Raw genomic sequence first — 453,052 nt, forward strand, 5'->3', positions numbered from 1 at the left:
ACACCGCACTCATCGACCGCGAGGAACTGGCCCGGCGCTGGGCGTTGGCGGCCGAACCTTGTCCCGATGATGCCCGCGGCCCGCGCTGGCAATTGCTGCTGCGCGAATTGCTGTGGCCGCTCGAACCGGTCCGCCGCGCGCTGGGCAAGCCGCTGGAGGTTGCCGCTGCCGCGCATCCCAGGACCGTGATGCTACTGCCCGGCTTCGGTGCGCATCCGATCCGCATGCGGTGGATGGCCCGCCATCTCGAACGCGCCGGCCATACGGCCAAGAAATGGGGCCTCGGCTACAATCTCGGCGCGACCGAGTCCCGCTTTCGCCAGGTCGAGGAACGGCTGGTCGATCTGTACCGCCGCACGGGCGAACCGATCCATCTGGTCGGCTGGAGCCTGGGCGGGGTTATGGCGCGCGAAATCGCCAAGCAGCATCCCGACAAGGTCGCCAAGGTCATCACCATGGGATCGCCCTTCTCGGGCAGCCCGCGGGCCAACAATGGCTGGCGCGCCTATCAGGCGATCGCCGGGCACCGCGTCGACGAGCCGGAAATCGATACCGTGCTGCATGAAAAGCCGGCGGTGGAAACCGTCGCGTTCTGGAGTCCGAAGGACGGCGTGGTCCATCCGCGGGCGGCCTGCGGGCGTGCCGGCGAACGCGATCGCGCAGTGGCGCTGCGCTGTTCGCACATGGGGTTCGTGCTGACGCATGAAGCGGTGGAAGCGGTGCTGGACGAACTCGACCGCGACTGACGGGCGGTTGGCGGCTTCTGCCTCCCTGTCCCGTCAGCGGCAGTAATTGCCCTTGCCGTATTCCAAATGGAAATGATCGTGATGCGCGCGGTTGTAATCGGGGCCGAGCACGGTCCCGAAGCGCTTGCACGCGCTCTTGTGGACGACCCGCAGGAATTCCCTCTCCTCGCGCGAGGCGTTCCACCCCGACAGCACCGACACGCGCCGCCCATCGGCTAGCACGAAGGCCGAAACGTCGATCGCCTCGGCGCGTGAATGCGCGCTGCGGCGCGCCGTGCCCGCGACATTGCGGCACGAATAGCTGCCCATGGTCTCGATCCGCTGCAGTGGGCTGCCGAGGATCTGGCGCGCCGCCCGATCGACGCCGAAGCGCGCCCATCCGACAAAATTGTTCGCCAGCGGACAGGCCACTGCGCCGAGATTGGTCACGGTGAAATGATCGCGATCGCCGCCGACGCCTTCCAGCCTAACGCTGTTGGCGGTCGAACAGCCCTGGCCGTAGAACTTGTCGGGCAGCGGGATGAAGCGCGATCCGGTCATGCCCAGTTCGGCGTGGCACTGCCGCGCCTCAGGGCGGGCGGTGCTGATCGCCGGCGAACCGGCCTGCCGCATGCCGCGATCGGCGGTCTTGCTGTCGGGTACGACGCCGCATCCCGCCAGGATCAGGAGGAGGAGAGCAATGGCGGGATGCGGTCGCATGCCGCGATTATTCCCTCGACATCGTTAACATAGCGCTAACGATGTTCGTGCTGACTAAGCGGGGGCCTGCACCTGCTGCCACAGCTCGATCTTCACCCCGTCGGGATCGAGGATCCAGGCGAACTTGCCATAGCCTTCATCGACATGGCCGAGCACCTCGACGCCCTTGGCTTCGATCTGCGCCACCATGCCGTCGCAATCGTCGACGCGCAGGTTGATCATGAACCCGCCGCGCCCCGGCTTGACGTATTGGTCGTCGGGAAAATGGCTGATCAGCGAATAGGGCTTGTCGCCGGTTTCTTCGGACCAGTCTAGCTGCGGCCCGTATTCGCCGTCGATCCCCAGCACGTCGCGATACCATGCGCGCGTGGCGGCGGGGTCTTCCACCACGTAGAAGACCCCGCCCAGTCCGGTTACCTTGGCCATGTCGCTCTCCTTGTCAGGCGACCCTCAATAGCCCGATGCCTGCCCGTCCTTGCGCATTTCGGTGGCCCCCGTCAGCACGCCCGTTGCGGGATCGCGCGCGATTGCCTGGTAGCCGCCGAACATGATGCCGTTGTCGACCACTTCGACCGTATGGCCCATGGCGCGCAGCTGCGCGATCAATTCCGCCGGAATGCCGGGTTCGACATACAGCGTGCCCAGCGGATCGGCCGAGGGCCCGGCCAGTGCCTCGGTCGGCTGGCGGCCGCCGTCATGGTTGAAGCGCGCGGCATCGCCGGCTTCCTGCAGGTTCATGCCGTAATCGACGATGTTGACCAGCACCTGCACGTGACCCTGCGGCTGCATGCCGCCGCCCATCAGGCCCAGCGTCATATAAGGCTGGCCGTCCTTCTTCACGAAGGCGGGAATGATCGTGTGAAAGGGGCGCTTGCCCGGTTCGTAGGCATTGGGATGCGCCGGATCGAGGCTGAACAATTCGCCCCGGTCCTGGAACATGAAGCCCGTGCCGGGCGCCACCAGCCCGCCGCCCATGCCGCGATAATTCGACTGGATCAGGCTGACCATCATCCCTTCGCCATCGACGACGGTGAGATAGGTGGTGTCGCCTTCACCCTCGAGCTTGGGCGCGACCTCGATCTCGCCCGGCGCGAATTCGGGTGTGGCCTTGGCGGGGTCGATCAGCTTGAAGCGTTCGGCGCCGTAATCCTCGCCGAGCAGTTGGGCGGGGATGGCGGCGAAGTCGGGATCGGCATAGAAGCGCGCGACATCGGCATAGGCGAGCCGTTTCGCCTCGACCATGTAATGCAGCGCTTCCGCGCTGCCGCGTTCCCATTGCGACAGGTCGATATTCTTCAGGATGTTGACCATCTGCAGCGCGGCGAAACCCTGGCTGTTGGGCGGCAATTCGCACAATTCGTAGCCATCCTTGTAACCCACGCAGGCGGGTTCGACCCATTCGCTGCTGTGCCCGGCGAAATCGGCGCGGGTGAAGGCGCTGCCCTGCGCCCGCAGGTAATCGATCATGCCATCGGTCAGCGCGCTGTCGTAGAAGGCATCGCGCCCGTCGCGGGCGATCGCCTCGAGCGTGTCGGCCAGGTCCGGATTGCGGAAGATCTCGCCAGCCTCGGGCGCATTGCCATCGGCGAACCAGACCTGGCGCGCATTGCTGAAATCGAACTGGTCCTCGCGCGCCGAATAGGCCTTGAGCGAGCGGGCGAGATACATGCCGATGACCGGCGCGATCGGGTGGCCTTCGCGGGCATAGCTGATGGTCGGTGCCAGGTTGGCCGCCATGCTGCGCCGGCCGAAGCGTTCGTGCATCGCGAACCATGCGTCGACTGTCCCGGGCACGGTGATCGGCAGCGCGCCATAGGGCGGGAGCGCCTCGGCCTCGCCCAGCTTTTCGCGCAATTGCGCGAGCGTCTGGTTCTGCGGGCTGCGGCCCGAGCCGTTGATGCCGTGCAATTCGCCGGTCGCCGGGTCGTAGATAATGGCGAACAGATCGCCGCCGATCCCGTTGCCGGTGGGTTCCATCAGGCCCAGCGCGGCATTGGCGGCGATCGCCGCATCGACCGCGCTGCCGCCGTCCTTGAGCACATCGAGCGCGATCTGCGTCGCCAGCGGATGCGCGGTCGCCGCCATGCCGTGCTGCGCGATCACCGGGCTGCGCGCCCAGTTGGCGCCGACCGGACGGCCGCCGCCGCCGATCTGTTCCTCGACCGCGGGCCGCTCGGCGGTGTCCTGCGCGGTGGCCGGGATGGCGGTGAGGGCGAAGGCTGCAACGCCCGCCAGTAATGCTCGCATGTCCGTCTCCTGAATTTTGCAGACGGTGTGACGAATGCGCGTCAGGCTGGCAAGGGGCGGTCGCTGCTTCCGGCGGTTGCCTTGCTGACCAGGAAGATGGCCAGCCAGGCGGCGATGAAGCCGGGGACGATTTCGTACAATCCCTGGTCCATGCCCGGGAGCGCCGCGTTCCAGCCCAGTGCGATCCACGCGATGACCACTGCCGCACCGGTGACGAGGCCCGCAACGGCGCCGGCACCCGTCATCCGGTCCCATGTCAGCGAAAGGATGATCAGCGGGCCGAAGGCGGCGCCGAAGCCTGCCCAGGCGTTGGAGACGAGGCCGAGCACTTGGCTGTCGGGATCGCTGGCGATGATGATCGCCGCGATCGCGACCAGCGCCACGCAAATGCGGCCGACATTGACGCTTTCACGCTCGGATGCATGGCGGCGGAAGAACAGCTTGTAGAAATCCTCGGTCAGCGAGCTCGAGGCGACCAGCAGCTGCGAGCTGATCGTCGACATGATCGCGGCGAGCAGCGCGGCCAGCAGGAAGCCGGTGATCAGCGGGTGGAACAGCAGGTTGGCGAGCACGATGAAGATCGTCTCGGGATCCTCGACGACGATGCCGTTGCGTTCGGCATAGGCGCGGCCGGCGATGCCGATGCCGATCGAACCGAGCAGCGCCACGCCCATCCAGGTCATCCCGATATTGCGCGCCGGGCGCACCTTGGCGACCGTGTCGATCGCCATGAAGCGCACGATGATGTGCGGCTGGCCGAAATAGCCCAGGCCCCATGTTACCGCGCTGATGAAGCCGATCAGCGTCAGGCCGTTGGTCAGGCTCAGGAAGCCGTCGACCGGTACGTCGGTCAGCGATCCACCCGCGCTGCCGCCTTCGCCGAACATCACCACCAGCGGCATCACCGCCAGCGCGACGACCATGATCAGGCCCTGCACGAAATCGGTGAGGCTGACCGCGAGGAAGCCGCCGACCATCGTATAGGCCAGCACCACCAGCGCGGTGATCCAGATGCCGAGCATGTAATCGCTCATGCCGATATCGCCGAACAGGCTGGCAAAGCTGGTTTCGAACAATTTGCCGCCGCCGACCAGGCCAGCGGCGGTATAGACCGCGAAGAACACCACCACGATCAGCGCCGAGATCACGCGCAGCGCCACTGCCTTGTCGGGGAAGCGGTTGGCGAGGAATTCGGGGATGGTCAGCGCATTTCCGTAGCTTTCGGTCTGCGCCCGCAGCCGCGGCGCGACCACGAACCAGTTGGCCAGCGCACCGACAAACAGGCCGATCCCGATCCACGCCTCGACCAGGCCGCTGGCATAGAGCGCGCCGGGCAGGCCGAGCAGCAGCCAGCCGCTCATGTCCGACGCGCCCGCGCTCAGCGCGGCGACTGCCGGTGGCAGGTTGCGTCCGGCGAGCAGATACCCCTCGCTGGTGTCGGTCGAACGCTTCCATGCCCACAGGCCGATGGCGATCATCAGAACGAAATATAAGGCGAGTGAAATATATGTTCCCGTCTGCATGGGCGGGGCATCTAACAGATGCATGGTGCACTTGCCACTGCTGCGATTGCGCCGCTGCGCAGCCCGTCCGCCGGGGAGGGGGCCATAAACGCTGTTGCACATATGAGACACTTTGACGCCGGCGCCGAACGGCGGTGGAACGGCTTGGCGACCCACGCGTCTAGCGGACAACAGGGTCCAAATAACTCAAAGGTTTTTCAATGAAAAATTCGACAATTCTGGCCACCGCGATTCTCGCGGGTCTCGTTGCTCAGCCTGCTTACGCGCAGGATGCCGATCCCGATTTCTTCAACGGCGTCTATGTCGGCGGCAGCTTCGGGCTCGACGGGCTCGACGACGAAGCGGGCGAAGGCATCGTCTTCGACACCGATGGCGACGGCGAGTTTGGCGACACGGTCCGCACCACGACCGGCGCCAATGCGTTCGGCCCCGGCTTCTGCAACGGCATTGCCAACGGCCCGCGTGCCGCCGACGGCTGCAGCGACGACAAGTCGCGCTTCGGCTACGGCGTCCGCATCGGTTTCGACCAGCGCATCGGCGATGGCCCGATCGTGGCCGGCCTGCTGGTCGAAGGCGCGATGTCGGATTCGGAAGAATATTCGAACGGCTTCAGCACCACTCCGGCGAGCTACACCTTCAAGCGCGAGCTCGACAAGTCGGTCGCACTGCGTGGCCGTCTGGGCGTTTCGCCCGGCAGCGGCCGCGGTCTGATCTACGTCACCGGCGGTCTCGCCTATGCCGATATCGACCATGATTTCATCACCACCAACGGCGCCAATTCCTTCACCATGACGGATGATGACGATTGGCAGCTGGGCGGCCAGATCGGCGCCGGCGGCGAACTCTACCTGTTCGACAATGTCTCGCTCGGTCTCGAATATCTGTATTCGCGCTATGACGACAACGACGCCTATGTCGTGGTCGGCGCGGGGAGCGCACCGGCGACCAACCCGTTCCTGCTCGATTCGGGCCAGACGGGCCTGCGCCCCTCGGATCCGAACTTCGACATCCATTCGATCCGCACGACGCTGAACTTCCGCTTCTGAGCGAAGTCCTAGCCGAAACGAAAAGGGCCACCTTCGCGGTGGCCCTTTTTTTGTCTGCTGTCGGCGCGGCGGTTACTGCGCGGCGCGTTTCGCGCGCTTGCGCTCGTGCGGGTCGAGGATCGCCTTGCGCAGGCGGATGTTCTCGGGTGTCACTTCGACCATTTCGTCATCGTCGATATAGGCGATCGCCTGTTCCAGCGTCATCACTCGCGGCGGGGTCAGCCGGATGGCGTCGTCCTTGCCGGTCGAGCGGAAGTTGGTCAGCTGCTTCGACTTCATCGGATTGACTTCGAGATCGTCGGGCTTGGCGTTTTCGCCGATGATCATGCCTTCGTAGATCTTCGCCTGCGGACGGATGAACAGTTCGCCGCGGTCTTCGAGCGCGTTGAGCGCATAGCCGACCGCTTCGCCCGGGACCATCGAGATCAGCACGCCGTTCTGGCGGCCCTCGATCACGCCGCGATAGGTGTCGTACTTCTCGAACAGGCGGTTCATGATGCCCGTGCCGCGCGTGTCGGACAGGAATTCGCCGTGATAGCCAATCAGCCCGCGCGACGGCGCGGAGAAGGTGATGCGGGTCTTGCCCTGGCCCGAGGGGCGCATTTCGGTAAGCTCGGCCTTGCGGCGCTGCATCTTCTCGACGACCGTACCCGAATGCTCGTCATCGACGTCGATGACGACCGTTTCGAACGGTTCCATGCGCTGGCCGTTCTCTTCACGGAACAGCACGCGCGGACGCGAAATGCCGAGCTCGAAGCCTTCGCGGCGCATCGTTTCGATGAGCACGCCAAGCTGCAGCTCGCCGCGGCCGGCCACTTCGAAGCTGTCCTTGTCGGCGCTTTCGGTGATGCGGATCGCGACATTGGTTTCCGCTTCGCGATACAGGCGATCGCGGATCATGCGGCTGGTGACCTTGCTGCCTTCGCGGCCGGCAAGCGGGCTGTCGTTGACCGAGAACTGCATCGCCAGCGTGGGCGGATCGATCGGCTGCGCGGCGATCGGCGTTTTCACGACCGGATCGGCGATGGTGTTGGACACGGTTGCCTTTTCAAGGCCGGCAAGCGCGATGATGTCGCCCGCCTCGGCATGTTCGACGGGGACCCGCTCGAGCCCGTCGAACGCCAGCAGCTTGGTCGCGCGGCCGACTTCGACGACATTGCCGTCGGGGTCGAGCGCATGGATCGGGTCGTTGACGTCGATCTTGCCCGACTGGACGCGGCCGGTCAGCACGCGGCCCATGAAGTTGTCGCGGTCGAGCAGCGTCGCGAGGAAGCTGAACGGCGCTTCGGTGTCGAGCCCGGGGGCGGGCACGTGGTCGACGATCAGCTTGAACAGCGGCTCGAGATTGCCTTCGCGCGCATGCTCGTCCTCGCTTGCATAGCCGTCGCGGCCCGAGGCCCACAGGCTGGGGAAGTCGAGCTGGTCGTCATTTGCATCGAGATTGGCGAAGAGATCGAACACTTCGTCGAGCACTTCCTGCGGGCGCGCATCGCCGCGGTCGATCTTGTTGACCACGACGATCGGGCGCAGGCCCAGCGCAAGCGCCTTGCCGGTGACGAACTTGGTCTGCGGCATGGGGCCTTCGGCGCTGTCGACCAGCAGGATGACGCCATCGACCATCGACAGGATGCGTTCGACCTCGGCGCCGAAGTCAGCGTGGCCCGGCGTGTCGACGATGTTGATGCGGGTGCCGTTCCATTCGACGCTGGTGCACTTGGCGAGAATGGTGATCCCGCGTTCTTTTTCCAGATCGTTCGAATCCATCGCGCGTTCTTCGACGCGCTGGTTGTCGCGGAAGGTGCCCGATTGGCGGAAGAGCTGGTCGACAAGAGTGGTCTTGCCGTGGTCGACGTGGGCGATGATCGCCACGTTGCGCAGGTCGCGGGACATGGATTGTGCTTTCTATTGGCGTGCCGTAGCGTCAACGCATGGTGGGCACGAGACGTTTCGGGCGCGCCCCTAGCCGAGTTGCTGCATTGCGACAAGATGTTGTGGTGTAACGTCAAAGTCACAGTCGCCGGATGAGCTATCATCGCCGCCGCTAAATGCTTGAGAGGCTGGGCAAGTCTGGTAATCGGCCGCAGCTTGCGTGATTTTGGGGACTGCGCAGCAGACCAAAAATACGTCTTGAGAGAAGAGGACCATTCATGAAATTCAATGCTTTCGGCCGTTCCGCGTCCGTTCGTACCGCCCTGATGGCAGGTGCTGCCGCCATGGTGCTGCCCGCTGCAGCGCAGGCGCAGGATGCCGAAGACGAAGCCGATGACAGCGCCGTTGCCGCACCGGCCAACAGCAATGTCATCATCGTTACCGCCACCAAGCGCGAACAGACGCTGCAGGAAACGCCCGTCGCCGTCAGCGTGACCAGCTCGGAAGCGATTGAGCAGGCCCAGATCCGCGACGTCGCCGACCTTGCCACGCTGGTTCCCTCGCTGCGCGTCAGCCAGAACCAGAGCTCGTTCGCCACCAGCTATTCGGTCCGCGGGTTCGGCACCGACGGCAACAACATCGGTCTCGAACCGTCGGTCGCGATGTTCGTCGACGGCGTCTATCGCAGCCGCGCGGTATCGCAGATCTCCGACCTGCCCGACATCCAGCGTGTCGAGGTCCTGCGCGGCCCGCAGTCGACCCTGTTCGGCAAGAACGCCAGCGCCGGCGTGATCTCGATCGTCACCAAGGAACCGCAGTTCGACTTCGGCGGCATGGTCGAAGCCAGCTACGGCAATTACGACGCAATGGTCGTCAAGGGCTTCGTCACCGGTCCGATCAGCGATTCCTTCGCGTTCAGCGTGGGCGGCGGCATCAACAAGCGTGACGGCTTCCTGACCAACGGCGCCAATGGCGACGACATCAACGACCGCGATCGCTGGTTCACCCGCGGCCAGCTGCTGTTCGACAACGGCGGCCCGCTGCGTGTCCGCGTGATCGGCGATTACGACAAGATCGAAGAGCGCTGCTGCGGCGTGCTCAACGTGGCGCCCTCGGCCGAAATCGGTGCGATCCAGCTGCTCGGCGGCCAGGTCAACGATTTCCGCAACAACCCCGATGGCGATGTCGTGTTCACCGATGTCGATCCGATCAACAACGTCGAGAACTACGGCATCTCGGGCCAGGTCGATTACAACTTCGGCGCGCTGGGGCTGACCTCGATCACCGCCTATCGCAAGACCCAGCTGGGGGCCGACCAGGACGTCGACTTCACCAGCCTGCCTGCCGTGAGCGGTGCGAACATCGGCGATGCCGACATCGAAACCTTCACCCAGGAACTGCGGATCGCCTCGGATTTCGACGGCCCGTTCAACTTCCTGATCGGCGGTTACTATTTCGACGAGCGCGTCGATACCTCGGACCAGATCGTCTACGGCAGCGCCTTCCGTCCCTACGCCAACCTGCTCCTGCAGGGTGCGACCGGTGGAACGCAGACCGTCAATTCGCTTGAAGCCACGCTGTCGGCGCTCAACGGCACCGATTACACCGGCCAGTTCTTCGCCGAAGGCCAGGGCTTCTTCAACAACATCGTCCAGGACAACGAAGCGTTCTCGATCTTCGGTAATGTCGATTTCGAGATCACCGACCGGCTGGTGCTGACGCTTGGCGCCAACTACACCAAGGACAAGAAGCAGATCGTCACCAATTCGACGAGCACCGATGTGTTCTCGAACATCGATCTGGTGTCCTCGGGCAATCGGGCGATCTTCGCTCAGGGCCTGGCCACGCAGGTCGGCACGCTGCTCGGTCTCGGCCGTCCGGCCAGCCAGACCGAAATCGGTGCCTTCGCTGCGGCCAACCCGGCTGCCTTCGGCCAGGTTTCGGCAGGCGTGCAGGCCTTTGCCGACGCCAACCAGGCGGACCCGTCGGTCAACCCGTTCCTGGCGCTCAATCCGTTCCAGTTCCTGCCGCCGATGCAGAACTGCCCGAACGCGGTCGAGGATTGCTCGACCAATGATGACGACTGGAGCTGGAACGTCCGTCTGGCTTACGAAGTCTCGCCGACGCTCAACGTCTATGCCAGCTGGGCGACCGGCTACAAGGCGCCGAGCTTCAACCTGTCGCGTGACAGCCGTCCGCTGCCGGCCGATTTCGCCGCGCTGCAGGCCCAGGGCCTTGCGGTCACCAACCTGCGTCCGGGCACCCGCTTCGCCAACGCCGAGAATTCGGAAGTCTACGAAGTCGGCATCAAGGGCAATTGGGACCGTGCCGCAGCGAACCTGACCTTCTTCCAGCAGGCGATCGAGGATTTCCAGGCGAACACCTTCACCGGTACGTCGTTCATCCTGTCGAATGCGGGCAAGCAGGAAACCTTCGGGATCGAATTCGACGGCCAGGTCTACGCCAGCGACGCGCTGACGCTGAGCGTGGCGATGACCTATCTCGATGCACAGTACGACAGCTTCGTCGCTTCGCCGGTGGGCGATCTGACGGGCGAACCGGTTGCCGGCGTACCCGAACTGTCGGCCGTGTTCGGCGCGCAGTACAACCAGGAAATCAACTCGCGCGGTGACCGGGTCATCCTGCGGGGCGACTTCTCCTATGCATCGCCGGTGCAGGTCGTGGATGGCCTGACCAACTACATCGTGATCGATCCGGTCACCGGTGAACGCGACTTCGGTCCGGCGCGTGCCGCGGCCGCTGCGTACAAGCGCGAGGTCAACAGCCTCAACGCATCGTTCACCTATGCCTTCGACATGGGTCTGGAACTGACCGTGTGGGGCCGCAACCTGCTCGACGACCGTTACCTGACCACGGTCTTCCCGGCAGTGGCACAGGGCAGAGCGATCTCGGGTTACCCGAACCAGCCGCGCACCTACGGTGTGGCAGCCCGCTTCCGCTTCTAAACGAAGCGAACAATCGAACAGGGGAAGGGGGCCTGCGGGCCCCCTTTTCTTTGCCTGAGGCGGATTCCGCAGCGCTGGTCCGTAAGTGCCGATTGCCATTCGCTGGGATAGAAGCAACGCAGGGTGCCCACTCGGCCTTGCGGCCGATCTCCAGCCTCAGGCTGCTATCGTGGAATGGCGTAAGAGAGGCCGGCCGTTTTGATGCCGGGGCGGTGGGGCCTGCCCCGCCGCGCAACCCGCCGCGAAGCCCCGAGTTAGAGCGTCCGCAGCGCCTGCGCGGGCTTGGCGCGCAGCAGGGGCAGCGAGGCGCCCAGCGCGAAGGCCAGTACAGTGACGATGCCAAGGCCCAGGACGGCCAGCACCACCCCCCAGTCGGGCAGCCAGTCGAATTCGAACAGCTGCGTGATGACCAGCCATGCAGCGAGGCTGCCGATACCCAGCGCGACCAGCGCCAGCGCCCCGGCCAGCGCGACATATTCGATCAGCTGCATCACGAGGATCTGGCGGCGGTCCGCGCCGAGCACGCGCAACACCACCGTGTCGTAGGTCCGCGCGGCGCGCGCCGCGGCTATTGCGCCGAGCAGGACGGCAAGCCCGGCCAGTACCGCGACGCTGGCCGCCGCCAATGTGGCGAGGCCCACCTGTTCGAGGATCGTGCGGGCCTGTTCGAGCACGCCGCCCACCTCGATCACCGAAGTGGAAGGCAATGCGGCCACCAGCGACTGGAGCAGCGGACCGGTCGGCGTTCCCGCGCTCAGCTGGATGGTGGCGGCCAGATTGTGCGGGGCATCGCGCAGCGCGTTGGGGCTCAGCACGAAGACGTAATTGAAGCCGAGGCTTTCCCAGTCGATCCGGCGGAGATTGGCGACGCGCACGGTGCGTTCCACGCCCAGCACGCCGAAGGTCATCAGATCGCCGATTTCCAGACCTGCGGCCTGCGCGAAATCCTCGTCGAGGGACACCAGCGGTTCGCCTTCGTACATCGGTCCCCACCAGCTACCGGCGGTCAGTTCGTTTCCGTTAGGCAGAGCGTCGGCATAGGTCAGCCCGCGTTCGCCGCGCAGGGCCCAGGCGCCATCGGGGATCTCCTCGAGCTCGGCCGTGCGGGTCATCGCCGTGTCATCGCCGAAGGCCAGCACCGAGCCGCGCAGCGCGGGTACGGTGCGCCAGCTGGCATCGGGATCGGCTTCGCGCACCAGCGTCTCGAACTCGGTCACCTGGTCGCGCGGAATGTCGAGCACGAAGTAATCGGGCGCGCGGTCGGGTACGCGTTTGGCGATATTGCCGTCGATCGCGGTCTGCACCGCTGCGAGCAGGACGAAGGCGGCCAGCCCGAAACCCAGCGCGGTCACCAATGCGCCGGTCGAACTGCCCGGTCGGTGGAGGTTGGCCAGCGCATTGCGCGCAATCGGGCTGCGCGGGCGCGGGATGGCTCCCGCCAGCTTGCGGATGCCGAGGCCGATCAGCGCAAGAAGTCCCAGTACTGCGGCTGCACCGGCGAGGAAGCCGGCAGACAGCAGGGGATTGCTGGATGTCAGCAGGGCCAGCGCGATGATCGCGGCCAGCCCGCCGCCGACCAGCACCAGCGCCTTGGGATCGCGCGCCAGCGGGGCCACGCGCGAACGCATCAGCGCCATGGCCGGAAACTGCCGCGCGCGCAGCAGGGGCGGGGCAGCGAACACCAGTGCCACCAGCATGCCGTAAGCCAGCGCGAGCAGGATCGCCCCGGGATCGATCACCACGCTGCTCGACACGGGCAGCAGGCCCTGCAGCGCGGTCGCGAGGAGCGGGACGAGCGCGACCCCGACCACGATCCCCGCCAGGCTTCCGGCCAGCGAGGCTGCGACGATCTGCAAGGCATAGATGCGGGCGATGTCGCTGCTCGATGCGCCGAGAATCTTGAGCGTGGCGATGCCCTGCCGTCGGGCGTCGAGATAGGAGGTCACGCCGCCGCCGATGCCGATCCCGGCAATGACCAGCGCGGCGAGCCCGACCAGCGTGAGGAATTCGCTCATCCGGTCGACGAAACGGTCAGTGCCCGGCGCGGCGCGGTCGGCGGTGTCGATGTCGAAACCGGCTTCGGGGAAGCGGTTTTCGAGCTGTTCCTCGACGGCTTCGAGATCGCGGCCTTGGTCGAACCGGACGCGGGTCTTCGACTGGTACATCGAACCGGGCGCAATCAGCCCCGCACGCATCGGCAGGTCTTCGGCCACGATGACCGTCGGGCCGAGCTGGAAACCTTCGCCAAGGCGATCGGGTTCGGTCTCGATAATACCGCCCACGCGCAGCGTCTCGGTGCCGATCGCGATCGCCGCGCCGAGGGCGACGCCCAGCCGGTCGGCGGCGCCCTGCGACAACCATGCCTGACCCGCGGGAGGCGCGCCGACCGAGCGGCCGTCGGTTAGCGTCAGTTCGCCATAGAGCGGATAGGCACTGTCGATGGCCTTGAGTTCGATCGGGGCGGCCTTGTCGTCGAACCGCGCCATTGCCTGCAGGCGCGTGCCGGCAGAAACATCGCCCAGTTCCTCCAGCGCGCCGCGTTCATCGGGGGACAGCCCCCGCTGCCACAGTTCGATCTGCAGATCGCCGCCGAGATATTCGCGGCCGTTGGCCTCGATCTCGCCTTCGATCGCCGCGGTCAGCGAACCAATGGCAGCAAGCGCGCCCGTGCCAAGGAACAGGCACACCAGCAGCAGCCGCAGCCCCTTGAACCGGGCATTGAGGTCGCGCCGCGCAATGCGCCGCGCAATGCGCCATGCAGTCGCCCAGCTCATGCGGCAGTGTCGCTCGCAATGCGTCCGTCGGCAAGCGTGAGCACGCGTTCGCAATGCTGTGCCAGTTCGGGGTCATGCGTGATGACCAGCAGCGTGGCGCCGGTTTCGGCGCGGCGCGCGAACAGCAGTTCGACGATTTCGTGCCCCGTGGCAGCATCGAGATTGCCGGTGGGTTCGTCGGCGAAAATCAGGTCGGGGCGGGCGGCGATGGCACGCGCAATGGCGACCCGCTGCTGTTCGCCGCCCGAAAGCTGCTGCGGATAGTGATCGAGCCGGTGGCCGAGGCCGACCGCTTCCAGTTCGCTGCGCGCGCGGACCTGCGCGTCGTCTGCGCCGGCGAGTTCCATCGGCGTGGCGACATTTTCGAGTGCGGTCATCGTCGGCAGCAGGTGGAAGGCCTGCAGCACGATCCCGATCCGCCCGCGCCGGGCATGCGCCAGCGCATCTTCGTCCATCGTCGCGAAATCGGCACCGGCCACCTGCAGGCTGCCGCCGCTGGCGCGCTCGAGACCCGACAGCACGGCCATCAACGAGCTTTTGCCCGAGCCCGAGGGGCCGAGCAGCGCGACGGTCGATCCCCGGGCGATGTCCAGATCGATACCGCGCAGGATATCGACCGGCGCTTCGCGCGTGCCGAGTGAAAGGGTGAGGTTGCGGGCGGAAATCGCGGGTTGAGAGTTGGTCACAGTGCTGCGATGGCAGGCAGCCCAAGGTTGCACAAGGAAACTCGCCGATGCGGATACGGCATTTATCGATAACGGTAATCGGTCTTTCGCTGGCTGCATGCGGGGACGGTGCCGAAGATGCGGTGGTGCCGGCGGAAGCGCAGGAGCAGGCGGTTGCCGCTGCCGAGCAGGAAGTCGCCGGGCCCGAGCGCCGTATCCTCGCGTTCGGGGACAGCCTCTTTGCCGGTTACGGGCTGGACGAGCAGCAGGGATACCCCGAACAGCTCGAGGATACGCTGCGCGCACGCGGCACAAATGCGCGCGTGATCGATGCCGGCGTATCGGGCGATACCAGCGCCGCGGGTCGCCAACGGCTGGCGTTCACGCTCGACGCGCAGGATACGCCGCCCGATCTGGTCATTCTCGAACTGGGCGGCAACGACATGCTGCGTGGTATCCAGCCCGACCAGACGCGCGCGAATTTCGCAGCCATGCTCGAGGAATTGCGCGCGCGGCAGATACCGGTGCTGCTGATGGGCATGCGCGCGCCGCCCAATTACGGAACCGAATACCAGCAGCAGTTCGACGCCCTCTATGCCGATCTGGCGCAGGAATACGGCACCGCGCTGGTGCCGTTCTGGCTCGAGAGCATCTATCAGGATCCCGCCCTGTTCCTCGACGATCGCATCCATCCGACCGCCGCGGGCATCGCCGCGCTGGTCGAAGATACGGTGGACGATGTGGAACGGGTCCTGCCGCAGGAGTAGCGCGGCCCGCCCGCAGGCGCAGGTCAGAGGCGTTCGACGCCGCCTGCGTCGACCCGCCATACCGCCGCATCCGCCGCAATGCTGCTGAAGGGGGCCATCTCGGTTCCGGTCATCCAGACCTGCGCGCCGCTGGTGCGCAACTGGTCGAACAGCGCGGCACGGCGCACCGGATCGAGATGCGCCGCAACCTCGTCGAGCAGCAGCAGGCTGGCGCGACCTTCCGCGGCCAGCGCGGCATGCGCCAGCGTCATCGCGACCAGCATCGCCTTTTGTTCGCCGGTCGAGCTTTGCGCGGCAGGCACGCGCTTGGCCGCATGGATGACATCGAGCTCGTCGCGATGCGGCCCCGCCAGCGTGCGCTGCGCCGCACGGTCGCGCCTGCGATTGTCGAACAGCGCCTGAGACAGGCCATCGGCATGCGCCGGAGCGCCCGGGGCGTATGTCAGGGCCGGCCGGGCGAAGGGCTCGGCAGGCATGGTGGCGAGCCGCACGGCCAGCGTGTCGACCAATGTGGCGCGGCCCTGCATCAGCGCGGCGCCATGCTGGACCATCTGCGCTTCGACCGCATCGAGCCAGGCACTTTCGGGTTCGCGCAGGTCGGACAGCAGGCGATTGCGTTCGCGCAGCGCGGCGTCGTAACGCGCGGCATGGCTGGCATGCGCAGGGTCGAGCGCAAGTGCGAGCCGGTCCACGTACCGGCGCCGGTCGCCAGCCGGACCAGTGAAGATCCCGTCCATCGCCGGCGTGAGCCACGTCACTGCCATCCATTCGCCAAGGCCGGTGGCACTGCTGTCGGCGCCGTTGATCCGCACCCGGCGCCGCGCGGGCAGGGGGCTGTCGGTGTATGTCGCCAGCCGGACGGCCTCGCCCTGCTGCTGCCGCAGGCTGGCCCCGATCCCGAACCCAGTCTCGCCGCCGCTGCGCACCAGATCGGCCAGCGCCGCGCGGCGCAGCCCGCGCCCTGGCGCAAGCAGCGACAGCGCTTCGAGAATATTGGTCTTTCCTGCGCCGTTTTCACCAACCAGCAGGTTGAACTGCGTGGTCGCTTCCAGCTCGGTCGCGGCATGATTGCGGAAGTCGGTAAGGGAGATGCGATCGAGCGCCATGGGTCGCCAGCGCGATAGCGCGCCCTTCGTTCCGCCGCCACTCGAAACGGTAGATTCCAACAGTTGGTAAAAATCACCAACCTTTCGGATTGATGAACGGCGCCCAACGCGAGCGTTCAGGCAAAAACGCCGGATTCCTGCGCTTCTTGAAGTTTGGCACACCCGTTGCAAAGCATGGGGCAACCCGGATGACCGGGGGGAAACAAACCAAGGTTCAAGGAGATTACCCAATGTCCATTCTCGAAAACGCCAGCAGCCGCGCTCTCGCCGCCGTCTTCGCTTTCGGCGTGTCCGCCATGTTCATGGCCGCCGCCATCGTCCCCGCCAGCCCCGCCGGCCTGATCGCCTGATCACCCCGCGCATAACTCGAACGGAAAGGAACCAGACATGTTCAACTCGGACAACAGCAGCAAGCTCTTCGCAGCGGCGTTCTCGCTCGCGATTTCGGCGGCCTTCTTCGCCACCGCCATCATCCCCGCCTCGCCCAATGGTCTGATCGCATGAGCAAGCTCGAATTCCGCGAAGACGACCACGCCGTCCGCCCCGCCAAGAGCTTCGCGCTCGATCGCCGCAACGGCAAGCTGATGGGGGTTTGCTCCGGCATCGCCCGCTACTTCGGTATCGATGCCACCTGGGTCCGGATCGGCTTCGTCGCAGGAACGCTGCTGGGCTTTGGCAGCTTCATCCTGATCTACCTCGCGATCGGACTGATCGCAGACTGACCACGGCCTTCGCGCTGACCGTCCCGGTTTTCGTGCCGGTCGTGGCTCACATCGAGAGAAACCGGGAGGGGCCAAGCGGCCCCTCTTGTGCATCCGGCTTCGGCAGACATCACATTGCCGATATACCGCCGTCGAGCTTGATCTCGGCCCCGGTCATGAACCGGCTTTCATCGCTGGCCAGATAGACCACCGCATTGGCGATATCGTTGGGCTCTCCGACGAACTTCAGCGGGATCTGCCGCGCCAGCTTGTCCATCAGAACGCCCTTGTCGATATTGTGGTTCTTCGCCGTCCCGTCGAGGATGGGCGTGTCGACGAAGGTCGGGTGGACCGAATTGCAGCGGATCTGCATGTTGTTCTTCGCGCAATGCAGTGCGATCGACTTGCTCAGCATCCAGACCGAGGCCTTGCTGGCGTTGTAGGCCGGCATGGTGTCGCTGGCGATCAGCCCGGCGATGCTGGAGATGTTGACGATCGAACCCGGCGCATGTTCGCGCATCAGCGGCAGCGCCTTCTGGCAGCCGTGGAAGATCGAATCGACATTGATCGAGAAACAGCGCTTCCAGTCGTCGAAATCGCAGGTTTCGATATTGCCCGCCACGCCGATGCCCGCGTTGTTGACCAGGACATTCAGCCCGCCGAGATTGTCGCGCGCGGCATCGACCGCGGCTTCCCAGGCGGCCGGATCGGTCACGTCATGGGCGATCGAGAAGGCCGTGCCGGCGCCGATCGCGTCGTTGATCAGCTGCGCGGTTTCAGCTGCGCCTTCGCCGTTGATGTCGGTGCACAGCACCCGGGCGCCTTCCTCGGCCAGCCGCGTCGCATGCGCGCGTCCCAGTCCCTGCGCCGCGCCCGTAACGAGGGCCAGCTTGCCCGCACACCGTCCTGCCATGTCTCACTCTCCTGCCAGTATGTTCTGTCCCAGCAGCAAGAGCATGCGCACGTCGATCCCGCAACCATCGGCACGCTTTGCGTCGATAAAGCTGCGGATGTCGGCCAGCGGCACGCGGTGGACGGTGATGTTCTCCTCGCCCACGCCGCCGCCTGCTCCCACCTTGGCGAGATCGCGCGCGCGGACCAGCGTGAAGCTTTCGCTGACCATGCCGGGCGACGACCAGAAGCAGCCGAGGTCTTCGAGCACCGCGGCGCGGTAACCGGTTTCTTCCTCGAGCTCGCGCCCGGCGGCGGCGAGCGGATCCTCATCGCAGCGCCCGTCCTCGTCGCCGATCAGCCCCGCGGGGAGTTCGAGACAATACTGGCCCAGTGGCACCCGGTACTGCTCGACCAGCAGCACATGGTCATCGTCGTCGACGGCGAGGATCACTGCAGCGCGGATATTGCGCGGGCGCCCGACATATTCCCAGCGGCCGCGCGTCTTGGCGGTGATGTAATCGCCCTGCCAGACGATCCGCTCGTCGGCATCGTGGTCGGGGACGGGCACGATCAGACCTCGATCAGGCGATCGGGCAGTTCGTTCTCGTCATCCTCGGCGCGGGGGAAATGCTCGGACAGGACCTTGCCCACGTCGCGGACGCCCGCGGCGAGGCCCAGGGCGATATGGCCCTGCTTGATCTCCGCCAGCATGTCCGCCATCGCCTCGCCCCAGACCTCGGGGGGGACGATTTCGGCGATCGGCTGGTCGGCGACGATTTCCGCGCGGTGCTCACGCATCGACAGATACAGCAGCACGCCGGTGCGGCCATGCGTGCGGCGTTCCGCGCCGACCTTGAAATGCTTGATCGCGCGGGCATGCGCACGCGCGGTCTTCACCGGGCCCGGCGTCAGCGCAAAGCGCAGCGGATCCCAGCTCAGCAACAGCCAGCCGGCCACGAAAGCCACGAGACCGAGCGCAATGGTCATGCTGGCGAGTTCGCCGGTGGTCCACACATGCGACCAGCCGCCGACCAGCGCGTCCCACAGGTCCATGAAGGGCTGCGGCAGGACCGCGAACAGGCTCATGGCGGAGAATGCCAGCGCCGCGGCCCAGACCAGCACGACATCGTCATACGCATCGCTCCGGTCGGCCAGCACGGTAACGATCTCGCCGCTGGTGGTGAGTTCGGCCTCCGCGACCGCATTCGAAACGATCTCGTGATCGGATTGCGAGAGATATCCCATTACCACCCCCCGGAGGCGCCGCCGCCCCCGAAACTGCCACCGCCGCCGGAGAAGCCGCCGAAGCCGCCGCCGCTGCCACCAAAGCCGCCACCGCCGCCCCAGTCATCGCCGCCGACACCGCGCGCGATCGCCTTGCCGGCTTCCCACAGGATGATGTCGCCAACGACCCCGCCGACACCGCCGCGGCGATAGCGCCGCCGCCGGCCGCCGCTGAACATCGGCAGGATGAAAAAGAAGAATATGAAGCCCAGCCAGATCAGCGCGCCGATGGGAAAGCCGCCCTCGTTCTCCCGCGCGGCAGTGCGTTCCTGCGCGACGCGGGCCGCCTCTTCGGGGGGAAGTTCGAGCTGGGTGACGATCTCGTCGGCCGCCCAGGCGATCCCGCCCGAATAGTCGCCCTGCCGGAAATAGGGCTTCATGCCTTCGACATATTCGAAGGCGAGCCCGTCGGGAATGACGCCTTCGAGGCCATAGCCGACCTCGATGCGCATCTTGCGTTCGTTCGGCGCGACAATGAGCATTATGCCATCGTTGCGCTCCGCATCGCCCAGCGCCCATTCGCGGCCCAGCCGATAGCCATAGTCCGAGATATCGTAGCCCTGCAGGTCGGGGATGGTGGCGATCACGAACTGGCGCTGATTGTTTTCCTCGAACTGGTCGAGCTTCTGCGTCAGCGCCGCTTCGGTCGCGTCGTCGATGATGTTGGCGGCATCGACCACCGGCGCGGTGCCCCGCTCGGGGAAGTCCTGCGCGGCGGCGGGCAGGGCCAGGCCCAGCGCCGCCACCAGCGTCAGCATCGATTTCATCAGCAGGCGCATGTCAGCGCCCCTCAATTGGCCGCATCGTCATCCCCGCGCATGTTCAGCGTCGGCGCAACCTCGGCGCCTTCGGTCACTGCCGCATAGGGCACCATCGGTTCGGCGCCGTGGATGATGTTGGCACCGATCGTATCGGGGAAGGTGCGGATGGTCGTGTTATACTGGCGCACCGCCTCGTTGTAGTCGCGGATCGCCACGCGGATGCGGTTTTCCTGCCCTTCGATCTGCGTCATGAAGCGGCCGAAGTTTTCCTGGCTGCGCAGTTCGGGATAGGCTTCGACATTGGCCATCAGCCGCGACAGTGCGCCGCCGAAGGTGTTCTGTGCTTCCTGGTACTGTGCCATCTTGTCCGCATCGCCGAGATCATCACCGTCGAGCTGGATTTCCGGACGCGTCGCCGAGGCGCGCGCCTGGATCACCGATTCCAGCGTTTCGCGTTCCTGTTCGGCCGAGCTCATCACGATCTGTTCGAGATTGGGCACCAAATTGGCGCGTTCCTGAAACGCGGCTTCGACATCGGCCCACTTGGCCTTGGCCGTCTCTTCGGCCGCTGGCACCGAGTTAATTCCGCACGCCGACAGGACGAGGGCGGCGGCAGCAACGATGGAGGTGCGAAAGGCAACCAGGCGGTTCATGGAACATCCCTTTTGTGGTAAGTGTGTCTTGTCCAGATAGCACACCTTGGCCGCCATACAAGATTAACGCGGACTTTTCGCCGATCCTGTTTAAAGCGCAGACAGCGGCGTGATTCAGCATGAACGCGCCTGCGACCAGACAACCCTTTGGCGGAAAAATCAGGGGAAATGCATGTTCAAGGAATTCAAGGCCTTCATCGCGAAGGGCAATGTCATCGACCTTGCGGTGGCAGTGATCATCGCGGGCGCATTCGGCGCCATCGTCAGTTCGCTGACCGATGATATCATCATGCCGGTGATCGGCGCGATTTTCGGCGGGGCCGATTTCTCGAGCTATTTCATCTTGCTGAGCACGCCCGAAGGCTATGATGGGTCGCTGACCGACTATGCCGCGCTGAAGGAAGCGGGAGCCGCCATGATTGGCTATGGCGCATTCGTCACCGCGATCATCAATTTCGTGATCCTCGCCTTCATCATCTTCCTCCTGGTCCGCTATGCCAAGAAGGTCATGGCCGAACTCGAGGAAAAGAAGGCGGCTGCCGCGCCCGCGGGGCCGACCGAAATCGAGTTGCTGACCGAAATTCGCGACGCGCTGAAGAAATAGGCCGGTCGGCCAGGCGCCCGTATACACTTCACATTAAGCGGGCAGGGCCTATATGGGTCCTGCCCGTTTCGGCGGGCTATGGCGATAAATGGCGCTGTGCAATAGGTACAACGGACCCGGGGGCAGTACCCGGCGGCTCCACCACAAACCGCTTCATTGGCGGGTTATGACGGGGCCGAACTAGGATCGACGTGTGCTGAAAGACAGTGTTTTTGCTCGGGCTGAGTATCCCGTAAAAATGTTCACAACACACAAGTGCCAACGATAACGAAGCACTCGCTCTCGCAGCGTAATTTGACGGCCTAACGGCCTGAATTTACAAAGCTAAAGCGCGGTTGGACCCACCGGGCAACAGAAGCGGATTCCGGGGCTCCGGGGGTAGCTAGCAACAGAAACCCCCACCTTAGCCTTATCGAATTGTGCGATTTCCCGCTTGGCGCGGCTCAGGGCTGCAGGCCGGCTTTCTCTGCCGTGTCCGCGCCGGCTTCGCGTGCCTCGCGTTCGTAACGCAGCGCGTCGAGGATCTTGGCGCCGCCGAGAAAGACCGCACCAGCGGTTGCTGCAAACAGCAGGTAACCGCCGACACCGGGGTATTGAACCGTGTAGTGCGCGCCGCGAGTCATGGCGCCGAGGGCAAGCGCAAAGATGATCAGATACGCTTCGAAGCGCGTCTTGATCACGAACAGCCGTTTTACCCTCGTCAGCGAAATCGTCCGGTCTCCACGGTTAATCCCTAGGAACTGCAATTCCCGTGCCAGCGTCGCGTTCCCGCGACTCGCAATGGTTAATGCGTCATTGAGTGTAAGACCCGCCGACGCGGCGGTCCAGAGGCGGACGACCAAACCGGGTCAGGCGAGCTCATCTAGCGAGAGCACCGCGAGCAGCGCCTCGCGCGCTTCGATCACGGTCTTGGCCAGCTTTTCCGATCCGATTTCTTCCGGTTCGATCCGTTCGGGCCAGGCCTGGGCGATGACCGATTCGATCCGCTGCGCCTTGGCTTCGTCGAGCAGGAACCGTGCGTCGACCGTGGCGGGATCGGCCACCACCCGCAGCCGCAGGCATGCGGGCCCGCCGCCATTGGCCATCGACTGGCGGACATCGACGGGGATTACCTGCCGGATCGGTCCGTTCGAGGCGAGCATCCGTTCGCACCATGCCCAGACGCTGGCGCTCTCCTGGCATTCGCTTGGGACGACTAAGGCCATCTCTCCGCTCGGCAGGCTGACCAGCTGCGCGTTGAACAGATAGGTCCGGATCGCTTCCTCGAGCGATACCGCGCTGGCCGGCACTTCGACGACGTGCAGCGCCGGGAAGGCGGCGTGCATCGCTTCATAGGCATCCTTGCGATCGGCAAAGGCCTGTTCATGCGTGAACAACACGGTTTGGTTCGCAACCGCGACGACATCGTTGTGGAACGCGCCCGCCTCGATCGCGGCGGGGTTCTGTTCGATGAAGACGCAGCGCGCAGGATCGAGCCCGTGCTTGCGGGCCACGGCGCGGCTGGCCTGTTCGTGCTGGCGCGCGGGGAAGCGCCCGCCGGGCCGGCCATAGACGAATACCTCCACTCCGGGCTGCCCGTGGCTTTCGCACAGCCGCATGTGGTTGGCCGCGCCCTCGTCGCCGAAACTCGGCGGGACCGCATCGTGCACTGCGAAATGGCGGGTATCGCCGAAGGCGAGCTTCAGCTGCGCCTGCGTATCGCGCCATTCCTGGCCGCGGTGCAGCATGGTTACGAGATTGGCCGGGGTCAGGTGACAGCGCCCGTCCGCGGTATCGGGCGCGGGGCTGACCGTTGCGGCATTGGCGGTCCACATCGAACTGGCCGACCAGGCTGCGGCCAGCAGCGCTCGGTCGCTTGTGCCATCCACCGCGAGATCGTCCAGCAGTGCAAAATTGGGCCGCGGCAGCGGGAGCAGGAAGCCCTGCGCGAGCCCGCGTTCCATATTTGCGCGCATCTTCGCCATGCCTTGCAGCGCCGCGGCACGCGGATAGGAGGCGCTGCCCTTGTGGCTCGCGCTGGCGATATTGCCGAGACTGAGGCCGGCGTAATTGTGGCTCGGCCCGACGATGCCGTCGAAATTGATTTCCCTGAGCATATGCTATCCGTTCGGTTCGAGCGAAGTCGAAGGCCAGCCGCGCCGCCGCGTCCCGACTCCGTTGGACGCGCGCGGCCATGTTCCCGTCAGCGGGCGACGCTCCAGACTTCGTCGCCTTCGCCCACTTCGAGCGTTTGCGCAGCCATCGCGTCGATCGCGATCGATCCGTCCTCCGCAATTTCGCGCATGCCATAGACACTGCGGAAACTCGCCAGCGTGCCAGTGGCAATCAGCGCCCGTTCGCCGATGTCGAGATCGGTGTCCGAAACCTTGCCCGGCTGCGCCTTGCGCACGCTGCGCACCTGGCTGGTGCGCGCGGTCATCGTTGGCCCGCCGTCGAAAATGTCGACATAGCCTTCGGCGGCGAAGCCCTCGTTCTCCAGCATCCGCATGGCCGCCCGGCCGGAGGGGTGGGGCACGCCGATCACCTTCTTCGCCTCCTCGTCGAGCATCGCGATATAGACCGGATGCTTGGGCATGAGGTCGGCGATGAACTGGTTGCCGTTGATCGCATTAAAATAATCGGCTTCCTGGAAGGTCATGCCGAAGAACCTGCCGGCAACGCCGTCCCAGAAGGGCGAGCCGCCGCGGTCGTCGATCACGCCGCGCAATTCGGCAATGACGCGATCGGCAAAGCGCGCCCGGTGCATGGCGATGAACAGGTACCGGCTGCGCGCCAGCAGCAGGCCGAACCCGCCGGCACGTTCGGCGGGATGAAGGAACAGCCCGCCGACTTCCGAACAGCCCTCGAGGTCGGTGACGAGGCTGAGCAGTTCGGCGCGCACGGTCCGGTCGAGTTCCTGGCTGTGCTGCGTCAGCGTGGTCATGCGGTAACTGTAGAAGGGCCATTGCTGCCCCACCTGGCTGAACATTTGGCAGGTGCCCCGCACCTGGCCGGTCTCGGTGTTTTCCAGCACCAGCGTGAATTGGTCGTCGCCCAGATCGTCATAGGTACGCCCAAAGGCTTCCTCGGCGCGTTCCAGCTTGCGCGTCAGCGCGGTGCGGTCGGCGGGGAGGTTGGTGAAACCGCCGCCGGTCAGCTTGGCCATTTCGTAGAGTTGTTCGAGATCGGCGATTTGCGCGGCGCGCAGGCGAAAGGTCACAAAGGGTCTCCGGTCGAAAGCCTGGCCAGGACCAGCGCGGACAGGGCGGCGCGCTCGCGCAGGCTGGGCACGATCATGAATTCATCGGGCGAATGGATGGCGCCGCCGCGCACGCCCATCGTATCGACCACGGGCACGCCGGTGGCGGCGATATTGTTGCCGTCGCACACGCCGCCGGTGCTTTTCCAACCGATCTGCTGGCCCAGTTCGGCGCCGCATGTCTTGACGAGATCGAACAGCTTCTGCGCTTTGGTATCGACGGGTTTGGGTGGGCGCGTCACGCCGCCGTGGCGATGGATGGCAACCTCGAGTTCGCTGCGGATCGCATCGAGGATCGCGTCGAGCTGGCCGTCGAAGCGGTTCATCGCATCGGTCGATTGGGGGCGGATGTTGAAGCGCAGGATCGCCAGGTCGGGCACCACGTTGTTCGCACTGCCGCCTTCGATCTTGGCTGGGTTGACCGTGATGTCCCCGGCCTCGAGCGCCTTGATCCGCAGCACGAGGTCGCTGGCGGCGACGATGGCATTGCGGCCGTCATGCGGATTGCGCCCCGCATGCGCCGACTTGCCGGTGATTGTGATCGAGTAATTGCCCGTCCCGCCGCGCGCATGCGCCAGCGTGCCGTCGGGCAGCGCGCTGGGTTCGTAGGTCAGCGCGGCATATTTGCCGCGCGCCAGTTCCTCGATCAGCGTACGGCTGGCAAGACTGCCGGTTTCCTCGTCCGAATTGATCATCACGTCGTATCCCACGCGCGACGCGCCTGCCATCGTTTCGAAGGTCTTCAGCGTGTGGAGGATGACATTCAGCCCGCCTTTCATATCGGCGGTGCCGGGCCCGTTGATCGTCTCGTCGTCGAGCCAGCTGACCTGCTGGAAAGGATGATCCTCGGGGAAGACGGTATCCATGTGCCCCGTCAGCACGAAGCGCCGCTCCGCTTCCGGCCGCACGCGCAGCACCATGTGCCTGCCATGCGGCTTCTCGAACTCGCGGCCCTCGGGCGAGATCGCGGTGACCGTGGCGGGTTCGACCAGATCGACGTCGCCGGGCAGGGTGCTGAAGGCATCGGCGAGGATCCCCGCCATCCGGTCCAGCCCGGCGATATTGCCGGTGCCCGTGTTGATTGACGCCCAGTCCTGCACCTCGCGCAGCATCGTGTCGCCATCGATTGTGGCGAGCAGCGCTTGGGGGGCGGTATCCGGTTTCATGTGCAACGTCCTTAATCCTGCCTTGGCCCGAGTCCAGCCCGTGCCTTGCATTGATCAACGGCTGGCGGCATAGACCGTGCCACTCCTCCCCGGGTACGACATCGCCGTTCTACTACTGCTCGAGGAGTTCCATGACCGAATTTGTCACGCGCGCCGGAATCGAAGCCGATCCGCAGCTTGCCGCCTTTATCGAAACCGACGTGCTTGGGCCCCTCGGCCGCGACGTCGATGCCTTCTGGAAAGGTTTTGCCGACCTCCTGGGCAGGTTCGGTCCGCGCAACGCGGACCTGCTGGCCAAGCGCGAGGATCTGCAGGCGAAGATCGATGCCTGGCACACCGAACGGGCTGGGCAGCCGCATGAAGCGGGCGCCTATCGCACCTTTCTGGAAGACATCGGCTATCTCGTCCCCGAACCGGGCGAGTTCACCATCGGGACCGAGAATGTCGATCCCGAGATCGCGACCATGGCCGGCCCCCAGCTGGTGGTGCCCATCCTCAACGCACGCTTCCTGCTCAACGCCGCCAATGCCCGCTGGGGCAGCCTCTACGACGCGCTTTACGGCACCGATGCGCTCGACGCGCCCGCCGCACGGCCGGGCGGGTATGACGAGGAGCGCGGCGCCGCGGTCATCGCCGAGGCGCGCAAGCTGCTCGACGAGATCCTCCCGCTCGCATCGGGAAGCTGGAAGGATCTCGACAGCCTCGACACCCTCGAACTGGCCGATCCTTCGCAGCAGGTCGGGCAGACCGACAAGGGCCCGCTGTTCCGCCACAACGGCCTGCATATCGAGATCGTCGTCGATCCGGACAGCCAGGTTGGCAAGACCGACCGGCTGGGTATCGCCGATGTCAATTTCGAGGCCGCGCTGACCACCATCGCCGATTGCGAGGATTCGGTCGCGGCGGTCGATGCCGAGGACAAGCTCACCGCCTATCGCAACTGGCTCGGCGTGATCCGCGGCGATCTGGAGGAAAGCTTCGAGAAGGGCGGCAAGACGCACACTCGCAAGCTGGTGGGTGACAAGATTTACACCGGCAGCGACGGCGGCGAACACAGCCTGCCCGGCCGCAGCCTGATGTTCGTGCGCAATGTCGGCCATCTGATGACCAACCCGGCGATGCGCTGGGACGGCAAGGAAATCCCCGAGGGGATCCTCGATGCGGTGGTCACCTCGGCGATCGGCGCGCAGGATGTCGCCGGACTGGGGAAGTACGGCAATTCGCGCTGCGGCAGCATCTATATCGTGAAGCCCAAGATGCACGGGCCCGAGGAATGCGCCTTCACCGACGACCTGTTCGACGCGGTGGAAGATCTGCTCGGCCTGCCGCGCCACACGATCAAGGTCGGGGTGATGGACGAGGAACGCCGCACATCAGCCAATCTTGCCGCCTGCATCCACGCGGTGAAGGACCGCATCGTCTTCATTAACACCGGCTTCCTCGACCGTACGGGGGACGAGATTCACACCTCGATGCGTGCGGGGCCGATGATGCGCAAGGGCGAGATGAAGAACTCAGCCTGGCTCAAGGCCTACGAGGCGCGCAATGTCGGCATCGGGCTGGCGCATGGCCTGTCGGGCCGTGCGCAGATCGGCAAGGGCATGTGGGCGGCGCCCGACCTGATGGGGCAGATGATGATCGACAAGATCGGCCATCTTCGCGCCGGGGCGAACACCGCCTGGGTGCCGAGCCCGACCGCCGCGACGCTGCACGCGATCCATTATCACCGCGAGGACGTGTTCGAGATCCAGAAGGGCCTGCCCGATGCGGCGAAGCTCGACGAACTGCTTGCCATTCCGCTGGCTGACGGCACCAACTGGTCGGAGGACGAGATCCGCGAGGAGCTCGACAACAATTGCCAGGGCCTGCTCGGCTATGTCGTGCGCTGGATCGATGCCGGTGTCGGTTGCTCCAAGGTCCCCGACATCAACGATGTCGGCCTGATGGAAGACCGCGCAACGCTGCGCATTTCCAGCCAGCATATCGCCAACTGGTTGCTCCACGGCGTCATCAGCGAAGAACAGGTGATGGACAGCCTGCGCCGCATGGCCGCCAAGGTCGACGAGCAGAACGCGGGCGATCCCTTCTACCAGCCGCTGCTGGAGAACGAGGACGGCGCGGCATTCAGCGCGGCGAAGGACCTCATTTTCAAGGGTGTCGAACAGCCCAGCGGCTACACCGAACCGCTGCTGCACGCCTGGCGGCGCAAGAAGAAGGCGCAGGGCTGACCACAACCAGTCGCGATCGAAGGAGAAGCCCCGCCGACCGGCGGGGCTTCTTCGTGGGGCCTTAGCGTTCTGCAGTGAGTGCGCGCGCGAGGGTCACGAATTCGCCGACCGTTACCGTCTCCGCGCGGCGCTGCGAATCGATGCCCAGCTGCTCCAGCGCGGCAACCGCACCGGGCACGCCCTTGAGGCTTTGGCGCAGCATCTTGCGGCGCTGGCCGAAGGCGGCTTCGGTCAGCCGTTCGAGCAGCCGGGCGTCGACCCTTTCGGGCATCTCCGCGGGTTCGACATGGACGATTGCGCTCATCACCTTGGGGGGCGGGGTGAAGGCGCTGCGGTGGACCTTCATTGCCAGCTTCGCGCGGCTGCGCCACTGCGCCAGCACTGCAAGCCGGCCATAGGCCGAGCCGCCGGGCTGCGCGACGATGCGCTGGGCGACTTCCTGCTGGAACATCAGCGTCAGGCTGGTCCACAGCGGCGGCCATGCATTCTCGCTGCCCTTCGCTCCGGCCAGCCAGCGCACGAACAGCGCGGTGCCGACATTATAAGGCAGGTTGGACAACACGGCGAAGGGTTCTCCGCCCATCAGTTCGGCATGATCGAGCTTGAGCGCGTCGCCCTCGATCACGCGCAACTGGCCCGGGAAGGCGTCTTCCAGCTCGGCCAGCGCGGGCATGCAGCGGCGGTCCATCTCGATCGCGGTCACGCGGGCGCCGGCGCGCAGCAGGGCGCGCGTCAGCCCGCCGGGACCCGGACCCACCTCGAGCACCTGCTTCCCGGCAAGATCACCGGGCACCGCGGCGATCCGGTCGAGCAATTGCTCGTCGAACAGGAAGTTCTGCCCCAGTGCCTTGGAAGCGCTGAGGCCGTGGCGGGCGATGACTTCGCGCAGGGGCGGCAGCTCAGCCATGCGCGGACCGGTTGGCGGCTATCTGTCCCGCCATGCGAATGGCGGCGATCATCGCGCTGGGATCGGCGAGCCCCTCGCCCGCGATATCGAAGGCGGTGCCGTGGTCGGGGCTGGTGCGCACGATCGGCAGACCAAGCGTGACATTGACCCCCTCGTCGAAATCGAGCGCCTTGAGCGGGACCAGAGCTTGGTCGTGATACATTGCCAGCGCGGCGTCGTAGGTCTGCCGCGCGCGCGGTGTGAACAGCGCGTCGGCGGGATGCGGCCCGGTAATGTCGAACCCTTCGCCCCGGAGGGTCTCGATCGCCGGCGCGATTATGCGCGCTTCCTCGTTGCCGAACCGGCCGCCTTCGCCCGCATGCGGGTTCAGCCCACATACCGCGAGCCGCGGCGCGGCGATGCCGAAATCGGTCGCCAGCGCGCGCGCCACGATCCGCGCACGTCGTTCGATCAGCTGCTGCGACAGCCGGCCGGAGACTTCGGACAGCGCGCAATGGACGGTCAGCGGCACGGCGCGCAGACTGGGCCCGGCGAGCATCATTACCGCCTGGTCGGCTTCCATTCCGCAGACTTCGGCGAAGAATTCGGTCTGGCCCGGATGCTCGAAGCCGACGGCCGCCAGCTGCGCCTTGGCAATCGGCGCGGTGACGATCGCTGACGCGGTACCCAGCAGCACGCAGCGCGTTGCCTCGGCCAGCGATTGCAGCGCCAGCGCGGCGCCCATTTCATCGGGCTGTCCGGGGTGCGCAGCGACATCTTCGCGGCCGAGCACCGGCAGCGCACGGCCGAACAGTCCCGGCACTTCGGCCGGATCGTCGATCAGGGCGATGTCGAGCGCGAGCCGGCGGCTGCGCGCCGCGGCTTCGAGCACGCCCTTGCCGCCGACCACGAAAAAGGGCGCGAGGCCCGCTTCGGAGCGCCGCGCCCAGCTTTCGACGATGATTTCCGGCCCGATCCCCGCCGGATCGCCAATCGATACGGCGAGGGGTGCCATGACGGGCGTCAGTTGTACTCGATGAAGGCGTCGTTGCGCAGGTCGCGCAGGTAGCGCTGGGCGCGTTTCTCGATGCGCTCGTCCTCGAGTTCGCCCATGATCTGGTTGAAGTCGGGGCCGGCGGCCACTTCGGGATCGTCGCGCCCGCACAGCATTAGCACGCGCACGCCTTCCTCGAACGAGCCGAACGGGGGCGTCGCCTGGCCGACCTGCAATTGCAGCAGGATGTTCTGCAGCGCTTCAGGCAGCGACCGGACACGGATCTGGTCGTTGGTGACGACATTGGCGCCCAGACGGGCAGCCGCGCTCTCGGCATCGCCGCAACCGCGGATGTCGCGCACGCCTTCGGTGAAAGCCGCCACACGCTGCTGGGCCAGCGCTTCGCTGGTACCAGGTGCGAAGCTGATCTGGATCTGCTTGAGGCTGAGCATCGCATCGCGCGGATCGGCCATCAGCACCTGCCGCTTGTCGATCAGGTAGAGGATCGAAAAGCCGCCCGGGATCCGGATCGGGCCGACCAGCTGACCGGGGCTCATTTCCGCGGCCACCGTTTCCAGCTGCGGGTTCTTGAGCTGCGCCAGCTGGATCCAGCCCAGATCGCCGCCAACGGCTGCGGTGGAGGCTTCGGAGAACTGCCGCGCATAGGCCACGAAACTGCCGCCCTGGCGGAGCTGTTCGACGATCTTGCTCGCATTGGCCTCGACCGCGGCTTCGGTTTCGGGCGTGGCCGAAAGATAGATTTCGCCGAGCCGGAATTCCTCGGTCCCGCGCGAGGCCTCGAGCCGTTCGATCAGTTCGGTCACTTCGTCCGACGAGACGTTGACGAAGGGGGCGATATTGCGGCGCAGCAGGCGGTTCCACGCCAGTTCGCCGGTGATCTGCCGTTTGAGCGAGGCGGGCGAGGAGCCGATGGACCGCAGATATTCGTCCATCTGCTCGGCGGCCTGACCGAAATTGCGGGTCGCGACGCTGGTATAGGTCTGCTCGACTTCTGCTGCAGGGACTTCGAGCTCCTGCGCTTCCGCGGCCTGAATCTGCAGCGTTTCGTCGATCAGATTGCGCAGCACCTGCATGCGCAGGCGGACCAGCTCTTCCTCGCTGACCGGCGTCTGGTTGGCCGCCAGCAGCAACGCCGCCCGCTGGTCGACATCGGTTTCGGTCACGACATAGCCATTGACGACGGCGGTGGCGACGCGGTGGTTGGGATCGCTGTCCTGCAGCATGCTGAGGTCGCTGGGCAGGCCGAGCAAATTGCCCTGGCCCATGGTCTGCTGGGCCTGGCCCGCAATCGGTGCGGCGACGAGGCCGGCCGCTGCGGCAAAGGAGAGCAATCGGGAAATCATGTGTGCAGTCACCTGTCGAACCTGTCTTGCGGCATCGCCGGGATGCCCGAATATGCCGGGCGTCTTGCAGCGGCGCGGCTTAACCAAAGCTGATGATTGCGCGCCGGATAGCGCGTTTGGGCCGGGGTGCCAATAAGCGCAGCCTAGCGGAAACCCAGATTTCTCAGGCTGAAGTAGAACTGGAAGGTATCGCCGCGTTCGGCATCTCCCGCGGTAATGTAATCGCGCCGCCAGGTAACGCCCAGTTCGAGGCAGTCGTCCTGATAGGCGATGCCCAGGCGGGTACGGATCGGATCGAACCCGTCCGATGCCAGCGTGGGGTCCTCCTCGCGGTCGGTAAGGTTGAACACGCCCGAGCCGAACAGCGACCAGTAATTGGCAAAAGCCACCCGCACCGCGCCGCGCAATTCCTCGCGGTCCTGCAGATCCTCTACCTGCGTGATATCGCGGTCGAGCCGGACGTAACCGATCTCGGCATAGGTCCGGCTCGACCCGACGGTGGCGTCGATCTCGTTCCGGCGGATCGCCAGATTGTCCTTGTCCAGCCGGAAGCGGTGGGTGAACTTCAGGAAGTTCTTGTACCGCACCTCGGTCCGGCCGACGAAATCGGAGAACCGTTCGGACAGGCCGGTCCCCACCGGCAGGATGTCGCGGTCGCTGTCGAGACGGTAGGATTGTCCCACATTGGTCTTCAGTTCCCAGTCCGGAATGCGCAGTGACCAGTCGAATCCGTAGGTGACCCGCGCGCCGTCCTCGACCCGGTCGTAGCCGGGGAAGCGGTTGAGCGCGAAGAGGTTGGAGTCCTCGAGGTCGATCGCGCGGGCATCCTCGTTGGGGATGGCCAGATTCTTGATTGGCGGGGTGGCGACGAATTGCACGCGAGGGGTGAACACCTGCGTGCCGCCGAAGGCTTTGCCGACGAAGGGCCATTGCACGTCGAGTGCGCCCAGCGCCACGCCGCGGTATTCCCAGCCGGGATTCCCGCGATAGCTCGGCGTGGTGGTGAGGTAATTCTCGTCCGAATGGTAGACGTTGCCGCGCAGCATGCCGGTGAGCGTGACGACCTGGCCAAGCGCGGTCACGCGGCGCAGGTCCCATTGCGCGCGGGCGAAGGCGCGCTGCGTGTCCTGCCCGATATCGCGCATGATCGCGAGCGTGTTGCCCTGCAGTTCGAGCTGTCCGCCGAGGATCTTGGCATCGGGCCGCCAGCGTACATCGAGCACGGGCAGCGCGATCGGCACTTCGCCTTGCGGCTGGTCGAGCCGCAGGGTCTGTGTGGCCCAGCCGGCCAGCGAGAAATAGGTGTTGCCGGCAATTCGCTCCAGCTCGAGCGTGGAGCGCAGCCGGTCGTCTCGGCTGATGTCGTAGCGGCGCAGGAAGGTGCGGTCGGTGGTGCGGCGGACCGATCCGGTCAGGCTCCAGTCGGGCGTCAGCTGGAACCTGCCATTGGCGAACAGGTAGCCGCGGAATTCCTCCGCGCTGTCGGCCACGCCGGTGAAAGTGGAAATTCGCTGCGAATGGGTGGCGTAACCGGTGATCTGGTAGGCGCCCGCTTCGGTCAGGTGGCGCCACTGCCCCGCGACCATCGGTGCCGCCCCGGTATAGACATGGGTGGTCAGCGTAAGGTCTTTGTTGTCGCCGAAGCGCAGGTAATAGCTGCCCGATACCTCGACCCCGTTGCTTTCGGAAAAGCGCAGATCGGGCACGAGGAAACCCGAAACCGCACCGCCATCGGTGCGGATCGTCAGCCCCGGCAGCGGCAGCAAACGGGCGCCGAACAATTCCAGATAGGCGCCCGAAAAATTGATCCGGCTGGTCTCGGGGTCGTAAACGACGCGCTCGGCGGTTATCCGCCAGCTCGGATCGCGCGGGCAGCCCTGCGGATCGACCACGGCGCAGCCGCTATAGGCCGCTTCCTCCAACGCGACAGTGCCGTCGCTTTCGCGAATGCCGCGATTGGCGGCGAGCCGCCCGCCCTGCCGCAGCGCGAGCAGCAGATCGTCCATCGCGCCGGCTTCGAATTCGTCGGTCAGCTCGACCCGTTCGGAAAACAACTGGTTGCCGTTTTCATCGACGAACCGCACGCGCCCCGTGGCGAGGATTTCGCCGGTCTGCTCGTTCCAGCTGACCGAATCGGCGCGCAGCGACCGGTTGCCGCTGCGCAGCACGACGTTGCCGCTGGCGGTCACGACATCGCTATCGGCACTGTATTCGAGGATATCGGCTTCGAAGTCGATCGCGCGGTTGCCGGCCGCATCCAGCCCGTCATCGCCGGTGGGGGCGGGCGGCGGGTCCAGCCCGGCGCCGGGATCGGGTACGGTGAGCAGATCGTCGACGCGGGCGCCCTCGTCCAGCGTGGGCCGGTCGGGCTGCGGGTCGCCGGGCTCGCCCTGCGGGTCGATGACGTTGCCGACATTGTCGGCCGCGCGCTGCGCAGCGGCCGGGCTGGCCGCGCATAGCGCCAGCGCAATGGCAGTCAGAGTCGCGGGACGGATGGCCTCCCGGATGGCGTGCGGGGCTGTCTCGGCAGGCGGGAGCATCCCTTGCCTATCGCACCGGCCACGCCTAATCGCAATCGCCATCCTCGATGGGCGTGCGCGCAGCGTATCGGCCCTGACCAAAGACAATTCCGGAGATCCCATGCACATTCAGTTCAGCCAGTCCCGCCCGCAGGTTGCGCGCCTTGTTGCGCAAGTTACCGACAAGGACAAGGTTCCCGCTGGGCTGGAAAAGCCGTTCGCCGAAGGCATGGAAGCCGCCCGGTTCAAGGGCAAGGCGGGGCAGGTGTTCGACGGCTTCGTCGAACGCGATGGCCAGGTCCTCCGGCTGGCGCTGGCCGGCCTCGGCGACAAGAGCGATGAAGCCCGGCTCGCCAATTGCGAGAAAGCGGGCGCGGCGCTGGCTGCAAAGTACCAGTCGAGCGGCGACGAGGAACTCGTCCTCGACCTCGCGGACAGCGGCCTGACCGCCGAACAGGCAGCCAGCGTCCTGCTCGGCCTGCGGCTGCGCAACTGGCGCTACGATGTCTATCGCACCAAGATGAAGGACGAGCAGAAGATCACGCTCGCCACTGTCACCGTGATCGGCGCTCCCGAGGGGAGTGAGGCCGCGTGGGACGACATGGCGCGTGTCGCCGAGGGCGTCGAGTTCACCCGCGTGCTGATCACCGAACCGGCGAATATCCTGTACCCGGAAAGCTTCGTCGAGCGCTGCCGCGAACGCTTCGAAGGCACCGGCGCCGAGCTGATCGTGCTGGACGAGGCGCAGATGGAAGAGCTCGGCATGGGGTCGCTGCTGGGCGTCGGTCTCGGGTCGGAGCGCGAATCGCGCATCCTCGCGATCCGCTGGGACGGCGGGGAACCGGGGGCCGCCCCGACCGCCTTCGTCGGCAAGGGCGTGACCTTCGACACCGGCGGCATCTCGATCAAGCCGGGCCCGGGCATGGAAGACATGAAGTGGGACATGGGCGGCGCAGGCGCCGTGGCGGGCGCGATGCTGGCGCTGGTCGGGCGCAAGGCCAAGGCCAATCTCGTCGGCGTGGTCGGGCTGGTCGAGAACATGCCCGATGGCAAGGCGCAGCGTCCCGGCGACGTGGTCACGAGCATGAGCGGACAGACCATCGAAGTGCTCAACACCGATGCCGAAGGGCGGCTGGTGCTGGCCGATGCGCTTCACTGGACACAGGAAGAATTCAAGCCCGCGCGCATCCTCGATTTCGCGACGTTGACCGGCGCCATGATCATAGCGCTCGGCCACGAGTTCGCGGGCGTCTTCTCGAACGATGACGCGCTTGCCAGCCAGCTGCACGATGCGGGCGAGGTGACCGGCGATCGCAACTGGCGCCTGCCGATCGGCCCGGCGTATGACAAGCTGATCAATTCGCCGATCGCCGACATGAAGAACATCGGTGGGCGCGCCGCTGGATCGATCACCGCCGCGCAGTTCCTGCAGCGCTTCATCGCCGACGGGACCCCGTGGGCGCATGTCGACGTGGCTGGCATGGTCTGGTCGGACAAGCCGGGCCGGACCTGGGGCAAGGGCGCGACCGGTTACGGCGTGCGCCTGCTCGACCGGTTCGTTCGCGACACGCTGGAAGGCTGACGGATATCATGGCCAAGGGTACCGGCAAGATGCGGCGGATGGGCGACTTGCCCAGCAAGACGTGCCTGACCTGCGGCTTTCCGTTTACTTGGCGCAAGAAATGGGCGCGGGACTGGGAGGGGGTCAAATATTGCTCGGACAAATGCCGCCGCAACAAGCCATCCTCGTCGGGTGAGGCGGCGGGCCCCGAATGACCACGACCCGCGTCGATTTCTACCAGCTCAGCCGCGATCCGGTGGACGTGACGGTGGCCAAGCTTGCCCGCAAGGTGTTGCAGGCGGGCGAGCGGCTGGTGGTCGTCAGCGGTGACGACGCGCAGCGCACGCATCTGTCGCAACTGCTCTGGCAGCAGGGCGGGGCGGCCTTCCTCGCCAACGGCATGGCCGGCGGGGCGCATGAAGCGCGCCAGCCGATCCTGCTGTCGGGCACCTGCGGTTCGCCCAATGGCGCGCGCATGGCCCTGATCGCCGATGGAAGGTGGCGCGAAGAGGCGCTGGAATTCGACCGCGTCCTGCTGCTGTTCGATGCCGCCCAGCGCGACGCGGCCGCGGCTTTGTGGCGCCGCTTCGCGCAGGACGAGACGATCGACAACCGCATCAACAAACAGGATGAACACGGCAGTTGGCGCGAGGGTCGCTGACGGAACCGTTGCGCGGTTCAAGCATCGATAGGGCATGACACGCAGCCCGCCCGCCGCCCGCCTCGCCGCTTTCACTGCCGCCGCGCTGGCAGTTGGGGCCTGTGGGGGCGAAGCCGAGAACGCGGGCGAGAATGGCGGCGACGGCGCCGAACCGCGCGGCTCCTACGATATCGATGCGGAAACGGGCGAAACCCGCGCGCGGCATACGGGCGACGACGGCACGGTCACGACCATGCGTTCGGGCGAGCGCGTCCCGGTCGAACTGCCCGCGGGGTTTGCCCTCTATCCCGGCGCACGGGTGACCAACAACACGCGGGTGGAACAGGCCGCTGGCGTGCTGGTCCTGCTGACGCTGGAGAGCGCCGCGCAACCGGCGGATATGGTGACGTATTATCGTGAACAGGCAGCCAGTGCCGGGATCGACGTGGCGACGTCGCTCGACAGTGGGCCGATGACGATGATCGGCGGTGAAAACGCCGATGGCACCAGCTTCTCCTTCACCGCGACGCGCGAAGGCGAGGTCACCCGGGCGCAGCTGTCGATCGGACGTGGTCTCGAATGAAACTTGCCCGGGCGGGCCCGCGGCGCTAGGGGCGCGCGCGAGAATTTTCTCCCCCGCATACTCCACGCAAGGAAATCACCATGGCGGTTACCCGCACCTTTTCGATCATCAAGCCCGATGCCACGCGCCGCAACCTCACCGGTGCGGTCACCAAGATGCTGGAAGAAGCCGGCCTGCGCGTCGTCGCCTCGAAGCGCATCCAGATGACCCGCGAGCAGGCCGAAGGCTTCTACGCGGTGCACAAGGAACGTCCCTTCTTCGGTGAACTGGTCGACTTCATGATCTCGGGCCCGGTCGTCGTGCAGGTTCTCGAAGGCGAAGACGCGGTCAAGCGCAACCGCGACGTGATGGGCGCAACCAACCCGGCGGATGCCGATGAAGGCACCATCCGCAAGACCTATGCCGAATTGATCGAAGCCAATTCGGTTCACGGCTCGGACAGCGACGAAAACGCCAAGATCGAAATCGACTTCTTCTTCAACGAAGACGAAATTGTCGGCTAAAAGCCTCTGCGGCCATGTCTTTTGGCCGCACATCATTTGTTTATAGGCTCAGGGGGCGATCCGTTCTAGGATCGCCCCCACTATGGTCTTCGGCTTCTTGAACAAGCGCCTTTCGCGCAAGTCCCGCGCGAAGATGGTCGGCCAATTGGTCGATGCACTGAACAGGTTCGATTACGAAGCGGTCGAAAGGCTGATCTCGCCCGACATGAAGGTCGTCGATGCGGGTGGGTACAGGCTGGAAGGCGCCGCCGCGGTTATCGACGCCGACCGCACCTTCCGCGAGCAGGCCGACCGCCCGCAGATCATCGTCGATACGCTCGACCACTGGGGCAAGGGAATGCTCCTGCGGGGCCATCTGGAAAGTCCGATGGCGGAAATTGACGGGCCGCTGATGTGGCGGATCGAATTCACCGGCAATCGTATCGGCCTGATCGAAACCACCCGCCCGCTTGACCGGATGACCGCGCCGATGTTCGCCTCCCGCCGCAGCGCCCAGGCGGCCCGCTAGGCGGCTTCGCCCGCGGCGAAATTCTCGATCTGCACCTTGTGCGCCGTATGACTGCCCGCCGCGGCCTTGCGCTGTTCGCGCCGCATCGCGGCCAGTGCAGCGCCCGATAGCGGCATGTCCAATGCAGCATAGACGTGGCCGATCTCGGCTTCCCAGTCCGCATTCAGCCGATCGAAATCGACATGCGCAACCTGTCCGGCAAAGCCCGCCAGTGTGCGTTCGATCCGCTGCTGGCGCAGTGCCAGCTTGCGCTGCCATTCGGCGGTGATGGCGGACAGGTCGCGGCGGGTGCTCTGGGGCGCCATCTGGCTCGCCACCAGCGATACCGAACTCTCGACGATCGCGGCCGCATCGCGGTGCGTCACCACCAGCCGCGCACCGGGGAAGTGCTGCAACAGCGCGGGCAGGTCTTCGGCGAATTGGGGGCATTTCAGCACCCGCGGGTGGTCGGTATTGCCCATCGTCGCCGCGTCCGTCCGCAGGATGCGTGCGAATTCGGCATAGACCGGACCGGGATCGCGCGCCTCGCTCCACGCCACGAAGGACGGGATGTGCCACTGCGCCTCGAAGGTCGCGGGCGATAGCGCTGCGGCAAGCCAGCCGATTTCTTCGTCGATACGGGTCGAACCGAACGGATGCAGCGCATCGAGCCAGGGATTGATCCGCCGCGCGATCGCCAGCGCCGCGGCGGCCTTGAAGGGGCGCCAGTCGGGCGTAACCGGAACCGGGTTGTGGCTGTCGCAGAACCGCGTACCGGCATGGTCCGGGTCCGCGGCCAGGAGCCGGTGCATTCGCGTGGTGCCCGCGCGCATCTGTCCGACGACGACGATCGGGGATGCGATGTCACCCTGCGGCAAGCTCGGGTCGGTTCGCCATGCGCGGCCCAGTGCATGCCGCTTGCGGATGGCCGAGGTCAGCTGGCCATAGGCCATCGTGTGGCCCAGCGCATTGAGTTCGGCTTCGCCGCGCAGGCTGGCGCACAGGCGTTCGAGGCGCAGGCGGAAGTCGGCAACTTCTGGCTCGCTGCGGCCCGCATGTTCGTCCTGCGCGGCAAAACCGCGGCTGCCCACCTGCCACAGATATTCGGGGTCGAGCGGCGGCTTGGCGGTGATGCCCTTGCGCCACAGCGCGCCCACCGCGCGATCGGCCCAATCGGCGGCGCGGGCGGTGGCCAGCGGGTGGGGGCGCGGCGGCATGGCCATCGCGCTCAGGAAACGTCCGCGGCGTCGAGCAGGCCGGCGATGCTCTTCGGGGCTACCTGCTGCCAGCTGCGCCGCAGCCAGTGGGCGGCATCATCCCAGTCGAGGTCCGCCCGGTTGAGGATGACGCCGATCCATCCACTGGCGCCGTAGTAGGCCGGCTTGTGATAGGCATGCGGCTGTGCCTCGACCAGGGTTTCCAGCTCGTCCAGCCCCGCGCATTTCACCAGCAGCGAGATGTGGGGGGCGCCGTGATGCCGGTCGGAGAAATGGGCGAAGAACTTGCCCGATTTCTCGGTCCCGACCCGAAAGCCCGGCGCACCGTGGCTTTTGCGCTCATGTGTTTGCGGCAACGCCAGCGCCAGCGTGCGCACGCGGGCCAGCAGGTGTTGCGGGTCGTTCCAGCGCGAAACGTAATCGGCCAATACGCGGGGATAGAGCTGGTGTTCGGCCAGCCGGACGCGGGCGGCCAGCGCAGCGGGTGTGTCGCCGGGCTGGATCGCAATCGGGATCTGGCCGAGGATTTCGCCCGCATCTAGCTCTTCGGTCACCAGGTGGACACTGGTCCCGCCGTGGCTATCGCCCGCCGCAATCGCGCGCGCATGCGTATCGAGCCCGGGATAGGCGGGCAGCAGCGAGGGGTGGATATTGAGCATGCGTCCCTCCCAGCGCCCGACGAAGCCGGGCGTCAGGATGCGCATGTACCCCGCCAGCACGATATATTGCGCGCCGGCATCGCGCGCCGCCCGTTCCATGGCCGCATCGTGGTCTTCGCGGGCCATGCCCGCGTGCGCCAGCGCGAAGGTGGGGACCCCTTCGGCCCGGGCCAGCGCAAGCGCGGGGGCGGCGGGATCGTTGGCTGCGACAAGTGCGATTTCATAGGGCGAACCGGGCAGGCGGCTGGCATAGAGCAGCGCCGCCATATTGGTGCCCGTGCCCGACACGAACACGGCGACCTTGGCGGTGGCCGTCGCGTGCTCAGGCAAGATGCGCCGCCGACCAGTCCTCGCGCGCGGCCCAGGTGCCGGCCGTGCCGTGCACGCTGCATCCCTTGTCGCCCGCCTCGATGCGGCCCACAGCCAGCACGGTTTCGCCCGCGTCCTCGAGACGGGTGCGAACGATTTCGGCATTGGCGGGCTCGACCGCGAGCACCATCCCTACCCCGCAATTGAAGGTCCGCGCCATTTCGGCGGGTTCGATATTCCCCTGGGCCTGGAGGAACGCCATCAGGCCCGGTTGCTCCCAGCCATCGGCTTCGACATGGGCATGCGCACCCTCGGGCAGGACGCGGGGGATATTTTCCAGCAGGCCGCCGCCGGTGATATGCGCCATGGCGTCGACCAGTCCGTCGCGCACCAGCGGCAGCAGGCTGCGCACGTAGATCCGCGTCGGTTCGATCAGTGCGTCGATCAGCAGGCGGTCGCGATCGAACAGGGCCGGGCGGTCGAGTTTCCAGCCCTTGTCCTGCGCCAGCCGCCTCACCAGCGAATAACCGTTCGAATGCACGCCCGAACTGGCGAGGCCAAGCAGCAGGTGGCCGGGCGCGACGCGTTCGCCGGTCAGCTGTTCGCCGCGCTCGACCGCGCCGACGCAAAACCCGGCGAGGTCGTAATCGCCCGCGGCGTACATGCCGGGCATTTCGGCGGTCTCGCCCCCGATCAGCGCGCAGCCGGCCTGTTTGCAGCCCTCGGCGATGCCCGCGATGACGCGCTCGGCCACGCCGTTCTCCAGCTTGCCGGTGGCGAAGTAGTCGAGGAAGAACAGCGGTTCGGCGCCCTGGACGATCAGGTCGTTCACGCACATGGCGACCAAATCCACGCCCACCGTGTCGTGGCGGTCGCTGTCGATGGCCAGCTTGAGCTTGGTGCCCACGCCGTCATTGCCCGCGACCAGCAAGGGATCCTTGTACCCGGCTGCCCTGGGGTCGAAAAAGCCGCCGAAACCGCCGATCTCGCCATCCGCACCGGGACGCATCGTGGCCTTCACCAGCGGCCCGATCGCCTTGACCAGCGCATTGCCCGCCTCGATCGAAACACCCGCCTGTTCGTAGGTGTAGGAAGGGCTGCTGCTGCGCGGTTGGTCACTCATCTGACCCGCCTTACGCTTTCGCGCTTGGATTTCCAGAAGCCTTTCGGCAAAAGGCGCCCTGTTTTCCCCATGATCCGATCGATATCCTCCCCCTTCGCGTTCCGCCGCTTCGCCATCCTCGCCGTGGTCCTGGCCACGCTGTGCGCGCTCAGCGTGGTCGTATGGGCGCAAGTCGGCGGGGAACGCGGGATCGCCCCGGTGGCCTCGAGCAGCGATATCGAAGTGTCGGGAATCGAAGTCGATGTCCGTGCCGAAAGCGGCATCGCCGCGCGCGAACAGGCCTGGGAAGAGGCGCAGCGCAAGGCCTGGGACCGCCTCGAAGGCCCCAGCCTCAGCGATTCGCAGATCGCCGCCCTGGTTTCCGCCGTGGTCATCGAGCGCGAACGGCTGGGACCGAGGCGCTACATCGCCACGCTCGGTGTCGTGTTCGACCGGCAGCGCGCGTCGCGCTATCTCGGTTCAGAAGGCGAAGCGACGCGCTCGGCGCCGATGCTGCTGCTGCCGGTGACCGTGTCGGCAGGTACGCAGATGGTCTACGAGCAGCGCAATCCCTGGCAGCGCGCCTGGGCCGGCTATCAGGCAGGACAGAGCCGGATCGATTATGTCCGCCCGGCGGGTGCCGGGGGGGATTCGCTGCTGCTGACCTATGGCCAGACCGGGCGCCGCAGCCGCACCTGGTGGCGCAATGCGCTCGACCAGTTCGGCGCTGCCGATGTGCTCGTCGCCATTGCGAGCCTGCGGTACACCTATCCCGGCGGGCCGATCGAGGGCACGTTCACGGCGCGTTTTGGCCCCGACAACGCCTATCTCGACGGGTTCGACATGACCGCGGCATCGCCGGCCGAGCTTCCGACCATGCTCGAACGCGCCGTGGTGCGCTTCGACCGGATCTTCGAACTCGCGCTGGCCGAAGGCAAGCTGCGGCCCGACCCAACGCTCGACATCGGCACGCCCGAACTCGATCCCGCGCTCCAGCGGCTGCTCGATCTCGGCCGCGCACTGCGGGCGCAGGAGCAGGCTGCGGCAGCCGCGGCATCGCAGCCCACTGCCGAAAGCGGCGATGCGATCACCGCAGCGCCCATCCAGACGCCGCCGCCCGAAGGATCGGTCGCGCTCTACACCGTGCAGGTCGCCACGCCCGATGCCGCCAGTTTCGATGGCGCGGTCTCCAGCGTGCGCGGGACGCCTGGCGTGCGGGCAACGGGCATCCGCAGCACTGCGATCGGCGGAACCTCGGTGATGACGGTCAGCTATTCCGGTTCGATCGGCGAACTGGCCGACGCCCTGCGGGCGCGCGGCTTCACCGTCCGCCAGGGCAGCAACGCGCTCGCCATCAGCCGCTGATTCGCGGGCGATGACCTCGCAGATCGCTCTTCCGCTGATTCCGGCCGGCGCCGGCGAGCCGTCCTCGATCGTGATCGGATCGGGGAACCGCGCAGTGGCCGAAGCGCTGGCGGCGCCGGCCAGCTGGCCGTTCCGCACCGCCATCCTCCATGGGCCGCCGCGCGCGGGCAAGTCTCTGTTCGCGCGCTGGTTCGCCGCGCAGCAGGCGGGGGAGGCGATCGACGATGCCGAAACGCTTGACGAGACCGCGATCTTCCATCGCTGGAACCGCGCGCAGGAAAGCGGCATCCCACTGCTGCTGGTGGTGGGCGACGGGGGCTGGGACATTGCCTTGCCCGACTTGCGCAGCCGGATGGGGGCTGCATTGCAGCTCGAAATCGGGCCACCCGACGATGCGCTGGCGACCGACCTCATGCTGTCGCATGCCGCCCAGCGCGGCCTGGTCCTGGGCGAGGGTGCACCCGCCTATCTCGTGCCGCGAATGGAACGCAGCTATGCCGCGATCGAGAAAATCGTTGGCGAAATCGACCGGCTGAGCCTTGAACGGCAGGTTCCCGCCACCCTATCTGTATGGCGTGATGCACTGGAAGCGGTGCAGGGCCCGGACCAGGGACGCTTGCTTTAACTGCTTCCCGATGGGAGAATAGTGCCCATGTTCGAACGGCTTGTCGCCTATCTCGACAGCGTGAAGGCACGCGATCCGGCTCCCCGCAGCCGCTGGGAAGTGCTGACCTATCCCGGTGTCTGGGCGGTGTTCTACCACCGCATCGCGCATTGGCTGTTCGAAGCGGAGCTGTTTTTTCTGGCCCGGCTGGTCAACCACTGGAGCCGGATGGTCACTGCGATCGATATCCACCCGGGCGCGAAGATCGGCAAGAACCTGTTTATCGATCACGGCTTCTCGGTGATCGGCGAAACCGCCGAGATCGGCGACAACGTGACGATCTACCAATGCGTGACGCTTGGCGGCACCAATCCGGCCAATGGCAAGGGGGGCAAACGCCACCCGACCATCTCGGACGAGGTGATCATCGGCTCGGGCGCGCAGGTAATCGGCCCGATCACGGTCGGCCGCCGCGCGCGCATCGGTGCCAATGCGGTCGTAACCGACGAAGTGCCCGAAGGCGCCACAATGATCGGCCTCAAGGCGCGCAGCACGCTGGTGCCGGCCGAACAGTGGCTCAAGGAATTCATTCCCTACGGCACGCCGTGCGACGATCCGTGCGAACCCAGCCGGGATTGCATCGAGAAGCTCGACAGCGAGCTGAAGGCACTGCGCGCCGAAGTCGCCGCGCTGCGCGCAGAACGCGAACCGGCGCAGCGCAACGGGACTGCCGATTGATGGGTTCTTTCGGCGATACGGTCGTCGCCTTCCCGGGTCGCAAGCCGCTGCAGATCGGTTTCAGCCGCGAGGAACTGACGCGGATCCTCGATCTCTACGGGCGGATGGTCGCAGCCGGGCAGTGGCGCGATTACGCGATGGATTTCACCAAGGATTGCGCCGTGTTCGCCGCATTCCGGCGCGCGGCGGAACGTCCGCAGGCGCGGATCGAGAAACGCCCCGCCTTGCGCAACAAACAGGGCATGTGGACGCTGTTCGGCGAACATGGCCAGGTGCTCAAGCGCGGTCACGAATTGCCCGGCGTCATCGCGCCGATGGAACGGCGCCTGCTCAAGACGGTCGACAGCTAGGCAGCGGCAGTTGCGAAAAGGGCCCGCGCCGCAGCACGAGCCCCTTCCTCAACATATTGCAAAGCGGATCAGCCGCGGGCGCTGCCGGGGCCGGTTCCGGTGACCTTCTGCATCGCGGTCAGGATCGCGCCCGACTGCTCGCTGCCCGACTGTGGGGCCTTGAGGTTGGAGAAGTCGCTGATCTTGTCCCAATTGGCAGCAAAGCCTTCGACGGTGCGCTCTTCATCGGTGAGCCAGACCGCGTCGTTCATAACCGTCCAGGCCGAGTGGAAGCCGCCAGCGCCCGCGCCCACGATCGCGTTGGTGGGCGCGTCTTCGCTGACGAGGAACAGCGCGGCCGGGACCACATTCACCGGGTCGAACAGCTTGAAGGCTTCTTCGGGGAAGAGGTCTTCGGTCATGCGCGTGCCCGCCACCGGCGAGATCGTGTTGACCTTGATGTTGTACTTGGCGCCTTCGAGCTGCAGCGTCTTCGTCAGGCCGGCGAGGCCGAGCTTGGCGGCACCGTAGTTGGCCTGGCCGAAATTGCCGAACAGGCCGGTCGACGAAGCGGTCATCAGCACGCGGCCATAGGCCTGCTCGCGCATGGTTTCCCATACAGCCTTGGTGACGTTTGCCGAACCGTTGAGGTGGACGTCGACGACGAATTCGAAATCATCCATCGTCATCTTGGCGAAGGTCTTGTCGCGCAGCACGCCGGCATTGTTGATGACGACGTGGACGCCGCCCCACTTCTGCTTGGCGTCGGCAACCATCTTTTCCATCTGTTCGTATTCGGTGACCGAGCCGCCGTTCGAAACGGCTTCGCCGCCGGCCTTCTCGATTTCCTCGACCACCTGCAGTGCCATGTCCGAATGGCCGGTGCCGTCGCGCGAACCGCCGAGATCGTTGACCACGACCTTGGCGCCGCGGCGGGCGAGTTCGAGCGCGTATTCGCGGCCCAGACCGCCGCCTGCGCCGGTTACGATGGCTACCTTGTCCTTGAAATCGATGCTCATGGGGCTGCTCCTGCTTTATCGTTTACGTAAAGGTCAATTGCGCGGCTGGGTGGCATGTTCGCTTCGCACTTGCAACACCGGGTATGGCGGGCCGCCGTTCCGTAGCGGCGGACCGCTCAGCCCAGCCTGGCCAGCGCCGGAACCAGTTCCGCCAGCGAATCGATCTCCGCATCGGCGCCCAGCTCACCCTGCGGCTTGTCGCAATAGCCGTAGCGCGCGCCGATCACGGGGACGCGGGCGGCGCGCGCTGCGGCAACGTCATAGGAGCTATCGCCGACAAAGGCGAGGCTGCCGCCGCCGCCGCGCCGCTGCGCTTCGAAGATCGGGTCCGGCGCGGGCTTGGCCTTGCCCTTGCCCATGGTATCGCCGCCGATGATCGCGACGAAATGATCGGCGAGGTCGAGCGCAGCGAGGATCTGCCGCGCGAAGCTTTCGAACTTATTGGTCACCACCACCATAGCGATATCGCGTTCGCGCAGCAGCGCGAGCGTTTCGCGGGCATGCGGATAGGGCTGTGTGTGGACCGCGTTGTTGTCCGCGTAATAGGCCAGCATGGCCTTGTAGAGCTTGCGGAATTCGTCGTCGGGCAGGCCGCCCTGTTCGTCCACCGCGCGCTGCAGCATGATCTTTGCGCCGCCGCCGATGAGGTCGCTGGCGTGGTCCGCCGGGACGGGCGCGAAGCCGCCGAGATCCAGCGCGTGATTGACTGCAGCGCCAAGGTCGCGGTGGGTTTCAAGCAGCGTTCCGTCGAGATCGAAACCGATGATGGAAAAGGGCAGGTCGCTCATGGCAGCGGCGGTGGCGGAAGGTTCTTCAAACTGCAAGCGAATGGTGGCAAGGCACCGCGCATGAACATGACACGCGATTTCGCCGCCATCGTCCTTGCCGCGGGCAAGGGCACCCGTATGAAAAGCGATCTGCACAAGGTCCTGCACCCGATTGCCGGTCGCCCGATGCTCGACCACCTGCTGGCGACCGTCGATGCGCTGCAACCGGCCAAGAAGGTCGTGGTGGTGGGCGCGGGGCGCGACCAGCTCGAAAATGCGCTGGCCGGCAGCGCCGAAACCTGCCTGCAGGAACCGCAGCTGGGTACGGGACACGCGGTCCAGCAGGCCGAGGAGAGCCTGGCAAATCACAGCGGCGATGTGCTGGTGCTGTATGGCGATGTGCCCTTCGTGAAGGGCGAGACGATGCAGGCCATGCTCGACCGTCTGCATGCCGAAGACCGGCCGAAAGTCGTGGTATTGGGCTTCGAACCCGACGATCCGGGACATTACGGGCGAGTCATCGCCGATGCCGACGGGCGGATCGACAAGATGGTCGAATTCAAGGATGCGAGCGAGGAGGAACGCGCCTGCCGCCTGTGCAATTCGGGCGTCATGGCAGCGCGCAGCGCCGACATGTTCGAGCTGCTCCGCCGCGTGGGCAACGACAATGCGCAAGGCGAATATTACCTCGTCGACATCGTCAACATCGCCAGTGCGGACGGCGATAGCTGCGCGGTCGTATCCGCCGACACGCCCGCCGAGGTTACCGGCATCAACAGCCGCGCCGAACTCGCCCGTGCCGAAGCGCAGTGGCAGGAACTCAAGCGCGAGGAAGCGATGACCGAAGGCGTCACGCTGACCGCGCCCGACACGGTATTCTTCAGCTGGGACACCGCGCTGGCGCCCGATGTGACGGTGGAGCCGCATGTCGTGTTCGGCCCCGGCGTCACCGTCGCCCGCGGCGCGCGGATCCGCGCGTTCAGCCATCTCGAGGGGGCGCGCGTCGGGGAAGGGTGCTCGGTCGGTCCCTATGCCCGCCTGCGGCCCGGCGCGGTAATGGAAAAGGACAGCTTCGTCGGCAATTTCGTCGAGATGAAGCAGGCCACGCTGGGCGAGGGGGCCAAGGCCAGCCACCTGACCTATCTTGGTGATGCCGAGGTCGGCGCGGGCGCGAATATCGGCGCGGGCACGATCACCTGCAATTACGATGGCTATTTCAAGCACAAGACCGTGATCGGCGAACGCGCGTTCATCGGTTCGAACAGCGCACTGATCGCGCCGGTGCGGATCGGGACCGATGCAATCGTCGCTGCAGGCAGCGCGGTCAGCCGTGATGTCGGCGACGGCGATCTGCGCATGGTGCGCGGCGAACAGGTGGTTAAACCCGGCTGGGCCGACCGTTTCCACGATGCGATGAAAAAGAAGAAGGCGGCGGACAGGAAGTGAGGGCGCTGCTCGGCTGCACCCTGTTGCTCGCGTCCTGTGGCAGTGCCGGCGCGGGAAATGATGGTGAACCAGTGGAGCAGCGCGCCGAACAGGCGCCGCCGCCTGCTGGGCCCCTCTCGCCGGTACCGGCAACAACTACGTCAGGTTCGCCCGGCCGGACGGTCGAATGCGCTTCGGGCGAAGCCGAGGTGTTTTCGTGCAAGGTTGCAGGCGGCAAGCGGATTGCCATTTGCGGCACGGGCACGGGGAGGGGCGAGGCCGAATACCGCTTCGGTGACGGCGAGCCCGAGCTGGTCCTCAGCGGGGGGCGCTGGGCCAGTGTGCCCTATTCCGGCGGCGGCGAAGCGCAGGTTGCCTTTGCCAGCGGCGATACGCGCTACGTCGTCTTCAGCCGCATCGTGCGGACCAATTTCGCTGCCGGCGAACCGAACGACCCGGCCATCAACGACGGCGTGATCGTGCTCGAAGGTGAAGAGGTGATCGGCATCCAGCTATGCGACGATCCCGATGTCGCGGCAATCGACTACGATCTTGCCGAAGCCCATTTCCCCCGCGCCGACGATCTTTTCAGCTGGGAGACCGACCTCGCCGAACACCGAACCCGATAACTGCTGGCTGTGCGGGCGCGCGCTCGGGCGCAAAGTCCAGCTGCATCATCTCGTGCCCAAGGCGAAAAAGGGGCGCATGACCGTGCCGGTGCACCCGATCTGCCACCGCGCGATCCACGCCAATTTCACCAATGCGCAGCTGGCGCGGATCGGCACCGACCGCGACGCGCTGCTTACCGACGAGACCCTCGCGCGGTTCGTGGAATGGGTGGCCGACAAGCCGCCCGATTTCCACGCCCCGACGCGCAGGCCGCGCTGATCAGTCCGCCAGTCGCTGCAGCAGATAGACCATCTGCAGCGCCTGGATCTTGGCGCGCTGTTCGTTGTCGACGCCGCCCGAATGGCCGCCGGTCATGTCCTCGAAGTAGTAATACTCCTGCCCCAGTTCCTTGACCCGCGCGGCGCCCTTGCGCGCATGCGCGGGGTGCGTGCGGTCATCGGCGGTCGAGGCCCAGAAGAAGGGCGCGGGGTAGTCCTTGCCCTCGAGCAGCTTCTGATAGGGTGAATAGGGCTCGATCCAGGCGCGCTGCTCGTCGATGCGCGGATCGCCATATTCGCCAGTCCACGACGCGCCGCGCCCGATCACGTGATACCGCAGCATGTCGAACAGCGGGATCTGCACGATCGCCGCGTTGAACAGGTCGGGACGCTGGGTGAAGGCCGTGCCCACCAGCAATCCGCCCTGCGAACCGCCCTGGATGCCGAGATGGTCGGGACTGGTGATCCCGCGCGCGACCGCGTCTTCGGCAATCGCGAGGAAATCGTCCCAGGTGCGCTGCTTGTTCTCGCGGATCGCGCTCTGGTGCCAGCCAGGGCCGAATTCGCCACCGCCGCGCATGTTGCCGAGGATGTAGGCGCCGCCGCGTTCGAGCCAGATCTTGCCGATCGAACCGAGGTAGGAGGGCAGGCGCGGCACCTGGAAGCCGCCGTAACCGGTCAGCAATGTCGGATTGTTCCCGTCCATCACCATGCCCTTGGGCTTGACGAGGAAGTAGGGGATCTTGGTCCCGTCCGCGCTGGTCGCCTCGTATTGTTCGACTTCCATGCCTTCGGCGTCGAAATAGCTCGGCGAGGTCTTGATCACTTCGGGCGCGCCGCTCCCGTCCGAATAATAGAGCCGCGACGGGGTGAGGAAGTCGGTGACCGAATACATGATTTCGTCCGACCCTTCCGATGCGGCAGCCACATCGAGGGTCGAATTGTCGGGCAGCTCGATCTCGCTCGAGACCCATTCGCCGTCGACGTGGTCGAATTTGAGCACCCGGCCGCGAACGTTGTCGAGCAGGCTGACGTAAAGGCTCTCGGCGGTGTTCGCCGCGCCCTGCTTGGTCTGCTTGTCCTGCGGGGCCCAGACCAGTGTCTTGGGCGCGCCATTGGGATCGGTCTTGAACTGTTCGAGATCGACCGACACCAGCGCATCGGCCGGGAAGGTCTGGTCGCCGACTTCCCAGTCTACATCGGTCGAGAACAGCAGCTGGCCATCGATCAGGCCGTAGGGCGAGGCCTTGAGCGGCAGCTCCAGCCGGAGCCATTCGCCGTCATGCTGCCAGAAATATTCGGTTTCGTGGAAGCTGACCGCGCGGAAGGCATAGGTGCCGTGAACCTCGCCCGTGTGATCGCGCAGCAACGCCGCGCCCGACCAGACATCGGCTTCCTCGCCGCGCCAGATCTCTTCCGCCTGTTCGATCGGCGTGCCGCGTTTCCAGATGCGCGCTGTGCGCGGATACTGGCTCTCGGTCAGCGTGCCTTCGCCGAAATCGCGGCCCACCAGCAGCGTATCGGCATCGATCCACTCGATCCCGCCCTGGCTCTTCTCGTCGAGCACGAAGCCGCCCTCGACGAAGCTCTTGGTGGTCATGTCGAATTCGCGCAGCACGGTGGCATCCTCGCCCCCGTCGCTCAGCGCGATCATGCACAGGCGATCTTCGGGCGGCAGGCAGGTCGAGCCCTTGTACACCCATTCGCGCCCTTCGGCCTCGGCCAGCGCATCGACGTCAAGCACGGTTTCCCATTGCGGGTTGTCGGAACGGTAGCTTTCCAGCGTGGTCCGGCGCACCAGCCCGCGCGGGTTCTGCTTGTCCTGCCAGAAATTGTACAGGCCGTCCGGGCGGATCGTGACATAGGGGATGCGATCTTCGCTATCGTAAATCGCCAGCGCCTCGGCCTTGACCGCGTCGTAGCGCGGGTCGCCCGCGAGCAGCTCCATCGTCCGCTCGTTCTCGGCGCGGACCCAGTCGAGCGCCTTGTCGCTACGGGCTTCTTCGAGCCAGATGTAACTGTCCTGCTCGGGGCCGGGAATGCCGTCCTGCGCGGCGACGGGGGTGGTGCTTGCAATGGTCATGGCAGTGGCAATGGCCAGCGCGGATGCGAGTTTCAAGGGCAGCTCTCCAGATTTGCTGGAGCATGTTCTGCCCCGGCGTCAGGCCGGCGACAAGCCCTTCCCGGTCACCGGCTGGTGGAAAGAAGATCACGCCGCAGCCATACTGCGAGTCCGCGGTCATGGATGCGTTCTTCGGCGATCACGATGTACCCTTGCGGCAGCGTGGTCTCAACGTAGTCGAGCGTTTCCAGGTTCTGCTGGGTGAATGGCCGGTCGGCGGTCACGACCACCGGTGGACCGGTATCGAGAATACGGCGGACCTCGTCGATCTGGCGCACCTCGAGAGAATTGCGCTCGAGCGCGTTGTTGAGATGGTCGGGGTAGATCAGCCGGGTGGGAAGGCAACTGCCGGTAGCGCTATAGAGCGCTGTAGGACCGTCGAAGACCCACAGACAGGCTTCCTGTTCATCGACATGCGGCTGGATCGCGGCGACCAGTCCATCCATCGCTTCGCGGTGGTTCTGGGAGGCTTCGTAGCGTTCGGGCAGATAGAGCAACCCGATGCAGGCCACGGTCGCCGCGGCCAGTGGGGCCAGCCCCGCCGGTCCTTGGCGGTGAAGGAAGGGCAGGGCGACCAGCAGCACCCCGGGGACCAGCGCGGCGAAGTAATAGGCATAGACGGTCGACGGCAGGAATACGGTTGCGACCGAAGCACCGAGCATGGCGCAAAAGAACCGATAGCTCCGCCGATCGGCGGGAGGAGACATGCGCAGGCTTGCGTAGAACCCGGCGAGAGCAAGCACGACGAGCGGCATCAGGAAGAGCGTATGCCGTTCTGCAAACCGCCCCATGGGGGCAGGTTCGCGCAGGAAGAAACTGACGAAATTGGCGAACCAGAATTGGTCCCATCCGCCGACGGCGAAATAGAACAGCCCGACGAGAAGCGTGGGCGCCAGACCCAGTGCAGCGAACGCGATGCCGATCGCCGACAGCTGCGCCAGCGATCGCCCCGAGCGGTACTGCCCCCACAGCGCCCAAAGCCCGAAGAAAACGCATTGTGGCACGACGGTGTACTTCACCTGCAGCGCCAGACCGCCGATCACCATTGCAAGGAGCGCACGCTGCAAGGCCTGAGGGTGGCCCGTATCGCGGACCAGCAATGCCATCCCCAGCATGGCCGGGACATGGTAGATCTCGCTCTGTGCCGAATGCGAGCCATAGATCGTCATCAGCACGATATAGAGAACCGCGGCCGCGCTTGCGGTGACGCTGTCCGTCAAATGGATGGCCAGATTGCGCAGCAGCACGGCGCCCAGCACTATGAAGCCCGTCGCGAGCAACTGGTACGACCACGGGGCGGGCAGTCCGGTGGCATCGGCAAGGCCGAACAATGCGAAGAGACCGAAGGGCTTGCGGTCCCACAGGTCCACGAAGGGCAACTGGCCCTGCCACATTCGGCTGCCGATCAGCGCATAGAGTTGTTCGTCGATGTCGGCATTGTGATCGCCAAGGAATGGAAACCGCACGGCCAGCGCGAACAGTGCGAGAAACAGGACCAGCCACAGACCACGCGCTGCATGGCGCCGCGTCGGCGGCGCTTGTGCCATATCGAAGCTGATTGCCGTCATCGGACCGAATGTCTTCCCGCATGCATGCGGAAACGGCCCTCGCAGCTTGTGGTTAATTATCGGTTGCCACAGCGCAGGCTGCTGCAAACGAAAAGGGCGACCCGTGGGCCGCCCTTTGTAAGGTGCTGTATGGTTAAAGGGTGGGGCGCATTTCCCCTTCGCTGGGCGTCAACCCGGGCGGCGGACCGCTGACCAGCCTCTTCATTCGCGGTGTCGGCGCACTGACCGTCAATCCGCTGCAGGATTCGGGCGTCGCGCAGAACTACGACGGCGTATACCTGGGCCGCGCCAGCTCGGCCGCCGGCCAGAACTTTTACGACATGGAGCGTGTGGAGGTCCTGAAAGGTCCCCAGGGGACGCTGTACGGCCGGAACGCCACGGGCGGCGTGCTCAACTACATCCCCATGAAACCGCAAGTCGGCGAGTTCAGCGGTTACCTACAGGCCGAGTACGGCAACTTCGACAAGATCGGTGTCCAGGGGGCGGTCAACGTACCATTGACCGACGGGATGGCGGTTAGGCTTGCTGCCAGCCATCAGTCGCGAGACGGTTACAACGACGATGGGACTTCCGACTTGGAAGCGACCTCTGTGCGCGCGCAGATGTTGATGGAACCGACCGACCGTCTGAGCCTGAGGTTTGGATTCGATTACACGTCGGTCGGGGGCAAGGGCTCTACCGGCTCGCTGCTGGGCTTTTTCAGCAACACGCCGGGCCAGCAGACCGAATTTACGCCCACGGACATCGACATCGACAGCGGTGCATGCAGCGCCGCTTCCAATGCGTTCCGGGTGCAGACCTTCCAGGGTCCCTCCTTCGCATTGCTGCCGCCGATCAGCTGCGACGACCTCTTCCAGGACCTGTCCTACGGCGGGCTGCAAACCGAACTCACCTATGAGCTCGATGCCGGAACGATCACGATCATCCCTGCTTGGCGGGAATACTCGCAGGACTACACTTTCGTAGGCCCGGGTTTCGCGCCTGCGCCTACGCAAGAGAGTGGAGAACAGTTCTCGATCGAGGCGCGGTTCGCATCCGATTTCGACGGGCCTGTGAACGGCGTCTTCGGCCTCTACTATTTCGAGGAAGAGGTCGATTTTGCGGCGAACTTCTACCAGGTTGCGGTTGCACCGATCCAGAACTGGACCAACGGCGGGGATTCTTGGGCCGCATTCGCCCAAGTCACGTTCGACGTTACGGACCAGTTCCGGATTAACGTCGGTGGCCGCTACACCGAGGACAACAAGTTCGTCAGAGGCGACGATTTCGCCTTCCTGACGATCTGTCCGCTTGAAGTTCCGCCGTTCCCCGGAGCCCCGTTCACGATCCCGGACTTTGCCGGATGCGCTGCACAGAACTATCCGGCCGTCCTGCCGCCGACAACGGATCCGCAGGTCTACATCGACAGCCTGATCGCCGGTGGCTTCATCCCGCCTGGCTCGACGATCAACGATGGCTTCTATCCGCTCATAAACGGCTCGGCGGGCTTTATCGTCGACGGCGGCGCGGGCCAGGGCCTGACGAGTGAGGACAGCTGGAAAGAGCCGACCTACCGTGTTGGTGTCGAGTACGATCTGACGCCCGACAGCCTGCTCTATGCGACTTATGAGCGCGGTTACCGTGCGGGCGGTGTCGAGCTCGCGGCGGTCGGTGCCGGTGGCGGATTGAGCTTCGATCCCGAATTTATCGATGCTTTCACCATCGGTTCGAAAAACAGATTTCTGGGCGACACGCTCCAGGTCAATATCGAAGGTTTCTACTGGGAGTATAAGGGCCAGCAGATCACCTATTTCTCGACGATCGACGATGCGCCCAACTTCGGTACGGCCAATGGCGATTCGACGATCAAGGGTATCGATCTGGACGTGCTCTGGGCTGCGACGCCGACCACGACACTGGGGGTGAAGTTCCAGTATCTGGATGCGAAGCTGGACCAGCTGACACTGGTCTCCGATCCCGGCACTGGCCGTTTCGGGTGCGAAAATGTTGGCGTGGTTTCTGGCCTGCAGACATTCGAATGTGCCGGCACCGAGCTTCTCTATTCTCCCGAAATCGCGCTTGATCTGGCGCTTGAGCAGGTTTTCGTCCTGGGCAACTTCGATCTGACGTTCTTTGCCGATGCATCCTATCGCAGCGAGCAACAGACCGACCTGTCCTTCACGCCGCAGACCGTTTCGGATGAATACATCACCGCGAACTTCCAGCTCACGCTTGAGCCGGCGGACGCTCTTTGGTCGATCTCTGCCTTCGTCAACAACGCGTTCGACGAGCGGTATTTGGTCAATACCAACGTAGGCAGCTCCGGAGCATTCTACGGCGAACATAACCCGCCGCGGACGTACGGTGTGCGGGCGAAAATCGACTTCTGATCGGAGAGGGAAGAATGTTTAAATTCGCAACTGCATTGGCAGGCGCCCTGACGCTTGCCGGCGCACCTCTCCATGCTCAGGAGGTCGATGCCGCACCTGACGCAACCGCAGTGGCGGTCGATGCTGGTCGCTGGGTGACGCTGGGGACGGTTGCCGGTCCGGTAGCCAGTCCCACGCGTTCGCAGCCGGCCAACCTGCTGGTCGCGGGTGGCCAGAACATTCTGGTCGACGTCGGTGACGGGACGGCAGGGCAGCTTGCCAAGCTTGGCCTCCGCACGGCACAGGTGGACGCGGTATTTATCAGCCACCTGCACTGGGACCATACCGGGGGGCTCGCAGCGCTCCTCGGTCTGCGCGCCCAGACGAATTCGCCCCCGCGCCTCCGCATCTACGGGCCCCCGGGGACGAAGGAAATGGTCGCCGGCTTGCTTGCTTCCATGGTCCCCGGTGCGACGGCGGGATATGGTGTTCCCGGGGCACCAAAAACCGACCTGAACGAACTCGCTGAAGTTTTCGAACTGCGCGACAAGGCCGGCGTCGAACTTGCAGGCATGACCGTGACGGTGCGAAACAATTCGCACTACAGTTTCGCAGCGGACAGTGATTTGGCCAGCCGGTTCGAGTCCCTGTCTTTCCGGTTCGATCTGCCCAGGCGATCCATCGTCTACACGGGCGATACAGGCCCAAGCGGAGAGGTCGAGGAACTGGCTTCCGGAGCGGATCTGCTCGTGGCCGAAATGATGGATGTCGATGATACCATCGCCGAGATCCGCCGCGACAATCCGAATATGCCCGAGGCTGTAGCCAGAGGGATCGAGCAGCACCTTCGCAGCCATCATCTCCTGCCCAGCGATGTTGGCCAGATGGCGGCAGGCGCCGGCGTTGGAGCGCTCGTCGTGACCCATTTTGCCGGCCGCGAACGCGGTGATCCGAAGCACTTCGAATATCTGCGCGACATTGCCGAGCAGTATGACGGCCCCGTGGTCATTGCCAACGATATGGATGTGTACTGAGCCATGCGAAACGCAAATGTACTTGTAATCGGAGGGGGGGTCGGCGGACTGACGACCGCGATCGCCCTGCGCCGCGCCGGACACACCGTGACGGTGATCGAGAAGGATCCCGACTGGTCCGTCTACGGCGTGGGTATCATCCAGCAGTCCAACGTCATCCGGGCGATGGCGGAACTCGAACTTCTCGACGATTACCTTGCTGCCGGGGTCCCCTTCGACAACATTGCCATCCACACTCCCGACGGAACCAAGGTGGCGGAAATCCCCGCTCCGCGCCTGACCGAAAACTACCCCGCGAATGTCGGGATCGGCCGGCCGGCGTTGCACAAGGTGCTGGGCGACCGCACGATCGCCTCGGGCGCGGACGTTCGCCTCGGCGTTACTGCACAATCGCTCGATGATCGCGGTGATGCCGTCCACGTCGTTTTCTCGGATGGCGAGAGCGGGGACTTCGATCTCGTCGTCGGCGCGGACGGCGTCTATTCCGATACGCGGCAGAAGATCATGCCCGATGCCGAGAAGCCCGAATTCACCGGGCAATCGGTCTGGCGTTACAATTTCAAGCGTCCTGCCGACCTCAACGCTCTGCACGTCTACAACGGCCCGACCGGGATCGGTCTCGTGCCCATCAGCGAAGAACTGATGTACATGTATGTGACGACGCCCGAACCGGACAATCCGCACTATCCCAGGGAAGGGTGTGCCGAGGCGATGCGCAAGAAGCTCGCCGAGGCGCCGCCCCAGATCCAGGAACTTGCGCAAGAGATCACCGACGACCACGGGGTTGTCTACCGCCCGCTCGAGCAGATGATGCTCTATGGCGACTGGCACCGTGGCCGGGTGGTCCTGCTGGGCGATGCCGTTCACGCGACCACCCCTCATCTGGGGCAGGGCGCCGGGATGGCGATCGAGGACAGCCTTGTCCTGGCCGACGAGATCACCAGGCACGACACGCCGCAGGAGGCCTTCAAGGCCTATCGCGATCGCCGCTTCGATCGCTGCAAATACATCGTCGAGAAGTCGCTGGCCATTTGCCACGGCCAGCTCGGCAAGGGCCCCCCAGTCGATAACGCTGCTGCCACGCACGAGATGTTCGGCATCGTTTCGCAGCCGATTTAATCAAGATTTCGAGGAATTGGATATGAGCCGAGTAACCGAAATTCGCTATGTCGGATACGGCGTCGAAGACTTCGCTACCGAGCGGAAATTCTATGCCGAGGATTGGGGCTTGGTCGAGGTCGAGGCGACCGAAGACATGGCTTGGTTCAAGACCCACGGACATGACGAGCACCACGTTGTCCGGTTGCACAAGCGCGATACCAATTGCATCGAAGTGATCGCGCTTAGCGCCGACAGCCGCGACGATGTCGATGCCCTGCGCGCCAAGGTCGGCGATGCCGGGTGCAAGATCATCCGCGAGCCGGGCGAGATCGACGGGCCGGGCGGCGGCTATGGGTTCCGGTTTTTCTCACCCGATGGGCTGCCCTTCGAAATTTCCTCCGACGTCGCGCGCGGCAATCACCGCGCAATGGAGCGGTGGGAGGGCATGCCGCTCAAGATCAGCCACATCGTCCTGCATTCGCCCGATCACCAGGCCGCGGTGAAATTCTTCACCGAAGTGCTCGGCTTCAAGGTGAGTGACTGGCTGGGCGACTTCATGTGCTTCCTGCGCTGCAACGAAGCCCATCACCGCATTGCCCTGCTGCCGGGGCCGCCGTGCCTCAACCACGTGGCCTACGACATGCTGACGGTCGACGACATGATGCGCGGAGCGAGCCGGCTCAAGAAGCGCGATTGCGACATTCGCTGGGGCCCGGGCCGCCATACGGCCGGCAACAACACCTTCAGCTATTTCTGCACGCCCGCCGGCTTCGCGGTCGAATACACGTCCGAACTGGAGGAAGTCGACTTCGAGACGCACGAGCCCAAGGTCCACGAACCGGGGCCACAGGTCATGGACCAGTGGGGTGTCGGGTCCGGGGGGCCGCAAACCATGCCCAAACCCGCACCCGATCCCTGCCTGTTCCAGCCGGCGGAGGTGTGATCGATGGCATTGTTCGAATACTTCCCCAATTACATCTGGAACCTGTCGGTCGCGATCGCGATGGAGAGCGGCGGCAAGATCGGTGAAATCGTCGACATGTGCCAGCCGATCAAGGACGCCGCGAACAGCGGCGCCGATGCGGGCACGCCGCAGTTCATGAAACAATGGGCCGCAATGGGCGACAAATTGCTCGAACTGGCGGCTGAAGATGAAGCCAAGGGGCGCAACTTTTCCGCGTCGAACAAGCTGGAGCGGGCATCGCTCTACCTGATCACCGCGGAACGCATGCAGGGCCACGGCCATCCCGGGCGGAAGGAAACCTTCGCCAAGGCGCGCGAGGCTTTCGACCGCTCGACTAGGCTCGGGCAGTTGAACCGCGAGCGGGTCGAAATTCCGCTTGAAACCGGCACGATGCCGGCGCTCTGGACGCGCGCACCCGGCGATGGGCCGAAGCCCGCAGTCGTGTTCTGCAACGGTCTCGATAGCAATAAGGAGCTGCTCTACTGGACGCGGCTTCCCGAAGAGCTGGCGCGCCGCGGCATCTCCACCCTGTGCGTCGACCAGCCGGGTTCGGGCGAGGCGCTGCGGTTGCAGGGCCTGCCGGTCGATCCGCACAGCGAGAGCTGGGCATCCAAGGCGGTCGACTGGCTCGAACAACAGCCGGATGTGGCCGCGGACAAGATCGGCATGACCGGCATCTCGCTCGGCGGACATTTCGCCCCGCGCGCGGTGGCCTACGAACCGCGCTTCGCCAGCGGTGCGGTCTGGGGCGCGAACCACAATTGGCGCGAAGTGCAGGACAAGCGGATGGAGCGCGAAGGCGAAAATCCGGTTCCGCATTACTGGGCGCATGTCCATTGGGCCTTCGGTGCCGAAGGCCAGGAGGACTTCCTCGAAAAGTCCACCGATATGAACCTCAACGGACATATGGACCGGATCAAGGTTCCGTTCCTTGTGACGCATGGCGCCAACGATCGGCAGATCAGCCCGGGCTATGCCGACGATCTTTACGACCAGCTCGTCAACTCGCCGCGGCGTGAAAAGGTCGTGTTCACGCGCCGCGAAGGCGGCGTCGAGCACGTCGGCGCCGACAACATGGCCTACGGCCTCGACCTGTTGTCGGACTGGTTCGCCGAAACCCTGGGCGGAAACACCGGAGCGGCGTGATGAAGCCTGGCGAAGCCGAAGTGGTGCCGAACCTGGCAATCGATCCCTTCGACAAGGTCTTCCTCGGTGATCCCTACGCGTATCACGACATGATCCGCGAAGCCGGCCCGGTGGTATGGCTCGATAGCGTGGGCGCCTTTGCGATGGCGCGATACGAGGAGGTGAAGGACAGCCTCAGGGATCATGAGACCTTTTGTTCAAGCCGCGGGGTCGGCACGCTGGATTTCGCCAAGGAAACCCCTTTCCGGCCGCCGTCCCTGCTGCTCGAGGCGGATCCTCCGCTGCATGATCGAACGCGCAGCATGATGAACCGCATTGTTTCGCTGAAAGCGCTCAAGGAACTGCGCCCCCGCTGGCAGGCCAAGGCCGAAGAACTGGTGGATCGCCTTGTCGAACGGCGCCGCTTCGATGCGGTCAAGGACCTGTCCGAGATCTTCCCGATGATGATCTTTCCGGACACGATCGGCCTCCGCGACGATGGCCGCGAGCATTTGCTCGATTATGCCACGATCGTGTTCAACGCCTTCGGCCCCGACAATGACGTGCTGCGGGAAGGCAATGAAGGCAAGGAAGCGGCCATCGAATGGGTGGCCGAGGCTTGCAAACGCGACAACCTGAAGGAAGGCGGCTGGGGAATGGCCGTTTTCGAAGCCGCCGACCACGGTGAATGCACGCATGAAGAGGCCGAGCGGCTTGTGCGTTCCTTTCTTTCGGCGGGAGTCGACACCACGGTCAACGGGATCGGCCACATGGTGCTGGCCCTCGCCGGCCATCCGGAGGAATACCAGAAGCTGCGCAGCAATCCCTCGCTGGTCAGGCGGGCATTCGAGGAAAGCCTGCGCTGGGATTCAACGGTCCAGACCTTCTTCCGCACGACGACCAAGCGGGTGGAAGTGGGCGGGGCGGAAATTCCCGAAGGCCAGAAGGTTCTCCTGTTTCTCGCCGCGGCAAACCGCGATCCTCTGCATTGGGACGAACCCGATGCCTTCCGGATCGAGCGCAACACCAGCGGGCATGTCGGTTTCGGTTTCGGGATCCACCAGTGTCTCGGCCAGATGGTCGCCAGGCTGGAGGGCGAGCTGATCGGAACCGCGCTTGCCGAACGTGTCGCTTCCATCCGGCTTACCGGTGCTCCGGTGAGACGCCTCAACAATACGCTCCACGCTATCGACAGCGTGCCGGTCGAAGTCGAACCGGCCTGATCACAAGCACCCATTCGCTGCCGCACGCAGCGATCAATGAAATAGGACCAGTACCCGAAATGAAGACCAGAGCTGCCGTAGCTTTCGAAGCGAAGAAACCACTCGAGATCGTGGAGCTTGACCTCGAGGGCCCCAAGCCGGGGGAAGTTCTGGTCGAGATCATGGCAACGGGCATCTGCCATACCGATGCCTATACGCTCGACGGGTTGGACAGCGAGGGGCTGTTTCCCTCCGTTCTCGGCCATGAAGGCTGCGGCGTTGTGCGGGAAGTCGGCGCAGGCGTGACCAGCGTGAAGGAGGGCGATCATGTCATCCCGCTGTACACGCCCGAATGCCGCCAGTGTAAGATGTGCCTGTCCGGCAAGACCAACCTGTGCAGCGCGATCCGCGAGACACAGGGCAAGGGCCTGATGCCCGACGGGACCACGCGGTTCAGCTACCGGGGCCAGCCGATCTATCATTACATGGGCTGCTCGACCTTCTCGAACTTCACTGTCCTGCCGGAAATCGCAGTAGCCAAGACCCGCGAAGATGCGCCGTTCGACACGACCTGTTACGTCGGTTGCGGCGTGACGACCGGCGTTGGCGCGGTAACCAACACCGCCAAGGTCCAGCCGGGCGACACCGTCGTGGTCTTCGGCCTCGGCGGAATTGGCCTGAACGTGATCCAGGGCGCGAAACTGGCGGGCGCCGACCGGATCGTGGGCGTTGATATCAACCCTTCCAAGGAAGAATGGGGCCGCAAGTTCGGAATGACCGATTTCGTCAATCCGAAGGATGTCGGCAATGTGGTCGAAACGCTGGTCAACATGCTCGACGGCGGAGCCGATTACAGTTTCGACTGCACCGGCAACACCGCGGTCATGCGGGATGCCCTGGAATGCTGTCACAAGGGCTGGGGCACCAGCATCATCATCGGCGTTGCCGAAGCGGGCAAGACCATCGAAACCCGCCCCTTCCAGCTGGTGACGGGCCGGAACTGGCGCGGGACCGCCTTCGGCGGCGCCAAGGGCCGAACCGACGTGCCCAAGATCGTCGACTGGTACATGAACGGCAAGATCGAAATCGATCCCATGATTACCCACCGGCTGAGCCTGGACGAGATCAACAAGGGCTTCGACCTGATGCATTCCGGCGAGAGTATCCGCGCGGTGGTCGTGTACTGATGGGCACCATCAACGTCACCCTTCGAGACGGGACCGATCAGTCCGTCGAGGCCGCTGGCGGCAGTTCGGTCATGGAAGCGATCAGGGATGCCGGGATCGACGAACTGCTGGCCCTGTGTGGCGGTTGCTGTTCCTGCGCCACCTGCCACGTGCACGTGGCAGGCGAATGGTTCGACAAGCTGTCTGCCATGAGCGAAGACGAGGATGACCTTCTCGAAAGCTCGGATCACCGTACGCTGCAGTCCCGGCTCTCCTGCCAGATCGCGTATACCGACGCGCTCGACGGACTGCAGCTCGCGATCGCGCCCGAGGACTAGCGCAATGTCTCTCGTCTCGCAGGCCCGGGTGCCGACACCCCATGCGCGCAAGTACGCGCTGCAATTGGGCAGGCATTGGCAGCACAACCTTGCGGTAGAAGAAAGCGGCGACATGCGCCGGATCACGTTCCCGCGGGATGCGCGGGGTGCGGCGTGGTCCGGCGATGCCCTGGTCACCTTGCAGCCGGAGGACGGAATTCTCCTTTGCCGGATCGAGGCAAGCGAGCCGGGACAGCTCGAAGAGCTGAAGGGCGCGGTCGAGCGGCACGTCGCCCGTTTCGCGTTTCGCGAAGACGGCCTCTCCTACCACTGGGAGGATGTTGCCCCTCGCGAGCCCGGAGCCAGCGAATGACGGGTACCCCGCCATTGCATCCGGCACCGCGCACGCGGGATATCGCCGCGACCCGCCACGGGGTGGTGCTGCTGGCCGCCTCGGTCATGCCGGTCATGGCGATCATCTCGCTGGTTCCTGTACTGCCATTGCTGATGCGCGAATTCTCCGGGGTGGAGGGCAGCGAATTTCTCGTTCCCATCGCGCTCACCATTCCGGCCCTTTGTGTCGCCCTGTTCTCGCCCGTGGCTGGCTGGCTGGCAGACCGGATCGGCCGCAAGATACTGCTTGTTTCCGCGCTCGTCCTCTACGCCGCCTGCGGCATCGTTCCGTGGTTTCTGGACGATCTGTTCCAGATCATCGCCGCCCGGATCGCGCTTGGGATGACCGAGGCGGTCATCATGACCGTCGCGACCACGTTGATCGGCGATTACTTTGTCGACGAGCGTCGGGAGAAGTGGATCGCACTGCAGGTGGCAACCACCAGTGTATCGGCCATCGTTCTCATCGCAGTCGGCGGTTTGCTGGGCGAGATCCTCGGCTCGCGCGGCCCGTTCCTGCTTTACCTTCTCGGACTGCCGATAGCCGGCATGGCCGCAATGATCCTGTTCGAACCCGAGGACCACGCCCCATCGACCGGAGTTGGCGCCACCGCTTTCCCCTTCGCCAGGGTCCTGCCGCTCGTGGCGATTACTCTTGGTGTCGGGATCGTCTTCTACACGCTTATAGTCCAGCTCGGGCCTATCCTCGAACTTTCGGGGCCCGTTTCGCCCGCGACTATCGGAATGGTCGGTGCGGTTACAAATCTGTCAGTGGGTGGCGGGAGCTTCATTTTTCACAAGCTCAAGCAGCACGCGGGAAGAATGCCGCTGGCGCTGGGCTTGCTGCTGGCCGCCTTGGGCTACGCCGGGGCCGCTTATTCGACGAGCTTGCCGTCGATCGCCGGGTTCGCCGCGCTCGCCTGCGTCGGCAGCGGCATCCTGCTGCCCAACATGCTGACATGGACAATGCGGCGTCTCCCCCCCGAGTTTCGCGGTCGCGGAACCGGGCTCTGGACAGGGGCATTTTTCCTCGGCCAGTTCCTCGCCCCCCTGGTTGCGGCAGCGGTTGTCGGTGCGACGTCAGGTTTGGCCAGTGCGCTGCTGGTTTATGCAGGCGTCGTGGCCGTGGGTAGCATCGTCGCTGCCCTTTCATTCCGCCTGGGGAGCCGCCCTGGGTGACCGAGCAAGCGCCAATCCTTTACTTCGCGCCGCAAACCTGCGCGCGCGTGAGCCTTACGGCACTGGAAGAGATCGGTGAGCCGTTCGAAACCCGCCTGATTGCGTTCAAGGCGGGCGAGCATCGCCGACCGGACTATCTTGCGGTCAATCCTGCGGGCAAGGTTCCTGCGCTCGATACCGGGAGGGGGGTCGTGACGCAGAGCGGATCGATCCTGCTGTACCTGGCGCGAGCGCACCCGGATGCCAGATTGCTCCCGCTGACCGGCGATCCGCTCGGGGAGGCGGCGGCGGTTTCGGCGCTCTTCCGCTTGTCGAGCGATTTGCATCCGCTGGTGACGCGGTTCGTCCTGCCGGGCATGATGCTCCAGTCGGACGAGGCGGCCCCGCAGGTCCGGGCCAAGGCGGAAGAGCTGCTGATCCAGCAATTGCAGTCGATCGCAGCACAGTTGGCGCAGCAGCGATGGATGCTCGGGCCCGACTGGTCGATTGTCGATACCTATCTGGCCTGGATCTGGTTCCGCATAACCGGAGCGGGATTCGATGCCGCGGCATTCCCCGAAATCGCCGAAATGACCGGGCGCGCCAATGAACGCGCAGCGGCGAAACGGGCACTGGAGCACGAAGCCCGCGCGCAGCAGGACCTAAAGCAGCGCGGCCTGGCATTCACGCCGCCTCAAGTGACCACACAGAAAAGTTGAGAGGACCGAATATGAATAACGCACCGATCCGCCGCGTGGTCACGGGCCATGATGCATCCGGCCGCGCCATCATCCAGGAAGACGGCATCGTCCCTCGGATCCAGAAGATCGGCGGCGACACCGGCCCCATGTTCTACGAGGTGTGGAACACGCGCGCGACGCCGGCCCCGATCGATCCCGCCTCGGGCGAACCACCGGAAGAGGGCATCATCCTCGCGCCGCCCAAGAACGGGACGCGCATCCGCGTGCTCGACATTCCGCCCGACGATCCGTCGTTTGCAGAGATGACGCCGGAAGAGGCGCGCGCGCACTTCGCCGAAATCGGCGCGGCCGACGCCTCGTCGTTCGAGGGCAAGGAATCGCGTCATGCCCATATGCACCGTACCGAAACGGTCGACTACGGCATCGTCATCGAAGGCGAGCTGGTCCTGATCATGGACGAGGGCGAGACAACCGTGCGGGCAGGGGACATCGTCGTCCAGCGCGGCACCAATCACGGCTGGGCCAACCGGACGGACCGGAATTGCCGCATCGCCTTCATCCTGATCGACGGCGAATTCAGCGAAGAACTGAAGGGCTGAAGCACCGCCATCCTCGCGTGTGACGGCGCGCCGTAGCTCGCAAGATATTCCGGAGAAACCCATGCGGTTCGCAACTTTCACCTCACAGTCCCGCGATGGCCGCCTGGTCGTCATATCCACCGATGGGCGCCGCTATCTCGAGGTCGGGGACACTGCCCCCAATCTGCTCGGAGCGATCGAGCGGTGGGATGCACTCATGCCGCGGCTTTCGGAACTCGCCGACCGGCTGGAACAGGGCGAAGGGGATGGTTTCGATCCCGCCAATTGCGCCGCCCCACTGCCACGCAGCTGGCAATGGCTCGACGGATCGGCGTTTTCGACGCATGGCGAACTGATGCAGGTCGCCTTCGGTCTCGATCCGATCGAAGCCGAGAAACCGCTGATGTATCAGGGTCTTTCCGATCGCTTCTACGGCCCGGTCGATGACGTGCCGTTCCCGGGCATGGAACACGGGATCGACTTCGAAGGCGAGTACGGGGTGATCGTCGACCACGTTCCGATGGGCACCGGTGCCGCCGAAGCGATGAAGCACATCAAGCTGATCGTGCAGATCAACGACTGGTCGCTGCGTGCCATTGCGCCGGTCGAAATGAAAACGGGTTTCGGCTGGGTTCAGGCCAAGCCGGCATGTTCGATGGCGCCCTTTGCGGTGACGCCCGAAGAGCTCGGCGATGCGTGGCAGGACGGCCGTGTTTGCCTCGACCTGGAGATTGACTGGAACGGCAAGCGGTTCGGCGCGGCTAATGGACGGGAAATGGATGTGGGCTTCCACGACCTCATTGCGCATGCGGCTTTTACGCGCGACCTTGTCGCAGGAACGATAATCGGCTCGGGCACCGTCTCGAACGCCGACTACGCTCAGGTGGGTTCGAGCTGCATTTCCGAAGTGCGGGCCATCGAGATGATCCGTGACAAGGGCCCGGCGACCACGCCCTTCATGGCGTTTGGCGATACGGTCCGGATGGCTGCACGCGGGCTCGATGGGGGGCTGCCATTTGGCGTGATCGAGCAGAAAATCGTGCAGGCGTGAATGTGTTGGCGTGCATTGTCGGTGCAGGCCCCGCCGGACTGCTCCTGGGGCACCTGCTGCGTGCCGAGGGCATCGACTGCTTCGTGGTCGAACGACAGTCGCCCGATTAAGTGCTCGGCCAGATCCGGGCCGGCGTACTCGAACAGGTCACTGTCGGACTGATGGAACGTCTCGGGCTCGACGCCCGGGTGAAGACCGAAGGCATGCCGCATGATGGCTTCCACCTCGCCGATGGTGAGCGGCTGATCGGCATCTGAACCTGGCTGCCAGCGACGTCTATTACGCGGCATATGCGCCGGTCAGCTTCTCCAAGCGCGGCAGACCCGGATGCCATTGCGGAGTATTCCGAAACGGCCTTGGCCCGGGTTTGGAAGGCTTAACGCTTCAGCTGGGCACTCACGCGACTGATGCACCGGTTCCCCGAAGACGGTCCCTTCGAACGGGCCATGCAACTGGCGGCACTCGATTCCATCACGAGCAGCAGGGCAGCGCAGACTTCGATTGCAGAGAATTGCTTGGGCTTGCCTCTCTAAGCGTAATCCTCGGTGTCGATCGTGCCCCGCATCACTTCGGGATAGCGGTGACCACGCACGCTTTGTTGGTTGATCAGTTGCCCCGCGCGGTCGAGGACTTCGGCTGGCACCGTTTTGTCGGACGAGGCGAAATTGTCGGCCATATGGCCAATGTCGGTGGTGCCGGGGATCGCATGGACGTGATCGCCCTGCGCCAGCACCCAGGCGAGCGCGAGTTGGGCCGGTCGGAGGTCGTTCTCCTGCGCCAGATCGTCGAACTGGTCGATCAGCGCGCGATTGTGCGGCCAGTTTGCGCTATCGAACCGCGGATGCGACCGGCGCAGGTCCTTGTCTCCCAGCGTCGCGGGATCCTTCAGCTCGCCGGCCAGCGCGCCGCGGGCAACCGGCGAAAACGCCACCAGCGCAATACCGAGTTCGCGGGTGGCGTCCAGCACCCCGAGTTCGACGTTGCGGGTCCACAGCGAGAACTCGGTCTGGACCGCGGCCATGGGATGAACCGCATGCGCCTCACGGATATGGGCAGCGGACCATTCGGACACGCCGTAAGCCCCGATCTTGCCCGCCTCAATCGCACGGACCATCGCGCCGACGCTGTCCGCGACCGGGACTTTCGGGTCGAAGCGGTGCATGTAGAACAGATCGATATGATCGGTGCCCAGCCGCTTCAGGCTGGCATCGAGCGAACTGCTAATCGCCTCGGGCGAGCAATCGATCCCACGGCGCGGGCCATCGACGATGATGCCGGTCTTGCTGGCGAGCAGGAATTCATCGCGCCGGTGCATGGCGGCGCCACCGAGCAACTCTTCGTTGGCCCCCTTGCCATAGATATTGGCGGTATCGAGATGATCATAGCCGAGGTCGAGCGCTTCATTCAGCAAGCGCACCTTGTCCTCGTGCGGCGGAGGATCACCATAGGCCCACGAGAGATTCATGCAGCCCAGACCGATGGGGCGGACGGGCCGTCCGCACAATTGCCGCGTGTTCACGACCAGCCGTCTTGCGCTTCGAGGCTGCCTGCCAGTTCGCCGATCACGCGGTAGCAGTCGAGCACCTGCGCGACCGAACCATTCGGTTCGCGGCCTTCCTTGATCGCGGCGATGAACTCGCGGTCCTGCAACTCGATGCCGTTCATGCTGACGTCGACCTGCGACACGTCGATGGGCTCTTCGCGCCCGTTCACCAGATCGTCGTAGCGCGCGATATAGGTGCCGGTATCGCCGATGTAGCGGAAGAAGGTGCCCAGCGGCCCGTCATTGTTGAACGACAGCGCCAGCGTCAGGATCTGCCCCTGGTCGGTCTTCATCTGGATCGACTGGTCCATCGCGATCCCCAGTTCGGGGTGCTTCGGCCCCTGGAGAATGTTGGCCTGAACGACCTTCGCGCCGGTCATGTACTGGAAGATGTCGATCGTGTGGGCAGAATGGTGCCACAGCAAATGATCGGTCCAGCTGCGCGGTTCGCCCTTCGCGTTGGTGTTGGTTCGCCGAAAGAAGAAAGTCTGCACATCCATCGACTGGATGGCGAACTCGCCCGCATCGATCCGCTGTTTCACATATTGGTGCGAAGGATTGAAGCGGCGGGTGTGGCCGACCATGCAGACGAGGCCCGTCTCGCGCTGTTTCGTCATCACCGCCTGCGCATCCGCCCAGCTATCCGCCACGGGGATTTCCACTTCGACATGCTTGCCGGCATCCATGGCCTGAATCGCCTGGCGGGCATGCATCGGGGTCGGCGTGGTGAGGATGACGGCGTCGATATCATCGCGGCGCAACGTCGCCTCGTAACTGTCCGACACGTCTGAAATGCCGTGCGGCTCGGCGAGCTTGCGCAATTCTTCCTCCGATGCGCTCACCACGGTGACCACTTCGGCGTCGGGGATGTTCTTGAGGCCGACGAGATGCTTTTCGCCAAAGGCGCCGGCGCCGACGAGGGCGATGCGGATCATGGGATACTCCTGAAAATCATTCGATCATGGCCTGCGCGGCCGGACTGTTGCCCTCGATCGTGGGCGAGGGAGGCACGGTTCCGTCGACCGGTTCCAGCACCAGATGGCCGATGGCGGTGTTCGAGCAGGGGACATGATAGTGGCGGTGCAGGGCGCGGGTTTCCCTGCCCAGCGCACCGCGCATGATCAACCACATGACCATCTCGATCCCCTCGGATCCGGTCTCGCGCAGATATTCGATATGCGGGATGTGGCGCAGGTCGTCGGTGGTGCCGCAAAGCTTGTCGAGAAACATGTTGTCCCATTCGCGGTTGATCAGCCCTGCGCGCGGCCCCTGCAACTGGTGGCTCATCCCGCCCGTGCCCCAGATCTGCACGTCGAGGTCCTCGGCAAAGCTGTCCACTGCCCGGGCGATGGCCTCGCCCAGCGCCCAGCAGCGATTGCCCGAAGGCGGCGGATAAGTGACCACGTTTACCGCCAGCGGGATGACCTTGCAGGGCCATTTGTCGGGCGCGCCGAACATCATGGTCAGCGGCACGGTAAGTCCGTGATCGACGTCCATCTCGTTGATGATCGTCATGTCGAACTCGTCGAGGATCAGGCTCTGCGCGATATGCCAGGCCAGATCGGGATGGCCTTCGACGTCTGGCACTTCCCGCGGTCCCCAGCCTTCGTCGGCCGGGGCGTAGCTTTCGCCGCAGCCGATTGCGAATGTGGGGATGATCTTCATGTCGAAAGCGGATGCGTGATCGTTATAGACCAGCACGATCACGTCGGGCGGGTTCTGGGCGATCCATTCGCGCGACCATTCATAGCCTGCGAAGATCGGCGCGAAATACTCGTCGCCCGCCTTGCCCTGATCGGCGGCGACGCCGAGCAGCGGGACATGGCTGGTCGCTACTCCTGCGGTAATCCGGGCCATCAGCGTTTGTCCTTGATCGAACGGACGCCTTCGGGAGAACGCCCGCCCTTGTTCATCATGTCGCGGTAAGTGGGAAAATCCATGTCGGTCATGGTCGAAACCGCTTCGGCAAAGCTGACCCCGTCGGTGGAGAATATCTTCGACAGGAAATAGACGTTCCCGCCCAGATCGAGCAACGCGTTGTAATCGCGCCGAAGCACCGCCGCCTTCATCGCGTCGGTCAGCTTCCATTCGTCGAGATAGGCTTTTTCGTCGGCCCTGAACCGCTCGCGGTTGTCCGGCTTCATCAGGCTCATCGCGAACTGGTTCAGGTGATATCCCTGCCGCGCGCGCGCCGCGGTGAAGACGCGTGTGCCCGGAATGTCATCGAACTCGCCAAGATAGGCGTGAATGTCGAGCTTGTCGGTCATAGCCCGCGCTCCTTCAGCAGGGCATCGAGGCGCGGGAAGACGCGCCGGGCATTGCCTTCGAAGATGGCGCGCCGTTCGTCCTCGGAGATGTCGAGGGCATCGACATAGCGCTTGGTATCGTCGAAATAATGCCCGGTCTGCGGGTCTATCCCGCGGACCGCGCCGACCATCTCGCTGCCGAAAAGGATGTTCTTGTTCTCGATCACATCGGCCAACAGATCGATCCCCGGCTGGTGATAGACGCAGGTGTCGAAGAACACGTTGTTCATCAGATGCGTATCGAGGCTCGGCTGCTTGAGCATATCGGCCAGGCCGCGATACCGTCCCCAGTGATAGGGGACTGCTCCGCCGCCATGCGGGATGATGAAACGCAGGCCGGGAAAACGGCTGAACAGGTCGCCCTGCAACAGCTGCATGAAGGCGACGGTATCCGCGGCGAGATAGTATCCGCCGGTCGCATGCATTGCCGGGTTGCAGCTGCCCGATACGTGGATCATCCCGGGGACCTGCAATTCCTCCATCACCTCGTAGAGCGGAAACCAGTAATCGTCGGTCAGCGGCGGATGCTGGAAATGGCCGCCGCCCGGATCGGGATTGAGATTGCAGGAGACGAAGCCCAGTTCCTCGACGCAGCGGCGCAATTCCGAGACGCTCGCTTCGAGACCCGCCTGCGGGCTTTGCGGAAGCATGCAGCCGCCGACAAAGACATCGGGGAAGAGCTGGGTCACCCGGTGGATTAGATTGTTGCAATGCCGGGCCCAGGTCGCCGACACGTCCTGGTCGCCGACATGATGCGCCATGGCGCTGGCGCGGGGGCTGAATATCGTCAGGTCTGCGCCGCGTTCCTTGATCAGCCGCAGCTGGTTGTCTTCGATCGTCTGGCGGATCTCGTCGTCGGTGATGTCCGGATAGGGCGGGGCGGGGCGTCCCTCAGCGAAGGCCGCCTTCTGCTCTTCGCGCCACGCATCATGGCCTCTCGGCAGGACGGTGTAGTGGCCGTGGCAATCGATAATCAGGCTCATGCCGCGTTTCTCTCCGTGGTGATCGGGGCCGCGGCGGCGCGCTGACGGCGGACGGTGCCCTGCGTCATGACCGGTTCGACGCCCAATGATTGCAGCGTGCTGGCCGCTTCTTCCATCTCGGCAGCGCGGCGGATGCCGTGCGTCGCCATGCGCTCGCGGTTATAGGCAGCCCGGCTGAACCAGCTGTCCGACTTTTCGCTGGCGTCGAGCGAGGCCAGGACCTCGTCGACCACGCCCGCCGCTTCGGCCGCGCTCATCATTTCATCGGTGAGCGCTTCCACGCCCTTGACCATGACCGAGCGGATGAGCTTGATCGCGGACGCGCGGCCGACTTCCTCGCCCACCACGCGGACATTGGTGAAGCCAAGCGATATGAGCTTTTCGCGCGCCGTTTCGGCCATGTTTCCTGCAAGCAGGACCGGGACGTTCAGCGCGGCCGGACGGACCGGTGCGAGTATCGCGGCATCGACGTAGACGCCGCCCCGCTCTTCGATTGCAGCCGCTGCCCGGCGCTTGGTGTCGGGCGCAACCGAATTCATGTCGATCCAGCATGCGCCCGGCTGGAGGAACGCTGCCGCCGTCTGCGCCGCAGCCAGCGCTTGGTCGGCGGTGACCAGCGACAGCACGATCCGGGCATCGGCAAGCGCGCTGCGAACATCGGTCGAAGCGCTTATGCCAGCTTCTTCAATTGCCTGTTTGCGCGAAGGGTCGGGGTCGAACGCGCATGCGGGCTTGGCCCAGCGTGCAGCGGCGCAGAAGGTGCTGCCCGCTTCGCCAAATCCGATAAGGGCAAGATCGCGTTCCATGTCCGACAGGATGCAGCCGAGCGCCTGCGCGAACCAATGAATAGCCCGGCCAGCGAATAAGTTTTTACGAATAGTCTTGCGCGATCTCTCGCAGGACAAGCTGCATCGAACGTTGCGCGGCGGTCGGACGCCAGTCGCGCCTCGTGGTGATCCCGATGGTGCGCGAAACCTCGCTCGGAGGCGGAGATGTCTCGATCAGGCCCGCTTCGATCTCGACGCGCAGCTGGTCCGGCGACAGGAGCGACAGCATGTCGGTTTCCAGCAGCAATTCACGGATCGTGAGCACCGAACCGCATTCGATGCGCACCTCCGGTTCCGCACCGCCGTCGGCCCCGATCATCGTTTCCCAATACTGCCGCAGGGGCGCATTGCTCGAAGGCAGGATCCAGGGATAATCGCGCAGCGAGGCTAGCGACAGGGGATTGCCGCTTGCAAGCGGATGTCCCGCCCGCATGACGATTTGCGGGCGATCGATAAAGGCGACCTCCTGCGCCAGGTCGTCCGAAGGATCGTCCAGTCTCAGCGCCCCGAGCAGCAGGTCGATCTCGCCATCGCGCAAGGGGCCGGCCAGTTCGGGATAGCTGCCTTCGATCACGGCGACTTCCACCCCCGGATGGCGGCGGGAAAATGCCAGAAGCGCGCGCGGCAGCCACCGCGCCCGCGACAGCGGCATGGCGCCGATGATCACGCGCCCCTTGGCGTTACCGAGCCACACCGCGACTTCCGAAAGCCCGTTGCGCAGCTCAGTCTGTGCCAGACTGAACTTGCGTGCACGCAGCGTGCCCTTCCTGGTGAAGGTAAGATAGCGTCCGCGCCGTTCGACCAGACGTTCCCCAAGGGCGAGCGAGAGGTCCGCGACCGCGCGGTGAAGCGAGGCGGGGGCCACGCCCGCAAGCTGCGCGGCAGCAGAATAGCTGCCCGTCCGGGCAAGGGCGATAAAGGCGCGCATCTGCGTCGCAGTCACGCGGGAAGACCCGATCAGCTCGAGCGCGGTTCGCGCACGCGCGTTAAGCAGCAGTGCCGGCTCGGTCGGTTTCATCCCGTCGGGTTCACGCTGGAACAGGCGGCATTCCAGCGTCCGTTCGAGACGGGCGATCGCCTGCGTCAGCGCGGGCTGCGTGAGGTGCACCGAACGCGCCGCTTCGGTCACCGTGCCATGCTCTACGGTTGCGACGAGAGCGGCAAGATGCCGGATATTGGGCAGGCGTTCGATCATCGTGTACGATTAGCAAAATGTTATACGACGGCAAAGCTTCGCATTGGCATGGCCGAAATGGCGGGCGCAGGTAACCCGCCGAAGGAGATCGCCATGGGCGTGGTTGTGCAGAACATCGAGCGGGCCGACCGCGACACTATTGCCGGACTGGCTCGCTGCGGCGTCGCGACAGTCCATGAGGCGCAAGGCCGCAAGGGCCTGCTGGCGAGCTATATGCGTCCGATCTATTCCGGCGCGCGCATCGCCGGGAGTGCGGTCACGATCAGTTCGCCCCCCGGTGACAACTGGATGGTCCATGTCGCGATCGAACAATTGCAGGAAGGCGACATCCTCCTGCTTGCGCCCACCAGCCCCTGCGAAGACGGCTATTTCGGCGATCTGCTGGCGACCAGCGCGATCGCACGGGGGTGCCAGGGGCTGGTTATCGACGCTGGGGTTCGTGATGTTCGCGATCTGACCGAAATGGGCTTCCCCGTCTGGTCGAAGGCGGTCTTTGCGCAGGGGACGGTCAAGAACACGCTCGGGAGCGTGAATGTGCCGGTGGTCTGCGCCGGGGCTCATGTCGAGCCGGGGGACGTGATCGTCGCCGACGACGACGGCGTATGCGTGGTGAAGCGCGCGCAGGCAGTGGCCGTGCTCGAAAAGGCGCGCGTACGCGAAGCGAACGAGGAAGAAAAACGGCAGCGCCTCGCGAAGGGTGAACTGGGCCTCGATATGTATGCCATGCGCGAGCGGCTCGAGGCCGAAGGGCTGAAGTACGTCTGATGCAGACCAGCGCGCCTGTCATGTGGATGCGCGGCGGAACGTCGAAAGGGGGATACTTTCTCGCCTCCGACCTGCCGGCCGACCGGGACGCACGCGACGCATTCCTGCTGCGTGCGATGGGCAGCCCCGACCCGCGCCAGATCGACGGAATGGGCGGCGGCGACCCGCTGACCAGCAAGGTGGCCATCGTGAAGCCGTCGGCACGCGAAGGAATTGATGTCGATTATCTGTTCCTGCAGGTGTCCGTCGACCACGGGCTGGTCTCGGACCAGCAGAACTGCGGCAATATCCTCGCCGGGGTCGGCCCCTTCGCGATCGAACGCGGGCTGGTGGAACCCGCAGGTGAGGAAACGCGTGTGGCGATCTACATGGAAAACACGGGCCAAACTGCCATCGCCAGCGTACAAACGCCCGGCGGTTCGGTCAGCTATGCCGGCGATGCGGCCATCGACGGCGTGCCGGGGACTCACGCGCCCATTCCCTTGGAGTTCCGCGACACGGCGGGGTCGAGCTGCGGGGCATTGCTGCCGACCGCCAATCCGGTCGACGATGTCGCCGGGGTGGCGTGCACGCTGATCGACAACGGCATGCCCTGCGTCGTATTCAGGGCGGAAGACGTCGGCGCCACCGGCTACGAGAGCCGCGAAGAGCTCGAAAGCGCGGCATTCGCCCCGGTTCGCGAACGGATAGAACGCATCCGGCTGGCAGCAGGCCCGCTGATGCAGCTGGGGGATGTGCGCGACAAGACCGTTCCCAAGATGACGCTGGTCGCGCCGCCGCGCCATGGCGGGGCCGTGACGACGCGCGTCTTCATACCGCGCCGTGCGCATGCCAGCATCGGGGTGCTGGGCGCGGTGACGGCAGCGACCGCCTGCCTGATTCCGGGTTCGCCTGCGGCGGCGGTCGCGAAGGTGCCGCAAGGCGCCCGTAAAACCCTGAGCATCGAGCATCCGACCGGCGAAATGAGCTGCGTGCTCGAAGTCGATCCCGCAGGGGGGGTGGTTTCCGCCGCGCTGCTCAGGACAGCGCGCAAGCTGATGGATGGCACTGTATATGTCTGATCGTATCGTCAGCTGGCACGCCGCACCCTCGCGGCCCGCGTTCACGCCGCCCGCCGGCGCCGTCGATGCCCATTGCCATGTGTTCGGCCCGCAGGCTCGTTTCCCGTTCAGCCCGAAGGCCAAGTACCTGCCCGCCGATGCCGGGCCCGAAAAGCTCTTCGCCCTGCGCGATCACCTGGGTTTTTCCAGGAACGTCATCGTCCAGGCGAGCTGCCACGGAACCGACAATTCCGCCACGCTCGACGCGATCGCGAGGTCCGAAGGCAAGGCAAGGGGTGTCGCGGTGGTCGATCCGGCGATCTCGGAGGACCATCTGCATCGCTTGCATGGTGGCGGGATGCGCGCGGTCCGGTTCAATTTCCTCAAGCGCCTGGTCGACAACGCACCGAAGGACAGGTTTCTCGATGTCGCCAAGCGGTTACCTGCCGGGTGGCACGTGGTGATCTATTTCGAAGCGGACATTCTGGACGAACTGCGCGCCTTCATCGATGCTATTCCCGTTCCTGTGGTAATCGATCACATGGGCAGGCCCGATGTGACACAGGGGCCCGACGGACCCGATATGAAGGCGTTCAGGTCGCTGCTCGACAGCCGCGAGGACCTGTGGTTCAAACCCACTTGTCCGGACCGGCTCGACGCGAAGAAGGAAGGCGGGCAGGGCGACCCGTGGGATGCTTTCGCCAAGGCGGTCGCTCCGCTGGTTGCCGATTATCCCGATCGCTGCATCTGGGGCACCGACTGGCCGCATCCCAACATGCAGGACGAAGTCCCCGATGACGGGCACATCGTCGACATGATCCCCCGCATTGCGCCGACAGCCGAATTGCAGCGCAAACTGTTGGTGGACAATCCCATGAGACTGTATTGGGACGACGCCGAAACGGCCGGCTAGACGCTCCGCGCTCCCCCACGACTGGCGAAGATCGTTCCGAGCTTATCGGAGAGCGGGTAGCTCATCCTGTCGATTCAATCGCGTCCATGGAAGCCGTAAAAGAAGCATTGAAGCAGCACCGCAATCCGGATCGCCGAGGTGAAGTGCAGCAATTTCCCTTGGTTCCGCAGTTGGGCGCTGAAAACGGTCCTGACAACCCCGCCGTGCATCCAGGCGCCCCCAGGGTGCTTGAGCGTGTCAGCAGCCAGATTTGCGTCCAATCTGATTGTAAAGTTGCCAATCCCGCCTAAGGTCGGCGCCTTAACCAGGGGGGCCTGCCATGAAGTTTCTTGTCGTTTCCGTTGCCGCGTTGCTTTCAACTGCCGCGTCGGCGGAGACCCACCAGTATCGCGTCCTCTTCGGCGGCGATGATGTAGGCGGGTTGGAAGTCGAAACCGCCGGCAACACGTCGAACATCGAGTTCGACTACAAGCAGAATGGCAGAGGTCCGACCATCACGGAGAAGGTGGAGGTCGATGCGGAGGGCATCCCGACCAACTGGACCATCACGGGCCGCACCACTTTCGGGAACCCGGTTAACGAGAGCTATGCCTGCGCTGACGGGAAAGCGAGCTGGCAGGACTCGACTGGCGCAGGTTCGGCAGACGCGTGTTCATTCTACATCGACCAGAACGGCAGCCCTTGGGGCATTTCCTTGCTCGCCAAGGCCCTGCTTGCGACTCCAGACGCTGAAATGGCGGTGCTTCCCGGCGGAACTGCCCGGATCAGGGCGCGTGACACTGCGACCTACGACGGGGCCGACGGGGAGGTGACCGTCACCACCTACGAAATCACAGGGCTGTCGACCGATCCGGCCCATATCACCCTTGATCAGGACCTGAATTTATTCTCGGTCGCGGACCCTCGTTTCGCGATCGTTCGGAAAGGCTATGAAGCGGCTGACGAGGCGCTTCGCGCCGAAGCCGAACGTTACTCGACGCAGCGCTTTGTCGAAATACAGGCAAAGGCCGCCCGCAACTTCGATGGCCCGGTTCGCATTCGCAACGTGCGTATTTTCGATCCGAAAACGCTTGCCCTGACGGAAGCAAGGGATGTCGTCATATACGGCGAGCGCATTGCCAGTATCGAGGACTTGGGCAGTCTCCCGACCGAAGGCGAAACCGTGATCGACGGGGCGGGGGGCACACTTGTTCCCGGCATGTACGAAATGCACGGCCACATAGGCCAGGACAATGCCCTGATGAACATCGTGGCGGGCGTCACGTCAGTCCGTGACATGGGAAATGAGAACGAAGTCCTGGACGGGCTGATCGAACGGATCGACGATGGTATTATCGCGGGACCTCGCATCAGCCGGTCGGGATTTATCGAGGGCCAATCCGAATTCTCCGCAGCGACGGGTGAAATCGCAGCCAACGAGCAGGCAGCCATCGATCTTGTGCGTTGGTATGCCGCGCGCGGCTATCCGCAGGTGAAGCTGTACAATTCCATGAATCCTGAATGGGCGGATGTCGTCGTTGGCGAAGCCCATGATCTCGGCATGCGCGTAGCTGGCCATGTGCCAGCTTTTTCGACTGCAGACGCCATGATTGAGGCCGGTTTCGACGAGATCACGCACGTCAATCAACTGATGCTCGGCTGGGTCCTGAACGAGGGAGAAGACACACGCACCCTCTTCCGCTTCACCGCGATGCAACGATTTCCCTCGCTCGACCTGGACGGCAACCTGGTCCAGTCGACCCTGGACAAGATGGCGGAAAAGGGCGTGGCGCACGATCCGACCATTGCCATTCACGAACTGGGTTTGACGGCCATCGACGGGCAGGTTCCCGCAGGCTCGATCGACGTGTTCGACAATATGCCGGTCAACACGCAGCGGTACATGAAGCAGGCTTTGTTCGGCACGGAAAACCAGGCGGAGAGAGATGCCTACATAGCGGCTTTCGACACGATCATCGAGACGCTCACGCTGATGAATGACAAGGGCATTCTCCTGGTTCCTGGCACGGACCTCGGCGGCAGTTTTGCGTATCACCGCGAACTCGAACTCTTCGGGAAGCTCGGCATGTCTCCGGCGCAGGTGTTGAGGCGGGCCACCTATGACATGGCCGAATACCTCAATCAGGATCAGGAACTGGGCTCGATCGAGAAGGGCAAGTATGCGGATTTCTTCCTGGTGCCCGGTGATCCGACAGCCAGTCTGAAGGAAATCAAGAGGATCCAGATGGTGGTATCGAACGGGACGGTTTACTTCCCGAGCGATATCTACCCTTTCTTCGGTATCGAGCCATTCGCTGAGGCTCCGGAGATCTTAGCCGAATAGACGGTTCCGACAGGCGCGGTCGGTAGTCTTCTCCCATCCGGCCGAATTGGTGCGATACATGCTGCCGTTCTCAAGACCACGGCAGGGTGCCAGGTGGTTTGAGCGGGTGGGAAGCTGACGCTTCGCGAGCGCTTGATAAGTGTCAGGATAGTGGCTGGGGTGGCAGGGACCTCAGCCGATTTTCGACCACGCTAAGTCATTGATTTCTCTGGAGTGCAGCCGACGGCTGCACAGTGAGTTGCTACATCTCATTGGCACAGCAAGCAAGCCTCCAGTGCTCTTCGGTTTGTCAGCCGTTCGGCATTCATCAGGTGCAAAGCTGCTTTCTCTTTGAGCCAAAATTTCGCGAGATCAGGATGACCAATGGCTTCGCGCGATACTCGTGACCACCTGATTGATATCCGCCCTTCATTTGTCGAGTTCAGTGTCTCTCTAAGTACGAACCAAAAGTGGCCTTTTAGCTCTCGGACGGCGCCGAACAGTCAGCTTGGGGGCCGTTAGCCGACCGCCCGCTATCGAATGCGAGGAGGGCAATTTTGGACGTTCGTTCAGCAAGGCGCGCGACCACCGCTTGCGTCCCCTTGCAGACATTAACTTTTCCATGAGGCTGTGTGCCGCAGAGGACAACTCGTCAGCCACTGGCGAGCGACGCGGCTAGAAGCTCTGTCCTCCGACCGATCTGAGCGCATTATACTTGCGAAGCTGGGGGTGAGTAGTGATACTCGCCCTAAGTGAAGGGGCCCCCATGATCGTTCTGAATCCGGCAGATCGCAACCTGCTTATGCGCGTGCTCGAAACTGAGCCTGACCTTAGCCGTAAAGGTAATCCGCGCCTCCGGCCGCTCTCGCTATATTCGACCGAGCTGAAGAACCTAAAGCAGGTTGCCGCTGCGGTCGAGCGCGCCTCCAATGGACAAGCGCTGCATGCCACTGGCACCACGGCGAAGCGGTATGGGAACACCCTTTCCAATCTCGGGATCTGGAGTGGCGGCGACCGCAGCACGAACGTCGGGGCTGCGGGGGAGAAGCTCCTTCAGCTTGCACAGACGAACAACGGTGATGCGACCGTTTTCTGGAACCAGAATACGCGGGCAGGGGACCGCATCTTCTTCGAGCACCAGCTGAACCGTTTTCTCACCGGGCAGGAAAAGCTAGTCAACACCCTGTGGCGGGAGACCTTCTTCAACGTCCAAGACGTTCTCGATCACCTTTCTGAAGATTACCTTCGCACGTTGCTCGCCGATGCGGAGCTTCGTGGGATCGAAGCGCTCCAATACATGGACTCAGTTGGGACGGAGCCGTGGCGTTTTACGCGCCTAAACGATGACGAGAAAGCTGCAGCGCTCATCCTGATCGTGCGGCTCTACACTTCGTATCAGGCGAACCAGGCCACTCAGGGTGACCCAGAGCTCACGACAGCGAAGCAATATGCGCAGGCGATGAATGCCTATCAGCGGGACGTGAGGTTCCGAGTGGCAGGGTTCCTCGAGGCGTTCCTCGATATGCGCGCGTCACTGGGCAGTGACTTCCCACGACTTACTCCCAGCCTCGAGGTCAAGCTTCGCTCTCGAACGACGGCACAGAACCCTGCCGGAGCTGGCGCTGCTGGAGCTCAGGCGGGCCCCAAGGTGCCTCGACCCAAGCTCCCGCTGCCGCTGCAGGTGATCATTTCCGGATGCCCGGGTTCCGGCAAGAGCAACCTTGCGGATCGATCTGCAATCAGCGCGCAAGTCATCCGGACTCAGTTTCACTCTGAAACGACCACGGCATCGTTCGTCGGTGGCTATCGCCCTGTGCCGGTCTACGAGGCAGCCGCGGACATCACTGAGGTGACCGGCGCTCCATTCCAGCCTGGACGGCCGATGATCGATTACCGCTTTGTGCCCGGGCCCGCACTCGAGGCGATTGCAGCCGCCAAGTGCAATCCGAACGAGAACGTCGTCCTGCTCATCGAAGAACTCAACCGCGGCAATGCAGCCGCAATCTTCGGCGAATTGTTCCAGCTGCTCGACCGTGCCGACGACGGCGGCAGCCGCTACGGCGTCACTCTCGGGACGGAAGCGATGGTCTGGCTCCGGGCTCAGAATGCACTCGATGCAGACGGCAATGCTCGTTTTCCCGCGAACCTGCACATCTGGGCCACGATGAACAGCGGCGACCAGGGCGTGTATCCGATCGACACTGCTTTCCGGCGTCGCTGGGCCTATCGTTACCTCGGCTATGCCCAGCCCTGTCTCTATCCGGCCGAGGACCGGGTCGTCCGGTTTGGCGGCCGTGACCTCGACTGGGATCGGCTGCGCGCAGCGCTCAATCGGTTCCTGAAGAAGCTGCCAGTGCAAGAAGACCGGTTGATCGGGCCCTATTTCCTCACGCCTGATCAGCTTCAGGACCCCAACGATGTTCTGACCAAGCTTCTGCTTTACCTGTGGGACGACGTTCTTCGCTTCCGGCAGCAGGAAGTCTTCAATGCCGACTCCTTTGCTCAGGTCGGCATCATCTGGAGGAACGGCGAAGGTAATCCGCTGATTGAGAGCATTATCGACCTGGATGACGCCGAGGTAGCACCCGAAATTGACCCTGCGGATGCCGAGCTGGGGGACGGACAAGCACAAGAGGACGACAACGCCCCTGAGGCGAACGCCGGCGGAGGAGAAGCAACCGGCGTTGCCGCCCCGCAGGCTGCGGGCGGAGGTGCTGCGGGTCAAGGCGCTTGAGCCTTACCCGGCTCATAGAAGGCCAGCGGCGGACTGCTCAAGCTTGGCGGGACGAACTCGGCCTCAACCTGGCTGCATGGGATGGTCTGGTAGCAGAAGGAGTATTTGCGCCCGCTCGCAACGGCCGGAGCTCAGAGGTCATCCTCCAATTTGTCGGGCTGATTGGCCTTCCTGATCGACTGCTCGCTTGCATGCCCAGGGTTGAAGTCACGTCGACCGACCCTGTTCTGTGGCTCCGCCGTGTCCTCTCCACTTACTTTGTGCGGGAAACGCGGCGCTCGCGCGACGATGCCACCGTCGATCTGCAAAATCGTGATAAGTCGCTCTTCAGAGAAATCGACGCGCTGGCTACCCTTCTCGGCTTCTTCAGTGAGCGCGGGCTGCATCAGCGATCAACCACCTCCTCCAATCATCGAGGCTCAGGAGCAGTCGACTGGTCGAGCACGTTGACGAGATGCGAGCCGCTCATTGCCAACGGGCAGCCCATCTATGTGGAGCCCCGCCGCTGGTTGCGGACGACTGAGACGAATGAGATCAGCCGCCTGCAAGCGGCGGCGACCGTTTGGCTCGCCCACAAGTATGAGGTTCCGGTGCCACCCGGCCTAATTGAGGCGACCGCTGGAATGGACGTCCAAGATCGCATGGCGAGCGAGCGAGCTGCATTCGACTTGGCTCTGTTGGCGCGGGAAAGATCGGTCACTTACCTTTCCTCAGACTTGCGCCTGCTCGACGCCCTTGAGGCTGTAATCTCCAATAGTCGCGACATGAGCGGCGTGGCAGCGGTCAAGCTCTTCGGCACAACGGCTTTTGCCTTAGTGTGGGAAGATGCCTTGCGCGACCTCTTCGGGGATGACGCAAGCCTGTCGTCGCTTGGTCAAGCCAATTGGTATGACGTGCACGATGGCGCCCTGGCTCCGCCTCGGCAAGCGGCCAGCCGGCGTCTGGATCTTATGATCCACCACAAGGGCGAGATCCTTCTGCTCGACGCGAAATACCACTACCCGTTCCCCGACACTCGGCCCGGCTGGGCGGATATCATCAAGCAGATCTACTATGCCGAGTTGCTTGTGAAGGACGCGCACGCTCCTGTTCGCAACGCGTTCCTGCTTCCCAAAGCGGGCAAGCATCTGAAACTTGCCAGCCTCGTTCGGATAGAGGGAGCCGCTCGCGAATTTGCTCCGATCGAGGCTTGGACTCTGGATCCCAGCTGGGTGTTTTCAGCCTACGGTGATGGGGACATGGCTCGGCGCAGCAGTGCTTGTGACGCCTTCATGACGGCGCGCGACGAAGTGGCCAAAGTGCTCGGCGATGCCTAGCGCAGTATTGGCTGAAAGAGCCGAAAGTGGCTGGCACTTTGTCGCGGGCACTCGCGACCGACTGCCCATCAGTAGATACTCATCGACCAGGCGCTTCCGTTCACCGACCCGGCTCTGATAATTCTGCCTGACGCCAAGCACCGGCACGATCTCGCACTCATCGAAGAGGCCGCGATCTCGGAAGATCGCCGATAGCTCACGCAGTCCGCGATCGGTCGGCACGTCCGTGGTAGACCAGTGGTTCCAGTGATTGCGGCCGCCGTAGTAGCTCAACACCACGTGCTGTGAGGGCACGCGCTCGATGAACGCTCTTAAGGCACCCACGAAATCATCTCGAAAGCAGAAGGCACTGCTATGATCATCGGCCATGTTCTGACCCCGAACGAAAGACAGATCAGCCGCATACGCTTCAGGATCGTCGAGGAAGGGGTAGGCTGCGACAAAGTTCAGCAGGTGATAATAGGCTCCATACTGCCTGAAGTTATAGGGCGGATCGATGTAGGCGACATCGTGTGGCCTGATCGCGCTGGCTGCGGCAACCGCGTCCGCGTTGACGATCTCAGCGCTGCCTTCTGCCAGAACCATTGGCGGCATTCGCAGGGTAAATCGCTGCAGTGCGTTCGGCCACAGTTTGTCGCGGCTGAAATCGTGGAAGGTGCCACTCACGTTTGCGGTGATGACAACCTCCTCGATGATGCACGCGAGCAGGATCATGGTAAGCGTTTCCGAGATCTGGCCGGCCAGTCGCCATGAGCGAAGCTGCTCGAGTGCCCCATCGAGGATGAGCGCGTTAGACTCCGAAAAGTAGTTTCGCCTGCCGGTGCTTCCGCGGACGCTCACGAATTGAGATCGCTTGCCTTGGGCGCAGAAGTTGTCGTGGAAAACGCCAGGCTTGCGGTTCTTCTCAGCCGCCAGTTGCAGGATCGCGAGAGCGCGCGCCAACGGAGCAACTGAGTGGCGATGTTCCGCTCTCGCGGAGGTCGGAATGTGCTTTTCCGCCATAAACCGCAGCGCTTCGAACACGGCAGGATCATGATCGCCGTCTACAGCGGCAAGGTTGGGCCAGCCTGATGAGCTTAGGTAAGCTCGCCCCAAAACATAGCTGAAGCGATTGAGGTCACCAGTCGCAACATCCATGCCCTCGCGGCGAAAGTGGCGCGACACGTTGGTAGTGCCCGCGAACAGATCTGAGATCGAAGTCGCGTCGGGAACTCGCTCCTTCAGGAACGAGCCGATCAAGGGCAGGAGCGAAGTCTTGTTTCCGAGATACTTCTCCATATCAGCTCCTGCAGATGATGAGGCGTTCGGATTGACGCTCAGTGGTGACGTTGCGGTTCGACGCGTTGAACTTGCGATGCCCTTCGAAGTGAGGTTCGGTGACCTCGACTGAGCGAAAACTGCTCCGTGCGATGGCAATCAGGGTCTCAAGCGGGAGAGTGCGGGACCGCTGCGCTGAGTTGACGTGACCGGAATAAGAGAGCACCAGGGGAGCGCCCCGTCGCGCGACGCCCTCTACTAGCCGTTCAAAGGCTGCTGGAGCCCGGGACGGAATGCAATAGTCCGACTGAAAGCGGTCGTCGCGGTAAAGTCCTCGCATGACGGTCGGCACGCCGTTCTTCCGCATGCGCGCGAACGTAGGCCTGTCCCGGCGAACCAGCGTCTCGAGAACATGGTAGAAGCGACTGTAGTGATCAATGGTATAGGGCGGGTCAGCATAGGCAGCCTGCCAATCACCGTCGGCTTCCAAAAACGTTTCTACGTCCTGCCGCACCATGCGGCTCGGCCGGACCTCTGTCGGTAGAGTTGAACGCCAGCGATCGAACAACTCGATGAATAGCTGACGCCCATCAAGGCTGCGGTCCCGGAGCGTGCGCTCCATCAGCAGTGGCTTGGGAACGCCCTGTCGGTCGAGAAGCCGCATCGGCTGAGCAAATTGCTTCCCAACGGTGTTCACGAGCTCGCTAGCCACGCCAAGCATGGTCGCGATCAGCACGTCCCGTAGAGGAGAGCGCTCGCTCGCAGCAGCGCAGTGGAGGGAATCAAGTGTGATGCTTTGCCTGAACGAGAAATAGACACCGCCAAAGGCTAGTGTCGCCACCGGGTCATTTTCGGCCCGCTTAGCGGTAAGCAGTTTGCCGAGAATCGACCTGAAGCGAAGGTATTCAGCTGAATCTAGTTCCGCGCTGAGTGCGGAGCCGCGCTCGATCAGCATGGAGATCGGCAGTGGGTTGCCGCTGTGGAGAGACGCAAGAGCCCTTTCCTCCTCCTTAATCAAGGGCGCGAACATGCAGGTGAGCGCTGTCTCGACCTCATCAGCACGTGCCAAAAACGCGTCGAGGTTGAAGCCGTCGAGATCGATTCTGGATGTCTGCAGCATGGCCCGTCCGATCACCTCAGAATAGGCCTGGACGTCGACAGCGATCACCGGGTTACGTGCGGCGAGCCTCCGCCCCACGACACCCGTGCCCGAGAATAGGTCGGCAACAGGAGCCTCGGGCCCGATCACCGAGGCCACGGCAGCGGCAATGTCATCGAGCAGGCGAGTCTTGTTTCCCAGATATTGAATCGGCCGAAAGGGGGGCGGAACCTTGGAATGCATATTCATTGCCGCGAGCCCGACCGCCGGCCTGACTCAAGCGAGCGGCTGATCATGGCTAACTCTTCGCAGTGGTGCTTCAGCATGGTTCCATCCGCAGCAGGCCATCTGGACCGAAGGCTCGCTCGAAGGCCTGAGGACTGGGGCGGTCGCGCCATTTGCGAAGTCGATCATGCGTTCTACACCCCGTTTCCAACGATCTGAGCACCTTGCTTAAATGCCTTTGGCTCAAGCCACTCTGCCGAGCAAGTTCCGCTTGAACGGCGACCTGATCTCGCATGGCTCGCCTGACCTCGTCACGCGATGCGTCCAGATGGTATTTTTCCATAATGCATAAATGAAAACAAGGAACTTGCGTCACAACAAGTTGCCGTTGTGTTCATTGTTTGTTCTTTGTCAACGTCGCTAAGGCCAGCGGCAGACATTCCAGAGGGACTATCTGGCTGAAGCTTCAGACGTGTTCGAATAATGGGGAGTAATTCAGACCCGCCCAGAGGCCCAGCCTTTGAGAGAGGGCGGCGCGCATGCGGTTCAGAAGTGCGCCGATCACCGAACGACCGTCGGCTATCAGGCTCTGCTGACCCGAGAGCAGACAGCCCGCTTACCACCAATCGAAGATATTGGATGGAGCTGAACGAATGTCCGCAAACGGGGCGAGCGCGCGTCAGCCTTAATAGCTAAGAATGAGGGTGCATGATTGCCGTTCTCGTCGCAGGATCTCACTGAATAATGACACTTTCATCGCTCGCGCCCGCGATCTTGTGGCTTTGCAAGGTCGACGAAATTATCCGGATGGTCATCAAAGAAGCCGTTGCTTCTCCCGAGAGCGAATATGCGCTTCATCTCCGGACTTCTGGCAGCCTCCTCCGCTTCAGCGCCCCCTTTCGATAAGAAGGCTTCCCGATGCAAACCCATTGCGGCCGCGACCCGCGTAACCATGTCTCGGATCGGTTGCGTCATCTGAAGCAGCTCGGCGAGAAGTTCTCGTGCTTTGCTTTGATCCTGTTGCGCTAATTTGCGTTCGCGCTCGGCTTCTGCCAGCGCTTTTATTGCTTCGTTCTCTTTCCGCTTGGCTCGATCTTTCAGTGCTTCCAACTCTCGCTCGCGAGCCGTATTTCGGGCAATCTTGTGCGCTGCGATCTTCTCCCGGTCCTGGGCAGACTTGACGGCAAGCTGGAGAAGCTCGCGATCATTATCGATCTTTTGCGCGGATTTTTGGGCTCGTTCCAGCTCGGCGGCTGCCTTGCTCCGATCAATGGCCGCTACTTCGCGATCAGCCTCGATTTCGTCCGCACGGCTGTTGAGATCGGCATGTCTCTCCCGAATTAGATGTTCCTGAGTTTGAAGCTTCGTATCCCGGGCGTCGAGATCGATCTCGCGATCCCGCGCGGTCGCTTCTTGCTTTTGAACCACGGCCAAGCGTTCCGCGATTTCGTTTTCAACTTTGACGATCGTCGCAGCGCGTTCGTCTAGTCCTCTCTCTCGAGTATCTAATTCCTTTGATTGCTCAATATTGGCCTGCAGTTCGACTTGGAGCATCTGACGAGCTTTTTCGGCAGCTTCGCGGTCACGCTTAGCACCGTAAATCTCTGGCGAATCCCAATCCGATCCGCTGGTCGTCTTGGGCTTTCCCCTCAGAGCGCGAAAACCGTGGTGCACGAGGTAATCGGCAAAAGCGGTCTGCAGCGCCTTTCCCTGTGACTGCTTCGACGCCTTTGCAGTTCGAGCTCCCTTCACGTCGAAGCCATGCTCTTCAGCAAGCAGCTTCAGGTGCCGGGTCATCGAAACGGCTTTCTTGCTGCCCCCTGGAGCCTTCTTGTCGCTCTTATCGTATATCGGTGCGAGAAACAGATCGACATTGTTGGTGGACTGCTCATCCCGGTCGATCCGTGCGGAGAAGACCGCCTGACCGCCGAATGTTTCCTGCGCGAAGTGAACAGCAATTAGCATTGCGGTGTAGGCTTCGCTCTCCGTTTCGGTCGGTATGCTGTCGGGCATCTTCACGATCATGTGCTGTGCGATCGTTGTCCCACCTTTCGGCCGGAACGCGCCGGCGACGTGCTCCTCTAGCCGGTCGACCAGTGCCAAGGGGTCGCCGGTTATCCCGTCCGGAACCCACGTCAGGCTGTCAGCTTCTCGCACCTTGCGTGCTTCCGCTGCACGATCAAGTCTTCGCCCATGCTTCTCGGCCGCGCGCAGGAGCAAGGCGTTAAGAGGAACGAGGCGGGCGCTGACAAGGTCGGACATACATTTAGTTTAGGGCCCCGACCGAAGGGAGGGGAAGGCCCTCATGTCTCTTTTTGAAAAAAAGGACACCTGCTAGTCCTTTTTGTCATTCACATATGGTGCCCATGATATGAACGACAAAAAGGCGCGGGCGAGGGAGGCAGCTGTGCCCTCCCTTGCGATCCCACCAACCTTGTTCGGGCTCTGCCCGAAGCTCGTTTCCGAGATGCCAGCCGATAAGCGGCTGCATCACGTAAACGAGCAGGGACAGGGTGCGAGCGAATGATCGTATCGTGCGCTGAGCAGTCCGCACGATCTCGAGAACATTGAAGTTCGGTCGCTCAGCACCCCAAAGCGGAAAAGCCGCTTTGGCGATTGCGCGAGCGCAATCGTGAAGGCGGTCGCGCCCAGCGCGACCGAATTAGAGTGTCGTGGAAGAGCGAAGCTGTCCTTCGGAAGAAATGTGAAGGCAGCCTGATCCGCCCGAATGTCGAGCGGTGATCCTCTTAAGAAAGCTCGAAATGACAAAATTCAATAACAGATCCTTCGCACCTTGCGAGCGCCTATTGGCGCTTCCATTGCTCGAATTAGCAGCAACAGAAGTCTCCGAATGGCGGTTGCCAGGAATGCCGCAAGGATGCCTTGACCTTCCAGAGTGCGGTCTCGTCCTGAGCGGAACGGCGGATTCCGAGCGGTTCGATTTCGCAATGGTCAAGACGTCGACTGATCGAGATCGTGACGTCCTGCTGATGCGGATGTCCACCGGCGATTTCCCAGCTCTTAGCGACGTCGTTCTGCGATCTTTTGCAGAACCAATATTGCTGTCGAATCTGATCCCATGCCGGTTGGAAGGGAAGCTGTGGTTTGTGCCGACCTCGAATGGAAGGTGCGTGGAAGTGACGGAGAAGGGTCTCGCCATGCGCTGGAATGCGCCCGTGCCGCCTCAAGCAATTAAGGAGGGGTGCTACCGTATGGGTGATGAGATAGCCCGGTTTCTGCGGGGGGTGACTTTCTGATGGCTGCGACCAAATCCAAGCCGCGAACGAAGAAGGCGAGTTCAGATACTAAAACGGACGAGAAAGACCCGCTTAGCTGGCTCTACTTGAACCCGGAGAAGTCCTCGAACGGCGTCGTATTTGGCGTGCTGCGCAAGAGCTTCAGGGGGAGGTCAAACACCGCCCACGAGTTCGGCTTCCGCAAATGCCATCTTGGATCGGCATTCGTGAACGCGGACCGTTCGATCTGGGCTCCGAATTCCGAGAAGGTCGAGGTCATTCTTCCTTCTCGAGCCGACGATATGTTGAGCGATCCGGATATCCTCCTGCGTCAGGTCGATGCATTCGCTTGCCCGAATGAAGCGGGCCTGCTCACCTACCTTACCCTGCCGCTGGCCGACGCCGAACGTCTTCATGTCGGATGGGAGCGGGCACGCTCGTTCGCAGTCAGGCTGGCACACGAGCGCGACGTCGCGTCGATCGTAATTTTGCATTCGCCAGGATCGATCGGTTCGGCGTTCCCGCTGCACTCGCATCTTTGCGTCATCCCGCGCATTCATAATGGGCACGGGATTGCCCATGCTCCGCTCGATAGCGAATTACTTCGCGACGAGGGGCAGGGGATCTTGTCGGATATGTGGGACGACCACTGTCGCGGAACCGCATAGCCGACAAACTGAGCGATACCCGCGGGGATGCTACTCTCCCGCGGGTATCGACGCGTGGAAGTTCTTAAGTAAGGTGGGGCGGTATTGCGCCTTCTGCCTCTCTTAAACCGTCAAGCAATATTCTGATAAATCATTAGGCGGCCTAATGGGTAGGGCGCCAATCCGCATCCCTAGGGATGAAACGGTTGGCTCGAAGCTAAGTTACCTTGCGGTCACGGATGATCGGATGGCTGCTTTGCACCCTCATTTAGGGCATTCAGGCGGTTCATTATACCGCCCGATAGCAGACACTCCCAACGACTTTTTCGTAGGCTCGTGTCCGGCCATATTGGACTACACAGCGCTCACTTGCTTTTGTCTTTCGGTGACAGCCTGCAACCAGGCGTCGAGCGCATCCAGTTCGGCCTCGATATCCTCGGGCTTTGGGGCGGCCGGGTTCATTGCGTCGGAAGTCTTATGTAAGAGGACCGAGCACTGGCCGTAGTGCTTCCGCATCGTCACGGCATCCTCCAGCCTGATCGCTGAAAGCTTGGCGAAGCCCTTCGTATTCACCTTGCTCGCAAATGTTCGCAGCACGGGCGAGATTGCGTCTTCAACGGCGGCTTCCCACGTCTGGCGCAGACTGTCGATGATTCCGCGCGCCGTTATCAGCCAGGTTGTGCCATCCGGATCCTGCTCGTGCTGAATGCGGGTATTGCCCAGATGCGTCCGCATAGTCTTCAACCGGGAAGCTGCATCCTGCGCTTTTTCGGGCGCTTCATTCCGGCAATGACCAGGGATCTTCTGTCTCTTTTGAATGTGACGCAATGCGATCTCGGTCGGCTGATCCGCATCTTCGCCCTGGATGCAGGCATTTCGTAGCAGGAAGAGGAACGGCAGGTCATGGGTAAATACGATGACCTGCCTGTGGCGACCTTCGGCGGCGAGCCGTTTGGCGATGGCTTCACGATGCAGATGATCGAGCGACGAGACCGGATCGTCGAAAATGATGCCCGAGCCGCTATTGTTGGTCGCCAGTTCGGCCATAAAGCCTGCCAGTGCGACACAGCGAAATTCTCCCTCGCTGAAGACATCACCGGCATTGCTTTTGGCGCTCTCGATGAGTCCGATCTTGAAGCGGGAAATTCCGGCCTGCGAACGCGCCTGCGTCAGCTCGATCGCCAGCCCTGCGAGATTAAGATGATCTATTTCCTGGGCGAAACGCGCGCGCAACCGATCAGTGATTAACGCTTCTGACAACCCTGTGTTCTTGGCGGTGATGGCATTGGCGCGGGTGTCCTTCACCGCAGCATCCAGATCGAAGATGGATCGGAGGCGTGTGATCTCGGCAAGGACATCACTCTCGATGCCGGCAAGCCACTTCCGATCCTGCAATTCGGTAAGTTCGGCGCGCAACTCCTTACGCTCTTCGCTTTCATCATCGGCGAGCAAGGCCGCAGCGCGCGCTTCCAGCGCATCAATATGCGTATCGAGACCAACATCGGCCAAGGCGAAGCGGGAGTGGGGGACATCTGCATTTGCGTCGAGCATCGCGCGCAAACGCCATTGCGTCTGAACGATGAAAACCCGCACGAGCTTTGCCAGTGCTTCGTTGCCAAGCTCGTCATCAATGAACTGCACGGCATTAAGAAGATCGCGGCGGGCAATAGCCGCATCTGCGAGTTCTGAACGAATCTCTGTCAGAGCTCGATTTGCTTCGGCCTCTTCCTGCTGCGTCGTGTCTTGCACGAAAGCTTCGAAACGGCGCAACCTGTCGGCAGCATTCGGCCCTAAATCTTGCTGGCACAAGACACATAACGCATCTTCATTCGTTTTCGGAAAGGCGAATTCAGGATAGGCTTCGGCGGTGGAATATGCGCGGGCCGCCTCCCACAGCTTTTTCCAGGTGGCCGAACCGACGCCGTTGAGCGGTTCGGCTTGGGACAAGTCCTGTGCCGCAAGCTTCGCCGCTTCGCGCTTGGTCGAAAGATCAGCGGCTAACGCAGCAAGCCTTTCGCCATTCTCTGGGGCAGCTGCCTGCGTCAGTGTTTCGAGCTGACTACGCAAATCTTCCAGCCGCTTCTTACGTGTCCGCAACCTGCGCGAAGTGGCTGCAGGGTCTTGAGCGAAGTCGGATGCGAGTTCAGCAAGCCGCGCGAGTTCCTCATCGGACAATATCGCTAGTTCTTCGACCTCTTCTGGTTTGGTATCCTTGCTCAAAGTCGCGATGAGTAAGCCGGTTTTGGTGGTCGGCGCGCAGCTTGGTTCCAGGATACTCTTGGGCGTCTGTGCCTTGATCGCAGCGATCTCGGCGTCTAGCTTGTCTTTCACCGCCTTACAGGCATTCACCAGCCGTTCGAGCAGCTTCATAGGATAGGGCGTGTAAGCGAGGTCGTTCGTTTCCTCGACGTGGACGTTGGCTGTGCGGGAATCGAAGACGCTTATCTCGGAGAGGAGTTCGTCGCTGGGCTCATCGATCTTCCATTCGCTTTTCTGCGTCTGCGCTCCGACATGGTATTCAAGTTCGGCGCGTTGTGGCCCGACCGCGTCTTCGTAGATGTTGGGCAGAATGGGTTCCTCTCGCCCGCGCTTCGTTCTGGCGCGGCAGGCGCGCTTGAGAATGCGGACATAGCCCGACTTGCCCGCGCCATTGTCGCCATAGATGATGGTCACGCCAGTGGGGATGAAGTTCAGACTTTGTCCCGGGGCAAGCGCATTGACGTTCTGGACACCGCGAATGGTTTTCAAAGCGACGGTCGGTGCGCCGGTGTGCCGGGCGCTGATAAGACCTTCGGCCAACGCTTCGCTTCCCAGCGAGCTGTCCTTGCACAACGCTGTTAGCTCATCGACATCAGCGTCGTTTAGTTCACCCTGAACGACCAGGCGGCGAAGCGCGTCGCGCTGCCAGACAGGCCGATCAACCGACCAATCCAGAATATCGCGCAATGCGTCAGCTTCTGTTTTGACTGTTGTCTCCGCCATGGTCCTCTCGTTGCCTAATGTCTTCGCTGAACAAGTTGTCGACAAAGACCTTGAACAGATTCGCTTTGTATTTCTACCGCCCACTTGTGAATCGGAACCAGAGAATCACTCCGACCTGTGTCTTATGCAGATTGTCGGTTTTATTCGCTTCCGCTGCCAGAAGCAGGCAAGCTGTTCCCAGTCTACTTCCGGCGTCCATCCTTCCCAATGTCCGACTGCACCCATATGGGTCGTCACGACCTCTCGATGCCACAGGACCGAGCGACCATGCCGACGATTTCTTCGATGACCTTGCCCAAACCTGCTAGTTGGCAGGATTTCGAGCGCATGACGCGAGACGCGTTGGCGCTCAAATGGGCAAGCCCCGACTTGCAGATGAACGGTCGTTCGGGGCAAAGTCAGAACGGCGTCGATATCTGGGGAGCCGATGCGATCGGACGGCGGGTGGGCGTGCAGTGTAAGCGCTGCGTGGAAGCACCCAGCCTCGCCTTGGTAAAAGACGAAGCCGACAAGGCCAGGGCGTTCGGGCAGCTGTCCGCGTTATTCGTCGCGACCACCGCGCCGCATGATGCCAAGCTCCAGCAGCAAGTCCGCAACCTGTCAGACACGCGCGTCGCGCAGGGTGAGCCAGCGATCGCCATGCTGTTCTGGGATGACATCGTCGACGGGCTCAAGATGAATTCAGACGTGCTGCGCTCCCACTACCCCCAGATAACGCTCGAGCATTCGGGGGCGCTCGACACGGAACGCGCGCTGGCGCTGCTCGAGCTCGGCTATTTCGGGACCGAACTATGGGAGTATGTCGTGCTGACATTCGGCGAGTTCGGGTGGATGGCGCAAGCCGATCCCGACGAGCTGTTTGCGACGCTTGACATTCTCGAGAAGCGCGCACGCTTAGTCCTTGCGCCTGACGATGCCGAACCGATCGTCGAGGCACTGTCGACGGTCAGGGAATGCTGCAAGAGCACGAAGACCTGCAAGTCCGATTGGGACCCGGCCGAGGTCTGCGCCAAGCGGGTCGGCACGCGGCTCGGCCGGGTTCAAGGGGCGCTCCCGCTAGCCGAGCAGAATATCCTGGATCTCGCGATGCATCTCGCGCGGCTCTATCACCACCTCGAGGACGGACCCGACGAGGTCCTTCTGGGAAAGTTGGGACGCAAGCTGCGCAAGTGCCTTCCCGAAGCAAGTGAGCCGGGGATTGCTACGACGCTCGCAGCGGTCAGCGAAAGCCGCAGCGGTTATGCGCTGGCCCAAAAGCTCTACACCCTGCTTGACCAAGAACTGCGCTGGGCGTGAACGGCAGGCGGAAACCAATCTAACCGAGGAAGAATAGCGCGCGTGGCTCTTCATATGGAGGTGGCGCCCCATGCCGCGCTCCAGGTAGAGGTATCGCCTGTTGTCGGCATCTCAGTCGATACGCTCGCAGAACTTGTGACTGCTTTCCGATATCCTCAAACCAAGTGGCGACGGTCCGCTTCCGGCCCAGGTGAAGCCATGCATGCCCCAGTGAATGATCGGCAGCTATCAGGGAACAGAAGCAGGTCGAGGAATGGCCACTATGTTCGCGTCTGGTGATACAAGAACCCGTTAATACTTGTGCCGCTAGCAGTAGCTTCGCTGGAGGAGGCCATGGGCGAGCGAACGTTCGATATTTTGCGAAAGAACAGTGCTGATCTTAAGGCTTGGGCAAGTAGCAGCAGCGGTCCTTCGCCGAGTGTGCGAAACGCGATGGGCGCTCTGGCAGAGATCGTCTTTGCCCGGCATGTAGGCGGCGTGATCGTGTCTGATACGAGGAACGAGTATGACGTCGAGTTTACAGGGGCCGACCGCTATACCGCGGAGGTCAAGACGCGACTGAACGGGGAGAAAGCCAATTTCAAAGGCAAAGCGGCTGACTTGTTCGCGCAAGTTTACTTCCAGCGCAATGCGGGGACACTTTCGGTCGTCGCGATCAGGACGCGAAACGGACAACCACTAGTGGTCAATACCGGCGAGAACCCTTGGTCGGTCGATGAGGGTTTCGAGCCCTATGCGGTGGACATCGACGCAATTTGCAAAGAGTAAGTTGGCAGCCTTGGCAGGGGAAAGCGGACTGCAAACCTTAATTGCCGCGATAACAACTGAGCATCGGCTGCTAGGACGGTAACGTGCCCCTGCTTTTTATCTGAGTCCGGTATAAGTCGTTCCATCGCCGTCCCTGAACGACCGCCAGGTTTCGACGAGCGGATCTGGGATTCGCGGCGATCGCTTTGTCGGCGTGACTGACCGAGGTTCAGGCGCGAACGAATGTCAGCTTTCCCACCTTTAGTGCCTGAAACCTGACAGGCCGCAGACGGCCCTAATTTTGCCGTCAGATCGTAGGCTCCCAGCCGCGCCCGATGAGGGCTGGCTTCCTTTGCGACGCAATGTTCCATTCTCGCGTCGGTCGGTCAATGAAAGCATGCGCCGAGAACGAGTGAACCCCACTGCATAATCGCTTCGCGACGCTCTTATATGATATAGTCGTCGAAAGATGCTCATAGCGACAAGCTTAGCTCGCCTTGTTCTCTTTTCGGCTGGGCCTGGGGGTCCGCAACCAGTCAGGCAACAGGTTGATGACATGTTGATCAGGTATGTGGGCAGTCACAACGGGGATTTTCTCGACGAGGGTCTTTAACTTGGCGAGCGACGTCCGTGATGGATACCTGGTCACTCCTTCGCCACCCTTTCCTTTGTGACCCAAATGGTCATTGCGAAATTCAATGAACACTTCTTGGTCTTTAAGTTCATCGCTAACCATATGCCGAGCCGAGTGCATAGCTTGCCCTCGCTTAAGGTCAGGAACATGAGGCGCGATATGAACCCACCAGATTTTATAGAAAACATCACCGAGCTTTCGCTTGGTGCTTGAGGCGGGCATCAGTTCCGGAAATAGAAGGGTCTCTCCGGCCTCGCGCATCGCCTCCACGTAACGAAGGAACCCTAACCGGATGAGCTCATCGCAAATCACGACTACACGCCGCGCTGACTTGTTTTTCAATCGTCCAGTAATAGTTGGGCGTATTGCGAGGTAATAATATCCGTCCTTGCCTTCAACATCGTCGAGCATGAGCTTGCAGATTTCTTCTCTCCTAGCTCCAGTATACCATACGAGCAAAAGAACGAAAAAGAGGCCGTCGTGGAGGATGGCTTTTCCTGCTTTCAGACGCCCCTTGTTCTCAACCGATTTGCACCCTGTCCAGGGTGGAAGCTGGAAGATAGCTTCACCTTGTTCGCGACTGAGGCGATCTCGAGCAGCAAACTCGTCTTCGTCGACCGGGGTTATGAAACAAGAAAAGTCGACCGCGCCACCATTCAGATAAGATACCGGTATAAAATTGTAGATCTGTTTGAGGCGTTCAAAATGTCTATTCGATGTTCGGAGGTGTAGTCCGATAAATTCTGCGCCAACGTTGCCAGAATTTACTTTATTGGCTGCCCGAGCTGCTGCATCCTCCAATGTATCGGTGATTCTTCTATCTGCCGGAGATTTTCCGTAGTGGACAGAAATATGCTCAAGATGACAATCGAACGTCTTGAGGTCGTCTTGAGTTATTGAACAAAGCGGTGTTCCTGTCGGTAAGGACTTCTGAAGTAAGGTTGCGGCCCACCGAATCTGTCGAAGCGTGTGCTCGTGCGTCTGTGGGCGAGCACGTTTACCGCCGTCACGATGTTCGAGGGGAAGTGAGTTGCTAGCTATCATCTTCTCGGCCACTTCAAGCGGGCTGAGATTGGACCACTCGTCCTCGAGATTTTCGTCGGTCGTGTTCACATTCCTTGTAGGATGGCTAGACGAATTAGCGTTCTTATCAGTGACCGATTTCTTTTCAGCTCCCGCATCGAAGCAGTCGGTCTTTCCTACAGGGTCGACTAAGTCCTGTAGAGCGACCTGAGCATCCACGAATACATCCCGATAAAAGGGATAAAGCACCACCTCGAGCCGCCATTGGTTTTTTGCGCTAGCTGCAAAACCACTCAATTCGAGGTGACGAACGATGTCCTTTTTGCGGAGTGGGCTGAGGCCTTCGGCTTCATCTTTTTGAATTACTGTTTTGAGATCATCAATGCGCTGCTGGTCCCAACCCGCGTCCTTTTTCGCTTTTTGCTCTGATGGAAGGAAGGACATTCGTCCTCCAAGTTCAGTCATGCGCTGAAAGAAATCGATATAAGCTAGGTTGGCGATACAGTGCAGCTCGCCGAGCGTCGCGGTTGAGCGCTGGTCGTCGCAGACTTCCTGGAGCTTCTCTTCATACATAGCTGCTGCGATTCCCCGAAGTTCGGCTTCGGTGATGTTCGGGTTAGCTTCTACGTTTTTTCTCAGCACGCTGGTCACTTTCGGCATAGCGGCGGTTAAGGCCGCACCTCGATTTCGTGCTTCGACCCGGTCTTTGGTCCGGAGTGAGAGTCGAACATCGATACGCATATTATGGAACGTTAAGTGAACGCGCCGCCACCAGAAAATGTGCCCACGGCGAAAAACATGCTGAAGAGATGCCACTTAGGAAGATCTTTTCTGGCCAATTAGTTGGCACACTGAGGTGCACAGCTGAAATAGCCTTCTGGAATTTATCCAGTTAGATCAACAACTTAGGGGAGAGCTGGCTGGGGTGGCAGGGATCGAACCTGCGAATGTCGGTACCAAAAACCGATGCCTTACCACTTGGCTACACCCCAGCAGTGCGCGCCCCTATAGCGTCTCGGGCGGGGAAGGGAAGGGGGTCGGGGCCGATTGCATCCGGCGCTGCGCAAGTTCGCTTTCGAAGTGCGCGATGGTCCGCCGGTCGAGCTTGTAGAACAGCATCGCCACGCCCGCCGGGATTATGATTGCCGCAGGCACGATGGCGAAGGCGAGATCGATGCCCAGGCGGGCGTCGGCGGTCTGCACTGCCCCTGCCTCGAAGCCGGTCAGGGCGAACAACAGGCCGGGCAGCGCGGCGCCGACCGCCACGCCGGTTTTAACGGCGAAGACCGCGCCCGATACGGCAAGACCGGTCATCTGCCGCTTGGTCGACCATTCGAGATATTCGGCGATATCGGTGAACATCGAATAGGCGAGCATCATCATCATGCCCAGTCCGACGCCGACGAAGACCTGCGCGGCGGTCTGCGGCCAGACGGCATCGACCGGCATCAGGTGAAACGCGCTGATCGCGGCGACTTCGATGATGCCGGCGACGATGATGAGGTGCGCCTTGTCGAACCGGCGGGCCAGCGATGCGGCGACGAGCACGCCGATCAGCTGCCCCAGCGCGAAGCCGGTATAGAAAAGGCCCACCCGATCGAGGAACAGGAAGACCGTACGGCCATCGTCGCCCGCTACATAGCGAAACCAGAACAGCGCGCTCGAAGCGCGCGAAGCAAGCGCAACGGGCGTGAGCACGGCCGCGGCGGCGACCGCGATCCACGCCGGGGTCCGGATCAGCAAGCCGATATCGTCGCGGATCCGGCCGTTGGTGGGAGCAGGGGGGATACGTTCACGCGTGGACGCGAAAGCGATGACCAGTGCGAGCATGCCGGCGCCCGCCAGCACGAACATCGTCAGCATGATGCCGCGTCGTTCGTCGCCGGCGCCCAGTTCGCGCACCAGCGTGGTCGCGACCACCGCCACGCCGACCACCGCCAGCGCGGAAAAGATCATCCGGTAGGCGGCGACCGAGGAACGCGTATCCGCACTTGGCGAAATCACGCCCATCAGCGCCGAATAGGGTACGTTGGTCGCAGTGAAGGCAACCATGGTCAGCGTATAGGTGACATACGCCCAGACCAGCATCGATCCGGGGGTAAGTTCCGGGGCCGCGAAAATGGCGGCGCCGAACAGGCCGAAGGGCACCGCCCCCCACAGCAGATAGGGCCGGTAGCGGCCCCAGCGCGTGCGCGTGCGATCGCCGATGGCCCCCATGACCGGATCTGTGATTGCATCGAAGAACTTGGTCAGCAGCAGCATCAGGCCCATTGCCGCGGGGCCGACGCCGCCCAGCTCTACGAAATAATAGAGCAGGTAGATGTTGAAGAAGTTGATGTAGAGCGACGAGGCGAGATCGCCAACGCCATAGCCGAGCTTCTCCAGCCTCCCGACCGGGGGATCCTGATTAGCCAACGCGCGTGCCCTCTCTCCGTTGAGCCGAGGAGAGGGCAGCGCGGCGTCCGAGTCAAGCGGTTGCCGACGAGCGTACTAGAGCGACTTGCCTTCGAAGTCGGCGGCCGAATGCCGTTCGAGCATTTGGGTGTCTTCCTCGCCCCAGGTCTTGTTGACGATGCGGCCCCGCCGCACGGCAGGGCGCTCGGCAATCTGCTTCACCCAGCGATCGACATGTTCGTATTCGTGAATCGAGAGGAAGGTCCTGGCTTCGTTGTAGATGTTGCCGAATACGAACGGGGCGAACCAGGGGTAGGTCGCAATGTCGGCAACGGTGTAGTCGCTCCCGCCCAGATATTCGCTCTCCGCCAGCCTCTGGTTGGCGACATCGAACAGGCGCTTGGTCTCCATGGCATAGCGATTGATGGGATATTCGTATCTCTCGGGGGCGTAGGCATAGAAATGGCCGAACCCGCCGCCGATGAAAGGGGCGCTGCCGACCTGCCAGAACAGCCAGCTGAGCACTTCGGCGCGCCTATGGTCAGTGGGCAGGAAAGCGCCGAACTTTTCCGCCAGATGCATCAGGATGGCCCCGCTTTCGAACACGCGCAGCGGCTCGGGCCCGCTGCGATCGAGCAGCGCGGGAATCTTCGAGTTGGGATTGAGATCGACGAAACCCGAAGTGAACTGCGCCGCGTCGCCGATATTGACCGTCCAGGCATCATATTCGGCGCCCGAATGGCCCGCCTCGAGCAGTTCCTCGAACATGATCGTGGCTTTGACGCCATTGGGCGTGGCAAGCGAATAAAGCTGGAAATCGTGCTCGCCCACCGGCAGCGATTTTTCCTCGCGCGCGCCGGCTGTGGGACGATTGATCCCGGCGAACCGGCCGCCGTTCTCGGTGTCGTTCTGCCAGACTTCCGGCGGGGTGTAGGTGGGGTCGGCCAAGATCGTTCTCCTCTGGTGCGGGGGTAATGCAGCCTCCCGTTCGTCGCAAGTTGGGGAACCGTCCATGCCGTACCAAGGTTCTTCCCTTCGCCATGACGAAGCTCATCTATGTCGACGACGATCTGCCCGGTATCTCCCGCAAGGGAGCGGGCAAGGGGTGGGCCTATTACGATCCCGAAGGGCGCCTGATCACCGACCGGGCGGAGAAGCGCCGGCTCAATGCCGTGGCGCTGCCGCCCGCCTATACCGATGCATGGTTCTGCCCGGCCCCCAATGGCCACATCCTCGCGACCGGCATCGACGCCAAGGGGCGCAAGCAATATCGGTACCACCCGCAGTTCCGGGCTGCCCGCGAGGGCGAGAAATTCGACAGCTGCATCACATTCGGCAATCTCCTACCGCTCGTGCGCAAGCGGGTGGAGGACGATCTGCGGGGCAACAAGCTGACCCGCAACCGCGCCATCGCCAGCGTGGTCCGCCTGCTCGATCTGGGCGCGGTGCGCGTCGGCAATGAGGGCTATGCCAGGACGAACAAGAGTTTCGGTGCCACCACGCTGCGCAACCGCCATGCCGAACTGACCGGCAAGACCCTGCGGCTGCGCTACAAGGGCAAGGGCGGCAAGCTGCGCGAAGTCACCCTGTCCGATGGCAGCCTCGCCCGGGTGGTGCGCAAGATGCAGGACCTCCCCGGCCAGAACCTGTTCAAATACATCGATGACGACGGCGAGCAGCATGCGGTCGGTTCGAGCGACGTGAACGCCTATTTGCGCGAGATCATGGGGCAGGATTTCAGCGCCAAGAACTTCCGCACCTGGCACGCCAGCGTCAAGGCGCTGACCTGCCTGCACCAGGCCGAGGGTACGATCCCGATGAAGGAACTGCTGGAGTGCGTTTCCGACCATCTCGGCAACACGCCCGCCGTGGCGCGCAAAAGCTATATTCACCCGGTGTTGTTCGGATTGCTCGACGGGCAGGAAGGCTGGCGCAAGGAGCTCCGGCTGCCGCGCGCGACGCGCTGGCTGACCCGCGAGGAACGCGCGCTGATCGAGCTCTTGCAGGAATGTCCGAAAGCCGAGGATCTCCTGGCCGCCTGAGGCGTGAGCGTGGCAAGCCTCTTCCGCTTTTTGATTTAACGCAGTAAATGGACCGGACCGATGGTGCGGAGCCGTCGAGCGTCCGTCTATGCATCACGGTAGCGGCGGGCATCTGTACTCCGCCGGAAGACTGCCATCATGCACCGGCTTGCCAATTTCGATGTCAGCCGCCAGTTCCTTGCCCGGCGCAGCAAGGTGGCAGCGCAGATCGTGTTCGGCGGAATGTGTGCGGCTGCCATGATCGGGGTGCGCTCGTTGATCGACGTCTGGGCTCCGGTATCGGGACCCTTCGCGCTGATCTACCCCACCGTCCTGCTTGCCACGCTGTACGGCCATTGGCGTGCCGGAGTGGTCGCGCTAGCAGTCACTTTCTGCTGGGCGTGGTTCTTCATCCTCCCGCCGGCGAGATCCTTCCTGTTCGCCGACCCCACCGATCCGGTGCGTGTGTTGCTGAATGCCGTTAGCGCGGTGGTGGTCGTGGTGTTCGCCGAGGCATTCCGCCGCGCCGCCCAGGCTACGCTATCCGAAATCCGCGAACGCGCCGACCGGCGGCTGACGTTGCTGGCGGAGCTCGAACATCGCACGAAGAACAATTTCGCGCTGGTCGCCAGCATGCTCGAACTTCAGAAACGGCGCATCCCGCAGGCCGAACTGCACGCACCGCTCGACGATGCGGTGGGACGGGTACGGACCTTCGCCGATGCCTATTCGGCGCTGGCGCTCGAACAGTCGGACGAGCCGAATGTCTCGATCAAGCCCTATCTCGAATTCCTGCTCGACCGGATCGAGGCATCGGCTTTGCCGCCTTCGGTCCGCCTGTTCCGCGAGATCGACGAGGCGACGCTTACGCCCGAAGAGGCGGTGGCGATCGGCCTCTATCTCAACGAAGCCGTGGCGAATGCCTGCAAATACGCATTCCCCGAACAGCGACCGGGGACGATCGCAGTGTTTTTCAACGAGCGCGGTGGAAGCTGGCGTTTCACCATCGAAGACAACGGGATAGGCGCAGAAGCTGCGACCGACCCCAGCGGCGGGCTGGGGAGTCAATTGCTTGCGGCCTTCGCCACTCAGGCGCAAGCGACCCACCACGCCGGGCCGATCCTCAACGGCTATCGCACCGAAATGCGGCGCGAGGACCAGAGCGAACTTGCCTAGGGTAGCCTAAAAGGATACCGCCCGGGAATGCACTTGGCCGGTTTCAAGTTGCGCCGCTGGCGCGAAACGCATGACCCGCCCCTGAGCGCGGACCAGTTCGGCGCGCGCTATGGCCTTCCCAATCCGTGGCCCAGCCGCACCGTCTACGGCTGGGAAGCCAAGGGCAAGATTGCCCGCGGCTCGGTCCAGAAACGCTTGGCCGAGCTGGGCGTTTGCCAGCCAGCGGACTGGCTCGAACCGGCACCCGCATCTGGATATCCCCACCCGAAAGGCCCAGCCCGCATGAGTGGCAGCGACACGCATTCCTTCTACGATCTTCACACGCATGGTTTTGTCCGCGTGGCGACCAGCACGCCCAAGGTGCGCACGGCGGATATCGCGTATAACGCGGCAGGCATTCTGGAGACTGCCCGCCAGGCCCACGCGCAGCATGTCGACGTGCTGCTCTATCCCGAACTCGCGCTTTCTTCCTATGCCATCGACGATTTGCATCTGCAGATGGCCCTGCTCGACGCGGTCGAGGCGCAGGTCGCCGCGATCGTCGAGGCATCGCGGGATCTTACACCCGTGCTGGTGTTCGGCGCCCCCCTGCGGCGCGGTGGACGCATCTACAACTGTGCGCTGGTCGTTGCGCGGGGCGAACTGCTGGGCGTCGTCCCCAAGAGCTATCTGCCCAATTACCGCGAATATTACGAGAAGCGCTGGTTTGCCCATGGCCGCGACTGCGTCGGTCTGACCATTCGCTGCGGCGGGCAGGAGGTGCCGTTCGGCACCGACCTGATTTTCGCAGCAAGCAATCTGCCCGGTTTCGCCTTCGGAATAGAAATCTGCGAGGATTTCTGGGCGCCCAATCCGCCGGGGACCATGGCTGCGCTTGCCGGCGCTGCGATCCTGCTCAACCTGTCTGCGTCGAACATCGTTATCGGCAAGTCGGACGAACGGCACCTGCTGGCACGCGCCAGTTCGAGCCGGACGCTATGCGCCTATGCCTATTCGGCGAGCGGGCACGGCGAAAGCACCACCGACCTGGCGTGGGACGGGCAGGGCATGATCTACGAGCTGGGCGATCTGCTGGCCGAGAGCCAACGCTTCGATCTGGAGCCCGAGCTGAGCATCGCCGACGTGGATACGCAGCGCATCCTGTCGGAACGCATGCGCATGCAGACCTTCAATGATGCCGCCGAAGCGGCCGGGCGGCCCGAGGACTGGTACCGCCGCGTCGAATTCGACCATGCGGCCGTGCGCGGGGAAATCGGCCTGCATCGTCCCATCCGGCGCTTTCCCTTTGTGCCGAACCGCGCCGACAAGCTGGACGAGGATTGCTACGAGGCGTTCAACATCCAAGTCGATGCACTGATGCGGCGGATCCAGGCGACCAACCCCAAATGCCTGACGATCGGGATTTCGGGCGGCCTCGACAGCACGCACGCGCTGATCGTGGCGGCCAAGGCGATGGACCGGCTGAAGCGCCCGCGCACCGATATCCGTGGTTATACCATGCCCGGCTTCGCGACGTCGAACGACACCAAGTCGAACGCCTGGCGGCTGATGAAGGCATTCGGCATCACCGCCGAGGAGATCGACATCACCGCCACCGCGCGGCTGATGCTGGAGAATATCGGCCATGCCTTCGCCGATGGCGAGCCGGTCTACGACACGACTTTCGAGAACGTCCAGGCGGGCCTGCGCACTGATTACCTGTTCCGCCTTGCCAGCCAGCATGGCGGCTGGGTGATCGGCACGGGCGATCTGAGCGAGCTGGCGCTGGGCTGGTGCACCTACGGCGTGGGTGACCAGATGAGCCATTACGGCGTCAATGCGGGCGTGCCCAAGACGCTGATCCAGTATCTCATCCGCTGGACGACCCAGACCAGCCAGTTCGACGAAGGCGTCGACGCCGTGCTCGCCGATATTCTCGATACCGAAATCAGCCCCGAACTGGTGCCGGCCGGAGAAGATGGCGCGATACAGAGCACGCAATCGATCATCGGGCCCTATGAGCTGAACGACTTCTTCCTCCATCATGTCGTACGCTGGGGGCAGAAGCCGAGCCATGTCGCGTTCCTCGCCTGGCATGCGTGGAAAGATGTGCAGGCGGGCCAGTGGCCGATCGATTTCCCCGAAGACGCCAAGAACCACTACGATCTCGCCACGATTGCCCACTGGCTGGAGAAATTCCTCAAGCGGTTCTTCGGGTTCAGCCAGTTCAAGCGCTCGGCACTGCCCAACGGGCCCAAGGTCAGTGCAGGCGGCGCGCTCAGCCCGCGCGGCGACTGGCGCGCACCGAGCGATTCGGTGGCCGATACCTGGCTGGCCGAACTGGCTGCCGCCTTGCCCCCGCTCGAGGACTGACGATGTCCTTTCGCGCTTTGCTGATCATGGCGTTCTGCAACATCGCCTGGGCGCTCAACGTCGTGGTCAGCAAGCTGGCGATTACCGACTTTTCCGCTCCGCCGCTGTTCTACGCGCTCGTGCGCTCCATCATCGTCGCGGCGGTGCTGATTCCGCTGCTGCGGCCCCTGCCAGCCAAGCTGTGGCAGGTCCTCGTCATCGGCCTGGCCATCAGCGGCGGATCCTTTGCGCTGCTGTTCATGGGCCTGGAAACCGCCAGCCCGTCGGCCGCTGGCGTCGTCAGCCTGAGCGGCGCGCCGATGACGGTGCTGTTCGCCATCCTCTTCCTGGGCGAGAAGGTGCGCTGGCGGCGTGGGCTGGGCATCGGCCTCGCCTTCGGCGGCGTGCTGTTCGCCATGGCAGGGGAGAACCAGATGCAGACCAGCACCGGGCTGCTGCTGGTATTCCTTTCGGCGATGGTCGGGGCGCTCGGCACCGTTTTCGTCAAGCGTCTCGACCTGTCGTCGATCCGGCTGCAGGGCTGGGCGGCGGTGGCTTCGGTCGCCGTGCTGCTGCCCCTGTCACTTACGCTGGAAAGTGGTCAGTTCGCGGCTCTGGCCGCTTCGCCCTGGGAACTGGCGGCGTGTCTGGTCTTTGCCAGCCTGGTCGTCTCGATCGGGGCGCACACCGCCTATTTCCGCCTGCTTGGCGAATACGACGCCAATCTGGTCGTGCCGCTCACGCTGTTCACGCCGATCCTGACGATCGTGTTCGGCGCGTGGCTGACCGGCGATGCGATCGGCGAGCGGCTGGTGATCGGCGGTGCGATCGCGCTGGCAGGGGTGGCGATAATCGTGCTGCGGCCCAGCGCGACTTTCACGCGCCGGTTCCTGGTGCGCCCGCGTTTCTGATCAGTCGAGCGTGACCGTCCAGCCGTGGGTGTCCTCGATGGCGCCCTTCTGGATGCCGACCAGTTTCTCGCGGATCTTGTGGGTCATCTGCCCGATCCCGCCGCTACCGATGGTGAATTCGCCATCGGGGCCCAGCACGGTGCCGACCGGGGTGACGACCGCGGCGGTGCCGCAGGCCATCGTCTCGAGCAGGCGGCCTTCGGTGGCGTCGGCACGCCACTGGTCGATGCTGTACGGTTCCTCGCGCACCTTCAGACCCTCCTCGCGAAGAAGCTGGATCAGGCTGTCGCGGGTGATGCCGGGCAGGATCGTACCCGTCAGCGGCGGGGTGATCACGCTGCCGTCGTCGAACACGAAAAACAGGTTCATCCCGCCCAGTTCCTCGACCCATTTCTTGTCGACCGCGTCGAGAAAGACCACCTGGTCGCAGCCATTCTCGATTCCTTCGGCCTGCGGGACGAGGCTGGCAGCGTAATTGCCGCCGGTCTTGGCCGCCCCGGTGCCGCCGGGGGCGGCGCGGGTGTAATTGCGGCTGACCCAGATTTTCACCGGCTTCGCGCCGCCCTTGAAATAGCCGCCGACGGGCGAGGCGATCAGGATGTACTTGTACTGCCGCGCGGGACGTACGCCCAGGAACGCTTCGGAAGCGAACATGAAGGGCCGCAGGTACAGCGCGCCATCGGGGATCGAGGGGACCCAGTCGCGGTCCTTGGCGACCAGCTGGCGGATCGATTCGAGGAACAGCTCTTCGGGCAAGTCGGGCATCGCCATACGGCGCGCGCTTTCGTTGAAGCGCCGGGCATTCTTTTCGGGGCGGAACAGCGCCAGCGTGCCGTCTTCGCGCTTGTACGCCTTCATGCCTTCGAAGATTTCCTGCGCATAATGCAGCACCGCTGCCGCCGGATCGAGACTGATCGGCTCGCGCGGGCCCAGCGTCGCCTTGTGCCATCCACCAAGATCGGCATCGTAATCGATGACCACCATGTGGTCGGTGAAGAGCGTGCCGAAGCCGGGGTCCATCAGGGCCTGCTGGCGTGTTTCACCGGGGACGGGGGCGGAATGGGGTAGGTGCTCGAAATCCATCTGCGCGCGGGTAATGGGAAGCCGCGCGCGAGGCAAGGTTTTGGAGCAGGCCGGGAATGGGCAGTCGGATCATGGCGCGCAATGCCCGCGAATTGCCGGCGCGGCAAAATGAGAAGGGCAGCCCCACGCCCGTAGGTGGAACTGCCCTTCGCATGGTCAGCGGCGGGAAGTGCCGCTTACGAAGCCTCTAAAGGTATGTTCTACCGATAGTGCCCCGTGCGGAAACTTGCCGACCTCTCTGCTGGACCATGAGACATCGGATCACCTCCTTTCGCGCTGTTTAGAGCCAAAGTACCCCGTCTCCGGGGACCAAGATCGCGTTTCGCCGCTGATCTTGGAAGGCATATTGGAGTCTTCGAGGGGGGCAAAACAACCCTTGTAAAAAAGTTTTCCCACGTCAGACTTGGCGTTTGTGGCTCGGGTCGTTTCCCGGGCCTTTTTTGTGCCGCGAGATCCCGCGTGCCGCGAGAGCGAAGCGGGTCGCGACTCCGCCTAGCGACAATCCTCGATCACGCGGGAAACTTCCGCCCAGGGCGGCAGGTAAAGTGTGGACAACCCCGGCGTCTCGACCGCGAATCGTCCGCGCGTCACCGCCATCGCATCGAGCAGCGGGTCATTCGCCGCGAGCGTCGCCGTCAACGATTGCAGTTCGCGCGCAGCAGGCGCCGCAGCAAGCGTGCGATCGGTGGTTTCGGTGCGGATCGTCATTGTCGCAGGTGCGGCGGCGCTGCCGATACGGCTGAGGGTTACGCGTGCGGCACCGCGGTCGCAATCGATCGCGAACAGGGGCTTGTCGGCATTTGCACCGAACATGGCCACGCCGCCATCAGCCTCGGCGCGGTAACTCCAGTCGCCCGCGGTTTGCGGCCGGTCGATCCAGTTTTCCGATGCGGGCGGAGCGGGCCGCTGCGGGGCCGGCGCGGTGGCGGTGGGCGACGGGGTCGGCGTCGGTGTTGGCGTGGGTGCCGGGGTCGAATCGGGCGCGGGCACGCAGGCCGCGATGGTGAAGCTCAGCGCCAGCGCGCCACCCAGATGCACATAGATCGGTTTCATGCATGCACAATGATCGCTAACGCGCATGTTTCCAATGACGAAAAAGATGCGCCTCGATCAGATGCTGGTGGACCGCGGGCTCGTGGAGAGCCGGACGCGCGCGCAGGCGCTGGTCATGGCGGGGCTGGTGTTCAGCGGCGAACAGAAACTGGCCAAGCCCGGCCAGCAATTGCCCGTGGACGCGGCGCTCGACGTGCGCGGGCGCGATCATCCCTGGGTTTCGCGTGGCGGGATCAAGCTGGCGCATGCGATCGAACATTTCGACCTCGACCCGCGCGGCGCGGTGGCGATGGACATCGGCAGTTCGACCGGCGGTTTCACTGACGTATTGCTGCAAGGCGGGGCGGAGCATGTCTTCGCGGTCGACAGCGGCACCAACCAGCTGGCCTGGAAACTGCGGCAGGACGAGCGCGTCACCGTGCTCGAACAGACCAGCGCGCGCATCCTCACGCCCGAAATGATCGACCGGCCCTGCGACTGGGTCGTGTGCGACGCCAGCTTTATCGGTCTGGCCAAGGTGCTCGAACGCCCGCTCCAACTCGCAGCCCCGCACTGCCGCTTGGTTGCGCTGATCAAGCCGCAATTCGAGGTCGGGCGCGAGGAAGTGGGCAAGAAGGGCGTGGTCAGCGACCCCGCACTGCACCGCCGCGTTTGCGACGAAGTGCGCGACTGGGTCGAAGGACTGGGCTTTACCGTACAGGGCATCGCCCAAAGCCCGATCACCGGCCCCGAAGGCAATATCGAGTTCCTCATCAGCGCCGAGAGAAGCGCGCCGCGCGATTGACCTTGCGCCTCGCTTGGCACTAGTCGCACATCAAAACCTATTCACGGAGAGAGCATGTCCGCCAATATCGCCGAAATGGAACGCCGCCGCGATGCCGCCAAGATGGGCGGCGGGCAGAAGCGGATCGACGCGCAGCACGCCAAGGGCAAGCTGACCGCGCGCGAGCGGCTCGACATCCTGCTCGATGAAGGCAGCTTCGAGGAACTCGACACCTATGTCGAACATGACTGCGTCGATTTCGGCATGCAGGACCAGAAGATCCCCGGCAACGGCGTGGTCACCGGATCGGGCACGATCAACGGCCGGCTGGTCTATGTCTTCAGCCAGGATTTCACCGTCTTCGGCGGCTCGCTGTCGAAGCGCCATGCGGAGAAGATCTGCAAGGTGATGGACACCGCGATGAAGGTCGGCGCGCCGGTGATCGGCCTCAACGACAGCGGCGGCGCGCGTATCCAGGAAGGCGTCGCCAGCCTCGGCGGCTATGCCGAGGTGTTCCAACGCAACGTGCTCGCCAGCGGCGTGGTGCCGCAGATCAGCCTGATCATGGGGCCGTGCGCGGGCGGGGCGGTCTACAGCCCGGCGATGACCGACTTCATCTTCATGGTCGAAGATTCGAGCTACATGTTCGTCACCGGCCCCGATGTCGTGAAAACGGTGACCAATGAGGTCGTCACGCAGGAAGAACTTGGCGGCGCGAAGACGCATACGACCAAGACCTCGGTCGCCGACAACAGCTTCGAGAACGACATCGAGACGCTGCTCGCGACGCGCGATTTCTTCGATTACCTGCCGCTGTCCAACCGCGAGGACGTGCCCGAACGCCCGACGAGCGATGCCTGGGACCGCGAGGAGCCGAGCCTCGACACGCTGATCCCCGACAATGCCAACCAGCCTTACGATATGCACGAAGTCATCCGTAAGACGCTGGACGAAGGTGATTTTTTCGAAGTGCAGCCGGGCCATGCAGCGAACATCATCTGCGGTTTCGGCCGGGTCGAGGGGCGCACGGTGGGCGTGGTTGCGAACCAGCCGATGGTTCTAGCGGGCGTGCTCGACATCAATTCATCGAAGAAGGCCGCGCGCTTCGTGCGCTTCTGCGATGCTTTCGAAATCCCGATCCTGACCTTCGTCGATGTGCCCGGCTTCCTTCCCGGCACCAGCCAGGAACACAATGGCATCATCAAGCACGGCGCGAAGCTGTTGTTCGCCTATGCCGAGGCGACCGTGCCCAAGATCACCGTGATCACCCGCAAGGCCTATGGCGGCGCCTATGACGTGATGGCGTCCAAGCACCTGCGCGGTGACCTCAACTACGCCTGGCCGACCGCCGAGATTGCGGTGATGGGGGCAAAGGGCGCGGTCGAGATCATCTTCCGGTCAGATCGCGGGAATGCCGAAAAGATCGCCGAGAAAACCAAGGAATACGAAGACCGCTTCGCCAATCCCTTTGTCGCGGCAAGCCGCGGCTATATTGACGAGGTGATCTACCCGCACTCGACCCGCAAGCGCATCGCGCTGGGGCTCAGAAAGCTGCGGACCAAGCAGCTCGAGAACCCGTGGAAAAAGCACGACAATATTCCGCTGTGATGCGCCGACGTCGATCTGATCCGACTTACATGGCGTTTTTTCTGATTGTTTTGGTGATAGGACTACTGGCCGTTCTTGATCCTTTCGGGACCGCTTCGCCATCTCGCCAAGCGCTGGGAGGTTTGGTCCTCGGGCCATTGTCGATTTGGTATGCGATTCGGGGTTGGCGCAGGGGTGTCTTTCCGGAACTCTCCAAAAGCAAGCGTCAGGAAAACGCCTTTCAATTTTGGTTTTGCTTCATCGCATTCGCATTAGCTGGGGTGATTTTTACAGTGATTGGGTTCAGAGCATGGTTAGGAAATTAAGATGAAACTAGGCCGTCTCAATCATATCGGCGTCGCCACGCCTTCGATCGAGGAATCGGTCCGCTATTACCGTGAGGTGATGGGCGCGACGAAGTTCCACAAACCCTTCGATCTCGAGGAGCAGGGGGTGACAGTCTGCTTCGTCGATACGCCCGGCGAAAACGGCACCCATGGCACGCAGATCGAGCTGATCGAGCCGCTGGGCGAGCAGTCGACGCTGACCGGTTTCCTCGCCAAGAACCCCGCTGGGGGGCAACACCATGTCTGCTACGAGGTCGAGGACATCGAGGACGCGCGTAAGTGGTTCGAGGACATGGGTAAGCGGATCCTCGGCCCCACGCGCATCGGTGCGCATGGCACGCCGATCTTCTTCCTGCACCCCAAGGACATGATGGGCCAGCTGACCGAGATCATGGAAACGCCCAAGGACGACGCGCATTGGTCGAATTGAGGGGGTGGGAGAACTGATCGCGCGCGCCCAACCTTTTTCGTCACCCCCGCGCAGGCGGGGGTCCAGCTGACCTTGCGAGTTTGAACGACCGTTATCTGATCCCCGCCTGGGCGGGGATGACGGGAAAAGACGGCGGAAATGAGAGGAACTTCGATGCTATTCTACGACAGTCCCAACCCGGCGCCCAATCCGCGCCGCGTGCGTATCTTCGCCGCCGAGAAGGGCATTGAGCTTCCCAGCAAGGAAGTCTCGATCCCCAAGCGCGAGCAGAAGGCGGAGGACTTCGTCGCCAAGAACCCGCGCGGGCAGACGCCGATCCTCGAGCTCGACGACGGCACCGTGATCGCCGAAAGCGTCGCGATCATGCGCTATCTCGAGGCCGAGCATCTCGAACCGCCGCTGTTCGGCACCACCTCGCGGGAAATCGCGGAAATCGAGATGTGGTGCCGCAGGGTCGAGATGATCCTCATGCCGCCGGTCGGCGCGGTGTGGGTGCATACGCATCCCTTCACCGCCGCCCTGCCGGGGCGCAATGCGGAATGGGGCGAGGCCAACCGGCCGCGCGTTGCCGAGGCGATGCGCTTCTTCGACGAATCGCTCGGGGCGCGCGACCACCTCGCCGGCGACGATTTCTCCGCCGCGGATATCCTGCTGCTGACCACGGTCGATTTCGCCAAGTTCGTCGGGCTCGAAATGCCCGGGGAATGCGCGGCGCTGGCGGCATGGCACGAGCGGGTATCGGCACGGCCCAGCGCGGCGGCCTGAAGCCCACCCGCTGCGCAAGCCTCTTGCACGCGGGCGTCATCGCAGCCAAGGTCGGTTGCGAAACGAAACGAAACTAACCAATAGCACCCTGGAGAGTGACGCGTGAGCTACGAAACCATCGTCGTCGAGAAGGACGGCCCGCTGACCACCATCACGCTCAACCGGCCCGACCGGTTGAATGCGATGCCGCCGCAGATGGCGGACGAAATCGGCGCGGCTTTCTACGATCTGGGCGACAGCCGCGCAGTTCTGATAACCGGCGCGGGCAAGGGTTTCTGCTCGGGCGCCGATCTCGCTGCGCGGGGCGAGGGCAGCGCGCTGCAGAACAAAGGCGGCAGCCACCGCGCCCTGCAGAACCATTACAACCCGGCGATCAACCAGGTGCTGCGCGCCGACGTGCCCGTGATCTGCGCGGTCAACGGCCCCGCCGCGGGCGTCGGCTGCAGCCTTGCGCTGGCGGGCGACTTCGTGCTGGCGGGCAAGAGCGCCTATTTCCTCCAGGCCTTCGTCAACATCGGCCTCGTGCCCGACGGCGGATCGACCTGGCTGCTCGCGCGCTCGATCGGCCGTGCGCGCGCCACGCGGATGATGATGCTGGGCGAGAAGATCGGTGCGAGCCAGGCCGAGGACTGGGGCCTGATCTACAAGGCGGTCGATGACGAAGCGCTGATCGGCGAAGCCCGCGCGCTGGCGGAGAAGCTCGCCAATGGTCCGACGCTGGCCTACGCCACGATGAAGAAGAACATCGCCACCGCGATGGATGGCACCATCACCGAGGTGCTGCTGGCCGAGGCCGAGGGCCAGCGCCTGGCGGGTGCGAGCAAGGATGCGATGGAAGGCGGCATGGCCTTCCTCCAGAAGCGCAAGCCGGACTTCAAGGGCGAGTAAGAGGCGAACGCCGCAAGTCTTTCGTCATCCCCGCGAAGGCGGGGATCCAGCGAAGCTTGCCATTGATCGCACCCTTATCTGGACCCCCGCCTACGCGGGGGTGACGGGGGAGGAGGGTGGTTTGCACCGCACCCGCTCTTTTCCTGTGCATACGATTGTGGTTTAGGACCGTGCATGACCGACAAGCCGACTTATGACGATTGGAAGCCCCTCGCCGACAAGGAAGTGAAGGGGCGCGATCTCACCTGGCACACGCCCGAAGGGATCGCGGTGAAGCCGCTGTATACCTCCGAGGACACTGCCGCGCTGGTCGATCCCGGGGTGCCGGGGATCGCGCCGTTCACGCGCGGGCCTTATGCCTCGATGTACACTGGGCGCCCGTGGACCATCCGCCAGTATGCGGGCTTCTCCACGGCAGAGGAATCGAACGCCTTCTATCGCCGCAACCTTGCTGCCGGGCAGAAGGGTTTGTCGGTCGCATTCGATCTCGCCACGCACCGCGGCTATGACAGCGATCACCCGCGCGTCGTCGGCGATGTCGGCAAGGCGGGCGTCGCGATCGATACGGTGCGCGACATGGAAATCCTGTTCGACCAGATCCCGCTCGACACGATGAGCGTATCGATGACGATGAACGGCGCGGTGATCCCCGTGCTGGCCTTCTACATCGTTGCCGCCGAACGGCAGGGCGTCGCCCAGGACAAGCTGGCCGGGACCATCCAGAACGACATCCTCAAGGAGTTCATGGTCCGCAACACCTATATCTATCCGCCCGAACCGAGCATGCGGATCGTTTCGGACATCATCGCATATACTTCGGCCAACATGCCGAAATTCAACAGCATTTCGATTTCGGGCTATCACATGCACGAAGCCGGGGCGACGGCGGTGCAGGAACTGGCCTTCACCATCGCCGACGGCAAGGAATACGCCAAGCGCGCGATCGAAGCGGGGCTCGATATCGATGCCTTTGCGCCGCGCCTGTCCTTCTTCTGGGGCATCGGCATGAACTTCTTCATGGAGATCGCCAAGATGCGCGCCGCGCGCGCGCTGTGGCACGATGTCATGGAAGGGCTGGGGGCGCAGAACCCCAAGTCGAAGATGCTGCGCACGCATTGCCAGACCAGCGGCGTCTCGCTGCAGGAGCAGGACCCCTACAACAACGTCATCCGCACCACGGTGGAAGCAATGGCGGCGGTGCTGGGCGGAACGCAGTCGCTCCACACCAATGCGCTGGACGAGGCGATCGCGTTGCCGACCGATTTCAGCGCCCGGATCGCGCGCAACACGCAGTTGGTGATCCAGGAGGAGACCGGCATCACCAATGTCGCCGATCCGCTGGGTGGCAGCTATTACATCGAAAGCCTCACCGCCGCGCTGGTCGAACAGGCCAAGGCCATGCTCGACGAGGTCGAGGCGGCCGGCGGGATGACCGAATATGTCGCCAGCGGCAAACCCAAGGCGCAGATCGAGGAGGCGGCAGCCGCCAAGCAGGCCAGTGTCGACCGCGGGGAAACCGTCATCGTCGGCGTGAACAAGTACCGCCGCGACAAGGAAGACGAGATCGACACGCTCGATATCGACAACCACAAGGTCCGCCAGAGCCAGATCGCGCGACTGGAAGAAGTGCGCGCCAAGCGCGACGATTTCGCTTGCCGCGCTGCGCTCGACGCCCTGGCGCGCGGGGCCGCCCAGCGTGAGGGGAACCTGCTTGCCCTCGCGGTCGAGGCTGCGCGTCACGATGCGACGCTGGGCGAAATCAGCCAGGCGATGGAAGACGCCTATGGCCGCTACGACACGATCCCCAAGCCGGTCCGCGGGGTGTATGCCGCCGCCTATGCCGAAGACGACCGCTACCAGCAGGTCGTCGAAGGCGTGCAGGCGGTCGAACGCCGGCTCGGGCGCGCACCCCGGCTGATGGTCGCCAAGATGGGCCAGGACGGGCACGACCGCGGCGCCAATGTCATTGCCAGCGCGTTCACCGACATGGGCTTCGAAGTCCTCTCTGGCCCGCTGTTCCAGACGCCCGGTGAAGCCTGCGCCATGGCGCTGGAACACGATGTCGACGCGATCGGCGCCAGCAGTCTTGCCGCGGGACACAAGACGCTGATCCCCGAGCTGATCGGGCACCTGCGCGATGCCGACCGTGCCGATATCAAGGTGATCGCGGGCGGGGTGATCCCGCAGAAGGATTACGACTTCCTGCGCGATGCCGGGGTGCAGGGCATCTACGGCCCGGGCAGCAATGTCGTCGAATGCGCCGCCGACGTGCTGCGCTTGCTCGGCCACAACATGCCGCCCGCGGGCGAGGATCTGGACGAGGCGGCGCAGTAGTGAGCGCATCTTCGTCCCCTGCCTTCCTGCCGCTTGCCGCCATGATGTTCGCGGCCGGGCTGGGCATTCCGGTTTTCGCGGCGCTTAACGCGGGGCTCGGCCAACAGCTTGGCGGGCCCGTGGCGGCGACGGCGGTGACCTTCGCGATCGGCTTCGTCATCGCCACTGCGATGCTGGTATTCACCGGGTTTCCCGCCGCCAGCACCTTCACTTTCGAACGGCCCTGGTTGTGGATCGGCGCCGTCGTGATGCTGTTCTACGCCACTTCGGTGGCCTACTCCGCGCCGCGTATCGGGCTGGGCAATGCGATCTTCTTCGTGCTGCTGGGCCAGATCGTCGCTGCGGCGATTATCGACCATTTCGGCCTGCTTGGCTCCATCCAGAGCGCGATCACCCCCAAGCGCGCGCTCGGGCTGGCGGTCATGGCATTCGGCCTTTACCTTGCCAGGAAGCCTGTATGACCCAAATCCGCACCGACTGGACCCGCGACGAGATCGCGGCGCTGTTCGACCTTCCCTTTACCGAACTGCTGTTCCAGGCCGCGAGCATCCACCGCGAGTTTCACCCGCCCAGCCAAGTCCAGCTGTGCACGCTGCTCAGCATCAAGACCGGCGGGTGCCCGGAAGATTGCGGCTATTGCTCGCAGTCGGTGAAGGCCGACAGCGGGGTCGAGGCGACCAAGCTGATGGAAGTGCAATCGGTCCTTCAGCGCGCGGCGCAGGCGAAGGATGCGGGCAGCCAGCGGTTCTGCATGGGCGCCGCCTGGCGCAATCCCAAGGACCGCGACATGCCCGCGATCGTCGAGATCGTGAAGGGCGTGCGCGCGATGGGGCTGGAGACCTGCATGACGCTGGGCATGCTGACGCCGAAACAGGCCGACATGCTCAAGGAAGCGGGCCTCGACTATTACAATCACAATGTCGACACCGGCCCCGAATATTACGAGCGGGTGATCTCCAGTCGCAAGTACGAGGACCGGCTCGACACGCTGCAGAACGTCCGCGATGCGGGCATCAATGTCTGCAGCGGAGGGATCGTCGGCATGGGCGAAACGCGCAGCGACCGCGTCGGCTTCGTCCACACGCTCGCCACGCTGGAACGCCATCCCGAAAGCGTCCCGGTCAACGCGCTGGTCCCGGTCAAGGGCACGGTGCTGGGCGACATGCTGGCTGATACGCCGCTCGCCAAGATCGACGATATCGAATTCGTCCGCACCGTCGCGGTCGCGCGCATCACCATGCCGATGAGCATGGTGCGCCTGTCCGCCGGGCGCGAGAGCATGAGCGAGGCCACGCAGGCGCTGTGCTTCATGGCGGGCGCGAATTCGATCTTCACCGGCGACAAGCTGCTCACCGCGCCCAATGCGGGCGACGACACCGACGCCGCATTGTTCGCCAAGCTGGGCCTGACGGCGTTGCAGCAGGAAGAACCGATGCGCGCCTGCAAGGTGGCCGAGCCGGCCGAATGATCATCCTGTCGTCCCTGCTGCTGACTGCGCAGGCCGCTGCCGGCATGCCCGACTGCACCAACCCGCAAGTGCAAAGCGAGATGAACATCTGCGCGCATCGGGAATGGGAGCAGGCCGATGCCGAACTGAACGCCCTGTGGCCGCAAGTGCGCGCGATCATGCAGCGCGAGGATGGTTATGCGGTCGAGGATGACCAGCCGGGCTATTGGGAGAGCCTGCTGGAAGCCCAGCGCGCCTGGATCGCGTACCGCGACGCGCACTGCCGGCTGTCGAGCTACGATGCGCGCGGGGGAACGATGCAACCGCTCCTCCACAGCACCTGCATGACCGTTCTGACCGAGCGGCGAACCGAAGAACTGCGCGAATTGACGCGCAATCAGATGTCCGGCGAAGCGAAGCCCGGAACGGAGAACTGACACCGATGTTCACGAAAATCCTCATCGCCAATCGTGGTGAAATCGCCTGCCGCGTCATCAAGACGGCCAAGCGCATGGGTATCGCGACCGTGGCGGTCTATTCCGATGCCGATGCGCGCGCACCCTTCGTTCGCATGGCTGACGAGGCGGTGCATATCGGTCCCGCAACCGCGTCGGAAAGCTATCTGGTGGCGGACAAGATCATCGCCGCGGCCAAGCAGACCGGCGCCGAAGCGGTGCATCCGGGCTATGGCTTCCTGTCCGAACGCGCGAGCTTCGTCGAAGCGCTGGAAGCGGAGGGCATCGCTTTCATCGGCCCGCCGGTGAACGCCATCGCCGCGATGGGCGACAAGATCGAATCCAAGCGCATCGCCAAGGACGCCGGGGTCAACACGGTTCCCGGATCGCCCGATGCGATCGAAACCACCAAAGACGCGCTCAAATGGGCCAACGACATCGGCTATCCGGTGATGATGAAGGCCAGCGCGGGGGGCGGCGGCAAGGGCATGCGCCTCGCCTGGAACGACAAGGATGTCGAGGAGGGCTTCGAAGCGACGCAGCGCGAAGGGCTCAACTCCTTCGGCGACGACCGCGTCTTCATCGAGAAGTTCATCGAGGATCCGCGCCACATCGAGATCCAGATCCTCGGCGACAAGCACGGCAACATCATCTACCTCAACGAGCGCGAATGCTCGATCCAGCGCCGCCACCAGAAGGTGGTCGAGGAAGCCCCGTCGCCCTTCGTGACGCCGAAGATGCGCAAGGCGATGGGCGAGCAATGCGTCGCGCTGTCGCAGGCGGTGGGCTATCACAGCGCGGGCACGGTCGAACTGATCGTCAGCGGCGCCGACAAGACCGGTGAGAGCTTCTACTTCCTCGAAATGAACACCCGTTTGCAGGTGGAGCATCCGGTTACCGAGGCGATCACCGGTGTGGACCTGGTCGAGCAAATGATCCGTGTCGCGGCGGGCGAGAAGCTGGCGATGACGCAGGACGATGTGAAGATCGACGGCTGGGCGATCGAGAACCGCGTCTATGCCGAAGATCCCTATCGCGGATTCCTGCCGTCCACCGGGCGCCTGGTGCGCTACCAGCCGCCGGTCGAACCCTGGGCCGATGACGGGCAGGAGAACGGCCGCCGCGGCGTCGACGGCGTTCGCGTCGACGACGGCGTGTTCGAAGGCGGCGAAGTGTCGATGTTCTACGACCCGATGATCGCCAAGCTGGTGACCTGGGGCGAGACACGCGACGAGGCGGCCGACCTGCAGATCGCGGCGCTCGATGCCTTCCGCATCGAGGGGCTGGGGCACAATGTCGATTTCCTCAGCGCGATCATGCAGCACCCGCGCTTCCGTTCGGGTGAACTGACGACCGGCTTCATCGCCGAGGAATATCCCGATGGGTTCACCGGCGCGCCCGCGTCCGACCAGCTGACGCGGGTTCTGGCCGCGGTCGCCGGCGTCATCGCAACGGCCGATGCCGACCGCGCGCGGCGCGTCGAAGGGCAGCTGTCCGACGACCTCTACGCTCCCGGCGACTGGACCGTGCGCATCGGCGAACGCGAGGAAGGCTCGACATCGCACGAAGTGCGGCTCGAGGAAGCCGCGCTGACCGTCGATGGCGAACCGGTCATGCTGGAAATGCAGTACACTCCGGGCGAAACGATGGTCGATGTCGCGCTGTTCGAAAACGGAGCGGACGACGATGCCGATCCGGTTGCGCGCTACACGCTCCAGCTGCGGTCCACTCGGACCGGCTATGCCATCACGACGCGCGGTGCGACGCATCATTTGCGGATCCTGCAGACGCGGGTCGCGCATCTCGCGGCGCATATGATCGAGAAGACCCCGCCCGATCTGTCGAAAATGCTGATCTGCCCGATGCCGGGGCTGCTGGTGAAGCTGCACGTAGCCGAAGGCGAGGAGGTCCAGCCGGGTCAGCCGCTCGCCACCGTCGAGGCGATGAAGATGGAAAACATCCTCCGCGCCGAAAAGCAGGCGACGGTGGGCAAGATCAACGCAGCGGAAGGCGATTCACTCGCAGTGGATGAGGTGATCCTCGAACTCGAATAGTTCGCTGATCCGGTGCAAACGGAACTTCCTGCGCAAGATCGGTTCAGCGGTGCTTTCCGTTTCGCGCAGGTTTCCCCGCCGAGCCGGCCAAAATGGTAAATGCTCTGGAATCCCTGCGCCAAGGGGTAGATAATCCGTGCCTTCGGGTTCGCCTTGTGCATCCACGCAGGAGGTTTCGAACATGGCACGCATGGGTACCGGTTTCTTCGATGCGAAGGGCCACTATTTCAAAACGCCGGACGAGGCGACGATCAGCGACTTGTCGGCCATTCTCGGCAAGATCGGCGACGGCGAAAGCCTCGCTCCGGGTATAGCGCACACGCTGCTGCATCGTCGCAGCGAGATCGAGCAGCTTTTCACCGACCACGACCGCATGCTGGCAGAGTACGAGCCGGTGGGCGCGGCCTCGGTTACGCGGTTGGAAACGCGGCTCAGCTGATCAGGTCGCTGCCGGCGCAAGCGCGAGGTGGTAGCACTGGTTGTGCGGACCATTGGCGTAGTCCGCGAAAGCTTCGCCGGCGAAAAATCCGCGCTTGGCATACAGTGCGACCGCGGGGGCGAACCGCTCGTTCGTGCCCGTCTCGAGGCTGAGCCGGGAAATCCCTTCTGCCCTGGCGATCGCGATCAGGCGATCGAGAACTGCCGATGCAACTCCGCGGCCCAGATGGTCCGCATGGGTGCGCATCGATTTGAGTTCGGCACTATCGGCGGACAGGCGTTTCATCGCCCCGATGCCGACTAAAACTTGTCCACGCCATGCACCCAGCAGCGTGATGCCCGGTCCGGAAAGACCACTCTCGTCGAGCGCAAAGCTGGTACCCGGCGGCGACATCGCCAGCATGTCGCGCTGGTGATAGGCGACCAGTTCCCTCACTGCGGGATCGGAAAGGTGGGCGGGGCGGATGTCGAGAACCATTCCCGCAACGATGCGCGCGGCCGGATCGGCGGTCAATGCGCCTGCAATTGTTCGTCGAGGAATGCCGCGATGTCGGTCATTTCGACATCGCGGGCGAGATAGGCTTCGCCGATCGCGCGGAGCAGGATGAAGGGCAGCGTGCCCGCGTCCATCTTCTTGTCGTGGAGCATGTGGTCGGCAAGCCGCCGACCGTCACAGTCGAGCCCCAGCGCGGAAATTTCCGCGGGCAGGCCGGCAGCATCGACCGCGGCAGTCACGCGCTGCGCGTCGGCCAGCGAAATCTCCTCGCGCCGCGCCGAATAGCGTGCGGCCAAGACCATCCCCAGCGCGACGCCTTCACCATGCAGCAAACGGTCGGAAAAGCCGGTTTCCGCCTCGAGCGCGTGGCCGAAGGTATGCCCGAGGTTGAGCAGCGCGCGGGCACCGCTGGTCTCGCGTTCGTCCTCCGCCACGATCCGCGCCTTGGCGGCAACGCTGGCGGCGACGGCGCGTTCGGTGGCAGCGGGGTCGAGGGCGACGACGGCCCGGCCGTCCTGTTCGAGCCAGTCGAAAAACCCGCGATCGCCAAGCACGCCGTATTTGAGAACTTCGGCATAACCGGCGCGAAGTTCGCGTTCGGGCAGCGTGCCCAGCGCGCCCAGATCGGCCAGCACCAGCGAAGGCTGGTGGAACGCGCCGATCAGATTCTTGCCCGCCGCGGTGTTGATCGCGGTCTTGCCGCCGACCGAACTGTCGACCTGCGCCAGCAGCGTGGTGGGCAGTTGCACGAAGCCGCAGCCGCGCTTGAGGATCGCGCAGGCAAAGCCGGTCAGGTCGCCGACCACGCCGCCGCCCAGCGCGAAGACATGGTCGCCGCGTTCGACACCCTGGTCCAGCAGCCAATCGGTCAGCCGGGCGAGACTGTCCCAGCTCTTCGATGTTTCGCCGGGCGCGACATCGTACCAGCGCGGTTCGATGCCCGCGGCAGAAAGCGAATTGCCGACGGCTTCGCCCCAGTGTCGGCGCGCGTTGGCATCGGCCACGATGCATGCATGGCGCTTGCGCAGGAGGGGCCGAGCCTGCGCTGCCAGATCGGCCAGCAACTGGTTGCCGACACGCACTTCGTAGCCGCGGCCGGCCAGTTCGACGGGAATTACAGCCATGCGTCTATCGCACTCAGGATGCTCAGCGCGGTTTCGGTGTGCGGCGCATCGTCGGTGACGACATGGACCTGCGCCTCGGCATAGGCGTTGCCGCGCTGGTCCTTGAGCTGCGTCAGGATTGCGCGCGGATCGCCCTTGCGCAGCAGCGGCCGGCTGTCGCGCCGCGCGGTGCGTTCGACCAGCGTATCGATATCGCAATCGAGCCACACCGCGATGGCGCGGTCGAGGATCAGGGCCCGGGTCTCGGGATCGACGAAGGCGCCGCCGCCGGTGGCGATCACGCCGTGGCCTTCCTCGACCAGCCGGGCAATCACCCGGCGTTCGCCGGCGCGGAAATAGAGTTCGCCATGCGCTTCGAAGATTTCGCTGACCGACCGATCGGCGGCGCGTTCGATTTCCTCGTCGACATCGATGAAGTCGGTGTCGAGCAGCGCCGCAAGGCGGCGTCCGACCGTGGACTTGCCGACCCCCATCAGGCCGACCAGCACCACGGGGCGATCGATCCGCCGGGCAAGGCCGCCGATTTCGGCAGGCGTGAAGGCTGTTGCATGGGTCATTGCCGCCGTGCCTAGAACTGGGCTAGGGCGCGGGCAAGGTATCAGCACTTGAAACGGGACGCGAAAATCTTGGCGATGAGCGGGAGAAAGATTGCAGGTCTCTTGGCAATATTGTTCGCCGTGTTGGTGATCGCGGCGCTGATCGATGGCGGCGAGGAACCGCTGCATCCGATCGAACAGGGTATCGATATGCCGGAGGCTGCACGATGAAATCCGCATGGCTGGCGGGCGGCGCCGCACTGGCGCTGAGCTCGGCGATGGTTCTCGCGCAGGACGCACCGGTCGATCTGCTGCCGCCGGGTTTCGACGAACCCGCGCCGGCACCGACCCCGACGCCGACACCCCGGGCGACGCAGGCTCCGGCCGCGCCGGGACCGGCTGCGGCACCACGCGACCCGGGCGAAGCCGGCGCATCGCAATCGGGCGAAGTAGTGCAGCCCCTGCCGACACAGCCGGCGCCGGTCGGCGGGACCGACCTCGACCTGGCCGACTTGCCGACGCTCGAAGAGCTCGAGGCGATGTCGACCGACGAACTCGACGAATTGCTGGGCCTGAAGCCGAAATTCGACATCCCGCCCGCGGCACGCCGGTCGATGGAACAGGTGGGCATTCTCGGCCAGCGCGAGGGCGGTCTGCCGGCTGCTTCGCTGGCGCGCCAGCCTGCCGCGCTGGTGCGCGCGGTGCTGGCCGGTACGACGCGTCCGATGGTTTCGCGCTGGGGGCACATCCTGCTGCGCCGCGCCCTGGCCAGCCGACTGGCGACGCCTGAGGGAATGGATCCGGTCGAGTTCGCGACGTTGCGGGTCCGCGCACTCAACGCGCTGGGCGAACATGTCGTCGCCCGCGCCGTCGTCCAGGATATCGACACGGCAAACTATTCGCCCGCGCTCACCGATGCGGCGGTAGAGGCCTATATCGGCAGTGCCGACATTATTGGCGCCTGCCCCGCGGTGCGGCTGGTCGATACCCAGCGCGACGATGCCGAGTGGCAGATGCTGGCTGGGATCTGCAATGCCTATGCGGGCGAGGCGACCCGTGCGCAGAACGACCTGCGCCGCCTGCTGTCGCGCACCGAGGACGACCGTATCGACGTGCTGCTGGCGCAGCGTGTGGCGGGCTCTGCCGGGCGCGGACGCCGCGCGGTAACCATCGAATGGGACGGGATCGCGGCATTGACCCCGTGGCGGTTTGCCCTGGCCAATGCGCTGGGCGAGCCCGTGCCCGACGAATTGCTGGGCGATGCCGAGCCGGACCTGCTGCGTACCGCGGCGCTCACCCCCGCGCTTACCCCGCTGCAGCGCGCCCGCGCGGCGGACATTGCAGCGGCCAGCGGCATCCTGTCGTCGGCGGCAATGGTCGATCTCTACAGCCAGATTTTCGCGGAGGAGGGCGCCGAGGGCGATGCCGCTGTCACCGCGTCGCGCCTGCGCGAAGCCTATGTCGGAACAGATCCGCTGCAGCGGCTCGCCGCGATCCGCGATATCTGGGGCGGCGGCGGCGAGTTTTCCTATGGCAGGGTGGTGCTGACTGCCTATGCCGCCGCGCGTCTTCCGGTCGACGATGCATTGGCCGACGATGCGGACGGCCTGGTCGCGGCCATGCTCGCGGCGGGGCTTGATCGCGATGCGATGCGCTGGGCCGGCCAGGTGGATGACGGCAGTGTTGGCTGGGCCATGCTGGCCCTGGCCGATCCCGCCGGTTCGGCAATGGTCAGCGATGGCGAACTCGATGGCTTCGTGGACGAAGACGATTCGCCGCGGCAGCACAAGTCGCGCATGCTGCTCGCGGGGCTGGCGGGCCTGGGGCGCGTCGCGGATGCCGAAATAGCCGAGTATGGCGAGCGGCTGGGGGTCGACCTGGCGGCGCAGACACGCTGGACGCGGATGATCGAGCGCGCGGCCGAAGTCGACAATCCGGCGCTGGTCACCATGTTGGCGGGGCTCGGCATGCAGGGATCGGGCTGGGACCGCATGACGGCGCGGCACCTTTTCCATATCGTTTCCGCATTGCGGCGCGTGGGACTGGAAGCCGAAGCCAGAATGATCGCCGCGGAGGCGGTCGCGCGCGCCTGACATGGGCGCTTCGATCGCCGATTTCCTCGCCATGCTCGCCACCGAGCGCGGGGCGGCGCGAAATACGGTTCTCGCTTATGGCCGCGACCTCGAACAGGCGGAGGAACTGATCGGAACCCGGCTGGAGGACGCCCAGCCGGCGCAGCTCGCCCGGTTGGGACAGGGCTGGTCGTCGCTGGCCCCGGCGACGCTGGCGCGCAAGGTTTCAGCCCTGCGGCAATTTTTCGGTTTCCTCGTCGATGAAGGGCTGCGCGAGGATGATCCGACGCATGCGCTGCCGCGCCCTGCCACGCGCCGCCCGCTGCCGAAGATCCTGTCGCATGCCGAGGTCGAAGCGCTGTTCGCGACCGCGGAAGAAGAGGCCCGGGGCAATGCCCCGCTCGCGGTACGGATGCTGGCGCTGCTCGAAATGCTCTACGGTTCCGGGCTGCGGGCCACCGAACTGGTTTCGCTGCCGCTTTCCGCAGTACCGCGCGATGCGCCGTTTCTCACTGTTACCGGGAAGGGCGGCCATGCGCGCATGGTTCCCGTCAGCCAGCGGGCCGATACCGCGCTCAAGCGGTGGCTGGCGCTGCGCGGATCCGATTCGGCGTGGCTCTTTCCCTCGCGCAGCGGGCATATTTCGCGCGTGCGCCTGTTCCAGCTGCTCAAGGCGTTGGCGGTGCGCGCCGACCTCGCGCCCGAGAAGCTCAGCCCGCATGTCCTGCGGCACGCCTTCGCCACGCATCTGCTCGAAGGCGGGGCGGATTTGCGCGCGCTCCAGACGCTGCTGGGCCATGCGGATATCTCGACCACGCAAATCTATACGCATGTCGATGCCGCGCGGTTGGTGAAACTGGTCAACGAACGCCATCCGCTTGCACGCGCGCCCGCTTCGGACTAGCGCCGTAGCATGATTTCCTATCTCGAATTCGAGAAGCCGGTCGCCGAGCTTGAACAACGTATCGCCGAACTGCGGAGCGCAGCGGAGGGCGATGATGTCGACATCACCAATGAATTGCAGCGGCTCGAGCTGAAGAGCGCGAACCTGCTTGCCAGCACCTATCAGGCGCTCAGCCCGTGGCAGAAAACGCAGGTCGCGCGGCACCCGTCGCGCCCGCATTTCCGCGATTATGTCGAATATGCCTTCGACGAATTCGTGCCGCTGGGCGGGGACCGCTGCTACGGCGACGACGAGGCGATCCTCGGCGGGTTCGCGAAGCTCGATGGCCGCAAGGTGATGCTGATCGGCCATGAAAAAGGCAACGATACCGCCAGCCGGGTCCGCCACAATTTCGGCATGGGCAAGCCCGAAGGCTATCGCAAGGCGATCCGCTTGATGGAAATGGCCGGACGGTTCGGCCTGCCGGTGGTGACGCTGGTCGACACCTCGGGTGCCTTTCCCGGGATCGAGGCCGAGGAACGCGGCCAGGCCGAAGCCATTGCGCGTTCGACCGAGGCCTGCCTGGCGTTGCCGGTGCCGATGGTGGCCGCGATCGTCGGCGAGGGCGGATCGGGCGGTGCAGTCGCGCTGGCCAGCGCCGAGCGGGTGTTGATGATGGAGCACGCGGTCTATTCGGTGATCTCTCCCGAGGGCTGCGCCTCGATCCTGTGGCGGACAGCCGAGAAGGCCCCCGATGCCGCCGAGGCGATGAAAGTGACCGCGCAGGATCTGGCCGCGCTGGGCGTGATCGACCGGATCGTGCCCGAGCCTGTCGGCGGGGCGCATCGCGATCCGCGGGTGGCGGCAACCGCGCTCGGTGATGCGATCGTGGAAGAGCTGGACGCGCTGGCGCGGCATGCGCCGCATGAACTCAAGCGGTTGCGCGAAGAGCGTTTCCTCGCGCTCGCCGGCTGAGGACGCGGTACCCCGGCGGGAACAAACCGCCGCATGACCCGGTTCTTCCCAACATATTCAACGCCTCGCGCGACCGGCCGGGAATGTCCGTCGGCCGCGTGCCAGATTTATGGGGACCGCCGCTCATGACGCGCATTTCACTCGCCGCCGCCGCATCCGTTTCGACACTCTCGCTGGCGCTGGCCGGCTGCATGGGCACGGGGAACATCCCCAGTGCGTCCACCCCGATCACGCAGAGCGAGGCGCAGATGGGCGCCGAGGCGCATCCGCAGCTGCTCAACGAGTTCGGCGGAGCGATGAGCGGCAGCCATGCGCAATATGTCGAACAGGTGGGCAAGAACATCGCGGTCCAGTCGGGCCTGGGCAATGCCCGCGATTCCTTCACCGTCTCGCTGCTCAACAGCCCGGTGAACAACGCGTTCGCGATCCCCGGCGGTTACGTCTACACGACCCGGCAGCTGGTTGCGCTGATGAACAACGAAGCCGAACTGGCGGCGGTGCTAGGCCATGAAGTCGGCCACGTTGCCGCGCGCCATTCGCAGCGCCGGCAGGCCACGGCACAGCGCAACACGCTGCTCGGCGCGGCCGGTGCGATCCTGTCGGGTGTCCTCCTCGGCAATAGCGGGCTCGGGCAGCAGCTCGGCCAGGCTGCCTTGCAGGGGTCGCAATTGCTGACGCTCAAGTTCTCGCGCTCGCAGGAACTCGAGGCGGACGAGCTCGGCATTCGCTATCTCAACTCGGCGGGCTACGATCCGCGCGCGATGGGCACGGTGCTGCAGAGCCTCGCGCTGCAGAATGCGCTCGATGCCCGCGTGCAGGGACGCGACAATGCCAATATTCCCGAATGGGCATCGACCCACCCCGATCCGGCCAGCCGTGTGCAGACCGCGCTGGCGAAAGCGCAGGCCACCGGCGTCACCGGCGGCGTCACCAATCGCGATACCTTTCTGACCCGGATCGACGGGCTGACCTATGGCGACGATCCGTCGCAAGGCGTGGTCGAGGGCCGGCGCTTCATCCATCCCGATCTGCGGCTGGCATTCACGGCGCCGCAGGGTTTCTACATGATCAACGGGACGAGAGCGGTCACGATCAATGGCCAGAGCGGGCAGGCGCAATTCTCGCTCGCGCCGTACAACAATGACCTCAACAGCTATGTCACCAGCGTTTTCGCCGGGGTGAGCGAGCAGCAGCAGATCCGGCCGCAATCGATCCAGCGGACCACCGTCAATGGTTTGCCCGCCGCCTACGGGACGGCGCGCGTCGCATCGGGTAACGGGCAGGTCGACGTGACCGTTTTCGCCTATGAGTTCGCCAGCGACCGCGCGTACCACTTTCTCGCGATAACCCCGGCTGGCCAGACTTCGGCGTTCAACGACATGTTCGCATCGATGCAGCGGATCGACTCGCAGACCGCGGCGAATGTGATTCCGCGGGTGGTCGATGTCGTGACGGTCGGCAGCGGCGATACGGTCGCCTCGCTCGCGCGCCGGATGGCCTACAGCGACAACCAGATCGACCGGTTCCGCGTGCTCAACGGGCTGACTTCGAATGAAGGCCTCAGCGTTGGGCAGAAGGTGAAGATCGTCGTCCGCGGGCGATGAACTGCAGCAATTGATCGGGACAAAGAAAAGGGGCGGCGGGTTGAACCCGCCGCCCCTGATTTTCGTCGGGAGTTACCCCGCGTCTTAGCTGCCGCTCATCGTCGTCGAAACGGTGTTGAACGTCGTGCTCAGCTGGCCGCCGAGGCTCTGCATCGCGGTGATCGCGGCAACGGCGATCAGGGCAGCGATAAGGCCGTATTCGATTGCGGTTGCGCCTTCTTCATCGCGGCGCAGCTTGCGGAAAAACTTCATAATTCGTCTCCTGGTTCAGTCTTCGTACCCGGCCCGCTCCAAGAATGTAGAGCGGACAATTATGCGTTCTGCAGCGAAGTGGTTTAAAAACCCCTAACCGCTGCGGTCAGCCGCCCATTGCGGCAGCAGCCGCGGTTGCGATTCTCGACCACATGGTCGTCGCAGACGCGCCGAAAGCCTGGAGCCCGCCAATCATGGCGAGAAAGATCAGGGCGAGGATCAGCCCGTATTCGACAGAAGTGGCGCCGCGATTATCGCGTTCCAACATGCGCAGGAATTTGATCATGCCCGGTGCCCCCACTCGTCGCTTGTCTAAGCTGACATGGGATGTTTACGCTGGGGCGGGTTAAGAAATCGTTGAGAGTGGTCGCGAAAGTGGAAAATATCCCGACATGGACCTGCGTCGTCGCGCTGGCGCTGCGCGACGGGAAGGGGCGCTGGCTGATGCATCGGCGCCCCGCGGACAAGCACCATGGCGGGCTCTGGGAGTTTCCCGGCGGCAAGGTCGAGACGGGCGAAACCCCGCGCAATGCGCTGGTTCGCGAGATCGACGAAGAGCTTGGCCTGGTCATCGAACCGGCGGCCTGTGCGCCCGTCGGCTTCGCCGAGGAGACCAGCGGGGAAGGGCGCCCGCCGATTGTCATCATGCTTTACACTTCGGTCTGGGACGGGAGCGGTATGGGCGCGCTCGAGGGGGGTGAAATCGATTGGTTTACCCCTGAGGAGGCGGAGCTACTTGCCAAACCCCCGCTCGATGTCGCGCTGGCGGCAAAGTTGTTTGCAAAATGGGTGATTTAGGGATTGCCAAGCTGTGGGTGCCTGCCTATGTGGCGCCCTCCAAGCGCGCCCGTAGCTCAGCTGGATAGAGCACCAGACTACGAATTTGGGGGCCGGAGGTTCGAATCCTTCCGGGCGCGCCACAAAAGGCCATCCTTCTCCGGAAGGGTGGCCTTTTGTGGTTCTGGAGGAGGCGCAAGGGCGCCGGTGCCCGCAAGCCGCGGAGTAGGGCGGTCAGTCGGCCTCGTCTTCGAGCCAGTGCATGTCGTCATCGCTGAAGCCGAAGTGATGGCCCGCCTCATGCACCACCACGTGGCGCACCAGATCGTCCATTCGGACCCCGGTTTCGCGCCATTCGGCAATCAGCGGTTCGCGGAACAGCCAAATGCGCGGCGGGAGCTGCCCGCTCTGCCAGATCGATTGATCGGGCAGGGGTTCGCCTTCGTAGAGGCCGGAAAGATGCCAGCGGTCCGTGATATCGACCGATGCCAGCTGCTCGGGGGTCGCGAAATCCTCGACCTGCAGAACGACATCGCCCATCTGGTCGCGGAACTGCGCAGGCAGTTCGGCGAAAGCCGTTTCGGCCATTGTCTGCATCTGGGCCCGCGTGGGCGCTTGTCGGTCATGCATGGTGAAGCCGATATGGGTTTGCCGGCCGGGCCCCACAAGACCGGAACCGTGCCGCCGGTGACCGGTTCATCTTCCAAAGGAGATAAGAAACATGGCCGATGCCACGAAGATTTTCGAACGCCTGAAGGAAGATCATGACCGCCACCGCGAGCTGCTGGACAAGCTGCTCGACACGAGCGGGGATACGACCGAGCGCAAGTCGCTGTTCGAAGAGCTGACCAAGGAGCTCAAGAGCCATGCTGCCGCAGAAGAGCAGGCGCTGTATTCCACAATGTTGCGCAAGCCGCCGACGACCGGCGAAACGCGCCATTCGGTGGCCGAACACCACGAGATCGAAGAGGCGCTCAACGACCTTGCTGCGACCGATATGTCCGAAGGTGGCTGGCTGACGAAGTTCAAGAGCTTCGAGCACCAGTACCGGCACCATATCGACGAGGAAGAGGAAGACCACTTTCCCGACTTCGAACGGCACCTCGACGAGGATGACATGAAGCACATGGAACGGGTCTTCGAGCGCCGCAAGGACGAGGAAATGGCCGAAGCCGAAGTGACGCCCGAGAAGAAGGAAGACGCGAAGGAATAGCGCGCAGCGCAGGGGGTCGGCACATGAGTGAAGACAAGCAGGCGGATCCGAGCCGCACTTCGGCGCTGTCGCCTTCGGTCGAGCCCGGGGTCTGGCGCTATGCCAGGGCCTCGCGCGCGAGCGTAATCGTCGATGCTGCCGACTATTTCGCCTTCATGCAGGAAGCGATGCTCAAATCGCGGCGGCGAATCCTGCTGATCGGCTGGGATTTCGACACGCGGATACATCTGGAACGCGGGCGGCGCTGGTGGCAGCGTGCGTGGAAACGCGGGTACCCGTCGCGGCTCGGCAGTTTCATCGCCTGGCTGGCGCGCCACCGCAAGCAGCTCGACATCCGTATCCTGAAGTGGAGCGTAGGCGCACTGTCGACCATGGGCCGTGCCTCGATGTGGTGGGATCTTGCCCGCTGGTTCCGTCATAGCCGGATCAACTTCCACTTCGATACCGCGCATCCGATCGGTTGCACGCATCACCAGAAGATCGCCGTGCTCGACAACAAGGTGGCGGTGTGCGGCGGAATCGACATGACCGACAAGCGCTGGGACACGCGCGATCACGACGAGGTCGATCCGCGCCGCAAGACACCGCACGGGCGCAGTTACGGCCCGTGGCACGATGCCGCGATGCTGATGGAGGGCGAGGTCGCCACCGCGCTTGCCGAGCTGGGCGACGACCGGTGGACATCGGCCGGCGGTGCCGAGCTACCCGAAGTTCCCGATGCCCCCGGCAGCCCCTGGCCCGATGCGCTGACCGCCCAGTTCGAAGATGTCGAGATCGGCGTGGCACGTACCCGCGCTGCCTACCGTGACTGGGAAAAGATCACCGAGATCGAGCAGCTTTATCTCGACCAGATCGCCGGCGCGAAGCGGTTCATCTACGCCGAAAGCCAGTATTTCGCATCGCGGGCGATCGCCGAAGCCATCATCGCCCGCCTGGGAGAGGACGATCCGCCGGAAATCGTCATCGTGCATCCGTGCCACGCCGATGGCTGGCTCGAACAGCAGGCGATGGATCATGCCCGGGCGGAATTGGTGCGCGCGATCGGCGAAGCGGATCCGCAGCGCCGGTTCTCGCTCTGGTCCCCCTTCACCGGCGAGACGCCGATCTACGTCCACGCCAAGATCATGATCGTCGACGACACGATCCTGCGGATCGGCTCGGCCAATCTCAACAACCGCTCGATGGGCCTCGACAGCGAATGCGATGTGTTCATCGATTCGACGCGCAAGGGCAATGCGCACGCCGCCGATGCGATCGCGGCTCTGCGCCATTCGCTGCTCGGAGAACACTGCGGCATCGATGAAAACGAGGTTGGCGAACTGCTGTCGCGGCACGGGTCGATGGCCGCGTTGATCGACCATTCGCAAGGCGAAGGCGGCCGAAATTTGCGGCGCTACCATCCTCCCGAACTCAACGACGTGCAAAAGGGCCTCGCCGAGAGCGCGCTGCTCGATCCGGAGGACCCCGACGACATGTTCGAGCCGTTTGCAAACGGCGGGCTTTTCCGCAAGGGGAGCAGGCTCAAGCGGTTTCGCGACAAGTTCAGGAGGATCAAGGGAACGTGAGCAGCCTAGTTGGACCCGACGAGGACGATCCGCGCGGCAAATTGCCCGTTCCGGAGCATGTGCAGGATGCGATCCGCACGCTCATCGAATGGACGGGCGACGATCCCGCGCGCGAAGGCTTGCTCGACACCCCCAAGCGGGTGGCGCGCGCGTGGAAGGAATATTGCATCGGGTACACCGAAGACCCGGCAGTGCACCTCGATCGCGTGTTCGAGGAAGTGGGCGGTTACAACGAGATCGTCCTGCTCAAGGATATTCCGTTCCAGTCGCATTGCGAACACCACATGGCGCCGATCATAGGCAAGGCCGCGATCGCCTATCTGCCGCATGACCGCGTCGTCGGCATTTCGAAGCTTGCGCGCGTGCTGCATGGCTTCGCGCGGCGGCTGCAGGTGCAGGAACGCCTGACCGCCGAAGTGGCCGACTGTATCTGGGAAAATCTCCAGCCGCAGGGCGTCGCGGTGGTGATCGAGGCATCGCATGCCTGCATGACCGCGCGCGGCGTGCGCACGCCCGGTGTCGGCATGGTCACGAGTAGGATGATGGGCACCTTCCTCGACGACCATCGCAGCCGCGAAGAAGTGCTCAAGCTGATGGGATACGGCTGACCGCCCGGGCGGCCGGCTCCGAGGTCAAACCCGCAAGTAAAAACGCCCCGCCGGGCAGCAAGCCGGACGGGGCGTCTGTTTGCGTGTCGGCAGGGCCTATGGCTTACATCTGGCCGAGCATGTGTTCCGCACTCGAGACCGAGAAATCGCCCGGTGCTTCGACATTGAGCTGGGTAACCACGCCGTCCTCGACCACCATCGAATAACGCTGACCGCGCTTGCCGAGGCCGAAGCCCGAACCGTCCATCGTCAGGCCGACCGCTTCGGCAAAATCGCCATTGCCGTCGGCGAGCATGGTGATGTCGTCGGAACCGGCAGCGCTTTTCCATGCGCCCATCACGAAGGCGTCGTTGACTGCCGTGGCGACGATTTCGTCGACGCCCTTCGATTTCAGATCGCCGGCCTTGTCGACATAGCCGGGCAGGTGCTTGGCCGAACAGGTCGGGGTGAAGGCGCCGGGCACCGAGAACAGCGCCACCTTCTTGCCCTTGAAGTAGTCGGCCGAGCTTACCTGCTCGGGGCCGTTCTCGGTCGCCTTGACCATTTTTACATCAGGCAGCTTGTCGCCTACCGAAATCGTCATAACAAAACTCCGTCTATCGCGTGTGCCGGGTGAGGTAAGCTGCACCGCGGCGATGCGCAAGCTCCCAGCGCGGGTTGCGGCTCGGGGGCTGGTACGGGGCCGCGGGAGGGGGATGTTGCCCTCGTTCGGCTGGGCGGCTAGGGCCGCTGCCATGCGGCAGCCGCGCACTCCCCCCAAGCGGCCACCACCCCGATAGACTGAGGATTTACCGTGAGCGAATTCACCGATTACGTCATCAAGGACATTGCCCTGGCCGATTACGGCCGCGCCGAGATCGCCATCGCCGAAACCGAGATGCCGGGCCTGATGGCGCTGCGCGAGGAGTATGCGGCAAAGCCGCTGAAGGGCGCGCGGATCACCGGTTCGCTGCACATGACGATCCAGACCGCCGTGCTGATCGAGACGCTGGTGGCGCTCGGCGCGGATGTGCGCTGGGCGACCTGCAACATCTACTCGACGCAGGATCATGCCGCGGCGGCCATCGCGGCGCAGGACATCCCGGTCTTCGCGATCAAGGGCGAGAGCCTGGCCGACTACTGGGACTATGTCGGCCGCATCTTCGACTGGTCGACCGATGAGAATCCCGACCAGACAGCGACCATCATTCTCGACGATGGCGGCGATGCGACCATGTTCGCGCTGTGGGGCGCGCGCGTCGAAGCGGGCGAGGAACTGCCCGAGCCGCAGAATGCCGAGGAAATCGAATTCCAGCGCGCGCTCAAGGCGTTCCTCAAGGCCAAGCCGGGCTATCTGACCAAATCGGTCAAGAACATCGTCGGCGTGTCGGAAGAAACTACCACCGGCGTCCACCGCCTCTATCATCTCGCCAAGCAGGGCAAGCTGCCGTTCCCCGCGATCAATGTGAACGACAGCGTGACCAAGTCGAAGTTCGACAATCTCTATGGCTGCCGCGAATTGCTGGTCGATGCGATTCGCCGCGCAACCGACGTGATGCTGTCGGGCAAGGTCGCCTGCGTCGCCGGCTTCGGCGATGTCGGCAAGGGGTCGGCGCAGTCGCTGCGCAACGGCGGCGCGCGCGTGCTGGTCACCGAAGTGGATCCGATCTGCGCGCTCCAGGCCGCGATGGACGGCTTCGAGGTCGTGACGATGGAAGAAGCGGTCAAGGTCGCCGATATCTTCTGCACCGCGACGGGCAACGAACACGTCATCACCGCCGAACACATGAAGGCGATGAAGGACAAGGCGATCGTCTGCAACATCGGTCACTTCGACAGCGAGATCCAGATCTCGGCGCTCGACAATTACGAGTGGAACGAACTCAAGCCGGGTACCGACCTGGTGAAGTTCCCCGACGGCAAGGAAATCATCGTGCTCGGCAAGGGCCGGCTGGTGAACCTGTCCTGCGCCACCGGTCACCCGAGCTTCGTGATGAGCTTCAGCTTCACCAACCAGACGCTCGCGCAGATCGAACTGTGGACCAAGGGCGACGAATACAAGAACGACGTCTACGTCCTGCCCAAGCATCTCGACGAAAAGGTCGCGGCGCTCCATCTCGACAAGCTGGGCGTGAAGCTGACCAAGCTGAGCCAGAAGCAGGCCGACTACATCGGCGTGCCGGTCGATGGGCCGTTCAAGCCCGAACATTACCGTTACTGACGGCCGTTCCGGTCCGGATACACACGCATGAACGCGCGCGGGGGCATTGCATCCCCGCGCGCGTAGGCATAGCTGGCGGGTAATGGACTCATCTCCCGCACTGCTGGCCGTCATCGGCCTTCTGCTGGCGCTTTGGACCGCGGGTGCGGTGTGGGTGATGCTGCGCGCCAGCGGACGCGAACAGCGATCGATCGCCAGTCGCAAGACCGCCCAGCGCCTGTCGCGGCTGATCGAGGAAGGTCCCGCCATTCCGCTGCTGGTACGGGCCGACGGGCGGATCGAGGCGCCCGATCGGCTGGCGCGGTGGATCGGGCTTGAGAAAGTCCCCGAATATCTCAGCGAGCTGGCTGGCGGCGAGGGGCGCGGGCTCACCGAAGCGCAGATCGATACGCTGACACGCAATGTCCGGCGCACGCAGAAGACCGCCAAGCCGTTTCGCATGGCGATCAATGTCTCGCCCGCTTCGGGCAAGTCGCTGGCGCTGCAGGGGTCGCTGGCCGATCCGGCGGTGTCCCCCGGCGGGTCGGCGCTCGTCTGGGTCTTCGACTTCAGCGACAGCCAGGCGGAACTGACTCAGCTGCGCGAGGAAGCGGCGCGCGCTCGCGAGGATTTCGGCGCGCTGGTCGGGCTGATCGAGGCCGCCCCGATGCCGATGTGGTTCCGCGGGGCCGACATGCAGCTGCGGCTGGTCAACCAGGCCTATGTCGCCTCGGTGGGTGCCGAAAGCGCCGACCAGGTCGTTGCCGACCAGGTCGAACTGGTCGAAACGGTCAATGGCCGCACTGCGGCCGAGGTCGCGCAGCAGGCGGCCGACCGCCGCCAGCCGATCGAACGCATCCTCAGCGCGACGATCGAACGCGCGCGGCGCACGATCCGTGTCACCGACCTCCCGTTGATGGGCGAGGGGATCGCCGGCTATGCGGTCGATATCGAGGAAATGGAGGAGCAGGCGCGCGAGTTCCGTGCCTTCCGCGAAGCGCAGCGTTCGATGCTCGACCAGCTTTCGATCGGCGTGGCGCAGTTCGATGCCGGCCACCGCATGACCTTTGCCAACCAGCCCTTCCACCGCGTATTCTCGCTCCCCCCCGGCGTGGTCAACGAACGCACGTCGTTCGGACAGATGCTGCTGATCGCGCGCGAAAACGGCCGGATCCCCGAAGTGCGCGACTTCCCCGCCTGGCGCAACGAATTGACCGAGTGGTTCCAGCGCGACGAGCCCCACGAGGAAGCCTGGCCGCTGTCCGACAGCACCCATCTGCGTATCGTCGCGCAGCCCCTGCCCGATGGGGGGCTGGTGATGATTGCCGAAGACCGCACCGAACAGCTCGCGCTGTCGGCAACGCGCGATACGCTGCTGCGCACGCGGACCGCGACATTCGACAATCTGTTCGAGGCGCTTGCCGTGTTCGCGCCCGACGGCCACCTCGAACTGTGGAACCGCGGTTTCCCTGGCGCCTGGGGGATCGATCCCGAAGTGCTCGACGGGCACCCGCAGGCCGAAGATCTGTTGCAGGCGATCTCGCGCAATCTGTCGGACCCCGCTTCGGTTTCGCAGCTCAACCAGGTGATCCGTGCCGCCACGCTCGATCGCAAGAAGAGCAATGGCCGCATCGAGCTCGCCGATGGCCGGACGCTCGACTTCACTGGCGTGCCACTGCCCGATGGCAATGGGATGCTGACCGTGCTCGACGTCACCGCGTCGCAGCAGGCCGAGGTCGCGCTGCGCGAACGCAACCGCGCGCTCGAGGAGGCCGATGCGGTGATGACCCGTTTCCTCGCCAATATGAGTTACGAATTCCGCACTCCGCTGACCTCGATCGGCGGGTTCGCAGAGCTGCTGACCAGCGGCATCGCGGGCGAGCTGTCGCCGCAGGCGACCGAATATGCGCAGGCGATTTCGCTGTCGGTCGGGAAGCTGACCGAGCAGGTGGAGAACGTGCTCGACCTGTCGCAATCCGAAGCGGGCCTGATGCCGCTGCGCAAGAGCACCTTCACGCTGCTGCCCTTCCTGACCAAGATCGTGCGCAAGGAAGAACAGCGCATCCATGATGGCGAACTGACGCTCGACCTGAAGGGCGATGCGGAAAAATCGGTGACGGCCGATCCGCACCAGCTGCGCCGCGCGATCTCGCAACTGCTCGACAATGCGATCAACGGCACCCCGCGCGGGGGCCGGATCGCGATCGATATCGGGCGCAAGCGCGACGAGACGCGGATCGTGATCTCCGACAATGGCCGCGGGATGAGCCAGCACGAGCTTGCTCGTGCGCTGGAGGGCATCCGCATGTCGTCGGACGGCAAGGGTATCGAACGCCGCCACGGGCTGGGCATTCCGCTGGCGCGGCAATTGGTCGAAGCGCATGGCGGTACGCTCGAGATCCGCAGCCGCAAGAACAGCGGCACCACTGCAACGATCACCCTGCCGTGAAAATCGCGCTGCCCGATCTCGCGGCGATGGAGGCGTTCGGCCAGCAGATCTCCGCGAAGCTGGCGCCGGGCGATGTCGTGGCGCTTTCCGGTACGCTGGGCACTGGCAAGACCACGCTGGCGCGTGCGATCATCGCGGCGCTCGGTCACGAGGGCGAGGTGCCTTCGCCGACCTACACGATCATCGAAACCTATGACGGCCTGCCGGTCCCGCTGGTCCATGCCGATTTCTACCGGCTCGAGGATCCCGCGGAAGCTGCCGAGTTGGGGCTCGACGACTACCGGGAGGGCGCCGCACTGCTGGCCGAGTGGCCCGATCACGCGGGCGGTTTCGCCCATGAGCCGAACTGCCTCGCCATTGCGCTGGAAAAGGTGGGCGAAGGCCGCGAGGCCGTTGTCACCCCGGGCACATCTTGGCAAAGCCGCTGGCCATGAGCGATGCGCCTTTCGACGAGATTCACGAGTTTCTGGGTGGCACCCGGTGGGAAGGCGCGGAAATCGCCCCTCTCGTCGGCGATGCCAGCTTCCGCCGCTACTTCCGGGTAAGGATGGGGGGGGACAGCGCGATGCTGATGCATGCGCCGCCGCCGCACGAGGACCCGGAGCCGTTCCTGCACGTGGCACACTGGCTCGACCGGAACGGCCTGCGCGCGCCCCGCATACTGAGTGAGGACGCCGCCAATGGCTGGGTGCTGATCGAGGATTTCGGCGACCAGCGCATGCGCGAATGGATCGATGCCAATCCGGCCGACGAGCGCGGGATCTACGCGCAGGCGATCGATACGCTGGTGGCGCTCCACCGGCTGCCGCCCGGCCCGTTCGAGCCCTATGACATGGCCGTCTACCTGCGCGAAGCGATGCTGCTGGTCGAATGGTATTGCCCGGCCATGGGACTGACGGTCGATGTGCCGGCCTATCGCGCCGCATGGGAAACCGCACTCGAGCCGCTGCTCGCGAGGCAGGATCCCGGCGTCACCGTATTGCGCGACTACCATGCCGAAAACGTCATGCTGCTCGAACCCGGCAAGCTGGCGGGAGCGCAGGGATTGATAGATTTCCAGGACGCGCTGGTCGGCCATCCGGCCTACGACCTCGTCAGCCTGCTGCAGGATGCGCGGCGCGAAGTATCGACCGAACTCGAATGCGAGATGCTGGGCCGCTACCGTGCCGCGGCCGACCCGGGCCCCCATTTCGAAGCCGATTATGCCCGGCTCGGGGCGCAGCGGAACGCCAAGATCGTGGGCATTTTCACGCGTCTCGCCAAGCGCGATGGCAAGGCGCGGTATCTGGCAATGGTCCCGCGCGTCTGGCAGGCGATGGAACGCGATCTGGCGCATGAAGCGCTGGCGCCGGTCACCGCGTGGTTCGACGCGAACGTCCCGCAGGAAATCCGCGATGCCGCCGGAGGGGAAATCCAGTGACCACACTCGTCTCCGACACGGCAATGCTGATGGCCGCAGGGCTGGGCAAGCGCATGCGCCCGCTTACCGCGACCACGCCCAAGCCGCTGGTGCGCGTGGCCGGAAAACCCCTGATCGACCGTGCGCTCGACCGCCTCGAGGAAGCCGGTGTCGCAAGGGCCGTGGTCAATGTGCATTACCTGGCCGATGCGATCGAAGCGCATGTCGGTGCGCGCAAGGCGCCCGCGGTGACGTTCTCGGACGAACGCGAGCAATTGCTCGAGACCGGGGGCGGCATGGTCAAGGCCGCCGCCGCCGGGCAGCTGCCCGATCCGTTCTTCGCCTGCAATGCCGACAGCATCTGGCTAGACGGCCCGCAAAACGCCTTCAGCGATCTTTCGGCCGGGTGGGATCCCGAGCGCATGGATGCGTTGCTTTTGCTCGTCACGCACGCGCGCGCCCACAATTTCGACGGTTCGGGCGATTTCTACATGGACCCCGCCGGCCAGCTCACGCGCAAGCTGCCCGGCCGGATCGCGCCCTTCATTTACACCGGGATCCAGCTGGTATCGCAGCGCCTGCTGCGCGATGCACCGGACGGCAAGTTTTCGACCAATGTCCTGTGGGATCGCGCGATTGCCGAAGGGCGGCTCTACGGTGTCGCCTTCACCGGACGGTGGTACGAAGTCGGCACGCCTGCGCATATCCGCCCGACCGAGGAAGCGCTCAAGGGTGGCTGAGCGGCAGGGGCCGAAGGTCTATTCGATTGCCGCACATCGCGGCTTCGCCGATGCCCTCGTCGCTGGCCTGGTCCCGCGTTATGCCGACGACGAGTTCGGCCTGGCGCGCCTGACGCTGCTCGTCCCCAGCAGCCGAGCCCGGCGCACGATTTCCGAAGCCTTCATCCGCCACGCCGGCGAACAGGGCAGGCCCGGACTGCTGATGCCGCGCATGGCGGTGGTCGGCGATCTCGATCTCGATGAAACGCTCGGCCCGCTGCTCGACCCGCTGGGCGCCGCCGACATACCCCGCGCTATCGAACCGCAGCGGCAACTGTTTGCACTGGCCCGGCTGATCGCGGACACGATGGGCGACGAGACACCCGGCGGTGCAACGTTGCTGCGGCTCGCGCGTGAAACCGGGGCAACGATGGACCGGCTGCTGGTCGAGGGCGTGGGTCCTGAAGAACTGGTCGGCGAAAGCGTGCTCGACCTGTTCGGATCATTGTCCGATCACTGGCAGCGCAGCCTCCATCTCTTTGCAACTGTTCAGGCCAAGTGGCTGGAACAAATGCAGCAATGGGATGCGCTCGACGCGGCAGCTCGGCGCAATCGCCTGTTCGACTGGGCCGCCGCGCGCTGGCGTGCTGCGCCGCCCGAAACGCCCATCGTCGCTGCGGGCGTGACCAGCGCCGCACCTTCGCTTGCGCGGCTGCTGAGAGTGGTCGCCGATTGCGATCAGGGGGCGGTGATCCTGTCCGATTTCGATCTCACCATGCCGCAGGCGGTGTGGGACGAATTGGGCCGCGCCGGGGCGACGCCCGAACCCGGCGCCACGCCTTTCGCACGTGAGGATGCGGTGACGCATCCGCAATACCACCTCAAATTGCTGCTCAACCGCATGGGGATCGCACGCGAGGAAGTGCGGCCGTGGCATCGCCGTGGCATCGCCGCGGCGCAGCCCGAACGCAGCCATGCGCTCGGATCGCTGTTCCTGCCGCCCGAAGCGAGCAAGGGATGGGTCGACCTGCCCGCCGAGAAACGCCGGTTGGCAGGCGTGCGCATCATGACCTGCGCCAATCCGGAGGAAGAGGCGCAGGCGGTCGCCCTGCTGGTCCGCGAGGCAGTGGAACAACCGGAAAAGCGCGTGGCGGTGGTCACGCCCGATCGCGCGCTGGCGCGGCGCGTGGTCCACCACCTCGACCGCTGGAACATCACGGCCGACGATTCGGGCGGGCGCCCCTTGTCGCAGACCGCTGCCGGCCGGCTGTTCCTGCTGCTTGCCGAGATCGTCGCCGAAGATGCCGCCCCTGTTTCGCTGATGGGGCTGCTGGGCCACCCGCTGGTCGATGGCGGGATGGAGCGCGGCGTCTGGCTACGGCAGCTGCGCCGGGTGGAACGCGCGCTGCGCGGGCCGCGCAAGGCGGGCGGCCTGGCCCCCGTCGCGGCTATCGCGGCGCGGCTGGCCCAGCGGCATGGCCGCGTGGCCGATTGGTACGCCGCGGTCGATCAGGCGCTTTCGCCGCTGGTGGCGCTGCACCGGCAGGATGCCATCCCTATGCACGCCTTGCTCGATGCGCTGGTCGAAAGCGGCGAAGCGCTGTGCGGCGAAAAGCTCTGGGCACGCGAGGACGGCCGTTCGCTGGCTGGCTTCGTGGAGGAATTGCGCCGTCATGCGCGCGAGGCGGGGTTCGCCCTGGCGCCCGGCGAGGCCGCAATTGCGCTGCGCGATGCCATGGAACAGGTGGCGGTCCGGCCTCCCTATGGGGGGCATGCGCGGGTGCAGGTGCTCGGGCTGCTCGAAAGCCGGATGAACCGCGCCGAACTGGTAATCTGCGCCGGACTGAATGAAGGCGTCTGGCCGGTCCGCGGGGGGATCGACGCGCTGCTTGCCCCGCCGGTGCTCCGCGCGCTGGGCGTGCCCGGTGCCGATTTCCGTATCGGACTGTCGGCGCATGACCTCGCCGGGGCGCTCGGCGCGCCCGAGGTGGTCCTGTCGCGTTCCGAAAGGGACGAGGCCGGCCCGGCCATTCCCTCGCGTTTCCTGCTGCGCGTGCAGGCGCTGCTGGGCGAGCTGCTCGATCGCTACGAGGACCGCGAGACAGTCGCGCTGGCGCGGGCGATGACCCGCGCGCCGAGCGCGCCGGCCTATCCGCGTCCGGCACCGCAGCCGCAGCCCGAACAGCGCAAGGTCGACATTTCCGCGACCGCGCTCGATCGCCTGCTCGGCGATCCCTACCAGTTCTATGCCGACCGGATCATGGGGCTGAAGGATCTCGACGCGCTGGATGCCGAACCTTCGGCGCAGTGGCAGGGGACGGTGGCGCACGCCATCCTGCAACGCTGGCACGAAACGCGCGAGCGGGATCCTGCCGCCCGCCTCGCCCCGATCATGCAGGCCGTGCTCGACGAAGAGAACGCCGATCCGCTGATGCGGGGGCTGTGGCAGCCACGGCTCGAAGCCGCGCTGCGCTGGATCGAAGAGGAGATCGGTGCCTATGACGACCGCCGCGTGCTGGCGGTCGAGAAGCAGGGCGCGATGACGTTCGACGGCGTCCATGTCCACGGCCGCGCGGACCGGATCGACCGGCTCGCGGACGGCAGCCTTGCCATAATCGATTACAAGACCGGTACGCCGCCCAGCGCGGCCCGGGTCGAGGCCGGTTTCGCGTTGCAGCTTGGCGTCCTCGGCCTGATCGCCGAACGCGGCGGTTTCGAAGGTCTGGCCGGCGACGCGCAAGGCTACGAATACTGGTCGCTTGGCAAAGCCAAGGATGCGGAAAACCGCTACGGTTTCGGCTATGTCGACGTGCCGCTGAAAGTCGGACGCAAGACTTCGGGCGTGGCGCCCGAGGAATTCCTGCCGCTGACCGCGGACAAGCTGACACTGGCCATCAACCGCTTCATCAAGGGCAATGACTCCTTCACGGCGCGCGAGAACCCCGATTATCCCGCCTATGATACCTATGATCAGCTGATGCGGCTCGATGAATGGATCGCGCACCAGGATGGCGGAGAAACGGCGTGAGCGGGACCGTCTACGAACTGCAGGACAAGCAGCGCCTCGCGGTCGATCCGCAGGACAGCGTGTGGCTTTCGGCCAGCGCGGGGACCGGCAAGACGCAGGTCCTGTCGGCGCGTGTGCTGCGGCTGCTGCTCGAACCGGGTGCCGATCCTTCGCAGGTCCTGTGCCTCACTTTCACCAAGGCGGGCGCGGCTGAAATGGCAGTGCGTGTCAACGCGGTACTGGCGCGCTGGGTCCGGATGGACGATGCGCAGCTGGCGCGCGAACTGGCGTTTTTGGGCGCGCCCGGCGACCCAGAAACGCGCGCGCGGGCCCGGGCGCTGTTCGCCCGCGTCCTCGATTGCCCCGGAGGCGGATTGCGGATCGATACGATCCACGCCTTCGCCCAATATCTGCTTGCCGCCTTCCCCGGCGAAGCGGGCATGCTGCCCGGATCGCGTCCGATGGAAGACCGCGAGCGCGACCTCCTGAGCCGCGATGTTCTCTCGAACCTGCTGGCCGAAGGCGACCCGCGCATCGCCGGGGCGGTCGCCGAGATGAGCAAGCGCAAGGGACCCGATGCGGTCCGCGGCTGGCTGATGCGCTGCGCGCGGCACATGAACCTGTGGCAGGGGCCGGGCAGCTGGCAACCGCCGATGCAGCCGCGCGTGTTTCGCTTGCTGGGCCTCCCCGCCGATGCCGATGCCGCATGGGTTGCAGACGCATGTTCGGACGCGGCGTTTCCCGGCGCCAGCCTGCGCGCCTGCCTGGCCGCCAGCCGCGGCTGGTCGGCAAAGACGGGCCAGACTTGTGCCGATTTTCTCGAAAGCTGGCTGGTAAGCGATACGGAGGCCCGGCTTGCCGCGATCGACGGGTTTTCCAAGACACTGCTCAAGGCCGATGGCACCCCGCGCAAGATGGCCGGGGCGGAAAAAGTCGATCCGGACTTTCCCGGTAACCAGGAACGTGTGGCCGAAGCCGTGGCCAAGGTGCGCGAACGCGCGGCATTGCTCGAACTGGCGGCATTCCTCGGCCCGCAGCTCGAAGCGGGACGTGCCTTCGCGCTTGCCTGGCACAGGGCGAAGGAACGCGAAGGGCTGGTCGATTTCGACGATCTCATCGCCCGCGCAGCCACGCTCCTGTCCGACAGCGCGATGGCCGACTGGATCCGTTACAAGCTCGACCGCAGCTTCGATCACATCCTCGTCGATGAAGCGCAGGATACCAACGCGGCGCAATGGGCGATCGTGAAGGCACTGACCGACGATTATTTCGACGGTTCGGGCGCGCGCGGCGAGGCGGTGCGCACGATCTTTGCCGTGGGCGATTACAAGCAGGCGATCTTCGGCTTCCAGGGGACCAGCCCGGAGAACTTCCGGCAGGCGCGCGATTTCTTCCGCGACAAGATGAATGCCGCCGCCGATGCGGCCCGCGATACGCGCAGCGCGCCCGATATTCGCGGACTGGAGGAATACGGCCTCGGCCGGAGTTATCGCACCAACCAGCAAGTGCTCGGTTTCGTGGATCGGGCGATCGATGCGATCGGTCATGAGGGGTTCGGGCTCGATCAACGCAGCGATCCGCATACGGGCAGCGGCGAACCCGGACTGGTGGGTCTGTGGCAGGTCGTTCGTGTCGCCGAGGAAGAAGAGGACGGCGGTGAGCGCGAAGGCTGGCTGGCGCGGCACGACCGCTTGCTGGCCGACAGGATCGCGCGGCAGGTGGCCGAATGGCTCGACCCTGCCGGCGATGGCTTTACGTTGTCGCGCGGGACCAAGCGCCGCGCCAGCGCAGGCGATATCATGGTGCTGGTCCAGAAACGGCGCGACCTGGCTTCGCTCATCGTCGCGCGGCTGTACCGCCACGGTGTCCCGGTGGCCGGGGTCGACCGGCTGCGTCTCGGCAATCCGCTGGCAGTGAAGGACCTGATGGCCGCCTTGCGCTTTGCCGCGCAGCCGCTTGACGATCTCACGCTGGCCAGCCTGCTGGTTTCGCCCTTGCTGGGCTGGAGCCAGGAGGATTTGCTGGCGCACGGCTACCGGCCGAAAGGCGTGCGCCTGTGGGAGCACCTGCGGGGCAGCAGCGATGCGTTCGTTCGCGGCACGGTCGATGCGCTGCGCGAGATACTACGGCGGGCCGATTACGACAGCCCGCAGCAATTGCTGCACTGGATATTGCTTGGCGCGCTCGACGGGCGGCGCAAGCTGGTCGCGCGGCTGGGCCGAGAAGCGAACGATCCGATCGACGAATTGCTCAATGCCGCCAATGCCTACGCAAGCGCGCATACCGCGAGCCTGCAGGGGTTCATCCGCTGGTTCGATGCTGGAGATGGCGAACTGAAGCGCGAAGCCGGGGAGGGCGGCAACCAGGTCCGGGTGATGACCGTCCACGGGTCGAAAGGGCTCGAAGCGCCCATCGTCATCCTCGCCGATGCCGCTATCCGGCCCGATGGCGCGGGCGATCTGGTCCTGGAAGAAGAGCTGCCGGGGTCGGCAACGCCGCGCGCCGTTCCGCTGCCGGGTCTGACCAAGGAAGAAAAGGTCGGCCCTGTCGCCGAGGCTGACGCGGCGGAAGCAGCCAAGGCGATGCAGGAACATTGGCGGCTGCTCTATGTCGCTCTGACGCGCGCACAGGAGGCGCTGTTCATTACCGGCTCGCTCGGCCCGCGCGATGCGAAAAACGGCCCGCATGACGATAGCTGGTATGCGCGGCTCGCGGCACTGTTCGATCAAAACGAGGCGCTGGCGGATCCCATCTGGGGTGCCCGCTGGGAATTGGGCGAATACGCTGCCCCGGTTGCGCCGTCCGCGCCCGATACGGATGGTGACGGCATGCCGCTTTTGCCCGACTGGGCCACCACGCCGGTCGGGCCGGAGCCCCGGCCGCCGCGCCCGCTCGCCCCGTCGGGGCTAGGCGAGACCGAGGGCAGCGATCCCCCGCTGCCACCTGCCAGTGTCGGCGCGGCCGCGCGGCGCGGGACGTTGATACACGCGTTGCTCGAGCGCTTGCCGCAGATCGCTGGGAAAGACCGCGAAGGCAAGGCGCGCGCATGGCTGGAACGGCAGGCGGGTGACCTGGCGCTGGCGGAGCGTGAGGAAATGCTTGCGCGGGCAACGCAGGTCCTGGCCGAACCGGCGTTTGCGGAAGTGTTCGGACCCCGCGCATTGGCCGAAGTGCCCTTGGCCGCGACGGTCGAGGGGCAAGTGGTCATGGGAACCGCGGATCGCCTGCTGGTCACGGCCGACACGGTGACAGTGGTCGACTTCAAGACCGCCCGGCGTCCGCCCCTGTCTCCCGAGGCCATTCCCGACGCCACGCTCAAGCAGATGGCCGCCTATGTCGCGGCGCTCGAGACGATCTATCCCGGGCGCAGGGTCGAGGCGGCGGTGCTCTATACCCAGACGCCGCAGTTGTTCGCCTTGCCGGCCGCGCGGCTGGCTGCCTACAAGACCGCGTTTGCGGCGCCGCAGGAAAGTTTTGCCCTGCCGCCCGTTGAGTAACCGCCTTGGCCGCCCACATCATGGGCCACACGCTTTACAGGAGATTCCCATGGCCACCACCGCCGTTACCGACGCCAGCTTCCAGTCCGACGTGCTCGAAAGCGACAAGCCCGTGCTGGTCGATTTCTGGGCCGACTGGTGCGGCCCGTGCAAGATGATCGCACCCGCACTTGAAGAACTGAGCGAAGAGCTGGGCGACAAGGTGACCATCGCCAAGATGGACATCATGGAAAATCCCGATGTGCCGGGTTCGATGGGCGTCCAGTCGATCCCCTATCTGGTGCTGTTCAAGAATGGCGAACAGGCCGCGCAGATGCGCGGTGCAGCACCGAAAGGCCAGCTCAAGCAGTGGCTTGAAGGCGAACTTTAATCCATTTTCGCATATAGATCGGCAAGCTCGTCCCACAGGGCCGGGCTTGCCGCACCCAGCAGGCCCGTGCGGCCCACCTCGTCGATGCGATAGGGTGAGCCGTCGGGCCGCGCTGCTTTCCCCCCAGCTTCATTGAGCCACAACACGCCTGCCGCATGGTCCCAGGCGAGCGTGCGTTCGAAGATGGAAACATCGTTCGTGCCCAGCGCCAGCCGCGGATATTGCTCCGCCGCGCAATAGGGGATGTCGACGAGCTCGTACGCCGGGGCGATATGACGGCGCGTGGCGTCGCGGCGCTGCTCCTCCATGAAGATCAGCGAAATCGCCGCAATCGGCGGTGACTGTCCTGTGGGGCGCGACGCCACCCGCTCGCCGTCGATCATGGCGCCGGCACCGCGGTGGGCGCTGCAGAAGCGGCCCGTCAGGCAATCGTAGATCCAGCCGGACTGGGCGACGCCGCCATCCGCGCGGGCGATGATGATGCCGAAGGGCGGTTTGCCGGCAGCGAAATTGCGCGTGCCATCGACGGGATCGACAATCCAGCAGGGCCAGTCGAGCCGCTCGAGGATCGCCGGGTCCGCATGCGCGGTCTCTTCCCCAACGAACGCGAGCGAGGCATCGATCGCGGCCAGGCCTTCGCGCAGCAGCGCCTCGCTGTCCTTGTCGGCAATCGTCACCGGGTCGTTGCCGCCCTTGTCCTCGACTTCGCCCGCTGCGAGATTGCGATAGCGCGGCAGGATGGCGCGTTCGGAAACCCGGCGCATGAGATCGAGGATCTGGTCGTCGAGCGCGGTCACGAGCGATAGTCCGCATTGATCGAGATGTAGCCATGCGTCAGGTCGCAGGTCCACACGGTCGCGCGCCCGTCGCCGACGCCGAGATCGACATCCATGCGAATGTCCTCGCCTGCCAGGTGGGCGGCCACGGGAGCTTCGTCATACTCGGCCAGCGGCTGTCCGTCGCGCGCGGCCCAGATACCGCCGAAGCCGATCGACAGACGGTCGCGGTCTGCCGGTTCGCCGGCCTTGCCGACCGCCATGACCACGCGACCCCAATTGGCATCGCCGCCCGCGATCGCTGTCTTGACCAGCGGCGAATTGGCAATGGCAAGCCCGACGCGCCGGGCGCTGTCGTCGCTTGCCGCACCGGCAATCGCTATTTCGATGAATTTCTGCGCACCTTCACCATCGCGGACCACCAATTGCGCGAGGTCGCGGCACACCTGGAGAAGCGCGGCGTAAAAGGCGTCCGCCCCCGCATCGCTCCACGACGCAAGCGGGGTATTGCCGGCCTTGCCGGTGGCGAACAGCAGCACGGTGTCGCTGGTCGACGTGTCGCCGTCGACGGTTATGCACGAATAGGTTGCGGCATTCGCCCGGCCGAGCATTTCCTGCAGGAATTCGGGCGCCACCGCCGCATCGGTAAATACATAGCCGAGCATCGTTGCCATGTCGGGGGCGATCATGCCGCTGCCCTTGACGATCCCCGCCAGCGCGACGCGCGTATCGCCCAGCATCGCATGCGCGCCCGCGCCCTTGGTAAAGGTATCGGTCGTCCCGATCGCGCGCGCGGCATCTTCCCAGCTGCATGGCTCGGCGGAGAGAACGGCTTCGACGCCCGCGCGTGCCCGGTCCTTCGGCAGTGGCACGCCGATGACGCCGGTGGAGGATACGAACACGGTTTCGGCGGAGCAGCCCAGCGCTGCGGAGACCTGCTGCACGATCTGATCGACCGCCTCGCGGCCGCGGTAGCCGGTGAAGGCGTTCGAATTGCCGGCATTGACAATCAATCCGCGCGCATGACCCTGGCGCACCTGTTCGCGGCCCATCTCGACCTCGCTCGAGGCGCAGGAGGATTGGGTGAAGACGCCGGCTACGGTGGTCCCTTCGGCCAGTTCGGCGAAGGTCAGATCGGCGCGGTCCCACTCCTTGTACCGGGCGCAAGCGACGCGCAGCGTGACGCCGCCGATCCGCGGCAGTTCGGGAAAGGGGCGGGCGAGGGGCGAGCGGGCAAGATTCATTGGCGCTCGTTAGGCGCAGAGCGGGGCGGGGTAAACGGTCAAGCGGGGTGGACGCGCATAGCCACACGTCCTATCTGACCGCTGCAATGCTTCGTCGCATCCTTACCCTGCTTGCGCTTCTTACCGGCCTCGCCGCCGCGGGCGCACCTGCGCATGCGCAGGCCTATGACGGGGTTTCCGGAGTCGAACTGACCGCCGGTACCGACCGCTGCATCCAGCACGAGGCCCGCGAAGGCGCACCGATCGCCGGCCAGGCGCGTGTCCTGGGGCCCGCCGCGCAGCCGGCCGAGTGCGTCCGGACCGTCGCGGTGATGATCCCCGCGGTCCACATCGGTATCGACCGCTCCTACGAATAGGCGCCCCGCGCCCGTTTGCTGCCGTATTCCTGCCCGCCGCGCACCGCGCGTGCGGGCCTCCCATCCATAAGTTCACGCGGAAGGCTCGAAGGCCCCAACATGTTCAACTCCATCATGAAATCCGTCTTTGGCTCGGCCAACGACCGCTATGTCAAATCGCTCGGCAAGATTGTCGATCGGATCAACGCGCTGGAGCCGCAGATGCAAGCGCTCAGCGACGCCGAACTCGCCGCGCAGACCGACAAGTTCCGGGCGCTCTTGGCCGAGGGCAAGACGCTCGACGACATCCTTCCCGAAGCCTTCGCCACGGTGCGTGAGGCATCGGTCCGCGTGCTCGGCATGCGCCATTTCGATGTCCAGATGGTCGGCGGCATCGTCCTGCACCGCGGCGAAATTGCCGAGATGCGTACGGGCGAGGGCAAGACGCTGGTCGCCACACTGGCGACCTATCTCAATGCGATCGAGGGCAAGGGCGTGCACGTCGTCACGGTGAACGACTACCTCGCCGCGCGCGACTCCGAATGGATGGGCCGCCTGCACAAGTTCCTCGGCTTGACGGTTGGGGTGATCGTGCCCAACATCAGCGAGCAGCAGCGGCGCGATGCGTATAATTCGGATATCACCTATTCGACCAACAACGAGCTCGGCTTCGATTACCTGCGCGACAACATGAAGCACGAACGCGGGCAAATGGTGCAGCGGCCGTTCAATTTCGCGATCGTCGATGAAGTCGATTCGATCCTGATCGACGAGGCGCGTACCCCGCTGATCATTTCGGGACCGACTGAGGACAAGTCGGACCTCTACCTTTCGATCGACGAGGTGGTGAAGACCTTCCCCGAGGACTGGTACGAAAAGGACGAAAAGCAGCGCAACATCCAGCTGACCGAGGATGGCACCGAACAGCTCGAGAAGCTGCTGATCGAACGCGGCCTGCTCGAGACCGAGAACCTCTACGACGTCGAGAACACGCAGGTGGTTCACCATGTCGACCAGGCGCTGCGCGCGGTGCACATGTTCAAGCGTGATACCGATTACATCGTGAAGGACGACAAGGTCGTCATCATCGACGAGTTCACGGGCCGCATGATGGAAGGCCGGCGCTGGTCGAACGGCCTGCACCAGGCGGTCGAGGCCAAGGAAGGCGTGAAGATCGAGCCGGAGAACCAGACGCTGGCGTCGATCACCTTCCAGAACTATTTCCGCATGTATCCCAAGCTGTCGGGCATGACCGGCACGGCGGCGACCGAAGCGGCCGAATTCTGGGACATCTACAAGATGAACGTGGTCGAGATCCCGACCAATGTCCCCGTTTCGCGCATCGACGAGGATGACGAGTTCTACAAGAACACGCAGGACAAGTTCAAAGCCATCGCCAAGGCGATTGCCGAGAAGAACGCCATCGGCCAGCCGGTCCTGGTCGGCACGGTGTCGATCGAGAAGTCGGAAATGCTCAGCGAATTCCTCCGACAGGAGGGCGTCGAGCACGAAGTCCTCAATGCACGCCAGCACGAACGCGAAGCGCATATCGTGGCGCAGGCGGGGCGCATCGGCGCGGTGACCATCGCCACCAACATGGCGGGCCGCGGGACCGACATCCAGCTCGGCGGCAATGTTGATTTCCGGATCGACGACGAGCTGAGCGAACTGGAGGACGGGCCCAAGAAGGACCTCGAAATCGATCGGATCAAGGCCGAGGTCGCTGCCGAGCGGCAGCAGGTGCTCGAAGCGGGCGGATTGTTCGTGCTGGGCACCGAACGCCATGAAAGCCGCCGGATCGACAACCAGCTGCGCGGCCGTTCGGGCCGTCAGGGCGACCCCGGGCTGAGCCGGTTCTACCTGTGCCTCGAAGATGACCTGCTGCGCATCTTTGGCCCGGATACGTTGTTCTCCAAAATGATGAATTCGAATCTCGAAGACGGCGAAGCGATCGGTTCGAAATGGCTGTCGAAGGCGATCGAGACCGCACAGAAGAAGGTCGAGGCGCGCAATTACGAGATCCGCAAGCAGGTGGTGCAGTATGACGATGTCATGAACGACCAGCGCAAGGTGATCTATGAACAGCGCGCGGAGATCATGGACAGCGAGGCGGTCGACGATGTGGTCGTCGACATGCGCCAGGATGCAGTCAATGCGATCGTGACCGAAGCCTGCCCGCCGGGCTCCTATCCCGAACAATGGGATATCGAAGGGCTCAAGACGCGCGTCCACGACGTCCTCGCCATAGATGCGCCGATCGAACAATGGGTCGAGGAAGACCAGGTCGAGCCCGAGATGATCGAGGAACGGCTGGTGGCGGAAGCCGATCGCATCATGGAAAACAAGATCGCTGCGGCCGACCCGGCGCTGTGGCGGCGGATCGAAAAGAGCGTGCTGCTGCAGGAACTCGACGGGCAGTGGAAGGATCACCTCGCCACGCTCGACGCGCTGCGGCAGGTCGTCGGCCTGCGCGCACATGCGCAGAAGCAGCCGCTGAACGAATACAAGCAGGAAGCGTTCAGCCTGTTCGAATCCATGCTCGAGAAACTGCGCGAGACGGTGACCAACAAGCTCATCCGCCTCGAACTGGCCGAGCCCGCGCCGATGCCGGCAGTCAATCTTCCCGACCTGCCCGATTTCCTCACCGGACATATCGACCCGCTGACCGGGCTCGACGACTCGAACGATGGTGATGGGTCGGCTGGGCGCGAAGCCTTGTTCGGCGCGCTGGCCGGCAGTTCACGTGCAGCCGTGGGGCCGGGCGGCTCGGCGGGCGAAAATCCCTATGCCGACATGGAAATCAGCCGCAATGCGCCTTGCCCCTGCGGTTCGGGCAACAAGTACAAGCATTGCCACGGTGCCATCGGCACCGGTGCGAGGGCGTGAACCTGTCGCCCCGCTGCTAGCTGCGGCGGGGCTGACGGACCATCGGCACCAGCGGGGGAGAACCCGGCTCGGGGTGGATCGGATCGCCGAGCGGCGCAAACCCGCAGGCGGAATAGAACCCGGTGTTTGCCGGGTTCGAATTCTCGAGATAGGCGGGCAGGCCCTGCCGGTCGCACGCGTCGAGCACGGGTTGGATGAGCGTGCGCCCCAGCCCCTTGCCGCGCGCCGTCTCGCGCACGCCGATGCTGAAGAGATAGGCGTGCGGGAAATCGGGATGACGGCTATCCATCGCGGCCCCGGTCCGGACCCCGCGCCGCACCGCCCGCGGACCGCAATGCCATAGCGTGGGGAAGACGAAGGCGGCGTAATCGGGCAGCGAAAACCCGGCATCGCCGCCCGGCAGCATCCACATGCATGCGCCTTCGTGGCCCGCCGTGTAGCAATAGCCGCGCGGGACGTAGATCCGCCGCGCCTGCAGATGAAACAGATTGGCGATCCCGGCGAACGCGCCGAACAGCCAAAGATTGAACGGATCGTAGCGGAAGGCATCGGCGGTGATCGCACCGACCCGCTGCGCGTCGCCCGCCCGGACGCGTTCAAGCCCGCCCGTCAGCGTGATGTCGTCCGGTCGCATAGTGGCCTGTTCCCTCCGCCTCGACGCTAGCCCGGGCGGCACCCAGCGTCTAGGCGGAGGCATGGCCGCGCTCGCACTTGCCTTCTTCGTTACCGCCCTGTTGTACGCCAGCGTCGGGTTCGGCGGCGGATCGACCTATACCGCGCTGCTGGCCTTGGCCGAGGTCGATTACCGGTTGCTGCCGCTGCTGTCCCTCGCGTGCAATCTGGTGGTGGTGACGGGCAGCTCGGTACGCTTCGGCCGGGCGGGCGTCACTCCCTGGCGCGGCGCGATCCTGCTGACCGGGCTGGCCGCACCGGCCGCCTTCATCGGCGGCCTGACCCCTATCGGCGAGGCCGGCTTTCTCGCCTTGCTCGGGGGGAGTTTTGTTTTTACCGCGCTCTCGATGTTGCTGCCTCTCGCTGGCGGCGATCCCTCCCGGCCGACGCGATTTGCGCGGTCGATGCCGCTGGTGGCCGTTCCGCTCGGCTATCTTGCAGGGCTGGTGGGCATCGGCGGGGGCATTTTCCTCGCTCCGTTGCTGCATCTGGTGCGCTGGAACGATGCGCGCGCTATCGCCGCAACCGCGAGCCTGTTCATTCTCGTCAATTCGCTGTTCGGGCTGGCGGGCCAGGTCGTCAAGAACGGTCCAGGGCGTCTGGGCGCAGCGGTGGAGCTGGGATTGCCCCTGCTCGTCGCGGTCGCCGTCGCTGGTCAGGTCGGCAGCCTGCTGGCGCTCAAATACCTTCCGCAGCGTTGGATCCGCTGGGGCACAGCTGCGCTCACCGCCTGGGTGGGCGGGCGCTTGCTGTTGAATTTGTGAGAAAAGTGGCTCCCCGAGTTGGATTCGAACCAACGACCAAGTGATTAACAGTCACCTACTCTACCGCTGAGCTATCGGGGAGCAGCCCGCTGGGCAGGGGTGCGCCTATATGGGTGCGATTCCGGTTTGGCAAGCGGGCATTTCGCAAAACTTTTACGCAGCCGCACGGGCGAGTGCATCAGACCACGAATTGCTCGGCCACGATGCGTTCGTCGAGCGCGTGGCCGGGGTCGAACAGCAGCGTCAATTCGCTGTCGCGCGCGATTTCGAGCCCCACCGACGAGACGTGACGCAGTTCGCGCTGGTCGGCTACGACGGACACCGGGCGCTTTTCCTGTTCGAGCACGCGCAGCGAGATGCGGCTGCGATCGGGCAGGATCGCCCCATGCCATCGGCGCGGGCGGAACGGGCTGATCGGTGTCAGCGCCAACAGGTTCGAATCGAGGGGCAGGATCGGCCCGTCGGCGGACAGGTTGTATGCGGTCGAACCTGCCGGCGTCGCCACCAGCACCCCGTCGCAAACCAGTTCGGCGATGCGCACCTTGTCGTCGACCGTGACTTCCAGCTTGGCGGTCTGACGCGTCTCGCGCAGCAGGCTGACCTCGTTGATGGCGCAGAACGTGTGGACCGCGCCATCCTGCGTCTCGGCCTGCATCCTGAGCGGTGCGATGTGATGCGGCTTGGCCTTCCCGATCCGCTTGATCAGCGTCTCGGGATTGCGGTTGCGGTTCATCAGGAACCCGACTGTGCCCAGGTTGAGCCCATAGGCAGGAATGATGCGGCCGGTGTCGAGCATGGCATGCAGCGTCTGCAGCATGAAGCCGTCGCCGCCGAGAACCACGACGGCATCGGCTTCTTCGAGCGGGACCCAGTCCGTAACGGAGCGAAATTCCCGCTCTGCCGCTTCCTGCGCCCGCGGGGCATCGGAAACGACCAAGGCCAGGCGGTTGTATTCGGACATGCTTTCCGTTGACCCTCCCGTTCAGGACAAGACCCGCTTCCCGGTACCCGCGCGGTCCCTATGAAGCTACGTCCCATTTGGCAACACGTCCGAAATACTGATAACGGTGCCATTACGCGCGGATAAGGACTGGGAAATGGCCACGAACCCGAAAGAACCGATAAGGAAAACGCGCGACGCACTTACCGGTCTGGCCGATCAGCCGTCCGCGCGTGAGACGATAGCGCGCTGGCAGCGCGAATGGCCTTCGGACACTATTTCGTGTCCGATCCAGGCGATGCTCATCACGCTCGGCCGGATCGACAATGTGAATGTGGCCTTCGGGGAACTGGCCGGCGACGGTGCGCTGGTCGAAGTAGCACAGCGGATCAAGCACTTCGCCGCCGATGAGCTCGAAAGCAGCAATGCCTGGGTTGCGGCGCGGCTGAACGGTGGCACGTTCCTGCTGCTCGCGCGGCAGGAATGCAGCCGCGAACGCTGGCAATGGCTGGCCGAAGCACTGGCCGACGCCATCGCCCTGCCGATCGCCAGCCCCGAGGGCGGGGGAAGCAGCCTGCGTCTATGGCCGCGCATCGCACTCATGCGGGTAACCGAGAAGGACGATCCCGAAAGCGTGCTGGAACGCCTGGCGGCGGTGGCCGAGGGAATGCGCGAGAGCAACCGTCGGCGGATCGACTGGTCGACGGGGGAAGCGGCGCATGCCGGGCGTTCAAACCGCCAGTTCGAGGCCGATCTGCTTGCCGCGATCGACCGCAACGAGATCCAGATCCTCTTCCAGCCTCAATATTCGCTGGAAAACGACAGCATAATCGGCGCCGAAGCGCTTGCGCGCTGGGATCACCCGGTCGTCGGCCGTATCGGGGGCGGGGCGCTGTTCCAGATTGCCGAGCGGGCGGATCATATCGCGCATCTCTCGCGTCACATCGTAGAGCGCGCGCTGGAAGAGGCCCTTGCCTGGCCCCACCACCTGCAGCTTTCGATCAATATCACCCCGGTCGATCTGGCGGTCGAGAATTTCGCAATCGATTTCGCGCAGATGGCCGAGCGGATCGGCTTTCCGTTGGGGCGGATCACACTCGAACTCGTCGAACAGGTCCTGCTCGCCGATCTCGACCGGGTGAGCCGCGTGCTCGACCAATTGAAACTGTTCGGCGTGCAGATCGCGCTGGACGATTTCGGCGCCGGCTTCTGCAATTTCCGCTATCTCAAGGTGCTGCCGATCGATTGCATCAAGCTCGATCGCTCGATGCTTGACGGTGTGCTCGAGGACGAACGCGACAAGGCAGTCGTCCACGCCATCGTCGCCATGGCGGCGGCGCTCGATCTCACCGTGGTTGTCGAGGGTGTCGAGCAGGAGGCGCAGCGCGAATTCATGCAGGCGGCGGGCTGCAAGGCCTATCAGGGATTCCTGCGCGCCAAGCCGGTGACGGCGCAGGAATTCCTCAAGCTCGCCAACAGCTAGGCGGCCGCCTTCTTCCCGTTTTTCTGGGCCTTGCGGACCACTCCGGACAAGCCCTTGGTCAGCTGGAACAGACCGTTGAGGCGGCTTTCGGGCGATCCCCATGCGCGGCTGATGACCAGCTTCATGTCGGGCCGCAGCTTGGCGGTGCCTTTCAACCGGTCGACATAGGCCAGCAGGCCCACCGGATCGGGGAAATCGTCCTGGTGGAAGGTCACCAGCGTACCCTGCGCACCGACATCGATCTTGGCGATGTTGGCTTCGATCGCCTGATGCTTGATCTCGATCAGCCGGACGAGGTTGGCAGTGGCGGCGGGCAAATCGCCGAAGCGATCGATCATTTCCGCGGCAAGCGCTTCGATCTCGGACTTGTCCGCAGCATCGTTGAGACGGCGATACAGCGCCATGCGTACCGCCAGATCGGGCACATAGTCTTCCGGGATCATGATCGGCGCATCGACGGTGATCTGCGGGCTGACCCGTTCGGGCTTCGCCTCGAGCCCCATGTCGCCGGCCTTGGCGGCGAGGATAGCGTCCTCGAGCATCGATTGGTAGAGTTCGAACCCGACTTCGCGGATATGGCCCGACTGTTCGTCGCCGAGGAGATTGCCTGCCCCGCGAATGTCGAGGTCGTGGCTGGCGAGCTGGAAACCGGCGCCGAGACTGTCGAGATCGCCGAGCACCTTGAGCCGTTTCTCCGCGACTTCGGACAGCTGCGTATCCTTGGCATAGGTGAGATAGGCATAGGCGCGCAGCTTGGCCCGCCCGACGCGCCCGCGCAGCTGGTAAAGCTGGGCAAGGCCGAAGATATCCGCGCGGTGGATGATGATCGTGTTCGCGCTGGGCAGGTCGAGCCCGCTTTCGACGATCGTCGTGGCGAGCAGGACCTCGTACTTGCCTTCGTAGAACGCACTCATGCGTTCTTCGATCTCGCCTGGCGACATCTGGCCATGCGCGGCGACGAACTTCACTTCGGGGATGTTCTCATGCAGCCAATCGGACAATTCCTCCATGTCCGAAATCCGCGGGACGACGATGAAACTCTGCCCACCGCGATGGTGCTCGCGCAGCAGTGCTTCGCGCATCACCATGTCGTCCCATTCCATCACATATGTGCGGACCGCGAGCCGGTCGACGGGCGGGGTCTGAATGGTCGAAAGCTCGCGCAGGCCGGTCATGGCCATCTGCAGGGTGCGCGGGATCGGTGTTGCGGTCAGCGTCAGCATGTGCACATCGGCGCGCAGCTGCTTGAGCTTTTCCTTGTGCGTCACGCCGAAGCGCTGTTCCTCGTCGACGATGACCAGGCCAAGGTTCTTGAAGCTGGTCTGCTTCGACAGGATGGCATGGGTCCCGATCACGATGTCGACGTCGCCGGCGGACAGCCCTTCGCGGGTCTCCTTCATCTCCTTGGCGGATACGAGCCGTGAAAGGCGACCGACTTTCAGCGGAAAACCGCTGAAGCGATTGGAAAAATTCTCGAAATGCTGGCGGGCGAGCAGGGTGGTGGGGGCGACCACGGCAACCTGCTGGCCATTCATTGCGGCAACAAAGGCGGCGCGCAGCGCGACTTCCGTCTTGCCGAAGCCGACGTCGCCGCAGACCAGGCGGTCCATCGGCTTGCCGCTCTCGAGATCGCTCAGCACATCGGCGATCGCGCGCTCCTGATCGTCCGTTTCTTCCCACGGGAAGCGATCGAGGAACTGGTTGTAGGTGCCATCCTCGACCTCGATGACCGGGGCCTTCTTGAGCGCTCGCTGCGCAGCGACCTGCATCAATTCGCCCGCGATCTCGCGGATGCGCTCCTTCAGCCGTGCACGGCGTTTCTGCCATGCCTCGCCGCCCAGCCGATCGAGCATGACCGCTTCCTCGCTGCTGCCGTAGCGACTGAGCACGTCGATATTCTCGACCGGGATGAAGAGCTTGTCGCCGCCCTTGTATTCGAGCTGCACGCAGTCGTGCTTCGATTTGCCCACCGCGATCGGTTCGAGGCCGAGATATTTGCCGATCCCGTGCTCGGTGTGGACGATGAGATCGCCCACGCTGAGCGCCTGCAGTTCGGCCAGGAAGGCATCGGCGCTCTTGCGCTTCTTCTTGCGCCGCACCAGCCGGTCGCCGAGAATGTCCTGCTCGGTCAGCAGTTCCATCTCGTCATTGGCGAAGCTGGCTTCGATCGGCAGGATCATGGCTGCAGGCTTGCCCTTGGCCGACAGGCCGAGCGCATCCTGCCAGCTCTCCGCCATCTGCACGGGCGTGCCGGCTTCCTCGAGGATCGAGGCAATGCGCGAACGGCTGCCCTTCGAATAGGCCGCCAGGAGCGGGCGCTTGCCGGCCTTGGACAGTGCTTTGAGATGATCGGCAAGCACCGGATAGACATTGTCGCCGCGCGCGCGTTCGGGGGCGAAATCGCGGCCCGACCGGAACCCGAAGCCGACCACGCCGTCGCTTTCCGGCTCGTCGAACGGCGTCGCACGATGTGCGGGTGCAGCGGCCAGTGCATCCTTCAGTTCATCGGCCGACATATACAGCGCATCGGGCTGCAGCGGGCGATAATTGCCCTTCGCCTGACCGGTGATCGCGGTGCGCTGGTCGAAATAGTCGCGCACATCCTTCACGCGCTCGTCCGCGGCGGCGAGCGCCGCCTGGTCGATCACCACCAGATCGTCCTTGCCGAGATGGTCGAACAAGGTCGCCAGCTTGTCCTCGAACAGCGGCAACCAGTGTTCCATGCCGGCCAGCCGGCGGCCTTCGCTGACCGCCTCGTACAGGGGATCCTGCGTCGCATTGGCGCCGAACATCTCGCGGTAGCGGCTGCGGAACCGCTTGATGCTGTCTTCGTCCAGCAGCGCTTCGCTCGCCGGGAGCAGGAGATGGCTATCCAGTCGGCCGGTGCTCATCTGCGTATTGGGATCGAAGCTGCGCAGGCTTTCCAGCTCGTCGCCGAAGAAGTCGAGCCGCAGCGCTTCGTCCATGCCGCTGGGGAAGATGTCGACGATCGAACCGCGGACTGCATATTCGCCCTTGTCGATCACCGTGTCGGTGCGGCTGTAGCCCTGCCGTTGCAACAGGGCGGACAGGCTTTCGCGGCCGATTTCGACACCTGGTTTGAATTCGCGAACGCTTTCGCGGATCCGGAACGGGGTAAGGACGCGCTGGAGGACCGCATTCGCCGTCGTCACGATCAATTGCGCCCTGGCCTTGCCGGCCTGAAGCCGGTGCAGCGCGGCGAGCCGCCGGGCGCTGATCGCCAGCGCGGGGCTGGCGCGATCGTAGGGCAGGGAATCCCATGCCGGGAATTCGATCACTTCGAGCTCGGGCGCGAAGAAGGCGGCGGCATCCACCACGCTGCGCATCGCGGCATCGTCCGGTGCGATGAACACCGCGCGGCCGGTGCTGGCGCGGGCGAGATCGGCCATCATCAGCGGCTGCGCGCCGCGCGCAACCTGCGCCAGCGTGAGCGGCTGGCGGGCTTTCAGGATACGGGAAAGGTCGGGCATGGTGTTCCTAGCGTTCAAGAGCGCGCGGCGTTCCGCACACGCTGCTTCGCCCCCTGCCCGATCGGGAAGGGGGTGCGCGGCGTATCGGAAGGGAGATAGGCGCTAGCGCCGGGTCGTCAACGCGGAATATCCACGTAATCGAGCCGCTGCATCGCCGCCATCAGTTCGCCCTGGAAGCGGGGCGGGGTGGGTGCGGTCTTGAGCGCCCAGGCCATCACGTCGACGTCGTCTTCCTCGAGCAGCGCCTCGAACCAGGCCAGTTCGTTTTCGCTCCAATCGGCGTTGTAGCGATCGTAGAAGCCGCCCATCATGTAGTCGGCCTCGCGCGTGCCGCGATGCCAGGCACGGAACTTGGCGCGTTGCTTGCGGCCGTCGAATGTCAGGAGATCGGGCATGCGAAGCGCCTATCGCGCGTGCCCGCGCAGCGCAAGTTGGGATCGCTATCCACAAGCGCGGCTTCGGGCGATGCGCTTGCCGCTTTCGCCAGCTTGGCGTTGATGGCTATGTGCGGCCATGCGCCCTGATATCCTCAACCCGCTGTTTGCCGAGACCGAGACGCTCGAAGGCGTGGGCCCCAAGCTGAAGAAGCCGCTCGACAAGCTCGGCCTGACGCGGGTGCGCGATATCGCCTACCACCTGCCCGAACGGTTCGTGACGCGGCGTGCGATCGACAATATCGACGATGGCGGCGAGGGCGAGCAGATCGTCGTGAAACTGACGATCGGCGAACATCGCAGCAGCCGCAACCCGCGTGCGCCCTACCGCGTGCTGGCGCAGGATGCGGCGGGCAACGTGGTGGCGCTCACCTATTTCGGGCGCGCGTCCTATACCGCGAAGAAGCAATTGCCCGAAGGCGAAACGCGCTGGGTTGCGGGCAAACTGGAACGGTTCGGCAACATGCTCCAGATCGTCCATCCCGATCATGTGGTCGAGGAGGGCGGCGAGACGCTGCAGCGGCTGTGCGAGCCTGTCTACCGCCTTTCCGAAGGGCTGACGCAGCCGCGGGTGGCGGGTCTGGTCGAACAAGCCTTGGCGCGCGTGCCCGAACTGCCCGAATGGATCGAAGGAACACAGCGCGACAAGGCGGACTGGCCGGCCTGGCGCGATGCGCTGGTGCTGGCACACAAGGGCGAACATGGCGCCGCGCGCGACCAACTCGCCTATGACGAGCTGCTGGCCAACAGCCTGGCGTTGATGCTGGTGCGTGCGGACAATCGCAAGCGCAAGGGCCAGCCTTTGCGGGGAGACGGCAGCTATCGGGGCAAGCTCGACCTGCCGTTCCCGTTGACTGGGGCGCAGACTCGATCGATCGCGGAAATAGAAGGCGATATGGCGCAGGAAGCGCCGATGCTCCGGCTGTTGCAGGGCGATGTCGGTGCCGGCAAGACAGTGGTCGCGCTCGAAGCGATGCTGATCGCGGTGGAGGCCGGGGCACAGGCGGCGCTGCTGGCGCCGACCGAAATCCTCGCCCGGCAGCATTATGAAAGCCTGCGCCGCATGGCAGAACCGACGGGCGCGCGCGTTGCGCTGCTCACCGGCCGCGACAAGGGCCGGGCACGCGAGGCAACGCTGATGGGGCTGCTCGACGGCAGCATCGACATCGTCGTGGGCACACATGCGATTTTCCAGGACAAGGTCGCCTATCGCAACCTGGCGATGGTGGTCATCGACGAGCAGCACCGCTTCGGGGTCGGGCAGCGGCTGATGCTGGCCAGCAAGGGCAAGCGCGCACCGCATGTCCTCGCGATGACCGCGACACCGATCCCGCGCACGCTGACGCTGGCGCAATATGGCGAACTCGACGTCAGCAAGCTCGACGAACTGCCACCCGGACGGCAGGCAATCGATACGGTGGTGATGGGGCAGGAGAAGCTGGCGGCGCTGGTCGACCGGCTGGCCGCGCAGATGGCAGAGGGGCGGCAAGCCTATTGGGTGTGCCCTATGGTGCGCGAAATGGATGGTCCCGAAGATATCGCCGCCGCCGAAGCGCGCTATGCAGCGCTGAAGGAGCGCTTCGGTGACGACGTGGTCATGGTCCATGGACAGATGCCGGGTGAAGCGAAAGACACCGCAATGGAGCGGTTCGCGCGCGGTGAAGCGAAATTGCTGGTGGCGACGACCGTGATCGAAGTGGGCGTCGATGTCCCCAATGCCACGTTGATGGTAATCGAGCAGGCGGAACGTTTCGGGCTGGCCCAGCTACACCAGCTGCGTGGCCGGGTGGGACGCGGCCTTCAGAAATCCTTCTGCGTGCTGCTTCATGGCGAGGCGCTGTCCGAAACCGCGCAGGAAAGGCTAAAGTTGATGCGCCAGACGCAGGACGGTTTCCTGCTTGCGGAGGAGGATTTGCGCCTGCGCGGCGGCGGCGAACTTCTCGGCACGCGGCAGTCAGGCGACACGCCGTTCACGATTGCGACGCTGGATCAGATCACCGAACTTCTGCCAAAGGCCTATGACGATGCGCGCCTGCTGATGGACCGCGACGGCGGGCTCGAAGGTCGGCGCGGAGAAGCGGCACGCGTGCTGCTGTATCTGTTCGAACGCGATTTCGGCGTGAAGACGCTACGCGGCGGTTAGCAGCCGAGCAGTGCGAGGTCTCTCTCCGCTGCGGCACAATAGCTCTGCCCGAACAGCCGCACATGGATCAACCACATCCACAGCCGGTAAGCAGGCCGACGCGCGCGCCAGCCGGCAGCCAGTTCGAGCCGGTCGAAGAACCCTTCGGGCGGGCTGTCGAAGATGGTCAGTGCAGCGGCATCGACTTCGCGGTCGCCATGATAGGCGCACGGATCGATCAGCGTCAGTGCTGCGCCGTTCCATACGATATTGCCGCCCCACAGGTCACCGTGGAGTAGCGCGGGAGGCGGACGGCTGGGCAACAGGTCGGCCAGTCTTGCGGCCAGCGTCTCCACGCGCTGCGCCAATGGTGCAGGCAGGTGTGGGACATGGCACAGCAGGCGCTGGTCGCGCCAGAATTCGACCCAGTCCGTGCGCTGCGCATTGTGAACCACAACGTGGCGAAAGGCATGGTCCTCGCTCCATCCGTAAGGCTCGGCTTTCGCGGCTGCGTGCAGGATGTCGAGAGCGTCGGCGAGCGAATGCCAGGCCGTTTCGTCCAACGGGCGTGCGGCACCCGCGTCGGTCATCACGAGCCAGTCATCCTGCATGCCGACCACCTCGGGGACTGGCGCACCCAGCGTATGCATCGCGTCGAGCATGCGGGCTTCCCGCGCAGTCGTGGGACCGTGCTTGGCGATAAGCGTTCGTCCGTCGGCCAGCGCTAGACGGCTGGCGCCCGAGGTATCGCCGCCCGCGAGGGTCTCGGCCCCGATGACATTGGCACCGCAGAGCGGCTCGAGGACGGCGTCAGCGTGTCTCATCGAGCAGGACAGCGACCAGCGCGCGGGCTCCCGCGTCGACTTCGTTCCATGTCGCGCCGAAGCCGTCGGCCCCGCCGTAATAGGGATCGGCCACTTCGCGCCCTTCCTGCCCGGGGACGATATCGAGCAACATGGCGACCCGCGCCCTGCCATCGCCCGGATCGACGCGGGCGATATTGGCCATGTTCGAACGGTCCATGCCGAAGATGTAGTCGAAGTCGTGGAAATCCTGTGCGGCAAGCTGCCGTCCGCGATAGCCGGTGACATCCACGCCGCGTTGGCGGGCTTCAGCGATGGTCCGCGGATCGGGTGCTTCGCCGACATGGTATCCCGCGGTGCCTGCGCTGGCGACATGGACCTCGAGCCCGGCCTCGTCGGCAGCTTTGCGGAAGGCCGCTTCGGCGAGAGGCGAGCGACAAATGTTGCCGAGGCAGACGAACAGGATGCTGGGCGTGGACATGGTGCGACCTAAACGGGCGACTGGCGTCGGCGCAACCCTCACGCAGTGGTGCGGACCTGGTTTCTGCCGCTGGTCTTGGCATCGTAAAGCGCGGCATCGGCGCGCGTCATCAGATGGTCGATATCATCCTCTGCCTGGAACTGGGCGATCCCCACGCTGACGGTAAAGGCGATGATCGCATCATCGCGCACCACCGGTGTCCCGGCGATGGTTTCGCGCAATCGGCCGCACACCGCCCGCGCGCTGGCGAGATCGGCGCGCGGCAGGATCACGCCGAACTCCTCGCCGCCGATACGCCCGACGATATCGTTCTCGCGCAGGGCCGATTTCGCCCGTTTGGCAACTTCTTCGATAACCGCGTCCCCGGCCGGGTGACCGAAGCGGTCGTTGATGCGCTTGAAATGATCGATGTCGAAGATTGCGAGGCTCAACCTCGGGGTCTGTTCGGCCTGCGATGCCGCGATCTCCCGGCTGAGATCGCTCATGAACGAGCGACGGTTGGGGAGGGCGGTCAGCGCATCGGTCATGGCGAAGACTTCGAGTTCGCGCCGGGCGGCATCTTCGCGCGCCAGCGCTTTGCGAACGTAGTTCGTGGTGACGATCGACAGGCCCAGCAGCAACAGGCCGATCCCGGCCAGCAGATATTGGTAGAGCTCGTTGGCGACAGCGCTTCTCTGCGCTGCACGCGAGGACGCCGCCAGCGCTTCGCGCTCGCTCGCCTGGATCGCATCGAGAGTGCGGGTAATTGCCTCGATTGCATCGCGGTCGCTCCCGCTTCGCATGATCCGCATCGCGTCGCTCTGACGGCCTTCGTCGGCCAGCTTGATCATCGCATCAATGACCATGTTCAGATGCGCCAGATCGATTGCCAGTGCGCGGGTCCGCAGCAACTGGTCGCGATTGTCGCCGATCAGCGCAGTCAGTCGTTCGTGCGCCGAAGCCGCGGCCTGGCGACCCTCGTTGAAAGGCTCGAGAAAGGCAGGCCTCCCGGTCAGCAGATAGTCGCGACCGCCGCGCACCTGCTGCAGCGCTGCCGAGCGCAGGTGGTCGGTTTCGAGCAGGACCTGCAACGTCTGATCCTGGCGCTGTTCTGCCGCGGTGCGCTCGATCGAGGATTGCCGGGCGCTCCAGCTGGCGCCCGCCAGCAGCAGGGCCAGCACGGCGACGCAGCCGATCAGGAAATAACCCCGCCAGTCCGAACCCTGCGTGCGCGCCGCAACGTGCTTTACCAACCACATGATGCAAGGCCCGCTTCCATGAGCAATTTATGCGCCCCGGCTGGTTAATCGTGCGATAACGCTACATGCGGGGGAACCACACGCGGCAACGCATTCAGCGGTTCCGGCGGCCTTCAACAAGCGCATCGACCACGCCGGGGTCGGCCAGCGTCGAGGTGTCGCCCAGCGCCCCGTGATCGTTCTCGGCAATCTTGCGCAGGATCCGCCGCATGATCTTGCCACTGCGGGTCTTGGGCAGGCCGGGAGTGAAGTGGAGATGGTCGGGTGTCGCGATCGGGCCGATTTCCTTGCGCACATGCGCGCGCAGTTCGGCGGTCAGGTCTTCGCTCTCCGCGACATCGGCATTGAGCGTGACGTAGCAATATATTCCCTGACCCTTGATGTCGTGCGGGAAGCCGACCACCGCGGCTTCGGAGACGTTGGGATGGAGGACCAGCGCGCTCTCGACTTCCGCCGTGCCCATGCGGTGCCCCGACACGTTGATCACATCGTCCACGCGGCCGGTGATCCAGTAATAGCCATCTTCGTCGCGGCGGCAGCCATCGCCGGTGAAATACTTGCCGGAATAGGTGCTGAAATAGGTCTGCACGAAGCGGTCGTGGTCACCGTATACCGTGCGCGCCTGTCCCGGCCAGCTGCGGGTGATGCACAGATTTCCCTCCGCCGCGCCGTCGAGCACCTCGCCCTCGGCATCGACCAGCTGCGGGCATATGCCGAAGAAGGGGCGTCCGGCGCTGCCCGGCTTCATGTCATGCGCGCCGGGCAGGGTGGTGATCATCACGCCGCCGGTTTCGGTCTGCCACCAGGTATCGACGATCGGCAGTTCGCCCTTGCCGACAGTGTCGTGGTACCAGCGCCAGGCTTCCGGATTGATCGGCTCGCCCACGCTGCCCAGCAGGCGCAGCGACGACAGGTCGTGTTTCGTCACGTGCCCTTCGCCCTCGCGCATCAGTGCGCGAATGGCCGTGGGCGCGGTGTAGAAGATATTGACCTGGTGCTTTTCGCAGACCTGCCAGAAACGGTCGTGATCGGGGTGATTGGGCACCCCTTCGAACATCAGCGCGGTCGCGCGATTGAGCAGCGGACCGTAGACGATATAGCTGTGCCCGGTGACCCAGCCGATATCCGCGGTACACCAGAAAACCTCGCCTTCGCGGTAATCGAATACGTGACGGAAGGTGGTCTCGGTCCAGACCGCATAGCCGCCCGTCGTGTGCAGCACGCCCTTGGGCTTGCCGGTCGACCCCGAGGTGTAGAGGATGAACAGCGGGTCTTCCGCTTGCATCGGTTCGCAGGGGCAATCGGCTGCGACGTCGGCAGAAAGTTCGTGGTACCAGTGGTCGCGGCCGCCGGTCATGGCCACCTCGCCCCCGGTATGGCGCAGCACCAGCACCGCCTTGACCGAAACCTTGTCGAGCGCGGCATCGACATTGGCCTTCAGCGGAATGCGCTTGCCGCCGCGCAGCCCCTCGTTGGCGGTCACGATCCAGTCACTGCGGCAGTCCTCGACCCGCCCTGCGATCGCTTCGGGGCTGAAGCCGCCGAAAATGACCGAATGGATCGCCCCGATCCGCGCGCAGGCGAGCATGGCGAAGGCGCCTTCCGGAACCATCGGCATGTAGATCGTCACCCGGTCACCCTTTGTCACGCCCATCTTGCGCAGGGTGTTGGCCATGCGGATCACTTCGGCCTGCAATTGGGCATAGGTGATCCGGCGCACCTCACCTGCCGGATCGTCGGGCTCGAAGATCAGCGCGGTGCTGGCCCCGTGGCCCGCCGCGACATGGCGATCGACCGCATTGTGGCAGATGTTGAGCACGCCGTCGTCGAACCACTTGATCGATACCGGATCGTAGGACCAGTTGGCGATCACGGTCGGGTCCTCGATCCAGTCGAGCCGATCGGCCTGGCCAGCCCAGAACGTATCGCTGTCCTCGATGCTGCGCGCGTAAAGCGCCTGGTAATCTTCCAGCGTACAACCGGTACCCTCAATGGCCGCCATGGGACGCTTGACCCAGCCCGAACGATCCTCTGCCTCAGTCATGCCGCATTTCTCCCTCTTGTGTGTGTATCTCTAGGCATTCGGCGCGATGCTGCAAACGGTTAGTCGGGCCTCGCAATTCGGCATTCCACCGGTTACGGCGCCCCCCATGACCCTGTTTCGCAGCTTGATGGCCGGTACCGGCCTGTCGTTGGCGCTGTGCGCCGCTACCCCAGCATTCGCCCAGGATGATCCTGTGATCGTCGTGACCGGCAGCGGTTTGGAGGAGACACCCGCTGCGCCGGCCTACGATACCCAGGTCATCGACCGTGACCAGCTGGTGTCGGTACCCTCGGGCCGGATCGAGGATGCGCTGAGCGCGGTCGCAGGTTTCCAGCAATTCCGCCGTTCGGACAGCCGTTCTGCCAATGCTTCGGCACAGGGCGCGACGCTGCGTGCGCTGGGCGGCAATGCGACCAGCCGCGCGCTGGTGCTGCTCGACGGTGTGCCGATGAGCGATCCGTTCTTCGGCTATATCCCCTTCAGTGCTATCGCGCCCGAGCGCCTGGCGCAGGTGCGCGTAACGCGGGGCGGGGGATCCGGGCCCTTCGGTGCGGGCGCGCTGGCAGGGACGATCGAGCTGGAGAGCGCCGGTATGGACTCGCTGGGCGGCTTCACCGGGCAAGCGCTTGCCAATGACCGCGGCGAAACCGAACTGTCGGCCAGCACCGGCGCGCAGCTCGGCAGCGGTTTCGTCGTGGCGTCAGGGCGCTGGGACCGCGGAAAGGGATTCTTCACCACGCCCGAGGCGGACCGCGTTCCGCTCAGCGCGCGCGCCGCATTCGACGGCTGGTCGGTCCAGATTCGCGGCGTGGCCCCGGTGTCGGGCGATGTGGAACTGCAGGTCCGGGGACTGGCCTACCGTGACGAACGCACTCTGCGGTTCGAATGGGCCGACAGCACGATCGAGGGACAGGATGCCAGCGTGCGACTGGTTGGCCGCGGCGCCTGGGCCTTCGATGCGCTTGCTTATATCCAGGCACGCAACTTCACCAATATCGTCGTCAGCTCGAGCCGCTTCGTCCCCGTGCTCGACCAGCGCAACACGCCTGCGACGGGGCTGGGGGGCAAGTTCGAACTGCGGCCCCCGGTGGGCGATGCGCATGTGCTGCGGCTGGGCGTGGACTATCGCAATGCGCAGGGCGAATTGTTCGAAACCGCTATCAGCGCCTTTTCGGGTAACGTCACTGCGCGCCGGCAGGCGGGCGGGACCAACACCGATCTCGGTTTCTTTATCGAGGATGACTGGACCCTGGGGGCAATGGTGCTGACCGCGGGCGCGCGGCTCGATCGCTGGACCATCCGTGACGGGTTCTACCGTGAGCGCGACGCTGCGGGCACGCTGCAGATCGATGCCGGCTATCCGGACCGGTCGGGCTGGGATGCCTCGTTCCGTGGAGGATTGCTGTACCGGGCGAACCCGCTGATCGCCCTTCGTGCCGCAGCCTATTCGGGCTTGCGGCTGCCGACACTGAACGAATTGTACCGCCCCTTCGTGGTTTTCCCCGTCGTCACGCAAGCGAATGCCGCCCTCGAGAACGAGCGTCTCGAAGGGTTCGAGGCGGGTGTCGATCTCACGCCGTCATCGGGCGTCAAACTGTCGCTGATCGCCTTCGACAACCGGGTGAAGAATGCGGTGGCCAACGTCACGCTGGGCACCAATCTGCGTCAGCGCCGCAATATCGACGCGATCCGTGCGCGCGGCCTCGAAGCCGCCGCATCCGCGAATGTCGGGCGGTTCTCCTTCGATGCTTCGGCTTCATGGACGGATGCCGAAGCGCGCGGTTCGGGATTTGCTGCAGTGCTCGACGGAAACCGTCCGTCGCAGACGCCGCGTTTTGTCGGCGGGGCATCGCTTGCCTGGCGCCCGGCAGAAGCCTGGCTGCTTTCGGCCACGATCCGTCATGTCGGTGCGCAGTTCGAGGACGATCGCGAAACCAACATCCTTCCAGCCGCGACCACGCTGGATGCCTACGCGCAGATACCCCTGCTTCGAGATGTAGCGCTGGTGCTTCGCGGCGAGAATCTGACCGACGAGACCATCATCACCCGCAACCAGAGCGGATCGATCGATCTCGGCGTCCCGCGGACTGTCTGGGCGGGGGTGAAGATCGGCCTCTGACCGGCGACCTTCACCTCACCTGCAGGTCAGACGACCGCGAGATGCCGATTGCTCAGCGTGCCGCTGTAATTCTTCCTTAGTCGCACCTTGCGTTCGAGATCGTCGATGATCGCGCCGCTGAAATCGACCCCGCTGAGGTCTTCCATATAGCTGAGCGCACCAGGGCTATCGACATTCACTTCGATCATCCGGTCTCCGACGATATCGAGCCCGGCCAGATACATGCCATCGTCTATCAGCTTGGGCGCGCACATCTCGGCCGCGCGCATCGCCGCCTCGTCGGGCTGTTCGAGATCGGCCTTGCCCCCCGCCGACAGGTTCGAGCGATGATCTTCGGTCGTGCTCGAGCGGCGCAGCGAGGCGAAGGTGCCGTCGACTTGCAACGGACGCCCGTTGAGCGTGATGACGCGAAGGTCGCCCTCGGCTGCAGCAGGGAGGTACTCCTGCACGATCGCATAGCCATCGCGAGTGATCGATTCGATGATCTGGTTGAGGTTCTGGCGGTTCTTCTTGTCGACAATGAAGACTCCTTGTCCGCCCGAACCTTGCAATGGCTTGAGCACACCCTTGCCGTCATGTTCTTCCAGAAACGCGCTGACTTCGTCGGCGTGGCGCGTGATGCAGGTGGCCGGGCGCACTTCCTCGGGAAAATGCTGGAAATAGGTCTTGTTCTGCGCGTCGGTCAGATGGCTCGGATCGTTGAGCACGATCGTGCCGTGCGCGGCCGCAAGCTGCGCGAACAGCAGCGACGACGGCGGCGCCCACGGCCGCGTGGTCAGTTCGTCGGCCGGGTCGCTGCGTAGCATGACGATGTCGTAATCCTCGACCACGATACGCTTTTCCGGAGCGTCGTTCTGGAGGTGGTCGAGATAGGCGGCGTCATCAGCATAGTCTCCCGGCTCGGGCACGCTTGCCATTGCGCAGATCCGCCCCGAGGATTCGTAGATGAAATCCGCCAGCCCGAAGAAGGCCAGTTCGTGCCCGCGGGCGGCGGCCTTCCGAGCGAGGCGGATGGTGGTGTAATCGGCCTGTTCGGTCTCGATCTGATTGACGACAAATGCGAGTTTCATGCTGCGGTGCTTTCCGTGTAGAATTGTTCGACGCGCATTTGCCGAATTGGTGAAATGGGGTCTTTGGCTGGCGGTGCCGCAAATTCATCGGGCACGATTGCGGGCGGTTGCAGGAAGCCGTCGTCGAGAAGCCGCTCCAGCAGTGCCCGCTGCTTGAGCGCGAACTTGCCGATGAAGAGGAATTCCGTCGATCCGCCGCCCGCCAAATAGGCGAGCAGGTCGACCAGCCCATGCAGGTACAACGCGTCCTTGGTCATGCCGCCACCGCGCAATGCGCGGACGGTGGTGTCGAATGCGGTTTCGCTACGCAGGTGATACTCTTCGCGCATCTTTGCGAATATCTCGCTTGCAGGCCGGCCATCGATTGCCATGCGGGCAGCCACCGCGCGCGCCGCCAGGACCCGCAGGCGTGACGGCGGCATGTCGCCGGCGAGGTATTCTGCCAGAACGGCGATGCCTTCCTGCAATGCATCATAATCGGCAAGCCCGCATTCGAGCACGCTGAGCGGTTGGCAGCGACCGTTGAACCGCGTCACCGTATGGGTGCCGACTTCATGGCGGATCAGCGGTTCGACGCGGTTGCGCGGACAAGTATAGTCGAAGGCGACATGCAGATTGCCCGCCGCTGTGAAGATGTGGGTGCCCGGCGTGGTTTCCTCCACCACTTCGAAATCGAAGCGCGGATCTTTCGCGCGGTAGCTGTCCATCGCCTCGCGTGCGGCTGCCATGAATGCCTGCGCATCGACGCGCTGGGCGGTTGGCCGGTCGCGGATCGGCACCTCTTCAAGCACTTTCTCGGCTACCGCCAACAGGGCCGCATCGACATCGCCGAACAGGTCGATCGATGCCATGGTGAAGCCGTCGCGGCCGCGCAAGCGGACCAGTTCGATCTGCCGGTCGAGTTCGCGCTGCTTTTCGATCAGCAGCGCCTCGATATCGAGATTGCCAAGCTGTCGCATCGGGAGGTCGAGCAGTTGGGAGCGCAACGCCCCGAGATCGTCGGGGATCGGCGGGTATTCCAGTTCGGGCAGCACCTTGTACCCGCTGTCGCGAAAACCTTCGGCGACCGCGTCGAGGTTTGTCGGCGTGAGATAGGACAGCCAGTCGATCCGGCCGTCGATCCGTGCCAGCGCCCGGTCCGTTTCGCGGGCCGTTGCGGTAAATTCGATGTCATCGCTCATCGGTTGAGCTTGGCCAGTTCCGTGCGGGCCACGCCGAGCGCATGCATCAGCTCGGTACGCAGATCCTGCGCCGCGCCGATGTCGAGCGTGCCCGTCCATTCGTCCATGAATATTTTCTTGTATTCAAGGGTGATGACGCAGGTGCGCTTGCCATAGGTTTCGAACAGCCATTCGGGGAAGTTCCCGCCATCGGGATAGCGGACATTTTCGCCGATCTGCAGCGCATTGCCGCGCATCGTGTGTCGCCCGAGCTCCTCGGTGAAGCGCCCCAGAAGATCGCCGAATACCCCGCGGTCGAGCGTTGTTGCTCCGATATCGATATCGGGGTTTTCCTCGACCGGCGCCGCTTCGGCCTCTGCCCCGTCGCGGCGGTGGTTGTAGCTGTGAAGATCGAGCACCAGAAGCCGGCCGTGCTGGTCGAGCAAACGGTCGAACAGCGTCCGCATCTCGGCATAGAAGCGATCGTGCAATTGGCGCGAAGTTTCGATCTGGCCTTGGGGAAGCCCATCCTGCCAGATCTTCAGGTCCCAGGTATCTGCCGGATCCGGGCTGATGCAGCCCGTGCGGGGGCGGTTCATGTCGCATTCGAAGCGTGAGCGGTTCACACGGACGAGGTTGTCGCTCAGTGACAGGAAATAGTCGGTAAGCGGGTCTTCCTCGCGCCGGCGGTCTTCGGGATCAATCGCGAGATAGGGCGCCAGCTCGTCACGGACGACATGCCCGGCGTGGATGGCAGTGGCCACGACCGGGCCCCCGTTGGTGATGATATTCCAAGGCGGCCCATCGTTGTGGGAGGTGGTTTGTTGTGCTTGCATGGTAGGACAATGCCTCGCCGCGGGGAGGGGTCCGAGAAATTGTCTCCCACGGCTTTTGGCCGCTGCGCGGATGCCGCAGGGCGCCGCTCACGGGACTACGATACCGCGAGGCCAGCGGATTTGCCGAAACCGGGCTGCATGCCCCGGCCGTGGGTGGTTCGAACCGGTCCTCAGGCCGCCCATGGCCCGGTGACGGCCAGGGTGCGGGTGGGCGAGTAGGCGTTGACGAAGAACCATCTGCCATCGGGGGAGAAGCATCCGCCGGCAAGTTCGGTCTGCATCCGCAGGCGTCCAAAGGGATAGGCGCGCCCATCCGGGGTGATGCCGCGCAAATGGTTGTCGACCACGTCGGTGTACTGGTCCTCGCAGACGATCAGATGGCCATTGGGGCCGACGGTCAGGTTGTCGCCGTAGTTGAACTGGTCCTCGCGCTCGCTTTCGAAGAACAGTTCGATCGTATCCGCGGCTGTTCCGCGGCCCGGAACAAGCCGGAAAATCTGGCCCAGCTTGCGCTGCCCGCCATTGGTCGAGCAGACGAACAATGCGTCGGTCCCCATGTGAATGCCTTCGCCGCGTGCGACCAGCGCCGCGCCTCGCGCCGCCGCGCGGTGACGCAGATCGTCCTGCGGTGCCTCGACATTCTCGCAGTCGATCCAGCGCACCGCATGGCGCGTGCCAACGGCCATGGCCGGGCCTGCCCAGTTGCGCGTATCGGCCAAGCCTTCGACCACCATGGCCTGCAGGTGTCCGCCTGCGCGCAGATTGCCCGGAACTGCCGGGAGGAAACGATACAGTACGCTGTCGCCGCGATCCTCGGTCAGATAGACGATACCGGTCACGGGATCCACGCAAGCCGCCTCGTGGTTGAACCGGCCCATTGCGGTGAGCGGCACCGGCTCGACAAGCCCGGTTGCCGAAGCGGGAACTTCGAACACCCAGCCATGACTTTGCGCGAGGCCCTCGCCGGGTCCCACGGGGGCTTCCTCGCAGGTCAGCCAGCTTCCCCATGGCGTGATCCCGCCAGAACAATTGCGGATGGTCCCCGCTAGTGTCCGAAACTCGCGTTTAACTTCCAGCGTATGCGCATCGAGCACGATATTGGTCGTGCCCCCCGGCACGATCGCTCCTTCATAGGTGCCATAACCTGCGGCCGGCGTGCCGCCCGCTTCGTCGCTCGGTACGAGCTCGTGATTGCGGATGAGCACCAGCTCGTCGCGCCCCAAGGGCAGGCAGCCCATGCCGTCGGCCTTGTCGGGGACGGTCCCGCCGTCGTCCATCGGCGTGCCGAGCTGCGACAGCAGGCGGTAGGAAAAGCCGCGCGGCAGGTCGAGCATCCCTGCGGGATCGGGGATCAGCGGGCCATAGTCGGTAAAGCCGCTTCCCGAAGCGGCCAACGGAGATGCCTGTCTCGTGCAGCCGTTCAGCAGCAGTCCCGCAAAGGCTGTGCCCGTTGCGCCGAGAAAGTTTCGTCGGTCGATATGCATGGTATCTCGGTCCTCGATCCTGCTCTTGCTCGGGCGCGATTTTGCTGCGCGGCCAATTTTTCCGCATCTCGCTCACTCTGCGCCGGTGACGCAGGCGAGGCAACCGGGTCTAACTGTCGAAGATGACACATTGACTGCGCTCCGCCGCAAGGCGACAGATCGGTCGAACCGTGAGCGAGAGGATTGACGAGATGGCGATAGGCAGGCTGGCGACGGGGATCGCATTGCTGGCAATACCGATGGGCAGCGTGCTGGCACAGCAAGCTGAACCCGCGCCGCAGGACGCACCGGCACGAAGTGTCGAAAACCAGCGCGCGGCGCCCATGACGGGTGCGGCAATGGGCAGCGACCGCACCGGGCCCGAACGCCGTTTCACCGGCGCCGATCTGTTCGACATCGCGATTGCGGCCGACCCGCAGATCAGCCCTGATGGCCGCCATATCGCCTATGTTCGCCGGACGAACGACATCATGTCCGACCGCGCCGTCAGCTCGATCTGGTTGATCGACACCCGCACCGGACGCGAAACGCCGCTCGCCGGGCGCAATGGCGATGCCTTCAGCCCGCGCTGGTCGCCCAGCGGCGACCGTCTTGCCTATGCGTCGACCGAAGCGGGCGGGGCGCAGCTGTGGGTGCAATGGCTGGATGGCGGCGAGGCCATACGCCTGACCGGCCTGCCGACGGGCCCGTCGAGCATCGCCTGGGCCCCCGACGGCCGTTCGATTGCCTACACTATGAAGGTCAAGGACGAGGGGCCCAAGCTGGGATCGGCGCCGGCGAACAAGCCGGAAGGCGCCGACTGGGCCGAACCGCTCGAGATCCGCGACCTGCTGACCTATCGCGCCGACGGGCAGGGGTATGTCGAGCCCGGTTTCCAGAAGACGTTCCTCGTTCCGGCAACCGGCGGTGCGCCGCGGCAGCTGACTTACGGGCGGTATCACGACGGCGGCCCGCTCAGCTGGTCGTCCGATGGATCGACGATCTATTTCGGTGCCAACCGGCGCGCGGACTGGGAAGAGGATCCCGTCGAGGGCGAGATCTACGCGCTCGATGTGGCGAGTGGCGCAGTGACCCAGCTGACCGATCGGGACGGCCCCGATCATAGCCCGGTCGCATCGCCCGACGGCCGACTGGTGGCCTATCTCGGCTTCGACGATGCCCTGCGCGCCTATGAGGATGACGACCTCTATGTCATGGACCGCAGTGGCGGAAGCGTCCGCAATCTGACCGCCGAATGGGGATACAGCCCTGCAGGTATCCGGTGGGATGCCGACGGCCGCGCGATCTACGCGCAATATGATATCAGCGGGGAAACCCGCGTCGCGCGTATCGGTCTCGATGGCTCGGTGCGCGATGTGGTCGAGGGCGTCTCGGGCGGGGGGCTCGATCGGCCCTATACCGGTGGCAGCTTTTCGGTTTCGGAAAACGACGCGATTGCCTTTACGGTGGGCACGGCCACGCGCCCGGCGGAAGTCGGCCTGCAACGCGGCGGCGACCCTCGGATACTGACCGATCTCAACCGCTCGCTTCGCGCGGTGAAAACGCTGGGCGAAGTGCGCCGGATCGCGGTGCCGTCGAGCCATGACGGGCTCGAGATCGAGGGGTGGCTGACCTTGCCGCCGGGCTATACCGAAGGCCAGCGTGTGCCGCTGATCCTGGAAATCCATGGCGGACCCTTCGCCGCCTACGGCCCGCATTTCTCGACCGACAACCAGCTTTATGCCGCTGCCGGCTATGCTGTTCTGTCGGCCAATCCGCGCGGTTCGACCAGCTATGGGGAAGACTTCGCCAACGAGATCGACAAGGCCTATCCGGGCAATGACTATTTCGATCTCATGTCGATCGTCGACCGTGCGATCGCGCTGGGGATTGCCGATCCCGACCAGTTGTTCGTTACCGGAGGATCGGGCGGCGGCGTGCTGACCAGCTGGATCGTCGGCAAGACCGACCGGTTCAAGGCTGCCGCCACGCAGAAGCCCGTGATCAACTGGACCACGCAGGCGTTGACCGCCGACGGTCCCGCGTTTTTCGGCCGTTACTGGATCGGCGCACAGCCCTGGGAAGACCCCGAGACCTACTGGCGTCTGTCGCCGCTTTCGCTCGTTGGCGAGGTGGAAACGCCCACGCTGGTGGTGGTCGGCAGCGAGGACTACCGCACGCCGGTCAGCGAATCCGAGCAGTATTACACCGCATTGCGGCTGCGCGGCGTGCCTACCGCTCTGGTCAAGGTGCCCGGCGCCAGCCACGGCAGCATTGCGGCGAGGCCGTCGCAATCGGCCGCCAAGGCTGCGGCGATTCTCGCCTGGTTCGACCGCTACCGTTCCGGGTGGACCCGGACCGCATCACCGGCCGAGTAAGGCGGGGCAGGCCGGTCTGGCGCGCGAGGTGAGCGCGTGTCTCACCTCGGGCACCGGTTTGCGCGCCTAGAACCAGGCGCGCAAACCAAGCGCTATTTTCAGGCCATCGGGGTCTTCCCCCGCAAGGCGCGCGATGTCGGCGGTTTCGCCCGTTTTCGCTTCATATTCGAGACCGATGTAGGGTGCGAATTCGGGAACGATCTCGTAGCGTAGCCTGAGCCCGGGTTCGATCTTGGTGATCCCTGCACCGATCTCGCGTGCAGGAATGTCCTGCGCGGCGAACTCGGCCTCGATACGGGGCTGAAGAATGAGCCGCTGCGTGATTTTCTGGTCGTATTCGGCCTCGATCCGCGCAGTCAGCTTGCCCCGGTCGGACAGGAACAGCGCTCCGTCGACATGGAACATGTAGGGCGCAAGACCCGCCACGCCGACCACCAAATGCGTGCGCGCGTCGGGTTCGGGATCGAAGCGGACGCCCGCTTGCAGATCGAAGAAGGGGCCGATAGCGCGGCTGTAGAGCGCCTGGATCTCCGCATCCTCCAGCGCGCCGCCGATCTCGCCTTCGCCTTCGGTCTTGAGCACGAAGCGATTGATGTCGCCGCCATACCAGGCCTGGGCATCCCAGACATAGCCGTCCTCCGCGCCATCGGTCGCAAGCCGGGCTTCGAGCCGTTCGACGAAGATTTTGCCCGTGACCATGCCGCCGTTCTCGCGCGCGAGCTGGCGGCGGGCGGGCGCCATGGCCGCGCTGCCCCAGATCGCGTCGGCGGCATGCTGCGGCCCTTCGAGCGCACGCCGAGGCAAGGCATCTTCGGGCGCCGCGCCGGGAGCCGACTTTTCCGCCATGCCCCGGTGCGCGCCATGATCCATCCCCGCCATCGGGTCGTCCATGGTCTCCGCCGGCGGGTCGCCTTCTTTCGGTGGACACTGTTCGGGCGGCAGGTGTCCCATCGCGCAGTGGTCCATTTGCGGCTGCGTCCCGGCGTTTTTCCCGTGCTCCGCATGGTCCTGCGCGGCGAGCGGCGCGGCCATCAGCATGGCCCCGGCTAGCAGTGCGGCGCGCCTCATGCTTCCGCTCCTTCGGGGAACGGCCGCACGGTCACCACCTGCATCATGCCCGCATGCATGTGGTAGAGAAGGTGGCAGTGAAAGGCCCAGTCGCCCGGTTCGTTGGCGGTGAGGTCGAACGTGGCGGTTCCGCCGGGTTGCACCACAACGGTATGCTTGAGCGGCTGGTGCATGTGGTCAGCACCGTTGACGAGTTCAAAAAAGTGCCCGTGCAAGTGGATCGGGTGCGCCATCATCGTCTGGTTGACCAGCTTCACGCGAACCCGTTCATCATAGCCGAAACGGATCGGATCGTCGGTGACCGCGGTGAACTTCCGGCCGTCGAACGACCACATGTAGCGTTCCATATTGCCGGTAAGATGGATTTCCATTTCGCGGTCGATTTCGCGGTGGGGGTTCATCCGGCGGGCCCTGAGATCGGTGTAGCGCAGCACGCGGTGGCTGACCGTATCCAGCCCGAGCCCGGGGAAGTCCATCCGGTCCATCGGCATGGGGGCGACCATGTCCACGCCGGGCCCCGCTTCGACATCGGCGGGCAACGCCGATGTGTCGCGCATCGAATGGTCCATGCCCTCCATGCTCGCCATTCCGCTTCCGGAATGCGCGGAATGGTCCATCATCCCCATGTCCGCCATGGTCAGCGTGGGGATCTGGCGCAGGGGGGGCGGGGTGGCGATATGCCCCTTGTGACTGGTCAGGCTGGCGATGCCCATACCGCTGCGGTCCATAGCCTCGGCAACGATGGCATGGCTGCCGGCGGGCGGACTGACGATGACGTCGTATGTCTCGGCCACACCGATCTGGAATTCATCGACTTCGACTTCGTCCACGTCCTGGCCGTCGGCCTGGATCACCGTCATCGGAACGCCGGGAATACGCAGATTGAAGAAGGTCATGGCCGACCCGTTGATGACCCGTAGGCGCACGCGCTCGCCCGGAACGAACGCGAACTGCAGATCGTCCTGCGGCCCGTGGCCATTGATGAGGAAGGTATAGGTGCTGCCTGTCACGTCGGAGATATCGCGCGGGTTCATCCGCATCTTGCCCCACATGCGGCGCATGGCGCCGGGCATGGTGCCTTCGCTTGCAGTCAGCATGTCGCGCTGGAAATAGTGTTCGCCGACCTTCAGCTTGCGCATGATGTCATGCGGATGGAGCGGCGTGAATTCGCTGAGCAGCACTACGTAATCGCGGTCGTAGCGCGGATCGGGGTCGGCACTTTCGACGATGATCGGACCATAGTGACCGGCCTGTTCCTGCAATCCCGAGTGCGAATGCCACCAATAGGTGCCGCCCTGGCGGATCGGGAAGTCGTAGGTGAACCGTTCGCCGGGACGGATACCGGGAAAGCTCACCCCCGGAACACCGTCGAACTGGAACGGGACGAGCAGGCCGTGCCAGTGGATCGAGCTGTCCTCGGCGAGCGTGTTGGTGACGTGGAGCCGCGCTTGCTGGCCTTCGCGCAACCGCACCAGCGGCCCGGGAATCGTCCCGTTTACCGCCACGGCATGTCCCGAGCGGTTGCCGGTGGCGAAATGGTGATTGCCGATGGCAAGCTCGATATCCTCCCCGGAAACCTCGCCGAACCCTTTCTTGGCGTGGGAAAGCGACTGTCCTTTCGCCCACGCTGGCAGGGGCAGCGCGCTGGCGGCGGCAAGCGCGGCGGTGCTCTTGATGAGGTGGCGGCGGGAAAGAGTGGACATGCGAAACTGCTTCCAATTGAACCTGCGGTCGAACCGATATATACCCCCATAGGGTATTTTGACAGGACGACGGAATGGCCGAAGCGAAAAAGGCAGGGATCAACCGGCTCAACCGCATTGCGGGTCAGGTTCGCGGCGTCGCCCAGATGGTCGAGGACGATCGCTATTGCATCGACATCCTGCACCAAATCCAGGCGATCAAGTCCGCGCTGGCAAAGGTGGAAACGCAGGTCCTGAAGGATCACGCCGCCTGCTGCGTCGCCGAGGCCATCGCCAGCGGCAATGCCGACGACCAGCGCGAAAAGTTCGAGGAACTGGTGACGCTGTTCGAAAAGGCGAAACGGTGAGCGCGGTTCGAGACCAAGGAGAACACACATGATTTCATCGCTCGGATCGGCGCTTTCTCGCCGGACGCTGGCGGGTTCGCTCGCTCTGGGGGCGGCATTGACCGCCTGCGCTGCCCAGGCGGCCAGCCTGACCATGTACCGCGATGCCAATTGCGGCTGCTGCCTCGCCTGGGCCGGGCATGTAGAGCGCGGCGGGGTACACGATGTCGAGGCGGTCAATCATGCCGATATGGCAGCGGTGAAAGCCGCACACGGCGTGCCCGCGGATCTGCTTTCGTGCCATACCGCTGTCGTCGATGGCTATGTGATCGAAGGGCACGTGCCCGTCGCCGATATCGAACGCCTGCTGGCGGAACGCCCCGAGGGCGTTGCCGGGCTCGCGGTCGCAGGCATGCCCGTCGGATCGCCGGGTATGGAACATGGCGATCACCGGCAGGCCTATCAGGTCATCGCTTTCGGGCCTGATGGCCGCAAGGTCTGGTCCAGCTATCCGGGCGGCGCCTCGTGAACACTAAGACCGCGACAGTCTACCGGATGGTGATGCCGGGCCATCTGTGCCCCTATGGCCTGAAGACGGTCGACCTGCTGAAGCGCGAGGGCTTCGCGGTCGAGGACCACCATCTCGAGACGCGCGCCCAAACCGATGCCTTCAAGACCGAGCACGATGTCGCGACCACGCCGCAGACCTTTATCGATGGGCAGCGGATCGGTGGCTACGACGACCTGCGCGAATATCTGGGCAAGTCCCGCAGCCAGCCCAAAGAGGGCGAGACAAGCTACCAGCCGGTTCTCGCCATATTCGGCGTCGCTTTTATGCTCGCCTTGGCGATCAGCTGGTATGTCTTCGAAACGGTTTTCACCGTGCAGGCGGCGGAATGGTTCGTCAGCCTTTCGATGGCGCTGCTCGCCATTCAGAAGCTACAGGATCTGCGCAGCTTTTCGACCATGTTCCTGAATTACGACCTGCTTGCACGCCGGTGGGTCCGCTACGGATATATCTATCCGTTTGGAGAAGCACTCGCAGGTATCCTGATGGTGGCGCATGTGTTGCCGATCATCTCGGTCCCCGTGGCGCTCTTCATCGGTACCGTCGGCGCAGTGAGCGTGTTCAAGGCGGTCTATGTCGACAAGCGCGAACTCAAATGCGCCTGCGTGGGCGGCAACAGCAATGTCCCGCTTGGGTTCGTTTCGCTGACCGAGAACCTGTTCATGATCGGCATGGGCCTGTGGATGGGGGCCAAGGCGCTGGGCTTTGTCGCGGGGTAATCGCCAGGCGATCAGGCTCAGTTATTGCCCAGCCCAACGCGGGGCACCGCCGCCCAGGACGTGTCGTTGCGGAAGTAGCGGCCGAAGCCGGCCAGGCGGTATAAGATGTTGATCTGGCGGTAGCCGAAATTTTCGAGGACCGCAGCGGCGCCCAGCCGTAACAGGTCCTTCGCGCTCGGCGTCCGCCGCAGCTGTTGTTCTTCCAGCGCCAGCGTCCCAAGGCTGAGCACGCAGCCGAAAACGACCGATACGAAGAAAAAGGCCACGGCCATCATCGGATCGAGCAGGCCGAGCAGCGCAGCGGCGGGCAGGACGAGATAGCCGAGCAATTCGGCCGGCGGACCGAGAACGTCTTCGAGTACGATTTGCGGCATGGCAAGCAGGCCGATGCGGCCATAACGCGGGTTGAGGATCATCCCGCGATGGCGCTGCAGTGTTTCCAGCGCGCCCTGCTGCCAGCGGGCCCGCTGGTTGTCGAGGCCGTCGAGTTCAGCGGGTGCTTCGGTCCAGCAGACGATATCGGGCACGAAGTCGATCCGGTAGTCGCGCTTGTGATCGCGCAGGTGGCGGTGCATGCGGACCACCAGTTCGAGGTCCTCGCCCACGGTATCGTGATAATACCCCCCCATTTCGACGAGCGTGGACCGGCGGAATACGCCGAACGCGCCCGAGATGAGCATCAGCGTGTTCATATGCGCATTGGCGACGCGGTTCATCAGAAAGGCGCGCAGATATTCCACTACCTGGAAGCGGGGGACCATGGTGTCGGCGATGCCGATCTTCTGCAGCGAACCGCCGCGAATGGTGCAGCCATTGGCTATGCGGATGGCCCCGCCGACCGCGACCAGCCTCCCGTCGTCATACATGAAGGGCTCGGCTGCGCGCAGCAGCCCGTCGGGTTCGATGATCGAATCGGCATCGATGATGCACACCAGCGGTGTGCGCGCAAAGCCGAGCCCGGCGTTTGCGGCATCGGCCCTGCGGCCGTTCTCCTTGTCCACCACGAGCAGGTTCGGGTAGCGCCGCGAATGGAAGGTCCGGTAGACTTCGGTTACCTGCAGCGCGGCGATTTGCGTGCGCTCGGTCTCCTCCATTTCGAACGCTTCAATCAGCACGTCCAGTGTGGAGTCCTTTGACCCGTCGTTGACAATGATAATTTCGTGTTCGGGATATTCGAGCGCGAGCAGCGCCCTTGTGCTCTGCACGATCGACAATTCTTCGTTGAATGCAGGCGCGATGACGGTGATCGGCAGCGCGAGATCGGCATAGCGGTGCCACAAATCGCGGGCGCCTTCGCTCGGCCGGACCCGGGTCACGAAGACCCATGCCGCGACCAACAACTGGATGAGGCTGATCCCGTTGCGCAGTGCAACGATGATGAAACATGCGAAGGCGACCCACATAACTCCGTTCGCCGCCAGTATCTGAAACTGTTCCCAACTCATCGGGCATCATCCTTCGGCAAAGCCGCGTTCTGATCGGGCGCGAGCCTTTCGAACGCCTCTTCGACGCGCAAGCGTATCCAGAGTTCTTCATCGCTCCGCATCGTCGTCAGAACGGGAAGGGCGCTGCGCAGGCCAAGCGAAACGCTCGCCGCGATCGCCTGCAGACGCACCGATGTGATCGGATCGTTCAGCGCGGGCAGGATCCAGCGTTCGGCCGCCGGATGGCCGAGCTTGGCGGAGGCGCGCAGCGCCGCCCGGCGAATTTCGGGGTCGGGATCTGCTGCGGCACGCTCGAGCAGGTCGATGGTCCCCATGTCGCCCGACCAGCCAATCGCGTCGATGATCTGCGCGCGCCATTCGCTCGGCAAGTCGTCTTCGAGGAGAAGGACCATCTGCGCGGGGTAGAGCGGGGCCGTCGCGCGCAGCAGCGCGACATCGAGCCGTGTCGGTTGCCGGGAAAGCGCATTCAGGATGCGCAGGCTCTCCCGAGGCGGCGGCAGCGCGTTGTTCGCGGCCAGCGCGAATGCCGCTTCTAGCTGCACGCGGAATTGGGAATCATTCGCCATGAGCTGGCGCAAGCGGGCCACGCAGACCTCGCTTCCGAACCGCTGGAGAAAATGGATGGCGGAAATCCGTTCGGCTGCAAACATGCTGTGCGAGCGCCGCAGCGTTTCGGCCAGCACTCCGTCGAGTTCGGCGATCTGCAGCAGACGCGCTCTTTCGCCGCCCTTCAGCAGCGGCAGGATGCGGGTTACCGCTGCGAGCCTCACGCTGCGGCTCCACTTCGCGCTATCGTCTACCCTGTGCCCGGCCACGCGGTGGAGGTAATTGCGAGTAATGGCGGCATCGCGCTCATCGCGCTGCGCCTTCGAGCGTTCTGAAAGGAAGCGACGCAGTACGAGGATGAGGAATACCACCACGATCGCCGCCGCAAGGAACACCGTCCCGGTCACCACCTGGCCGTACCCGATCATGGCGTGCCGAACCTGTATGACAAAGCCAGGGTCCCGGACAGGCGGCGATAGCTGTTCTCGCGGTCTTCGTAGCTCGTCGCGCCCGACAGGGTGAAGCGGTCGGACAGCGGAACGGCCACGCCAAGCGCACCGCTGCGCAACTGTCTGACGCCGTCGGCCTCGACATCGGGATAGCTCGCAGCGATCGCAAACAGGGCCAGACCGCTGTCGGCGCGGTAGTCGAGCCGCGCGGAACCACCCAACCGATAGCTGTCGCCGCCTCCGAAGATATTGATCGCGCGTGCAGTCAGCGAGAAATCATCGTCCAGGTCGAACCGCAGGCCCGGCTGCAGCGCGAGGATAGTTCCCGTTTCATATTCGGCGATACGCGTATCGAGAATGGCCGTGAGGCGTTCTGAAATCCGGTCCTCGCCGCCCGCGGCAAGGCTCCAGCGTTCCTGGAAGTCGGCATCGGGAACGATGCTGGCCGCGATATACAAGAAACCGGTGCCGATCCGCCGGTTGATGCGCGCCGACAGACGGGTGTCCTTGGTATTGCGATCCTCCCGGGCGAGGGCGAGCGTGATCGAGGAGCGTTGTGACACGTCAAACGCGACGGCCACATTCTGGCTGGTCCAGGTCTGGCTGCCGCGATTGTCGAATGCGATATCGGAAACGCTCGCGGACGCCGACAGCACGCGCAAGCGAATGCCGCCTGCATCGCGCTGGCGCTGCAGGTTCGCCTGTAGCGGGGCGAGGTCGGGATAGTCGGGCGCACGCGCGGCGATACCGGCCACGGCCTGTTCGGCCGCGTCGTACTGCCCGTTCCAGTAAAGGATATAGGCGCGCGCCAACGCGACATCGAGGTCGGCAGGCGCGCGCTGGGAAGCCTGCTCGACCAGCGCCAGAGCCTCGTCCAGATTGCCATCGCCCGCCTCGGTCATGGCGAGGCGGCGAAGCAGGTCGGCATCGCCGGGTGCGTTGGCAAGCAGGCTGCGCAGTAATCGCCGTGCTTCCGCAAAGTCGCTCGCGGAACGCGCAGCCTCGGCGGCTTCCACCTGTTCGCTGCGCGTTTCGAGCGGTTGCTGTGCGGCGAGCGGCGCCGCCATGAGGGCCGATGCGGCAACAAGGATACGGGCCCCGGCCACAGGGATTACCCGAGCAGGCCTTCGATGCGGACGAGCAGTTCCTGCGGGATGAACGGTTTGGTCAGATACTCGGCAGCGCCGCCTTTCAACCCGGCGACGATATCGGCCTCGCTGTCGCGCGCGGTGAGCATGACCACCGGAATGTCGCGCAGCGCTTCGTCGGATTTGAGCTGGGCAAGGACCTCCGGACCGGAGAGGATCGGCATCATGGAATCAAGCACGATCAGCTGCGGCGCGCCGGACTGCACCATCGCCAATGCCTCCTCGCCGTCCTTGGCGACCGATACCGAATGGCCCGCACCCTCGAGCCGAAACTTCAGTATTTCGACAAGAATGGGGTCGTCATCGGCAATCAGTATTTCGGCCATCTATCGCTCCAGGCTCGTTCATTGGATAAGGAATGATTATTAAGGCAATTCTAAGGCATGTTTCCCGCGGCGGGCCATGCGTAGAACCTCGCAGTGCTCAGCTTTCCGCCGAAGCGCCAGCCGCGACCGTCGATATCTGCCCGCGAATGGTTTCCATCAGTTCGCGGCTGTCCCGATCGGTCCGGGATGCGAGGATCTTCCGTTCATACTCACGGCATGTTTCGCCAAGCGCTGCTTGTCCGAAATAACCGGCGACCCCGGCTATCTGGTGCAACAGGCTGGCTACCTCCTTCTTCCGATCTTCGGTAATTTCGTTTTCGCCAAGCGCTGCAGCCAGCGCATCGAGCGCAGCGGTCTTTCGTTCATCGAACATAATGCGCAAACGTGGATCGGTTTCCTCTTCGATCGCGTTTTCTTCGCTGCGCGGCTCGATTACCACACGCGACGACCAGTGCGCGATTGCGGCGCACAGGTCTTTCAGGCGCAGCGGCTTGGCGAGGTGCGCCTGCATTCCGGCCGCCTTGCAACGCTGGATGTCGTCGGCATAGGCATTGGCCGTGACCGCGATAATGGGCAGGGTGTCGCCATCGAAACCCGCCGCGCGGATCGCCCTGGTGGCTTCCAGCCCGTCCATCTCGGGCATTTGCATATCCATCAGGACCAGATCGTAGGGGCTCCCGTTGCGCTTGGCGTTGAGCACGGCCTCGACCGCCTCGCGGCCATCCTGTGCAAGTTCGCATTCGTGTCCGGACTTGTCGACCATCGCCATGGTCAGTTCCTGGTTCACCGGATTGTCCTCGGCCACCAGCACACGCAGCGTCACGTCATGCCCGCAATCGCCGGACGGCGCTTCCGCAGCCTGCTGCGCCACCTGCGCGGCGCTGGCTTCGAGCGGGATCGACAGGATGAAGGCAGAACCCACGCCCGGCTCGCTCTCGGCGCGCAAGTCGCCGCCCATGAGTTCGGCGAGTTCCGCACTGATCGGCAGACCAAGGCCGGTCCCGCCGAAGCGTCTCGCCGTCGTATCGTCGGCCTGGGTGAATTTCTCGAAGATGCTTTCGAGCCGGTCGGCAGCGATGCCGATGCCCGTATCGCGCACCGTAACCTCGATATTGTCTCCCGGCTCGGACGCGCGCCTGGCCACCGATGCCGCGATCGTGACTTCGCCTTCCATCGTGAATTTCAGCGCATTGCCGACAAGGTTCAGCACGATCTGGCGGAAGCGCATCTTGTCGACGAGAACCATTGGCGGAAGCGCCGGATCGATGTCGAGTTTCAGTTTCAGGTCCTGCGATTGCGCGACCGGTTCCATCAATCTCTGGCAGCTTCTCAGCGTATGCCGCAGATCGGTCGGCTCGCTGACGATGGCCATCTGCTTGGCCTCGATCTTGGCAAAATCCAGCAGGTCGTTCAGCAGGCGGAGCATGGCGTTGCCCGAATCCGCGATGATCTGCAGGCGCCGCTTCTGGGCCGGTTCCTTTTCCTCGCTCAGCGCCAGCTCGGTGAATCCGATCACACCGTTCATCGGGGTGCGGATTTCATGGCTCATATTGGCCAGAAAGCTGGTCTTGGCCTTGTCGGCCGCCCGGGCTTCTTCCAGCGTCTCGGTAAGGCGTTCGCGCATCAGGGTCTCGGGCGTACGGTCGATCATCACGCCGAACAGGGCGCTGGCTTCGCCTCCTTCGCAAGTGTCGACCCGGCCGATCACCTCGACATGCCTGGTCTGGCCATCGGCGGTCAGGATACGCGCCTTGAACCTGCACGATTCGCCGCTCGCGATTGCCTGGTCGAGTGTATCCTCGACCCGCAGACGATCTTCCGGGTGGTAGAATTCGAACGCCCGGTCGAGCGGCGGTGCTTCCTCGGGCGCCAGTCCGTGCAGCCGGAACACTTCGTCCGACCAACGAATATCCTCATTGACCAGGTCGAAGTGCCAGTGGCCGATATGTGCGGTTGCCTCGGCCATCTCGAGCATGCGGTTGCGCTCTGCCAGTTCGGCGGTCGCTTCCTCGACCTTGCGCACGACATCGCTTTCCCGGCGCAGGAATATCGTGAGCAGCAGGCCCAGCAGGATCGTGATCAGGATGCCGCTTCCCAGCACCAAGGCCGGCGCGCTCGACGAATTGCGCTGTTCGAAGGGCGTCAGGCTGCTCCAGCGCAGTGAAATCGGCTGGCCTGCCAGTTCGACCGTCCGCGTCACGACAAATCTCGCCGCCGCATTCTTCGCCGTGGTCGAAAACAGCAGAGCGTCGGCGGCAGGCTCGTCGCCGTGGAAAACCTCGAGCGCGAATTGATCGCCCTGTCCGGGCGTCAGCGCCGAGACCAGCTCTTCCGCCACGACTGGGGCGTAGACCCATTTGCCGGTCGGTTCGCCGGCGCGGTCGAAAACTGGCCGCATCAGGAGGAAGCCCGCGCCCTGCTTTGCGTCCTGCACCAGCACGACCGGGCGAGTGAGCACCGGTTCCTCGGATGTCCTCGATAGCGCGATCGCGTCGCGGCGCCCTTCCTCGAACGCGAGGTTGAGGCCGAGAGCGGCGAGGTTGCTTTCCAGCGGCTCGATCCGGTTGATGACATAATGCTCGTCGCGCATCACTTCGGGATGGATTTCGAAGCGATCGCCGAACTCGCGAATGAAATTGTCGCGGAAGGCGGGCAGGTCGTCTGCGGACACAAATTCGAACGTGCCGAAGCCGCGCATGCCCGGATAGGCGCGGGTCATGTCGAGCTGGGCAACATATTCGCGCCACTCGGCCGGGGACACGCTTTCATTGACGGCGACGAACGCTGCGCCGGCTTCTAGCGCACGCTGGTATATCTGAAGGCGGTACCGCAGCGCATTGTCGGTCTCGTCTGCGATCGCCACGAAATTGGCTTCGGCCTGCCCGTATTCCCGCTCCGAGATGAACTGCCATGCGTAGAATGTCAGCAGCAGTGTCGTCACCAGGCTGATCGCCACCAGCGAGCTTGCGCCTTGCAGCGAGCGGTCGTGCCACCGCACTTCGACCGGCGAGCGATGCGACAGCAGGAGGATCGGGATGATCAGCAGCACGCCGAAGAAATCGCCGATATACCAGGTACGCCAGTTCTCCAGCACCATGTCGGGACCGATCGCGCCGGCCGCAAAAAGCATACCCGTCCCGATCGTGGGGGCGATGAGACAGGGCAGGACGATCACCAGCAAGACCGCCATGCACATCCGGCGCATACGCGAAAGCTCGATACTATCGGAGAAGCGCTGGGCCAGGCGCAGACCCACCAGTGCCTGGATGCTTGCAGCGACGGCGACCACCGCGGCGATGGCAATGATCGGCACGGCACTGTCGAAATTGGCCCGGTCGAACCCGTTCATGACGTTGAGTGCGAAGGACCCCAGCCAGATGCCGGGCCAGATAACCGGGCCGCGCAGCAGCAGGGCACACAGCGCCACGCCTGATGCGGGCCAGATGATCGTCGCATAGCCCGGCGGCACCGCCAGTGAGAGGCCGATATAGCCCGCGACGAAATAGCAGATCGCCAGCAAGCCGATGTCACGCAGATTTCGTGGCTGGAGAACCTTGTCAAGGTTCGCAGAACCCCCGGCCTTGTGACGTTGCGACATATTGTACCTGTTGAAACGATGGGGGGCGGCGCTGCATCCGCATGGGTGACGCAAGGTTAATAACCTCGAAACCAACGTCTAGCGCACATTGCGGAGCAACCCGCATCGCCCGCCTAAAGTTCGCTATGGAAGCAATGGCTTAGATCCGGGCCGAAGTAGGCTGGCGATATCGCCAATCGCCACCGCTCGGCCATGTCTCGGCGCCGCATCGCACGCCGGCCCGGCTTATCGTCTCGAACAGGCAGGATCCTGTTCGGCCGTATGGCGAAGACGACGAAAATTGGTCGGGGAGAGAGGATTCCCGACCTTTTCTCGACCGCTTCTGAAGAAGCCCAGAAAACAGCCATTTCGACGCTTCCGGTTGAAGCGTGTGGCACAATCTGTGGCACAATTTGTGGCACAGTGCGAGAAGCGATTTGCGGTCTGATTTGGCCCGTCCAGAAATCGATCTCACATTGTTAGCTTTGCGTCCCAATTTCGGTTATGGCAGCCATATCCATTTCTTCTCCAAAGCGGCCATTCGCACGAGAGTGACCGAAGTCACTCTTCATACGAGTTCAGCCGCAAGTTAAATCCTTGCCGCACCCCACATCTTTCCGATGAAAAATAGGCAATGACGACTCAGTGAATTGCTGGGTCGATTTTCGTCGTAGGTATTTTCCAGGTGGTCAGCCGAAGCCGAACGAATGACTCGTTCCCGCCAGAGTCCGCAACCGCTTGGCCAATTCCTGCTGGAGGCGGGCCAGCCCTTCAACATTGTTGAGGTATTGCAGATAGCGGTGATGTTGGAGATCGAACGGCACATCGCTCTTGTGCTGCGTGATCGGCACGACCGGCTTGCCCAGCGTATGAGCGATCCCGCACTCATAGAACACGTTCGCATTCCGCCCGCTGAAATCGCACACGACGATGCTGGCTCGCCAGATCAGCGAGAACACGTCTTGGATCACCGTCGCGTGTTCCCACAGATCATCGACGCGCTGGCACTTCATCCCGGCATCGGTGCAGGCTCGTGAGATAGCCGCATGAGTCCCTACGAATGCTGAGTCGAAAGGCATCATCACGGCCACGAGGGAAGAGTCCACGGGGGCATCTGGCACCTCGAAAACGCTAGGCTTGAAAAGCACCTTCTTCCCTCCGTCTAAAGACGGGAGCGTAATGCCATCGCCTTTCCCCAGCACGTAATCCTCAATGATCGCCATGTTGGCGGGATCACGCCCAGCCATGAGCAAGAGCATACTGAGAGCATGTTCTTCGTAGTCTGGATCACCCCAGCCAAGGCTGCGAATAAGGCGCGGATGCTTTCTGACCTCTTCGACACAGCCCGTCAGCATCCCGAGTTCTGTCCAATTCCCTGGGGTGAACTTATCGAGGACAACGGACTTGAGGGCCAAAAGCTGTTTCTGTTGATTCTGGTCGAGGCTCATGCGGTTTCAGTAAGGTTCGTTCTGCACGATTGGTAGTGCTTACTCCGCGCTGGCCCACTCCGGTAATGCGTCCAGGTGCAAAAGGAACTCGCGCACCTCGGGATCAAGCGCCTCTGGCAACAACTGGCGCAGCAGCTTCCATTCGGTCGAATGTTCATCGACCTGATGAGCGTCACCGTGCAGTCGCATGTGCTTCCACACAGACGGTTTGAGCGAACTGCTGATCGCCGTGTTCTCTATCAGCCGCGTCAGCAGGTCGGTGTAACAGGCAAAGTCACCGTTATGCAGATAGGTATTGAGCAGCGCGGATATGCTGCCTTGATTGCTCGCGTAGTTGATGACTTTGCCGTTCGCCGCTGTTGCGACGATGGAGAATGCGGCGGCGACAAGGAGACTCTGCGGACGGTCGAGGTCGCGGATCGGAAAATAGCGATCATCCCACTGCTTGAGCGTGTCAAACCAAGGACGACGCAGTTCCCTGATTGCAGCAAGGCGCGGCTCCACGATCCGATCTTGGTAGTATGGCACCTTTGAACGCGGCACGGTCAGTTCGTCGAAGCGGACAAGCTGTGCTGGATCGAGTCCACCACCAGCATTCCGCAGATAGCAAGTCAACACGAGCGTCTTCTGCTCACGTGATGCAGCAATCGCGGATCGATCGAGCACGAAGGCGTTACCGCGATGACGGCGGATTACATCGACCATGCTTTGCGGCAGTTCGACAGCGGTATTGATCCCGAACAATATCCAGAGCAGCGGGATGCCTTCGCGCTCGTAGTGCTTGCACCGCCCAGATATTTCCGTCTGGAAGGTGCCGGACATCTGGAATTCAACGGCGAAGGAGCCGTAGCCTTCCCATTCAACATAGATGTCAGGATAGCGACCGTGCTCGTTTTCTGTGGGCGGCAGATACTGTTCAACGGTGTGCCTGACATGCCTCTCGTCGAGTGCAACGAGTTCCGCGACTTGCTCGCACATTAGGCGGTGAAAATTAGATTCCTGCCGTCCTTGGTATTGTGCTGCCCGCGCATCGTCAGGCGTCAGGTTGCGACCTTGATACCAGCGGCAAGTCGGATCGCTGCCAGAATAATGCTGGAAGAGCGGACGCGCGACGCCACGCAGTTTCGACGTGGGTATATAGACCGGGCTATCGCAGGCCATGCACCGGGCAACGAGGCCGACTTTGCCGTTCCTGTGATCAGTAATGCGATCACGGATTAGGCCCCAGCTATCGTCAGACATGGCAAGCAACTCTTGGGCCGTGATCGGTCCAATTCGCTCGATCAATGCCGCCTCGACTATTCGCTGTGGTGCCCTTGCCATCCTGCCATCTTACCGCGATGAAGGAACAGAGCAAGAACCCCCTTCTGGGTGATCGCGGAAAATGGCCTGTGCACCATGGTCAGGTAGGGTATTGGATAAGAAATCGATCTTTGGGGGGTCCCGTGACCGACGAATACGATGAGCAAAGATGGTTCTTTGACCGCCGAACGGACAAGACCATCATCAGCAAAGCGTTCAGCAATAAACTGACGGGTGAGAAGTTGCGGATTGCTTCACATATCATTGAAGGCCAACCGGGGCTAAAGTTTGCGGAGGTGAATGACGAGGTTGTCCTTCGCCAAACGCCTGCGGGACGGTATGAAATTAAGGCTACCTTCTTCGTTGATGACAGGAGGATTAAGACGCTCACCATCCAACGATTCAGCAACAAGTCGGGGCCGTTGGAAAAGCAGCATTTCTCATTTGTAGGCGCGGAAATTGATACCCTGCTTCAATTTGTGGCAGGTATCAAAACTATGAATCTCGACGGTGATGGCAAGGTTCATCTAGCCGATGATGTTTTACGCGAAATTGTCCTTGATGAAGGACAGGCACGGCAACTATTTGCAAAAAACCCTGATGTATTTCTGGAACTTGCGCAGAGTGAAGAAGTCACACGCGATGTTGTTGCATTGGGATACCGTCGCAAGCAACTGGCGTATTTCGAGAAACTACTTTTGGATAGTGACTTCTTTCAGAGTGAAAAGCAGCGCTTTGATTGTCGGCCGGAGGACGTCTGGCAAGCGTTCTTCGAAGCGAACACGTGGATTTTCGGGTATGGCCTCGCCTACCAATTTCTTTCCACACTTGACGATCAAAAGCTGGAACAAATTGTGCAGGGTTACGACGTAACCGGCCCCGGCAAGCGTTCCGACGGGTTAATGAAAACTCATGGCTTGATAGGCTCGCTCTGTTTCGTTGAGATCAAGCGGCATGACACTAAACTTCTGGCGAACAGCGAATACAGGTCTGGCGTCTGGCCTCCTTCGGTCGAACTAGCTTCTGGCATCGCGCAGGTCCAAGGGACGGTTCAGGCTGCAATTGAAAAGATTGGGCAACGCATGTCCCCTACGCGCAAAGGCGGCGACCCTACCGGCGAAGACCTGTTCAATATCGAGCCTCGATCCTTTCTGGTGATCGGTTCGCTCGATGAGTTTTATGCTGATCATGGGGTGAACGTATCGAAGTTCCGCTCGTTCGAACTTTACCGGCGGAACACGTCGCGACCTGAAATCGTCACATTCGACGAATTACTTGAGCGCGCCCGGTTCATTGTCGAACATAGCCCCGCAGAAATTCCCTCCGACGTATGGGACGATGACGACATTCCTTTCTGACCCACGGTATCAGTCCCAACCAATCAGCTTTCCCTGCCCCCAGAAGCCAGCCGTCAGGTTCGCGGACGCAAAGAAAGCCGCCCTGTCTGCGCGATGGCCTTTCAGCGCAGCATTCGATAATTGCTTCGACGCTTCTTAAGGGCCGTTCAGATTAGCTCGTTGGCGAGCGCTTTAATGCCAGCAGCATCGACATGTGCATCCATGAGCGTGGGTAACCGCGCAAACGAACGACTGTAATTGCGGTATGAATCGAATAGCAGATTCCAACCGCTGCCGCACTAAAGCAGTCTGTCGGGAGATGGCCCGTTTGAAGCCGGCCAGTCGTAACTCTCCGCGCAAAGAAGTTTGCGTTTCCAGCTTCCTGACGGCAGAAAGGAGCGATGGGGGAAGCCACCGACAAAGTTGAAGAATTCATCGCCGCCTGGCGTGATACGGGCGGTTCGGAGCTCGCTAATACGCAGAGCTTCGTCAACGGTCTGTGTGACCTGATCGGAGTGCCGACGCCCGACGGCAGCAAAGCCGATGACACCGAAAACGATTACGTATTTGAGCGGCGGGTCTTCGCCGAAAACGGTGACGGAACCACCAGCTTCGGACGGATAGATTGCTATAGACGCGGGGCATTCATACTCGAAGCCAAGCAGGGCTCTGACGCTGACCGGCGAGCGGCGGAAGCCGGTGAGGAAGACCTCGATCTGTTCGGCCAGTCCGCTGCTCGGCGTATGAAGCGGGGCACCGCGCGGCGAGGAACTGGAGGATGGACCGCCGCGATGATCGCGGCGAAGGGACAGGCGGAACGTTATGCCCGCTCCCTCCCTGTGGACCACGACTGGCCCCCGTTCCTGATCGTCACCGATGTCGGCTATTGTCTAGACATTTGGGCTGACTTCTCCGGCACGGGCAGGGCATATACCCAGTTTCCAGACCGGGCGCGCTATCGCGTAATGCTGGAGGACCTCCGCGATCCGGATGTGCGTGAGCGGTTGCGCTGCATCTGGACCGATCCGCTCGGTCTCGATCCCGCCGCTAAGGCCGCGCGGGTTACCCGTCAGATTGCGGACTTGCTGGCCAAGGTGGCGAAGCGCTTGGAGGCGCGCGACCACGACCCCGAGCGTGTCAGCGGTTTCCTTATGCGGTTGCTTTTCACCATGTTCGCCGAGGACAGCAAGCTGATCCCCGAGGAGAGTTTTACCGGTCTGCTGAAGGCGCAGCGGCAGCATCCCGAACATCTCGCCCCGCAGTTGTCGGCCCTATGGCGGGCGATGGACAAGGGCGAGTTTGCGCCTGCGCTGGGCGTGCCGGTCAAAAAGTTCAACGGCTATTTGTTCAAGGATCGCACCGCGCTCGACCTCGAAGCGGACGAGTTGGAGGTGCTGATACAGGCAGCCGAGCACAAATGGACCGAGGTTGAACCGGCCATCTTCGGCACGCTGCTGGAACGGGCGTTGAATCCAAAGGAACGGGCCAAGCTCGGGGCGCATTACACCCCGCGCGCCTATGTCGAACGGTTGATCGCGCCGACGATCATGGAGCCGCTCAGGGGCGACTGGGATGGCGTTCGCACGGCCGCCGCCAGTCTGATCGACGATGGGAAAACAGATGCCGCACGGCAGTTGGTGGAGCAATTTCACACCCGCCTGGCTGGCACCAAAGTCCTCGACCCGGCGTGTGGCACGGGCAACTTCCTCTACGTTGCAATGGCGCGGATGAAGGAACTGGAAGGCGAGGTGCTGGATCTGCTGGACGAGCTGTCTTCTAGCGATGCCGAGAAGCAATATGTCGCCGATCTTACTGGCCACACCATAACACCCGAGAATTTCCTCGGGCTGGAGATAAACCCGCGCGCGGTCGAAATCGCGCAGCTCGTCCTGTGGATCGGTTACCTGCAATGGCACTTCCGTGTGAACGGACAAGAGCGGATGCCGAACGAGCCGATCCTCACCGGCCTGCGCACTATCGAACACCGTGATGCGCTGATCGAATATGACGAGAAAGTGATTGAGCGGGACGAGGAAAACCGGCCGGTTTCACGCTGGGATGGCGAGACGATGAAGGCCCATCCCGTGACTGGCAAGCCGGTGCCGGACGAGACTGCGCGCGTGGAAAGCTGGCTCTATCCCAATCCCAGAGCGGCCAAATGGCCCAAGGCCGATTTCATTGTCGGTAACCCGCCCTTCATAGGCGGAAAGGATGTCCGCGAGAGGCTCGGTGACGGCTATTTCGATGCCTTATTCAAGGTGTCCGACGTCCCCGAAAGCGCGGACTTCGTCATGCACTGGTGGGACCGCGCGGCCAGCGCAATTCGCGCGAGCAGTGCCCGCCGTTTCGGCTTCGTCACCACCAATTCCATCACGCAGGTTTTCAGTCGTAAAGTCACTGCAAAGCACCTCGACGCCAAGAAGGGCATCGCCATCGCCTATGCCATTCCCAACCACCCATGGGTGGACGAGAAGGATGGCGCTGCGGTGCGCATCGCGATGACCGTTGGCGTCCCGGCTACCCAACAGAGTGAGGGCCTGCTGCGCAGGGTAAGCGACGAGAGCGGTGCGCCCGACACCATTCTTTTCACCGAAGAAACGGGCCGCATCGGTCCGGATCTGCGGGTCGGAGCGGATGTGACCAAGACAACTGCGCTGAAGGCGAATGTCCGTATCGCATCGCGCGGTGTGCAGTTGATGGGCTCCGGCTTCATCGTCACACCAGAACAAGCAGAGCGGCTCGACCCGTCGTCAATCGATATCGCGCGCGGAGACAATGAGGTTAAACCCCGTATCCGTTCGGGTGTCGGCAACGAGCCACAAGTGATCTTCGAATATCGCAATGGCAAGGATCTCATGGCCCGTCCGCGCGGTGTCATGGTCATTGATACCTACGGCCTTAACGAGGCGGAACTGCGCGAACGGCACGCCGCTGTCTGGCAACATATTCATGATGAGGTGAAGCCGCACCGCGATACGAACAACCGAGCATCCTACCGGGAAAATTGGTGGTTGTTCGGGGAGCAGCGCAGCGAGATTCGCAAGGCGCTGCGCGGGTGCGAACGCTATATTGCCACCGTAGAGACGGCCAAGCACCGTGTGTTCCAATTCCTTCCGATCGCCACCGTTCCGGACAACATGATCGTCGCAATAGCTTCTGCGGATGCGTTCGACCTCGGTGTGCTATCCAGCAGATCGCACCTCGCGTGGGTTAGTGCGATGGGAGGGACTTTGGAGGACCGTCCGCGATATACGAAGAGCCAATGTTTCGACCCATTCCCGTTTCCGGTCGACGTGCCCGAACCGCTTGCAAATACGGTCCGAACCGAGGCGGAAGCACTCGACGCGCTGCGCAAGCGCGTGCTCGCCGAACACGACGATTTGACCCTAACCAAGCTTTACAACGTGATCGAAGCCTTGCGCTCCGGCCGCGCGCTGACCGACATCGAACGCGATATTCACGATCGCGGTCTCGTCACTTTGATACGCTGCCATCACGATGCCATCGATGCCGCCGTGGCCGAAGCCTACGGTTGGCCAGCGGACCTGCCGGAGGAAGAAATCCTCACTCGCCTCGTCGCGCTCAACCGCGAACGCGCCGCCGAGGAATCGCGCGGTCTGATCCGCTATCTTCGCCCCGAATTCCAGGATCCGGGCTACCAGGCTCCCGTCAATGAAAGGCTGGATCTGGGCGAGACAGCGGCGCCGCTGCCCGACAATATCATTGTCTGGCCGAAGGACCTGCCAGCCCAGATCGGCGCTGTGCAGTCCATCCTATCCAGTTCGCCAGAGCCCCTTGCAGCACAAGACATCGCGCGTGCCTTCAAAGGCAAGCGAGCCGCGACTATTCGACCTGTCCTCGACGCATTGGCAGGCGTCGGGCTGGCGCGCCGGACAGGTGAGGGAAAGTATGCGGCTTAAATCTGCCCAAATCGCCAAGCATTGACCCCCCAAGTTGGGCTAGTTCGAAAACCATCCTAAAAAGGCACTTAGAATCCCACGGAGTGCCTTAGAATGTCCTCAAAAAATGAACGCGAAAGAATGGCTTTCCATCGTCGACAGATGGATGCCTTACCGACACTAATCTCAGGGTTAGACCCCGATCCGCCTGTCCTGCTCTGCCCGCGCACTGTGAAGTTCGATGATCTCGTGTGCCAAGAGCTTCGGGCTGCGGGGTGGCCAGCATCGGGCAAGACTGCGGAGCAACGCAAAGCCAATCCTCCGGCCCCGATCAAGGGTGCGGTTCTGGCGCGAAAGCTGGCGAAGGGAAATGCCCTAACCAGTGATGACGTCAAGCTGTTGGCAGAGCGGATCGCATGGCTGCAGCGCAACTGGTTTCGCTGGTCTGCTCGCGATGGATATAAGGTGCTGGCGGCTGCGAAGGCGCAGGAGCAAACTTTGCCAGCGGCACCAGAAAAAGTCGGTCTGAAGCCGCCGCCAGAAGTGATCGACGAGGCCGTGAAAGGACCAGAGCCTGAGGCTGAAACAGAATCCCGCGGGGACCTCTTTCACGCCGTTCCAGCTCGAATTGGCGAGGCCCGGAAAGAGGCAGAGCCGGCGGAAACCCAGAAGAGCAACTCGTCGATACTGACTGCGCAAACCGGCGAAGACAACGGACTTGGGAAGACGAATGGCGGCTCGCCGAATAGCGCCAAGCGGCCCGCCGAAGAATCCCAAAAGGAAGGCTCAGTGGACAAGTTCGAAGCCGCTCTCGCCTCTCTTAGGGACATTTCTGATAACGAAGATGTCCCATCGTTTGACGATTACGCCAAAACCATCGGCGGGGGCGGTTCGGATGAAGCCGATGAACACCTGATCTCCCTTCGAACCGGGCACATCAAATCCGTCGAAGGCGACGAGGTTCAAAGCTTCCTTTTCGCAATATACTACAAGAAGTCGCGCGAAGAGATCGAACGGCGTGCCCGCGCGCTCGCGGCGGACAGAGCTCAGCTATCCGGTGCCTTGTCTCGCAGAGATTCGACAAGCCAAGACATTCGGGAAGCCTTCGCCAAACTGGGGCTCGATGCCGATGCGTGATCCAGCGCCATACGGCACACAATTTGAAGGGTATAGCAATAAGCAGGATGGGAACGGGTCCCGTTCCTTGGGGCGTCGTGTCGCTGCGCTTCGTGCCGCCCTTGAAGAAGGGAGGGAAGCAAGATGACGGAACGTTTTTCCAAATCTTCGTCGGATATAGAAGCGGAACAGGATGATCCCTCTCCGAAGGATCGACGCGATGGCATCATCAAGGTCTTCGTAAACGAGACAGAAAAGGCAGAGCTTGAAAAACAAAAGGGTCGGCTGAGCTTCTCCGCTTTCCTGCGAGATCGCGGGTTGACCCGGGGCGATGTCTACGATCCGACCTACGCTGCCATCGGAGGCGTTTACCAGTCTGCCCGGAACCTGCGTGACAGCGCTGAGTGGCTGGAGGAGGCTAGCATCACCCTCAAGAATTCTGCGACAGTCTTCGTAAGCTCGGCGGGCCAAAATCCCGGCGTCGAAAGCAGCCGGGAGGGCATCGAGAATTTGCGCGAACTTGCGACGCAGCTTCAGGCCGGTGCCGAGCGGATGGAGTCGCAGGCAAAGACGCTTGGCGGACAAGCCCGCGAACTGGGGCAAAAGCATATGAACGAAATGCTTCAGCGATACCCGGCAAAGGACATCGTGCCGAGGAAAGGTCGATGATCGCCAAGTGCATTTCCTACGCGCATCTTTTCAAGGATATCGCGACTATCTCGAGTGCCGACCGCAAGGCGCTCTTCGCGGGCTGGGCGGTCGCCAAATATGTTCTCGGTTTGGAACTTGACCAAGATGAAGTCACGTTTGTGCGCGAGGCCAGCAATATCGGTTCATATGGTCCTGACGACAGGGGCGACGATACGCGCGTTCTCGATGCGGCGATTTTCAATCTCGAAGAGGGCACCGAACAGGATCGGGCGCTTGAATTTGCCTTTCGCGTCGCAGCGTCGGGAAAGAAGTCATTGCGGCAGATCGTCGTAGCCTACGGAGACGAGCCCGTAACCAACGAGATGGCCGCGCGTCACAGGGACATTTTTCGCCGCGCGCTGCGAGCCGAAAACAAGCCAATGATTTATTCAAACCATGGTGACACGCGCTTTGGCCATTTTCACCTCGCCGTCTGCACTGCCGACGCCAAGTCGGGCAAGGTCGGCGAATGGGGGCAGGGGAAGGAAATCGAGGCGCTGCACATCGCCTTGGCCATCTGCGAGGCACAAGATAATCTGCAGCCCGAACCCAACCGCCGATACGTAGCCGACGAAACAGGCGTCTATCATACTTGGAGCGGATTCCGGATCGCAGAGCCGAACGGCGACATCATCAACCGCGGTGCGTTCAAAGCGGTGGAAGCAGAACAGGCCGAGTTCGATGCCGAAGTTCTTGCCCCCTCGGACGCCTATGTCGGCCAAGCGCTTCCCAACCCGAAAGCCATCAAGTTGCTGGCGCGCGCCGTGAGCCGGCAGGCGAAGAGCTGGGACGAATGGCACCGTGGTCTCGCCCGTGTCGGCATTCGCTACGAACCTTATCGGATAAAAGGGGAGATCGCGGGCGGTCATCTGGTCGCAAACGGGGTCTTGGACAAGAGTGACGATCGCATCCCCGCCAGTGACGTGAATGCAGGCTACAAGCGCCTTTGCAACAAGCTGGGAAAGTGTCTCTATGAAGCGCCGGCAAGTGACATTCGCGTTCGTTCGTTCGTCGCCCCTGCCTATCGAAAAAAAGGGCTCGACGTCGGGCACGATCTCTCACGTGATGTCGACCTCGCGGAGCAGGCCGAGCGGCAAGCGCAGATCGACAGTGAACTGGAGGAATTCGAGCGAGCGCTGAAAGAAAGGCATGAGGTGATCAGGCGACAGCGTGCGGACGCAAAGAAGGCCCGCGATAAAATGAAGTCGCGCGACGAAAAACGGCGCCAACATAATTTGCAGCAGAAGCGGGAAAGAGCGAGCAGGGAGGAGGCAGAGAAGATCCTGCGCGAACTGCGATTGTCCTTTGACCGAGAGGCCGGACGTAAACGCAAGGGACCGCGGCCGAAGACCGAACCTGCTTCGACTGTCTTGTGGGGTGAATACGAGAGACTCTTCCTCGACCATGATGACAAACCGGGCACGTGGACGAGGCGCTACTCGATCGAACAATCGGACCACAGCCGAACTTATCGGCTGAACGACGAGATTGCATTCGTCGAAACTGCGAGCTTTGTCGCGATGTATTCGGACGACCGCCAGGCAAAGATCGATGCCTTGCGCCGTGCGCATGAGAAGTTCGGCAAAGTCAGGGTTGTCGGCCCCGCAAGCTACCGGCGCGAAATGCTGTTGCTGGCCGCACAGATGGAAATTCCGCTCCACGCAAAGCAGGTCAAGGAAGCAGAAAAGCTTCTGGCGAAATCTAGGGTGAAGAAAGGGCAGGTCAGCGAGGTCATCTACGACAGTGCCTGGTTCGACCGACCGAAACGCAAGAAGGCGAATACTCTGTCTCCGGAAGAGCTTCGGATGCGACAGGAGCGCGAACAGCGAGGCGCTGGCTTTACTTCATCGGTGTTGCAGGACTTCCGCAGGCGCAACGCGCGTGATGACAAAGATCACCAAGAGGGCAAACCGAACTCTGCCAAAATTCCCATGGCTCATCGCTTCTTGACCGAGATGAACTGCGACCGGATGCTGCTATGCGTTTCGCGATTTTGCGTAGACGGAGTCCGCTTTCTTGACGACGAGGAGTTGATCACGGAGTTCGCCCCATTGCCACATGCGTTGGTGCGTCCAGAAGTCCAGCAGCGTTTGGAAGCAATCAGGCGGGTTCAGGAAGCTAAGAGGCTGTGGATATTCACGGGTCTTGCCAAGGGAGAAATTCAGCTCCGGAAAGACAAGCTTCTAATACCAGACGGCCACGGCAGTTGGCCCACTGAATTTATCGGTGGGCAGCGTCGCGATCCCACATTCGTTACCCAAATACGTGAAGCGGCCAAGGGAGACTATGCTGGCAAATTTGTCGATCTCGCCGTTCGGCCCGAGATCTCGGTGTGGCGAGAAGCCCGCGAGGGATCAGATCAAGAGAAGGCCTTGGTCCCCTACATCGTAGACGAATGGATGCGCACGAGCGAGCATGCGGATCGCCACACGATATTTCAGACCATGAAATACACAGAGGCGGAACAGCTCCGCCGCACCACCGGCCTCGCCGCCGAAGCATACAGAGGAGCATTTTACCAGAAGGATGACGAGAGCGATCAGGAATTCGCACGTCGCCATCGGATTGCGGAGCTCAGCAACAGACAGCAGGGCCGATAGCTATCTTGGCTTTTCGGGTGCTTCCCTCGCGCCTGATCACGACCGTGCGTCTTGGCGACCGCTCCTTTTTTTGCCAGCGCAGCAGGAAAAGCCGACCACTCCTGCGTGATAAATTCAGCAGCTTGAAAATCTGCAGGTTGACCTGCCGGATGAACCGGCGGGTAGAGTGGAAAAGAGTGTAAATACACTCGGCATTCGCCTCGTCGGTTCGAATACGAACCGAAAGGCAAAATCATATGAATATTGGACACCTGAATCCCGAACATGAGGACGTCGCACGGCGCCTCGAAACCGACCAGAGTTACCGCGTCCTGCGGGCTGTTCCTCGGCCCTATTCGGATGTGCCCAAAGGCGCGCCACCCGATGCGCGATGCCTGGCACTGGTTGACCTTGAAACCACGGGCCTCGATCCAGTCAATGATCGCATCATGGAACTCGCGATCATGCTCGTCTGGGTCGGCGAGAATGGCGAGGTTCTCAACCACATCGCGCCAAGGGTCTGGCAGGAAGATCCGCAGGTCGAGATCGACCCGAGGATCACATGGATTACGGGCCTTGCGAACCATCACCTGGTCGGTCGGAAGATCCGCGACGATGAAGTGCTCGCTATGCTGGACCGTGCGGATCTGCTGGTGGCCCATAATGCCGCCTTCGAAGTCAGCTGGCTGGAGCGCCGCTATCCCGGGATCAAGGGGGCAGCATGGGCGTGCTCAATGAAGGACGTCGACTGGCTGCGCTCCGGGCTCGACGGACGCGCCCAGCAGTGGCTGCTGGCGCAGCACGGATGGCACAGCAGCGCTCATCGCGCGGGCGACGATGTATGGTCCCTTTTCTGGCTGCTTCAACAGCGCCGGCGGGGCTGGGGCAAGGACCCGGAACGCAGTCATCTCGAGCGTCTGCTCGAAGGTGCAGATCGCACCACCGTGCTGGTGCAGGCGACCCGCGCACCGATCGCCAAAAAGGATCTCCTCAAAGCTCGTCAGTATCACTGGAATGCCACGCAACGAGTGTGGGAGAAGGAACTGGAAGAAAATCTCGTCTCGCACGAAGAGGCCTGGTTCTACACCGAGGGCCTGCCGGCGCCGACGCTCAGGACCGTCACCGCCCAAGAGCGGCACCGCTGACCTTCTTTCACCAGAATCGACACTCAACCAGCAAGGCCCGCCCACCGGCGGGCCTTTGCTTTTTCAGACAAGGAATATCGCCATGACCAATCAATCAGACCGCATGGACAGGTTTGTGCAGGACCTCGAGCAGCAGGCTCGCAGTTTCGCAGCCCGCAATAGCGGCAAAGAGGGCAGGTCAACTCGCTCTCTCATCGTCGCCGATTTCGAGTTTCTCTGGGACCGATCACGACACCATGGATATAAGACCCAGGAGGGCAAGGATGCAGCGGCGATCCGATGGCCATTCGATAGGGTCGCGGCGTCGAGCTGGATCAGTCTCACCTTCGTTGCCGGCGAGATCAGCCCGCGGATTGAGGGGCCGTTCGTCCGGACGATGGAAAACTCAGCAGAGGTCGACATCGTCGAGAGCCTGTTCGATGCGTTACGCGCTGATAATCGCGCTTCACTCTTCACATGGGGAGGGGAGTTTCGCGATCTGCCCGTCCTGCGTCGTTGTGCAACAGAGCATTGCCTCCTCCTTCCCGATCAGTTGCGCAACCTCTCGCCGCACGCAGGCGAGCGCGTTGATCTGTGTCGGGCCGTGGCAGGCTTGGCGGAGAACCCGCACCTCGGTGAGTATGCTGCGGCACTTTCAATTCCAGCCAAGCCGATAGCCGCCAGTTCGATAGGCAAACTTGTCGAGAGAGGCGAGTGGACAACCGTTCGAGAACAGTGCCTCGCCGATACATTGGCGACCGCGCTTCTTGCGGTTCGCCACTGGGTAGCTCTCGGCCAGATCACCTGCGACCTGATGGCGACCGATCTCGCGATCGTCGATGCGGCACATGCAGCGCAACCGCACAGCGAGTTCGTGACCCGCACGCTCAAGCCTTGGGTGCGGGCGCGGCATGCTCGCAGCCGACTGAAAGGCTCGGTCTATCACGCCGCTGACTCAGTGATCCGGGAAGGAGAGACCGTCACGTAGACATCGCACTGGCCAACCGCCTCTCGCGGACACCTTCAATTCCCAATCAATCTTTTTGGGCCGCCCACGATCGTGTGGCGGCCCTTTTTAATGGAGAATACCAATGCCCAAGAAGAAGACCTCCAAGGCACTTATGCCGACGAAATCGACTGCTCCTACACTGCCGCAACGATTTGCCATCGCCGATACGGAAATCCGGCCCGAACAATTCTATCGCCTGCCCGGCCGGCAACCGACGGAGCGTGGGCCCTGGTCTGACGAACCCGGGAAGATCGCCTGGAAAGACCCCGAGACCGGACTGGACTGCATCATCCTGCGACAGGAAAACGGGACGCTATCCGGCTATGTCTCCGTCGATCTTGATCATCCGCTTCATGCCTACAATCATGATGCTCTTCCTCGAGCCGTGCGCAACGCTTCCCATGGCGGCGTCGATTACGCCGAACCTTGCCGAAATTACGGACCCGAGGCAGTCCGCGTGTGCCATATCCGGCCGACGGGAACTCCGAGCCACGCGCCAGGAAAAGCTGAGCATGACGACAAGTGGTGGTTCGGGTTCCGGACATCTCATCCGGGCGACCTCGTGCCGACTGGTATCAAGCCCGACCGCTACCGCGAGGAGGGTGAGACCTACCGGGACATGCATTACGTCTTCGCGGAAGTCCGCAGTCTGGCGCGCGCACTGAAAGCCTTCGCGTATCGACCTGTCGAGGGAAGCAGCAAGCCGTTGCAGATCGGCTCTCGCGCCATTGACGAAGACCAGGCGTGATGGAGGCGAATATGGACAACCGTGCTTTTCAGGACCGCCGCAATGCCAGCCTCCCTTGGGGCTACTGGCTTCACGTGGATCCGGGTCGGAATGACCTCATTGATGAAGACGGCAACCGATGGGAGAGCGTGCGTCATTGCCTTTGGAACGGACGCCTCGGAATGCCAGGTCGCTATTCTGAACTCATCGATTCCCAGCTCGAATTCATGCTCACGATCCTTGCAGCGCACAGTCGGGACCTCGTGCCTATCGAGGAGCGGGTTCTGGATCTTTGCGAGGGATCGTGGACGCTGCGCGCCCATTACGAAAACTGGCTCGAAGCCGTCGGTTTGCTCACGGAACGTGGAGCCTACGGACTTACTCCCGAGGGCAGGGCGGTCCTGCTCATGTTAGCCTCCACCCGCTCCGCAGAATATGCGAGGCGTCCCATCGGCCTTGCCTCACTCGGCCTCACTCGCGGGCTTGATGGGGGTGCCACGCGCGAAGATCGCGAGCGCGTGCTTGCGGAGATCGAAGCCCGCACCACAGACCTGCCTTTCCGGTTCGTGCGCGATACACTGGAGGGCAGGGCGGCAATCAAGCTGCTCGGTGCCAGGATCGGGAGCAACATGCCACTCTCGAGGACGCTGTGGGCGATCGAATTGCCCGACACCCATGCACGCGACCGGCTGTTCGCCTGGATGGCCCTACGAGTAGAGCGCTGGCAGCCGTGGGGTTCGCTCGCGAACGAGCAAGGCGCGCAGGCCCTGAGCGAACACTTCCTGCAGCTTGCTCTCGCTGATCAGCCGTCACCGCCTGACGGATGACTGAGAGGCTTTTCAAACACCATTTACAACGACCAATTTCTTCCGAGCGGGCGGCGCCATTGGCGACCGCCCGCTCGTGCATTGAGGAGCACCAAAATGATCAAACACCCGCTGATCATTCCCGACCGGATGATCGCACTTTCCCTTCTGCCTCCACCCGCGCTTGGACAGCCAGCAGCCCCGTTCGGTTTCGGCGCGCTCGTTGTCGAACAGACGCGTCGAGGTGAAGCGCGGTTCGAACTTCATGCCCATGGCTTTGGTGCGAATTATCGTCCGGAGGCCTTGCGGGAGCGGCTGCAGCCCTTGTTTACGCCCGACACGATGACGCTCATCTTGGACCCCAAATGTAAGCATCGACCTGTAGTCGATCTGAATCGCAACCCTGATGCAGACCAGCTGGTCAAGCACGTGCCGAAATGCGGCCATCGGACCCATATCAGGGCATCTGCCGCCTATCACCTGCTGTGTCATGCAGCCGCCATGACAAACCTCCGGCTTCCTTCTCGAAATCCGTCGCCGCTAGCACGTATCCAGCGGATCGGTGCCGAAGCGCAGGCTGCGTGGATTTGTTATCTGTTCTCGCAGCGGGCTTCGAGAGAGCGAGGTCGGTTGTTCGCCAGTTTCGAAGCCTGGCAATTTCTTCAAAAGGCCAGACTGACCGTGATGGCCTGAACTAGGCGGAGGCGTCAGACCTCCGCCCCTTTTTTGAATCCACACTCGGGATACTTAATCCGGTTCGTCGATGAGGCCATTGCAATCGATTTTTTCAAAGCGACCCAGGGAATGATGCATCCATGCGAGTATGACCAGAACTTGATCGAAGCCTGGGTATCTCATCCAATCCTTGCTCCCCAATAGGGGAATACTGCACCGGGGGCGCACTATCGACGGTTTGCTTATAAATATCTGATTTACAGGAATTTATTAAGAACGGGAAGGTAGGCAGGTTTCATGCGAAAATCTGTCATGACCCCCTTTATCAGCCGTCTGCCTCGTGGGACCTGTTTGCGTCCCGAAAGTGCGTTGTCGATCTTACATGCAGAACGCCATGCATATGCTGCAAAGCGGCCACTCAATGTCTTCATAACAATAAAATTTCCATCAGTCAGCAGGTCCGGTGAGAAACCCTACGATATCTTCCGAAAGAAGTTCTGGGGAAACACCAAGCGCCGGTGGGACACGATGGTGAAGGACGCAAAGAAGCATTCGCCCTTTGACGCTATCGCTGTCTTCGAGAACCCACTCGTGTCAGCGAGAGGCTGGAGGAGGCACTACGGGCCTCTGCATGTCCATTGGATGATACGATGGCCATTCAGGAAATGTGAGCGACTGGAATACTTCTTGCGCCGGCAATTCCAAAGGGAGTTCTTCGTCGCGAAGCCTGGGTCCATTCTTATGGGACGTGTCCGACATAGCCCCGCTGCTGCTGCTTACCTTGCGAAGGGAATAGACCCGCCTTTCGCAAGGCACCTTCATCTGGATCATTCCCCCCAAGGTAGGATAAATCATCGGCGAATAATTGTGTCGAGGTCCTTGGGGCCGACGGCTCGAAAACGAAAGAAGGAAGCAGGAAAAGATCCGCTTCCAAAGCGGAGGAAGGCTTACTACAAAAAGTTCAAGCTTGTAGACCTTAACAAGTTGATTGCTGGCTATAAGAGGTCGCGCCTCATAGGCGCGGGTATGCGTAAGCAACAAATGAAAGGCAAAAATCATCGTCGTCCAAATGCGCGCCGCGCATTTGCTTGTCGAACCGCTTGATACCTTGGAAGCGTTCAAGTTGCTTACCTGAGATTGAAAGGGTCAGCGACGCGAATTGGGCCGCAAGCGGCCTGTCCGGTTATGTCGCGCAGGCTCCGGTTAGCTGACCCACGAAAGCGCATAGCCGACAATCTCTATTGATGCTGTCAGATTGCCGATCAAAACCGCCTATGCGAGGTAGCCATGGCAATGATCTATCTCGTCTATTTGCTCGCGGCCTTAGCTGAAATCGCTGGTTGCTTCGCATTCTGGGCGTGGCTCCGGCTTGACCGGTCGCCATTCTGGCTAATGCCTGGCATATTCGCCCTCTGCATTTTTGCATGGCTGCTGACTCTTGTGGAAGCCGAGCATGCGGGGCGAACCTATGCTGCCTATGGCGGCATTTACGTTATCTCCGCGCTTGGCTGGCTATGGATTGCGGAGGGCGTGCGACCGGACCGATGGGATCTGATCGGAGTGGCCATATGCCTGATTGGCGCATCTCTAATATTGTGGGGGCCGCGGCCAGCCTGACCAATCTCAATTTCGCCGACCGAGGCTTTCCACAATCCGGCATTCACCGATACGATCGGATTGGCAGGACCGCGACAGTTGCGCCAGTTCCTCGCGCAGCGTGGTCAGATCGGCGATCTTGCTGTCGACGTCGCTTAGCTGTTGCCGAACGAGTTGATCGACATCCTCGCAAGGCTTTTCATCATGGTCGGACAGCGCGAGCAATTCGCGCACTTGCGCCATGCTGAATCCGAGCCCACGCGCACGTCGCACGAAGGTCAGCGCCGCCAGATGGTTTTGCGAATAGTCGCGATAATTGCTGTCGGTCCGATCCGCGACGGGCAAGATGCCCTCGCGCTCATAGTAGCGGATCGTTTCCGCCTTGGTCCCGGTGGCCTTCGCCAGTTCGCCAATACGCATCGCTTGACCTTGTAGTTGCTACAAGGTGCATATGTAGCTGCGACTCGAAAATTGCAAGGAGAGTGGCATGGCGAAGTCCTGCTGCCAGACACCAGAACCCGATAGCGCCGCGCACAACGATCCACGCTGGCGCCGCGTCCTCTGGATCGCGCTTATCGCCAATGCGGCCATGTTCGTGGTGGAGATGATTGCAGGTGTAGCAGCCGATTCCCGTTCGCTCCAAGCCGACGCGCTCGATTTCTTTGGCGATGCCGCGAACTACGCGATCAGTCTTGGCGTCGCCGGGATGGCGCTTGCATGGCGGGCCAGAGCTGCCCTGGTAAAGGCCGCGACCATGCTTGCATTCGGCATCTGGGTTATCGGCTATGCTATTTACGGCTTGATAGCCGGAGCCAATCCGGAGCCGGCGACGATGGGTCTCGTCGGCACGTTGGCTCTGGCGACCAATGCGGCCGTCGCGCTGATGCTCTTCCGCTTCCGCGCGGGCGATGCGAACATGCGGTCGGTATGGATCTGCTCACGAAACGACGCGATCGGGAACATCGCGGTTCTCGGCGCCGCTCTAGGCGTTTTCGGGACGGGCCAGGCATGGCCCGACCTGCTTGTCGCCACGGTCATGGCCGGCCTGGCGTTCTGGGGCAGCGTCGAGGTATTCGGGCAGGCACGGCAGGAGCTGGCTCATGAATAGCGATGCCGTATCCAGCAAGGATGCATTCCTCGCAGCGGAATACCGTCTTGCTGCGAACGCCATCGACGAGCAGAATTTCGAGGAAGCCTGGCATCACCTCGAACGTGCCCACGTGGTGGCGCAAGATCGTCTGGGACTGCATTGCGGCTCCCACTTGCGGATGCTTCGACTTGCCTGGCGATTGAGGGACTGGCGTGAAGTCTCAGGCCAGATCTTCAGGCTAGCCCTAGCTCCCTTGGGTAACCTCACGGGGAAGCTTCCGGTCGGAAACAGCGGACGATCGAGTGTCAGCGCCTTCGTCCCAATGGAAATATCGCATGAGTTGAAGGAAGTCATGGGTGCACCCGACAGATCGAAGTGATTGATCGGCCGTGGAATGAACCGGATTAAACGATCCATTTGTTATGAAATCACATTTCACCTTTCGAAAATATTCTTTCGCCACGAGGATCCTGCTGCTAACGGCGCGCACATGACCCGGCTCTTCGCCCGCTCCTGCATGCTGCAGCTGATCACGCTGTGCACCGCTCTCGGCGTCCTCTGGGCACCGGTCGCGGAAGCCGCTGAATGCGCGGACGAGCCCGAAGTCGCTTCGCTGATCGAGCAGCACGGCGAACCGGGCGAAGAAGGCGACGCGCCCGAGAAACACGGCACATGCGCGCACGGTCATTGTCACCATGTGTCGCAGGCGGTGGGGCGATCGACAGAGGACGTCGCAACGCTTTCGGTCACCGCGCTGAACTGTGGCAAGAGCCACGCTTCGCTCCACTCCGGCATTACCGAACTGGCTACGCCCCCTCCTCGAGCCTGACGTTCTTCGCGCATCGGACACGCTTCGATGCCGTTTTGACGTCAGCAGAGGAATTTACCCAACATGTTCGCCACATTCCGGCGAAGCACCCTCGTCGCAGGGTCAGCCTTCGCCATGCTCGTGCAGCCTGCCATCGCGCAGGAAGCGCCTGTCGTCTCGCTCGAAGAAGCGCTCTATCTCACAGGGGTCGCCGACGACGTGACTTCCAGCGCAACAAATCCCCGCATTGTCGGACCGCGCGCGGAATCCGAAGCGGCGCAAGCGCTCGTTGGCCAGGCCCGGTTGCGCCCTAATCCCGAGGTCTCGCTAGAGGTCGAGAACATCGCCGGGAGCGGTGCCTTCTCGGGGCTGAGCGCTACCGAGTATACCTTGGCTGTCGGGCAGAGGATCGAGCTTGGCGGAAAGCGCGGCGCACGCGTCGAAGCGGCCCAGGCGCAGGCACAGCTGGCAAATTTGCGGGCTGATCTGGCGGGGGCTGAACTCGGCTTCCTTGTCCGTGAGCGCTACGTTGCAGCGGCGGCGGCAGCGTTGCGAGTTGAACTTGCGCGAGATGTCGTCGAACGAAATCAGGAACTCGCCCGCATAGCCGGCGTGCTGGTCGAGGTTGGGCGCGAGCCGCCGCTGCGCGCATTAAGGGCGGAGGCCGCACTGGCAGAAGCGCGTGCCGAACTTCAGGCGGCGGAGGCGACCAGTCTGGCAGCCCGCACGGCGCTTGCCTCGCTATGGGGCGAGCAAGGAACGCCTCCGCTCGTGCCCGGTGCCTTTCCGAGCATCGAACCGCCGGCCGGAGTGCTTGTGTCGGCGACTGGCCTGCAATTGCAGGTGGCCCGCGCGGAAAGCACGGCTGCGGCCGCCGAGATCGACCGGGAACGCAGCCTGCGAATTCCCGATCCGGTCGTTTCGGCAGGTGTGAAGCATTTCGAGGAAAGCAACGACAGTGCCTTTCTTGTGGGCGTTTCCATTCCACTCCCCTTCTGGAACCGCAACCAAGGTAACATCGCTGCCGCCGAGGCCCGGCTGCGCGCCGCGAACGCCCGCGAGGCTGTCGCGTTGGCCGATTTTGAACAAGCCGTGAGCCGCGCACGTGCGCAATACCTTGCCGCCGAAGCTCGCGTCGAAACACTTTCCGCAACGTCAATCCCCCAAGCCGAGGAGGCCCTTCGGCTCGTCCGCATCGGCTACCGCAATGGCCGCTTCCCACTGATCGAGGTGCTGAGCGCAGCCGAAGCGCGCGATGCCATCCGCGAGGCCCTGATTGCCGCGCAGGAAGACCAGGGACAGGCAGCCGCCGAGCTCATCAGGCTGGCCGCACAATGAGGAACATACTCATGAACCGCAGAAAACTGGCGATCATCGCCGGGATTGCCATTCTTGCCGCAGCGCTGCTGATTTTGCTCTGGCCTGACAGCGAAGCCGAAACCCACGCCGAGGGCGAAGCGCTCGCCGGTGAAGAAGGCGCCGAAGCCGAGCAGCCTGAGGGGCTGGTTCTGCTCAGTGAAGAGCAGATCCGCACCGCGGAAATCGAACTTGCGACCGTCCAGACAGGCGCTGCGGTCGAGCTCGTTTTCCCAGCCACCGTCGCCGCCAGTCCTACGGCCAGCGCGCGGATCGATGCGCGTGCCTCGGGCGTCGTGCGCAGTATCGGCAAAACGCTGGGCGACTATGTTCGGCAGGGCGAAACCGTCGCGCGAATCGAAAGCGCCGATGCTGCGGCGCTCGCATCCCAGTTGAGTGCCGCCCGCGCTCGGGTGACCGAACTGTCGTCAGCCTTCGAACGCGAACGCCGCCTGTTCGAGGAGAATGTCACTGCGCGGCAGGACCTCGAGGCTGCCCGCGCCAATCTCGACGTGGCCCGCTCCGAACTGAACCGGGCAGAGGCCGCCGTCGCCGCAGCCGGTGTCAGCGGTGATGGCCGTTCGCTGGCGGTCACCAGTCCCCTGGCAGGGCGGGTGACGGCCGCGCCCATCGTGCTCGGTTCCTTCGTCGATGCCGGCGAGGAGCTCTACCGCGTCGTCAATCCCAACGCTCTTCAGGTCGAAGTCGCCTTGCCGTCCGAAGATGCGACGCGCATCCAGCCGGGCGACGAAGCCGCTGTGATCGTCGGCGATGGCCGCGAGATCGGTGCGCGCGTGCGTTCGGTCACGCCTTCACTCGATCCCGAAAGCCGCAGTGCCACTGCCGTGCTCAGTCTGACGCGTGCGATACCGGGTCTTCAACCTGGGGCCTTCCTCCAGGCACGCATTCGCCCGTCGGGCGAAGTGGACCAGAGCCGTATCGCGGTTCCCGAAGATGCTGTGCAGGTGCTCGAAGGCCGCGATGTCGTGTTCGTGCGGGCCCAGCGCGGGTTCCAGGCGCGCGAGGTAGCGACAGGCAGCCGGTCCGCCGGAATGGTGACGATCTTGTCCGGTCTTGAACCCGGACAGCAGATCGCGACCGACAACGCCTTCCTGCTGAAGGCCGAACTCGAAAAGGAGGGTGCCGAACATGGCCATTGATCATACCGCGGCTCCCGCTGACGAGAGTAGTCACCGCCATGGCCTGATCGGGATGGTTCTCGATATTGCCGTGCGTTTTCGCTGGGCGATCATCGTCTTGACCGTATTCGCGGCGATTTACGGCGCGTTCAACCTTCTGCGCCTGCCTATTGATGCTGTCCCCGACATCACCAACACGCAGGTCCAGATCAACACCAGCGCGCCCGCGCTTTCGCCTGCCCAGGTCGAGACGCAGGTGACCTTTCCAATCGAAACCGGTCTCGCCGGGATCGAGGGACTGGAGATGACCCGCTCGATCTCGCGCAACGGCTTCAGCCAGGTCACCGCAATTTTTGAGGAGGGCACCGATCTATACTTTGCCCGCCAGCAGGTAAACGAGCGGCTCGCACCGATTGGAGCTTCGCTGCCCGAGAGAGCGGAACCCACCATGGGGCCGATTTCCACCGGCCTTGGCGAAGTGCTGATGTATACGATCGAGTATGAGCACCCTGGTGGCAAGGGTGCTACCACTGGCGGCCGGACAGGCTGGCAGTCCGACGGCAGCTTCATCACCGAACGTGGTGACCGCCTCGAAAGCGAAGTGGCGAAGGCGGCCTATCTGCGCACTGTGCAGGACTGGGTGGTCGCACCGCTGATGCGCTCTATCGACGGCGTGGCCGGCGTGGATTCAATTGGCGGGTTCGAAAAGCAATTCCTTGTTCAACCCGATCCTGCGCGTTTGACGGGCTACGGCTTGTCGTTCGATTCGTTGATCGACGCGCTCGCAGCCGCCAATTTGGCCGCAGGGGCCAATTTCGTGGATCGCGCCGATGAAGCCCTGCTCGTCCGCGTCGATGCGAGGCTGGGCAGCATTGCCGACATCGAAGAAGCCGTCATTGCGACCCGCGAGGGCGTGCCCATCCGCATCGGCGATGTGGCCGAAGTGGAGATCGGCGGCGACTTGCGAACCGGTGCTGCTTCACTGAACGGTGAAGAGGCGGTGGTGGGAACCGTGCTGATGCGCGCGGGTGAGAACAGCCGCACCGTCGCAGCCGGAGCGGCAGCAAGGCTCGAAGAGGTCCGCGCGTCGCTCCCGGACGGAGTGGTGGCCGAGATCGTCTACACCCGGTCCTCGCTCGTCGATGCGACGATTTCGACGGTTGAGAAGAACCTGCTCGAAGGCGCATTGCTGGTGATCGCCGTCCTGTTCCTCCTCCTGGGCAATATCCGCGCAGCGATTATCACCGCACTGGTCATCCCGGTGTCGATGCTGATGGCGGCGGCGGGGATGAACCGGCTCGGCGTCTCGGGCAATCTGATGAGCTTGGGCGCTCTCGACTTCGGCCTGATCGTCGATGGTGCGGTCATCATCGTCGAAAACAGCGTCGCGCGGCTTGCGGCGCGGCAACACCGGGAAGGCCGATTGCTTACTTTAGGGGAGCGGCTGACCGAAACGCGTCTGGCGGCGCAGGAAATGATCAAACCGACCGTTTACGGGCAGGCGATCATCTTCCTCGTCTTCGCCCCGTTGCTGACATTTACCGGGGTCGAAGGCAAGACGTTCTCGCCAATGGCGATCACGATGATGCTCGCGCTGGCTTCGGCCTTCGTGCTGTCGCTGACCTTCGTTCCGGCGATGATCGCGGTGCTGCTCAACAAGAAGCTGACCGAAAAGGAAGTGAAGCCCATTCGCTGGTCAAAGGAGCGTTATGGGCCAGCGGTTCGCAAGGCCATTGCACGGCCCTGGCCGGTTATAGGCACAGGGGTCGGTATTTTTGCGGTCGCGGCTGTCATCTTCGGGTTTCTCGGTAGTGAATTTACGCCGCAGCTCGACGAACGCGACATAGCGGTGCAATCGCTTCGAATTCCCTCGACCTCGCTGGAACGTTCGCTTGCTATGCAACGACAGGTCGAGGACCGCATTGAGAGGTTTCCGCAGGTCGAGCTGGTGTTCTCGAGAACAGGCACGGCAGAGGTCGCCAGCGACCCGATGCCGCCCAACATTTCGGATTCCTACGTGATCCTCAAGCCGCGTGAGGAATGGCCCGACCCCAGCTTGTCCAAGGACGCCTTGATCGCAGAAATAGAGGAGTCTCTCGGCGACCTGATTGGCAACCTCTACGAGTTCAGCCAGCCAATCGAGCTGCGGTTCAACGAGCTCATCGCCGGTGTGCGCGGCGATGTCGCGGTCAAGCTCTACGGCGATGACCTTACCGCACTCACCGAAGCGGCAGGCGATGTGGCGGGCGTGCTGCGCGGCGTGGAGGGCGCGGCAGACGTCAAGGTGCAACAGGTGACGGGCTTCCCGACCCTCGACATCGCTTTCGATCGTCCCACCATCGCGCGCTACGGGCTGACGGTCGAAGACGTGGCCCAATCGGTCGCCATCGCACTTGGTGGACGTCCGGCGGGCCTCGTGTTCGAAGGCGATCGCCGGTTCGATGTCGTAGTGCGTCTCGAAGATGCGGCGCGCGACGATTTCGACCAGCTCGGTGCTCTGCCGATCGTGCTTGAAAACGGTGTCACGGTTCCCCTCAGGACCCTAGCCGATTTCAATGTGGTCGATGGCCTCGCCGAGGTGCGACGTGAACAAGGGCGCCGGCTCGTGATCGTGTCGGCAAACGTGCGTGAGCGCGATCTCGGCTCCTTCGTCGAAGAGGCGCAGGAGGGAGTTTCGGCTCAGGTCGATATGCCGCCCGCATCCTTCATAGAATGGGGTGGTCAGTATCAGAACTTGCAGGCCGCTCAGGCTCGCCTCGCGGTCGTAGTGCCTGTCTGCTTCGCACTAGTCCTGCTCTTGCTGTTCATGGCTCTGGGCGGATGGGTTCCGGCGCTTGCCGTGTTCAGTGCCATTCCCATGGCCTTGGCTGGCGGGGTCTTCGCACTTGCCTTGAGGGGGCTGCCCTTCTCGGTATCGGCCGCAGTGGGCTTCATCGCGCTCTCGGGCGTGGCGGTGCTCAACGGTCTCGTCATGATGACCGCGATCCGGCAGCGTCTCGACAGCGGGATGCCGCTGGACGAGGCGATTGCCGATGGTGCGCTCGCACGTCTGCGACCGGTGCTGATGACCGCGCTGGTGGCTTCGCTCGGCTTCGTGCCAATGGCCATCGCCACCGGAACCGGCGCCGAAGTTCAACGTCCATTGGCTACGGTGGTTATCGGCGGACTGATTACCGCAACGGCGCTGACGCTGTTCGTATTGCCGGCGATCGCCCGCCTCGTGCTGAACCGCTCGGATGACGAGCGCAGCTGGCGGGAGAAATGGTGGGAGCGGCTGCGCCGCAATGTGACGCGTGAAGAACAGCGAGAGCTGACAGACATCGCGTGACGACTGGAGTGCAGGAGGCAAATGCTGAAAATCGATGAAGAGAGCGGCCTGGTCAGGATATTCGCCGGGGGTGCCCTCAGCAGTTCGGACTATGATCGCTTCGTTCCCCAATTCGAGCGCATTGCAGCGCGCGAGCCAGGAACGGTCCCGATGGTTATCGAGCTTGCCCCCGATTCTTCGGGTTGGGATCTCGGCGGCATCTGGCGCGATCTCAAGTTCGACATGAAGCACAAGGACAGCTTCGGCCGGATTGCGATCATCGGCGGCAGCAAGTGGGAAGAGTGGGGCACGAAGCTCTCCGATCCGCATTTCCGCGCCGAGATGAGATTCTTCATGCCTTCCGAACGCGATATCGCTGAGAACTGGGCCAGAGACGAAAGGAACACGGCATGAGCGGCAACCACGGCGTCGATCTCGGCTCCGCCGAGAAGCGCCGCACCCTGTGGATCGTCCTCTGGCTGAACGTGGCGATCGCGATAGGATTTTTCATAGTCGGTTACTTCGCCGATTCCAACGCACTGCTCGCGAACGGCCTCGATAATTCGTCGGATGCGATCGTCTACGCGCTCAGTCTGCTGGCGCTCACCCGGTCGCGGACCTGGAAACGCGGAGCCGCCCGTTTTTCCGGCATCATGCTCCTCGTCTTCGCCGGCGGGGTCATCGCCGATGCCGTCCGGCGCTTCGTCGAGGGATCAGAGCCCGGCGGTCTCATGATGATGGCCATGGCGGCAGTAGCCGCTGTGGTGAACCTGATCTGCCTGCGGTTGCTGCAGAAGATGAAGGCGAAGGACGTCAACCTGCGCGCGGCCACGACCTTCAGCTTCAACGACTTCATCTCCAATGGCGGCATCATCATCGCCGGGATTATCGTCATGCTGACCGGCGCGAACTGGCCCGATCTGTTGGTCGGAATCGCGGTTGCCGGGATCGCTCTCTGGGGGGGCATCGACATCCTGCGCGATGCGCACATGGATGTGCATGATGAGGAAGGCACCGAGCACCACAAGGGCGACGAATTCGGTCGATAAATAGAAAACATGGCTGAAACGTAAGACGCACCGGTCGTAGCTACCGCGAGGAAAGCCTCGGCTACGATCAGGCGCATTCTAGCTAGGAATGTCCGGTATTGGCAGTTTCAGAGAACGTGCTGAACGACTGATTTTTGGGCGCGTAGCAGACGCGCACATCCTTACCTATCGTCGCTTCTTTGGTCGACCTCTGGGCTTGCCGAATTTCTGATATTCCCGCGGCCTGAGGTTAAGCGATCGCCTCGGGATATCGGGTAACAACCCTGAGAGCACTTCGACCAGTTCGACGAGCTGCCAAGGCTCGAAATCTTCGTCGTAATGCTTTCCTTCCGTATCATTCGGCTCGTGCCCGCCAAGGCCTTGCCGGTGCGCTTTGTTGAATATTTTGAGCCCGGTCTCATCCTCTTTGTCGCGAAGAATGTTGAAGCCCAGAGTGCGAATAGAGGGAACGTCTACGTCCTTGCGGCCCCTCTTTCGGGAAGTCCCATTCGGGAACACCAGTGTGCGCAGAGGGCCGAAAAGGTCCTTGTAGAAGCACTTGTCGGAATCCATCGTCGGGTGCACGAACTCAGGGAAGAGAGCGCGATGACCGGCCTCCTTCATCGCTGTCACGTATTCGCCAAAGCCAAGATCGAGCAGCTTTCGCGCGATCGGAACACGCCGGGTTGAAGAGACTGTCTTGATGCGTCGCAGGCTGTTTTCCCGGATATGGAGGTGGGGAACCTCATCGTCGAGAACGACGTCGGAAACAGACAAGCCTGCAATTTCGTCGGACCGTGCGAGCGTGGAGATTACCAGCGGCAGCACCCAATAACTGCCGTCATGGATTACTTCATCGCCCGGTTCGAACCGCTGCCACAAACCGGCGCATCCATACCAGACGGGGGTTTCAAGCATTTTCCGCAATTCGTCGGGATGCCACGGCAACCGACCGGCGTTCCGCTTCTGGTTGTTCTTGACCGACTGACGCTCGCCCTGTTTCTTCGGATTGACCAAGGTCTTGCGAACCGCGGTGAAATTCAGACCCTTGGGAGCAAGATCCGGATCATGACCCTCAAGGTGCGTGATCAGGGCGCTGATCCACGTCATGTGCTTGCGCTGCGTGACGAGCGACAGGCCTACGTAAGGAAGCCCCTCGGCATCGGCGGCGGTGGGATCTTCATCCCATCTTCTTCGCAGGGCATCGCCGCGTTCGAGCGCTTCCTCGATTGTTTCCCTGACTTCCATGCCGTTTTCATCGTTCCGCGCCCGTCCGTAAACGACAGGAAGACGGGGAAAGAGGTCTTTCATGTCGATGAGGTGCTTCTGGGTAATGGCGTTTACGGGGATGTCTCCGTTCGCCGCGATGAATATCCTTACCGCACCTTCGATATCGCGCTTGCGTCCCTTGTCCCACGCCCCGTCCTTGATCTTCTTCCGCAAAGCTTCCTTCGCGTAGACGGAAAGCGGCGGAGCTACGAATGGCGAAGACCTCGCATTTGTAGCTGCGGGTGCCTCATCCAACGTTTCATGCGCGAGCTGAACCGGAGCGAGAACTGCGGGCACTGCTTCGGCATGAGCAAGCCGTTCCAGATGTTTCGGCAACGGCCAGACATCGCCTTCCGGCAACGGTGATCCCAGCTCTTCGCAAGCCTCGATATTGGCATTTCGATAGGCCGCAGCTGCAATCCGCGCACAAGCAGCAAGGTTTCGCTCGTTGGGCTCTAAACCTTGGATGCGCAGGTCATCCGCGAGTTGTCCGGGCGAAATCGGGCGCTGGTGCTTGTGACGGCTTGCTATGGCGGAAAGTGCATCAGCATCGTTCTCGCCAAGACCACGCGCTACGAGTTCCTGATGGCTTTCCATGCTCGCATCGAGCAGCTGCGGTTCGGTGGCCAGCAGCGAAAAGTAACAGGCGTAGTGGCGATTGAAGGCCAGATGATCATCGACCCGGCCCGGTTCCTGGAACTGGGACATGATGATCCGGTCGAGCTCACGCTCGAAGGCCTGCTTGTAGAGCGCGGGCATGTCGTCCGCCTTCATGCTGCGCCTCAGTAACGGCATCTGTTCCATCATTGCGTCCTTCGCCAGATCGAGTTCGGCTGCACGCGAACGGGCCTGCTGGGGGCTCGCCGTGCGCAGCGACAGTCTGACGGTTGTAGGACGCGCTGGAACAGAACCAAAACGCAGGCGGGATTTCCACCAGAATATGGAGCCGCGACGATAGAGAGCCATGCCATGTGAACCTCGGCTGCGAGGAGCGGGACGGGGCACGATGCGGGCACAATCTGTGGCACAATTTGTGGCACAATAGGCGCGCAGGATTCCCGACCGATTTCCTCGGTTGAAGGAAAACGGCGGAATTCTGGGGTTTATTGTCGGAAACGACGAAAATTGGTCGGGGAGAGAGGATTCGAACCTCCGGCCCCTGCCTCCCGAAGACAGTGCTCTACCAGGCTGAGCTACTCCCCGACCGGATCGGCCCGCGACTTCGTGAAGCGGCGGGTGCGAAGCAAGGCGCGCCCTATAGGTGGGGATTGCGGCACACGCAAGCGGGCAATTTGGGCAATTTGTGCCTAGGAGGATTTTCCGCAGCAAAACGAGCCTTCCGTGTCCGAATCGCATCCCGAACAGCAGTATCTCGATCTCATGCGCCGCATATGGTCGGAGGGTGACCAACGCATGGACCGGACCGGCGTGGGCACGCGGTCAGTCTTCGGCGCGATGCTGCGGTTCGACCTTGCCGATGGAGCCATGCCGCTGGTGACGACCAAGCGGGTCTACTGGAAGACCGCGACGCGCGAATTGCTGTGGTTCCTAACCGGCAACACCAATATCCGCCCGCTCGTGCTGCAGGGGGTCAAGATCTGGAACGAATGGCCGCATGCGCGCTATGTCGCGGAGACGGGCGAGCAGGTCTCGCTGGAGGAATTCGTCCAGCGGATCGCCGACGACGAGGCCTTCGCCGCGCGCTGGGGCGACCTTGGCCCGGTCTATGGCAAGCAATGGGTCGACTGGCCGACCTATGAAGCGCAGAGCGACGGCAGCTTCCGGCCGGGACCGGGGATCAACCAAGTTGCTGAGGTGGTCGAATCGCTGCGCAGCAATCCGGGCAGCCGGCGGCATATCATCGAGGGCTGGAACGTCGCCGAGCTGGACGCGATGGCGCTGCCGCCGTGTCACAAGACCTACCAGTTCCATGTCGGGGGCGAGGAGACGAAACTCAACTGCCTGCTCTACCAGCGCAGCTGCGATGTCGCGCTGGGCCTGCCGTTCAACCTGTGGTCGGCGGCGCTGCTGACCCGGATGATCGCGCAACAGGTCGGCCTTCAACCGGGCGAGCTCGTCTGGACGGGCGGGGACACGCATCTCTACCTCAACCACGAAGCGCTGATCGCGGAGCAGCTGTCGCGGGAACCGCAGGGCCGCCCACGCCTTGAGATAATGCGGCGTCCGCCCTCCATTTTCGATTACACGATCGAGGATTTCGTGGTTCATGACTATACGCCGCACGGGCCGATCAAGGCGCCCGTCGCGGTGTGATCCGGCCATCCCTTGACCGTTTCCCATCTGTGAAATAAAATAACGCTTAAGCGTAAGATTGCGTCTGGGAGACAATTCTATGGCCGACAGGCTCCAGGGTAGTGCAGCGGAAGGCGAAAACCGCCCGACACTCTCGCTGCATGTTCCCGAACCCAAGTTCCGGCCGGGCGACACGGTCGATTTCTCGCATATCGACGTGCCCGAGGCGGGCAGCATGGCGCGGCCCGACGAGGCGTGCGACCCTGCGGAGATGCGCGACCTTGCCTATGGCCTGGTCCGCGTGCTGGGCGATGACGACAAGGCGCACGGGCCGTGGGATCCCAAGCTCGATCCCGATACGCTGCGCGCCATGCTCGGCCACATGGCGATGACGCGGGCGTTCGACGAACGTATGTTCCGCGGGCAGCGGCAGGGCAAGACCAGCTTCTACATGAAGTGCACCGGCGAGGAGGCAACCAGCGTCTCCGCCTCGATGGCGCTGGCGGGGGACGACATGGTCTTCCCCAGCTACCGCCAGCAGGGCATCCTGATCCAGCGCGGCTACCCGCTGATCGAGATGATCAACCAGATCTACTCGAACAAGGGCGACAAGCTGAAGGGCCGCCAGTTGCCGATCATGTATTCGAGCCGCGAGCACAGCTTCTTCACCATCAGCGGCAATCTCGCGACGCAGACCCCGCAGGCGGTTGGTTGGGCGATGGCCAGCGCGATGAAGGGCGACAGCCGGATCGCCGCGACCTGGGTGGGCGAGGGCAGCACCGCGGAAGGCGACTTCCATTCGGCCTGCACCTTTGCGACGGTGTATAATGCACCGGTTATCCTCAATGTTATCAACAACCAGTGGGCGATCTCGAGCTTCAGCGGTTTCGCCGGGGCGGAGCGCACCACCTTTGCTGCGCGCGCGCTGGGCTACGGCCTTGCGGGTCTGCGGGTGGACGGCAACGACGCACTGGCCTGCTATGCCGCCGAACGCTGGGCAGCCAATCGCGCGCGGGCCAATGCCGGGCCGACGCTGATCGAGTTCTTTACCTATCGCGCCGAAGGGCATTCCACCTCGGACGATCCCAGCGGCTACCGCAGCGCGCAGGAGCGCAGCGAATGGCCGCTCGGCGATCCTGTCATGCGGCTCAAGAACCACCTCATCGCGCTTGGCGAATGGGACGAAGAGCGGCAGGAGAAGATGGACCTCGAGGCGGCCGAGCACGTCAAGAAGGTGACCAAGGAAGCCGAGGCCAACGGTATCCTCGGCCACGGCCTGCATCACCCGTTCCGCACCATGTTCGAAGACGTCTTCGAAGAGCTTCCCTGGCACCTGCGCGAGCAGGCCGACCAGGCGGTGCACGAGCGCAAGACCAAGTTTCCCGAAGGACTGCCCGAGGCATGAGCGAGACCCAAACAAAGGACATGCCCGCAGGCACGCAGGACGGCGAACGCCGTCTCAACATGATCGAGGCGATCAACGACGCGCTCGACGTGTCGATGGGCCGCGACGACGATGTCGTGGTGATGGGCGAGGACGTCGGCTATTTCGGCGGCGTCTTCCGCTGCACCGCGGGGCTGCAGGACAAATACGGCAAGACACGCGTGTTCGACACGCCGATCAACGAATGCGGGATCATCGCGGTGGCGGTGGGCATGGGTGCCTATGGCCTGCGCCCGGTGCCCGAGATCCAGTTCGCCGATTACATCTACCCCGGGCTCGACCAGCTGATCTCCGAGGCGGCGCGCCTGCGTTACCGCTCGGCGGGCGAATATGTCGCACCGATGACCGTCCGCTCGCCCTTTGGCGGCGGCATCTTCGGCGGGCAGACGCACAGCCAGAGCCCAGAAGCGATCTTTACGCATGTTTCGGGCCTCAAAACGGTTATCCCGGCCACGCCCTACGACGCCAAGGGGCTGTTGATCGCGTGCATCGAAGACAACGACCCGGTCATCTTCTTCGAGCCCAAGCGCATCTACAACGGCCCGTTCTCGGGCTATTACGACAAGCCGGTTCAGCCGTGGAAGAAGTTCGACGCCAGCGTCGTGCCCGAAGGCTATTACAAGATCCCGCTGGGCAAGGCGCGGCAGGTCACCGAAGGCGACCGGCTGACCGTCCTCGCCTATGGCACGATGGTCCATGTTGTCGAGGCGGTATGCCGCGAGAAGGGCGTCGAAGCCGACATCCTCGACCTGCGCACGCTGGTTCCGCTCGACATCGAAGCGATCGAAGCCTCGATCGAACGCACCGGGCGCTGCCTGATCGTGCATGAGGCAACCCGCACGAGCGGTTTCGGCGCGGAGCTTTCCGCGCTGGTGACCGAACGCTGCTTCTATCATCTCGAAGCCCCGGTCGAACGCGTGACCGGCTTCGACACGCCCTATCCCCACAGCCTCGAATGGGCCTATTTCCCCGGCCCGATCCGCATCGGCGAGGCCATCGACAAGATCCTCAAGGACTGATCCCCATGGCGAAATTCACCTTCATCATGCCCGATATCGGCGAAGGCATCGCCGAGGCCGAGATTGTGCAATGGCACAAGCAGGTCGGCGATCAGATCAGCGAAGACGAAGAATTCGTCGACATGATGACCGACAAGGCCACCGTGCCGATGGAAAGCCCCGTGAACGGCAAGATCCTCGAGATCGCCGGTGGGGAGGGCGACATGGTGTCGATCGGCTCGATGCTCGTCGTCATCGAGGTCGAGGGCGAAGTGCCTGAGGATGTCGTCGAGGAAGCCGCGCTTGCAACCGATTCCGCGCCCGCGTCGGCACCCGCGCCGAAGGACGAGGCGGTCGAGGAACGGATCGAGGTCGAAAACTCGGATGCGTCCGATGCCGACGATGCGCTCGCCGCCGATCCAAAGCCGGAGCCGCTTCCTGCGCCGACGCCCGCGCCCGAGCCGGTCCAGCACGCCAAGGTTCTCGCCACGCCCGCGGTGCGCAAGCGCGCCAAGGACCTCGGCGTCGATCTCGCGCAGGTGAAGCCAGCCGAGGACGGCCGCGTCCGGCACGGCGATCTCGACCAGTTCCTGTCCTACAATGCAGGCTATGGCGCCGCCGCCGCGCCGCGTGCGGATGAGGAGAAGAAGGTCATCGGGATGCGCCGCCGCATCGCCGAGAACATGGCCGCATCGAAGCGCAACATTCCGCATTTCTCCTATGTCGAGGAATGCGACGTCACCGATCTGGAAGTGCTGCGCGCGCAGCTTAACAGCAACCGCGGCGACAAGCCCAAGCTGACCATCCTGCCGTTGCTGATCACTGCGATCTGCAAGACGCTGCCCGACTTCCCGATGATCAATGCCCGTTACGACGACGAAGCCGGCGTCGTGACGCGCCACGGCGCGGTGAACCTGGGCATGGCGGCGCAGACGGATGCCGGCCTCATGGTCCCCGTCATCCGCAATGCGCAGGCGCAGAACCTGTGGCAGCTTGCCAACGAGATATCGCGCCTCGCCGAGGCGGCACGCAGCGGCACTGCGAAATCGGAAGAAATGCAGGGCGGCACGCTGACGGTGACGTCGCTGGGTCCGCTCGGCGGGGTGGCGACCACGCCAGTGATCAACCGTCCGGAGGTGGCCATCATCGGGCCCAACCGCATCATCGAACGCCCGATGTATGTCACTGGCAGCGATGGCGTCGAGCGGATCGAGAAGCGCAAGCTGATGAATATCTCGATCAGCTGCGACCACCGCGTGGTCGATGGCTGGGACGCGGCGAGTTTCGTCCAGGCGCTCAAGCGCCTTCTCGAAACGCCGGCCTTGATCCTGATCGACTGACGGCCCTTTCCGAGGTCAATTGCAGCATCGACTTAAAGGGGGCTCCCGGACGATCGGTCCGGGGGCCCTTTTCATTGCGATGGTGCGGTAAAAACGCGCGGAATTCGGCGGTTTTGCGGTAAATAGAGAGGCGGATTGCCGCCTGGGAAAAAAGTTCGAAAAAAGGGACAAATCTTCGTTGACAGGAATCGGACCCGCCCGTAGATGCGCGGCTCCCAAGTGGCTGCGCGGGTGTAGCTCAGTTGGTTAGAGTGTCGGCCTGTCACGCCGAAGGTCGCGGGTTCGAGTCCCGTCACTCGCGCCACTTGGGAATTTCCTTGCAACTCGATGTCCATCAGCTTGCCGCGCCCTTGCGGGTTTGCGCCAGCCGGCGCAGGTTTTCCTCATGCGCGTTCCGGTCGATGCGATAGCGCGCGATGCACAGCAGCGCGGCGAGGTAGACCGCGAGGATCGCGGGGGCGTAGAGCGCACCGAGATTCCACAGCGTGTCCGCCGCGACGCTGCCCGGCTCGGCTCCTTCGGGGAAGTTCACGAAGGACAGGATGAGCCCGGCGGCGAGCACGCCCAGACCCTGTGTAGTCTTTCGCGTGAAAGTCACCGCAGCATAATAGACCCCTTCGGATCGCCGCCCGGTGCGCAGTTCGTTGGATTCGACCAGATCGGCGATCATGGAAAAGGACACCACCTGGACCGCGATAATTAGCGCCAGGTCGATCACATTCACGCCCAGCACCAGCGGGAACAGCAGCGGATCGCCGTTTTCGGGCATCAGCCCGGCCAGCCGGAGCAGCACGGGCATGGGCTGGATCGTGAAGGCCAGCACCCCGAGCAGGATCGTCGCGCGCTTCTTGCCCAGCCTGCGCGTCGCCCAAGGGGCGAGCACGAAGCCCAGCAACGCGGAGATAAACACCGAGCAGGTCCAGATGAAGATCTGGTATTCGCTGAAGCCCCAGAAGTAATTGAGCATCAGGAAGGCCAGCGCGGCGGACAGCCCGCTGGCGATGGCAAACAGCATGGTCGCCAGGAACAGCGCGATGAAGCTCTTCTCGCTCAGCGTCTGCAGCATCTCGCGGAAGATGCGGCCGACGCTGTAGCGCTCGCCCGTCTCGACTGGCTGGTGGAGATAGGGAATGCGGCTGTGCGTCCCCAGCGCCGACATCATGATGGTCGCAAAGATCAGCACCGAGGCGATGATGCCATAGGTGGCGTAGGCATCCGGATCGCGCATGCCGAGCGGACCGGTCAGCAGCACGCCGAACATCACGACGCTCATCCCGGTTCCCGCCGACCAGCCGAACAGCAGGCGATAGGCCTGCAGGCTCGTACGATCGGCATAATCGGTGGTCAGTTCGGGTATCAGCGCCGAGCTGGGTGTTTCGTAGAAGGTGATGAAGGTTCTGATAAGGACCGCGAGGACGGTCAGATAGACGAACAGCCCGGTCTGCCCCCAGTCGGGCGGGTTCCACAGCAGGAAATAGCTCAGTGCGACGGGCAGCGCGGCCGCATACATGAAGGGGTGCCGCCGCCCCCAGCGGCTGCGAAAATTGTCCGACCAGTAGCCTACCAGCGGATCGCTGATCGCGTCGACCACCAGCGCAATCAGGATCGCGAGTCCCACCAGACCGGGTTCGAGCCCGATGACCGTGCCGTAGAACAGCAACAGGAAATAATCGAAGCCGCCGTTCTTGATCCCGAACGCTGCGGCGCCCGATCCATGTGCCAGCTTCAGCCACACCGGGGCTTTCCCGGTCGCGCCTTCAGTTTGGGTCAATGCCCTCTCCCTATCCCGCAACGAGGCTAGGGCAGGGCAGGCGCCTTGGCAATCAGCCCCAGCGGCCGGTTTCCATCCAGATCAGGAAGCGGCGCAGCGGCAGCAGCCACACGATGCCGAGGACGACATAGACCAGCGTCTGCAGCAACGTCGGCCATTCGCCGATCAGGCCCGGGGCATAGCGCGCGATCACCACGCCATAGACCACCAGTGCGACCATCAGGCCGAAAATGCCGACCGGGAGGCGCCAGCTGGGTTCTTTCCTCATGCGAAGGGTCCGTAAATACGGGTCGGGGTGACCACTGCCGATAGCGGAATATCGTGCGCTTCGCTGGGCAGATCGTCAACCAGCTGGCTGTCCCAGGCGAGCCCGATCGCAATCGTCCCGGGGTGATCGGCAAGCCAGCGGTCGTAATGTCCGCCGCCCTGGCCCAGTCGCGCACCCGAGGCGGTAAATCCGACCAGCGGGACGATCAGCACGCCCGGTTCGAGCGTGTCGGTATCGCCGGCGGGCTGCATCACGCCGAACGGGCCGGATTCGAGATCGCTCTCGGCGAAGGGATCGGTGAAGCGCGCGAATTCCATCGCGCTGTGCGCATCGGCGAAACGCGGCAAGGCGAGATCGTGGCCTTGCTCGATGAAATACCGTGCATAGGCGGCCGTCGGGGCTTCGTTGGCGGTCGCACGGTATAGCCCGACCACAGCACCGTCCGGCACCAGTTCGAGCAGCGGCGCGGGCGGGCGCATGAACACCAGCGTGCGCATGCTGGCGGGCAGGGCCGCGACATGGTCGCGCCGCGCGGTGCGCAATTGCCTGCGGAGATCATCCTTGGTCACGGGGCAAATCCTTATCGGGGAGAAGGCAGGGCGTCCATCGCGCCGCACGCCGGCGCGTACCGGACACGCAGCCCCGGACACGGGACGGGCAGACGGAAAGGGAAGAGTGACGGGACCACCATGGGTCGTTTCCGGCGAAATCCTCTGACGCCTAAAACGTCAGGTGGGTACCGTATGCCCCAATCCCACGGCCGAACCGGTGGACCAGGGCAGGGACAGCTCCCTTGGATTGCTTATAGCCTCAGGGATGTTCATGCGGCTCGTGCCGGGCAGCCCCGTCACCGCACTATCTAGGCGTTATGCGACCCGTCCTCAAGGGTGGACGCCGCTTTCTCGAGCGCGGAGGCCAGGCGTTCGAGCCGTCCGGCCAGCCCGTCCACGTCGATTTCGAGCTCTGCGGGCGGGGCGGTTGCGCGCTGGCCGGCTTCCTCCAACTCGTCGGCCAGAAGGAGCGCAGCGAACAGCAGGTTTTTCGCCTCGTTGGTCGACAGATTGGTGCCCATCGATCCCAGCTTGCCATCCACCACGCGCGCCAGCCGCTGGACGTTTTCTTCCTGCCCATCGGCACAGGATACGGTGTAATTGCGGCCGCCCACGGCAAGCGTCACGTCGCTCATCGCTCGAGCCCTTCGATCAACCCGTCGAGTTCGGCGAGGCTGGCTGTGACGCTGCGGCGCAGGGCTTCGTGCCGGGCGGCCAGGCCGCTGTCGTCCGGATCTGCCGCATCGCCGAGGCCGGTTGGAGGCGCGGCATGCGAAGCCAGCGCGGCTTGCGTTTCGATGCGCGCCATCGCGCGATCGATCCGATCGAGGGCATTTGTAATTCGCTGCGAAGTCATGACTCGCACAAATTACCAAGATTGCTGGGCCAAGGCAAAGGTTTGCCCCGCGCTGTTGATAAGTGGAATGAGGCGGCTGCGCGCTGTGCATCGCGGCCGGGGCGGGTTGACCTCGCGCCTACGCTCCGCGAAGGCTTCGCGCGCGTCGAATCGACCCAGTTTCCGGAGAATAAATCCCATGAGTCTTGCCACCGCTCGCATGGTCCAGATGGCCAATGCCATCAGGGCACTTTCGATGGATGCGGTGCAGGCGGCGAATTCGGGGCACCCCGGCATGCCAATGGGCATGGCCGATGTTGCGACCGTGCTGTGGAGCGACTATCTCAAGCACGATCCCGCCGCACCCGACTGGGCGGATCGCGACCGCTTTGTGCTCAGCGCGGGTCATGGCTCGATGCTGATCTACAGCCTGCTCCACCTGTCGGGCTATGCCGCCCCGACGATGGAGGACATCCGCAATTTCCGCCAGCTCGGCAGCCCTTGCGCCGGACATCCGGAGAACTTCCTGCTCGAGGGCGTCGAAAGCACCACCGGCCCGCTGGGACAGGGTCTGGCGATGGCGGTGGGCATGGCGATTGCCGAGCGGCATCTTAATGCGGGCTTCGGCGACGACATTGTCGACCACCGCACCTGGGTGATCGCGGGTGACGGCTGCCTGATGGAAGGCATCAACCACGAAGCGATCGGTCTTGCCGGGCATCTCAAGCTCGGCCGCATGAACGTGCTGTGGGACGACAACAACATCACCATCGACGGGACCACCGACCTGTCGACCAGCGAAGACATCAAGGCGCGCTACGAAGCGACCGGCTGGCATGTCGTCAGCTGCGACGGGCACGATTTCGACGACATCCGCCGCGCGCTCGATGAAGCGGTGGCCGACGAACGGCCCTCGCTGGTCGCGTGCAAGACGGTGATCGGCAAGGGTTCGCCCAACAAGCAGGGCACCAGTGCCACCCACGGCGCACCGCTGGGTGATGATGAAATCGCTGCAGTGCGCGAAGCGCTGGGCTGGGACGCGGCGCCGTTCGAAATCCCCGAACAGGTGCTGTCCGACTGGCGCGGAACGGCCGAGCGTGGTTCGGCGGCGCGCGCCGAATGGCGCAACCGGCTCGAGGCGCATGGCGACAAGGCCGAATTCGAACGCCGGATGGCGGGCGATCTGCCCGAGAGCTTCAGCCTGGACACTTATATCCAGTCGCTGATCGACGAACCGCAGAAGGTCGCGACGCGCAAGGCGAGCGAGATGACGCTGGGCGAAATCAACGCCAACCTGCCCGATACGATCGGCGGCAGCGCCGACCTGACCGGATCCAACAACACCAAGGCGGGCGGTATCGGCCCGTTTACCGCCGACGACCGCAGCGGACGCTATATCTATTACGGCATCCGCGAATTCGGCATGGCCGCGGCGATGAACGGCATGGCGCTGCATGGCGGGGTGATCCCTTATGGCGGCACCTTCCTGGTGTTCACCGACTATTGCCGCGCCGCGATCCGCCTGTCCGCGCTGCAGCAGGCCCGCGTGGTCTATGTCATGACGCATGACAGCATCGGGCTGGGCGAAGACGGGCCGACGCACCAGCCGATCGAACACATCCAGTCGCTGCGGATGATCCCGAACCTGCTGGTCATGCGCCCGGCGGATACGGTCGAAACCGCCGAATGCTGGGACATCGCGCTGCGCGAGAAGGACCGCCCGACGGTTCTTGCGCTGACCCGCCAGGGGTTGCCGCAGCTGCGCACCGAGGCGGCTTCGGAGAACCTCAGCGGGCGCGGGGCCTATCGCCTGAAAGCCGCCGAATCCCCGCGCCGGGTCATCCTGATCGCGACCGGATCGGAAGTCAGCCTGGCGACCGAATGCGCCGCCGAACTGGAAAAGGCGGGCATCGGCGCGGACGTCGTGTCGATGGTCTGCACCCAGCTGTTCGACGAGCAGGACGATGCCTACAAGGCCGAGCTGCTGCCCGATGTTTCGCCCGACGAAACGCTTCGCGTCAGCATCGAGGCGGGGACGACATTCGGCTGGGATCGCTACACGATGACCAACGGTCTGCGGATCGGCATCGACCGCTTCGGCGCCAGCGCGCCGGCGGGTGATCTGTTCGAGAAATTCGGCTTCACTGCGGACGCCATCGTTCCGCAAATCATGAACAAACTGAACGGTTAAGCAGGAGTTTTTGCAATGGCGACGAAGGTTGCAATCAACGGTTTTGGACGTATCGGCCGCCTCGTGGCGCGCGCCATTCTCGAGCGTGACGATCACGATCTCGAACTCGTCAGCATCAACGACCTAGCCGACACCAAGTCGAATGCGCTGCTGTTCCAGTATGACAGCACCCATGGCCGTTTCCCCGGCACGGTCGAGGTCGGCGACAATGCGATCATCGTCAACGGCAAGTCGATCGCGGTCACCAGCGAACGCGATCCGGGCGACCTGCCGCATGGCGACCAGGGCGTCGACATCGTCCTCGAATGCACCGGCTTCTTCCAGAGCCATGAAGCGGCCGAACCGCATCTCAAGGCAGGCGCCAAGCGCGTCCTGATCTCGGCTCCGGCCAAGAACGTTTCGGCCACGATCGTCTACGGCGTGAACCACGAAACGCTCAGCGCCGAGGACGTGATCGTCTCGAACGCCAGCTGCACCACCAACTGCCTCTCGCCGATGGCCAAGGTGCTGCACGACACCGTCGGCATCGAGCGCGGTTTCATGACCACGATCCACAGCTACACCAACGACCAGCGCATGCTCGACCAGATGCATGGCGACATGCGCCGGGCCCGCGGCGGCGCGCAGAACATGATCCCGACGACCACCGGCGCGGCGCGCGCGGTCGGTCTCGTCCTGCCCGAACTGGCGGGCAAGCTCGACGGTTCGAGCGTGCGTGTGCCGACGCCGAACGTCAGCCTCGTCGACCTCGTCTTCACCCCCGGCCGCGACACCAGCGCCGAGGAACTGAACGCGGCGCTCAAGGAAGCCGCCGAAGGCAAGATGAAGGGCGTGCTCGACTATACCGACCAGCCGCTCGTCAGCAGCGATTTCAACCATTACCCCGCCAGCTCGACCATCGACAGCCTCGAAACCAGCGTGATGGAAGGCAAGCTTGCCCGCGTCGTCAGCTGGTACGACAATGAATGGGGCTTCTCGAACCGCATGATCGACACCGCCGGCGTGATGGCGAAGTTCCTCTAACGCCAAGTTCCGCCAAAGGACGCCCCGACCAATGAGCAGCTTCAAGACCCTGGACGATCTCGGTGATATCACCGGCAAGGTCGCGCTGGTGCGCGTCGATCTCAACCTGCCGATGAAGGATGGTTCGGCCACCGACGTCTCGCGCGTCGAGGCGGTCAAGCCGACCATCCTCGAACTCGCAGAAAAGGGTGCCAAGGTCCTGTTGCTCGCGCATTACGGGCGTCCCAAGGGCCAGCGCTTCTCGACCATGAGCACCAGCTTCGTGCAGGGCGATGTCGAGAAGGTGCTGGACAAGGAGATTATGTTCATCCCCGAGGTGATGGGGCCCGTCGTCGAACAGTCGATCGGCATCCTCGGCAATGGCGATATCGGCCTCCTCGACAATGTCCGCTTCTGGCCTGGCGAGGAAGCCAACGATGCCGAATTCGCGCGGGGCATGGCCGCGCATGGCGATTTCTACGTCAACGATGCGTTCAGCGCGGCGCACCGCGCGCATGCGACCACCGAGGGCTTGGCGCGTCACCTCCCGGCCTATGCGGGCCGCGCGATGGAAGCCGAACTGAAGGCGCTCGACGCCGCGCTGGGTAATCCCGAAGCGCCGGTGGCCGCGGTCGTCGGCGGGGCCAAGGTCTCGACCAAGCTCGACGTGCTGACCAATCTGGTCGGCAAGGTGCAGCACCTGATCATCGGCGGCGGGATGGCCAACACCTTCCTCGCCGCCAAGGGTGTCGATGTCGGCAAGTCGCTGTGCGAACACGAGCTGACCGACACCGCCAATCGTATCATCGACGAAGCGGCGCATGCGGGCTGCACGGTTCACCTGCCCTATGATGTTGTGGTGGCGAAGGAATTTGCCGCCAATCCCGCGTCTCTGCGTACCTGCAACGTCCACGAAGTCGCGGATGACGAGATGATCCTCGATGTCGGCCCGCTGGCGACCGAGGCGCTGGCCGACGTGCTCAAGACCTGCCGTACGCTGGTGTGGAACGGCCCGATGGGCGCATTCGAGACCGAACCTTTCGACACCGCCACCGTCGCGCTGGCCCGGACCGCCGCGGCGCTGACGCAGGACGGTTCGCTGATCTCGGTCGCGGGCGGGGGCGATACGGTCGCCGCACTCGCGCATGCCGGGGTGAAGGACGATTTCACCTTCGTCTCGACCGCAGGCGGCGCCTTCCTCGAATGGATGGAAGGCAAGCCGCTTCCCGGCGTGGCGGCGCTGACCGCATGAGCGAGAACGAAGCAGTAGGTGCGAGCGGCGGGCTCGTACCCGTCACCGAGGGCGAGTGGGCCGGCTGGTCGACCTGGCAGAGCGATGCCTTCGAACAGCGCGCGGGGCCGTTCTACGAACGGCGCGATGACGACGGCAGCATGGTCGCCGCCTTCCGCGCGGAGGAGCGCCACATGAACGGCGCGGGCTTCATGCACGGCGGCTGCATGATGACCTTCGCCGACAGCGCGATCTTCACCATCGCGACCGAGGAACTCGCCGGATCGCATGGCGTCACCATGCATCTCGCGGGCGATTTCCTCGATCCGGCCAGTGTCGGCCAGCTGATCGAGGCGCGCGGCGAAGTCGTGCGCGCGGGCGGCAAGACGATCTATGTCGTCGGCATGATCCGCGCCGACGGCAAGCCGGTGCTGAGCTTCAACGGCATTATCCGGAAGATCACGCGCCGCTAGACCCCGCAGGCACACCCGCTAGCGGTATTCAGGATTGGGCGCGTCGAAGCGGCGGCCTTCCTGCCACAAATCGACCGAATTGCCCCATGCGGGAATGCCGCCCGCATCCTTCAGCATGCGTGCCATGTGCATCAGGTTCCACGTCATGAAGGTCGTGTTGCGGCGGGTGAAGTCATTGTCGAAGCCTTCGTAGCCCTGGCCGTCTTCCTTGGCGTCGCCATAGCTTGGACCAGGGCCGGCTTCGCCGACCCAGCCGGCGTCCGCCTGCGGCGGGATGGTGTAGCCGACATGCTGCAGCGAATAGAGCACGCCCATACCGACATGCTTGATGCCGTCTTCATTGCCGGTGACGATGCAGCCGCCGACCTTGCCGTAGAAGACATACTGGCCCTTGTCGTTGGTCTGGCCCGAATGCGCGTAGAGGCGTTCGATCAGTCGCTGGCAGACCGAGCTTTTCTCCCCCAACCAGATCGGCGTGCCGACGATCAGGATGTCGGCGGCCTCGACCTTTTTCCAGATCGCGGGCCAGTCGTCCCGCTCGGCGCCCTGTTCGGTCATGTCGGGATAGACGCCCGGTGCGATCGTGTGATCGACCAGCCGCACCTGTTCGAGCGTCACCTCGTTGCGCACGAGGATCGCCTCGGCAACGCCCAGCAACTTGTCGGTATGCGAACCGCCGGGGCTAGGCTTGAGCGTGCAATTGATGGTCAACGCCTTGAGATCCGAAAAGTCGGTGGTGTTGTCGTCGCACAGTTTGCGCTGGGTATCGTCGAGCATGCGTCCTCCTTGGGTCTGGTGAAACTACGCATGGGCGGCGCGATAGTTACCGCGCGGCATCCGCGGCTTGCCTTGCTTTGCGCGAAGCCCGCCACCGCGGCCGTCCTGTGTTCCCGCAAGGCTGCGGATTTTGTTGCCCCCGCAGTTGCAGGGGTTGGGGGCCTTTTGTATGCGCCGCATACGAATGCAGTACCACTACCAGCGACGGGGTTTTCCAGATGACGTTCGATGAAATGAAGGCGCGTATTGCCGAGGGCCAGGGCTTTATCGCGGCGCTCGACCAGTCGGGCGGTTCGACCCCCAAGGCACTGGCCGGTTACGGTGTTGCCGAAGATGCCTGGACCACCGAAGACGAGATGTTCGGCCTGATCCACGAAATGCGCCAGCGGATCATCGAAAGCCCCTGCTTCGGCAATGGCAAGGTCATCGGCGCGATCCTGTTCGAAAAGACCATGGAAGGCGCCAGCGGCGGCAAGAGCGTGCCCGCGCGGCTCAAGGAACGCGGCATCGTGCCCTTCCTCAAGGTCGACAAGGGCCTGGCCGAGGAACGCGACGGTGCGCAGCTGATGAAGCCCAATCCGGGCCTGGAAGACATGTGCAACCGCGCGCGTGAGCTGGGCGTCTTCGGCACCAAGATGCGGTCGGTGATCAAGTCGGCCAATCCGGTCGGGATCAAGGAAGCCGTCCGCCAGCAATTCGCCGAAGGTGCGCGCATCCTGTCCTGCGGCCTCGTCCCCATGCTCGAGCCGGAATACGACATCACCGCCGCCGACCGCGCCGAGGGCGAGAAGATCATGCTCGAAGCGATCGAGGAAGGCCTCGTCGCGCTGCCCGAAGGCCAGCAGATCATGCTCAAGCTGTCGATCCCCAAGGAAGCCGGGATCTATGGGGGTCTGACCAACCATCCCAAGGTGCTGCGCGTGGTCGCGCTCTCGGGCGGCTATTCGACCGAGGAGGCCTGCAGCGAGCTGGCCAAGAACCCCGGCATGATCGCCAGCTTCAGCCGCGGCCTGCTGCAGGATCTGCGCGCCACGCAGAGCGACGAGGAATTCGACGGCACACTGTCGGGCGCGATCGACCAGATCCACGCCGCCAGTGTTGCCTGAACGCTACTGGCGTTCGAAGACGAACCGATAGTCGCCGGCGGGGATGTCTCCGCCGGCCGTCGGCAACGGAGCAGCAGTGGCTAGCACATAGGTGCGGCCCATCACTTCGTAGGGATCGCCCAGCGTCAATGGGGCGGTCTGCGTCCAGTGCGTGGCCGCGATGCGCGTCGACACGGTCAGTTCGCCCCCGTGGAAGCACTGCACGTCCGCCGGGCAGCGCGTGTCCTCGATGATCGCCAGCGGCGTCAGGATCGCATCGCCCGCCCACACCGGGCTGCCGATGGCGACCGCGCTGCCCTGGCTGGCGGCATCGCCATTGCCGCGGGGCGTATCGGGAATGATGGCGCAGGCGGCGGTCAGCGGGGCGATCAGGGCGGCGGCGAGATAGGCTTTCATGTCTGCGGTAGAGGCGCCGGCTGCTTTCGTATCGCTGAACAGGTGACGCGGCGCGGCAATGGTCTTATGGGCGCCAGCCATGACCGATTGCCAATTGTACCTAATCTCTCCGCTCGATGTGACGGGCGACTTTCCCCAACGTCTCGAGCGCGCGCTGGATGCCGGGCCCGGACTGGTCACCGCCTTCCAGTTCCGCGTCAAGGATATCGACCAGCACGAAGCTGCGCGGCTGGCCGAACCGCTGCAGGCGATCTGCGCGGCCCGCGACGTGGCCTTCATCGTCAATGACGATGTCGCGCTGGCCAAGCGGCTCGGCGCCGATGGCGTGCATCTGGGGCAGGGCGATGGCGATGTCCGCGATGCGCGCGAGGAACTTGGCCGCGAAGCGCAGATCGGGGTGACCTGCCATGCCTCGCGCCATCTCGCGATGGAAGCGGGCGAGGGCGGGGCCGATTACGTGGCGTTCGGCGCCTTCTTCGACAGCACCACCAAGCCGAGCGAGCACCGGCCCGAGCCGGAGATCCTCGAATGGTGGAGCACGGTGTTCGAAATCCCCTGCGTGGCGATCGGCGGGATCACGCCTGCCAATTGCGCGCCGATCGTGGCGGCGGGTGCGGACTTCCTGGCCGTGTCCGGCGCGGTCTGGAAAGGAGACGAAGTCGCGGCGGTCAAGGCCTTCGCCCAGCGGATCGGCGCGGAGCAAAACGGGGCGGCGTGAGTTGGCTATCCTGAAAGGGCGGTAAAGCCCTGATTTCAGGAGCTCTCCCCATGCGCAATTTCATCCTCGCCACCGTGTCCTCGCTCGCGCTGGTCGCTTGCGGCGGGCAGGAACCCGATGCTTCGCCCGAAGCCGCGACCGAGACCGCCGCTGCGAGCGGCAGCGAGCATGGCTACGAAACGCGCGGCAGCAACAATCTGGCCGACACCATGGCGTCGGACGATGCGCGCTACATGGCTGATGGCGCGACGCCGGACAGCGACGCGGCGAACGACATTCCCGATGCGACCGAACGGCCGGTCATGCAGGCGCAGGTCGTGCTCGACCGTATCGGCTTCGGCCCCGGCGTGATCGACGGCAAGATGGGCATGAGCACCGAAAACGCGCTGCGTGGTTTCCAGGAGGCTAGCGATCTCGAGGTGACGGGCAGACTGGACCAGCCGACCAAGACCGCGTTGGCCGAATGGGAGCGGATCCCCGCCACCCGCGTGGTGACGGTACCCGATAGCTGGGCCGAAGCCGAATACACCGACATGCCCGACAGCGTGGCCGGTAAGGCGAAGCTCGACCGATTGGGCTACAAATCGCTCGATGAACGCCTTGCCGAACGGTTTCACACCACCGTCGAGATACTGCGCGAACTGAACCCGAACGGACGACCTGCGGGCAGCAGCGCCTCCGCCGACGCCGGTCCCGACGAGGTCGCCAATGCGCAGGCCGCGGACGGGCAGGCCGGTGGCGGCTATTTCGTGGCCGGGCAGCAATTGCGCGTACCCAATATCGGTGCGGATCGGATCGCGCCGGGGGCGATCGCCGATGCCGACTGGCAGCGCACGCTGGCCTCGCTCGGCGTCGGCTCTGAACAGACCGCGGTCGACCGGATCGTCGTCAGCAAGGCGGGCAAGACGCTCAAGGCCTATAGCGGGGACAAGCTGGTGGCGCTGTTCACGGTCAGCTCGGGATCGAGCGAGTTCCCGCTTCCGCTGGGCGAATGGGATATCGTCGGCGAAGCCTACAACCCGCCCTACAGCTACGATCCCGAAGTGCTCGGCAATGGTGACGGCGAAACCTATACGCTCGCCGCGGGGCCCAACTCGCCAGTGGGCGTCGTGTGGATCGACCTGAGCAAGGACCATTACGGTATCCACGGCACGCCCGACCCCGAAACCATCGGCCGCGCGCAGTCGAGCGGCTGTGTCCGGCTGACCAATTGGGATGCCGCGCGGCTGGCCGGAATGGTCTCGCAATCGACGCGGGTGCTTTTCGAGGCCTGAACGGGTAGGCTGTGCGCATGAACCTCGTCGACCGCATCCTCACCATCGTCATCACCGCTACCATCACCAGCGCGATCTGGATCGTGGCGGGGGGCAGCCTGATCGAAAACGCAACCAGCGTCAGCCAGCGCAACGCCACGCGTCCGGCGGAGGCTGCGCCGAGCCCGCAGCCCGAACAGGCAGCGGATGACGGGGAAGAGGCGTCGGACACCGGAGCGCCCACCGGCGAACCGCTCGATCTCGACGCGCCGGTCGCGCCCAGCAGCGAACAGTCGCGCCAGTTGCTGGTCCCGGTGAAGAACATCCGCGCCAGCGACCTCAGCGATACCTACAGCGATTCGCGCAGCAGCGGTTCACGCCTGCACGAGGCGATCGATATCATGGCGCCCAAGGGCACCAGCGTGCGTTCGGCCGCGCCGGGAACGGTCGAGAAGCTGTACCGCTCGGATGTCGGCGGCAACACCATCTACATCCGTTCGACCGACGGTTTGACAATCTATTACTACGCCCATCTCGACGCCTATGCCGAAGGACTGCAGGAAGGCCAGCGCGTGCGCCGCGGGCAGCGGCTGGGCACGGTGGGCAGTTCGGGCAGTGCCTCGCAGGATGCGCCGCACCTGCATTTCGCGATCCTTCAGACCACCGCGGATGCCGAATGGTGGGAGCCCGCCAATGCGGTCAATCCCTACCCGCTGCTGACGGGGCAGTGATCAGTCCCGCACCGGCCCGGTGCGGTGGCAGCGCAGGCGGCCCAGCTTGCCGCCGGGCTCGATCTGCTGGAGCAGGCCCGATCCCAGTCGCATCATCTTCATCCCGCGCATCGGTCCGCGGGTGAAGGTGACCGTCTTGCCTTCCATCAGATAGGTCCCGCTGCCGCGCGGCGTGCGATAGCTCGACCCGCCGGTGATGGAAAAATCGCGGCCTTCCTGTTCGATCCAGGCAGCCCCCGTCGCATCGCCCGGGAGCGCGCAGACATAGGCGCCCTGGTCGAGCAGCAACAACCGCCCCTGCGCCGCGGCAGGGGTGAGCGCGAAGCCGGCCAGCGCGGCGAACAGGGCAGGGGTGAAAAATCGTCTCATGGTAACCGTCCGCCCGCGATATAGGGATTGGCTGCGCGTTTTTCCACTCGCTTGCCCGCGCGGCCATGCTCGGCTAAGGCGCGCGGCACACGATCGCTCGACGGGCGATCCGCTCTTTTACAAGTCGAAGGTAGCTTCCCCATGAAGATCAGCGGCGTGGACATCCGTCCGGGCAACATCATCGAATACGAAAAAGGTATCTGGAAGGTCGCCAAGATCCAGCATACCCAGCCCGGCAAGGGCGGCGCCTACATGCAGGTCGAGATGAAGAACCTGCAGGATGGCCGCAAGACCAACGTGCGCTTCCGCAGCGCCGATACGGTCGAGAAGGTCCGGCTGGACACGGCCGAGTATCAGTTCCTTTACGAAGATGGCGACATGCTCGTCTTCATGGACCAGACGAATTACGAACAAATCACGCTGCCCAGCGACCTGCTGGGCGACGCGCGGCCGTTCCTCCAGGACGGCATGCAGGTGAAGCTCGAACTGTGGGAAGAAAAGCCCATCTCGGTCGAACTGCCCGCCCAGATCGAAGCCGAAATCGTCGAAGCCGATGCCGTGGTGAAGGGGCAGACCGCCTCCTCCAGCTACAAGCCCGCCGTGCTCGACAACGGCGTGCGCATCATGGTCCCGCCGCATATCGAAAGCGGCACGCGGATCGTGGTCGACGTCTACGAACAGAGCTACGTCGGCAAGGCCAGCTAACCGCATGGGCAAGTCCATCGCCAGCCGGTTCGAGAACATCGATGTCACGCACAGCGTCTTGCGCGCGGTGATCATCAACGATGACGAACTGACGCTGGAGATGGACTTCTGCCTCGAGCCCGCGCACCCCGATTACGAAACGCCGGGCGCGGGCGACGACTGCTGCTTCCATCCGGGCCTGCTCAAATTCGCCGGGATCTCGAAGCTCGGCCTCGAGCGCGCCGAGCATCCCGACCAGACCCAGCGCCGCTTCGTGATCCAGTCCTTCAACATCGAAGGCACGAAGTTCGACATGGCCTGCGAATGGGGCACGATCCACCTCCAGGCGCGTTCGATCCGCGTCCTTACCGAATAAGAGAGTTTCCATGGCCGTTCTATCGGGTGTCATCCGCGTAATGGAGAAAGCCGCGCGCAAGGCGGGCGGCCGCCTGCGCCGCGACTTCGGCGAAGTCGAGCACCTCCAGGTGAGCCGCAAGGGCCCGGCGGACTTCGTCTCCAAGGCCGACCGCATCGCCGAACGCACGCTCTACGACGAACTGCTCGCTGCGCGCCCCGACTGGGGCTTCGTGATGGAAGAAGCGGGCGTCATCGAAGGCGACGAGAACAAGCCCCGCTGGATCGTCGACCCGCTCGACGGGACCAGCAACTTCCTCCACGGCATCCCGCACTTCGCGATCAGCATCGCAGTGCAGGAACCCAAGCTCGGCGGCGGCGGCTGGGGCGATGTCACTTCCGGAGTGATCTACAACCCGGTGACCGACGAGACCTTCTGGGCCGAGAAAACGCGCGGCGCATGGCTGCACGACGGCCGCCTGCGGGTCTCGGCGCGGCGCAATCTGGCTGACTCGCTGATCGCCACCGGCATCCCCTTCCAGGGGCATGGCGATTTCGGCGACTGGACCAAGATCTTCGCTGCCATCGGGCCGCAGGTCGCGGGCATCCGCCGGTTCGGCGCGGCCTCGCTCGACCTCGCATGGCTGGCCGCGGGCCGGTTCGACGGCTTCTGGGAAAGCGACCTCAACGACTGGGATACCGCGGCGGGCTGCCTGATCGTGCGCGAGGCCGGCGGCTTCGTGTCCGATTTCCGCGGCCGTTCGCAGCCGATCCATGCCAAGCAGATCCTTGCCGCCAATGACGCGCTGCATTCGAAGCTGCACAAATTGCTGGCGAATGCGCTGAAGGCTTGATGCCGGCCGAGGGCGCGGCTAACCCCGCGCTCCCGACCCAGTGCCCCTGTGGCGGAATTGGTAGACGCGCTCGAACTCAAAATCGAGTTTCTTTGAAGTGCCGGTTCGAGTCCGGCCAGGGGTACCACAACGATTATTCAAACGCTTGATTTTTCGTGATTTCGTGGAGGTTGGACAATCAACCGGGGTCGCAGGTAGGGCAAAACAGGAGCAGGTTGCCTGCTAGCAGATTCGTGGCGGACCCGACCACAAGCAGAATGGCCGCTAACGACGCCATTGCGGACATTGTAAATTAGTATCGAAGCGCCGATGTTGCCGTGCATGTCTTTCAGCCGACGAAACCTAATTTGCTATGCCGCCATAGCAGCTCCTTCCGCCGCTCTTTTGCCCGTTCTCGGTCGCTCTCAGCTGCGCGCTAGCGAAGGAGCAACGTCAATTCTCCGGTTCATTCCTTCTAGCCTGCACCAGGGCATTCTAGATGGATCGTCAAAACGTGACCTCAGTCGATACATTCAAAGTGGCGTAGATTCTGGCGAAAACCTGTTCTTCCCGGGAAAGGCTTCTTCGAAATACGCGATCGACGGACAGATCCAAATTCGAAATCATGCGCAATACCTCAGTTCTTCCGGGTTGGTTCGGCTCGATTTCCTAGGCCGGGCTGAAGACTTGAACGCCATTGAGTTGCTTTCTGGGCGAAGGGACGGGCTATCCTCTTCTATGACGCGGCAGGCCCAGTCGATAGCCGGGTTTCGCATAACCGGTCCAGAAGATGCGAAGTACGGCAGTATGATCTTCGTGGAGGAGGGTACGTTTTTTCCTCGCATTGAGAGGATATTCAGCGAGACAGGGGTCAACCGCGGTTATTTAGGCTCTCTTGCTGATTCCTTCCTTCGTGTTCACGGCACGACAAAATCGTACGTGAACGACGTGACGATTAGGGATTGTGTCTTCGCGGGTGTCCGTAACGCTGGCGATCCGAATTTCCCAGCATGCGGCATCTGGATCGAGGGCTGCATTGAAGGCAGAGTAGAAAATACGAAGGTATTCTATTTCGACGAATGTATGCGCCTTGGAAACGCTGACTCAGCCACAAGGAACGTGCAGTTCATGATTTTTGATCAAGTCCAGCTTGAGCCGACGAAGCCCTATGACCAAGCAGACCGGCAAGCCGCTTTGAATATCTATCTCGCCCACGCTTGCAATTTTCGCGATTGTCGCTTCGCCGTCGGGAACGGCGCTGACCGTGTGAACTCGGTTGCCGTTAGAGTATCCGGGATCGCTAAGCAGATCCGTTTCAGGGACTGTTCATTTCAAGGCTTCCGGCGCGCGCAAAACTTGTTGGAGATTTCTGAAAGCGGTGCCGCAGATGGCATATACATATCCGGAGCGGACATTCGGGATTTCGTTGGCGACTTGACCGTCAACCTAGGAACGGCCCGTGATATTGTCTTTGAAAACTCGAGCATCCTTCCGCCAACCATTTGACAATCAAGTTAGTCCGTCCCCCACCCAATTTCAGTCAAAGACTAACATTGGTATCTGCTAGAAAGCTGACATTTCAATTCGGGCAGGGCAATCCATTAAATCGCAAACGAAATGGTTGGACATCGCCATGCGGGATGCGGCGGGTTTCCGTGGGGTGCTATGGTAGGTTGGACACCAGCAAAGCGCTGATGCGATAGAGTTCAGGCACTTCGGCCAGGGGTACCAAACTAAATGCTTGCACATCCAGACGGAGTTTGGGATTCCCGTGCCTGAATGATCGGGGTCCCTTCCTACCATGCAATAGCGGCGATGGGCATCACCATCGCCATGTTCATTGCCTTTGCGCGCGGGCGCATGTCGGTGGAGATTATCTCGCTGATGACGATCGCCGTCATCGCGGTGGGGCTGTATTTCTTCCCGCTCGACGACACGCAGCCGATCGACGGCTTGAGCCTCGCATTTTCGGGTTTCGGTCATTACGCTCTGATCACCATTTGCGCGCTGATGATCATGGGGCGCGGGCTGGTGGTCACCGGCGCGCTCGATCCCGCGGCGCGTTTCCTCGAGCGGTTGTTCAAGATCAACCTCCAGCTCGGGCTGCTGTTCTCGCTGGTGGTGACCTTCCTGCTGTCGATGGGGGTCAACAACACGCCGGTGCTGGTGCTGCTCATGCCGATCTTCGTCCAGCTGGCGATGCGCGGCGCGATGGCGGCGTCGAAAACGCTGATCCCGCTCAATGCGGCTTCGCTGATGGGCGGCATGGCCACCACCATCGGCACGTCCACCAATATCCTCGTAGTGTCGATCGCGGTGGATCTGGGGATGCCCGAAATGGGCGTCTTCCACTTCACCCCGATCGTGCTGATCGCCTCGCTGGTGGCGCTGCCCTTCGTATGGATCGTCATGCCGCGCATGCTGGGCGACAACCGGATCGAGACGGTCCATGCCCAGCGCCTGTTCGAAACCCGCCTGCGCGTGACCGAGGATTCGATCCTCAACGGGCGCCAGCTGTCGGAACTGCAGTCGCGCCTGCCGGCCGGGATCGAGTTCCACGACGTTCCGGTCGGCCTGCTGCGCCCGCAGCACCGGCTGCGGATGACGGGGACACATGAAGCGATCGAGGAGGCGATGGCTACGCTGCGCGGCGATGCGGCGCCCAGCTGGGTGATCGACCGCATCCGCCGCCGGTCGAGCGAGACGCGCACCGACATCGCGGTCGGCGAGATGATCGTCACTGCGGATTCGCGGCTGATTGGGCGGACGCTGCCAAGCTCGGGGATCGCCGACCTGTTCGGCGTGGCGGTGATCGGGACCCACCGTCCCGCGCGCCTGGTGGGCGAGAAAGAACAGTTTTCCGAAGTCGGCGACATGCGCTTTGCCGAAGGCGACGTGCTGCTGGTGATGGGCCTGCCCGATGACATGCAGCACTTTGCCCGCTCGGACAGCCTGCTGCAGCTCGAGGGGGTCCGCGAATTGCCCCGCCGGTCGAAAGCGACGCTGGCGGCAGCGATCATGGGCGGTTCGATCGCCTTCGCTTCGGTCGGGCTGGTGCCGATCGCCATCGCGTCGCTGGCCGGGGCGATCCTGATGTTCGTGACCGGCTGCGTGCGGTTCGACCGCGTCGGGCGCGGCTTGTCGGGCAGCGTTATCGTGCTGGTCGCCGCCAGCATCGCGCTGGGCCGGGTCATCCTCGACAGCGGGGCCGCCGATTGGATCGGCGGGGTAATGGCCTTCGGGCTGGAATACCTGTCCGCGCCCGCGGCGCTGGCCGCGATCATGCTGACAATGACCTTCCTCACCAATTTCGCCTCGAATGCGACCGCGGCAACGGTGGGCACGCCAATCGCCTTTGCCATTGCCGCAAAGCTGGATCTCCCGCCCGAGCCGCTGGTGCTGGCGGTGCTGTTCGGCTGCAACCTGTGTTACGCGACCCCGATCGCCTACCAGACCAACATGCTGATCATGGCGGAAGGGTCGTATGAGTTTAAGGACTATGTCCGCACCGGGGTGCCGCTGGTCCTGATCATGGTCACGTTGCTGTCGGTCGGCCTGGCCGTCACCTATCAATTGTGATTGCCGAGAGCGCGCGGCCGCGGCGGTTCGCGAAGCCCGCGCTGCTGGCCTTGTACGGCATCCTGTTCCTGCCCGAGTTCTTCGACCGCCTGCGCGATATCGGCGGGATCGCGGGGCCGCTTGCCTATACCGTGCTGGTCTTAGCGGCGCTGTGCGGCATAATCGGCGCCGCCTACACCGCCAATGCGCTGCTGCGCGGGGGCCTCGCACTGCTGCTGTTCGCCGCCAGCTTCGTGATCGAAGCCTATGCCCGCTCCTCGCTCGAATTCCTCACCTATGGCGCGTTCATCGACCTCATCACCGCGGCCGAGTTTGCCGGGGATGCAATGGACCAGAACGAAGCTGCATTGTGGCGCAGCCTGCCGGGACCGGCGGTCCTGCTGATCGCCGTGGCGTGGCCGCTGCGCCGCCGGGCGCGTACCCGCGCCAACACGCCGGCACTGGCCATGCCCGCGGCGCTCGTCCTGTTCACGCTGCTTGCCTTCACGCGCGGCGGAGACGGGCTCAAGGCGCTACCGGGCGGCTATGCCGCGCTCAGCTATGCCGTGCTGGCGGCGTATGAGCGAGCGGCAGGCGATCTCGGGCCGCGCAAGGGCGTCTCGATCGCACATGTCCGGGCGCCGCTGTACCGCGATATCGTGCTGATCGTCGATGAAAGCATCTCGGGCCACTATCTCGATATCAACCATCCGCGCGGGGTGCGTTCTGGCCTTGCGGAGGCGCGGCCCGGGGTCGAGATCGCCAATTTCGGAGTGGCCGCTTCGGCGACCAACTGCAGCGCCGGTTCCAATCTCGTGCTGCGTTTTGCCGGGACGCGGGACAGCTACCGCCGCGACATCGCGGTCGGGCCCTCGCTGTGGGACTATGCCGCGCATGCCGGGCTGGAGACGGTCTATATCGATGCCCAGCGTTCCGGCGGCGCGATGCAGAACCAGATGACGCCGCGCGAACGCGAGCGCATCGACCGCTTCATCCAGTTCGGCGGGCTGGCGGTGCGCGACCGCGACATGGCCGTTGCCGACCGGATCGCGCACTTGCTGGGCGACGGCACTGCATCCTTCATCCTGGTCAACAAGGTCGGCGCGCATTTCCCGATCCACGACAAGTTTCCCGACAGCCATGCCCGCTACCGGCCGATCCTGCCGCGCGGCGGCTTCCTCGATGTGGCCGATACCGGATCGCGCACCGGCTTCGGCGGTTCGCAGGCGGACTGGCGGCGCTACCGCAATTCCTATCGCAACACGCTCGAATGGAGCGTCGGTGCCTTTTTCGACCGGCTGCTGGAGCGCGCCGAGCTGGCCGAGGCGCTGGTCATCTATACCGCCGATCACGGGCAGAACCTGCACGAAGGCGGCAAGGGCGGGACGACCACGCATTGCTCGGTCGACCCGCGGCCCGAGGAAGGCGCGGTGCCGCTGGTTGTGCTGCAGGGCGGGGCGGGGGCGCTCGCGTTCACGCCCGGCGGGGCTGCCAGCCACTACATGATCGCGCCGACGCTGCTGGCAGCGATGGGATACGACCGCGAGGCCGTGCGCGCGCGCAGCGGCGGGGCGCTCGACGAACCATCGCGCGATCCGGCGACCTTCAACTATCTCTACAACGCGCGGCTCAACCGCGAGCCGCGCTGGCGCGAGGTCGATCCCACGGCGCTGGCCCCGGTCCCCGACGACCCGGAGACGGGGAGGCCATTCTGACCGCCGGCGTCTTTCCTGCCGCGCCGCTCCGTGACACAAGGCAGCCGCAAGTTTCGCGGGTCCGGCAACGCGCGTTTTCTGCCGCGGGCCCGCGTTCCAACTGTTCCATCCAATAGGGAGAGCCGAGATGGTTTCCAAATTCACTTCTACCGCGCTGGCGGCGCTGGCCGTGGCCACCGCAGCGCCAGCCCAGGCGAACGACCTGCGCGAGACGCTGGCGGCCGACATGCCCGAGCTGATGGAACTCTATCGCGACCTGCATGCGAACCCCGAACTCAGCTTCGAGGAGCACGAGACCGCGGCCAAGCTGGCCGCGCGGATGCGCGCGCTGGGTTTCGAAGTGACCGAGGGTGTCGGACGCACGGGCGTGGTCTCGGTGATGCGCAATGGCGATGGGCCGACCGTCCTGCTGCGCGCCGACATGGACGGCCTCCCGGTGGTCGAGCAGACCGGGCTGCCCTATGCCTCGACGCAGACTGCCACGCCCGCCAGCGGCGTGACCACCGGCGTGATGCATGCCTGCGGCCACGACACACACATGGCGGGCTTCATCGGTGCCGCGCGCCTGCTGGTCGATCACAAGGACCAGTGGCAGGGCACGCTGGTGATGGTGCTGCAACCTGCGGAGGAGATCGGCCTCGGCGCGCTCGCGATGCTCGATGACGGGCTTTATACCAAGTTCCCCAAGCCCGATTACGCACTGGCATTCCACGATGCCGCCGCGCCCGCCCCGGCGGGGACCATCGGCTACACGCCCGGCTATGCACTGGCCAATGTCGACAGCGTTGACATCACGGTGAAGGGCATCGGCGGGCACGGTGCCTATCCGCACACCACGGTCGATCCGGTGGTGCTGGCCAGCGCGATAGTGATGAAGCTGCAGACGGTGGTCAGCCGCAGTTCCTCGCCGCTCGATCCCGCCGTGATCACCGTGGGCAGCTTCCATGCCGGGGCCAAGCACAACATCATCAGCGACGAAGCGAAATTGCAGCTGACGGTGCGCAGCTATTCGGACGAGAGCCGCCAGCTGCTGCTCGACGGGATCCGGCGCGTGGCGCGTGGCGAGGCGATCACGGCCGGACTGCCCGAGACCCTGATGCCCGAAATCACCGTCGAGGACCCCTATACGCCGTCGACCTTCAACGATCCCGATTTCAGCGAGAGCATCGCCGCGGGTTTCCGGCAGCGGTTCGGCGATGAGCGGGTGATGGAGTGGCCGGCGGTCATGGGCGGCGAGGATTTCAGCCAGTTCCGCCGGGCCGCGCCAGAGGACGTCAAATCGATGATCTTCTGGATCAGCGGAACGCCGCAACCGCTGCTCGACCGGCTCGAAGAGGACGGCACGCCGCTGCCGTCGCTGCATTCGCCCTTCTGGGCGCCCGACGCGGAGAAGGTGATTGCGACCGGTGCCGAGGCGCTCGCATCGGCGGCGATCAGGCTGATGCCGAACGGGGAAAGCTGACGCCCGATAAAAGTGTGGCCGCCGGAGCGTTTGGGGGCGCTCCGACGGCCGTATTCTCCTCCCCAGGAGAACTGTTGATCGGGTCTAGTCTTCCGCGGGGACGTAGGTCCCGAGGCGGTGGTGCAGGGCGTTGATCCGGGCCAGCTCCTCGCGGTCGTCGGTGGCGCGGGCGTAATGCGTCAGCGCCGTCCGCAGGAGGCGGAAATCCGCCGTCGAGAAGAGCGCCCGGGCGCGGCCCGGTTCGGTCTTCGGAGTGTCGTCTGCCATAGTCGTCATCCTTCCTCTCCTTAGGCGGCTGCGAACTGGTTCATCGTGTTGTCCTTGCCGCCGGCCTTGAGGGCCGCTTCACCGGCGAAGTATTCCTTGTGATCGTCGCCGACGTCCGAACCAGCCATGTTCTGGTGCTTCACGCAAGCGATACCCTGACGGATTTCTTCGCGCTGCACGTTCTTGACGTAGCCGAGCATCGCCTGTTCCCCGAAATATTCTTTGGCGAGGTTGTCGGTGCTCAGCGCAGCCGTGTGGTAGGTCGGCAGCGTGATCAGGTGATGGAAGATGCCGGCGCGCTTCGAACCATCGGCCTGGAAGGTGCGGATCTTCTCGTCGGCTTCGGCGGCAAGGTCGGTGCCGTCGTAATCGACGCTCATCAGCCGGTCGCGGTCATAGGCGGAGACGTCCTTGCCCGCTTCGGCCCAGGCATCATAGACCTGCTGGCGGAAGTTGAGCGTCCAGTTGAAGCTGGGCGAGTTGTTGTACACCAGCTTGGCGTTGGGGACGACTTCGCGGACCCGGTCGACCATGCCGGCGATCTGCTCGACATGCGGCTTCTCGGTTTCGATCCACAGCAGGTCGGCCCCTGCTTCCAGCGCGGTGATGCAGTCGAGCACGCAGCGGTCTTCGCCGGTTCCGGGACGGAACTGGTACAGGTTGCTGGGCAGGCGCTTGGGCGCCAGCAGCTTGCCGTCGCGGCTGATGAAGACCTGGCCGTTCCTGATGTCGCCGGCATCGACTTCGTCGCAATCGAGGAAGCTGTTGTACTGGTCGCCGAGGTCGCCGGGCTCCTTCGAATAGGCGATCGACTTGGTCAGGCCGGCGCCCAGGCTGTCGGTGCGGGCGACGATGATGCCTTCGGGAACGCCCAGTTCGAGGAAGGCATAGCGGATCGCGCGGATCTTCTGGTGGAATTCCTCATGCGGCACGGTGACCTTGCCATCCTGGTGACCGCACTGCTTTTCGTCGGACACCTGGTTCTCGATCTGGAGCGCGCAGGCACCGGCTTCGATCATCTTCTTGGCGAGCAGATAGGTCGCCTCGGCATTGCCGAAACCGGCGTCGATATCGGCGATGATCGGCACGACGTGCGTCTCGTGGTCGTCGATGGCCTTCTGCAGGCGCTGTGCTTCCACCTGGTCGCCGGCATCGCGGGCCGCGTCGAGATCGCGGAACATCATGCCCAGTTCGCGGGCATCGGCCTGCTTGAGGAAGGTGTAGAGTTCCCCGATCAGATTGGGGACTGAGGTCTTTTCATGCATCGACTGGTCGGGCAGCGGGCCGAATTCGCTGCGCAGCGCGGCGACCATCCAGCCCGAGAGATAGAGGTAGCGGCGCTTGGTGTTGCCGAAATGCTTCTTGATCGAGATCATCTTCTGCTGCGCGATGAAGCCGTGCCACGTACCGAGCGACTGGGTGTAGTTGGCCGGGTCGCGGTCGTAGGCTTCCATGTCTTCGCGCATGATCTTCGCGGTGTAGCGGGCAATGTCGAGACCCGTGCGGAAGCGGTTCTGGACGACCATGCGCGCGGCGCTTTCGCCATCGATGGCGCCCCAGGGCGCGCCATTGGCGGCGATGGTCTGGTTCATTTCTTCGATCCGGTCCGAATAGCTCACGGGGGAACTCCTTATTGGTCTGATTTCGGAGACCCTGATGGCCCGATAGCCCGACCGATGACAGGGAAATTTACAAATTATCTTGTATATCGCGTCCCCGTGCCGCTAATGGGTCTGTAAAGTTGTAAAGAAAGTGACACCGTGACTGAGGAATCGCTTTTCGCCGGCCCGGCAATCCGGCGGCTTCGCAAGCGCGAGGGCCTGACGCAGGCGGCCGCCGCCAAACGGCTCGATATCTCGCCCAGCTACCTCAATTTGATCGAGCGCAACCAGCGTCCCGTCAGCGCGCGGGTGATGATGCAGCTGGTCTCGCAGTTCGATTTCGATCCCCGCTCGCTCCGCGGCGACGAGGCTATCGGAGGCGTCGAGGGCCTCATCCGCCGGTTCGCCGACGAGCGGTTCGCCGATCTCGGGATCGACCGCGACGAAGTGCAGGAATTTCTCGCCGCGTCCCCGCAGCTCGCTTCCGCATTCGCGCGGCTTTACGACAATGCGGGACCGGCAGGGCTGGAGGCTGACGATCCACTGTCCGCCTCGCGCCGCGAAATCGAGCGCTGGCGCAACCATTTCGCCGATCTGGACAACGCCGCCGAGGAACTGGCGGACGAGATGCGCCTGTCGCGCGGGGACATCGGGATCGCCCTGACCGAACGCCTGCGCGAACGCCACCAGCTGTCCGTACGGATCTTGCCGCGCGACATCCTGCCCGGCAGCCTGCGCCGGCTCGACCTGCATGCCCGGCAGATCCAGCTGTCCGAAATGCTCAGCATGCCTTCGCGCAATTTCCAGCTGGCGCTGCAGATCGCGCAGCTCGAATTCGCCGACGTTATCGAAGCGGTGGCGCGCGGCGCGCGGTTCGATGACGAGGCGGCCCGGGCGCTGTTCGAACGGCATCTGACCGGCTATGTCGCGGCAGCGCTGATCATGCCCTATGGCCGGTTCCTGCGCGCCTGCGAGGCCACCGGCTACGACCTGCCGGTCCTCGAACGGCGTTTCGCGGTCAGCTTCGAACAGCTTGCCCACCGGCTGACCACGCTCCAGCGGGTGGGCCAGCGGGGCCTGCCCTTCTTCATGATCCGGCTCGACCGGGCCGGCCAGTTTTCCAAGACGATTACCGGTGCCAGCACCGCGCGCTTCGTCGATTCCGCCAGCAGCTGCCCGCTGTGGCACGCGCACCGCGCGTTCGACCGCGCAGGGGAGTTGCAGGTCCAGTTCGTCACCCCCGACAATGCCGCAGACCGCGAAGGTGGCTGGCTGACGATGGCCCGCACGGTGGAGGGCAGCGGTGCGCCGGGCGAAGCGCAATTCGTCGTCGCGCTGGGGATCGAGGCGGTGCTGGCGACCGATCTGGCGCATGCGCGCGGCGTATCGCTGCGCACTGACGATGCGCAGCCGATCGGGCCTGGCTGCGCGCGCTGCCACCGCGAGGGATGCAGCCAGCGGTCCTTGCCGCCGCTGGGCCGCAAGCTGGCCTTCGACCGCACGCGGCGCGGCGTGACCCCGTTCGAATTCGAAGTGGCCTAGCCGCGCGCACAGTCCTGATCGGATCGCTTACAGGCGTGATGTGTAAAGTTTACCGACGGTTCATTCCTGTCTGCTAGTCAAGCATCCCGACACTAACCATTGGTGAGCCGGTTCGGATGATCCGCCTGTTCAAGCATTACATTTCCTACAATGTGGTGCTGCTTTCCCTGATCGACTTCATGTTGCTGCTGCTGGCAGGCGAAGCCGCGTGGCGGCTGCGCGTGATGCAGATCGGCACGGGCGTCGGGGAAGTTTCCGATCGCGCGGTCGAAATCGGGGTTTTCGCCGGAGTCATCTGGCTGGGGATGATCGCCGTGGGCTCCTATGGCCCCGAGGCGCTGCGCTCGATCCGCTTCGCGACTGCCCGGTTGCTGGTGGCGGTCAGCCTGGGCGTGCTCGCCATATCGCTGGTCAATTTCGTCCTCCCCGGTTCGGCGCTGTGGCGCTCGGTCCTGCTGTACGCGATGGGGATCGCCATCCTCGTGCTCGTGGCGAACCGGATCCTCGCAAGCCGGATGCTGGGCGCCGAGGCGTTCCGGCGGACGGTGCTGGTGCTGGGCGCAGGCGAACGCGCCAGGCGGCTCGAGCGCCTGTCGCACAGGCCCGAAAGCGGCTTCAGGATCGGTGCCTTCGTCGCGATGGGGGAAACCGCGCCGCTGATCGCCACCGCCGTGCAGCGCGAATCGATTTCCGATCTCGGCCGGTTCGCCGACCGCGTCGGTGCGACCGAGGTCGTGCTCGCGCTGCAGGAACGGCGCAATTCGCTGCCGCTGAAAGACCTGCTGCGCGTCAAGACGCAGGGCGTCCACGTCAACGACTTCTCCAGCTTTCTCGAACGTGAGCTGGGACGGGTGGATCTCGACACGCTCAACCCCAGCTGGCTGATCTTTTCCGACGGGTTTTCCGCCGGCCGGCGCTTGTCGAGCATCGGCAAGCGGACGTTCGATATCGTTGCCAGCCTGCTGCTGCTGATCGTCGGTCTGCCGCTGATCGGTATCTTTGCGGTGCTGGTAAAGCTGGAAACCGGCGGCCCGGCATTCTTCCGCCAGAAGCGCGTCGGCCTCTACGGCCAGACCTTCACGCTGATAAAGCTGCGCTCGATGCGCTTCGATGCCGAAGCGAACGGGGCGCAATGGGCGGAGAAGGGCGATCCGCGGGTGACGCGGGTCGGACGGGTGATCCGGACCGTGCGCATCGACGAACTGCCGCAGGCCTGGAGCGTGCTCAAGGGCGAGATGAGTTTCGTCGGCCCGCGGCCCGAAGTGCCCGCCTTCGTCTCCGAACTGGAAAAGGCGCTGCCCTATTATGCGGAGCGCCATGTCGTGAAGCCGGGCATCACCGGCTGGGCGCAGATCAACTACCCCTATGGCGCCAACACCGAAGACGCGCGCCACAAGCTCGAATACGATCTCTATTACGCCAAGAATTACACGCCGTTTCTCGACCTTTTGATCCTGTTGCAGACGGCGCGGGTCATCCTCTGGCCGGACGGTGCGCGATGATGGGTCTCGTCGGCAGCCTGTCCTATGTGGCCTACACGATCGGGGCGATCGTCTGCGCGCTTGCGGCGATCTGGATCGGGCGCAAGGGCGATCCCGCGCGTGGCGACCGCACACCCGCGATCGTCGCTGTGGCGCTGACTGCCAACTGGTGCTTCGCCGCGGCCAGCTTCGAGCCGGGCCGGCCGATCGTCGAGCTCACCGAGATCGCCCGCAATCTCGCGTGGTTGTTCGTCCTGTTCCGCCTGTTCAGCAACGATGGCCGCGACGAGACCTTGCGGCTGGTGCGACCGGTGGTGGTCGCGCTGGTGCTGGTCGAGGTCATGCAATTCCTCTTGCTGCTCATCGCCCGGCGCTATGCGGTCACGCCCGAGCTTGCGCTGCTGACATTCGATACCGCGGCGCTGTTCCGCGTGATGGTGGCGGTCGGCGCGCTGGTGCTGCTGCACAATCTCTATGCCGGTGCCGCCGCGACCTCGCGCGAAATCCTGCGATGGAGCGTTGCTGCCCTGGCGGGGCTGTGGGCCTTCGACCTCAACTATTTCACCATCGCCTACATCATGGGATCGCCGCCGGGCGAGCTGGCCGTTCTGCGCGGACTGGCGGCCGCCATCTTCGCCGTACCCTTCGCAATCGGCTTCACGCGCGATTCTTCCGAACTCGCCTTCAGCCCGTCGCGTGCGGTCACCTTCCGCTTCCTCTCGCTGCTGCTGATCGGGGGGTATCTTGCAGTGATGCTGGGCATCGCGCGCTGGCTCAACATGCTCAGCGGCGATCTGGCCCGGCTGACACAGGTGGGCCTGATCATCGCGGCGGGTGCGCTGGCGTTGATCTGGCTGCCTTCGGACCGCCTGCGCGGCTGGTTGCGGGTCACCGCGGTCAAACACCTGTTCAAGCACCGGTACGACTACCGCACCGAGTGGATCCGCTTTACCGACACGATCGGCACCACCGGGTTCGACAACATCACCCTGCAGGAGCGTACGGTCAAAGCGCTGGCCGATATCACCGACAGCCCGTCTGGCCTGCTGCTGGTGCCGGGCGACGAGGGGGACCTCGAACTCGCGGCCAACTGGCGCTGGCCGGGACGCAACCTGCCCACCACGGCAGCCCCCGAGGCGCTGGCGAAACTGCTCGAGGACAGCGAGCTGATCCTCGATTTCGACGAACTGCGGGCGGGCATCGACCATCACGGCGAACTGGCGCATATTCCGCAGTGGCTGCGGCACGACCGATCGGCGTGGGCGGCCGTCCCGCTGATGCATTTCGACCGCCTCGTCGGCCTCGTCATCCTCGCGCGGCCGCTGGTGGCGCGCAAGCTCGACTGGGAAGACTTCGACCTCCTCGCGGTCGTGGGACGCCAGCTGGCCAGCTATCTGGCCGAACAGGCCAGCCAGACCGCCCTGCTCGAGGCGGGCCGGTTCGAGGAATTCAACCATCGCATGGCCTTTGTCATGCACGACATCAAGAACCTCTCCAGCCAGATGTCGCTGCTGCTGCGCAATGCCGAGAAACACGCCGACAAGCCAGAGTTCCGCGAGGACATGCTCGTCACGCTGCGCAACAGCGCCGACAAGCTCAACGCGCTGCTCAGCCGGCTGGGCCGCTATGGCGGGGGGACGTCTGAAGCGGTCCGCCGTTTCGATCTGGCAGTCGCTGCGCGGCGCACGGTTGAGCAGCTGAGCCAGTTTCACCCGGTCGCCGTCCTGCGGTCCGAGCCGGTCGCCGTCGAAGGCAATCCCGAAGCCTTCGACCAGGCGCTGGTCCATCTGGTCCAGAACGCGATCGATGCCAGCGATACCAACAGTTCGGTGATGGTCGAGGTGTATAGCGACGGCATGTCGGGCAAGGTCACCGTGATCGACAACGGCCATGGCATGTCGCCGCAATTCATTCGCAACAGCCTGTTCAAGCCGTTCGTGTCTTCGAAGAACGGCGGGTTCGGGATCGGTGCCTTCGAAGCGCGCGAACTGATCCGTTCGATGGGCGGCAGGGTCGACGTCGAATCGCGCGAAGGGCTCGGCACCCGCTTTACGATCAGCCTGCCGATACAGGCGGCCAGTTCTCTGATCAGGCGCAGCAATTCCGCAGACAATAACGAGGTCGCATAATGGCGGAAACAAAGCCGAAACTGCTCATCGTCGAGGATGACGAAGGGCTCCAGGCCCAGCTCAAATGGGCCTATGAGGATTTCGACGTGATCCTGGCGGACACGCGAGAAACCGCCGTGGCAGCGGTGCGGGCGGAAGAACCCGCGGTGGTCACGCTCGATCTCGGCCTGCCGCCGGATCCCGACGGGACCAGCGAAGGGTTCGCGGTGCTTGAGGCGATCATGGCGATCAAGCCCGATACGAAGGTGATCGTCGCCTCGGGCCACGGCGCGCGCGAAAGCGCGCTGCGCGCGGTCGAGGAAGGCGCCTACGATTTCTACCAGAAGCCTGTCGATATCGACACGCTCGGGCTGATCGTCCAGCGCGCCTACCGGCTGCACCAGATAGAGAGCGAAAACCGCCGTCTGGCCGAACAGATCGGTGACGAGCGCACAGTGCTCGGTTCGATGATCACGGCCGCGCCCGAAATGGCCAAGGTCGCGCGCACCATCGAACGCGTGGCGCCGACCAATGTGTCGGTGATGCTGCTCGGCGCGAGCGGTACGGGCAAGGAACTGCTGGCGCGCGGCGTCCACGATTGCAGCGTTCGCAAGGACGGTTCCTTCGTCGCGATCAATTGCGCGGCAATCCCGGAAAACCTGCTCGAAAGCGAGCTGTTCGGGCACGAGAAGGGCGCCTTTACCGGCGCGGTGAAGACGACACCGGGCAAGATCGAACTGGCCGATGGGGGCACGCTGTTCCTCGACGAAGTGGGCGATATTCCCTTGCCCTTGCAGGTCAAACTGCTGCGCTTCCTGCAGGAACGCACGATCGAACGCGTCGGGGGCCGCAAGGCTATTTCGGTCGACACGCGGATCGTCTGCGCCACCCACCAGGATTTGGAGGCGATGATCGGCGCGGGCACCTTCCGCGAAGACCTGTTCTACCGGCTTGCCGAAATCGTGGTGAAGGTGCCTCCGCTGTCCGACCGGCCCGGCGATGCGGTGCTGCTGGCGAAGCATTTCCTGACCCGACTGGCGAAGGAAATGAACCCGCAGGTCAAGGGGTTCGCGCCCGATGCGCTCGCCGCGATCGACAGCTGGGCCTGGCCGGGGAATGTCCGCGAGCTGGAGAACCGCGTGAAGCGCGCGGTGATCATGGCCGACAGCAAGCTCGTGACCGCCGAAGACCTTGACCTGACGCAAAGTGCGGCAGACGGCGCGGATATCGCGCTCAACCTGAAGGCGGCGCGCGAACAGGCTGACCGCCGGATGATCCGCCAGGCGCTGGCGCGCAGCGAGGGCAACATCTCGAACACGGCCAAGCTGCTGGGGATCAGCCGGCCGACGCTGTACGACCTGCTCAAGCAGTATGATCTGCACGCGTGACCTGGCCCTCCTGGCGGGACTCGTCCTGGCAGCGCCGGGCCTTGCCGCCTGCGATGGCTCGGTGGAGGATCCGTCCGGCACGGGCGCTGCTGCGCCAACCCAGCCTGCGCAGCAGCGGGCCGACATCGCGGCAATGCACGGCGAACGGGCATTGCTCGCAGGCGACCTCGCGCTGGCGCGCGCCTGGCTCGAGCCGGGCGAGTTCTCTGCGGAGACCCGCGCCGAGGGGTTCCGGAGCCTCGGTCGGCTCGAAATGGCGCAGGGGAACCTGCCGGCTGCCGGCGCGGCTTTCGACCAGTCCTATCGCGCCGATCCCGCCAATGCGGGACTGTGGGTCGATATCGGCCGGCTGCGCTATGCCGGGGGCGAACAGGCGCAGGCACTCGAGGCGGTGGAACGCGCGCTGGCAATCGATCCCGCGCATGCCGACGCGCTGCGCTTTCGCGGCCAGCTGGCCCGCGATGCGCAGGGCCTTGCAACCGGTGCGGAGTGGTTTGCCCGTGCGCTGGAGCTGCACCCGCTGAACCGGGAACTGCGGCTCGATCTCGCCGCAACGCTGAGCGATGCGGGGCGCGCGCAAGACGCTTTGGCGGTTCTGCGGGGCGGGGACGGGACTGCCGCGGCGGCGCCCCGGGGACTGTTCGTCCAGGCGGTCATTGCCGCGCGGGGTGGCGATGTCGCGCTGGCCCGCGATCTGCTGGAACGCTCGGGTCTGGCGAAGGACGGGGTCGCTTCAGCGCAATTGCTGTCGGCGCTGATCGACCTGCAGCAGGAAAACTACGCGATCGCCGCCGTGACGCTCGATCGGCTGTATTCCCGCCAACCCGACAATCGCCGGATCCGCGATCTGCTGGCCTTTGCCCTGTCGCGCAGCGCTGGCGAGCGCGAGCTGGTCCGCCGGTTTGCCGGTATCGTGGCCGACGATCCCGCATCGGCCTATCTGCGCACATTGGTCGGCCGCGCTTACGAGGCGCTGGGCGACCGCGCCCGCGCTGCGCGGTTCCTCGATCAGCCGGCGATTGCATCGGGCCAGTTGACCGCACTGCCGAGCCTTTCGCCGGTACGGATTGCGCCGACGTCGCAAGCGACCGGGGCACTGCAGCTCAGGGATCAGGTGCGCCATGCCATCGTCGCGGGCGACGGTGAGGCGGCAGTGACGCGCGCAGCCGAACTGGCGCGCCGCTTTCCCGGCTCGGCCGATGCGCAGGCGGTTCTGGGCGATGCAAGCTTTGCCGTGGGGGACAAGCCCGCCGCGCGCGCCGCCTATGGTCGCGCCGCCCGGATCCGCCTGGGGTGGCCGCTCGCTCTGCGGCTGGCGCGAGCGCAGGACGATGTGCCACGCGCGCAGAGGATGCTCGCCGACTATGTCAGGCAGAACCCGATGAACGGCGAGGCGGCGGCTGCACTGGCCGACAGCTACGCCGCGCAAGGCGATTGGCCGCGCGCGGTCGGCCTGCTCGATCACGCGCTCGATCTCGGCATGGGCCGCGTGCCGTGGGTGCTCGCCGCGCGCAGCGTCGGGGCGCGGCAGCTGGGCGACGCGGAGGAGGCAATGAGCTATGCGCTCGCCGCGCACGAACTCGAACCGATGAACCCGCTGGCGATCTCCGCGCTGCTTGCAGCCATGCCCGAAGACGGGAGCGCCGCGCGCGCCGAATTGGAAGCCAAGCTGCGCTCGCTGCAATCGCGCTGACCCGCTCGACAAGCGTTTCGCCGGCAGGCAGGGCAGGGCGATGAGTTTCAGAACCGTATTGACCGACCCCATGCTGCGCATGCTGGTGGCGGCGATCGCCGTCGCTGCGCTGCTGCCCGCCACCGGTGATGCGCGCGGCTGGGCGCAGATGGTGGCAAATGCCGCGATTTTCGTTCTCTTCCTGCTCAACGGCATGCGGATCGCCCGGCGAGATATCGTCGCCGGTTTCGCGAACTGGCGTTTCCTCGTCCCGCTGGTGTTGTGGGTGTTCGGGGGGATGGCGCTGGTCGGGCTGGCGCTCTCCTCGATCGGGCAGGGTCTACTGGCGCCGTCGGTCGCGCTCGGGTTCCTGTATCTGGGAACGCTGCCCTCCACCGTCCAATCGGCAACCTCCTACAGCTCGCTTGCTGGGGGCAATGTGGCGCTGTCGGTCGTCGGCGCGGCACTGCTCAACATCCTGGGCGTGTTCGTCACGGTGCCGCTGTTCCTCGCGCTGGGCGGCAGCGGCAGCGGGGCAGTGGGGATGGAAGTGATCGGCAAGATCATGCTGCTGCTGATCCTGCCCTTCGCCATTGGGCAGGCCGTCCAGGGCTTTACCTCGGGCTTCATCGCGCAGCACAAGCCGAAGATCGCCTGGATCGACCGCTTCGCTATTTCGGCGGCGGTCTATGTCGCGTTCTCGGGCGCGGTGGAGCAGGGCATCTGGTCGCGCGTCGCGGGAATCGACTGGGCGGTAATCGGCGCGCTGGTCGCCGCCTTCCTGCTGGCGGGCAATGTGGGCGCTTGGCTGGCGGGCGGCGCGCTCCGCCTCCAGCGGGCCGATCGCATCGCCTTCCTGTTCGCCGGGGCGCAGAAAAGCGCGGCGGTGGGTGCGCCGCTGGCGACGATCCTGTTTCCGCCCGAAGAGGCCGGCTTCCTGGTGATCGCGCTGCTGCTGTACCACTTCTTCCAGCTGGTGGTCGCCGCGCCGATCGCTAGTCGGCTGGCGTCGTCACCGCATCGGCCGGAAAGCGCCGGTTATGGCGCACCGACCACCAAAAGCTGAGACCGATCAGCACCGCGCCCAGCAGCCCGGTGATCGTTTCGGGAATGTGATAGCGCGCCGACAGCAGCATGATCACGCCCAGCACGATGATCGCCCAGAAGGCCCCGTGCTCGAGATAGCGATACTGCGCCAGAGTGCCGGTCCGCACGAGGTGGATCGTCATCGAACGCACGAACATTGCCCCGACCGACAGGCCCAGCGCGATGATCACCATGTTGTTCGACAGCGCGAAGGCCCCGATCACGCCGTCGAAGCTGAAGCTTGCGTCGAGCACTTCGAGATAGAGGAACCCGCCGAGACCGGATTTCACGATCTGGCCGGCAGCTTTCTTGGCCGCTTCGCGTTCCTCGATGATCGCGGCGATCGCGTGGACGGCGATGAAGGTCACCAGGCCGAGAACTGCGGCGGTGAGGAAGGTGATCTTGTCGGCCGGAACGAGCAGGGTGGAAACCCAGTAGACGAGTACGAGCACCAGCCCGATCTCGACTGCGGGCACATTCGAGAATTTGTTGATCGTCTTCTCGATCGCGGCGATCCAGTGCACTTCCTTGTCGTTGTCGAAGAAGAAGGTCAGCCCGACCATCGCCAGGAAGGCACCGCCGAAGCCGGCGATGCCGATATGCGCTTCGGAGACGATCCGTTCGTATTCCGCCGGATTGTTGAGCGATAGCGAAACCGCCTCGAGCGGCCCGACGCGTGCCGCGATGGCGACGATCGCGATCGGGAACACGATCCGCATGCCGAACACGGCGATCAGGATGCCGATGGTCAGAAACCGCTGTTGCCAGACCGGGTCCATGTCGCGCAGCACGGTGGCGTTGACCACCGCATTGTCGAAGCTCAGCGACACTTCGAGAATCGACAGCACGACGACGATCCACAGGATGCCGAGCGTGGCGGTGATCGATCCCGTGCTCGACCAGCCATACCATGCGGCCAGCGCGAAGCAGACTGCGGTGAAGCCGAACGAAAACGTGTAGTAATTGCGGATTGTTTCCATGGTCTGCGCCCGGTTGTCAGTTCTTCGGCTGATAGGTCTGGTCGGGAGTGGGGAAGCTGCGGCCCCGCACTTCCTCGGCATATTGCGCCACGGTCGTCTCGATGACCCCGGCGATGTCGGCATACTTCTTCACGAAACGCGGGACCCTCTCGAACATGCCCAGCATGTCCTCGGTCACCAGCACCTGCCCGTCGCATTGCGCCGAGGCGCCGATGCCGATGGTGGGGCACGACACTGCACCGGTCGCCTCGATGGCGATGGGTTCGAGCACCCCTTCGAGCACGATGGCAAAAGCGCCCGCCTCGTCGAGGGCGCGCGCATCGCCGACGATCTTCTCGGCTTCGGCGTCGCTGCGGCCGCGCGCGGCATAGCCGCCCAGCACATTCACCGCCTGCGGGGTGAGCCCAACATGGCCCATCACCGGGATGCCGCGCTGGTTGAGGAAACTGACCGTTTCCGCCATCTGCGCGCCGCCTTCGAGCTTCACCGCGGCCGCGCCCGATTGCTTGAGCAGGAAGGTCGCGCTTTCGAAGGCCTGCTGGGGCGACTGTTCGTACGACCCGAAAGGCATGTCGACCACGACCACCGAATGATAGCTGCCGCGCACGACCGCCGCGGCGTGGGTGGCCATCATGTCGAGCGTGACGGGGATGGTGGTGGGCAGGCCGTAGATCACCTGCGCCAGCGAATCCCCGACCAGCAGCATATCGCAATGCGCATCGAGCAATTGCGCCTGCCGCGCGGTGTAAGCGGTCAGCATCACCAGCGGCTTGGCGGTTTCCCCATCCGCCTTGTGTGCGCGGATTTTCGGGACCGTCAGCCGCTTCATGGGCTGGGGAGTGGGGTTGGCCCTGCTGGTGCTGGTATCGAGCTGGAAGGTGGTGGACATGGGCACCCACTAGCAAGCACGGGAACGATGGCAAAGCGAAGCTTGGATTCTCGCAAGATTGTGTGTTTAAGGGCGGACATGTGAGGCGCGGCCGGGATCGCCGCGGTTTGAGAGGAACAATCTGTACATGGTCGCCACCACGAGTTCGACGGGCGAGGGCTGGTCCTCGCGCACGGCATTCATCCTTGCCGCGGTGGGGGCCGCGGTCGGGCTGGGCAATATCTGGCGGTTTCCGACGCTGGCGGGCGAGAGCGGGGGCGGCGCATTCGTCATCGTCTACATCGCCTGCGTGTTCCTGCTCGGCCTGCCGCTGGTATTGTCGGAGATATTCATCGGACGCGTGGGCCAGACCGACGCGATCGGCTCGATTCGCCGGGTGGCGGCGCAGTCGCAGGCGAGCCCGGGATGGTCGGTGTTCGGTGCGGTCGGCGCGCTCGCCGCCTTCCTGATCGTGGCGTTCTATTCGGTGGTTGCCGGCTGGGTGCTGTATTACGTCGGCGTGATGGGCAGCGACCTCGCGCAGGCCATAATGGCAGGCGATCCGTTCCGCGGCGCGCTGGCGGGGGAAAGCCGCGAACAGATCCAGCAGCGGCTGGGCGACATGTTCGCCAATCCCGGTCTGCTCCTGGCAGTGCATTTCCTGTTCATGGGGCTGACGCTCTACATCGTTGCGCGCGGCGTCAGCTCGGGCATCGAGAAGGCCGCCACCTACCTTATGCCGGTGTTCTTCGTCCTGCTTGTCGGGCTGGTGATCTATGGCGCGATCGAAGGCGACATCGGCGACGCAGCGGCGTTCCTGTTCACCCCCGACTGGTCGAAACTCACCCCCGAAGTCATGAACTCGGCGCTTGGCCAGGCGCTGTTCTCGCTCTCGCTCGGCGTGGCCGGGCTGATCACTTACGGCTCCTATATCAAGGAAGGCAGCGCGCTCGGCCCGACGGCCGCGATCATCGCGATCGCCGATACCTGCGTGGCGCTGCTTGCCGGCCTGATGATCTTCCCGATCGTCTTCGCAGTCGGGCTCGATCCCGCTGCCGGTCCGACGCTGGTGTTCCAGACGCTGCCCTTCGCCTTCCAGACGATGCCCGGCGGGGCGCTGTTCGGCCTGCTGTTCTTCCTGCTGATCCTGGTCGCCGCGGTCACCAGCTCGATTTCGCTGCTCGAAGTGCCGACCGCCTACGGGATCGGCGAGCGCGGCTGGAGCCGGCCCAAGTCGGCCCTGATCTTCGGCGGCGGTGCGTTCCTGATCGGGATCGCCTGTCTGCTGGGCTACAACGTGTGGTCCGATGTCCGCCCGCTGGGCTTCTGGGACCTGTTCGCGGATACCGATATCCTCGACACGGTCGATGGCTTCACAGGCAAGGTCATGCTGCCCGTCGGGGCGCTGCTGACGTCGATATTCATCGGCTGGAAGGCGGATACGAACTTGCTGCGTACGACCACCGGCCTGTCGCCCTTGGCGTTCGGAATCTGGCGTTTCCTGCTGGCGTGGCTGTGCCCGCTGGCCGTGGCGATCATCCTGGTCACCGGGCTGTTCCCCGCCATTCTCGGCGGCTGAGCGCAGCGCCGCCAGCGGCGGAACCGGGACCGCGCCATTGCGCCGAGCGAACGGGATAGCCGACAAGCGATGCCGGACATGAAAAGGGCCGCCCCCATGTGGGAGCGGCCCTTGGTTTGCCCGGAGGCGAAATCCTAGAGGTCGACGCTCTTCGCGTGCTTTTCTTCGGCTTCGTCGACCACGGTCTTGCCCAGCGCCATCTTGGCAGTGGTGAGCAGGCCCAGGTCGCCGTTCCAGATTTCGGCATCGCCGAGATCCATGCGCAGGAACAGGATGTTGGGATCGTCCTTGCCGCCTTCGTACCAGGCTTCGACGAAATTGCTCCAGAACTGGTCGAACCGCTCCTTGCTGGTCTCGCGGGTCAGCGTGCCATCGAAGCGCGCAAAGACCTCGTGGCTCTTGCTCTCGAAAGTGGCCGTCGCGCGGCCGAGCTTGGCAAAATCGCTCTTGGTATGGGTGAAGAACCAGATCGAACTGTTCGCATCCTTGTCGAGCTGCGGGCTCATCGGCACTGCGGTAGAGCTCTGGCCGTCGAGCTGGAGGAAGAGGAAGGGCGAATCTGCCAGTGCCTTCCAGAACTGTTCCTTGAGTTCGTCGGGGTTCCCTGCGGCGTGTTTCATGGTGTCTCCTTGAGTTGGATTTACCCGATCAATGTACGAGCGCGCGGTTCGGTCCCGGATCGTGTGATTGGGGGATGACTGGGTCCGCCGAATTGCGAATCGCTCCGATATGGAACATAAAATGAACAAACGAGTCGTTCCGTCATGTCCCAACCCGATCCTGTCTCCTTGCCGTTCACGGCCTTTACCGATGTTGCCGCGCTGTCCGCACGGCGCAGCACGCGGTGGCGCCCCGGGTTAGCGGCACATCAGGGTCTGGCGCTGCACAACGAGGTCTTCGCCTCCACGCGCGAGAGTGCGGGCTGCGCCGCCGCGTTGGCGCTGGCGCTCGATGATGCCCGCTGCCTGCCGCGCGAAGCCGGGGACGAAGCGCAGGACCGGCGCAGCGTGCTGTGGGTCCAGACGCGCAAGGCCGCGCGGCGGGTGGGTCGGCCCTATCGCGCCGGCCTGCCACAGACCCTGCAGGGGCGGGTGATCCATGTCCTGGCGGAAAAGGCGGAAGATGCGCTCTTCGCACTGGAAGAAGGATTGCGCTGCCGTGATCTGGCCTTCGTGCTGGGAGAGATCGCCGGCAACCCGAAGGCGCTCGATTTCACTGCCTCGCGCCGGTTGACGCTGGCGAGCGAAAGGCACGGGGTGCCCTTGTTCCTGGTGCGGCTCGATGCCGCGCGCGACCTGTCTTCGGCACGCATGCGCTGGGAAGTCGCCTCGGCCCCTTCGCCTGCGCCGCACTGGGACCAGCGGGCCCCCGGTACTCCCCGCTGGCGGGCGGAGCTGTTCCGCGCGCGCGCGCATGCGCCGGGCGAATGGGTGCTGGGCGAGGAGCAGGGCGGGCTGATGGCCCGCAAGCCGGACGAAGAAACCGGAGAGGCGGCGGCGAACTGGGCGGCCGGGTTGCGCTTGCGCCATCCGCTGCGCCGGGCGTGAGCCCGCAGGAGGCGGGATCATCGCGGTCCCGCCGCATCCTGTCGATCTGGCTGCCCGCGCTGGCGATCGACCGCTGGCGCGTGATGGCGGACGAGCACAGCCGCGTGCTGGACAGGGGGCCGCTGGTGCTGATCGCCGACACGGCGCACGGCCCGCGGATCGAGGCGGTCAACCGTGCGGGGGCCGCTGCCGGCGCGCACAAGGGCATGATGCTCGCCGATGCGCGTACGCTCTGCCCCGAAATCGCCACCGCGCCCAGCGATCCGGCGGGCGATCTCGGCTTTCTCGAGACCCTGGCAATCTGGGCGCAGCGCTGGGGGCCGTGGTCCGCGCTCGACCCGCCCGACGGGCTGCTGGTCGATGTGACCGCGGTGGCGCATCTCTTCGGCGGCGAGAACCGGTTGCTTGCCGATGTGCAGCAGGCCTTTGCCCAGCGAAAGCTGGCGGTTCGCACGGCGATTGCGCCAACCGCCGGAGCCGCCTGGGCGCTGGCGCATCATGGCCGCGACGGGGCTATCGTCGAGGGGGCCGAAGCGATCGAACGCGCCCTGTCCGATCTGCCGGTGGCCGCGCTGCGGCTCGACCAGGATGTGGTGACCGTGTTGCGCCGGCTGGGGCTCAAACGGCTGGGCGAAATCGCGACCCTGGGGCGTGATGCGATCCAGCGCCGTTTCCGCAACCGCAAGTCGCCTGCCGCCAACCCGCTGGTCCGGCTCGACCAGCTGCTCGGGCGCGTGCCCGAACCGCTGCTGCCCGTCGTTCCGCAGCAGGTGCCGCTGGTTCAGCGGCGCTTGCTCGAACCGATCCGCCATCGCCAGTTGCTCGATACGGTGGTCACCGATCTTGCCGGGGACATGGCGCGCGAGCTCGAGGGGCAGGGGCAGGGTGCCCGGCGTCTCGAACTGGGGTTGTGGCGCGTCGATGGCGAAGTGGTGGTTCGCCGGCTCGAACTGGCGGCCGCGACACGCGATCCGGCGCATATCGTCCGGCTGTTCGCGGCGCGGCTCGACGATGTGGATGCCGGGTTCGGGATCGAGATGCTGCGCCTGCGGGCAAGTTGGGCGGAACCGCTGGCACTTGCCCAGGACGATATCGAGACCGCGGCGGAAACCCACGGCACGTCGCTGGCGGCCTGTATCGACCGGCTGACCGTCCGTCTCGGGGCGCAGGCGGTTACCCGCCCCGTGCCCTTTGCCAGCCATATTCCCGAGCGCGCGCAGCGCTGGCAGCCGCCGCTCGAACCGGAGGCATCCTCGCAAGGGCAGCTCGCTTTCCATGCGCGCCCGCTCAAGCTGCTCGACAGTCCCGAAAGCATTGCCGTGCTCTATGCGACGCCCGATGGCTATCCGCAGCGGTTTCGCTGGCGCGGGCAAGTGCACGAGGTGGCGCGGGTTGAAGGGCCCGAACGCATCGCGCCCGAATGGTGGCGCGAACGCGGCGGCGCGCGGTTGCGTGACTATTACCGGATCGAGGACGAAGCCGGCCGGCGGTACTGGATCTACCGCCTGGGCATCATCGGCGATGGCCGGGGCGGCCCTCCCGACTGGTACCTGCACGGTTTGTGTGCCTGAAACCGCCTCGATGCATCATTCGACATTGGCAGGGGGCTGTGTGGAACATATATAGAACGAATGGCTACGCAAACCGTCCTTCAGAAGCTCGAGATTCTCGCCGATGCGGCAAAATACGACGCTTCCTGCGCGTCCTCGGGCACGGCCAAGCGCACCAGCATGGGCGGTAAGGGAATCGGTTCGACCGAGGGGATGGGCATCTGCCATGCCTATGCACCCGACGGGCGCTGCATCTCGCTGCTCAAGATCCTGCTGACCAATCACTGCGTGTTCGACTGCCATTACTGCGTCAACCGCAAGAGTTCGAACGTCGCGCGGGCGCGGTTCACGCCGCAGGAGGTGGTCGACCTCACGCTGTCCTTCTACCGGCGCAATTATATCGAGGGGCTGTTCCTGTCCTCGGGCATCGTGAAGAACTCGAACCACACGATGGAACAGCTAGTGGAAGTCGCCCGTATCCTGCGGGAAGAACACGATTTTCGCGGGTATATCCATCTCAAGACCATTCCCGAGGCCGATGCCGAGATCGTCCACCAGGCGGGGCTTTATGCCGACCGCGTATCGATCAATGTCGAACTGCCGACCGACAGCGGCCTCACCCGGCTCGCGCCCGACAAGGATGCGCGGCAGATCGAAGGCGCGATGGGCCGGGTCAAGAGCGACATAAGCGAACTGAAAGACGCCAGAAAGCGCTTCAAGCACGCGCCGCGCTTCGCCCCCGCGGGCCAGTCGACGCAGATGATCGTCGGCGCCGATGCCGCGACCGATGCGGACATCGTCGGCAAGGCGAGCCGGCTGTATGACAATTTCCGCCTGCGCCGCGTCTATTACAGCGCCTTCTCGCCGATCCCCGATGCCAGCGCGGTGCTGCCGCTGAAACGTCCGCCGCTGATCCGCGAACACCGGCTCTACCAGTCCGACTGGCTGATGCGGTTCTACGGCTACAAGCCGGCCGAAGTGATGCAGGCGACCGAGGCGGACGGCAACCTGCCGCTCGACATCGATCCCAAGCTCGCCTGGGCGCTCAAATTCCGCGAACAGTTCCCGGTCGATGTCAACCGCGCCACCAGGGAACAATTGCTGCGCGTCCCCGGGCTGGGGGTGAAGGCAGTGGGCAAGATCCTTGCCAGCCGGCGCCATCGCAATCTGCGGCTCGACGATGTGGCGCGGCTGACGCTGTCGGTGACCAAGGTGCGGCCCTTTATCTGCACTGTCGACTGGCGGCCCGTCATGCTGACCGACCGTGCCGACCTGCGCAGCCTGCTCGCGCCCAAGACCGAGCAGCTGGAGCTGTTCACCGCATGAATTTCCTGTTTCTCTTTCACCGTCATCCCCGCGAAGGCGGGGATCCAGACAACGGACGTGGCTTGTGTTGCAGACCTTGTCTGGCCCCCTGCCTGCGCAGGGGCGACGGCTTGGGGGTGCTGGTGTGAGCGCGCTCCCGCAGGCCCGGCTCGCCCGCTACCACGTGGTCCACCTGCCCGAGCCGGACGATTTCGAGTTCTGGCGCGAGCAGGCCCGCACGCTGGTGCAATGCGAGGTCCCGCCCGATCGCATCGCCTGGGTCGAGCCGGGCGGCAATGGCGACCTGTTCGCGGCTGCACCGGCTGCGGAAAGCGAACGGGGCATGCCCGTCCCGCCCGCCGATGCGCGGCTGGTGCGCGCGAGCAAGCGCTTCGTGACGCTGGCGCGCAATGCCATCCTCCATTCCGACCCCGAGCGGTTCGCGCTGCTCTATCGCCTGCTGTGGCGGTTGCAGGCGAACGGGCGGATCATGGAGGACAAGGCCGATCCCGATGTGCGCCGGGTGGAGGAGCTGGCCAAGAATGTCCGCCGCGACAGCCACAAGATGCATGCCTTCGTCCGCTTCCGGCTGGTGGAGAACGAAGAGGGGGAAGGCGGCGAGCATTACGTCGCCTGGTTCGAACCCGATCACCATATCCTGCGCGCCAATGCGGGCTTCTTCATGCGGCGCTTTGCGAACATGCGCTGGTCGATCCTGACCCCGCGCGGTTCGCTGCACTGGGACGGGACGACCATGTCCGAAGGCCCGCCGGCCGAGCGGTCCGATGCGCCCGAAGGGGATCCGACGGAGGATCTGTGGCGCAGCTATTACGCCTCGATCTTCAATCCCGCGCGGCTGAAGATCGGCGCGATGCTCAAGGAAATGCCCAAGAAATACTGGAAGAACATGCCCGAAGCCGCGCTCATCCCCGAACTGGTGGCGGGCGCGCAGAACCGCGAGGCGCAGATGGTCGACAAGGGCAAGTCGCTGTTCGCGGACGGGCTGGAGGACCGGCCCGATACGCTGGCGGCGATCGACAAGGCGATCCATGCCTGCCGCAAATGCCCGATCGGCCAGCTCGACAACCATGCGGTGATGGGCGAGGGGCCGGACGATGCCGCGCTCATGATCGTGGGCGAACAGCCGGGCGACCAGGAGGATTTGTCGGGACGCCCCTTCGTCGGGCCCGCCGGGCAATTGCTCGACGTGCATCTGGAAAAGGCCGGGATCGACCGGCGCAGCGCCTATGTCACCAATACGGTGAAGCATTTCAAATATGTCCAGCGCGGCAAGCGGCGGCTGCACCAGAACCCGGGCGCGAAGGAAATCGACACCTGCCGTTGGTGGATCGAAAGCGAACGCGCGATCGTGCAGCCCAAACTGGTGCTGGCCATGGGCGCCAGTGCGGCGCGCGGGATGCTGGGCAAGACGGTCAGCATCACGAAGGCGCGGGGCCGCCCCATCCCGCTCGAGGATGGCAGCGAATTGTGGGTCACCGCGCATCCGTCCTACCTGTTGCGGCTCGATGGGCCCGCGCGGGAGGAACAGGCGCGCCTGTTCGATGCCGACCTTGCCGCGGTGCGTGCACGGCTCGCGGAACTAGCCGCGCCATGATGCCCTCAACTTCTCTCGTCACCCCCGTGAAGGCGGGGGTCCAGCCAAGCTTTCGCCCAGCGGCGCAGGTGGATGGATCCCTGCCTTCGCAGGAATGACGGCGAGACCTGCCCGTCATGCCCGAAAACGATCTCCAGATCCCCAAGCGGACGATCAAGCTCGATCCCGCGAGCATCGAGGCGCCGCCGCGTTCGCCCTTCGTCGAACTCGGACTCGTGTCCTGCTTCAGCTTCCTGCGCGGGGCGTCGGATGCGGTCGACCTGGTGCTGCAGGCGCGGGCGCTGGGTTACGATGCGATCGGGATTGCCGATGCCAATACGATGGCGGGCGTGGTGCGCATTCATACCGAGGCAAAAACGCTTAAACTGAAGCCGCTTATCGGTTGCAGGATAGAAACTGTCGAAGGTCTTGCCTTCCTGGCTTATCCGAACAATCGCGCCGGCTATGGCCAATTGTGCCGCCTGATCTCGGCCGGGCGGATGCGCACGCTCGACGGGGAATGGCAGGCCAAGGGCGCCTGCGACATCAGCCTTGCGATGCTGGCCAGGCATGCCGGGGATGTGCAGCTGATCCTGCTGCCCCCGCGCGATCTCGACCAGCGCTTTGCCGTGACGGTGCCGAGCAATGTCGTCCCCTTTTCGCCCGCCCCCCGGACAGAGGCATCCGAAGGCGGGCAAGCGGATCGGGTGCGGGTGGAAGGAACGCTGTCCGATATCCTGCCGCATATCGCGGCCCAGCTTCCCACCCTTCGCCACCTTGCCGCAAGCTTCCTCTATACCGACAGCGATATCGCGCGGATCGAACGGCTCGATGCACTCGCCAAGGCGCATGGCCTTGGCATCCTCGCCACCAATGACGTGCATTACGCCACGCCCGACAGGCGCCCGTTGCAGGACGTGATGACCGCGATCCGCCACAAGACCACCGTGGCGGCGGCGGGGCATCTGCTGGAGAGCAATGGCGAACGCTATCTCAAGCCGCCCGCGACCATGATCAGGCTGTTCGATAGCTGGCCGCATGCGATTGCCGCCACGCGCGAAGTGGCCGATGCCTGCGATTTCAGTCTCGACGAACTGGCGTATGAATATCCCGAGGAAATATACCCCGACGGGCAGGCGCCGCAGCAATATCTCACCAGCGAAACGTGGAAAGGGGCCGCCTGGCGCTATCCCGGCGGCGTGCCGGAGACTGTGCGCGAAACGATCGAACGCGAACTGGCGCTGATCGGCAAGCTCGACCTGGCGCGATACTTCCTCACCATCAAGGATATCGTCGATTATGCGCGCGGGGTCGATCCGCCGATCCTGTGCCAGGGGCGCGGCAGCGCGGCCAATTCGGCGGTCTGCTATTGTCTCGGCATCACCAGCGTCGATCCGGCCAAGCACGCGCTGCTGTTCGACCGTTTCATTTCGGAAGAACGCAAGGAGCCGCCCGACATCGACGTCGATTTCGAGCATGAGCGGCGCGAAGAGGTGATCCAGTACATTTATCGCAAATACGGCCGCCACCGCGCCGGCCTGTGCGCCACGGTGATCCATTACCGCCCGCGCATGGCGATCCGCGAAGTGGGCAAGGCGATGGGGCTGACCGAGGATGTCACCGCTGCGCTGGCCAAGACCGTATGGGGCGGGTGGGGCCGCGAGATCAGCGAGAAACACGCTGCCGAGACGGGCATGGATGTGCGCGATCCGCACTTGCGCCGGGTTCTTAAACTGACCGAGCAAATGATTGGTATGCCGCGGCATTTGTCGCAGCATGTCGGCGGTTTCATCCTCACCGAAAGCGCGCTGACCGAAACCGTGCCGATCGGCAATGGCGCGATGCCCGAACGCAGTTTCATCGAATGGGACAAGGACGATATCGAGGCGCTCGGCATCCTCAAGGTCGATGTCCTCGCGCTGGGCATGCTGACCTGCATCCGCAAGTGCCTCGACCTGCTCGACGATCACTACAATCGCCCGCTCAGCCTTGCCAGCGTCCCGCGCGAGGACCCGGAAACCTATGCCATGCTGCGCAAGGGGGATTCGCTGGGCGTATTCCAGGTTGAGAGCCGTGCGCAGATGAACATGTTGCCGCGGCTGCGCCCGCGCGAATTCTACGATCTCGTGATCCAGGTCGCCATCGTGCGCCCGGGGCCGATCCAGGGCGACATGGTGCACCCCTATCTCAAGCGCCGGCGCGGGGCCGAACAGGTCGTCATTCCCGCGCCTGCCCCCGAGCATGGCCCGCCCGACGAATTGTCGAGCATCCTCGAACGCACGCTGGGTGTGCCGATCTTCCAGGAACAGGCGATGAAGATCGCGCTCGACGCCGCGAAATTCTCCTCGCGCGAGGCGAACCGGCTGCGCAAGGCGATGGCGACCTTCCGCAGCCGCGGCATGGTCGACGAATTGCAGGACATGATGGTCGAGCGCATGGTCGAACGCGGCTACGACCGCGAATTCGCGCAGCGCTGCTTCAACCAGATCCGCGGTTTCGGCGAATACGGTTTCCCCGAAAGCCACGCCGCCAGCTTCGCGCATCTCGTCTATGTCTCGAGCTGGCTCAAATGCCATTTCCCCGCCGCCTTTGGCTGCGCGCTGCTCAATTCGCAGCCGATGGGGTTCTATGCCCCCGCGCAGATCGTGCGCGACGCGCGCGAGCATGGCGTCAGCGTGCTGCCCGCTGACGTCAATCTGTCGCAGTGGGATTGCACGCTGGAGGATATTGGCGGCGAGGCACCCGCGAGCGGCCGAGAACGGGGGCGGGGCAGGCAGGACAGGAATATCGCGCTCCGCCTTGGCCTGCGGCAGGTCGACGGCCTGCCAGAGGCCGTGGCGGCGCGGCTGATCGCCGAGCGCGAGGCGGGCGGGCCCTATGCCGATGTCGCCGCGCTCAAGGACCGCGCGCGGATCGGCCCGGCGCATATCGAACGCCTGGCCAGCGGGGACTGCTTCGGTTCGATGCAGCTGTCGCGCAGGCAGGCGCTGTGGGATGCGCGCAGCATCGTGGGCGGGGCGGACCTGCCACTGTTCGCCGCTGCTGCTGCGCGCGAGGAGGGGGCCGAGACCGTGCGGACGCAGCTTCCCGCCATGCCGCTGAGCGAGGAAGTGGTGGCCGATTACCAGACCACGCGGCTGAGCCTGAAGGCGCATCCGATGGCCTTCCTGCGCGCCAGCCTGGCCGAACGCGGTTTCGTGCGCGCCTGCGATCTGCGCAGCCGCAAGTTCCGCAGCATGGTGCATGTCGCGGGCGTGGTGCTGATCCGCCAGCGACCGGGCAGCGCCAAGGGGGTCTGCTTCATCACGCTGGAAGACGAGACCGGTGTCATCAACCTCGTGGTCTGGCCGGATCTGAAGGAAAAACAACGCCGTGTGGTCATGGGTTCACGGCTGATGGAGGTGCGCGGCCGGGTCGAATATGACGACGAGGTGATCCATGTGATCGCGCATCACATGGAGGATGCGACGCACCAGCTCTACCGGCTCTCCGACGACATGCTCAATGCGCCGGTCGCGCGCGCGGACCATGTCACGACGCCGCTGCCCGCGAAGTTCAATCCGCGCGACAATCTCAGGGAAGGCGGGGACGACCCCTACCGGCCGGTCGAGCCGTGGGAGGAGCCCCCGCCGGGCAATCGCGAATGCGGGTGGTTCGGCCCCAATTCGGGCGGGCATCCGCGTGATGCGCGGATCATTCCCCCGAGCCGCGACTTCCACTAGGCGCGCTGCATGATCGATGCCGAAAAGCTCGCCGCCTTCGCGCTGGTGACCGCGACCACCAGCCTGGTGCCAGGGCAATCGATGCTGTTCGTCATGGGGCAGGCAGTCTGGCGCGGTGCGCGCTCGGGCTGGGCGGCGCTGCTGGGCATGCAGAGCGGCTACCTGGTGTGGTGGGTGCTGGTCGCATTGGGGCTCGGCACGCTGGCGGCGGCCTATCCGCTGGCCTTCCGGGTGCTGGCCTTTGCGGGGATCGGCTATCTCGCATGGCTCGGCATTGCGGCGATCCGGCACTCCTTCCACGCGGGAGAGGAAGCACCGCCAACTGCCCGCGGGCCTTCGCACCATGCCTTTCGCGACGGCATCCTCATCGCCATCGGCAATCCCAAGTCGCTGATCTAAATGCTCGCGATCATCCCGCCCTTCGTCGATGCCGCATCGCCGATCGGTCCGCAGATCATCCTTCTCGCCGTTCTCGCTCTCGTGATCGACGTGCCGGTCGGGGCGCTGTACATCGGTGCCGGGCAGCGGCTCGCCCGCCTGATGGCGCGCGCGGCCACGCGGCGCTGGATCGATCGCGGCATTGGAACGGTTTTCCTCCTGATAGCGGCCCTCGTGCTGGCCGAATTATTGGGGACGGAGCTGTGACACGGATGATATCGCGACGAATCGGACACTTTGCCGGCGACCGGCGGGTGGCACTGCTGCTCGTCATGGCGGGACTTCTGCTGAGCGGCCGGGTCTGGCTCGCCGAGCATCCCGAGCACAATCCCTGGGCACCGCTCGACCTGCGCGATCCGCCGGGCTGGGCGACCGAAACCAAGCTGCTCGCGCTGCGCGAGGATGCTCCGGCATGCCGTGCAGTGCTCGAACGCAGCGATATCGCGCATGATGTGCTCGAACCCGCGGGCGAGGGCGCGTGTCGCCGCGAGGATCGCACGCGGCTCACCGACTATCCGCTCAGCCCGAACACGCCGCCGGTCACCTGCCCTGCGTCGATCGCGCTGTTGCTATGGGAGCGCGATGTCCTGAAGCCCACTGCACACGACATATTCGGGTCGGAAATCGCGCGGATAGAGCATCTTGGCGCCTATTCCTGCCGCCGTCTCTATGGCCGTGACAGCGGCGCCTGGAGCGAACATGCCACTGCCAACGCGATCGATATCGCCGGCTTCGTACTTGCCGACGGGACGCGGATTAGCGTGCTGCACGATTGGTCCGGTGAGGGGGACAAAGCGCAATTCCTGCGCACCGTGCGCGATGGTGCGTGCCGCAGCTTCGCGACCGTATTGTCTCCCGATTACAATGCCGCGCATGCGGACCATTTCCATCTCGACATGAGCCCGCGCTGGAACAGCGTGTGCCGCTAGGTCAGGCCTCGAGCGAATAGCCCGCGCTGCGCACCGTGCGCACCGGATCCTTCGCGCCGTCGATCTCGATCGCCTTGCGCAGGCGCCGGATATGGACATCGACCGTGCGCAGCTCGATCTCGCTTTCGGTACCCCAGACTCCGTCGAGCAGCTGCCCGCGGCTGAACACGCGGCCCGGGCTTTCCATGAAGAATTTGAGCAGACGATATTCGGTCGGGCCGAGCTGCAAGGTGCGGCCGCGGCGGGTGACCTTGTGCGCCACAGGATCGAGCGTGATATCGCCGACCTCGATGCTTTCGCCGGCCAGCGCGGGGCGAATACGCCGCATGACCGCCGCCACGCGCGCGAGCAGTTCGCGCGGGGAAAAGGGCTTGGTGAGGTAATCGTCGGCGCCCGTATCGAGCCCGCGCACGCGGTCGTCCTCGGCCTCGCGTGCGGTGAGCATGATGATCGGGACATGCGCGGTCTGTTTGTCGCGCCGCAACCGGCGGCAAACCTCGATCCCGCTGGTGCCTTCGATCATCCAGTCGAGGATGACGAGGTCGGGCACATCCTCGGTCGCCAGCAACAGTGCCTCGTCGCCGTCTGGGGTCGTGCGAACCTGGTAGCCTTCGTTGGTGAAGCGGTATTCGAGCAGCTCAGAAAGAGCCGGGTCGTCTTCCACCAATAACAGTTTCGCAGCGTGCAAATGCTTGCCTTTCCGGGGAGTTTCAGTCTCGGTCGGCACAGCATTATGACCCCAGCGCTACAGTTTTATGTCAGCCATCCTCGTCGAGAGGATATGTCCCGGTAGCGGCGAAGTGAACCATTTCAGCCACATTCGTCGCGTGGTCGCCAATGCGCTCGAGGTTGCGGGCCACGAACAGCATCTGCGCCGCGCTCGAGATGGTCGAAGGGTTTTCGACCATATGGCTGACGAGGTTGCGGAAGATCGAATTGTAGAAGGCGTCGACCTTCTCATCGGTAGCGATGACCTCGCGTGCCAGTTCGGCATCGCGCGCCGCATAGGCGGTCAGCACGTCGTGGACCATTTCTGCGGCTACGTCGGCCATCGCGGGGAGCAGGGTCAGCGGTTCGAACTGCTTGCGGTTGCCCCCGATCGCCTTGCTCGCCTTGGCGATGTTCTTCGAATAGTCCCCGATCCGTTCGACGACGCCGGCAATCTTGAGCGCCGCGATCACCTCGCGCAGATCGTCCGCCATCGGCGCACGCAGCGCGATGATCCGCACCGCGAGCTTGTCGATCTCGCTTTCGAGCGCGTCGATCTTCTTGTCCGCCTTGACGACGCGGTCGGCAAGCTCGTCGTCGCCATTGACCAGCGCCTCGAGCGATTGCGCGATCGCCGCTTCGGAAAGACCACCCATCTCGGCAATCAGTCCGCGCAGGCGGGTGATGTCCTCGTCGAATGCCTTGACGGTATGTTCTTGCATCGAATTCATAGCCTTAACCGTAGCGGCCCGTGATGTAATCCTGGGTCCGCTGCTCATGCGGATTGGTGAATATATCGGACGTACGGCCATATTCGACCATCTTTCCGAGATGGAAAAAGGCAGTACGCTGACTGACACGTGCAGCCTGCTGCATCGAGTGCGTCACGATGACGATAGCATAGCGACCATTAAGTTCCGCAATCAGTTCCTCGATCTTGGCGGTGGCGATCGGATCGAGCGCTGAGCAGGGTTCGTCCATCAGGATGACTTCGGGGTCGACCGCAATGGCGCGCGCGATGCACAGCCGCTGCTGCTGACCGCCCGACAGCGCCGTGCCGCTGTCCTGCAGGCGTTCCTTGACCTCTTCCCACAGGCCAGCGCGCCGCAGCGATTTCTCGACGATCGCGTCGAGTTCGTCCTTGCCTTCGGCGAGGCCGTGGATCTTGGGACCATAGGCGATGTTGTCGTAGATCGACTTGGGGAAGGGGTTGGGCTTCTGGAACACCATGCCGACACGCGCGCGCAGCTGGACGACATCCATGCCCGAGGCGTAGATGTCCTCGCCGTCGAGCTGGATGCTGCCCTCGACCCGCGCCGTGGGAATCGTGTCGTTCATGCGGTTCAGCGTCCGCAGGAACGTTGATTTGCCGCAGCCCGAGGGACCGATGAACGCGGTCACATATTCGGTCGGGATATCGATCGAAACCTCGTCGATCGCCTTCTTGTCGCCGTAGAATACGGAGACCGCCTCGGCTCTCATCTTGGCTTCGGTTTTCTCGAGGTTGTCGTGGACTACGGTCACCAGGTTTTCTCGAATTTGTTACGCAGGTAGATGGCGAGCCCGTTCATCACGAGCAGGAATAGCAATAGCACGATGATCGCCGCGCTGGTGCGTTCCACGAAGCCGCGGTCGATTTCATCGGACCACAGGAAAATTTGCATCGGCAGCACGGTTGCGGGCGATGTGAAGCCGTCGGGCGGCGTGGCCACGAAGGCGCGCATGCCGATCATCAGCAGCGGCGCGGTTTCGCCGAGCGCTCGGGCCATGCCGATGATAGTGCCGGTCAGGATGCCGGGCAAGGCGAGCGGAAGGACGTGGTGGAAGACCACCTGCACGGGCGAGGCGCCGATTGCGAGCGCGCCGTCGCGGATGCTCGGCGGCACTGCCTTGATCGCATTGCGACCGGCAATAACGATGACCGGCATGGTCATCAGCGCCAGCGTCATACCGCCGATCAGCGGGGCCGATCGCAGATTGGGGAACAGCGTGAGGAACACCGCGAGCCCGAGCAGGCCGAAGATGATCGACGGCACCGCGGCCAGATTGTTGATCGACAGTTCGATCAGATCGGTCCAGCGGTTCTTGGGGGCGTATTCCTCCAGATAAAGCGCGGCCAGCACCCCGATCGGGAAGGCGAGCAGCAGCGTCACCACCATCGTCAGAAGCGAGCCTTTGAGCGCACCCCAGATCCCGACCTGCTGGGGGTTGGTGGCATCGGACCGGCCCAGGAAGCCCGGGTCGAAATTCTTTGCCAGCCGGCCTTCTTCGTAAAGCCCCGCCGCCAGGGCCTGCATTTCGGGCGAGCCTTCGCCCTCGTAACCCGAGGCGAGGTTGGCCGAAGCGGGCAGCCAGAAGCTTTCGCTGCGCTGGAGAACCGCTGGATCGGCGATGATCGCGGTAGCGACGTCGCGCCACGCCTGCGCGCCGAGCTCTTCCGCAGCCGCTTCGCCCAGTTCTTCCTCGGCGAAATACTGCACGACATCGCGCAGGCCCTGCGCCTCGAGCGATGCCAACGCACCGGGTTGGTCCATCGCCGCAGGGTCGGCGGCGATACCGGCCTCGGTGAAATCGATCGGCACTTCCATTTCGACCCGCTGGAAACCGCCGATGCCGTTGAAGGTCATCGTTCCCAGCAGGAACACCAGGACCGCGACCGAGAACACGATGGCGCCGAGACCGAGCGCGCGGAAGCGGCGCTCGGAAGCGTAGCGTTTCTTCAGCCGCGCTTCGAATTCGGGCGTGCGCGTGGGGGCGATGCGCTCACTCATATGCTTCGCGGTACCTCTTGACGACGCGCAGGGCGACGAAGTTCAATCCCAGCGTCACCATGAACAGGACGAAGCCAAGGGCGAACGCGCTGAGAGTGGCGGGATGGTCGAAACTGCCTTCGCCGGTCAGCATGGCGACGATCTGCACGGTGACAGTGGTCATCGATTCGAGCGGATTGGCCGACAGATTGGCGGCGGTCGAGGCGGCCATGACAACGATCATGGTTTCACCGATGGCGCGGCTGATCGCCAGCATGATCCCGGCAACGATACCAGGCAGCGCGGCGGGAATCATGACGCGCTTGATCGTTTCCGAGCGCGTGGCCCCCATCGCGAGGCTGCCGTCGCGCATGGCGCCGGGGACCGCGGCGATCGAATCGTCGGCCATCGAGGAGACGAAGGGTATGATCATGACGCCCATCACGAGGCCGGCGGCGAGTGCGCTTTCGCTCGACGGGTTCGATACGCCCATGCCGATGGCGAGGTCGCGGATCGCCGGGGCGATCGTCAGCGCGGCGAAATAGCCGTAGACGACGGTCGGGACACCGGCGAGGATTTCGAGCGCGGGCTTGATCCAGCGCCGCAACGCCGGGTCGGCATATTGCGTCAGGTAGATCGCGCTCATCAGGCCCAGCGGGATGGCGACGATCATGGCGATGATCGCACCGATGAAGAGCGTGCCCCAGAACAGAGGCACCGCGCCGTAGCGGGTACCATCGGGATTGTCGGGGTTGGCCATCGGGTCGGGGCCCCAATGCGTGCCGAACAGGAAGTCCAGCGGCGACACCATGCCGAAAAACCGGACCGTCTCGAACACCAGGCTGGCGAGGATGCCGATCGTCGTCAGGATGGCCACCAGCGAAGCGCCCAGGAGGATCGCCATGACGATGCGTTCGACCTTGCTGCGCGCGGCGAAGTCGGGCCGCAGCCGCAGGAAAGCGAAGGTGCCGGCCAGGAAGGCGACCAGCAGCGATACGATGATCCCGATCGTGTTGTAGTAGAACAGCGCTTCGCGATAGGGTTCGACGAGCGCTGCAGCCTGCGGATTGAAGACCGCAGAGGACGCGCCCGTCGCTACCGCACGCGCTTCGTTGAGGATGGTCTGGCGCTGGAAGCCGAAGGCGGGCAGTTCGGCTGCCGCCGGGCTCGCCAGGACCTGCTGGGTCACCAGGCCGGGAGCGATGGCGCTCCACAGCGCGATGAACGCGACCATCGGCAGGATGATCCACAGCGCGACATACCATGCATGGTAAACCGGCAGGCTGGGCAGCCGCCGTTCGGCGCTGTCGCGCCGGAAGGCCCATGCGCGGGCACGGGCCGCCAGCCATCCGGCGAGCCCGAGCCCGAGGGCCAGGAAGAGCAGGATAGCTGGCGACATAAGTTGCTTTCAGACCTTACTTGAGCTGCGCGCCATCGAGCGTGGTGTATTCGGTGGCTGCTTTCAGGTTCGCCGCCATAACGTCCGCAGGCGATGCGACAAGACCGATCTTGGCGAGTTCACCATCCTTGTCCCACATTTTCGTCCACTGGAGCAGGTATTCCCGCAGGCCGGGGATCGCATCGAGATGCGCCTTCTTGGCGTAGACGTAGAGCGGGCGCGCGCCGGGATAGGCGAAGCTCGCGATGTTCTCGTAAGTCGGGGCGACACCGTTCATCTCGAGGCCCTGGACTTTGTCGGCATTCTCTTCGAGATAGCTGTAGCCGAAAACGCCCACGGCGTTGGGATTGCCTTCGATCTTCTGGACAATGAGATTGTCCTGCTCGCCCTGGTCGACATAGGCGCCGTCCGAACGGACCTCGGTGCAAAGCTGTGCGTGGCGATCCTTGTCGGTTTCCTTGAGCGCTTCCATTTCGGGATTGGTATCGCAGCCGACTTCCAGAACCAGTTCCTTGAGCGCGTCACGCGTGCCCGACGTGCTCGGCGGCCCGTAAACCAGGATAGGCTGGTCGGGGAGCGAGGGGTCGACATCGGACCAGGTCTGGTTGGTCTGCTCGCCGCCATAGGGCGAGGCCGCAATCGCTTCGTAGACCTGCTTGGGGGTCAGGCTCATCGTGATGCCGCCCTGCGCCGACGCGAAAGCGATCCCGTCGAGACCGACCTGGATTTCGATGATGTCGGTAACGCCATTGGCCTGGCAGTCGGCAAATTCGCTCGCCTTCATCTGGCGCGAGGCGTGCGTCATGTCGGGGGTGTCGGCGCCGAGACCGGCGCAGAACAACTTCATTCCGCCGCCGGTGCCGGTCGATTCGATGATCGGCGAACGATAATCGGGCTGGTTGCGAACGAAGGCTTCGGAAACTGCCTTCGCAAACGGGAACACGGTCGACGAACCGACTGCACGGATCGAGTCGCGCGAGCCGCCATCGGCTCCGTTGCCACCGCATGCGGTGAGCGCGAGCGCCGATACTGCGGCGAAGATGAAGGATTTGGTCTTGGTCATGGATAGCCCCTTAGATGTATAGCTAGCGCCGCAAAAGCGCCCCAATGTTACAGGGTTGCGACAATAGTTTGACCCGGCGCCCGGGGGCCGGGAATTGGCGGATTGTCCGCCGGTCAGAAATCGATTTGCGCGCGCACGCCAAAAGCGTCGACACCGTAGGAGGTATCGCCATTCGCGGCGGGCAGGACCGCGTCTTCGTACTGCAAGCGGCCGTAATTGACCAACAGCGCGGTATAGTCGGTCGGTTTCCAGATCAGCGAGGCGAGATAGCCTGCCTGGCGGCCGCCGAGGATCCCGGCGTCGTTGAGGTCGAGATGGTCGTAGCGCAGCGTGAACTGGAGCGATCCGAACCCGCCTTCGCCAACCGGCCGCTGCGGCTTGGTGCGATCGAACTTGCCACCCTTGTATCCGCGCGAATCGTCGGTGAGGAATACCCCTGCCTCGGCATAGCCGCCGAAGAAGGTAGGGTCGCTCGCCAGCGCGGGCATGTCGACCGTCTGCCAATAGCCTTCGGCGGCGGCGTGGAAGCGCCCGGCGATCGCTGCGGCCTCGATCCCGAACCCGGTTTCGCTGCGGGCACCCATGCTGCCGGTGTTGATGAACCGCTGCGAGGTGAAGTGCACCAGCGGGCGCTGGCGATAGCGCACCTCGGCAGCAGGATCGTCGAGGTCGTTGTAATGGACCGATCCGCCGAAATGAAGCTGCGTGTCGCCAGCCTCCGGCATGAAGACGATCCGCGCATCCACGCCCCGGTTCTTGCTGTCCGTGTCCTCGATATTGTCGGTGAAGACCCCCGCCTGGATGAGGATATCGCCTCGACCGTAAGTGATCGACGCACCCAGACGGCGTTCGAAGCCGAACGCGTCGGTAAAGGCCGCGCGCTCGATAAAGGTCGTGTGCAGGCTGCTGGTCAGTTCCTCGAGCGACTGGAAGTTGTTGTGTTGCCCGACCGCGACTTCGAGCGGACCGTCCTCATAGCTCAGGATGGCGTCGGTGACGGAAACCTCGTTGCCTGCGAAATCTATCTCGAACTTGTAGCCGAACCCTCCGGGCATATCCCCCGAAGCGCCCAAGCGGGCGCGGCGCAGTTCGCTGCCGAAGCCATCGCTGGCCCCGGTCGACGAAGGGGCGCTGGTGAAACCCGTATCGACCATCAGACGGCCGCGGGGCTTGAAGCTCCAGCCGTCGGACTTGGCGAGCACGGCGACCGGTGCGGCTGCTGCCGGCTCTGCCGGGGTGGTGGGAGCCGGCACCGCCGCGGCGGCGGCACGCGTTGCCTCTAGCTCGGTTTCGAGCTGGTCGATACGTGCGTTCATGGCCGCCAGTTGCATGCGCATGGCCGCCAGATCTTCGTCCGCATCCTGCGCGAGCAGGGGTGCGGGGGCAGCGCAGCCGAGCGCAATGATTGCCAGCGGGAAGCGGGTGCTACGGGGCATCGTTCAAATCACTTGATCAGAGGGTTACGGAACGACGACGCCACTATGACCGCGATGTTTCAGATATATGACATCGTGTAACAACCGGAACAGGCTGGCATGCCCCGGCCGCTACCGGCACAAGCCGCGTCAGTCGTCTTCGTCTTGCTTTTCCAGCGGCAGGGTAACCGTGACGCGCGTGCCTTCGCCCGGCGTGCTGTCGATATCCAGCCGGCCCCGGTGCCGTTCGACGATGTGCTTGACGATTGCCAGACCCAGTCCGGTGCCGCCCGATGCCCGGCTGCGGCCCGGATCGGTGCGGTAGAACCTGCGGGTGAGATGCGGAATATGTTCAGCCGCGATGCCTTCGCCGCGATCGGTCACGGTCAGCCTTAGCCGGTTGTCGCCCTTGGGATGGATGCGCACCGTCACCGTCTGGCCGGGCTCACCGTATTTGAACCCGTTGTCGACGAGGTTGCGGACCAGCTGTTCCAATTGCTGGCGATCGCCGCGGACCGGGAATTCGCCGGTCGCCTCGAAGTCGAGCAGTTCGAGCCGTTCGCCATTGGCGGCATCATGCGCCGCGCGCTCGGCCAGCTTGGCCAGGTCGAGCGTGGTGTCGGGCAGGTCGTGTTTCACGGCCTCGATTCGTGACAGCGACATCAGGTCGCTTACCAGGTCCTGCAAGCGTTTCGCCTCGCGCTGGATCGTGCCGAGGAACTTGTCCGCCATGCGCGGATCGAGATTATCGACATCCTCGCGCAGCGTTTCGACATAGCCGATGATCGAAGCCAGCGGCGTGCGCAGTTCGTGGCTGGCATTGGCGACGAAATCGGTATGGGCCCGCGCGATATCGGCTTCGGCGGTCTTGTTGACGAATTCGATGACGGCAAGTTCGCCGGGCAGCGTCTTGCGGTTGATCCGCCAGATATCGGTGCGCCTCGCCAGGCCGCGGACGACCGCACCGCCGTCGACGTCGCGACCGAGCAGGCGGATCGCTTCGGGCTGTCGCAGCGCCATGCGGACATCCTGCCCGACGATATGCCCGCCCAGCAACTGGCGCGCCGACAGATTGGCGATAATCGCCCGGTCGCGTTCGGTGATGACCACGGGTGTTTCGGAATGTTCGAACAGGTCGGCCATATTGTCGCGGGTGAAGGCAGGGCCTTGCGGCGTGGGGCGCGCTTCGTCCGGCCGCGCGGCCACCAGGTAGAGCGAGCCGATCCAGACCAGCAGGACGAGCGCGACATAGATCAGATCCACGCCAAGCGAGGCCAGGATGATGCAGGCCATCATCGCCAGCGCGAATCCGGGCCAGGGAAAGCTGGGCTTGGTCATGGCCATGCGGCCTAGCGGCGCATCCGCGGACGCGCCAGCCGCTTTTCAGCGTGGTGGAGAAGTGGTGACCCGTACGGGAATCGAACCCGTGTTTCAGCCGTGAAAGGGCCGCGTCCTAACCGCTAGACGAACGGGCCACAGAAGTGGCGCTTTGCGCGGATTGCCATGGCAATACCACCACCGTGGTGACCCGTACGGGAATCGAACCCGTGTTTCAGCCGTGAAAGGGCCGCGTCCTAACCGCTAGACGAACGGGCCACACCCGCGTTGCGGGTCGGTGGCGTGGCGGGCCAATTAGGCGTGGGGCTGCGGGCCGTCAACCCTCCTTCGCACGCAAAAGTATCAATCGGCCCAGGCGGCATCTTCCAGGTGCAGTTCCGCCTGCGGGCGGTTGCCCCAATCGTCGATCTTCACGCGGCCTGCCAGCCACAGGCGGCGGCCGCGCGATCCGTGCAGCAAGGCCTGTCCCATGTCGCTTTCGGCGGCGCGGAAGGCGATGCCCTTGAAGCTCTTGCCATCGTCGCCCGCGGCAATCAGGCGGACGTGATCCGTGCCCACGATATCGCATTTGACCAGCCGTACCGGGCCGACCGCCACCCGCGGCCCGGGCCAGCCGACCCCGTAGGGGCCGGCCTCTTCGAGCGAATTGACCAGCTCGGACGTCAGCCCGCCGGGCGCCACGGCAATATCGAGCGCCATGTCGCGCGTGGCGGAGGCGCGGGCGACATGGCCCTCGAGCGTATGATCGAGCCAGTCAGCCAGCCGGTCCACCTTGTCGGCGTCCACCGTGAGCCCGGCTGCCATGGCATGGCCGCCGCCCGCCACCAGCAGACCTTCGCCGCGCGCACGGATGATGGCAGCACCAAGGTCCACCCCGCTGATCGAGCGGCCCGATCCCTTGCCGGTATCGCCGTCGAGCGCGATGACCACTGCAGGCTTGCCGGTCTTTTCCTTGATTCGCCCGGCTACGATCCCGATCACGCCGGGGTGCCACCCTTCGCCGGCCACCAGATGCACCGCCCGGTTGTGCTGGGCAGCAATCTGCTGCTCGGCCGCTTCCTGCACTTCGGCCTCGATCGCGCGCCGCTCGTCGTTGAGCGCTGACAATTGCGCGGCGATGGTGCGTGCCTCTTCGGGATCGCGAGTGGTCAGCAACCGCACGCCGAGCGTCGATTCGCCCACGCGGCCGCCGGCGTTGATCCGCGGGCCCAGGGCAAAGCCGAGGTCCGAACAGGCGGGACTGCGTTTGAGCCGGCTGGCATCGATCAGGGCGGACATGCCGATGTTGTCGCGCCGCGCCATCACCTTCAGCCCCTGCGCTACGAAAGCGCGGTTGAGCCCGTGCAATGCAGCGACATCGGCTACCGTGCCCAGCGCCACGACATCGAGCAGCGCAAGCAGATCGGGTTCCTTGCGGCCGGCAAAGAAGCCGCGCTGACGCAACGTGCGCACCAGTGCGATACCCAGCAGGAAGGCGACCCCGACTGCGGCGAGGTGGCCATGCGCGGCAGCGTCGTCCTCCTCGTCCAGCCGGTTGGGATTGACCAGCGCGACCGTCTTGGGAAGTTCGGCCGAGCACTTGTGGTGATCGACGACAATCACGTCGATCCCCGCGTCATGCGCCATGGCAAGCGCTTCGTGTGCCATAGCGCCGCAATCGACGGTGACGATCAGGCTCGAACCCGATTGGCCGAGCCGGACCAAGGCTTCGCCCGAGGGACCATAGCCTTCGAGCAGGCGATCCGGAATGTAATAGCCTGCTTCGACCCCGAGGTCGCGCAACAGCCGGATGAGCAGCGCGGAACTGGTCGCGCCATCGACGTCGTAATCGCCATAGATCGTGATCGTTTCGCCTGCGAGTACCGCCTGCGCGATGCGGTCAGCGGCCACGTCCATGTCGCGGAAGAGCGACGGGTCGGGCAGGAAGTTGCGCAGGGTGGGCTGCCGGTGGCGTTCGATATCCTCTGCTGGAACACCGCGCGACAGCAGCAGCTGGCGAACGATATCGTCCCCCAGGGTCTGGGATCCGCCGAGTTCCATGTTCCCGCCGCGCCAGCGCCATGCGCGACCGGTGAGGGAGGATGATACGCCGAATACATGTGAAAGGGCCTGCGATGCCATGCGCGGGCAATAGCCTGTGCTTGGGGGCAACGGAAGTTGCACCGTTTGACAATCGACAGCCGCGCGCGATGCTTGGCCCATGTCCACCGGACCGCTTCTGATCATCTGGCACAGCCGCACCGGTACCAGCGAGCAATTGGCACAGGCTGCACACCAGGCAGCTGGCGCCGATAGCCGCCTGCTGCGCGCGGAAGAAGTCGAACCGGAGGATCTTTTGGCAGCGGGCGGATATCTGTTCTGCTGCCCCGAAAACCTCGCGAGCATGAGCGGCGAAATGAAGGAAATGTTCGACCGGTGCTACTATCCCGTCCTTGGAAGGATCGAGGGGCGACCCTACGCGACGGTGATCGCCGCGGGGTCGGACGGGGAGGGGGCCCAGCGGCAGATCGATCGCATCGCCACCGGCTGGCGGCTGAAACGCGTGGCCGATCGGTGGATCGTCAACACCGAGGCGCAGGAAGCAGAGGCCATTCTTGCTTCGAAGACCGTTGAGCCGGAAGCCCTGGACCGCGCTCGGGATCTGGGTACGGCACTTGCCGAGGGCGTCGCCCAGGGTATTTTCTAGGGATCGGGTCCGTTTCGGAGCCATGCCGCCGGATCGGTCTCGACGCAGCGGCTAATTGCGACCACAAGAGCCCGGCATGGCAGCAGGACGGACGGCACGGTGACGGTCGGAGCTTCGAGGACCGGTGCGGCGGGGGCCGGCGCGGCTGGGCTTGTGCTCATGTTCGAGCACGGCCGCCGTCCCGACCGCGCGGCGATAGTTGAAGCGCTGGAATGCTTCCCCCGCGCGTCGATCAGTTTCGATCCCGCTAACGCGGATACGTCGCACCATGTCGCAGCCGAACTCTCGCAAGCGTCCCGCGACACCGACTGGCTCGAACTCCTGCTCGACGGCCTGACCTTCGACTTGCGGGGCTTGGCGCGCGGTCCGGCGATGGTCGCCCCCGAAGTGGCCTACCGGTTCAACTGCGATGTCGATTGCCTTGCAGATGCGGAGGCCGTCAGCCTGCGTCCTGGCCCGCATATCGCAGCAGGCGCCCACTCCTTGCCGGTGGTGCGGACCTTGCTGGCGCTGGGGGGGGAACTGGCTGCGCGGCTGCCGGATGTTCGTGTGGTGTGCTGGCCGCCGGCGCGCACTGCGATTGCGCCGAAGTTCTTTAGCGGCACGGTCGAAGCGTGGATCGCCGGCGGGGCATTCCCTGCGCTTGGGATGCTGGGTGTATATGCCGGTCCGGGCGGCCATCTTCGCACCGAGGGACTGGCCTTCTTCATCGGCTGCGAACTGGCGCTGGCGCCATCCCTTTCGCAGGACCGTGCTGCCGCGACACGGCTTGTTGTTCGCATCGTCCAGGAACTGGTCGGTTATGAATTGCCCGTCGAACCGCTGCGTTTTGTCATCGAGGGGGGAGCGGAACTCGAAATGGTGCCAGACTTGGCCGCTGGCGTGATCCGCATCGATCCCGTCTAGCGGCACAGTGGATCGCGGCACGCACACTGGAGCCCACTTCGCCCGCCCGCACTTGCCCTTCCGTGCGGTCAACCGTTCCGGCACCGCTGAACATGACCCCGCGCTGCAGAAACACCATCTGCTGCCTCGCCAGGCGCTGAACAAGCGATGTTTTACGGGATTGATCGAAACGGTGGGAGCCGATCGGATCGGGTTCGACGATTTTCGTTGCAACGGCCTGCTGCTGCCTGCGCGCGAGGATGCAGCGCTGCGTCTGGCGCTGCCGCTCCATCGCGGGCCGCATCGCCGCTACAACGAAATGGTCATCCAGCGGATGGGACGTATTGAGCGGCGCTGGTCACTTCAGAAGCAGTCGCGCCCGGACGAAGCCGCTGCCGTCGCCCTGATGCGGCTTGCGCTGTTGCAGCGGGCCCTGCGGCGGCGATTGCTGGATGTGCGCAAACCCCTTCGCCTTAATCGGAAAGATCGCCAGGCCGCCCGCGTCGATTTTACCGATCTCGACGCGATGGCGGGCCTCCTGTGGGAAGCGAGCGCGGACTAGGCGGTGGCCTTTGCCAGCGCTTCCTTTGCAGCGATATATTCGCGTTCGAGCCGCGCGACGGTCTCTTCGACGGGAGCGCTCCGGGTGACCGCGCCGATGCCCTGGCCCGAACCCCAGATGTCCTTCCACGCCTTGGCCTTGGAATTGCCGCCGCTGCCGAAATTCATCTTGCTGGGATCGCTTTCGGGCAGGTTGTCGGGATCGAGACCCGCGCTTTCGATGCTCGAGCGCAGGTAATTGCCGTGAACGCCGGTAAACAGGTTCGTATAGACGATGCCTTCGGCGCTGCTGTCGACGATGGCCTTCTTGTAGCCCTCGTCGGCATTCGCCTCGCTCGCGGCGATCCACGGCGAACCGATATAAGCGAAATCCGCGCCCAGTGCCTGCGCGCCAAGGATCGAACGGCCATGTGCAATCGAACCCGAAAGCGCGACCAGGCCGTCGAACCATTCGCGGATTTCCTGCATCAGCGCGAAGGGGCTCAGCACGCCGGCATGACCGCCGGCGCCGGCGGCCACGGGGATCAGGCCGGTGGCGCCCTTTTCGATTGCCTTGCGTGCGAAACGGTCGTTGATCACGTCGTGAAGCGTAATGCCGCCCCAGCCTTCGACCGCGCTGAACACTTCCTCCCGCGCTCCGAGCGAGGTGATGACCAGCGGCACCTGCCATTTTGCACAGGTCGCCATGTCAGCTTCGAGCCGGTCGTTCGATTTGTGGACGATCTGGTTGACCGCATAGGGGGCTGCCGGACGATCGGGATTATCGCGGTTGTGCGCCGCCAGCTCTTCGGTGATCTGGTGCAGCCACTCATCCACCTGGCTTTGCGGACGCGCGTTGAGCGCGGGAAAACTGCCGACGATCCCCGCCTTGCATTGCGCGATGACCAGTTCGGGCCCGGAAACGATGAACAGCGGCGATCCGATGACGGGGAGGCGCAGCTTGTCGAAGGGGGCGGGCAGGGGCATGGCGGGAAAATTCCTCTCATTAGTCGCTAGGCGGGTGGCGTATGGTGCGTTCGCCCGCTTGTCGAGAGTGACGTTACGTAAACGTCAAGCTGCGGCGGACGGCAGCTCGAGCACGTGTTCGATGTCGTAGATACGCGCCGCAGTGCCAGCGAAAAGCGCGCGCTTTTCTGCCGGGCTGTGCTTTGCTGCCAGTCGCTTGAAGGCGTTCCACAGCACGGGGTAAGTCGCCCCCCAGCGATCGACCGGATAATTCGATTCGAACATCGCCCGATCGGGTCCGAACGCCTCGATGCAGGTTTCGATATACGGTCGCCACAGGCCGGCCAGGTGTTCCGATCCATAGCCCTTGTCAGGACCTTCTTCGGGCAGTCCGCAAAAAGCCATCGCCAGCCCGCCAAGCTTCACCGCGACATTAGGACACTCGGCAAGCGCGTGGATCGATTTGCGCCAAGTGTCGAACCGTTCGTGCAGCTTGCCTTGATAGCAGGCAATCCCCAGCGGGGTGCCGCAATGGTCGAGCACGATCTGCTGGTGGGGAAAGGCCCGCGCGAGATCGATGAGGTCGCCCAGTTGCGGTTCGAGCAACCAGGCATCGAACGTCAGATTATGCTCGGCATAGGCGGCAAACCCAGCCCGGAACGCATCCGACCCATACAGACCTTCGGGGGCGTGGAACGGCGGACCTAGTACTTCGGGATCGGCATCCCAGGCAGCGGCATGGCGGATGCCCTTGAAACGCCCGTTGCCCGCCGCGATAAGCGCTTCGAGCACCGGCCTGACACCATCGCCAAGGGTCAGATCGGCATGGCCTACAATCCCGGCACAGGGCCGATAATCGCCGTACAGGCCACTGGCGCCTTGTGCCGCTACACCATTGACGAATTCGACTTCGCCGACGGGTTTCATCGCTTCGTCGCGGCTGGCATCGTAGAAGGCGCCGCATTCCATGAACACCGTGCCCACGACATTGTGGCCGGAGTGCGTATCGGCGTAAAGTTGGTCGAAGGTATAGTAGGCGGCACCCGAGATCGCTTCGATGAAAGCATGCCGCGGTTCGGGGAATGCCCCGACCAGCGGGCGCAGGTCCCACAGGTGATGGTGCGGATCGATGATCGGCAGTTCGGGTTCGAGAATATCTTCGGTCACTGGCTGCGCTCCCCCCTTCGGCTGCCTTCGGTCTCTCCCGGTGATGGAACACAGGTCCGCCCGTTCTGACAAGCGAAAAGGATGCGCGGGAAGGGTGGCCTCATGCCTTGGGGCGCTGCCGTTTGCCGTCGCGCTGTCCGCGCACGGATATCTACGCGTTGCTACGGGGCAACCCGCAGCCAAATCCTTTCAGGCCGTTAACCTCCCCGGTCTACCGCGCCACCATGGGAACGGTTGCTCCATGACGCATCCCGCGATGCGGATCGCCTTGTACGGGGCGCTGTTCTTCGTGGTCACGTCGGCCACGATCTTCTGGACCCGTTTCGCCGGCGGTCTTGCGTTGGTCTGGGTGGGATCGGCACTGGCTGCAGCCCTGTTCCTGACCCTGCCCCGCGTCCACCACCTCGGAGCTTTTGCGATCCTCATGGGCCTGAGCACGGCGGCGACGGCGCTGTTCGGTTTCGGACCGGCCTGGGCGCTCCCGCTGGCAGTGGCGAATATCTTCGAAGGCTGGTTCATCGCGTGGCTGCTGGTGCGCTTGAGGCCACAGCGCGATTTTATCGAAAGCGAAGGCGGCGTCGCCTCGCTCGGGTTCTGGGCCGGTTTTGTCGGACCCCTTCCTAGTGCGATCGTGGGCGGGTTGATGGCGGTCCAGATCGTCGGCGGAACGTGGCTGTTCCATGCGTTTTCTTGGTGGGTCGGGCACGGACTTGGCACCTTGCTGGTGCTTCCGCTGGCCTTGCTCTTGCAGTCCTATCGCAGGGAAGACTTCGCTAATATGCGCGATCGCGCACGGGTTCTGGCCTTTGCGGGCGTGGTAAGCCTCACCGCGCTGGTCTCGGGGTTTGCGTTTCACCAGTCTGCCATGCCGCTGCTGTTTCTGCCCATCGTACCACTCGTTTTCGCCAGTTTCCGGTTTCGCCGGTTCGGCGCCGCTATCGCGGTGCTGGTGATTTCCGTCGCGGCGGCGTTCTCTCTGGGAATGGGAACCGGGGTCTTCGCCGAACTTGCCATGCCACTGTGGCAGAAGGCGCTGTTCCTGCAATTCTATCTCGCGACATTGTTGCTGATTGCTTTTCCGATGGCCGTCATAATCCAGCAACGTCAGCGGATCCTCGACGAACTCGGTGATCGCGAAGCGATGCAGCGCCTGATCGCCGACCATTCGGACGACGCCCTGCTGCACCTCGACAGCAGTGGAACCATCCGTTTCGCGTCACCGGCTTCGACCCGGTTGAGCGGTCGCGGCAGCGTGGATCAGCTGCACCTTGCGGCATTTTTCAGCGAGTTCGATCGTAAGAAGGTCGACCGCGCGCTCGATAAAGCCAGCCGCCATCCGGGCCGGACCGAAATACTCGAGCGGTCGGTGGGCCGGGGCGGGAAGACCCGCTGGCTTGAGGCAAAGCTGCGCGCAGTGGAAACCTCGGGTCGGAAAGTATGCGGCTTCGTGGTCACGATCCGCGACATTACCGCACGCAAGCTCGAGGAGCTGGAGATGACGCGCGAAGCACGGACCGATACGCTCACCGGCTTGCCCAACCGCCGCGCATTCCTCGATATCCTCGAGAGACGGTTGGACGTTGCCGATCAGGAGCCGTTCGGACTGGCATTCGTCGATCTCGACCATTTCAAGCAGGTCAACGATACCCACGGGCATGCCATCGGTGACAAGGTGCTTAGCGAAGTCGGCGCGATCATGAACGGCATGGCGTCCGATACGTTCTTCTTCGCACGGCTGGGGGGCGAGGAATTCGCCATCATCGTGAAGCGCCCGCTGGCAGAAGCAGCGGCAGACATTTGCGAACGCCTGCGTCTGGCAATCGAGAAACACCCCATGGCCGACAGCGATGGCAAGGCGTTTACCGTCACCGCGAGCCTCGGTTTCGCCATGATCAGCGAAAGCTGCAGCGCGTCGATGGCGCTGCAGGCCGCGGACGCCCCGCTCTATCTTGCCAAGGCGTCGGGTCGCAACCGCACCTGCCGGGCGCAGGGCTTCGGACGACTTACCAGAGGCGGAGCACCAATCGAACAGGCGCGGATTGCCGTCGCCGGCTAGGCTGCGTCCATCGCCGAATTCGCTGCGCTGAGCACGGCTCTGACGCTTGCTGTCGCGACATCTTCGTCGACCCCGCAGCCCCAGATGGTCCGCCCGGCGGAATCCCGGCATTCGAGATAGGCGGCAGCGCGGCTGTCCCGTCCGGCAGTCAGTGCATGTTCAGTGTAGTCGACCACTTCCAGGCTGAGTCCGAAAGCGTCCTCGAGCGTGGTCAGGACCGACGAGATCAGGCCGTTGCCGCGGCCCGAAACGGTCTGTTCCTGTCCAGCAACCGCGATGGTTCCGGTGAACAGCCGGGTACCGTCGCTGCCGCGCCGTTCCTCGTAATCGACCAACTGGAAATGCTTGTCGGCGGTTTGGACATGGTAGGCCGCCTTGAACGCTTCCCAGATATCGGTTGCATTGAGCTCGCGACCGACCTCGTCTGCCATGCGCTGCACATGCGGACTGAAATCGGCCTGCATTTTCTTGGGCAGCTTGAGCCCCTGGTCCTGTTCCAGCACCCAGGCGAAGCCGCCCTTGCCGGATTGCGAATTGACCCGGATCACCGCTTCGTAGCTGCGCCCCAGATCGGCCGGGTCGATTGGCAGGTAGGGTACGCGCCAATGCGGATCGTTCTGCGTCTCGAGCGCCGAAAATCCCTTCTTGATCGCATCCTGGTGGCTCCCCGAAAAGGCGGTGTATACCAGTTCGCCACCATAGGGGTGCCGCTGGTGGACCGGCAGTTCGTTGCAATATTCGACCGTCTCGATCACGCGGTCGATGTCGGAGAAATCGAGCTGCGGATCGACGCCCTGCGTGTACATGTTGAGCGCCATCGTCACCAGGCAGCAATTGCCCGTGCGTTCGCCATTGCCGAAGAGGCAGCCTTCGACGCGGTCGGCACCGGCCATCAAAGCCAGTTCCGCCGCGGCCACGCCGGTGCCGCGGTCATTATGCGTGTGCAGGCTGATCACCGCGCTGTCGCGAGCGGGCAGGTTGCCGATGAAGTATTCAACCTGATCGGCATAGATATTGGGGGTCGCCGCCTCGACCGTCGCGGGCAGGTTGAGGATGATCGGGTGTTCGGGGGTGGGCGCCAGCACCTCCATCACTGCTTCGCAGACCTCGAGGCTGAAATCGAGTTCGGCAGTCGAGAAGGTTTCGGGGCTGTACTGGAAATGCCACGCGGTATCGGGTTGCCTGGCCGCTTCGTCGCGCATGATCTTGGCGCCATGCACTGCAATGTCGCGGACCTGCTCCTTGCTCATCCCGAACACCACTTCGCGCCAGGCGGGGCTGACGGCATTGTAGAGATGGACGATCGCCTGCTTGGCCCCTGCAAGGCTGGCAAAGCTCGTCCGGATCAGGTCTTCACGGCTTTGAGTGAGGACCTGCACCAGCACGTCATCGGGTACGCGCCCGTCGCGAACCAGGCCCGAGATGAAGTCGAACTCGGTGGCACCGGCGCTGGGGAAACCGACTTCGATTTCCTTCACCCCGATTTCGACGAGGAGGTCGAAGAAGCGCCCCTTCTTGTGCGCATCCATCGGATCGACAATTGCCTGGTTGCCATCGCGCAGATCGGTCGACAGCCAGCGCGGCGCCGCAGTGATGGTACGTGTGGGCCACCGGCGTTCGGCAAGCGGTACCTGCGGGAAGGGCGAATATTTGACGCTCGGGTCGCGGAGCATGGACATCGGGGAAACTCGGTATCTGCGAAAGTGTAGGGTGGCGGTCGGTCCCTTGGGCGCTCAGCGCACCGGGAAAGGCACGCCAGATATCACGCCCAAGGGCGAGTAAGTCGCAGGATAATTAGGCCGAGTGCATTCGTCATACCACGGCGTATGCGAAAGCCAGCCGGGGTTGTAAAGCAAAACAGTCTTGGGCATCGCGAGAAATTATATTTCACGGTAGATGGGAGAGAGCATGGCCGAGGGGCATTCGCTGAACGAAACACTTGGTTTGATACGGGTCGTGTCGACCGACGCCGAGGGACATGCGAGGCTGGAATACGAAGCCAAACAGGCGCAGTGCCATTCGGGCGGGGTTGTGCAGGGCGGCTTCATCAGCGGCTGGATCGACGCGGCCATGGCGCATGCGGCAATGGCCAGGAACGGCCCCGGCATTGTCCCGATGACGCTGGAACTCAAGGTCAGCTATTTCGCCCCGACGCGCCCCGGGCTTGTCATCGCCGAAGCGTGGGTCGAACGGCATGGCAAGCGGACCAGCTTCTACGAAGGCCATTTGAAGGACGCGGCAGGGACCGTTCTCGCCAAGGCAACAAGCACGATATTGCTGGCCGATATGAACCGAGTGGTCGCCGCATCGAAAAAAGCGACGGAGGACGCGTAGCCATGAACGCGATCAGGCCGTTCACGCTCGACATTCCCGAGGCGGATCTAGCGGATTTGGCAGCACGCCTCGATCGCACGCGCTGGCCCGAAGCGGCAACGGTCGACGACTGGACGCAGGGCACACCGCTTGCCGCGCTTAGGGAGTTGGTCGCCTATTGGCGGACCGGTTACGACTGGCGGCGATGCGAGGCGCGGCTGAATGCAGTCGGGCAGTTCTTAACCGAGATCGATGGGCTGGATATCCACTTCCTGCACAAGCCCTCGTCGCGCTCCGATGCCGTGCCGCTGTTGCTGACGCATGGCTGGCCCGGTTCGGTGGTCGAATTCCTCGGCGTGATCGACGAATTGACCGAGCCGACTGTAGCAGACACGCAGGCGTTCCATGTCGTCGCCCCGTCGCTGCCCGGCTACGGCTTTTCCGCCAAGCCCGCGACTACAGGTTGGGGGGTAGAACGGATCGCGCAGGCCTGGACTGAATTGATGCAGAGGTTGGAATACCGGCGCTGGATGGCGCAGGGCGGGGACTGGGGCGCGGCAGTCACGATGGCGATCGGGCAACTGGCCCCGTCCGAGTGCAGGGGCATCCACCTCAACATGCCAATCGGCCGTCCGGGACCGGATGACATGCAGAGCAAGGACCCCAAGGTGCTCAAGGCGCTGCAGCGCCTCGGGTTCTATCAGGAATGGGATTCGGGCTATTCCAAGCAGCAAAGCACGCGTCCGCAGACGATCGGCTATGGCCTGGTGGATTCGCCCTCCGCGTTGGCGGCATGGATGCTCGAGAAAGTGCACTACTGGACCGATAACCAGGGTTCGGCCTGGGATGTGCTGACAATGGACCAGGTGCTCGACGACGTCATGCTCTACTGGCTGCCGGCTACGGGCGCCTCCGCGGCCCGGCTCTACTGGGAAAGCTTTGGCAAGTTCGGCGACGGCACGGTGAGCATACCTGCGGGGGCGAGCGCCTTTCCCGGAGAGATCCTGCCCGCGCCACGCGAGTGGGTTGAGCGAACGCTCACCAATCTCGTTTACTGGAACGATTTGGACAAGGGCGGGCATTTTGCCGCGTGGGAGCAGCCGGAACTGTTCGTGAGCGAGCTGCGCGCCTGTGTGGCCGCCATGCCGTGATCGCCGCTGAACCGATACTCAGCGCCGACGCAAGCGGTCGGGCGCAAGCTGGTCGATCGAGGTGACGCCCATGAGCCGCATGCCGCGTTCGATTTCTTCCTTCAGGATCTGCACCGCCCGTTCGACCCCGTCCTGCCCCGCAGCGGCAAGCGCATAGAGATACAGTCGCCCGCCCGAGGCGGCTGTCGCCCCCGCTGCCAGGCTCTTGAGGACATGCGTGCCGCGGCGCACACCACCATCGAGAATGATCTCGATCTCGCCATCCACGGCCTCGACGATTTCCGTCAGCTGGTCGAAGGGCGCGCGGCTGCCGTCGAGCTGGCGTCCGCCATGGTTGGAAATCCAGATAGCATCGGCACCGATCTCGACCGCTTTCCGCGCATCGCCCGCGCTCATGATACCCTTGAGGGCGAAAGTCCCGCCCCAATCCTGCCGGATGCGCGCCGCGGTATCCCAATCCATGTTCGTATCGAGCATGGTGTTGAAATAGTCCTGGATGCTGACCGCCTTGCCGCTGCCTTCTTCGACATGTCCATCGAGGTTGGGCAGCCGAAACTTCGGACCGAACACGTAATCGAGCGTCCAGCGGGGGCGCGTGGCGTAGCTCCAGAGCGAGGATGCGCTGAAGCGGGGCGGGGTGGTGAAGCCCGAACGCAAGCAGCGTTCGCGCTTGCCCGATACTATGGTGTCGACCGTCAGCGCGAGCGCATCGAAGCCCGCTGCCTGGCAGCGTTCGATCATGCTGGCGTTGAGTCCCTGGTCCTTGTGAACGTATAGCTGGAACAGCTTGGGTCCGTCGGTCAGCGCCGCGATCTCTTCGATCGAGTGCGTGGCCAGGCTGGAAATGCCGAACCACATGCCGAACCGGGCCGCCGCTTGCGCGACGGCCCGTTCACCGTCGCAGTGAAAGGCGCGCTGCAACGCGGTCGGGCTAAGGACCAGCGGCAACGCGCTGTGGCGGCCCATGATCTGGCATGAGGTGTCGATTTGACCGACGCCCGCGAGCACGTCCGGCACGAGATCCATCGTATCGAACGCGCTGGTGTTGCGCGCCTTGGTCACCTCGTCATCGGCAGCCCCGTCGATATAGTCGAACACGGGCCACGGCAGCCGCTGTTTCGCGAGCCGGCGGAAATCATCGATATTGTGGCAGTCTGACAAGCGCATGGGGAGGACCGTGGCCGCTCGCCATGCGCTTGTCGAGTGGGGTTCAGTCGCGTTCGAAAGCCGCGCTGATTTCCAGGTCGACCATGTTGTCGACCAGCGGGGCGGCGTAGCTGATTCCCCAGTCGGTACGATCGATCTGCGCACGTGCGTGGAAGCCGACTGTCTGTGCTTCGCTCATCGGATTCTGTCCGGCGCCAGTGAATTCCACCAGCATGGTAACCGGGCCGGTCTGGCCGTTCATCGTCAACATTCCGCTGGCGACGGCGGTGGTTTCACCGGTCCGCCGGACCGAGGTTGAAACGAAGCGCGCCGCTTCAGGTTCGGGACCGAAGAAGTCGGGGGCCGCGCCATCCTTGCCCGGTCGCAGCAGATGGTCGCGCAGACCTTCGCTGGGCACCGATACACTGGTGATCGGAACCGTGATGTCGAACTGCGTCGCGTCGATATCGGCAGGGTCGAGCGTCATCGTGCCGTCGATCTGGCCAAACAGTCCGAAGTAGTCGTTGAAGCCGAAGTGACCGACCTGCCAGCTGACCAGCGTGTGCGATGGATCGAGCGAATAGCTACCGGCGGCGACCCGGCTGACGTCGACGACGCCCGGGATCTGCGGCTGATCCTGCGCGGATATCGCCGTGACGGCCAGCGATCCGCTGGCTGCAAGCGCAAGGGCGAGGAAAGATGTCTTCATGGTCGGCCTCCTGTTGAACCTCACTGAAGAATGCCCCGCGCCAGTAACGCGTTCCCGGAGTGTGTCGGTCCGGTCGGCTGCGGTACGCACCACAACGGGTCGGTGAACGGCATCCATTGGCCGGGATCTGACCAATGGATGCCGATAGCAAGTGTCAGTTCTTGTCCTTGTCGACCAGCTTGTTCGCGCCGATCCAGGGCATCATCGCGCGAAGCTGGGCGCCGGTCTTTTCGATCGGATGCGCGGCGGCGGCCTTGCGGCTGGCCTTCAGTTCGGGCTGACCGGCCTGGTTGTCGAGCACGAAGTCCTTGACGAAACGCCCTGACTGGATGTCCTTCAGGACGCGCTTCATTTCGGCTTTGGTCTCTTCGGTGATGATGCGCGGGCCGGTCTTGATGTCGCCATACTCGGCCGTGTTCGAGATCGAATAGCGCATGTTGGCGATCCCGCCTTCATACAGCAGGTCGACGATCAGCTTGGTTTCGTGAAGGCATTCGAAATAGGCCATCTCGGGCGCATATCCGGCTTCGACCAGCGTTTCGAAGCCGGCCTGGATCAGATGGGTGACCCCGCCGCATAGCACGGCCTGTTCACCGAACAGGTCGGTTTCGCACTCTTCCTTGAAATCGGTTTCGATGATGCCCGACCGGCCGCCGCCAACCGCGCTCGCATAGGACAAGGCCAGCTGTTTGGCGAAGCCGTTGCCGCCCGACTGGCTCGATTCCTGGTGCACCGCGATGAGGCAGGGTACGCCGCCGCCCTTGATGTATTCGCCGCGCACCGTGTGACCCGGCCCCTTGGGCGCGATCATGATGACGTCGACGTCGGCCGGCGGGTCGATCAGCCCGAAATGGATGTTCAGACCGTGCGCGAAGGCAAGCGCAGTACCCGGGCGCATCCGGCCAGAGACTTCATTGGCGTAGATCGCTGCCTGGTGTTCATCGGGCGCGAGGATCATCAGCACGTCGGCCCATTCGGCGGCTTCGGCAACGGTCTTGACCGTAAAGCCCGCACCTTCGGCCTTCTTCGCGCTGGGGGAGCCATCGCGCAGCGCAATGGCGAGTTCGCCCACACCGCTATCGCGCAGGTTCTGCGCGTGGGCATGGCCCTGACTGCCATAGCCGACGATTGCGACCTTCTTGTCCTTGATCAGCTGCTGGTCGCAATCGGCATCGTAATAGACTTGCATTTTCTTCCCTCGCGTCGCCCCCGCTAAGGCAGGGGCCCAGAATTGGTCGCCGGCTGGCGATAGGTTGGATAGGCTCCCGCCTGAGCAGGAGCGACGAAATTCATTCGATCAGTTCGGCTCGGGCCCGCGGACCATTCCCACGATTCCCGAACGCCCCACTTCGACAAGCCCGAGCTCGCGCATCAGCGCGATGAAACTGTCGATTTTCTCGGGCGAGCCGGTCAGTTCGAAGACGAAACTGGAGGTCGTGGTGTCGACCACATTGGCGCGGAACAGTTCCGCGATGCGCAGCGCCTCGACGCGATTGTCGCCTTTCCCGGCGACCTTGATGAGCGCCAGTTCGCGTTCGACATGCCCGCCCAATTCGGTGAGGTCGATCACCTTGTGGACCGGCACCAGCCGTTCGAGCTGGGCGCGGATCTGGTCGATTACCGGCTCGGGACCGCGCGTGACGATCGTGATACGACTGATCGCGTGATCTTCCGAAATGTCGGCCACTGTCAGGCTGTCGATGTTGTAGCCGCGCGCGGTGAACATCCCCGTGATCTTGGCGAGAATGCCCGGCTCGTTGTCGACGATAACGTTGAGGACGTGCCGTTCGGCCGCCTGCTGGGCAATCTTCATTGTGCGCGGTCCTGCCAGACGGGTTCGAACATCCGCCCTTCGCCGTCATATTCCGACAGGAAGACGCGGCCCATGCGGATGGCCTCGAAATTCTCGGTCTGGCGCGACAGGTCGAGCGAGTCCGCAAGCAGGGTCCAGGTTCCGTCGTCCTGCTTCTGCGCGACCTCGAGCCCGATGAACCGGTGTCCGCAGTCCTCGACCCAGTCGAGCAGTGCTTCGGCATCCTTGCGGGCAAACCAGTTGCGCCGTTCGGCACGCGCTTCGAAGCGGTTCGGGAAATTCGCCATCATGCCCATCACACAAGCGCCTTTGCTTCATCGTCCATGGTGCCGCCCACCTGATCGCCATAGAGCAGCATGTCGGTATGCGCCGCGCCGCTGGGGATCATCGGGAAGCAGTTCGCTTCCTTCGCTACCCGGCAATCGACGATCGCCGGTCCGTCATGCGCGAGCATGGCTTCAATCCCGGAATCGAGCTGGCCTTCGTCCTCGATGCGAATGCCTTTCCAGCCATAGGCTTCGGCCAGCTTCACGAAATCGGGAAGGCTGTCCGAATAGCTGTTCGAATAGCGGCTTTCATAGGTCAGCTCCTGCCACTGGCGGACCATGCCCATGTATTCATTGTTGAGGATGAACACCTTGACCGGCAGGCGATACTGGCTAGCGGTGCCCAGTTCCTGGATATTCATCTGGATGCTTGCTTCGCCCGCAATGTCGATCACGAGACTGTCCGGATTGCCAAGCTGCGCACCGATCGCGGCGGGCAGGCCATAACCCATGGTCCCCAAGCCGCCGCTGGTCAGCCACTTGTTGGGGCAGAAGAACCGGAAATACTGGGCCGCCCACATCTGGTGCTGGCCGACTTCGGTGGTGATGATCGGATCGCGGTCGCGGGTCAGCGCAAACAGCCGCTCGATGCTCTTCTGCGGCATGATCAAATCGCTGCCGCGTTCGGGATAGGCAAGGCAATCGCGCGCTTTCCAGCCGAGAATACGAGCCTGCCATTCGGACAAGTCCCGCGGTTTGCGGCCACCCCAGGCTTCGAGCATCTGATCGAGCACATGCGCGCAATCACCGACAATGCCCAGATCGACGGGGACGATCTTGTTGATGCTGGCGCGGTCGATATCGATGTGGATCTTGCGGGCTCCGGGCGCGAAGGCATCCAGCCGCCCGGTCACGCGATCATCGAAGCGGGCGCCGATCGCGACGATCAGGTCGGCGCGGTTCATCGCCATGTTGGCTTCGTAGGTGCCGTGCATGCCGAGCATGCCGAGCCAATCAGGATGCTCGGCAGGAAAGGCCCCGAGGCCCATCAGCGTGCTGGTCACCGGCGCTCCGGTGGCAGACTGGAGCTTGCGCAGCAATTCGCTCGCCTGCAGGCCGGCATTGATGACCCCGCCGCCGGTGTAGAACACGGGCCGTTCGGCCGCGGCGAGCATTTCGACCGCTTCGGCAATCTCGTCGGCAGCCCCGACCATGCGCGGCTGATAGCGATGCGAGGGCAGCGGCGTGCCGTCCTGTCCGCTCTGCGTCGCCAGCGCGATCTGGACGTCTTTGGGAATGTCGACGACCACCGGGCCGGGACGCCCCGTGGTGGCGATGCGGAATGCTTCTTCGATCGTCGCGCCCAGCCGTTCGGGGTCTTTGACGAGGTAGTTGTGCTTGGTGCAGTGGCGCGTCAATCCGACCGTGTCGGCTTCCTGGAACGCGTCGGTCCCGATCAGCGCCGTGGGCACCTGCCCGGTGATCACCACCAGGGGGATCGAATCCATATAGGCATCGGCGATGCCCGTCACGGCATTGGTCGCCCCCGGTCCGCTGGTTACCAGCACGACGCCGGGCTTGCCGGTCGAACGGGCGTAGCCTTCGGCGGCATGCGCCGCGCCCGCTTCATGGCGAACGAGAACGTGACGGATATCTTCATCGGCGAAGAGCTCGTCGTAGATCGGCAGGACCGCGCCGCCGGGATAGCCGAAAACGAATTCGACACCCTGCCGCTTGAGGCATTCGATCAGGATTGCAGCGCCGCTGCGCTCGGTGGTCACACTATCCTCCAGCCCGATCCGGGCATTTCAGAACACAAGTCGGCCCGACGCTGGGGTCTCAAGCGCCGGGCCGACATGCACTCAAATACGATGCTTCAATTACGCGGTCAACCTTCTGCGTGAAACAAAGAAACAAAAAAATCGTGTTCGGCGATAGTTTTGTTATCCGTACGCACCCAGTCGGCGGGTGGTTGGTTGCGAAACCACGTGTATTGGCGCTTGGCATACTGGCGCGTAGCCAGCTGGCCAGCCGCGATAGCTTGAGCGCGCGATAGTTCGCCTTTGATCAGGGCCGCGATTTCACGCACTCCGATGGCGCGCATCACCGGGAGGCCGGGGTCGAGTTCGCGAGCCAGCAGCGCCTCCACTTCGGCGATGGCACCGGTATCGAGCATGCGTTCGAAACGCAGGTCGCAGCGCGCGTTGAGCCAGCCGCGGTCGGGCAGCAGCACGAGTGGGTGAAGCACCACTTCCTTGGCGATCCCCCCGCGTTTATGCGCCTGCCATTGCGCCAGCGTGCGCCCGGTCGACCGGATGACTTCGAGTGCGCGGGCCGTCCGCGTGGCATCGGCAGGCGCAAGGCGCGCCGCCGCTTGGGGATCCTCCGCCTCGAGCGCCGCCCGCGCGCGCACCTGGTCCAGATCCCGCACCGCCGCGCGAATGTCCGGGTCGATGTCAGGTACGGGGGCGATGCCCTCCAGCAGGGTGCGCAGGTAAAGCCCCGTTCCGCCGCACAGGATCGGAACGCCGCCACTGGCGTGAATCTCGCGAATGGTGTCGCGCGCCGCTGCGGACCAATCTGCGGCCGAACAGGATTGCGCCCCGTCCCAGGTTCCGAACAATCGGTGCTCGATGCCCTGCGTTTCACCCTCCGAGGGGCGTGCCGAGAGGATATGCAGCTCGCGGTAGACCTGCTGGCTATCGGCGTTGACGACGACCCCGCGGCGCCCGTCGCGCGCCAGCCGCTGCGCCAGATCAACCGCGAGTTGGCTCTTGCCGCTGGCAGTCGGCCCTGCAATGAGCGCCACCGGCTTGTTCTCGGGAGATTTCGAAGTGCTCATCGCGCGGCTGATAGCAGACATGGACGGCGTGGAAACGCGTCTCGACGCCGCGCTGCGGGCATGCGCCGATGCCGGGATGCCGGTGGCCATGGCAGGCATGCTCGATTTTTGTAGCGACGTGCTCCAGATTTCGCTTCCGGACGGCGAGCGCGCCCGGCTTACCGGCATCCTGACCGAACATTTCGGCGAATGCGACCTGCTGGTCGCGGATCACGAGATCGAGGTGCCGCGGCTGTTCGTATCCGACATGGATTCGACGATGATCGGGCAGGAGTGCATCGACGAGCTCGCCGATTTCGCCGGTATAAAGGACAAGGTCGCCGACATTACCGAACGCGCGATGCGCGGCGAACTCGAATTCGAAAGCGCACTGAAGGAGCGTGTCGGGCTGCTCGAAGGGCTCGAGGAAGGCGCTATCGCCACCTGCCTGGACCAGCGCATCCAGCCGGTGCCGGGTGCACGGGCGCTGGTGAATACCCTGCGCAGCAAGGGCTGCCGTACGGTCCTGGTGACTGGCGGATTCCATCATTTCGCCGACCCGGTGGCCGAGCAACTCGGCTTCGAGCGCGTCGTGGGCAACCGCCTCGGCGTGGCGGGCGGGGCGTTGACCGGGCTTCTGGCCGGACCGGTCAGCGATGCTTCGACCAAGCTCGCCACGCTGGAGGACGAACGCTCCCAACTTGGCGAGGGCGCGCGCGTGCTGGCGACGGGCGACGGGGCCAACGACATCCCGATGATCGAGGCCGCCGATTACGGCATCGCCTACCGCGCCAAGCCCAAGGCGCGCGAAGCAGCCAACGGCCGGATTGCCAGCGTCGAACTAACCGCGATCCTCAAGCTGCTCGGAATTGCGGAGAGCGAATGGGTGGAGGATTTCGATCCGGCCTAGCCATGGCGCGCTTTTCCAATGCGAGATGGGGCTGAACTGGTAGCAAACGGGCACCATGAACGATCAGATCAGCCTCGGCGCTTTCACCTCTGTCGATTTCGAATCGGCGCGCGACGGCACTCCCTTGCGCGACCCGCGCCGCCCCAGGCCGCGCTATCGCCCCTTTGCCGCTTTCGGTCACTTCCGCGAATTGCTGAAGGATAAGGAGAATACGGCCGAGGTCTTCAAGATCTACGATGCTCTGCCGTCCGGCCAGTTCGTGCCGCGTGTACGCGAACTCGCGCTCAGCCCGCATGGCGAGGCGCTACGCGCGAGCGAACCGTTCCTGCCGCCCATTCTCGACGACCATGCCGCCTTGCGCCGCCATCCCGAGGGTACGGTAGCGCACGCCTATTGCGATTTCATGGAACGCGAAGGCCTGACTGCCGCCGGGCTCGTCGAAGAGTCGGAGAAGTCGGGCAGTCAGAGCTATGACGACCTTATCCAGTGGTACGGCTATCGCCAGCGCGATACGCACGATCTGATGCATGTGCTCACCGGATATGGGCGGGATGCACTGGGTGAACAATGCGTATTGCTGTTTACGCACGGGCAATCCCCCAGCCATGGTCATTTGCTGTTGGGCTATGCCGGTGCCCTGCATCTCAAGCGGCTAGTCCGAAGCGAAGCCCCGGTGATGAAAGCCGTGCGGCAGGCGCATCGGACCGGGAAAGCCTGCCCGCCGCTGGTAGGCCTTTCGATCCGCGAACTGCTGGGCAAGAACCTCGCCGAAGTCCGGGCGCAATTCCGTATTCCCGATCCACACTGGTACCGTGTCTGCCACCATGTCTGGCGTCAGGACGGGATCGATCCCTATGACCTTCTGGCGCAGCAGGGGGGCGAGGCCGCCGCTGTGGCCTGATCCTAGAGCCAGCTGGCAATCCGGCTGAGCGGTTTCTTATCCAGCGCGTGCGCGGGAACGCTTGCATCCTTCGCCGGGTGCCCGACCACCACGATCATCACCGGCTTTTCATGATCGGGCCGGCCGCAGATCGCGCGCAGGAAGCCCATGGGCGACGGCGTGTGGGTCAGTGTGGCCAGCCCGGCTTCGTGCAGCGTGGCAAGCAGCAGGCCGCAGGCGATCCCCACGCTTTCGCTGACATAGTAGTTCTGCGTCTCACCATCCTCCTCGATCCCGCCCTTGCGCTGGGCGAAGACGACCACCAGCCACGGTGCGGTTTCGAGGAAGGGCTTGTCGGCATCGGTCCCCAGTGGCCCCAGCGCTTCGAGCCACTGCGGTCCGGCCTTGCCGGCGTAAAACTTGCGTTCCTCGGCTTCCGCCGCGTCGCGGATCGCGCGCTTGGTTTCGGGCGTTGAAATCGCCGCGAAATGCCAGGGCTGGTGGTTTGCTCCATTGGGCGCGCTGCCGGCCGCTTCGATGGCGGCTTCGACAATCGCGCGCGGGACCGGCGTGTCGGCGAAATACCGGCAGGACCGCCGTAGCTTCAGCCGGTCGCGCATGGCCTCCGCCCGCGCGATGCGTTCGCCATCGGACAGGTCGGGGAGCGAGTAGGGGACGGTTTCGTGATCGCGCATGATGCGGATCTATACCAAGCGGCGTTCAGCGCAATTCCTTGCGGACCACCAGCTTGAGGCCGGACCAGTCCTCGTTGACCGCGCATTGCTTGGTGTCCACCAGTCCCAGCGGGAGCGCAATCTCGCGAACCAGCTCCTCGGAAAGGGCGAAGGGCGCACCGTCCGCCCGTGCCGGCCAACTGACCCAGACATGGCCGTCGCCTGCCATATGTTCGCGCAGTTCGGCGAGCTTTGCTGCAAGCGCAGCCTGTTCGGTCACGAAGATGTGTGCAGCATCGGGCCCCTCTTCGGGGCCGCGAACGAACGTAAGCTCGAGTGCGTATTCACCGATTTCGTCCTGAATGCTTTCGGGCATGCCGTCGAACCACACCCGCTGGCCATCGCGCAGGCTTAGCTTCTTCGCCAGAGGTGTCTCGCGATAGTCAGCCTTCACGCGGTCAGCCTTCCATCCAGTCGGCGAAAAAGCTCTGATGTGCGGCGCGCATCGCCGCGACCGAATTGCCGAACAGCGTATCGCCCCCGGTGCGACCGATGCGGCGGAAACCGATCGAGGCGGTTTCATCGTTTTCAGTGCCCTTGGCGAGCGCCTCGTTGAGTGCTTGGGTGTCGGGAACAGTGACGACATAGCGTCCCTGATCCTCGCCGAACCACCAGGCTGCCCTCGAATACTCTTCGTTCCACTCGACCTCGGCGCCGATACCGCCCGCCATCGCCATTTCTGCGAGTGCGATGGCGAGACCGCCGTCGGAAACATCGTGCACTGCGCTGACGAGGCCGTCGGCGATCAACTGGCGGACGATGCGGCCCGCGTTCTTTTCGACGGTGAGGTCGGTCGGCGGGGTACGGCCTTCGTCGCGGCCATGGATTTCGCTCAGCCACAATGACTTGCCCAAGTGCGAACGCTCGGGATCAGCGGTCGCCCATTCTTCGGCATGGAGCAGGTAGATCGTTTCGCCCGCTGCCTTGAATGGCATGGTCATCATGTAATCGTAATCATCGATCAGGCCGACGCCGCCGATAGCGGGCGTTGGCAGGATCGCGCTGCCACCGCCGGTCGCCTTGCTTTCGTTGTAGAGCGAGACATTGCCCGATACGATCGGGAAGTCGAGCAAACGGCAGGCGGCGCCCATGCCTTCGAGCGCATGGACGAACTGGCTCATGATCTCGGGGCGCTGCGGGTTGGCGAAGTTGAGGCAATTGGTCACCGCCAGCGGGCGCGCGCCGACCGCGCACAGATTGCGGTAGGCTTCGGCAATCGCCTGCTTGCCGCCTTCATAGGGATCGGCATGAACATAGCGCGGAGTGCAATCGGTGGTGATCGCGAGCGCCTTGTTCGTTCCATGCACACGGACGACACCGGCATCGCCGCCGGTCTGTAGCGTATCCGCGCCAACCTGGCTGTCGTATTGTTCGGCGATCCAGCGGCGCGAGGACAGGTTGGGCGAGGCGAGCAGCTTCATCACGTCACCGCCCACATCGTCGGTGTCGGGACGCTCGCGCATCGGCGCAATGCCCGCCCAGGCAGTGTAGTCTTCCTTGGACAGATAGGGCCGGTCGTATTCGGGCGCGTCTGCCGCCAGCGGGCCGAGCGGAATGTCGCAGACGACTTCGCCATCGAATTCGAGCACCATGTGCTGCGTATCGGTCACTTCGCCGATGATCGCGAAATCGAGCTCCCACTTGTCGAAGATGGCCTGCGCCATGGCTTCCTTGCCGGGCTTGAGGACCATGAGCATCCGCTCCTGGCTTTCGCTCAGCATCATCTCGTAGGGCGTCATCCCGTCTTCGCGGCACGGCACCATGTTCATGTCGAGACGGATGCCCGCCTTGCCATTGGTCGCCATTTCGACGCTGGAAGAGGTCAGGCCCGCGGCGCCCATATCCTGGATCGCGACGATCGCGTCGGTCGCCATGAGTTCGAGGCAGGCCTCGATCAGCAGCTTTTCGGTGAAGGGGTCGCCCACCTGCACGGTGGGGCGCTTGGCATCGGCGTCTTCCTCGAAATCGGCGCTGGCCATAGTCGCGCCGTGAATGCCGTCGCGGCCGGTCTTCGATCCGACATAGACGATCGGATTGCCCACGCCGGTGGCGGCGGAATAGAAAATCTTGTCCTGGTCGGCGACGCCCACGGTCATCGCATTGACGAGGATATTGCCGTCATAGGCGGGGTGGAAATTGGTCTCGCCGCATACGGTCGGCACGCCGACGCAATTGCCATAGCCGCCGATGCCGGAGACGACGCCCTTGACCAGGTGCTGCATCTTGGGGTGGTCGGGCCGCCCGAAACGCAGCGCATTGGCATTCGCCACCGGGCGCGCGCCCATGGTGAAGACATCACGCAGGATGCCGCCCACGCCGGTCGCCGCGCCCTGGTAGGGCTCGATATAGCTCGGGTGGTTGTGGCTCTCCATCTTGAAGATCGCCGCCTGCCCGTCGCCGATGTCGATGACGCCGGCGTTCTCGCCGGGGCCGCAGATCACCCAAGGCGCCTCGGTCGGCAGTTTCTTGAGATGGAGGCGCGAGCTCTTGTAGGAGCAGTGCTCGGACCACATGACCGAGAAAATCCCCAGCTCGACCAGATTGGGCTCGCGGCCAAGCGCGTTCAGGACGCGGTCGTATTCTTCGGGGCTGAAGCCGTGCTGCTCGACGACTTCGGGGGTGATCGCGGATTCGACAGAATGTCATGCGCGCGCGCTTAGCGCTGCACGCTCCCGACCGCCAGTCCCACGTGGTTTTTATGCCACCGGGTCGACTGCACCCAGAACGCGAGCACAGTCAGTATGCCGAAGGCCAGGAAGGCGGTCGCAGAAAAGGACGCCCCGGCGTGTTCAGGTTCGGAGCCGAACCAGTTCAGCGCCTGGAACAGCAGCAAGGCGGCCAGCAGGATCAGCGGTGGAAGCAGCGGCCCCTTGGTGCGGGCGATATAGAAACCATAGGCGAGCAGCAGGAGGCCCAGTTCGAGCGGGATCGCGACGATGGGGAAGTTCCACAGTCCGAGGCCGTATTTCTCCGCGCCTCCGGCAAGCGTCAGATCCGGCCTGTGGACGAGCAGGTCGAGCACCCAGTGACTTGCCACGACGAAGGCCGCCCAGCTCGCAGCCACCAGACTTCGTGTCCCCAGCCAGATCAAGGCGGCAAAGCCGATCGCCCAGAGTGCGGTGCCCAGCAGGCTGTGCGTATAGGGCATATAGTAAAGGTCGAGCGGGTTCATCGCGGTGATACCGGGCACGATCCGCAATTTCTCGATCCCGCCGAGGGTCAGCGTGAACAAGGCCCAGTCGGTCAGCTGCGCCCCGATGAACAGCACACCGAGCCGCGGGGCGTCCTCGCTGATCCCGCGCGCCAGGAATGCGGGAGCGAAATGGCCTATGAACATGCGCTCACGCGAATTTGTCGGCGGCCAGCGTCGCGGCAGAAGCGGCCAGGGCGGTAGCAAATGCGCCCCAGGCAATGTCGGCCACGGTCACCGCAGTGGACCAGGTGCGCATCGTCGCCTGGTTGGTCAGATCGTAGGTCGCGTAGCAAATCGCCCCCAGCAGCGCCCCGTTGAGCGCAGCGGCGGCAAGCCCCTGGGCCAGTCCCGGGCGCACCGCGAACCAGACGACGGCGGCGATATAGGCAGCGTAGAATACCAGCGCCGGAGCCATGCGGAAACTGTCGGCCAGGATGTCTCCCAGCCGGGGACGGTAGAAATTGGGCCCGGCCCAGCCGAGCCACGCGGCGTCCAAAGCGCCGAAGACCAGAGCTGCGGCGATGAAGGCGACAATCCACGTCATATTCGCTCCCCCGTTTCGGTATACTTGACCGGGCGCAGGCGGACCGTCAATGCTCGCGGGCAATGGCAGAGGAACAGTCACATATTTCCGAGATGAGCTTCGAGCAGGCCCTGCGCGAGCTTGAGAGTGTCGTCCGGCGTCTCGAAAGCGGCGATGTCCCGCTCGACGAGAGCATCGATCTGTACGAGCGCGGCGAACAACTGCGCAAGGCATGCCAGTCGCGGCTGGACGCTGCACAGGCGCGGATCGAGAAGATCGTAGCGGGCAGCGACGGCAAGCCCGCGGGTACCGAGCCGTTCGATGCGGGCGGGGCCGCGTGAGCGTCGCAACCGCGATGCCCAGTCGGCTCGGCCAAGCTTTCGAGCAGGTCCAGTCTGAAGTCGATAGCGTCTTCGATGCGTTCCTTCCCGTGCCCGACGATACGCGCGCACGGCTGATCGAGGCGATGCGTTACGCCGTGATCGGAGGCGGCAAGCGGGTGCGCCCGCTGCTGCTGGTGGCGACCGCGGAACTGTTCGGCGTCAATCGCAACGCCGCGATCAACGCGGGCTGTGCAGTCGAAGCGATCCATGCCTATTCGCTCATCCACGACGATCTGCCGTGCATGGACGATGACGAGATGCGGCACGGTAAGCCGACCCTGCACAAGGCGTTCGACGAAGCGGCTGCCGTGCTTGCGGGGGACAGCCTGCATGCGCTGGCGTTCGACATTCTGACCCAGCCGGACACCAGCACCGATCCCTTCGTTCGCGCGGAACTGGTTGCCACGCTGGCGCGCGCCAGCGGGCACGACGGGATGGCGGGCGGCCAGATGATGGATATCGTCTCCGAAGAACAATCCTACGACCTGCGCCAGGTCACCCGGCTGCAGCAACTCAAGACCGGTGCCCTGCTGGCCGCCAGTGTCGAGATGGGCGCGGTGCTGGGGCGGGTGGCGCCCGAAGGACGCACCCATCTGCGCGCCTATGCGCGTGATATCGGGCTCGCCTTCCAGATTGCCGACGACCTGCTCGATGTCGAAGGCGACGAGACGCTGGCCGGCAAGGCGCTGCGCAAGGACGAGGAACAGGGCAAGCAGACCTTCGTCACGCTGATGGGCGTCGATCAGGCGCGGGCGCAGGCGACGATGCTGGTGGAACAGGCGGGCGACCATCTCGCCAGCTACGGCGACGATGCCCGGCTGCTTGTCGAACTGGCGCATTTCATTGTTAAGAGGGACCATTAATGGCCAAGCGCATCGGCATCTATCCGGGCACGTTCGATCCAATCACGCTGGGTCACATGGACATAATCGAGCGCGGCGCGAAGCTGGTCGACGAACTGATCATCGGCGTGACCACCAATATCGCGAAGTCGCCGATGTTCGATGACGACGAACGTATCGCCATGGTCGAACGCGAAGTTGCCGGCATCGCCAGCCAGAGCATCCGTGTGGTCGGGTTCAATTCATTGCTGATGGATTTCGCCGACCAGATGAAAGCGGGCATCGTGATCCGCGGCATCCGCGGGGTGACCGACTTCGAATATGAATACCAGCTCACCGGGATGAACCGGCAGCTCAACGATCACATCGAAACGGTATTCCTGATGGCCGATGTCGAACTGCAGCCGATCGCCAGCCGCCTGGTAAAGGAAATCGCCTTCTACGGCGGCCCGATCGGCAAGTTCGTCACGCCTGCCGTGCGGCAGGACGTCGAGGCGCGAGTGAAGAAACTCGGGCCGCGCGGGGGCTGAGCTTCGCAGGCACCTATTCATTGAACGGACAGACGCCCCTCGCTAGGGGCCTGCAACCCAGGACATTGCCACGGAATGACGATGCTCAAGACTTCGCTTGCCCTTGCCGCCGCATTGGCGCTCGCTTCGACACCCTTCGCCGCCCAGGCGCAGGACGACGCCGCTGTCGACGCTGCCGCTACGGCGGAAACCGCTGCGGATACGCGGGTGTTTTCGCCAGTGAACTTCAATGTCGAAGAAGACCGCGAAAACATCCTGCTACTCGACCTGTCGAACGGCGAACGCGTCGCGATCCGGCTGAAGCCCGACTGGGCGCCCAACCATGTCGAACGCATCAAGACGCTGACCCGGCAGGGATTCTACGACGGGGTGATTTTCCACCGCGTCATCGACGGCTTCATGGCTCAGACCGGTGATCCCACCGGTACCGGCACGGGCGGATCGCAGCTGCCCGACATCGCGGAAGAGTTTCACGGCATGCCGCATGTCCGCGGTACCGTCTCGATGGCGCGCGCGGGCAGCCCCGACAGCGCCAACAGCCAGTTCTTCATCGTTTTCTATCCACGTTTCAACCTCGACCAGAACTACACCAACTTCGGGCGCGTGATCGCCAACATGCCCGCAGTCGATGCGATCCAGCGCGGCGAGCCACCCGCGAATCCAACGCGGATCGTGCAGGCTTCGATCGCGGCGGACAACAAGCCGGTGCCGGCCATGACAGCTCCGCGGGTGCAGGACGAAGACATTTCGGCCAGCGATCTGAACGCGCCGCTCGGCAACTGACTTTCCATCGCGTCGCACCCAGACTAGGGGCGGCGCGATGAAAGTCGACCTTTTCGATTTCGAACTCCCGCCCGAGCGGATCGCGCTTCGGCCCGCGCGCCCGCGCGATGCCGCACGCATGCTTGTGGTGCGCGGCGCTGGCCCCTTCGAGGATCGCGGCGTGCGCGACCTGCCAGAGATGTTGCGGGCAGGCGACGTGCTCGTGTTCAATGACACCCGCGTCATACCTGCGCAGCTCGAAGGGCGGCGGGGTGAAGCCCGGATCGGCGCGACGTTGCACAAGCGGATCGACCTGAGACGCTGGCAGGCTTTCGTGCGCAATGCCAAGCGACTGCGGATCGGCGATGCCGTGGAATTCGGCGGCGGCGTGGCAGCGACCGCGGAAGAGCGGCTCGAGGATGGTAGTTTCGTGTTGGCCTTCGCGGGCGAAGAGCCCGTCGAAATCCTGCTCGAACGCGCCGGACGTATGCCATTGCCGCCCTATATCGCCGGCAAGCGCGCCACCGATGCGCAGGACCTTGAAGACTACCAGACGATGTTCGCAGCCGAGGACGGCGCGGTTGCCGCGCCGACTGCCGCGCTGCACTTTACGCCTGAACTTATCGAGGCGCTCGACGCTGGCGGGATCGGGCGCGAGACGCTAACGTTGCATGTCGGTGCGGGCACCTTCCTCCCGGTGAAGGCTGACGATACCAGCGATCACGCGATGCACTCCGAATGGGGCCGGATCGAACCCGAAGCCGCGGCACGCCTGAACGCCGTGCGCGCGGCCGGCGGCAGGGTGATAGCGGTGGGGACGACCAGCCTGCGCTTGCTCGAAAGCGCGACGGGAGAAGACGGGATCATCGGTGCCTTTGCTGGCGATACCGATATCTTCATCACCCCGGGATACCGCTTTCGCGCGGTCGATGGCCTGATGACGAATTTTCACCTGCCGAAATCGACGCTGATGATGCTGGTGAGCGCCCTGATGGGCCGCGAACGCATGATGGACGCTTACGCACACGCCATCGACAGCGAATACCGCTTCTACAGCTACGGCAATTCCTCGCTGCTGCTGCCACACGACTGAGTGGACAGATCGCCGGTATCGAGCAACCGCTCGATCAGAGCGTTGTCGGCGGGGATGCGCCCGTCGAGCATCAGCATGGCGATACCGTGCACCATTGCCCATGACTGCAGGGCGAGCGTTTCGGCGCCATCTGGATCGCCGACCAGCGCGCGTGAATTGGCTGTCAGCAATGCGTATGCTTCATCGGGTGTCGCCGATCCGTCCACCGGGTGGCCCTGGGTGAACATCAGCCGGAACAGGGCAGGGTGGGCGAGCGCAAAGCGGACGTAGGTGCGGCCCGTTTCGGTAAATCCTTGCGATCCACCGCCTGCACGTTCGGCGGCAGCGGCCTGCTCCTTGCCCAGCAGGTCCAGTCCTGCGCGGGCGAGCGCGGCATCGAGTGCCTGCTTGTCGGGAAAGTGCCGATAGACTGCCGTCGCCGAGACCCCGACCACGCGCGCCAATTCGCGCAGCGAAGGCGCTTTGCCTTCGGCACCCTCAAGCGCGGCCAGTCCGGCTGCCAGCAAGGCGTCGCGCAGGTTCCCGTGATGATAGGCTTCGGGCGATGTTGACACTGTTATCATAACCTCTATGTTTACGGCGTTCACTTTAATCGGAGCGAGTCGGTCATGGCAAGTGTCGTCGAGAAAACCATCCGCAGGGCGGTTACGCCTGCCGTACAGGCAGTTGCCAGCATCAACCGGGCGCGCCTGCCCGGTCCGGGTGAAAATCCTTTCCTGCGGGGGATCCATACCCCGATGGCCGATGAGCTGACGCTCGCAAATCCCACCGTAACCGGAGCCATTCCCGCTGAGCTTGACGGGCGGTATGTCCGCATTGGGCCAAATCCCTTCGGCAAGGCGGGGAAGGGCCATCACTGGTTCCTCGGCGACGGGATGGTTCACGGCGTCCGGCTGAAGGACGGCAAGGCCGAGTGGTACCGCAACCGTTTCATTCGTTCCGCAGAGCTCGAAGGCAAGGGCGGCCCGGCGGCGGTTGGCGGTCCGCGGCGCGGCTTCGGCGATACGGTCAACACCAATGTCCTCGATATCGGCGGCAAGATCATGGCGCTGGTCGAGGCCAACAGCTTCCCTGTCGAACTCGACGGCAATCTCGATAGCGTCGCCTATTCCGACTTCGGCGGCGGGCTGACCGGTTCCTTTACCGCGCACCCGCATCAATGCCCGGACACCGGCGAATACCACGCGATCTGCTACGATGGCCCGTCGCAGGATACCATCCGCCACGTCGCCATGGACCGCAGCGGCAGGGTGCTGAGCGAAACCGAGATCGCGGTAAGGCATGGCCCCTCGATCCACGACTGCGCGCTGACCCGGAACTTCGCGGTCATCCTCGACCTGCCGGTGACCTTCTCGATGCAGGCGCTGATTGCGGGGCACAAGTTTCCCTATCGCTGGAACCGCAGCCACCGCGCACGGGTCGGATTGCTGCCGCGCGGGGGTAGCAACGGGGACGTGGTGTGGCACGAGGTCGACCCCTGCTATGTCTTCCACGTCGGCAACAGTTTCGAAGACGAAACCGGCCGGGTGATCATCGACGTCTGCCCCTATGAAACCATCTTCGACGGCGAAATGCCCGGGCCATACGGCAAGCCTCTGGGGCTCGAGCGCTGGACGGTGGACGGGCAGGGCGGGAAAGTCGTCCGCGACACGCTCGATACGGCGGGACAGGAATTCCCGCGACCGGACGAACGCTATTTTACCAAGGCGCATCGCTACCTGTGGGCGATCGGCATGCCCGCCGATGGCGATCTCGAATTCGTTGCGCCGATGCCGCTCTATCGCCACGACCTTGCCACCGGCGAACGGGTGCAGCGCGATTTCGGCGAAGGCCGCATTCCCGGTGAATTCGTTTTCGTTCCGCGCACGCCCGATGCAGCCGAGGGCGATGGCTGGATGATGGGTTATGTCATCGACCGCAACCGGCAGACCAGCGCGCTAGAGATCCTCGACGCGATGACGCTCGGCGTGGTCGGGACGGTCGAGATCCCGCACCTGATCCCTCCGGGCTTCCACGGCAACTGGATCGCCGCTAGCTAGGAGATGTGGAGCCGATTCTCGAACTCTCCGGCCTGTCGAAGGTCTATCCCGGCGGGCTGACCGCGCTCTACAATGTCGATCTTAGCATCAACAAGGGCGAGGTCTTTGCTCTGCTCGGGCCTAACGGGGCAGGCAAGACCACGCTGATCGGGGCAGTATGCGGGCTCGTGCGCCCGACTTCGGGAAGTATTCGCGCTTTCGGGCACGATCTGGCGTCCGACTGGCGCCGCGCACGCAGTCGTATCGGCCTGGTTCCCCAGGAACTCAGCACCGACATGTTCGAACCCGTCCATCGCGCGGTAAGCTATTCGCGCGGCTTGTTCGGGCTTGCCCCCGACCGGGACCGGATCGAGGAAATCCTGCGGTCGCTCAGCCTGTGGGACAAGCGGGACGAGCGCATCATGGCCTTGTCCGGCGGGATGAAGCGCAGGGTGCTGATCGCCAAGGCTCTGGCGCATGAGCCGGACCTGCTGTTTCTCGATGAACCCACGGCAGGCGTCGATGTCGAGTTGCGCAAGGGAATGTGGGCGATCGTCGACACCATGCGCGAGCGCGGTGTCACGATCATTCTCACCACGCATTATATCGAGGAAGCCGAGCTGATGGCCGACCGGGTCGGCATCATAAATCGCGGCAAATTGCTGATGGTCGACCAGAAGAATGCGATGATGGCGCGTCTCGGCAGAACCGAAGCGTATATCACGCTGGCCAGGCCGCTTGCCGCCTTGCCGCCCGATATCGCCCGCTTCCCGGTAGAACTGGAACCGGGTGGGGAAGTGCTGTGCTACCGCGGCGGCGACGGAACGGGGAAGGGCAAGGCCGAAGTGGCTGCGCTGACCAAGGCGTTGATCGCCGCGGACATCGATTACGTCGGCATCGACACACGCGAGAGCAGCCTCGAGGAAATCTTCGTTTCGCTGCTCGGTGAAGGGAAGGCAGCATGATCTCGTGGCGCTCGACCTGGTCGATCTACACCCGCGAACTGATGCGCTTCCTGCGCACCGCCTTCCAGTCGGTGCTCGCGCCGGTACTCACCACATCGCTATATTTCATCGTCTTTGGCGCGGCGATCGGAGGGCGCATGCCTGATCTGGGCGGGGTGGATTACGGCGCCTTCATCATTCCGGGTCTGCTGATGCTCACCCTGCTGGGCGAAACGACCAGCAATTCCAGTTTCGGGATCTACATGCCGCGTTTCACCGGCACCATCTACGAACTGCTCAGCGCGCCTGTCGGAGTATCGGAGACGCTGCTGGGGTTCGTGGGTGCGGCAATGACCAAGAGCCTGCTGCTCGCCGCGATCATCCTGCTCACCGCGCGCCTTTTCGTCGATTATTCGATCGCGCACCCTGTGCTGGCGGTCTTCTACATCATGCTCGTTGCGGCGGCCTTCAGCCTGTTCGGCTTCATCCTCGGCATCTGGGCGGATAATTTCGAGAAGCTGGGCATCATCCCGATGCTGTTCCTCACGCCGCTGACCTTTCTTGGGGGCACGTTCTATTCGATCGATATGCTGCCCAGGCCGTGGGACACGATCGCGCTGGCCAATCCGATCGTCTACCTGGTCAGCGGCCTGCGGTGGACTTTCTACGGCCAGAGCGATGTGAACATCTGGATCAGCTTCGGCATAACGCTTGGTTTCCTGGCAATCTGCGTGGCCGTGATTACGTTCATTTTCCGCACGGGATGGCGCCTGCGCGCGTGACATATTCCATCGATTGAAGGGTGGCGAGGCGCAAAACAAGGCGCTAGGCGCACTCGATGCGCTTCGCCCCGTTGATCTTTTCCGCCCTGCTGGGTTGTGCTGCGACTGCCGCGCAAGCTGAGCTTCCCGAAGGCGCACGTGCGATGATCGATGCAGCCATAGCCAGCGGCGACGAAAGGAAGGTCGCCACGGTGATCGGTCTCGCGCGCAGCACATGGCCCGAAGAACGCAGCACGATCGATGCGATTAACGACCAGTGGAAGATCACCCTGGCTGCGCGCCGCGCGGCCGAGGCCGAGGCGGAGCAAACCGCGCTGATCAACGCCGGCATGTTCGACCGCTGGAGCGGCGAGGGCGAACTGGGGGCTTTCCAGTCGAGCGGCAACACCGAGTTGGTCGGGGTGGCGGCCGCGTTGCGCCTTGATCGCGAGGGCATCGACTGGACCCATTCGATCAGATTGCGCGCGGACTACCAGCGGCAGAACGGATCGACCAGCCGCGAACAGTTCGCCGCATCCTACGAACCGCGCTGGCAGTTCGACGAGAACATCTTCGCCTATGGCCTGGCGCAATACGAACGCGACCGGATCCAGGGCTTCTCTTCGCGCTATTCGGTGTCGGGTGGTTTCGGTTATCGCGTTATCGATAATCCGAAGCTCAAGCTCTCACTCAAGGCAGGCCCTGCCTACCGGGTAACGGATTTTACAGACGGGACCAGCGCGGATCGGCTCGCGGAACTCGTCGGGCTCGATTTCGACTGGCAGATGCTGGACCGTCTCAAGCTGACCCAGGATGTCGAGGCACTGGCGGAAACGGGAGGCGAGGCAACGTTGATTTTCGATGGCGCGAACACCACGATCAATCTGGTGACCGGTCTCGATTTTCGCGTGAGCAACCGTCTGCGTTCGCGCCTTTCCTACAAGGTCGAGTACGACAGCAATCCGCCAGCGGGGTCGGAAGGCACCGACACGCTGACCCGTGCCACTCTCATCTACGGCTTCTGACCATGAGCGAACGTTTCGCATTCACCATCGACGCGACCGACGGGGCTGCGCGCACCGGGCGAATCGCCATGCAGCGCGGCACCATTCGCACGCCTGCCTTCATGCCGGTCGGTACTGCAGCGACAGTCAAGGCGATGAAGCCCGAAACCGTCCGCAAGACAGGAGCCGACATAATCCTCGGCAACACCTACCACCTCATGCTGCGACCCGGCGCCGAGCGGATGGCGAGGCTTGGCGGCCTGCACAAGTTCATGAACTGGCAACGGCCCATCCTGACCGACAGTGGCGGCTACCAGGTGATGAGCCTGTCCGAACTGCGCAAGCTCACCGAGAAGGGGGTCGAGTTCCGCAGCCACATCGACGGTTCCAAGCACATGCTTACGCCCGAGCGCAGCATGGAAATCCAGCGCATGCTGGGCAGCGACATCGTGATGGCGTTCGACGAATGCCCGCGCGCCGATCGGCCGCGCGACGAAATCGCCGCGAGCATGGAAATGAGCATGCGCTGGGCCCGGCGCAGCCGCGATGGGTTCGATGCGGGCGGCGAACACGCGCAGCGATCCGCATTGTTCGGTATCCAGCAGGGCGCGCTGGACGAGGAATTGCGCCGTATAAGCGCGGACAAGCTCACCGATATCGGTTTCGACGGCTATGCCATAGGCGGGCTGGCGGTCGGCGAAGGCCAGGAAGCGATGTTCGCCACACTTGACTTCGCACCCGGCCAATTGCCCGCCGACCGGCCCCGCTATCTGATGGGGGTCGGCAAGCCCGACGACCTCGTCGGTGCGGTGGAGCGCGGGGTGGACATGTTCGACTGCGTGCTGCCCAGCCGGTCCGGGCGCAACGGACAGGCGTTTACCTGGAACGGGCCGGTCAACCTGCGCAATGCGCGTTTTGCCGAAGACGAGGAACCGCTCGACAGCCGCTGCACCTGCGATACCTGCGGGACCTACTCGCGCGCTTACCTGCACCATTTGGTGAAATCGCAGGAAATCCTCGGCGCGATGCTGATGACCGAGCACAACATCGCCTTTTACCAGCAGCTGATGCAGGCGATGCGCGATGCGATCGCGGAAGCGCGGTTCGCCCAGTTCGCGCGCGATTTCCGCCGCGACTACTTGCAGTGAGACGAACCGGCGATACCGTGCCGGTATGAGAAAAGGCCGCGCCGGTTCCGCTGCTCCCGCGAAATGGGGGCTTTCCCCCAATCGCAAGGCAATGCCGCGCGAACAGAGCTATATTCTCGCCTTTGCCGGGCTGACGATCCTTGCCTGGCAGACCGGCTTCGGAACGCTTGCGCTGATGCCGTTCACGTTGCTGGCCACCTGGTTTCACGAAATGGCGCACGGGCTGAGCGCAATGGCGCTCGGCGCTGAATTCCATCGCCTCGTGATCTTCGCCAATGGCTCGGGCTTTGCCGAGTTCTCCGGCAGCATCGGCTACCTCGGGCAGGCGGCCATCGCGGCGGCAGGGCTGCTGGGTCCCAGTGTCGCGGGCTGCCTGTTGATCGTCGCATCGCGCTCGCGGCGGGCCACGCAGCTGGCGCTGCTGGTTCTCGCATCGGCGCTCGCGATTTCGACGGCGGTGTGGGTGCGCTCGGTCGCCGGATGGGTGGTGCTACCGCTGTTCGCTGCAGCAGCCGGGTACATCGCGCTGCGCGGGAGTGCCAAATGGCAGCGGATCACGGCGGAATTCCTCGGGGTACAAGGCGTGGTGAGCGTCTATCAGGACCTTGGCTATTTGTTCAGCCCGGGCGGCACGGTCGGCGGCATGTCCGCGCGATCCGACACCGGCCTCATCGCCGACGCTTTGTTCCTGCCCTACTGGTTCTGGGGCGGCCTGATCACGCTGACGATCCTCGCCATGGTGTGGCTGTCGCTTCGATTTGCCAGCCGGTACTGACCGGGCAACAAAAAAGGCGGCCCCGTGAGGGACCGCCCTTTTGCTGTGTCGCTGCCGCCTGAGCTTAGCGCGAGTAGAACTCGACCACGAGGTTCGGTTCCATCGTGACCGGGTAGGGCACTTCGTCGAGCTTGGGCACGCGGGTGAAGGTCACCTTGTCGTTGCCATCGGGGCTGACGTAGTCGGGAATGTCACGCTCGGGCAGGCTCTGCGCTTCGATGACCAGCGCCATTTCCTGTGCCTTCTTGCCCAGCGAAACGACGTCGCCGACCTTGACGCGCGCCGAGGCGACGTTGGTCTTCACACCGTTGAGATAGATATGGCCGTGGCTCACGATCTGGCGCGCAGCGAAGATGGTCGGCGCGAACTTGGCGCGATAAACGACCATGTCGAGGCGCTGTTCGAGCAGGCCGATCAGGTTCTGACCGGTGTCGCCCTTGATCCGCGACGCTTCCATGTAGGTGCGCTTGAACTGCTTCTCGGTCACGTCGCCGTAATAGCCCTTGAGCTTCTGCTTGGCGCGCAGCTGGAGACCGAAGTCGCTCGTCTTGCTCTTGCGGCGCTGGCCGTGCTGGCCCGGACCGTAGGAACGCTTGTTGACGGGGCTGTTCGGGCGACCCCGAGATGTTTTCACCCATCCGGCGGTCGAGCTTGTACTTGGCGCGGGTGCGCTTCGTCATAATCTTTCCTTCAATTTGCTGGGCCATCCCGTTGACGGCCATTCAACCCGGCATCGCACCGTCGTTCCTTCGACACGCTCAGGAGATCGACGCGGCTACCGCTTCACCGGGGTGCGGAGCCAATTCGCGAAGGCGCGCTAGTAGCAATATGGCGCGGTTCGTCAAGCACGAAGATAGGCGCTCGACAAGCACCGGCAGGCGGGGCAGGGCGCATTGCCATGAACGACGATTTCAAGCTGCCTGAAAACTGCGCCGACATGCGTGATGTACGCGCCGGCGTCGATGCCACCGACCGCGAGCTGATGGAATTGCTCGACCGGCGGTTCGGCTACATGCGGGCGGCCGCGCGGATCAAGCCCGATCGGGCGATCGTGCGCGACGAAGCACGCAAGCGCGCGGTTATCGACAATGCGCGCCGCGACGCGCAGGGCCGCTCGCTGCCGGCAGAGCCGATTGCGCAGATCTGGGAAACGCTGGTCGAGACGTCGATCGACTACGAACTGGCCGAATGGGACCGGATCAGGGCTTAGGTCCGCGCCCCAGCGACGACAGGACACCGCGCAGCGTCCGCACCTCGAGATGGTTCCAGCCGGGCTTGGTAAGCACCCCGCGCAAGGTCCGCCGGGTGGCTTCCGCGCGCGCCGCGGGCAGGAAATAGCCCTTGGGTTCGAGCATGGTTTCCAGATGCGCGATCAGCCCGTCGAGCTCTTCCTGCGGTGCAGGGGGGAGCAGTTCTTCCTGCGTGGGCTGCACCAGTTGCTCGTGCTTCGACCATTCATAAGCGCACAGGATTACCGCCTGCGCCAGATTGAGCGATCCGAATTGCGGATTGATCGGCACCGTCAGGATCGCCCGCGCAAGCGCGACGTCCTCGGTTTCCAGGCCCGAGCGTTCTGGTCCGAACAGGATTGCACTGCGTCCCTGTGCGGCGGCCATTTCCTGGCTTGCTTCCTCGGGCGTGACGACCGGCTTGGTCACTCCGCGCTTGCGCACCGTAGTGGCGTAGACATGCGCGCAATCGGCCACCGCCTCCGCAGTGGTCGCAAAGACCTGTGCCCGGTCGAGGACGACATCCGCCCCGGCCGCTGCCGGACCCGCCGAAGGGTTTGGCCAGCCATCGCGCGGTTCGACCATTCGCATCTCGGTCAGCCCGAAATTGAGCATCGCGCGGGCTGCCTTGCCGATGTTCTCGCCCAGCTGCGGACGAACCAGCACAACGACGGGTTTGTGCGTGTCAGCCGCGTTCATTGGCGGCCGCTTCCTGTACCGTACTGGCAAATTCCTCGAAATCGCGCGCTTCGCTGAAGTCGCGATAGACCGAGGCGAAGCGGATATAGGCGACGCTGTCGAGCCCGCGGAGCCCGTCCATGACCATTTCGCCGATACGCTGCGAGGCTATTTCGGCCTCGCCCGCGGTTTCGACTTGGCGCTGGATCCCGCTGACCAGCTCGTCGATGCGTTCCTGCGGGACATCGCGCTTGCGGCAGGCGAGCGCGATCGACTGTTCGAGCTTGCTGCGTTCGAAGGGCTGGCGGCGGTCGCCCGACTTGACCACGGTGACTTCGCGCAGCTGGACCCGTTCGAACGTGGTAAAGCGCGCGCCGCAGCTCGAACATTGCCGACGCCGCCGGATCGAGGTCGAAATCCTCGGTCGGACGACTGTCCTTCACCTGGCTGTCGTCATGCGCGCAGAAAGGGCACCGCATTTACGGTCGGATACGCTTGTAGAGCATGTATCCCGCGCCCGCGACGAGCCCGATCGGCCAGGTCACGACGGGCAGCAGGCCCCCTGCGATTGCGCCCACGGCAGCGCCGGTCAGCACGGGTTTCGTCGAAGGGTGGTCGAGGCCCTTGCTCGCCATGTCCTTCACTTCGTGCTTCGCGTCGGAAAGCAGTTCGTGATCCTGGTGCTTGGGATTCTGGTCGTCCATCGCTTTTCTCCTCAGCGGCCGGGATAGACGGGGAAGGCAGCGCACAATTCGGCCACCTTGCCGCGCACCTTGTCTTCCACCTGCCCATCGCCTTCGGGGCCATTGCGCGACATTCCGTCCACCACCTCGCAGATCAGCGCGCCGATCGTCCGGAATTCCTCGGGGCCGAAGCCACGCGTGGTCCCCGCCGGAGTGCCGAGGCGGATACCGCTGGTCACAAAGGGGCTGCGCGTGTCGTAGGGAATGCCGTTCTTGTTACAGGTCAGCCATGCGCGATCGAGACCGGTTTCGGCGGCCTTACCGGTCACGTCCTTGGCCGTAAGATCGACCAGCATCGAATGGTTGTCCGTCCCGCCCGACACGACGCGCAGGCCATTGGCTTCGATGGCTTCGGCCAGAGCGCGGGCGTTTTCGACCACGCGCGCGGCGTAATCCTTGAAGTCCGGGCGCAGTGCTTCGCCGAAGGCGACTGCCTTGGCGGCCACGACATGCATCAGTGGGCCGCCCTGCATACCCGGGAACACCGCCATGTTGAACGGCTTGGTGAGTTCCTCGTCGTTCCACAGGATCACGCCCGAACGCGGCCCGCGGAGGGATTTGTGAGTGGTGCTGGTGACGACATGGGCATGGGGGAAGGGGTTGGCATGCGCGCCGCCCGCGACGAGCCCGGAGATGTGGCTCATGTCGACCATCAGGTAGGCCCCGACCTCGTCGGCCACCTTGCGGAAGGCTTCCCAGTCCCAGCTACGCGAATAGGCGGTGCCACCGGCGATAATGAGCTTGGGCTTGTGCTCCTTCGCCAGCGCCATCACTTCGTCCATGTCGATCAGCTCGTTATCCTGGCGCACGCCATAGCTGACGGGGTTGAACCACTTGCCGCTCATGTTGACCGGCGATCCATGCGTGAGGTGACCACCCGAATTGAGGTCGAGACCCATGAAGGTATCGCCCGGCTGCAGCAGCGCGAGGAAAACCGCCTGGTTCATCTGGCTGCCCGAATTGGGCTGGACGTTGGCGAAATTGCACCCGAACAACTGCTTCGCGCGCTCGATCGCCAGCGTTTCGATGACGTCGGCATAATCGCAGCCGCCGTAATAGCGCTTGCCCGGATAGCCTTCGGCATATTTGTTGGTGAACACGCTGCCCGTGGCTTCGAGAACCGCGTTGGAGGCGATATTCTCGCTGGCGATCAGCTCGATCTTGTCCTGCTGACGCGCCAGTTCATTACGGATCGCATTGTGGATCTCGGGATCGGCTTCCGCCAGCGTATCGTGCCAGAAGCGGTCCATGGGGTCGCGCGCGGTGTCTTGTGCCTGGGTAGCCATAGATCAGATGTCCGGGTTGGATAGCTTGTCGATGCGGCGCTGGTGGCGGCCGCCGGCGAAATCGGTTTCGAGGAAGGCGGACAGGCACGCCTTGGCCATGTCGCTGCCGACGAGGCGGGCGCCCATCGCGATGCAGTTGGCATCGTTGTGTTCCCGCGCCAGCGAAGCGGACAACGGTTCGGAAACCAGCGCGCAGCGGATGGCGGGATGGCGATTGATGCTCATCGAGATGCCAAGCCCGCTGCCGCACAGGGCAATGCCGCGATCTGCGGTCCCATCGGCGACAACCGCGGCCAGCTTGTACCCGTAGTCGGGGTAATCGACGCTGTCGGCGGTATCCGGGCCGAGATCGGCGACCTCGTGACCCTGTTCGATCAACCAGTCGCGCAAATCGGCTTTCAGATCGAAAGCGGCGTGGTCGGAAGCAATGGCAATACGCATGCGCAGCCCCATAGTCGTTTCCGGTGCCGCTCGCCACCTCCTTGTGGCGGTTTGCCCACGCTGAACTCCGGCCAGTCAGCCGCCCACTGCGATGTTGCGGATGTCGGCGAGGACATAGGGTTTCGTCAGCGTGGTGACATGCGCCAGTTCTTCGGGATGTTCGGCATCGCCATAGCCGCTGGCGAAGACGAATCGTACGCCCTTGCTCCCCAGCCGGAAGGCGATCGGGTAGCTTTTCTCGCCATGCAGGTTGATATCGAGAATGGCGAAATCGAACACCCCTGCTTCGGCCTGGTCGAGACCTTCCTCGAGTGAACCGACGGCGACCACATCGGCGCCGTCCTCGATCAGCATGTCCTCGAGCGCAAACGCGATGATGGGTTCGTCTTCGACGACGAGGATCCGTTTGCCACTCAGAGGCATAGTTTGCCCTCGAGCCGGCAATGCAGCCCGTCCGGCAGATATTCGATCGTTGTCCGGCTACCCGGAGTTCCCAGCCCGCGCTGGATGAGACGCGAACCGAAACCCGTGCGATCCGGCGTGGCGACTGAAGGACCGCCGTTTTCGCGCCAGTCGAGGATGAGCGTGCCGCCATCTTCGCCGGCTTCGAACGACCATTGAATGTCGACCAAGCCATCGTCGGTGGAAAAGGCACCGTATTTCACGGCGTTGGTCGACAGTTCGTGGATGACCATCGACAGCGCAACGGCGGGTTGCGGTTCCAGCCGAATGTCCGGCCCGTCGAGCGTGTAGCGCGATTGCTGAGTCCCGGCCGTCGCCTCGAGCGCGCCGCGCACGATCGTTCTGAGGTCGGCGGATTCCCAGCGCCGCTCGGTCAGCAGGCTGTGCGCACTGGCCAGCGCGGCGAGCCGCTCGACAAAGATATCGAGTTGGGGGTTCTGCCTGTCCCCCTTGAACGACTGCTGCGCCAGCCCCTGGACGACGGCCAGCGTGTTCTTCACGCGGTGGTTGAGCTCATTGATCAGGATGCGCTGGCTGTCTTCAGCCAGCACTTCCTCGGTCACGTCATACCCTTGGACCAGAACCCCGTCGAAGCTATCCGGGCCGCTGATGGGCTGGAAAATGAATTCGAGATGCCGTTCGCGCAACTCGTCATGCTCGCCGCTTTTGAGCATGACCTTTTCCCTGCGCCCGAAATAGGGTTCGCCGGTCTCCATGACCTTGTCGAGGATGTCGACGAAGCCCTGTTCGGCGATCTCGGGCAGGGCTTCTGCCACGCTCTTTCCGTCGAGGTCGCGCTCGCCGATCAGCCGGCGATAGGCTGCATTCGACATGACGAAACGATGTTCCGGCCCGGCGAGCACGGCGACGAAGCCGGGCGCTTGTTCCAGCAAGGCGCGCAATCGCTCGAGCTCCTTCGTTGCGCCGCGCCAACGCTGTTCGACCGCTTCGGCGCGGCGGACCACGCTCGCCGTGTCGCGCTGCTCGATCTTGGTGATCTGAACCGGGTGCTGGAGGATGTATTGGACCGCTCCGCTGTCGTCGAGGATCGGCACCTGGGTCGTGCTCCAGATGTGCGCGTCCATACCGCCCGAGGCGTTGGGAATATCGTATTTGAGATGGGCGATCTCGTCAGGTTCGCCCGTCTCTAGCACGCGCTCGAAAGACGATTCGATAAGGTGATGGCTTTCGCCCGCGCCGGGAAAGGCGTCGAACACGTGGCTGCCCGCAATATCGTCCAATTCGCGGCCTACGGCTGCGAGATACGCATGATTGGCCCAGCTTATGCGCAACTCGGCATCGAGCAGCAGATAGGGGTTGGGAGAGTGCTCGAGCACCCGCCTGAAATCAATGGACCCGTCCGACATCGGCATCTTTCGAGCGCCGGTCAATCCCCCGACCGTGGCCCCATTTGTTTTTCCCCGCATTGCGCCTAAAAGCATAGGGCGCCATGCGGTTCCCGCCTCTCGGAAATATTTGTTCGGGGCACTATGAGGCACACGCGCAGCCGCTGGCCGCGCGTGTGCTTACTGGTCGAGGAACGAGCGCATCTTGCGGCTGCGGCTCGGGTGCTTCAGTTTGCGGAGCGCCTTCGCCTCGATCTGCCGGATACGTTCACGGGTAACCGAGAACTGCTGGCCGACCTCCTCGAGCGTATGATCGGTGTTCATGCCGATACCGAACCGCATGCGCAGCACACGTTCTTCGCGCGGGGTCAGGCTGGCCAGAACCCGGGTCACGGTTTCCTTGAGGTTCGCCTGAATCGCTGCATCGACGGGGATGATCGCGTTCTTGTCCTCGATGAAATCGCCGAGATGCGAATCTTCCTCGTCGCCGATCGGCGTCTCGAGGCTGATCGGTTCCTTGGCGATCTTCATCACCTTGCGCACCTTCTCGAGCGGCATCGAGAGTTTCTCGGCCATCTCTTCGGGTGTCGGTTCGCGGCCCTGATCGTGCAGGAACTGGCGGCTGCAGCGCACCAGCTTGTTGATCGTTTCGATCATGTGCACCGGAATTCGGATCGTACGCGCCTGGTCGGCGATCGAGCGGGTGATCGCCTGACGGATCCACCAGGTGGCATAGGTGCTGAACTTGTAGCCGCGGCGGTATTCGAACTTGTCGACCGCCTTCATCAGGCCGATGTTCCCTTCCTGGATCAGGTCGAGGAACTGCAGGCCGCGGTTGGTGTATTTCTTGGCGATCGAGATCACGAGACGCAGGTTCGCCTCGACCATTTCGCGCTTGGCGATCCGCGCTTCGCGTTCACCCTTCTGGACCTTGGTCACGATGCGCCGGAATTCTTCCAGCGCCATGCCGGTCTGACTGGCGATATCGGAAATCTCGGTCCGGATACGCTCGACCGCGTCGGCTTCCTTCTCGGCGAAGGCCGCCCACTTCTTGTCCTTCTTGGCGCGCTCCTTGAGCCACGCATCGTCGAGCTCATTGCCGATATAGGCATCGAGGAAATCGACCCGCTTGACCTTGTGACGCTCAGCCAGACGCAGCATCTGGCCGCCCAGCGCGGTCAGCCGGCGGTTGAAGGCATAGAGATTGTCGACCAGGAATTCGATCTTGGTCGCGTGGAACTGCACGCTTTCGACCTCGGCGGTCAGCTGCTCGGACAGCGCCTCGTACTTCTTTTCCTTGGCCGCGGTGAAGGTCTCGCCGCGGGCCATCAGATCGACGCGCTCGTTCTGGAGCTTTTCGAACTTGCCGAACAAGTCGGTGATCCGGGCAAAGCGTTCGATCGCGTCGGGCTTCAGCGCGGCTTCCATCTGAGCAAGGGACATGGTGTTGTCCTCTTCCTCTTCGTCGTCGCGCTTGGACGAACCTTCCTCGCCGTCTTCGCCTTCCTCGTCCGAATCGTCATCGTCGTCGTCACGGATGGTCGGACCGGCGGTCTCTTCCGAGATCTCGCCGTCATCGTCTTCCTCTTCCTCCGCCATCTTCTCGGGCGGGGGTTCCTTCGACAGCATGGCATCGAGATCGAGAATCTCGCGCAGCTGCATTTCCTCGGCATTGAGCGCTTCGGACCACTGGATGATGGCGTGGAAAGTGATCGGGCTCTGGCACAGGCCCATGATCATCATGTCCCGGCCCGCCTCGATCCGCTTGGCAATGGCGATTTCGCCCTCGCGGCTCAGCAGCTCGACCGCGCCCATTTCGCGCAGATACATGCGCACCGGATCGTCAGTGCGTTCGCCGGTGGCAGCCTTCTTGACTGCGGGCTTTGCCGCGGTCTTGGTGTCCTTCTTGGCGCTGGCCGCCAGTTCTTCGACTTCGTCGGCTTCCTCGGCAGCGGCCTCGGCTTCCTCGTCGCTTTCGACGATCTGCACGCCCATATCGGACAGCGCGGACTGGATATCCTCGATCTGGTCCGAACTCATCTCGCCCTGGGGCAGCGCATCGTTGAGCTCGTCGTAAGTGACGTAACCCTTGCGCTTTGCCTTAGTGATAAGCTTCTTGACCGATGCCTCGTTGAGATCGATCAGGGGAGCGTCGCCGTCGTCCTTGGTCTTCGACTTGGTGGCCATGAGGTAATTCAGTCCAGTCTTGTCTTGCCCTTGGGCCGCGCACCCGTGGGGATCATGATTCCGATTCGTCGGCCGCTGCAGCCTTCCTGCGACCAAAACGCTTCAACCGCTCGTTAAGGGCCAACAACCGCTCGCGCAATCGGGCCTGTTCGGCGATGGAGCCTTCAGGATCGCGTTCGAACCGCGCTGTAGCCGCCGAAAGGGCGGATTCCAGCGCCGGCCTTTCGACCAGCAACGACACGGCTTCGGCCAGATCCTCGCGCGCATCATCCGGGTCGGTGCCTTCATCGAGGAAGGCGAACAAGGTTTTTTCCGGTGGGGCGGGTAGGCCTGTTTCAAGCGATATGGTCGATTGCGCGGACAAATCAAGCGCCTCGGCAGCTTCAAGCAGCGAATCGATGGCGGGGCCGACATTTGGATCACGCCGCGCCAGTTCCGAAAGCGTGTCTTCATGGCGCATGATCTGCTCGGGAAAACGCACCAGGCCGGCGATCACCGCCCGGGTCAACGCGTCGCGTGCGCCGCCCTGCATCGCGCGGATCAGCCGCTCGCGCGCCTCGGGTGCCAGCGTCGGGGCTGCCGGCTTGAAGCCGGACTTCTTCCAGTCCCCCCGCGGCCGCGCTTCGCGCGGGGGGCGCGGCGGAAAGGCGAAGGCGGAAAAGCGCTCGAGCAATTCCCGCTTGTACAGCGCGCGGATATCGGGGTGCTGGATGCTGTCGACATGGTCGAGCAGCCTCGCCTTCAGCCCGGCCTTGTCTTCGGGCGAATTGAGCGGCGAGGCCGCGCGTTCGAATTCCCACAGCGTGTCGAGCAGGCTGTCGGGCTGCGCCAGCAGCGCCTCCATCGCCTCGGGGCCCTTGTCCTTGATCAGGTCATCGGGATCCATCCCCGCGGGCAGGCGCACGATAGCCAGCGAATGCGCCGGGCGCAGCATGGGCAGCGCCCGCGCTATGGCGCGCATTGCGGCGCGCTGTCCGGCATTGTCGCCATCGAAACACAGGATCGGGCGCTCGACCTGCCGCCACAGCAATTCGAGCTGGTTTTCGGTCAGCGCGGTCCCCAGCGGGGCGACCGCTTCGCGGATGCCCGCATTGGCCAGCGCGATCGCATCCATATAGCCCTCGACCACGATCATCCGCCCGCTTTGCCGCGCGGCGGGGGCAGCGCGGTGCAGATTGTAGAGCGTGCGGCCCTTGTCGAACAACGGCGTGTCGGGACTGTTGAGATATTTGGGGGCGCTGGGGTTTGCCTCGCTGTCGAGAATGCGGCCGCCAAAGGCAATGACCCGGCCGCGTGCATCGTGGATCGGCAGCATCATCCGGTTGCGGAAGCGGTCGTAGGGATCCTTGCCTTCGACCTCGATCCGCATCCCGGCTTCGCTCAGCATGGCCTCATCGAACTGTCCAAGCGCGCGTTTGAGCGCCTGCCGGTCGCCCGGGGCGTAGCCGAAGCCGAATTCGCGGATCGTCGCGTCCGAAAATCCGCGCCGGGACAGATAGGCACGTGGCTGCGACCCGTCGGCACCGCGCAGATTGCCTTCGAACCAGACCTGCGCCGCGGCGGTCACATCGTGCAGGCTGGCGCGCTTTTCCGCGCGCTGGGCGGCGCGCGGATCGGGGGCGGGGACTTCCATGCCCGCTTCGGCCGCCAGTTCCTTCACCGCGTCCATGAACGGGAGGCCGCGCTGGTCGGTCAGCCAGCGGATCGCATCGCCATGCGCTTCGCAGCCGAAGCAGTGGTAGAAGCCCTTCTCGTCATTGACGTAGAAGCTCGGCGTCTTTTCGTTGTGGAACGGGCAACAGGCCTTGAACTCACGGCCCGCCTTGGTCAGCCGCAGGGTGCGACCGATCACCGCGGACAGCGTGGTCCGCATGCGCAATTCGTCTAACCATTGGGGTGACAGGGCCATGAAGGCGCTATCCTACTGCAGCCCGGCGTATACCGCTAGCGCGCGGCCGAACCCTCCACAGGCTTCTCTTCGGGCGGGAAGGGGCCGGTGGCAGCGATCTGTTCGCCGTCCACTTCCAGCAGATAGGCCTCTGCCGGCCCTTGCGGTGCCATGGTCGAACGCCACCACAGCGTGACCGTGCCGCCGGGTTGCCAGCCGGGGCCGCGGGTGACGCGCCAGATCAGATTGCCATTGTCGTTGATGATCGAAATCGCGTCGGGATCGCCCAGCACGGCTTCGGCCTCGGCGGTCGAATATCCGACCGACTGGGTGAACCCGCTCACCTTTCGCGTCGTGCGGAACAGCGTCGGAGGGGCCTCGCCGGTGGCAGGCGCATCGATGGCCTCGTCTGCGCCCACGTCGTCGATCTCGGCCAGAGTGACCTTGTGGACATAGGTATAGACCGTGTCGTCCGGCAATTCGCCGGGGTTGCAGGTCTCGATGCCTTCCGGACACGCGACATAGCTCACCAGCGTGCCCACCTGGCGGGTGCCGTTGCTGAGAGCGGTTTCGATCTCCGCCCCCTGGGGGCCGACGATGCGCGCGCCCAGCGTCGACAGGTCGAGATCGGCACCGATCAGCGTGCGCGGCGCGGCTACGGTGGGGGTGGGGGTCGGCACGGGCTCGGGCTCACTGGACCCGCAAGCCGCCAGCACCATGCATGCCACCGGTGCCGCGAAATTCTTCAGTCTGGTCAAGCGATCAATCCTCTGATCCGTCGAGTGATGGCGCCAGGCAGGCGTTGACTGCGTCGGGTGCCGCAGCGGGATAGGGGCCGCTGCCGGTCGCGGGGGTGTAATTGGCGAGAATGGCATAGGCCGGTGCGGGCCCCGCGGGCGGCACGGTCGATTGCCACCAGAAGGTCAGCGGTTCGGCCTGTTCCCACTGGTCGCCGCCGTCGCCTGCGCTGACCGTCCATACCAGCGCGCCTTCGTCGCAGGTGATGACGACGTCCGCTTTCATGCCGATCGCGGCCAGCGCTTCATCCTTGGAATAGCCTGCCGCGCCAGTGAAACCGGTCGCCGGCTGCGTCATGCGGAAGGACGTTGCACGTTCGACATCGGACGAATCGTTGGCTTCGCCGCTGCCGGTGCCCGCTTCATTGTCCTCGCCGGGGAATACGACGTGGACATAGGTATAGACGGTCCCCTCCGGCGCGGTCTGCGGATCGCACACTGCCATTGCAGCGGGGCACGCGACGAAGCTGCGCATGTCGGCGAAATTGCCTTCCGCGTTCGAAAGCGCGCTTTCCACTTCCTCGCCCTGCGGCCCGGCGATCTTGGGACCGAGCGCAAGGTCGAGGAAATCGCCCGCTTCGATATTGCGCGCCAACGCCTGCGCCTCGCCGTCGCTGCGCGCGGCTTCAAGGTCGGTGGGCGGTTCGTCCGCGCTGCCGCAGGCGGACAGCGCCGCCGCCAGCGGAAGGGCGAGAATCAATCGGTTCATGACAGCGCTTCCTTTACCAGCCCGCTGGCCTTGCTCATGTCGAGAGTAGCGCCGTGGCGGGCTTTGAGTTCCCCCATTACGCGGCCCATGTCCTTCATCCCCTCCGCGCCGAGGTCGGCCTTGATCTGCGCGATCGCGGCGCGCGTTTCATCCTCGCTCATCTGCTGCGGAAGGAATTCCTCGATCACCGCCAATTCGGCCTTTTCCTTTTCGGCCAGTTCGGTGCGTCCGCCGTCTTCGTACATCTCGATCAATTCGCGGCGCTGCTTGGCCATCTTCATCAACACGTCGGTGACCATGGCGTCATCGTCGGGCTTGCTGTCCGCGGTGCGCAATTCGATGTCGCGGTCCTTGATCTTGGCGCCGATCAGGCGGAGCGCGGCCGTGCGTTCCTTGTCCTTGGCCTTCATCGAGGTAACGGTTTCGGACTGGATTTTCTCGCGGAGCATGGGGCCTCTATGCGCTGGACTGTGGATGGTTCATATGTCCTGTAGAACAAGCTGCCGCAAAGCCAAGTGTTGCGCTTGACGGAACGGCTGCGCGTCTCTAGCGGCTGAGGCTTAGCAACATCGCTGGAAAACTTTTACCCGGAGTGCCCATGGCCCTGTCCGCATCTTCGCACGCGCAACCCTCAGGCGCGACGGGAGTCCTCGTGCTGGGTGACGGCACCGTCATCTGGGGCAAGGGGTTCGGTGCCACCGGTAGCGCGGTGGGCGAAGTCTGCTTCAACACCGCGATGACCGGCTATCAGGAAGTGATGACCGATCCGTCCTACGACAGCCAGATCGTCACCTTCACCTTCCCGCATATCGGCAATGTCGGCGCGAACGAGGAAGACCATGAAAGTCGCGGCCTCGGAGCGGTGGGCTGCGTGGTGCGGCAAGAAGTGACCCCGCATTCGAACTTCCGTGCGCAGAACGAATTTGTCGAATGGATGAAGGATCACGGCAAGATCGGCCTGTCGGGCGTCGACACACGCGCGCTGACCCGCCGCATCCGCATGGCCGGCGCGCCCAATGCGGTGATCGCGCACAGCCCGCGCGGCGAATTCGACCTTCCGGCGCTGAAGGCACAGGCCGCCAAATGGAGCGGGCTCGAGGGGCTCGATCTCGTCCCCGGCGTGACCCGCGATGCCAATGAAGACTGGACCGGCGGTCATTGGCAGCTCGGCTTCGGCTATGGCGAGGGCAAGGCCACCAAGCCGCATGTCGTGGCGATCGACTACGGCGCCAAGGACAACATCTTCCGCAATCTCGTGCAGGCAGGGGCCAAGGTGACCGTCGTGCCCGCGCGCATCACGCTCGACGAAGTGCTCGCGCTGCAGCCCGATGGCGTGTTTCTCTCGAACGGCCCGGGCGACCCGGCGGCGACGGGCGAATATGCCGTGCCGGTGATCAAGGGCCTGCTCGAACGCGATGTGCCGCTGTTCGGTATCTGCCTCGGCCATCAGATGCTCGGCCTCGCCGCGGGCGCGAAGACCGCCAAGATGTTCCAGGGCCACCGCGGCGCCAACCATCCCGTCCAGCGTGTCGGGGAAGGGTGGGGCGAAAGCACCGGCCTCGTCGAGATCACCAGCATGAACCATGGCTTCGCGGTCGATGGCGAGACTTTACCCGATGGCGTGGAGCAAACCCACGTCTCGCTGTTCGACGGCACCAATTGCGGCATCGCGATCACGGGTAAGCGGGCGTTTGGCGTGCAGTACCACCCCGAGGCAAGTCCCGGCCCGCAGGACAGTTTCTACCTGTTCGAGAAGTTCGTAGGGATGCTGGGGTGAGTTCGGTTATCCCCCTGGACCTACTAATAAACCTCGTCCGCTATCATTTATACGAAGCGGTTGCCGTCGAGGGATTAGAGGTCGTTCGAACCGAGTATCTTGCTGGCGTGATTGGAAATGGCGTTACGGCAAGCTTTGTTCGTCTCGCCCTGAACCAGCTTGTTGAATTAGACGAAGCCACCTTTGAGGCGCACCCTGGTCAATTGGTTATCATTGCTGAAAAGCGAGCCGCCTGTTTAACACCAATGGGTACGAGGATGGTCGAACAGGAATTGCGTGATCCTGACTCACTAATTTCTCGGTACCGGGACTTCGACATGAACGGTCTAGAGGATCAACTCGTCATAGCACGAGGCATTCCAGCCTCAGACCGTATCGTTAATCGCACCGACAATCAGGATCTAGCAGATCAGGCTGTCGCGTCACTTGCTGATCTCAGAGATGAACTCTCATCCCAAAGCAATGAAATTGGGGAAGCGTTCGGTGACGATCGCGAAATCGCCATCAATGAGATTGAGCAGCTTTCGTCGATGGTCGAGAAGCCGCGAATTCGGGTCAATTCTATTCTGGCCTATGCACGGCGGAGCTTAAGTTGGATCGCAGAGAAGGCGGGCGGTGCGAGCGTTGGTGACCTTGCCAAAAGAGCCTTAGCAATTTTCATTGAGTGGTTAACCTAAATGCCCAAACGCACTGACATCTCCTCGATCCTCGTCATCGGCGCTGGTCCGATCATCATCGGCCAGGCCTGCGAGTTCGACTATTCCGGCACGCAGGCGATCAAGGCGCTGAAGGAGGAGGGCTACCGGGTCATCCTGGTCAACTCCAACCCCGCCACGATCATGACCGATCCGGAAATGGCCGACGCGACCTATGTCGAGCCGATCACGCCCGAGATCGTCGCCAAGATCATCGAGAAGGAACGCCCCGACGCGGTGCTCCCCACGATGGGCGGGCAGACCGCGCTCAACTGCGCGCTGGCTTTGTTCAACGACGGCACTTTCGAGAAATACGGCGTGCAGATGATCGGCGCCGATGCCGATGCGATCGACAAGGCCGAGAACCGCCAGCGTTTCCGCGAGGCGATGGACAAGATCGGCCTCGAAAGCGCACGCAGCGGCGTCGCCACCACGGTCGACGAGGCCTATGCGGTGCTCGAACGCACCGGCCTGCCGTCGATCATCCGCCCCAGCTTCACGCTGGGCGGGACCGGCGGCGGCATTGCGTACAACAAGGCCGAGTTCGAACGGATCGTCCGCGACGGGCTCGATGCCTCGCCCACCACCGAAGTCCTGATCGAGGAATCGCTCCTCGGCTGGAAAGAATACGAAATGGAGGTGGTGCGCGACCGCAAGGACAATTGCATCATCATCTGCGCGATCGAGAATGTCGATCCGATGGGGGTGCATACCGGCGACAGCATCACCGTGGCGCCCGCGCTGACGCTGACTGACAAGGAATACCAGATCATGCGCACCGCCAGCATCAACGTGCTGCGCGAGATCGGTGTCGAAACCGGCGGGTCGAACGTCCAGTTCGCGGTCAATCCCGCCGACGGTCGCCTGATCGTTATCGAGATGAACCCGCGCGTGTCGCGTTCCTCCGCGCTGGCATCGAAGGCCACCGGCTTCCCGATCGCGCGCGTCGCCGCCAAGCTGGCGGTGGGCTATACGCTGGACGAAATCCAGAACGAGATCACCGGCGCGACCCCGGCCAGCTTCGAGCCGACGATCGACTATGTCGTCACCAAGATCCCGCGCTTCGCATTCGAGAAGTTCAAGGGATCGAAGAACGAGCTGTCGACCGCGATGAAATCGGTCGGCGAGGTCATGGCGATCGGCCGTTGCTTTGCCGAATCGATGCAGAAGGCGCTGCGCGGGCTCGAAACCGGGCTCGACGGGTTCAACCGCATCACCGAATTCGAAGGCGTCAGCCGCGAGGTCATCACCGCCTCGCTGTCAAAGCGGACGCCCGACCGCATCCTCAAGATCGCGCAAGCCTTCCGCGAGGATTTCACCGTCGAGGAAATCGCCCGGATTACCGGTTTCGACCCGTGGTTCCTGCGCCAGATCGAAGCGATCATCTACGAAGAGAAGATGATCGCGCACAACGGCCTGCCCAATACGGCGGACGAAATGCGCCGGCTGAAAGCGATGGGCTTCTCCGACAAGCGCCTGGCCACGCTCGCGGTCCGCTCGGTCGGTGTGGCCGGCGGGCTCGGCGAGACGCAGGCCAAGCGTTCGGGGCTGCTGCATGACGCGCTGCGTGCCATGGCGGGGGCCACCAGCGAGCAGGAAGTGCGCGACCTGCGCCGCAAGCTCGGGGTCTATCCGGTCTACAAGCGGATCGACAGCTGCGCCGCTGAATTCGAGGCGATCACGCCCTATATGTATTCGACCTACGAAGCGCCCAGCTTCGGCGAGGCCGAGGACGAGGCGATGCCGTCCGACCGCAAGAAGATCGTGATCCTGGGCGGCGGACCCAACCGCATCGGGCAGGGTATCGAGTTCGACTATTGCTGCGTCCACGCCTGTTTCGCACTGGCCGAGGCCGGGTTCGAAACCATCATGGTCAATTGCAATCCGGAAACCGTCTCGACCGATTACGACACTTCGGACCGGCTCTATTTCGAGCCGCTGACCGAGGAAGACGTGCTCGAGATCATGCGTGTCGAGATGTCGCAGGGCGAAGTGGTCGGGGTCATCGTCCAGTTCGGCGGGCAGACCCCGCTCAAGCTGGCTGCCGCGCTCGAACGCGAAGGCATCCCGATCCTCGGCACTTCGCCCGATGCGATCGACCTTGCCGAAGACCGCGAACGTTTTGCCAAGCTGATCAACAAGCTCAAGCTCAAGCAGCCGATGAACGGCATCGCCAAGAGCCGCGACGAGGCCGCCGCGGTCGCGGCGCGGATCGGCTATCCCGTGCTGCTACGCCCGAGCTACGTGCTCGGCGGCCGCGCGATGGAAATCGTCGACAGCGAAGCGCAGCTCGACGACTATATCGCCACGGCGGTCAATGTCAGCGGCGACAGCCCGGTGCTGGTCGACCAGTATCTGCGCGATGCGATCGAATGCGATGTCGATGTGGTCGCCGACGGCACCGAGGTGCGGATCGCCGGCGTGATGCAGCATATCGAGGAAGCCGGGGTCCATTCGGGCGACAGTGCCTGCACGCTGCCGCCTTACAGCCTGCCCGCCGAGATCATTGGCGAGATGGAACGCCAGGCTACCGAACTGGCGGTGGCGCTGAGTGTACGCGGCCTGATGAACGTGCAGTTCGCGGTCAAGGATGGCGAGGTTTACCTGATCGAGGTCAACCCGCGCGCCAGCCGCACCGTGCCCTTTGTCGCGAAGGCGATCGGCCGGCCCATCGCCAAGGTCGCGGCGCGCGTCATGGCGGGCGAGCCGCTGAGCGCGTTCGAACCGTTCGATCTCAACCCGGACCACATGGCGGTCAAGGAAGCGGTGTTCCCCTTCGCGCGCTTCCCGGGGGCGGACCCCGTGCTGTCGCCCGAGATGAAATCGACCGGCGAAGTGATGGGGATCGACCGCGGTTTCGCGGCGGCCTTCCTCAAGTCGCAGCTGGGTGCAGGCATGACACCGCCGCAGTCGGGTACGCTGTTCGTATCGGTCAAGGACACCGACAAGCCGCTGATCGTGCCGGCAGTGCGCACGCTGCTGGACAAGGGCTTCCGCGTCATCGCCACCGACGGCACGCAGTCCTATCTCGCGCAGCAGGGCGTGGACGTCGAACTGGTCAACAAGGTGGCCGAAGGGCGCCCGCATGTGGTCGACACGATCATCGACGGCGATGTGCAGCTGATCTTCAACACCACCGAGGGGTGGCAATCATTGCTCGACAGCAAGTCGATCCGCGAAGCCGCGCTGGAAAAGAAGCTGCCTTATTATACCACCGCCGCCGCCTGCCTTGCCGTTGCACAGGCGATAGCAGAGGTTTCGCCCGACCAGCTTGAAGTGCGTTCGTTGCAAGACTATTATAGCTGACGAAGAACACGCGTATCCCTCCTCATATTCGAACCGGCCGGGTTCCGCACGCTGCGGGCCGCGGTAGGATTGTCGGGAAGGAATGCTGGAACAGGAAGGACACAAGCCCATGGAAAAAGTGCCGATGTTGGCCGAGGGCTATGAAAAGCTGACTGCAGACCTCAAGGTCCTGCGCGCCGAGCGCCCGTTGATCGTCGATGCGATCGAGGAAGCGCGAGCGCATGGCGACCTGTCGGAAAATGCCGAATACCACGCGGCCAAGGAACGACAGGGCCAGGTCGAGGCGAGCATTTCCGATATCGAGGACAAGGTCAGCCGCGCGCAGATCATCGATCCGGCAACGCTTTCGGGCGACCGTGTCATCTTCGGTGCCACGGTGACGTTGCTGGACGAGGACGAGAAGCCGATCAGGTACCAGATCGTCGGCCAGACCGAGGCCGATGCGGGGAAGGGCCGGATCAGCTACAATTCGCCCATCGGCCGCGCGCTGATCGGCAAGCAGCTCGGGGAAGAGGTCGAAGTGACCGTGCCCTCGGGCGAAAAGTTCTACCTGATCGAGAAAATCGAGTTCATCTGAGCGTCTTTTCCATCGCCCAATTGTGGATCGGGACGTCCCGGCCCTCATGGGCGATGGCGAATTCGCGCTTTTTCGTCGCCGCATAGCCTGCGCGGGCGAAAACGGGGCGCGCAAGATCGCTCGCCTCGGTGTAGAGGCGGCTGAACTCCTCGCGCCGGGCATGCGTTTCGGCCGCGGCAAGCAGTTGCGTGGCCAGTCCGCACCGCGTGTGATCGGGATGGATATAAAGATGGTCGACATGACCATCGGGTTCCATCAGCAGATACGCGACCGGCAGATCGGCGGGATCCGCGGCCACGAAGATCACATTGCCTGCCGCCGCGCGCTGGCGGTACTGCGCGGCCCCCGGATGCCGCGCCGACCATGCCGCGACCTGCTCGGCAGAATAGGCGGCGGGGCCGATCCGGGTGATCGCCGCCGCCAGTATCCCGGCCAGCGCTTCGGCATCGTCATCGCGGTAAGGCCTGACGACATGGGCCATCGCGTGATCAGGCGCCGGGATCGAGCAGCTTGTGCAGGTGGACGATCACATACTTCATTTCGGCGTCGTCCACGGTGCGCTGCGCGTTCGAGCGCCACGCTTCGACCGCATTTTCATAGGTGCTGTACACACCCGCGACATGCAGGCTCTCGGGATCTGTGAAGGTCACGCTGCGCGGGTCGGACACACGGCCGCCCATGACGAGGTAGAGCGTCTGTTTGCTCTCTTTTTCTTCCATGGCTGTTTCTTTCTCGATGGGGAGGGAGGAATGCGTGCAGCACATAGCGAAAGCGGCGCGACAGGCAAGCCCGGCGCGCCGCTACGGCATCGGTTTGTTTCACGCGATCAGTGGGTGATGCGCGTCCGCAACGAACGGTAGGCGCGGCTGCCCTTGCGGCCGGCCTTGCGGCTCGAGGCGCGCAGCGCGTCGCCGGCAACATCGAGCTTGTAAGCGGCGTCGCGGCGCAGACCACGTGCGGTGGTCGCGGTGCTTTCGCCCAGGTCTTCGATCCGGTCCCCGGCATATTGCGCGCCATCGAGCACTCCGTCGACCATCCGTGCGCCATAGGCGAGGGCGGTGTCGGCCGCGAGCGCCGCGAAGGCACCACCACGCCGCCCGATCCGGCGGCCCGGACGCGTCATCGCGCCAATTGCGAGGCCGGCAAGCAGTACCCCGCCGACGACTGCAAAGGGATGCTTCTTGGTGAATTCCATTGCGCTATCGGCAGCATCCTTGGCCTGTTCGGCCAGCGTGCGTTCCTCGTTGCGCTGTTCGCCTGCTTCGATGCGTTCGCGCAGCTTTTCGCGCTTCTGTTCGTCGGTCAGCTTGCTGTCCGCGCTGATGGGCGTGACGTTGGTTTCTGCAGTGTCTGCCATGGTGTTTCTCCGAATTTGCTGTTCGTCAGTCCAACGTGCGCCGTGCGCCTAATGTTCCGCATCGTCGTCATCAGCGCGGTCTGCGCCGTCATGGTCGGATACAAAGCCGAGCATCTCCAGGATCGGGTTGCGCGCGAACCACAAGACCACTGCGGCAAGCAGGGCAGCGAGTGCGCCCTTGTTGTCGTCGGCGATGTCGATGGCCTCCTCATAGAGCTCGGCCGCGCCTTCGCGGGCGCGCTCCATCGCGCGTGTGGCAAGGCTTTTCTGAGACACGTCGGTCTTGAGATGTTCGATATCCGCTTCAACCAGGGCCCGCGCGGAATCGCGCAGATACTTGTCTTCGAGCATACGGGCGAGACGATCGGTCATTCGCTCTCTCCATCGTCGAAAGCGTCGCGGATATCGTCGAGCCGGCCCTTCAGCAGCCACAGCAGCGCGATGCCGGCAGCGATCAGTGCCAGCGTCACGATAGCGGTTGCACCCCACGGCCCCACGATGGGAGCCAGTGCGATGACCAGCCCGACGGTCGCGGCGATCAAGGCAAGGTGAAACACGCCGAACGCGCCAAGGCCGAAGGCAATCGCACCCTTGATGCGGTTGCCGACGAAACCGGCGCGGCTTTTCTGGAAGCGGACTTCCGCCTCGGCATAAGTCTTGCCGTCTTCGATCAGTGCGAAGACGTCGTCCACCAGCGAGAATGGGTGCTGGTTCGCATCGGTCGGCGCCGGATCGGCGTCGTGCCCATCGGGAAGATCGAGCGGGCCGGGATGATCCGCGGCCCGCTCGGTGTTGTCATCGCGCATGTATGCCCCCGTCGTCACAGTCCTTAGCGCGAACCGCGAAACAGGCGCGAAACCATGAAACCGACGACTGCGGCGATACCGATCGCCTTGCCGGGGCTGCGACGGACGAATTCACGGCCGTCTTCGACCAGCTCGTCGACGCTCTTCTCATCGAGGCGCGATGCATAGCCGTCGAGCGATTTCGAAGCGTTGCGGGCGTAGTCGCCGTACTTGGCACCCAGCTTCTCGTCGATCTGATAGGCGTTCTCGTTCACCATCTTGCTAAGCGAGCGGAGGCCTTCGCCTGCCTTGACCTTGCCTTCGGTGGCCAGTTCGACGCCCTTGACCTTGGCATCTTCGCCGGCAGCCTTGGCATCGGCAGTCCAGTCGTTGCCCTTGCCCTTCGCCTGCTCGCGATAGGCATTCGCGCGGTCCTTGCCTTCCGCCTTCAGCGCGGCGGCACCGGCCTTGGCTTCTTCAAGCGCGGCGTTGAAGCGCGACTTGGCTTCGCTGCGATGGTCGGTCGAAGTAGCGGTGTCGGTCATGGGGGCTGTCTCCTGTACTGCGGGTTTCTTGGCAGCCTTGGTCTTCTTGGCTGCGGATGTCTTGGTGGCCGGGGTCTTGCGCTTTTTCGGCGCGCCGGCTGCGGGTGTGTCTGCCATCGTTTTGTCCTTCCCCTCGGTCTGTATTGGTTCGGCGATACGCCTTCGATGGTGCAACGCAACTTGCGCAGCAATGTTCCGGCGCATAGAGCCTCCGCGACTCCCAGATCGGGAGTGTCTTAGCTAATTACAACACCTATGCCGGGAGCGTCACCAACCATGACCGCGATCATCGACATTCACGCCCGCGAAATCCTCAACTCGCGCGGAAATCCCACGGTAGAAGTCGATGTCCTGCTCGACGACGGCAGCTTCGGCCGGGCCGCGGTACCGAGCGGCGCATCGACCGGGGCGCATGAAGCGGTCGAACTGCGCGACGGTGACGGCGAGCGCTATCTCGGCAAGGGCGTGACCAAGGCGGTCGACACGGTGAACACGGAAATCAGCGATCTGCTGGTCGGCGCCTTCGATGCCGAGGACCAGCGCGACATCGACCTTTCGATGATCGCTCTCGACGGCACGGCGAACAAGGGGCGCCTGGGCGCAAATGCCATTCTCGGCACCAGCATGGCGGTGGCCAAGGCGGCGGCAAATGCCCGCGGCCTGCCGCTCTACAGCTATATCGGCGGTGTCTCGGCGCACGTCCTCCCGGTGCCGATGATGAACATCATCAATGGCGGCGAACATGCCGACAATCCGATCGACATCCAGGAATTCATGGTCATGCCGATCGGCGCGGACAGCCTTGCCGAAGCGGTCCGGTGGGGCGCCGAAGTGTTCCATACGCTGAAGAAGAAGCTGCATGAGAAAGGCCTCGCCACCGCAGTGGGCGACGAGGGCGGCTTCGCTCCCGATCTCGCCAGCACGCGCGACGCGCTCGATTTCATCATGGCCTCGATCGAGCAGGCAGGCTTCAAGCCGGGCGAGGATATCGCGCTGGCGCTCGACTGCGCCTCGACCGAATTCTTCAAGGACGGCAAGTACCGGATCTCGGGCGAGGACCTGTCGCTCGATGGGCCGGGTATGGCCGAATATCTCGACAAGCTGTGCCGCGACTATCCGATCCGCTCGATTGAAGACGGGATGGCGGAAGACGATTTCGAAGGCTGGAAGGCGCTGACCGATCGGATCGGCAACACCGTCCAGCTGGTGGGAGACGACCTGTTCGTCACCAACCCGCAGCGCCTGCGCGACGGGATCGACCAGGGTCTCGCCAATTCGCTGCTCGTCAAGGTCAACCAGATCGGCACCCTGTCGGAAACGCTCGAAGCGGTCAGCATCGCCAACCGCGCGGGTTACACGGCAGTCATGTCGCACCGTTCGGGTGAAACCGAAGACGCGACGATTGCCGATCTCGCGGTCGCGACCAATTGCGGTCAGATCAAGACCGGCAGCCTCGCGCGTTCGGACCGTCTGGCGAAATACAACCAGCTGATCCGGATCGAGGAAGAACTGGGCGACAGCGCGGCCTATGCCGGGCGTCACTGCTTCGGCCGTATCGGTTCCTGATCCGCGCTTCCGCCACGAGCGGCGCTAGGCGCTGTTCTTCGGGTGGAACCAGTATTGCCACACGCCCCAGGCGTTGATCAGCAGCAGCACGCCGTTCATCGCGGCGAGCGGCACTGCGTCTTCGGTCAGCCCGATGTAGATCCACAGCGCCGAAACGAGGCAGAACAGCACGAAGCCCCACGCGGTTGCCCGGCGTCCGAGGTCGAAGGCGATCATCGATGCGGCGGCGACCGTCCCGATGGAGGTGATCCATTCGAGGGGGCCGTTCATGGGGTTGTATCCTGCATGATTGTCAGGACGCATATCGCCCGCTAGCGTTCCCTCATTGCTCTTGGGGGAGAGGGGCTTGGAACGATTTCCGGTACATCCGGACGAGGTCACGGCTGCGTGGCTGGGCGAACAGCTCGGCGTGCGAGTCACTGCCCTGCGCTGGGAGCCGATCGGCACCGGACAGGTCGGGGACAGCGTCCGGTTCTTTATCGAGGGCGATGGCGATGTGCCGCCGACGCTGGCGGGCAAGTTTCCCGCCGCAGACACTGCCAGCCGGACGACAGCCGCGATGTTCGGCCTCTATCGCAAGGAAGTGGCATTCTACCGGGAGGCTGCGCCGCTGCTCGATGTGCGCGCGCCGCGGGTCTTCTTCGCGGATGCCGATGAGACCGGCGCGGATTTCCTGCTGGTGTTCGAGGATGTCGGTCCCGCCCGGCAAGGAGACCAGATTGCCGGCTGCGATTTCGCCGACGCCCGTGCGGCAATCCGCCAGGCGGCCGCGATCCACGCGCCGAGCTGGGGCCGTGCCGAATTGCTCGAGGCGGACTGGATCGCACCGCCGCCGGACCTGCGCGAACGGCTCGGCGCGATGTATCCGCAGGCCCAGGCGATCTTCCGCGAGCGCTACGCCGACAGTCTCGACCCGGACTGCATGGCGGTATGCGACCAGCTGGCCGAGGCGAGTTCCGCCTGGTTCGGGCGCGAGGATCCCCCGCAATGCCTCGTGCATGGCGATTTCCGGCTCGACAACATGCTGTTCGATATTCGCGGCGGGCAAGAACCGATCGCCATACTCGATTGGCAGACCGTCGCGGCCGGCCGCCCGATGACCGATGTCGGCTACTTCATCGGCTGCGGCGTGGGCGAAAGACTATGGCGCGAACACGAGCGCGAGTTGCTCGACCTGTGGCGCGCGGAAATGCGCGAGCGCGGCGTTGCCCTGACCCACGACGAGATCGAGCGCGATTACCGACTGGGGCTCCTCCACGGGGTTTCGACCGCAGTGTTCAGCGCCGCCTTCGTGGAACGGACCGAACGTGGGGATGCCAATTTCCTGTCCATGGCGCGCGGCGCCTGTTCGCTCGCGCAGGCGCGCGGCAGTATCGAAGCATTGAAAGAGGTGATCTAGTGGTTCTCAGCCGCGGAGACGAGTATCCGATCCACCAGACCGCCGAGCCGGTGGCCTATTCGGGCACCGATCGCAATTTCTACGACCGCTATTTCTTCAATGGTTATGCCGCCGACGGGAGCGGGTTCTTCGCCGCCGCGCTGGGGGTCTATCCGCATCTCGACATCATCGATGCGCATTTCACCGTGGTCCGCGACGGGGTCCAGCACTGCGTCCACGCCAGTGCGGAACTGGGGATGGAGCGGATGGCGATGGCGGTGGGGCCAATCTCCATCGAAATCGTCGAGGCGCTCAACGTGCTCCGCCTGCGCGTCGAACCGTTTGAAGGGGTCGCGGCGGACATCACCTTCACCGGACGGGCCTTCCCGATCGAGGAGCCGCGCTTCACGCACCGTATCGGCCCGCGCGCCTTCATGGATTACACGCGAATGACCCAGAACGGCCGCTATGCCGGATGGATCGAGGTCGATGGCGAGAAGCACGACCTGGCAGCCGGTTCGATGGGGACGCGCGATCGCAGCTGGGGTGTCCGCCCGATCGGCGCGCGCGACCCGCAGCCCATGCCCGGTGCGCCGCTTCCCGGCTTTTTCTGGCAGTGGACGCCGATCAATTTCCCCGCCGGCAGCCTGTTCTTCCACGTCAACAACGACCAGCACGGCAAGGCGTGGAACACCCGCGCCGCATGGGCCGGGGAGGGCGCGGGCGCGGCAGAGGTTGCAGAAGGGCACGGCAGCATGCGTACCCGGCTTGAACCGGGGACGCGCTGGCCGCTGGGGGGCACGCTCTCGCTCGCGCTACGCGGTGCGCCCGAACAGGTCACTTTCGAACCGCTTGGCCGGTTCCAGATGCGCGGTCTGGGCTACACCAGCCCCGAGTGGGGCCACGGCATGCACCACGGCCCGCTCAGGATCGAACGCGAAGACATCGTGCTGGCCGATTGCGACCCGCTGGCTCCGGAAAACCTGCATGTCCAGGTTCCCGTCCTGGTTACGGGAAGCGATGGGTCCGAAGGGATCGGCGTGTTCGAACAGCTGATCATCGGCCCATTCGCCCCGCTGGGCCTCGACGAGTTCCTCGACGGGGCGCGTTAGCCGGCGAAGCGTTCCTGCAGCTTCAGGAGAGCCATGGCTGCCTGCGCGGCTTCACCGCCCTTGTCCTTTTGCTTGGGGTCCGCGCGAACCAACGCCTGGTCCTCGTTCTCGACCGTCAGGATGCCGTTGCCGATGGCCATGCCATCCATCGTCAGTGCCATGATCCCGCGGGCGCTTTCGCCGGCGACGATCTCGAAATGGTAGGTCTCGCCGCGGATGACCACGCCGATGCCGACATAGCCGTCATACTGGCCGCTTTCCGAGGCCAGCGCGATCGCGCCGGGGATTTCCAGTGCGCCGGGCACGGTGAGGACATCGACGTCGTGTCCCGCCGCTTCGAGTGCGGCGCGTGCGCCGGCTACGAGCATGTCGTTGAGATGGTCGTAGAAACGGGCTTCGACAATAAGGAAACGGGCCATGGGGGTCACTCCGGAATGGGCAGGTGGTCGACGATGTTGAGGCCGTAGCCTTCGATCGCGACGACATTGGGCTGCGAATTGCTGAGCAGGATCATGTCGTCGATCCCGAGATCGGCGAGGATCTGCGAGCCGATGCCGACATTGCGCTGGGAATCGCTTTCACTGTAGCCGCGATTGCCCGCGGGCCGACCGGTGATCAGCACGATCACGCCCGAGCCATGATCGCCTACGGCCTGCATTGCGCGCTGCAGCGTACGCTTGCGCGGGCCGGGCTTGCCGAGGACATCATCGAAGATCGAGATCGGGTGGACGCGCGCGAGCGTGGGCTGGCCTTCGACCACATGTCCCTTCTGCAGGACGTAGCTTTCGCTTTCGTCGACCGTGTTGCGATAGGTGATCAGGCGCCAGTCGCCACCGTAATCGGATTCGAAGCCGTCCTCGGCCACGCGTTCGACGAGGTGGTCGTGCCGCATGCGGTATTCGATCAGGTCGCGGATCGTGCCGATCTTCATGCCGTGCTTGCGCGCGAAGCCGATCAGGTCATCGAGGCGGGCCATCGTCCCGTCCTCGTTCATGATCTCGCAAATCACGCCCGAGGGGTTGAGCCCGGCAAGGCGCGAGATGTCGACCGCCGCCTCGGTATGGCCGGCGCGGACCAGCACGCCGCCGTCGCGCGCGGCGAGCGGGAAGACATGACCCGGGGTGACGATATCGTCCGGACCCTTGGCCGAATTGATCGCCACGGTGACCGTGCGGGCCCGGTCGGCCGCGCTGATGCCCGTGGTGACGCCTTCCTTGGCCTCGATCGAGGTGGTGAAGGCGGTCTGCATGCTTTCGCGATTGTCGCGGCTCATCGGTTCGAGCCCGAGCGCCTCGACACGCTTGCGGTCAAGCGACAGGCAGATCAGCCCGCGGCCATGCGTGGCCATGAAATTGATCGCGCTGGGCGTGGCCATCTGCGCGGGGATGATCAGATCGCCCTCGTTCTCACGGTCCTCATCGTCGACGAGGATGTACATGCGGCCATTGCGTGCCTCGTCGATGATCTCCTCGGCGCCGACGATAACCGGGGTGTCGTCATTGGCTTCGAGGAAAGCCTCGAGCTTGCCGAGCGTTTCGGAGGTCGGGTTCCAGCTGTCCTCGGCACAGTCGCGCAGCGTGTTGGCGTGCAAGCCAGCCGCCCGGGCGAGCCCGGCGCGGGTCATCAGGCCCTGCGAGACGAGTGTGCGAACTTTTTCGATCGTATCCATGGCGGGTGAGGTATCACATCGTAATGTGATTGCCAATGGCGAGTATCACATCGAGTGTGACAAACCATCCTCGCGCGCAAAGCCATGGTCGTTGGACCGGCGTGTGGGGTATGACGGAATGGGGAAGGTGGTGGACGCACTAGGGTTCGAACCTAGGACCCGCTGATTAAGAGTCAGCTGCTCTACCAACTGAGCTATGCGTCCACACTGCGGCGTACCGCGGCCCCGTGGAAGGGGCGTTCCCGACTCGGGAGGCGCTCATATAGCGGGCTTCTCGCGGATGAAAAGCCCTAAATGCGCATCATGCCGCGCGCTGGTGCCGGTTCGTGTCCGACGCCGGCTCCGCCACTGCCAGGACCGCATCGAACGGGTGGCCCGACCAGTCGCCGATCACCAGCAGTCGCTCGCATTCCAGATTCCGTACCGCGGCGTAGGCGGCCTTCAGCGTGAGGTCGGTCGCGTTGGGCAGATCCCAGACCGTCATCGGCTTGTCGCGGGCCTGGGCGTGACGCACGGCGGACAGGACGAGGTCGCGAATCTTGGGGCAGCAGGTGTCGAAGCTGCAGCTGCCGCACGATGCAAAATCGCCGTCGTGTATTTGCTGCAAATGGTTTTCGGGCGTCATTCTGTCAGATGTCCTGGTTCTCCAGCGACTAGCCCTACCTTCGTCACCTTCGGTTCGTTGGTTGTCCTTATGCAGTCGAATCTGATACATGTGCAGTCCCTCAATTTGGGGACAAGCACTTGGGCTGATTAGGCGATGTGGGATTTTGCGGCAGATATTGCCAAGATGGCCGATTGCGAGGCCATACTGGAATTCGTCTACGAAAACTGCCTCGACAATGGTGCCACCTGGTTCAGCTACCATTTCACGCCGATCTTCGAATCGCAGACTTCCAAGAAGACCTTCATCTGGTCGCGTGACTATCCGCTCGAATTCCAGCGGCGCTACGTCAGTGGTGCGTGGCGCGAGATCGATCCGGTTCCGCGACTGACGTTCCAATACGGACCGGTGCTGGTCTGGCGCGACGCGATCGAGCTCGGCCGTGGCGACCCGAAAGCCGAGCGGTTCTTCGAGGAAACCGTCACTGCGGGGGTCGACAACTGGGTCGGTTTCGCCGTGTTCGGCCCGCGCAACCGCAATGCCTATTGCTCGATGCGATTCGAGCGCGACCCTGCCGATTTCTCGAACGAGCAATTGCAGCAGATCCATTCGCTGCTGCTCGCGGCGCATCTCCAGATCTGCAAGATCATGGATGGCGGCCGGGCGTCTGTCTCGCTGTCGGAGCGCGAACGCGAGGTGCTCGAATGGATGGGGCGGGGCAAGTCGTCGGTCGATATCGGAACGATCCTCGACATTTCGCCCGAAACCGTACGCACCTATACCCGGAGGATCTTCGACAAGCTGGACACCAATGACCGGGTCACCGCGACGGTGCGCGCGCTCAAGCTGGGATTGGTCGAGCTTTAGCGCAGCAGCCCGGTGCGCGGCGCCTTGCGGTTCCAGCGGTGGACTAACATCAGCGATCCGATGCAGATCATGTTGGTCAGCATGGAACTGCCGCCATGGCTCATGAACGGCAGCGGGATGCCCACCACGGGGGCAAGCCCCATGACCATCATCAAATTGATCGCGACATAGAAGAAGATCGTCGCGGTCATGCCCAGCGCGATCAGCTTCCCGAACCGGTCGCTGCTGGCGCGCGCGACCGACAGGCCCCAGCGCAGGATCATCGCGAAAGCGCCAAGCACCACGATCCCCCCCAGGAAACCCCATTCTTCCGCCATGGTGGCGAAGATGAAATCGGTATGCGGTTCGGGCAGGTAGTTGAGATGGCTCTGCGAACCCTCGTTAAAGCCCTTGCCCGAGAAACCGCCCGAACCGATGGCGATCTTCGACTGGGTGATGTGATAGCCATCACCCAGCGGGTCGCTTTCGGGATCGAGGAAGGTGAATACGCGCTTCTGCTGATAGGGTTGCAGACCGAAGAAGAACGCGATCGGCGCCAGAACCGCGCCCGCCGCAGCCGCACCGATGAACCAGCGCAGCGGCAGGCCGGCGGCGAACATCACCATCGACCCGCCGAAGACGATCGCCAGCGACGTGCCCAGATCGGGTTGCAGCAGCACCAGCGCCACGGGTGTCAGGATCAGCAGGCCGGGCACGACAAGCGCGCCGAGCGTCGGGACCATGCCGACCGGCAATGTGGAATAGTAGCGCGCAAGAACCAGCACGACCGCGGGCTTCATCAGCTCGGACGGTTGCAGCTGCATGAAGCCGAGATTGAGCCAACGCTGGCTGCCGCCACCGACGAAACCGATCGCCTCCACCGCGAGCAGCATTGCCAGGACGACGCCATAGATCGGGAAGGCGAAGAACAGCACCAGCTCGCGCGAGAACCGGCTGAGGACGAACGCCATGACCAGGAACACGCTGAAGCGGATCACGTGCGACGAGGCGTAGGGATCCCAGCTGCCACCCGCCGCCGAGAACAGGACCAGCGCCCCGAAGGCGATCAGGACGAACAGCGGGAACAGCATCTGCCAGGGCTGCCGCGCGATCGGCGCAGGAACGATCGAGCTCATTCGCTGGTGTCCGGCGTGGTCGCGGCAGGATCGCCCTGCGCGGCGTCCGCCCGCGCGCTGGCTGCGGCTTGCGACACTTCCTCGGGCGAACGGGTATCGACGCGCGAGGGGCCGACTTCTTCGGCAATGCTTTCGGGCTGGCGGGCCGCGACGCGGGCTTCGGCCTCGACCTGGTCGAAGATATCCTCGTCGCGCGAGGGCGCCGGGGGCACCGCCTCACCCTGCGCGGCGGCATAGGCGCGGTATTTCGCATCCAGCCGTTCCTGCGCGCTGCCGCCCCACTGTTCTTCGAGCGGGCGCAGTGCGTCCATGCCCTTGGCCGGGTCGAACATGAAGGTCATCACATCGCGGGCGATGGGATAGGCCGCGCCCGAGCCGCCGCCGTGCTCGATCACCACCGCGCCGGCGTATTTCGGTTTGTCGAAGGGTGCGAAGAACACGAACAATCCGTGGTCGCGATACTTCCAGGGGCCGGTCCGGCCATTGGACACGCTGAGCGAGACGACCTGCGCGGTTCCGGTCTTGCCGGCCATCTTGATGTCGTCGAACGGCAGGCGCGCACGCCCGGCGGTGCCCGGTCCGTTGACCACGTCGCTCATCGCCTGGCGGACATAGCCGATCTCGTCGGGGCTGAAATCGAAATGCTCGAACTGCGGGGTTTCGCCGGTCAGCTGCAGGCGCGGCATGACCCTGTTCCCGGTCGCCATCCGCGCGCTCATCACCGCCAGCTGCAGCGGGTTGGTCAGGTAGTAACCCTGGCCGATCGAGGAATTCACCGTGTCATAGGGCTGCCAGGCACTGTCGTGCTTGCGCTGCTTCCATTCGGGGGAGGGCACGGTGCCGTAGAACTGGCTGGTCACGGGGAGGGGGAATTCCTCGCCCAGACCCATCTTGTGCGCCCATTCGGCGACTTTGGCGAAACCGATCTGCTGCGCGAAATGGTAAAAATAGCTGTCGCAGCTCTGATAGATGGCTTTCGCCATGTCGACCCGGCCGTGGTTGCTCCAGCAATTGAAGAAGCGGTTGCCGATCCGCCGCCCGCCACCGCACATGATCGCCTCGTCGGGTTTGATCCCCGCATCGAGGAAGGCCATGCAATGCATCGGCTTGACCGTCGAGCCGGGGGGATAGAGGCCCTTGAGCACCTTATTGCGCAGCGGCACGCGCTCGTCTTCGCGCAGCATGGCGTATTCGACGCGCCCGATGCCTTGCGAAAAGCTGTTGGGGTCGAAACTGGGCATGGACGCCATGCACAAGAGGTCGCCCGTCTCGCAATCCATGACGACGACCGAGCCGCTTTCGAGGCCGATGCGGCGCGCCGCGTAGTCCTGCAGCGGGCCGTCGATCGTCAGCCGAACGGGATCGCCTTGGACGTCTTCGCGGGTCTCGAGATCGCGGATGATCCGTCCCGAAGCGGTGACTTCGACCCGGCGCGCGCCGGGCACACCGCGCAGGTCGAGCTCGAACTGCTTTTCCAGAGCATCCTTGCCGATCTTGTACCCGGGCGTGATCAAGAGCGGGTTGCGGTCCTGCTCCTCGTATTCCTCGGCATTGGCCGGACCGACATAGCCGAGCAAATGGCCGACGCTGGGCCCGGTCGGGTAGAACCGCGAAAAGCCGCGCTGCGGAACCACGCCCGGTAGGTCGGGCAGGCGCACGCTAACTGCGGCGAATTCGTCATAGCTGATACCCGAGGCGATCTCGACGGGCTGGTAGCCGGGCCCATCGTCGACCCGTTTGCGGATATCGGCGGCCTGGTTGTCGTCGAGATTGAGAATGGTCGTAAGCGCGTCGATCGTCGCATCGGGGTCTTCGGTGCGATCGGGAATGATGTCGACGCGGAAATCGGCCCGGTTCGAAGCCAGCGGAGCGCCGTTGCGATCGAGCATCCAGCCGCGCCGCGGCGGGATCAGCGACAGGTTGACGCGGTTGCTCTCGCTTTCGAGCTCGTATTTCTCGTTCTCAGCGATGGCGATATAGCCCATTCGCGCGGCCAGCAGCACGCCGAGCCCGCCCATGGCGGTGCCGATGACAAAGGTTCGCCGGTCGAAGGCATTGTCCAGCGTCGACTGGGTTACGACCTCGCGGGGCCGGGCACGGCGGCGCAGGCGCATTACAGCGCTCTCCAGCGGGTTAGCCGGAAGCGGTCGAGCATGGCCACGAAACGCGCCGCGATCGGGAAAAGCAGGATGGTGAGCACGAGTTGCGGAACCAGGGCGACGAGCGAATGGATGGTGGGCTGCGCGCCCGACAGGAGCCAGCCTGCGAACAGGTAGCCGACGATCAATAAACCCGCCGTGAACCAGTCCTGCCAGAAGGCTCGCCACGGCAAGCGCATCTCGACCACTTCGATCGCCAGCATGATCAGCGACCAGACGAACATCGCGAAGCCGAAGGGCTGACCGCTGAACAGATCGTCGATCAGGCCCAGTGGCAGTCCGGCCCAGACGGGCAACAGGCCCGGCCGTACCAGCCGCCACCCCAGCAGCATCAGCAGCCCCAGCGGCGGGACCACCGGCAGCGCGGTGGCGATGGGGAATACCGGCAGGATGGACGCGACCATGATCGATGCCCAAGGCACCGCATTGGCCAGCATGTTCGAATGCGATCGGTTTATCCGGCTGCCATAGGCATCGGTGCGCGCCCGTGGATCGTTGCGCTCCATCAATCCGTCAGCTCGCGTTCGATCGGGGTTTCCGCGCCCAGCGCCGCTTCGGGTTCGTAGATCTGTTCCACGCTGACGTAGTCCGCGGCCGCCGGATCGCTGACAATCCGCGCAAGACCGCCATCATCAGTCGTCTCGGTCAGTATCGCCACGGCGATACCTGGCGGATAATAGCCGCCCGCACCGCTGGTGACGAACAGGTCGCCGGGCTCCAGCGGGTTGATGCCGAGGTTGATCAGCTTGATGCGCAGCAAGCCATCGCCGCGGCCTTCGGCGAAAGCGACCACTTCATCGCCCGCGCGGCGGACCGGCAGCACGCTTTCGGTATCGGTCAGCAGCAGGACGCGCGAACTGGAACTGCCGGTTTCGAGGATCCGCCCGACCACACCGCGCGGTGAACGCACCGGCATTCCGACCGCGACGCCATCGTCGCTGCCCGCGCCGAGATAGGCGAACCGCCGCGTGCTCGAGGCGGACGAACCCACCAGCCGCGCCACCGCGACGGGCTTGGTCTCGGCCTCGTGCAGGTCGAGCAGGCCCTTCAGGCGGACGTTTTCCTGCTTCACCGCCTCGGCCTCGCGCAGCCGGATACGCGCGATTTCCATTTCGCGCTTGAGCTGCGCGTTCTTCGAACCCGCGCGGTAATAGCCGCTGATGTTCTCCCAGACGCTCTTCGATCCGGTGCGCACCGTGGCGGCGGTTTCGGTGGCCGGCGACAGGCTGCCCTGCGCCGCGCCGCGCACTCCGCCGAACAGCTGCGGCTGGAAGAACGAAAGCGCAAGCAGGATCGCGCCGATCAGCGCGCCGATGCCCGCGATCACGTATCCGGTGAACAGATTGTACTGCGCCCTGCGAGAATACCCCGAGCGCCGTGAGCCTGTCGGCGCCATTCCCCTGCCTTTCCTAAGCCGTCATCAGGACGCCGCGGTAGATCGGGTCCTCCATTGCGCGGCCCGTGCCGAGAGCGACACAGGACAGCGGATCTTCCGCGATGGTGACCGGCAGGCCGGTTTCCTCGCGCAGATATTCGTCCAGCCCGCCGATCAGCGCGCCGCCGCCGGTGAGCACGATGCCCTGGTCGACGATGTCGGCCGCCAGCTCGGGCGCGGTGTTTTCCAGCGCGATGCGCACGCCTTCGACAATCGCGCCGATGGGTTCGGACAGCGCTTCGGCGATGTGGCCCTGGTTGATCGTGATTTCCTTGGGCACGCCGTTAACGAGGTCGCGGCCCTTCAGCGTGATGCTTTCGCCCACGCCGTCTTCGGGCGGACGTGCGACGCCGAAATCCTTCTTGATCCGCTCGGCGGTGCTGTCGCCGATCAGCAGGTTGTGATGTCGGCGGACATAGGAAACGATCGCTTCGTCCATCTTGTCGCCGCCGGTGCGGACCGAGGTGGTGTAGGCGAGGCCACGCAGCGACAGCACGGCGACTTCGGTTGTGCCGCCGCCGATGTCGACGACCATGCTGCCGACCGGTTCGGTCACGGGCATGTCGGCACCGATCGCCGCGGCCATCGGTTCTAGGATGAGATAGACTTGGCTGGCACCCGCATTCGATGCGGCATCGCGGATCGCGCGGCGTTCGACCGAGGTCGACCCCGACGGCACGCAGATGGTGATTTCGGGATAGCGCATCAGGCTCTTGCGCCCGTTTACCTTGCGGATGAAGTGCTTGATCATCTCTTCGGCCACGTCGAGATCGGCGATCACGCCGTCGCGCAGCGGGCGGATGGCCTCGATGCTGTCGGGCGTCTTGCCCATCATCATCTTGGCATCGTCACCCACGGCCTTGACGCGCTTCATGCCGTTGATCGTCTCGAGCGCAACCACGCTCGGTTCGTTCAGGACGATACCCTGGTCCTGCACGTAAACCAGCGTGTTGGCGGTGCCGAGGTCGATCGCCATGTTCTGCACGCCGAATTTGAAGAGATTGTTCCAGAAGCCCATTTTCGTTCGATTTTCCGTTGTGTCGCGTGATCCGGCGAAGGGGAGCGACCCGCTCGCACCTCTCCAGCAGGAAATGGTGGGCGAGCCTTAGCGAGATTATCGCGCGAATGCCAAAATTTTCCGCTATTCCCGTGGGGGATAGGTGAACGCATTGCCTCGGAATCGCGGCGCTTCACCGCTAGAACGATTTACCCATGCCGCAAATCCGCCGCCTGCCCGAGAATCTGGTCAACCGCATCGCTGCGGGCGAGGTGGTCGAACGGCCGTCTTCGGCGCTCAAGGAGCTTGTCGAAAACGCGATCGACGCCGGCGCTACGCGGATCGCGGTGAAGCTGGTCGAAGGCGGACTGACCAGTCTCGAGGTGACCGACGACGGCTGCGGGATGAACCCCTACGAAATGGCGTTGGCGCTCGAACGGCACGCGACATCGAAGCTGCCGGACGAGGCGATCGAACAGGTCGCGACACTGGGGTTTCGCGGCGAGGCGCTGCCGAGCATCGCCAGCGTTGCCCGGTTCACGATCGAGAGCCGTCCGGCCGGTGCCGAGCAGGGCTGGAAACGGGTGGTCGATCACGGCGAGGTCGCCGCCGAAGGCCCCGCCGCGCTGCCGCCCGGCACGAGGGTGCGGGTCGAAAACCTGTTCGGCAAGATCCCCGCGCGGCGCAAGTTCCTGCGCACGGCGCGGAGCGAATACGCCGCCTGCAAGGACGTGATCATGCGGCTTGCCATGGCGCGGCCCGACGTGGCGATCAGCTTCGATCACGGCGAGCGGCGGATCTTCGCGCTGCAGGGCGGGGAAGGGCTGGCCAACCGCGTCGCGCAGCTGATCGCGCGCGAGCTCAAGGACAACGGCGTCGCGATCGACATGGACCGCGGCGAAATGCGCCTTACCGGGATCGCGGGGCTGCCGACCTACAATCGCGGCGTGGCCGACCACCAGTATCTGTTCGTCAACGGCCGCCCGGTGAAGGACCGCCTGCTCACCGGTGCAGTCCGCGGTGCCTATGCCGACATGCTCGCGCGGGATCGCCACGCGGTGCTGGCGCTGTTCCTCGACCTGCCGGCAGAAGAAGTCGACGTGAACGTCCACCCCGCCAAGACCGAGGTGCGGTTCCGCGATGCGCAGGGCGTGCGCGGATTCATCGTCTCGGGTCTGCGCCGCGCGCTGGCGACGGGCGACAAGCGTAGTGCGCAAAGCCCCGACGCGGGTGCCATGGCGCGCTGGCAGCAGAAACCCGTGCCCGAGGAGCCGTCACCCGCGCTGCGCTCGATCTTCGAAGGGCGTGACTGGTCCGCGCCTGCCACCGGCGTGGCCGAGCCGGGCCGGGCCTGGCACGCGGGCGAGGGCGGCACCATGGCCGAGCCGCGTGGCCGGGCCGAGGAAGCGGTACCGGCGGATACGTCCGCGGCGGACTATCCCCTGGGCATTGCCCGCGGTCAGGTCGCCAACACCTATATCGTCGCCGAGGCGCAGGACGGGCTGGTACTGGTCGACCAGCACGCGGCGCACGAACGCCTCGTTCTGGAACGCTTACGCGCGGCGGGGGCGGAAGAAGCGGTCGCGCGCAGCCAGGCCCTGCTGATCCCCGAAGTGGTCGAACTCGACGAAACCAGCTGCGATCGGCTCGAGGAGGCGGCGCCCAAGCTAGCCGAACACGGCCTCGCGCTCGAACGCTTCGGCCCCTCCGCCATGCTGGTGCGCAGCCTGCCGCACGCCATCGCACGCACCGATCCGGAAAAGCTGCTGCGCGATATCGATGACGACCTCGCGCTCAATGGCGAAGCGCTGCTGCTCGGCGAAAAGCTCGATCTCGTTCTGGCAACGATGGCCTGCCACGGCTCGGTCCGCGCGGGACGCGTGCTGCGGGTCGACGAAATGAACGCGCTGCTGCGCGAAATGGAACGCACCCCGCGTTCAGGCCAGTGCAATCACGGCCGGCCGACCTGGGTCAAACTATCGATGGAAGACGTCGAGAAACTGTTCGGGAGGCATTGATGCGCATTACCATACCGCTCCTGTTGGCGCTGGGACTGGCGGCCTGTGCGGACGAGCCGACCGAGGAAGAGCGGGCTGCCGCCGTGGCGGAAGTGGAGGCGCACCAGACGCCGCCGCCCGAACAGCTCGAACCCGGCGCGATCCGCTATCGCGAGATCGAGGAATACGACCTCTACGGCGCAGGCTGCAGCTTTGCGCCCGCGGGCGGGGGATTGGCGGCGGTGGCGCTGGCCATGGCCGAAACCGGGCATTTCCTGCGCGATGGCGAAATGCAGACGCTGGCTGCCGACAAGGGCAGCGCCGAACTTCCCTATCTTGCGCGCAGCAAGTATGACGGGACGGCCTATTCCATGACGCTGGAGATCGACGAGGATGCGGGCGAGGAAGTGGCTCCGGAAGTCAGCGATTTCCCCGCCACGCTGACGATCTCGAATGCCAACGACCAGGTGGTCTATCGCAAGTCGGGCATCGCGCAATGCGGCGTCTGAGCTAGTCGGTCCCTTCCGGGTCGCGTGTGCGGATCAGCCCGTTCGAAACCATTTCCATGACCGGCTCGTCATTCTGGTTGAAGACGGTGAGATGGCTCTTGAAGATGCCCATTTCCGGGCGCGAGGCGCTGCGGCGTTTCTCGATCACTTCGCTTTCGCAGCGCAGCGTGTCGCCCGGATAAACCGGCTTCTTCCAGCGCAGCTTGTCGACCCCGGGTGACCCGAGCCCCGCCTGCTTGTGCTTGGTGAGATTGGCGACCAACATCGACATGGTCATCGCACAGGTGTGCCAGCCGCTGGCGGAGATGCGGCCGAAATGGGTTTGCGCCGCGGCTTCGTCATCGAGGTGGAAGGGTTGCGGATCGTATTTCGAGGCGAAGTCGATCACCTCTTCACGCGTCACTTCATACCGGCCGAAGGCCTGCTTGTGCCCGATGGCGATGTCTTCGTAGAACTGCATTGCAAAATGCAATGGATCAATCGCGCGAGCGACGCAACATGGAAATGCAGCCGCGGCCCTTTAACGCGAAAAGGCGCGCGGGTTTAAAGCCGCGCGCCTGATGCGTTGGATGGGTGGTGGAACTACGCCCGGAACTGCGGGACCCGGCCGTCGGAACCCATGTCGGGAATGATCCGGTAGCGGGCCAGCACGAGGCTGAAGATCCCGAAGGCCAGCAGGCCGATCGCCACTAGCGTGAAGATGATGCCTTCGCCCGCAAGGCTCGCCACGGCATCGCCCAGTGTCTTGACCTGATCCGAGCCGCCCGACAGGAAACCGGCCTTGAACAGCGACCAGCCGATGACGAGGAAGACGACGGCGCGGGCGATATAGCCGATGCCGCCGACGATCCGGGTCTGCGAGGGTGCGCGGCCGCTGATCCGGTTCATGAAGCTGCCGGTCGCGCCCTTCTTGGCCTGGAAGATCGCAGTTGCGAAGAAGGCGATGCCGAGCAGGCCCAGCACCACGCCGCCGAACTCCATCGACAGGACACCCGAAGCCGCGTCCCGTGCGCCGCCACCGCTGCTGTCGCTGCCGGAACTGGCGAATTTGTAGGCCGAATAGGCGAGGGCGAGGTGGCCGATTGCGCTACCCGCATGGCCAAGCCTTACCGCCCAACCCTTGGTGTCGGTCCCGTGGTTCTCGATATCGAAGAATGTCGAGGCGAAGCGGAACAGTGCATAGGCAAGCAATCCCACCACCATCAGCCACAGGATGGCGGTGCCGAGCGGGAAATCGCGGATCGCCTGGAAAATGCCGTTGGTGCCTTCGCTGATACGGCCTGCGCTGGTCAGCGCGATCAGGCCGAGCACCGAATAGAGGATGGCGCGGCTGAAATATCCGACGCGCACCAAAGTGCTGAATTTTTCCGACTTGTCGACCACATCTGTCTCCCCGTTGAGCTTTGATTGGCAACGGGGTGGGGGCGGTCTCGTTCCGCCCGGCGCTTAATTTTGCTGGGCGAGAGCACCGCTGACATCGCCCAGGTCGCCATCCGAGCGTGCTGCCTGCGGCAAGCCGACAAGATGGCGCAGCAGCGGCGCGACCGCGGTGTTCTGGAAGCCGTCCAGCGTCACGCCGCTGCGGAAGGCCGGCCCGTGGGCAATGAACAGCGATGCCATTTCCGGCGCGAAGGGATCGTACCCGTGACTGCCGCCGCTCCACTGTGCGCCCGGCGCCGTGGCCGAAATCGTCCAGCCGGTATCGGGCAGGCACAGATAGGGCGGGATGCGATCATGCGTGCCGTACTGGAAGCGCGCCGGGATCTCGCCCTTGCGCCAGCATTCCATATGCGCGTGATCGCGCAGCAGGGCCGCCTCGAGCGCCGCGGTATTGCCTTCCGTGGGCTGGAAGGTCGCATAGGCGCCGCCTTCGACCAGCCGGTAGAGCGCCGGATCGACGATATCGGCCAGCGCAATGACCCGGTCCGAGCCTGTCGCAGCCATGCCGTGATCCGAAACGATCACCAGGTTGGCGGGCTGGCCCAGCGTCTCGAGCCCGGCGACGAGACTGGCGATGTGCCCGTCGATATCGCGCAGCGCGGCGTCGGTTTCCTCGCTAGCCGGCCCCGCGCCATGGCCCGCGCTGTCGACCGTGTCGAAATAGAGCGTGACGAATTCGGGACGGATTTCGGCCGGCCGGCGCAGCCAGTCGAGCACCGAATTGACGCGCTGGGTGTTCGAAACCTGCATGCTGAAGGCCTGCCAGTCGCTGGCCATCGTCCCATCGGTCACCGGGCCGTAGCGCACTGCCGTGCCGCCCCAGGCCACGGCCGAGCCGGGCCAGAACATTGCGGCGCTGCGGATGCCCGCTTCCTCGGCCTCGACCCAGACCGGCTTGGCTTCGCTCCACCAATAGGGATCGACTGTGGCCATGGTGAAGGGATCGTCGGGGCGCGCGGCATCTTCCATGCGGTTGGCGGTGATGCCGTGATGATCGGGCACCAGGCCGGTCACCAGCGTCCAGTGATTGGGGAAGGTCTTGGTCGGGAAGGACGGCCGCATCGCCGCGCGCGTACCGTCGCTGGCCAGCTGCGAGAGCGTCGGGGTCAGCCCGCGTTCGAGATAGTCCGGGTGGAAGCCGTCGATCGATACCAGGATCGTTACCGGTTCGCGCTGCTGGGCCACCGCCATGCTGGCGACTGGCGCATCGGCATAGGCGGCGCAGCCGCCCAGCACGCTGGCAAGACCGAGGGCGAGGGCGGCGGCAATCCGGTTCATGGAAGTGACCTCAGACGTTGAACTTGAACAGCAGGACGTCCCCGTCCTGTACCAGATATTCCTTGCCCTCCTGGCGCAGCTTGCCCGCTTCGCGCGCACCGCTTTCTCCGCCCAGTGCAAGGTAATCATCGTAGGCAATTGTTTCAGCGCGAATAAACCCGCGCTCGAAATCAGTGTGGATTTCGCCCGCGGCCTTTGGTGCCTTGGCCCCGGTGGGGAAAGTCCAGGCGCGCGTTTCCTTCGGACCGGCGGTGAAGAAGGTCTGCAGGCCGAGCAGCTTGTAGCCGGCGCGGATCACCCGGCTCAGTCCCGATTCCTCCAGCCCCAGTTCGGCGAGGAATTCGCCGCGATCTTCGACGGGCATCGCGACCAGTTCGGCTTCGATGGCTGCCGAGACCACCACAGCTTCGGCGCCTTCCGTCTTGGCCTTGGCGAAAACCAGTTCGGACAGCGCATTCCCGCTGGCAGCGTCTTCTTCGGCAACGTTGCAGACATAGAGCACGGGCTTGGCGGTCAGCAGCTGCGCCTGGCGGAAGACGCGGGCCTCTTCCTCGTCCTTGGGCTCGGTCAGCCGCGCAGGCTTGCCGTCCTTGAGCAGCTCGAGCGCCTGGCCGAGCACGCTGGCCATCAGCTTGGCTTCCTTGTCGCCGCTGGTGGCACGCTTGGCGGCAGCGGGAACGCGCTTCTCGAGGCTTTCGAGATCGGCCAGCAGCAATTCGGTCTCGACCACTTCGGCATCGGCCAGTGGGTCGACCTTGTTGGCGACATGCTGGATGTCGTCATCCTCGAAGCAGCGCAGCACATGCACGATCGCATCGACCTCGCGGATATTGCCGAGGAACTGGTTGCCCAGCCCTTCGCCCTGGCTCGCGCCTTTGACCAGTCCGGCGATGTCGACGAAGGCCAGCTGCGTCGGCAGGATCTTGGCCGACTTGGCGATCGCGGCAATCTTGTCGAGCCGCTCGTCCGGCACCGCGACCTGGCCGACATTCGGCTCGATCGTGCAGAACGGATAGTTCGCGGCCTGCGCGGCCTGCGTCTCGGTCAATGCGTTGAACAGGGTGGACTTGCCGACATTCGGCAGGCCGACGATCCCGCAGCGGAAACCCATCAGAAACTCCGGTATATGTGTGTGGCGCGCGCCTTAGCCGCGCCGCACGCGAATAGCCAGAGCGTCAGACGTTGTGCACCGCCTTGATCAGCGGGCCGTAGCCGCTTTCGCCCAGCCAGCCGACCTGCGTCCTGGCGCTGACCTCGTTGATCGCGGTCTGCGGGATCGCTCCGCCGCTCACCGGCAGGCGTACCGGCCGGCTCCCCGGCACCATGCCCAGCACCCGCATCATCGCGCGCGGGATATCCATCGGATCGGCGCTGCGGCCCGAACCGTCCGCCGTTCCCATGCCTGCGACGATCTGGGGGTACCCGTCCAGATGCGTCTGGTCGGCGCGGTCCTTGAGCTGTTGCGAATAGCGGTTCCGGTTGACCCAGATCTGCGTCGGGTAGCCACCCGGCTCGATCACGGTCACGCCGATATTGTGCGGGACCAGTTCGTAAGCGAGCTGTTCGAACATCGCCTCGACGGCGAACTTGGTCGCCGAATAATGTCCGGTATAGGGTACCATGACCCGGCCGAGCTGGCTCGACACGGCGAAGATATGGCCCTGCTTGCGCGCGCGCATTCCGGGCAGCACCGCGCGGGCCAGCCGGTGGTAGCCGAGCACGTTGGTGTCGAAGGCGAGCTTGGTCGCTTCCATGTCCTGGACTTCGACCGGGCCGGTGATGCCGATCCCGGCATTGTTGACCAGCACGTCGAGCCCGCGCCCGATTTCGCGCTCGGCGCTGGCGACGGCTTCGCTGACCTCGTGATCGAGCAGCACGTCGAGCCGCATCACGCGGATGTCGAGCAATTCGTCGCGCGCCAGCTGCATCAGCTCCTCGGCTTCGGGCCGCGGCGTGTTGCGCATGGTGGCGAAGACAGTCGCTCCGGCGCGGGCGAAATGTTCGGCGGCGAGGCGCCCGAAGCCCGATGAGCAACCGGTGATGAGGATCGCCTTGCCCGTCAGGTCGGGCGCGGGGATCAGCTTGTCGTCCTGCGCCCGGACGGCAGTGGCGGCAAGCGCCCCGGTGGCGGCGGCTCCGGCAAGCAGGGTGCGGCGGGTCAAATCAGGCATGGCAGTCTCCCTTCTGCGGAAGCATGCCGTCAAATGCCCCGATTGGCCAGCGGTTCGAAAGCCGCCGCGCCGGACCGAAGCTAGCCGCCCCGCTTGCGCTTCTTGCGGCGGTAGAGCGCCACTGCGGCACCGTAGCCCGCGATACCGGTCCCCATCATCGCCAACGCGCCCGGTTCGGGAACCGCAGTTCCGCCGCTGCCGTTTCCGCCACCCGAATCGCTGGGCGGGCGGGTCATCGCCGCCGCGGAAGTGGCCGTGACCAGCAGGCTGGCGGTGAGAAGTGCTGTCTGCAACAGGCGCATGAATGATCCCCGAATTATTCGAATGCGGCGATAATGGAACATTCGAACTTTTCGAACCGTCTTTGCACGATTGTCTCCGACCGGGACATTTCGACTTGTTGCCGCTTCAGTCCTGCAGGCGCAGCGCGATATCGTTCATGAAGCGGGCGTCGTCGCCCTTGGCCAGCCATTCTGCTTCGGCCGCCATCGCCGCCAGCATGTCGGCTAGCGGGTCTATTTCGCTCTTGGCGTAATTCCCCAGCACATGGCCGTGGACGCGCTCTTTCGATCCCGGATGGCCGATGCCGATCCGCACGCGACGGAAATCGGGGCCGAGGTGCTGGTTGATCGACCGCAGCCCGTTATGGCCCGCCAGCCCGCCGCCCATGCGGACCTTGACCTTGAAGGCGGCAAGGTCGAGCTCGTCGTGGAACACCGTCAGCGCATCTGGGTCGAGCTTGTAGAACCGCAGCGCTTCGCCCACCGCGCGGCCGCTTTCGTTCATGAAGGTCGCGGGCTTGAGCAGCAGCACCTTGTGCGTGCCGATCCGGCCTTCCTGCGCCCAGCCGGAAAACTTCTTCTGGACCGGGCCGAAATCGTACATCGCGGCGATGACGTCGACCGCCATGAAGCCGACATTGTGCCGGTTCATGGCGTATTGCGGTCCGGGATTTCCAAGGCCTGTCCATATCTGCATGCGGGGTCCTCTAGCGACCATGGGGCCAAACGCAAAACGCCGGCCCCTCGCGGGACCGGCGCTTCGTTGCGGTGAGGCAAGAGGCGATTACTCGCTCTTGTCTGCCTGTTCCTGCGCAGCGTCCTCGTCGACACCCTGTTCGGTGGCGGGGACATCCTGCGGATCGGTTTCGCCGTCCTGCGTGGTATCGCCTTCGGCCTTCTTGAGCGCCGAGGGAGCAACCAGCGTGGCGATGGTGAAGTCGCGATCGGTGATCGCGCTTTCGCTGCCGGCGGGCAGCTGCACTTCGCTGATGTGGATCGAATCGCCGACTTCCTTGCCGGTGACGTCGACTTCGATCTCGCCGGGGATCTTGTCGTTGTCGCAGACCAGTTCCAGCTCGTGACGGACCACGTTCAGCACGCCGCCCTTCTTCAGGCCGGGGCTGGCTTCCTCGTTGAGGAACACGACGGGGACCGAAACTTCGATCTTGCCGCCCTTGGCGAGGCGGAAGAAGTCGGCGTGCTCGGGACGGTCGGTGACCGGGTTGAGAGCGACGTCCTTGGGAAGCGTCTTGACCTTCTTGCCACCGATTTCGACCTCGACGATCGAGTTCATGAAGTGACCGGTCATCAGCTGTTTGACCAGTTCCTTCTCCTCGACGTGGATCATGATGGGGTCTTCCTTGCCGCCGTAGATCACGGCGGGGACACGGCCTTCACGGCGCAGCTGACGGGAGGCTCCCTTGCCAGCCCGTTCACGCGCCTCGGCCGGCAGGGTCAGAGCGTCGCTCATGGCACTTACCTTTCGAATGCTATTTGGTTGCTCGGTCCACCACGCCTCCAGGGATGACCATGGTGCCGAAGGGCGCGCGCATACGCAGGGCGGGCGTGAAAAGCAAGCGGCATCGCCTGCCGGGCGGCGCTATTCGAGGCGGCTGACGGTGTAGCCGCGGCTTTCGAGCAGGGCGGGCAGACCGCGTTCGCCGAGCAGGTGGCCCGCGCCCACCGCGATCAGTGGGCGTTCGCTGGCGGAAAGCAGGTTCTCGATCTGCGCCGCCCAGGACCGGTTGCGGTCATACAGCAGGACCTGCGCAAGTTCGGGGTCGGCGAGGATCCCGCGCCGCGTCAGCTCGATCAGCCGGTCGGTGTCGCCGCCCAACCAGGCGTTGGCCAGCGTATCGCCCTTGTCGCCATATTCGCGCGCTTCCTCGATCACGGCATTGAGGAGGTCGCGCTGTTCGGTCTGGGGCAACGTATCGAAGATGGCCAGTTGCGCGCGCGCGCCCTCGAGTTCGACGACCTCGCGCTGGTCGAAGGCGGCCAGCAGCACGCGGTCGGCGCCGTTTTCCGCCTTGTTGGTCTGCGCGACCTGCGCCAGCGCCAGCGCCGCAGCCCAGCTTTCCATCGGGTCGAAATAGCTCCGGCGGACCTTGGCCTTGACCAGCAGTTCCTCGAATTCGCCGCGCAGCGCGGGATCGATCCGCTCGATCACCGGCCCCTCGCGCCGGTCGAAGGCCATCTGCTCGAACAGCTTCGACAGGTCCTCGCCATTGCCGAGATCGGCCACTTCGACCACCAGCATGTCGGCATCGCCAAGCGTTTCGGTCAGCCGCGGCGATTGCCACTTGGCCCCGTCGGGCAGCGCGTGGATCGTGCCGAACAGCCATCCCTCGACTGCGCCCGCGCTATCGGTGATTTCCCATAATGCGGGGTGCGGCCCATCGGGCTTGGCGGCATCGGGCGTGCTGTCGCAAGCGGCGAGCAGCAGCGCCAGCGCAAGGCCGAGCATGCGGGCAGGCCGGGAGGATAAGCGAAACGTCACAAGGCCTGTCTGCATGGAACGCGCGGCCGCGCAAGCCGGGAAAAGCCCGCGGTCCGACGATGGGACAGCTATTGCACGCGGGTCACCGCCAGCCCGCGGCCGGTGAGATAGTCCTGCACGCTCATCGCGCCCGCCAGATGCCCCGCGCCCACGGCAACGAACACCGTGCCGGGCTCATCCAGCCGCGTATCGATCCATTCGGCCCAGCGCTCGTTGCGATCGTAGAGCAGCGCCTTGGCGAGCACCGGATCGGTCAGCCCCTCGTTGAGCAGCGCGGCCAGCCCGTCGGCATCGCCATCGAGCCATTCTTCGACCATGCGGTCCATCATCGGGACGATGTCGTCGATATTGTCGGCCGAGACCATCAGGAAGGCGACCTGCAATTCCACCGGCAGCGTGTCGAACAGTTCGATCTGCCATTCGAGCGTTTCGAGCGCGCCGCGCGCCGCACTGGCCGGGGCGAGTTCCTCCAGCTTCATCTCGACCCCGCTTTCCGCCTTGTAGCCGGCCTGGAGCAGGGGGACGATCGACAGCGTCATGGCCGCGAACCACGGTTCGAACTGGTCGAAGGCGGCGGGCGGCATGTTCATCCCGGCCAGCGCGGCTTCGAACTTCGCGCGATCATCCTCGCCCAGCAGGTCGCGCAGCGTGCGCCCGTCGGCCAGCAGCGCCTTGGTCATTACCTGCTGCTGCGCTGCAGGATCGAGCGCGGCGCCGCTGGGGATCTCGGTCACCAGTTCCTGCGTCTGCGCCAGCGCTTGCTCGATCGGCCCGCGGTACCATTCGACGCTTTCGGGCAGCGCGTGCACGGTCCCGAAGAGATAGATCGTCGTGTCTTCGTCGGCGACCTTCCACAGGCCCGGGCCCGTGGGCGCCGGAGGTTCGGCAACGGGGGCGGGCGGCGGGGCGGGGCTTTCGGCCGCGGGGTAGCTGGCGCAGCCCTGCAGGACGAAGGCCAGCGGGGCGAGCGACAGCAGCGCCGGACGTAGCTTGGATATGGGCATGCGCGATGATTCCGTTCGGTTGGGCGTTGCGGGATACCGGCGCTTGGGGCTGCTTGCCAAGCCGCGCTGGCATATTGCCCGGGGAAGCGCGCCGCGCTGCGGCATTGACCGGTGAAACACCTTGCGCCATTGCCCCGCGCCATGGACCGCAATCCGCAAAATTCCTTCCAGGACATGATCCTCGCGCTGCACGATTTCTGGAGCGCGCAGGGCTGCCTCATCCTACAACCCTACGACATGCGCATGGGCGCAGGCACCTTCCACACCGCGACGACGCTGCGCGCGCTCGGCCCCGAGCCGTGGAACGCCGCCTTCGTCCAGCCCTGCCGCCGCCCGACCGATGGGCGCTATGGCGAGAACCCCAACCGGCTGCAGCATTATTACCAGTATCAGGTGATCCTGAAGCCGAGCCCGCCCGATATCCAGGACCTTTATCTCAAGAGCCTCGAAGTGATCGGCATCGATCCGCTCAAGCACGACATCCGCTTCGTCGAGGACGACTGGGAAAGCCCGACGCTGGGGGCCTGGGGGCTGGGCTGGGAAGTCTGGTGCGACGGGATGGAAGTCACCCAGTTCACCTATTTCCAGCAGATGGGCGGGTTCGACTGCAAGCCGGTGGCGGGCGAACTGACCTACGGGCTCGAACGCCTGGCGATGTATATCCAGGGCGTCGACAACGTCTACGATCTCGCCTTCAACGATCGCGGCGTGAGCTATGGCGGCGTCTTCCTCGAGAACGAGAAGCAGATGTCGAAGTGGAACTTCGAGGTCGCCGAGACCGACGCGCTGTTCGACCTGTTCAACAAGGCCGAGGCCGAGTGCAAGAACGCGCTCGCCAATGACGTGCCGATCGCCGCCTACGAACAGGCGGTGGAGGCAAGCCACATCTTCAACCTGTTGCAGGCCCGCGGCGTGATCAGCGTGCAGGAGCGCGCCAGCTACATGGGCCGCGTCCGCGACCTCGCGCGCGGCAGCTGCGAAGCGCATATGGCGAAGGAAGCGCCCGCCTGGGCCGAGAAATATCCGGAGTGGTCGAAATGATCCGTTTACCCGCTCCCGTCGCTCCTGCGCAGGCAGGAGCCTATCTGCCCTCTGAGGAGCTCGCCAACGCCCTTATCTGGGCCCCTGCCTGCGCAGGGGCGACGGAGTGGGATTATGTCTGATTTCCTCCTCGAACTGCGCAGCGAAGAAATCCCCGCCCGCATGCAGGCTGGCGCGCGCGCCGAACTCGAAAAGCTGTTCCGCCGCGAAATGGATGCCGCCGGTGTCGAAGCGGGCGAGATCACCGTCTGGTCGACCCCGCGCCGCCTCGCGCTGATCGCACGCGGGCTCCCGCTGGCGACCGAGGCCGTCAGCGAAGAACTGAAGGGCCCGCCCATCGGCGCGCCCGATCAGGCGGTCGACGGTTTTTGCCGCAAGGCGGGCGTCGCCAAGGCCGATCTCGAAACGCGCGAGGTCAAGGGCCGCGAAACCTATTTCGCAGTGAAGAACGTACCCGGCCGCGCGACAGCGGACCTGCTCGCCGAAGCGATTCCGGCGATTATCCGCGACTTCAGCTGGCCCAAGTCGATGCGCTGGGGTGGTGCCTCGATCAGCACCGAATCCTTGCGCTGGGTGCGCCCGCTGTCGGGCATTGTCGCGCTGCTGGGTGACGAAGTGGTCGACTGCGAAGTGCACGGCGTCACCAGCGGTGCGGTCACGCTGGGGCACCGCTTCCACCACTCGGGCGACATCACCATCGGCAATGCCGACGACTATGCGATGAAGCTGCGCGCGGGGCATGTCATCGTCGACCATGAGGAACGGCAGGACCTGATCCGCTCGGGCGCCGCCAAGGTCGCCAGTGAAGCCGGCCTCCGCCTCGTCGAGGACGAGGGGCTGGTGATCGAGAACGCAGGCCTGACCGAATGGCCCGTTCCGCTGCTCGGCCGGTTCGAGGAGGATTTCCTCGAGGTCCCGCCCGAGACGATTCAGCTGACCGCGCGCGTCAACCAGAAGTACTTCGTTTGCGAGGACGAAAAGGGCGAGCTCGCCAACGCGTTCATCTGCACTGCCAATATCGAGGCGGAGGATGGCGGCGCGCGCGTGGTCGACGGCAACCGCAAGGTCCTCGCCGCGCGCCTGTCCGATGCGCGCTTCTTCTGGGACGTCGACCGCAAGAAGACGCTCGCCGAACACGCCAAGGGGCTGGAGCGGATCACCTTCCACGAAAAGCTGGGCACCGTGGCCGACAAGGTCGAACGCGTCGCCAAGCTCGCGCGTTGGCTGGTCGAGGAAGAAATCGTCAAACCCAACACCCGTCATTCCCGCGAAGGCGGGAATCCAGATAACGGCGGTGGTACAGGCAATTCAGGCCAGCTGGACCCCCGCCTGCGCGGGGGTGACGGCTTGAGCCGGGAAGACCTCGCCGACATGGCCGAACAGGCCGCGCGGCTCGCCAAGGCCGACCTCGTCACCGAAATGGTCGGCGAGTTTCCCGAGCTACAGGGCCTGATGGGCGGCTATTACGCCCGCGCCGAGGGCCTGCCCGACGCCGTCGCCGACGCGATCCGCGATCACTACAAGCCGGTGGGGCAGAGCGACGACGTTCCGACCGCACCGGTCACGGTGGCGGTGAGTTTGGCGGACAAGCTGGATACGCTGCGCAGCTTCTTCTCGATCGATGAGAAGCCCACCGGATCGAAAGACCCCTTCGCACTTCGTCGTGCGGCGCTGGGTGTTATCCGCATCGTACAAGACAACGACCTTCGTTTCGGCGTTGCCCAAGGCGACCTCCTCGACTTCTTCGCCGACCGCCTCAAGGTCCAGCAGCGCGAGGCAGGCGTTCGCCACGACCTGATCGATGCGGTCTTCGCGCTTGGCGGCGAGGACGACCTTGTCCGCCTGCTTGCCCGCGTGCATGCGCTCCAGTCCTTCATGGACAGCGAAGACGGCGCCAACCTGCTCGCCGGCTACAAGCGTGCGGCCAATATCCTCAAGAAGGAGGACTGGCACGGCGCCGAAGGCGAAATCGCGCGGACGGGCGAGGAAGACCCGCTGGCGATTGTCGACGATCCCGATCTGAAGGCAGTGGTCGCGGCCAAGATGGAGCAGCGCCACGCCAGCGAGCTTTCCTACGCGGCCGAACCGGCCGAAAAGGCGCTCATGGATGCCTTGGCAAATTCGGAACCGGCAGCGAGCCGAGCCATTGCAGCGGAAGACTTTTCCGCCGCCATGGCCGCACTGGCCGCTTTGCGGGCGCCGATCGACCGGTTCTTCGAAGAAGTGACGGTAAATGCGGATGAAGAAAACAAGCGGGCGCACCGTCTCGACCTGCTTGCGCGCTTCCGTGCTGCGGTGCACAAAGTCGCCGATTTCAGCCGCATCGAGGGCTGATGAATTATTGCTCCATGGACCGTGGTCCATGTGGTCCAAGTTGTAGGGATTGCCTTGATGAGTAACGACACGGTCTTCACCTTCGGCGGGAACGCGCCGCATACGAATGCAAGGCAGAAGGACAAGACCGTGACCGGCGGCAAGGGCGCCAACCTCGCCGAAATGGCGAGCATCGGCCTGCCGGTCCCGCCGGGCTTCACCATCGCGACCGAGGAATGCCTTACCTACCTCGCCGGCGGCAGCGACTTCACCGCCAAGCTGCGCAATGATGTCGCCGCCGCGCTGAACCATGTCGAAAAGACCGTGGGCAAGGGCTTCGGAGACGCCGCCGATCCGCTGCTCGTCTCGGTCCGCTCGGGCGCCGCAGTGTCAATGCCCGGCATGATGGATACCGTGCTCAACCTCGGCCTCAACGACGACACCGTTGCCGGGCTGGCGAACACCAGCGGCGACGAACGCTTCGCCTGGGACAGCTACCGCCGCTTCATCCAGATGTATGGCGATGTCGTGCTCGGCGTCGATCACGGCCTGTTCGAGGAAGCGCTCGAAATCGCCAAGGAAGACCAGGGCTATTACGCCGATACCGAGCTGAGCGCCGAAGAGTGGAAGGTGCTGGTCGCCGAATACAAGGCGATCGTCGAGCGCGAGCTGGGCTCGCCGTTCCCGCAGGACCCGGTCGAGCAGTTGTGGGGCGCGATCAGCGCGGTCTTCGACAGCTGGGATACCGAGCGCGCCAAGATCTACCGCCGCCTCAACGACATCCCGCATGACATGGGCACCGCGGTCAATGTGCAGGCGATGGTGTTCGGCAATATGGGCGACACCAGCGCCACCGGCGTCGCCTTCACCCGCGATCCGTCCACCGGCGAGAAGGCCTATTACGGCGAATGGCTGGTCAATGCGCAGGGCGAAGACGTGGTCGCGGGCATCCGCACGCCGCAATACCTCACCAAAGCGCGGCGCGAACTGGCCGGGGCCGACAAGCCGAGCATGGAAGAAGCCATGCCCGAGGCCTTCGCCGAACTCGCGCGCGTGTTCGACCTGCTCGAGCGGCACTATACCGACATGCAGGACATCGAGTTCACCGTGCAGCAGGGCAAGCTGTGGCTGCTGCAGACGCGCAATGGCAAGCGCACTGCCAAGGCGGCGCTCAAGATGGCGGTCGACATGGTCGGCGAGGGCCTGATCGACGAGAAGACCGCGATCCTGCGCGTCGACCCGATGGCGCTCGACCAGCTGCTCCACCCGACGCTCGATCCCGAAGCGCCGCGCGACGTGCTGACCACCGGCCTGCCGGCCTCGCCGGGCGCGGCCAGCGGCAAGATCGTGCTCGATGCGGACACTGCCGAACTGTGGGCCAATCGCGGCGAGAAGGTCGTGCTCGTGCGCGTCGAGACCAGCCCCGAGGACATTCACGGCATGCATGCCGCCACCGGCATCCTCACCGCGCGCGGCGGGATGACCAGCCATGCCGCCGTGGTGGCGCGCGGCATGGGCCGCCCCTGCGTGTCCGGCGCATCGCAAGTGTCGATCGCGCGCGAAGGCCGCACGCTCACCATCGGCGACCGCGAGCTCAAGGAAGGCGATGTCATCACCATCGACGGCGCCAACGGGCAGGTGATGGCGGGCGAAGTCGCCACCATCGAACCCGAACTGGCGGGCGATTTCGGCACGCTGATGGAATGGGCCGACAAGCATCGCCGGATGCGCGTGCGCACCAATGCCGAAACCGAGACCGAATGCCGCATGGCGCGCCAGTTCGGCGCCGAAGGCATCGGCCTGTGCCGCACCGAGCACATGTTCTTCGATGCCGGTCGCATCAGCGCGGTGCGCGAGATGATCCTCGCCGATAGCGAGGCCGGTCGCCGCGCCGCGCTCGATAAGCTGCTGCCCGAACAGCGCAGCGACTTCGTGACGATCTTCGAGGTCATGGCGGGCCTGCCGTGCACGATCCGCTTGCTCGATCCGCCGCTGCATGAATTCCTGCCGCATGGCGATACCGAGTTCGAGGAGCTGGCCGAGGCCACCGGTGTCGATATCGAAAAGCTGCGCCGCCGCGCGGGCGAGCTGCATGAATTCAACCCGATGCTGGGCCATCGCGGCTGCCGGCTCGGGATCACCTATCCCGAAATCTACGAAATGCAGGCGCGCGCCATCTTCGAGGCCGCCTGCCAGGTCGCCGTGGACAGCGGCGATGCGCCGGTGCCCGAGATCATGATCCCGCTGGTCGCCACGCGGCGCGAGCTCGAACTGCTCAAGGATGTCGTCGACCGCGTGGCCAGGGAAGTGTTCGCCGCCACCGGCACGACGCTCGAATATCTCGTCGGCACGATGATCGAACTGCCGCGCGCCGCGCTGATGGCGGGCGAAATCGCCGAAGTGGGCGAATTCTTCAGCTTCGGCACCAACGACCTGACACAGACGACGCTGGGCGTGAGCCGCGACGATGCGGGCCGCTTTCTGACGACCTATGTCGACAAGGGCATCTTCGCACGCGATCCCTTCGTCAGCCTCGACATCGACGGCGTCGGCCAGCTGGTCGAACTCGCCGCCGAACGCGGGCGCGCGACGCGCGACGGGCTCAAGCTGGGCATCTGCGGCGAACATGGCGGCGATCCGGCGAGCATCGCTTTTTGCGAGAAGACCGGGCTCGATTACGTCAGCGCCTCGCCCTACCGCGTGCCGATTGCGCGGCTCGCGGCAGCGCAGGCCAGCCTGCGCTAGGCAATTCGCTAGTCTTTCCAGCCAGTCAGCGTCAGGATCTCGAAGCTTTCGAGCACGCGGCCCTTGTTGTTCGCCTGCTTCATGAAGGCGTGTTCGGCGCGTTCGAGCGCGGCCTTGCCGAGCGGCGGGGCGGCGCTGGCCAGAACGCTGCCCAGGCCCTGGTCGCGCAGGTCGGACACCAGCCGGTGCAGCCCTCCGAACGACACCGTGAGCGTATGGCTGTCGACCACCTGGCGCTTGAACAGCGCGCGCTGAAGCAGGCCGGCGGCAGCCTGGTTGTCGATCAGTGGATGCATCCGCGCCGCGGGCCGATCGGGCTCTGCGGCGAGCATCGCGCGGCGCAGGTGCGGCAGGCTGCCCGCACCGGGAAAGCTGGCGATCATCAGTCCGTCTTCGGCCAGCGCATTGCGGAGGTGGAGCAGCGCGCCGGGCAGATCGTTGACGCGGTCGAGCGATCCGAGGCTGACGATCAGGTCGTAGGGGCCGCCGTCGAGTGGACGTTCCTCGTCCAGGCTGGCGGCATCGTGTTCGTCGACCTCGGCCCCCGCGCCGCGCAGCGACAGCGCGAGAGTACCGGTCCAGTCGCCGATCACCAGCACGCGGCCGGGCGACAGGCGGATGAATTCGAGCCGGTCGAGCACGTCCTCGACCATGTCGTCGAGCAGGTAGCGCGCGGCATCGCGATGTGCCTGGCGAACGCGCGCGCGGCGCAACCCGGCAATCCGGCGCTGGCGGGAAAAGATGCGCGGGGGAGCATGGCTGGTCATCGCCCATTGCCCTGCCGCGCTTGCCAGCGCCGTGCAAGCGGCGCACCATCGCAAGGTGTCGACAAGCCGCCTCCTGCGCGACAGCTTCGCGCCCGTGCTGGATTTCGTCTATCCCCCGCGCTGCCCAGCATGCGGCGGGGGCGTGGGCGAACAGGGCGGTTTGTGCGCTGCCTGCTGGGAGGATCTGTCAATCCCGTCGGAGCCTTGCTGCGTGTCCTGCCAGCGCCCGTTCGCCAGCACCGGGCCGGGCGAGGGGGCATCCTGTGCGGTCTGCCTGGCTACGCCTCCGCTTCACGACGGGATCGCAGCGGGCACGCTCTATACCGATACGGCGCGCAAGCTGGTGCTGGCGTACAAGCACGGTCGCCGGATCGCGCTGGCCCCATTGCTCGCGCGGCTGATCGCGGCGCGCCTCCCGCCAGCAATGGGCAACCGGGTGATCGTACCGGTGCCGCTGCACCGCAGGCGGATATGGCAGCGCGGCTTCAACCAGGCCGCCTTGCTTGGCCGCCAATTGCATCAGCTCGGTCATGGCCCGCTGTGCGTTGACGCCCTTGTCCGCAATCGGGCGACCCCGCCGCTGGGCGGATTGGGAAAGAAGGCACGGGCCCGTACGCTGAGCGGGGCGATCGCGCTGCGCCCCGCGCGCGCGGGCATGATCGCGGATGCCGATGTCATATTGGTCGACGATGTGCTGACCAGCGGGGCGACGAGCACCGCTTGTGTCCGCGCGCTCAAGCGGGGCGGCGCCCGCAGCGTAATCATCGCGTGTTTTGCGAGGGTGCTCGACGAAGCGCGCGACGCGCGCAGGACCGATAGCGCGCCGTAGAAACGAAACGCCCGGGATCTTGCGATCCCGGGCGCCACGTGACGAATATAACCGGACCGGCCTTGCGGCATGGTGCAGCCCCCCAGCATGCACCTCGGATCCATCCCTCATCGTTCCCGGATGCGCCGCAACCCCTCGATCGCGGCAGCGAACCCGGTGACCCCCTGAACCCTGGCGCTCTGATGGCACCGTTGTTCCGGTGGGCAGGCCTCATTTGCCTGCGCTGCATATGTTCCCGAAACTTCGCGATCATCAAACAGGCATTTGCAACAATGTCCGATTTTGGGTCGACTTTGTGGTTATCTTGCAACAACAGGGCGCGCAGTTTCCGATGTGAAAGGCCAAGAGAGTGAGTGAGCGTACCGACCGGGAAGCCGGCAGCGACTTCATGCCCAAGTTCGACGACAAGGGATTGCTGACCGCGGTGGTCGTCGACCATGCGACGCAGGCGGTGCTGATGGTCGGCTTCATGGATGCCGAGGCTTTGGCTGCGACACGCGAAACCGGGCTTGCGCACTTCCATTCGCGCTCGCGCGGGAAGCTCTGGCAGAAGGGTGAGACTTCGGGCCATGTCCTGCGGGTCGAGCGGATCTTTGTCGACTGCGATCAGGACGCACTGGTCCTGTCATGCACCCCTGCGGGGCCGACCTGCCACACGGGGGCGCCAAGCTGTTTCTACCGCGAACTCGTCGGTGACGTTCTCCAACCCGTCAAGACTTGACGCTTACGTAAACGTTCCATTATGCACGCGGCATGACACAGCCGCTGCCCAACGATCCTCGTGCGCAAACCAGCGATCGCCGCCACGCCGGCGCACATATCGAACGGCCCGACGAGCTGGGGCGCGAACAATATTCGATCTCGGACCTCACCAGCGAATTCGGCTGCACCGCGCGTGCGCTGCGCTTCTACGAGGACGAGGGGCTGATCGCGCCTTCGCGGATCGGCCTGACCCGCATCTATTCCAAGCGCGATCGCGCCCGTCTCGCGTGGATCATGCGCGCCAAGAACGTGGGCTTCTCGCTGACCGAGATCCGCGAGATGATCGACCTCTACGATCTCGGCGATGGCCGGGTCGAACAGCGGCGCGTCACGATCGAGAAGTGCAAGGCGCATGTCGCCAAGCTGAAGGAACAGCGTGACGATATCGACAGCTCGATCACCGATCTGACCGAGTTTATCGACCAGATCGAACGGCTCGAAACCGAATGATGTGCCGCAAGGCCCCTACAACCGACACCCCCCAACCCTAAGGACACGCAGATGCCCAGTTACACCGCGCCGACCCGCGACGCCCGCTTCATCATCAACGAGATGCTCGATCTCGCCGGCTATGCCGACCTGCCCGGCTTCGAGGCCGCCAGCGTCGATGTCACCGATGCGGTGATTAACGAAGGCGGCAAGTTCTGCGCCGAAGTGCTCGCCCCGCTGAACCAGTCGGGCGACCAGGAAGGCTGCACCCGCCACGAAGACGGTTCGGTCACCACGCCCAAGGGTTTCAAGGAAGCTTTCGACCAGTTCCGCGAAGCGGGCTGGGGCACGCTGTCGCAGCCCGAAGAGTTCGGCGGGCAGGGCATGCCGCATGTCCTCGGCTTCGCCTTCGAGGAATTCGTGTCGAGCGCCAACCAGGCCTTCGGCATGTATCCCGGCCTGACCAACGGGGCGGTCTCCGCGCTGCTCGCCAAGGGCAGTCAGGAGCAGAAGGAGAAGTATCTTCCCAAGATGATCTCCAACGAATGGACCGGCACGATGAACCTGACCGAACCGCATTGCGGGACGGATCTGGGGATGATCCGGACCAAGGCCGAACCGCAAGCCGACGGCAGCTATTCGATCACCGGGACCAAGATCTTCATCTCGGCCGGCGAACACGACATGGCGGAGAACATCATCCACCTCGTGCTGGCGAAGACCCCCGGCGCACCCGACAGCAGCAAGGGCATCTCGCTGTTCGTCGTGCCCAAGTTCCTCGTCGGCGACGACGGCTCGATCGGCGAGCGCAACGGCGTGGTCTGCGGTTCGATCGAACACAAGATGGGCATCCATGGCAACGCCACCTGCGTGCTCAATTACGATGGCGCGAAGGGCTGGCTCGTGGGCGAGGAGAACAAGGGCCTCGCCGCGATGTTCATCATGATGAACGCTGCGCGTCTCGGCGTCGGCATCCAGGGTCTCAGCCAGGCCGAGGTCGCCTATCAGAACGCGGTCGCCTATGCGCTCGATCGCCGGCAGGGCCGCGCTCTGACCGGCCCGGCGGAACCCGAGGCGCAGGCCGACCCGATCTTCGTGCACCCCGATGTGCGCCGCATGCTGATGGACGCCAAGGCCTTCACCGAAGGCATGCGCGCCCTGTGCCTGTGGGGCGCTCTGCAGGTCGACCTGACCCACAAGGCCAAGACCGAGGAAGAGCGCGAACAGGCCGACATGCTGATCGGGCTGCTGACCCCGGTCATCAAGGGCTACGGCACCGACAAGGGCTATGAAGTCGCCACCAACATGCAGCAGGTCTTCGGCGGCCATGGCTACATCGAGGAATGGGGCATGAGCCAGTTCGTCCGCGACGCCCGGATCGCGCAGATCTACGAAGGCACCAATGGCGTGCAGGCAATGGATCTGTGCGGCCGCAAGCTGGCGCAGAAGGGCGGCGCGGCAATCCAGGCCTTCTTCAAGGTGGTGAGCGACGACATCGCCGACGCCAAGGGCGATGATACGCTCGCCCCGATGGCCGAAGCGCTCGAAAAGGCGCTGGGCCAGCAGCAGGCGGCGACGATGTGGTTCATGCAGAACGCGATGCAGAACCCCAATCATCTTGGCGCAGGCGCCCATCACTACATGCACATCATGGGCATCGTGACGCTGGGCTGGATGTGGCTGCGCATGGCGAAGGTTGCGCAGGCCGCGCTTGCCGCAGGCGGCGAGGACAAGGCCTTCTACGAAGGCAAGATCGCGACCGCGCGCTATTACATGGACCGCTACCTGCCCGACGCCGGCGCGCTGCGCCGCAAGCTCGAAGCGGGCAGCGAAAGCCTGATGGCGCTGGACGAGGACGCGTTCGCGACCGCAGCTTAACCTTCCGCAGGAAGGCATGACGGGCCGGGGGCGATCCAGTCCCCGGCCCTTTTTGTTTGCCTGGCAAGGGCTTGCGCGGGGTTCCGCAGTGGTGATCGCAGCCGCGTCGGCCCGGCACGCGCCGCCTGCGGAGCAAATCAGCGCGCCCGAACCCGCGTGCGTTTACCAAGATTTCGGACTTGCCGGTTAGGGAAGACCTTTCTCGGATATCCCGCCTATGACAGCCGCGTTCGTACTCAGCATCAACATGTTCATCGCCGCCCTGTTCGCGGTTGCGTTCACCGTGGTGGCGTCGACCAACCCGACGGTTCGCGGCGCGCGCTGGCTGGCGGCGGCCTATGGCATTGGCGTGATCGATGTGGCGCTGGAGTTCATCCTGCCCTCGCTGGCGCAGCCCACTCCGGTCGTGGTGGCGATCTATGTCAGCTATCTGGCGGCGCTGACCTGCGGCCTGATCGGCGTCGCCCGGCATTATGGCGCAGCGCTGCCCCGGTCCGCCACAGCCATCGTCTGGCTTGCCGGGCTGGCCTTCGTCCCCGTCATGCTCGGACTGCCGTACGGTTCGGCCCTGCGGACGCTCCTCTACCAGCTCCCCTATGCGGCAATGCAGGTGCTGATGGTCGCGGTCGTCGTGCGGTCCGGCGGTAAGCTGGCGCTCGACCGGCTGCTGGTCGCGGTCGGCGCCCTCGCGGTGCTGGTCTACCTGGCCAAACCCGCGATTGCCTGGTGGATCGGCACCGCGGACCACGCGCAAGCCTATCTCGCTTCCGATTATGCGGCGATCTCGCAGACGATGGGATCGGTGGTCCTGATCGCACTCGCGCTGGTGCTGCTGCTGGTCATCATGCGCGACACGACGATGGAAATGATCGCCCGGTCGGAAACCGACCCGCTTTCCGGCGCCCTCAACCGGCGCGGCTTCGAAACGCACGGCGATCGGGCGGTGGTCCGGGCCCGGCGGACCGACCGGCCCCTGTCGCTGATCACGCTCGATCTGGACCGGTTCAAGGCCATCAACGACAGTTTCGGCCACGCGGCAGGCGACAGGGTGATTGCCGATCTCGCCGGGCTGCTGGACGATACGGTGGGAAGCGACGATCTGGTCGCGCGTCTGGGGGGCGAAGAATTCGCCATCCTCCTGCCGGGGCGCACCACTGCGCAGGCCCAGGCTCTGGCCGAACGGATGCGTCTGGCGGTGGCGCGGGACCTGCCGGTGCGGCTCGACAACGCGCCCGCCGTTACCGCGTCGTTCGGCGTGGCTGAATTGCAATTCGGCGAGCGGCTTTCGGACCTTTGTCGCCGCTCCGACCTGGCGCTTTACGAAGCGAAAGCGGCCGGGCGCGACACGGTCTGTGCCGCTCCGCGCCTGCGGTCCGTCAAGCCCGACGCTGCAGCGGCGGAATTTGCCGCCCCGTCCGACCGATTGGTCCAATCTTTCGGTTAAGCCTGCTACCGGACCTCGCGCGGCAATTCCGTCAGGGCGCTTACCCTATCCGAGCACTTCGTCGAACAGCGCATGCATCGCCGCCCAGCTCTGGCGGTCGGCACTTGCGTCATAGGCGGGATTGGGCGAACCGTCGCGCATGCGCGGCGTGGTGAAGCCATGCTGGACGCCTGCATAGCTGTGGAAATGCCAATCGGCCCCCACCGCGTCCATTTCTTCCCAGAAACCGGTGACCCGGCTGCGGGGGACCAGCGCATCGGCATCGCCGTGGCATACCAGGATCCGCGGCATAATCGGCTTGCCGGCGGGCAAGGCGGTTTCGAGCAGGCCGTGAAAGCTCACCACGGCAGCGAGATCCTGCCCGTCGCGCGCCATTTCGAGCACTGCCATGCCGCCGAGGCAGAAACCGATCGCCATTTGCGGCACATCGGGTTCGAGCCGGCGCAGAAGATCGAGCGTGGCGCGCAGGCGCTGGCGCATGGCCGGCGGGTCACCGCGCAGCCGGCCCATGGCGGCAAAAGCCTGGTCGGCATCGGACGGGGCTTCGGGCCCGTAGAAATCGCCGATGAGCACTGCGTAACCGGCATCGACGAGTGCAGCGGCCTTCGCCTCGACCGCGGGGGTGGTGTTCATGAAGGTCGGATAGATCGCCACCGCGGCGCGGGCTGGGGCGGCGGGCCGCGCGTAAAGCGCGGTCAGCGCGACCGCGCCGTCTTCATATCCGACCTTCTCGAAAGGCATCACTCGGGCAGGAAATCGGGCACCGAAAGGTACCGTTCGCCAGTGTCGTAATTGAAGCCCAGGACGCGCGATCCGGCAGGCAGATCGGCCAGTTTCTGCTTGATTGCGGCCAATGTCGCGCCGCTTGAGATACCCACCAGCAGGCCTTCCTTCGCAGCGCACTGGCGGGCCATTTCCTTGGCATCCTCGGGATCGACCTGGATCGCGCCGTCGATCGCCTGAGTGTGCAGATTGTCGGGGACGAAGCCGGCGCCGATGCCCTGGATCGGGTGCGGGCCGGGCTGGCCGCCGCTGATGACCGGCGAGCCCTGCGGTTCGACCGCATAGGCTTTCATCGCGCTCCAGCTCTGCTTGAGCACTTCGGCGCAGCCGGTCAGGTGTCCGCCGGTGCCGACCCCGGTGATCATCGCATCGATCGGCGTATCGGCGAAATCGTCGAGGATTTCCTTGGCAGTGGTGCGCGCGTGAACCTTCCAGTTGCTTTCATTGTCGAACTGGCTGGGCATCCAGGCGCCTTCGGTCTGTTCGACCAGTTCCTGCGCGCGTTCGATCGCGCCCTTCATGCCCTTTTCCTTGGGCGTCAGGTCGAAGGTCGCGCCATAGGCCAGCATCAGCCGGCGGCGTTCGACGCTCATGCTTTCGGGCATGACCAGCACCAGCTTGTAACCCTTGACCGCGGCAGTCATCGCCAGGCCGATCCCGGTGTTGCCGCTGGTGGGTTCGACGATTGTGCCGCCGGGCTTGAGCTTGCCCGCCGCTTCGGCATCCTCGATCATCGCGAGGCCGATGCGGTCCTTGATCGAACCGCCCGGATTGGCGCGCTCGTTCTTCACCCAGACCTCGTGGTCGGGGAACAGGCGCGACAGGCGAATGTGGGCGGTATCGCCGATCGTGGCGAGGACGGAGTTGGCTTTCATGGCATCTGCTCCTGCAATTTCTCTTCGGGGGGAGTGTCTAACAATTCGTCAGGCGGGTCAAAGGTCCGCGTTGTCCGCAGGACGGGAAAAATTCGCGACCACAGCGCGACCGTGGCGATCGCGCCGACCCCGCCGCCGACCACCGCGATCACCGGGCCGAACAGGAAGGCGAGGCTGCCCGAGAAGAAATCGCCGAATTCGTTCGACGCGCTGATCGTCAGCAGGCTGACCGAGGACACGCGGCCGCGCTTGTCGTCGGGCGTGTGCAGCTGGATCAGCGACTGGCGGATATAGACGCTGAACATGTCCGCCGCACCGATGATGAACAGCATGGCGAGGCTGAGCGGCATCGTCTTGGAGAGCCCGAAGACCACCGTGGCCAGTCCGAATACCGCCACCGCCCACAGCATCTTGGGCCCGACATTGGTCTTGAGCGGACGGAAGCTGAACCACAGCGCGGTAAGCGCGGCGCCCACTGCCGGCGCCATCGCCAGCTGCGCCAGCCCGGTTTCGCCGACTTCCAGGATATCGCGCGCATAGACGGGGAACAGCGCAGTCGCCCCGGCGAGAAAGACCGCGAACAGGTCGAGCGTGATCGCGCCCAGCACCATCTTGTTGCGGACCACGTAGCGCAGCCCTTCGACCATCTGGTGGATCGGGCGCCTGTTCGCGGCGCGCGCTGGCTGCGGCACCTTGCCGATGAGGCTCAGCGCGGCCAGCGATACCGCGAACAGCGCGAAGGCGGTGATATAGGGCAGGGCGGGCAGGATTGCGTAGGTGTAGCCGCCGATCGCCGGACCCACGATCATCCCGACCTGCCAGGCGATGCTCGACAACGCGATGGCGTTGGGCAGGACCGCCTTGGGTACCAGATTGGGGGCCAGCGCGGACAGCGCGGGGCCGTTGAACGCGCGGACGATCCCGAGCACGATCGCCACGCCGAACAATACGGTGACCGTGAGCGTCTCGTTCCAGGTGAACCAGGCGAGGGTGCCCGCGCAGCCCAGCTGGGCAAGCACGGTCAGGCGGGCGATGTTGCGCCGGTCGAAATGGTCCGCCGCCCAGCCGGAAAAGGGCGTCAGCAGGAACAGTGGGATGAATTGCAGCAGACCGATCAGCGCCAGTTGGCCCGACGCGGCGCCGACCCCCATCCCGCCGTCGCGTGCCAGATTGTAGGTCTGCCAGCCGATGATCAGCATCATCGCATATTGCGCCAGCGTCATCGACAGGCGGCTGAGCCAGTAGGCGCGGAAGTTCGCGATCCTGAGGGGCGATGCGTCGGGGGAAAGCTTGCTGGTGTCGTTCACCCCGGACGCATGGCAGGCCCGCCTTCGGTTGTGAAGGCGGGCCTGCTTGTCGTTCTAGAAGAAGCGGTTGGAAATCAGCGCAGCTTGCGCAGCCGCGGATTGGGCTGCAGCGTGTCGATCATCGCCAGGAAATCGTCGACCCGGATGATCCGTTCGAACTGGAAGCCGGCGCGGTTGTCGCGGATCCAGATGCAATAGGCCTCGATCCGGCCGATGACCGGCAAGCGCACGATCACGCGTTCGCCGCGGGCGATGTCTTCCGCATTGTCGATCATGAAGCCGTTGGAGGAGACGTTGGCGATATGCAGGTGCACGTCGCCTTTTCCGAAATGTTCGGCGATGACGGGATGGTCGACCGGATGACGCGCCATCCGGCGCTGGTCGGTTACGCTCAGTTGTGCTCCGACAGTCATGCTGGCGTTCCCTTTGAAGTGCTTAAGACGAAATATACTATGCGCGGAAAAGTCTTCCAAATGGTAAACAATCGGGGCCTTTCGACGTTCCTGATGCTCGCTTCGCCGCTTATTGCGCGCGGATGATTGCGTGCTTCTTCTTGCCCAGGCTGAGCTTGCATTCGCTGCCTTGCGCGACCGTTACCAGATGCCCCGGTTCGGTGATCACTGCCCCGTCGAGCTTGACCGCGCCTTCGGCCAGCTTTCGCTTGGCCTCGCCGTTCGAAGCGGTGAAGCCGAGCTCGGTGAGCACCGCGCCGATCCGCATGCCGTCCGCGCCCACGGCAAGCGTCGGCAGATCGCTGCCCGCGCCGCCGCCGGCGAAGGTCTCGGCCGCGGTGCGCTCGGCGAGCCGCGCGGCTTCGGCACCCCGAACGAGCGTGGTTACTTCATTGGCAAGAACCGTCTTGGCTTCGTTGATCTGCGCGCCTTCGAGCGCTTCGAGCCGGGCGATTTCAGCCAGGTCGAGGTCGGTGAACAGCCGCAGGAAGCGGCCCACGTCGCGGTCGTCGACATTGCGCCAATATTGCCAGAAGTCGTAATTCGGCAGCTGCGCTTCGTTGAGCCAGACCGCGCCCGAGGCGGTCTTGCCCATCTTGCCGCCATCGGCGGTGGTCAGCAGCGGCGTGGTCAGGCCGAACAGCTCGCTGCCATCCATCCGGCGGCCGAGCTCCATCCCGTTGACGATGTTGCCCCACTGGTCGCTGCCGCCCATCTGCAGCCGCACGCCCATATCCTGCGCCAGGTGACGGAAGTCGTATCCCTGCAGGATCATGTAGTTGAATTCGAGAAAGGTCATCGGCTGCTCGCGCTCGAGCCGCAGCCGCACCGAATCGAAAGTCAGCATCCGGTTGACTGTGAAATGTGTGCCGACCTTCTGCAGCATCTCGATATAGCCGAGTTCGCCCAGCCAGTCCTGGTTGTCGACCATGACTGCATCGGTCGGCCCCTCGCCGAAGGTCAGCAACCGTTCGAAGACGGTGCGGATCCCCTCGATATTGGCTGCGATCGTCTCGTCGGTGAGCATCTTGCGACTCTCGTCGCGGCCGGTCGGATCGCCGATCCGCGTGGTCCCGCCGCCCATCAGCACGACCGGCTTGTGGCCCGCCTGCTGGAGGCGCCGCAGCATCATGATCTGGACGAGGCTGCCGATGTGGAGCGACGGCGCGGTGGCATCGAAACCGATATAGCCGGGGACGATCTGCCTGGCGGCAAGCGCATCGAGCCCTGCGGCATCGGTGACCTGGTGGATATAGCCGCGCTCGTCGAGCACGCGCATGAGTTCGGACGTATAGTTGTTCATGACGAGGCGCGCGCTAGCAGGTAAGGGGCGGCATGCAAATCTATCGATTGGAACCGCATCCGGCATGCCCTGCACTGGGGGTAACGGCGGTGGAGGCGCGCGTGACCGCGCACGATGCCAACTGGCTGACGCTGCGCTGGCGGATCGAGGCTGCGCATGATCTCGTCCTCCCCGGATTTGCCGGCAAGGGACGCGCCGACGGACTGTGGCAGACCACCTGCTTCGAGCTGTTCCTGCGGCCCGATGGGGACACCGCCTATCACGAATTCAATCTGTCGCCCTCCGAGCGCTGGAATGCCTACCGCTTCTCGGCCCCGCGCGACGGCATGAGCGAATGGCCGATGCCCCGCGATGCGGTCTGTACGATGCGCCCGGGCGGCAAGTTCGCGATCTTCGATGCCGCGCTGCCCGCCGCGGGGCTGCCGCAGACGGAATGCGCGATGGGCATCAGCTGCGTGATCGAGGAGACCGGCGGGCACAAGAGCTACTGGGCGCTCGCTCATGGCAGAGAGGCGCCCGATTTCCACGATCCGTCTTGCTTCACCGCGCGGCTTGGGGCAGCTAGCGCGCCATGAAATTTGGCATCGATCGGCTCGTCACGGAAGAGCAACTGCGCAAGCCGCTGGAAGGGCGCCGGGTCGCGCTGGTCGCGCATCCTGCCTCGGTAACCGCGGGCCTCACGCATTCGCTCGACGCGCTGATCGACCGCGGGATCAATGTGACCTCCGCCTTCGGTCCGCAGCACGGGCTCAAGGGCGACAAGCAGGACAACATGGTCGAGACCGGGGACGAGGTCGATCCGCACTACGGCATCCCCGTCTTCAGCCTCTACGGCGAAGTACGGCGCCCCACCGCGCAGATGATGGACAGCGCCGACGTCTTCCTCTTCGACCTGCAGGACCTCGGCTGCCGCATCTACACCTTCGTCACCACGCTGCTGTATCTGCTCGAGGAGGCGGCGAAGACGGGTAAGTCGGTATGGGTGCTCGACCGCCCCAATCCTGCCGGTGGGCCGGTGGAAGGAACCCTGCTCGAACCCGGTCAGGAGAGCTTCGTCGGAGCCGCGCCGATGGTGATGCGTCACGGGCTGACCATGGGCGAAATGGCGCGCTGGTTCGTCGCGCATTTCAAGCTCGACGTGGATCTGCAGGTGATCGAGATGCAGGGCTGGTCGCCCGGCCGTGGCCCCGGCTATGGCTGGCCCGAAAGCCGCATCTGGATCAATCCGAGCCCCAATGCGGCCAGCCTCAACATGGCGCGGGCCTATGCCGGCACCGTCATGCTCGAAGGCACCACGCTAAGCGAGGGCCGGGGGACGACCCGGCCGCTGGAAGTCCTGTTCGGGGCGCCCGACGTGGATGCCAAGGCAGTGCTGGCCGAAATGCATCGTCTGGCCCCGGTCTGGATGCGCGGTTCGGCGCTTCGCGAATGCTGGTTCGAACCGACTTTCCACAAGCACGCGGGCGCGCTGTGCAACGGGCTGATGATCCATGCCGAGGGCAAGTTCTACGATCACCACGCGTTCCGCCCGTGGCGGTTGCAGGCGCTGGCCTTCAAGTCCATCCGCGCTCTCTATCCCGACTATCCGATCTGGCGCGATTTCCCTTACGAATACGAACTCGACCGCCTGGCGATCGATGTGATCAACGGGGGTTCGGTGCTGCGCGAATGGGTCGACGACAGTGAAGCCGTTCCCGACGATCTCGACCGGGTCGCCAGCGCGGACGAAGCCGCTTGGCGCGAATCGATCGCAGCGCATCTGGCCTACAGCTGACCGGCCGGGCGGCACCGGCCGTCCGTACGCGGTCGCAGGGTTGGACAGCGGCAAACATTTCTACCCGACCGCAAGTTCGATTTTCGATCAATGGTCTTGACCTAAGGCGCCGGGAAGGCGAGCCTACTTGAAAGTGACGGGCATACCCGCGCTTCGGGAGAGGTTATAATGGCGACTGCGGCAGCACGGCAGACTGGTGGATCGGTCAGGGTTACCCTGTGGATCCTTCTGATAGTTTACATCTTCAATTTCATCGATCGGCAGATCGTCAACATCCTGGCCGAGCCGATCCGGCTCGAACTGGGTCTGAGCGATACGCAGATCGGCCTGATGACGGGCCTGGCCTTCGCACTGTTCTACACGATCCTCGGCCTGCCGATCGCGCGTTTCTCGGATCGCTCGACCACCAACCGGCCATGGCTGATCGGCGGAGCGCTGGCGATCTGGTCGGCCATGACCGCCTTGTGCGGACTGGCGCAGAATTTCATCCAGCTGCTGCTGGCGCGGATCGGCGTGGGCGTGGGCGAGGCGGGTTGCACGCCGCCTGCGCATTCACTGATCGCGGATATGGTCGAACCCTCCAAGCGCTCCTCCGCGCTGGCCTTCTACGCGCTCGGCATCCCCATCGGCACGCTGCTGGGCATGCTGATCGGCGGCCTGCTTGCCGATTCGGTCGGGTGGCGCAACGCCTTCCTGATCGTCGGGCTTCCCGGCATTGCGCTGGCCGTGGTCGTCTTCACCTATCTGAAGGACCCCCGCCGCACCGGGATGATGCAGGCCGGTACGCAGCAGTCGGCCGAACAGATGCCGATGAAGGTCGCGCTCAAGGCAATGTTCAGCTCGCGCGCCTTCGTCCTGCTGGTGGCGGCAGGTTCGGCCGCGGCCTTCCTCGCCTACGGCAAGGTGACCTGGATCACGATCTTCTTCCAGCGCACGCACGGGCTGACGCCGGGTGAAACCGGGCTGTGGTTCGGGCTGGTCAATGGCGGGGCGGGCATCGCCGGCACGGTCCTGGGCGGTTATATCGCCGATCGCTGGGGCGCCAAGAACCGCCGTCATGTGCTCACCGCGCCCGCGGTGGGCATGGTGGTGACGATCCCCTTCGCGCTGCTGGCCTTCATGACCGACAACTGGCTGCTGGCGCTGTTCCTGCTGATCGTCCCGACGATCTGCAATTCGCTCTATTACGGCCCCACCTATTCGAGCGTGCAGGGCCTCGTGCCGCTGCGCGCCCGGGCGATCGCGGCCGCCGTGCTGCTGTTCTTCCAGAACCTCATCGGGCTGGGGCTGGGACCGCTGTTCTTCGGGATGATGTCCGATCTGCTGCAGCCCGCCTATGGCGAGGAAAGCGTGCGCTACGTGCTTTACGGCGCGACGTTCCTCGGGCTGCTGCCGGCGTTCTTCTTCTGGCGCTGTTCGCTGCGCCTCAACGAGGAACTCGATCAGAAGGACTAGCCGGGGCGGGCCGCCTGGTCCGCTACCCGCTGGAAGCAACGACCCCGGGCGTAAGCAACGCCCGGGGTTTTCTCATGCCCCGGTCTTGCGGCTCAGTTCGCGCATCGCGTCGTCGAGCCCGTCGAGCGTCAGCGGATACATGCGGTCGTTGACCAGCTGTTTCATCACCTTGGTCGACTGCGAATAGCTCCACTGCTTTTCGGGCACCGGGTTGAGCCACACGGTCGCCGGATAGGTGCTGGTCACGCGCTGCATCCAAGTGGCGCCGGCTTCCTCGTTCATATGCTCGACGCTGCCGCCCGCATGGGTGATCTCATAGGGGCTCATCGCCGCATCGCCGACGAACACGATCTTGTAGTCATGCCCGTATTTGTGGAGCACGTCCCAGGTCTTGGTGCGTTCCTGCCAGCGCCGGCGGTTGTCCTTCCACACGCCTTCATACAGGCAATTGTGGAAGTAGAAGAATTCGAGGTTCTTGAATTCGGCCGTGGCCGCGCTGAACAGTTCCTCGGTCACCTTGATGAAGGGATCCATCGACCCGCCGACGTCGAGGAACAGCAGCAGCTTGACCGCATTGTGCCGTTCGGGCCGCATGCGGATGTCGAGCCAGCCCTGCTTGGCCGTGCCCTCGATCGTCGCATCGAGGTCGAGCTCGTCGGCGGCGCCTTCGCGGGCAAAGCGGCGCAGGCGCCGCAGCGCCATCTTGATGTTGCGCGTCCCCAGTTCTTTGGTGTTGTCGAGGTTCTTGAACTCGCGCTTTTCCCACACCTTGACCGCACGCTTGTGCTTGCTTTCCCCGCCGATCCGCACGCCTTCGGGGTTGTAGCCCGAATTGCCGAAGGGCGATGTCCCGCCCGTGCCGATCCACTTGTTGCCGCCCTGGTGGCGTTTTTCCTGTTCCTCCAGGCGCTTCTTGAGCGTCTCCATGATCTCGTCCCAGTCGCCCAGGGCCTTGATCTTTTCCATTTCCTCTTCGGACAGGAACTTCTCGGCCACCGCCTTCAGCCAGTCTTCGGGGACATCCACGGGGTTCTGCCCGTAATCGCTGAGGATGCCCTTGAAGACTTTCTGGAACACCTGGTCGAACCGGTCGATCAGCCCTTCGTCCTTCACGAAGGTCGCCCGGCTGAGGTAGTAGAAGGCCTCGGGCGATTGCTCGATCACGTCGCGGTCGAGCGCCTCGATCAGCGTGAGGTGTTCCTTGAAGCTTGCGGAAATGCCCGCAGAGCGAAGCTCGTCGACGAAATTGAAGAACATGCCGAACGGCTTAGCGCGTGTGGAGCGCGTGCACCAGTGTGTGAATCGCAACCGATTTTTACCCTCCACTAACCATCAGCGCCTAAACCTCGCTGATCAAGACGAATAAGGGGGTCGTAAGCACATGGAACTCAGCGCGATCGACAAGGGCGGCGCGTCCGCTCTCGATCAAATTCCGGCCGCCTGCGGCAAGGTCACCGTCGGCTGTTCCGATGTGGCGGGTATCGTCCAGGGCGTGATCGATTCGTTCGGCCACCTGCGCAGCGAATATGGCGAGTTGCAGGGCACCGTGCGGACGCTCGACGAAGATCAGCGCAAGGTGCTCGAAGCGAGCGACGAGGCCCGGCTGCTGTCCGAACGCGCGATCGAACGGCTCAGGCACGGTTCGACGATGATCAACAACTCGCTGAACGAGATCGGCAATCTGCTCAGCCTGGTCGAAACGCTGACCCAGCATGTCACCGGCTTTGCCGCGGCGATGGACCAGGTGCGCCGATCAAGCCAGGAGATCGACCAGATCGCCGAGACGACCAACATCCTGGCGCTCAATGCGACGATCGAGGCGATGCGCGCGGGCGAGCAGGGCCGCACTTTCGCGGTCGTCGCCAATGAGGTGAAATCGCTTGCCAGCCAGACCCGCAAGGCAACCGAGGAGATCGGCCGGACGATCGATACGCTCGGCAACGAAGCGGGTCAGGTGATCGAGAAGATCGAAAGCGGCGCGGAAGCGAGCAGCCAGGCGAAGAACTCGGTCGGCTCGATCGAGGATACCATGCGCAGCGTCACCGAACTGCTGCTCGAGGTCGACGGCCAGCAGGACCTGATCGCGCGCAACACTGCCACCATTTCGGGGCATGTCCACCGCGTGCAGGGTGTGCTCGACGATTTCGACGAAGCGGTCACGGTCAACGAAACCAAGCTCGGTACGGCGCATGGCCGGATCGAAGATCTGGAAATGACCGCGAGCGAGATGTTCGACCAGCTGGTCAAGGCGGACCTTTCGCCCGATGACAGCCGGATGGTCGAGCAGGCGCGCCGCTTCGCCGCGGAAGTCGCCGGCGTCGCCGAAGCCGCGATCGCCGACGGATCGCTCAGCATGGACCAGCTGTTCGACCGCGATTACCAATATGTCCCCGGCACCAACCCCGAACAGTACCGCACTGCACTGAGCGATTGGGCCGATGCGAACTGGCGCCCGATCAACGACCGCGTGGTCGCGCAAGGCGGACCGATCCTGATGTGTTCGGAAGCGGATATGAACGGCTTCCTGCCCACGCATATCACCGATCGCTGCCGGGCGCCGACCGGCGATGTCACGCATGATACGACCTACTGCCGCAACGGGCGCGTCATGCTCTATGCGATCGACAAGAAGGCCAAGAGCCAGACCGATCCCTACATGATGGCGGTGTACCGGCAGGAAGGCGACGGCCGGAACTATGTCGTCGTGCGCAATGTCTATGTCCCGCTGGTTATCAACGGCCGCCGCTGGGGCGATTTCGAACTGGCGTACAGCTTCAACTGACGGCGGCTTTCCAGACGTGAAAAGGAGCGCGAACCATATCCGGTCCGCGCCCCTTTCACATGCGTATTTCGCTGTGCGTGATCAGCTCTGGCGGCGGGCCATGAAGGCGAGCCGTTCGAACATCATGATGTCCTGTTCGTTCTTCAGCAAGGCGCCATGCAGCGGCGGGATCGCGGCATTGGGGTTGGCATCCTGCAGCACTTCGAGCGGCATGTCTTCGTTGAGCAGGAGCTTGAGCCAGTCGAGCAGTTCGCTGGTCGAGGGCTTCTTCTTCAGACCCGGCACTTCGCGGATTTCGTAGAACACTTCCATCGCCTTGGTCACCAGGCTCTTCTGCACGCCGGGGAAGTGGACTTCGATGATGTCGCGCATCGTCTCGGTGTCGGGGAACTTGATGTAATGGAAGAAGCAGCGGCGCAGGAAGGCGTCGGGCAGTTCCTTCTCGTTGTTCGAGGTGATGACCACGATCGGGCGTTCCTTCGCCTCGATCCGCTCATGCGTTTCGTAGACGTCGAAACTCATGCGGTCGAGTTCCTGCAACAGGTCGTTGGGGAACTCGATATCGGCCTTGTCGATCTCGTCGATCAGCAGCACGGGCAGCTTTTCGGAGGTGAAGGCTTCCCACAGCTTGCCGCGCCGGATGTAGTTCGAAATGTCATGGACGCGCTCGTCACCGAGCTGGCCGTCGCGCAGGCGGGCCACCGCGTCATATTCGTAAAGGCCCTGCTGCGCCTTGGTGGTCGACTTGACGTTCCATTCGATCAGCGGCGCGTCGAGCGCCTTGGAAATCTCGTGCGCCAGAACCGTCTTGCCCGTTCCCGGCTCGCCCTTGACCAGCAGCGGACGCCTCAGCGTAACAGCGGCATTGACCGCGACCTTGAGGTCATCGGTCGCGATATAGGATTTGGTGCCTTCAAAACGGGTCGGTTCTGTCATCGGTTTTCCCTTGCAACTTTACGTTAGCGTTAGGGGCCGGGCACCGCTCGTGCAAGGGGGCGTTATGGGTTCAGACGCGAGGGAGATTGCATGCCTACCGAAACGATCACGATCGCCACCGATGCGGGGCACGAGCTGACCGGCTCGCTGGAAATGCCGACCGGGCTGGTGCGCGGCGCGGCGCTGTTCGCGCATTGCTTCACCTGCACCAAGCAGAGCCGCGCTGCGGTCAGTGTGGCGCGCGCGTTGTCGCGTGAAGGCATCGCCTGTCTGCGGTTCGACTTCACCGGGCTGGGCGGCAGTGAAGGCGACTTCGGCCGTGCCGGTTTCGCCACCGATGTCGCCGACCTGGTCGCTGCGGCCGAGGACCTGCTGCGCCGGTTTGCGCAGCCCGTCCTGCTGGTCGGGCACAGCCTCGGCGGGGCGGCGGTGCTCGCTGCGGCAGACGATCTGGGATTCGACAAGGTCGCCGCGATCGCTACCATCGGCGCGCCCAGCGATGTGCCGCATGTGCTGGGCCGGATCGAAGGCGATATCGACGCCATCCGCGAGCAGGGGGAAGGGCCGGTCACGATCGGTGGCCGCGATTTCTCGCTCAGCCGTGAATTCATCGAGCGGGTGGAGGCGACCGACCTGCTCGAGGAAGTGGGCAAGCTGCGCTGCCCTTTGCTGTTCCTCCATTCGCCGACGGACGATATCGTCGGCATCGAGAACGCCAGCGCGCTGTTCGGCGCGGCACGGCATCCCAAGAGCTTCGTCAGCCTCGAAGGCGCCGACCACCTGCTGCTCGACCGCCAGTCGGCAGAATTCGCTGCCGGCATGATCGCCGCCTGGGCCAATCGCTATCTCCCGCTGCGCGACGACTGGCCGCTGCCCGAAGAAGGGATCGTCGCCAAGACCGGCCACGGCAAGTTCGGGACCGAAGTGCATACCTCGAACCACAGCTTCGTGGCCGATGAACCGCGCAGCTATGGCGGCGACGACAGCGGCCCGACGCCCTACGACCTGCTCAACGCGGCGCTGGGTACCTGTACCGCGATGACGATGAAGATGTACGCCGACCGCAAGGGCTGGCCGCTTGAGGGCGTGACCGTGGAAGTCACGCATGAGCGCAACCACGCGGATCGCTGCGACCACGCCGAAGCCATGGCGGAAGGCACCAAGATGCAGGCGCTCAACCGGCGGATTGCAGTCCACGGCGACGCGCTGGATGCAGACCAGCGCCGCCGGATCATCGAAATCGCCGATAAATGCCCGGTCCACCGCACGCTCGAAGGCGAGCTGCACGTGCATACCGAAAGCGCCGACTAGGCGTCGATCATCTCGCGGTCCATGTCGCCGGCATTGTTCTGGATGAAATTGAACCGGTGTTCGGGGTTGCGGCCCATCAGCTGGTCCACCAGCTCCTTGACCACCGCGCGCTGTTCGAACTCGGCGGGCAGGGTGATGCGGATCAGGCTGCGGGTCTCCGGGTCCATCGTGGTTTCGCGCAGCTGGGCGGGGTTCATCTCGCCGAGCCCCTTGAAGCGGCCGACATCGACTTTCTTGCCCTTGAACACGGTGGCCTCGAGTTCGGCGCGATGTTCGTCGTCGCGGGCATAGCGGCTCTCCTTGCCCGCGGTCAGGCGATAGAGCGGAGGCTGCGCGAGGTAGAGTTGCCCGCCGCGCACCACTTCGGTCATTTCCTGGAAGAAGAAGGTCATCAGCAGCGTGGCGATATGCGCGCCGTCGACATCGGCGTCGGTCATGATGATGATGCGATCGTAGCGCAGGTTTTCAGGCTCGCAGTCCTTGCGCGTGCCGCAGCCCATTGCCAGCGTCAGGTCGGCGATCTCGCTGTTGGCGCGGATCTTGTCCGCCGTTGCGCTGGCCACGTTGAGGATCTTGCCGCGGATCGGCAGGATCGCCTGCGTCTTGCGGTTGCGCGCCTGCTTGGCGCTGCCGCCCGCAGAATTGCCTTCGACGATGAACAGTTCGGTCTCGCCTTCGCCTTCGCCCGAGCAATCGGTCAGCTTCCCAGGCAGGCGCAGCTTCTTGGCATTGGTCGCGGTCTTGCGCTTGATCTCGCGTTCCTGCTTGCGCCGCAGGCGCTCGTCCATGCGCTCCATGACCTGGCCGAGCAGCGCCTTGCCGCGGTCCATATTGTCCGACAGGAAATGATCGAAATGGTCGCGGACTGCGTTCTCGACCAGCCGTGCCGCTTCGGGCGAGGTCAGCCGGTCCTTGGTCTGACTCTGGAATTGCGGATCGCGGATGAAAACCGAGAGCATGACTTCAGCACCGACCATGACATCGTCGGCGGTCAGGTCCTTCGCCTTCTTCGCGCCGGTCAGCTCGCCGAAGGCGCGCAGGGCCTTGGTCAGCGCAGCGCGCAGGCCCTGTTCGTGCGTTCCGCCGTCAGGGGTGGGCACGGTGTTGCAATACCAGCTGGTCGACCCGTCCGAATAGAGCGGCCAGGCGATCGCCCATTCGACGCGCCCGGCCTCGTCGGGAAAATCCTGCGTGCCGGCAAAGGGCTGCGCGGTGACGCATTCGCGCCCGCCGAGCTGTTCGGCCAGGTGGTCCGCAAGGCCGCCGGGAAATTTGAACACCGCTTCGGCGGGGACATCGTCGCTGGTCAGGCTGGGGGCGCATTTCCAGCGGATTTCGACCCCCGCGAAGAGATAGGCTTTCGAGCGCGCCAGCTTGAACAGCTTCTTCGGATTGAACTGCCGGTCGCCGAAAATCTCGGTGTCGGGCACGAAGCTGACCGTGGTTCCGCGGCGGTTGGGGGTAGGGCCGAGCTGTTCGATCGGCCCGAGCGTTTCGCCGCGTGAGAATTTCTGTGCGTAGAGTTGCTTGTCGCGTGCCACTTCGACGCGCGTATCGCTCGACAGCGCGTTCACCACCGATACGCCGACGCCATGCAGGCCGCCGCTGGTGGCATAGGCCTTGCCCGAGAACTTGCCGCCTGAGTGCAGTGTCGAGAGGATCACCTCGAGCGTCGACTTGCCCGGATATTTGGGATGTTCACCCACCGGGATGCCGCGCCCGTTGTCGCTGACGACGACGCGATTGCCTTCCTCGAGCCGTAGTTCGATCCGTGTCGCGTGCCCGGCTACGGCTTCGTCCATAGCGTTGTCGAGCACTTCGGCCACGAGATGGTGCAGCGCGCGGTCGTCGGTCCCGCCGATATACATGCCCGGACGCCGCCGGACAGGTTCGAGCCCCTCGAGGACCTCGATCGAGGAAGCGTCGTAATCGCCGCTGGACGTGGGCGTGTTTTCGAACAGATCGTCGGACATGCTGCAGGAATACCGCTCTAGGCCGCTGCCTTACAAGCGGCGCGGCCGGATTTACCCACCGTACCGAGGCCGGGGCGTGCGGGCCGCGTCCATCGGGACGGGACCGAGGTCAGAAACGGGCCGGGGCGTTCTCGACCACCACGACCGCACCGTCACGGACCTCGCGGACCTCGAAGGCGCGTTCGACGAGGCCATTGGGGCCGAAGCGGAAGGCGCCGTCGAGACCGAGGAAACCGTCCTCGCTGCGCAGCGCCCGGTCGGGGAAATCGCGGCCGACGCGCCAGTCGCGCGCCACGCGCAGCGTCAGCAACACCGCGTCATAGCCGAGCGTGGCGATGCGATAGGGCTGGCTGCCGAAGCGCGCCTCGTAACTGTCGACGAACCGCTTGTAGCGATTGTCGGACACGGCCGAGAACAGCGCGCCGCGCAGCGCGGAGGCCCGCGTTACCGAGCCTTCGCCGCTCCACAATTCGGTGCCGAGCAATTGCGGTGTGCCGCCGGCACGCGGCTTGAGCACGCCGGCCGCCTGCGCCGCGAGACGCGCGCCGTCGGCGATCAGCACGGTGTCGTACCCGCCATGCGCCTTGAGCCGTTCGGCGGCGCTGACGATCGACGTATTGCCGCGGGCGTAGCGTTCGGTCCACACCATGGTGCCGCCATAGGCCGCCACCGCGCGGCGGGCGGCTTCCTCGGCACGGGCGCCATATTCGCCATCGGGAGCGATGATGGCGAAATTCTGCGATCCGCGGCTGCGCGCATATTGCACGGTGCGCATGATCGACTGCTCGGGAATGTGCCCCATGATCAGCACGTCGGGTCCGGCCGCGCCGGTATCGTTCGAGAAGGAAATGACCGGGACGTCCGCCGCCCGCGCCGTGGCGGTGATCGACGGGATGTTCGACCCGAGCAGCGGGCCGAGGATCAGCTTGTTGCCCTCGGCGATCGCCTGGCGCGCTGCCGCTTCGGGGCCCTTGGCGGTATCGTAGCTGGTAATCCGCAGATTGCTGGCATTGGTGTCGAGCAGCGCCATGGTGGTGGCGTTGGCGATCGACTGGCCCACGGCGCCGTTGGTGCCCGACATCGGTACCAGCAACGCGATGCGGTGGCGCGTTTCGTCGCTCGGCAGGCTCTGGGTCGGTTCGGGGGTCGGCGTGGTGACCACCGGTCCGGCGCGGTCGGCGCCCTTGGGAATGACCGAACAGGCCCCCAGCAGGGCGGCCAGCCCCACGGTTACCATTGCCCGGCGGTCGATAGTCCAGCGCTTCATCTTGCCGCGTCCCTCATTCTTGGTTCAAAGGAGGGGGGTGACAGATGCGCCCCCTCCCGAAACTGCCCTTACACCCGGGCTCTATATCGTCGCCACCCCGATCGGCAACCTAGGGGATATCACATTGCGAGCGGTCGACGTGCTGCGCCGCTGCGACGGCATCGCGTGCGAGGATACGCGCGTCACCGGCAAGCTGCTCAAGCATCTGGGGATATCGAAGCCGATGTGGCGCTATGACGACCACAGCGAACACCGCGACCGCACCCGGCTGGTCGAATCGATGCGCGATCGCGCGGTCGCGCTGGTCAGCGATGCGGGCACGCCGATGGTTTCTGATCCCGGCTATCGCCTCGTCAACGACTGCCGCGCCGAGGGTATTCCGGTGACCGCGCTGCCCGGCGCCTGCGCCGCGGTCACGGCGCTCGCGCTCAGCGGACTGCCCAACGACCGCTTCCTTTTCGCCGGCTTCCTGCCGAACAAGGACAAGGCGCGCCGCGAAACGCTGGAGGAACTGGCCGATGTCGACACGACGCTGGTGTTCTACGAAACCGCACCGCGGCTGACCAAGTCGCTGGCGGCCATCGCCGAGGCGCTGCCCAACCGCAATGTCGCCGTGGCGCGCGAGCTGACCAAGCTGCACGAGGAACTTCGCCCCGGCCTGCCGCACGGCCTGATCGCCTATTACGAGGCGCATCCCCCGAAGGGCGAGATCGTGCTGCTGGTCGGGCCGCCGCCCGAGCGCGTGGCCAGCCCCGAATACGCCGAACAATTGCTCGCCGATGCGCTGCGCACGCTCAAGCCGTCGCAGGCCGCGGGACAGGTGGCGAAAGCGACCGGGCTCGATCGCAAGGAACTCTACGCCAGGGCGCTGGAACTGCGTTCCGAATGACGCGCAGGCTGGCCGAGAAACGCGGCCGCGACGGCGAAACCCGCGCTGCGGTCTGGCTCAGGGCCAAAGGCTGGCAAATCCTCGACCGGCGGGTCAAGACACCGGCGGGCGAGATCGACATCGTCGCCAGAAGAGGCGGGGTGATCGCCTTCGTCGAAGTGAAGTGGCGCCGCCGGCGCGCCGATCTCGATCATGCGGTCGACGAACACCGGCTGTCGCGCGTGGCTGCCGCCGTGGAAGCGGTAGCGCATCGCTATGCCGGAAGCGGCGAAGATATCCGGCTCGACGTGATCCTGCTTGCACCGGGCAGCTTCCCTCGCCACATCGCCAACGCATGGCAGCCCTGAGCTCCGCTTGCGCGTCCGGTGCGCAGCGGGTGGTGAGCGGGCCAGCCGGAATTCCCTACCGTGCCCGGCACCACCCGGACACGCCAAGCGAAAGGTAAGTGCATGTCGCTCCGCGTTGCCATCCAGATGGACCCGCTCGAAAGCATCAGGATTGCGGGCGACAGTTCGTTTGCGCTGATGCTGTCGGCTCAGGCACGCGGCCACGAGCTGTGGCATTACGATGTCACCAGCCTGGCCTATGAAAGCGACGGCACGCCCCGCGGGCGGATCACCGCGCATGCCGCGCCGGTGACGGTCCAGCGGGTCGAGGGCGACCATTACACCGTCGGGGAACGGCGCCGGATCGATCTGGCGCAGGATATCGACGTTGTGCTGATGCGGCAGGATCCGCCGTTCCATCTTGGCTATATCAGTGCCGCGCTGCTGCTCGACCGGCTCAAGGGCACCACGCTGGTGGCAAACGATCCGCGCGAAGTGGTCAATGCACCGGAAAAGATGTTCGTGCTCGATTACGCGCGGTTCATGCCGCCGACGCTGGTCGCGCGGCATCTCGACGATCTGCGCGACTTCCAGAAACGCCACGGTTCGGTGGTGGTGAAGCCGCTGCATGGCAATGGCGGGAAGGCGATCTTCCGCATCGACGAGCAGGGCACCAACCTGTCCGCGCTGTCCGAAGTATTCGACCAGACCTGGCCCGAACCGCACATGGTCCAGCCGTTCCTCCCCGAAGTCAGCGAAGGCGACAAGCGGATCGTGCTGGTCGATGGCAAATTCGTCGGCGCGATCAATCGCTTCCCGGGTGAAGGCGAGTTCCGTTCGAACCTTGCGCAGGGCGGCCATGCGGAAGCGGCGACGCTGACCGCGCGCGAGGAAGAAATCTGCGCGGCGATGGGCCCCGAGCTCGAACGGCGCGGGCTGGTCTTCGTCGGCATCGACGTGATCGGAGGCAAATGGCTGACCGAGATCAACGTCACCTCGCCCACCGGCATCGTCGCGATCGACAAGTTCAACGGGACCGACAGTGCGGGCCTGATCTGGGATGCCATCGAACGCCGCCACGCGGCGATGTAGGACCGTTGGCGCGGCCGGGCCGTTAGGGCACCTATGCACGAATTTATCCTCCGCGCGATCGAGCAGGGCGGGCTGCTGGGCATTTTCCTGCTCATGGCAGTCGAGAACATCTTCCCGCCGATCCCGTCCGAAGTGATCATGGGGCTGGGCGGGGTCGCGGTATCGCGCGGAACGATGGATTTCTGGCCGCTGATGATCGTCGGCACGGTCGGTTCGACCGCGGGCAATTACGTCTGGTACTGGCTGGGCGACCACTGGGGGCGCACGCGGCTCGAACCCTTCGTCAACCGCTGGGCGCGCTGGCTGACGATGGAGTGGCAGGATGTCGAACGCGCGCAGGGCTTCTTCCAGCGGCACGGGCCCTGGGTCGTCTTCGTGTTCCGCTTCACCCCGGTCTTTCGCACGATGATCTCGCTGCCAGCGGGACTAGCGCATATGGGGCTGTGGCGGTTCCTCGGCTTCACCTTTGCCGGGGCCTTCATCTGGAACCTGCTGCTGGTCGAGAGCGGACGGCGGCTGGCGGTATGGCTCGCCGAATTGCAAGAGGTGCTCGGCTGGATCACCCTCGGCCTGCTCGGTCTGACGCTGGCTGGCTATGCGTGGCGGGTCGTGACCTGGAAACCGCGCGCCGAACGCTAGTCCTGTTCGCGCGGATGGGCCTTGCGATAGGTATCGAGCAAGGTGGCCGCATCGACCTTGGTATAGATCTGCGTCGATCCGAGGCTGGCATGGCCCAGCAGTTCCTGCAGGCTCCTGAGATCGGCCCCGGCACCCAGCAGATGCGTGGCGAAGCTGTGGCGCAGCGCATGCGGCGTGGCGCTATCGGGCAGGCCGAGCGCCCTGCGCGCCCGCGCGGTCGCCTTCTGCAGCACGCCCTGTGACAGTGCGCCGCCCTTCGCACCGCGGAACAACGGATCCGATTGGGTGAGCGGCCACGGGCACCGGGCGGCATAGTCGGCCACCGCCTCGCGAATGATCGGGAGCAACGGGACCACGCGCTGCTTGCCGCCCTTGCCGGTCACGGTCAGCCGTTCGCCCAGCGGCAGGTCGGCGCCGGTCAGCGACAGCGCTTCGGCAATCCGCAGGCCGGCACCATAGAGCAGCAGCAAGACCGCGCGATCGCGCGCGCCGATCCAGTCGTCGCTCGCCAGTTCGGCAACCGTATCGGCCAGCCCGACCGCATCGTCGGGCGTCACCGGGCGCGGCAGTCCCTTCGCAATGCGCGGACCGCGCAGCCGCGGGGGGTCGGATACCGCGTGGCCAGCCTGCGCGCGGGCAAAGGCGATGAACCCCTTGAGCGCAGACAGTTCGCGCGCGGCGGAGGCATTGGAAAGCCCGTCCGCCCGGCGCGATGCCAGATGCGTGCGCAGCCGCGTTGCCGGCAATCGGGCTACCTCGTCCCATGTCGCCAGATCCATCCGCGTCAGCAGCCGCTGCGCCGCCGTGCCATAGGCCCGTACCGTGTGCGGCGAGCGCCTCAGCCCGAGGGCCAGATGGTCATGCCAGGCCGCGAGCATGTCGGCGCCGGTCATGAGGTTACGAGGTCGGCCTGAACCAGCTCGCCGAGCAGCGCGTCGAGCACCGGCATTCCGCGCGGCGTGACACCGATCCGCGGCCCGTCGGACCACGCCATGCCCAGATCGCGGTAGAGTGCCAGCTTGCGGGCGTCGATCAGCGTTTCCGGCTGCGCGCCGAAGCGCTGCGCCAGCTGCGCAAGATCGACGCCTTCGAGCAGACGCAGCCCCATCAGCAGCGCCTCGCTCGCCTGTTCGCTGCGCCCCAGCGGCCGCGCCTCGGCGATCCCGTGCTGCTGCGCTGCAAATGCGCCCAGATAGTTCTCGGGCTTGCGGTGGCGCACCGTGGCGGTGTCGCAGCGCCTGCCATGCGCGCCGGGTCCGATCCCGATATAGTCGAGATAGCGCCAATAGGTCAGGTTGTGGCGGCTCTCCTGGCCGGGACAGGCATGATTGCTGGTCTCGTAGGCGGGTAGTCCCGCCGCCTCGGTCATTTCGCGGGTGAGGGCGAAGAGATCGGCTGCCGGGTCGTCTTCCAGCGGTGCGAAGATCCCCTGGCGGACATCGGTGGCAAACCGTGTCGAGGGTTCGATCGTCAGCTGGTAGAGCGACATATGGTCGGTACCGAGCGCAAGCGCGCGGCCCAGCTCGGCGTGCCAATCGGCCTCGGTCTGACCGGGGCGGGCATAGATGAGATCTATCGAAACGCGTTTGAAATGCCGCTGTGCGACTTCCAGCGCCTGCAGTGCTTCGCTTGCGCCATGCAGCCGGCCGAGGAAACGCAACGCCTCGTCGTGCAGGCTCTGGACGCCAAGCGACACCCGATTGACCCCGGCCATGGCCAGATCGGCGAAATTGGCTGCCTCCACGCTGCTGGGATTGGCTTCAAGTGTGATCTCGACAGCGGGATCGAAACCCCACAACCGATCAGCTTCGGCGATCAGTTCGGCCACCAGGCTGGGCGGCATCAGAGACGGTGTTCCGCCGCCGAAAAAGATGCTTGTCAGCGGTTCTTCAGAATTTGCCTGAACATGCTCATGGCGCATGTCGGCAATGAGCGCGTCTTTCCAGACGGCAGTCTCCGCAGTTTTCCGGACATGGCTGTTGAAGTCACAATAAGGGCATTTTGCGATGCAGAAAGGCCAGTGAATGTAGAGCGCGCGGGCCAATTGTGAGTTTACCCAATCTTAACGATCGTAACCGATTTGCCCGACGCATGAAGAGCGTAGGAAATCGCAGAATGCCGTGGTTCGGTGCTTTGTCCGTGGCGTGTGCCATGGCCTTGGGCCTCGCTGCAAGCGGTTCGTCGACTCCCGCAGCGGCGAATGGCGCCTTCACCCACTCCCGCGCGCTGCCCACTGCGACCGATCGGCACCTCGCCGCGCGGATCCTGCGCGCGCATAATGAGGAGCGCCATCGCCTGCGTCTCCAGCCGCTCAAGTGGAACGTCCATCTCGAACGCGAGGCGGAGGAATGGGCACAGCATCTCTCGCGCATCGGCCGGCTCCGGCATGCCGACAGCCGCCAGCGCAACCGGACGGGCGAAAACCTCTGGATGGGGACCGCCGGTCACTGGCCGGTCGAGACCATGGTCGACATGTTCATCGCCGAAAAACGGCATTACCGCCACGCCCGCTTCCCCGATATCTCGCACACCGGCAATTGGGCGGATGTCGGGCATTACACGCAGGTGGTCTGGCGAGACACGCAGGAAGTGGGCTGCGCCGTCGCTACTGCCGCGGGCAACGATGTGCTGGTCTGCCGCTATTGGCCCGCCGGCAACATCTGGGGTCAGAAGCCCTACTGAGGCTTAGCCGAACTGCTCCGCGACCAGCTTCGCAAACGCATCGGCGCGGTGACTGATCGCGTGTTTCTGCGCCGGTTCGATCTCGGCAAAGGTCTGCTCGTTGCCCTCGGGCACGAACACCGGATCGTAACCGAAGCCCATTTCGCCACGCGGCGGCCAGGTTAGGGTCCCCGGCACGGTGCCTTCATAGACTGCGTGCTCACCATCGGGCCATGCCAGTGCCAGCACGCAGTGGAACGCGCAGGACCGGTCTACATCCGCGCCCTGTTCCTGCAACAGCCCCTCGACCTTGCCCATCGCCATGTACCAGTCCCGGCCCGGATCGCCTTCGAACCACTGCCGTTCGGCCCAGTCGGCGGTATAGACGCCCGGCCGCCCGCCGAGCGCAGTGACCGACAGGCCGCTGTCGTCGGCCAGCGCGACGATGCCCGACGCCTCCGCCGCAGCCCGCGCCTTGAGCAGCGCGTTCTGGACGAAGGTGGTGCCGGTTTCGGCCGGTTCGGGCAGACCCAGCGACCCGGCCGACAGGCATTTCATGCCATGCGGTTCGAGCAGCGCGGAAATCTCTTTCAGCTTGCCGGCGTTATGCGTGGCAATCACGAGCGAGCCCGAACCGAGCCGGCGTGTCATTTGCGCGTGGCCTCGTCCTGCGCCTTGAATATCTGTGCGCAGCCCATCTGCGCCAGCCGCAGCAGGCGGAGGAAGGCTTCCTCGTCATAGGGCGCGCCTTCGGCAGTTGCCTGCGCCTCGGCGATCTTGCCGCCTTCGATCAGCACGAAATTGGCGTCGGCATCGGCATTGCTGTCCTCGGGATAGTCGAGGTCGAGCACGGGCGTGCCCTGGTAGACCCCGCAGGATATCGCCGCGACCTTGGCGGTGATCGGGTCCTGCGTGATGTCGCCCGACTTGAGCAGCCCGTTGACCGCGAGGCGCAGTGCGACCCACGCGCCCGAAATCGACGCCGTGCGCGTGCCGCCGTCAGCCTGGATCACGTCGCAATCGAGCGTGATCTGCCGTTCGCCGAGCTTCTTGTGATCGACCACCGCGCGCAAGCTGCGCCCGATAAGCCGCTGGATTTCCTGCGTCCGGCCGCTCTGCTTGCCCTTGGCCGCCTCGCGCTGGCCGCGCGTATGCGTGGCGCGCGGAAGCATCGAATATTCGCCGGTGACCCAGCCTTCGCCCTTGCCGCGCAGCCACGGCGGGATGCGTTCTTCAACGCTGGCGGTGCACAATACCCGCGTCTCGCCGAAGCTGATCAGGCAGCTGCCCTCGGCGTGCTTGGTGTAACCGGTTTCGATAGTGATGGCGCGCATTTCGTCGGGCGCCCGGCCGGAAGGTCGCATGGGGTTCTCCATTGCAGTCGAATCTCGCGAGTGCCTGTGGCGCAAGCCCCTTGAGGCCGCAAGGGGAGTGGTTAGATAGGGGGCATGAATTCCCCGCCGCTCAACGATCTGACCGAACGCGCCCGCGAGATATTCCGTCTCGTCGTCGAAGGCTATCTCGACAGCGGCTCGCCGGTCGGATCGAAGGCGCTCGCGGGCGAGGGGCGCGTCAACCTTTCTCCCGCCTCGATCCGCAACGTGCTGGCCGATCTCGAGGCGCGCGGGCTCCTGTCCGCGCCGCATACGAGCGCGGGGCGCATGCCCACCGATACGGGCTTGCGGCTGTTCGTCGACGCGATGATGCAGGTGGCCGAACCGACGCGCGAGGAACGCGACGCGATCGAGCAGCGGCTGGGCGAACCCGGACCGATCGAACGCGCGCTGGAGGAAACCAGCGCGCTGCTGTCCGACCTCTCGGGGGCGGCGGGCATGGTCATGGTGCCGACGCGCGAACCGCGCCTGGCACAGGTCTCGCTCACCGCGCTCGACACGCACCGCGTGCTGGCGGTGCTGGTTGGTGAAGACGGCCAGATCGAAAACCGGATCATCGCGCTGCCCGCCGAAGCGCTCGGCACGTCTCTGGAACAGGCCAGCAACTACCTCACCGCGCGCAGCGCGGGCCGTACGCTGGCCGAAGCGGCCAGCGCGGTGGAAGAGGAGATTGCCAGCGGGAAATCGGCGCTCGACGAAGCCAGCAGCGATCTGGTGCGCCGCGGTCTAGCGACTTGGAGCGAGGATGCCGCGAAACGGCCGGTGATGATCGTGCGCGGGCAGGCCAACCTGCTCGACGAGGCGGCGCTGGGCGATATCGAGCGCGTCCGGTCGCTGCTCGACGATCTGGAAAGCAAGCAGTCGGTCGCCAGCCTCCTCGAACGCGCGCGCCGCGCCGAAGCGATGCGGATCTTCATCGGCAGCGAGAACCGCCTGTTCTCGCTTTCAGGATCGTCGGTCATCGCCTCGCCCTATCGCGACCGCGAGGGCAGGGTGGTCGGCGTGCTGGGGGTGATCGGCCCGACGCGGTTGAATTACGCGCGGGTCGTCCCCATGGTTGATTTCACCGCCCGATCCTTGGGCAAACGCATTGGCTGACAGGGTTTTTACGTGACCGACGAAAACAACAACGAACCGCAGAAAAAGGCGGTCGACGACGAAGTGCTACGCGAAATGGAAGGCGTGCCCGAACATCTGCGTGACGATGCGGATGAAGCGGGCGACGAGACGCCGGTCGAGGATGCGCTCGCCAAGCTCAAGGGCGACCTCGAAACCGCGATGCAGGACGTGCTCTATGCCCGCGCGGAAACGCAGAACGTGCGCCGCCGCATGGAAAAGGACGTCCAGGACGCGCGCAATTACGCGGCGACCAATTTCGCCCGCGACGTGCTGAGCGTGGCAGACAATTTGGCCAGAGCGCTCGACCATGTGCCCGATGAATTGCGCGATCACGAGAAGGCCAAGAATTTCATCTCGGGTATCGAGGCGACCCAGCGCGAACTCGAGAAAGTGTTCGCCAGCAATGGCATCACCCGCATCGCGGCCAAGGGCATGCCGCTCGATCCCAACCAGCACCAGGCGATGATGGAAGTGCCGAGCGACGAAGTCGAACCAGGCACCATCGTGCAGGAAATGCAGGCCGGCTACATGATCAAGGACCGCTTGCTCCGCCCGGCCATGGTCGGCGTGGCGAAGAAACCGGACTGATTGCCGGACAAGGGGAAGTGACGATGAGGACTGCGATCTACGGTGGGGCGGTCCTCGTCGCCGCTTCGCTGGCAGCGCCGGTGGCAGCGCAGGATACGCCTGCCACGCGTCTTTCGACACTGGCGGATGCCTTCTACGACTACCGGCTCGAACAATTCGGCCAGATCGAGACTGCCAATGGCAGCACCCGGCGCGGCCCCGCGCTGTGGTCGGTCGCACCCGAAGCGCAGCGGGCACGGGCGGCGCAATATGCCGATTACCTCGCCCGGCTCGATGCCATCGACCTGTCCGCCCTCGACGCGACGGAGCGCACCAATGCGCTGGTGCTGCGGACCCTGCTCGAAGCCGAGATCGGTGATGCGCGGTTTGCCGAATGGGAAATGCCCTTCGACAGCGACAGCAATTTCTGGTCCTATCTCGCACCGCGTTCAGGTTTTACCACAGTCGCGGAATATGAGGATTACATCGGCCGGATGCGCGACATCCCGCGCTATTTCGCCGAACACACCGCCAATGCCCGCGCCGGGCTGGCGCGCGGATTCTCGGTACCGCGGGTCACGCTCGAGGGACGCGACGTCTCGATCGCATCCTATGTCGTGGACGATCCCGAGCAAAGCGCGTTCTGGACCCCCTTCGCCGCTATGCCGCGCAGCATCTCGCCGGCCGATCAAGCGCGCTTGCGCACCGCCGGCCGCGCCGCGATCGAAGAAAGCGTGACGCCCGCCTATGCCGACTGGCTCGCCTTCTTTCGCGAAGAATACCTGCCGCAGACCCGCACCTCTCTGGGCGCGAGCGAGTTTCCCGACGGGGCGGCCTATTACGCTCAGCAGATCCGCCAATACACCACGCTCGACCTGTCCGCCGAGCAGATCCACCGCATCGGGCTCGACGAAGTCGCGCGGATCACCGCCGAAATGGAAAAGGTGAAGGCCGAAGCTGGCTTCGCAGGGACGCTGACCGAATTCGTCACCTTCCTGCGCACCGATCCGCAATTCGTAGCGCGCAGCGGCGACGAGTTGATGGGCGTCTCATCCTATGTCGCCAAGCGCGTCGACGGGAAACTGGCCGATTACTTCGGTTTCCTGCCCCGCCACCGCTTCACGATCCGCCCCGTCGATCCCGCAATCGCCCCCTTCTATACCGCGGGACGCGGCGGGCTCGACGCGTGCCAGATGAATACCTACGACCTGCCGTCGCGCCCGCTCTACAACATCCCCGCGCTGACGCTGCACGAATGCGCGCCCGGGCACAGTTTCCAGGGCGCGGTCGCGCTCGAACAGGAAGAAGCCCCGCGGTTCCGCCGCCAGACCTATTTCTCCGGTTTCGGCGAGGGCTGGGGGCTCTATGTCGAATATCTCGGCGAGGAGATGGGCATCTACCGCACGCCCTACGAGAAGTTCGGGCGGCTTTCCTATGAGATGTGGCGCGCGGCGCGGTTGGTCATCGATACCGGAATCCACCACTACGGGTGGAGCCGCGAACAGGCGGTCGATTACCTGTCGAGCCATACTGCCCTGTCCGAGCGCGAAGTCGGGACCGAGATAGATCGCTATATCAGCTGGCCCGGCCAGGCGCTGGCTTACAAGCAGGGCGAAATGACCATTCGCAGGGTTCGCGCCAAGGCCGAGGAGGAGCTGGGCGAACGCTTCGATATCCGCAAGTTCCACGATGTGGTGCTGGCGCTGGGATCGGTGCCGCTGCCCGCGCTCGAAGCGCGCATCGATGCCTTTATCGCCGATGGCGGGCAGGGACTGCCCGGTGTGACTTACGACTGAGGAACGGCGAGGCCGCTCGTCCGTATGTGATCCGACAGGGACGCAAACGGAGAGATACCATGAACACCAAGCTGTTACTCGCACCCGCGCTACTCGCCTCGAGCCTCGGTCTGGGCGCCTGCGCGCAGAATTACGCGGTCGAGGGCGCAGCTGCCGGTGCGGCCGCCGGTGCCGGGCTGAGCGCATTGCTGGGCGAAGACCTCGAAACCTACGCGCTAGCCGGTGCCGCGATCGGCGGGGTGATAGGCTATGTCAGCGACAAGGACGACGATTGCGACGGCTATTACGGCGATGGCCGCTATGTCGACGACGACTGCCGCGATGACGATCGCTACGCCCGCTACTGGCGCTGATCGCCTGGCCGGATGAACATCCGATCAAACTAAAAGGGCCGTCCCGCATGGGGCGGCCTTTTTCGCATCGGCTGCCCAAAGAGCCTAGCGCTCAGCCCCCGGGAAGCGGACCAGCAGGTCGTATGCTGCGGGATCGGCGATGCCCGCGACCTTGACGCCATTGCGCAGCCAGAAGGCGTGCTTCACGATCTCGGCCTGCTGTTCGATCCCGTAGCGATCGAGCGGCCATCCGGGTTTGAGCGCATAGTCATAGCGCGCCCACGGCATGCGGCGCGTGACCAAATACCAGTCGCCCATGGTCTGGACCTGCCAGACATGCACCAGTTCATGGATCAACAGCCCCTGGCGCAGCACGTTCGCAGTCGAGAAATCGTCGCAATAGGCATCGCCCCGCGGGTGGAAATGGACGTGACCGCGCGGCGCCATCGTGATCCGGCGGGGCTGGAACGGAAACCATTTCCGCCGCCGGATCGTCACCTTGCCGTAATCGATCGCGTCGCCGAACACGCTCCGCGCGAGCTTTACCTCGCCCCGCGTCAGGCGGCGTTCGCCCCCCGCCGGGCAGGAATGCGCGACAGGCTGGTCGTGGGTTTCCATTCCCAGCGTGTCGTGCAGATCGTTCAGCGTTCGTCACCCGCGGCGCGAATTTCCACCGGGAAGGTCTTCTGCTTGCCGCCGACCACGGTCAGCGTCATTTCGGTGGTGCCGCCGGCTTCGAGTGCGGGATCGACATCGAACACCATCACGTGGAAGCCGCCGGGGGCGAAGCTCTCGCTCTCGCCCGCATTGACCAGCACCTGACCGACGCTGTCCATCATCATTTGGCCGTTCATTTCCATCGATCCGTGCAGTTCGGCGCTGCCGGCGCCTTCAACATCGGCGCGGCGGATCGCGTAATTGCGATCGCCGGTGTTCTCGACGTCGAAATAGATCGCGCCCGGGCGGTCCGAAACCGCCGGCAACATCAGCCGCGCATTGCTGACTTCGAGCATGACTTCATCGGCGACGGGGGCGGCGGCCTCGTCGCCGGTATCCGAACAACCTGCCAGCGCAACCGTCGCAAAACCCAGCGCCAGCGGCGCGAAATGCGTGAATTTCATGGATTTGATCCCCTCTTCGTCCTGCGCAAAAACTAGCGCGGCACGTCCCTTGTGCCAAGAAAAACCGCACCTATATCGCTCGTGTAACACACCACCGGATAGAGCCGCCAACCGGTTCCGCCAGGATCGGGGAACCCAGCGTGCGGTGTCCAACGACTTGAAACAGATGGGGAAACCATGAGCAAAGTTATCGGTATCGACCTTGGCACCACCAACAGCTGTGTCGCCGTGATGGACGGCGGCAAGCCCAAGGTCGTGGAAAATTCGGAAGGCGCGCGCACCACGCCTTCGATCGTTGCCTTCACCAAGGACAACGAGCGCCTGATCGGTCAGCCGGCCAAGCGCCAGGCAGTGACCAATCCGGACAACACGCTGTTCGCGATCAAGCGCCTGATCGGCCGCCGGTTCGACGACCCGCTGACCAAGAAGGACATGGAGCTCGTTCCCTATGACATCGTCAAGGGCAAGAACGGCGATGCCTGGGTCGAAGCCGGCGGCGAAGACTATTCGCCCAGCCAGGTATCGGCCTTCATCCTGCAGAAGATGAAGGAAACCGCCGAGAGCTATCTTGGCGAAACCGTCACGCAGGCAGTGATCACCGTTCCCGCATACTTCAACGATGCGCAGCGCCAGGCGACCAAGGACGCCGGCCAGATCGCCGGTCTCGAAGTGCTGCGCATCATTAACGAGCCGACCGCCGCGGCGCTTGCGTATGGCATGGACAAGGAAGACGGCAAGACGATCGCCGTCTACGACCTTGGCGGCGGCACCTTCGACGTCTCCGTGCTCGAAATCGGTGACGGCGTGTTCGAAGTGAAGTCGACCAATGGCGACACTTTTCTGGGCGGCGAAGACTTCGACAGCGCCATCGTCGAATATCTCGCAGACGAGTTCAAGAAGAAGGAGAACATGGATCTCCGGACCGACAAGCTCGCGCTGCAGCGCCTCAAGGAAGCCGCCGAAAAGGCCAAGATCGAACTGTCGAGCTCGGCTTCGACCGAAGTCAACCTGCCCTTCATCACTGCCCGCATGGAAGGCGGCAGCTCGACCCCGCTGCATCTGGTCGAAACGATCAGCCGTTCGAAGCTCGAACAGCTCGTCGGCGACCTGATCAAGCGCACGCTCGAGCCGTGCAAGAAGGCGCTGGCCGACGCCGGCGTGTCGAAGAACGAGATCGACGAAGTTATCCTGGTCGGCGGCATGACCCGCATGCCCAAGGTGCGCGAAGTGGTCGAGGAATTCTTCGGTTCCAAGCCGCACACCGGCGTGAACCCCGATGAAGTCGTCGCCATGGGCGCAGCGATCCAGGCCGGCGTCCTCCAGGGCGATGTCAAGGACGTGCTGCTGCTCGATGTGACTCCGCTGTCGCTGGGGATCGAGACGCTGGGCGGCATCATGACCAAGATGATCGACCGCAACACGACGATCCCGACCAAAAAGACGCAGACCTACTCGACCGCCGAGGACAACCAGAACGCGGTGACGATCCGTGTTTTCCAGGGCGAGCGCGAAATGGCGCAGGACAACAAGATGCTCGGCCAGTTCGACCTGGTCGGCATTCCCGCTGCCCCGCGCGGCGTGCCGCAGATCGAGGTCACTTTCGACATCGACGCCAATGGCATCGTCAACGTGTCTGCGAAGGACAAGGGCACCGGCAAGGAGCAGCAGATCCGCATCCAGGCTTCGGGCGGTCTGTCCGATGACGACATCGAGAAGATGGTCCAGGATGCAGAGAAGTTCGCCGACGAGGACAAGAAGCGCCGCGAAGGCGCCGAGGCCCGCAACCAGGCCGACAGCCTCGTCCATGCGACCGAGAAGCAGCTCGAAGAGCATGGCGACAAGATCGACGCTTCGCTGAAGAGCGAAGTCGAGGAAAAGGTCGCCGCGCTCAAGACCGCGCTCGAGGGCGATGACCCCACCGACATCAACGCCAAGGCCGAAGACCTGTCGCAGAGCGCGATGAAGATGGGCCAGTCGATCTACGAGCAGGAACAGGCGAATGCCGCGTCCGCAGCTCCGGAAGGCGAAGCCGCGAGCGACGGCGGCGCGGAGGAAGAGGTGGTCGACGCCGAATTCTCCGAAGTCGACGAAGACGCAAAGAACTGATCGAACGATGAGAAACCAGTCGCCACCGGTGCCCCAGCGCACCGGTGGCGATTAGTTATTGGGAAGCCATGTCGACAACCGAAACCGACCTGTACGAATTGCTCGGCGTCAGCCGCGATGCCGATGGGGCGACGATCAAGTCCGCCTATCGCAAGCTGGCAATGAAACACCACCCCGACCGCAATCCCGGTTGCACCGAGAGCGAGGGCAAGTTCAAGGCGGTCAGCGCTGCCTATGAAGTGCTCAAGGACCCGCAGAAACGGGCGGCCTACGACCGTTTCGGTCATGCCGCGTTCCAGCAGGGCGGTCCGGGCGGCGGCGGTCATCCGGGCGCCGATTTCGGCGATATCGGCGATATCTTCGAAACCATCTTCGGCAGCGCATTCGGCGGGGGTGGCCGCACGAGGGCGCGCCGCGGCGCCGACCTGCGCTACGATCTGCAGATCGATCTCGAGGATGCCTTCAGCGGCAAGTCGACCGAGATCGAGATCGAGGTCTCGGAAAACTGCGAGACCTGCCATGGATCGGGCGCGACGCCGGGCACCCGCGCGCGCACCTGCAACCTGTGCCACGGCCAGGGACAGGTCCGTGCCAAGCAGGGTTTCTTCGTCGTTGAACGCCCGTGTCCCAACTGCCACGGCAGCGGCGAAGTCATTTCCTCGCCCTGCCGCGACTGCCGCGGCGAAGGCCGCGTCGACAAGGCGCAGGCGCTGGAGGTGGAAATCCCGCCGGGCGTCGATACCGGTACGCGTATCCGCCTTTCGGGCAAGGGCGAGGCCGGACCGCGCGGCGCGCCTCCGGGCGATCTCTACATTTTCCTGCATGTGAAACCGCACGCGATCTTCGAACGCGAAGGCACCACTCTGGCCACGCGCGTACCGATCAGCTTCACCAAGGCTGCCCTGGGCGGATCGATCACCATTCCCAATATCGACGGCGAGGAAGTCACGCTCGAAATCCCGGCGGGCATCCAGTCGGGCAAGCAGCTCCGCCAGCGCGGTGCGGGCATGCCCGTGCTGCAGGGCCGCGGACGCGGCGATCTGGTGATCGAGATCGCGGTCGAGACACCTACGCGGATCAGCAAGGAACAGCGCGCGCTGCTCGAACAGTTCCGCGAGCTCGAAACAGGTGACGAATGTCCCGAGAGCCGCGGCTTCTTCGACAAGCTCAAGGGCGCGCTGGGGGGGTGATTGCCAAGCAAGGCAGGGCCCGCGATAAGCGCGCCATGCTGCCTGCGCTGACGATCATCGACGATTTCCTGTCCGATCCCTGGGCCGCGCGCCGCGCGGCGTTGGCGCTCGATTATGCGCCGCCGGGGACGGGCGGGAATTACCCCGGGCGCGATACCACCGGGGCCTTGCCGGTGGACGCGATCGACGCGTCGGTTTCGCGGCAACTCGGCGTGGAACTGGTCGGTGCGCCGGGCACCGAACATGGCCATTGCCGCATGACGCTGAAAGCCGACAGGGGGCGCAGCGGCGTCCATGTCGATCCGGCGTTCTACTCTGGCATTCTCTATCTCTCGCGGCCGGAAGACTGTCTCAAGCCCGGCGCGGGCGGCACCGATTTCTTCCGCCACAAGCGCACCGGCCTCGAACGCGTCCCCGCCAATGGCGCCGAACTCGCCGCGACCGGCTATGATACGGTGGACGATCTCGTCGCCGACGTGGTCAACAAGGACACCACCCATCCCGCTAAGTGGGAACGCGTGATGCGCGTGCCCATGCGCTTCAATCGGCTCGTCCTTTTTTCGCCGTGGCAGTTCCACACCGCCGCGCCGGGTTTCGGCACCGATCCCGAAAGCGCGCAACTCGTCATGCTGCTCTTCTTCGCGCGTGCGGGACGCTAGGGCATCCGGGCGACGATTTCGGCGCGAATCTCGTCGATCAGCCGCAGCGCACAGCGCCCCGTGCGTTGCTCCTCGTCCAGGATCGCGTGAAACGCCTCACGCTTGAAATGCGCGCACGTCTCGGGCGCAAACGGTTTGTCCAGCGTCGAACAGACAAGATCGATCATCCGTTCGCACCCGTGCAGCCGGCCCCACAGGTAATCGTTCTCGCGATAGGCGCGGCTGAAGAACGCACCGAAATTGTAGAACTCGATCCCGCGTAGCGTCGCGGCGGTGCCGCCCTCGCGAATGCTGCGGGCATCGTCGGGGCTGATCCGGTCGACCTTGACCGGGTCGAACTCGGTCAAACCTTCGTTTCGCAACAGGGGCAGGGTAGCGACGTCGTAATAGGGAAAACCGAGATAGGTCAGCAACATCCGGCGGCGCAGGTTCTTGGGCATGACCTCAAGCGCTTCGGCCAGCATTTCCTCGGCGCGGTCATCGAGCTCGGGCAGCAGGCGCTGGGCTTCGATCAGGTCGAGCAGCGTGCCCGGATCCTGCAGGACGCGCTCTGCCAGATCGCCGAAGCGGCTTCCCAGCGCGGCCGTGCCTTCCTTTTCGAAATAGAGCGACAGGATGCGGTACACCGCGTCGCGGGCCTGCTCCAGCGCGTCGTCGGGGATTTCGGGATCGGCCTCCCAGTCGCGAGCCAGACGGCGCGCCAGCAATCGCAGCCGGCGGATGCGGAAGCCGATATCGTGTTCGCGGAAGAAGGCGATCGCTTCGGCCGACGCCCCGCCCGAAGGCGATGCCAGCGTTTCCAGCCCGCGGCGGATCAGTTCTTCACGCAGCACCGCTTCGATCGGCGCGGGATCATCGATTGCCAGCTTGGGTGCCGCATCCAGGACCAGCCGCGCGAGCCGTCCGACGATACCGGTGAACTTCGCTTGCGCATAGGCGTGAAAGGCATAACCCGCGCGTTCGGCGGCGGATTGCTGCGCCTTCTGGCGCCAGCTCTTGAGCCGGGCCGGGGTGGGCCGGTCGAAGAACAGCGTGCGCCCGAACAGCTTTTCCACTGCGCCATCGACCTCGGGGCGCAGCGCGGCGACGATGCGGCCCAGCCGTTCGGCCTCGCGGCTCTGTTCCTCGAGCTGTTCGAGATTGTCGCGGATCGGCTGTTCGCGCGGCAACGTCGATAGCGAACCGAAGATCGCCGAGAAGAAGCCGACCGGTTCGCTCTTGCCGTCGGCTCGTTCTCCGAACCGGTCGGGCCGCGGGTCGACATAGACGAAGCGCCGATCCACCTCGCGCTGCGCGGGGCGCCCCTGCAAGGCCGAGATCGCGCCTGCAAAGGGCTTGTTGACCAGCACCGACCCATCGATAAGCGACACGTTATCAAGCGTTTCCCGCGCAACATGGACAGGCATGACGCGCTTGAGGAAAGCCTCCCTTTCGGGCCAGTTCCGTTCGGTCAGGTCGGACAGCCGGTCGATTTCCTCGACCCGCAGCGGAGGGAACGCGCCCGGGAAACTGGCGGTCGCGCGGGCCGCGAAGACGAGTTCGAGCGGGTTGGCGAGATCGGTTCCGCCGGCAAGCGGCGCGCGCGCGCGAAATGCGATCGGCATGCGGTGTTCGGTATCCTCAACCACCGGCGGGCTGTGGAGCCGCAGCAATTCCTGGTACCCGTGGAAATCGGTGGCGGTGACATACAGGTCGAGCGGATGGCCCGGCGGCAGCAGCGGTTCGTCGATCGGGCCCTCGGCCATGGCCGAAAACGCGCGTTCGAGCAGGCGCGAGAAACCGAGGCCGGAAAAGGGTGGTTCGAACCAGCGCCCCCGGATGAGGTGCGATACCTTGCGCTCCACCTCGGCCCGGGTTTCGGGCGCGACTGCATCGGTGATGTCGCTGCCCGGACGGCTCAACAGCCAGTTGGCGAAGGGCTGCGCCCACATCTTCGAAAAGCGCCATTTCAGGCGCGCGGCGGGATCGACCAGTTCGTCGACATCGGCCACCTCGAGCCACAGGTCGGTCAGCGGTTCGAGCGACTGGCCCGAATGGACCGCCTGCGCGAGGAACACCGCGTTGATCCCGCCCGCGCTGGCCCCGCTCATGATATCGGGCAGGATGCGCAGCCGCAGGCCGTGTTCGTCCTCGATCCGTTCGATCAGCTGGCGGTAGACCGCCTCAACCCCTTGCAACGGACCGCTTGCGGCGTGGAACGCGCGACTGGCGCGGGCCAGCTGCCACAGCTCGCGCGTGACCCCATGCATGTAGATCGCCAGGCTGACGCCGCCATAGCAGACCAGCGCTATCCGCAATTCCTTTTGCCGCATCGCCCGGTCATGGCGGGATAAATCGGTAAAGGCAATTGCGTTCGTGAAATGTTCCGTTTAGCGATCGGGCATGGCCAAACCGAAGAAACGCTATGTCTGCCAGGCGTGTGGCGGCGTGTCGCATCGCTGGCAGGGGCAGTGCCCCGACTGCGCCGAATGGAACACGCTGGCGGAAGATGCGCCGGCGACCGTGTTCTCGATGAAACACGATCTGTCGAGCGGGGGGCGCGCGGTCGAATTCGTCGAACTCGACAAGCCCGGCGCCTTGCCGCAGCGCCAGCCCACCGGCCTGGCCGAATTCGATCGTGCGCTGGGCGGCGGGCTGGTACCCGGTTCGGCGATCCTGCTGGGCGGGGACCCGGGTATCGGCAAGTCGACATTGCTGCTGCAGGCCGCGGCCAGGATCGCGCGCGAAGGGCGCGGCGTGGTCTATGTTAGCGGCGAGGAGGCCAGCGGGCAGGTGCGCATGCGCGCCGCGCGGCTCGGATTGTCCGATGCGCCGGTCAAACTCGCTGCGGCCACCGGCGTGCGCGATATCCTTACCTCGCTCGGATCGATGGATGCGCCGGGGCTGCTGGTGATCGATTCGATCCAGACCATGCATTCGGACACGATCGAAGGCGCGCCCGGGACGGTCAGCCAGGTGCGCGGCTGCGCCTTCGAGTTGATCCGCTACGCCAAGGAAAACGGCGTTGCGCTGGTACTGGTGGGGCACGTCACCAAGGATGGCAGCATCGCCGGGCCGCGCGTGCTCGAACACATGGTCGATGTGGTGATGAGCTTCGAGGGCGAGCGCAGCCACCAATACCGCATCCTCCGCGCGCTCAAGAACCGGTTCGGCGCGGTCGACGAGATCGGCGTGTTCGCGATGGCGGGGGAGGGGCTGGAAGAAGTCGACAACCCCTCGATGCTGTTCCTTTCGGGCCGGGACGAGCCGATGGCGGGCAGCGCGGTGTTCCCCGCGATCGAGGGAACCCGGCCGGTGCTGGTCGAGATCCAGGCTTTGATCGTCCGCCTGCAGTCGGGCGCGACGCCGCGCCGCGCAGTCGTGGGGTGGGACAATGGCCGGCTGGCGATGCTGCTGGCCGTGCTCGAATCGCGCTGCGGCCTCAACTTTTCCGCGGCCGAGGTCTATCTCAACGTGGCCGGTGGCTACCGGTTGTCGGACCCGGCTGCCGACCTTGCGGTGGCCGCGGCGCTGGTCAGCGCGATGGCGGACAAGCCGCTCCCGCCACGCAGCGTATGGCTCGGTGAAGTCTCGCTCGCCGGAGAGATCCGCCCGGTGGCGCATGGCGGGCTGCGGCTGCGCGAAGCCGCCAAGCTCGGTTTCGATCGCGGTTTCGGCCCGGTTGACGTCAAGGGCGCGGGCAGCGCGCTGACCTATGACGGCTTGGGACAATTGGCCAATCTCGTTGACCGCATAATCGGGAATTCATAAGTCCGGCCGCATGGGCAGGTCATGACTGGTTTCGATTACATCGTTTTGCTGATCGTGGGCATTGCCGCGGCGGGCGGTTTCATGCGGGGATTCCTGCAGGAAGTCCTGTCGCTGGCGGCGTGGGTCCTCGCCGCATTCGCGATCCGCGCGCTGCATACGCCGCTGACGCTGGCGCTGCAGGACCACATCGGCACCGACATCACCACCGCGCTGCTGGCGTTCACACTGCTGCTGCTGATCCCCTATGCCGCGATGAAGGTGATCGCCAACAATGTCGGCGCGGTGTCGCGCTCGTCTATGCTCGGGCCGGTGGACCGAGTGCTCGGCTTCGGTTTCGGCGCGCTCAAGGGCATGCTGATCGTCGTCATCGCGTTTTCGCTGCTGGTGGTCGGCTACGACACGGTGTGGAGCTACAAGGGCCGCCCGAACTGGATCACCACCGCGCGCAGCTATGAACTGGTCGACGCCAGTTCGCGCTCGCTGGTCGAAGTGCTGGCCGAACGGCGCGCCCGGCTGCGCGAACAGGCCGCCGACGGCGCCTGATGGCGGCCCCGCGCGCGCCGGCGCTGTATTCTCCCGCACTGCTCGCCATGGCGGTCGAACTGGCGGACTATCCCTTCGATGCGCAGGCGATCGCGGTGGGCGAGGCGCGGTCGCGCAGTTGCGGCAGCGTGATTTCGCTGTCGTCGGTCCATACCGGCCGGCTCGAGCGGATCGGTCTGAAGGTGAGCGCCTGCGCGGTCGGGCAGGCCTCGGCGGCCATTTTCGCGCGCGAAGCGGGCGGCATGGACGCGGCCGCGGTGTCACGCACGCTGGGTGCCCTCGGCGAATGGCTCGAGGGCGATGCCGCCGCGCCCGCGCTCGAACGGATCGACATGCTCGAACCCGCGCGCGCCTACCGCGCCCGCCACGGGGCCATTCTCCTGCCGTGGAAGGCCGCGCTCGACGCGCTTTCCAAGGGTGGGGGTGCAGGCTAGACCGATCGAACGAAAACCACACTCGCGATGCAGGGGGAGCGCGACATGGCCATAAGTGCCGTCACACCGCAAAGGGAACCGACCGAGAAGGAAATACGCCTCGTCATTGCGGCAAGCAGCGCGGGGACGATCTTCGAATGGTACGATTTCTTCATCTACGGCACGCTCGCCGGGCTGATCGGCGCGGCCTTCTTCCCGAGCGATAACGAGACGCTCGAGATCCTGCTGGTGTGGGCCGGTTTCGCAGTCGGCTTCGGCTTCCGTCCGCTGGGCGCGATCCTGTTCGGCTTCCTCGGCGACCGGTTGGGGCGCAAATACACCTTCCTCGTGACGGTCACGCTGATGGGGATTGCCACCGCCGGCGTGGGCCTCATCCCCAGCGCGGCCAGCATCGGCATCGCCGCGCCGTTGATCGTGATCTGCCTGCGCATCCTCCAGGGTCTCGCGCTCGGCGGCGAATATGGCGGCGCGGCGATCTATGTCGCCGAACACGCGCCGCCCGAGAAACGCGGCTTCTACACCAGCTTCATCCAGGCCAGCGTGGTCGGCGGCTTCGTGCTGTCGATCCTGGTGGTAATCGCCTGCCGCGCGTTCATCCCCGCACAGGACTTCGCCGAATGGGGCTGGCGGATCCCGTTCCTGCTGTCGATCGTGCTGCTGTTCATCTCGCTGTGGATGCGGCTCAAGCTGTCGGAAAGCCCCGTCTTCCAGGCAATGAAGGCCGCAGGCGAAACCAGCGCCAATCCGTTCAAGGAAAGCCTGACCTATCCCGGCAACCCCAAGCGCATTTTCGTGGCGCTGTTCGGCATCACCGGGGTGCTCACCACGATCTGGTACACCGCTTTCTTCTCCGGCCTGTCCTTCCTGCGCGGCCCGATGCGGGTCGACGAGAACGTGGTCGAATGGATGCTGCTGATCGCGGGTACGCTGTCGATGGGCTTCTATATCATCGTCGGCAAATGGTCCGACCGCGTCGGGCGCAAGAAACCGATCATCATCGGCGCGCTGGCCTCGCTGGCGCTGCTCTTCCCCGTGTTCTGGGGGATCGGCGCGCTCGCCAACCCGGGCCTGCAGGACAGCGCGCGCGCGGCCCCCGTCACGGTTAGCGGCCCGGCCTGCGAATACGATCCCTTCGCCGAAGTGCAGGCCAGCCCCTGCGGCCGCGCGCTGCAGGACCTGACCGCGCTGGGCGTGCCCTATACGGTGACCGAGGAGCCGCAGCCGGAACTGGCCATCGGCACACAGAGCTATAGCTACGAAGGGCTGCCTTCCGACACCCGCCGCGCGATCGTCCAGAGCTGGCTCGAGAGCAATGGCTATTCGTTCGAACGGCAGGTCCCGCCACTGGCGAGCATTATCGGCATCATTGCGCTGCTGCTGGTGCTGGGCATGCTGTCGGCGCTGACCTACGGTTCGGTTGCGGCGCTCCTGTCCGAGATGTTCCCCGCGCGCATCCGCTACAGCTCGATGTCGATCCCCTACCATATCGGCGCGGGCTACCTGGGCGGTTTCCTGCCGCTGATCGCGGGCTATATCGTGGCCATGACGGGCAATGCCTATGCCGGGCTGTGGTACACGATCGTGGTGGTCGGTTTCGGCGTGATCGTTGCCTGGTGGGGATTGCCCGGTGGTCCGCCGCGCGATTTCGAAGACAGCGTGCAGGACCCGCCGGTCTCGCCCGTGCTGCCATGAGCCTGCCATGACCCGCCCTCCGCCGCCGAGCCTGCGGCTGCATATCGACAGCGACGCGCTGGCGCAGAACTGGCGCACGCTCGACGCCATGTCGGGCGCGGCGCGGGCGGGCGCGGCGGTCAAGGCGGATTGCTACGGCCTCGGGGTCGATCGCTGCCTGCCCGTGCTGTACGAAGCGGGCTGCCGCGATTTCTTCGTCGCGCACTGGAGCGAGGTGCCCGGCGTCATCGCGCATGTCCCGGCACAGCGCCTGTCGGTCCTGCATGGGCCGCTTGGTGCCGACGATGTCCGGTTCGCGCGCGAGACCGGCGTTCGCCCGGTGATCGACAGCCTGCGGCAGGCGCGGCTGTGGTCCGAAGCCGGGGGCGGCGCCTGCGACCTGATGGTCGATACCGGGATCAACCGGCTGGGCGTTGCGCCCGCGGAACTGGCCGATCCGTCGATCCAGGCGCTGGAGGTGCGCGTGCTGATGAGTCACCTCGCCTGCGCCGACGAGGACGCGGCGATGAACGCGCGCCAGCTCGCCGTTTTCCGCGACTGCATCCCCGCCGTGGCTCACGACGAGACCAGCCTGGCCAATAGCGCGGGCGTGGCGCTGGGCAGCGACTACGCCTTCGATCTCACGCGCCCTGGGCTCTCGCTTTACGGCGGCATCCCGCGGCCCGAACTGGAGGACCGGATCGCGCAGGTCGCTTATCCGCAGGCGGCGCTGATCCAGGTGCGCGATATCGCGGCGGGCGCCAGCGTGGGTTACAACGCCACCTTCACTGCGGGCGAGGCCATGCGCATCGGCGTCGTCTCGCTCGGCTATGCCGACGGGATTTTGCGCAGCTGGGGCGGGGCGCATTTCACCCATGGCGAACGCCGCCTGCCGATCCTCGGCAAGGTATCGATGGACATGATCGTGCTCGACCTGTCGGCGGCCCCCGAGCTGGCCGAGGGGGACTGGCTCGACCTGCCCTACCGGCTTCCTGATGCTGCGCAGCAAACCACTCTATCGCAATATGAATTGCTGACCGTACTGGGCAATCGCTTCGGTTGACCTTTACGTCATGTTGCACTGCACTTTTCGCGCGTGCTAATCCTCTCGCATTGCACAAATGGGGAGCATGAGAGAATGGCCAAGCGGAGCGCCGAGGGCGAACCCATCATCATCAAGAAATACGCCAACCGGCGCCTCTACAACACCGACACCAGCAGTTACATCACGCTCGACGATCTCGCCAAGATGGTCCGCGAGAACGTCGATTTCCACGTGCTGGATGCGAAGTCGGGCGACGATATCACGCACACCATCCTGACGCAGATCATCGTCGAGGAAGAAAGCCATGGTTCGCACATGCTCCCGGTCAGCTTCCTGCGCGATCTGATCCGCATGTATGGCAATTCGATGCAGGCCATGATGCCGAGTTATCTCGAAGCCAGCATGACCAATCTGCAGAAGAACCGCGAACAGATCCAGGAAGCCTTCGCCAAGGGACTCGAGACCAATCCGTTGGCGCAGATGGCCGAAGCCAATTTCAAGATGATGCAGAACGCCGCCGAAGCGTTCATTCCCGGCTCGCGCAAGGCGTCCGCGCCAAGGCAGGCACCCGCGAGCGAGCAGGCGGACGAGCTGGCCGAAATGCGCGCGCAAATGGCCGCGATGCAGGAGAAGCTCGACAAAATGGGCAAATAGCACGGGGCTTGCCCCGCCTGCGGCCATTTTCTGCGCCGCGCGCTTGTCGAAGGGCGCATCTTCCCATTATGGGCGCGCCAGATGAATGACGGTTCTTCGTCTGCCCGCACCCGACCGTGGGGCCGGAACGAGGCGCCATTAGCCAAGGCCCCCACGATCATGCCCAATATCCGCCATGCCCTGAACACCCGGCGCGAAGACGATTTCGCGGCCTGGTACCAGGATGTCATCAGTTCCGCCGAAATGGCCGAGGAATCGGGCGTGCGCGGCTGCATGGTGATCCGCCCGTGGGGCTTCGGCATCTGGGAGCGGATGCAGCGCCTGCTCGACGACCGGATCAAGGCGACGGGCCATGAAAACGCCTATTTCCCGATCTTCATCCCGTTGTCGAACTTCGAGCGCGAGGCTGAGCATGTCGAAGGCTTCGCCAAGGAAATGGCAGTGGTCACGCACCACCGGCTGATCGCGGGCAAGGATGGCGGGCTGATTCCAGACCCCGAAGCCAAGCTGGAAGAACCGCTGGTCGTGCGCCCGACCTCGGAAACGATCATCGGCGATGCCATGGCGCGCTGGATCCAGAGCTGGCGCGACTTGCCGCTCAAGCTCAACCAGTGGGCCAATGTCGTGCGCTGGGAAATGCGCACGCGCATGTTCCTGCGGACCAGCGAATTCCTGTGGCAGGAAGGCCATACCGCGCATGCCGACGAAGCCGAGGCGAAAGAGCACACGCTGACCATGCTCGAGGTTTACCGCGCTTTTGCCGACGAGGACCTCGCGCTGGCGGTGGTGCCCGGTGAAAAGCCCGAGAACGAGCGTTTCCCGGGCGCGGTCGAGACCTGGTCGATCGAGGCGATGATGCAGGACGGCAAGGCGCTGCAGGCGGGCACCAGCCATTATCTCGGCACCAATTTCGCGCAGGCCTCGGGGATCAAGTACCAGAACCGCGAGGGCGGCGAGAGCCTGGCGCATACCACCAGCTGGGGCGTTTCGACGCGGATGGTCGGCGGCGTCATCATGACGCATGGCGACGACGACGGCCTGCGCCTGCCGCCCAAGATCGCGCCGCAGCAGGTCGTCATCCTGCCTATGCTACGCGACAAGCCCGAAGACCAAGCGCTGATCGATTATTGCGAGGGCCTGCGCGCCACGCTGGCCGGCCAGAGCGTGCTTGGCGAACCGCTGCGCGTGCTGCTCGACACGCGTCCGGGCAAGGCGGCGCAGAAGCGCTGGGACTATGTCCGCAAGGGCGCGCCGGTGATCGTCGAGGTGGGCGGGCGCGACATGGACAATGGCGTCGTCAGCTTGCTGCGCCGCGACCGCTTGTGGGATGCCGAAACCGGCAAGCCCGCCTTCGAGAACCCGACGCGTGAAGCCGCAGGGGAGGCCATTCCCGCGATCCTCGCCGACATGCAGGCAGCGCTGCTAGCCCAGGCTGCCGAGCGCCGCGATGCGAACATCACTCGCGGGGTCACCGATTTCGCCGAGGTGGAAAAGCACTTCTCCGGCTCGCGCTATCCTGGTTGGGTCGAAGTGCAATGGTCGAAGCCGACCGGCGCGGAGCTGGAAAAGGTCGTCGAGCGGCTGAAGGACCACAAGCTCACCATCCGCAACGTGCCAATGGACGCTGCACCGGTCGACGGCGCATGCATCTTCACCGGTGAACCCGCGGTCGAGCGCGTGCTGCTGGCCAAAGCGTACTAAGGCACTCTGGTTCGTCATCCCCGCGCAGGCGGGGATCCAGACAAGTGACCAGTCCGGGCAACTCGCTTGCATATGGTCATTGCCGATGCAGGGGGCAGGACACGGTGGGTACGTGACACCGGGCCTTGCCATCCCCATATGGCGCGCATGACAAAACAGAACACGAACCGGCGGCGTCAGGGGATGCCGTCGAAAGAACAGATACTCGAATTCATCCAGACCTCCGACACGCCCGCGGGCAAGCGCGAAATCGCCAAGGCCTTCGGTCTTAAGGGTCAGGAAAAGATCACGCTGAAGAAGCGTCTCAAGGACATGGCCGAGGAAGGCCTCATCGACGGCAAGCGCACGGCCTATCACCGCATGGGCGGCGTGCCCAAGGTGACCGTGCTCAAGATCGTCGCGATCGAGGATGGCGAGCCGATCGCCGAACCCGAGAACTGGGCGCCCGACAGCAAGGAGAAACCGCCGCGGCTGCTGGTGAAGGAAAGCAAGAAGCTTTCCGCGGTCAAGCGCGGCGACCGGATCCTTGCGCGCAACGAGGAAACCGCGCGCGGCTGGGTCGCGCATCCGATGAAGAAGCTTCCCGCGCGGACCGAAGGGCTGATGGGCGTCGTCGAATTCGATGGCGCGGGCAAGCCCTGGCTCGCCCCGGTCGACAAGCGCGTCCGCGACAGCGCGCCGATCGGCGACCTGGGCGAAGCGCAGGAAGGCGAGCTGGTGCTGGCCGAACGCATGGGCAAATCCGCTCGCGCGAAGGTCAAGGTGGTCGAGGTGGTCGGCGATCCGCTGGCGCCCAAGGCTTTCAGCCTGATCGCCATCGCCAAGCACGGCATCCCGCATGTCTTCCCGAGCGAAACCATCGCCGAGGCGGAACGCGCGGTCGACCTGCCGCTATCGAGCGATCACCGCGAGGATCTGCGCGACGTTCCCATCGTCGCGATCGATCCCGCCGATGCGCGCGACCATGACGATGCGATCTGGGCCGAGCCCGACGGGAAAGGCGGTTACCGCGCGATCATCGCGATCGCCGATGTCAGCTATTACGTCCGCCCCGGCGGCGAGTTGGACCGTGAGGCGCGCAAGCGCGGCAATTCGGTCTATTTCCCCGACCGCGTCGTGCCGATGCTGCCCGAAGTGCTCAGCGCCGATGTCTGCAGCCTCAAGCAGGATGTCGACCGCGCCGCGATGGCCTGCCACATAAGCATCGACAAGCACGGCAAGGTCAGCGACTGGCGCTTCACCCGCGCGATCGTCCGGCTGGCGAAGAACATCGCTTACGAGGACGCGCAGGCCGCAATCGACGCGGGCGACGCGCCAGAATACCTGCAGAACCTGTGGGGTGCGTGGAAGCTGCTGTTCAAGGCGCGGCAGGCACGCGATCCGCTCGATCTCGAACTGCCCGAGCGGCAGGTCCGCCTCAATGAGGAGGGGGTGATCGAGGAAATCGCGATTCGCGAACGGCTCGACGCGCACCGCGTGGTCGAGGATTTCATGATCGCCGCCAATGTCGCGGCGGCCAAGGCGCTCGAGGCCAAGGCCGCGCCGGTGGTCTACCGCGTGCACGAACAGCCAAGCCGCGAGAAGCTGCTCGCCTTCCGCGAATATCTCGCCACGCAGGGCAAGAAGTTCGCGCTGGGGCAGGTGATCACGCCGGGCCTGTTCAACCGCATGCTCAAGGACATTTCCGAGCCGGCCGAAAAGGCGCTGATCATGGAAGCGGTGCTGCGCAGCCAGACGCAGGCCTTCTACGGGCCGCAGAATGCGGGCCACTTCGGCCTGTCGCTCGGCAGCTATGCGCATTTCACCTCGCCGATCCGGCGGTATGCCGACCTGCTGGTGCACCGCGCGCTGGTCGATGCCTACAAGCTCGAGCAGCCCAAACCCAAGGTCGACCTGCCCGAAGGCTCGGGCCTGTCCGATCGCGACAAGACCGCGCTGCACCAGATCACCGATGCGATCAGCCAGACCGAACGCCGCGCGATGGAGGCCGAACGCGACACGATCGACCGCTATGTCGCGGCCTGGCTCTCGGGCCGCGTGGGCGAGACCTTCGACACGCGCATCACCGGGGTGCAGGGCTTCGGCTTCTTCGCCACGATCGAGCAGCTCGGCGGCGACGGGCTGGTCCCGGTCAGTACGCTGGGGCGCGAATATTTCAGCTATGACGAAGGCGCGCGCAAGCTCGTCGGCGAACGCAGCGGCACCGAATATGCCGTGGGCGACCGGCTCAAGCTCAAGCTTGCCGAAGCCAATGCGCTGACCGGCGCGCTCAAGTTCGAAGTGCCCGACAGCGACGGGACGGGGGTCGAACCACGCGGCAACCGCGCCCCGGAAAAGAAGCGGACCCACCAGAACAAGCGCCCCAAGAAGGCGCAGGGTGCCCCGCGCCAGTCGCATCCCGCGGGCAAGCGCGGACGCCCGGGCAACATCCGCCACCAGGGGCGCAAGAAGAAGTGACGGAACGGGCCGGGGGGCGGCTCATTGGGTTGGTAAAGGAGCCTTCATGACCCAGCTTATCCCCGGCCAGACCGTCCCCGATCTCGACCTGCCGCTCACCATCGATGCGCGTTTCGAACTGTCGAAGCAGCAGCCCGAAGCGTTCACTATGCTGGTGTTCTATCGCGGCAAGCATTGTCCAATCTGCAAGAAGTACCTTACCGAGCTGAGCGGCAAGCTCGACCAGTTCACCGACAAGGGCATCAACGTCTTCGCGGTGTCGATGGACAGCCCCGAGCGCGCCGCGGTCAGCCATGAGGAATGGGACACGGGCGACGTCCCGCTGGCGCATTCGCTGAGCGAGGACAAGGCGCGCGAATGGGGCCTCTACATCAGTGAAAAGCGTGACGGCAGCGAAGAACCCGACATCTTCTCCGAGCCGGGGCTGTTCCTGGTGAAGCCCGATGGCACGCTGCATTTCGCCGTGGTCCAGAACGCGCCGTTCACGCGGCCCGATCTCGATGACCTGCTGAGCGGCATCAGCTTCACGCTGGACAAGGATGATCCGACGCGCGGCACGCTGACCTGAGCGTCAGGCGAGCGCGTCGATCTCGTCGCGGCTGAGCCCGCCGGGGACGAGATAGAGCGGGCAGGGCAATTGCCCTGCATGCGCCGCGAAATGCGTCACCAGCGGGCCCGACCCGCCTTCCGCGCTGGTCGCCAGCACCAGCGCGGCAATGCTGGCATGTTCGTCGATATATTTGCGCACGACATCCGCCGCCGGGCCGGGGCGCACCGCAATGGTGGGCATCTTGCCCATTTCGCCGAAGATGTTGCCGGCAGCCGAATTGGCCATCACCTCGGCGCGTTCGCGCGCTTCCTGTTCGATCGTGGCCTGCACTCCGCCGAAAGCGTTGAAGGTTTGCTGCGGAACAAGCGCGAGGATATGCACCGACCCGCCGGTCTTCTGGGCGCGCAGCGAGGCGAACCGCAGCGCCTGCCTGGCTTCTTCGGTCTCGTCCATCACGACAAGGTATGTGCGCATAGCGGCTCCCCCGGATCCCTCGCAGCGCGTTACCCGGTAATTCGTATTCTGTGCAAGGACCTTGCGGCGCAGGGGCATCTTCGGCAGAGGTCGCGGCACAACTCTCTCCCCAGCGAGGACGTAACGTTAGACCATGCCCACGCCGATCAAGATGCCCGCCCTGTCGCCCACCATGGAGGAGGGCACGCTCGCCAAATGGCTGGTGAAGCCGGGCGACAAGGTGGAAGCCGGCGACATCATGGCCGAAATCGAAACCGACAAGGCGACGATGGAATTCGAGGCGGTCGATGAAGGCACCATCGCCAGCATCGCGGTCGATGAAGGCAGCGAGGGCGTAAAGGTCGGCACCGTGATCGCGATGCTCGCCGAAGAGGGTGAGGATCTCGATGAAGCGGCCGCTGCCGCGCCGGCTGATACGACAAGCGAAGCGGAAAGCGAGCCGGAAGCTGCCCCCGCTAAGTCCGAAGAAAAGGACGTCGTCCCAGCGCAAGCTGGGACCGCCAACAGCTCCGCGCAGCCGAAAGCGACCCCAGCTTCCGCTGGGGTGACGGACAAGGATCGCATCATCGCCTCACCGCTCGCGCGCCGGATCGCCGAGCAGAAGGGCGTTGATCTTGCGGAGGTGACCGGCTCCGGCCCGCGCGGCCGGATCGTCAAGGCCGATGTTGAAGGGCTCGAAGCCGGGGCGGCCCCCGCGAAGGCCGAGTCTGCAGCACCTGCGCCGAGCGCGCCGACCAAGCCCGCCACGCTCGGCGGCGATCTCGATGCGCCCTACGAAGCAACCAAACTCAACAATGTCCGCAAGGTCATCGCGCGCCGCCTGACCGAAGCCAAGCAGACGATCCCGCATATCTACCTCACCGTCGATGTGCGGCTCGATGCGCTGCTCGACCTGCGCAAGCAGCTCAATGCCAGCCTCGAAGCCGATGGCGTCAAGCTCTCGGTCAACGATCTGCTGATCAAGGCGCTCGCCCGCGCGCTCCAGCGCGTTCCCGCTTGCAATGTCAGCTTCCAGGGCGACGAGCTGTACCAGTATTCCCGAGAGGATATCTCGGTCGCGGTCGCCGCGCCCTCGGGTCTGATCACCCCGATCATCCGCGATGCGGGCAGGAAGGGCCTCGCGCAGATCAGCACCGAGATGAAGGAACTGGCGACCAAGGCGAAGGACAGCAAGCTGCAGCCGCAGGAATACCAGGGCGGCACTGCCAGCCTGTCCAACCTCGGCATGTTCGGAACCAAGCAGTTCGACGCGGTGATCAACCCGCCGCAGGCGATGATCCTCGCGGTCGGCGCAGGCGAGCAGCGCCCGCATGTGATCGACGGCGCATTGGGCGTCGCCACGGTGATGAGCGCCACCGGCAGCTTCGACCACCGCGCCATCGACGGCGCCGACGGTGCGCAGCTGATGGAAGCCTTCAAGCAGCTGTGCGAGAACCCGATGGGGCTGGTGGTTTGAGCAACACTAGGCAGCTCCTCTCCTTCTTTTTCATAGCGATCGGTGTTTCAGCAGCGCTTGCTTACATCGGCGGTTTTTGGTCGGTCATGGATGGTTCAGTAGGGGCGAATTTCGCTTGGGAATATCTCGCTTTTGGACCGATCTATCTGGCTCCCTTTTATGCAATTTTTCTTGTTCTCGGTGGTCTGTTAGTCGGTTTGCCTGCCTTGGGCGTATTACGGAGCACGGGACGCTCTACTAACCCTCGCTGGCTCATTCCCGTCGGTCTGATTTCCGGGGGCGTGACAGGCCTCATTTTTTTTGGGCTATGGCTGGGTCCAGAAACTGGGGGCACCGGAGGACTCTTTGGCGCCCTCGGAGGCGTCATGTCAGCTGCCGCGTGGTATCTAAGCGTCGAAAGGTATCTCGAAGATGCCTGACCGCTCCCCCATGATCCGCGTCACCGCAATGCCCACCGACCTCAACCCCTATGGCGGGGTGTTCGGCGGCTGGCTGATGGCACAGATGGCGCTCGGCGCGGGATCGCTTGCGAGCCGCGAAGGGCAGGGCAAGGCGGTGGTCGTCTCGGCAAGTGATTTCGCCTTCCCCGGCGTGATGCAGGTCGGCGACGAGTTGTCGGTCTATTGCGCCATCGCCACCACCGGCACCACCTCGCTCACCATCACCGCCGAGGCGATCGGCCGCGAACGCAATGGCGAGGCCGAGACCAAGGTCGCGCAAGGCACGTTCAAATTCGTCCTGCTCGACGACAACGACCGCCCACGCGCGGTGGCGGAGCGGTGGGCTTGAGCGCTGTCCTACAGCCCGCTCACCATGCGATATGCACCCGCATGACCCGCACGCATTCTCCGCCCCGGACCGCCGCAATTCACGGCCTTGCGCGCCACAGATTTTCTTCGCTTGGACCGTGTAACACCCGGTCCATGTCTGCGACCAAACAAGAGACTACAGAGACGAATCATGGCTGACACCAAATACGACGTCATCGTGCTCGGCAGCGGCCCCGGCGGCTATGTCGCGGCGATCCGCTGCGCGCAGCTGGGGCTGAAGACCGCCATCGTCGAGCGCGAACTGCTCGGCGGGATCTGTCTCAACTGGGGCTGCATCCCGACCAAGGCGTTGCTGCGTTCGGCCGAGATCCTGCATTATGCGCGGCATGCCAAGGACTACGGGCTCAAGATCGCCGGCGAGATCGAGGCCGACCTCGAGGCAGTGGTGAAGCGCAGCCGCGGGGTCGCCAAGCAGCTCAATCAGGGCGTCACGCACCTGATGAAGAAGAACAAGATCGCGGTTCATATGGGCGAGGGCACGCTGACCGGCCCCACCAGCCTCACCGTGAAAGGCGAGAAGGGCGAGGAGAAGCTCACCGCCAAGCATGTGATCGTCGCCACCGGCGCGCGGGCGCGCGACCTGCCCTTCGCCCCGGCGGATGGCGAGCGCGTGTGGACCTATCGCCACGCGATGACCCCCAAGGAAATGCCGAAGAAGCTGCTGGTGATCGGCAGCGGCGCGATCGGTATCGAGTTCGCCAGCTTCTACAACGACATGGGCGTCGATGTGACCGTGGTCGAAATGCTCGATCGCGTGGTGCCGGTGGAAGACGAGGACGTCTCCGCCTTTCTCGAAAAGAGCCTGACCAAGCAGGGCATGACGATCATGACCGGCGCGGGGGTGGAAGACCTCAAGGTCACCGACAAGGGTGTGAAGGCCAAGATCCAGGACAGCAAGGGCAAGGTGAACGAGACCGAGTTCAGCCATTGCATCACCGCGATTGGCATCGTGCCCAACACCGAGAATGTCGGCCTCGACAAGCTGGTCGAAATGGACCGCGGCTTCATCCAGATCGACGATTACGGGCGCACCAAGTCGAAAGGCCTGTGGGCAATCGGCGATTGCACGCCGGGCCCGTGGCTGGCGCACAAGGCGAGCCATGAGGGCGTCACTACGGCCGAGGCGATTGCGAAGGAACTGGGCAACAAGGAGGTCCACCCGCACCCGCTCGACCGCGCCAACATCCCGGGCTGCACCTATTGCCACCCGCAGATCGCCAGCGTCGGCCTGACCGAAGCCAAGGCGAAGGAAGCGGGCCACGACGTCAAGGCGGGCACCTTCCCCTTCATTGGCAACGGCAAGGCCATCGCGCTGGGCGAGGCGGAAGGCTTCGTGAAGACCGTGTTCGACGCCAAGACCAGCGAACTGCTCGGCGCGCATATGATCGGCGCGGAGGTGACCGAGATGATCCAGGGCTTCGTCGTCGGCAAGACGCTCGAGACCACCGAGGCCGAGCTGATGCAGACGGTGTTCCCGCATCCCACGATCAGCGAATCGATGCATGAGAGCGTGCTTGCGAGCTATGGCCGCGCGCTCCATATCTGAGGCCTGACACGCGCCGCAGCGCGAGGGGAATGACAGCGTGACCGGTTTCCTGATCCTCGCCTTCCTGATCCTGATCGCGGGGGTGCTGGCCGTTCCGCTCGCCACGCGGATCGGGCTCGGCTCGGTGCTTGGCTACCTGCTCGCAGGGATGGCGATTTCACCGCTGCTCGCCGCGCTGTCGGTCGATGTCGAGGCCCTGCAGGTCTTCGCCGAATTCGGCGTGGTGATGATGCTGTTCATCATCGGGCTGGAAATGGAGCCACGGCGCCTGTGGGCGATGCGCGGCAAGCTCACCTGGCTGGGCGGCGGACAAGTGCTGCTGACCACGCTCGCGCTGACCGGCATCGCGCTGCTGGCCGACCAGCGCTGGCAGACCGCGCTGGCAGTCGGCATGGTCCTCGCGCTCAGCTCGACCGCGATCATCGTCCAGACGCTGACCGAGAAGGGCCTGCTCAGGACTGAAGGCGGCGAAGCGAGCTTCTCGGTGCTGCTGGTGCAGGACGTCGCGGTCATCCCGATCCTCGCGCTGGTGCCGCTGCTTGCGCTGCCCGAACTCGCCGGTGCGGCTGCGGACCACACGGGCGGGGGCGCGCATGGCGGGATCGACTTCACTGCACACATGTCGGGCTGGCTGGCTGCAGGCACACGGATCGGTGCGGTCGCCGCAGTGATCGCGATCGGCATCTTCGCGATCCGCCCGCTGTTCCGCTACATCGCGCGCGCCAATCTGCGCGAACTGTTCACCGCCGCAGCATTGCTCGTGGTGATCGGGATCGCGCTGCTGATGTCGCTGGTCGGCCTCTCGCCCGCGCTCGGCGCCTTCATCGCGGGCGTGGTGCTTGCCACCAGCGAATACCGCCATGAGCTCGAAAGCGACATCAACCCGTTCAAGGGCCTGCTGCTGGGGCTGTTCTTCATCACTGTCGGCGCGGGGATCGACTTCGCGCTCGCCAGCACGATCTGGGATTCGGTGGTGTTCTGGGCCGCGGTGACGGTGGCTGCCAAGATGGCAGTGCTGCTGCTGGTCGGCTGGTTCTACGGCCTGCGGCGGCAGGCGCTGTGGCTGTTCTGCCTGAGCCTGCCGCAGGCGGGCGAGTTCGCGTTCGTCCTGATCGCCTTCGGCGTCGCCAATGCGGTGTTCGAACCCGCCTTCGCCGATCAGTTGCTGCTGATCGTCGCGCTGACCATGCTGGTCACCCCGCTGCTGTTCATCCTCTACGACAAGCTCATCGCGCATGCCTATTCGACCGGGCAGGGCGGCCGCGAGGCCGATGCCATCGACGAGGACAACCCGATCATCATCGCGGGGCGCGGGCGCGTCGGCGGGATCGTCGACCGCATGCTTGATGCCGCCGGACACCGCGCGACGGTGATCGACTACAACAGCGAGCATTTAGAAGTGCTCAAGAAGTTCGGCGTCACGACCTATTACGGCGACGCGACGCGGCCCGACCTGCTCGCCAGCGCGGGGATCGACCGCGCGCGGATCCTCGTCGTGGCGCTCGACGAGCGCGAGCAGATCGACCGGCTGGTACGCTATGCCTGTGCCAACTTCCCGGGCCTGCACGTCGTCGCACGCGCCAAGGACCGCGACCATGTCTATCACCTGTGGGCGATGGGCTGCCGCGACATCGTCCGCGAAACCTACGACAGCAGCCTGCGGATGGGCCGTTCGGTCTACGAGGCGCTGGGTCACGACCGCCAGTCCGCCACCGCCATGGTCGAAGCGTGGGAGGAGATGGATCGCACCTCGATGCGCGAGATTGCCGATGTCTTCCGGCTCGATACGCCATCTTACGAGAACGAGGAACTGCTTGCCAAGATCAGGGAGCTCAAGGCCGAATGGGATCCCAAGCTGCGCGAGGCGATGGACGAAATCGCCGCGCGCGGACGCTAGACGCAACCAGTCAGCATGCCGCGCGTTGGGGGAGGAAAGGAGAACACGATGACAATCCCGAAGCGCGATACCCCTCAGGCCCAGGACGACGCGGCGCAGGACGCCGAGGACAGCAAGACCATCAAGGATCACAAGGCCCTGCAGAACCAGTCGTCGATCGACCCGGAGGACTACCCCAAGGGCGATCGCAGCGCGCAATCGCTGGTCCGCAAGCCGGGCGACAAGGACTGATCGGGGATCGTGGCGGAGAGGGTGGGATTCGAACCCACGAAGGGCTTGCACCCTTGCCGGTTTTCAAGACCGGTGCATTCAACCGCTCTGCCACCTCTCCGCGAGCGCGGGCTAGCTAGTCACTTCGGCCGAGCTTGTCACGCATTTACCTGCAAGGAGGACGGGCCGTGCCCCGTAAACGCCAAATGACACTTGCCGTTAAGCTTCGCTCTGCGACAATCGCCGGATGAAATTCAAACCCCTTCTCGCCGCCGCCGGGGCATTTGCGCTCGCATTGCCCGCCGTTCCCGCCACCGCCCAGCAGGACCTGAGCTTCGATGCCTATGTCCAGCTGCTGATCGCCAAGGCACGCGCCGAAGGGGTCAGCGAAGCGACTCTGGCGCGCATGACCGCGGGACTGGAGCCAAACGACCGGGTGATCCGGCTCGACCGTGCGCAGCCGGGATCGCCGACCTCGTCCGGCTATCCGGCTCTTGCGCCCTACATCGCGCGGCACGTCGATGCCGCGCGCATTCGCGGGGGACGCAGCGCCCGGGCCGAGTGGTCAGGCACGCTGCGTGCCATCGAACGCGATTACGGCGTGCCGGGCGAAATCGTGGTCGCCATCTGGGGACATGAAACCGCCTATGGCGCGGTCAAGGGCGGGTTCGACCTGTCGCAGGCGCTTGCCACGCTCGCCTGGGAGGGCCGCCGCCGCGACCTCTTCGCCAGCGAGTGGGTCGCGCTGATGAAGGTCGCCGACAAGGGCTATTCCCGCGGCGAACTGCAGGGCAGCTGGGCGGGCGCCTTCGGCAATCCGCAGTTCCTTCCTTCGGTCTACCTGCGGCTCGCCGCCGACGGCAATGGCGACGGCCGCGCCGACATCATGAACGACCGCGCCGATGCGCTGGCCTCGATCGCCAACTATTTCCGCGACGCGGGCTGGCGCGAAGGCCAGCCCTGGGGCGTGGGCGCCTATGTTCCCTCCGGCTTCGACGTCGCGGCCTACCGCACGCCGATCGCTGCCCCGGTGTGTTCGCGCGTCCACGAACGGCACAGCGTCTACAAGCCGGTGTCGGAATGGCGCGCACTCGGCATCCAGCCCCAGCGCGCAATCGGCGACGACGTGCTGGTCACGCTGTTCCAGCCCGACGGTCCCGGCACGCCGGCTTGGCTGTTAACCTCGAATTATCGGGTGATCCTCGAATACAACTGTTCGAACTATTACGCCATGAGTGTGGGGCTGCTCGCAGATGAAATCGCCGAATAGGATACTTCTTGCTGCGAGCGCCGGGCTGGGCCTGCTCGGCCTCGGTGCCTGCGCTTCGAACGCGCAAGCCCCGGCCGCAAGCACCGCGCCCGAAGCAGGCAACGGCCCCGCCGCCGATTACCCCGTCGTGGTCGGCGATCCGTTCACCATCGACGGCGTAACCTATACCCCGGTCGATACGATGAATTACGACCAGGTCGGCTATGCGGGGCGCGAAGGGGCCGGCGTGACGGGGGTGACAGGCGCGCATCGGACACTCCCCTTGCCGAGCTATGTCGAGGTGACCTCGCTCGACACCGGGCGGACCATCCTTGTCCGGCTCGAACGGCGCGGACCGATGACCAACGACCGGCTGATCGCACTGGCCCCCGACGCTATCGAGCAGTTGGGGATCGGTGAGGGAGCTCCCATCCGCATGCGGCGGGTGAACCCGCCCGAGGAACAGCGTGCGGAACTGCGCGCCGGGCGCGAGGCACCCCCGCGGATGGACACGCCGCAGGGCCTGCTCGAAGTCCTCAAGCGCAGGCTGCCGCCGCGCGGCTCGGCGCCGCTCGGCGACCCGCGGCAAGCCGAGGTGAGCGGTGTCGCGCCGACGCTCGAGGTCATCGAAACCCGCGACCCGAACGAGGAGGCGCTGGTGGAAGATGCTGCGAATGAAGCGGAAGAGCCCGCGCTCACGCCGGCCGAACCGCCGGCCGGACGGCCGCAGTTGCGCAATGCAGTCGAAGGCGGTCCTGCCCGCGCCCCGGTCATGGTGCCGACCGATCCGGACGGGAAGTTCGCGGTCCAGCTCGGCGCCTTTTCGGTCAGGGCCAATGCGCAGAAGCTGGCGCGCGAAGTGCAGGGATATGTTGAAGACAGCGGTGCCTTGGCAATCGTTCGCGTGGGACCCTTCGCAACCCGTGGACAGGCGGAGGAGGCGCTCGCCAAGCTTCGCTCACGCGGTTATAGCGACGCGCTGATACGACCACTCGATTGATCCGCCGCGGCTCCTGCCCGGCGACGGGAGCACACTTGCGCAACCGCCTGACTTTACTGGCTAGCATGGCAATGGCCTGCATTGCTGCGCCGCTTGGCGCGCAGCGTGCGCCGGGCGCCGCCATTCCCAGCGAGGCCGATGCGCCGATCGCCTATCTGCTCGATGCCACAAGCGGCCAGATCCTCTATCAGCGGGAGATAGACCGGCGGTTCATGCCCGCGTCGATCACCAAGGTGATGACGACTTTCCTCGCTTTCGAATGGATCGACGAGGGCCGCCTCCTGCGTGAACGGATCTTCGGTGTGCGGCCGGAGACTTTCCGCCAGTGGCACCGCAAGGGCTCGACCATGTTCCTCGCCGAAGACGCGCGCGTATCGGTCGACGACCTGCTTCACGGCGTGACCACCGTCTCCGCAAATGACGGCGCGGTGGTGCTGGCCGAAGGCGCGGCCGGATCGGTCGAGGACTGGGTCGCTGCGATGAATGCCAAGGCGCGCGAGATCGGCATGGCCAACAGCCATTTCGGCAATCCCAATGGCTGGATGGACGAAGGCAGGACGTTCGTCACCGCGCGCGATCTCGGCACGCTGGCGCAAGCCATGGTGGTGCGGCACCCGACGAAATACCGTCATTTCGTCGGCGCGCAGGGTCTCGAGTACAACGGGATCGAACAGCGCAACCACGATCCGATAACAGGTGTCGTGCCCGGTGCCGACGGCATCAAGACCGGCTATACCAACCAGGCGGGGTTCGGTTTCCTCGGGTCCGCCGAACGCGATGGCCAGCGCCTCGTGATGGTGGTGGCGGGCAGCCCGGGCGGACGCGAGCGGCGCCGCGCCGCGCGGCAGTTCATCGAATGGGGATTTCGCAATTTCGACAGCCGCGTGCTGTTCGCGCAGAACGCACACATCGGCACGGCGCGCGTGCAGGAGGGCGGAGCAGGCACGGTCGGGCTGACCACGCGCCGGCCCTTGCGCATTGCCGTGCCCCGCGGCAGCGATCCCGAGATATCGCTGACGATCAGCTATGAAGGACCACTGCAGGCTCCGGTCGCGAAGGGTGAAGAAGTGGCCGAACTGGTGGTGTCGATCGCCGGCATGCCCGAACACCGCGTGCCGCTGGTCGCGGCCGAAGAGGTGTCCGAAGCCTCGATCGTCCGCCGCGTCTTCAACGCATTCCAGAGCTGGCTCGGGTGAGCGCGGGCCGCTTCATCGCCTTCGAAGGCGGGGAGGGCATGGGCAAGTCCACCCAGGCGCGCCTGCTGGCGGACCACTTGCGCAAGCGCGGCCTGGGGGTCGAACTCACACGCGAGCCGGGCGGTACGCCGGGCGCGGAAGCGATCCGTACGTTGCTGCTCGATCCGCCGGCTGATGGCTGGACGCTCGAGGCCGAGGCGCTGCTGTTCGCCGCAGCGCGCGCGGATCACGTGGCGCGGCTGATCCGGCCTGCGCTCGACGCGGGCCATTGGGTGGTCTGCGATCGCTTCATCGACTCGAGCAGGGCCTATCAGGGCGAGGCCGGGGCGCTGGGTGATGACCGCGTGATGGCGCTGCATTCGCTGGGCAGCGCGGGGCTATTGCCCGATCTGACCATTGTCATCGATGCGCCCGCGCAGGCGGTGGCGGGACGTCTCGCACAGCGCGATGGCGGCGTCAGCGACGCCATCGGCGGGCGTGCAGCCGATTACCATGCGCGCGTCAACGCAGCCTTCCTCGCCTTCGCGCGTGCCGAACCCGATCGGTTCGCGGTCGTCGACGGCAGCGGCAGCGTCGAGGATGTGCATAGGCGCATCCTGGCGGAAATCGCCACGCGGTTCGGTGATGGGGCGGACTGATGCTGCTCGGCCACGAGACTGCCTGGCGCGAATGGCGCAAGGCCCTGGGCGGGGAACGCATGCACCATGCCTGGCTGCTGGCCGGACGACGCGGCGTGGGCAAGGGCAGCTTTGCCTTCGCCGCCGCCTGCGAACTGGTCGGTGTGGATCCCGCTGATGCCCAGAACCATCCCGACATACTGACTCTCACCTACGCTCCCAAGGACGACAAGGAAGAACGCAAGCGCGCCGACGGCAAGCCATACGAGGTCGCGCGCAGCATCCGTATAGCGCAGGTGCGCGGCATGCAGGCGCGGCTCGGAACCCGCCCGACACTCGGCGACAAGCGCGCGATCATCATCGATCCGGCCGACGATCTCGAGCGCAATGCCGCCAACGCGCTGCTCAAGAGCCTCGAAGAACCGCCGATCGGCACTTATTTCCTGCTGGTCGCGCACAGTCCGGCCCGCCTGCTGCCGACCATCCGCTCGCGCTGCCGCGTGTTGCGCATTCCGACGGTATCCGATGCCGAGATGGACCGGCTGCTGGCCGATCTCTCGCCGGGAGCGGACACTGCCACACGCGCGGCGGCGATTGCGGCGGCGGGTGGTTCGCCCGGCGCCGCGCTTCAGTTCGTCGACATGGAACTGGGCAAGGTGCGTCAGGCAATGGATGCAATCTTGGCCCGCGGGGATCCCGATTTCCAGCTGCGCGGCACGCTCGCGGGGCTGATCGGTGCGCGGCCTGACCGCGAGCGGATCCGCGCGGTGCTCGAACTGGCCCGCTCGGCAGTGGCGCAACGGCTCGACGGGGCGATGGCCGATCCGCGACCCGTCATCGACACGCATAGCGAACTGGTCCGTCTGACCGGCGAGCAACCTACCTATAATTTCGATGCGGGACTGCTGGCAATGGAAATCGGCACCTTGCTCGCCAAGGCGGCTACCGCTAGCGAGCGAGCCGATGGCTGAACCCTATTACCTGACCACCGCGATCCACTATCCCAATGGCAAGCCGCATATCGGCCATGCCTACGAGACGATCGCGGCTGATGTTATCGCCCGCTTCCAGCGCCTGCGCGGCCGTGAAGTCCGCTTCCAGACGGGGACCGACGAACACGGTTTGAAGATGGCCCAGAAAGCCCGCGACATCGGCAGCACCCCGCGTGAGCTTGCGGATGAAATGTCGGGCCATTTCAAGGACCTGTTCGATGTTCTGAACATTTCCTATGACCGTTTCATCCGCACCACCGATCCCGATCACCACCGCGCGAGCCAGGCGATCTGGGAGGCGATGGAGAAGAAGGGCGACCTCTATCTCGATCGCTACGAAGGCTGGTACTCGGTTCGCGACGAAGCCTATTACGACGAAGGCGAACTGGTCGAAGGCGAGGGCGGGGCCAAGCTCTCGCCGCAAGGCACTCCGGTCGAATGGACCGAGGAGGAAAGCTGGTTCTTCCGCCTGTCCAACTATGCCGAGCCCCTGCTCGAACTGCTCAAGACGCCCGGCTTCCTGGAACCGGTGAGCCGGCGCAACGAGATGGTCGCGTTCATCGAACGCGGCTTGCAGGACCTGTCGGTCAGCCGCACCAGTTTCGACTGGGGCGTCAAGGTGCCCAGCGGCGATGGCCACGTCATGTACGTCTGGGTCGACGCGCTGACCAATTACATCACTGGCGTCGGCTATCCCGATGGCGGCGAATTGTGGGACAAGTTCTGGCCCGCCGATCTCCACCTGATCGGCAAGGACATCGTCCGCTTCCATACGATCTACTGGCCGGCCTTCCTGATAAGCGCGGACCTGCCGCTCCCGAAAAAGGTCTTCGGGCATGGCTTCCTGCTCAATCGCGGGGTCAAGGAATCCAAGTCAGCGGGCAATGTCACCGATCCGATGGAACTGGCCGACAGGTTCGGCGTCGATGCGCTCCGGTACTTCCTCATGGCCGAGGTTACCTTCGGGCAGGACGGCAGCTATTCGGCGCAAGCGCTTGTTAACAAGGTCAATGCCGAGCTAGCCAACAGTTTCGGCAACCTTGCCCAGCGCACGCTTTCGATGATCGCCAAGAACATGGACGGCAAGCTCGAGCTGTTCTCCGCAGCCAGCGAAGACGACACGCTCCTGGCCACAGTTGGGAAGGCCTGCGCCGAAACGCTGCCGCAAGAATTCGAAGCGCTCAATTTCTCGGTCGGGATCGAAGCCTGGCTTCGAGCCGTGTATGCCTGCAATGCCTATGTCGACGAACAGGCGCCGTGGGGGCTAAAGAAGACCGATCCCGAACGGATGAAGGCGGTGCTGCAAACGCTGTTCATCGCCATCCGCGACCTCGCCATCGCGATCCAGCCCGTCGTCCCCGAAAAGGCTGCGGCAGTGCTCGACCAGCTGGGTATCCCGGCGGATCGCAGGTCCTATGCCAACCTTGGCGATGCGGACTGGTTCAGCGCTTTGGCGGCGAGCGGCCATGCTATCGACAAGCCGACCCCGGTCTTCCCGCGGCTCGAATTGCCCGAAGAGGAGCCGGCCTGATGCTCGTCGACAGCCATTGCCACCTCGAATACGAAGGCCTCGTCGAAGACCAGGACGCGGCGCTCGATCGGGCGCGCGAAGCGGGGATCGAGGCCTTCCTCAACATTTCGACGAAGCGCGCGGAATGGGACCAGGTCGTCGGTACCGCAACGGCCAAACGCGACGTCTATGCCAGCGTCGGCATCCATCCGCACAATGCCGACGATCACGCCGATTTGACACGCGAAGAACTGCTCGCGGCAACGCACGACGCTAAGGTCATCGGGATCGGCGAAACCGGACTTGATTACTATTACGACCATTCGGACCGCGCCGTGCAGCAGGACCTGTTCCGCCTGCACATCGATGTGGCCCGCGAGGTCCAGCTTCCGGTTATCATCCACACCCGCGACGCAGAAGATGATACGCTCGCGATCCTCGAAGACGAGCTGGGGAAGGGGGCTTTCCCCGCGCTGATCCATTGCTTCACCGCGTCGGCCGAGTTCGGGAGGGCGGTCATCGACCTGGGACTGTCGGTCTCGATTTCGGGCATCGTTACCTTCAAGAACGCGAAAGATCTTCAGGCGTTCGCGCGCGACATTCCGCAGGACAGGCTGCTGGTCGAAACCGACAGCCCGTTTCTCGCGCCGGTTCCGCATCGGGGCAAGCCATGCGAACCCGGCTACGTCCGCGACACCGCGCAGTTCCTCGCCGACCTTCGCGAGGAACCGCTCGCGAATCTGGCCGCCTATACCACGCGCAACTTCTACCGCCTGTTCAGCAAGGCCGCCGCGTGAAGCTGCTCATGCTCGGCTCCGGCACGTCGACCGGCGTGCCGCGGATCGGCAACGACTGGGGCGAATGCGACTCGCACGAACCGCGCAACCGGCGTACGCGCGTTTCGATCATCGTCGAGAACCAGGCGGGACAGCGGATTTTGATCGACACCTCGACCGACCTGCGCGCACAATTGCTGGCGAACGGGATCGGCAAGGTGGATGCGGTCTTCTGGACGCATGACCATGCCGATCACTGCCACGGCATCGATGATCTGCGCGTCATGCGCTACGATCGCAGCAACCCGCTGCCAGGCTATGCCAGCAGCAAGACCTGCGACAATCTGCGTCGCCGGTTCGATTACATATTCGAAGGACAGCACGGCTATCCCACGCTGATGTCGCTCAAGGATATCGCGGACGCCAGGCTCGTTGCCGGTTTCTCCTTCGACCATGTCGAAATGCCGCACGGACCGGTGACCAGTACCGGTTTCCGGTTCGAAGCGGATGGAAAATCAATCGTTTATGCGACCGACTTCAGTGAGATTACAGCCGGCATGCTCAAATGCTTCGACCGGGCCGACATTCTTGTCGTCGACTGTCTTCGCAAGCGGCCGCATCCCACGCATGCGCATCTCGACATGGCGCTCGATCTCGCTCGGCGGGCCAAGGTTGGCCGCACGGTCCTGACGCATATGGACAAGAGCATGGACTACCGCAGCCTGTGCGACGAAGTACCCGATCATGTAACGGTCGGTTACGATGGCCTGACGATGACCGCATGAACGAATACCAGATCGTCTCGCTGATATCGCTGCTGGGGTTCCTGATCCTGGTGACCGGCGCATTCCGGGCACACCGTGTGAACGTCAAAAAGGCTTTCTACATGGCCGCAGCATGGGCGGGCATCTTCGCAATCGTCGTCCTGTTCATCGATCTGGTGCGGTAGGGCAGCACGCAGAAGCTCCTCCTCGCTCAACAACGTTATTTAACATAATATATATTATCGTTCCATATGAGAAGAATAGGCCGCTTCCAAGCAGCCTTACCCTCCCGCAGCCTTGGCGTTAGAAGACAACCATGTCCGATCAGACCGACCGCTTGCTCCGCATCATGGCCCGCCTTCGTGATCCCGTCAGCGGCTGTGAATGGGACACGGCGCAGGACTTTGCCTCCATTGCACCGTATACGATCGAAGAAGCCTACGAGGTCGCCGACGCCATCGAACGCAGCGACATGGACGATTTGCGCGGCGAACTCGGTGATTTGCTTTTCCAGGTCGTGTTCCATGCGCGCATGGCCGAGGAAGCCGGAGATTTTGCCTTCGAAGACGTCGCACGTAGCATCGCCGACAAAATGGAGGCGCGCCATCCGCATATCTTTGGCGATGAAGGCGGCATCATGGAAGACGGCCGGTGGGAGGATATCAAGGCTGCAGAACGGTCGCGAACGGGACAAAGCAGCGCGATGGACGGCGTCGCAAACGCGCTTCCCGCCTTGCTGCGCTCGCACAAATTGCAGAAGCGTGCAGCACGGGTCGGTTTCGAATGGCCCGATGTCACGGGCCCGATAGACAAACTGCGCGAGGAACTGGACGAACTCGCGCAGGCACAGACCGATGACGAAAAACTGATGGAGGCGGGCGACGTGCTGTTTTCCGTCGTCAACATCGTGCGCCGCTACGGAGTCGATCCCGAACAAGCCTTGCGCGCTTCGAACGCCAAATTCGAACGTCGTTTCAGGAAGATGGAAGAACTTTCGCAGAACGAGGGCGAAGATTTCGCCGCGCTCGACCTCGATGGCAAGGAAACCTATTGGCAGCGCGCCAAACGCACGATCGGTTAGTCGAGCGCCTCGTATTGCCCCAGTTCCTTGGGGTTGAGCCGCACCGTAATCAGCCGGTTTGCGCCGCCGTCTTCTTCGGGGACATCGTCGATCACCTCGCCATGCGCATGCAGCCAGGCAATCCGCCGGCCATCGCCAGCGGGAACCTCGAAAGTGCGGAGCGAGGCATTGCGGGTCAGTATCTCGCCGAGCCGTTCGAGCAGGGTATCGACCCCCTCACCCGTCAGCGCCGACATCGCTACCACAACGTCATTGCCGACGACCTGTTCGGCCAGTTCTTCGGCATCTTCGGGCGATAACTGGTCCCACTTGTTCCACACTTCCAGGACGGGGATCGAAGGCTCTTCGCCTTCCTCGTCGGCCACCCCGAGATCACGGAGAACCTGCAGCACCTGCGCCTTCTGCGCGCCGGTCGACGGGTTCGAGATATCGCGAACGTGACAGATCACGTCGGCCGCGGTGACTTCTTCCAGCGTTGCGCGGAACGCGGCCACGAGCTGCGTCGGCAGGTCGGAAATGAACCCGACCGTATCGGACAGGATCGCTTTCTCGACCCCGGGCAACGCAATTGCGCGCATCGTCGGGTCGAGCGTGGCGAACAGCAGGTCTTCCGCCATCACCCCCGCCCCGGTCAACCGGTTGAACAGCGTCGACTTGCCCGCATTGGTGTAGCCGACCAGCGCGACCACCGGCCACGGCGCGCGTTCGCGCCGTTCGCGGTGCAGGCCGCGGGTCTTGCGCACCTGCTCGAGTTCCTTGCGCAGCCGCCCCATCCGCTGCCGGATCATCCGGCGGTCGGCCTCGATCTGGGTTTCACCCGGACCGCCGAGGAAGCCGAACCCGCCGCGTTGCCGTTCGAGGTGGGTCCAGCTGCGCACGAGCCGGCTCTGCTGGTAATCGAGATGGGCGAGTTCGACTTGCAGACGACCCTCGGCAGTGGCCGCACGTTCGCCGAAGATCTCGAGGATCAGTCCGGTGCGGTCGATGACCTTGCGCGCCAGCTTGTCTTCCAGATTGCGCTGCTGGATCGGCGTGAGCGCGCCGTCGACCACGACCAGTTCGACCTCGTCCTGTTCGCAGGCGATGCGGATGTTATCGACCTGACCGGCGCCGAACAGCAGGTTCGGACGCACCTCGCGAACGGGCAGCACGAAACTCTCGGCGATGACCACGCCGATCGCCAGAGCAAGCCCCTCGGCTTCTGCAAGCCGCGACTGCGCGTCGAGGTCATAGGCCATCCCGCGAATGTCCGGGCACACCACGAGCGCCCGTGCTCCGCGAGAGACCTCGCCCATCAAGTCGTCATCGAAACTCAGTTGTCGTCCTCTTCCCAGTCTTCGGTCAGATCGACCGGTGTTGCGGGCTGGATCGTCGATACGGCATGTTTGTAGGCAAGCTGGACGTAACCGTCACGCTCGAGCAACATGCAAAACAGATCGTAGGACGCGATCCGGCCCTGCAGCATCACCCCGTTGACGAGGAACATGGTGACCTGCGCTTCCGCCTGCCGGACCCGGCTCAGGAACACGTCCTGCAACAGCCGCTGCTTGGCCCCCGAACCCTGGCTCGTAAATTGCTCGGTATCGACCGGCTGCGCGGGCATGATCGTGCTGATCGCGTGTTTGTAGACCAGCTGCGACTGGCCATCGCGGCGCAACAGGATCGAGAAATTATCGAACCAGGTGACAATGCCTTGCAGCTTCACGCCCTTGACCAGGAACATGGTCACCGGGGACTTGTTCTTGCGCAGCAGGTTGAGGAAGGCATCCTGCAGGTTCACGGGACGGCCGCCCGATGCAGTTTCTGGGGGTTTCGGACGCGGTCGTGCCGAGAGTGTCTTTTCGCCGGACATGTCTTTTCCCGTTTCTTGGCGGCCCTCCACCGAGCCGCAATCTGGGCGCCCGCGACGCCCGTGTGTGCATCCGCAACTCTTTGCGAACGCCATTAATGTGGGACATCGCACCGTCGTGCGCAATGCATTCCTTATTCTGTCGCACAACGCGCAACTTTCCCGATCGCTCCTACTTTTTCGGCTCGCTCGGCTTGCGTTCGACCATACCCAGCAGCTTCAGCTTGCGGTGCAGCGCGGAGCGCTCCATCCCGATGAAGGTCGCGGTCTTGGAAATATTGCCTGAAAAGCGCCGGATCTGGACGGTGAGATACTCGCGCTCGAAATTCTCGCGGGCTTCGCGCAGCGGCGCTCCCATCATTGCCCCCACCCCGCCGTTTCCGCCGAGCTTACCCCCGAGCACTTCCTCGGGCAGCATGTCGACCTCGATCTGATCGAGATTTTCGCGCGGGGTCAGGATGATCGTACGTTCGACCACGTTGCGCAGCTGGCGCACGTTGCCCGGCCAGTCATAAGCCTGCAGCGCCGCCATCGCCTCGTCGCTGATGGTCGGGGGGCGCAGACCCTGTTCGGTAGCATAGCGGGCAAAGAACCCGTCGGCGAGCGCGGGGATATCGTCGCGCCGCTCGGCCAGCGAGGGCACTTCGACGGGCACGACATTAAGGCGGTAGAACAGGTCTTCGCGGAAGCGCTTCTCCTCCATTTCGCCGGTGAGATCGCGCGAGGTGGACGAGACCACCCGCACATCGACCCCGATCTGACGGGTTCCGCCCACGCGGACGAAGCTCTGCTCGGTGAGCACCCGCAGGATCCGTGCCTGCGTGGAAAGCGGCATGTCGGCGACTTCGTCGAGATACAGCGTTCCCCCGTCAGCGGTCTCGAGAAGGCCCGGGCGGACCAGCTTGCCATCGGCTTCCTCGCCGAACAGCTCCTCTTCGAAACGTTCGGGCGTTATCCGGGCCGAATTGACTATGACGAAGGCCTTGTCGGCACGCGGGCTCCAGCTGTGGAGCAGCCGGGCCGCCACTTCCTTGCCTGCCCCGGCAGGGCCGGTGACCAAGACTTGGCTGCCGGTACTGGCGACGCGCTTCAGTGTGGCGCGGACCGCATTGATCACTGCCGAATTACCGGTGAACTCGTCACCCTGCCCCTGGTTTTCGCGCAGCCGCGTATTCTCGCGCCGCAGCCGTTCGGTCTCGGTCGCACGTTCGACCAGGTGCAACAGCCGCTCGGCCTCGAACGGCTTCTCGATGAAATCGACCGCGCCGCGGCTGACCGCACTGACCGCGGTGTCGATGTTTCCGTGGCCCGAAAAGATGATGACCGGCAGATCGGGTTCGCGCACCTTGATCGCGTCGAGCACTTCCAGCCCATCCATCTGGCTGCCGTGTAGCCACACATCGAGCAACACGAGGCTCGGCCGCTTCTGGTCGATGGCTTCCAGCGCGGCGGTGCTGTCGGCGGCGGTACGGCACTCGTAGCCCTCGTCGCTCAGCACCCCGGCCACCAGTTCGCGGATGTCGCGTTCGTCGTCGACGATCAGAATATCCAGCGCCATGCGTCCCTATCCTTCATTCTTTGTCGTTGTCTGCGCGTCGCTTTCCTCGGCGAGAGGATCGCGCGCGAAGCGCATCGTCACCCGCGTGCCCCCGGTCTCGACCGAGGTGAACGTCATTTCACCGCCGTGTTCCTCGACGATCTTGTTGACGATCGCGAGGCCCAGCCCGGTGCCCTTTTCACGCGTCGTCACATAGGGTTCGAGGATATTAACCCGGTCTTGCGGCAGGCCGATACCATTGTCTTCCACCGAGACCGAGATCGAATCCTCGGCGGTCTCGACCTCGACGCGGATCCTGCCGCGGTAGTCGACACCCGCCGACTGCGCTTTGGCCTCGATCGCCTCATAGGCATTCTTGAGCGTGTTTGTCAGCGCCTGACCCAGTTGGTGACGGTCGCAGCGGATGCGCAGCGGGCCTTCGTCTGGGGCCTGGAAACGGTAATCCACCGCGGGATGCGCCACTTCCTGCAGGAACAGCGACTGGCGGATCAGGTCGATCGCGTTTTCCGTCCGGAAGGTCGGCTTGGGCAGCCGCGCGAAGCTGGAGAATTCGTCCACCATCTTGCGCAGATCGCCGACCTGGCGAACGATCGTGTTGGTCAGTTCGTCGAACAGTTCGCCGTCGATCTCGATCTGTTTGCGATAGCGCCGTTTCAACCGTTCAGTCGCCAGCTGGATCGGGGTCAGCGGGTTCTTGATCTCATGCGCGATCCGGCGCGCGACATCGGACCATGCCGCCTGACGCTGGTCGAGCAACTGCCGCGTGATATCCTCGAATGTGATCACATGGCCATCGCTCTCGCGGCCGATCTTCACGGCGAAGGTCAGCAGTTCGCCATTGCGGCTGTGCGAGATGACGCCCCTTGTCAGCCCGCCACGCACCATGGCGCCGATCTGCGGGGCCAGGTCGTCGAGTGTCGCGGGCGTGCTTTCGCCCGCCGCATCGTAGCCCAGCATCGACTGCGCCGGGGCATTCATCAGCAACAGGTTCAGGTCGGCATCGACCGAGATGATTCCTGCACTCACCAATTCCAGAACCGCTTCGATGAACCCGCGCCGTTCCTCGAGCTCAATATTGGCGGAAAGCAGCGCATCGGTCTGTTTTTCGAGCTGCGCCGTCATGCGGTTGAAGGCGCGGTTGAGCAGGCCGATCTCGTCGGCTCCGGTGCGCCCTTCGACGCGCAGCGCGAAATTGCCCGCACCGACCTTGCGCGCAGCGGCAACCAGATCGGTAAGCGGTTCGACCTGCCGGTCCGCGAACCGCAAGGCAAACCATACCGCGACGCCCACCAGCGCCAACGAGACGAAGAACAGCGCGAGATTGAAGCGCAACTGCAGCGCACGTGCACGCTTGGTCAGTTCCTCATAGGCAGCGGAAATCGAGCGGGCGGATTGCCAGCTGCGGAAGGTCGCCGCCTCCGCATTGCGCGCGGTGTAGAGATAGATCCCCGCCTCGCGATCGATCGGCGCCACCGCCTCGATCCGTTCGGCGCTGCCACGAACCGCAACCTGTTCTCCGCGGGCAAGCTTTTCATAGGCATCCTGGGCGAAGGTTCGCGGATCGCTTGCCTCGCTCAGGCCATAGACCACCGCAGTGCGCATGGTGTCGTCGGGCATCGCCTGGAGGATGGCGCTTTCGATGACATCGCGCGGTTCGGCCTGGTATTGGTAGACGAGCGCAAAGTTGGGATCGGTTACCTGCACGCGCGCAAGGATGGCGCGCATGTCCATTGCCATCGAGATCGTTTCATTACCGAGATCGAGCTGGTTTTCCTCGTAATATCCTTCCGCGAGCTGGTTGGCATTTTCCATCAGTCCGCGCGAATTGTCCGAAAACCAGAAATCGACGCCCGACTGGAACAGGAAAGCGGCGAACCCCGCCACCAGCAGCGTCGGGACCGCTGCGATCATCGAAAAGAAGAACACCAGTCGGACATGAAGCCGCGCGGTGCTGCCGGCAGCGCGCCGCAGCGCAATCCGCCTTCCGGCAAGCACGAGCAGCGCCATGGCGGGAATCAGCGTACCGATCAGCAGGCCGGCCACCTGTCGCGATGGCAGGAGCGCACCATCGGGCGGCGCATTGGTGAAGGTTGCCCAGGTGCTGGCAACCATGACCAGGAAAGCGATTGCGGCGACGACCTCGATATAGCCGACCATGTTGCGTTTGCGCGAGGTTACGACGAACCTGCGCCACCAGCGGGGCGTCTGTCGTCCACTTCCTGCTGTTCGCGTCGCCATCGTGGCGCGCATACAACGGGACTGTTGCACTTTTGCAAGTATAAATTCGTCAAACCCGCCGCGGTCCGGTCGAAACGCGGGATCAACGGCGACGAGCGTAGCTTTCAGGAGCGATGTCGAGTTCGGAAAGCCGCTTGCGCAGCGTATTGCGATTGATGCCAAGCATCCTCGCAGCGCGCAGCTGATTGCCCTCGGTCCGTTCGAGCGCGAGTTCGAACAGCGGCCTCTCGAAGGCAGCCAACGCGGTGTGATAGACAGCCCCGTCGGCCGGCCGCGCGTGTTCGAGCCAGCGCTCTACAGCGGCGGCTAGACCGTCCTTCTGCCCCTCACCCGTCTCTCCGCGCGCGGCGGGAAGGATGTCCTCGACCGCGGCTGCATCGATTACATCTTCGCGCGCCATGAGGACGAGCCGGAAGACTGCATTGCGCAGTTCGCGGACATTGCCCTGCCACGGTCGCGCCTCGAGCGCGTTGATCGCCTGCGCATTGGCCTTGCGGACGGGCAGTCCCTCATTCGCCGCCTGGCCGAGGAAATGGCGCACCAGAGCGCCGATGTCCTCGCGCCGCTCGCGCAGCGGCGGCAGGTGGATCGGCACGACGTTCAAACGGTAATAGAGGTCCTCGCGGAACCGCCCGTCGGCGATCATCGGGGTGAGGTCGCGATTGGTGGCCGCCACGATCCGGACGTCGACCCCGATCTCCTGCCGCCCGCCGACGCGGCGGATCCGCCCTGACTGCAGCGCGCGCAACAGACGCGTCTGCGCTTCCGCCGGCATGTCGCCGATTTCGTCGAGGAACAGCGTGCCGCCGTTCGACTGTTCGAACTTGCCGATCTGCTGTCCGACCGCGCCCGTGAATGCACCGCGTTCGTGCCCGAACAACTCGCTTTCGAGCAGATCGTGCGGGATCGCCGCCATATTGACCGCCACGAACGGACCGGTCTTGCGCGCGCCAAGCTGGTGGATCGCCTCGGCGACCAGTTCCTTGCCCGTGCCGCTTTCACCGGTGATCAGTACCGTGAGATCGTTGCGCAGGACCCGCGTGATCATCCGGAACACGCCCTGCATCGCGGGACTGCGACCAATCAGCGGAAGCGCGCTGTCTTCGCTGTCGTCCGCGCCCTCGAGGACCGGCCGACTGGCGACCGCTTGCGCAACCGCCTGCGTCAGCTCGTCAAGATCGAAGGGCTTGGGGAAATATTCGAAAGCATCGCTATCGCTCGCGCGGACCGCCGTATCGAGCGTGTTCTGGGCCGACAGGACGATCACCGGCATGTCGGGCGCGCGCGATCGCACGGCATCGATCGACGCCAGACCGTCGCCGTCGGTCAGAATGACGTCGGTCAGCATGACGTCGAACGCCTGCTCGTCCAGCAAGACATCGCGCCGGGCGAGCGTATCGCATGCCGTCACTTCGAACCCATCATCGCGCAGCGCTTCGGTGATCACCGTGGCAATGCTCTTGTCGTCTTCGACCAGCAGGACCGTGCGTGCCATGTGCTCCCCCTACCCTGCGACCGGCAGGTTGATGCGAAAATGGGTTTCACCCGCGCGCTCGTCGCGCTGGTGCGAGATGCGCCCGCCCATGTCGCGCAGCAGCTTGCGCACCAGGGCAAGCCCGAGACCTTGTCCGTGCGGCTTGCTCGAAACGAACGGTTCGAACACGTGATCGCGCAGCGCCGGTTCGATCCCGGATCCGCCGTCGGTGACCGTGATCTCGATCGGCAGGCGGGTCGCCTTGCCCAGACGGATGGTGTTGAAGACGAGGCCGCTGGCGAAGCGGGTGCGCACACGCACCCGGGCACTGTCGAGCGCGGCGCTGGCGTCGCAGGCATTGGCGATGAGATTGATAAGGACCTGCTCGAGCGCGCCCTGATCCGCCGCGACCGGGGGGAGCGAGGGATCGAATTCCTCCACCAGTTCGCAGGGATCGTCTCTTCCCGCGCGCACTGTCGCCATCGCGTTGCGAATGGCCTCGTGCAGGTTGCACGGCCCGGTAATCTCGATCGGCTTCGCGCCGAGCTGCTGCATGCGATCGATCAGCTGCGCGATCCGATCGACTTCGGCGGAGATCATTTTCGCCAGCGGCTTGTCCTTCCCCGCAACGCGGCGGGCCAACAGCTGGCTCGCCCCCCGGATGGCGGAGAGTGGATTCTTGATTTCATGTGCGAGAACCGCGGGTGCGCGCAATTCGACGCGCTCTTCGGCGTCCTCGTCATTGTCGGGCTGCCCTGCGTCGGACAACGTGAGCACGCGCCATCCCGCGGATGCATGAATGGGCGAGCTGCTGATATTGATCCGCCGCTCACCGACAGCGGTGGCGATGGTCACGCCCCGGGCGATGACCTGCGCATCGACACTCGAGAGGCGCTCCGTGAGCCGTTCGTCGGCGATTCCCACGACATCCCAGAACCGCTTTTCGGATAGCTTGCGGGCGCTGCGGCCGAGCATTTCTTCGGCTGCATAATTGACTTCGACGATGCGATCGTCCTCGTCCAGCAGCAGCACCGCGAAGATCATCGCGGCAAGCTGGGCGCGCGCATCGGGTGCGCCGGAAGACGGGGTCACGCGGCGCGGCGCCGCAGGAAGGGCTCGTAAAAGGCTTCGATTTCCTCGAGCACCTTGCGCGGATCGTCGATGAAATTGACGAAATTGCGGAACTCCGCCGAGCCGTGCATGCCCTTGGTGTACCACCCGAGATGCTTGCGCGCGATCTTCGTCCCGACGCCTTCGCCGTAATGATCGAGCATCGATCGGTAGTGTTCGACAAGGACGTCGTACTGCTCGTCGAAAGCAGGCGTCTCAAGCACTTCGCCGGTGCGCCACCAGTGCATGATCTGGCCCAGCAGCCACGGTTTGCCATAGGCCCCGCGCCCGATCATGATGCCGTCGGCACCCGATTGCTCGAGCGCGGCCGCGGCGTCGGCTATCGTGCAGATATCGCCATTGGCGATGACCGGGATCGAGACCGCATCCTTCACCTTGCGAATGAATGCCCAGTCCGCGTGCCCCTTGTACATCTGGTTGCGGGTTCGGCCATGGACGGTGATCATCTTCACGCCGAGGTCTTCCGCGATATGCGCCAGTTCGGGGGCGTTGAGATCGGCATGGTCCCAGCCCATCCGCATCTTGACGGTCACGGGCACATCGACCGCCTTGACTGTCGCTTCCATCAGCTTCGTCGCCAGCGGCACTTCGCGCATCAACGCCGACCCGGCTAGCTGACCCACGACCTTGCGCACCGGACAGCCGAAATTGATGTCGATGATAGCCGCGCCGTTGTCCTGCTGCAGCTTGGCCGCCTCGGCCATGCTGTCGGGATCGCAGCCGACCAACTGCATCGACACCGGTTCCTCGATCACGTCCCAAGCCGCCTTCTGGACGCTCTGCCGCGTTTCGCGGATCGCCGCTTCGCTGGCGATCATCTCGGTCACATTGAGGCCCGAGCCATAGCGCCGCACCAGGCGCCGGAACGGCAGGTCGGTCACGCCGGTCATCGGCGCGAGCACCACCGGCGTGTCGATCGACACGTTGCCGACCTCGATCGGCTGCGGGGGTGCGGGCGGGAGCGGTTGCGTCGTCATAAGGAATTCATTGCCTAAATATTGGGCAGGCACATAGTGCGTTGCAGCGAAAACGGCAAGCCGCTAGCGCGCTGCTTTCGTATGCAACACGCGCCCCCCCTTCCCGCCTTCGCGGCAATCATCGTCGCCGCAGGGAAGGGTATCAGGGCGGGACAGCCGCTGCCAAAGCAATTTGCGGACTGGCGCGGCAAACCGGTGCTGCGCCACTCGGTCGAAACCCTACTCGAAGCCGGGGCGGCCCCGCTCGTCATCGCGATCCCCGAAAACGGTGAAGCGGCGGCGCACACGGCGCTGGACGGACTGGCGGGCTATACGCTCGTCGTCGGCGGCGATACCCGCCAGCAATCGGTTGCCCGGGCGCTGAGCGCTATCGAAAGCGCCGATACCGTGCTGATCCACGACGCGGCGCGACCGGACCTTCCGCCCGCGGTGATCGAACGCTTGCTTGGCGCGCTTGAAACCCACGCTGGCGCCATTCCGGTCCTCCCGGTCGTCGACAGCCTGGCTTTCGAGGAAGAGGGTATGATGGCCGGCGCCGCGCCGCGCGAACATTTGCGCCGGGTCCAGACACCGCAAGCTTTCCGCTTTGCCGCCATTCGCGATGCGCATGCCACCTGGGCAGGCGAAGCCGATGCGGGCGACGATGCGCAGGTGCTGCGTGCAAGTGGCGGAGAAATCGCGCATGTCGCGGGCGACGAACGGCTTGCCAAACTCACTTTCGCGGAGGATTTCATGACCCGATTACCGCCCCTGCGCACCGGCATGGGCTACGATGTCCACCGGCTGGCCGAAGGCGAAGAGCTGTGGCTCGCTGGGGTGCGGATCGAACACGACAAGGGCCTGGCCGGCCATAGCGATGCGGATGTGGCACTGCACGCCATCGTCGACGCATTGCTGGGGGCGATCGCTCAAGGCGATATCGGCAGCCATTTCCCTCCCAGCGACGCGCAGTGGAAAGGAGCGAGCAGCGATCGCTTTGTCGAACACGCTGCCCGGCTCGTGCGCGAAGCCGGCTACAGCGTTGGCAATATCGATCTGACGATCATCTGCGAAGCGCCGAAGATCGGGCCGCATCGCGACGCCATGCGCGCGCGGATCGCCGAACTGCTCGGCGTTGACATCACCGCCATATCGGTAAAGGCCACGACAACGGAGCGGCTCGGTTTCCCGGGTCGCGGCGAAGGAATTGCAGCGCAGGCCGTGGCAACCGTCATCAGGGAGTAGATTGATGCGCATGGGATATCGCAAACGGATGGGCGCCGCAGCGCTTGCTGCATTCGGTCTGCTTGCGGCGCAGCCGGCGCTGGCGCAGCGCTGCATCGCCCCGCAGGACGTGACCGATACCGGCATCTATGCGGTCCCGATCCTGGCGGAGGGCTTCCGGGCGTCGTGCACCCCCTACCTGGCCGAGGACGGATTTTTTGCGACCCGCGGCGAAGCATTCGTCGCGCCCTATGCCTCGATCCAGTCGGATCGCTGGCCCGGCGCTTTCCGCACCTTCATGGCGCTGGCGAACGGCAGGGAAGACGACGGCACGGCCGCGATGCTGTCCGACCTGCCACCCGAGACACTGCGCCCGATCGTCGACGCCTTCCTGGCGCAGAAGATCGGGGAAGAGATCAAGCCCGGGGATTGCCCGAAGATCGAGCAGGCCATGGAACTGCTGGCGCCCCTTCCCCCGGAGAATTTCGGCGGACTACTGACCTTCATTCTTGATGTTACCGATGTAAAGGAACCCGACATTTGCCCGGCGGAGCAGCCATGACCGGCGGACTGCTACCCGATGATATCGAGACGCTCGCCCGCCGCGTAGTCGAGGAAAACGCGGCGCTCGGGCGCAAGGTGACCGTCGCCGAAAGCTGCACTGGCGGTCTCGTCGCTGCCGCGCTAACCGAAATCCCGGGATCATCGGCCGTGCTCGACCGCGGTTTCGTAACCTATTCGAACGAAGCCAAGATGGAATGTCTCGACGTTTCGCTCGAGATCATCGAAACCTTCGGGGCAGTTTCGATCGCCTGCGCCTGGGCCATGGCCAAGGGCGCGCTCGACAGGAGCCATGCCGATGTGGCGGTTGCCATCAGCGGGGTCGCCGGGCCCGGCGGCGGCACCGATCTCAAGCCCGTGGGGACGGTCGTCTTCGCGCGTGTCGTTCGCGGAGATGGCGTCGAACCCGAAGGCGAACTCAAACGGTTCGAGCCGACTTCGCGCGCCGATATTCGCCGCGAGGCGACGATCTGCGCGCTTGAACTCTTGCTGCCCTAGAGGTTGGCGGCGGCGTTTTCGCGGCCGTACAGTTCGTCCGCACGATCTTCGAACGCCTGCACCATTTTGCGGAAGGCACGGTCGAAATACTGGCCTGCCAATGCTTCGAAGACCGCGTTGCGGAAAGTGAAATCCACGCAGAAATCGATCTCGCACCCTCCGTCCTTGGTCGGGGTGAAGGTCCAGTTGTTGTCGAGATCCTTGAGCGGTCCGTCGACGTAGAACACTTCGAGGTGCTCGGGACGCTGCTTGACGACGCGGGAGGTGAACTTCTCGCGGATCGCCTTGAAGCCGACCAGCATGTCGGCGACCATTTCGGTTTCGCTGTCGCTGCGCACGCGCGTCGCGACCACCCACGGCAGAAATTCGCCATAGCTGCCCACATCGGCGACGAGGTCGAACATCTGTTCCTGGCTGTAAGGCAGCCGCCGTTTTTCACGGATGCCGGGCATCAGGCGCCTTGCTTGGCGAGCTTTGCTTCGCGCGCGGCGCGCATTTCGGCGAAATCGTCGCCCGCATGATAGCTCGAGCGGGTCAGCGGGCTCGATGCGACCTGGAGGAAGCCCTTCGCCCGCGCGATCGAACCATAGGCCGCGAACTGCTTGGGCGTGACGAATTCTTCCACCTTCGCGTGCTTGGGCGTAGGCTGGAGATACTGGCCCATGGTGATGAAATCGATGTCCGCGCTGCGCATGTCGTCCATCACCTGATGGACCTCGAGCCGGCCTTCGCCCAAGCCGAGCATAATGCCCGACTTGGTGAAGATCAGCGGATTGTGGACCTTCACCTCTTCGAGCAGGCGCAGTGAGGCATAGTAGCGCGCGCCCGGGCGGATCGTCGCATAAAGCCGCGGGACGGTCTCGAGATTGTGATTGAAGACATCGGGGCCTGCCTCGCAGATCTCTGCGATCGACTGCTTCATCCGTCCCTTGAAATCGGGGGTCAGGATTTCGATCGTCGTATTCGGCGTTTCGCGGCGCAGCGCGTTGATCACCTTGACGAACTGCCCCGCACCGCGATCGGGCAGGTCATCGCGATCGACGCTGGTGATCACGATATGCTCGAGACCCATGGCCGCTGCAGCGGTCGCGGTGTGTTCGGGCTCGAGCGGATCGACGGGCATCGGCATGCCCGTCTTGATGTTGCAGAACCGGCAGGCGCGCGTGCAGGTATCGCCAAGGATCATCACCGTGGCGTGTTTCTTGGTCCAGCACTCGCCAATGTTCGGGCAGGCCGCCTCTTCGCACACCGTGTGCAGGTTGAGTTCGCGCATCAGCTTGCGCGTTTCCTGATAGCCCTTGCTGACGGGCGCCTTCACCCGGATCCAGTCGGGCTTGCGCTGCATCTTGGGGCGTTCGCCCTCGGGCCGCGGTGCGGAAGAAAGGTCGTTCATAGCGCGGCCCATCTAGGCCCCCTGCCCGCCAACGGCAACCCGCATAGCTATGCGCCGCCCCTTGCCACCGGGACCATTTCACGGCAGCGATGATCGCATGAAGACTTTCGAACAGATGATCCAGGGTTACGGCCGCTTTCGCGAAGGCGACTGGCACAAACAGCACGACCGCTGGGAACAGCTCAGGGAAGGCCAGTCGCCGCAGGTCATGGTGATCGCCTGCTCCGACAGCCGCGTCGACCCTGCACAGATTTTCGATGTCGATCCGGGCGAGATTTTCGTGGTGCGTAATGTTGCCGCGCTGGTCCCGCCGTTCGAAACGACGCCCGGCCGGCACGGCGTATCCGCGGCGCTCGAATTCGCTGTCCAGTTCCTCAAGGTCCGCGAAGTGGTGGTCATGGGCCATGGCATGTGCGGGGGGTGCAAGGCTGCGCTGACGCAGGACCTGCATGGCAACGCGCTGGGCGAAGGCGGGTTCGTGGCGCACTGGATCGACATGCTCGACGCGGTGCGGGAACCGATCGCTGCGGAAAAGGGCACGAGCGGCCGCATCGCCGAACGCGCAATGGAACTGGCCGCGGTCAAGGTCAGCCTGGAGAACCTTCGCACCTTCCCCTGCGTGCAGGAAAAGGAAGGCAATGGCAGTCTCACCCTGCGGGGCGCCTATTTCGCCATTTCCGACGGGATTCTGCACCTGCTCGACGAGGAAAGCGGAGAATTCGCCCCCGCCCCGTGACTTGCGCGTGACCCGGCTTGCGGTCATGGAAGCGCATATGTCGGATATCGAACAACGCAATATCGCTCTTCTCATCAATTCGGATAATGCCAGTCCTTCGGGCATTGATCCGGTGCTCACCGTGCTTGCCGAACTGGGCCAGGTGAACATCCGCCGCGCCTATGGCAATTGGCGCAAGACGAGCCTCAAGGGCTGGATCGATCTGATGCATCGCTATGGCATCGAACCGCAGCAGCAGTTCGACATAACCAAGGGCAAGAACGCTACCGATATGAAGATGACGATCGACGCGATGGACCTGCTCTATCGCGGCCGGGTCCATGGGTTCGGAATCATGAGCTCGGACAGCGATTTCATGCCGCTGGCGATGCGCATCCGGCAGGACGGCCTGCCGGTCTACGGGTTCGGCGGTGCCAAAACCCCCGAGGCATTCCGCCAGGCATGCACGCGTTTCATCGACGTGAATGCGCTGATCAAGGCGGAAAAGGACACCCGCAAGGAAGGCGGGCCGAGCAAGGCATCGAACGTCCTCGATCAGGATTTGCTCGACCTGCTGTTCGATGCCTATGCCGCCAGCAAGCGCGACGACAAGGGCTATGCCAACCTGTCCGAAGTCGGACAGCGCGCGGGCAACCGGTCAAGCTTCGACACGCGCAATTACGGTTTTGCGCGGCTCACCGACCTGATCGAGACGATTCCCAATTTTTCGGTCGAGCGGCGCGGGAATGGCCAGAGCTTCGTTAAGCGGTTGCGCTAACGAAAAAGGGCGCGAGCCGTAGCCCGCGCCCTTCTGCAATTCTTAGGCTGTCAGCCCTTACATCGCAGTGCCCGAAGTCTGCTGCGCGGCGTAGATTGCCCAGAGGTTGGCGATCGCGTCACGCGGACCTTCCACTTCGTTGAAGGTCGCTTCGGCTTCAGCGAACTTGCCCTGGTCGAACTGCGCAATGCCCAGGCGGGTCAGCGCCATCGGCGCCTCGGCGCCAGCGATTCCGGCGGCCCTGCGATAGAACTCCTCGGCCTCGGCCGGCCGTTCGAGACTGAGCAGCGCGTCGCCTGCAGCCATTACCGTGCGGACCCCGGCACCATCCGCACGCGCATCGGCGAGGAGGGTGTCCATGTCGGCGCGATCGGCTGCAACACGGCCGGCCGCCTCGCTGCGTGTATCGGTGACGTAGGGATCGTCAGCCGCCAGCATTCCCTTCTCGACACCCTCGTCGATCACCGAAACCACTTCGGCGGGCAGACGGCGGTAATCGGCCGCCTCGACATATTCGAGATAGATGCGGTCGTCGTTGAGCGTGCCGACGCGGCGGCCGAGACGAAGCAGGTCGAGCGTTTCCGGCTTTTCGTATCCGCCGGTGTTCAGCAGGATGGCGATCGCGTCGCGCCAGCTGGTTTCGCTGGGATAGTCGGCGACGTACCAGCCAGCGAACTTCTGCGCGTCCTCGGTCATAGAGGCGCGATAGGCGACAGCCAGACCGCGCTGGAGCCAGGTTTCGTCGACCGGCTGACCGGCGCTCTTGCGTGCATCGATCACGCCCGAAAGATAGGCAAGGCCTTCCGCATCACGCTCTTCGGCGAAATAGCTTTCCGCAATGATGCCTTCGGGATTGTTCTCGGTGTATCCGGCATCCAGCGCAGCCTGGAGATAGGTGCGAGCTTTCCCGTACTGCTTCTGGTTATAGGCGATCTGGCCGGTCTGAAGATTGACCATGCCCAGCTGCTCGGGAGCGACCTGCCCGCTTTCAAGCATGAGTTCGAGGCCCTGGAGGATCAGACCCATGTCATTGAGCTTCTGGCCCGCGTTCACGATCGCGCCGCCGGCAGCATGGCGATCCGACGCGTTTTCGATGGCACCGACGACTGCGGGGACGGCTGCCTTGACTGCAGCAGGATCGACGGTCTCAGCGCCGAGCGCCGTCTCGAGCGGCGAATATGCTGCGATGAAGGCCTTCGAATACTTCGGCTTCTTCTGCGCGACTGCGGGTGCCTCGATGGCTGCCAGGCCAACAGCGCCGCCCGTGGCCAGCGCCAAGGCGAGCGCGAGGGTGGAAGCCGCGCCGTTCTTGCGGGCAAGACGAGTGAAAATCATGTGGTAAACTCCCAAGGATGAAAGGGGATCGAGCGCGTCGAACACCTGGATAAATGGCTGCGCGGGACATGCCGCGAGTGCACGCTCATTGCAAATTCTTCTACCGGAGACGTGCTGAACGGTGATTGAATGCACCCACGCGGTGCAGTTCATCGTGATGATCGCGGAATTGTGCAGCCATATGTGGAAAAAGCGCGCGAAAGCTGGCTTTGGTTCCCATTGTCGAGTGGCGCCTTCTCCCCCTTTGCCCTAGGGTCGCGGGCCATCGGAAATTAGTTTTTCGCAGTACGGAATTACACGTTTTGTCAGACGACACCGACATTCTGGAAACGCCCGCCCCCGGCGGTGACGGTTACGCCCGCATCGACATCGTCGATGAGATGAAGACGAGCTATCTCGATTACGCGATGAGCGTGATCGTCAGCCGCGCGCTGCCCGATGTGCGCGACGGTCTGAAGCCGGTTCACCGCCGGATCCTGTTCGCCAGCCAAGAAGGCGGCTTCGTGGCCGGGCGCCCCTATCGCAAGAGCGCCAAGATCGTCGGCGACGTGATGGGCAACTATCACCCGCACGGCGATTCCGCGATTTACGATGCGCTCGCCCGCATGACGCAGGACTGGTCGCTGCGCGTGCCCCTGGTCGATGGTCAGGGCAACTTTGGTTCGATGGACCCCGATCCGCCGGCCAGCATGCGATATACCGAAGCGCGGCTCGCGAGGGTCGCCAACGCGCTGCTCGACGATCTCGACAAGAACACGGTCGATTTCACGGACAATTACGACGGTTCGCGGCGCGAGCCGACCGTATTGCCCGCGCGCTTCCCAAACCTGCTGGTCAACGGCGCGGGCGGCATTGCCGTCGGCATGGCGACCAATATTCCGCCGCACAATCTGGGCGAAGTGATCGATGGCTGCTTTGCCTATATCGATAACCCGGCGATAACCTCGGAAGAGCTGTTCGAGATCATCCCCGGTCCCGATTTCCCGACCGCCCCGCTCATCCTGGGCAAGTCGGGTGCACGCTCGGCCTACACGACCGGACGCGGATCGGTACTGATGCGCGCGCGGCATGAGGTCGAAACCAAGGGCAATCGACAGGCGATCGTGCTCACCGCGATCCCCTACCAGGTCGGCAAGAACGCACTGGTCGAAAAGATCGCCGAAGCCGCCAAGGAGAAACGGATCGAAGGCGTTGCGGACATCCGCGACGAATCGAGCCGTGAAGGCGTCCGCGTGGTGGTCGACCTCAAGCGCGATGCTTCGCCCGAAGTCGTCCTCAACCAGATCTGGCGTTACACGCCCGCGCAGGCGAGCTTTCCCGCCAACATGCTGGCGATCCGCGGTGGTCGGCCCGAAGTCCTCACGCTGCGCGACTTCATCCAGGCCTTCATCAGCTTCCGCGAAGAGGTCATCACGCGGCGGACGAAGTTCGAACTGAACAAGGCCCGCGAACGCGCGCATATCTTGCTTGGCCTGGTCGTCGCCGTGTCCAACCTTGACGAGGTCGTGGCGATGATCCGCAGTTCGCCCAATCCGGCGGAGGCGCGCGCCAAGCTGCTCGTCAAGGAATGGCCGATCGGCGACATCGCGCAATACATCGCGCTCGTCGAAGCAATCGAGCCGACCGACGAACAGTCTGGCGGGACCTACCGCCTGTCCGAACGACAGGTCAAAGCGATCCTCGACCTTCGGCTTCACCGCCTGACCGCTCTGGGCCGGGACGAGATTGGAGACGAACTCAAGGAACTCAGTATCGCGATCGAGGAATACCTCTCGATCCTCGCCGACCGCGTAAAGCTCTACGGCGTGCTGCGTGAAGAGCTCGAAGAAATCCGCAACACCTACGCCACCCCTCGTATCAGCGAAATCGCCCCCGCATGGGACGGGATCGAGGACGAAGACCTGATCGAGCGCGAGGAAATGGTCGTCACGGTCACCCATGGAGGGTACATCAAGCGCACTCCGCTCGATGCCTTCCGTGCGCAAGCGCGCGGCGGCAAGGGCCGCAGCGGCATGGCGACCAAGGACGAAGACGCGGTCGTCGAAATGTTCGTCACTTCGACGCATAACCCCGTGCTTTTCTTCACCAATACCGGCCGCGTCTATCGCCTCAAGGTATGGAAGCTGCCCGAAGGCGGTCCCCAGACCAAGGGCCGTCCGATGGTCAATCTGCTTCCGCTGGGCGACGATGAACGCGTGACCAACGTGCTTCCCCTGCCCGAGGACGAAAGCGAATGGAGCGCGCTCAACATCGTCTTCGCCACCGAGCAGGGGATGGTGCGGCGCAATTCGATGGACGCCTTCACCAACGTCCCCAGCAATGGCAAATACGCCATGGGCTTCGTCGAAGGCAGTGGCGACCGGTTGATCGGCGTGCGGCTGCTGCGCGAAGACCAGGAAATCTTCCTCGCATCCGATGCCGGCAAGGCCATCCGCTTCTCCGCCACTGACGCGCGCGAAACCAAGAGCCGGACGGGCATCGGGGTTCGCGGGATGAAGCTCAAGGAGGGCGAAAAGGTCGTCTCGATGGCGGTGCTCGTCACCGGCGAACGCGACACCGAAATTCGCGATGCCTATTTGCGCGCTGCCGACTGGAAGAACAACGAGAATGCCCCCACCCTCGACGCGGCAAAGGTCGAGGAAATGGCCGAGCAGGAAGAGTTCATCCTGACGCTGACAGCCAATGGCTACGGCAAGATCTCTTCCGCCTACGAATACCGTACGACCGGCCGCGGCGGTCAGGGGCTGACCAATATCGGCGAACCCACCAGCAACCCCGACCGCAACGGGCACGTGGTGGCCAGCTTCCCGGTCCGGCATGGCATGCAGCTGATGCTGGTGACGGACCGCGCCAAGCTGATCCGGTTGCCGCTGCAATTCCGGCATATGCTTGAGAACGGGTTCGAGACGCACGAAGGCTTCTCGATCTCGGGGCGCGGTTCGTCGGGCGTTCGCATCTTCAACGTTGCCAAGGGTGAACAGATCGTCGGTGCCGCGAGGATCGATGAGAATGAAGAACCCGAAAACCCGGCGGAAGAAGCGGTAGCGGACGAGATTGCCGACCGTGGCGGGCTCGACAAGACCGAGCCCTACACTACCGCGCATTCGGACAAGAATATCGAAGGCGAACCGGGCGGCTGACGATCAGAGGGCCGGTCCTGCATTGGTCCGGCCCTTGTGGCCCTCGGGCTCTGGATCAGGTTTTGCCCCGCCGTTGATCCGTGCGCAGCGTCTGCACCACGCCGGTCGCGATAAGAAACTGCCCGCCGAAATAGAGGGGCCAGATCGTCCATGCGGTGACGAAATCGGGCAGGGCCGCTGCTTCGCGTGCGAAGATCAGCAGATCGCTCACCACGAACATTACCGCCCCCAGGCCCACCCGGTACCGCGGAAAGCGGCTCGTCCAGGCGGCAGCTGCCATGCCCCCAACAACTGCGGAATAGGCCGTGGCGACGATCCAGTTCGGCAACGGATAGGCAATCAAACCCGCGATAAGGGGTGTCAGCAGAAGCAGGCTGCCACCGGCGAGGATTTGACTGCTGCTGGTGCTTGCACGGCGATTGCGCAAATACAGGATGATCGCGACTGCATGGCCGAGCGCGAACAACGCCCCGCCGATCAGGAAGCTGATCTCCAGTGTCACATCGCCCAATGCGCCCAGCGTGAGCGCGCCGGCAATCAGCAAACCGTCGAAACCCCGGGTGCGAAAGGCAGCGTAGAGCGCCAGAAATCCGACCCCCGCCCCTTTCCACAGCATCAGCCATGCGCCGCCGATCGGATCGTCGGCAACGAAAAAATAGGACACGCCGGCGACGAGGCTGGCCAGCAGCCAGGGCCGGTGCTTGATAAGGGCGCGATGCGGCATCGCACGACGCTAGGCCTTGTCGAAGGGGCCATGCAAGCACTAGGGCGCGCGCGATGACCCATGATATCCACATAATCGGTGGCGGCCTCGCAGGCAGCGAGGCGGCCTGGCAACTGGCGCAGCGCGGCTTCAAGGTGCGGCTGTCCGAAATGCGCGGCAGCGGCGAGATGACGCCAGCGCACCAGACCGACGGCCTGGCCGAACTGGTCTGTTCGAACAGCTTCCGCTCGGACGACGATACCAAGAACGCGGTCGGACTGCTGCATCACGAAATGCGCCGGCTCGACAGCATCGTGATGCGGGCCGGCGAAGTCGCGCGCGTCCCCGCGGGTTCGGCAATGGCGGTCGACCGCGACGTCTTTTCCGCCGAGGTGCAGCGCACGCTGGAAGAGCACCCCAATGTCACCGTAGTGCGCGAACGGGTGGACGCTTTGCCCGCCGAAGGGCCGACGATCGTCGCCACTGGCCCGCTGACCGCGCAGTCTCTGGCAGAAAGCATTGTCGGCGCCACCGGGCAGGACCGGCTCGCCTTCTTCGATGCCATCGCGCCGATCGTGCACCGCGACAGCATCGATATGAGCAAGTGCTGGATCCAGTCGCGCTGGAACAAGCGCACCGCGGCGAGCAATGAGGACGGCGATTACATCAACTGTCCGATGACCAAGGAGCAGTATCTCGCCTTCCACCAGGGCCTGATCGACGGCGACAAGACCGAATTCAAGGAATGGGAAGCCGACACGCCCTATTTCGATGGCTGCATGCCGATCGAGGTGATGGCCGCGCGCGGTGTCGAGACGCTGCGTTATGGCCCGATGAAGGGCGTCGGGCTCGACAATCCCTACGACACCAGCGAGGAACACCCGCAGGGTCGCTGGCCCTATGCGGTGGTGCAGCTGCGGCAAGACAACAAGCTGGGCACGCTGTGGAACATGGTCGGCTTCCAGACCAAGCTCAAATATGGCGCGCAAATCGAGCTTTTCCGCACGATTCCGGGCCTAGAGAATGCCGAATTCGCGCGGCTGGGCGGGCTGCACCGCAACACCTTCATCAATTCGCCGCTGGTGCTCGATCGCCAGCTGCGGTTGAGGGGCGGCGCGCACATCCGCTTTGCCGGGCAGATCACCGGCTGCGAAGGCTATGTCGAGAGTTCGGCCGTCGGCCTGATGGCAGGACTTCATGGCCGCTGCGGAACTGGCCAGCCACGAATGGTCGGCGCCGCCGCGGACCTCGGCGTTTGGTGCGCTGCTGTCGCATATCACCGGCGATGCCGAAGCTGCGACCTTCCAGCCCATGAATGTCAATTTCGGGCTGTTCCCGCCGCTGCACGATGTCGGCAAGAAGGTCCGCAAGGAAGCCTATACCAATCGGGCGAAGGAAGACTTCGGGCAGTGGCTCGCCGCAATGGAAACCGTGCCAGCCTAGCAGGCGCAGCGGGTTTTCCGCCGTGGTTTCGGCGCAGTGGTGGCAAATTCGCCCGGGGTCAGCTGGTTGTCGCCATCGGCATCGGCGCCTTCGAATTTGGTGACCGTAGCTACCGCCCATTCCTCGAAATCGAGCAGGTTGTTGCCATCCACATCAAGCTTGCGGAACGCGTCGGTGCGGCTCGAAAGCATTTCCGTGCGGGTGATCCGCCAGTCGCGATTGCGGTCGTAGCGGAAAAAGCGGCGCTGTTCCTTGGTCAATTCGCTCGCCTCGGGCGGCGCGGGGCCGACCATGTCGCCCGGGTCGCTCGCGGGGACCTCGGGTTCGACGACCACAGGCTCGGCCGGAACCGGCGGCGGGGCGCCGCGTTCGATTTGCGCGCGGCCCTGCCACCAGAAGGCACCCAGCCCCGCGAGGGCGAGTGCAATCATCGCTCCGAGCACGATCCGGTTCATGGCCCCCGCTCCTTCTGCCGTTAAGAGCGAGCCTAGCGTCCAAACAGGCCCAGTCGCAAGGCCACCAGCGGACTCAGACGATCGCCCAGCATCGGTCCGCCCCCTGCGCGAAGCGAGCGCCGAGCGAGGCCTTCGATCACGGCCAGTGGGCGCAGCGCCGCGGGAAGCTGCCCTTCGGCCCGCGCGGCGCCCCGCTCCTGATCGAGCGCGCGATCGCGTTCGCCGTCCTCGGAGGCATAAGCGGCCAAATCCGCCCGGGCCCAGATCCGTCCTGCCGCTTCCGCCCGTACCTCTGCATTGGCTGCCCCGAGACGGGCAGCCAGCCCGCGAGCCACCCCCGCTCTCCCGTCGATGAAGCGCTGCATGTCGGCAGCGCCAAACGGACGTTCGCCAAGCAATGCTTCCCACCCGTCGACCAGCGCGAGCAGCGGTAATTCATTGCCCGCCCATGTCCTGCCGATGAGGTCGAGCAGCAGATCGCCATGCGGGCGAGCGGACGCTGCCGCCCCCAGCTGATCGCGCCACCATGCCAACCGCATCTGGCCGAGCATCGGCTCGCTCGCGCCGAGCACCATCCGTCCGATGCGCCCGTCGAGCGCAAAGGCGGCCAGCCAGAATGTCTCGCCGAGACCCGGCACTCGCCAGTGCGATGCGCGACACTTCCGGACATTCGTCGAGCAGGTTGCCCGCGGCTGCCCAGTCCTGCTCCATATCAGTCGCGATAGCAGACCTTCTTTGCGGCAGCGACGATACGCGGGGTGTCGATCAGGGCCAGCTTCTCAAGATTGGCGGCATAGGGCAGCGGCACGTCCTCGTCGCACACGCGCGTTACCGGGGCGTCGAGATGGTCGAAACCGTCTTCCATGCAGATTGCCATGACCTCGGATGCGATCGAGCATGTCGGCCACCCCTCTTCCGCGATGACCAGACGATTGGTCTTCGCCAGCGAGGTGAGGATCGCTTCCCGGTCCAGCGGGCGCAGCGTGCGCAGATCGATCACCTCGGCATCGATGCCTTCATCCGCCAGCTCGTCCGCTGCCTCCAGCGCGAGACCGACCGCGATCGAATAGGCGACGATCGTGACATCCGTTCCCTCGCGCATGATCCGCGCCTTGCCAATCGGCAGGACGTAGTCATCGAGATCGGGGACGTCGAAGCTGCGCCCATAAACGAGTTCGTTCTCGAGAAAGACGACGGGGTCTTCGCAGCGGATGGCGGCTTTCATCAGCCCCTTGGCATCGGCAGCATCGTAGGGAGCGATCACCACGAGGCCCGGCACGCTGGCGTACCACGGACCGTAATTCTGGCTGTGCTGCGCGCCGACGCGGCTGGCCGCGCCGTTCGGGCCACGGAAGACCACCGGGCAGCGCATCTGGCCGCCCGACATGTAATTGGTCTTCGCCGCCGAGTTGATGATGTGGTCGATCGCCTGCATGGCGAAATTGAACGTCATGAATTCGACGATCGGGCGCAGGCCGCCCATCGCTGCCCCGGTGCCGATGCCGGCGAACCCGTATTCGGTGATCGGCGTGTCGATGACGCGCTTGGGGCCGAATTCGTCGAGCAGGCCCTGTGTGACCTTGTAGGCACCCTGGTACTGCGCAACTTCCTCGCCCATCACGAACACGCGTTCGTCGGCACGCATTTCCTCGGCCATGCCGTCGCGCAGCGCCTCGCGCACGGTGGTGGCGGTAAATGCCGTTCCTTCGGGAACCTCGGGGTCCTTAGCATCGGTCTTGCGCGCAGGCTTGGTAATCTCCGCTTCGCTCGGATCGCGGCCGACATCCTTGCCTTCGCCAGGCGTATCCTCGACCGCTGCGTCCTGGACGGGAGCCTCGATCTCTGATGCATCTTCGCCTTCGCCGGCGAGCATGGCGATGACCGTGCCGACCTTCACGCCTTCGGTGCCTTCATCGACCAGGATTTTCCCAAGGGTGCCTTCGTCGACGGCCTCGAATTCCATCGTGGCCTTGTCGGTTTCGATCTCGGCGATGATGTCGCCGGCGACGATCGCGTCACCTTCCGACTTGAGCCATTTGGCCAGCGTGCCTTCTTCCATCGTCGGGGACAGCGCGGGCATTTTCAGTTCGATAGCCATCGCTCAGTACTCCCCCACGAGAACATCGGTGTACAGTTCGCCGGGTTCCGGTTCGGGCGAACTCTCGGCGAAATCTGCTGCCTCGGTCACCGTCTTGCGGATATCCTTGTCGATGGCCTTGAGCTCGTCCTCGGTCGAACCGTTCTCAAGCAGCACTTTCTTGATTGCCTCGATCGGATCCTTGTGTTCGCGGATATCCTGCACTTCCTCGCGCGTTCGGTACTTGGCGGGATCGGACATCGAATGCCCGCGATAGCGATAGGTGTTGCATTCCATCAGCACGGGGCCCTTGCCCTCGCGCACGTGCTTGAACGCGATTTCGGCGGCCTGCCGCACTTCGAGCACGTCCATCCCGTTCACATCCATGCCGGGAATGCGGAAAGCGGTGCCGCGGCGATGGAATTCGGTTTCCGCCGAACTGCGACCGACCGCGGTGCCCATGGCGTACTGGTTGTTCTCGACGACGAAGACGATCGGCAGCTTCCACAGCGCCGCCATGTTCATCGTCTCATAGACCTGGCCCTGGTTGGCCGCGCCATCGCCGAAATAGGCGAGGCAGAAGCCGCCATCGTCATTATACTGATGCGCGAGCGCGAGGCCGCCGCCCAGCGAGACCTGCGCGCCGACGATGCCGTGCCCGCCGTAAAATTTGTGCTCGGTCGAGAACATGTGCATCGACCCGCCCTTGCCCTTCGAGATGCCTGCCGCGCGCCCGGTGAGTTCGGCCATGATGACCTTGGGATCGATGCCGTAGGCAAGCATGTGACCGTGATCGCGATATCCGGTGATCACGCTGTCCTTGTCGCCGTCGAGCGCGGACTGGAGGCCGATCGCAACCGCTTCCTGGCCGATGTACAGGTGGCAGAAGCCGCCGATCAGGCCGAGCCCGTAGAGCTGGCCGGCGCGTTCCTCGAACCGGCGAATGAGCAGCATCTGCTTGTAGAAGTCGAGCAGCTGTTCCTTGCTGGCCTTGAACCGCGAGTCCTGTTCGAACGCGTCCTGCAGCGAGTGGAGCGCGAACTCGCTGTCCTCTGCTGGTGACTTGGGGGCGGTTTTCTTGCTCCGGGGGGCTTTGGCCAAGACTTCGGATCCTTGTTCTTCCGGGGAGGAATATCGGCTGCGCGTATAGGCACAGCCACGCGTACCGCGCAACGGCAGAGCGTGCATGCATACGAAAACCCTTACGGAACGCGGTGGTTTCCGTATGCAGTCAGTCTTCGAGCTTGATAACCACTTCGTTGGGGTGGACGACGTTGAGCTGGCTGCGCAGCAATTCGCCGACCATGTCGGGATCGGCATGGTCCGGATGCAGCAGTGCGACGCGGTTCTTCAACGCCTCGCGCTCCGCTTCCAAAGAAGCGAGCTGGGCCTCACGCTGATCGAGCACGCGCAGGTTTTCGCTCCACGCGAGCAGGCCCGAAGGCCCGGCAATGGCAAAACCGCCCATCACCAGCAAAGCCGCCAGCGCAGTGTGCTGGGTGATCTTCGCCTGCTGAATCGGGGATCGAGAGCGAGTGCGCCGCATCATTCGACAGAATCACAGTTAACCGGCTTGCGCAAGCGCATTCTTGCGCGTGGGACCGTTCGTCGCACCGACAGAACAGCGCGTGGCGCCAGCCCCTGCCCGGCTTGACAACAACCACCCCGGACAGGTATTTAGTTTCCATTGCAACCAAACACCGTACCAGAGGATCTCAATGCCCGACCTGTTTGAAAACCCCATCGGCCTCGACGGCTTCGAATTCGTCGAATTCTGCGCCCCCGAAAAAGGCGTCATCGAACCGGTTTTCAAGGCCATGGGGTTCACCCACGTCGCATCGCACCGCTCGAAGGATGTCGATCTTTGGCGGCAGGGACAGATCAATCTGATCCTGAACTACGAACCGCGCAGCGCGGCATGGTTCTTCGCCCGCGAGCACGGCCCCTCTGCCTGCGGCATGGGCTTCCGCGTCCGCGATGCGAAGAAGGCCTATGACGAACTGCTCCGGCGCGGGGCCGAGCCTGTCGCGGTCGAAACCGGCCCGATGGAACTGCGGATCCCGGCGATCCGCGGCATCGGCGGCGCGATCGTTTACCTGGTCGATCGCTATGCCGATGACCACGGCAACGGCCTGTCAATCTACGATATCGATTTCGAATATCTCGACGGCGTGGAGAAGTTTCCCGTCGGCGCCGGGTTCAACGTGATCGATCACCTCACGCACAACGTCTACAACGGCCGCATGAAATACTGGGCGGACTATTACGAAACGCTCTTCAATTTCCGCGAAATCCGCTTCTTCGACATCAAGGGCGAATACACCGGACTGACCTCGAAAGCGCTGACCGCGCCCGACGGCAAGATCCGCATCCCGCTCAACGAGGAAGGCGAAGGCGGCAAGGGCCAGATCGAGGAATTCCTGCGCGAATTCAATGGCGAAGGCATCCAGCACATCGCACTGATCTGTGACGATCTTCTGCAGTGCTGGGACAATCTCAAACAGCTTGGCGTGCCCTTCATGACCGCCCCGCCCGCCACCTATTACGAGATGCTTTCCGAGCGTCTGCCGGGCCACGGTGAAGACGAGAACGAACTCCAGATGCGCGGCATCCTGCTCGACGGCACGACCGAAGGCGGCCAGCCGCGCCTGCTGCTGCAGATCTTCGCCGAAGCGCAGGTCGGACCGGTGTTCTTCGAATTCATCCAGCGCAAGGGCGACGATGGGTTCGGCGAAGGCAACTTCAAGGCGCTGTTCGAAAGCATGGAACGCGACCAGATCAAGCGCGGCGCGCTGACCGTCGGGGAAGCCGAAGCCGCTGCGAAGGAGCCGGCAGAATGAGCGATGTGACCGAACATCCGGTGAAACTGGGCGGCGTCCACCATGCAGCCTATCGCTGCAAGGACGCCAAGGAAACCGTCGAATGGTACGGCAAGGTGCTGGGCATGGAATACACCACTGCTTTCGCCGAGGACCACGTTCCTTCGACCGGTGAGTACGACCCCTACATGCATGTGTTCCTGGATGCCGGTAACGGCAATATCCTGGCGTTCTTCGAACTGCCGAACCAGAAGGACATGGGGCGCGACGAGAACACGCCCGCCTGGGTCCAGCACCTTGCCTTCAAGGTGGCAAACGAGGACGAGCTTCTGGCCGCCAAGGACCACGTCGAAAGCCTCGGCATCGACGTGCTCGGCCCGACGCATCACGGCATCTTCAAGTCGATCTATTTCTTCGATCCCAACGGTCACCGCGTCGAACTGGCCGCCGATATCGGGACCGAAGAACAATATGCCGAACTCAAGCGCGTGGCGCCGATGATGCTCGACGAATGGAGCG

At 64.1% G+C, this 453,052-nt stretch carries 411 protein-coding genes, 10 tRNA genes, 1 other RNA gene and 4 pseudogenes (2 of these 426 running past the window's edge); 233 read left to right on the plus strand and 193 right to left on the minus strand.

Features of this window, described 5'->3' with window-relative positions; all coding sequences use genetic code 11:
* On the plus strand, positions 1 to 746 hold the 3' portion of the coding sequence (locus SJY12_RS00905) for an alpha/beta fold hydrolase (RefSeq protein ID WP_348032203.1). The gene continues 40 nt to the left of window position 1, outside the view; only the last 746 of its 786 coding nucleotides appear in the window; its start codon lies beyond the left edge, outside the window; its stop codon occupies positions 744 to 746.
* A gap of 33 nt (positions 747 to 779) precedes the next feature.
* Here SJY12_RS00905 and SJY12_RS00910 read toward each other — a convergent pair whose 3' ends face one another.
* The 4 genes from SJY12_RS00910 to putP are packed head-to-tail and all read right to left on the minus strand — an operon-like array spanning position 780 to position 5,215.
* Positions 780 to 1,445 (minus strand): extensin family protein, encoded by a 666-nt coding sequence (locus tag SJY12_RS00910; protein ID WP_397505691.1) that lies wholly within the window; start codon positions 1,443 to 1,445, stop codon positions 780 to 782.
* A gap of 54 nt (positions 1,446 to 1,499) precedes the next feature.
* Positions 1,500 to 1,871, minus strand: a complete 372-nt coding sequence (locus SJY12_RS00915) for a VOC family protein (protein WP_397505692.1) — start codon at positions 1,869 to 1,871, stop codon at positions 1,500 to 1,502.
* A 24-nt stretch (positions 1,872 to 1,895) separates the two neighbouring features.
* Positions 1,896 to 3,692 (minus strand): gamma-glutamyltransferase, encoded by a 1,797-nt coding sequence (gene ggt / locus SJY12_RS00920; protein WP_397505693.1) that lies wholly within the window; start codon positions 3,690 to 3,692, stop codon positions 1,896 to 1,898.
* Positions 3,693 to 3,733: 41 nt separating this feature from the next.
* Positions 3,734 to 5,215 (minus strand): sodium/proline symporter PutP, encoded by a 1,482-nt coding sequence (putP, locus tag SJY12_RS00925; RefSeq protein WP_063511558.1) that lies wholly within the window; start codon positions 5,213 to 5,215, stop codon positions 3,734 to 3,736.
* 200 nt (positions 5,216 to 5,415) lie between these two features.
* Here putP and SJY12_RS00930 point away from each other — a divergent pair, with 200 nt between their 5' ends.
* Positions 5,416 to 6,261: an outer membrane protein gene (locus SJY12_RS00930; protein ID WP_397505694.1), complete on the plus strand. Its 846-nt coding sequence runs from the start codon at positions 5,416 to 5,418 to the stop codon at positions 6,259 to 6,261.
* 72 nt (positions 6,262 to 6,333) lie between these two features.
* Here SJY12_RS00930 and typA read toward each other — a convergent pair whose 3' ends face one another.
* A complete protein-coding gene (gene typA, locus SJY12_RS00935; RefSeq protein ID WP_050600233.1) occupies positions 6,334 to 8,151 on the minus strand; it encodes a translational GTPase TypA in 1,818 nt (605 codons plus the stop codon).
* Between the two features lie 257 nt (positions 8,152 to 8,408).
* On the opposite strand from typA, the gene SJY12_RS00940 reads away from it, so the two are divergent.
* A complete protein-coding gene (locus SJY12_RS00940; RefSeq protein ID WP_397505695.1) occupies positions 8,409 to 11,096 on the plus strand; it encodes a TonB-dependent receptor in 2,688 nt (895 codons plus the stop codon).
* A 254-nt stretch (positions 11,097 to 11,350) separates the two neighbouring features.
* Here SJY12_RS00940 and SJY12_RS00945 read toward each other — a convergent pair whose 3' ends face one another.
* Positions 11,351 to 13,870: an ABC transporter permease gene (locus tag SJY12_RS00945; RefSeq protein WP_397505696.1), complete on the minus strand. Its 2,520-nt coding sequence runs from the start codon at positions 13,868 to 13,870 to the stop codon at positions 11,351 to 11,353.
* Entirely contained in the window at positions 13,867 to 14,556 is a 690-nt protein-coding gene (locus tag SJY12_RS00950) for an ABC transporter ATP-binding protein (protein ID WP_050600236.1), read from the minus strand. The genes SJY12_RS00945 and SJY12_RS00950 overlap by 4 nt, the downstream gene beginning before the upstream one ends.
* Positions 14,557 to 14,603: 47 nt before the next feature.
* Here SJY12_RS00950 and SJY12_RS00955 point away from each other — a divergent pair, with 47 nt between their 5' ends.
* Positions 14,604 to 15,302, plus strand: a complete 699-nt coding sequence (locus SJY12_RS00955; RefSeq protein WP_397505697.1) for an arylesterase — start codon at positions 14,604 to 14,606, stop codon at positions 15,300 to 15,302.
* A gap of 23 nt (positions 15,303 to 15,325) precedes the next feature.
* Here the strand turns inward: SJY12_RS00955 and recF are convergent, their stop codons facing one another.
* Entirely contained in the window at positions 15,326 to 16,408 is a 1,083-nt protein-coding gene (gene recF, locus SJY12_RS00960; RefSeq protein ID WP_397505698.1) for a DNA replication/repair protein RecF, read from the minus strand.
* Between the two features lie 230 nt (positions 16,409 to 16,638).
* On the opposite strand from recF, the gene SJY12_RS00965 reads away from it, so the two are divergent.
* Genes SJY12_RS00965 through SJY12_RS00975 form a run of 3 tightly spaced genes read left to right on the plus strand, consistent with a single transcriptional unit; the run spans position 16,639 to position 17,130 of the window.
* Positions 16,639 to 16,758 (plus strand): recombination protein F, encoded by a 120-nt coding sequence (locus tag SJY12_RS00965; protein ID WP_082847459.1) that lies wholly within the window; start codon positions 16,639 to 16,641, stop codon positions 16,756 to 16,758.
* A gap of 37 nt (positions 16,759 to 16,795) precedes the next feature.
* Positions 16,796 to 16,912: a recombination protein F gene (locus SJY12_RS00970; RefSeq protein ID WP_197458069.1), complete on the plus strand. Its 117-nt coding sequence runs from the start codon at positions 16,796 to 16,798 to the stop codon at positions 16,910 to 16,912.
* Positions 16,909 to 17,130, plus strand: coding sequence for a PspC domain-containing protein (locus tag SJY12_RS00975; RefSeq protein ID WP_050600239.1), 222 nt, complete (start codon positions 16,909 to 16,911; stop codon positions 17,128 to 17,130). Before SJY12_RS00970 ends, SJY12_RS00975 begins: the two co-directional genes overlap by 4 nt.
* A gap of 109 nt (positions 17,131 to 17,239) precedes the next feature.
* Here SJY12_RS00975 and SJY12_RS00980 read toward each other — a convergent pair whose 3' ends face one another.
* The 5 genes from SJY12_RS00980 to SJY12_RS01000 are packed head-to-tail and all read right to left on the minus strand — an operon-like array spanning position 17,240 to position 20,701.
* A complete protein-coding gene (locus tag SJY12_RS00980) occupies positions 17,240 to 18,022 on the minus strand; it encodes an SDR family oxidoreductase (protein WP_063505594.1) in 783 nt (260 codons plus the stop codon).
* 3 nt (positions 18,023 to 18,025) lie between these two features.
* Positions 18,026 to 18,571 (minus strand): NUDIX hydrolase, encoded by a 546-nt coding sequence (locus SJY12_RS00985; protein ID WP_397505699.1) that lies wholly within the window; start codon positions 18,569 to 18,571, stop codon positions 18,026 to 18,028.
* Positions 18,572 to 18,573: 2 nt separating this feature from the next.
* The gene (locus SJY12_RS00990) at positions 18,574 to 19,248 is read right to left on the minus strand and encodes a TPM domain-containing protein (protein ID WP_230833438.1); all 675 of its coding nucleotides are present in this window, start codon (positions 19,246 to 19,248) and stop codon (positions 18,574 to 18,576) included.
* Entirely contained in the window at positions 19,248 to 20,054 is an 807-nt protein-coding gene (locus tag SJY12_RS00995) for a TPM domain-containing protein (protein ID WP_397505700.1), read from the minus strand. The genes SJY12_RS00990 and SJY12_RS00995 overlap by 1 nt, the downstream gene beginning before the upstream one ends.
* A gap of 23 nt (positions 20,055 to 20,077) precedes the next feature.
* Positions 20,078 to 20,701 carry a LemA family protein gene (locus SJY12_RS01000; RefSeq protein ID WP_160766527.1) on the minus strand — a complete coding sequence of 208 codons (624 nt, stop codon included), beginning with the start codon at positions 20,699 to 20,701 and terminating at the stop codon, positions 20,078 to 20,080.
* 172 nt (positions 20,702 to 20,873) lie between these two features.
* On the opposite strand from SJY12_RS01000, the gene mscL reads away from it, so the two are divergent.
* Together mscL and ssrA are read left to right on the plus strand one after the other, a co-directional pair.
* Positions 20,874 to 21,305 carry a large conductance mechanosensitive channel protein MscL gene (gene mscL / locus SJY12_RS01005; protein ID WP_397505701.1) on the plus strand — a complete coding sequence of 144 codons (432 nt, stop codon included), beginning with the start codon at positions 20,874 to 20,876 and terminating at the stop codon, positions 21,303 to 21,305.
* A 23-nt stretch (positions 21,306 to 21,328) separates the two neighbouring features.
* Positions 21,329 to 21,672, plus strand: a transfer-messenger RNA (tmRNA) gene (ssrA, locus tag SJY12_RS01010).
* A 76-nt stretch (positions 21,673 to 21,748) separates the two neighbouring features.
* On the opposite strand, the gene SJY12_RS01015 is transcribed toward ssrA, so the two are convergent.
* From SJY12_RS01015 to SJY12_RS01030, 4 genes are all read right to left on the minus strand, one after another.
* Positions 21,749 to 22,009: a hypothetical protein gene (locus SJY12_RS01015; RefSeq protein WP_160767023.1), complete on the minus strand. Its 261-nt coding sequence runs from the start codon at positions 22,007 to 22,009 to the stop codon at positions 21,749 to 21,751.
* A 144-nt stretch (positions 22,010 to 22,153) separates the two neighbouring features.
* Entirely contained in the window at positions 22,154 to 23,401 is a 1,248-nt protein-coding gene (locus SJY12_RS01020) for an N-succinylarginine dihydrolase (RefSeq protein WP_397505702.1), read from the minus strand.
* 86 nt (positions 23,402 to 23,487) lie between these two features.
* Positions 23,488 to 24,504, minus strand: coding sequence for an arginine N-succinyltransferase (locus SJY12_RS01025; RefSeq protein WP_397505703.1), 1,017 nt, complete (start codon positions 24,502 to 24,504; stop codon positions 23,488 to 23,490).
* Positions 24,501 to 25,709 (minus strand): hydrolase, encoded by a 1,209-nt coding sequence (locus SJY12_RS01030; protein WP_397505704.1) that lies wholly within the window; start codon positions 25,707 to 25,709, stop codon positions 24,501 to 24,503. Before SJY12_RS01030 ends, SJY12_RS01025 begins: the two co-directional genes overlap by 4 nt.
* A gap of 131 nt (positions 25,710 to 25,840) precedes the next feature.
* On the opposite strand from SJY12_RS01030, the gene SJY12_RS01035 reads away from it, so the two are divergent.
* A complete protein-coding gene (locus SJY12_RS01035; protein ID WP_397505705.1) occupies positions 25,841 to 27,937 on the plus strand; it encodes a malate synthase G in 2,097 nt (698 codons plus the stop codon).
* Positions 27,938 to 27,998: 61 nt separating this feature from the next.
* Here the strand turns inward: SJY12_RS01035 and rsmA are convergent, their stop codons facing one another.
* The 4 genes from rsmA to SJY12_RS01055 form a co-directional block, all read right to left on the minus strand.
* Complete coding sequence (gene rsmA, locus SJY12_RS01040; RefSeq protein WP_397505706.1) at positions 27,999 to 28,844, minus strand: 16S rRNA (adenine(1518)-N(6)/adenine(1519)-N(6))-dimethyltransferase RsmA; 846 nt, start codon at positions 28,842 to 28,844, stop codon at positions 27,999 to 28,001.
* Positions 28,837 to 29,838, minus strand: a complete 1,002-nt coding sequence (pdxA, locus tag SJY12_RS01045) for a 4-hydroxythreonine-4-phosphate dehydrogenase PdxA (protein WP_397505707.1) — start codon at positions 29,836 to 29,838, stop codon at positions 28,837 to 28,839. The genes rsmA and pdxA overlap by 8 nt, the downstream gene beginning before the upstream one ends.
* A gap of 8 nt (positions 29,839 to 29,846) precedes the next feature.
* Positions 29,847 to 31,193 (minus strand): peptidylprolyl isomerase, encoded by a 1,347-nt coding sequence (locus SJY12_RS01050; RefSeq protein ID WP_228135246.1) that lies wholly within the window; start codon positions 31,191 to 31,193, stop codon positions 29,847 to 29,849.
* A gap of 131 nt (positions 31,194 to 31,324) precedes the next feature.
* Entirely contained in the window at positions 31,325 to 33,721 is a 2,397-nt protein-coding gene (locus SJY12_RS01055; RefSeq protein WP_397505708.1) for an LPS-assembly protein LptD, read from the minus strand.
* 100 nt (positions 33,722 to 33,821) lie between these two features.
* Between SJY12_RS01055 and SJY12_RS01060 the strand changes: the two genes are divergently transcribed.
* The 6 genes from SJY12_RS01060 to SJY12_RS01085 all read left to right on the plus strand — a co-directional run bounded on the left by SJY12_RS01060 (position 33,822) and on the right by SJY12_RS01085 (position 37,495).
* Positions 33,822 to 35,282 carry a leucyl aminopeptidase gene (locus SJY12_RS01060; protein WP_397505709.1) on the plus strand — a complete coding sequence of 487 codons (1,461 nt, stop codon included), beginning with the start codon at positions 33,822 to 33,824 and terminating at the stop codon, positions 35,280 to 35,282.
* Between the two features lie 8 nt (positions 35,283 to 35,290).
* Positions 35,291 to 35,476, plus strand: coding sequence for a DUF2256 domain-containing protein (locus SJY12_RS01065; RefSeq protein ID WP_063506312.1), 186 nt, complete (start codon positions 35,291 to 35,293; stop codon positions 35,474 to 35,476).
* Positions 35,473 to 35,922: a DNA polymerase III subunit chi gene (locus tag SJY12_RS01070; protein ID WP_063506311.1), complete on the plus strand. Its 450-nt coding sequence runs from the start codon at positions 35,473 to 35,475 to the stop codon at positions 35,920 to 35,922. Before SJY12_RS01065 ends, SJY12_RS01070 begins: the two co-directional genes overlap by 4 nt.
* A 34-nt stretch (positions 35,923 to 35,956) precedes the next feature.
* Complete coding sequence (locus SJY12_RS01075) at positions 35,957 to 36,484, plus strand: hypothetical protein (RefSeq protein ID WP_230833451.1); 528 nt, start codon at positions 35,957 to 35,959, stop codon at positions 36,482 to 36,484.
* A gap of 80 nt (positions 36,485 to 36,564) precedes the next feature.
* The gene (ndk, locus tag SJY12_RS01080; protein ID WP_397505710.1) at positions 36,565 to 36,987 is read left to right on the plus strand and encodes a nucleoside-diphosphate kinase; all 423 of its coding nucleotides are present in this window, start codon (positions 36,565 to 36,567) and stop codon (positions 36,985 to 36,987) included.
* A gap of 133 nt (positions 36,988 to 37,120) precedes the next feature.
* Positions 37,121 to 37,495 (plus strand): hypothetical protein, encoded by a 375-nt coding sequence (locus SJY12_RS01085; RefSeq protein WP_348114840.1) that lies wholly within the window; start codon positions 37,121 to 37,123, stop codon positions 37,493 to 37,495.
* Here SJY12_RS01085 and SJY12_RS01090 read toward each other — a convergent pair.
* From SJY12_RS01090 to purM, 3 genes are read right to left on the minus strand one after another with little or no spacing between them, the layout of a single operon-like run.
* Positions 37,492 to 38,691 (minus strand): sulfotransferase family protein, encoded by a 1,200-nt coding sequence (locus SJY12_RS01090; protein ID WP_397505711.1) that lies wholly within the window; start codon positions 38,689 to 38,691, stop codon positions 37,492 to 37,494. The two genes, SJY12_RS01085 and SJY12_RS01090, sit on opposite strands and share 4 nt — an antisense overlap.
* Positions 38,692 to 38,702: 11 nt before the next feature.
* Positions 38,703 to 39,680 carry a phosphoribosylglycinamide formyltransferase gene (gene purN / locus SJY12_RS01095; protein WP_397505713.1) on the minus strand — a complete coding sequence of 326 codons (978 nt, stop codon included), beginning with the start codon at positions 39,678 to 39,680 and terminating at the stop codon, positions 38,703 to 38,705.
* Complete coding sequence (gene purM / locus SJY12_RS01100) at positions 39,673 to 40,782, minus strand: phosphoribosylformylglycinamidine cyclo-ligase (RefSeq protein ID WP_348032154.1); 1,110 nt, start codon at positions 40,780 to 40,782, stop codon at positions 39,673 to 39,675. The genes purN and purM overlap by 8 nt, the downstream gene beginning before the upstream one ends.
* 69 nt (positions 40,783 to 40,851) lie before the next feature.
* Here purM and SJY12_RS01105 point away from each other — a divergent pair, with 69 nt between their 5' ends.
* Genes SJY12_RS01105 through SJY12_RS01120 form a run of 4 tightly spaced genes read left to right on the plus strand, consistent with a single transcriptional unit; the run spans position 40,852 to position 43,818 of the window.
* Positions 40,852 to 42,126 (plus strand): heavy-metal-associated domain-containing protein, encoded by a 1,275-nt coding sequence (locus tag SJY12_RS01105; RefSeq protein ID WP_397505714.1) that lies wholly within the window; start codon positions 40,852 to 40,854, stop codon positions 42,124 to 42,126.
* A gap of 10 nt (positions 42,127 to 42,136) precedes the next feature.
* Positions 42,137 to 42,751, plus strand: coding sequence for an ATPase (locus tag SJY12_RS01110; protein ID WP_230833456.1), 615 nt, complete (start codon positions 42,137 to 42,139; stop codon positions 42,749 to 42,751).
* A gap of 27 nt (positions 42,752 to 42,778) precedes the next feature.
* The gene (gene epsC, locus SJY12_RS01115; RefSeq protein WP_063505255.1) at positions 42,779 to 43,468 is read left to right on the plus strand and encodes a serine O-acetyltransferase EpsC; all 690 of its coding nucleotides are present in this window, start codon (positions 42,779 to 42,781) and stop codon (positions 43,466 to 43,468) included.
* Entirely contained in the window at positions 43,468 to 43,818 is a 351-nt protein-coding gene (locus tag SJY12_RS01120; protein ID WP_063505254.1) for a DUF2794 domain-containing protein, read from the plus strand. Before epsC ends, SJY12_RS01120 begins: the two co-directional genes overlap by 1 nt.
* A 68-nt stretch (positions 43,819 to 43,886) precedes the next feature.
* Here SJY12_RS01120 and SJY12_RS01125 read toward each other — a convergent pair whose 3' ends face one another.
* Positions 43,887 to 44,816 carry an SDR family NAD(P)-dependent oxidoreductase gene (locus SJY12_RS01125; protein ID WP_160766543.1) on the minus strand — a complete coding sequence of 310 codons (930 nt, stop codon included), beginning with the start codon at positions 44,814 to 44,816 and terminating at the stop codon, positions 43,887 to 43,889.
* Positions 44,817 to 44,932: 116 nt separating this feature from the next.
* Positions 44,933 to 45,604, minus strand: coding sequence for an HAD-IA family hydrolase (locus SJY12_RS01130; protein ID WP_397505715.1), 672 nt, complete (start codon positions 45,602 to 45,604; stop codon positions 44,933 to 44,935).
* 60 nt (positions 45,605 to 45,664) lie between these two features.
* Between SJY12_RS01130 and glmU the strand changes: the two genes are divergently transcribed.
* The 3 genes from glmU to SJY12_RS01145 all read left to right on the plus strand — a co-directional run bounded on the left by glmU (position 45,665) and on the right by SJY12_RS01145 (position 47,896).
* Positions 45,665 to 47,029, plus strand: a complete 1,365-nt coding sequence (glmU, locus tag SJY12_RS01135; protein ID WP_397505716.1) for a bifunctional UDP-N-acetylglucosamine diphosphorylase/glucosamine-1-phosphate N-acetyltransferase GlmU — start codon at positions 45,665 to 45,667, stop codon at positions 47,027 to 47,029.
* 71 nt (positions 47,030 to 47,100) lie between these two features.
* Positions 47,101 to 47,637 (plus strand): hypothetical protein, encoded by a 537-nt coding sequence (locus SJY12_RS01140; protein ID WP_397505717.1) that lies wholly within the window; start codon positions 47,101 to 47,103, stop codon positions 47,635 to 47,637.
* Between the two features lie 76 nt (positions 47,638 to 47,713).
* Positions 47,714 to 47,896 (plus strand): hypothetical protein, encoded by a 183-nt coding sequence (locus SJY12_RS01145; protein ID WP_369814707.1) that lies wholly within the window; start codon positions 47,714 to 47,716, stop codon positions 47,894 to 47,896.
* Here SJY12_RS01145 and SJY12_RS01150 read toward each other — a convergent pair whose 3' ends face one another.
* Together SJY12_RS01150 and SJY12_RS01155 are read right to left on the minus strand one after the other, a co-directional pair.
* Positions 47,897 to 49,978 (minus strand): prolyl oligopeptidase family protein, encoded by a 2,082-nt coding sequence (locus tag SJY12_RS01150; RefSeq protein ID WP_397505718.1) that lies wholly within the window; start codon positions 49,976 to 49,978, stop codon positions 47,897 to 47,899. It lies immediately after the preceding gene.
* A gap of 104 nt (positions 49,979 to 50,082) precedes the next feature.
* Entirely contained in the window at positions 50,083 to 51,585 is a 1,503-nt protein-coding gene (locus tag SJY12_RS01155) for an ArnT family glycosyltransferase (protein WP_397505719.1), read from the minus strand.
* Between the two features lie 140 nt (positions 51,586 to 51,725).
* On the opposite strand from SJY12_RS01155, the gene SJY12_RS01160 reads away from it, so the two are divergent.
* From SJY12_RS01160 to SJY12_RS01225, 14 genes and pseudogenes are all read left to right on the plus strand, one after another.
* The gene (locus SJY12_RS01160) at positions 51,726 to 53,954 is read left to right on the plus strand and encodes a TonB-dependent receptor (RefSeq protein WP_397505720.1); all 2,229 of its coding nucleotides are present in this window, start codon (positions 51,726 to 51,728) and stop codon (positions 53,952 to 53,954) included.
* A gap of 14 nt (positions 53,955 to 53,968) precedes the next feature.
* A complete protein-coding gene (locus tag SJY12_RS01165; protein WP_397505721.1) occupies positions 53,969 to 54,967 on the plus strand; it encodes an MBL fold metallo-hydrolase in 999 nt (332 codons plus the stop codon).
* Positions 54,968 to 54,970: 3 nt separating this feature from the next.
* On the plus strand, positions 54,971 to 56,086 hold the full coding sequence (locus SJY12_RS01170) for an FAD-dependent oxidoreductase (protein WP_397505722.1): 1,116 nt from the start codon (positions 54,971 to 54,973) through the stop codon (positions 56,084 to 56,086).
* 22 nt (positions 56,087 to 56,108) lie between these two features.
* Entirely contained in the window at positions 56,109 to 57,011 is a 903-nt protein-coding gene (locus SJY12_RS01175) for a VOC family protein (RefSeq protein WP_397505723.1), read from the plus strand.
* A gap of 3 nt (positions 57,012 to 57,014) precedes the next feature.
* Positions 57,015 to 58,178, plus strand: coding sequence for an alpha/beta hydrolase family protein (locus SJY12_RS01180; protein WP_397505724.1), 1,164 nt, complete (start codon positions 57,015 to 57,017; stop codon positions 58,176 to 58,178).
* Entirely contained in the window at positions 58,178 to 59,380 is a 1,203-nt protein-coding gene (locus SJY12_RS01185; protein ID WP_397505725.1) for a cytochrome P450, read from the plus strand. Before SJY12_RS01180 ends, SJY12_RS01185 begins: the two co-directional genes overlap by 1 nt.
* Before the next feature lie 59 nt (positions 59,381 to 59,439).
* Positions 59,440 to 60,546, plus strand: coding sequence for an S-(hydroxymethyl)glutathione dehydrogenase/class III alcohol dehydrogenase (locus tag SJY12_RS01190; protein ID WP_397505726.1), 1,107 nt, complete (start codon positions 59,440 to 59,442; stop codon positions 60,544 to 60,546).
* Positions 60,546 to 60,863, plus strand: a complete 318-nt coding sequence (locus tag SJY12_RS01195) for a 2Fe-2S iron-sulfur cluster-binding protein (protein WP_397505727.1) — start codon at positions 60,546 to 60,548, stop codon at positions 60,861 to 60,863. Before SJY12_RS01190 ends, SJY12_RS01195 begins: the two co-directional genes overlap by 1 nt.
* A gap of 4 nt (positions 60,864 to 60,867) precedes the next feature.
* Positions 60,868 to 61,215 carry a DUF2218 domain-containing protein gene (locus SJY12_RS01200; RefSeq protein ID WP_397505728.1) on the plus strand — a complete coding sequence of 116 codons (348 nt, stop codon included), beginning with the start codon at positions 60,868 to 60,870 and terminating at the stop codon, positions 61,213 to 61,215.
* Positions 61,212 to 62,414, plus strand: coding sequence for an MFS transporter (locus SJY12_RS01205; RefSeq protein WP_397505729.1), 1,203 nt, complete (start codon positions 61,212 to 61,214; stop codon positions 62,412 to 62,414). The genes SJY12_RS01200 and SJY12_RS01205 overlap by 4 nt, the downstream gene beginning before the upstream one ends.
* A 47-nt stretch (positions 62,415 to 62,461) precedes the next feature.
* A complete protein-coding gene (locus SJY12_RS01210; protein ID WP_397505730.1) occupies positions 62,462 to 63,112 on the plus strand; it encodes a glutathione S-transferase family protein in 651 nt (216 codons plus the stop codon).
* A gap of 11 nt (positions 63,113 to 63,123) precedes the next feature.
* Positions 63,124 to 63,693 carry a cupin domain-containing protein gene (locus SJY12_RS01215; protein ID WP_230832695.1) on the plus strand — a complete coding sequence of 190 codons (570 nt, stop codon included), beginning with the start codon at positions 63,124 to 63,126 and terminating at the stop codon, positions 63,691 to 63,693.
* Positions 63,694 to 63,754: 61 nt separating this feature from the next.
* The gene (locus SJY12_RS01220) at positions 63,755 to 64,723 is read left to right on the plus strand and encodes a fumarylacetoacetate hydrolase family protein (RefSeq protein WP_397505731.1); all 969 of its coding nucleotides are present in this window, start codon (positions 63,755 to 63,757) and stop codon (positions 64,721 to 64,723) included.
* Positions 64,720 to 65,256: pseudogene (locus SJY12_RS01225) on the plus strand (FAD-dependent monooxygenase). Before SJY12_RS01220 ends, SJY12_RS01225 begins: the two are co-directional and overlap by 4 nt.
* Here the strand turns inward: SJY12_RS01225 and SJY12_RS01230 are convergent.
* From SJY12_RS01230 to SJY12_RS01260, 7 genes are all read right to left on the minus strand, one after another.
* Positions 65,253 to 66,242 carry an aldo/keto reductase gene (locus SJY12_RS01230; protein WP_397505732.1) on the minus strand — a complete coding sequence of 330 codons (990 nt, stop codon included), beginning with the start codon at positions 66,240 to 66,242 and terminating at the stop codon, positions 65,253 to 65,255. The pseudogene SJY12_RS01225 and the gene SJY12_RS01230 sit on opposite strands and share 4 nt — an antisense overlap.
* Positions 66,239 to 67,198 (minus strand): Gfo/Idh/MocA family oxidoreductase, encoded by a 960-nt coding sequence (locus tag SJY12_RS01235; RefSeq protein WP_397506613.1) that lies wholly within the window; start codon positions 67,196 to 67,198, stop codon positions 66,239 to 66,241. Before SJY12_RS01235 ends, SJY12_RS01230 begins: the two co-directional genes overlap by 4 nt.
* Before the next feature lie 19 nt (positions 67,199 to 67,217).
* Positions 67,218 to 68,123, minus strand: coding sequence for a class III extradiol dioxygenase subunit beta (locus SJY12_RS01240; protein ID WP_397505733.1), 906 nt, complete (start codon positions 68,121 to 68,123; stop codon positions 67,218 to 67,220).
* Positions 68,123 to 68,533 (minus strand): protocatechuate 4,5-dioxygenase subunit alpha, encoded by a 411-nt coding sequence (gene ligA / locus SJY12_RS01245; protein WP_050599955.1) that lies wholly within the window; start codon positions 68,531 to 68,533, stop codon positions 68,123 to 68,125. Before ligA ends, SJY12_RS01240 begins: the two co-directional genes overlap by 1 nt.
* Positions 68,530 to 69,555: an amidohydrolase family protein gene (locus SJY12_RS01250; RefSeq protein WP_397505734.1), complete on the minus strand. Its 1,026-nt coding sequence runs from the start codon at positions 69,553 to 69,555 to the stop codon at positions 68,530 to 68,532. The genes ligA and SJY12_RS01250 overlap by 4 nt, the downstream gene beginning before the upstream one ends.
* Complete coding sequence (locus tag SJY12_RS01255; protein WP_397505735.1) at positions 69,552 to 70,361, minus strand: DUF1932 domain-containing protein; 810 nt, start codon at positions 70,359 to 70,361, stop codon at positions 69,552 to 69,554. Before SJY12_RS01255 ends, SJY12_RS01250 begins: the two co-directional genes overlap by 4 nt.
* Before the next feature lie 64 nt (positions 70,362 to 70,425).
* On the minus strand, positions 70,426 to 71,577 hold the full coding sequence (locus SJY12_RS01260; protein WP_397505736.1) for a LysR family transcriptional regulator: 1,152 nt from the start codon (positions 71,575 to 71,577) through the stop codon (positions 70,426 to 70,428).
* A 93-nt stretch (positions 71,578 to 71,670) separates the two neighbouring features.
* Between SJY12_RS01260 and ligK the strand changes: the two genes are divergently transcribed.
* The 6 genes from ligK (at position 71,671) to SJY12_RS01290 (ending at position 80,647) form a co-directional block, all read left to right on the plus strand.
* Positions 71,671 to 72,342: a 4-carboxy-4-hydroxy-2-oxoadipate aldolase/oxaloacetate decarboxylase gene (ligK, locus tag SJY12_RS01265; RefSeq protein ID WP_397506614.1), complete on the plus strand. Its 672-nt coding sequence runs from the start codon at positions 71,671 to 71,673 to the stop codon at positions 72,340 to 72,342.
* The gene (locus SJY12_RS01270; RefSeq protein WP_397505737.1) at positions 72,342 to 73,403 is read left to right on the plus strand and encodes a 4-oxalomesaconate tautomerase; all 1,062 of its coding nucleotides are present in this window, start codon (positions 72,342 to 72,344) and stop codon (positions 73,401 to 73,403) included. Before ligK ends, SJY12_RS01270 begins: the two co-directional genes overlap by 1 nt.
* On the plus strand, positions 73,396 to 74,295 hold the full coding sequence (locus SJY12_RS01275; RefSeq protein ID WP_397505738.1) for an amidohydrolase family protein: 900 nt from the start codon (positions 73,396 to 73,398) through the stop codon (positions 74,293 to 74,295). Before SJY12_RS01270 ends, SJY12_RS01275 begins: the two co-directional genes overlap by 8 nt.
* A gap of 319 nt (positions 74,296 to 74,614) precedes the next feature.
* Positions 74,615 to 76,618 (plus strand): amidohydrolase family protein, encoded by a 2,004-nt coding sequence (locus tag SJY12_RS01280; RefSeq protein WP_397505739.1) that lies wholly within the window; start codon positions 74,615 to 74,617, stop codon positions 76,616 to 76,618.
* Between the two features lie 745 nt (positions 76,619 to 77,363).
* On the plus strand, positions 77,364 to 79,331 hold the full coding sequence (locus SJY12_RS01285) for an AAA family ATPase (protein ID WP_397505740.1): 1,968 nt from the start codon (positions 77,364 to 77,366) through the stop codon (positions 79,329 to 79,331).
* Positions 79,328 to 80,647: an LlaJI family restriction endonuclease gene (locus SJY12_RS01290; RefSeq protein ID WP_397505741.1), complete on the plus strand. Its 1,320-nt coding sequence runs from the start codon at positions 79,328 to 79,330 to the stop codon at positions 80,645 to 80,647. The genes SJY12_RS01285 and SJY12_RS01290 overlap by 4 nt, the downstream gene beginning before the upstream one ends.
* Here SJY12_RS01290 and SJY12_RS01295 read toward each other — a convergent pair.
* The 3 genes from SJY12_RS01295 to SJY12_RS01305 all read right to left on the minus strand — a co-directional run bounded on the left by SJY12_RS01295 (position 80,549) and on the right by SJY12_RS01305 (position 85,490).
* On the minus strand, positions 80,549 to 81,925 hold the full coding sequence (locus tag SJY12_RS01295; RefSeq protein WP_397505742.1) for a DNA adenine methylase: 1,377 nt from the start codon (positions 81,923 to 81,925) through the stop codon (positions 80,549 to 80,551). The genes SJY12_RS01290 and SJY12_RS01295 overlap by 99 nt on opposite strands.
* A 1-nt stretch (position 81,926) precedes the next feature.
* Positions 81,927 to 83,246 carry a DNA adenine methylase gene (locus tag SJY12_RS01300; RefSeq protein ID WP_397505743.1) on the minus strand — a complete coding sequence of 440 codons (1,320 nt, stop codon included), beginning with the start codon at positions 83,244 to 83,246 and terminating at the stop codon, positions 81,927 to 81,929.
* A 735-nt stretch (positions 83,247 to 83,981) separates the two neighbouring features.
* Entirely contained in the window at positions 83,982 to 85,490 is a 1,509-nt protein-coding gene (locus SJY12_RS01305; protein WP_397505744.1) for a hypothetical protein, read from the minus strand.
* A gap of 500 nt (positions 85,491 to 85,990) precedes the next feature.
* On the opposite strand from SJY12_RS01305, the gene SJY12_RS01310 reads away from it, so the two are divergent.
* Together SJY12_RS01310 and SJY12_RS01315 are read left to right on the plus strand one after the other, a co-directional pair.
* Complete coding sequence (locus SJY12_RS01310; protein ID WP_397505745.1) at positions 85,991 to 86,485, plus strand: hypothetical protein; 495 nt, start codon at positions 85,991 to 85,993, stop codon at positions 86,483 to 86,485.
* The gene (locus tag SJY12_RS01315; RefSeq protein WP_397505746.1) at positions 86,485 to 87,132 is read left to right on the plus strand and encodes a hypothetical protein; all 648 of its coding nucleotides are present in this window, start codon (positions 86,485 to 86,487) and stop codon (positions 87,130 to 87,132) included. Before SJY12_RS01310 ends, SJY12_RS01315 begins: the two co-directional genes overlap by 1 nt.
* A gap of 333 nt (positions 87,133 to 87,465) precedes the next feature.
* Here the strand turns inward: SJY12_RS01315 and SJY12_RS01320 are convergent, their stop codons facing one another.
* A complete protein-coding gene (locus SJY12_RS01320; protein ID WP_397505747.1) occupies positions 87,466 to 90,093 on the minus strand; it encodes an AAA family ATPase in 2,628 nt (875 codons plus the stop codon).
* Positions 90,094 to 90,300: 207 nt separating this feature from the next.
* On the opposite strand from SJY12_RS01320, the gene SJY12_RS01325 reads away from it, so the two are divergent.
* Both SJY12_RS01325 and SJY12_RS01330 read left to right on the plus strand, forming a co-directional pair.
* On the plus strand, positions 90,301 to 91,389 hold the full coding sequence (locus SJY12_RS01325) for a hypothetical protein (protein ID WP_397505748.1): 1,089 nt from the start codon (positions 90,301 to 90,303) through the stop codon (positions 91,387 to 91,389).
* Positions 91,390 to 91,722: 333 nt separating this feature from the next.
* Positions 91,723 to 92,157, plus strand: coding sequence for a hypothetical protein (locus tag SJY12_RS01330; protein WP_397505749.1), 435 nt, complete (start codon positions 91,723 to 91,725; stop codon positions 92,155 to 92,157).
* 466 nt (positions 92,158 to 92,623) lie between these two features.
* Here the strand turns inward: SJY12_RS01330 and SJY12_RS01335 are convergent, their stop codons facing one another.
* The 4 genes from SJY12_RS01335 to yghU form a co-directional block, all read right to left on the minus strand.
* Positions 92,624 to 94,534 (minus strand): hypothetical protein, encoded by a 1,911-nt coding sequence (locus SJY12_RS01335; protein ID WP_397505750.1) that lies wholly within the window; start codon positions 94,532 to 94,534, stop codon positions 92,624 to 92,626.
* Between the two features lie 176 nt (positions 94,535 to 94,710).
* A tRNA-Gln gene (locus SJY12_RS01340) sits at positions 94,711 to 94,785 on the minus strand.
* A gap of 13 nt (positions 94,786 to 94,798) precedes the next feature.
* Positions 94,799 to 96,208 carry an MFS transporter gene (locus tag SJY12_RS01345; RefSeq protein ID WP_397505751.1) on the minus strand — a complete coding sequence of 470 codons (1,410 nt, stop codon included), beginning with the start codon at positions 96,206 to 96,208 and terminating at the stop codon, positions 94,799 to 94,801.
* Between the two features lie 75 nt (positions 96,209 to 96,283).
* Positions 96,284 to 97,135, minus strand: a complete 852-nt coding sequence (yghU, locus tag SJY12_RS01350; RefSeq protein WP_348030187.1) for a glutathione-dependent disulfide-bond oxidoreductase — start codon at positions 97,133 to 97,135, stop codon at positions 96,284 to 96,286.
* 92 nt (positions 97,136 to 97,227) lie between these two features.
* On the opposite strand from yghU, the gene SJY12_RS01355 reads away from it, so the two are divergent.
* From SJY12_RS01355 to SJY12_RS01370, 4 genes are all read left to right on the plus strand, one after another.
* Complete coding sequence (locus SJY12_RS01355; protein ID WP_341859493.1) at positions 97,228 to 98,229, plus strand: DNA topoisomerase IB; 1,002 nt, start codon at positions 97,228 to 97,230, stop codon at positions 98,227 to 98,229.
* Between the two features lie 138 nt (positions 98,230 to 98,367).
* Positions 98,368 to 99,384 (plus strand): sensor histidine kinase, encoded by a 1,017-nt coding sequence (locus SJY12_RS01360; protein ID WP_050599944.1) that lies wholly within the window; start codon positions 98,368 to 98,370, stop codon positions 99,382 to 99,384.
* Positions 99,385 to 99,666: 282 nt separating this feature from the next.
* A complete protein-coding gene (locus SJY12_RS01365; protein WP_397506616.1) occupies positions 99,667 to 101,736 on the plus strand; it encodes an NAD(+) synthase in 2,070 nt (689 codons plus the stop codon).
* Positions 101,737 to 101,738: 2 nt separating this feature from the next.
* Positions 101,739 to 102,626 (plus strand): DMT family transporter, encoded by an 888-nt coding sequence (locus tag SJY12_RS01370; RefSeq protein WP_050599943.1) that lies wholly within the window; start codon positions 101,739 to 101,741, stop codon positions 102,624 to 102,626.
* On the opposite strand, the gene SJY12_RS01375 is transcribed toward SJY12_RS01370, so the two are convergent.
* A complete protein-coding gene (locus SJY12_RS01375) occupies positions 102,627 to 103,709 on the minus strand; it encodes a branched-chain amino acid aminotransferase (RefSeq protein WP_397505752.1) in 1,083 nt (360 codons plus the stop codon).
* Between the two features lie 492 nt (positions 103,710 to 104,201).
* Positions 104,202 to 104,762: a hypothetical protein gene (locus SJY12_RS01380; RefSeq protein ID WP_397505753.1), complete on the minus strand. Its 561-nt coding sequence runs from the start codon at positions 104,760 to 104,762 to the stop codon at positions 104,202 to 104,204.
* Positions 104,763 to 104,796: 34 nt separating this feature from the next.
* On the opposite strand from SJY12_RS01380, the gene SJY12_RS01385 reads away from it, so the two are divergent.
* From SJY12_RS01385 to SJY12_RS01435, 11 genes are all read left to right on the plus strand, one after another.
* The gene (locus SJY12_RS01385) at positions 104,797 to 105,546 is read left to right on the plus strand and encodes a TlyA family RNA methyltransferase (protein ID WP_397505754.1); all 750 of its coding nucleotides are present in this window, start codon (positions 104,797 to 104,799) and stop codon (positions 105,544 to 105,546) included.
* A gap of 54 nt (positions 105,547 to 105,600) precedes the next feature.
* Positions 105,601 to 107,133 carry an acyl-CoA carboxylase subunit beta gene (locus tag SJY12_RS01390; protein ID WP_397505755.1) on the plus strand — a complete coding sequence of 511 codons (1,533 nt, stop codon included), beginning with the start codon at positions 105,601 to 105,603 and terminating at the stop codon, positions 107,131 to 107,133.
* Between the two features lie 306 nt (positions 107,134 to 107,439).
* The gene (gene mce, locus SJY12_RS01395; RefSeq protein ID WP_397505756.1) at positions 107,440 to 107,889 is read left to right on the plus strand and encodes a methylmalonyl-CoA epimerase; all 450 of its coding nucleotides are present in this window, start codon (positions 107,440 to 107,442) and stop codon (positions 107,887 to 107,889) included.
* A gap of 153 nt (positions 107,890 to 108,042) precedes the next feature.
* Positions 108,043 to 108,654 (plus strand): glutathione S-transferase family protein, encoded by a 612-nt coding sequence (locus SJY12_RS01400; protein ID WP_341859498.1) that lies wholly within the window; start codon positions 108,043 to 108,045, stop codon positions 108,652 to 108,654.
* A gap of 102 nt (positions 108,655 to 108,756) precedes the next feature.
* Positions 108,757 to 109,542: an enoyl-CoA hydratase-related protein gene (locus tag SJY12_RS01405; protein WP_063535376.1), complete on the plus strand. Its 786-nt coding sequence runs from the start codon at positions 108,757 to 108,759 to the stop codon at positions 109,540 to 109,542.
* A 174-nt stretch (positions 109,543 to 109,716) separates the two neighbouring features.
* Positions 109,717 to 111,876: a methylmalonyl-CoA mutase gene (scpA, locus tag SJY12_RS01410; protein ID WP_397505757.1), complete on the plus strand. Its 2,160-nt coding sequence runs from the start codon at positions 109,717 to 109,719 to the stop codon at positions 111,874 to 111,876.
* A complete protein-coding gene (locus tag SJY12_RS01415) occupies positions 111,876 to 112,337 on the plus strand; it encodes a DMT family transporter (protein ID WP_228135230.1) in 462 nt (153 codons plus the stop codon). The genes scpA and SJY12_RS01415 overlap by 1 nt, the downstream gene beginning before the upstream one ends.
* The gene (gene bioB / locus SJY12_RS01420; RefSeq protein WP_160767012.1) at positions 112,334 to 113,344 is read left to right on the plus strand and encodes a biotin synthase BioB; all 1,011 of its coding nucleotides are present in this window, start codon (positions 112,334 to 112,336) and stop codon (positions 113,342 to 113,344) included. Before SJY12_RS01415 ends, bioB begins: the two co-directional genes overlap by 4 nt.
* Positions 113,341 to 113,760 carry a lysozyme inhibitor LprI family protein gene (locus SJY12_RS01425; protein WP_397505758.1) on the plus strand — a complete coding sequence of 140 codons (420 nt, stop codon included), beginning with the start codon at positions 113,341 to 113,343 and terminating at the stop codon, positions 113,758 to 113,760. The genes bioB and SJY12_RS01425 overlap by 4 nt, the downstream gene beginning before the upstream one ends.
* A gap of 5 nt (positions 113,761 to 113,765) precedes the next feature.
* On the plus strand, positions 113,766 to 115,832 hold the full coding sequence (locus tag SJY12_RS01430; RefSeq protein WP_397505759.1) for a biotin carboxylase N-terminal domain-containing protein: 2,067 nt from the start codon (positions 113,766 to 113,768) through the stop codon (positions 115,830 to 115,832).
* A gap of 181 nt (positions 115,833 to 116,013) precedes the next feature.
* Entirely contained in the window at positions 116,014 to 116,271 is a 258-nt protein-coding gene (locus SJY12_RS01435) for a hypothetical protein (protein ID WP_063505175.1), read from the plus strand.
* Here the strand turns inward: SJY12_RS01435 and SJY12_RS01440 are convergent, their stop codons facing one another.
* Genes SJY12_RS01440 through SJY12_RS01450 form a run of 3 tightly spaced genes read right to left on the minus strand, consistent with a single transcriptional unit; the run spans position 116,272 to position 118,447 of the window.
* Entirely contained in the window at positions 116,272 to 116,784 is a 513-nt protein-coding gene (locus SJY12_RS01440; RefSeq protein WP_397505760.1) for a GNAT family N-acetyltransferase, read from the minus strand.
* Positions 116,781 to 117,890 (minus strand): 3-dehydroquinate synthase, encoded by a 1,110-nt coding sequence (gene aroB / locus SJY12_RS01445; protein WP_397505761.1) that lies wholly within the window; start codon positions 117,888 to 117,890, stop codon positions 116,781 to 116,783. The genes SJY12_RS01440 and aroB overlap by 4 nt, the downstream gene beginning before the upstream one ends.
* On the minus strand, positions 117,881 to 118,447 hold the full coding sequence (locus SJY12_RS01450) for a shikimate kinase (RefSeq protein WP_397505762.1): 567 nt from the start codon (positions 118,445 to 118,447) through the stop codon (positions 117,881 to 117,883). The genes aroB and SJY12_RS01450 overlap by 10 nt, the downstream gene beginning before the upstream one ends.
* A 75-nt stretch (positions 118,448 to 118,522) precedes the next feature.
* Between SJY12_RS01450 and SJY12_RS01455 the strand changes: the two genes are divergently transcribed.
* The 5 genes from SJY12_RS01455 to SJY12_RS01475 all read left to right on the plus strand — a co-directional run bounded on the left by SJY12_RS01455 (position 118,523) and on the right by SJY12_RS01475 (position 123,960).
* On the plus strand, positions 118,523 to 118,657 hold the full coding sequence (locus SJY12_RS01455) for a hypothetical protein (protein WP_397505763.1): 135 nt from the start codon (positions 118,523 to 118,525) through the stop codon (positions 118,655 to 118,657).
* Positions 118,654 to 120,519: a hypothetical protein gene (locus SJY12_RS01460; RefSeq protein ID WP_397505764.1), complete on the plus strand. Its 1,866-nt coding sequence runs from the start codon at positions 118,654 to 118,656 to the stop codon at positions 120,517 to 120,519. The genes SJY12_RS01455 and SJY12_RS01460 overlap by 4 nt, the downstream gene beginning before the upstream one ends.
* Before the next feature lies 1 nt (position 120,520).
* On the plus strand, positions 120,521 to 121,402 hold the full coding sequence (locus SJY12_RS01465) for a tyrosine recombinase (RefSeq protein WP_397505765.1): 882 nt from the start codon (positions 120,521 to 120,523) through the stop codon (positions 121,400 to 121,402).
* A gap of 9 nt (positions 121,403 to 121,411) precedes the next feature.
* Positions 121,412 to 122,356: an acetyl-CoA carboxylase carboxyltransferase subunit alpha gene (locus tag SJY12_RS01470; protein ID WP_050599924.1), complete on the plus strand. Its 945-nt coding sequence runs from the start codon at positions 121,412 to 121,414 to the stop codon at positions 122,354 to 122,356.
* 125 nt (positions 122,357 to 122,481) lie between these two features.
* Positions 122,482 to 123,960 carry a M48 family metalloprotease gene (locus SJY12_RS01475; RefSeq protein WP_063506082.1) on the plus strand — a complete coding sequence of 493 codons (1,479 nt, stop codon included), beginning with the start codon at positions 122,482 to 122,484 and terminating at the stop codon, positions 123,958 to 123,960.
* An 84-nt stretch (positions 123,961 to 124,044) separates the two neighbouring features.
* Here the strand turns inward: SJY12_RS01475 and SJY12_RS01480 are convergent, their stop codons facing one another.
* Positions 124,045 to 124,212 (minus strand): Flp family type IVb pilin, encoded by a 168-nt coding sequence (locus SJY12_RS01480; RefSeq protein ID WP_063506081.1) that lies wholly within the window; start codon positions 124,210 to 124,212, stop codon positions 124,045 to 124,047.
* A gap of 106 nt (positions 124,213 to 124,318) precedes the next feature.
* Positions 124,319 to 124,498 (minus strand): Flp family type IVb pilin, encoded by a 180-nt coding sequence (locus SJY12_RS01485; RefSeq protein ID WP_063506080.1) that lies wholly within the window; start codon positions 124,496 to 124,498, stop codon positions 124,319 to 124,321.
* Positions 124,499 to 124,587: 89 nt separating this feature from the next.
* Between SJY12_RS01485 and SJY12_RS01490 the strand changes: the two genes are divergently transcribed.
* Together SJY12_RS01490 and SJY12_RS01495 are read left to right on the plus strand one after the other, a co-directional pair.
* Complete coding sequence (locus SJY12_RS01490) at positions 124,588 to 125,010, plus strand: NUDIX domain-containing protein (RefSeq protein WP_397505766.1); 423 nt, start codon at positions 124,588 to 124,590, stop codon at positions 125,008 to 125,010.
* 45 nt (positions 125,011 to 125,055) lie between these two features.
* Positions 125,056 to 125,132, plus strand: a tRNA-Arg gene (locus tag SJY12_RS01495).
* A gap of 91 nt (positions 125,133 to 125,223) precedes the next feature.
* On the opposite strand, the gene SJY12_RS01500 is transcribed toward SJY12_RS01495, so the two are convergent.
* Entirely contained in the window at positions 125,224 to 125,619 is a 396-nt protein-coding gene (locus SJY12_RS01500; RefSeq protein ID WP_050599921.1) for a metallopeptidase family protein, read from the minus strand.
* Between the two features lie 91 nt (positions 125,620 to 125,710).
* On the opposite strand from SJY12_RS01500, the gene SJY12_RS01505 reads away from it, so the two are divergent.
* From SJY12_RS01505 to folE, 3 genes are read left to right on the plus strand one after another with little or no spacing between them, the layout of a single operon-like run.
* On the plus strand, positions 125,711 to 126,202 hold the full coding sequence (locus SJY12_RS01505; protein ID WP_050599920.1) for a hemerythrin domain-containing protein: 492 nt from the start codon (positions 125,711 to 125,713) through the stop codon (positions 126,200 to 126,202).
* Between the two features lie 23 nt (positions 126,203 to 126,225).
* Positions 126,226 to 127,767: a phospholipase D-like domain-containing protein gene (locus SJY12_RS01510; protein ID WP_397505767.1), complete on the plus strand. Its 1,542-nt coding sequence runs from the start codon at positions 126,226 to 126,228 to the stop codon at positions 127,765 to 127,767.
* A complete protein-coding gene (folE, locus tag SJY12_RS01515) occupies positions 127,764 to 128,375 on the plus strand; it encodes a GTP cyclohydrolase I FolE (RefSeq protein ID WP_050599918.1) in 612 nt (203 codons plus the stop codon). Before SJY12_RS01510 ends, folE begins: the two co-directional genes overlap by 4 nt.
* A gap of 103 nt (positions 128,376 to 128,478) precedes the next feature.
* Here folE and SJY12_RS01520 read toward each other — a convergent pair whose 3' ends face one another.
* Positions 128,479 to 128,958, minus strand: a complete 480-nt coding sequence (locus tag SJY12_RS01520; RefSeq protein ID WP_050599917.1) for a peroxiredoxin — start codon at positions 128,956 to 128,958, stop codon at positions 128,479 to 128,481.
* Positions 128,959 to 129,168: 210 nt separating this feature from the next.
* Here SJY12_RS01520 and ahcY point away from each other — a divergent pair, with 210 nt between their 5' ends.
* The 8 genes from ahcY to trxA all read left to right on the plus strand — a co-directional run bounded on the left by ahcY (position 129,169) and on the right by trxA (position 141,995).
* Complete coding sequence (ahcY, locus tag SJY12_RS01525; protein ID WP_397505768.1) at positions 129,169 to 130,575, plus strand: adenosylhomocysteinase; 1,407 nt, start codon at positions 129,169 to 129,171, stop codon at positions 130,573 to 130,575.
* Between the two features lie 82 nt (positions 130,576 to 130,657).
* Complete coding sequence (locus SJY12_RS01530; RefSeq protein ID WP_397505769.1) at positions 130,658 to 133,003, plus strand: PAS-domain containing protein; 2,346 nt, start codon at positions 130,658 to 130,660, stop codon at positions 133,001 to 133,003.
* Positions 133,000 to 133,437, plus strand: coding sequence for a tRNA (adenosine(37)-N6)-threonylcarbamoyltransferase complex ATPase subunit type 1 TsaE (gene tsaE / locus SJY12_RS01535; RefSeq protein ID WP_050599914.1), 438 nt, complete (start codon positions 133,000 to 133,002; stop codon positions 133,435 to 133,437). Before SJY12_RS01530 ends, tsaE begins: the two co-directional genes overlap by 4 nt.
* The gene (locus SJY12_RS01540) at positions 133,434 to 134,423 is read left to right on the plus strand and encodes an aminoglycoside phosphotransferase family protein (RefSeq protein WP_397505770.1); all 990 of its coding nucleotides are present in this window, start codon (positions 133,434 to 133,436) and stop codon (positions 134,421 to 134,423) included. Before tsaE ends, SJY12_RS01540 begins: the two co-directional genes overlap by 4 nt.
* Complete coding sequence (locus SJY12_RS01545) at positions 134,420 to 135,142, plus strand: nucleotidyltransferase family protein (protein ID WP_198143435.1); 723 nt, start codon at positions 134,420 to 134,422, stop codon at positions 135,140 to 135,142. The genes SJY12_RS01540 and SJY12_RS01545 overlap by 4 nt, the downstream gene beginning before the upstream one ends.
* Positions 135,135 to 138,149 (plus strand): double-strand break repair protein AddB, encoded by a 3,015-nt coding sequence (gene addB, locus SJY12_RS01550; protein ID WP_397505771.1) that lies wholly within the window; start codon positions 135,135 to 135,137, stop codon positions 138,147 to 138,149. Before SJY12_RS01545 ends, addB begins: the two co-directional genes overlap by 8 nt.
* Entirely contained in the window at positions 138,146 to 141,625 is a 3,480-nt protein-coding gene (gene addA / locus SJY12_RS01555; RefSeq protein ID WP_397505772.1) for a double-strand break repair helicase AddA, read from the plus strand. The genes addB and addA overlap by 4 nt, the downstream gene beginning before the upstream one ends.
* Positions 141,626 to 141,674: 49 nt before the next feature.
* The gene (trxA, locus tag SJY12_RS01560) at positions 141,675 to 141,995 is read left to right on the plus strand and encodes a thioredoxin (RefSeq protein ID WP_050599910.1); all 321 of its coding nucleotides are present in this window, start codon (positions 141,675 to 141,677) and stop codon (positions 141,993 to 141,995) included.
* On the opposite strand, the gene SJY12_RS01565 is transcribed toward trxA, so the two are convergent.
* Both SJY12_RS01565 and argJ read right to left on the minus strand, forming a co-directional pair.
* On the minus strand, positions 141,992 to 142,759 hold the full coding sequence (locus SJY12_RS01565; RefSeq protein ID WP_397506618.1) for an inositol monophosphatase family protein: 768 nt from the start codon (positions 142,757 to 142,759) through the stop codon (positions 141,992 to 141,994). The genes trxA and SJY12_RS01565 overlap by 4 nt on opposite strands.
* Positions 142,760 to 142,788: 29 nt before the next feature.
* A complete protein-coding gene (gene argJ, locus SJY12_RS01570; protein ID WP_397505773.1) occupies positions 142,789 to 144,015 on the minus strand; it encodes a bifunctional glutamate N-acetyltransferase/amino-acid acetyltransferase ArgJ in 1,227 nt (408 codons plus the stop codon).
* Between the two features lie 86 nt (positions 144,016 to 144,101).
* On the opposite strand from argJ, the gene SJY12_RS01575 reads away from it, so the two are divergent.
* Positions 144,102 to 144,371: a hypothetical protein gene (locus SJY12_RS01575; RefSeq protein WP_397505774.1), complete on the plus strand. Its 270-nt coding sequence runs from the start codon at positions 144,102 to 144,104 to the stop codon at positions 144,369 to 144,371.
* A gap of 99 nt (positions 144,372 to 144,470) precedes the next feature.
* On the plus strand, positions 144,471 to 147,236 hold the full coding sequence (gene secA, locus SJY12_RS01580) for a preprotein translocase subunit SecA (RefSeq protein ID WP_050599907.1): 2,766 nt from the start codon (positions 144,471 to 144,473) through the stop codon (positions 147,234 to 147,236).
* A 16-nt stretch (positions 147,237 to 147,252) separates the two neighbouring features.
* Here secA and SJY12_RS01585 read toward each other — a convergent pair whose 3' ends face one another.
* Positions 147,253 to 147,870 (minus strand): GNAT family N-acetyltransferase, encoded by a 618-nt coding sequence (locus tag SJY12_RS01585; protein ID WP_397505775.1) that lies wholly within the window; start codon positions 147,868 to 147,870, stop codon positions 147,253 to 147,255.
* 61 nt (positions 147,871 to 147,931) lie between these two features.
* Here SJY12_RS01585 and SJY12_RS01590 point away from each other — a divergent pair, with 61 nt between their 5' ends.
* A complete protein-coding gene (locus SJY12_RS01590) occupies positions 147,932 to 148,672 on the plus strand; it encodes a sulfite exporter TauE/SafE family protein (RefSeq protein ID WP_397505776.1) in 741 nt (246 codons plus the stop codon).
* Positions 148,673 to 148,678: 6 nt separating this feature from the next.
* Here the strand turns inward: SJY12_RS01590 and SJY12_RS01595 are convergent.
* Both SJY12_RS01595 and SJY12_RS01600 read right to left on the minus strand, forming a co-directional pair.
* Positions 148,679 to 148,753: transfer RNA gene (locus SJY12_RS01595), tRNA-Asn, on the minus strand.
* Positions 148,754 to 148,850: 97 nt separating this feature from the next.
* Positions 148,851 to 149,633: an NAD kinase gene (locus SJY12_RS01600; RefSeq protein WP_063506746.1), complete on the minus strand. Its 783-nt coding sequence runs from the start codon at positions 149,631 to 149,633 to the stop codon at positions 148,851 to 148,853.
* Positions 149,634 to 149,769: 136 nt separating this feature from the next.
* On the opposite strand from SJY12_RS01600, the gene SJY12_RS01605 reads away from it, so the two are divergent.
* Positions 149,770 to 151,095 (plus strand): EAL domain-containing protein, encoded by a 1,326-nt coding sequence (locus tag SJY12_RS01605; protein WP_397505777.1) that lies wholly within the window; start codon positions 149,770 to 149,772, stop codon positions 151,093 to 151,095.
* Here the strand turns inward: SJY12_RS01605 and mfd are convergent.
* Positions 151,092 to 154,586, minus strand: a complete 3,495-nt coding sequence (gene mfd / locus SJY12_RS01610; RefSeq protein ID WP_397505778.1) for a transcription-repair coupling factor — start codon at positions 154,584 to 154,586, stop codon at positions 151,092 to 151,094. The two genes, SJY12_RS01605 and mfd, sit on opposite strands and share 4 nt — an antisense overlap.
* 116 nt (positions 154,587 to 154,702) lie before the next feature.
* A complete protein-coding gene (locus tag SJY12_RS01615) occupies positions 154,703 to 154,981 on the minus strand; it encodes a succinate dehydrogenase assembly factor 2 (protein WP_050599901.1) in 279 nt (92 codons plus the stop codon).
* A gap of 118 nt (positions 154,982 to 155,099) precedes the next feature.
* Here SJY12_RS01615 and recG point away from each other — a divergent pair, with 118 nt between their 5' ends.
* Entirely contained in the window at positions 155,100 to 157,163 is a 2,064-nt protein-coding gene (gene recG / locus SJY12_RS01620) for an ATP-dependent DNA helicase RecG (RefSeq protein WP_397505779.1), read from the plus strand.
* Here the strand turns inward: recG and SJY12_RS01625 are convergent.
* The 4 genes from SJY12_RS01625 to acs form a co-directional block, all read right to left on the minus strand.
* Positions 157,160 to 157,966: a fructosamine kinase family protein gene (locus SJY12_RS01625; RefSeq protein ID WP_397505780.1), complete on the minus strand. Its 807-nt coding sequence runs from the start codon at positions 157,964 to 157,966 to the stop codon at positions 157,160 to 157,162. The two genes, recG and SJY12_RS01625, sit on opposite strands and share 4 nt — an antisense overlap.
* Positions 157,953 to 158,426: a low molecular weight protein-tyrosine-phosphatase gene (locus SJY12_RS01630; RefSeq protein WP_063506741.1), complete on the minus strand. Its 474-nt coding sequence runs from the start codon at positions 158,424 to 158,426 to the stop codon at positions 157,953 to 157,955. Before SJY12_RS01630 ends, SJY12_RS01625 begins: the two co-directional genes overlap by 14 nt.
* Before the next feature lie 38 nt (positions 158,427 to 158,464).
* Entirely contained in the window at positions 158,465 to 159,664 is a 1,200-nt protein-coding gene (locus SJY12_RS01635) for a diguanylate cyclase (RefSeq protein ID WP_397505781.1), read from the minus strand.
* A 94-nt stretch (positions 159,665 to 159,758) separates the two neighbouring features.
* On the minus strand, positions 159,759 to 161,666 hold the full coding sequence (gene acs, locus SJY12_RS01640) for an acetate--CoA ligase (RefSeq protein WP_397506620.1): 1,908 nt from the start codon (positions 161,664 to 161,666) through the stop codon (positions 159,759 to 159,761).
* Between the two features lie 148 nt (positions 161,667 to 161,814).
* Here acs and SJY12_RS01645 point away from each other — a divergent pair, with 148 nt between their 5' ends.
* The gene (locus SJY12_RS01645) at positions 161,815 to 163,827 is read left to right on the plus strand and encodes a TonB-dependent receptor plug domain-containing protein (protein ID WP_397505782.1); all 2,013 of its coding nucleotides are present in this window, start codon (positions 161,815 to 161,817) and stop codon (positions 163,825 to 163,827) included.
* A 26-nt stretch (positions 163,828 to 163,853) separates the two neighbouring features.
* Here the strand turns inward: SJY12_RS01645 and SJY12_RS01650 are convergent, their stop codons facing one another.
* From SJY12_RS01650 to SJY12_RS01665, 4 genes are all read right to left on the minus strand, one after another.
* Positions 163,854 to 164,897: a glutathione synthase gene (locus tag SJY12_RS01650; protein WP_397505783.1), complete on the minus strand. Its 1,044-nt coding sequence runs from the start codon at positions 164,895 to 164,897 to the stop codon at positions 163,854 to 163,856.
* A complete protein-coding gene (locus SJY12_RS01655; RefSeq protein WP_063506737.1) occupies positions 164,894 to 166,078 on the minus strand; it encodes a tyrosine/phenylalanine carboxypeptidase domain-containing protein in 1,185 nt (394 codons plus the stop codon). The genes SJY12_RS01650 and SJY12_RS01655 overlap by 4 nt, the downstream gene beginning before the upstream one ends.
* Positions 166,075 to 166,821, minus strand: coding sequence for an N-formylglutamate amidohydrolase (locus SJY12_RS01660; RefSeq protein WP_397505784.1), 747 nt, complete (start codon positions 166,819 to 166,821; stop codon positions 166,075 to 166,077). The genes SJY12_RS01655 and SJY12_RS01660 overlap by 4 nt, the downstream gene beginning before the upstream one ends.
* A gap of 242 nt (positions 166,822 to 167,063) precedes the next feature.
* Positions 167,064 to 168,377, minus strand: a complete 1,314-nt coding sequence (locus SJY12_RS01665; RefSeq protein WP_397505785.1) for an alkaline phosphatase PhoX — start codon at positions 168,375 to 168,377, stop codon at positions 167,064 to 167,066.
* Positions 168,378 to 168,568: 191 nt separating this feature from the next.
* Between SJY12_RS01665 and SJY12_RS01670 the strand changes: the two genes are divergently transcribed.
* Complete coding sequence (locus tag SJY12_RS01670) at positions 168,569 to 170,734, plus strand: S9 family peptidase (RefSeq protein ID WP_397506622.1); 2,166 nt, start codon at positions 168,569 to 168,571, stop codon at positions 170,732 to 170,734.
* 66 nt (positions 170,735 to 170,800) lie between these two features.
* On the opposite strand, the gene SJY12_RS01675 is transcribed toward SJY12_RS01670, so the two are convergent.
* Both SJY12_RS01675 and SJY12_RS01680 read right to left on the minus strand, forming a co-directional pair.
* Complete coding sequence (locus tag SJY12_RS01675; protein ID WP_397505787.1) at positions 170,801 to 171,802, minus strand: copper resistance protein B; 1,002 nt, start codon at positions 171,800 to 171,802, stop codon at positions 170,801 to 170,803.
* A complete protein-coding gene (locus tag SJY12_RS01680) occupies positions 171,799 to 173,505 on the minus strand; it encodes a copper resistance system multicopper oxidase (protein WP_397505788.1) in 1,707 nt (568 codons plus the stop codon). Before SJY12_RS01680 ends, SJY12_RS01675 begins: the two co-directional genes overlap by 4 nt.
* Before the next feature lie 74 nt (positions 173,506 to 173,579).
* Between SJY12_RS01680 and SJY12_RS01685 the strand changes: the two genes are divergently transcribed.
* The 3 genes from SJY12_RS01685 to SJY12_RS01695 are packed head-to-tail and all read left to right on the plus strand — an operon-like array spanning position 173,580 to position 175,118.
* On the plus strand, positions 173,580 to 173,852 hold the full coding sequence (locus tag SJY12_RS01685; protein ID WP_063506732.1) for a metal-sensitive transcriptional regulator: 273 nt from the start codon (positions 173,580 to 173,582) through the stop codon (positions 173,850 to 173,852).
* A gap of 28 nt (positions 173,853 to 173,880) precedes the next feature.
* Positions 173,881 to 174,360, plus strand: a complete 480-nt coding sequence (locus SJY12_RS01690) for a DUF411 domain-containing protein (RefSeq protein WP_230832747.1) — start codon at positions 173,881 to 173,883, stop codon at positions 174,358 to 174,360.
* A 26-nt stretch (positions 174,361 to 174,386) separates the two neighbouring features.
* On the plus strand, positions 174,387 to 175,118 hold the full coding sequence (locus SJY12_RS01695) for a glutaredoxin family protein (RefSeq protein ID WP_397506624.1): 732 nt from the start codon (positions 174,387 to 174,389) through the stop codon (positions 175,116 to 175,118).
* 17 nt (positions 175,119 to 175,135) lie between these two features.
* On the opposite strand, the gene SJY12_RS01700 is transcribed toward SJY12_RS01695, so the two are convergent.
* The 7 genes from SJY12_RS01700 to SJY12_RS01730 form a co-directional block, all read right to left on the minus strand.
* Positions 175,136 to 176,563 (minus strand): glycosyltransferase family 2 protein, encoded by a 1,428-nt coding sequence (locus tag SJY12_RS01700; RefSeq protein WP_397505789.1) that lies wholly within the window; start codon positions 176,561 to 176,563, stop codon positions 175,136 to 175,138.
* Positions 176,560 to 177,537 (minus strand): HEAT repeat domain-containing protein, encoded by a 978-nt coding sequence (locus SJY12_RS01705; protein ID WP_397505790.1) that lies wholly within the window; start codon positions 177,535 to 177,537, stop codon positions 176,560 to 176,562. Before SJY12_RS01705 ends, SJY12_RS01700 begins: the two co-directional genes overlap by 4 nt.
* Positions 177,534 to 178,625, minus strand: coding sequence for a tetratricopeptide repeat protein (locus SJY12_RS01710; RefSeq protein WP_397505791.1), 1,092 nt, complete (start codon positions 178,623 to 178,625; stop codon positions 177,534 to 177,536). Before SJY12_RS01710 ends, SJY12_RS01705 begins: the two co-directional genes overlap by 4 nt.
* 44 nt (positions 178,626 to 178,669) lie before the next feature.
* Positions 178,670 to 179,032 carry a response regulator transcription factor gene (locus SJY12_RS01715; protein WP_397505792.1) on the minus strand — a complete coding sequence of 121 codons (363 nt, stop codon included), beginning with the start codon at positions 179,030 to 179,032 and terminating at the stop codon, positions 178,670 to 178,672.
* Positions 179,033 to 179,129: 97 nt separating this feature from the next.
* The gene (locus SJY12_RS01720) at positions 179,130 to 182,630 is read right to left on the minus strand and encodes a CHASE domain-containing protein (protein WP_397505793.1); all 3,501 of its coding nucleotides are present in this window, start codon (positions 182,628 to 182,630) and stop codon (positions 179,130 to 179,132) included.
* 668 nt (positions 182,631 to 183,298) lie between these two features.
* Positions 183,299 to 184,057, minus strand: coding sequence for a hypothetical protein (locus tag SJY12_RS01725; protein ID WP_397505794.1), 759 nt, complete (start codon positions 184,055 to 184,057; stop codon positions 183,299 to 183,301).
* A 39-nt stretch (positions 184,058 to 184,096) separates the two neighbouring features.
* Positions 184,097 to 185,380: a hypothetical protein gene (locus tag SJY12_RS01730; protein ID WP_397505795.1), complete on the minus strand. Its 1,284-nt coding sequence runs from the start codon at positions 185,378 to 185,380 to the stop codon at positions 184,097 to 184,099.
* 122 nt (positions 185,381 to 185,502) lie between these two features.
* Here SJY12_RS01730 and SJY12_RS01735 point away from each other — a divergent pair, with 122 nt between their 5' ends.
* From SJY12_RS01735 to SJY12_RS01785, 11 genes are all read left to right on the plus strand, one after another.
* The gene (locus tag SJY12_RS01735) at positions 185,503 to 186,717 is read left to right on the plus strand and encodes a Shedu immune nuclease family protein (RefSeq protein WP_397505796.1); all 1,215 of its coding nucleotides are present in this window, start codon (positions 185,503 to 185,505) and stop codon (positions 186,715 to 186,717) included.
* Between the two features lie 380 nt (positions 186,718 to 187,097).
* The gene (locus tag SJY12_RS01740) at positions 187,098 to 190,616 is read left to right on the plus strand and encodes a class I SAM-dependent DNA methyltransferase (RefSeq protein WP_397505797.1); all 3,519 of its coding nucleotides are present in this window, start codon (positions 187,098 to 187,100) and stop codon (positions 190,614 to 190,616) included.
* Between the two features lie 120 nt (positions 190,617 to 190,736).
* The gene (locus tag SJY12_RS01745) at positions 190,737 to 191,732 is read left to right on the plus strand and encodes a hypothetical protein (RefSeq protein WP_397505798.1); all 996 of its coding nucleotides are present in this window, start codon (positions 190,737 to 190,739) and stop codon (positions 191,730 to 191,732) included.
* Between the two features lie 123 nt (positions 191,733 to 191,855).
* Positions 191,856 to 192,380 carry a hypothetical protein gene (locus tag SJY12_RS01750; RefSeq protein ID WP_397505799.1) on the plus strand — a complete coding sequence of 175 codons (525 nt, stop codon included), beginning with the start codon at positions 191,856 to 191,858 and terminating at the stop codon, positions 192,378 to 192,380.
* Positions 192,377 to 195,001 carry an LPD7 domain-containing protein gene (locus SJY12_RS01755; RefSeq protein ID WP_397505800.1) on the plus strand — a complete coding sequence of 875 codons (2,625 nt, stop codon included), beginning with the start codon at positions 192,377 to 192,379 and terminating at the stop codon, positions 194,999 to 195,001. Before SJY12_RS01750 ends, SJY12_RS01755 begins: the two co-directional genes overlap by 4 nt.
* A 236-nt stretch (positions 195,002 to 195,237) precedes the next feature.
* Positions 195,238 to 196,125: an exonuclease domain-containing protein gene (locus tag SJY12_RS01760; RefSeq protein WP_397505801.1), complete on the plus strand. Its 888-nt coding sequence runs from the start codon at positions 195,238 to 195,240 to the stop codon at positions 196,123 to 196,125.
* Positions 196,126 to 196,207: 82 nt separating this feature from the next.
* On the plus strand, positions 196,208 to 197,092 hold the full coding sequence (locus SJY12_RS01765; protein WP_397505802.1) for a hypothetical protein: 885 nt from the start codon (positions 196,208 to 196,210) through the stop codon (positions 197,090 to 197,092).
* A gap of 103 nt (positions 197,093 to 197,195) precedes the next feature.
* Positions 197,196 to 197,861 carry a hypothetical protein gene (locus SJY12_RS01770; protein ID WP_397505803.1) on the plus strand — a complete coding sequence of 222 codons (666 nt, stop codon included), beginning with the start codon at positions 197,196 to 197,198 and terminating at the stop codon, positions 197,859 to 197,861.
* Positions 197,862 to 197,872: 11 nt separating this feature from the next.
* A complete protein-coding gene (locus tag SJY12_RS01775) occupies positions 197,873 to 198,667 on the plus strand; it encodes a hypothetical protein (protein ID WP_397505804.1) in 795 nt (264 codons plus the stop codon).
* A 96-nt stretch (positions 198,668 to 198,763) separates the two neighbouring features.
* Positions 198,764 to 199,339 (plus strand): hypothetical protein, encoded by a 576-nt coding sequence (locus SJY12_RS01780; protein WP_397505805.1) that lies wholly within the window; start codon positions 198,764 to 198,766, stop codon positions 199,337 to 199,339.
* 1,275 nt (positions 199,340 to 200,614) lie between these two features.
* A complete protein-coding gene (locus SJY12_RS01785; protein ID WP_397505806.1) occupies positions 200,615 to 200,938 on the plus strand; it encodes a YnfA family protein in 324 nt (107 codons plus the stop codon).
* Positions 200,939 to 200,944: 6 nt separating this feature from the next.
* Here SJY12_RS01785 and SJY12_RS01790 read toward each other — a convergent pair whose 3' ends face one another.
* The gene (locus tag SJY12_RS01790) at positions 200,945 to 201,337 is read right to left on the minus strand and encodes a helix-turn-helix domain-containing protein (protein ID WP_397505807.1); all 393 of its coding nucleotides are present in this window, start codon (positions 201,335 to 201,337) and stop codon (positions 200,945 to 200,947) included.
* A 67-nt stretch (positions 201,338 to 201,404) separates the two neighbouring features.
* Here SJY12_RS01790 and SJY12_RS01795 point away from each other — a divergent pair, with 67 nt between their 5' ends.
* From SJY12_RS01795 to SJY12_RS01830, 8 genes are all read left to right on the plus strand, one after another.
* A complete protein-coding gene (locus SJY12_RS01795) occupies positions 201,405 to 202,025 on the plus strand; it encodes a cation transporter (RefSeq protein ID WP_397505808.1) in 621 nt (206 codons plus the stop codon).
* A complete protein-coding gene (locus SJY12_RS01800; RefSeq protein WP_397505809.1) occupies positions 202,018 to 202,386 on the plus strand; it encodes a DUF3703 domain-containing protein in 369 nt (122 codons plus the stop codon). Before SJY12_RS01795 ends, SJY12_RS01800 begins: the two co-directional genes overlap by 8 nt.
* Before the next feature lie 111 nt (positions 202,387 to 202,497).
* Positions 202,498 to 202,836: a hypothetical protein gene (locus tag SJY12_RS01805; protein ID WP_397505810.1), complete on the plus strand. Its 339-nt coding sequence runs from the start codon at positions 202,498 to 202,500 to the stop codon at positions 202,834 to 202,836.
* Positions 202,837 to 202,899: 63 nt separating this feature from the next.
* A complete protein-coding gene (locus tag SJY12_RS01810; RefSeq protein ID WP_397505811.1) occupies positions 202,900 to 204,153 on the plus strand; it encodes a TolC family protein in 1,254 nt (417 codons plus the stop codon).
* Between the two features lie 11 nt (positions 204,154 to 204,164).
* The gene (locus SJY12_RS01815) at positions 204,165 to 205,331 is read left to right on the plus strand and encodes an efflux RND transporter periplasmic adaptor subunit (protein ID WP_397505812.1); all 1,167 of its coding nucleotides are present in this window, start codon (positions 204,165 to 204,167) and stop codon (positions 205,329 to 205,331) included.
* 43 nt (positions 205,332 to 205,374) lie between these two features.
* Positions 205,375 to 208,638 (plus strand): efflux RND transporter permease subunit, encoded by a 3,264-nt coding sequence (locus tag SJY12_RS01820; RefSeq protein WP_397506625.1) that lies wholly within the window; start codon positions 205,375 to 205,377, stop codon positions 208,636 to 208,638.
* Positions 208,639 to 208,659: 21 nt separating this feature from the next.
* A complete protein-coding gene (locus SJY12_RS01825) occupies positions 208,660 to 209,031 on the plus strand; it encodes an STAS/SEC14 domain-containing protein (protein ID WP_397505813.1) in 372 nt (123 codons plus the stop codon).
* The gene (locus tag SJY12_RS01830) at positions 209,028 to 209,666 is read left to right on the plus strand and encodes a cation diffusion facilitator family transporter (protein WP_397505814.1); all 639 of its coding nucleotides are present in this window, start codon (positions 209,028 to 209,030) and stop codon (positions 209,664 to 209,666) included. Before SJY12_RS01825 ends, SJY12_RS01830 begins: the two co-directional genes overlap by 4 nt.
* Before the next feature lie 165 nt (positions 209,667 to 209,831).
* Here SJY12_RS01830 and SJY12_RS01835 read toward each other — a convergent pair whose 3' ends face one another.
* On the minus strand, positions 209,832 to 211,880 hold the full coding sequence (locus tag SJY12_RS01835) for a hypothetical protein (RefSeq protein ID WP_397505815.1): 2,049 nt from the start codon (positions 211,878 to 211,880) through the stop codon (positions 209,832 to 209,834).
* 160 nt (positions 211,881 to 212,040) lie between these two features.
* A tRNA-Pro gene (locus SJY12_RS01840) sits at positions 212,041 to 212,117 on the minus strand.
* Between the two features lie 138 nt (positions 212,118 to 212,255).
* Here SJY12_RS01840 and thyA point away from each other — a divergent pair.
* From thyA to SJY12_RS01865, 5 genes are all read left to right on the plus strand, one after another.
* Positions 212,256 to 213,188, plus strand: coding sequence for a thymidylate synthase (gene thyA, locus SJY12_RS01845; protein ID WP_397505816.1), 933 nt, complete (start codon positions 212,256 to 212,258; stop codon positions 213,186 to 213,188).
* A 79-nt stretch (positions 213,189 to 213,267) separates the two neighbouring features.
* Positions 213,268 to 214,572, plus strand: a complete 1,305-nt coding sequence (locus tag SJY12_RS01850) for a 3-methyl-2-oxobutanoate dehydrogenase (2-methylpropanoyl-transferring) subunit alpha (RefSeq protein WP_397505817.1) — start codon at positions 213,268 to 213,270, stop codon at positions 214,570 to 214,572.
* Positions 214,569 to 215,630, plus strand: a complete 1,062-nt coding sequence (locus tag SJY12_RS01855) for an alpha-ketoacid dehydrogenase subunit beta (RefSeq protein ID WP_397505818.1) — start codon at positions 214,569 to 214,571, stop codon at positions 215,628 to 215,630. The genes SJY12_RS01850 and SJY12_RS01855 overlap by 4 nt, the downstream gene beginning before the upstream one ends.
* 5 nt (positions 215,631 to 215,635) lie before the next feature.
* Entirely contained in the window at positions 215,636 to 216,949 is a 1,314-nt protein-coding gene (locus SJY12_RS01860; protein ID WP_397505819.1) for a dihydrolipoamide acetyltransferase family protein, read from the plus strand.
* Positions 216,950 to 217,176: 227 nt separating this feature from the next.
* Positions 217,177 to 217,253 (plus strand) — tRNA-Asp (locus SJY12_RS01865).
* Between the two features lie 30 nt (positions 217,254 to 217,283).
* On the opposite strand, the gene SJY12_RS01870 is transcribed toward SJY12_RS01865, so the two are convergent.
* The 5 genes from SJY12_RS01870 to SJY12_RS01890 form a co-directional block, all read right to left on the minus strand.
* The gene (locus SJY12_RS01870) at positions 217,284 to 218,720 is read right to left on the minus strand and encodes an MFS transporter (RefSeq protein ID WP_397505820.1); all 1,437 of its coding nucleotides are present in this window, start codon (positions 218,718 to 218,720) and stop codon (positions 217,284 to 217,286) included.
* A 52-nt stretch (positions 218,721 to 218,772) separates the two neighbouring features.
* On the minus strand, positions 218,773 to 218,988 hold the full coding sequence (locus SJY12_RS01875) for a DUF2842 domain-containing protein (RefSeq protein WP_050600698.1): 216 nt from the start codon (positions 218,986 to 218,988) through the stop codon (positions 218,773 to 218,775).
* Positions 218,985 to 219,557 carry a 5-formyltetrahydrofolate cyclo-ligase gene (locus SJY12_RS01880; RefSeq protein WP_160766936.1) on the minus strand — a complete coding sequence of 191 codons (573 nt, stop codon included), beginning with the start codon at positions 219,555 to 219,557 and terminating at the stop codon, positions 218,985 to 218,987. Before SJY12_RS01880 ends, SJY12_RS01875 begins: the two co-directional genes overlap by 4 nt.
* A gap of 290 nt (positions 219,558 to 219,847) precedes the next feature.
* A complete protein-coding gene (locus SJY12_RS01885; protein ID WP_397505821.1) occupies positions 219,848 to 220,174 on the minus strand; it encodes a cell division protein ZapA in 327 nt (108 codons plus the stop codon).
* Entirely contained in the window at positions 220,171 to 220,395 is a 225-nt protein-coding gene (locus SJY12_RS01890; protein ID WP_050600696.1) for a hypothetical protein, read from the minus strand. Before SJY12_RS01890 ends, SJY12_RS01885 begins: the two co-directional genes overlap by 4 nt.
* A gap of 178 nt (positions 220,396 to 220,573) precedes the next feature.
* On the opposite strand from SJY12_RS01890, the gene tkt reads away from it, so the two are divergent.
* The 4 genes from tkt to SJY12_RS01910 are packed head-to-tail and all read left to right on the plus strand — an operon-like array spanning position 220,574 to position 225,271.
* Positions 220,574 to 222,565 carry a transketolase gene (gene tkt / locus SJY12_RS01895; RefSeq protein ID WP_397505822.1) on the plus strand — a complete coding sequence of 664 codons (1,992 nt, stop codon included), beginning with the start codon at positions 220,574 to 220,576 and terminating at the stop codon, positions 222,563 to 222,565.
* A 15-nt stretch (positions 222,566 to 222,580) separates the two neighbouring features.
* Positions 222,581 to 223,588, plus strand: a complete 1,008-nt coding sequence (gap, locus tag SJY12_RS01900; protein ID WP_160766934.1) for a type I glyceraldehyde-3-phosphate dehydrogenase — start codon at positions 222,581 to 222,583, stop codon at positions 223,586 to 223,588.
* A 31-nt stretch (positions 223,589 to 223,619) separates the two neighbouring features.
* Complete coding sequence (locus SJY12_RS01905; protein ID WP_397505823.1) at positions 223,620 to 224,819, plus strand: phosphoglycerate kinase; 1,200 nt, start codon at positions 223,620 to 223,622, stop codon at positions 224,817 to 224,819.
* Positions 224,816 to 225,271 carry a PaaI family thioesterase gene (locus tag SJY12_RS01910; protein WP_397505824.1) on the plus strand — a complete coding sequence of 152 codons (456 nt, stop codon included), beginning with the start codon at positions 224,816 to 224,818 and terminating at the stop codon, positions 225,269 to 225,271. The genes SJY12_RS01905 and SJY12_RS01910 overlap by 4 nt, the downstream gene beginning before the upstream one ends.
* Before the next feature lie 18 nt (positions 225,272 to 225,289).
* On the opposite strand, the gene SJY12_RS01915 is transcribed toward SJY12_RS01910, so the two are convergent.
* A complete protein-coding gene (locus tag SJY12_RS01915; RefSeq protein WP_397505825.1) occupies positions 225,290 to 226,048 on the minus strand; it encodes a flavodoxin family protein in 759 nt (252 codons plus the stop codon).
* 218 nt (positions 226,049 to 226,266) lie between these two features.
* On the opposite strand from SJY12_RS01915, the gene SJY12_RS01920 reads away from it, so the two are divergent.
* Positions 226,267 to 227,154 (plus strand): fructose bisphosphate aldolase, encoded by an 888-nt coding sequence (locus tag SJY12_RS01920; protein WP_063512276.1) that lies wholly within the window; start codon positions 226,267 to 226,269, stop codon positions 227,152 to 227,154.
* A 3-nt stretch (positions 227,155 to 227,157) separates the two neighbouring features.
* Here the strand turns inward: SJY12_RS01920 and SJY12_RS01925 are convergent, their stop codons facing one another.
* Positions 227,158 to 227,631 carry a hypothetical protein gene (locus SJY12_RS01925; RefSeq protein ID WP_082847386.1) on the minus strand — a complete coding sequence of 158 codons (474 nt, stop codon included), beginning with the start codon at positions 227,629 to 227,631 and terminating at the stop codon, positions 227,158 to 227,160.
* Between SJY12_RS01925 and thiE the strand changes: the two genes are divergently transcribed.
* The 3 genes from thiE to SJY12_RS01940 are packed head-to-tail and all read left to right on the plus strand — an operon-like array spanning position 227,630 to position 230,252.
* A complete protein-coding gene (gene thiE, locus SJY12_RS01930) occupies positions 227,630 to 228,268 on the plus strand; it encodes a thiamine phosphate synthase (RefSeq protein ID WP_397505826.1) in 639 nt (212 codons plus the stop codon). The genes SJY12_RS01925 and thiE overlap by 2 nt on opposite strands.
* A gap of 50 nt (positions 228,269 to 228,318) precedes the next feature.
* Entirely contained in the window at positions 228,319 to 229,542 is a 1,224-nt protein-coding gene (locus tag SJY12_RS01935) for a L,D-transpeptidase family protein (RefSeq protein ID WP_397505827.1), read from the plus strand.
* A 17-nt stretch (positions 229,543 to 229,559) separates the two neighbouring features.
* Positions 229,560 to 230,252: a M23 family metallopeptidase gene (locus SJY12_RS01940; protein WP_397505828.1), complete on the plus strand. Its 693-nt coding sequence runs from the start codon at positions 229,560 to 229,562 to the stop codon at positions 230,250 to 230,252.
* Here the strand turns inward: SJY12_RS01940 and SJY12_RS01945 are convergent, their stop codons facing one another.
* Positions 230,253 to 230,621 (minus strand): hypothetical protein, encoded by a 369-nt coding sequence (locus tag SJY12_RS01945; RefSeq protein ID WP_050600684.1) that lies wholly within the window; start codon positions 230,619 to 230,621, stop codon positions 230,253 to 230,255.
* Between the two features lie 141 nt (positions 230,622 to 230,762).
* On the opposite strand from SJY12_RS01945, the gene efp reads away from it, so the two are divergent.
* The 8 genes from efp to SJY12_RS01985 all read left to right on the plus strand — a co-directional run bounded on the left by efp (position 230,763) and on the right by SJY12_RS01985 (position 239,227).
* On the plus strand, positions 230,763 to 231,326 hold the full coding sequence (efp, locus tag SJY12_RS01950) for an elongation factor P (protein WP_050600683.1): 564 nt from the start codon (positions 230,763 to 230,765) through the stop codon (positions 231,324 to 231,326).
* 4 nt (positions 231,327 to 231,330) lie between these two features.
* Positions 231,331 to 231,681 (plus strand): hypothetical protein, encoded by a 351-nt coding sequence (locus SJY12_RS01955; protein ID WP_397505829.1) that lies wholly within the window; start codon positions 231,331 to 231,333, stop codon positions 231,679 to 231,681.
* Between the two features lie 10 nt (positions 231,682 to 231,691).
* Entirely contained in the window at positions 231,692 to 232,513 is an 822-nt protein-coding gene (locus SJY12_RS01960) for an inositol monophosphatase family protein (RefSeq protein WP_063512027.1), read from the plus strand.
* Between the two features lie 42 nt (positions 232,514 to 232,555).
* Positions 232,556 to 232,640 (plus strand) — tRNA-Leu (locus tag SJY12_RS01965).
* 194 nt (positions 232,641 to 232,834) lie between these two features.
* Entirely contained in the window at positions 232,835 to 233,998 is a 1,164-nt protein-coding gene (locus SJY12_RS01970) for a hypothetical protein (protein ID WP_348030116.1), read from the plus strand.
* Positions 233,999 to 234,271: 273 nt separating this feature from the next.
* Entirely contained in the window at positions 234,272 to 236,071 is a 1,800-nt protein-coding gene (locus tag SJY12_RS01975) for an SLC13 family permease (protein WP_197458066.1), read from the plus strand.
* The gene (locus tag SJY12_RS01980; RefSeq protein WP_397505830.1) at positions 236,068 to 237,765 is read left to right on the plus strand and encodes a sulfatase-like hydrolase/transferase; all 1,698 of its coding nucleotides are present in this window, start codon (positions 236,068 to 236,070) and stop codon (positions 237,763 to 237,765) included. Before SJY12_RS01975 ends, SJY12_RS01980 begins: the two co-directional genes overlap by 4 nt.
* A gap of 127 nt (positions 237,766 to 237,892) precedes the next feature.
* A complete protein-coding gene (locus tag SJY12_RS01985) occupies positions 237,893 to 239,227 on the plus strand; it encodes an amidohydrolase (protein ID WP_397505831.1) in 1,335 nt (444 codons plus the stop codon).
* Between the two features lie 84 nt (positions 239,228 to 239,311).
* Here the strand turns inward: SJY12_RS01985 and SJY12_RS01990 are convergent, their stop codons facing one another.
* Positions 239,312 to 239,503 carry a hypothetical protein gene (locus SJY12_RS01990; protein WP_369795408.1) on the minus strand — a complete coding sequence of 64 codons (192 nt, stop codon included), beginning with the start codon at positions 239,501 to 239,503 and terminating at the stop codon, positions 239,312 to 239,314.
* Between the two features lie 11 nt (positions 239,504 to 239,514).
* Positions 239,515 to 241,113 carry an isocitrate lyase gene (locus SJY12_RS01995; RefSeq protein ID WP_397505832.1) on the minus strand — a complete coding sequence of 533 codons (1,599 nt, stop codon included), beginning with the start codon at positions 241,111 to 241,113 and terminating at the stop codon, positions 239,515 to 239,517.
* Positions 241,114 to 241,254: 141 nt separating this feature from the next.
* Here SJY12_RS01995 and SJY12_RS02000 point away from each other — a divergent pair, with 141 nt between their 5' ends.
* The 6 genes from SJY12_RS02000 to SJY12_RS02025 all read left to right on the plus strand — a co-directional run bounded on the left by SJY12_RS02000 (position 241,255) and on the right by SJY12_RS02025 (position 250,352).
* A complete protein-coding gene (locus SJY12_RS02000) occupies positions 241,255 to 242,637 on the plus strand; it encodes a short-chain fatty acyl-CoA regulator family protein (RefSeq protein WP_397505833.1) in 1,383 nt (460 codons plus the stop codon).
* A gap of 116 nt (positions 242,638 to 242,753) precedes the next feature.
* Positions 242,754 to 244,139, plus strand: a complete 1,386-nt coding sequence (locus SJY12_RS02005) for a TIGR03013 family XrtA/PEP-CTERM system glycosyltransferase (RefSeq protein WP_050600675.1) — start codon at positions 242,754 to 242,756, stop codon at positions 244,137 to 244,139.
* Complete coding sequence (gene prsK / locus SJY12_RS02010; RefSeq protein ID WP_397506627.1) at positions 244,139 to 246,247, plus strand: XrtA/PEP-CTERM system histidine kinase PrsK; 2,109 nt, start codon at positions 244,139 to 244,141, stop codon at positions 246,245 to 246,247. The genes SJY12_RS02005 and prsK overlap by 1 nt, the downstream gene beginning before the upstream one ends.
* Positions 246,247 to 247,614, plus strand: coding sequence for a PEP-CTERM-box response regulator transcription factor (prsR, locus tag SJY12_RS02015; RefSeq protein ID WP_050600673.1), 1,368 nt, complete (start codon positions 246,247 to 246,249; stop codon positions 247,612 to 247,614). Before prsK ends, prsR begins: the two co-directional genes overlap by 1 nt.
* Positions 247,598 to 249,307, plus strand: coding sequence for a tetratricopeptide repeat protein (locus tag SJY12_RS02020; RefSeq protein WP_397505834.1), 1,710 nt, complete (start codon positions 247,598 to 247,600; stop codon positions 249,305 to 249,307). Before prsR ends, SJY12_RS02020 begins: the two co-directional genes overlap by 17 nt.
* A 40-nt stretch (positions 249,308 to 249,347) precedes the next feature.
* Entirely contained in the window at positions 249,348 to 250,352 is a 1,005-nt protein-coding gene (locus SJY12_RS02025) for a bile acid:sodium symporter family protein (protein ID WP_397505835.1), read from the plus strand.
* Here SJY12_RS02025 and SJY12_RS02030 read toward each other — a convergent pair.
* Both SJY12_RS02030 and panB read right to left on the minus strand, forming a co-directional pair.
* Complete coding sequence (locus tag SJY12_RS02030) at positions 250,282 to 251,352, minus strand: DUF475 domain-containing protein (RefSeq protein WP_230832802.1); 1,071 nt, start codon at positions 251,350 to 251,352, stop codon at positions 250,282 to 250,284. The genes SJY12_RS02025 and SJY12_RS02030 overlap by 71 nt on opposite strands.
* A gap of 16 nt (positions 251,353 to 251,368) precedes the next feature.
* On the minus strand, positions 251,369 to 252,241 hold the full coding sequence (gene panB, locus SJY12_RS02035; protein ID WP_050600670.1) for a 3-methyl-2-oxobutanoate hydroxymethyltransferase: 873 nt from the start codon (positions 252,239 to 252,241) through the stop codon (positions 251,369 to 251,371).
* A gap of 127 nt (positions 252,242 to 252,368) precedes the next feature.
* Here panB and SJY12_RS02040 point away from each other — a divergent pair, with 127 nt between their 5' ends.
* Positions 252,369 to 253,799 (plus strand): sodium-dependent transporter, encoded by a 1,431-nt coding sequence (locus tag SJY12_RS02040; protein WP_050600669.1) that lies wholly within the window; start codon positions 252,369 to 252,371, stop codon positions 253,797 to 253,799.
* A gap of 134 nt (positions 253,800 to 253,933) precedes the next feature.
* Here SJY12_RS02040 and SJY12_RS02045 read toward each other — a convergent pair whose 3' ends face one another.
* Positions 253,934 to 254,419 (minus strand): pyridoxamine 5'-phosphate oxidase family protein, encoded by a 486-nt coding sequence (locus SJY12_RS02045; protein WP_397505836.1) that lies wholly within the window; start codon positions 254,417 to 254,419, stop codon positions 253,934 to 253,936.
* A gap of 144 nt (positions 254,420 to 254,563) precedes the next feature.
* Between SJY12_RS02045 and SJY12_RS02050 the strand changes: the two genes are divergently transcribed.
* The 8 genes from SJY12_RS02050 (at position 254,564) to SJY12_RS02085 (ending at position 264,884) form a co-directional block, all read left to right on the plus strand.
* On the plus strand, positions 254,564 to 255,346 hold the full coding sequence (locus tag SJY12_RS02050) for a hypothetical protein (RefSeq protein WP_348345732.1): 783 nt from the start codon (positions 254,564 to 254,566) through the stop codon (positions 255,344 to 255,346).
* An 83-nt stretch (positions 255,347 to 255,429) separates the two neighbouring features.
* Positions 255,430 to 256,917 carry a DUF6504 family protein gene (locus SJY12_RS02055; protein WP_082835749.1) on the plus strand — a complete coding sequence of 496 codons (1,488 nt, stop codon included), beginning with the start codon at positions 255,430 to 255,432 and terminating at the stop codon, positions 256,915 to 256,917.
* 60 nt (positions 256,918 to 256,977) lie between these two features.
* A complete protein-coding gene (locus SJY12_RS02060; RefSeq protein WP_050600665.1) occupies positions 256,978 to 258,222 on the plus strand; it encodes a putative DNA modification/repair radical SAM protein in 1,245 nt (414 codons plus the stop codon).
* A gap of 124 nt (positions 258,223 to 258,346) precedes the next feature.
* Positions 258,347 to 259,816, plus strand: coding sequence for a UdgX family uracil-DNA binding protein (locus SJY12_RS02065; protein ID WP_397505837.1), 1,470 nt, complete (start codon positions 258,347 to 258,349; stop codon positions 259,814 to 259,816).
* Between the two features lie 116 nt (positions 259,817 to 259,932).
* On the plus strand, positions 259,933 to 263,517 hold the full coding sequence (locus SJY12_RS02070; RefSeq protein ID WP_397505838.1) for an error-prone DNA polymerase: 3,585 nt from the start codon (positions 259,933 to 259,935) through the stop codon (positions 263,515 to 263,517).
* 9 nt (positions 263,518 to 263,526) lie between these two features.
* Complete coding sequence (locus SJY12_RS02075) at positions 263,527 to 263,916, plus strand: LysE family translocator (protein WP_397505839.1); 390 nt, start codon at positions 263,527 to 263,529, stop codon at positions 263,914 to 263,916.
* Positions 263,917 to 264,162 carry a hypothetical protein gene (locus SJY12_RS02080; RefSeq protein ID WP_397505840.1) on the plus strand — a complete coding sequence of 82 codons (246 nt, stop codon included), beginning with the start codon at positions 263,917 to 263,919 and terminating at the stop codon, positions 264,160 to 264,162.
* A 65-nt stretch (positions 264,163 to 264,227) separates the two neighbouring features.
* Positions 264,228 to 264,884, plus strand: a complete 657-nt coding sequence (locus tag SJY12_RS02085) for an extensin family protein (RefSeq protein WP_397505841.1) — start codon at positions 264,228 to 264,230, stop codon at positions 264,882 to 264,884.
* Position 264,885: 1 nt separating this feature from the next.
* Here the strand turns inward: SJY12_RS02085 and phoB are convergent, their stop codons facing one another.
* The 11 genes from phoB to recJ all read right to left on the minus strand — a co-directional run bounded on the left by phoB (position 264,886) and on the right by recJ (position 275,678).
* On the minus strand, positions 264,886 to 265,572 hold the full coding sequence (gene phoB, locus SJY12_RS02090; RefSeq protein WP_050600662.1) for a phosphate regulon transcriptional regulator PhoB: 687 nt from the start codon (positions 265,570 to 265,572) through the stop codon (positions 264,886 to 264,888).
* Between the two features lie 70 nt (positions 265,573 to 265,642).
* The gene (gene phoU, locus SJY12_RS02095; RefSeq protein WP_050600726.1) at positions 265,643 to 266,314 is read right to left on the minus strand and encodes a phosphate signaling complex protein PhoU; all 672 of its coding nucleotides are present in this window, start codon (positions 266,312 to 266,314) and stop codon (positions 265,643 to 265,645) included.
* A gap of 13 nt (positions 266,315 to 266,327) precedes the next feature.
* Entirely contained in the window at positions 266,328 to 267,074 is a 747-nt protein-coding gene (gene pstB, locus SJY12_RS02100; RefSeq protein WP_050600725.1) for a phosphate ABC transporter ATP-binding protein PstB, read from the minus strand.
* A gap of 38 nt (positions 267,075 to 267,112) precedes the next feature.
* Complete coding sequence (gene pstA, locus SJY12_RS02105; protein ID WP_397505842.1) at positions 267,113 to 268,363, minus strand: phosphate ABC transporter permease PstA; 1,251 nt, start codon at positions 268,361 to 268,363, stop codon at positions 267,113 to 267,115.
* Positions 268,356 to 269,741 (minus strand): phosphate ABC transporter permease subunit PstC, encoded by a 1,386-nt coding sequence (gene pstC, locus SJY12_RS02110; protein ID WP_063535348.1) that lies wholly within the window; start codon positions 269,739 to 269,741, stop codon positions 268,356 to 268,358. The genes pstA and pstC overlap by 8 nt, the downstream gene beginning before the upstream one ends.
* A gap of 16 nt (positions 269,742 to 269,757) precedes the next feature.
* Complete coding sequence (locus SJY12_RS02115; RefSeq protein ID WP_230832807.1) at positions 269,758 to 270,804, minus strand: substrate-binding domain-containing protein; 1,047 nt, start codon at positions 270,802 to 270,804, stop codon at positions 269,758 to 269,760.
* Positions 270,805 to 270,917: 113 nt separating this feature from the next.
* Entirely contained in the window at positions 270,918 to 272,240 is a 1,323-nt protein-coding gene (locus SJY12_RS02120; RefSeq protein ID WP_397505843.1) for an OprO/OprP family phosphate-selective porin, read from the minus strand.
* A 129-nt stretch (positions 272,241 to 272,369) separates the two neighbouring features.
* On the minus strand, positions 272,370 to 273,557 hold the full coding sequence (locus SJY12_RS02125; RefSeq protein ID WP_397505844.1) for a sensor histidine kinase: 1,188 nt from the start codon (positions 273,555 to 273,557) through the stop codon (positions 272,370 to 272,372).
* A gap of 62 nt (positions 273,558 to 273,619) precedes the next feature.
* Positions 273,620 to 273,694, minus strand: a tRNA-Glu gene (locus SJY12_RS02130).
* Positions 273,695 to 273,740: 46 nt separating this feature from the next.
* Positions 273,741 to 273,815 (minus strand) — tRNA-Glu (locus tag SJY12_RS02135).
* An 84-nt stretch (positions 273,816 to 273,899) separates the two neighbouring features.
* Complete coding sequence (gene recJ / locus SJY12_RS02140; protein WP_397505845.1) at positions 273,900 to 275,678, minus strand: single-stranded-DNA-specific exonuclease RecJ; 1,779 nt, start codon at positions 275,676 to 275,678, stop codon at positions 273,900 to 273,902.
* Between the two features lie 79 nt (positions 275,679 to 275,757).
* Here recJ and SJY12_RS02145 point away from each other — a divergent pair, with 79 nt between their 5' ends.
* The 3 genes from SJY12_RS02145 (at position 275,758) to SJY12_RS02155 (ending at position 277,690) form a co-directional block, all read left to right on the plus strand.
* Positions 275,758 to 276,243, plus strand: a complete 486-nt coding sequence (locus SJY12_RS02145; protein WP_397505846.1) for a flavodoxin family protein — start codon at positions 275,758 to 275,760, stop codon at positions 276,241 to 276,243.
* Between the two features lie 159 nt (positions 276,244 to 276,402).
* Positions 276,403 to 277,149 carry a hypothetical protein gene (locus SJY12_RS02150; RefSeq protein ID WP_397505847.1) on the plus strand — a complete coding sequence of 249 codons (747 nt, stop codon included), beginning with the start codon at positions 276,403 to 276,405 and terminating at the stop codon, positions 277,147 to 277,149.
* 7 nt (positions 277,150 to 277,156) lie between these two features.
* Positions 277,157 to 277,690, plus strand: coding sequence for an AHH domain-containing protein (locus SJY12_RS02155; protein WP_397505848.1), 534 nt, complete (start codon positions 277,157 to 277,159; stop codon positions 277,688 to 277,690).
* Here the strand turns inward: SJY12_RS02155 and SJY12_RS02160 are convergent.
* Together SJY12_RS02160 and SJY12_RS02165 are read right to left on the minus strand one after the other, a co-directional pair.
* Entirely contained in the window at positions 277,687 to 278,655 is a 969-nt protein-coding gene (locus SJY12_RS02160) for a nitronate monooxygenase family protein (protein ID WP_063513070.1), read from the minus strand. The genes SJY12_RS02155 and SJY12_RS02160 overlap by 4 nt on opposite strands.
* A gap of 84 nt (positions 278,656 to 278,739) precedes the next feature.
* Entirely contained in the window at positions 278,740 to 279,801 is a 1,062-nt protein-coding gene (locus tag SJY12_RS02165; RefSeq protein ID WP_341859579.1) for an amidohydrolase family protein, read from the minus strand.
* Positions 279,802 to 280,042: 241 nt separating this feature from the next.
* Here SJY12_RS02165 and SJY12_RS02170 point away from each other — a divergent pair, with 241 nt between their 5' ends.
* On the plus strand, positions 280,043 to 281,857 hold the full coding sequence (locus tag SJY12_RS02170) for a diguanylate cyclase (protein ID WP_397505849.1): 1,815 nt from the start codon (positions 280,043 to 280,045) through the stop codon (positions 281,855 to 281,857).
* On the opposite strand, the gene leuA is transcribed toward SJY12_RS02170, so the two are convergent.
* On the minus strand, positions 281,854 to 283,536 hold the full coding sequence (leuA, locus tag SJY12_RS02175; RefSeq protein WP_397505850.1) for a 2-isopropylmalate synthase: 1,683 nt from the start codon (positions 283,534 to 283,536) through the stop codon (positions 281,854 to 281,856). The genes SJY12_RS02170 and leuA overlap by 4 nt on opposite strands.
* Positions 283,537 to 283,765: 229 nt before the next feature.
* Between leuA and SJY12_RS02180 the strand changes: the two genes are divergently transcribed.
* Positions 283,766 to 284,191, plus strand: coding sequence for a PaaI family thioesterase (locus tag SJY12_RS02180; protein WP_269062225.1), 426 nt, complete (start codon positions 283,766 to 283,768; stop codon positions 284,189 to 284,191).
* 2 nt (positions 284,192 to 284,193) lie between these two features.
* Positions 284,194 to 285,321 (plus strand): epoxide hydrolase family protein, encoded by a 1,128-nt coding sequence (locus SJY12_RS02185; RefSeq protein WP_397505851.1) that lies wholly within the window; start codon positions 284,194 to 284,196, stop codon positions 285,319 to 285,321.
* Between the two features lie 18 nt (positions 285,322 to 285,339).
* Here the strand turns inward: SJY12_RS02185 and SJY12_RS02190 are convergent, their stop codons facing one another.
* The 7 genes from SJY12_RS02190 to miaA all read right to left on the minus strand — a co-directional run bounded on the left by SJY12_RS02190 (position 285,340) and on the right by miaA (position 292,097).
* Positions 285,340 to 286,488 (minus strand): alpha-hydroxy acid oxidase, encoded by a 1,149-nt coding sequence (locus SJY12_RS02190; protein ID WP_397505852.1) that lies wholly within the window; start codon positions 286,486 to 286,488, stop codon positions 285,340 to 285,342.
* Positions 286,489 to 286,531: 43 nt separating this feature from the next.
* On the minus strand, positions 286,532 to 287,176 hold the full coding sequence (locus SJY12_RS02195) for a YceI family protein (RefSeq protein ID WP_348030079.1): 645 nt from the start codon (positions 287,174 to 287,176) through the stop codon (positions 286,532 to 286,534).
* 154 nt (positions 287,177 to 287,330) lie between these two features.
* On the minus strand, positions 287,331 to 288,365 hold the full coding sequence (gene ilvC, locus SJY12_RS02200) for a ketol-acid reductoisomerase (protein WP_050600646.1): 1,035 nt from the start codon (positions 288,363 to 288,365) through the stop codon (positions 287,331 to 287,333).
* Positions 288,366 to 288,473: 108 nt separating this feature from the next.
* The gene (gene ilvN / locus SJY12_RS02205; protein ID WP_397505853.1) at positions 288,474 to 288,989 is read right to left on the minus strand and encodes an acetolactate synthase small subunit; all 516 of its coding nucleotides are present in this window, start codon (positions 288,987 to 288,989) and stop codon (positions 288,474 to 288,476) included.
* Positions 288,986 to 289,279, minus strand: coding sequence for a hypothetical protein (locus SJY12_RS02210; RefSeq protein ID WP_156488660.1), 294 nt, complete (start codon positions 289,277 to 289,279; stop codon positions 288,986 to 288,988). The genes ilvN and SJY12_RS02210 overlap by 4 nt, the downstream gene beginning before the upstream one ends.
* Positions 289,280 to 289,284: 5 nt before the next feature.
* Entirely contained in the window at positions 289,285 to 291,036 is a 1,752-nt protein-coding gene (ilvB, locus tag SJY12_RS02215; RefSeq protein ID WP_397505854.1) for a biosynthetic-type acetolactate synthase large subunit, read from the minus strand.
* Positions 291,037 to 291,143: 107 nt separating this feature from the next.
* The gene (gene miaA / locus SJY12_RS02220; protein ID WP_397506630.1) at positions 291,144 to 292,097 is read right to left on the minus strand and encodes a tRNA (adenosine(37)-N6)-dimethylallyltransferase MiaA; all 954 of its coding nucleotides are present in this window, start codon (positions 292,095 to 292,097) and stop codon (positions 291,144 to 291,146) included.
* Between the two features lie 19 nt (positions 292,098 to 292,116).
* Here miaA and serB point away from each other — a divergent pair, with 19 nt between their 5' ends.
* Positions 292,117 to 292,986, plus strand: coding sequence for a phosphoserine phosphatase SerB (gene serB, locus SJY12_RS02225; RefSeq protein ID WP_197458060.1), 870 nt, complete (start codon positions 292,117 to 292,119; stop codon positions 292,984 to 292,986).
* A 55-nt stretch (positions 292,987 to 293,041) separates the two neighbouring features.
* Positions 293,042 to 293,887, plus strand: a complete 846-nt coding sequence (locus SJY12_RS02230; RefSeq protein WP_083437354.1) for a Coq4 family protein — start codon at positions 293,042 to 293,044, stop codon at positions 293,885 to 293,887.
* Between the two features lie 2 nt (positions 293,888 to 293,889).
* Here the strand turns inward: SJY12_RS02230 and SJY12_RS02235 are convergent, their stop codons facing one another.
* From SJY12_RS02235 to SJY12_RS02255, 5 genes are read right to left on the minus strand one after another with little or no spacing between them, the layout of a single operon-like run.
* Positions 293,890 to 294,561: a nitroreductase family protein gene (locus SJY12_RS02235; RefSeq protein ID WP_397505855.1), complete on the minus strand. Its 672-nt coding sequence runs from the start codon at positions 294,559 to 294,561 to the stop codon at positions 293,890 to 293,892.
* A 25-nt stretch (positions 294,562 to 294,586) separates the two neighbouring features.
* Positions 294,587 to 294,994, minus strand: coding sequence for a DUF3052 family protein (locus SJY12_RS02240; RefSeq protein WP_397505856.1), 408 nt, complete (start codon positions 294,992 to 294,994; stop codon positions 294,587 to 294,589).
* A gap of 4 nt (positions 294,995 to 294,998) precedes the next feature.
* Positions 294,999 to 297,224, minus strand: coding sequence for a phosphoribosylformylglycinamidine synthase subunit PurL (gene purL, locus SJY12_RS02245; RefSeq protein ID WP_397506632.1), 2,226 nt, complete (start codon positions 297,222 to 297,224; stop codon positions 294,999 to 295,001).
* A gap of 32 nt (positions 297,225 to 297,256) precedes the next feature.
* A complete protein-coding gene (locus SJY12_RS02250) occupies positions 297,257 to 297,937 on the minus strand; it encodes a hypothetical protein (protein ID WP_397505857.1) in 681 nt (226 codons plus the stop codon).
* Positions 297,938 to 297,941: 4 nt separating this feature from the next.
* Positions 297,942 to 298,337: a DUF2177 family protein gene (locus SJY12_RS02255; RefSeq protein ID WP_397505858.1), complete on the minus strand. Its 396-nt coding sequence runs from the start codon at positions 298,335 to 298,337 to the stop codon at positions 297,942 to 297,944.
* Positions 298,338 to 298,399: 62 nt separating this feature from the next.
* Between SJY12_RS02255 and SJY12_RS02260 the strand changes: the two genes are divergently transcribed.
* The 5 genes from SJY12_RS02260 (at position 298,400) to queA (ending at position 301,926) form a co-directional block, all read left to right on the plus strand.
* Entirely contained in the window at positions 298,400 to 298,657 is a 258-nt protein-coding gene (locus tag SJY12_RS02260; protein WP_050600635.1) for an exodeoxyribonuclease VII small subunit, read from the plus strand.
* A 14-nt stretch (positions 298,658 to 298,671) separates the two neighbouring features.
* The gene (locus tag SJY12_RS02265) at positions 298,672 to 299,562 is read left to right on the plus strand and encodes a polyprenyl synthetase family protein (protein WP_397506633.1); all 891 of its coding nucleotides are present in this window, start codon (positions 298,672 to 298,674) and stop codon (positions 299,560 to 299,562) included.
* Positions 299,562 to 300,071 carry a pantetheine-phosphate adenylyltransferase gene (gene coaD, locus SJY12_RS02270; protein ID WP_063505806.1) on the plus strand — a complete coding sequence of 170 codons (510 nt, stop codon included), beginning with the start codon at positions 299,562 to 299,564 and terminating at the stop codon, positions 300,069 to 300,071. Before SJY12_RS02265 ends, coaD begins: the two co-directional genes overlap by 1 nt.
* A gap of 81 nt (positions 300,072 to 300,152) precedes the next feature.
* A complete protein-coding gene (locus SJY12_RS02275; protein ID WP_230832921.1) occupies positions 300,153 to 300,854 on the plus strand; it encodes a peptidylprolyl isomerase in 702 nt (233 codons plus the stop codon).
* Between the two features lie 37 nt (positions 300,855 to 300,891).
* Entirely contained in the window at positions 300,892 to 301,926 is a 1,035-nt protein-coding gene (queA, locus tag SJY12_RS02280) for a tRNA preQ1(34) S-adenosylmethionine ribosyltransferase-isomerase QueA (RefSeq protein ID WP_397505859.1), read from the plus strand.
* Here the strand turns inward: queA and SJY12_RS02285 are convergent.
* Positions 301,890 to 302,489 (minus strand): WHG domain-containing protein, encoded by a 600-nt coding sequence (locus SJY12_RS02285; RefSeq protein ID WP_397505860.1) that lies wholly within the window; start codon positions 302,487 to 302,489, stop codon positions 301,890 to 301,892. The genes queA and SJY12_RS02285 overlap by 37 nt on opposite strands.
* Positions 302,490 to 302,534: 45 nt before the next feature.
* Here SJY12_RS02285 and SJY12_RS02290 point away from each other — a divergent pair, with 45 nt between their 5' ends.
* The 6 genes from SJY12_RS02290 (at position 302,535) to SJY12_RS02315 (ending at position 308,576) form a co-directional block, all read left to right on the plus strand.
* A complete protein-coding gene (locus SJY12_RS02290; RefSeq protein ID WP_230832841.1) occupies positions 302,535 to 303,965 on the plus strand; it encodes a carotenoid oxygenase family protein in 1,431 nt (476 codons plus the stop codon).
* Between the two features lie 5 nt (positions 303,966 to 303,970).
* Positions 303,971 to 304,909 (plus strand): ABC transporter ATP-binding protein, encoded by a 939-nt coding sequence (locus tag SJY12_RS02295; RefSeq protein WP_397505861.1) that lies wholly within the window; start codon positions 303,971 to 303,973, stop codon positions 304,907 to 304,909.
* A complete protein-coding gene (locus SJY12_RS02300) occupies positions 304,906 to 305,670 on the plus strand; it encodes an ABC transporter permease (protein ID WP_397505862.1) in 765 nt (254 codons plus the stop codon). Before SJY12_RS02295 ends, SJY12_RS02300 begins: the two co-directional genes overlap by 4 nt.
* Before the next feature lie 143 nt (positions 305,671 to 305,813).
* The gene (locus tag SJY12_RS02305) at positions 305,814 to 306,674 is read left to right on the plus strand and encodes a YdiY family protein (protein WP_397505863.1); all 861 of its coding nucleotides are present in this window, start codon (positions 305,814 to 305,816) and stop codon (positions 306,672 to 306,674) included.
* Positions 306,675 to 306,676: 2 nt separating this feature from the next.
* Complete coding sequence (tgt, locus tag SJY12_RS02310) at positions 306,677 to 307,801, plus strand: tRNA guanosine(34) transglycosylase Tgt (RefSeq protein WP_050600628.1); 1,125 nt, start codon at positions 306,677 to 306,679, stop codon at positions 307,799 to 307,801.
* A 25-nt stretch (positions 307,802 to 307,826) separates the two neighbouring features.
* A complete protein-coding gene (locus tag SJY12_RS02315; RefSeq protein WP_397505864.1) occupies positions 307,827 to 308,576 on the plus strand; it encodes a M50 family metallopeptidase in 750 nt (249 codons plus the stop codon).
* 64 nt (positions 308,577 to 308,640) lie between these two features.
* Here the strand turns inward: SJY12_RS02315 and rpsD are convergent.
* Positions 308,641 to 309,256, minus strand: a pseudogene (gene rpsD, locus SJY12_RS02320) (30S ribosomal protein S4).
* 218 nt (positions 309,257 to 309,474) lie between these two features.
* Between rpsD and SJY12_RS02325 the strand changes: the two are divergent.
* Positions 309,475 to 309,786 carry a chorismate mutase gene (locus SJY12_RS02325; protein ID WP_397505865.1) on the plus strand — a complete coding sequence of 104 codons (312 nt, stop codon included), beginning with the start codon at positions 309,475 to 309,477 and terminating at the stop codon, positions 309,784 to 309,786.
* On the opposite strand, the gene SJY12_RS02330 is transcribed toward SJY12_RS02325, so the two are convergent.
* The 12 genes and pseudogenes from SJY12_RS02330 to SJY12_RS02385 form a co-directional block, all read right to left on the minus strand.
* Positions 309,776 to 310,504 (minus strand): RNA methyltransferase, encoded by a 729-nt coding sequence (locus SJY12_RS02330; protein ID WP_397505866.1) that lies wholly within the window; start codon positions 310,502 to 310,504, stop codon positions 309,776 to 309,778. The two genes, SJY12_RS02325 and SJY12_RS02330, sit on opposite strands and share 11 nt — an antisense overlap.
* Positions 310,491 to 310,962, minus strand: a pseudogene (nrdR, locus tag SJY12_RS02335) (transcriptional regulator NrdR). The gene SJY12_RS02330 and the pseudogene nrdR overlap by 14 nt, the downstream one beginning before the upstream one ends.
* Complete coding sequence (locus SJY12_RS02340; RefSeq protein WP_160766889.1) at positions 310,963 to 311,187, minus strand: hypothetical protein; 225 nt, start codon at positions 311,185 to 311,187, stop codon at positions 310,963 to 310,965.
* Positions 311,188 to 311,198: 11 nt separating this feature from the next.
* Entirely contained in the window at positions 311,199 to 312,512 is a 1,314-nt protein-coding gene (gene glyA / locus SJY12_RS02345) for a serine hydroxymethyltransferase (protein WP_397505867.1), read from the minus strand.
* Between the two features lie 3 nt (positions 312,513 to 312,515).
* The gene (gene rpiB / locus SJY12_RS02350; RefSeq protein WP_230832848.1) at positions 312,516 to 312,953 is read right to left on the minus strand and encodes a ribose 5-phosphate isomerase B; all 438 of its coding nucleotides are present in this window, start codon (positions 312,951 to 312,953) and stop codon (positions 312,516 to 312,518) included.
* 75 nt (positions 312,954 to 313,028) lie between these two features.
* Positions 313,029 to 313,376 (minus strand): response regulator, encoded by a 348-nt coding sequence (locus tag SJY12_RS02355; protein ID WP_050600621.1) that lies wholly within the window; start codon positions 313,374 to 313,376, stop codon positions 313,029 to 313,031.
* On the minus strand, positions 313,367 to 314,782 hold the full coding sequence (locus SJY12_RS02360; protein ID WP_397505868.1) for a sensor histidine kinase: 1,416 nt from the start codon (positions 314,780 to 314,782) through the stop codon (positions 313,367 to 313,369). The genes SJY12_RS02355 and SJY12_RS02360 overlap by 10 nt, the downstream gene beginning before the upstream one ends.
* Positions 314,783 to 314,941: 159 nt before the next feature.
* Positions 314,942 to 316,948, minus strand: a complete 2,007-nt coding sequence (gene rpoD, locus SJY12_RS02365; protein WP_050600620.1) for an RNA polymerase sigma factor RpoD — start codon at positions 316,946 to 316,948, stop codon at positions 314,942 to 314,944.
* Between the two features lie 52 nt (positions 316,949 to 317,000).
* Positions 317,001 to 318,857 (minus strand): DNA primase, encoded by a 1,857-nt coding sequence (gene dnaG / locus SJY12_RS02370; RefSeq protein WP_397505869.1) that lies wholly within the window; start codon positions 318,855 to 318,857, stop codon positions 317,001 to 317,003.
* Between the two features lie 35 nt (positions 318,858 to 318,892).
* The gene (locus tag SJY12_RS02375) at positions 318,893 to 319,594 is read right to left on the minus strand and encodes a hypothetical protein (protein ID WP_397505870.1); all 702 of its coding nucleotides are present in this window, start codon (positions 319,592 to 319,594) and stop codon (positions 318,893 to 318,895) included.
* A 4-nt stretch (positions 319,595 to 319,598) separates the two neighbouring features.
* Positions 319,599 to 320,342: a hypothetical protein gene (locus SJY12_RS02380; RefSeq protein WP_397505871.1), complete on the minus strand. Its 744-nt coding sequence runs from the start codon at positions 320,340 to 320,342 to the stop codon at positions 319,599 to 319,601.
* A complete protein-coding gene (locus SJY12_RS02385) occupies positions 320,339 to 320,791 on the minus strand; it encodes a GatB/YqeY domain-containing protein (RefSeq protein ID WP_397505872.1) in 453 nt (150 codons plus the stop codon). The genes SJY12_RS02380 and SJY12_RS02385 overlap by 4 nt, the downstream gene beginning before the upstream one ends.
* A gap of 149 nt (positions 320,792 to 320,940) precedes the next feature.
* Between SJY12_RS02385 and carA the strand changes: the two genes are divergently transcribed.
* The 4 genes from carA to greA all read left to right on the plus strand — a co-directional run bounded on the left by carA (position 320,941) and on the right by greA (position 326,697).
* Positions 320,941 to 322,119 carry a glutamine-hydrolyzing carbamoyl-phosphate synthase small subunit gene (gene carA / locus SJY12_RS02390; protein WP_397505873.1) on the plus strand — a complete coding sequence of 393 codons (1,179 nt, stop codon included), beginning with the start codon at positions 320,941 to 320,943 and terminating at the stop codon, positions 322,117 to 322,119.
* Positions 322,116 to 322,796, plus strand: a complete 681-nt coding sequence (locus tag SJY12_RS02395; RefSeq protein ID WP_397505874.1) for a hypothetical protein — start codon at positions 322,116 to 322,118, stop codon at positions 322,794 to 322,796. Before carA ends, SJY12_RS02395 begins: the two co-directional genes overlap by 4 nt.
* Positions 322,797 to 326,120 carry a carbamoyl-phosphate synthase large subunit gene (gene carB / locus SJY12_RS02400; RefSeq protein ID WP_397505875.1) on the plus strand — a complete coding sequence of 1,108 codons (3,324 nt, stop codon included), beginning with the start codon at positions 322,797 to 322,799 and terminating at the stop codon, positions 326,118 to 326,120.
* 109 nt (positions 326,121 to 326,229) lie between these two features.
* On the plus strand, positions 326,230 to 326,697 hold the full coding sequence (greA, locus tag SJY12_RS02405; protein WP_050600716.1) for a transcription elongation factor GreA: 468 nt from the start codon (positions 326,230 to 326,232) through the stop codon (positions 326,695 to 326,697).
* Here greA and SJY12_RS02410 read toward each other — a convergent pair.
* The 6 genes from SJY12_RS02410 to SJY12_RS02435 form a co-directional block, all read right to left on the minus strand.
* The gene (locus tag SJY12_RS02410; protein ID WP_063505825.1) at positions 326,690 to 327,178 is read right to left on the minus strand and encodes a GNAT family N-acetyltransferase; all 489 of its coding nucleotides are present in this window, start codon (positions 327,176 to 327,178) and stop codon (positions 326,690 to 326,692) included. The two genes, greA and SJY12_RS02410, sit on opposite strands and share 8 nt — an antisense overlap.
* 7 nt (positions 327,179 to 327,185) lie before the next feature.
* Entirely contained in the window at positions 327,186 to 327,416 is a 231-nt protein-coding gene (locus SJY12_RS02415; protein ID WP_050600611.1) for a DUF4170 domain-containing protein, read from the minus strand.
* Positions 327,417 to 327,523: 107 nt separating this feature from the next.
* A complete protein-coding gene (locus SJY12_RS02420) occupies positions 327,524 to 328,054 on the minus strand; it encodes a hypothetical protein (protein WP_050600610.1) in 531 nt (176 codons plus the stop codon).
* Positions 328,055 to 328,102: 48 nt separating this feature from the next.
* A complete protein-coding gene (locus SJY12_RS02425) occupies positions 328,103 to 328,426 on the minus strand; it encodes a hypothetical protein (protein ID WP_397505876.1) in 324 nt (107 codons plus the stop codon).
* Positions 328,423 to 328,860, minus strand: coding sequence for a phage holin family protein (locus SJY12_RS02430; RefSeq protein WP_397505877.1), 438 nt, complete (start codon positions 328,858 to 328,860; stop codon positions 328,423 to 328,425). Before SJY12_RS02430 ends, SJY12_RS02425 begins: the two co-directional genes overlap by 4 nt.
* A 23-nt stretch (positions 328,861 to 328,883) precedes the next feature.
* The gene (locus SJY12_RS02435) at positions 328,884 to 329,501 is read right to left on the minus strand and encodes a hypothetical protein (RefSeq protein WP_050600607.1); all 618 of its coding nucleotides are present in this window, start codon (positions 329,499 to 329,501) and stop codon (positions 328,884 to 328,886) included.
* A 159-nt stretch (positions 329,502 to 329,660) separates the two neighbouring features.
* Between SJY12_RS02435 and eno the strand changes: the two genes are divergently transcribed.
* Positions 329,661 to 330,950 carry a phosphopyruvate hydratase gene (gene eno / locus SJY12_RS02440; RefSeq protein WP_397505878.1) on the plus strand — a complete coding sequence of 430 codons (1,290 nt, stop codon included), beginning with the start codon at positions 329,661 to 329,663 and terminating at the stop codon, positions 330,948 to 330,950.
* Between the two features lie 24 nt (positions 330,951 to 330,974).
* Here the strand turns inward: eno and SJY12_RS02445 are convergent, their stop codons facing one another.
* The gene (locus SJY12_RS02445; RefSeq protein WP_050600605.1) at positions 330,975 to 331,220 is read right to left on the minus strand and encodes a hypothetical protein; all 246 of its coding nucleotides are present in this window, start codon (positions 331,218 to 331,220) and stop codon (positions 330,975 to 330,977) included.
* A gap of 76 nt (positions 331,221 to 331,296) precedes the next feature.
* On the opposite strand from SJY12_RS02445, the gene SJY12_RS02450 reads away from it, so the two are divergent.
* Complete coding sequence (locus SJY12_RS02450) at positions 331,297 to 332,349, plus strand: phosphotransferase family protein (protein ID WP_397505879.1); 1,053 nt, start codon at positions 331,297 to 331,299, stop codon at positions 332,347 to 332,349.
* Entirely contained in the window at positions 332,349 to 333,440 is a 1,092-nt protein-coding gene (locus SJY12_RS02455) for a hypothetical protein (RefSeq protein WP_397505880.1), read from the plus strand. Before SJY12_RS02450 ends, SJY12_RS02455 begins: the two co-directional genes overlap by 1 nt.
* On the opposite strand, the gene ribH is transcribed toward SJY12_RS02455, so the two are convergent.
* The 4 genes from ribH to SJY12_RS02475 form a co-directional block, all read right to left on the minus strand.
* Positions 333,437 to 333,859, minus strand: coding sequence for a 6,7-dimethyl-8-ribityllumazine synthase (ribH, locus tag SJY12_RS02460; RefSeq protein ID WP_050600603.1), 423 nt, complete (start codon positions 333,857 to 333,859; stop codon positions 333,437 to 333,439). The genes SJY12_RS02455 and ribH overlap by 4 nt on opposite strands.
* Positions 333,860 to 333,864: 5 nt before the next feature.
* A complete protein-coding gene (gene ribB, locus SJY12_RS02465; protein ID WP_397505881.1) occupies positions 333,865 to 335,109 on the minus strand; it encodes a 3,4-dihydroxy-2-butanone-4-phosphate synthase in 1,245 nt (414 codons plus the stop codon).
* Positions 335,110 to 335,237: 128 nt separating this feature from the next.
* Positions 335,238 to 335,313: transfer RNA gene (locus SJY12_RS02470), tRNA-Lys, on the minus strand.
* Positions 335,314 to 335,410: 97 nt separating this feature from the next.
* The gene (locus SJY12_RS02475) at positions 335,411 to 335,734 is read right to left on the minus strand and encodes a hypothetical protein (RefSeq protein ID WP_063512351.1); all 324 of its coding nucleotides are present in this window, start codon (positions 335,732 to 335,734) and stop codon (positions 335,411 to 335,413) included.
* 135 nt (positions 335,735 to 335,869) lie between these two features.
* Between SJY12_RS02475 and SJY12_RS02480 the strand changes: the two genes are divergently transcribed.
* Positions 335,870 to 336,580, plus strand: coding sequence for a LuxR family transcriptional regulator (locus SJY12_RS02480; protein ID WP_063506108.1), 711 nt, complete (start codon positions 335,870 to 335,872; stop codon positions 336,578 to 336,580).
* On the opposite strand, the gene rodA is transcribed toward SJY12_RS02480, so the two are convergent.
* Genes rodA through SJY12_RS02505 form a run of 5 tightly spaced genes read right to left on the minus strand, consistent with a single transcriptional unit; the run spans position 336,577 to position 342,307 of the window.
* On the minus strand, positions 336,577 to 337,695 hold the full coding sequence (gene rodA, locus SJY12_RS02485) for a rod shape-determining protein RodA (protein WP_050600583.1): 1,119 nt from the start codon (positions 337,693 to 337,695) through the stop codon (positions 336,577 to 336,579). The genes SJY12_RS02480 and rodA overlap by 4 nt on opposite strands.
* Positions 337,692 to 339,809 (minus strand): penicillin-binding protein 2, encoded by a 2,118-nt coding sequence (mrdA, locus tag SJY12_RS02490; RefSeq protein ID WP_348030004.1) that lies wholly within the window; start codon positions 339,807 to 339,809, stop codon positions 337,692 to 337,694. Before mrdA ends, rodA begins: the two co-directional genes overlap by 4 nt.
* A complete protein-coding gene (gene mreD, locus SJY12_RS02495; protein ID WP_063506111.1) occupies positions 339,809 to 340,360 on the minus strand; it encodes a rod shape-determining protein MreD in 552 nt (183 codons plus the stop codon). Before mreD ends, mrdA begins: the two co-directional genes overlap by 1 nt.
* Positions 340,360 to 341,250, minus strand: coding sequence for a rod shape-determining protein MreC (mreC, locus tag SJY12_RS02500; RefSeq protein ID WP_397505882.1), 891 nt, complete (start codon positions 341,248 to 341,250; stop codon positions 340,360 to 340,362). Before mreC ends, mreD begins: the two co-directional genes overlap by 1 nt.
* A gap of 13 nt (positions 341,251 to 341,263) precedes the next feature.
* Complete coding sequence (locus SJY12_RS02505; RefSeq protein ID WP_050600579.1) at positions 341,264 to 342,307, minus strand: rod shape-determining protein; 1,044 nt, start codon at positions 342,305 to 342,307, stop codon at positions 341,264 to 341,266.
* Between the two features lie 194 nt (positions 342,308 to 342,501).
* Here SJY12_RS02505 and mutL point away from each other — a divergent pair, with 194 nt between their 5' ends.
* Both mutL and SJY12_RS02515 read left to right on the plus strand, forming a co-directional pair.
* The gene (gene mutL / locus SJY12_RS02510) at positions 342,502 to 344,304 is read left to right on the plus strand and encodes a DNA mismatch repair endonuclease MutL (protein WP_397505883.1); all 1,803 of its coding nucleotides are present in this window, start codon (positions 342,502 to 342,504) and stop codon (positions 344,302 to 344,304) included.
* Complete coding sequence (locus SJY12_RS02515; protein WP_397505884.1) at positions 344,304 to 344,792, plus strand: hypothetical protein; 489 nt, start codon at positions 344,304 to 344,306, stop codon at positions 344,790 to 344,792. The genes mutL and SJY12_RS02515 overlap by 1 nt, the downstream gene beginning before the upstream one ends.
* 1 nt (position 344,793) lies before the next feature.
* Here SJY12_RS02515 and SJY12_RS02520 read toward each other — a convergent pair whose 3' ends face one another.
* From SJY12_RS02520 to SJY12_RS02565, 10 genes are all read right to left on the minus strand, one after another.
* Positions 344,794 to 345,252, minus strand: coding sequence for a MaoC family dehydratase (locus SJY12_RS02520; RefSeq protein ID WP_063506391.1), 459 nt, complete (start codon positions 345,250 to 345,252; stop codon positions 344,794 to 344,796).
* A 122-nt stretch (positions 345,253 to 345,374) separates the two neighbouring features.
* Complete coding sequence (locus SJY12_RS02525; protein ID WP_397505885.1) at positions 345,375 to 346,175, minus strand: DUF1206 domain-containing protein; 801 nt, start codon at positions 346,173 to 346,175, stop codon at positions 345,375 to 345,377.
* A gap of 63 nt (positions 346,176 to 346,238) precedes the next feature.
* Positions 346,239 to 347,510: an ectonucleotide pyrophosphatase/phosphodiesterase gene (locus SJY12_RS02530; protein ID WP_397505886.1), complete on the minus strand. Its 1,272-nt coding sequence runs from the start codon at positions 347,508 to 347,510 to the stop codon at positions 346,239 to 346,241.
* A 10-nt stretch (positions 347,511 to 347,520) separates the two neighbouring features.
* Positions 347,521 to 348,621: a redox-regulated ATPase YchF gene (ychF, locus tag SJY12_RS02535; RefSeq protein ID WP_397505887.1), complete on the minus strand. Its 1,101-nt coding sequence runs from the start codon at positions 348,619 to 348,621 to the stop codon at positions 347,521 to 347,523.
* Positions 348,622 to 348,685: 64 nt separating this feature from the next.
* A complete protein-coding gene (locus SJY12_RS02540) occupies positions 348,686 to 349,681 on the minus strand; it encodes an SDR family oxidoreductase (protein WP_397505888.1) in 996 nt (331 codons plus the stop codon).
* A gap of 80 nt (positions 349,682 to 349,761) precedes the next feature.
* Positions 349,762 to 349,974 carry a PEP-CTERM sorting domain-containing protein gene (locus SJY12_RS02545; protein ID WP_348035777.1) on the minus strand — a complete coding sequence of 71 codons (213 nt, stop codon included), beginning with the start codon at positions 349,972 to 349,974 and terminating at the stop codon, positions 349,762 to 349,764.
* A 115-nt stretch (positions 349,975 to 350,089) separates the two neighbouring features.
* Entirely contained in the window at positions 350,090 to 350,659 is a 570-nt protein-coding gene (pth, locus tag SJY12_RS02550; RefSeq protein WP_397505889.1) for an aminoacyl-tRNA hydrolase, read from the minus strand.
* 87 nt (positions 350,660 to 350,746) lie between these two features.
* A complete protein-coding gene (locus SJY12_RS02555) occupies positions 350,747 to 351,433 on the minus strand; it encodes a 50S ribosomal protein L25/general stress protein Ctc (protein WP_050600569.1) in 687 nt (228 codons plus the stop codon).
* A 129-nt stretch (positions 351,434 to 351,562) separates the two neighbouring features.
* Positions 351,563 to 352,429 (minus strand): TraB/GumN family protein, encoded by an 867-nt coding sequence (locus SJY12_RS02560; protein ID WP_397505890.1) that lies wholly within the window; start codon positions 352,427 to 352,429, stop codon positions 351,563 to 351,565.
* Between the two features lie 101 nt (positions 352,430 to 352,530).
* Positions 352,531 to 353,466: a TraB/GumN family protein gene (locus tag SJY12_RS02565; RefSeq protein WP_397505891.1), complete on the minus strand. Its 936-nt coding sequence runs from the start codon at positions 353,464 to 353,466 to the stop codon at positions 352,531 to 352,533.
* Positions 353,467 to 353,607: 141 nt separating this feature from the next.
* Here SJY12_RS02565 and SJY12_RS02570 point away from each other — a divergent pair, with 141 nt between their 5' ends.
* From SJY12_RS02570 to ppdK, 3 genes are all read left to right on the plus strand, one after another.
* A complete protein-coding gene (locus SJY12_RS02570) occupies positions 353,608 to 354,507 on the plus strand; it encodes a glycine--tRNA ligase subunit alpha (RefSeq protein ID WP_397505892.1) in 900 nt (299 codons plus the stop codon).
* Positions 354,508 to 354,621: 114 nt separating this feature from the next.
* Positions 354,622 to 356,841 carry a glycine--tRNA ligase subunit beta gene (gene glyS, locus SJY12_RS02575; RefSeq protein ID WP_397505893.1) on the plus strand — a complete coding sequence of 740 codons (2,220 nt, stop codon included), beginning with the start codon at positions 354,622 to 354,624 and terminating at the stop codon, positions 356,839 to 356,841.
* Between the two features lie 57 nt (positions 356,842 to 356,898).
* The gene (ppdK, locus tag SJY12_RS02580; protein ID WP_397505894.1) at positions 356,899 to 359,565 is read left to right on the plus strand and encodes a pyruvate, phosphate dikinase; all 2,667 of its coding nucleotides are present in this window, start codon (positions 356,899 to 356,901) and stop codon (positions 359,563 to 359,565) included.
* An 8-nt stretch (positions 359,566 to 359,573) separates the two neighbouring features.
* Here ppdK and SJY12_RS02585 read toward each other — a convergent pair whose 3' ends face one another.
* A complete protein-coding gene (locus SJY12_RS02585) occupies positions 359,574 to 360,332 on the minus strand; it encodes a bifunctional 2-polyprenyl-6-hydroxyphenol methylase/3-demethylubiquinol 3-O-methyltransferase UbiG (protein ID WP_063505646.1) in 759 nt (252 codons plus the stop codon).
* 55 nt (positions 360,333 to 360,387) lie between these two features.
* Between SJY12_RS02585 and SJY12_RS02590 the strand changes: the two genes are divergently transcribed.
* The 5 genes from SJY12_RS02590 (at position 360,388) to SJY12_RS02610 (ending at position 365,674) form a co-directional block, all read left to right on the plus strand.
* On the plus strand, positions 360,388 to 361,161 hold the full coding sequence (locus SJY12_RS02590; RefSeq protein WP_397505895.1) for a double zinc ribbon domain-containing protein: 774 nt from the start codon (positions 360,388 to 360,390) through the stop codon (positions 361,159 to 361,161).
* A 388-nt stretch (positions 361,162 to 361,549) separates the two neighbouring features.
* Positions 361,550 to 361,882: a phosphoribosyl-AMP cyclohydrolase gene (gene hisI / locus SJY12_RS02595; protein ID WP_063506527.1), complete on the plus strand. Its 333-nt coding sequence runs from the start codon at positions 361,550 to 361,552 to the stop codon at positions 361,880 to 361,882.
* 32 nt (positions 361,883 to 361,914) lie between these two features.
* Positions 361,915 to 362,373, plus strand: a complete 459-nt coding sequence (locus SJY12_RS02600; RefSeq protein ID WP_050600563.1) for a MerR family DNA-binding transcriptional regulator — start codon at positions 361,915 to 361,917, stop codon at positions 362,371 to 362,373.
* Positions 362,374 to 362,424: 51 nt separating this feature from the next.
* Positions 362,425 to 364,230 (plus strand): acyl-CoA dehydrogenase C-terminal domain-containing protein, encoded by a 1,806-nt coding sequence (locus tag SJY12_RS02605; protein ID WP_397505896.1) that lies wholly within the window; start codon positions 362,425 to 362,427, stop codon positions 364,228 to 364,230.
* A gap of 217 nt (positions 364,231 to 364,447) precedes the next feature.
* The gene (locus SJY12_RS02610) at positions 364,448 to 365,674 is read left to right on the plus strand and encodes a diguanylate cyclase domain-containing protein (RefSeq protein WP_397505897.1); all 1,227 of its coding nucleotides are present in this window, start codon (positions 364,448 to 364,450) and stop codon (positions 365,672 to 365,674) included.
* Positions 365,675 to 365,719: 45 nt separating this feature from the next.
* Here SJY12_RS02610 and SJY12_RS02615 read toward each other — a convergent pair whose 3' ends face one another.
* From SJY12_RS02615 to tyrS, 5 genes are all read right to left on the minus strand, one after another.
* Positions 365,720 to 366,415, minus strand: a complete 696-nt coding sequence (locus tag SJY12_RS02615) for a dienelactone hydrolase family protein (protein WP_397505898.1) — start codon at positions 366,413 to 366,415, stop codon at positions 365,720 to 365,722.
* Positions 366,415 to 367,332: a cysteine synthase A gene (cysK, locus tag SJY12_RS02620; protein WP_397505899.1), complete on the minus strand. Its 918-nt coding sequence runs from the start codon at positions 367,330 to 367,332 to the stop codon at positions 366,415 to 366,417. Before cysK ends, SJY12_RS02615 begins: the two co-directional genes overlap by 1 nt.
* Entirely contained in the window at positions 367,329 to 368,639 is a 1,311-nt protein-coding gene (locus tag SJY12_RS02625; RefSeq protein WP_397505900.1) for an MFS transporter, read from the minus strand. Before SJY12_RS02625 ends, cysK begins: the two co-directional genes overlap by 4 nt.
* A gap of 74 nt (positions 368,640 to 368,713) precedes the next feature.
* Positions 368,714 to 369,052 carry a PilZ domain-containing protein gene (locus SJY12_RS02630; protein ID WP_050600558.1) on the minus strand — a complete coding sequence of 113 codons (339 nt, stop codon included), beginning with the start codon at positions 369,050 to 369,052 and terminating at the stop codon, positions 368,714 to 368,716.
* 109 nt (positions 369,053 to 369,161) lie between these two features.
* The gene (tyrS, locus tag SJY12_RS02635; RefSeq protein WP_050600557.1) at positions 369,162 to 370,394 is read right to left on the minus strand and encodes a tyrosine--tRNA ligase; all 1,233 of its coding nucleotides are present in this window, start codon (positions 370,392 to 370,394) and stop codon (positions 369,162 to 369,164) included.
* Positions 370,395 to 370,495: 101 nt separating this feature from the next.
* On the opposite strand from tyrS, the gene SJY12_RS02640 reads away from it, so the two are divergent.
* The 3 genes from SJY12_RS02640 (at position 370,496) to SJY12_RS02650 (ending at position 373,623) form a co-directional block, all read left to right on the plus strand.
* Entirely contained in the window at positions 370,496 to 370,969 is a 474-nt protein-coding gene (locus tag SJY12_RS02640) for a DOMON-like domain-containing protein (protein WP_307019354.1), read from the plus strand.
* Positions 370,966 to 372,168 carry an exo-beta-N-acetylmuramidase NamZ domain-containing protein gene (locus tag SJY12_RS02645; RefSeq protein ID WP_397505901.1) on the plus strand — a complete coding sequence of 401 codons (1,203 nt, stop codon included), beginning with the start codon at positions 370,966 to 370,968 and terminating at the stop codon, positions 372,166 to 372,168. Before SJY12_RS02640 ends, SJY12_RS02645 begins: the two co-directional genes overlap by 4 nt.
* Positions 372,169 to 372,336: 168 nt before the next feature.
* The gene (locus SJY12_RS02650; RefSeq protein ID WP_063505196.1) at positions 372,337 to 373,623 is read left to right on the plus strand and encodes an MFS transporter; all 1,287 of its coding nucleotides are present in this window, start codon (positions 372,337 to 372,339) and stop codon (positions 373,621 to 373,623) included.
* Between the two features lie 72 nt (positions 373,624 to 373,695).
* Here the strand turns inward: SJY12_RS02650 and SJY12_RS02655 are convergent, their stop codons facing one another.
* Positions 373,696 to 374,880: a VWA domain-containing protein gene (locus tag SJY12_RS02655; protein WP_397505902.1), complete on the minus strand. Its 1,185-nt coding sequence runs from the start codon at positions 374,878 to 374,880 to the stop codon at positions 373,696 to 373,698.
* A gap of 124 nt (positions 374,881 to 375,004) precedes the next feature.
* Between SJY12_RS02655 and SJY12_RS02660 the strand changes: the two genes are divergently transcribed.
* On the plus strand, positions 375,005 to 376,405 hold the full coding sequence (locus SJY12_RS02660) for a methyl-accepting chemotaxis protein (RefSeq protein WP_397505903.1): 1,401 nt from the start codon (positions 375,005 to 375,007) through the stop codon (positions 376,403 to 376,405).
* 81 nt (positions 376,406 to 376,486) lie between these two features.
* On the opposite strand, the gene SJY12_RS02665 is transcribed toward SJY12_RS02660, so the two are convergent.
* The gene (locus SJY12_RS02665; protein WP_063505897.1) at positions 376,487 to 377,341 is read right to left on the minus strand and encodes a MoxR family ATPase; all 855 of its coding nucleotides are present in this window, start codon (positions 377,339 to 377,341) and stop codon (positions 376,487 to 376,489) included.
* 90 nt (positions 377,342 to 377,431) lie between these two features.
* Here SJY12_RS02665 and SJY12_RS02670 point away from each other — a divergent pair, with 90 nt between their 5' ends.
* Positions 377,432 to 378,652, plus strand: coding sequence for an alpha/beta fold hydrolase (locus tag SJY12_RS02670; RefSeq protein WP_397505904.1), 1,221 nt, complete (start codon positions 377,432 to 377,434; stop codon positions 378,650 to 378,652).
* Here the strand turns inward: SJY12_RS02670 and parE are convergent.
* Positions 378,649 to 380,625, minus strand: a complete 1,977-nt coding sequence (gene parE, locus SJY12_RS02675) for a DNA topoisomerase IV subunit B (protein WP_397505905.1) — start codon at positions 380,623 to 380,625, stop codon at positions 378,649 to 378,651. The genes SJY12_RS02670 and parE overlap by 4 nt on opposite strands.
* 109 nt (positions 380,626 to 380,734) lie before the next feature.
* Positions 380,735 to 381,892: a penicillin-binding protein activator gene (locus SJY12_RS02680; RefSeq protein WP_050600548.1), complete on the minus strand. Its 1,158-nt coding sequence runs from the start codon at positions 381,890 to 381,892 to the stop codon at positions 380,735 to 380,737.
* 37 nt (positions 381,893 to 381,929) lie between these two features.
* Here SJY12_RS02680 and rsmI point away from each other — a divergent pair, with 37 nt between their 5' ends.
* The 4 genes from rsmI (at position 381,930) to SJY12_RS02700 (ending at position 384,838) form a co-directional block, all read left to right on the plus strand.
* The gene (rsmI, locus tag SJY12_RS02685; protein ID WP_397505906.1) at positions 381,930 to 382,781 is read left to right on the plus strand and encodes a 16S rRNA (cytidine(1402)-2'-O)-methyltransferase; all 852 of its coding nucleotides are present in this window, start codon (positions 381,930 to 381,932) and stop codon (positions 382,779 to 382,781) included.
* Entirely contained in the window at positions 382,778 to 383,128 is a 351-nt protein-coding gene (locus tag SJY12_RS02690) for a YraN family protein (RefSeq protein WP_050600546.1), read from the plus strand. The genes rsmI and SJY12_RS02690 overlap by 4 nt, the downstream gene beginning before the upstream one ends.
* Before the next feature lie 102 nt (positions 383,129 to 383,230).
* Positions 383,231 to 384,199 carry a glutathione synthase gene (gene gshB / locus SJY12_RS02695; RefSeq protein ID WP_063506048.1) on the plus strand — a complete coding sequence of 323 codons (969 nt, stop codon included), beginning with the start codon at positions 383,231 to 383,233 and terminating at the stop codon, positions 384,197 to 384,199.
* 33 nt (positions 384,200 to 384,232) lie between these two features.
* A complete protein-coding gene (locus tag SJY12_RS02700; RefSeq protein ID WP_397505907.1) occupies positions 384,233 to 384,838 on the plus strand; it encodes a DedA family protein in 606 nt (201 codons plus the stop codon).
* On the opposite strand, the gene SJY12_RS02705 is transcribed toward SJY12_RS02700, so the two are convergent.
* Positions 384,835 to 385,731, minus strand: a complete 897-nt coding sequence (locus tag SJY12_RS02705; RefSeq protein WP_397505908.1) for a tyrosine recombinase XerC — start codon at positions 385,729 to 385,731, stop codon at positions 384,835 to 384,837. The genes SJY12_RS02700 and SJY12_RS02705 overlap by 4 nt on opposite strands.
* Positions 385,728 to 386,882: a radical SAM family heme chaperone HemW gene (gene hemW, locus SJY12_RS02710; protein WP_397505909.1), complete on the minus strand. Its 1,155-nt coding sequence runs from the start codon at positions 386,880 to 386,882 to the stop codon at positions 385,728 to 385,730. The genes SJY12_RS02705 and hemW overlap by 4 nt, the downstream gene beginning before the upstream one ends.
* Positions 386,883 to 386,953: 71 nt before the next feature.
* On the opposite strand from hemW, the gene SJY12_RS02715 reads away from it, so the two are divergent.
* Positions 386,954 to 387,520, plus strand: a complete 567-nt coding sequence (locus tag SJY12_RS02715) for a CAP domain-containing protein (protein ID WP_397505910.1) — start codon at positions 386,954 to 386,956, stop codon at positions 387,518 to 387,520.
* 3 nt (positions 387,521 to 387,523) lie between these two features.
* On the opposite strand, the gene rdgB is transcribed toward SJY12_RS02715, so the two are convergent.
* Together rdgB and rph are read right to left on the minus strand one after the other, a co-directional pair.
* Positions 387,524 to 388,150, minus strand: a complete 627-nt coding sequence (rdgB, locus tag SJY12_RS02720; protein WP_397505911.1) for an RdgB/HAM1 family non-canonical purine NTP pyrophosphatase — start codon at positions 388,148 to 388,150, stop codon at positions 387,524 to 387,526.
* Positions 388,147 to 388,863 carry a ribonuclease PH gene (rph, locus tag SJY12_RS02725; RefSeq protein WP_050600709.1) on the minus strand — a complete coding sequence of 239 codons (717 nt, stop codon included), beginning with the start codon at positions 388,861 to 388,863 and terminating at the stop codon, positions 388,147 to 388,149. Before rph ends, rdgB begins: the two co-directional genes overlap by 4 nt.
* 84 nt (positions 388,864 to 388,947) lie before the next feature.
* Between rph and hrcA the strand changes: the two genes are divergently transcribed.
* Genes hrcA through SJY12_RS02745 form a run of 4 tightly spaced genes read left to right on the plus strand, consistent with a single transcriptional unit; the run spans position 388,948 to position 392,728 of the window.
* Positions 388,948 to 389,991 (plus strand): heat-inducible transcriptional repressor HrcA, encoded by a 1,044-nt coding sequence (gene hrcA / locus SJY12_RS02730; RefSeq protein WP_050600539.1) that lies wholly within the window; start codon positions 388,948 to 388,950, stop codon positions 389,989 to 389,991.
* Positions 389,992 to 390,003: 12 nt separating this feature from the next.
* On the plus strand, positions 390,004 to 390,600 hold the full coding sequence (grpE, locus tag SJY12_RS02735) for a nucleotide exchange factor GrpE (RefSeq protein ID WP_063505601.1): 597 nt from the start codon (positions 390,004 to 390,006) through the stop codon (positions 390,598 to 390,600).
* A 23-nt stretch (positions 390,601 to 390,623) separates the two neighbouring features.
* Positions 390,624 to 392,375 carry a DUF885 domain-containing protein gene (locus SJY12_RS02740; RefSeq protein ID WP_397505912.1) on the plus strand — a complete coding sequence of 584 codons (1,752 nt, stop codon included), beginning with the start codon at positions 390,624 to 390,626 and terminating at the stop codon, positions 392,373 to 392,375.
* A gap of 59 nt (positions 392,376 to 392,434) precedes the next feature.
* Positions 392,435 to 392,728 (plus strand): YMGG-like glycine zipper-containing protein, encoded by a 294-nt coding sequence (locus tag SJY12_RS02745; protein ID WP_050600536.1) that lies wholly within the window; start codon positions 392,435 to 392,437, stop codon positions 392,726 to 392,728.
* Between the two features lie 84 nt (positions 392,729 to 392,812).
* On the opposite strand, the gene SJY12_RS02750 is transcribed toward SJY12_RS02745, so the two are convergent.
* Both SJY12_RS02750 and SJY12_RS02755 read right to left on the minus strand, forming a co-directional pair.
* Positions 392,813 to 393,325 carry a vgr related protein gene (locus tag SJY12_RS02750; RefSeq protein ID WP_348345580.1) on the minus strand — a complete coding sequence of 171 codons (513 nt, stop codon included), beginning with the start codon at positions 393,323 to 393,325 and terminating at the stop codon, positions 392,813 to 392,815.
* 23 nt (positions 393,326 to 393,348) lie between these two features.
* Complete coding sequence (locus SJY12_RS02755) at positions 393,349 to 393,828, minus strand: copper chaperone PCu(A)C (RefSeq protein WP_397505913.1); 480 nt, start codon at positions 393,826 to 393,828, stop codon at positions 393,349 to 393,351.
* A gap of 177 nt (positions 393,829 to 394,005) precedes the next feature.
* On the opposite strand from SJY12_RS02755, the gene dnaK reads away from it, so the two are divergent.
* The 3 genes from dnaK to SJY12_RS02770 all read left to right on the plus strand — a co-directional run bounded on the left by dnaK (position 394,006) and on the right by SJY12_RS02770 (position 397,783).
* Entirely contained in the window at positions 394,006 to 395,934 is a 1,929-nt protein-coding gene (dnaK, locus tag SJY12_RS02760) for a molecular chaperone DnaK (protein WP_063505605.1), read from the plus strand.
* Positions 395,935 to 396,002: 68 nt separating this feature from the next.
* Entirely contained in the window at positions 396,003 to 397,124 is a 1,122-nt protein-coding gene (gene dnaJ, locus SJY12_RS02765) for a molecular chaperone DnaJ (RefSeq protein ID WP_050600532.1), read from the plus strand.
* Between the two features lie 35 nt (positions 397,125 to 397,159).
* Positions 397,160 to 397,783, plus strand: a complete 624-nt coding sequence (locus SJY12_RS02770; protein ID WP_397505914.1) for a DUF6445 family protein — start codon at positions 397,160 to 397,162, stop codon at positions 397,781 to 397,783.
* On the opposite strand, the gene SJY12_RS02775 is transcribed toward SJY12_RS02770, so the two are convergent.
* A complete protein-coding gene (locus SJY12_RS02775; RefSeq protein WP_230832908.1) occupies positions 397,780 to 400,095 on the minus strand; it encodes a patatin-like protein in 2,316 nt (771 codons plus the stop codon). The two genes, SJY12_RS02770 and SJY12_RS02775, sit on opposite strands and share 4 nt — an antisense overlap.
* Before the next feature lie 70 nt (positions 400,096 to 400,165).
* Between SJY12_RS02775 and radA the strand changes: the two genes are divergently transcribed.
* The 9 genes from radA (at position 400,166) to SJY12_RS02820 (ending at position 410,606) form a co-directional block, all read left to right on the plus strand.
* Positions 400,166 to 401,533, plus strand: coding sequence for a DNA repair protein RadA (gene radA / locus SJY12_RS02780; protein WP_063506698.1), 1,368 nt, complete (start codon positions 400,166 to 400,168; stop codon positions 401,531 to 401,533).
* A gap of 21 nt (positions 401,534 to 401,554) precedes the next feature.
* Positions 401,555 to 402,076, plus strand: coding sequence for a CvpA family protein (locus tag SJY12_RS02785; protein WP_050600528.1), 522 nt, complete (start codon positions 401,555 to 401,557; stop codon positions 402,074 to 402,076).
* Positions 402,076 to 402,510, plus strand: coding sequence for an iron-sulfur cluster assembly scaffold protein (locus SJY12_RS02790; protein WP_397505915.1), 435 nt, complete (start codon positions 402,076 to 402,078; stop codon positions 402,508 to 402,510). The genes SJY12_RS02785 and SJY12_RS02790 overlap by 1 nt, the downstream gene beginning before the upstream one ends.
* Before the next feature lie 45 nt (positions 402,511 to 402,555).
* The gene (locus tag SJY12_RS02795) at positions 402,556 to 404,202 is read left to right on the plus strand and encodes an MFS transporter (RefSeq protein WP_397505916.1); all 1,647 of its coding nucleotides are present in this window, start codon (positions 402,556 to 402,558) and stop codon (positions 404,200 to 404,202) included.
* Between the two features lie 7 nt (positions 404,203 to 404,209).
* Positions 404,210 to 405,244 (plus strand): alanine racemase, encoded by a 1,035-nt coding sequence (locus SJY12_RS02800; protein WP_397505917.1) that lies wholly within the window; start codon positions 404,210 to 404,212, stop codon positions 405,242 to 405,244.
* Positions 405,245 to 405,319: 75 nt separating this feature from the next.
* Positions 405,320 to 405,880: a polyhydroxyalkanoate synthesis repressor PhaR gene (phaR, locus tag SJY12_RS02805; protein WP_050600525.1), complete on the plus strand. Its 561-nt coding sequence runs from the start codon at positions 405,320 to 405,322 to the stop codon at positions 405,878 to 405,880.
* A gap of 159 nt (positions 405,881 to 406,039) precedes the next feature.
* The gene (proS, locus tag SJY12_RS02810) at positions 406,040 to 407,581 is read left to right on the plus strand and encodes a proline--tRNA ligase (RefSeq protein WP_397505918.1); all 1,542 of its coding nucleotides are present in this window, start codon (positions 406,040 to 406,042) and stop codon (positions 407,579 to 407,581) included.
* A gap of 138 nt (positions 407,582 to 407,719) precedes the next feature.
* Positions 407,720 to 410,038 (plus strand): ribonuclease R, encoded by a 2,319-nt coding sequence (rnr, locus tag SJY12_RS02815; RefSeq protein WP_397505919.1) that lies wholly within the window; start codon positions 407,720 to 407,722, stop codon positions 410,036 to 410,038.
* 46 nt (positions 410,039 to 410,084) lie between these two features.
* A complete protein-coding gene (locus SJY12_RS02820; RefSeq protein ID WP_397505920.1) occupies positions 410,085 to 410,606 on the plus strand; it encodes a peroxiredoxin-like family protein in 522 nt (173 codons plus the stop codon).
* A 3-nt stretch (positions 410,607 to 410,609) separates the two neighbouring features.
* Here the strand turns inward: SJY12_RS02820 and SJY12_RS02825 are convergent, their stop codons facing one another.
* Positions 410,610 to 411,062 (minus strand): universal stress protein, encoded by a 453-nt coding sequence (locus SJY12_RS02825; protein WP_050600521.1) that lies wholly within the window; start codon positions 411,060 to 411,062, stop codon positions 410,610 to 410,612.
* 133 nt (positions 411,063 to 411,195) lie between these two features.
* On the opposite strand from SJY12_RS02825, the gene SJY12_RS02830 reads away from it, so the two are divergent.
* From SJY12_RS02830 to SJY12_RS02850, 5 genes are all read left to right on the plus strand, one after another.
* A complete protein-coding gene (locus SJY12_RS02830; RefSeq protein ID WP_397505921.1) occupies positions 411,196 to 412,518 on the plus strand; it encodes a pyruvate dehydrogenase complex dihydrolipoamide acetyltransferase in 1,323 nt (440 codons plus the stop codon).
* Positions 412,519 to 412,929: 411 nt separating this feature from the next.
* Positions 412,930 to 413,307, plus strand: a complete 378-nt coding sequence (locus tag SJY12_RS02835; protein WP_397505922.1) for an acyl-CoA thioesterase — start codon at positions 412,930 to 412,932, stop codon at positions 413,305 to 413,307.
* A 171-nt stretch (positions 413,308 to 413,478) separates the two neighbouring features.
* Positions 413,479 to 414,894: a dihydrolipoyl dehydrogenase gene (gene lpdA / locus SJY12_RS02840; protein WP_397505923.1), complete on the plus strand. Its 1,416-nt coding sequence runs from the start codon at positions 413,479 to 413,481 to the stop codon at positions 414,892 to 414,894.
* A gap of 37 nt (positions 414,895 to 414,931) precedes the next feature.
* A complete protein-coding gene (locus tag SJY12_RS02845) occupies positions 414,932 to 416,791 on the plus strand; it encodes a cation:proton antiporter (protein WP_063512510.1) in 1,860 nt (619 codons plus the stop codon).
* Positions 416,792 to 416,839: 48 nt separating this feature from the next.
* Positions 416,840 to 417,022 (plus strand): hypothetical protein, encoded by a 183-nt coding sequence (locus SJY12_RS02850; protein WP_348029963.1) that lies wholly within the window; start codon positions 416,840 to 416,842, stop codon positions 417,020 to 417,022.
* 10 nt (positions 417,023 to 417,032) lie between these two features.
* Here SJY12_RS02850 and SJY12_RS02855 read toward each other — a convergent pair.
* A tRNA-Ser gene (locus SJY12_RS02855) sits at positions 417,033 to 417,122 on the minus strand.
* A 126-nt stretch (positions 417,123 to 417,248) separates the two neighbouring features.
* Between SJY12_RS02855 and SJY12_RS02860 the strand changes: the two genes are divergently transcribed.
* From SJY12_RS02860 to mazG, 10 genes are all read left to right on the plus strand, one after another.
* The gene (locus SJY12_RS02860; protein ID WP_397505924.1) at positions 417,249 to 418,271 is read left to right on the plus strand and encodes a lytic transglycosylase domain-containing protein; all 1,023 of its coding nucleotides are present in this window, start codon (positions 417,249 to 417,251) and stop codon (positions 418,269 to 418,271) included.
* Positions 418,255 to 419,250 carry an SPOR domain-containing protein gene (locus SJY12_RS02865; RefSeq protein ID WP_397505925.1) on the plus strand — a complete coding sequence of 332 codons (996 nt, stop codon included), beginning with the start codon at positions 418,255 to 418,257 and terminating at the stop codon, positions 419,248 to 419,250. The genes SJY12_RS02860 and SJY12_RS02865 overlap by 17 nt, the downstream gene beginning before the upstream one ends.
* Before the next feature lie 71 nt (positions 419,251 to 419,321).
* Positions 419,322 to 420,446, plus strand: coding sequence for a D-alanyl-D-alanine carboxypeptidase family protein (locus SJY12_RS02870; protein WP_397505926.1), 1,125 nt, complete (start codon positions 419,322 to 419,324; stop codon positions 420,444 to 420,446).
* The gene (gene tmk / locus SJY12_RS02875) at positions 420,443 to 421,084 is read left to right on the plus strand and encodes a dTMP kinase (RefSeq protein WP_397505927.1); all 642 of its coding nucleotides are present in this window, start codon (positions 420,443 to 420,445) and stop codon (positions 421,082 to 421,084) included. Before SJY12_RS02870 ends, tmk begins: the two co-directional genes overlap by 4 nt.
* Positions 421,084 to 422,034, plus strand: coding sequence for a DNA polymerase III subunit delta' (locus tag SJY12_RS02880; protein ID WP_397505928.1), 951 nt, complete (start codon positions 421,084 to 421,086; stop codon positions 422,032 to 422,034). The genes tmk and SJY12_RS02880 overlap by 1 nt, the downstream gene beginning before the upstream one ends.
* Positions 422,027 to 423,586, plus strand: a complete 1,560-nt coding sequence (metG, locus tag SJY12_RS02885; RefSeq protein ID WP_397505929.1) for a methionine--tRNA ligase — start codon at positions 422,027 to 422,029, stop codon at positions 423,584 to 423,586. The genes SJY12_RS02880 and metG overlap by 8 nt, the downstream gene beginning before the upstream one ends.
* Entirely contained in the window at positions 423,586 to 424,362 is a 777-nt protein-coding gene (locus SJY12_RS02890; RefSeq protein WP_397505930.1) for a TatD family hydrolase, read from the plus strand. The genes metG and SJY12_RS02890 overlap by 1 nt, the downstream gene beginning before the upstream one ends.
* The gene (locus SJY12_RS02895) at positions 424,359 to 425,126 is read left to right on the plus strand and encodes an MBL fold metallo-hydrolase (protein WP_050601302.1); all 768 of its coding nucleotides are present in this window, start codon (positions 424,359 to 424,361) and stop codon (positions 425,124 to 425,126) included. The genes SJY12_RS02890 and SJY12_RS02895 overlap by 4 nt, the downstream gene beginning before the upstream one ends.
* Entirely contained in the window at positions 425,123 to 425,290 is a 168-nt protein-coding gene (locus SJY12_RS02900; RefSeq protein ID WP_397505931.1) for a hypothetical protein, read from the plus strand. The genes SJY12_RS02895 and SJY12_RS02900 overlap by 4 nt, the downstream gene beginning before the upstream one ends.
* 131 nt (positions 425,291 to 425,421) lie before the next feature.
* A complete protein-coding gene (mazG, locus tag SJY12_RS02905) occupies positions 425,422 to 426,186 on the plus strand; it encodes a nucleoside triphosphate pyrophosphohydrolase (RefSeq protein WP_397505932.1) in 765 nt (254 codons plus the stop codon).
* On the opposite strand, the gene hflX is transcribed toward mazG, so the two are convergent.
* From hflX to dusB, 7 genes are all read right to left on the minus strand, one after another.
* Positions 426,183 to 427,481: a GTPase HflX gene (gene hflX, locus SJY12_RS02910; protein ID WP_397505933.1), complete on the minus strand. Its 1,299-nt coding sequence runs from the start codon at positions 427,479 to 427,481 to the stop codon at positions 426,183 to 426,185. The genes mazG and hflX overlap by 4 nt on opposite strands.
* A 17-nt stretch (positions 427,482 to 427,498) precedes the next feature.
* On the minus strand, positions 427,499 to 428,038 hold the full coding sequence (gene hfq / locus SJY12_RS02915; RefSeq protein ID WP_063506656.1) for an RNA chaperone Hfq: 540 nt from the start codon (positions 428,036 to 428,038) through the stop codon (positions 427,499 to 427,501).
* Positions 428,039 to 428,207: 169 nt separating this feature from the next.
* A complete protein-coding gene (locus SJY12_RS02920) occupies positions 428,208 to 429,593 on the minus strand; it encodes a sigma-54-dependent transcriptional regulator (protein ID WP_397505934.1) in 1,386 nt (461 codons plus the stop codon).
* A gap of 6 nt (positions 429,594 to 429,599) precedes the next feature.
* Entirely contained in the window at positions 429,600 to 431,831 is a 2,232-nt protein-coding gene (locus SJY12_RS02925) for an ATP-binding protein (RefSeq protein ID WP_397505935.1), read from the minus strand.
* Between the two features lie 82 nt (positions 431,832 to 431,913).
* Entirely contained in the window at positions 431,914 to 433,326 is a 1,413-nt protein-coding gene (ntrC, locus tag SJY12_RS02930) for a nitrogen regulation protein NR(I) (protein ID WP_341859673.1), read from the minus strand.
* 9 nt (positions 433,327 to 433,335) lie between these two features.
* Positions 433,336 to 434,397 (minus strand): nitrogen regulation protein NR(II), encoded by a 1,062-nt coding sequence (locus SJY12_RS02935; protein ID WP_397505936.1) that lies wholly within the window; start codon positions 434,395 to 434,397, stop codon positions 433,336 to 433,338.
* Positions 434,394 to 435,413 (minus strand): tRNA dihydrouridine synthase DusB, encoded by a 1,020-nt coding sequence (gene dusB, locus SJY12_RS02940; protein WP_397505937.1) that lies wholly within the window; start codon positions 435,411 to 435,413, stop codon positions 434,394 to 434,396. Before dusB ends, SJY12_RS02935 begins: the two co-directional genes overlap by 4 nt.
* An 81-nt stretch (positions 435,414 to 435,494) precedes the next feature.
* On the opposite strand from dusB, the gene SJY12_RS02945 reads away from it, so the two are divergent.
* The 3 genes from SJY12_RS02945 to SJY12_RS02955 are packed head-to-tail and all read left to right on the plus strand — an operon-like array spanning position 435,495 to position 437,675.
* A complete protein-coding gene (locus SJY12_RS02945) occupies positions 435,495 to 436,637 on the plus strand; it encodes a bifunctional 2-C-methyl-D-erythritol 4-phosphate cytidylyltransferase/2-C-methyl-D-erythritol 2,4-cyclodiphosphate synthase (RefSeq protein ID WP_397505938.1) in 1,143 nt (380 codons plus the stop codon).
* Positions 436,638 to 436,647: 10 nt separating this feature from the next.
* Entirely contained in the window at positions 436,648 to 437,178 is a 531-nt protein-coding gene (locus SJY12_RS02950; RefSeq protein WP_397505939.1) for a hypothetical protein, read from the plus strand.
* Positions 437,175 to 437,675: a CinA family protein gene (locus tag SJY12_RS02955; protein WP_063505349.1), complete on the plus strand. Its 501-nt coding sequence runs from the start codon at positions 437,175 to 437,177 to the stop codon at positions 437,673 to 437,675. The genes SJY12_RS02950 and SJY12_RS02955 overlap by 4 nt, the downstream gene beginning before the upstream one ends.
* On the opposite strand, the gene SJY12_RS02960 is transcribed toward SJY12_RS02955, so the two are convergent.
* Both SJY12_RS02960 and lipA read right to left on the minus strand, forming a co-directional pair.
* The gene (locus tag SJY12_RS02960; RefSeq protein ID WP_397505940.1) at positions 437,672 to 438,127 is read right to left on the minus strand and encodes a type II toxin-antitoxin system RatA family toxin; all 456 of its coding nucleotides are present in this window, start codon (positions 438,125 to 438,127) and stop codon (positions 437,672 to 437,674) included. The genes SJY12_RS02955 and SJY12_RS02960 overlap by 4 nt on opposite strands.
* Positions 438,127 to 439,068, minus strand: a complete 942-nt coding sequence (gene lipA / locus SJY12_RS02965; RefSeq protein WP_397505941.1) for a lipoyl synthase — start codon at positions 439,066 to 439,068, stop codon at positions 438,127 to 438,129. The genes SJY12_RS02960 and lipA overlap by 1 nt, the downstream gene beginning before the upstream one ends.
* Before the next feature lie 97 nt (positions 439,069 to 439,165).
* Between lipA and SJY12_RS02970 the strand changes: the two genes are divergently transcribed.
* Positions 439,166 to 439,804 (plus strand): carbonic anhydrase, encoded by a 639-nt coding sequence (locus SJY12_RS02970; RefSeq protein ID WP_063505347.1) that lies wholly within the window; start codon positions 439,166 to 439,168, stop codon positions 439,802 to 439,804.
* Between the two features lie 37 nt (positions 439,805 to 439,841).
* Positions 439,842 to 440,561, plus strand: a complete 720-nt coding sequence (locus tag SJY12_RS02975; protein WP_397505942.1) for an NYN domain-containing protein — start codon at positions 439,842 to 439,844, stop codon at positions 440,559 to 440,561.
* Between the two features lie 57 nt (positions 440,562 to 440,618).
* Here the strand turns inward: SJY12_RS02975 and SJY12_RS02980 are convergent, their stop codons facing one another.
* Entirely contained in the window at positions 440,619 to 441,896 is a 1,278-nt protein-coding gene (locus SJY12_RS02980) for a hypothetical protein (protein WP_397505943.1), read from the minus strand.
* Between the two features lie 302 nt (positions 441,897 to 442,198).
* Here SJY12_RS02980 and gyrA point away from each other — a divergent pair, with 302 nt between their 5' ends.
* The gene (gyrA, locus tag SJY12_RS02985) at positions 442,199 to 445,036 is read left to right on the plus strand and encodes a DNA gyrase subunit A (RefSeq protein ID WP_050601289.1); all 2,838 of its coding nucleotides are present in this window, start codon (positions 442,199 to 442,201) and stop codon (positions 445,034 to 445,036) included.
* Between the two features lie 55 nt (positions 445,037 to 445,091).
* Here gyrA and SJY12_RS02990 read toward each other — a convergent pair whose 3' ends face one another.
* The gene (locus tag SJY12_RS02990) at positions 445,092 to 445,760 is read right to left on the minus strand and encodes a lysoplasmalogenase (protein ID WP_397505944.1); all 669 of its coding nucleotides are present in this window, start codon (positions 445,758 to 445,760) and stop codon (positions 445,092 to 445,094) included.
* 53 nt (positions 445,761 to 445,813) lie between these two features.
* Here SJY12_RS02990 and trmFO point away from each other — a divergent pair.
* A pseudogene (gene trmFO / locus SJY12_RS02995) lies at positions 445,814 to 447,182 on the plus strand (methylenetetrahydrofolate--tRNA-(uracil(54)-C(5))-methyltransferase (FADH(2)-oxidizing) TrmFO).
* Here the strand turns inward: trmFO and SJY12_RS03000 are convergent.
* From SJY12_RS03000 to SJY12_RS03020, 5 genes are all read right to left on the minus strand, one after another.
* Positions 447,179 to 447,637 carry a hypothetical protein gene (locus SJY12_RS03000; protein ID WP_397505945.1) on the minus strand — a complete coding sequence of 153 codons (459 nt, stop codon included), beginning with the start codon at positions 447,635 to 447,637 and terminating at the stop codon, positions 447,179 to 447,181. The pseudogene trmFO and the gene SJY12_RS03000 overlap by 4 nt on opposite strands.
* A 32-nt stretch (positions 447,638 to 447,669) precedes the next feature.
* A complete protein-coding gene (locus SJY12_RS03005) occupies positions 447,670 to 448,275 on the minus strand; it encodes a hypothetical protein (RefSeq protein WP_397505946.1) in 606 nt (201 codons plus the stop codon).
* Between the two features lie 74 nt (positions 448,276 to 448,349).
* Entirely contained in the window at positions 448,350 to 449,735 is a 1,386-nt protein-coding gene (locus tag SJY12_RS03010; protein ID WP_348029941.1) for a pyruvate dehydrogenase complex E1 component subunit beta, read from the minus strand.
* Positions 449,736 to 449,738: 3 nt separating this feature from the next.
* Entirely contained in the window at positions 449,739 to 450,815 is a 1,077-nt protein-coding gene (gene pdhA / locus SJY12_RS03015) for a pyruvate dehydrogenase (acetyl-transferring) E1 component subunit alpha (protein ID WP_397505947.1), read from the minus strand.
* A 130-nt stretch (positions 450,816 to 450,945) separates the two neighbouring features.
* Positions 450,946 to 451,260, minus strand: a complete 315-nt coding sequence (locus tag SJY12_RS03020) for a septum formation initiator family protein (RefSeq protein ID WP_063506919.1) — start codon at positions 451,258 to 451,260, stop codon at positions 450,946 to 450,948.
* Between the two features lie 172 nt (positions 451,261 to 451,432).
* Here SJY12_RS03020 and hppD point away from each other — a divergent pair, with 172 nt between their 5' ends.
* A complete protein-coding gene (gene hppD / locus SJY12_RS03025; RefSeq protein ID WP_230832973.1) occupies positions 451,433 to 452,554 on the plus strand; it encodes a 4-hydroxyphenylpyruvate dioxygenase in 1,122 nt (373 codons plus the stop codon).
* Positions 452,551 to 453,052: the 5' portion of a VOC family protein gene (locus SJY12_RS03030; protein ID WP_397505948.1), read on the plus strand. It continues 71 nt past the right edge of the window; the window shows 502 of its 573 coding nt (coding positions 1-502); the start codon lies at positions 452,551 to 452,553; its stop codon lies off the right edge, out of view. The genes hppD and SJY12_RS03030 overlap by 4 nt, the downstream gene beginning before the upstream one ends.

Origin of the sequence: Qipengyuania sp. R86523, from assembly GCF_044596365.1 — a bacterium.
In the GTDB taxonomy this organism is placed as follows: Bacteria; Pseudomonadota; Alphaproteobacteria; order Sphingomonadales; family Sphingomonadaceae; genus Qipengyuania; species Qipengyuania citrea.

What these genes read in the sequence shown, in the direction of transcription:
- SJY12_RS00910 (WP_397505691.1), bottom strand. Translation starts at nt 1,445, where the DNA reads ATGCGACCGCATCCCGCCATTGCTCTCCTCCTCCTGATCCTGGCGGGA.
- SJY12_RS00915 (WP_397505692.1), bottom strand. Translation starts at nt 1,871, where the DNA reads ATGGCCAAGGTAACCGGACTGGGCGGGGTCTTCTACGTGGTGGAAGAC.
- ggt (WP_397505693.1), bottom strand. Translation starts at nt 3,692, where the DNA reads ATGCGAGCATTACTGGCGGGCGTTGCAGCCTTCGCCCTCACCGCCATC.
- putP (WP_063511558.1), bottom strand. Translation starts at nt 5,215, where the DNA reads ATGCAGACGGGAACATATATTTCACTCGCCTTATATTTCGTTCTGATG.
- SJY12_RS00930 (WP_397505694.1), top strand. Translation starts at nt 5,416, where the DNA reads ATGAAAAATTCGACAATTCTGGCCACCGCGATTCTCGCGGGTCTCGTT.
- typA (WP_050600233.1), bottom strand. Translation starts at nt 8,151, where the DNA reads ATGTCCCGCGACCTGCGCAACGTGGCGATCATCGCCCACGTCGACCAC.
- SJY12_RS00940 (WP_397505695.1), top strand. Translation starts at nt 8,409, where the DNA reads ATGAAATTCAATGCTTTCGGCCGTTCCGCGTCCGTTCGTACCGCCCTG.
- SJY12_RS00945 (WP_397505696.1), bottom strand. Translation starts at nt 13,870, where the DNA reads ATGAGCTGGGCGACTGCATGGCGCATTGCGCGGCGCATTGCGCGGCGC.
- SJY12_RS00955 (WP_397505697.1), top strand. Translation starts at nt 14,604, where the DNA reads ATGCGGATACGGCATTTATCGATAACGGTAATCGGTCTTTCGCTGGCT.
- recF (WP_397505698.1), bottom strand. Translation starts at nt 16,408, where the DNA reads ATGGCGCTCGATCGCATCTCCCTTACCGACTTCCGCAATCATGCCGCG.
- SJY12_RS00965 (WP_082847459.1), top strand. Translation starts at nt 16,639, where the DNA reads ATGTCCATTCTCGAAAACGCCAGCAGCCGCGCTCTCGCCGCCGTCTTC.
- SJY12_RS00970 (WP_197458069.1), top strand. Translation starts at nt 16,796, where the DNA reads ATGTTCAACTCGGACAACAGCAGCAAGCTCTTCGCAGCGGCGTTCTCG.
- SJY12_RS00975 (WP_050600239.1), top strand. Translation starts at nt 16,909, where the DNA reads ATGAGCAAGCTCGAATTCCGCGAAGACGACCACGCCGTCCGCCCCGCC.
- SJY12_RS00980 (WP_063505594.1), bottom strand. Translation starts at nt 18,022, where the DNA reads ATGGCAGGACGGTGTGCGGGCAAGCTGGCCCTCGTTACGGGCGCGGCG.
- SJY12_RS00990 (WP_230833438.1), bottom strand. Translation starts at nt 19,248, where the DNA reads ATGGGATATCTCTCGCAATCCGATCACGAGATCGTTTCGAATGCGGTC.
- SJY12_RS00995 (WP_397505700.1), bottom strand. Translation starts at nt 20,054, where the DNA reads ATGAAATCGATGCTGACGCTGGTGGCGGCGCTGGGCCTGGCCCTGCCC.
- SJY12_RS01000 (WP_160766527.1), bottom strand. Translation starts at nt 20,701, where the DNA reads ATGAACCGCCTGGTTGCCTTTCGCACCTCCATCGTTGCTGCCGCCGCC.
- mscL (WP_397505701.1), top strand. Translation starts at nt 20,874, where the DNA reads ATGTTCAAGGAATTCAAGGCCTTCATCGCGAAGGGCAATGTCATCGAC.
- SJY12_RS01020 (WP_397505702.1), bottom strand. Translation starts at nt 23,401, where the DNA reads ATGCTCAGGGAAATCAATTTCGACGGCATCGTCGGGCCGAGCCACAAT.
- SJY12_RS01030 (WP_397505704.1), bottom strand. Translation starts at nt 25,709, where the DNA reads ATGAAACCGGATACCGCCCCCCAAGCGCTGCTCGCCACAATCGATGGC.
- SJY12_RS01035 (WP_397505705.1), top strand. Translation starts at nt 25,841, where the DNA reads ATGACCGAATTTGTCACGCGCGCCGGAATCGAAGCCGATCCGCAGCTT.
- rsmA (WP_397505706.1), bottom strand. Translation starts at nt 28,844, where the DNA reads ATGGCTGAGCTGCCGCCCCTGCGCGAAGTCATCGCCCGCCACGGCCTC.
- pdxA (WP_397505707.1), bottom strand. Translation starts at nt 29,838, where the DNA reads ATGGCACCCCTCGCCGTATCGATTGGCGATCCGGCGGGGATCGGGCCG.
- SJY12_RS01055 (WP_397505708.1), bottom strand. Translation starts at nt 33,721, where the DNA reads ATGCTCCCGCCTGCCGAGACAGCCCCGCACGCCATCCGGGAGGCCATC.
- SJY12_RS01060 (WP_397505709.1), top strand. Translation starts at nt 33,822, where the DNA reads ATGCACATTCAGTTCAGCCAGTCCCGCCCGCAGGTTGCGCGCCTTGTT.
- SJY12_RS01065 (WP_063506312.1), top strand. Translation starts at nt 35,291, where the DNA reads ATGGCCAAGGGTACCGGCAAGATGCGGCGGATGGGCGACTTGCCCAGC.
- SJY12_RS01070 (WP_063506311.1), top strand. Translation starts at nt 35,473, where the DNA reads ATGACCACGACCCGCGTCGATTTCTACCAGCTCAGCCGCGATCCGGTG.
- SJY12_RS01075 (WP_230833451.1), top strand. Translation starts at nt 35,957, where the DNA reads ATGACACGCAGCCCGCCCGCCGCCCGCCTCGCCGCTTTCACTGCCGCC.
- ndk (WP_397505710.1), top strand. Translation starts at nt 36,565, where the DNA reads ATGGCGGTTACCCGCACCTTTTCGATCATCAAGCCCGATGCCACGCGC.
- SJY12_RS01085 (WP_348114840.1), top strand. Translation starts at nt 37,121, where the DNA reads ATGGTCGGCCAATTGGTCGATGCACTGAACAGGTTCGATTACGAAGCG.
- SJY12_RS01090 (WP_397505711.1), bottom strand. Translation starts at nt 38,691, where the DNA reads ATGCCGCCGCGCCCCCACCCGCTGGCCACCGCCCGCGCCGCCGATTGG.
- purM (WP_348032154.1), bottom strand. Translation starts at nt 40,782, where the DNA reads ATGAGTGACCAACCGCGCAGCAGCAGCCCTTCCTACACCTACGAACAG.
- SJY12_RS01105 (WP_397505714.1), top strand. Translation starts at nt 40,852, where the DNA reads ATGATCCGATCGATATCCTCCCCCTTCGCGTTCCGCCGCTTCGCCATC.
- SJY12_RS01110 (WP_230833456.1), top strand. Translation starts at nt 42,137, where the DNA reads ATGACCTCGCAGATCGCTCTTCCGCTGATTCCGGCCGGCGCCGGCGAG.
- epsC (WP_063505255.1), top strand. Translation starts at nt 42,779, where the DNA reads ATGTTCGAACGGCTTGTCGCCTATCTCGACAGCGTGAAGGCACGCGAT.
- SJY12_RS01120 (WP_063505254.1), top strand. Translation starts at nt 43,468, where the DNA reads ATGGGTTCTTTCGGCGATACGGTCGTCGCCTTCCCGGGTCGCAAGCCG.
- SJY12_RS01125 (WP_160766543.1), bottom strand. Translation starts at nt 44,816, where the DNA reads ATGAGCATCGATTTCAAGGACAAGGTAGCCATCGTAACCGGCGCAGGC.
- SJY12_RS01130 (WP_397505715.1), bottom strand. Translation starts at nt 45,604, where the DNA reads ATGAGCGACCTGCCCTTTTCCATCATCGGTTTCGATCTCGACGGAACG.
- glmU (WP_397505716.1), top strand. Translation starts at nt 45,665, where the DNA reads ATGAACATGACACGCGATTTCGCCGCCATCGTCCTTGCCGCGGGCAAG.
- SJY12_RS01145 (WP_369814707.1), top strand. Translation starts at nt 47,714, where the DNA reads ATGACCGTGCCGGTGCACCCGATCTGCCACCGCGCGATCCACGCCAAT.
- SJY12_RS01150 (WP_397505718.1), bottom strand. Translation starts at nt 49,978, where the DNA reads ATGACCATTGCAAGCACCACCCCCGTCGCCGCGCAGGACGGCATTCCC.
- SJY12_RS01155 (WP_397505719.1), bottom strand. Translation starts at nt 51,585, where the DNA reads ATGACGGCAATCAGCTTCGATATGGCACAAGCGCCGCCGACGCGGCGC.
- SJY12_RS01165 (WP_397505721.1), top strand. Translation starts at nt 53,969, where the DNA reads ATGTTTAAATTCGCAACTGCATTGGCAGGCGCCCTGACGCTTGCCGGC.
- SJY12_RS01170 (WP_397505722.1), top strand. Translation starts at nt 54,971, where the DNA reads ATGCGAAACGCAAATGTACTTGTAATCGGAGGGGGGGTCGGCGGACTG.
- SJY12_RS01175 (WP_397505723.1), top strand. Translation starts at nt 56,109, where the DNA reads ATGAGCCGAGTAACCGAAATTCGCTATGTCGGATACGGCGTCGAAGAC.
- SJY12_RS01180 (WP_397505724.1), top strand. Translation starts at nt 57,015, where the DNA reads ATGGCATTGTTCGAATACTTCCCCAATTACATCTGGAACCTGTCGGTC.
- SJY12_RS01185 (WP_397505725.1), top strand. Translation starts at nt 58,178, where the DNA reads ATGAAGCCTGGCGAAGCCGAAGTGGTGCCGAACCTGGCAATCGATCCC.
- SJY12_RS01190 (WP_397505726.1), top strand. Translation starts at nt 59,440, where the DNA reads ATGAAGACCAGAGCTGCCGTAGCTTTCGAAGCGAAGAAACCACTCGAG.
- SJY12_RS01195 (WP_397505727.1), top strand. Translation starts at nt 60,546, where the DNA reads ATGGGCACCATCAACGTCACCCTTCGAGACGGGACCGATCAGTCCGTC.
- SJY12_RS01200 (WP_397505728.1), top strand. Translation starts at nt 60,868, where the DNA reads ATGTCTCTCGTCTCGCAGGCCCGGGTGCCGACACCCCATGCGCGCAAG.
- SJY12_RS01205 (WP_397505729.1), top strand. Translation starts at nt 61,212, where the DNA reads ATGACGGGTACCCCGCCATTGCATCCGGCACCGCGCACGCGGGATATC.
- SJY12_RS01215 (WP_230832695.1), top strand. Translation starts at nt 63,124, where the DNA reads ATGAATAACGCACCGATCCGCCGCGTGGTCACGGGCCATGATGCATCC.
- SJY12_RS01220 (WP_397505731.1), top strand. Translation starts at nt 63,755, where the DNA reads ATGCGGTTCGCAACTTTCACCTCACAGTCCCGCGATGGCCGCCTGGTC.
- SJY12_RS01240 (WP_397505733.1), bottom strand. Translation starts at nt 68,123, where the DNA reads ATGGCCCGGATTACCGCAGGAGTAGCGACCAGCCATGTCCCGCTGCTC.
- ligA (WP_050599955.1), bottom strand. Translation starts at nt 68,533, where the DNA reads ATGACCGACAAGCTCGACATTCACGCCTATCTTGGCGAGTTCGATGAC.
- SJY12_RS01250 (WP_397505734.1), bottom strand. Translation starts at nt 69,555, where the DNA reads ATGAGCCTGATTATCGATTGCCACGGCCACTACACCGTCCTGCCGAGA.
- SJY12_RS01255 (WP_397505735.1), bottom strand. Translation starts at nt 70,361, where the DNA reads ATGGAACGCGATCTTGCCCTTATCGGATTTGGCGAAGCGGGCAGCACC.
- SJY12_RS01260 (WP_397505736.1), bottom strand. Translation starts at nt 71,577, where the DNA reads ATGATCGAACGCCTGCCCAATATCCGGCATCTTGCCGCTCTCGTCGCA.
- ligK (WP_397506614.1), top strand. Translation starts at nt 71,671, where the DNA reads ATGGGCGTGGTTGTGCAGAACATCGAGCGGGCCGACCGCGACACTATT.
- SJY12_RS01270 (WP_397505737.1), top strand. Translation starts at nt 72,342, where the DNA reads ATGCAGACCAGCGCGCCTGTCATGTGGATGCGCGGCGGAACGTCGAAA.
- SJY12_RS01275 (WP_397505738.1), top strand. Translation starts at nt 73,396, where the DNA reads ATGTCTGATCGTATCGTCAGCTGGCACGCCGCACCCTCGCGGCCCGCG.
- SJY12_RS01280 (WP_397505739.1), top strand. Translation starts at nt 74,615, where the DNA reads ATGAAGTTTCTTGTCGTTTCCGTTGCCGCGTTGCTTTCAACTGCCGCG.
- SJY12_RS01285 (WP_397505740.1), top strand. Translation starts at nt 77,364, where the DNA reads ATGATCGTTCTGAATCCGGCAGATCGCAACCTGCTTATGCGCGTGCTC.
- SJY12_RS01295 (WP_397505742.1), bottom strand. Translation starts at nt 81,925, where the DNA reads ATGGAGAAGTATCTCGGAAACAAGACTTCGCTCCTGCCCTTGATCGGC.
- SJY12_RS01300 (WP_397505743.1), bottom strand. Translation starts at nt 83,246, where the DNA reads ATGCATTCCAAGGTTCCGCCCCCCTTTCGGCCGATTCAATATCTGGGA.
- SJY12_RS01305 (WP_397505744.1), bottom strand. Translation starts at nt 85,490, where the DNA reads ATGTCCGACCTTGTCAGCGCCCGCCTCGTTCCTCTTAACGCCTTGCTC.
- SJY12_RS01310 (WP_397505745.1), top strand. Translation starts at nt 85,991, where the DNA reads ATGACAAAATTCAATAACAGATCCTTCGCACCTTGCGAGCGCCTATTG.
- SJY12_RS01315 (WP_397505746.1), top strand. Translation starts at nt 86,485, where the DNA reads ATGGCTGCGACCAAATCCAAGCCGCGAACGAAGAAGGCGAGTTCAGAT.
- SJY12_RS01320 (WP_397505747.1), bottom strand. Translation starts at nt 90,093, where the DNA reads ATGGCGGAGACAACAGTCAAAACAGAAGCTGACGCATTGCGCGATATT.
- SJY12_RS01325 (WP_397505748.1), top strand. Translation starts at nt 90,301, where the DNA reads ATGTCCGACTGCACCCATATGGGTCGTCACGACCTCTCGATGCCACAG.
- SJY12_RS01330 (WP_397505749.1), top strand. Translation starts at nt 91,723, where the DNA reads ATGGGCGAGCGAACGTTCGATATTTTGCGAAAGAACAGTGCTGATCTT.
- SJY12_RS01335 (WP_397505750.1), bottom strand. Translation starts at nt 94,534, where the DNA reads ATGCGTATCGATGTTCGACTCTCACTCCGGACCAAAGACCGGGTCGAA.
- SJY12_RS01355 (WP_341859493.1), top strand. Translation starts at nt 97,228, where the DNA reads ATGACGAAGCTCATCTATGTCGACGACGATCTGCCCGGTATCTCCCGC.
- SJY12_RS01360 (WP_050599944.1), top strand. Translation starts at nt 98,368, where the DNA reads ATGCACCGGCTTGCCAATTTCGATGTCAGCCGCCAGTTCCTTGCCCGG.
- SJY12_RS01365 (WP_397506616.1), top strand. Translation starts at nt 99,667, where the DNA reads ATGAGTGGCAGCGACACGCATTCCTTCTACGATCTTCACACGCATGGT.
- SJY12_RS01370 (WP_050599943.1), top strand. Translation starts at nt 101,739, where the DNA reads ATGTCCTTTCGCGCTTTGCTGATCATGGCGTTCTGCAACATCGCCTGG.
- SJY12_RS01375 (WP_397505752.1), bottom strand. Translation starts at nt 103,709, where the DNA reads ATGGATTTCGAGCACCTACCCCATTCCGCCCCCGTCCCCGGTGAAACA.
- SJY12_RS01380 (WP_397505753.1), bottom strand. Translation starts at nt 104,762, where the DNA reads ATGAAACCGATCTATGTGCATCTGGGTGGCGCGCTGGCGCTGAGCTTC.
- SJY12_RS01385 (WP_397505754.1), top strand. Translation starts at nt 104,797, where the DNA reads ATGACGAAAAAGATGCGCCTCGATCAGATGCTGGTGGACCGCGGGCTC.
- SJY12_RS01390 (WP_397505755.1), top strand. Translation starts at nt 105,601, where the DNA reads ATGTCCGCCAATATCGCCGAAATGGAACGCCGCCGCGATGCCGCCAAG.
- mce (WP_397505756.1), top strand. Translation starts at nt 107,440, where the DNA reads ATGAAACTAGGCCGTCTCAATCATATCGGCGTCGCCACGCCTTCGATC.
- SJY12_RS01400 (WP_341859498.1), top strand. Translation starts at nt 108,043, where the DNA reads ATGCTATTCTACGACAGTCCCAACCCGGCGCCCAATCCGCGCCGCGTG.
- scpA (WP_397505757.1), top strand. Translation starts at nt 109,717, where the DNA reads ATGACCGACAAGCCGACTTATGACGATTGGAAGCCCCTCGCCGACAAG.
- bioB (WP_160767012.1), top strand. Translation starts at nt 112,334, where the DNA reads ATGACCCAAATCCGCACCGACTGGACCCGCGACGAGATCGCGGCGCTG.
- SJY12_RS01425 (WP_397505758.1), top strand. Translation starts at nt 113,341, where the DNA reads ATGATCATCCTGTCGTCCCTGCTGCTGACTGCGCAGGCCGCTGCCGGC.
- SJY12_RS01430 (WP_397505759.1), top strand. Translation starts at nt 113,766, where the DNA reads ATGTTCACGAAAATCCTCATCGCCAATCGTGGTGAAATCGCCTGCCGC.
- SJY12_RS01435 (WP_063505175.1), top strand. Translation starts at nt 116,014, where the DNA reads ATGGCACGCATGGGTACCGGTTTCTTCGATGCGAAGGGCCACTATTTC.
- aroB (WP_397505761.1), bottom strand. Translation starts at nt 117,890, where the DNA reads ATGGCTGTAATTCCCGTCGAACTGGCCGGCCGCGGCTACGAAGTGCGT.
- SJY12_RS01450 (WP_397505762.1), bottom strand. Translation starts at nt 118,447, where the DNA reads ATGACCCATGCAACAGCCTTCACGCCTGCCGAAATCGGCGGCCTTGCC.
- SJY12_RS01455 (WP_397505763.1), top strand. Translation starts at nt 118,523, where the DNA reads ATGAGCGGGAGAAAGATTGCAGGTCTCTTGGCAATATTGTTCGCCGTG.
- SJY12_RS01460 (WP_397505764.1), top strand. Translation starts at nt 118,654, where the DNA reads ATGAAATCCGCATGGCTGGCGGGCGGCGCCGCACTGGCGCTGAGCTCG.
- SJY12_RS01465 (WP_397505765.1), top strand. Translation starts at nt 120,521, where the DNA reads ATGGGCGCTTCGATCGCCGATTTCCTCGCCATGCTCGCCACCGAGCGC.
- SJY12_RS01470 (WP_050599924.1), top strand. Translation starts at nt 121,412, where the DNA reads ATGATTTCCTATCTCGAATTCGAGAAGCCGGTCGCCGAGCTTGAACAA.
- SJY12_RS01475 (WP_063506082.1), top strand. Translation starts at nt 122,482, where the DNA reads ATGACGCGCATTTCACTCGCCGCCGCCGCATCCGTTTCGACACTCTCG.
- SJY12_RS01480 (WP_063506081.1), bottom strand. Translation starts at nt 124,212, where the DNA reads ATGAAGTTTTTCCGCAAGCTGCGCCGCGATGAAGAAGGCGCAACCGCA.
- SJY12_RS01485 (WP_063506080.1), bottom strand. Translation starts at nt 124,498, where the DNA reads ATGATCAAATTCCTGCGCATGTTGGAACGCGATAATCGCGGCGCCACT.
- SJY12_RS01500 (WP_050599921.1), bottom strand. Translation starts at nt 125,619, where the DNA reads ATGCATGACCGACAAGCGCCCACGCGGGCCCAGATGCAGACAATGGCC.
- SJY12_RS01505 (WP_050599920.1), top strand. Translation starts at nt 125,711, where the DNA reads ATGGCCGATGCCACGAAGATTTTCGAACGCCTGAAGGAAGATCATGAC.
- SJY12_RS01510 (WP_397505767.1), top strand. Translation starts at nt 126,226, where the DNA reads ATGAGTGAAGACAAGCAGGCGGATCCGAGCCGCACTTCGGCGCTGTCG.
- SJY12_RS01520 (WP_050599917.1), bottom strand. Translation starts at nt 128,958, where the DNA reads ATGACGATTTCGGTAGGCGACAAGCTGCCTGATGTAAAAATGGTCAAG.
- SJY12_RS01530 (WP_397505769.1), top strand. Translation starts at nt 130,658, where the DNA reads ATGGACTCATCTCCCGCACTGCTGGCCGTCATCGGCCTTCTGCTGGCG.
- SJY12_RS01540 (WP_397505770.1), top strand. Translation starts at nt 133,434, where the DNA reads ATGAGCGATGCGCCTTTCGACGAGATTCACGAGTTTCTGGGTGGCACC.
- trxA (WP_050599910.1), top strand. Translation starts at nt 141,675, where the DNA reads ATGGCCACCACCGCCGTTACCGACGCCAGCTTCCAGTCCGACGTGCTC.
- SJY12_RS01565 (WP_397506618.1), bottom strand. Translation starts at nt 142,759, where the DNA reads ATGCGCCGGGTTTCCGAACGCGCCATCCTGCCGCGCTATCGCAATCTC.
- argJ (WP_397505773.1), bottom strand. Translation starts at nt 144,015, where the DNA reads ATGAATCTTGCCCGCTCGCCCCTCGCCCGCCCCTTTCCCGAACTGCCG.
- SJY12_RS01575 (WP_397505774.1), top strand. Translation starts at nt 144,102, where the DNA reads ATGCTTCGTCGCATCCTTACCCTGCTTGCGCTTCTTACCGGCCTCGCC.
- secA (WP_050599907.1), top strand. Translation starts at nt 144,471, where the DNA reads ATGTTCAACTCCATCATGAAATCCGTCTTTGGCTCGGCCAACGACCGC.
- SJY12_RS01585 (WP_397505775.1), bottom strand. Translation starts at nt 147,870, where the DNA reads ATGCGACCGGACGACATCACGCTGACGGGCGGGCTTGAACGCGTCCGG.
- SJY12_RS01590 (WP_397505776.1), top strand. Translation starts at nt 147,932, where the DNA reads ATGGCCGCGCTCGCACTTGCCTTCTTCGTTACCGCCCTGTTGTACGCC.
- SJY12_RS01600 (WP_063506746.1), bottom strand. Translation starts at nt 149,633, where the DNA reads ATGTCCGAATACAACCGCCTGGCCTTGGTCGTTTCCGATGCCCCGCGG.
- SJY12_RS01605 (WP_397505777.1), top strand. Translation starts at nt 149,770, where the DNA reads ATGGCCACGAACCCGAAAGAACCGATAAGGAAAACGCGCGACGCACTT.
- mfd (WP_397505778.1), bottom strand. Translation starts at nt 154,586, where the DNA reads ATGCCCGACCTTTCCCGTATCCTGAAAGCCCGCCAGCCGCTCACGCTG.
- SJY12_RS01615 (WP_050599901.1), bottom strand. Translation starts at nt 154,981, where the DNA reads ATGCCCGATCTCCTGACATTCGACGGCCGCAAGCAACGCGCCAAGTTC.
- recG (WP_397505779.1), top strand. Translation starts at nt 155,100, where the DNA reads ATGCGCCCTGATATCCTCAACCCGCTGTTTGCCGAGACCGAGACGCTC.
- SJY12_RS01625 (WP_397505780.1), bottom strand. Translation starts at nt 157,966, where the DNA reads ATGAGACACGCTGACGCCGTCCTCGAGCCGCTCTGCGGTGCCAATGTC.
- SJY12_RS01630 (WP_063506741.1), bottom strand. Translation starts at nt 158,426, where the DNA reads ATGTCCACGCCCAGCATCCTGTTCGTCTGCCTCGGCAACATTTGTCGC.
- SJY12_RS01635 (WP_397505781.1), bottom strand. Translation starts at nt 159,664, where the DNA reads ATGTGGTTGGTAAAGCACGTTGCGGCGCGCACGCAGGGTTCGGACTGG.
- acs (WP_397506620.1), bottom strand. Translation starts at nt 161,666, where the DNA reads ATGGCGGCCATTGAGGGTACCGGTTGTACGCTGGAAGATTACCAGGCG.
- SJY12_RS01645 (WP_397505782.1), top strand. Translation starts at nt 161,815, where the DNA reads ATGACCCTGTTTCGCAGCTTGATGGCCGGTACCGGCCTGTCGTTGGCG.
- SJY12_RS01650 (WP_397505783.1), bottom strand. Translation starts at nt 164,897, where the DNA reads ATGAAACTCGCATTTGTCGTCAATCAGATCGAGACCGAACAGGCCGAT.
- SJY12_RS01655 (WP_063506737.1), bottom strand. Translation starts at nt 166,078, where the DNA reads ATGAGCGATGACATCGAATTTACCGCAACGGCCCGCGAAACGGACCGG.
- SJY12_RS01665 (WP_397505785.1), bottom strand. Translation starts at nt 168,377, where the DNA reads ATGCATATCGACCGACGAAACTTTCTCGGCGCAACGGGCACAGCCTTT.
- SJY12_RS01670 (WP_397506622.1), top strand. Translation starts at nt 168,569, where the DNA reads ATGGCGATAGGCAGGCTGGCGACGGGGATCGCATTGCTGGCAATACCG.
- SJY12_RS01675 (WP_397505787.1), bottom strand. Translation starts at nt 171,802, where the DNA reads ATGAGGCGCGCCGCACTGCTAGCCGGGGCCATGCTGATGGCCGCGCCG.
- SJY12_RS01680 (WP_397505788.1), bottom strand. Translation starts at nt 173,505, where the DNA reads ATGTCCACTCTTTCCCGCCGCCACCTCATCAAGAGCACCGCCGCGCTT.
- SJY12_RS01685 (WP_063506732.1), top strand. Translation starts at nt 173,580, where the DNA reads ATGGCCGAAGCGAAAAAGGCAGGGATCAACCGGCTCAACCGCATTGCG.
- SJY12_RS01690 (WP_230832747.1), top strand. Translation starts at nt 173,881, where the DNA reads ATGATTTCATCGCTCGGATCGGCGCTTTCTCGCCGGACGCTGGCGGGT.
- SJY12_RS01695 (WP_397506624.1), top strand. Translation starts at nt 174,387, where the DNA reads ATGGTGATGCCGGGCCATCTGTGCCCCTATGGCCTGAAGACGGTCGAC.
- SJY12_RS01700 (WP_397505789.1), bottom strand. Translation starts at nt 176,563, where the DNA reads ATGAGTTGGGAACAGTTTCAGATACTGGCGGCGAACGGAGTTATGTGG.
- SJY12_RS01705 (WP_397505790.1), bottom strand. Translation starts at nt 177,537, where the DNA reads ATGATCGGGTACGGCCAGGTGGTGACCGGGACGGTGTTCCTTGCGGCG.
- SJY12_RS01710 (WP_397505791.1), bottom strand. Translation starts at nt 178,625, where the DNA reads ATGGCGGCGCCGCTCGCCGCACAGCAACCGCTCGAAACGCGCAGCGAA.
- SJY12_RS01715 (WP_397505792.1), bottom strand. Translation starts at nt 179,032, where the DNA reads ATGGCCGAAATACTGATTGCCGATGACGACCCCATTCTTGTCGAAATA.
- SJY12_RS01720 (WP_397505793.1), bottom strand. Translation starts at nt 182,630, where the DNA reads ATGTCGCAACGTCACAAGGCCGGGGGTTCTGCGAACCTTGACAAGGTT.
- SJY12_RS01725 (WP_397505794.1), bottom strand. Translation starts at nt 184,057, where the DNA reads ATGAGCCTCGACCAGAATCAACAGAAACAGCTTTTGGCCCTCAAGTCC.
- SJY12_RS01730 (WP_397505795.1), bottom strand. Translation starts at nt 185,380, where the DNA reads ATGGCAAGGGCACCACAGCGAATAGTCGAGGCGGCATTGATCGAGCGA.
- SJY12_RS01740 (WP_397505797.1), top strand. Translation starts at nt 187,098, where the DNA reads ATGGGGGAAGCCACCGACAAAGTTGAAGAATTCATCGCCGCCTGGCGT.
- SJY12_RS01745 (WP_397505798.1), top strand. Translation starts at nt 190,737, where the DNA reads ATGGCTTTCCATCGTCGACAGATGGATGCCTTACCGACACTAATCTCA.
- SJY12_RS01750 (WP_397505799.1), top strand. Translation starts at nt 191,856, where the DNA reads ATGACGGAACGTTTTTCCAAATCTTCGTCGGATATAGAAGCGGAACAG.
- SJY12_RS01755 (WP_397505800.1), top strand. Translation starts at nt 192,377, where the DNA reads ATGATCGCCAAGTGCATTTCCTACGCGCATCTTTTCAAGGATATCGCG.
- SJY12_RS01760 (WP_397505801.1), top strand. Translation starts at nt 195,238, where the DNA reads ATGAATATTGGACACCTGAATCCCGAACATGAGGACGTCGCACGGCGC.
- SJY12_RS01765 (WP_397505802.1), top strand. Translation starts at nt 196,208, where the DNA reads ATGACCAATCAATCAGACCGCATGGACAGGTTTGTGCAGGACCTCGAG.
- SJY12_RS01770 (WP_397505803.1), top strand. Translation starts at nt 197,196, where the DNA reads ATGCCCAAGAAGAAGACCTCCAAGGCACTTATGCCGACGAAATCGACT.
- SJY12_RS01775 (WP_397505804.1), top strand. Translation starts at nt 197,873, where the DNA reads ATGGACAACCGTGCTTTTCAGGACCGCCGCAATGCCAGCCTCCCTTGG.
- SJY12_RS01780 (WP_397505805.1), top strand. Translation starts at nt 198,764, where the DNA reads ATGATCAAACACCCGCTGATCATTCCCGACCGGATGATCGCACTTTCC.
- SJY12_RS01785 (WP_397505806.1), top strand. Translation starts at nt 200,615, where the DNA reads ATGATCTATCTCGTCTATTTGCTCGCGGCCTTAGCTGAAATCGCTGGT.
- SJY12_RS01790 (WP_397505807.1), bottom strand. Translation starts at nt 201,337, where the DNA reads ATGCGTATTGGCGAACTGGCGAAGGCCACCGGGACCAAGGCGGAAACG.
- SJY12_RS01795 (WP_397505808.1), top strand. Translation starts at nt 201,405, where the DNA reads ATGGCGAAGTCCTGCTGCCAGACACCAGAACCCGATAGCGCCGCGCAC.
- SJY12_RS01800 (WP_397505809.1), top strand. Translation starts at nt 202,018, where the DNA reads ATGAATAGCGATGCCGTATCCAGCAAGGATGCATTCCTCGCAGCGGAA.
- SJY12_RS01805 (WP_397505810.1), top strand. Translation starts at nt 202,498, where the DNA reads ATGACCCGGCTCTTCGCCCGCTCCTGCATGCTGCAGCTGATCACGCTG.
- SJY12_RS01810 (WP_397505811.1), top strand. Translation starts at nt 202,900, where the DNA reads ATGTTCGCCACATTCCGGCGAAGCACCCTCGTCGCAGGGTCAGCCTTC.
- SJY12_RS01815 (WP_397505812.1), top strand. Translation starts at nt 204,165, where the DNA reads ATGAACCGCAGAAAACTGGCGATCATCGCCGGGATTGCCATTCTTGCC.
- SJY12_RS01825 (WP_397505813.1), top strand. Translation starts at nt 208,660, where the DNA reads ATGCTGAAAATCGATGAAGAGAGCGGCCTGGTCAGGATATTCGCCGGG.
- SJY12_RS01830 (WP_397505814.1), top strand. Translation starts at nt 209,028, where the DNA reads ATGAGCGGCAACCACGGCGTCGATCTCGGCTCCGCCGAGAAGCGCCGC.
- SJY12_RS01835 (WP_397505815.1), bottom strand. Translation starts at nt 211,880, where the DNA reads ATGGCTCTCTATCGTCGCGGCTCCATATTCTGGTGGAAATCCCGCCTG.
- SJY12_RS01850 (WP_397505817.1), top strand. Translation starts at nt 213,268, where the DNA reads ATGGCCGACAGGCTCCAGGGTAGTGCAGCGGAAGGCGAAAACCGCCCG.
- SJY12_RS01855 (WP_397505818.1), top strand. Translation starts at nt 214,569, where the DNA reads ATGAGCGAGACCCAAACAAAGGACATGCCCGCAGGCACGCAGGACGGC.
- SJY12_RS01860 (WP_397505819.1), top strand. Translation starts at nt 215,636, where the DNA reads ATGGCGAAATTCACCTTCATCATGCCCGATATCGGCGAAGGCATCGCC.
- SJY12_RS01875 (WP_050600698.1), bottom strand. Translation starts at nt 218,988, where the DNA reads ATGAGGAAAGAACCCAGCTGGCGCCTCCCGGTCGGCATTTTCGGCCTG.
- SJY12_RS01885 (WP_397505821.1), bottom strand. Translation starts at nt 220,174, where the DNA reads ATGAGCGACGTGACGCTTGCCGTGGGCGGCCGCAATTACACCGTATCC.
- SJY12_RS01890 (WP_050600696.1), bottom strand. Translation starts at nt 220,395, where the DNA reads ATGACTTCGCAGCGAATTACAAATGCCCTCGATCGGATCGATCGCGCG.
- tkt (WP_397505822.1), top strand. Translation starts at nt 220,574, where the DNA reads ATGAGTCTTGCCACCGCTCGCATGGTCCAGATGGCCAATGCCATCAGG.
- gap (WP_160766934.1), top strand. Translation starts at nt 222,581, where the DNA reads ATGGCGACGAAGGTTGCAATCAACGGTTTTGGACGTATCGGCCGCCTC.
- SJY12_RS01905 (WP_397505823.1), top strand. Translation starts at nt 223,620, where the DNA reads ATGAGCAGCTTCAAGACCCTGGACGATCTCGGTGATATCACCGGCAAG.
- SJY12_RS01910 (WP_397505824.1), top strand. Translation starts at nt 224,816, where the DNA reads ATGAGCGAGAACGAAGCAGTAGGTGCGAGCGGCGGGCTCGTACCCGTC.
- SJY12_RS01915 (WP_397505825.1), bottom strand. Translation starts at nt 226,048, where the DNA reads ATGCTCGACGATACCCAGCGCAAACTGTGCGACGACAACACCACCGAC.
- SJY12_RS01920 (WP_063512276.1), top strand. Translation starts at nt 226,267, where the DNA reads ATGACGTTCGATGAAATGAAGGCGCGTATTGCCGAGGGCCAGGGCTTT.
- thiE (WP_397505826.1), top strand. Translation starts at nt 227,630, where the DNA reads ATGACCGATTGCCAATTGTACCTAATCTCTCCGCTCGATGTGACGGGC.
- SJY12_RS01925 (WP_082847386.1), bottom strand. Translation starts at nt 227,631, where the DNA reads ATGGCTGGCGCCCATAAGACCATTGCCGCGCCGCGTCACCTGTTCAGC.
- SJY12_RS01935 (WP_397505827.1), top strand. Translation starts at nt 228,319, where the DNA reads ATGCGCAATTTCATCCTCGCCACCGTGTCCTCGCTCGCGCTGGTCGCT.
- SJY12_RS01940 (WP_397505828.1), top strand. Translation starts at nt 229,560, where the DNA reads ATGAACCTCGTCGACCGCATCCTCACCATCGTCATCACCGCTACCATC.
- SJY12_RS01945 (WP_050600684.1), bottom strand. Translation starts at nt 230,621, where the DNA reads ATGAGACGATTTTTCACCCCTGCCCTGTTCGCCGCGCTGGCCGGCTTC.
- efp (WP_050600683.1), top strand. Translation starts at nt 230,763, where the DNA reads ATGAAGATCAGCGGCGTGGACATCCGTCCGGGCAACATCATCGAATAC.
- SJY12_RS01955 (WP_397505829.1), top strand. Translation starts at nt 231,331, where the DNA reads ATGGGCAAGTCCATCGCCAGCCGGTTCGAGAACATCGATGTCACGCAC.
- SJY12_RS01960 (WP_063512027.1), top strand. Translation starts at nt 231,692, where the DNA reads ATGGCCGTTCTATCGGGTGTCATCCGCGTAATGGAGAAAGCCGCGCGC.
- SJY12_RS01970 (WP_348030116.1), top strand. Translation starts at nt 232,835, where the DNA reads ATGTCTTTCAGCCGACGAAACCTAATTTGCTATGCCGCCATAGCAGCT.
- SJY12_RS01975 (WP_197458066.1), top strand. Translation starts at nt 234,272, where the DNA reads ATGATCGGGGTCCCTTCCTACCATGCAATAGCGGCGATGGGCATCACC.
- SJY12_RS01985 (WP_397505831.1), top strand. Translation starts at nt 237,893, where the DNA reads ATGGTTTCCAAATTCACTTCTACCGCGCTGGCGGCGCTGGCCGTGGCC.
- SJY12_RS01990 (WP_369795408.1), bottom strand. Translation starts at nt 239,503, where the DNA reads ATGACGACTATGGCAGACGACACTCCGAAGACCGAACCGGGCCGCGCC.
- SJY12_RS02005 (WP_050600675.1), top strand. Translation starts at nt 242,754, where the DNA reads ATGATCCGCCTGTTCAAGCATTACATTTCCTACAATGTGGTGCTGCTT.
- prsK (WP_397506627.1), top strand. Translation starts at nt 244,139, where the DNA reads ATGGGTCTCGTCGGCAGCCTGTCCTATGTGGCCTACACGATCGGGGCG.
- prsR (WP_050600673.1), top strand. Translation starts at nt 246,247, where the DNA reads ATGGCGGAAACAAAGCCGAAACTGCTCATCGTCGAGGATGACGAAGGG.
- SJY12_RS02020 (WP_397505834.1), top strand. Translation starts at nt 247,598, where the DNA reads ATGATCTGCACGCGTGACCTGGCCCTCCTGGCGGGACTCGTCCTGGCA.
- SJY12_RS02025 (WP_397505835.1), top strand. Translation starts at nt 249,348, where the DNA reads ATGAGTTTCAGAACCGTATTGACCGACCCCATGCTGCGCATGCTGGTG.
- SJY12_RS02030 (WP_230832802.1), bottom strand. Translation starts at nt 251,352, where the DNA reads ATGGAAACAATCCGCAATTACTACACGTTTTCGTTCGGCTTCACCGCA.
- panB (WP_050600670.1), bottom strand. Translation starts at nt 252,241, where the DNA reads ATGTCCACCACCTTCCAGCTCGATACCAGCACCAGCAGGGCCAACCCC.
- SJY12_RS02040 (WP_050600669.1), top strand. Translation starts at nt 252,369, where the DNA reads ATGGTCGCCACCACGAGTTCGACGGGCGAGGGCTGGTCCTCGCGCACG.
- SJY12_RS02045 (WP_397505836.1), bottom strand. Translation starts at nt 254,419, where the DNA reads ATGAAACACGCCGCAGGGAACCCCGACGAACTCAAGGAACAGTTCTGG.
- SJY12_RS02050 (WP_348345732.1), top strand. Translation starts at nt 254,564, where the DNA reads ATGTCCCAACCCGATCCTGTCTCCTTGCCGTTCACGGCCTTTACCGAT.
- SJY12_RS02055 (WP_082835749.1), top strand. Translation starts at nt 255,430, where the DNA reads ATGGCGGACGAGCACAGCCGCGTGCTGGACAGGGGGCCGCTGGTGCTG.
- SJY12_RS02060 (WP_050600665.1), top strand. Translation starts at nt 256,978, where the DNA reads ATGGCTACGCAAACCGTCCTTCAGAAGCTCGAGATTCTCGCCGATGCG.
- SJY12_RS02070 (WP_397505838.1), top strand. Translation starts at nt 259,933, where the DNA reads ATGCCCGAAAACGATCTCCAGATCCCCAAGCGGACGATCAAGCTCGAT.
- SJY12_RS02075 (WP_397505839.1), top strand. Translation starts at nt 263,527, where the DNA reads ATGATCGATGCCGAAAAGCTCGCCGCCTTCGCGCTGGTGACCGCGACC.
- SJY12_RS02080 (WP_397505840.1), top strand. Translation starts at nt 263,917, where the DNA reads ATGCTCGCGATCATCCCGCCCTTCGTCGATGCCGCATCGCCGATCGGT.
- SJY12_RS02085 (WP_397505841.1), top strand. Translation starts at nt 264,228, where the DNA reads ATGGCGGGACTTCTGCTGAGCGGCCGGGTCTGGCTCGCCGAGCATCCC.
- phoU (WP_050600726.1), bottom strand. Translation starts at nt 266,314, where the DNA reads ATGCAAGAACATACCGTCAAGGCATTCGACGAGGACATCACCCGCCTG.
- pstB (WP_050600725.1), bottom strand. Translation starts at nt 267,074, where the DNA reads ATGAGAGCCGAGGCGGTCTCCGTATTCTACGGCGACAAGAAGGCGATC.
- pstA (WP_397505842.1), bottom strand. Translation starts at nt 268,363, where the DNA reads ATGAGTGAGCGCATCGCCCCCACGCGCACGCCCGAATTCGAAGCGCGG.
- pstC (WP_063535348.1), bottom strand. Translation starts at nt 269,741, where the DNA reads ATGTCGCCAGCTATCCTGCTCTTCCTGGCCCTCGGGCTCGGGCTCGCC.
- SJY12_RS02115 (WP_230832807.1), bottom strand. Translation starts at nt 270,804, where the DNA reads ATGACCAAGACCAAATCCTTCATCTTCGCCGCAGTATCGGCGCTCGCG.
- SJY12_RS02120 (WP_397505843.1), bottom strand. Translation starts at nt 272,240, where the DNA reads ATGCCCCGTAGCACCCGCTTCCCGCTGGCAATCATTGCGCTCGGCTGC.
- SJY12_RS02125 (WP_397505844.1), bottom strand. Translation starts at nt 273,557, where the DNA reads ATGACCAAGCCCAGCTTTCCCTGGCCCGGATTCGCGCTGGCGATGATG.
- recJ (WP_397505845.1), bottom strand. Translation starts at nt 275,678, where the DNA reads ATGGCATCGCAGGCCCTTTCACATGTATTCGGCGTATCATCCTCCCTC.
- SJY12_RS02145 (WP_397505846.1), top strand. Translation starts at nt 275,758, where the DNA reads ATGTCCACCGGACCGCTTCTGATCATCTGGCACAGCCGCACCGGTACC.
- SJY12_RS02150 (WP_397505847.1), top strand. Translation starts at nt 276,403, where the DNA reads ATGTTCGAGCACGGCCGCCGTCCCGACCGCGCGGCGATAGTTGAAGCG.
- SJY12_RS02160 (WP_063513070.1), bottom strand. Translation starts at nt 278,655, where the DNA reads ATGCCCCTGCCCGCCCCCTTCGACAAGCTGCGCCTCCCCGTCATCGGA.
- SJY12_RS02170 (WP_397505849.1), top strand. Translation starts at nt 280,043, where the DNA reads ATGACGCATCCCGCGATGCGGATCGCCTTGTACGGGGCGCTGTTCTTC.
- leuA (WP_397505850.1), bottom strand. Translation starts at nt 283,536, where the DNA reads ATGTCCATGCTCCGCGACCCGAGCGTCAAATATTCGCCCTTCCCGCAG.
- SJY12_RS02180 (WP_269062225.1), top strand. Translation starts at nt 283,766, where the DNA reads ATGGCCGAGGGGCATTCGCTGAACGAAACACTTGGTTTGATACGGGTC.
- SJY12_RS02185 (WP_397505851.1), top strand. Translation starts at nt 284,194, where the DNA reads ATGAACGCGATCAGGCCGTTCACGCTCGACATTCCCGAGGCGGATCTA.
- SJY12_RS02190 (WP_397505852.1), bottom strand. Translation starts at nt 286,488, where the DNA reads ATGCGCTTGTCAGACTGCCACAATATCGATGATTTCCGCCGGCTCGCG.
- SJY12_RS02195 (WP_348030079.1), bottom strand. Translation starts at nt 287,176, where the DNA reads ATGAAGACATCTTTCCTCGCCCTTGCGCTTGCAGCCAGCGGATCGCTG.
- ilvC (WP_050600646.1), bottom strand. Translation starts at nt 288,365, where the DNA reads ATGCAAGTCTATTACGATGCCGATTGCGACCAGCAGCTGATCAAGGAC.
- ilvN (WP_397505853.1), bottom strand. Translation starts at nt 288,989, where the DNA reads ATGAAGATTGCCCAGCAGGCGGCCGAACGGCACGTCCTCAACGTTATC.
- SJY12_RS02210 (WP_156488660.1), bottom strand. Translation starts at nt 289,279, where the DNA reads ATGATGGCGAATTTCCCGAACCGCTTCGAAGCGCGTGCCGAACGGCGC.
- miaA (WP_397506630.1), bottom strand. Translation starts at nt 292,097, where the DNA reads ATGAGCACTTCGAAATCTCCCGAGAACAAGCCGGTGGCGCTCATTGCA.
- serB (WP_197458060.1), top strand. Translation starts at nt 292,117, where the DNA reads ATGGACGGCGTGGAAACGCGTCTCGACGCCGCGCTGCGGGCATGCGCC.
- SJY12_RS02230 (WP_083437354.1), top strand. Translation starts at nt 293,042, where the DNA reads ATGAACGATCAGATCAGCCTCGGCGCTTTCACCTCTGTCGATTTCGAA.
- SJY12_RS02235 (WP_397505855.1), bottom strand. Translation starts at nt 294,561, where the DNA reads ATGCGCGATCACGAAACCGTCCCCTACTCGCTCCCCGACCTGTCCGAT.
- SJY12_RS02250 (WP_397505857.1), bottom strand. Translation starts at nt 297,937, where the DNA reads ATGTTCATAGGCCATTTCGCTCCCGCATTCCTGGCGCGCGGGATCAGC.
- SJY12_RS02255 (WP_397505858.1), bottom strand. Translation starts at nt 298,337, where the DNA reads ATGACGTGGATTGTCGCCTTCATCGCCGCAGCTCTGGTCTTCGGCGCT.
- SJY12_RS02260 (WP_050600635.1), top strand. Translation starts at nt 298,400, where the DNA reads ATGGCAGAGGAACAGTCACATATTTCCGAGATGAGCTTCGAGCAGGCC.
- SJY12_RS02265 (WP_397506633.1), top strand. Translation starts at nt 298,672, where the DNA reads ATGCCCAGTCGGCTCGGCCAAGCTTTCGAGCAGGTCCAGTCTGAAGTC.
- coaD (WP_063505806.1), top strand. Translation starts at nt 299,562, where the DNA reads ATGGCCAAGCGCATCGGCATCTATCCGGGCACGTTCGATCCAATCACG.
- SJY12_RS02275 (WP_230832921.1), top strand. Translation starts at nt 300,153, where the DNA reads ATGCTCAAGACTTCGCTTGCCCTTGCCGCCGCATTGGCGCTCGCTTCG.
- queA (WP_397505859.1), top strand. Translation starts at nt 300,892, where the DNA reads ATGAAAGTCGACCTTTTCGATTTCGAACTCCCGCCCGAGCGGATCGCG.
- SJY12_RS02285 (WP_397505860.1), bottom strand. Translation starts at nt 302,489, where the DNA reads ATGATAACAGTGTCAACATCGCCCGAAGCCTATCATCACGGGAACCTG.
- SJY12_RS02290 (WP_230832841.1), top strand. Translation starts at nt 302,535, where the DNA reads ATGGCAAGTGTCGTCGAGAAAACCATCCGCAGGGCGGTTACGCCTGCC.
- SJY12_RS02300 (WP_397505862.1), top strand. Translation starts at nt 304,906, where the DNA reads ATGATCTCGTGGCGCTCGACCTGGTCGATCTACACCCGCGAACTGATG.
- SJY12_RS02305 (WP_397505863.1), top strand. Translation starts at nt 305,814, where the DNA reads ATGATCGATGCAGCCATAGCCAGCGGCGACGAAAGGAAGGTCGCCACG.
- tgt (WP_050600628.1), top strand. Translation starts at nt 306,677, where the DNA reads ATGAGCGAACGTTTCGCATTCACCATCGACGCGACCGACGGGGCTGCG.
- SJY12_RS02315 (WP_397505864.1), top strand. Translation starts at nt 307,827, where the DNA reads ATGAGAAAAGGCCGCGCCGGTTCCGCTGCTCCCGCGAAATGGGGGCTT.
- SJY12_RS02325 (WP_397505865.1), top strand. Translation starts at nt 309,475, where the DNA reads ATGAACGACGATTTCAAGCTGCCTGAAAACTGCGCCGACATGCGTGAT.
- SJY12_RS02330 (WP_397505866.1), bottom strand. Translation starts at nt 310,504, where the DNA reads ATGAACGCGGCTGACACGCACAAACCCGTCGTTGTGCTGGTTCGTCCG.
- SJY12_RS02340 (WP_160766889.1), bottom strand. Translation starts at nt 311,187, where the DNA reads ATGGACGACCAGAATCCCAAGCACCAGGATCACGAACTGCTTTCCGAC.
- glyA (WP_397505867.1), bottom strand. Translation starts at nt 312,512, where the DNA reads ATGGCTACCCAGGCACAAGACACCGCGCGCGACCCCATGGACCGCTTC.
- rpiB (WP_230832848.1), bottom strand. Translation starts at nt 312,953, where the DNA reads ATGCGTATTGCCATTGCTTCCGACCACGCCGCTTTCGATCTGAAAGCC.
- SJY12_RS02355 (WP_050600621.1), bottom strand. Translation starts at nt 313,376, where the DNA reads ATGCCTCTGAGTGGCAAACGGATCCTCGTCGTCGAAGACGAACCCATC.
- SJY12_RS02360 (WP_397505868.1), bottom strand. Translation starts at nt 314,782, where the DNA reads ATGTCGGACGGGTCCATTGATTTCAGGCGGGTGCTCGAGCACTCTCCC.
- rpoD (WP_050600620.1), bottom strand. Translation starts at nt 316,948, where the DNA reads ATGGCCACCAAGTCGAAGACCAAGGACGACGGCGACGCTCCCCTGATC.
- dnaG (WP_397505869.1), bottom strand. Translation starts at nt 318,857, where the DNA reads ATGGCCCTGTCACCCCAATGGTTAGACGAATTGCGCATGCGGACCACG.
- SJY12_RS02380 (WP_397505871.1), bottom strand. Translation starts at nt 320,342, where the DNA reads ATGAACCGATTGATTCTCGCCCTTCCGCTGGCGGCGGCGCTGTCCGCC.
- SJY12_RS02385 (WP_397505872.1), bottom strand. Translation starts at nt 320,791, where the DNA reads ATGCTCCGCGAGAAAATCCAGTCCGAAACCGTTACCTCGATGAAGGCC.
- carA (WP_397505873.1), top strand. Translation starts at nt 320,941, where the DNA reads ATGGCCCTGTCCGCATCTTCGCACGCGCAACCCTCAGGCGCGACGGGA.
- carB (WP_397505875.1), top strand. Translation starts at nt 322,797, where the DNA reads ATGCCCAAACGCACTGACATCTCCTCGATCCTCGTCATCGGCGCTGGT.
- greA (WP_050600716.1), top strand. Translation starts at nt 326,230, where the DNA reads ATGGAAAAAGTGCCGATGTTGGCCGAGGGCTATGAAAAGCTGACTGCA.
- SJY12_RS02410 (WP_063505825.1), bottom strand. Translation starts at nt 327,178, where the DNA reads ATGGCCCATGTCGTCAGGCCTTACCGCGATGACGATGCCGAAGCGCTG.
- SJY12_RS02415 (WP_050600611.1), bottom strand. Translation starts at nt 327,416, where the DNA reads ATGGAAGAAAAAGAGAGCAAACAGACGCTCTACCTCGTCATGGGCGGC.
- SJY12_RS02420 (WP_050600610.1), bottom strand. Translation starts at nt 328,054, where the DNA reads ATGGCAGACACTGCAGAAACCAACGTCACGCCCATCAGCGCGGACAGC.
- SJY12_RS02425 (WP_397505876.1), bottom strand. Translation starts at nt 328,426, where the DNA reads ATGACCGATCGTCTCGCCCGTATGCTCGAAGACAAGTATCTGCGCGAT.
- SJY12_RS02430 (WP_397505877.1), bottom strand. Translation starts at nt 328,860, where the DNA reads ATGCGCGATGACAACACCGAGCGGGCCGCGGATCATCCCGGCCCGCTC.
- SJY12_RS02435 (WP_050600607.1), bottom strand. Translation starts at nt 329,501, where the DNA reads ATGGCAGACACACCCGCAGCCGGCGCGCCGAAAAAGCGCAAGACCCCG.
- eno (WP_397505878.1), top strand. Translation starts at nt 329,661, where the DNA reads ATGACCGCGATCATCGACATTCACGCCCGCGAAATCCTCAACTCGCGC.
- SJY12_RS02445 (WP_050600605.1), bottom strand. Translation starts at nt 331,220, where the DNA reads ATGAACGGCCCCCTCGAATGGATCACCTCCATCGGGACGGTCGCCGCC.
- ribH (WP_050600603.1), bottom strand. Translation starts at nt 333,859, where the DNA reads ATGGCCCGTTTCCTTATTGTCGAAGCCCGTTTCTACGACCATCTCAAC.
- ribB (WP_397505881.1), bottom strand. Translation starts at nt 335,109, where the DNA reads ATGGATACGATCGAAAAAGTTCGCACACTCGTCTCGCAGGGCCTGATG.
- SJY12_RS02475 (WP_063512351.1), bottom strand. Translation starts at nt 335,734, where the DNA reads ATGACGCCCGAAAACCATTTGCAGCAAATACACGACGGCGATTTTGCA.
- SJY12_RS02480 (WP_063506108.1), top strand. Translation starts at nt 335,870, where the DNA reads ATGTGGGATTTTGCGGCAGATATTGCCAAGATGGCCGATTGCGAGGCC.
- rodA (WP_050600583.1), bottom strand. Translation starts at nt 337,695, where the DNA reads ATGAGCTCGATCGTTCCTGCGCCGATCGCGCGGCAGCCCTGGCAGATG.
- mrdA (WP_348030004.1), bottom strand. Translation starts at nt 339,809, where the DNA reads ATGCGCCTGCGCCGCCGTGCCCGGCCCCGCGAGGTCGTAACCCAGTCG.
- mreD (WP_063506111.1), bottom strand. Translation starts at nt 340,360, where the DNA reads ATGGAGCGCAACGATCCACGGGCGCGCACCGATGCCTATGGCAGCCGG.
- mreC (WP_397505882.1), bottom strand. Translation starts at nt 341,250, where the DNA reads ATGGCGCCGACAGGCTCACGGCGCTCGGGGTATTCTCGCAGGGCGCAG.
- SJY12_RS02505 (WP_050600579.1), bottom strand. Translation starts at nt 342,307, where the DNA reads ATGGGCTTCTGGAACAATCTCTTCAAATTCGGCGTGCAGAACATGGCG.
- mutL (WP_397505883.1), top strand. Translation starts at nt 342,502, where the DNA reads ATGCCGCAAATCCGCCGCCTGCCCGAGAATCTGGTCAACCGCATCGCT.
- SJY12_RS02515 (WP_397505884.1), top strand. Translation starts at nt 344,304, where the DNA reads ATGCGCATTACCATACCGCTCCTGTTGGCGCTGGGACTGGCGGCCTGT.
- SJY12_RS02520 (WP_063506391.1), bottom strand. Translation starts at nt 345,252, where the DNA reads ATGCAGTTCTACGAAGACATCGCCATCGGGCACAAGCAGGCCTTCGGC.
- SJY12_RS02530 (WP_397505886.1), bottom strand. Translation starts at nt 347,510, where the DNA reads ATGAACCGGATTGCCGCCGCCCTCGCCCTCGGTCTTGCCAGCGTGCTG.
- ychF (WP_397505887.1), bottom strand. Translation starts at nt 348,621, where the DNA reads ATGGGTTTCCGCTGCGGGATCGTCGGCCTGCCGAATGTCGGCAAGTCC.
- SJY12_RS02540 (WP_397505888.1), bottom strand. Translation starts at nt 349,681, where the DNA reads ATGCCTGATTTGACCCGCCGCACCCTGCTTGCCGGAGCCGCCGCCACC.
- pth (WP_397505889.1), bottom strand. Translation starts at nt 350,659, where the DNA reads ATGCAGATATGGACAGGCCTTGGAAATCCCGGACCGCAATACGCCATG.
- SJY12_RS02555 (WP_050600569.1), bottom strand. Translation starts at nt 351,433, where the DNA reads ATGAGCGACGCTCTGACCCTGCCGGCCGAGGCGCGTGAACGGGCTGGC.
- SJY12_RS02560 (WP_397505890.1), bottom strand. Translation starts at nt 352,429, where the DNA reads ATGCTCGGCCTTGCGCTGGCGCTGCTGCTCGCCGCTTGCGACAGCACG.
- SJY12_RS02565 (WP_397505891.1), bottom strand. Translation starts at nt 353,466, where the DNA reads ATGCCCATATCCAAGCTACGTCCGGCGCTGCTGTCGCTCGCCCCGCTG.
- SJY12_RS02570 (WP_397505892.1), top strand. Translation starts at nt 353,608, where the DNA reads ATGGACCGCAATCCGCAAAATTCCTTCCAGGACATGATCCTCGCGCTG.
- glyS (WP_397505893.1), top strand. Translation starts at nt 354,622, where the DNA reads ATGTCTGATTTCCTCCTCGAACTGCGCAGCGAAGAAATCCCCGCCCGC.
- ppdK (WP_397505894.1), top strand. Translation starts at nt 356,899, where the DNA reads ATGAGTAACGACACGGTCTTCACCTTCGGCGGGAACGCGCCGCATACG.
- SJY12_RS02585 (WP_063505646.1), bottom strand. Translation starts at nt 360,332, where the DNA reads ATGACCAGCCATGCTCCCCCGCGCATCTTTTCCCGCCAGCGCCGGATT.
- hisI (WP_063506527.1), top strand. Translation starts at nt 361,550, where the DNA reads ATGCCCAAGTTCGACGACAAGGGATTGCTGACCGCGGTGGTCGTCGAC.
- SJY12_RS02600 (WP_050600563.1), top strand. Translation starts at nt 361,915, where the DNA reads ATGACACAGCCGCTGCCCAACGATCCTCGTGCGCAAACCAGCGATCGC.
- SJY12_RS02605 (WP_397505896.1), top strand. Translation starts at nt 362,425, where the DNA reads ATGCCCAGTTACACCGCGCCGACCCGCGACGCCCGCTTCATCATCAAC.
- SJY12_RS02610 (WP_397505897.1), top strand. Translation starts at nt 364,448, where the DNA reads ATGACAGCCGCGTTCGTACTCAGCATCAACATGTTCATCGCCGCCCTG.
- SJY12_RS02615 (WP_397505898.1), bottom strand. Translation starts at nt 366,415, where the DNA reads ATGCCTTTCGAGAAGGTCGGATATGAAGACGGCGCGGTCGCGCTGACC.
- cysK (WP_397505899.1), bottom strand. Translation starts at nt 367,332, where the DNA reads ATGAAAGCCAACTCCGTCCTCGCCACGATCGGCGATACCGCCCACATT.
- SJY12_RS02630 (WP_050600558.1), bottom strand. Translation starts at nt 369,052, where the DNA reads ATGACTGTCGGAGCACAACTGAGCGTAACCGACCAGCGCCGGATGGCG.
- tyrS (WP_050600557.1), bottom strand. Translation starts at nt 370,394, where the DNA reads ATGAACAACTATACGTCCGAACTCATGCGCGTGCTCGACGAGCGCGGC.
- SJY12_RS02645 (WP_397505901.1), top strand. Translation starts at nt 370,966, where the DNA reads ATGAAATTTGGCATCGATCGGCTCGTCACGGAAGAGCAACTGCGCAAG.
- SJY12_RS02650 (WP_063505196.1), top strand. Translation starts at nt 372,337, where the DNA reads ATGGCGACTGCGGCAGCACGGCAGACTGGTGGATCGGTCAGGGTTACC.
- SJY12_RS02655 (WP_397505902.1), bottom strand. Translation starts at nt 374,880, where the DNA reads ATGTTCTTCAATTTCGTCGACGAGCTTCGCTCTGCGGGCATTTCCGCA.
- SJY12_RS02660 (WP_397505903.1), top strand. Translation starts at nt 375,005, where the DNA reads ATGGAACTCAGCGCGATCGACAAGGGCGGCGCGTCCGCTCTCGATCAA.
- SJY12_RS02665 (WP_063505897.1), bottom strand. Translation starts at nt 377,341, where the DNA reads ATGACAGAACCGACCCGTTTTGAAGGCACCAAATCCTATATCGCGACC.
- SJY12_RS02670 (WP_397505904.1), top strand. Translation starts at nt 377,432, where the DNA reads ATGCCTACCGAAACGATCACGATCGCCACCGATGCGGGGCACGAGCTG.
- parE (WP_397505905.1), bottom strand. Translation starts at nt 380,625, where the DNA reads ATGTCCGACGATCTGTTCGAAAACACGCCCACGTCCAGCGGCGATTAC.
- SJY12_RS02680 (WP_050600548.1), bottom strand. Translation starts at nt 381,892, where the DNA reads ATGAAGCGCTGGACTATCGACCGCCGGGCAATGGTAACCGTGGGGCTG.
- SJY12_RS02690 (WP_050600546.1), top strand. Translation starts at nt 382,778, where the DNA reads ATGACGCGCAGGCTGGCCGAGAAACGCGGCCGCGACGGCGAAACCCGC.
- gshB (WP_063506048.1), top strand. Translation starts at nt 383,231, where the DNA reads ATGTCGCTCCGCGTTGCCATCCAGATGGACCCGCTCGAAAGCATCAGG.
- SJY12_RS02700 (WP_397505907.1), top strand. Translation starts at nt 384,233, where the DNA reads ATGCACGAATTTATCCTCCGCGCGATCGAGCAGGGCGGGCTGCTGGGC.
- SJY12_RS02705 (WP_397505908.1), bottom strand. Translation starts at nt 385,731, where the DNA reads ATGACCGGCGCCGACATGCTCGCGGCCTGGCATGACCATCTGGCCCTC.
- SJY12_RS02715 (WP_397505910.1), top strand. Translation starts at nt 386,954, where the DNA reads ATGCCGTGGTTCGGTGCTTTGTCCGTGGCGTGTGCCATGGCCTTGGGC.
- rdgB (WP_397505911.1), bottom strand. Translation starts at nt 388,150, where the DNA reads ATGACACGCCGGCTCGGTTCGGGCTCGCTCGTGATTGCCACGCATAAC.
- rph (WP_050600709.1), bottom strand. Translation starts at nt 388,863, where the DNA reads ATGCGACCTTCCGGCCGGGCGCCCGACGAAATGCGCGCCATCACTATC.
- hrcA (WP_050600539.1), top strand. Translation starts at nt 388,948, where the DNA reads ATGAATTCCCCGCCGCTCAACGATCTGACCGAACGCGCCCGCGAGATA.
- SJY12_RS02740 (WP_397505912.1), top strand. Translation starts at nt 390,624, where the DNA reads ATGAGGACTGCGATCTACGGTGGGGCGGTCCTCGTCGCCGCTTCGCTG.
- SJY12_RS02745 (WP_050600536.1), top strand. Translation starts at nt 392,435, where the DNA reads ATGAACACCAAGCTGTTACTCGCACCCGCGCTACTCGCCTCGAGCCTC.
- SJY12_RS02750 (WP_348345580.1), bottom strand. Translation starts at nt 393,325, where the DNA reads ATGGAAACCCACGACCAGCCTGTCGCGCATTCCTGCCCGGCGGGGGGC.
- SJY12_RS02755 (WP_397505913.1), bottom strand. Translation starts at nt 393,828, where the DNA reads ATGAAATTCACGCATTTCGCGCCGCTGGCGCTGGGTTTTGCGACGGTT.
- dnaK (WP_063505605.1), top strand. Translation starts at nt 394,006, where the DNA reads ATGAGCAAAGTTATCGGTATCGACCTTGGCACCACCAACAGCTGTGTC.
- dnaJ (WP_050600532.1), top strand. Translation starts at nt 396,003, where the DNA reads ATGTCGACAACCGAAACCGACCTGTACGAATTGCTCGGCGTCAGCCGC.
- SJY12_RS02770 (WP_397505914.1), top strand. Translation starts at nt 397,160, where the DNA reads ATGCTGCCTGCGCTGACGATCATCGACGATTTCCTGTCCGATCCCTGG.
- SJY12_RS02775 (WP_230832908.1), bottom strand. Translation starts at nt 400,095, where the DNA reads ATGCGGCAAAAGGAATTGCGGATAGCGCTGGTCTGCTATGGCGGCGTC.
- radA (WP_063506698.1), top strand. Translation starts at nt 400,166, where the DNA reads ATGGCCAAACCGAAGAAACGCTATGTCTGCCAGGCGTGTGGCGGCGTG.
- SJY12_RS02785 (WP_050600528.1), top strand. Translation starts at nt 401,555, where the DNA reads ATGACTGGTTTCGATTACATCGTTTTGCTGATCGTGGGCATTGCCGCG.
- SJY12_RS02790 (WP_397505915.1), top strand. Translation starts at nt 402,076, where the DNA reads ATGGCGGCCCCGCGCGCGCCGGCGCTGTATTCTCCCGCACTGCTCGCC.
- SJY12_RS02795 (WP_397505916.1), top strand. Translation starts at nt 402,556, where the DNA reads ATGGCCATAAGTGCCGTCACACCGCAAAGGGAACCGACCGAGAAGGAA.
- SJY12_RS02800 (WP_397505917.1), top strand. Translation starts at nt 404,210, where the DNA reads ATGACCCGCCCTCCGCCGCCGAGCCTGCGGCTGCATATCGACAGCGAC.
- phaR (WP_050600525.1), top strand. Translation starts at nt 405,320, where the DNA reads ATGGCCAAGCGGAGCGCCGAGGGCGAACCCATCATCATCAAGAAATAC.
- proS (WP_397505918.1), top strand. Translation starts at nt 406,040, where the DNA reads ATGCCCAATATCCGCCATGCCCTGAACACCCGGCGCGAAGACGATTTC.
- rnr (WP_397505919.1), top strand. Translation starts at nt 407,720, where the DNA reads ATGGCGCGCATGACAAAACAGAACACGAACCGGCGGCGTCAGGGGATG.
- SJY12_RS02820 (WP_397505920.1), top strand. Translation starts at nt 410,085, where the DNA reads ATGACCCAGCTTATCCCCGGCCAGACCGTCCCCGATCTCGACCTGCCG.
- SJY12_RS02825 (WP_050600521.1), bottom strand. Translation starts at nt 411,062, where the DNA reads ATGCGCACATACCTTGTCGTGATGGACGAGACCGAAGAAGCCAGGCAG.
- SJY12_RS02830 (WP_397505921.1), top strand. Translation starts at nt 411,196, where the DNA reads ATGCCCACGCCGATCAAGATGCCCGCCCTGTCGCCCACCATGGAGGAG.
- SJY12_RS02835 (WP_397505922.1), top strand. Translation starts at nt 412,930, where the DNA reads ATGCCTGACCGCTCCCCCATGATCCGCGTCACCGCAATGCCCACCGAC.
- lpdA (WP_397505923.1), top strand. Translation starts at nt 413,479, where the DNA reads ATGGCTGACACCAAATACGACGTCATCGTGCTCGGCAGCGGCCCCGGC.
- SJY12_RS02850 (WP_348029963.1), top strand. Translation starts at nt 416,840, where the DNA reads ATGACAATCCCGAAGCGCGATACCCCTCAGGCCCAGGACGACGCGGCG.
- SJY12_RS02860 (WP_397505924.1), top strand. Translation starts at nt 417,249, where the DNA reads ATGAAATTCAAACCCCTTCTCGCCGCCGCCGGGGCATTTGCGCTCGCA.
- SJY12_RS02865 (WP_397505925.1), top strand. Translation starts at nt 418,255, where the DNA reads ATGAAATCGCCGAATAGGATACTTCTTGCTGCGAGCGCCGGGCTGGGC.
- SJY12_RS02870 (WP_397505926.1), top strand. Translation starts at nt 419,322, where the DNA reads ATGGCCTGCATTGCTGCGCCGCTTGGCGCGCAGCGTGCGCCGGGCGCC.
- SJY12_RS02880 (WP_397505928.1), top strand. Translation starts at nt 421,084, where the DNA reads ATGCTGCTCGGCCACGAGACTGCCTGGCGCGAATGGCGCAAGGCCCTG.
- metG (WP_397505929.1), top strand. Translation starts at nt 422,027, where the DNA reads ATGGCTGAACCCTATTACCTGACCACCGCGATCCACTATCCCAATGGC.
- SJY12_RS02890 (WP_397505930.1), top strand. Translation starts at nt 423,586, where the DNA reads ATGCTCGTCGACAGCCATTGCCACCTCGAATACGAAGGCCTCGTCGAA.
- SJY12_RS02900 (WP_397505931.1), top strand. Translation starts at nt 425,123, where the DNA reads ATGAACGAATACCAGATCGTCTCGCTGATATCGCTGCTGGGGTTCCTG.
- mazG (WP_397505932.1), top strand. Translation starts at nt 425,422, where the DNA reads ATGTCCGATCAGACCGACCGCTTGCTCCGCATCATGGCCCGCCTTCGT.
- hflX (WP_397505933.1), bottom strand. Translation starts at nt 427,481, where the DNA reads ATGGGCGAGGTCTCTCGCGGAGCACGGGCGCTCGTGGTGTGCCCGGAC.
- hfq (WP_063506656.1), bottom strand. Translation starts at nt 428,038, where the DNA reads ATGTCCGGCGAAAAGACACTCTCGGCACGACCGCGTCCGAAACCCCCA.
- SJY12_RS02920 (WP_397505934.1), bottom strand. Translation starts at nt 429,593, where the DNA reads ATGGCGCTGGATATTCTGATCGTCGACGACGAACGCGACATCCGCGAA.
- SJY12_RS02925 (WP_397505935.1), bottom strand. Translation starts at nt 431,831, where the DNA reads ATGGCGACGCGAACAGCAGGAAGTGGACGACAGACGCCCCGCTGGTGG.
- ntrC (WP_341859673.1), bottom strand. Translation starts at nt 433,326, where the DNA reads ATGGCACGCACGGTCCTGCTGGTCGAAGACGACAAGAGCATTGCCACG.
- dusB (WP_397505937.1), bottom strand. Translation starts at nt 435,413, where the DNA reads ATGACGACGCAACCGCTCCCGCCCGCACCCCCGCAGCCGATCGAGGTC.
- SJY12_RS02945 (WP_397505938.1), top strand. Translation starts at nt 435,495, where the DNA reads ATGCAACACGCGCCCCCCCTTCCCGCCTTCGCGGCAATCATCGTCGCC.
- SJY12_RS02950 (WP_397505939.1), top strand. Translation starts at nt 436,648, where the DNA reads ATGGGATATCGCAAACGGATGGGCGCCGCAGCGCTTGCTGCATTCGGT.
- SJY12_RS02955 (WP_063505349.1), top strand. Translation starts at nt 437,175, where the DNA reads ATGACCGGCGGACTGCTACCCGATGATATCGAGACGCTCGCCCGCCGC.
- SJY12_RS02960 (WP_397505940.1), bottom strand. Translation starts at nt 438,127, where the DNA reads ATGCCCGGCATCCGTGAAAAACGGCGGCTGCCTTACAGCCAGGAACAG.
- lipA (WP_397505941.1), bottom strand. Translation starts at nt 439,068, where the DNA reads ATGAACGACCTTTCTTCCGCACCGCGGCCCGAGGGCGAACGCCCCAAG.
- SJY12_RS02970 (WP_063505347.1), top strand. Translation starts at nt 439,166, where the DNA reads ATGAAGACTTTCGAACAGATGATCCAGGGTTACGGCCGCTTTCGCGAA.
- SJY12_RS02975 (WP_397505942.1), top strand. Translation starts at nt 439,842, where the DNA reads ATGTCGGATATCGAACAACGCAATATCGCTCTTCTCATCAATTCGGAT.
- SJY12_RS02980 (WP_397505943.1), bottom strand. Translation starts at nt 441,896, where the DNA reads ATGATTTTCACTCGTCTTGCCCGCAAGAACGGCGCGGCTTCCACCCTC.
- SJY12_RS02990 (WP_397505944.1), bottom strand. Translation starts at nt 445,760, where the DNA reads ATGCCGCATCGCGCCCTTATCAAGCACCGGCCCTGGCTGCTGGCCAGC.
- SJY12_RS03000 (WP_397505945.1), bottom strand. Translation starts at nt 447,637, where the DNA reads ATGAACCGGATCGTGCTCGGAGCGATGATTGCACTCGCCCTCGCGGGG.
- SJY12_RS03010 (WP_348029941.1), bottom strand. Translation starts at nt 449,735, where the DNA reads ATGGCTATCGAACTGAAAATGCCCGCGCTGTCCCCGACGATGGAAGAA.
- SJY12_RS03020 (WP_063506919.1), bottom strand. Translation starts at nt 451,260, where the DNA reads ATGCGGCGCACTCGCTCTCGATCCCCGATTCAGCAGGCGAAGATCACC.
- hppD (WP_230832973.1), top strand. Translation starts at nt 451,433, where the DNA reads ATGCCCGACCTGTTTGAAAACCCCATCGGCCTCGACGGCTTCGAATTC.